This window comes from Actinomadura luteofluorescens (assembly GCF_013409365.1).
Classification (GTDB): Bacteria; Actinomycetota; Actinomycetes; order Streptosporangiales; family Streptosporangiaceae; genus Spirillospora; species Spirillospora luteofluorescens.
Map to the genome: position 1 here is coordinate 4026983 of NZ_JACCBA010000001.1, position 446975 is coordinate 4473957.

General features: G+C 71.4%; 442 protein-coding genes, 4 tRNA genes, 6 pseudogenes and 2 riboswitches (2 of these 454 running past the window's edge). Of the genes and pseudogenes, 230 read left to right on the plus strand and 222 right to left on the minus strand.

Going from position 1 to position 446975, the window contains the following annotated elements; all coding sequences use genetic code 11:
• Nucleotides 1–82 carry the beginning of a winged helix DNA-binding domain-containing protein gene (locus BJY14_RS18525; RefSeq protein WP_179849476.1) on the minus strand. It extends 1028 nt beyond the left edge of the window, so only the first 82 of its 1110 coding nucleotides appear in the window; it begins with the start codon at nt 80–82; its stop codon lies beyond the left edge, outside the window.
• A 557-nt stretch (nt 83–639) separates the two neighbouring features.
• Between BJY14_RS18525 and BJY14_RS18530 the strand changes: the two genes are divergently transcribed.
• The gene (locus tag BJY14_RS18530) at nt 640–1497 is read left to right on the plus strand and encodes a restriction system modified-DNA reader domain-containing protein (RefSeq protein ID WP_179844769.1); all 858 of its coding nucleotides are present in this window, start codon (nt 640–642) and stop codon (nt 1495–1497) included.
• Between the two features lie 400 nt (nt 1498–1897).
• Here BJY14_RS18530 and BJY14_RS47735 read toward each other — a convergent pair whose 3' ends face one another.
• Together BJY14_RS47735 and BJY14_RS45285 are read right to left on the minus strand one after the other, a co-directional pair.
• Nucleotides 1898–2929, minus strand: coding sequence for an HNH endonuclease signature motif containing protein (locus BJY14_RS47735; RefSeq protein ID WP_376770046.1), 1032 nt, complete (start codon nt 2927–2929; stop codon nt 1898–1900).
• Between the two features lie 10 nt (nt 2930–2939).
• A complete protein-coding gene (locus tag BJY14_RS45285) occupies nt 2940–3452 on the minus strand; it encodes a DUF222 domain-containing protein (RefSeq protein WP_312879302.1) in 513 nt (170 codons plus the stop codon).
• Nucleotides 3453–4184: 732 nt separating this feature from the next.
• On the opposite strand from BJY14_RS45285, the gene BJY14_RS18540 reads away from it, so the two are divergent.
• Nucleotides 4185–4910 (plus strand): PhzF family protein, encoded by a 726-nt coding sequence (locus tag BJY14_RS18540; protein ID WP_179844771.1) that lies wholly within the window; start codon nt 4185–4187, stop codon nt 4908–4910.
• Between the two features lie 315 nt (nt 4911–5225).
• Here BJY14_RS18540 and BJY14_RS18545 read toward each other — a convergent pair whose 3' ends face one another.
• Together BJY14_RS18545 and BJY14_RS18550 are read right to left on the minus strand one after the other, a co-directional pair.
• Nucleotides 5226–6281 (minus strand): acetamidase/formamidase family protein, encoded by a 1056-nt coding sequence (locus BJY14_RS18545; protein ID WP_179844772.1) that lies wholly within the window; start codon nt 6279–6281, stop codon nt 5226–5228.
• A 216-nt stretch (nt 6282–6497) separates the two neighbouring features.
• A complete protein-coding gene (locus tag BJY14_RS18550; protein WP_179844773.1) occupies nt 6498–6968 on the minus strand; it encodes a hypothetical protein in 471 nt (156 codons plus the stop codon).
• 156 nt (nt 6969–7124) lie between these two features.
• On the opposite strand from BJY14_RS18550, the gene BJY14_RS18555 reads away from it, so the two are divergent.
• The 5 genes from BJY14_RS18555 (at nt 7125) to BJY14_RS18575 (ending at nt 10603) form a co-directional block, all read left to right on the plus strand.
• Nucleotides 7125–7778: a DUF998 domain-containing protein gene (locus tag BJY14_RS18555; protein WP_179844774.1), complete on the plus strand. Its 654-nt coding sequence runs from the start codon at nt 7125–7127 to the stop codon at nt 7776–7778.
• A 57-nt stretch (nt 7779–7835) separates the two neighbouring features.
• Complete coding sequence (locus tag BJY14_RS18560) at nt 7836–8207, plus strand: YciI family protein (RefSeq protein WP_179844775.1); 372 nt, start codon at nt 7836–7838, stop codon at nt 8205–8207.
• Nucleotides 8204–9445 (plus strand): RNA polymerase sigma factor, encoded by a 1242-nt coding sequence (locus BJY14_RS18565; protein WP_179844776.1) that lies wholly within the window; start codon nt 8204–8206, stop codon nt 9443–9445. The genes BJY14_RS18560 and BJY14_RS18565 overlap by 4 nt, the downstream gene beginning before the upstream one ends.
• A gap of 104 nt (nt 9446–9549) precedes the next feature.
• Nucleotides 9550–9882, plus strand: a complete 333-nt coding sequence (locus BJY14_RS18570; RefSeq protein WP_179844777.1) for an ArsR/SmtB family transcription factor — start codon at nt 9550–9552, stop codon at nt 9880–9882.
• Nucleotides 9883–9916: 34 nt separating this feature from the next.
• Nucleotides 9917–10603, plus strand: a complete 687-nt coding sequence (locus BJY14_RS18575) for an NAD(P)H-dependent oxidoreductase (RefSeq protein WP_179844778.1) — start codon at nt 9917–9919, stop codon at nt 10601–10603.
• Here BJY14_RS18575 and BJY14_RS18580 read toward each other — a convergent pair.
• Nucleotides 10592–11482 carry an alpha/beta fold hydrolase gene (locus BJY14_RS18580; RefSeq protein WP_179844779.1) on the minus strand — a complete coding sequence of 297 codons (891 nt, stop codon included), beginning with the start codon at nt 11480–11482 and terminating at the stop codon, nt 10592–10594. The genes BJY14_RS18575 and BJY14_RS18580 overlap by 12 nt on opposite strands.
• A 49-nt stretch (nt 11483–11531) precedes the next feature.
• Between BJY14_RS18580 and BJY14_RS18585 the strand changes: the two genes are divergently transcribed.
• Nucleotides 11532–12125, plus strand: a complete 594-nt coding sequence (locus tag BJY14_RS18585) for a TetR/AcrR family transcriptional regulator (protein ID WP_179844780.1) — start codon at nt 11532–11534, stop codon at nt 12123–12125.
• Nucleotides 12126–12263: 138 nt separating this feature from the next.
• On the plus strand, nt 12264–13688 hold the full coding sequence (locus BJY14_RS18590; RefSeq protein WP_179844781.1) for a sigma-70 family RNA polymerase sigma factor: 1425 nt from the start codon (nt 12264–12266) through the stop codon (nt 13686–13688).
• A gap of 91 nt (nt 13689–13779) precedes the next feature.
• On the opposite strand, the gene BJY14_RS18595 is transcribed toward BJY14_RS18590, so the two are convergent.
• Nucleotides 13780–14187 (minus strand): CAP domain-containing protein, encoded by a 408-nt coding sequence (locus tag BJY14_RS18595; RefSeq protein ID WP_258944300.1) that lies wholly within the window; start codon nt 14185–14187, stop codon nt 13780–13782.
• Here BJY14_RS18595 and BJY14_RS47250 point away from each other — a divergent pair.
• Together BJY14_RS47250 and BJY14_RS18600 are read left to right on the plus strand one after the other, a co-directional pair.
• Complete coding sequence (locus tag BJY14_RS47250; protein ID WP_312879303.1) at nt 14174–14416, plus strand: hypothetical protein; 243 nt, start codon at nt 14174–14176, stop codon at nt 14414–14416. The two genes, BJY14_RS18595 and BJY14_RS47250, sit on opposite strands and share 14 nt — an antisense overlap.
• Nucleotides 14417–15597: 1181 nt before the next feature.
• Nucleotides 15598–16305, plus strand: coding sequence for a hypothetical protein (locus tag BJY14_RS18600; protein WP_179844782.1), 708 nt, complete (start codon nt 15598–15600; stop codon nt 16303–16305).
• A gap of 84 nt (nt 16306–16389) precedes the next feature.
• Here the strand turns inward: BJY14_RS18600 and BJY14_RS18605 are convergent, their stop codons facing one another.
• Nucleotides 16390–17538, minus strand: coding sequence for a S8 family peptidase (locus BJY14_RS18605; protein ID WP_179844783.1), 1149 nt, complete (start codon nt 17536–17538; stop codon nt 16390–16392).
• Nucleotides 17539–17606: 68 nt separating this feature from the next.
• Here BJY14_RS18605 and BJY14_RS18610 point away from each other — a divergent pair, with 68 nt between their 5' ends.
• From BJY14_RS18610 to BJY14_RS18620, 3 genes are all read left to right on the plus strand, one after another.
• Nucleotides 17607–17822, plus strand: coding sequence for a hypothetical protein (locus BJY14_RS18610; RefSeq protein WP_179844784.1), 216 nt, complete (start codon nt 17607–17609; stop codon nt 17820–17822).
• A gap of 198 nt (nt 17823–18020) precedes the next feature.
• Nucleotides 18021–18437: an SSI family serine proteinase inhibitor gene (locus tag BJY14_RS18615; protein ID WP_179844785.1), complete on the plus strand. Its 417-nt coding sequence runs from the start codon at nt 18021–18023 to the stop codon at nt 18435–18437.
• A 143-nt stretch (nt 18438–18580) separates the two neighbouring features.
• Entirely contained in the window at nt 18581–20341 is a 1761-nt protein-coding gene (locus BJY14_RS18620) for a hypothetical protein (protein ID WP_218905485.1), read from the plus strand.
• Nucleotides 20342–20362: 21 nt separating this feature from the next.
• Here BJY14_RS18620 and BJY14_RS18625 read toward each other — a convergent pair whose 3' ends face one another.
• Nucleotides 20363–21202, minus strand: a complete 840-nt coding sequence (locus BJY14_RS18625) for a metal-dependent hydrolase (protein WP_179844787.1) — start codon at nt 21200–21202, stop codon at nt 20363–20365.
• Complete coding sequence (locus BJY14_RS18630) at nt 21199–22734, minus strand: flavin-containing monooxygenase (RefSeq protein WP_179844788.1); 1536 nt, start codon at nt 22732–22734, stop codon at nt 21199–21201. The genes BJY14_RS18625 and BJY14_RS18630 overlap by 4 nt, the downstream gene beginning before the upstream one ends.
• 165 nt (nt 22735–22899) lie before the next feature.
• On the opposite strand from BJY14_RS18630, the gene BJY14_RS18635 reads away from it, so the two are divergent.
• From BJY14_RS18635 to BJY14_RS45290, 3 genes are all read left to right on the plus strand, one after another.
• Nucleotides 22900–24057, plus strand: coding sequence for a serine hydrolase domain-containing protein (locus tag BJY14_RS18635; protein WP_179844789.1), 1158 nt, complete (start codon nt 22900–22902; stop codon nt 24055–24057).
• A gap of 185 nt (nt 24058–24242) precedes the next feature.
• Nucleotides 24243–25529: a PucR family transcriptional regulator gene (locus tag BJY14_RS18640; RefSeq protein ID WP_179844790.1), complete on the plus strand. Its 1287-nt coding sequence runs from the start codon at nt 24243–24245 to the stop codon at nt 25527–25529.
• 7 nt (nt 25530–25536) lie between these two features.
• A complete protein-coding gene (locus BJY14_RS45290) occupies nt 25537–26175 on the plus strand; it encodes a DUF4232 domain-containing protein (protein ID WP_179844791.1) in 639 nt (212 codons plus the stop codon).
• A 1-nt stretch (nt 26176) separates the two neighbouring features.
• Here BJY14_RS45290 and BJY14_RS18650 read toward each other — a convergent pair whose 3' ends face one another.
• Both BJY14_RS18650 and BJY14_RS18655 read right to left on the minus strand, forming a co-directional pair.
• Nucleotides 26177–27058 carry an SCO6745 family protein gene (locus tag BJY14_RS18650; protein ID WP_179844792.1) on the minus strand — a complete coding sequence of 294 codons (882 nt, stop codon included), beginning with the start codon at nt 27056–27058 and terminating at the stop codon, nt 26177–26179.
• A gap of 22 nt (nt 27059–27080) precedes the next feature.
• Complete coding sequence (locus BJY14_RS18655) at nt 27081–28211, minus strand: hypothetical protein (RefSeq protein ID WP_179844793.1); 1131 nt, start codon at nt 28209–28211, stop codon at nt 27081–27083.
• Between the two features lie 289 nt (nt 28212–28500).
• On the opposite strand from BJY14_RS18655, the gene BJY14_RS18660 reads away from it, so the two are divergent.
• A complete protein-coding gene (locus BJY14_RS18660; RefSeq protein WP_312879304.1) occupies nt 28501–28908 on the plus strand; it encodes an ATP-binding protein in 408 nt (135 codons plus the stop codon).
• Nucleotides 28909–29002: 94 nt separating this feature from the next.
• On the opposite strand, the gene BJY14_RS18665 is transcribed toward BJY14_RS18660, so the two are convergent.
• Nucleotides 29003–30655: an AMP-binding protein gene (locus tag BJY14_RS18665; protein WP_179844794.1), complete on the minus strand. Its 1653-nt coding sequence runs from the start codon at nt 30653–30655 to the stop codon at nt 29003–29005.
• Between the two features lie 96 nt (nt 30656–30751).
• A complete protein-coding gene (locus tag BJY14_RS18670) occupies nt 30752–32350 on the minus strand; it encodes an MDR family MFS transporter (RefSeq protein ID WP_512770946.1) in 1599 nt (532 codons plus the stop codon).
• Nucleotides 32351–32532: 182 nt separating this feature from the next.
• Here BJY14_RS18670 and BJY14_RS18675 point away from each other — a divergent pair, with 182 nt between their 5' ends.
• Nucleotides 32533–33117 carry a TetR/AcrR family transcriptional regulator gene (locus tag BJY14_RS18675; RefSeq protein ID WP_179844795.1) on the plus strand — a complete coding sequence of 195 codons (585 nt, stop codon included), beginning with the start codon at nt 32533–32535 and terminating at the stop codon, nt 33115–33117.
• A gap of 130 nt (nt 33118–33247) precedes the next feature.
• Here BJY14_RS18675 and BJY14_RS18680 read toward each other — a convergent pair whose 3' ends face one another.
• Complete coding sequence (locus BJY14_RS18680; protein WP_179844796.1) at nt 33248–34981, minus strand: pyruvate dehydrogenase; 1734 nt, start codon at nt 34979–34981, stop codon at nt 33248–33250.
• A 302-nt stretch (nt 34982–35283) separates the two neighbouring features.
• Between BJY14_RS18680 and BJY14_RS18685 the strand changes: the two genes are divergently transcribed.
• The 5 genes from BJY14_RS18685 to BJY14_RS18705 all read left to right on the plus strand — a co-directional run bounded on the left by BJY14_RS18685 (nt 35284) and on the right by BJY14_RS18705 (nt 39854).
• Nucleotides 35284–35835 carry a MarR family winged helix-turn-helix transcriptional regulator gene (locus BJY14_RS18685; protein WP_179844797.1) on the plus strand — a complete coding sequence of 184 codons (552 nt, stop codon included), beginning with the start codon at nt 35284–35286 and terminating at the stop codon, nt 35833–35835.
• Nucleotides 35836–35990: 155 nt separating this feature from the next.
• Complete coding sequence (locus BJY14_RS18690; protein ID WP_179844798.1) at nt 35991–37196, plus strand: homogentisate 1,2-dioxygenase; 1206 nt, start codon at nt 35991–35993, stop codon at nt 37194–37196.
• Nucleotides 37193–38044: a hypothetical protein gene (locus BJY14_RS18695; RefSeq protein WP_179844799.1), complete on the plus strand. Its 852-nt coding sequence runs from the start codon at nt 37193–37195 to the stop codon at nt 38042–38044. Before BJY14_RS18690 ends, BJY14_RS18695 begins: the two co-directional genes overlap by 4 nt.
• Nucleotides 38041–39207, plus strand: a complete 1167-nt coding sequence (gene fahA, locus BJY14_RS18700) for a fumarylacetoacetase (protein ID WP_179844800.1) — start codon at nt 38041–38043, stop codon at nt 39205–39207. The genes BJY14_RS18695 and fahA overlap by 4 nt, the downstream gene beginning before the upstream one ends.
• Before the next feature lie 116 nt (nt 39208–39323).
• The gene (locus BJY14_RS18705) at nt 39324–39854 is read left to right on the plus strand and encodes a DUF6199 family natural product biosynthesis protein (protein WP_179844801.1); all 531 of its coding nucleotides are present in this window, start codon (nt 39324–39326) and stop codon (nt 39852–39854) included.
• A gap of 13 nt (nt 39855–39867) precedes the next feature.
• Here BJY14_RS18705 and BJY14_RS18710 read toward each other — a convergent pair whose 3' ends face one another.
• Nucleotides 39868–40833, minus strand: a complete 966-nt coding sequence (locus BJY14_RS18710) for an alpha/beta fold hydrolase (protein WP_179844802.1) — start codon at nt 40831–40833, stop codon at nt 39868–39870.
• Nucleotides 40834–40986: 153 nt separating this feature from the next.
• Here BJY14_RS18710 and BJY14_RS18715 point away from each other — a divergent pair, with 153 nt between their 5' ends.
• Both BJY14_RS18715 and BJY14_RS18720 read left to right on the plus strand, forming a co-directional pair.
• Nucleotides 40987–41490 (plus strand): nuclear transport factor 2 family protein, encoded by a 504-nt coding sequence (locus BJY14_RS18715; protein ID WP_179844803.1) that lies wholly within the window; start codon nt 40987–40989, stop codon nt 41488–41490.
• Between the two features lie 233 nt (nt 41491–41723).
• Nucleotides 41724–42248 carry a GNAT family N-acetyltransferase gene (locus BJY14_RS18720; RefSeq protein WP_179844804.1) on the plus strand — a complete coding sequence of 175 codons (525 nt, stop codon included), beginning with the start codon at nt 41724–41726 and terminating at the stop codon, nt 42246–42248.
• Nucleotides 42249–42251: 3 nt separating this feature from the next.
• On the opposite strand, the gene BJY14_RS18725 is transcribed toward BJY14_RS18720, so the two are convergent.
• Together BJY14_RS18725 and BJY14_RS18730 are read right to left on the minus strand one after the other, a co-directional pair.
• Complete coding sequence (locus BJY14_RS18725; RefSeq protein ID WP_179844805.1) at nt 42252–43427, minus strand: glycosyltransferase; 1176 nt, start codon at nt 43425–43427, stop codon at nt 42252–42254.
• Between the two features lie 2 nt (nt 43428–43429).
• Nucleotides 43430–44011: a TetR/AcrR family transcriptional regulator gene (locus BJY14_RS18730; RefSeq protein ID WP_179844806.1), complete on the minus strand. Its 582-nt coding sequence runs from the start codon at nt 44009–44011 to the stop codon at nt 43430–43432.
• A gap of 155 nt (nt 44012–44166) precedes the next feature.
• Here BJY14_RS18730 and BJY14_RS18735 point away from each other — a divergent pair, with 155 nt between their 5' ends.
• Nucleotides 44167–44361 (plus strand): hypothetical protein, encoded by a 195-nt coding sequence (locus BJY14_RS18735; RefSeq protein ID WP_179844807.1) that lies wholly within the window; start codon nt 44167–44169, stop codon nt 44359–44361.
• A 443-nt stretch (nt 44362–44804) separates the two neighbouring features.
• Here the strand turns inward: BJY14_RS18735 and BJY14_RS18740 are convergent, their stop codons facing one another.
• Nucleotides 44805–45386: a hypothetical protein gene (locus BJY14_RS18740; protein ID WP_179844808.1), complete on the minus strand. Its 582-nt coding sequence runs from the start codon at nt 45384–45386 to the stop codon at nt 44805–44807.
• A 328-nt stretch (nt 45387–45714) separates the two neighbouring features.
• On the opposite strand from BJY14_RS18740, the gene BJY14_RS48005 reads away from it, so the two are divergent.
• Nucleotides 45715–47001 carry a helix-turn-helix domain-containing protein gene (locus BJY14_RS48005; protein WP_179844809.1) on the plus strand — a complete coding sequence of 429 codons (1287 nt, stop codon included), beginning with the start codon at nt 45715–45717 and terminating at the stop codon, nt 46999–47001.
• A gap of 26 nt (nt 47002–47027) precedes the next feature.
• On the opposite strand, the gene BJY14_RS18750 is transcribed toward BJY14_RS48005, so the two are convergent.
• The 7 genes from BJY14_RS18750 to BJY14_RS18780 form a co-directional block, all read right to left on the minus strand.
• Complete coding sequence (locus BJY14_RS18750; protein ID WP_179844810.1) at nt 47028–47714, minus strand: class I SAM-dependent methyltransferase; 687 nt, start codon at nt 47712–47714, stop codon at nt 47028–47030.
• A gap of 22 nt (nt 47715–47736) precedes the next feature.
• Nucleotides 47737–47886 carry a DUF4032 domain-containing protein gene (locus BJY14_RS18755; RefSeq protein WP_179844811.1) on the minus strand — a complete coding sequence of 50 codons (150 nt, stop codon included), beginning with the start codon at nt 47884–47886 and terminating at the stop codon, nt 47737–47739.
• A gap of 118 nt (nt 47887–48004) precedes the next feature.
• A complete protein-coding gene (locus tag BJY14_RS18760) occupies nt 48005–49312 on the minus strand; it encodes an ABC transporter ATP-binding protein (protein WP_179844812.1) in 1308 nt (435 codons plus the stop codon).
• A 9-nt stretch (nt 49313–49321) separates the two neighbouring features.
• Nucleotides 49322–50152, minus strand: coding sequence for a carbohydrate ABC transporter permease (locus BJY14_RS18765; protein WP_179844813.1), 831 nt, complete (start codon nt 50150–50152; stop codon nt 49322–49324).
• Nucleotides 50152–51102 carry a carbohydrate ABC transporter permease gene (locus BJY14_RS18770; protein WP_179844814.1) on the minus strand — a complete coding sequence of 317 codons (951 nt, stop codon included), beginning with the start codon at nt 51100–51102 and terminating at the stop codon, nt 50152–50154. The genes BJY14_RS18765 and BJY14_RS18770 overlap by 1 nt, the downstream gene beginning before the upstream one ends.
• A gap of 28 nt (nt 51103–51130) precedes the next feature.
• A complete protein-coding gene (locus tag BJY14_RS18775; RefSeq protein WP_179844815.1) occupies nt 51131–52510 on the minus strand; it encodes an extracellular solute-binding protein in 1380 nt (459 codons plus the stop codon).
• A gap of 274 nt (nt 52511–52784) precedes the next feature.
• On the minus strand, nt 52785–53771 hold the full coding sequence (locus BJY14_RS18780; RefSeq protein WP_179844816.1) for a hypothetical protein: 987 nt from the start codon (nt 53769–53771) through the stop codon (nt 52785–52787).
• 336 nt (nt 53772–54107) lie between these two features.
• Here BJY14_RS18780 and BJY14_RS18785 point away from each other — a divergent pair, with 336 nt between their 5' ends.
• Complete coding sequence (locus BJY14_RS18785; protein WP_179844817.1) at nt 54108–55184, plus strand: hypothetical protein; 1077 nt, start codon at nt 54108–54110, stop codon at nt 55182–55184.
• A gap of 39 nt (nt 55185–55223) precedes the next feature.
• Here BJY14_RS18785 and BJY14_RS18790 read toward each other — a convergent pair whose 3' ends face one another.
• Complete coding sequence (locus BJY14_RS18790) at nt 55224–55418, minus strand: DUF6243 family protein (protein ID WP_179844818.1); 195 nt, start codon at nt 55416–55418, stop codon at nt 55224–55226.
• 245 nt (nt 55419–55663) lie between these two features.
• Here BJY14_RS18790 and BJY14_RS18795 point away from each other — a divergent pair, with 245 nt between their 5' ends.
• Nucleotides 55664–56734 (plus strand): quinone-dependent dihydroorotate dehydrogenase, encoded by a 1071-nt coding sequence (locus BJY14_RS18795; protein ID WP_179844819.1) that lies wholly within the window; start codon nt 55664–55666, stop codon nt 56732–56734.
• 19 nt (nt 56735–56753) lie between these two features.
• On the opposite strand, the gene BJY14_RS18800 is transcribed toward BJY14_RS18795, so the two are convergent.
• From BJY14_RS18800 to BJY14_RS18815, 4 genes are all read right to left on the minus strand, one after another.
• Nucleotides 56754–58193, minus strand: a complete 1440-nt coding sequence (locus BJY14_RS18800) for a DUF7059 domain-containing protein (protein WP_179844820.1) — start codon at nt 58191–58193, stop codon at nt 56754–56756.
• Nucleotides 58194–58248: 55 nt separating this feature from the next.
• Nucleotides 58249–59088 (minus strand): N-acetylmuramoyl-L-alanine amidase, encoded by an 840-nt coding sequence (locus BJY14_RS18805; RefSeq protein ID WP_312879305.1) that lies wholly within the window; start codon nt 59086–59088, stop codon nt 58249–58251.
• Between the two features lie 84 nt (nt 59089–59172).
• Nucleotides 59173–59412, minus strand: a complete 240-nt coding sequence (locus BJY14_RS18810; RefSeq protein ID WP_089315141.1) for a hypothetical protein — start codon at nt 59410–59412, stop codon at nt 59173–59175.
• A 476-nt stretch (nt 59413–59888) separates the two neighbouring features.
• Nucleotides 59889–60995 (minus strand): LacI family DNA-binding transcriptional regulator, encoded by a 1107-nt coding sequence (locus BJY14_RS18815; protein ID WP_281382104.1) that lies wholly within the window; start codon nt 60993–60995, stop codon nt 59889–59891.
• 281 nt (nt 60996–61276) lie between these two features.
• Between BJY14_RS18815 and BJY14_RS18820 the strand changes: the two genes are divergently transcribed.
• Nucleotides 61277–61951, plus strand: coding sequence for a TetR/AcrR family transcriptional regulator (locus tag BJY14_RS18820; RefSeq protein ID WP_179849482.1), 675 nt, complete (start codon nt 61277–61279; stop codon nt 61949–61951).
• 735 nt (nt 61952–62686) lie between these two features.
• On the opposite strand, the gene bldC is transcribed toward BJY14_RS18820, so the two are convergent.
• Nucleotides 62687–62890, minus strand: coding sequence for a developmental transcriptional regulator BldC (bldC, locus tag BJY14_RS18825; RefSeq protein ID WP_012850682.1), 204 nt, complete (start codon nt 62888–62890; stop codon nt 62687–62689).
• Between the two features lie 273 nt (nt 62891–63163).
• Nucleotides 63164–64141: a DUF8083 family protein gene (locus BJY14_RS18830; RefSeq protein ID WP_512770947.1), complete on the minus strand. Its 978-nt coding sequence runs from the start codon at nt 64139–64141 to the stop codon at nt 63164–63166.
• A 45-nt stretch (nt 64142–64186) separates the two neighbouring features.
• Between BJY14_RS18830 and BJY14_RS18835 the strand changes: the two genes are divergently transcribed.
• The gene (locus BJY14_RS18835) at nt 64187–65269 is read left to right on the plus strand and encodes a Leu/Phe/Val dehydrogenase (protein ID WP_179844821.1); all 1083 of its coding nucleotides are present in this window, start codon (nt 64187–64189) and stop codon (nt 65267–65269) included.
• 334 nt (nt 65270–65603) lie between these two features.
• Nucleotides 65604–65810, plus strand: a complete 207-nt coding sequence (locus BJY14_RS18840) for a DUF3073 domain-containing protein (protein WP_179849484.1) — start codon at nt 65604–65606, stop codon at nt 65808–65810.
• Between the two features lie 217 nt (nt 65811–66027).
• Here BJY14_RS18840 and purM read toward each other — a convergent pair whose 3' ends face one another.
• Both purM and purF read right to left on the minus strand, forming a co-directional pair.
• Nucleotides 66028–67068, minus strand: a complete 1041-nt coding sequence (gene purM / locus BJY14_RS18845) for a phosphoribosylformylglycinamidine cyclo-ligase (protein ID WP_179844822.1) — start codon at nt 67066–67068, stop codon at nt 66028–66030.
• Nucleotides 67065–68519: an amidophosphoribosyltransferase gene (gene purF / locus BJY14_RS18850; RefSeq protein ID WP_179844823.1), complete on the minus strand. Its 1455-nt coding sequence runs from the start codon at nt 68517–68519 to the stop codon at nt 67065–67067. Before purF ends, purM begins: the two co-directional genes overlap by 4 nt.
• Nucleotides 68520–68647: 128 nt before the next feature.
• On the opposite strand from purF, the gene BJY14_RS18855 reads away from it, so the two are divergent.
• The gene (locus tag BJY14_RS18855; protein WP_179844824.1) at nt 68648–69013 is read left to right on the plus strand and encodes a hypothetical protein; all 366 of its coding nucleotides are present in this window, start codon (nt 68648–68650) and stop codon (nt 69011–69013) included.
• A gap of 9 nt (nt 69014–69022) precedes the next feature.
• Here the strand turns inward: BJY14_RS18855 and BJY14_RS18860 are convergent, their stop codons facing one another.
• Both BJY14_RS18860 and BJY14_RS18865 read right to left on the minus strand, forming a co-directional pair.
• Nucleotides 69023–69694 (minus strand): LamG domain-containing protein, encoded by a 672-nt coding sequence (locus BJY14_RS18860; protein WP_179844825.1) that lies wholly within the window; start codon nt 69692–69694, stop codon nt 69023–69025.
• A 64-nt stretch (nt 69695–69758) separates the two neighbouring features.
• On the minus strand, nt 69759–70202 hold the full coding sequence (locus BJY14_RS18865; protein WP_179844826.1) for a sterol carrier family protein: 444 nt from the start codon (nt 70200–70202) through the stop codon (nt 69759–69761).
• A gap of 129 nt (nt 70203–70331) precedes the next feature.
• Between BJY14_RS18865 and BJY14_RS18870 the strand changes: the two genes are divergently transcribed.
• The 3 genes from BJY14_RS18870 to BJY14_RS45300 all read left to right on the plus strand — a co-directional run bounded on the left by BJY14_RS18870 (nt 70332) and on the right by BJY14_RS45300 (nt 74732).
• A complete protein-coding gene (locus BJY14_RS18870) occupies nt 70332–72314 on the plus strand; it encodes a serine/threonine protein kinase (RefSeq protein WP_179844827.1) in 1983 nt (660 codons plus the stop codon).
• Nucleotides 72315–72450: 136 nt separating this feature from the next.
• Nucleotides 72451–73614: a S8 family peptidase gene (locus tag BJY14_RS18875; RefSeq protein WP_179844828.1), complete on the plus strand. Its 1164-nt coding sequence runs from the start codon at nt 72451–72453 to the stop codon at nt 73612–73614.
• Nucleotides 73615–74279: 665 nt separating this feature from the next.
• On the plus strand, nt 74280–74732 hold the full coding sequence (locus BJY14_RS45300) for a VldE C-terminal domain-containing protein (RefSeq protein ID WP_246395981.1): 453 nt from the start codon (nt 74280–74282) through the stop codon (nt 74730–74732).
• 153 nt (nt 74733–74885) lie between these two features.
• Here BJY14_RS45300 and BJY14_RS18885 read toward each other — a convergent pair whose 3' ends face one another.
• Together BJY14_RS18885 and BJY14_RS45305 are read right to left on the minus strand one after the other, a co-directional pair.
• Nucleotides 74886–75296 carry an Imm10 family immunity protein gene (locus BJY14_RS18885; RefSeq protein ID WP_179844829.1) on the minus strand — a complete coding sequence of 137 codons (411 nt, stop codon included), beginning with the start codon at nt 75294–75296 and terminating at the stop codon, nt 74886–74888.
• A 360-nt stretch (nt 75297–75656) separates the two neighbouring features.
• On the minus strand, nt 75657–75914 hold the full coding sequence (locus BJY14_RS45305; protein ID WP_246395983.1) for a hypothetical protein: 258 nt from the start codon (nt 75912–75914) through the stop codon (nt 75657–75659).
• A 175-nt stretch (nt 75915–76089) separates the two neighbouring features.
• Between BJY14_RS45305 and BJY14_RS18895 the strand changes: the two genes are divergently transcribed.
• Nucleotides 76090–76269, plus strand: coding sequence for a DUF1737 domain-containing protein (locus BJY14_RS18895; protein WP_179844830.1), 180 nt, complete (start codon nt 76090–76092; stop codon nt 76267–76269).
• Between the two features lie 59 nt (nt 76270–76328).
• Here the strand turns inward: BJY14_RS18895 and purL are convergent, their stop codons facing one another.
• From purL to purS, 4 genes and pseudogenes are all read right to left on the minus strand, one after another.
• Entirely contained in the window at nt 76329–78623 is a 2295-nt protein-coding gene (gene purL / locus BJY14_RS45310; protein WP_312879792.1) for a phosphoribosylformylglycinamidine synthase subunit PurL, read from the minus strand.
• 1151 nt (nt 78624–79774) lie between these two features.
• Nucleotides 79775–80456, minus strand: a pseudogene (gene purQ, locus BJY14_RS18905) (phosphoribosylformylglycinamidine synthase subunit PurQ).
• A 101-nt stretch (nt 80457–80557) separates the two neighbouring features.
• Nucleotides 80558–80998, minus strand: coding sequence for an ATP-binding protein (locus tag BJY14_RS18910; protein ID WP_218905489.1), 441 nt, complete (start codon nt 80996–80998; stop codon nt 80558–80560).
• A 225-nt stretch (nt 80999–81223) separates the two neighbouring features.
• Entirely contained in the window at nt 81224–81466 is a 243-nt protein-coding gene (purS, locus tag BJY14_RS18915; RefSeq protein WP_089315160.1) for a phosphoribosylformylglycinamidine synthase subunit PurS, read from the minus strand.
• A 95-nt stretch (nt 81467–81561) separates the two neighbouring features.
• Between purS and BJY14_RS18920 the strand changes: the two genes are divergently transcribed.
• From BJY14_RS18920 to BJY14_RS18935, 4 genes are all read left to right on the plus strand, one after another.
• Nucleotides 81562–83181 carry a hypothetical protein gene (locus tag BJY14_RS18920; protein ID WP_179844833.1) on the plus strand — a complete coding sequence of 540 codons (1620 nt, stop codon included), beginning with the start codon at nt 81562–81564 and terminating at the stop codon, nt 83179–83181.
• A gap of 217 nt (nt 83182–83398) precedes the next feature.
• Entirely contained in the window at nt 83399–84532 is a 1134-nt protein-coding gene (pdhA, locus tag BJY14_RS18925; RefSeq protein WP_179844834.1) for a pyruvate dehydrogenase (acetyl-transferring) E1 component subunit alpha, read from the plus strand.
• On the plus strand, nt 84529–85512 hold the full coding sequence (locus BJY14_RS18930; RefSeq protein WP_179844835.1) for an alpha-ketoacid dehydrogenase subunit beta: 984 nt from the start codon (nt 84529–84531) through the stop codon (nt 85510–85512). The genes pdhA and BJY14_RS18930 overlap by 4 nt, the downstream gene beginning before the upstream one ends.
• Before the next feature lie 5 nt (nt 85513–85517).
• Nucleotides 85518–86936, plus strand: coding sequence for a dihydrolipoamide acetyltransferase family protein (locus BJY14_RS18935; RefSeq protein WP_179844836.1), 1419 nt, complete (start codon nt 85518–85520; stop codon nt 86934–86936).
• 37 nt (nt 86937–86973) lie between these two features.
• Here BJY14_RS18935 and BJY14_RS18940 read toward each other — a convergent pair whose 3' ends face one another.
• On the minus strand, nt 86974–88482 hold the full coding sequence (locus BJY14_RS18940; RefSeq protein WP_179844837.1) for an OmpA family protein: 1509 nt from the start codon (nt 88480–88482) through the stop codon (nt 86974–86976).
• Between the two features lie 393 nt (nt 88483–88875).
• Here BJY14_RS18940 and BJY14_RS18945 point away from each other — a divergent pair, with 393 nt between their 5' ends.
• Genes BJY14_RS18945 through BJY14_RS18955 form a run of 3 tightly spaced genes read left to right on the plus strand, consistent with a single transcriptional unit; the run spans nt 88876 to nt 91572 of the window.
• Nucleotides 88876–90633, plus strand: a complete 1758-nt coding sequence (locus tag BJY14_RS18945) for a hypothetical protein (protein ID WP_179844838.1) — start codon at nt 88876–88878, stop codon at nt 90631–90633.
• Complete coding sequence (locus BJY14_RS18950) at nt 90623–91075, plus strand: hypothetical protein (RefSeq protein WP_179844839.1); 453 nt, start codon at nt 90623–90625, stop codon at nt 91073–91075. Before BJY14_RS18945 ends, BJY14_RS18950 begins: the two co-directional genes overlap by 11 nt.
• The gene (locus BJY14_RS18955; RefSeq protein ID WP_179844840.1) at nt 91072–91572 is read left to right on the plus strand and encodes a hypothetical protein; all 501 of its coding nucleotides are present in this window, start codon (nt 91072–91074) and stop codon (nt 91570–91572) included. The genes BJY14_RS18950 and BJY14_RS18955 overlap by 4 nt, the downstream gene beginning before the upstream one ends.
• A gap of 546 nt (nt 91573–92118) precedes the next feature.
• Here BJY14_RS18955 and BJY14_RS18960 read toward each other — a convergent pair.
• Nucleotides 92119–92304, minus strand: a complete 186-nt coding sequence (locus tag BJY14_RS18960) for a DUF397 domain-containing protein (RefSeq protein ID WP_179844841.1) — start codon at nt 92302–92304, stop codon at nt 92119–92121.
• Nucleotides 92295–93101 (minus strand): helix-turn-helix domain-containing protein, encoded by an 807-nt coding sequence (locus BJY14_RS18965; RefSeq protein ID WP_179844842.1) that lies wholly within the window; start codon nt 93099–93101, stop codon nt 92295–92297. The genes BJY14_RS18960 and BJY14_RS18965 overlap by 10 nt, the downstream gene beginning before the upstream one ends.
• Before the next feature lie 196 nt (nt 93102–93297).
• Here BJY14_RS18965 and BJY14_RS18970 point away from each other — a divergent pair, with 196 nt between their 5' ends.
• Both BJY14_RS18970 and BJY14_RS18975 read left to right on the plus strand, forming a co-directional pair.
• A complete protein-coding gene (locus tag BJY14_RS18970; RefSeq protein WP_179844843.1) occupies nt 93298–93696 on the plus strand; it encodes an ATP-binding protein in 399 nt (132 codons plus the stop codon).
• Nucleotides 93693–94052, plus strand: coding sequence for a hypothetical protein (locus BJY14_RS18975; RefSeq protein WP_179844844.1), 360 nt, complete (start codon nt 93693–93695; stop codon nt 94050–94052). The genes BJY14_RS18970 and BJY14_RS18975 overlap by 4 nt, the downstream gene beginning before the upstream one ends.
• Before the next feature lie 15 nt (nt 94053–94067).
• On the opposite strand, the gene BJY14_RS18980 is transcribed toward BJY14_RS18975, so the two are convergent.
• Complete coding sequence (locus BJY14_RS18980) at nt 94068–94262, minus strand: hypothetical protein (RefSeq protein ID WP_179844845.1); 195 nt, start codon at nt 94260–94262, stop codon at nt 94068–94070.
• A 184-nt stretch (nt 94263–94446) separates the two neighbouring features.
• Between BJY14_RS18980 and BJY14_RS18985 the strand changes: the two genes are divergently transcribed.
• Nucleotides 94447–95625, plus strand: a complete 1179-nt coding sequence (locus BJY14_RS18985) for a DMT family transporter (protein ID WP_179844846.1) — start codon at nt 94447–94449, stop codon at nt 95623–95625.
• 226 nt (nt 95626–95851) lie between these two features.
• A complete protein-coding gene (locus BJY14_RS18990) occupies nt 95852–96364 on the plus strand; it encodes a hypothetical protein (protein ID WP_179844847.1) in 513 nt (170 codons plus the stop codon).
• A gap of 42 nt (nt 96365–96406) precedes the next feature.
• Here the strand turns inward: BJY14_RS18990 and vph are convergent, their stop codons facing one another.
• Nucleotides 96407–97270, minus strand: a complete 864-nt coding sequence (gene vph, locus BJY14_RS18995; protein ID WP_179844848.1) for a viomycin phosphotransferase — start codon at nt 97268–97270, stop codon at nt 96407–96409.
• Nucleotides 97271–97639: 369 nt separating this feature from the next.
• Here vph and BJY14_RS19000 point away from each other — a divergent pair, with 369 nt between their 5' ends.
• Complete coding sequence (locus tag BJY14_RS19000) at nt 97640–98371, plus strand: dienelactone hydrolase family protein (RefSeq protein ID WP_179844849.1); 732 nt, start codon at nt 97640–97642, stop codon at nt 98369–98371.
• A gap of 164 nt (nt 98372–98535) precedes the next feature.
• On the opposite strand, the gene BJY14_RS19005 is transcribed toward BJY14_RS19000, so the two are convergent.
• Both BJY14_RS19005 and BJY14_RS19010 read right to left on the minus strand, forming a co-directional pair.
• Nucleotides 98536–99102: a dihydrofolate reductase family protein gene (locus BJY14_RS19005; protein WP_179844850.1), complete on the minus strand. Its 567-nt coding sequence runs from the start codon at nt 99100–99102 to the stop codon at nt 98536–98538.
• A gap of 341 nt (nt 99103–99443) precedes the next feature.
• Complete coding sequence (locus BJY14_RS19010; RefSeq protein ID WP_179844851.1) at nt 99444–101279, minus strand: acyl-CoA dehydrogenase; 1836 nt, start codon at nt 101277–101279, stop codon at nt 99444–99446.
• A gap of 267 nt (nt 101280–101546) precedes the next feature.
• On the opposite strand from BJY14_RS19010, the gene BJY14_RS19015 reads away from it, so the two are divergent.
• The 5 genes from BJY14_RS19015 (at nt 101547) to BJY14_RS19035 (ending at nt 106678) form a co-directional block, all read left to right on the plus strand.
• Nucleotides 101547–102884, plus strand: coding sequence for a UDP-glucose dehydrogenase family protein (locus BJY14_RS19015; RefSeq protein WP_179844852.1), 1338 nt, complete (start codon nt 101547–101549; stop codon nt 102882–102884).
• 60 nt (nt 102885–102944) lie between these two features.
• Nucleotides 102945–103007: riboswitch (guanidine-III (ykkC-III) riboswitch) on the plus strand.
• A 33-nt stretch (nt 103008–103040) separates the two neighbouring features.
• Nucleotides 103041–103364, plus strand: coding sequence for a DMT family transporter (locus tag BJY14_RS19020; RefSeq protein ID WP_179844853.1), 324 nt, complete (start codon nt 103041–103043; stop codon nt 103362–103364).
• Between the two features lie 156 nt (nt 103365–103520).
• Nucleotides 103521–104306, plus strand: coding sequence for a sporulation protein (locus BJY14_RS19025; protein WP_179844854.1), 786 nt, complete (start codon nt 103521–103523; stop codon nt 104304–104306).
• Nucleotides 104307–104390: 84 nt separating this feature from the next.
• Nucleotides 104391–105848 carry a hypothetical protein gene (locus BJY14_RS19030; protein ID WP_179844855.1) on the plus strand — a complete coding sequence of 486 codons (1458 nt, stop codon included), beginning with the start codon at nt 104391–104393 and terminating at the stop codon, nt 105846–105848.
• A 74-nt stretch (nt 105849–105922) separates the two neighbouring features.
• Nucleotides 105923–106678: an SDR family oxidoreductase gene (locus BJY14_RS19035; protein WP_179844856.1), complete on the plus strand. Its 756-nt coding sequence runs from the start codon at nt 105923–105925 to the stop codon at nt 106676–106678.
• A gap of 84 nt (nt 106679–106762) precedes the next feature.
• Here BJY14_RS19035 and BJY14_RS19040 read toward each other — a convergent pair whose 3' ends face one another.
• The 3 genes from BJY14_RS19040 to BJY14_RS19050 all read right to left on the minus strand — a co-directional run bounded on the left by BJY14_RS19040 (nt 106763) and on the right by BJY14_RS19050 (nt 108443).
• Nucleotides 106763–107227 (minus strand): GVDTG sorting domain-containing protein, encoded by a 465-nt coding sequence (locus tag BJY14_RS19040; RefSeq protein WP_179844857.1) that lies wholly within the window; start codon nt 107225–107227, stop codon nt 106763–106765.
• 144 nt (nt 107228–107371) lie between these two features.
• Nucleotides 107372–107989 (minus strand): rhomboid family intramembrane serine protease, encoded by a 618-nt coding sequence (locus BJY14_RS19045; protein WP_179844858.1) that lies wholly within the window; start codon nt 107987–107989, stop codon nt 107372–107374.
• A gap of 106 nt (nt 107990–108095) precedes the next feature.
• Entirely contained in the window at nt 108096–108443 is a 348-nt protein-coding gene (locus tag BJY14_RS19050; protein ID WP_376770009.1) for a WhiB family transcriptional regulator, read from the minus strand.
• Nucleotides 108444–108589: 146 nt separating this feature from the next.
• On the opposite strand from BJY14_RS19050, the gene BJY14_RS19055 reads away from it, so the two are divergent.
• On the plus strand, nt 108590–109042 hold the full coding sequence (locus BJY14_RS19055) for a GNAT family N-acetyltransferase (protein WP_179849486.1): 453 nt from the start codon (nt 108590–108592) through the stop codon (nt 109040–109042).
• 16 nt (nt 109043–109058) lie between these two features.
• Here the strand turns inward: BJY14_RS19055 and BJY14_RS19060 are convergent, their stop codons facing one another.
• Nucleotides 109059–109454, minus strand: a complete 396-nt coding sequence (locus BJY14_RS19060) for a nuclear transport factor 2 family protein (protein WP_179844859.1) — start codon at nt 109452–109454, stop codon at nt 109059–109061.
• A gap of 62 nt (nt 109455–109516) precedes the next feature.
• Here BJY14_RS19060 and BJY14_RS19065 point away from each other — a divergent pair, with 62 nt between their 5' ends.
• Together BJY14_RS19065 and BJY14_RS19070 are read left to right on the plus strand one after the other, a co-directional pair.
• Complete coding sequence (locus BJY14_RS19065; RefSeq protein WP_179844860.1) at nt 109517–110074, plus strand: TetR/AcrR family transcriptional regulator; 558 nt, start codon at nt 109517–109519, stop codon at nt 110072–110074.
• Nucleotides 110075–110168: 94 nt separating this feature from the next.
• Nucleotides 110169–111659 carry a CYTH and CHAD domain-containing protein gene (locus BJY14_RS19070; RefSeq protein WP_312879308.1) on the plus strand — a complete coding sequence of 497 codons (1491 nt, stop codon included), beginning with the start codon at nt 110169–110171 and terminating at the stop codon, nt 111657–111659.
• Between the two features lie 13 nt (nt 111660–111672).
• Here BJY14_RS19070 and BJY14_RS19075 read toward each other — a convergent pair whose 3' ends face one another.
• Together BJY14_RS19075 and BJY14_RS19080 are read right to left on the minus strand one after the other, a co-directional pair.
• The gene (locus tag BJY14_RS19075) at nt 111673–112542 is read right to left on the minus strand and encodes an NUDIX hydrolase (RefSeq protein WP_179844861.1); all 870 of its coding nucleotides are present in this window, start codon (nt 112540–112542) and stop codon (nt 111673–111675) included.
• Entirely contained in the window at nt 112535–114619 is a 2085-nt protein-coding gene (locus BJY14_RS19080; protein ID WP_179844862.1) for an RNA degradosome polyphosphate kinase, read from the minus strand. The genes BJY14_RS19075 and BJY14_RS19080 overlap by 8 nt, the downstream gene beginning before the upstream one ends.
• A gap of 198 nt (nt 114620–114817) precedes the next feature.
• Between BJY14_RS19080 and BJY14_RS19085 the strand changes: the two genes are divergently transcribed.
• Nucleotides 114818–116317 (plus strand): pentapeptide repeat-containing protein, encoded by a 1500-nt coding sequence (locus tag BJY14_RS19085; RefSeq protein WP_179844863.1) that lies wholly within the window; start codon nt 114818–114820, stop codon nt 116315–116317.
• A 144-nt stretch (nt 116318–116461) separates the two neighbouring features.
• Nucleotides 116462–116698 (plus strand): hypothetical protein, encoded by a 237-nt coding sequence (locus BJY14_RS45315; RefSeq protein WP_312879309.1) that lies wholly within the window; start codon nt 116462–116464, stop codon nt 116696–116698.
• Nucleotides 116699–116765: 67 nt separating this feature from the next.
• Here the strand turns inward: BJY14_RS45315 and BJY14_RS19095 are convergent, their stop codons facing one another.
• Nucleotides 116766–117929 (minus strand): CU044_5270 family protein, encoded by a 1164-nt coding sequence (locus BJY14_RS19095; RefSeq protein WP_179844865.1) that lies wholly within the window; start codon nt 117927–117929, stop codon nt 116766–116768.
• Nucleotides 117930–118033: 104 nt separating this feature from the next.
• The gene (locus BJY14_RS19100; protein WP_179844866.1) at nt 118034–118666 is read right to left on the minus strand and encodes an RNA polymerase sigma factor; all 633 of its coding nucleotides are present in this window, start codon (nt 118664–118666) and stop codon (nt 118034–118036) included.
• A 214-nt stretch (nt 118667–118880) separates the two neighbouring features.
• Here BJY14_RS19100 and BJY14_RS19105 point away from each other — a divergent pair, with 214 nt between their 5' ends.
• A complete protein-coding gene (locus BJY14_RS19105) occupies nt 118881–120083 on the plus strand; it encodes a PP2C family protein-serine/threonine phosphatase (RefSeq protein WP_246395987.1) in 1203 nt (400 codons plus the stop codon).
• On the plus strand, nt 120080–121777 hold the full coding sequence (locus tag BJY14_RS19110; RefSeq protein ID WP_218905491.1) for a sensor histidine kinase: 1698 nt from the start codon (nt 120080–120082) through the stop codon (nt 121775–121777). The genes BJY14_RS19105 and BJY14_RS19110 overlap by 4 nt, the downstream gene beginning before the upstream one ends.
• Before the next feature lie 61 nt (nt 121778–121838).
• Here the strand turns inward: BJY14_RS19110 and BJY14_RS19115 are convergent, their stop codons facing one another.
• The gene (locus BJY14_RS19115) at nt 121839–123020 is read right to left on the minus strand and encodes a PP2C family protein-serine/threonine phosphatase (protein WP_179844867.1); all 1182 of its coding nucleotides are present in this window, start codon (nt 123018–123020) and stop codon (nt 121839–121841) included.
• A gap of 95 nt (nt 123021–123115) precedes the next feature.
• Between BJY14_RS19115 and BJY14_RS19120 the strand changes: the two genes are divergently transcribed.
• From BJY14_RS19120 to BJY14_RS19130, 3 genes are all read left to right on the plus strand, one after another.
• The gene (locus tag BJY14_RS19120) at nt 123116–123589 is read left to right on the plus strand and encodes a MarR family winged helix-turn-helix transcriptional regulator (protein WP_179844868.1); all 474 of its coding nucleotides are present in this window, start codon (nt 123116–123118) and stop codon (nt 123587–123589) included.
• Between the two features lie 151 nt (nt 123590–123740).
• Nucleotides 123741–124550 carry a protein-sorting L,D-transpeptidase LdtCP gene (gene ldtCP, locus BJY14_RS19125; protein ID WP_179844869.1) on the plus strand — a complete coding sequence of 270 codons (810 nt, stop codon included), beginning with the start codon at nt 123741–123743 and terminating at the stop codon, nt 124548–124550.
• 45 nt (nt 124551–124595) lie between these two features.
• The gene (locus BJY14_RS19130; RefSeq protein ID WP_179844870.1) at nt 124596–125252 is read left to right on the plus strand and encodes a choice-of-anchor P domain-containing protein; all 657 of its coding nucleotides are present in this window, start codon (nt 124596–124598) and stop codon (nt 125250–125252) included.
• A gap of 56 nt (nt 125253–125308) precedes the next feature.
• Here BJY14_RS19130 and BJY14_RS19135 read toward each other — a convergent pair whose 3' ends face one another.
• The 3 genes from BJY14_RS19135 to BJY14_RS19145 all read right to left on the minus strand — a co-directional run bounded on the left by BJY14_RS19135 (nt 125309) and on the right by BJY14_RS19145 (nt 126634).
• Nucleotides 125309–125749, minus strand: a complete 441-nt coding sequence (locus BJY14_RS19135; protein WP_312879310.1) for an ATP-binding protein — start codon at nt 125747–125749, stop codon at nt 125309–125311.
• Nucleotides 125750–125849: 100 nt separating this feature from the next.
• Nucleotides 125850–126227, minus strand: coding sequence for a hypothetical protein (locus tag BJY14_RS19140; RefSeq protein WP_179844871.1), 378 nt, complete (start codon nt 126225–126227; stop codon nt 125850–125852).
• Between the two features lie 47 nt (nt 126228–126274).
• Nucleotides 126275–126634, minus strand: coding sequence for a DUF1801 domain-containing protein (locus BJY14_RS19145; RefSeq protein WP_179844872.1), 360 nt, complete (start codon nt 126632–126634; stop codon nt 126275–126277).
• 121 nt (nt 126635–126755) lie between these two features.
• Here BJY14_RS19145 and sepF point away from each other — a divergent pair, with 121 nt between their 5' ends.
• Nucleotides 126756–126962 (plus strand): cell division protein SepF, encoded by a 207-nt coding sequence (sepF, locus tag BJY14_RS19150; RefSeq protein WP_179831795.1) that lies wholly within the window; start codon nt 126756–126758, stop codon nt 126960–126962.
• Nucleotides 126963–127026: 64 nt separating this feature from the next.
• Nucleotides 127027–130011: a DUF4132 domain-containing protein gene (locus BJY14_RS19155; protein WP_179844873.1), complete on the plus strand. Its 2985-nt coding sequence runs from the start codon at nt 127027–127029 to the stop codon at nt 130009–130011.
• A gap of 164 nt (nt 130012–130175) precedes the next feature.
• Here BJY14_RS19155 and BJY14_RS19160 read toward each other — a convergent pair whose 3' ends face one another.
• From BJY14_RS19160 to BJY14_RS19170, 3 genes are read right to left on the minus strand one after another with little or no spacing between them, the layout of a single operon-like run.
• Nucleotides 130176–131345, minus strand: a complete 1170-nt coding sequence (locus tag BJY14_RS19160; RefSeq protein ID WP_179844874.1) for an acyl-CoA dehydrogenase family protein — start codon at nt 131343–131345, stop codon at nt 130176–130178.
• Nucleotides 131345–131986, minus strand: coding sequence for a carboxymuconolactone decarboxylase family protein (locus BJY14_RS19165; RefSeq protein ID WP_179844875.1), 642 nt, complete (start codon nt 131984–131986; stop codon nt 131345–131347). The genes BJY14_RS19160 and BJY14_RS19165 overlap by 1 nt, the downstream gene beginning before the upstream one ends.
• Nucleotides 131970–132542 (minus strand): VOC family protein, encoded by a 573-nt coding sequence (locus BJY14_RS19170; RefSeq protein WP_179844876.1) that lies wholly within the window; start codon nt 132540–132542, stop codon nt 131970–131972. Before BJY14_RS19170 ends, BJY14_RS19165 begins: the two co-directional genes overlap by 17 nt.
• A 115-nt stretch (nt 132543–132657) precedes the next feature.
• Between BJY14_RS19170 and BJY14_RS19175 the strand changes: the two genes are divergently transcribed.
• Nucleotides 132658–133278, plus strand: coding sequence for a TetR/AcrR family transcriptional regulator (locus BJY14_RS19175; RefSeq protein ID WP_179844877.1), 621 nt, complete (start codon nt 132658–132660; stop codon nt 133276–133278).
• A 7-nt stretch (nt 133279–133285) separates the two neighbouring features.
• The gene (locus BJY14_RS19180) at nt 133286–134605 is read left to right on the plus strand and encodes a phosphotransferase family protein (protein ID WP_179844878.1); all 1320 of its coding nucleotides are present in this window, start codon (nt 133286–133288) and stop codon (nt 134603–134605) included.
• Between the two features lie 101 nt (nt 134606–134706).
• Here BJY14_RS19180 and BJY14_RS19185 read toward each other — a convergent pair whose 3' ends face one another.
• Nucleotides 134707–135150, minus strand: a complete 444-nt coding sequence (locus BJY14_RS19185) for a lamin tail domain-containing protein (protein ID WP_312879311.1) — start codon at nt 135148–135150, stop codon at nt 134707–134709.
• A gap of 160 nt (nt 135151–135310) precedes the next feature.
• Complete coding sequence (locus BJY14_RS19190) at nt 135311–136069, minus strand: SDR family NAD(P)-dependent oxidoreductase (protein WP_179844879.1); 759 nt, start codon at nt 136067–136069, stop codon at nt 135311–135313.
• A gap of 154 nt (nt 136070–136223) precedes the next feature.
• On the opposite strand from BJY14_RS19190, the gene BJY14_RS19195 reads away from it, so the two are divergent.
• From BJY14_RS19195 to BJY14_RS19215, 5 genes are all read left to right on the plus strand, one after another.
• A complete protein-coding gene (locus BJY14_RS19195) occupies nt 136224–136892 on the plus strand; it encodes a helix-turn-helix domain-containing protein (protein WP_179844880.1) in 669 nt (222 codons plus the stop codon).
• Nucleotides 136867–137037 carry a hypothetical protein gene (locus tag BJY14_RS19200; RefSeq protein ID WP_179844881.1) on the plus strand — a complete coding sequence of 57 codons (171 nt, stop codon included), beginning with the start codon at nt 136867–136869 and terminating at the stop codon, nt 137035–137037. Before BJY14_RS19195 ends, BJY14_RS19200 begins: the two co-directional genes overlap by 26 nt.
• On the plus strand, nt 137034–137225 hold the full coding sequence (locus tag BJY14_RS19205; RefSeq protein WP_179844882.1) for a DUF397 domain-containing protein: 192 nt from the start codon (nt 137034–137036) through the stop codon (nt 137223–137225). Before BJY14_RS19200 ends, BJY14_RS19205 begins: the two co-directional genes overlap by 4 nt.
• A 479-nt stretch (nt 137226–137704) precedes the next feature.
• Nucleotides 137705–138292: a hypothetical protein gene (locus BJY14_RS19210; RefSeq protein ID WP_179844883.1), complete on the plus strand. Its 588-nt coding sequence runs from the start codon at nt 137705–137707 to the stop codon at nt 138290–138292.
• 75 nt (nt 138293–138367) lie between these two features.
• Complete coding sequence (locus BJY14_RS19215) at nt 138368–138784, plus strand: hypothetical protein (RefSeq protein ID WP_179844884.1); 417 nt, start codon at nt 138368–138370, stop codon at nt 138782–138784.
• 49 nt (nt 138785–138833) lie between these two features.
• Here the strand turns inward: BJY14_RS19215 and BJY14_RS19220 are convergent, their stop codons facing one another.
• The 5 genes from BJY14_RS19220 to BJY14_RS19240 all read right to left on the minus strand — a co-directional run bounded on the left by BJY14_RS19220 (nt 138834) and on the right by BJY14_RS19240 (nt 142101).
• Complete coding sequence (locus tag BJY14_RS19220; RefSeq protein WP_179844885.1) at nt 138834–139022, minus strand: hypothetical protein; 189 nt, start codon at nt 139020–139022, stop codon at nt 138834–138836.
• A 916-nt stretch (nt 139023–139938) separates the two neighbouring features.
• Nucleotides 139939–140136: a DUF397 domain-containing protein gene (locus BJY14_RS19225; RefSeq protein ID WP_089315203.1), complete on the minus strand. Its 198-nt coding sequence runs from the start codon at nt 140134–140136 to the stop codon at nt 139939–139941.
• A gap of 7 nt (nt 140137–140143) precedes the next feature.
• Nucleotides 140144–140986 carry a helix-turn-helix domain-containing protein gene (locus tag BJY14_RS19230; RefSeq protein WP_179844886.1) on the minus strand — a complete coding sequence of 281 codons (843 nt, stop codon included), beginning with the start codon at nt 140984–140986 and terminating at the stop codon, nt 140144–140146.
• A 75-nt stretch (nt 140987–141061) separates the two neighbouring features.
• On the minus strand, nt 141062–141277 hold the full coding sequence (locus BJY14_RS19235) for a DUF397 domain-containing protein (RefSeq protein WP_179844887.1): 216 nt from the start codon (nt 141275–141277) through the stop codon (nt 141062–141064).
• Nucleotides 141274–142101, minus strand: a complete 828-nt coding sequence (locus tag BJY14_RS19240; protein ID WP_179844888.1) for an SAM-dependent methyltransferase — start codon at nt 142099–142101, stop codon at nt 141274–141276. The genes BJY14_RS19235 and BJY14_RS19240 overlap by 4 nt, the downstream gene beginning before the upstream one ends.
• Nucleotides 142102–142295: 194 nt before the next feature.
• Between BJY14_RS19240 and BJY14_RS47255 the strand changes: the two are divergent.
• From BJY14_RS47255 to BJY14_RS19250, 3 genes and pseudogenes are all read left to right on the plus strand, one after another.
• Nucleotides 142296–142643: pseudogene (locus tag BJY14_RS47255) on the plus strand (MBL fold metallo-hydrolase); the annotation flags it as partial.
• Nucleotides 142644–142743: 100 nt separating this feature from the next.
• Nucleotides 142744–143085: an MBL fold metallo-hydrolase gene (locus BJY14_RS47260; protein WP_312879823.1), complete on the plus strand. Its 342-nt coding sequence runs from the start codon at nt 142744–142746 to the stop codon at nt 143083–143085.
• 61 nt (nt 143086–143146) lie between these two features.
• On the plus strand, nt 143147–143500 hold the full coding sequence (locus tag BJY14_RS19250; RefSeq protein ID WP_179844889.1) for a PRC-barrel domain-containing protein: 354 nt from the start codon (nt 143147–143149) through the stop codon (nt 143498–143500).
• A gap of 3 nt (nt 143501–143503) precedes the next feature.
• On the opposite strand, the gene speB is transcribed toward BJY14_RS19250, so the two are convergent.
• From speB to BJY14_RS19270, 4 genes are all read right to left on the minus strand, one after another.
• A complete protein-coding gene (speB, locus tag BJY14_RS19255) occupies nt 143504–144523 on the minus strand; it encodes an agmatinase (RefSeq protein WP_179844890.1) in 1020 nt (339 codons plus the stop codon).
• Nucleotides 144524–144624: 101 nt separating this feature from the next.
• Nucleotides 144625–146142, minus strand: a complete 1518-nt coding sequence (locus BJY14_RS19260; RefSeq protein ID WP_179844891.1) for an alpha/beta hydrolase domain-containing protein — start codon at nt 146140–146142, stop codon at nt 144625–144627.
• 130 nt (nt 146143–146272) lie between these two features.
• Nucleotides 146273–146446 carry a hydrophobic protein gene (locus BJY14_RS19265; RefSeq protein WP_089315210.1) on the minus strand — a complete coding sequence of 58 codons (174 nt, stop codon included), beginning with the start codon at nt 146444–146446 and terminating at the stop codon, nt 146273–146275.
• Nucleotides 146447–146660: 214 nt separating this feature from the next.
• Nucleotides 146661–147464, minus strand: coding sequence for an aminotransferase class IV family protein (locus tag BJY14_RS19270; protein WP_179844892.1), 804 nt, complete (start codon nt 147462–147464; stop codon nt 146661–146663).
• A gap of 84 nt (nt 147465–147548) precedes the next feature.
• Here BJY14_RS19270 and BJY14_RS19275 point away from each other — a divergent pair, with 84 nt between their 5' ends.
• Nucleotides 147549–147905 (plus strand): MerR family transcriptional regulator, encoded by a 357-nt coding sequence (locus BJY14_RS19275; RefSeq protein ID WP_179844893.1) that lies wholly within the window; start codon nt 147549–147551, stop codon nt 147903–147905.
• 87 nt (nt 147906–147992) lie between these two features.
• Nucleotides 147993–148337, plus strand: coding sequence for a VOC family protein (locus BJY14_RS19280; protein WP_218905493.1), 345 nt, complete (start codon nt 147993–147995; stop codon nt 148335–148337).
• A 15-nt stretch (nt 148338–148352) separates the two neighbouring features.
• Here the strand turns inward: BJY14_RS19280 and BJY14_RS19285 are convergent, their stop codons facing one another.
• Entirely contained in the window at nt 148353–149267 is a 915-nt protein-coding gene (locus BJY14_RS19285; protein ID WP_179844894.1) for a Rieske (2Fe-2S) protein, read from the minus strand.
• Nucleotides 149268–149510: 243 nt separating this feature from the next.
• Between BJY14_RS19285 and BJY14_RS19290 the strand changes: the two genes are divergently transcribed.
• Nucleotides 149511–149936 (plus strand): NUDIX hydrolase, encoded by a 426-nt coding sequence (locus tag BJY14_RS19290; protein ID WP_312879793.1) that lies wholly within the window; start codon nt 149511–149513, stop codon nt 149934–149936.
• On the opposite strand, the gene BJY14_RS19295 is transcribed toward BJY14_RS19290, so the two are convergent.
• Complete coding sequence (locus tag BJY14_RS19295; RefSeq protein WP_179844896.1) at nt 149873–150370, minus strand: transcriptional regulator; 498 nt, start codon at nt 150368–150370, stop codon at nt 149873–149875. The genes BJY14_RS19290 and BJY14_RS19295 overlap by 64 nt on opposite strands.
• Before the next feature lie 474 nt (nt 150371–150844).
• Here BJY14_RS19295 and BJY14_RS19300 point away from each other — a divergent pair, with 474 nt between their 5' ends.
• Complete coding sequence (locus BJY14_RS19300; RefSeq protein ID WP_179844897.1) at nt 150845–151396, plus strand: hypothetical protein; 552 nt, start codon at nt 150845–150847, stop codon at nt 151394–151396.
• Between the two features lie 351 nt (nt 151397–151747).
• Here BJY14_RS19300 and BJY14_RS19305 read toward each other — a convergent pair whose 3' ends face one another.
• A complete protein-coding gene (locus BJY14_RS19305) occupies nt 151748–152137 on the minus strand; it encodes a MerR family transcriptional regulator (RefSeq protein ID WP_179844898.1) in 390 nt (129 codons plus the stop codon).
• Nucleotides 152138–152165: 28 nt separating this feature from the next.
• Here BJY14_RS19305 and BJY14_RS19310 point away from each other — a divergent pair, with 28 nt between their 5' ends.
• A complete protein-coding gene (locus BJY14_RS19310) occupies nt 152166–152855 on the plus strand; it encodes a methyltransferase domain-containing protein (RefSeq protein ID WP_179844899.1) in 690 nt (229 codons plus the stop codon).
• 211 nt (nt 152856–153066) lie between these two features.
• Nucleotides 153067–153393, plus strand: a complete 327-nt coding sequence (locus tag BJY14_RS19315; protein WP_179844900.1) for a hypothetical protein — start codon at nt 153067–153069, stop codon at nt 153391–153393.
• 88 nt (nt 153394–153481) lie between these two features.
• Here BJY14_RS19315 and BJY14_RS19320 read toward each other — a convergent pair whose 3' ends face one another.
• Both BJY14_RS19320 and BJY14_RS19325 read right to left on the minus strand, forming a co-directional pair.
• Nucleotides 153482–154054: a DUF3885 domain-containing protein gene (locus BJY14_RS19320; protein WP_218905497.1), complete on the minus strand. Its 573-nt coding sequence runs from the start codon at nt 154052–154054 to the stop codon at nt 153482–153484.
• A gap of 254 nt (nt 154055–154308) precedes the next feature.
• Nucleotides 154309–154902 (minus strand): pyridoxamine 5'-phosphate oxidase family protein, encoded by a 594-nt coding sequence (locus BJY14_RS19325; RefSeq protein WP_179844901.1) that lies wholly within the window; start codon nt 154900–154902, stop codon nt 154309–154311.
• A 414-nt stretch (nt 154903–155316) separates the two neighbouring features.
• On the opposite strand from BJY14_RS19325, the gene BJY14_RS19330 reads away from it, so the two are divergent.
• Both BJY14_RS19330 and BJY14_RS19335 read left to right on the plus strand, forming a co-directional pair.
• A complete protein-coding gene (locus BJY14_RS19330; RefSeq protein ID WP_179844902.1) occupies nt 155317–156633 on the plus strand; it encodes an aspartyl protease family protein in 1317 nt (438 codons plus the stop codon).
• Between the two features lie 368 nt (nt 156634–157001).
• On the plus strand, nt 157002–157325 hold the full coding sequence (locus tag BJY14_RS19335) for a hypothetical protein (RefSeq protein ID WP_179844903.1): 324 nt from the start codon (nt 157002–157004) through the stop codon (nt 157323–157325).
• A gap of 168 nt (nt 157326–157493) precedes the next feature.
• Here BJY14_RS19335 and BJY14_RS19340 read toward each other — a convergent pair whose 3' ends face one another.
• Entirely contained in the window at nt 157494–157634 is a 141-nt protein-coding gene (locus tag BJY14_RS19340) for a hypothetical protein (protein ID WP_179844904.1), read from the minus strand.
• A gap of 298 nt (nt 157635–157932) precedes the next feature.
• Between BJY14_RS19340 and BJY14_RS19345 the strand changes: the two genes are divergently transcribed.
• Entirely contained in the window at nt 157933–158643 is a 711-nt protein-coding gene (locus BJY14_RS19345) for a helix-turn-helix domain-containing protein (RefSeq protein ID WP_179844905.1), read from the plus strand.
• On the opposite strand, the gene BJY14_RS19350 is transcribed toward BJY14_RS19345, so the two are convergent.
• From BJY14_RS19350 to BJY14_RS19360, 3 genes are all read right to left on the minus strand, one after another.
• On the minus strand, nt 158625–159203 hold the full coding sequence (locus BJY14_RS19350; RefSeq protein ID WP_179844906.1) for a dihydrofolate reductase family protein: 579 nt from the start codon (nt 159201–159203) through the stop codon (nt 158625–158627). The genes BJY14_RS19345 and BJY14_RS19350 overlap by 19 nt on opposite strands.
• Before the next feature lie 155 nt (nt 159204–159358).
• A complete protein-coding gene (locus tag BJY14_RS19355) occupies nt 159359–159787 on the minus strand; it encodes a DUF4240 domain-containing protein (RefSeq protein ID WP_179844907.1) in 429 nt (142 codons plus the stop codon).
• A gap of 217 nt (nt 159788–160004) precedes the next feature.
• Entirely contained in the window at nt 160005–160469 is a 465-nt protein-coding gene (locus BJY14_RS19360; RefSeq protein WP_179844908.1) for a nuclear transport factor 2 family protein, read from the minus strand.
• A gap of 530 nt (nt 160470–160999) precedes the next feature.
• Between BJY14_RS19360 and BJY14_RS47745 the strand changes: the two genes are divergently transcribed.
• Both BJY14_RS47745 and BJY14_RS19370 read left to right on the plus strand, forming a co-directional pair.
• Nucleotides 161000–161446, plus strand: coding sequence for a GNAT family N-acetyltransferase (locus BJY14_RS47745; protein WP_376770047.1), 447 nt, complete (start codon nt 161000–161002; stop codon nt 161444–161446).
• Nucleotides 161447–161504: 58 nt separating this feature from the next.
• Nucleotides 161505–162062 carry a dihydrofolate reductase family protein gene (locus BJY14_RS19370; RefSeq protein WP_179844910.1) on the plus strand — a complete coding sequence of 186 codons (558 nt, stop codon included), beginning with the start codon at nt 161505–161507 and terminating at the stop codon, nt 162060–162062.
• Nucleotides 162063–162222: 160 nt separating this feature from the next.
• On the opposite strand, the gene BJY14_RS19375 is transcribed toward BJY14_RS19370, so the two are convergent.
• From BJY14_RS19375 to BJY14_RS19390, 4 genes are all read right to left on the minus strand, one after another.
• On the minus strand, nt 162223–162786 hold the full coding sequence (locus BJY14_RS19375) for a dihydrofolate reductase family protein (protein WP_179844911.1): 564 nt from the start codon (nt 162784–162786) through the stop codon (nt 162223–162225).
• 236 nt (nt 162787–163022) lie between these two features.
• Nucleotides 163023–163805 (minus strand): alpha/beta fold hydrolase, encoded by a 783-nt coding sequence (locus BJY14_RS19380; RefSeq protein ID WP_179844912.1) that lies wholly within the window; start codon nt 163803–163805, stop codon nt 163023–163025.
• A gap of 381 nt (nt 163806–164186) precedes the next feature.
• A complete protein-coding gene (locus tag BJY14_RS19385; protein ID WP_179844913.1) occupies nt 164187–165167 on the minus strand; it encodes a hypothetical protein in 981 nt (326 codons plus the stop codon).
• 418 nt (nt 165168–165585) lie between these two features.
• Nucleotides 165586–165945 (minus strand): nuclear transport factor 2 family protein, encoded by a 360-nt coding sequence (locus BJY14_RS19390; RefSeq protein ID WP_179844914.1) that lies wholly within the window; start codon nt 165943–165945, stop codon nt 165586–165588.
• Nucleotides 165946–166365: 420 nt separating this feature from the next.
• Between BJY14_RS19390 and BJY14_RS19395 the strand changes: the two genes are divergently transcribed.
• Entirely contained in the window at nt 166366–168156 is a 1791-nt protein-coding gene (locus BJY14_RS19395) for an alkyl/aryl-sulfatase (protein ID WP_179849494.1), read from the plus strand.
• 72 nt (nt 168157–168228) lie between these two features.
• Nucleotides 168229–169221, plus strand: coding sequence for a DUF389 domain-containing protein (locus tag BJY14_RS19400; RefSeq protein ID WP_179844915.1), 993 nt, complete (start codon nt 168229–168231; stop codon nt 169219–169221).
• A gap of 603 nt (nt 169222–169824) precedes the next feature.
• Here the strand turns inward: BJY14_RS19400 and BJY14_RS19405 are convergent.
• Together BJY14_RS19405 and BJY14_RS19410 are read right to left on the minus strand one after the other, a co-directional pair.
• Nucleotides 169825–170400 carry a Uma2 family endonuclease gene (locus tag BJY14_RS19405; RefSeq protein ID WP_179844916.1) on the minus strand — a complete coding sequence of 192 codons (576 nt, stop codon included), beginning with the start codon at nt 170398–170400 and terminating at the stop codon, nt 169825–169827.
• Nucleotides 170401–170692: 292 nt separating this feature from the next.
• Nucleotides 170693–170763: transfer RNA gene (locus BJY14_RS19410), tRNA-Gly, on the minus strand.
• 81 nt (nt 170764–170844) lie between these two features.
• Between BJY14_RS19410 and dcd the strand changes: the two genes are divergently transcribed.
• The 4 genes and pseudogenes from dcd (at nt 170845) to BJY14_RS19430 (ending at nt 174704) form a co-directional block, all read left to right on the plus strand.
• The gene (gene dcd, locus BJY14_RS19415; RefSeq protein ID WP_179844917.1) at nt 170845–171420 is read left to right on the plus strand and encodes a dCTP deaminase; all 576 of its coding nucleotides are present in this window, start codon (nt 170845–170847) and stop codon (nt 171418–171420) included.
• Nucleotides 171421–171602: 182 nt separating this feature from the next.
• Nucleotides 171603–172856, plus strand: coding sequence for a quaternary amine ABC transporter ATP-binding protein (locus BJY14_RS19420; protein ID WP_179844918.1), 1254 nt, complete (start codon nt 171603–171605; stop codon nt 172854–172856).
• A gap of 163 nt (nt 172857–173019) precedes the next feature.
• Nucleotides 173020–173769: pseudogene (locus BJY14_RS19425) on the plus strand (ABC transporter permease); the annotation flags it as partial.
• Nucleotides 173770–173816: 47 nt separating this feature from the next.
• Nucleotides 173817–174704 carry a glycine betaine ABC transporter substrate-binding protein gene (locus BJY14_RS19430; protein WP_179844919.1) on the plus strand — a complete coding sequence of 296 codons (888 nt, stop codon included), beginning with the start codon at nt 173817–173819 and terminating at the stop codon, nt 174702–174704.
• 52 nt (nt 174705–174756) lie between these two features.
• Here the strand turns inward: BJY14_RS19430 and BJY14_RS19435 are convergent, their stop codons facing one another.
• Complete coding sequence (locus BJY14_RS19435; protein WP_179844920.1) at nt 174757–175494, minus strand: ZIP family metal transporter; 738 nt, start codon at nt 175492–175494, stop codon at nt 174757–174759.
• Nucleotides 175495–175594: 100 nt separating this feature from the next.
• Nucleotides 175595–177742: a (Fe-S)-binding protein gene (locus BJY14_RS19440; protein ID WP_179844921.1), complete on the minus strand. Its 2148-nt coding sequence runs from the start codon at nt 177740–177742 to the stop codon at nt 175595–175597.
• A gap of 274 nt (nt 177743–178016) precedes the next feature.
• Here BJY14_RS19440 and BJY14_RS19445 point away from each other — a divergent pair, with 274 nt between their 5' ends.
• Nucleotides 178017–178616 carry a TIGR03086 family metal-binding protein gene (locus BJY14_RS19445; RefSeq protein ID WP_218905501.1) on the plus strand — a complete coding sequence of 200 codons (600 nt, stop codon included), beginning with the start codon at nt 178017–178019 and terminating at the stop codon, nt 178614–178616.
• On the opposite strand, the gene BJY14_RS19450 is transcribed toward BJY14_RS19445, so the two are convergent.
• The 3 genes from BJY14_RS19450 to BJY14_RS19460 all read right to left on the minus strand — a co-directional run bounded on the left by BJY14_RS19450 (nt 178613) and on the right by BJY14_RS19460 (nt 181182).
• Entirely contained in the window at nt 178613–179347 is a 735-nt protein-coding gene (locus tag BJY14_RS19450; RefSeq protein ID WP_179844922.1) for a hypothetical protein, read from the minus strand. The genes BJY14_RS19445 and BJY14_RS19450 overlap by 4 nt on opposite strands.
• 99 nt (nt 179348–179446) lie before the next feature.
• Nucleotides 179447–179881 carry a hypothetical protein gene (locus BJY14_RS19455; protein WP_179844923.1) on the minus strand — a complete coding sequence of 145 codons (435 nt, stop codon included), beginning with the start codon at nt 179879–179881 and terminating at the stop codon, nt 179447–179449.
• Between the two features lie 92 nt (nt 179882–179973).
• On the minus strand, nt 179974–181182 hold the full coding sequence (locus tag BJY14_RS19460; protein WP_179844924.1) for an acetyl-CoA C-acetyltransferase: 1209 nt from the start codon (nt 181180–181182) through the stop codon (nt 179974–179976).
• A 108-nt stretch (nt 181183–181290) separates the two neighbouring features.
• On the opposite strand from BJY14_RS19460, the gene BJY14_RS19465 reads away from it, so the two are divergent.
• The gene (locus BJY14_RS19465) at nt 181291–182883 is read left to right on the plus strand and encodes a 3-hydroxyacyl-CoA dehydrogenase (RefSeq protein ID WP_218905503.1); all 1593 of its coding nucleotides are present in this window, start codon (nt 181291–181293) and stop codon (nt 182881–182883) included.
• 45 nt (nt 182884–182928) lie between these two features.
• Here the strand turns inward: BJY14_RS19465 and BJY14_RS19470 are convergent, their stop codons facing one another.
• On the minus strand, nt 182929–184434 hold the full coding sequence (locus tag BJY14_RS19470; protein WP_179844925.1) for an MFS transporter: 1506 nt from the start codon (nt 184432–184434) through the stop codon (nt 182929–182931).
• A 101-nt stretch (nt 184435–184535) separates the two neighbouring features.
• Between BJY14_RS19470 and BJY14_RS19475 the strand changes: the two genes are divergently transcribed.
• Nucleotides 184536–185255 (plus strand): TetR/AcrR family transcriptional regulator, encoded by a 720-nt coding sequence (locus BJY14_RS19475; RefSeq protein WP_179844926.1) that lies wholly within the window; start codon nt 184536–184538, stop codon nt 185253–185255.
• 40 nt (nt 185256–185295) lie between these two features.
• On the opposite strand, the gene BJY14_RS19480 is transcribed toward BJY14_RS19475, so the two are convergent.
• The 5 genes from BJY14_RS19480 to BJY14_RS19500 all read right to left on the minus strand — a co-directional run bounded on the left by BJY14_RS19480 (nt 185296) and on the right by BJY14_RS19500 (nt 192462).
• The gene (locus tag BJY14_RS19480) at nt 185296–186522 is read right to left on the minus strand and encodes a CU044_5270 family protein (protein WP_179844927.1); all 1227 of its coding nucleotides are present in this window, start codon (nt 186520–186522) and stop codon (nt 185296–185298) included.
• A complete protein-coding gene (locus BJY14_RS19485; RefSeq protein ID WP_179844928.1) occupies nt 186519–187157 on the minus strand; it encodes an RNA polymerase sigma factor in 639 nt (212 codons plus the stop codon). Before BJY14_RS19485 ends, BJY14_RS19480 begins: the two co-directional genes overlap by 4 nt.
• A gap of 123 nt (nt 187158–187280) precedes the next feature.
• On the minus strand, nt 187281–188417 hold the full coding sequence (locus BJY14_RS19490; RefSeq protein WP_179844929.1) for a CU044_5270 family protein: 1137 nt from the start codon (nt 188415–188417) through the stop codon (nt 187281–187283).
• Nucleotides 188410–189021, minus strand: coding sequence for an RNA polymerase sigma factor (locus BJY14_RS19495; protein WP_179844930.1), 612 nt, complete (start codon nt 189019–189021; stop codon nt 188410–188412). The genes BJY14_RS19490 and BJY14_RS19495 overlap by 8 nt, the downstream gene beginning before the upstream one ends.
• Before the next feature lie 72 nt (nt 189022–189093).
• Nucleotides 189094–192462: a S8 family serine peptidase gene (locus tag BJY14_RS19500; protein WP_179844931.1), complete on the minus strand. Its 3369-nt coding sequence runs from the start codon at nt 192460–192462 to the stop codon at nt 189094–189096.
• A gap of 277 nt (nt 192463–192739) precedes the next feature.
• Here BJY14_RS19500 and dnaK point away from each other — a divergent pair, with 277 nt between their 5' ends.
• The 5 genes from dnaK (at nt 192740) to clpB (ending at nt 199855) form a co-directional block, all read left to right on the plus strand.
• Nucleotides 192740–194605 carry a molecular chaperone DnaK gene (dnaK, locus tag BJY14_RS19505; RefSeq protein WP_179844932.1) on the plus strand — a complete coding sequence of 622 codons (1866 nt, stop codon included), beginning with the start codon at nt 192740–192742 and terminating at the stop codon, nt 194603–194605.
• A 151-nt stretch (nt 194606–194756) separates the two neighbouring features.
• Nucleotides 194757–195410 (plus strand): nucleotide exchange factor GrpE, encoded by a 654-nt coding sequence (gene grpE / locus BJY14_RS19510; RefSeq protein ID WP_179844933.1) that lies wholly within the window; start codon nt 194757–194759, stop codon nt 195408–195410.
• An 85-nt stretch (nt 195411–195495) separates the two neighbouring features.
• A complete protein-coding gene (dnaJ, locus tag BJY14_RS19515; RefSeq protein ID WP_179844934.1) occupies nt 195496–196671 on the plus strand; it encodes a molecular chaperone DnaJ in 1176 nt (391 codons plus the stop codon).
• A gap of 5 nt (nt 196672–196676) precedes the next feature.
• Complete coding sequence (locus BJY14_RS19520) at nt 196677–197123, plus strand: heat shock protein transcriptional repressor HspR (protein WP_179844935.1); 447 nt, start codon at nt 196677–196679, stop codon at nt 197121–197123.
• Nucleotides 197124–197227: 104 nt separating this feature from the next.
• Nucleotides 197228–199855, plus strand: coding sequence for an ATP-dependent chaperone ClpB (gene clpB / locus BJY14_RS19525; protein WP_179844936.1), 2628 nt, complete (start codon nt 197228–197230; stop codon nt 199853–199855).
• 99 nt (nt 199856–199954) lie between these two features.
• Here clpB and BJY14_RS19530 read toward each other — a convergent pair whose 3' ends face one another.
• The 7 genes from BJY14_RS19530 to BJY14_RS19560 form a co-directional block, all read right to left on the minus strand.
• Nucleotides 199955–200326, minus strand: a complete 372-nt coding sequence (locus tag BJY14_RS19530; RefSeq protein ID WP_179844937.1) for a hypothetical protein — start codon at nt 200324–200326, stop codon at nt 199955–199957.
• 69 nt (nt 200327–200395) lie between these two features.
• The gene (locus BJY14_RS19535; protein WP_179844938.1) at nt 200396–200851 is read right to left on the minus strand and encodes a roadblock/LC7 domain-containing protein; all 456 of its coding nucleotides are present in this window, start codon (nt 200849–200851) and stop codon (nt 200396–200398) included.
• Nucleotides 200852–200897: 46 nt separating this feature from the next.
• Nucleotides 200898–201626 (minus strand): hypothetical protein, encoded by a 729-nt coding sequence (locus BJY14_RS19540; RefSeq protein ID WP_179844939.1) that lies wholly within the window; start codon nt 201624–201626, stop codon nt 200898–200900.
• Between the two features lies 1 nt (nt 201627).
• A complete protein-coding gene (locus tag BJY14_RS19545; RefSeq protein WP_246395989.1) occupies nt 201628–202101 on the minus strand; it encodes a hypothetical protein in 474 nt (157 codons plus the stop codon).
• A gap of 112 nt (nt 202102–202213) precedes the next feature.
• The gene (locus tag BJY14_RS19550; RefSeq protein WP_312879313.1) at nt 202214–203458 is read right to left on the minus strand and encodes an RNA polymerase sigma factor; all 1245 of its coding nucleotides are present in this window, start codon (nt 203456–203458) and stop codon (nt 202214–202216) included.
• Nucleotides 203437–203787 (minus strand): YciI family protein, encoded by a 351-nt coding sequence (locus BJY14_RS19555; protein ID WP_179844940.1) that lies wholly within the window; start codon nt 203785–203787, stop codon nt 203437–203439. Before BJY14_RS19555 ends, BJY14_RS19550 begins: the two co-directional genes overlap by 22 nt.
• A 10-nt stretch (nt 203788–203797) precedes the next feature.
• Complete coding sequence (locus BJY14_RS19560; RefSeq protein WP_179844941.1) at nt 203798–205198, minus strand: MFS transporter; 1401 nt, start codon at nt 205196–205198, stop codon at nt 203798–203800.
• A gap of 169 nt (nt 205199–205367) precedes the next feature.
• On the opposite strand from BJY14_RS19560, the gene BJY14_RS19565 reads away from it, so the two are divergent.
• The 6 genes from BJY14_RS19565 to BJY14_RS45325 all read left to right on the plus strand — a co-directional run bounded on the left by BJY14_RS19565 (nt 205368) and on the right by BJY14_RS45325 (nt 212072).
• The gene (locus BJY14_RS19565) at nt 205368–206354 is read left to right on the plus strand and encodes an NAD-dependent epimerase/dehydratase family protein (protein ID WP_179844942.1); all 987 of its coding nucleotides are present in this window, start codon (nt 205368–205370) and stop codon (nt 206352–206354) included.
• 230 nt (nt 206355–206584) lie between these two features.
• Entirely contained in the window at nt 206585–208210 is a 1626-nt protein-coding gene (locus tag BJY14_RS19570; protein WP_179844943.1) for a DUF7800 domain-containing protein, read from the plus strand.
• A 182-nt stretch (nt 208211–208392) separates the two neighbouring features.
• On the plus strand, nt 208393–209766 hold the full coding sequence (locus tag BJY14_RS19575; RefSeq protein ID WP_179844944.1) for a sigma-70 family RNA polymerase sigma factor: 1374 nt from the start codon (nt 208393–208395) through the stop codon (nt 209764–209766).
• Nucleotides 209767–210017: 251 nt separating this feature from the next.
• Nucleotides 210018–211337, plus strand: coding sequence for an NYN domain-containing protein (locus BJY14_RS19580; RefSeq protein ID WP_179844945.1), 1320 nt, complete (start codon nt 210018–210020; stop codon nt 211335–211337).
• An 86-nt stretch (nt 211338–211423) separates the two neighbouring features.
• Nucleotides 211424–211918, plus strand: a complete 495-nt coding sequence (locus BJY14_RS47265; RefSeq protein ID WP_312879314.1) for a tetratricopeptide repeat protein — start codon at nt 211424–211426, stop codon at nt 211916–211918.
• Nucleotides 211884–212072 carry a hypothetical protein gene (locus BJY14_RS45325; protein ID WP_246395991.1) on the plus strand — a complete coding sequence of 63 codons (189 nt, stop codon included), beginning with the start codon at nt 211884–211886 and terminating at the stop codon, nt 212070–212072. Before BJY14_RS47265 ends, BJY14_RS45325 begins: the two co-directional genes overlap by 35 nt.
• 611 nt (nt 212073–212683) lie before the next feature.
• Here BJY14_RS45325 and BJY14_RS19590 read toward each other — a convergent pair.
• Nucleotides 212684–213208: a lipase family protein gene (locus BJY14_RS19590; protein ID WP_179844946.1), complete on the minus strand. Its 525-nt coding sequence runs from the start codon at nt 213206–213208 to the stop codon at nt 212684–212686.
• Nucleotides 213209–213267: 59 nt separating this feature from the next.
• On the opposite strand from BJY14_RS19590, the gene pyrE reads away from it, so the two are divergent.
• Nucleotides 213268–213804 (plus strand): orotate phosphoribosyltransferase, encoded by a 537-nt coding sequence (gene pyrE, locus BJY14_RS19595; RefSeq protein ID WP_179844947.1) that lies wholly within the window; start codon nt 213268–213270, stop codon nt 213802–213804.
• On the opposite strand, the gene BJY14_RS19600 is transcribed toward pyrE, so the two are convergent.
• Nucleotides 213801–214199: a RodZ domain-containing protein gene (locus tag BJY14_RS19600; RefSeq protein ID WP_218905505.1), complete on the minus strand. Its 399-nt coding sequence runs from the start codon at nt 214197–214199 to the stop codon at nt 213801–213803. The genes pyrE and BJY14_RS19600 overlap by 4 nt on opposite strands.
• A 72-nt stretch (nt 214200–214271) precedes the next feature.
• A complete protein-coding gene (locus tag BJY14_RS19605; RefSeq protein WP_179844949.1) occupies nt 214272–214997 on the minus strand; it encodes a DedA family protein in 726 nt (241 codons plus the stop codon).
• Between the two features lie 169 nt (nt 214998–215166).
• Between BJY14_RS19605 and fbaA the strand changes: the two genes are divergently transcribed.
• From fbaA to BJY14_RS19640, 7 genes are all read left to right on the plus strand, one after another.
• Nucleotides 215167–216189, plus strand: a complete 1023-nt coding sequence (gene fbaA, locus BJY14_RS19610; RefSeq protein ID WP_179844950.1) for a class II fructose-bisphosphate aldolase — start codon at nt 215167–215169, stop codon at nt 216187–216189.
• A 71-nt stretch (nt 216190–216260) separates the two neighbouring features.
• Nucleotides 216261–216710 (plus strand): winged helix-turn-helix transcriptional regulator, encoded by a 450-nt coding sequence (locus tag BJY14_RS19615; protein WP_179844951.1) that lies wholly within the window; start codon nt 216261–216263, stop codon nt 216708–216710.
• A 188-nt stretch (nt 216711–216898) separates the two neighbouring features.
• Complete coding sequence (locus BJY14_RS19620; protein ID WP_179844952.1) at nt 216899–217933, plus strand: carboxymuconolactone decarboxylase family protein; 1035 nt, start codon at nt 216899–216901, stop codon at nt 217931–217933.
• 43 nt (nt 217934–217976) lie between these two features.
• Nucleotides 217977–218828: a maleylpyruvate isomerase N-terminal domain-containing protein gene (locus BJY14_RS19625; protein ID WP_179844953.1), complete on the plus strand. Its 852-nt coding sequence runs from the start codon at nt 217977–217979 to the stop codon at nt 218826–218828.
• Nucleotides 218829–218935: 107 nt separating this feature from the next.
• Entirely contained in the window at nt 218936–219541 is a 606-nt protein-coding gene (locus BJY14_RS19630; protein ID WP_179844954.1) for a TIGR03086 family metal-binding protein, read from the plus strand.
• A gap of 52 nt (nt 219542–219593) precedes the next feature.
• Nucleotides 219594–220118: a GNAT family N-acetyltransferase gene (locus tag BJY14_RS19635; protein WP_376770010.1), complete on the plus strand. Its 525-nt coding sequence runs from the start codon at nt 219594–219596 to the stop codon at nt 220116–220118.
• A gap of 39 nt (nt 220119–220157) precedes the next feature.
• Entirely contained in the window at nt 220158–220580 is a 423-nt protein-coding gene (locus tag BJY14_RS19640; RefSeq protein WP_179831713.1) for a DUF3151 domain-containing protein, read from the plus strand.
• On the opposite strand, the gene BJY14_RS19645 is transcribed toward BJY14_RS19640, so the two are convergent.
• On the minus strand, nt 220567–222003 hold the full coding sequence (locus BJY14_RS19645; protein WP_179844956.1) for an FAD/NAD(P)-binding protein: 1437 nt from the start codon (nt 222001–222003) through the stop codon (nt 220567–220569). The genes BJY14_RS19640 and BJY14_RS19645 overlap by 14 nt on opposite strands.
• A gap of 1330 nt (nt 222004–223333) precedes the next feature.
• On the opposite strand from BJY14_RS19645, the gene BJY14_RS19655 reads away from it, so the two are divergent.
• Nucleotides 223334–224617, plus strand: a complete 1284-nt coding sequence (locus tag BJY14_RS19655) for an adenylosuccinate synthase (protein ID WP_179844957.1) — start codon at nt 223334–223336, stop codon at nt 224615–224617.
• A 68-nt stretch (nt 224618–224685) separates the two neighbouring features.
• Nucleotides 224686–225528, plus strand: a complete 843-nt coding sequence (locus tag BJY14_RS19660) for a glycerophosphodiester phosphodiesterase family protein (RefSeq protein ID WP_312879315.1) — start codon at nt 224686–224688, stop codon at nt 225526–225528.
• A 349-nt stretch (nt 225529–225877) separates the two neighbouring features.
• On the opposite strand, the gene BJY14_RS19665 is transcribed toward BJY14_RS19660, so the two are convergent.
• Nucleotides 225878–226963 carry a magnesium and cobalt transport protein CorA gene (locus BJY14_RS19665; protein WP_179844958.1) on the minus strand — a complete coding sequence of 362 codons (1086 nt, stop codon included), beginning with the start codon at nt 226961–226963 and terminating at the stop codon, nt 225878–225880.
• A gap of 370 nt (nt 226964–227333) precedes the next feature.
• Here BJY14_RS19665 and purD point away from each other — a divergent pair, with 370 nt between their 5' ends.
• The 6 genes from purD (at nt 227334) to BJY14_RS19695 (ending at nt 235559) form a co-directional block, all read left to right on the plus strand.
• Nucleotides 227334–228584 (plus strand): phosphoribosylamine--glycine ligase, encoded by a 1251-nt coding sequence (purD, locus tag BJY14_RS19670; protein ID WP_179844959.1) that lies wholly within the window; start codon nt 227334–227336, stop codon nt 228582–228584.
• 34 nt (nt 228585–228618) lie between these two features.
• Nucleotides 228619–229764 carry a low temperature requirement protein A gene (locus BJY14_RS19675; protein WP_179844960.1) on the plus strand — a complete coding sequence of 382 codons (1146 nt, stop codon included), beginning with the start codon at nt 228619–228621 and terminating at the stop codon, nt 229762–229764.
• Nucleotides 229757–231067, plus strand: coding sequence for an adenylosuccinate lyase (gene purB, locus BJY14_RS19680; RefSeq protein ID WP_179844961.1), 1311 nt, complete (start codon nt 229757–229759; stop codon nt 231065–231067). The genes BJY14_RS19675 and purB overlap by 8 nt, the downstream gene beginning before the upstream one ends.
• Before the next feature lie 8 nt (nt 231068–231075).
• Nucleotides 231076–231864, plus strand: a complete 789-nt coding sequence (locus BJY14_RS19685; RefSeq protein WP_179844962.1) for an MOSC domain-containing protein — start codon at nt 231076–231078, stop codon at nt 231862–231864.
• 269 nt (nt 231865–232133) lie between these two features.
• On the plus strand, nt 232134–233420 hold the full coding sequence (gene murA / locus BJY14_RS19690) for a UDP-N-acetylglucosamine 1-carboxyvinyltransferase (RefSeq protein WP_179838279.1): 1287 nt from the start codon (nt 232134–232136) through the stop codon (nt 233418–233420).
• A gap of 807 nt (nt 233421–234227) precedes the next feature.
• Nucleotides 234228–235559, plus strand: coding sequence for a transcriptional regulator (locus tag BJY14_RS19695; protein ID WP_141579421.1), 1332 nt, complete (start codon nt 234228–234230; stop codon nt 235557–235559).
• Between the two features lie 195 nt (nt 235560–235754).
• Here the strand turns inward: BJY14_RS19695 and hisC are convergent, their stop codons facing one another.
• From hisC to BJY14_RS19730, 7 genes are all read right to left on the minus strand, one after another.
• On the minus strand, nt 235755–236828 hold the full coding sequence (gene hisC, locus BJY14_RS19700) for a histidinol-phosphate transaminase (RefSeq protein WP_179844963.1): 1074 nt from the start codon (nt 236826–236828) through the stop codon (nt 235755–235757).
• A gap of 39 nt (nt 236829–236867) precedes the next feature.
• Nucleotides 236868–237161, minus strand: a complete 294-nt coding sequence (locus tag BJY14_RS19705) for a DUF6401 family natural product biosynthesis protein (RefSeq protein WP_179844964.1) — start codon at nt 237159–237161, stop codon at nt 236868–236870.
• 57 nt (nt 237162–237218) lie between these two features.
• Complete coding sequence (locus BJY14_RS19710) at nt 237219–237893, minus strand: NUDIX hydrolase (RefSeq protein WP_179844965.1); 675 nt, start codon at nt 237891–237893, stop codon at nt 237219–237221.
• A 243-nt stretch (nt 237894–238136) separates the two neighbouring features.
• On the minus strand, nt 238137–239483 hold the full coding sequence (locus tag BJY14_RS19715; protein WP_179844966.1) for an SPFH domain-containing protein: 1347 nt from the start codon (nt 239481–239483) through the stop codon (nt 238137–238139).
• Between the two features lie 145 nt (nt 239484–239628).
• Nucleotides 239629–239832, minus strand: a complete 204-nt coding sequence (locus tag BJY14_RS19720; RefSeq protein ID WP_179844967.1) for an NfeD C-terminal domain-containing protein — start codon at nt 239830–239832, stop codon at nt 239629–239631.
• Nucleotides 239833–239926: 94 nt separating this feature from the next.
• Entirely contained in the window at nt 239927–240625 is a 699-nt protein-coding gene (locus BJY14_RS19725) for a hypothetical protein (RefSeq protein ID WP_179844968.1), read from the minus strand.
• 52 nt (nt 240626–240677) lie between these two features.
• Nucleotides 240678–241349 (minus strand): lysophospholipid acyltransferase family protein, encoded by a 672-nt coding sequence (locus BJY14_RS19730; RefSeq protein WP_179844969.1) that lies wholly within the window; start codon nt 241347–241349, stop codon nt 240678–240680.
• Between the two features lie 408 nt (nt 241350–241757).
• Between BJY14_RS19730 and BJY14_RS19735 the strand changes: the two genes are divergently transcribed.
• Nucleotides 241758–242108, plus strand: a complete 351-nt coding sequence (locus tag BJY14_RS19735) for an STAS domain-containing protein (protein ID WP_179844970.1) — start codon at nt 241758–241760, stop codon at nt 242106–242108.
• Nucleotides 242109–242131: 23 nt separating this feature from the next.
• On the opposite strand, the gene BJY14_RS19740 is transcribed toward BJY14_RS19735, so the two are convergent.
• The 6 genes from BJY14_RS19740 to BJY14_RS19765 are packed head-to-tail and all read right to left on the minus strand — an operon-like array spanning nt 242132 to nt 249770.
• Complete coding sequence (locus BJY14_RS19740) at nt 242132–242959, minus strand: glutamate ABC transporter substrate-binding protein (protein ID WP_179844971.1); 828 nt, start codon at nt 242957–242959, stop codon at nt 242132–242134.
• A gap of 29 nt (nt 242960–242988) precedes the next feature.
• Nucleotides 242989–244512: a GlnX family signal transduction membrane protein gene (locus BJY14_RS19745; RefSeq protein WP_246395992.1), complete on the minus strand. Its 1524-nt coding sequence runs from the start codon at nt 244510–244512 to the stop codon at nt 242989–242991.
• The gene (locus tag BJY14_RS19750) at nt 244509–245273 is read right to left on the minus strand and encodes an FHA domain-containing protein (protein ID WP_179844972.1); all 765 of its coding nucleotides are present in this window, start codon (nt 245271–245273) and stop codon (nt 244509–244511) included. Before BJY14_RS19750 ends, BJY14_RS19745 begins: the two co-directional genes overlap by 4 nt.
• A gap of 5 nt (nt 245274–245278) precedes the next feature.
• Nucleotides 245279–246598 (minus strand): vWA domain-containing protein, encoded by a 1320-nt coding sequence (locus tag BJY14_RS19755; RefSeq protein ID WP_179844973.1) that lies wholly within the window; start codon nt 246596–246598, stop codon nt 245279–245281.
• Entirely contained in the window at nt 246595–247719 is a 1125-nt protein-coding gene (locus tag BJY14_RS19760; protein WP_179844974.1) for a PP2C family protein-serine/threonine phosphatase, read from the minus strand. Before BJY14_RS19760 ends, BJY14_RS19755 begins: the two co-directional genes overlap by 4 nt.
• A gap of 2 nt (nt 247720–247721) precedes the next feature.
• Nucleotides 247722–249770: a serine/threonine-protein kinase gene (locus BJY14_RS19765; protein ID WP_246396891.1), complete on the minus strand. Its 2049-nt coding sequence runs from the start codon at nt 249768–249770 to the stop codon at nt 247722–247724.
• Here BJY14_RS19765 and BJY14_RS45330 point away from each other — a divergent pair.
• Nucleotides 249706–250026 carry a hypothetical protein gene (locus tag BJY14_RS45330; RefSeq protein ID WP_246397876.1) on the plus strand — a complete coding sequence of 107 codons (321 nt, stop codon included), beginning with the start codon at nt 249706–249708 and terminating at the stop codon, nt 250024–250026. The genes BJY14_RS19765 and BJY14_RS45330 overlap by 65 nt on opposite strands.
• A 301-nt stretch (nt 250027–250327) precedes the next feature.
• On the opposite strand, the gene BJY14_RS19770 is transcribed toward BJY14_RS45330, so the two are convergent.
• Entirely contained in the window at nt 250328–251542 is a 1215-nt protein-coding gene (locus BJY14_RS19770; RefSeq protein WP_179844976.1) for a hypothetical protein, read from the minus strand.
• 342 nt (nt 251543–251884) lie between these two features.
• Between BJY14_RS19770 and BJY14_RS19775 the strand changes: the two genes are divergently transcribed.
• The 4 genes from BJY14_RS19775 (at nt 251885) to BJY14_RS19790 (ending at nt 258996) form a co-directional block, all read left to right on the plus strand.
• Nucleotides 251885–253234, plus strand: coding sequence for a hemolysin family protein (locus tag BJY14_RS19775; RefSeq protein ID WP_179844977.1), 1350 nt, complete (start codon nt 251885–251887; stop codon nt 253232–253234).
• The gene (locus tag BJY14_RS19780; RefSeq protein WP_179844978.1) at nt 253222–254238 is read left to right on the plus strand and encodes a hemolysin family protein; all 1017 of its coding nucleotides are present in this window, start codon (nt 253222–253224) and stop codon (nt 254236–254238) included. Before BJY14_RS19775 ends, BJY14_RS19780 begins: the two co-directional genes overlap by 13 nt.
• 74 nt (nt 254239–254312) lie before the next feature.
• Entirely contained in the window at nt 254313–255329 is a 1017-nt protein-coding gene (locus BJY14_RS19785) for a cation diffusion facilitator family transporter (protein ID WP_179844979.1), read from the plus strand.
• 1348 nt (nt 255330–256677) lie between these two features.
• Nucleotides 256678–258996 (plus strand): hypothetical protein, encoded by a 2319-nt coding sequence (locus BJY14_RS19790; RefSeq protein WP_179844980.1) that lies wholly within the window; start codon nt 256678–256680, stop codon nt 258994–258996.
• 211 nt (nt 258997–259207) lie between these two features.
• Here BJY14_RS19790 and BJY14_RS19795 read toward each other — a convergent pair whose 3' ends face one another.
• Together BJY14_RS19795 and BJY14_RS19800 are read right to left on the minus strand one after the other, a co-directional pair.
• Nucleotides 259208–259597, minus strand: coding sequence for a phage holin family protein (locus tag BJY14_RS19795; RefSeq protein WP_179844981.1), 390 nt, complete (start codon nt 259595–259597; stop codon nt 259208–259210).
• Nucleotides 259598–259702: 105 nt separating this feature from the next.
• Nucleotides 259703–260149, minus strand: a complete 447-nt coding sequence (locus tag BJY14_RS19800) for a hypothetical protein (protein ID WP_179844982.1) — start codon at nt 260147–260149, stop codon at nt 259703–259705.
• Between the two features lie 192 nt (nt 260150–260341).
• Here BJY14_RS19800 and BJY14_RS19805 point away from each other — a divergent pair, with 192 nt between their 5' ends.
• The 9 genes from BJY14_RS19805 (at nt 260342) to BJY14_RS19845 (ending at nt 269649) form a co-directional block, all read left to right on the plus strand.
• Nucleotides 260342–261004 (plus strand): HAD family hydrolase, encoded by a 663-nt coding sequence (locus BJY14_RS19805; protein ID WP_179844983.1) that lies wholly within the window; start codon nt 260342–260344, stop codon nt 261002–261004.
• A gap of 44 nt (nt 261005–261048) precedes the next feature.
• Nucleotides 261049–262875 carry a DNA helicase RecQ gene (gene recQ / locus BJY14_RS19810; protein WP_179844984.1) on the plus strand — a complete coding sequence of 609 codons (1827 nt, stop codon included), beginning with the start codon at nt 261049–261051 and terminating at the stop codon, nt 262873–262875.
• A gap of 721 nt (nt 262876–263596) precedes the next feature.
• Entirely contained in the window at nt 263597–264058 is a 462-nt protein-coding gene (locus BJY14_RS19815; protein WP_179844985.1) for a DUF5666 domain-containing protein, read from the plus strand.
• A gap of 87 nt (nt 264059–264145) precedes the next feature.
• Nucleotides 264146–264829, plus strand: coding sequence for a response regulator transcription factor (locus BJY14_RS19820; protein WP_179844986.1), 684 nt, complete (start codon nt 264146–264148; stop codon nt 264827–264829).
• A complete protein-coding gene (locus BJY14_RS19825; RefSeq protein ID WP_179844987.1) occupies nt 264826–266154 on the plus strand; it encodes a sensor histidine kinase in 1329 nt (442 codons plus the stop codon). The genes BJY14_RS19820 and BJY14_RS19825 overlap by 4 nt, the downstream gene beginning before the upstream one ends.
• A 79-nt stretch (nt 266155–266233) precedes the next feature.
• Complete coding sequence (locus tag BJY14_RS19830) at nt 266234–267202, plus strand: alpha/beta hydrolase (protein ID WP_179844988.1); 969 nt, start codon at nt 266234–266236, stop codon at nt 267200–267202.
• On the plus strand, nt 267199–268062 hold the full coding sequence (locus BJY14_RS19835; protein WP_218905507.1) for an SDR family NAD(P)-dependent oxidoreductase: 864 nt from the start codon (nt 267199–267201) through the stop codon (nt 268060–268062). Before BJY14_RS19830 ends, BJY14_RS19835 begins: the two co-directional genes overlap by 4 nt.
• A gap of 347 nt (nt 268063–268409) precedes the next feature.
• Nucleotides 268410–269048: an acetate uptake transporter gene (locus BJY14_RS19840; RefSeq protein WP_179844989.1), complete on the plus strand. Its 639-nt coding sequence runs from the start codon at nt 268410–268412 to the stop codon at nt 269046–269048.
• A 58-nt stretch (nt 269049–269106) separates the two neighbouring features.
• A complete protein-coding gene (locus BJY14_RS19845) occupies nt 269107–269649 on the plus strand; it encodes a DUF1707 SHOCT-like domain-containing protein (RefSeq protein WP_179844990.1) in 543 nt (180 codons plus the stop codon).
• A 20-nt stretch (nt 269650–269669) separates the two neighbouring features.
• Here BJY14_RS19845 and BJY14_RS19850 read toward each other — a convergent pair whose 3' ends face one another.
• Nucleotides 269670–270863 (minus strand): MFS transporter, encoded by a 1194-nt coding sequence (locus BJY14_RS19850; RefSeq protein ID WP_312879316.1) that lies wholly within the window; start codon nt 270861–270863, stop codon nt 269670–269672.
• Nucleotides 270864–270947: 84 nt separating this feature from the next.
• Here BJY14_RS19850 and BJY14_RS19855 point away from each other — a divergent pair, with 84 nt between their 5' ends.
• On the plus strand, nt 270948–271406 hold the full coding sequence (locus BJY14_RS19855) for a winged helix-turn-helix transcriptional regulator (RefSeq protein WP_179844992.1): 459 nt from the start codon (nt 270948–270950) through the stop codon (nt 271404–271406).
• Between the two features lie 12 nt (nt 271407–271418).
• Here BJY14_RS19855 and BJY14_RS19860 read toward each other — a convergent pair whose 3' ends face one another.
• Complete coding sequence (locus tag BJY14_RS19860) at nt 271419–272306, minus strand: alpha/beta hydrolase family protein (RefSeq protein WP_218905509.1); 888 nt, start codon at nt 272304–272306, stop codon at nt 271419–271421.
• 2 nt (nt 272307–272308) lie between these two features.
• On the minus strand, nt 272309–273472 hold the full coding sequence (locus BJY14_RS19865) for a hypothetical protein (RefSeq protein ID WP_179844993.1): 1164 nt from the start codon (nt 273470–273472) through the stop codon (nt 272309–272311).
• Nucleotides 273473–273792: 320 nt separating this feature from the next.
• Between BJY14_RS19865 and BJY14_RS19870 the strand changes: the two genes are divergently transcribed.
• Nucleotides 273793–274668 (plus strand): hypothetical protein, encoded by an 876-nt coding sequence (locus BJY14_RS19870; protein WP_179844994.1) that lies wholly within the window; start codon nt 273793–273795, stop codon nt 274666–274668.
• A 25-nt stretch (nt 274669–274693) separates the two neighbouring features.
• On the opposite strand, the gene BJY14_RS47270 is transcribed toward BJY14_RS19870, so the two are convergent.
• A complete protein-coding gene (locus BJY14_RS47270; RefSeq protein ID WP_218905511.1) occupies nt 274694–275431 on the minus strand; it encodes a DUF6069 family protein in 738 nt (245 codons plus the stop codon).
• Nucleotides 275432–275436: 5 nt separating this feature from the next.
• The gene (locus tag BJY14_RS19880; protein WP_179844995.1) at nt 275437–276420 is read right to left on the minus strand and encodes an RNA polymerase subunit sigma-70; all 984 of its coding nucleotides are present in this window, start codon (nt 276418–276420) and stop codon (nt 275437–275439) included.
• Between the two features lie 1038 nt (nt 276421–277458).
• On the opposite strand from BJY14_RS19880, the gene BJY14_RS19885 reads away from it, so the two are divergent.
• The 3 genes from BJY14_RS19885 (at nt 277459) to BJY14_RS46560 (ending at nt 279128) form a co-directional block, all read left to right on the plus strand.
• On the plus strand, nt 277459–277857 hold the full coding sequence (locus tag BJY14_RS19885; protein WP_179844996.1) for a hypothetical protein: 399 nt from the start codon (nt 277459–277461) through the stop codon (nt 277855–277857).
• Between the two features lie 631 nt (nt 277858–278488).
• Nucleotides 278489–278854: a hypothetical protein gene (locus BJY14_RS19890; protein ID WP_179844997.1), complete on the plus strand. Its 366-nt coding sequence runs from the start codon at nt 278489–278491 to the stop codon at nt 278852–278854.
• 151 nt (nt 278855–279005) lie between these two features.
• Nucleotides 279006–279128, plus strand: a complete 123-nt coding sequence (locus tag BJY14_RS46560; protein WP_281382107.1) for a hypothetical protein — start codon at nt 279006–279008, stop codon at nt 279126–279128.
• Nucleotides 279129–279206: 78 nt separating this feature from the next.
• Here the strand turns inward: BJY14_RS46560 and BJY14_RS19895 are convergent.
• Nucleotides 279207–279282 (minus strand) — tRNA-Arg (locus BJY14_RS19895).
• A 188-nt stretch (nt 279283–279470) separates the two neighbouring features.
• On the opposite strand from BJY14_RS19895, the gene BJY14_RS19900 reads away from it, so the two are divergent.
• The gene (locus tag BJY14_RS19900) at nt 279471–279902 is read left to right on the plus strand and encodes a hypothetical protein (RefSeq protein ID WP_179844998.1); all 432 of its coding nucleotides are present in this window, start codon (nt 279471–279473) and stop codon (nt 279900–279902) included.
• 137 nt (nt 279903–280039) lie between these two features.
• Nucleotides 280040–280128: transfer RNA gene (locus BJY14_RS19905), tRNA-Ser, on the plus strand.
• A 163-nt stretch (nt 280129–280291) separates the two neighbouring features.
• On the opposite strand, the gene BJY14_RS19910 is transcribed toward BJY14_RS19905, so the two are convergent.
• Nucleotides 280292–281101 (minus strand): site-specific integrase, encoded by an 810-nt coding sequence (locus BJY14_RS19910; protein ID WP_179844999.1) that lies wholly within the window; start codon nt 281099–281101, stop codon nt 280292–280294.
• A 139-nt stretch (nt 281102–281240) separates the two neighbouring features.
• Between BJY14_RS19910 and BJY14_RS19915 the strand changes: the two genes are divergently transcribed.
• From BJY14_RS19915 to BJY14_RS47750, 6 genes are all read left to right on the plus strand, one after another.
• Nucleotides 281241–281531 carry a hypothetical protein gene (locus BJY14_RS19915; RefSeq protein WP_179845000.1) on the plus strand — a complete coding sequence of 97 codons (291 nt, stop codon included), beginning with the start codon at nt 281241–281243 and terminating at the stop codon, nt 281529–281531.
• A 190-nt stretch (nt 281532–281721) separates the two neighbouring features.
• Entirely contained in the window at nt 281722–281844 is a 123-nt protein-coding gene (locus BJY14_RS46565) for a hypothetical protein (protein WP_281382501.1), read from the plus strand.
• 9 nt (nt 281845–281853) lie between these two features.
• Nucleotides 281854–283041, plus strand: coding sequence for a JmjC domain-containing protein (locus BJY14_RS19920; protein ID WP_312879317.1), 1188 nt, complete (start codon nt 281854–281856; stop codon nt 283039–283041).
• Nucleotides 283038–283946: an aldo/keto reductase gene (locus BJY14_RS19925; protein ID WP_246395993.1), complete on the plus strand. Its 909-nt coding sequence runs from the start codon at nt 283038–283040 to the stop codon at nt 283944–283946. Before BJY14_RS19920 ends, BJY14_RS19925 begins: the two co-directional genes overlap by 4 nt.
• Nucleotides 283930–284796 (plus strand): hypothetical protein, encoded by an 867-nt coding sequence (locus tag BJY14_RS19930; RefSeq protein ID WP_179845001.1) that lies wholly within the window; start codon nt 283930–283932, stop codon nt 284794–284796. The genes BJY14_RS19925 and BJY14_RS19930 overlap by 17 nt, the downstream gene beginning before the upstream one ends.
• 115 nt (nt 284797–284911) lie before the next feature.
• Nucleotides 284912–285220 (plus strand): WD40 repeat domain-containing protein, encoded by a 309-nt coding sequence (locus BJY14_RS47750; RefSeq protein WP_179845002.1) that lies wholly within the window; start codon nt 284912–284914, stop codon nt 285218–285220.
• A 76-nt stretch (nt 285221–285296) separates the two neighbouring features.
• On the opposite strand, the gene BJY14_RS19940 is transcribed toward BJY14_RS47750, so the two are convergent.
• Nucleotides 285297–285596, minus strand: a complete 300-nt coding sequence (locus tag BJY14_RS19940; RefSeq protein WP_179845003.1) for an NIPSNAP family protein — start codon at nt 285594–285596, stop codon at nt 285297–285299.
• Between the two features lie 234 nt (nt 285597–285830).
• Between BJY14_RS19940 and BJY14_RS19945 the strand changes: the two genes are divergently transcribed.
• Genes BJY14_RS19945 through BJY14_RS46575 form a run of 4 tightly spaced genes read left to right on the plus strand, consistent with a single transcriptional unit; the run spans nt 285831 to nt 288883 of the window.
• A complete protein-coding gene (locus BJY14_RS19945) occupies nt 285831–287645 on the plus strand; it encodes a DUF4357 domain-containing protein (RefSeq protein ID WP_179845004.1) in 1815 nt (604 codons plus the stop codon).
• Nucleotides 287642–288229, plus strand: coding sequence for a 5-methylcytosine restriction system specificity protein McrC (locus tag BJY14_RS46570; RefSeq protein WP_218905513.1), 588 nt, complete (start codon nt 287642–287644; stop codon nt 288227–288229). Before BJY14_RS19945 ends, BJY14_RS46570 begins: the two co-directional genes overlap by 4 nt.
• The gene (locus BJY14_RS47755) at nt 288226–288561 is read left to right on the plus strand and encodes a 5-methylcytosine restriction system specificity protein McrC (protein WP_218905515.1); all 336 of its coding nucleotides are present in this window, start codon (nt 288226–288228) and stop codon (nt 288559–288561) included. Before BJY14_RS46570 ends, BJY14_RS47755 begins: the two co-directional genes overlap by 4 nt.
• Nucleotides 288506–288883, plus strand: a complete 378-nt coding sequence (locus tag BJY14_RS46575) for a 5-methylcytosine restriction system specificity protein McrC (RefSeq protein WP_281382318.1) — start codon at nt 288506–288508, stop codon at nt 288881–288883. The genes BJY14_RS47755 and BJY14_RS46575 overlap by 56 nt, the downstream gene beginning before the upstream one ends.
• Before the next feature lie 325 nt (nt 288884–289208).
• Here BJY14_RS46575 and BJY14_RS47275 read toward each other — a convergent pair whose 3' ends face one another.
• Complete coding sequence (locus BJY14_RS47275; protein WP_376770048.1) at nt 289209–290477, minus strand: caspase family protein; 1269 nt, start codon at nt 290475–290477, stop codon at nt 289209–289211.
• 138 nt (nt 290478–290615) lie between these two features.
• Nucleotides 290616–290771, minus strand: a pseudogene (locus tag BJY14_RS47760) (translation initiation factor IF-2 N-terminal domain-containing protein); the annotation flags it as partial.
• Between the two features lie 156 nt (nt 290772–290927).
• Between BJY14_RS47760 and BJY14_RS47765 the strand changes: the two are divergent.
• From BJY14_RS47765 to BJY14_RS19985, 6 genes are all read left to right on the plus strand, one after another.
• Nucleotides 290928–291266: an effector-associated constant component EACC1 gene (locus BJY14_RS47765; RefSeq protein ID WP_376770049.1), complete on the plus strand. Its 339-nt coding sequence runs from the start codon at nt 290928–290930 to the stop codon at nt 291264–291266.
• 418 nt (nt 291267–291684) lie between these two features.
• Nucleotides 291685–292452 carry an SMODS-associated NUDIX domain-containing protein gene (locus tag BJY14_RS19965; protein ID WP_218905517.1) on the plus strand — a complete coding sequence of 256 codons (768 nt, stop codon included), beginning with the start codon at nt 291685–291687 and terminating at the stop codon, nt 292450–292452.
• Nucleotides 292453–294047: 1595 nt separating this feature from the next.
• Nucleotides 294048–294617 (plus strand): hypothetical protein, encoded by a 570-nt coding sequence (locus BJY14_RS45345; protein WP_246395994.1) that lies wholly within the window; start codon nt 294048–294050, stop codon nt 294615–294617.
• Nucleotides 294618–294754: 137 nt separating this feature from the next.
• Nucleotides 294755–295495 carry a hypothetical protein gene (locus BJY14_RS19975; protein ID WP_179845008.1) on the plus strand — a complete coding sequence of 247 codons (741 nt, stop codon included), beginning with the start codon at nt 294755–294757 and terminating at the stop codon, nt 295493–295495.
• Between the two features lie 911 nt (nt 295496–296406).
• Nucleotides 296407–296850 (plus strand): VOC family protein, encoded by a 444-nt coding sequence (locus tag BJY14_RS19980; RefSeq protein WP_179845009.1) that lies wholly within the window; start codon nt 296407–296409, stop codon nt 296848–296850.
• Nucleotides 296851–296859: 9 nt separating this feature from the next.
• Nucleotides 296860–297198, plus strand: a complete 339-nt coding sequence (locus tag BJY14_RS19985) for a hypothetical protein (protein WP_179845010.1) — start codon at nt 296860–296862, stop codon at nt 297196–297198.
• 137 nt (nt 297199–297335) lie between these two features.
• Here the strand turns inward: BJY14_RS19985 and BJY14_RS19990 are convergent, their stop codons facing one another.
• Nucleotides 297336–297569 (minus strand): hypothetical protein, encoded by a 234-nt coding sequence (locus BJY14_RS19990; RefSeq protein WP_179845011.1) that lies wholly within the window; start codon nt 297567–297569, stop codon nt 297336–297338.
• 219 nt (nt 297570–297788) lie between these two features.
• Here BJY14_RS19990 and BJY14_RS19995 point away from each other — a divergent pair, with 219 nt between their 5' ends.
• The 4 genes from BJY14_RS19995 to BJY14_RS20010 all read left to right on the plus strand — a co-directional run bounded on the left by BJY14_RS19995 (nt 297789) and on the right by BJY14_RS20010 (nt 300839).
• Complete coding sequence (locus BJY14_RS19995; protein ID WP_179845012.1) at nt 297789–298808, plus strand: AF_0692 family protein; 1020 nt, start codon at nt 297789–297791, stop codon at nt 298806–298808.
• Nucleotides 298796–299494 (plus strand): YqeB family protein, encoded by a 699-nt coding sequence (locus BJY14_RS20000; RefSeq protein WP_179845013.1) that lies wholly within the window; start codon nt 298796–298798, stop codon nt 299492–299494. The genes BJY14_RS19995 and BJY14_RS20000 overlap by 13 nt, the downstream gene beginning before the upstream one ends.
• 251 nt (nt 299495–299745) lie before the next feature.
• The gene (locus tag BJY14_RS20005) at nt 299746–300336 is read left to right on the plus strand and encodes an ASCH domain-containing protein (RefSeq protein ID WP_179845014.1); all 591 of its coding nucleotides are present in this window, start codon (nt 299746–299748) and stop codon (nt 300334–300336) included.
• Nucleotides 300337–300425: 89 nt separating this feature from the next.
• Nucleotides 300426–300839, plus strand: a complete 414-nt coding sequence (locus tag BJY14_RS20010) for a hypothetical protein (RefSeq protein ID WP_179845015.1) — start codon at nt 300426–300428, stop codon at nt 300837–300839.
• 37 nt (nt 300840–300876) lie between these two features.
• Here BJY14_RS20010 and BJY14_RS20015 read toward each other — a convergent pair whose 3' ends face one another.
• The 3 genes from BJY14_RS20015 to BJY14_RS20025 all read right to left on the minus strand — a co-directional run bounded on the left by BJY14_RS20015 (nt 300877) and on the right by BJY14_RS20025 (nt 304105).
• Nucleotides 300877–301629 (minus strand): alpha/beta fold hydrolase, encoded by a 753-nt coding sequence (locus tag BJY14_RS20015; protein WP_179845016.1) that lies wholly within the window; start codon nt 301627–301629, stop codon nt 300877–300879.
• A 3-nt stretch (nt 301630–301632) separates the two neighbouring features.
• Nucleotides 301633–302565: a sigma-70 family RNA polymerase sigma factor gene (locus tag BJY14_RS20020; protein ID WP_179845017.1), complete on the minus strand. Its 933-nt coding sequence runs from the start codon at nt 302563–302565 to the stop codon at nt 301633–301635.
• Between the two features lie 97 nt (nt 302566–302662).
• A complete protein-coding gene (locus tag BJY14_RS20025) occupies nt 302663–304105 on the minus strand; it encodes a non-reducing end alpha-L-arabinofuranosidase family hydrolase (protein ID WP_179845018.1) in 1443 nt (480 codons plus the stop codon).
• A 357-nt stretch (nt 304106–304462) separates the two neighbouring features.
• On the opposite strand from BJY14_RS20025, the gene BJY14_RS20030 reads away from it, so the two are divergent.
• The 5 genes from BJY14_RS20030 to BJY14_RS20050 all read left to right on the plus strand — a co-directional run bounded on the left by BJY14_RS20030 (nt 304463) and on the right by BJY14_RS20050 (nt 309253).
• On the plus strand, nt 304463–305878 hold the full coding sequence (locus BJY14_RS20030) for an endo-1,4-beta-xylanase (RefSeq protein ID WP_179845019.1): 1416 nt from the start codon (nt 304463–304465) through the stop codon (nt 305876–305878).
• 280 nt (nt 305879–306158) lie between these two features.
• Nucleotides 306159–306641, plus strand: a complete 483-nt coding sequence (locus tag BJY14_RS20035) for a hypothetical protein (protein WP_179845020.1) — start codon at nt 306159–306161, stop codon at nt 306639–306641.
• Complete coding sequence (locus BJY14_RS20040; protein WP_179845021.1) at nt 306638–307918, plus strand: sensor histidine kinase; 1281 nt, start codon at nt 306638–306640, stop codon at nt 307916–307918. Before BJY14_RS20035 ends, BJY14_RS20040 begins: the two co-directional genes overlap by 4 nt.
• Before the next feature lie 5 nt (nt 307919–307923).
• Nucleotides 307924–308568, plus strand: coding sequence for a LuxR C-terminal-related transcriptional regulator (locus BJY14_RS20045; protein WP_218906660.1), 645 nt, complete (start codon nt 307924–307926; stop codon nt 308566–308568).
• 403 nt (nt 308569–308971) lie between these two features.
• A complete protein-coding gene (locus BJY14_RS20050; protein WP_179845023.1) occupies nt 308972–309253 on the plus strand; it encodes a hypothetical protein in 282 nt (93 codons plus the stop codon).
• Between the two features lie 259 nt (nt 309254–309512).
• Here BJY14_RS20050 and BJY14_RS20055 read toward each other — a convergent pair whose 3' ends face one another.
• Both BJY14_RS20055 and BJY14_RS20060 read right to left on the minus strand, forming a co-directional pair.
• The gene (locus BJY14_RS20055) at nt 309513–310097 is read right to left on the minus strand and encodes a hypothetical protein (RefSeq protein ID WP_179845024.1); all 585 of its coding nucleotides are present in this window, start codon (nt 310095–310097) and stop codon (nt 309513–309515) included.
• Nucleotides 310098–310318: 221 nt separating this feature from the next.
• On the minus strand, nt 310319–311356 hold the full coding sequence (locus BJY14_RS20060; protein ID WP_179845025.1) for an AraC family transcriptional regulator: 1038 nt from the start codon (nt 311354–311356) through the stop codon (nt 310319–310321).
• Between the two features lie 231 nt (nt 311357–311587).
• On the opposite strand from BJY14_RS20060, the gene BJY14_RS20065 reads away from it, so the two are divergent.
• Together BJY14_RS20065 and BJY14_RS20070 are read left to right on the plus strand one after the other, a co-directional pair.
• Entirely contained in the window at nt 311588–312802 is a 1215-nt protein-coding gene (locus tag BJY14_RS20065; protein WP_179845026.1) for a cytochrome P450 family protein, read from the plus strand.
• Between the two features lie 49 nt (nt 312803–312851).
• On the plus strand, nt 312852–313877 hold the full coding sequence (locus tag BJY14_RS20070; RefSeq protein WP_179845027.1) for a hypothetical protein: 1026 nt from the start codon (nt 312852–312854) through the stop codon (nt 313875–313877).
• Nucleotides 313878–313895: 18 nt separating this feature from the next.
• On the opposite strand, the gene BJY14_RS20075 is transcribed toward BJY14_RS20070, so the two are convergent.
• Nucleotides 313896–315635, minus strand: a complete 1740-nt coding sequence (locus BJY14_RS20075; RefSeq protein WP_246395996.1) for an ABC transporter ATP-binding protein — start codon at nt 315633–315635, stop codon at nt 313896–313898.
• A gap of 364 nt (nt 315636–315999) precedes the next feature.
• On the opposite strand from BJY14_RS20075, the gene BJY14_RS20080 reads away from it, so the two are divergent.
• Nucleotides 316000–316197 (plus strand): hypothetical protein, encoded by a 198-nt coding sequence (locus BJY14_RS20080; RefSeq protein WP_179845029.1) that lies wholly within the window; start codon nt 316000–316002, stop codon nt 316195–316197.
• A gap of 778 nt (nt 316198–316975) precedes the next feature.
• Here the strand turns inward: BJY14_RS20080 and BJY14_RS20085 are convergent.
• Complete coding sequence (locus tag BJY14_RS20085; protein WP_179845030.1) at nt 316976–317806, minus strand: maleylpyruvate isomerase family mycothiol-dependent enzyme; 831 nt, start codon at nt 317804–317806, stop codon at nt 316976–316978.
• 69 nt (nt 317807–317875) lie between these two features.
• Nucleotides 317876–318271: an ATP-binding protein gene (locus BJY14_RS20090; RefSeq protein WP_179845031.1), complete on the minus strand. Its 396-nt coding sequence runs from the start codon at nt 318269–318271 to the stop codon at nt 317876–317878.
• A gap of 137 nt (nt 318272–318408) precedes the next feature.
• Here BJY14_RS20090 and BJY14_RS20095 point away from each other — a divergent pair, with 137 nt between their 5' ends.
• The 8 genes from BJY14_RS20095 (at nt 318409) to BJY14_RS20130 (ending at nt 324859) form a co-directional block, all read left to right on the plus strand.
• Entirely contained in the window at nt 318409–319218 is an 810-nt protein-coding gene (locus BJY14_RS20095) for a helix-turn-helix domain-containing protein (RefSeq protein ID WP_179845032.1), read from the plus strand.
• Nucleotides 319209–319409, plus strand: coding sequence for a DUF397 domain-containing protein (locus tag BJY14_RS20100; RefSeq protein ID WP_179845033.1), 201 nt, complete (start codon nt 319209–319211; stop codon nt 319407–319409). The genes BJY14_RS20095 and BJY14_RS20100 overlap by 10 nt, the downstream gene beginning before the upstream one ends.
• Before the next feature lie 284 nt (nt 319410–319693).
• On the plus strand, nt 319694–320008 hold the full coding sequence (locus BJY14_RS45355; protein ID WP_179845034.1) for a DUF397 domain-containing protein: 315 nt from the start codon (nt 319694–319696) through the stop codon (nt 320006–320008).
• A 171-nt stretch (nt 320009–320179) separates the two neighbouring features.
• Complete coding sequence (locus tag BJY14_RS20110) at nt 320180–320830, plus strand: VanZ family protein (RefSeq protein WP_179845035.1); 651 nt, start codon at nt 320180–320182, stop codon at nt 320828–320830.
• A gap of 201 nt (nt 320831–321031) precedes the next feature.
• Nucleotides 321032–321718, plus strand: a complete 687-nt coding sequence (locus BJY14_RS20115) for a M15 family metallopeptidase (RefSeq protein WP_179845036.1) — start codon at nt 321032–321034, stop codon at nt 321716–321718.
• A 74-nt stretch (nt 321719–321792) separates the two neighbouring features.
• Nucleotides 321793–322326: a PadR family transcriptional regulator gene (locus tag BJY14_RS20120; protein WP_179845037.1), complete on the plus strand. Its 534-nt coding sequence runs from the start codon at nt 321793–321795 to the stop codon at nt 322324–322326.
• The gene (locus BJY14_RS20125) at nt 322323–323060 is read left to right on the plus strand and encodes an ABC transporter ATP-binding protein (RefSeq protein ID WP_179845038.1); all 738 of its coding nucleotides are present in this window, start codon (nt 322323–322325) and stop codon (nt 323058–323060) included. Before BJY14_RS20120 ends, BJY14_RS20125 begins: the two co-directional genes overlap by 4 nt.
• Before the next feature lie 38 nt (nt 323061–323098).
• Nucleotides 323099–324859, plus strand: coding sequence for an ABC transporter permease (locus tag BJY14_RS20130; protein ID WP_218905519.1), 1761 nt, complete (start codon nt 323099–323101; stop codon nt 324857–324859).
• 93 nt (nt 324860–324952) lie between these two features.
• Here BJY14_RS20130 and BJY14_RS20135 read toward each other — a convergent pair whose 3' ends face one another.
• Nucleotides 324953–325804, minus strand: coding sequence for an endonuclease/exonuclease/phosphatase family protein (locus BJY14_RS20135; RefSeq protein ID WP_179845040.1), 852 nt, complete (start codon nt 325802–325804; stop codon nt 324953–324955).
• Between the two features lie 69 nt (nt 325805–325873).
• Nucleotides 325874–326137, minus strand: coding sequence for a DUF429 domain-containing protein (locus tag BJY14_RS20140; protein WP_179845041.1), 264 nt, complete (start codon nt 326135–326137; stop codon nt 325874–325876).
• Nucleotides 326138–326214: 77 nt separating this feature from the next.
• Between BJY14_RS20140 and BJY14_RS20145 the strand changes: the two genes are divergently transcribed.
• From BJY14_RS20145 to BJY14_RS20175, 7 genes are all read left to right on the plus strand, one after another.
• Complete coding sequence (locus BJY14_RS20145) at nt 326215–326907, plus strand: methyltransferase domain-containing protein (protein WP_312879319.1); 693 nt, start codon at nt 326215–326217, stop codon at nt 326905–326907.
• 38 nt (nt 326908–326945) lie between these two features.
• The gene (locus BJY14_RS20150) at nt 326946–327281 is read left to right on the plus strand and encodes an MmcQ/YjbR family DNA-binding protein (RefSeq protein WP_179845043.1); all 336 of its coding nucleotides are present in this window, start codon (nt 326946–326948) and stop codon (nt 327279–327281) included.
• Between the two features lie 163 nt (nt 327282–327444).
• A complete protein-coding gene (locus BJY14_RS20155; protein WP_246395998.1) occupies nt 327445–328305 on the plus strand; it encodes an SGNH/GDSL hydrolase family protein in 861 nt (286 codons plus the stop codon).
• A gap of 79 nt (nt 328306–328384) precedes the next feature.
• Nucleotides 328385–329113 carry a TetR/AcrR family transcriptional regulator gene (locus tag BJY14_RS20160; RefSeq protein WP_179845044.1) on the plus strand — a complete coding sequence of 243 codons (729 nt, stop codon included), beginning with the start codon at nt 328385–328387 and terminating at the stop codon, nt 329111–329113.
• Nucleotides 329114–329194: 81 nt separating this feature from the next.
• The gene (locus tag BJY14_RS20165) at nt 329195–331162 is read left to right on the plus strand and encodes an AfsR/SARP family transcriptional regulator (protein ID WP_218905521.1); all 1968 of its coding nucleotides are present in this window, start codon (nt 329195–329197) and stop codon (nt 331160–331162) included.
• A 194-nt stretch (nt 331163–331356) separates the two neighbouring features.
• The gene (locus BJY14_RS20170) at nt 331357–332529 is read left to right on the plus strand and encodes a serine hydrolase domain-containing protein (protein WP_179845045.1); all 1173 of its coding nucleotides are present in this window, start codon (nt 331357–331359) and stop codon (nt 332527–332529) included.
• A complete protein-coding gene (locus tag BJY14_RS20175; protein WP_179845046.1) occupies nt 332529–334415 on the plus strand; it encodes a cutinase family protein in 1887 nt (628 codons plus the stop codon). The genes BJY14_RS20170 and BJY14_RS20175 overlap by 1 nt, the downstream gene beginning before the upstream one ends.
• 164 nt (nt 334416–334579) lie before the next feature.
• Here BJY14_RS20175 and BJY14_RS20180 read toward each other — a convergent pair whose 3' ends face one another.
• A complete protein-coding gene (locus BJY14_RS20180; protein WP_179845047.1) occupies nt 334580–335743 on the minus strand; it encodes a DUF4185 domain-containing protein in 1164 nt (387 codons plus the stop codon).
• 192 nt (nt 335744–335935) lie between these two features.
• Nucleotides 335936–336937 carry an ATP-dependent DNA ligase gene (locus tag BJY14_RS20185; protein ID WP_312879321.1) on the minus strand — a complete coding sequence of 334 codons (1002 nt, stop codon included), beginning with the start codon at nt 336935–336937 and terminating at the stop codon, nt 335936–335938.
• A gap of 198 nt (nt 336938–337135) precedes the next feature.
• Between BJY14_RS20185 and BJY14_RS20190 the strand changes: the two genes are divergently transcribed.
• The 6 genes and pseudogenes from BJY14_RS20190 to BJY14_RS20215 all read left to right on the plus strand — a co-directional run bounded on the left by BJY14_RS20190 (nt 337136) and on the right by BJY14_RS20215 (nt 343075).
• Nucleotides 337136–339232: a peptidoglycan recognition protein family protein gene (locus BJY14_RS20190; RefSeq protein WP_179845048.1), complete on the plus strand. Its 2097-nt coding sequence runs from the start codon at nt 337136–337138 to the stop codon at nt 339230–339232.
• Nucleotides 339233–339261: 29 nt separating this feature from the next.
• Nucleotides 339262–339621, plus strand: coding sequence for an MmcQ/YjbR family DNA-binding protein (locus tag BJY14_RS20195; protein WP_179845049.1), 360 nt, complete (start codon nt 339262–339264; stop codon nt 339619–339621).
• Between the two features lie 221 nt (nt 339622–339842).
• Nucleotides 339843–341084, plus strand: coding sequence for an amidohydrolase (locus BJY14_RS20200; protein ID WP_179845050.1), 1242 nt, complete (start codon nt 339843–339845; stop codon nt 341082–341084).
• A gap of 168 nt (nt 341085–341252) precedes the next feature.
• Nucleotides 341253–341636 carry an SgcJ/EcaC family oxidoreductase gene (locus BJY14_RS20205; protein WP_179845051.1) on the plus strand — a complete coding sequence of 128 codons (384 nt, stop codon included), beginning with the start codon at nt 341253–341255 and terminating at the stop codon, nt 341634–341636.
• A gap of 10 nt (nt 341637–341646) precedes the next feature.
• Nucleotides 341647–342585, plus strand: a pseudogene (locus tag BJY14_RS20210) (sigma-70 family RNA polymerase sigma factor); the annotation flags it as partial.
• A gap of 58 nt (nt 342586–342643) precedes the next feature.
• On the plus strand, nt 342644–343075 hold the full coding sequence (locus tag BJY14_RS20215) for a DUF6069 family protein (protein WP_179845053.1): 432 nt from the start codon (nt 342644–342646) through the stop codon (nt 343073–343075).
• A 1-nt stretch (nt 343076) separates the two neighbouring features.
• On the opposite strand, the gene BJY14_RS20220 is transcribed toward BJY14_RS20215, so the two are convergent.
• The 15 genes from BJY14_RS20220 to BJY14_RS20290 form a co-directional block, all read right to left on the minus strand.
• On the minus strand, nt 343077–343286 hold the full coding sequence (locus BJY14_RS20220) for a hypothetical protein (RefSeq protein ID WP_179845054.1): 210 nt from the start codon (nt 343284–343286) through the stop codon (nt 343077–343079).
• 109 nt (nt 343287–343395) lie between these two features.
• Nucleotides 343396–344547: a hypothetical protein gene (locus tag BJY14_RS20225; RefSeq protein WP_179845055.1), complete on the minus strand. Its 1152-nt coding sequence runs from the start codon at nt 344545–344547 to the stop codon at nt 343396–343398.
• Nucleotides 344547–344930, minus strand: a complete 384-nt coding sequence (locus tag BJY14_RS20230; protein ID WP_179845056.1) for a RidA family protein — start codon at nt 344928–344930, stop codon at nt 344547–344549. The genes BJY14_RS20225 and BJY14_RS20230 overlap by 1 nt, the downstream gene beginning before the upstream one ends.
• A 93-nt stretch (nt 344931–345023) precedes the next feature.
• Nucleotides 345024–345974 carry a sugar kinase gene (locus BJY14_RS20235; RefSeq protein ID WP_179845057.1) on the minus strand — a complete coding sequence of 317 codons (951 nt, stop codon included), beginning with the start codon at nt 345972–345974 and terminating at the stop codon, nt 345024–345026.
• Nucleotides 345971–346636: a bifunctional 4-hydroxy-2-oxoglutarate aldolase/2-dehydro-3-deoxy-phosphogluconate aldolase gene (locus tag BJY14_RS20240; RefSeq protein ID WP_179845058.1), complete on the minus strand. Its 666-nt coding sequence runs from the start codon at nt 346634–346636 to the stop codon at nt 345971–345973. Before BJY14_RS20240 ends, BJY14_RS20235 begins: the two co-directional genes overlap by 4 nt.
• Before the next feature lie 25 nt (nt 346637–346661).
• Complete coding sequence (locus tag BJY14_RS20245; RefSeq protein WP_179845059.1) at nt 346662–347876, minus strand: alanine racemase; 1215 nt, start codon at nt 347874–347876, stop codon at nt 346662–346664.
• Complete coding sequence (locus BJY14_RS20250) at nt 347873–348730, minus strand: IclR family transcriptional regulator (RefSeq protein ID WP_179845060.1); 858 nt, start codon at nt 348728–348730, stop codon at nt 347873–347875. The genes BJY14_RS20245 and BJY14_RS20250 overlap by 4 nt, the downstream gene beginning before the upstream one ends.
• A complete protein-coding gene (locus BJY14_RS20255) occupies nt 348727–349470 on the minus strand; it encodes an MBL fold metallo-hydrolase (RefSeq protein ID WP_179845061.1) in 744 nt (247 codons plus the stop codon). Before BJY14_RS20255 ends, BJY14_RS20250 begins: the two co-directional genes overlap by 4 nt.
• Entirely contained in the window at nt 349467–350471 is a 1005-nt protein-coding gene (locus BJY14_RS20260; RefSeq protein ID WP_179845062.1) for a M20/M25/M40 family metallo-hydrolase, read from the minus strand. Before BJY14_RS20260 ends, BJY14_RS20255 begins: the two co-directional genes overlap by 4 nt.
• A gap of 132 nt (nt 350472–350603) precedes the next feature.
• Nucleotides 350604–351572 carry an ABC transporter permease gene (locus tag BJY14_RS20265; protein ID WP_179845063.1) on the minus strand — a complete coding sequence of 323 codons (969 nt, stop codon included), beginning with the start codon at nt 351570–351572 and terminating at the stop codon, nt 350604–350606.
• Nucleotides 351569–352513 (minus strand): ABC transporter permease, encoded by a 945-nt coding sequence (locus BJY14_RS20270; RefSeq protein WP_179845064.1) that lies wholly within the window; start codon nt 352511–352513, stop codon nt 351569–351571. Before BJY14_RS20270 ends, BJY14_RS20265 begins: the two co-directional genes overlap by 4 nt.
• Nucleotides 352506–354128, minus strand: coding sequence for a sugar ABC transporter ATP-binding protein (locus BJY14_RS20275; RefSeq protein ID WP_179845065.1), 1623 nt, complete (start codon nt 354126–354128; stop codon nt 352506–352508). Before BJY14_RS20275 ends, BJY14_RS20270 begins: the two co-directional genes overlap by 8 nt.
• 2 nt (nt 354129–354130) lie before the next feature.
• Nucleotides 354131–355183, minus strand: coding sequence for an ABC transporter substrate-binding protein (locus BJY14_RS20280; protein ID WP_179845066.1), 1053 nt, complete (start codon nt 355181–355183; stop codon nt 354131–354133).
• Nucleotides 355184–355253: 70 nt separating this feature from the next.
• Nucleotides 355254–356816, minus strand: coding sequence for an N-acyl-D-amino-acid deacylase family protein (locus BJY14_RS20285; protein ID WP_179845067.1), 1563 nt, complete (start codon nt 356814–356816; stop codon nt 355254–355256).
• A gap of 177 nt (nt 356817–356993) precedes the next feature.
• Nucleotides 356994–357974 (minus strand): adenylate/guanylate cyclase domain-containing protein, encoded by a 981-nt coding sequence (locus tag BJY14_RS20290; RefSeq protein WP_179845068.1) that lies wholly within the window; start codon nt 357972–357974, stop codon nt 356994–356996.
• 89 nt (nt 357975–358063) lie between these two features.
• On the opposite strand from BJY14_RS20290, the gene BJY14_RS20295 reads away from it, so the two are divergent.
• Nucleotides 358064–358843 (plus strand): MerR family transcriptional regulator, encoded by a 780-nt coding sequence (locus BJY14_RS20295; protein WP_179845069.1) that lies wholly within the window; start codon nt 358064–358066, stop codon nt 358841–358843.
• A 4-nt stretch (nt 358844–358847) separates the two neighbouring features.
• On the opposite strand, the gene BJY14_RS20300 is transcribed toward BJY14_RS20295, so the two are convergent.
• The 4 genes from BJY14_RS20300 to BJY14_RS20315 all read right to left on the minus strand — a co-directional run bounded on the left by BJY14_RS20300 (nt 358848) and on the right by BJY14_RS20315 (nt 364552).
• Complete coding sequence (locus BJY14_RS20300) at nt 358848–360452, minus strand: RNA polymerase sigma factor (RefSeq protein ID WP_179845070.1); 1605 nt, start codon at nt 360450–360452, stop codon at nt 358848–358850.
• Nucleotides 360453–360805: 353 nt separating this feature from the next.
• Nucleotides 360806–361747 (minus strand): DUF418 domain-containing protein, encoded by a 942-nt coding sequence (locus BJY14_RS20305; RefSeq protein WP_179845071.1) that lies wholly within the window; start codon nt 361745–361747, stop codon nt 360806–360808.
• Between the two features lie 103 nt (nt 361748–361850).
• The gene (locus tag BJY14_RS20310) at nt 361851–363461 is read right to left on the minus strand and encodes a long-chain fatty acid--CoA ligase (RefSeq protein ID WP_218906671.1); all 1611 of its coding nucleotides are present in this window, start codon (nt 363459–363461) and stop codon (nt 361851–361853) included.
• A 602-nt stretch (nt 363462–364063) separates the two neighbouring features.
• The gene (locus tag BJY14_RS20315) at nt 364064–364552 is read right to left on the minus strand and encodes a SigE family RNA polymerase sigma factor (RefSeq protein ID WP_372505228.1); all 489 of its coding nucleotides are present in this window, start codon (nt 364550–364552) and stop codon (nt 364064–364066) included.
• Between the two features lie 251 nt (nt 364553–364803).
• On the opposite strand from BJY14_RS20315, the gene BJY14_RS20320 reads away from it, so the two are divergent.
• Nucleotides 364804–365760, plus strand: coding sequence for a hypothetical protein (locus tag BJY14_RS20320; RefSeq protein WP_246396002.1), 957 nt, complete (start codon nt 364804–364806; stop codon nt 365758–365760).
• Nucleotides 365754–366599, plus strand: a complete 846-nt coding sequence (locus BJY14_RS20325) for a MauE/DoxX family redox-associated membrane protein (protein WP_179845074.1) — start codon at nt 365754–365756, stop codon at nt 366597–366599. The genes BJY14_RS20320 and BJY14_RS20325 overlap by 7 nt, the downstream gene beginning before the upstream one ends.
• Before the next feature lie 9 nt (nt 366600–366608).
• On the opposite strand, the gene BJY14_RS20330 is transcribed toward BJY14_RS20325, so the two are convergent.
• The 4 genes from BJY14_RS20330 to BJY14_RS20345 form a co-directional block, all read right to left on the minus strand.
• A complete protein-coding gene (locus tag BJY14_RS20330) occupies nt 366609–366848 on the minus strand; it encodes a hypothetical protein (protein ID WP_179845075.1) in 240 nt (79 codons plus the stop codon).
• Nucleotides 366849–366959: 111 nt separating this feature from the next.
• Entirely contained in the window at nt 366960–367199 is a 240-nt protein-coding gene (locus tag BJY14_RS20335; protein ID WP_179845076.1) for a hypothetical protein, read from the minus strand.
• Between the two features lie 277 nt (nt 367200–367476).
• Entirely contained in the window at nt 367477–368661 is a 1185-nt protein-coding gene (locus BJY14_RS20340) for an ATP-binding protein (RefSeq protein WP_433314269.1), read from the minus strand.
• A 303-nt stretch (nt 368662–368964) separates the two neighbouring features.
• Nucleotides 368965–369975, minus strand: coding sequence for a pirin family protein (locus BJY14_RS20345; protein ID WP_179845078.1), 1011 nt, complete (start codon nt 369973–369975; stop codon nt 368965–368967).
• Between the two features lie 165 nt (nt 369976–370140).
• Here BJY14_RS20345 and BJY14_RS20350 point away from each other — a divergent pair, with 165 nt between their 5' ends.
• Nucleotides 370141–370602, plus strand: coding sequence for a MarR family winged helix-turn-helix transcriptional regulator (locus BJY14_RS20350; RefSeq protein ID WP_179845079.1), 462 nt, complete (start codon nt 370141–370143; stop codon nt 370600–370602).
• A 16-nt stretch (nt 370603–370618) separates the two neighbouring features.
• Here BJY14_RS20350 and BJY14_RS20355 read toward each other — a convergent pair whose 3' ends face one another.
• Nucleotides 370619–371041, minus strand: coding sequence for a hypothetical protein (locus BJY14_RS20355; RefSeq protein WP_179845080.1), 423 nt, complete (start codon nt 371039–371041; stop codon nt 370619–370621).
• A gap of 181 nt (nt 371042–371222) precedes the next feature.
• Between BJY14_RS20355 and BJY14_RS20360 the strand changes: the two genes are divergently transcribed.
• Nucleotides 371223–371945 carry a M15 family metallopeptidase gene (locus BJY14_RS20360; RefSeq protein ID WP_179845081.1) on the plus strand — a complete coding sequence of 241 codons (723 nt, stop codon included), beginning with the start codon at nt 371223–371225 and terminating at the stop codon, nt 371943–371945.
• Nucleotides 371946–371948: 3 nt separating this feature from the next.
• Here BJY14_RS20360 and BJY14_RS20365 read toward each other — a convergent pair whose 3' ends face one another.
• The 5 genes from BJY14_RS20365 to BJY14_RS45360 form a co-directional block, all read right to left on the minus strand.
• Entirely contained in the window at nt 371949–372113 is a 165-nt protein-coding gene (locus BJY14_RS20365; RefSeq protein WP_179845082.1) for a hypothetical protein, read from the minus strand.
• Nucleotides 372114–372223: 110 nt separating this feature from the next.
• Nucleotides 372224–374380, minus strand: coding sequence for a HEAT repeat domain-containing protein (locus BJY14_RS20370; protein ID WP_179845083.1), 2157 nt, complete (start codon nt 374378–374380; stop codon nt 372224–372226).
• Nucleotides 374381–374594: 214 nt separating this feature from the next.
• A tRNA-Ser gene (locus tag BJY14_RS20375) sits at nt 374595–374683 on the minus strand.
• A 76-nt stretch (nt 374684–374759) separates the two neighbouring features.
• Nucleotides 374760–375128 carry a cupin domain-containing protein gene (locus tag BJY14_RS20380; RefSeq protein ID WP_179845084.1) on the minus strand — a complete coding sequence of 123 codons (369 nt, stop codon included), beginning with the start codon at nt 375126–375128 and terminating at the stop codon, nt 374760–374762.
• Between the two features lie 21 nt (nt 375129–375149).
• On the minus strand, nt 375150–377564 hold the full coding sequence (locus tag BJY14_RS45360; protein WP_312879324.1) for a MinD/ParA family ATP-binding protein: 2415 nt from the start codon (nt 377562–377564) through the stop codon (nt 375150–375152).
• Nucleotides 377565–377736: 172 nt separating this feature from the next.
• Between BJY14_RS45360 and BJY14_RS20390 the strand changes: the two genes are divergently transcribed.
• Nucleotides 377737–378693, plus strand: coding sequence for an NAD(P)H-quinone oxidoreductase (locus BJY14_RS20390; RefSeq protein ID WP_179845085.1), 957 nt, complete (start codon nt 377737–377739; stop codon nt 378691–378693).
• 13 nt (nt 378694–378706) lie between these two features.
• The gene (locus tag BJY14_RS20395; RefSeq protein WP_179845086.1) at nt 378707–379246 is read left to right on the plus strand and encodes a bacterial proteasome activator family protein; all 540 of its coding nucleotides are present in this window, start codon (nt 378707–378709) and stop codon (nt 379244–379246) included.
• Between the two features lie 42 nt (nt 379247–379288).
• Here BJY14_RS20395 and BJY14_RS20400 read toward each other — a convergent pair whose 3' ends face one another.
• The 9 genes from BJY14_RS20400 to BJY14_RS20440 all read right to left on the minus strand — a co-directional run bounded on the left by BJY14_RS20400 (nt 379289) and on the right by BJY14_RS20440 (nt 388357).
• A complete protein-coding gene (locus BJY14_RS20400) occupies nt 379289–380092 on the minus strand; it encodes a Cof-type HAD-IIB family hydrolase (protein ID WP_179845087.1) in 804 nt (267 codons plus the stop codon).
• A 133-nt stretch (nt 380093–380225) separates the two neighbouring features.
• Nucleotides 380226–381485, minus strand: a complete 1260-nt coding sequence (gene serS / locus BJY14_RS20405) for a serine--tRNA ligase (protein ID WP_179845088.1) — start codon at nt 381483–381485, stop codon at nt 380226–380228.
• 100 nt (nt 381486–381585) lie between these two features.
• Nucleotides 381586–382392, minus strand: coding sequence for a class I SAM-dependent methyltransferase (locus BJY14_RS20410; RefSeq protein ID WP_179845089.1), 807 nt, complete (start codon nt 382390–382392; stop codon nt 381586–381588).
• Nucleotides 382393–382407: 15 nt separating this feature from the next.
• Complete coding sequence (locus BJY14_RS20415; protein WP_179845090.1) at nt 382408–383475, minus strand: hypothetical protein; 1068 nt, start codon at nt 383473–383475, stop codon at nt 382408–382410.
• 111 nt (nt 383476–383586) lie between these two features.
• Nucleotides 383587–384528 (minus strand): hypothetical protein, encoded by a 942-nt coding sequence (locus tag BJY14_RS20420; RefSeq protein WP_179845091.1) that lies wholly within the window; start codon nt 384526–384528, stop codon nt 383587–383589.
• A 268-nt stretch (nt 384529–384796) separates the two neighbouring features.
• Nucleotides 384797–385438, minus strand: coding sequence for a DsbA family oxidoreductase (locus BJY14_RS20425; protein ID WP_179845092.1), 642 nt, complete (start codon nt 385436–385438; stop codon nt 384797–384799).
• A 64-nt stretch (nt 385439–385502) separates the two neighbouring features.
• Nucleotides 385503–386441 carry a prephenate dehydratase gene (gene pheA, locus BJY14_RS20430; protein ID WP_179845093.1) on the minus strand — a complete coding sequence of 313 codons (939 nt, stop codon included), beginning with the start codon at nt 386439–386441 and terminating at the stop codon, nt 385503–385505.
• Between the two features lie 126 nt (nt 386442–386567).
• Nucleotides 386568–387026: a DUF4446 family protein gene (locus BJY14_RS20435; RefSeq protein ID WP_179849513.1), complete on the minus strand. Its 459-nt coding sequence runs from the start codon at nt 387024–387026 to the stop codon at nt 386568–386570.
• Nucleotides 387026–388357 (minus strand): glycosyltransferase 87 family protein, encoded by a 1332-nt coding sequence (locus tag BJY14_RS20440; protein ID WP_312879325.1) that lies wholly within the window; start codon nt 388355–388357, stop codon nt 387026–387028. The genes BJY14_RS20435 and BJY14_RS20440 overlap by 1 nt, the downstream gene beginning before the upstream one ends.
• Nucleotides 388358–388410: 53 nt before the next feature.
• Here BJY14_RS20440 and BJY14_RS20445 point away from each other — a divergent pair, with 53 nt between their 5' ends.
• Complete coding sequence (locus BJY14_RS20445) at nt 388411–390651, plus strand: hypothetical protein (RefSeq protein ID WP_246396004.1); 2241 nt, start codon at nt 388411–388413, stop codon at nt 390649–390651.
• A gap of 532 nt (nt 390652–391183) precedes the next feature.
• Here BJY14_RS20445 and mptB read toward each other — a convergent pair.
• The 3 genes and pseudogenes from mptB to BJY14_RS20455 form a co-directional block, all read right to left on the minus strand.
• Nucleotides 391184–392017: pseudogene (mptB, locus tag BJY14_RS48010) on the minus strand (polyprenol phosphomannose-dependent alpha 1,6 mannosyltransferase MptB); the annotation flags it as partial.
• The gene (locus BJY14_RS20450) at nt 392014–392745 is read right to left on the minus strand and encodes a glycosyltransferase family 2 protein (protein ID WP_179845094.1); all 732 of its coding nucleotides are present in this window, start codon (nt 392743–392745) and stop codon (nt 392014–392016) included. The pseudogene mptB and the gene BJY14_RS20450, both read right to left, overlap by 4 nt.
• A 138-nt stretch (nt 392746–392883) precedes the next feature.
• The gene (locus tag BJY14_RS20455) at nt 392884–393219 is read right to left on the minus strand and encodes an STAS domain-containing protein (protein ID WP_179845095.1); all 336 of its coding nucleotides are present in this window, start codon (nt 393217–393219) and stop codon (nt 392884–392886) included.
• A 220-nt stretch (nt 393220–393439) separates the two neighbouring features.
• Here BJY14_RS20455 and BJY14_RS20460 point away from each other — a divergent pair, with 220 nt between their 5' ends.
• The gene (locus tag BJY14_RS20460) at nt 393440–393793 is read left to right on the plus strand and encodes a hypothetical protein (protein WP_179845096.1); all 354 of its coding nucleotides are present in this window, start codon (nt 393440–393442) and stop codon (nt 393791–393793) included.
• A 610-nt stretch (nt 393794–394403) separates the two neighbouring features.
• On the opposite strand, the gene BJY14_RS20465 is transcribed toward BJY14_RS20460, so the two are convergent.
• Entirely contained in the window at nt 394404–395513 is a 1110-nt protein-coding gene (locus BJY14_RS20465; protein WP_179845097.1) for a sensor histidine kinase, read from the minus strand.
• Complete coding sequence (locus BJY14_RS20470; RefSeq protein WP_179845098.1) at nt 395510–396220, minus strand: response regulator; 711 nt, start codon at nt 396218–396220, stop codon at nt 395510–395512. The genes BJY14_RS20465 and BJY14_RS20470 overlap by 4 nt, the downstream gene beginning before the upstream one ends.
• 119 nt (nt 396221–396339) lie before the next feature.
• Here BJY14_RS20470 and BJY14_RS20475 point away from each other — a divergent pair, with 119 nt between their 5' ends.
• The 3 genes from BJY14_RS20475 to BJY14_RS20485 all read left to right on the plus strand — a co-directional run bounded on the left by BJY14_RS20475 (nt 396340) and on the right by BJY14_RS20485 (nt 398808).
• A complete protein-coding gene (locus tag BJY14_RS20475; RefSeq protein ID WP_179845099.1) occupies nt 396340–396942 on the plus strand; it encodes a hypothetical protein in 603 nt (200 codons plus the stop codon).
• A 51-nt stretch (nt 396943–396993) separates the two neighbouring features.
• Complete coding sequence (locus BJY14_RS20480; RefSeq protein WP_179845100.1) at nt 396994–397164, plus strand: hypothetical protein; 171 nt, start codon at nt 396994–396996, stop codon at nt 397162–397164.
• 87 nt (nt 397165–397251) lie between these two features.
• The gene (locus BJY14_RS20485) at nt 397252–398808 is read left to right on the plus strand and encodes a long-chain-fatty-acid--CoA ligase (protein ID WP_179845101.1); all 1557 of its coding nucleotides are present in this window, start codon (nt 397252–397254) and stop codon (nt 398806–398808) included.
• A 210-nt stretch (nt 398809–399018) separates the two neighbouring features.
• On the opposite strand, the gene BJY14_RS20490 is transcribed toward BJY14_RS20485, so the two are convergent.
• The 4 genes from BJY14_RS20490 to BJY14_RS47280 form a co-directional block, all read right to left on the minus strand.
• Complete coding sequence (locus BJY14_RS20490; RefSeq protein WP_179845102.1) at nt 399019–399894, minus strand: endonuclease/exonuclease/phosphatase family protein; 876 nt, start codon at nt 399892–399894, stop codon at nt 399019–399021.
• A 157-nt stretch (nt 399895–400051) separates the two neighbouring features.
• Entirely contained in the window at nt 400052–401233 is a 1182-nt protein-coding gene (tuf, locus tag BJY14_RS20495) for an elongation factor Tu (RefSeq protein WP_179845103.1), read from the minus strand.
• A gap of 323 nt (nt 401234–401556) precedes the next feature.
• The gene (locus tag BJY14_RS20500) at nt 401557–401925 is read right to left on the minus strand and encodes an RNA polymerase sigma factor (protein ID WP_179845104.1); all 369 of its coding nucleotides are present in this window, start codon (nt 401923–401925) and stop codon (nt 401557–401559) included.
• 69 nt (nt 401926–401994) lie between these two features.
• The gene (locus tag BJY14_RS47280) at nt 401995–403320 is read right to left on the minus strand and encodes an MFS transporter (protein WP_179845105.1); all 1326 of its coding nucleotides are present in this window, start codon (nt 403318–403320) and stop codon (nt 401995–401997) included.
• Nucleotides 403321–403362: 42 nt separating this feature from the next.
• Between BJY14_RS47280 and BJY14_RS20510 the strand changes: the two genes are divergently transcribed.
• Nucleotides 403363–404571, plus strand: a complete 1209-nt coding sequence (locus BJY14_RS20510; RefSeq protein WP_312879326.1) for an arginine deiminase — start codon at nt 403363–403365, stop codon at nt 404569–404571.
• Nucleotides 404572–404742: 171 nt separating this feature from the next.
• Here the strand turns inward: BJY14_RS20510 and BJY14_RS20515 are convergent, their stop codons facing one another.
• The 4 genes from BJY14_RS20515 to BJY14_RS20530 form a co-directional block, all read right to left on the minus strand.
• On the minus strand, nt 404743–405288 hold the full coding sequence (locus BJY14_RS20515; RefSeq protein WP_312879327.1) for an ATP-binding protein: 546 nt from the start codon (nt 405286–405288) through the stop codon (nt 404743–404745).
• Between the two features lie 371 nt (nt 405289–405659).
• Nucleotides 405660–407672, minus strand: coding sequence for a sensor histidine kinase (locus tag BJY14_RS20520; protein ID WP_246396006.1), 2013 nt, complete (start codon nt 407670–407672; stop codon nt 405660–405662).
• Nucleotides 407673–407736: 64 nt separating this feature from the next.
• Nucleotides 407737–409083: a purine-cytosine permease family protein gene (locus tag BJY14_RS20525; protein ID WP_179845107.1), complete on the minus strand. Its 1347-nt coding sequence runs from the start codon at nt 409081–409083 to the stop codon at nt 407737–407739.
• A riboswitch (TPP riboswitch) is annotated at nt 409078–409194 on the minus strand. It overlaps the preceding gene by 6 nt.
• Nucleotides 409195–409268: 74 nt before the next feature.
• Complete coding sequence (locus BJY14_RS20530; RefSeq protein WP_179845108.1) at nt 409269–409604, minus strand: rhodanese-like domain-containing protein; 336 nt, start codon at nt 409602–409604, stop codon at nt 409269–409271.
• 203 nt (nt 409605–409807) lie between these two features.
• Here BJY14_RS20530 and BJY14_RS20535 point away from each other — a divergent pair, with 203 nt between their 5' ends.
• A complete protein-coding gene (locus tag BJY14_RS20535) occupies nt 409808–410113 on the plus strand; it encodes an SSI family serine proteinase inhibitor (RefSeq protein ID WP_258940205.1) in 306 nt (101 codons plus the stop codon).
• Between the two features lie 112 nt (nt 410114–410225).
• Here BJY14_RS20535 and BJY14_RS20540 read toward each other — a convergent pair whose 3' ends face one another.
• Together BJY14_RS20540 and BJY14_RS20545 are read right to left on the minus strand one after the other, a co-directional pair.
• Nucleotides 410226–411062, minus strand: a complete 837-nt coding sequence (locus BJY14_RS20540; RefSeq protein ID WP_179845110.1) for an LURP-one-related/scramblase family protein — start codon at nt 411060–411062, stop codon at nt 410226–410228.
• A gap of 102 nt (nt 411063–411164) precedes the next feature.
• Nucleotides 411165–412028: an Fpg/Nei family DNA glycosylase gene (locus tag BJY14_RS20545; protein WP_179845111.1), complete on the minus strand. Its 864-nt coding sequence runs from the start codon at nt 412026–412028 to the stop codon at nt 411165–411167.
• Between the two features lie 198 nt (nt 412029–412226).
• Here BJY14_RS20545 and BJY14_RS20550 point away from each other — a divergent pair, with 198 nt between their 5' ends.
• From BJY14_RS20550 to BJY14_RS20560, 3 genes are all read left to right on the plus strand, one after another.
• Nucleotides 412227–412430, plus strand: a complete 204-nt coding sequence (locus BJY14_RS20550) for a heavy-metal-associated domain-containing protein (protein WP_179845112.1) — start codon at nt 412227–412229, stop codon at nt 412428–412430.
• A 63-nt stretch (nt 412431–412493) separates the two neighbouring features.
• Nucleotides 412494–413459 (plus strand): DUF8832 domain-containing protein, encoded by a 966-nt coding sequence (locus BJY14_RS20555; RefSeq protein ID WP_179845113.1) that lies wholly within the window; start codon nt 412494–412496, stop codon nt 413457–413459.
• 28 nt (nt 413460–413487) lie between these two features.
• Nucleotides 413488–415722: a heavy metal translocating P-type ATPase gene (locus BJY14_RS20560; protein WP_179845114.1), complete on the plus strand. Its 2235-nt coding sequence runs from the start codon at nt 413488–413490 to the stop codon at nt 415720–415722.
• Nucleotides 415723–415942: 220 nt separating this feature from the next.
• Here BJY14_RS20560 and BJY14_RS20565 read toward each other — a convergent pair whose 3' ends face one another.
• The gene (locus tag BJY14_RS20565) at nt 415943–416374 is read right to left on the minus strand and encodes a MarR family winged helix-turn-helix transcriptional regulator (RefSeq protein ID WP_179845115.1); all 432 of its coding nucleotides are present in this window, start codon (nt 416372–416374) and stop codon (nt 415943–415945) included.
• Nucleotides 416375–416485: 111 nt separating this feature from the next.
• Here BJY14_RS20565 and BJY14_RS20570 point away from each other — a divergent pair, with 111 nt between their 5' ends.
• On the plus strand, nt 416486–417565 hold the full coding sequence (locus tag BJY14_RS20570) for an alkene reductase (RefSeq protein WP_179845116.1): 1080 nt from the start codon (nt 416486–416488) through the stop codon (nt 417563–417565).
• A 4-nt stretch (nt 417566–417569) separates the two neighbouring features.
• Here the strand turns inward: BJY14_RS20570 and BJY14_RS20575 are convergent, their stop codons facing one another.
• The 3 genes from BJY14_RS20575 to BJY14_RS20585 all read right to left on the minus strand — a co-directional run bounded on the left by BJY14_RS20575 (nt 417570) and on the right by BJY14_RS20585 (nt 421076).
• Nucleotides 417570–418178 carry a TenA family protein gene (locus BJY14_RS20575; RefSeq protein ID WP_179845117.1) on the minus strand — a complete coding sequence of 203 codons (609 nt, stop codon included), beginning with the start codon at nt 418176–418178 and terminating at the stop codon, nt 417570–417572.
• A gap of 175 nt (nt 418179–418353) precedes the next feature.
• Nucleotides 418354–420531 carry a bifunctional polysaccharide deacetylase/glycosyltransferase family 2 protein gene (locus BJY14_RS20580; protein ID WP_179845118.1) on the minus strand — a complete coding sequence of 726 codons (2178 nt, stop codon included), beginning with the start codon at nt 420529–420531 and terminating at the stop codon, nt 418354–418356.
• A 2-nt stretch (nt 420532–420533) separates the two neighbouring features.
• Entirely contained in the window at nt 420534–421076 is a 543-nt protein-coding gene (locus tag BJY14_RS20585) for a hypothetical protein (RefSeq protein WP_179845119.1), read from the minus strand.
• A gap of 112 nt (nt 421077–421188) precedes the next feature.
• Between BJY14_RS20585 and BJY14_RS20590 the strand changes: the two genes are divergently transcribed.
• Together BJY14_RS20590 and BJY14_RS20595 are read left to right on the plus strand one after the other, a co-directional pair.
• The gene (locus BJY14_RS20590; RefSeq protein ID WP_312879328.1) at nt 421189–421818 is read left to right on the plus strand and encodes a sigma-70 family RNA polymerase sigma factor; all 630 of its coding nucleotides are present in this window, start codon (nt 421189–421191) and stop codon (nt 421816–421818) included.
• On the plus strand, nt 421815–422516 hold the full coding sequence (locus tag BJY14_RS20595; RefSeq protein WP_179845120.1) for a hypothetical protein: 702 nt from the start codon (nt 421815–421817) through the stop codon (nt 422514–422516). The genes BJY14_RS20590 and BJY14_RS20595 overlap by 4 nt, the downstream gene beginning before the upstream one ends.
• Nucleotides 422517–422523: 7 nt before the next feature.
• Here the strand turns inward: BJY14_RS20595 and BJY14_RS20600 are convergent, their stop codons facing one another.
• A complete protein-coding gene (locus BJY14_RS20600; RefSeq protein ID WP_179845121.1) occupies nt 422524–423327 on the minus strand; it encodes a transporter substrate-binding domain-containing protein in 804 nt (267 codons plus the stop codon).
• Nucleotides 423328–423550: 223 nt separating this feature from the next.
• Here BJY14_RS20600 and BJY14_RS20605 point away from each other — a divergent pair, with 223 nt between their 5' ends.
• Nucleotides 423551–424111, plus strand: a complete 561-nt coding sequence (locus BJY14_RS20605; protein WP_179845122.1) for a dihydrofolate reductase family protein — start codon at nt 423551–423553, stop codon at nt 424109–424111.
• Nucleotides 424112–424174: 63 nt separating this feature from the next.
• Here the strand turns inward: BJY14_RS20605 and BJY14_RS45375 are convergent, their stop codons facing one another.
• Entirely contained in the window at nt 424175–424585 is a 411-nt protein-coding gene (locus tag BJY14_RS45375; protein WP_179845123.1) for a phosphoribosyl-AMP cyclohydrolase, read from the minus strand.
• A gap of 46 nt (nt 424586–424631) precedes the next feature.
• Complete coding sequence (locus BJY14_RS20615) at nt 424632–425414, minus strand: helix-turn-helix domain-containing protein (protein WP_179845124.1); 783 nt, start codon at nt 425412–425414, stop codon at nt 424632–424634.
• A gap of 87 nt (nt 425415–425501) precedes the next feature.
• On the opposite strand from BJY14_RS20615, the gene BJY14_RS20620 reads away from it, so the two are divergent.
• Complete coding sequence (locus BJY14_RS20620; RefSeq protein ID WP_179845125.1) at nt 425502–425924, plus strand: hypothetical protein; 423 nt, start codon at nt 425502–425504, stop codon at nt 425922–425924.
• Between the two features lie 19 nt (nt 425925–425943).
• On the opposite strand, the gene BJY14_RS20625 is transcribed toward BJY14_RS20620, so the two are convergent.
• Together BJY14_RS20625 and BJY14_RS20630 are read right to left on the minus strand one after the other, a co-directional pair.
• Nucleotides 425944–426315: a hypothetical protein gene (locus tag BJY14_RS20625; protein ID WP_179845126.1), complete on the minus strand. Its 372-nt coding sequence runs from the start codon at nt 426313–426315 to the stop codon at nt 425944–425946.
• A gap of 99 nt (nt 426316–426414) precedes the next feature.
• A complete protein-coding gene (locus BJY14_RS20630; protein WP_179845127.1) occupies nt 426415–426993 on the minus strand; it encodes a TetR/AcrR family transcriptional regulator in 579 nt (192 codons plus the stop codon).
• Between the two features lie 79 nt (nt 426994–427072).
• On the opposite strand from BJY14_RS20630, the gene BJY14_RS20635 reads away from it, so the two are divergent.
• The 3 genes from BJY14_RS20635 to BJY14_RS46590 all read left to right on the plus strand — a co-directional run bounded on the left by BJY14_RS20635 (nt 427073) and on the right by BJY14_RS46590 (nt 430061).
• Entirely contained in the window at nt 427073–428482 is a 1410-nt protein-coding gene (locus BJY14_RS20635; protein WP_179845128.1) for an MFS transporter, read from the plus strand.
• Nucleotides 428483–428572: 90 nt separating this feature from the next.
• Nucleotides 428573–429586: an MDR family NADP-dependent oxidoreductase gene (locus BJY14_RS20640; RefSeq protein WP_218905523.1), complete on the plus strand. Its 1014-nt coding sequence runs from the start codon at nt 428573–428575 to the stop codon at nt 429584–429586.
• 19 nt (nt 429587–429605) lie between these two features.
• On the plus strand, nt 429606–430061 hold the full coding sequence (locus BJY14_RS46590; RefSeq protein WP_179845130.1) for a MerR family transcriptional regulator: 456 nt from the start codon (nt 429606–429608) through the stop codon (nt 430059–430061).
• Here the strand turns inward: BJY14_RS46590 and BJY14_RS20650 are convergent.
• Nucleotides 430032–431156, minus strand: a complete 1125-nt coding sequence (locus tag BJY14_RS20650) for a hypothetical protein (RefSeq protein ID WP_179845131.1) — start codon at nt 431154–431156, stop codon at nt 430032–430034. The two genes, BJY14_RS46590 and BJY14_RS20650, sit on opposite strands and share 30 nt — an antisense overlap.
• A 278-nt stretch (nt 431157–431434) precedes the next feature.
• On the opposite strand from BJY14_RS20650, the gene BJY14_RS20655 reads away from it, so the two are divergent.
• Together BJY14_RS20655 and BJY14_RS20660 are read left to right on the plus strand one after the other, a co-directional pair.
• The gene (locus BJY14_RS20655; protein ID WP_179845132.1) at nt 431435–432007 is read left to right on the plus strand and encodes an NADPH-dependent FMN reductase; all 573 of its coding nucleotides are present in this window, start codon (nt 431435–431437) and stop codon (nt 432005–432007) included.
• Nucleotide 432008: 1 nt separating this feature from the next.
• Complete coding sequence (locus BJY14_RS20660; protein ID WP_312879329.1) at nt 432009–433481, plus strand: DHA2 family efflux MFS transporter permease subunit; 1473 nt, start codon at nt 432009–432011, stop codon at nt 433479–433481.
• A gap of 39 nt (nt 433482–433520) precedes the next feature.
• Here BJY14_RS20660 and BJY14_RS20665 read toward each other — a convergent pair whose 3' ends face one another.
• Both BJY14_RS20665 and BJY14_RS20670 read right to left on the minus strand, forming a co-directional pair.
• The gene (locus tag BJY14_RS20665; protein ID WP_179845133.1) at nt 433521–434327 is read right to left on the minus strand and encodes an SDR family NAD(P)-dependent oxidoreductase; all 807 of its coding nucleotides are present in this window, start codon (nt 434325–434327) and stop codon (nt 433521–433523) included.
• A 103-nt stretch (nt 434328–434430) separates the two neighbouring features.
• Nucleotides 434431–435003 carry a CGNR zinc finger domain-containing protein gene (locus BJY14_RS20670; RefSeq protein WP_179845134.1) on the minus strand — a complete coding sequence of 191 codons (573 nt, stop codon included), beginning with the start codon at nt 435001–435003 and terminating at the stop codon, nt 434431–434433.
• A gap of 68 nt (nt 435004–435071) precedes the next feature.
• Between BJY14_RS20670 and BJY14_RS20675 the strand changes: the two genes are divergently transcribed.
• Together BJY14_RS20675 and BJY14_RS20680 are read left to right on the plus strand one after the other, a co-directional pair.
• On the plus strand, nt 435072–435461 hold the full coding sequence (locus tag BJY14_RS20675; protein ID WP_179845135.1) for a carboxymuconolactone decarboxylase family protein: 390 nt from the start codon (nt 435072–435074) through the stop codon (nt 435459–435461).
• Entirely contained in the window at nt 435458–436330 is an 873-nt protein-coding gene (locus BJY14_RS20680) for a phosphotriesterase family protein (protein ID WP_179845136.1), read from the plus strand. Before BJY14_RS20675 ends, BJY14_RS20680 begins: the two co-directional genes overlap by 4 nt.
• A gap of 203 nt (nt 436331–436533) precedes the next feature.
• Here the strand turns inward: BJY14_RS20680 and BJY14_RS20685 are convergent, their stop codons facing one another.
• On the minus strand, nt 436534–436983 hold the full coding sequence (locus BJY14_RS20685) for a hypothetical protein (protein WP_179845137.1): 450 nt from the start codon (nt 436981–436983) through the stop codon (nt 436534–436536).
• 47 nt (nt 436984–437030) lie between these two features.
• Nucleotides 437031–437681, minus strand: a complete 651-nt coding sequence (locus BJY14_RS20690) for a YoaK family protein (protein WP_179845138.1) — start codon at nt 437679–437681, stop codon at nt 437031–437033.
• 168 nt (nt 437682–437849) lie between these two features.
• On the opposite strand from BJY14_RS20690, the gene BJY14_RS20695 reads away from it, so the two are divergent.
• On the plus strand, nt 437850–439205 hold the full coding sequence (locus BJY14_RS20695; protein WP_179845139.1) for a serine/threonine-protein kinase: 1356 nt from the start codon (nt 437850–437852) through the stop codon (nt 439203–439205).
• A 9-nt stretch (nt 439206–439214) separates the two neighbouring features.
• Here the strand turns inward: BJY14_RS20695 and BJY14_RS20700 are convergent, their stop codons facing one another.
• Entirely contained in the window at nt 439215–441899 is a 2685-nt protein-coding gene (locus BJY14_RS20700) for an ATP-binding protein (protein ID WP_179845140.1), read from the minus strand.
• A gap of 142 nt (nt 441900–442041) precedes the next feature.
• On the opposite strand from BJY14_RS20700, the gene BJY14_RS20705 reads away from it, so the two are divergent.
• Complete coding sequence (locus BJY14_RS20705; RefSeq protein WP_179845141.1) at nt 442042–442599, plus strand: dihydrofolate reductase family protein; 558 nt, start codon at nt 442042–442044, stop codon at nt 442597–442599.
• A gap of 62 nt (nt 442600–442661) precedes the next feature.
• Here the strand turns inward: BJY14_RS20705 and BJY14_RS20710 are convergent, their stop codons facing one another.
• Nucleotides 442662–444455 carry an alpha/beta hydrolase gene (locus tag BJY14_RS20710; RefSeq protein WP_179845142.1) on the minus strand — a complete coding sequence of 598 codons (1794 nt, stop codon included), beginning with the start codon at nt 444453–444455 and terminating at the stop codon, nt 442662–442664.
• 332 nt (nt 444456–444787) lie between these two features.
• Between BJY14_RS20710 and BJY14_RS20715 the strand changes: the two genes are divergently transcribed.
• The 4 genes in view from BJY14_RS20715 to BJY14_RS20730 are tightly spaced (at most 56 nt apart) and all read left to right on the plus strand, a layout consistent with a single transcriptional unit that may run on beyond the window.
• On the plus strand, nt 444788–444952 hold the full coding sequence (locus BJY14_RS20715; protein ID WP_179845143.1) for a hypothetical protein: 165 nt from the start codon (nt 444788–444790) through the stop codon (nt 444950–444952).
• Between the two features lie 56 nt (nt 444953–445008).
• Complete coding sequence (locus tag BJY14_RS20720) at nt 445009–445515, plus strand: MauE/DoxX family redox-associated membrane protein (protein ID WP_179845144.1); 507 nt, start codon at nt 445009–445011, stop codon at nt 445513–445515.
• Entirely contained in the window at nt 445515–446018 is a 504-nt protein-coding gene (locus BJY14_RS20725; RefSeq protein ID WP_179845145.1) for a TlpA disulfide reductase family protein, read from the plus strand. Before BJY14_RS20720 ends, BJY14_RS20725 begins: the two co-directional genes overlap by 1 nt.
• Nucleotides 446019–446049: 31 nt before the next feature.
• Nucleotides 446050–446975: the 5' portion of an ABC transporter ATP-binding protein gene (locus BJY14_RS20730; protein ID WP_179845146.1), read on the plus strand. It continues 910 nt past the right edge of the window; only the first 926 of its 1836 coding nucleotides appear in the window; it begins with the start codon at nt 446050–446052; its stop codon lies beyond the right edge, outside the window.

Sequence of the window (446975 nt, forward strand, 5' to 3'; positions counted from 1 at the left end):
CCTCCACCACGGGCAGTGTCGAACGGGCCAGCAGCAGTTGCCGGTCGAGCGTGGCGCGGTTGAGCGCGCGGCGAGTGAGCATCGGTGTCACACGGGTCAGAGTAGGGGCGGAAGAACTCGTTGCTCCGCGACAAGCAACCCTACCGACCCTGACGCAGACCCCCTGCCCATCTCCGACGCCATCGCCGACACCCTTATGGGAGCAGAAGCATGAGCGTCCCGCCCGACGCGTGGCGAAGCCACGCACAAGCCTTGACCGTCCTACTCAGAGCGCCTTGCCCGTGGCCGCGTCGGGGTCGCTGTAGATATAGGTCTCGGCCGCCGCACCGTCCACCACCAGAAGCGGCTCATGGCGCAGCAGGAAATCGAAGTTCCGCGAACGCCGTGCCAGCTCCCCGAACGAGTGGGCCGTGTCTCATCATCCCGCACCCCGAGCATTGCGACGAACGTTGCGGGATATCTGCTTCGCCCCCATTCTTCCCGGCGGTGGGGTGACGCGCGCGTATGCCACTCGGCTAGACGACGGGACTCTTGGGCATACACCCATAGCTTCCGGGCTTCTTGGGCGTTCGGGAGTATTCAACTGCACTACACACGCGGCAGCCGGCCTTACGATGCCTGAGGAGTCGGGAGGGAATCTTGGAGATCGGCGCAGTCGACAGCCTGGCGACGAACGTGGTCATCCCCGGATCGGCCCAGGAGCCGATCGAGGTCTACATCGATCACGTCGCCCTGCGTATGGCCATCGTGGAACGCGCTGGGGCCAGAACCATCGGCTCCGACTGGGACGTGGCCGGCGTCTACGCACTCCTCGACCCCACCGCCTCCGACGGCACCTGGGGCGTCTACGTGGGCAAGGCCCCTGCGGGCATCAGATCTCGCCTGTCGACCCACCTCAGCCAAAAAGACCACTGGTCGCGCGCCGTCCTCGTCCGCAGGGACACCAGGTACGGCTTCCACTCGGCCCAAGTCGGATGGCTGGAAGGACGCCTGTACGACCTCCTCGACGCCGCCTCGAACGCCCGCCTCCACAACATTCGCCGTCCGGTAGACGAAACACTCCCGCCACACGATCGCCAGATGCTCGAATCCTGTGTCATGCCGTTCGTCCGCGTGCTGCGCCTCCTCGGTCATGACGCCTCGGTGGCCAGCGCGAAGCTCGAACCGACTCTCCCGCCGCCGCGCGTATCGAGCGGTAGCAATAAGAGACTCAGGCGAAAGATCCATGGCACAGTGCGAGACCTCCTTGCCGCCGGCCTGCTCGAAGCACAAGCGAAGATCGTCTCCACCAGCCCCGCTCGTCCAGCAGAGGCAACCGTCTTGCCTGACGGCCGCATCGAGTACGACGGGCGCCTCTTCGCCAGCCCCTCGGGCGCGGCGGACTACGTCACCAAGGGTTCCGAAAACGGATGGACTTTCTGGGCGGTGGATACCGACATCGGCAGAGTCACGCTCGACTCCCTCCGAAAGCGTCTCGTCCCGCCATCCCCAGGCTGATTCCCAGAGTGTGAAGCTCGGCAGGGTCGGAACGCGCGCAAGGTCGGGCGCTTCCTGGCCTTCGTCGGTCTCGCCGAAAAGTCCGGCATCTGAGGCAGAAAGGCACCCACGCCGGGAGCCCCCTCTCCCGCGAGCTTCGCGCCCAACTCTTCAGCCGCGTGAACGCGCAGGCTATGCCCGGTGGTGACGATCGGGGCTCGTGTGGACGACCGCAAGGACCCCTTTGCGCTGGCTCAGGTGAATCTGACTGCCAGCACAGCCCGGCCAAGCCGGTCAGCAGCACCGGGCGGACCTTGAACTCCAGCATGTGAGTGGGGCCACTGATCAACTGGCGTCAGTCTAGATCTCCGGCACCAGTCGATGCCTTGACGGCGCACCTTGCCAGATTTCCACGCAAGTTCTATGCGGCGCTTTTGAGGGTCGTGGACACGCCACCTCCTCCCGGCACAGCTGTTGGCGGGTCACCTGCTCGCGTTTCGACCACATGCGACTCGACTATCTGCGGGTCACCTGCAGGCGGGCCACCTGCAGGCGAGACGACCGTCCGCGGGTCACCTGCTCGCGGGACGACTGCTCGCCGGTCACCTGTTGGCGGGTCGGATGCGGGTGGGGCGGTCGTCGGTGGGGCGGTCGTCAAGGAGTCGACCATTGGTGAGTTGGCTGTTCCTGGGCCGGCCATCTCTGTGCCAGCGGTTCGTGGATCGACGGTTCGTGGATCGACTGTTTGCGGGCTGGCTGTTGGTGGGTCGGTAGTTCGTGTGTGGGGTGGTGGGAGGAGGCGGTAGGTGAAACGGCCGGTGGTGGGGTTGTGGGTGATGTGGATTTGGTGGGGGTTGGTGTGTTTGTAGCGGTTGTGCCATCCGCAGCACAGGGCGAGTTTGTCGATGTCGGTGGGGCTGTTGCCCAGGGCCCATCCGTTGATGTGGTCGACTTCGCAGAGCGTCCCGGGGACCTCGCAGCCCTGGACTGCGCAGGTCGGGTAGAGGGTTTCCAGGACCTGGCGTTGGGCGGTGGTGGCGAAGCGGACCTTGTGGCCCAGGTAGAGGGGGGTGTGGCCGCCTGCGAGCAGGAGGGGTGACACTCCGGCTGAGAGGGCGATGCGGCGGGCTTGTGGTGCGGGGATGGGGGTGCCGTCGGTGAGGCGGGCGGGGGTGTGGCTGCCGGTGAGGGTGTCCAGGTCGCAGATGAGGGTGACCTTGGTGGCCTTGTGCCCGCCCGACAGAACAGCGGTCAGTGCGGCGGCGGTCCGCTCTGGCAGGTCGCGAGGGTCGTCGAGCCCGGTCGGTCCAGCCGGTCCGGTCGGTCCGGTCGGTTTGGTCGGTTTGGTCGGTTTGGCGAGGGGGGCCAGGGTGCCGTCCCAGATGGCGGTGTCTTCGGGGTTGAGCCAGCCGTTGATGTAGCGGCCACCATCCAGGGAGCGGGTGGTGGTGATCCAGGACCGCTCATACCCGCGCTGCGCGTCCTGGGGGGGCCTGGTCGTGTCCGTCGCGTTCGGTGATGACCTCGCGGATGCGGCGACCGAACGCGGCGACCTTGCCGGGTGAGAAGCCCTGGCCGACCATGTCCAGCAGCAGGATCTCGGCCTTGGCGCAGTCGTCATCGTCGAGACGGGCGACAGCGTCGGCGACGGTCGTGGCATAGCCGTAGGACAACTCGCCTCTGGCCAGCAGCTCGGTGACCGCGGGCAGCCGGTGGAGGTGCCGGGCCAGGGTGATGCGTTCTTTGGCGCGCTGATCGCGCATACCCAGCCGTGACCTCAGCCACGCCTGGGCGGAAGGGAAGCCCCAGCGGCGCAGCTCACCGCTCTCGTCGACCCGGGCGATGAACCCGACCAGCGCACTCTCCTGGACGTCGGAGGCGGCCGCTAACGTCTCGGCCAACTCCATGCACTCCGCGGCAGACTCCGGAGCGGTGCGTGCGGCCAGTTCGGAGGCGATCGCGGCGAGGGCGTTCACCAGTTCCGTGGTGGACGCCTCACCTAGATCCATATCCGTGACCGAACACATACACAGAGTTTATCGAACTGGCGGTCGAGCACCCGCCGATACCAAGCCTGATTACTGTCACCACCGCGATAGTCGGAGTCCGATGGGACCGAAATCCGATTCGCGCCCTGGGCGCCTGCGTTTGCCTGCCGGCGGGCCGATCGTTGGTCGGCTCCCGCAGCCTCCTCCCAGCAGCCCCGGACGTAGCGACGTCTGACGACATGGATGTGATGTATGAACCTGTGTCCGAGGACGACTTCACCATCAGGCTCACGCGTGATCAGGCGTTGGTGCTCTCCGACCGGCTCGACCGGATGGAGGCCAATGAGCAGTTCGACAGGCTGGTGAACGAAGACCGAGCAGTGTGGTCGCCGATCCTTCAGATCTCCGGAACGTTGGATAGTCGCTGGCTGAGATCTTCATGCCTGACTGCACCGCTCGTCTTGAAGCGGCCCGAGAACGGCTCAAGGACTCTCTCGGCGACCTTGGGCGTCCACCGGCGGCCCTTTAGGCCTCGCGGGGCGGGATAGCCATGTCGCCCTGCCCCTGCCTCTCCCCTGCAACACGTGCGAACCAGAAGATAGGGAGATATTGCGCGATCAGGCCGGGGACGCACTGTGCCATCGGTTCTGCTGGGAGCTGCGACGCCCTGTGTCACCTGGCGCGTGGTAGTCGGTGGAGTGCCTGCTACGTTGCCGTTTCATGACAACGTGCATGCTGGCGCGGGCGTTCGTGAACTCTGAAGGGGCTCACGGAAATCCCGCGTTGGTCGTGGTCGAGCCGGAGGGCGCGACGGCGACGTCCCAGCAGCGTCAGGACCTCGCGGACGATCTCGCGGTTCCCGCCACCGTGTTCGTCCACGACGCCGCCGAGGGCCGGGTGAGCATCCACAGCAACTATGGGTCGCCCATTCGCTTCGGCGGTCATCCCTCGCTCGCCACGGTCGAGGTCCTGCACCACCTCGGCTTCCACGTCGCCGCCATCACCCCTGAAGCAGGCCGCGTCTCATGCCGCCGCGATTCCGATGGCACCGTCTGGCTGACCGCCCCGGCGTCGTGGTCCAAGCCCTGGCGGCACTACCAGATGGACGACGCCGAGGAGATCGACGCGCTGACCGGGCTGCCCGCCGGGGAGGACTTCACCCAGGTCTGGGCCTGGATGGACGAACCCGCGGGCCGGGTCCGCGCCCGGCTTTGGGCGCCGCGCATCGGCAAGGGCGAGGACGAGGCGTGCGGTAGCGCCTCCATGCTGCTGACCCTGAAGCTGGCTCGCCCGCTCGAAGTCCTGCACGGCCGCCACCACTCGCTCATCCTCACCCAGCCTGTGGACGAAGAACTCGTCGAGCTCGGAGGACGCTGCGTCCTCGACCCGCCGTCCGACGAGGTCCAGACCAAGGTCGACGCCTTCTATGGCCGGACACCACCCTGACCGCAAGGGGCAGGACACCACGCGGAGAATCAGTTGCGGTGGCTCCCGCCAAGGGCGGGGTTGAGGCAAGGCTTGGGCGCGCTGATAACTGGGAGCGGTCTTCACAGGTGCTCTTGGAAGGAGAAACGTCCCGGCGTTGGGCGGCTCGATGCCGCCTTTCCGCCGGGACGCGCTAAAGCAAAGGCCCACGGTGCTACAGCTCAGTGAACCTCAGGGTGACTCACCCTTGTTGTTGTGGTCGCCGCTGTCACACAGCGGCGCTCCCTGCCCCAGGACGGCACCTGCGGCTCCGTCCTGAACGGAAGGGCCGGCGGACTAGTGCAGTCCGCCGCCCACAACGGGAAGGTCGGCTCCGCCCAGTAGGGGGCGCAGCCGGTCCTTGTGGACCTCGGCGACGATGACCTTGTTGCCGTTCACCGCCTCGGCGACCTTGAAGTCCGCCAGGAGGCCCGAGAACCTGTAGGCCTCGTCGTCCCGCATCCCCATGACGGCGATGAGGTAGTCGACGACCTCCCGGTTGGCGATCCTCATGGCCTCGTCGAGGTCCTCGTGGATCCCCATGCACCAGACGTGATCGGCGTCCTCCGCGCGCGGAAACTTCAAGGCGCCGCCCTTGTGCACGAGGAACTGGACGGTCACCGCCATGGAGTGCTCGATGGCGGTCTGGCTGACTTCGCCGTGCCCCTGTGCGCCGTGGGTGTCGCCCGTGTAGAACATGCCGCCCGGCTGGAAGACCGGGAGGTAGAGGGTCGAACCCGCGACGAGGTCGCGAAAGTCCATGTTGCCGCCCCACCGGTCGGGCGGGTTGGCGGACACGGTGCCGGCCGAAGTCGGTGGCGCGACCGCCATGATCCCCGCGAACGGCCTGAAGGGGATCTCGATGCCGCCCCCGAAGGGGTAGAAGCGCTGTTCGGGGTCGAGCCGGAACAGGCGGGTGGACCGCCTCTCCAGCAGATCGCCGAGGACTCCGCAGTCCGGGCCGGTGATGTGCACGCCGTAGGGAACGCGCGGCGAGACGTCCAGGACGCGGACCTCCAGCACGTCGTCCGGTTCGGCGCCCTCGATGCTGATCGGCCCGGTGAGGATGTGGCAACTGGACCCTTCCGGGCGCGGAATCGTGGCCACTTCCAGCAGTTCGGGCAACACCTGGTCGGCAGGCACCCCCAGTGCCTCGAAGTAGGCGACCGGTCCCTCGGGAACGGTCGCTCCGACCCAGCTGACGGTCTTGATGGTGACGCACGCACCGGGCTGCACCGTCAGGACGGGTTCCGGGTGGGGTGTGAAGAGACCCCAGCCCGCGGTCTTTCGGCTGGTCTCCAGTACGACCGGCTTCGGCAAGCCGTCTCGGAGCCTGTCGGGCATCTCACTCATAGCGAGAAATCCCTTCTCTGGTTTTCAGGCGCTTGGCCTTGCCGCCTTGTGCGGCCTTGCAGCGGGGACCGTCCGTCTCCCACCGCAGCGGGCAAGTCCGGACAGGCTGCCGTGAAAGCAGTTCTCATCTAGGAGGTCGGCGATTCTTTATCCCGGTATGCGAAAAGCGCCGGCCCGTTGGACGGGCCGGCGCTCCACGGCGCTGGGTGGGGTGTGTCAGATGCGGGTCATGGTGGACTGGTATCCGCCGCCGCCCGGGTAGACCCACTCGCCGGCGAGGGAGTCGCCGTCGGCGCTGAAGGTGCCCTTGAAGTAGGCGGGGCTGCCCTTCGCGCCGCCCCAGATGGTCAGCTGGTCGCCGGTCAGCTCGTAGACGTAGTCGAAGGTGTTTCCGAACGAGTCGTAGTACCGCGACATCACGTCCTCCCCGGCGGGCTCACCGAACGGGCGGAGGTTGCCGATCACCTCGATGCCTGTGACGGGCTCGCCGAACTGGGTGAGATCGACGTGCTGGAGCAGGAAGTAGCGGCCGGGCATCCACTCGTAGCGCACGGTTCCTTCGGCTCCGCCGGTGACCTTCCAGGTGCCGACCAGGCGGTCGAGGGCCTTCACCTCGGTGCTCGGCGGCTCGGGCTCGTCCATGGGGGTTTCGTTCATGGGGGTTTCGTTCGGGGCGGTCTCGGACATCACGTCCTCCTCTGTAGTGGATGTTCGCCGGTACCTCGGAACGGCTTGACCCGTTCCGACATGACACCTGTGTGACGTAGGTCACTTGAGGGCGGTGTCGAGATTCCGGCGGTGGTCCCGAGGTAGCGGCGAGACCCATCGATGAGGAGGAATCCCATGGTCACCGCCACCGCCCCTTCGGCCCACGCCGACCGCCGCACGTCCCGCGCGCTGATGGCCGGCGCGCTCGCCGGGCCGCTGTTCTTCGGCTCGGCCGTCACCCAGATGGTCCTGCGGGACGGCTTCGACATCAGACGGCACCCGATCAGCCAGCTCGCCACCGGTGATCTCGGCTGGATCCAGATCGTCACGTTCGTGCTCGCGGGACTGGGCGGCGTCGCGCTGGCCGTCGGCCTCAAGCACACGATCACCGAGGGGATCGGCCGGCGGGCCGTGCCGGTCCTCGTCGCGATCTTCGGGGTCGGGCTGGTCGCCGCCGGGCTGCTGCCGATGGATCCGGAGAAGGGCTTCCCGGTCGGCACCCCGGAGGGGCCCGTCGACCAGATGTCCTGGCACGGCGTCGGGCATTCGGTCGCGGCCGCGGTCGCCTTCACCGCCCTGGCCATCGCCGCCGTCATGATGACCGTCCGGTGCGTGCGTCGGCGGGCCGTGTGGCCGGCCGTGCTGCACGGCGCCGTCGCGCTCGTGCTGCTGGTGCCCATGTCACCGGATCACATGAGCCTGCAGATCGCCCTGAACGGCCTGGTCGCCTTCACCTGGACGACCGTCGTCGCGCTGTTTCTGCGGCGCCGGGACATGCACCAGGGCTGACCTGGCTATACACCTGTCACCCGGCCCGCGCACTCTGGAACCAAGGGGAGAATCATCATGAAGTACCTGCTGCTCAGCTACACCCCGGCCGCCGCCTGGGACGCCGCGACGGCCGACACTCCGTCGGAGGAGGCGCTCGCGGCGTTCGCCGAGTACCAGAAGTTCGAGCAGGAGCTGACCGAGACCGGCGAGTTCGTCACCACCGAAGGACTCGGGCATCCGGTGGTCAGCGTCACGGTCCGCAGGGCGCCGGACGGCGTGGTCGCGACCGACGGGCCGTTCGCCGAGCTCAAGGAGGTTCTGGCCAGCTTCGCCGTGATCGACGTCGCCGGCCGGGAACGCGCCGTGGAGATCGCCTCGCGGATCGTCGAGGTGCTCGGGGAGCCGATCGAGATCCGGCCGATCATGGGGGAGGAGTTCACGGGGTGAACGGCGACGTCGAACGTCTGCTGCGCACGGAGGCGCCGCAGGTGCTCGGCGCCCTGGTGCGGCGCTTCGGCCGGTTCGACATCGCCGAGGACGCCGTCCAGGAGGCGCTGCTGGCCGCCAGTGGGGACTGGCCCGTCCACGGCGTGCCGAGCGACCCGCGCAGCTGGCTGATCAGGATCGGCTACCGGCGGATGGTCGATCTGCTCCGCTCCGACCAGGCCCGGCGACGGCGCGAGCACGAGGCCGGGATGTCCGAGTCGGCCCTGCGGGAACCGGCCCGCCAGGCCGGTCCCCCGCAGGAGGTCGACGACAGCCTCACCCTGCTGATGCTGTGCTGCCACCCCGCGCTGAGCACCACGTCCCAGGTCGCGCTCACGCTGCGCGCGGTCGGCGGCCTGACGACCGCGGAGATCGCGCACGCGCACGGCACGACCGAGGCCACCATGGGGACGCGGATCAGCCGCGCCAAGCAGCGGCTGGCCGGCGCCGGTGCCCGCTTCACTCCCCCGACCGACGCCGACCGGGACGCCCGGATGGCCGCCGTGATGCGGGTGCTCTACCTGATCTTCAACGAGGGCTACACGGCCACGGCGGGCCGGGAACTCGCCCGCGTCGATCTGACCAGCGAGGCGATCCGGCTGACCCGCATGCTCCACGCATCGCTCCCCGGCGACGCCGAGGCGGCGGGACTGCTGGCGCTGATGCTGCTCACCGACTCCCGCCGACATGCGCGCGCCGGCGCCGACCACGAACTGGTGCCGCTGGACGAGCAGGACCGCACGCGCTGGGACCCCGACCTGATCCGCGAGGGCACCGAGCTGATCGACAGCGTCTGGAATCGCGGCGCGGCGGGCCCCTACCGGCTCCAGGCCGCCATCGCCGCCGTGCACGCGGCGGCCGCGTCGCCGGAGGAGACCGACTGGCCGCAGATCGCGATGCTGTATCTCTGGCTCGAACGCCTCACCCCGACCGCGCCGATCATGCTCAGCCGCGTGGTGGCGGTCGCCCAAGCGTACGGACCGGTCCGGGGTCTGGCCCTCCTGGACGACCTCAACAGCCGGCACCACCTGGACCGGGACCCCCTCACCCGGCAGCGCGAACGCGCCGTCCGCGCCCATCTTCTGCAGATGACCGGCGAGCATGCGTCCGCCGCCGACCTGTACCGCCAGGCGGCCGCCCTGACCGACAACCAGGTCGAGCAGCGCTACCTCCTCACCAAGGCCGACCGCCTCGCCTGACCTCAGGCGACGGCGCGGCCGGCCTTCGGGAGCGACGGACTCGCATGGCTTGGATATCGAGATATCGTGGTCTGTCGGTTTGACCGGACGAAGGGGATCGGCTGATGGGCGCTGCGGCGGAGTTGGGGTCGGAGGAGCTGATCGAGGTGTTCAAGGCCCTCGGCAACCCCGCCCGTCTGCAGATCATGCAGTGGCTGAAGGACCCCGAGCGGCACTTCGGCGAGTGGGAGCCGATCGCGGACCGCCGGGAGGTCGGCGTGTGCGTCACGCACATCCAGGCCAAGGCGGGGCTCGCCCAGTCGACCGTCTCCAGCTACATGAGCACGCTCGAACGGGCCGGGCTCGTGCGTCCCACCCGGGTGGGCAAGTGGACCCACTACCGGCGGGACGAGGAGCGGCTGGCGCGACTGGCGGAGGCGGTCACCGTCACCATCTGATTGACGAATCGCGATATGTCGATATGATTTTCTCATGTCGACCTCGGACGCTGCTCCCGTCGCCCTGATCGTCCACGCTCACCCCGAGCCCCACTCGTTCAGCACCGCCCAGATGACCACCGCGGCCCAGGCCCTGCGCGACGCCGGTTACCGCGTCGACGTCCTCGATCTCTACTCCGACGCCTGGGCGCCGACCCTCGCCCGCGACGACTTCGCATCGGCGGAGGGCTACTTCAAGCCGCAGGCCGAGCAGATGCGCGCGGTCAAGGACGGGACGCTCGACGCGACCGTCCAGGCCCACCTTGACCGGCTGCTGGACGCCGACCTGCTGGTGCTGTCGTTTCCGCTCTGGTGGTTCTCGCTGCCCGCCATCCTCAAGGGGTGGGTGGACCGGGTCTTCGCCATGGGCGCGGTCTTCGGAGGGGACTACGGCCTCTTCGGCGACGCGGCGCTCGCAGGAAAACGAGCGATGCTGTTGTTCACGACCGGCGGGCCTAGCGAGATGTTCCAGCCTGGCATCTTCGGCTCCATGGACGACTTCCTCTTCCACATCCATCGCGGAATGCTGGAATTCGTCGGCTACCAGGTGCTCGACCCCGTCATCACGTATGGACCGGCCCACATGGTCGACCAGGAACGAGCAGCGGCGCTGGAGATGGTCCAAGAGTCCATCACGCGCATCGCAGCAGGTCCTAGGCCACGCGACGCCTCATTGGTGTGAGTCGGCCTCTTCGGTGAATTGCAGGACGCGCTCGTTCACGCGGTCGGCGCATTGGCCCGAGATGGCGTGCGTGGCGTCCGGCCACAGCTCTGCCCGGACGTGAGGAATCAGTCGCTGGGCTCGGTCGCGGGCGGTGGTGGGTTCATGGATGACGCTGCGGCCGGCGACGATGGCGAGAATCGGCATGCTCAGTGAGCGAAGTTGGGCGTCCTTGAACAGCGCCGGTTGCGGTGTCGCCTTGCGGTATCCGCGCATCGCGGCGTCGATGACGCGGCCGACCGGGTCCGCGAGCGGGTCCGCGCCCTGGCCGTCGATGTAGCGCAGGAAGCGGGGCGTCGCCCGCCGCGACAAGCCTGGGACCAGGGTGGGGATCGTGCGCAGGATCAGGCCGAGCGGCATGCGGGCAAGCGTGTTGATGGGGTCGAGCAGGGTCGCCGAGGCCACCCTCTCAGGACGGCGGACGGCCAGGTTGCAGGCCGTCCAACCACCCATCGAGACACCGGCCAGGTGAGCGCGGGCCAGGCCGAGGCCCTCCAGTGTCTGGTCCAGCCATGCGGCCTGGTCGTCTGCGCTGCGGATGGGGGCCGTCTGGGTGCTGGCGCCTGGTTCGCCCAGAAGGTCGATGGAGAGGACGGTGCGCCGCCGCGCGAGCGGCTCGATGTTGGGCTCCCAGGAAACCGTCGTCCCGTTGGCGCCGTGCAGGAGCACGAGCGGCAAGCCGGGGGCGGAACCGAACCGGTACGCGCGAACCTCACCGAACGCCGTGCGCACGTCGTGGGTCTCGACCGGGGACGGCAGGCGCCGCATGCCCTCCGCGTAGGTGGCCCGAAAGCGTCGCTCCGCGTCCGGAGACTTGAACCGGCCGATCCGGTCTGGCATGGCGCACCCCCTCGTTGGCAATATGATCGTATTGCAAAAGGAGGCGCGCATGCCAAGGCGGGTTGACCACGACCGGCGGCGGGCGGAGTTCGCCGAGGCCGTGTGGCGGATCGCGGCGGAAGCAGGGCCGGCGGCCGTGACGATGAGCGCGGTCGCCGCCGAGGCCGGGACGTCCGTCGGCCGGATCCAGCACTACTTCCCGGGCAAGGACGATCTCCTCGCCGCGGCCGCCGCAGCTCTTCGCGATCGGATCGACCGGCACGTCCGGGACGCGATCGGGCGCGTTCCCGATACCGCGAACGCGACGGCCACGCTCCACGCGCTGCTCATGGCCCTCCTTCCGGTGGACGAGGAGCGCCGCGCGACCGCCCTGGTCGGTGCCGCCTTCTTCCACCACACCCTGCGCCACCCGGAGTCGTCCGCCCGCCACCGCCAGGGGCACGAGCTGATCGTGTCCGCCGTGGCGGAGACGCTCCAGGGGGCGTCACCGTCCGGCGACGATGCCGAGCGCGAAGCCCTGCTCCTCGTCGCGCTCGTCCAGGGGCTCGCCACCCAACTCCTGCTGGGACAGATCACCGCCGAGGAGGCCGACGCGCTCGTCCGGCACCAACTCGGCCGTCTCCAGACGACCGGCGGGCCGTAGGCCCGGGGGTGACCACCCGCCCGCCTGAGCATGTCCTACTTTTTCCTGTAATCGCTTTTTCCTGTAATCGACGGGAGGGCGGCGGGGTCTCTTCTGACGTGGCCGAGCGGTTCGGTCCGGTGGGGCGAAGGGATGCGGATGGACGGCGGCGAGGAGCGGCTGGTCGCGGCGGCGCAGGCGGGGGACGCGGCGGCGAGGGAACGGCTGGTGTCGGGCTGCCTGCCCCTGGTGTACAACGTCGTCGGCCGGGCGCTGGACGGCCACGCGGACGTGGACGACGTCGTCCAGGACACCATGCTGCGGATGCTGAACGGCCTCGGCGGCCTGCGCGACCCGTCGCGGTTCCGGTCCTGGCTCGTGGCGATCGCGATGAACCAGGTGCGGCGGCGCTGGTCGGCGAACCGGAGACGTCCCGCCGTCGGCCTGGACGCGGCGCACGAGATCCCCGATCCGGACGGCGACTTCGTCGAGATCACCATCGTCCGGCTCGGGCTGTCCGGACAGCGCAAGGAGATCGCCGAGGCCACCCGGTGGCTGGACCCGGCCGACCGGGACCTGCTCTCGCTGTGGTGGTTAGAGGTTTCGGGCGAGCTGACCCGCGCCGAACTCGCCGCCGCCCTGGACGTGAAGCGGCGGCACGCGGCCGTGCGCGTGAACCGGATGAAGGAGCAACTGGAGACGGGGCGGCTGGTGGTCCGCGCGCTCGCGGCGACGCCGCCGTGCCCGGGACTCGCCGAGCTGACGTCCTCGTGGAATGGACGGCCCACGCCCGTGTGGCGCAAGCGGATCGCGCGGCACGCGCGCGGTTGCGACGCCTGCCGCGCGCACCGGCACAGGCTCGCCCCGGCCGAGGTGCTGCTCGCGGGCATGGTCCTCGTCCCGCCCCCGGCCCATCTTTCGGCGGCCGAACTGGCGGGGTTCAAGCTGTCGGGCGCGGACGTCGCCCTGCACGCGTCGCACGGCGCCCGCAATGCGGTGATCGCCGGGACGTCCGTGGTCGCGGCGGTCGCCGTGGCCGTCTGGTTCTTCGCCATGCCCGGCGACGAGCAGCGTCCGTCCGCCGCTCCCCCGAGCACGCCCGTCGCCACCCCGAGCGCGACGCCGGTCTCCCCCGACCCGTCGCCCACACCGTCCAGGACCCGCCGTTCGCCCAAGCCGCGCAAGACGTCCAAGCCGCCGCTCAGTCCGGGACGGCAGGTCATCCGGCTCGCCAACATCCAGCGAGCGCGGCACGGCTGCCGCCCCCTGCGCGAAAATCCGATGCTGACGAGGGCGGCCCAGAAGCACTCCGCCGACATGGCCGCCCGCCGCGTGCTCTCCCACGACGGCGCGAGCGGGCAGGACCCGGGCGCCCGCATCACCGCCGCCGGATACCGGTGGCGGGCCTGGGCGGAGAACATCCAGCAGGGCGCCGCCACGCCGTCCTCGGCGGTGTCGAGCTGGATGACGAGCACCTACCACCGCGCCAACATCCTGAACTGCGATTACACCGAGATCGGCGTGGGCTTCGTGTCCGGCGCCGGCGGCCCCTGGTGGACGCAGGACTTCGCCTCCCCGCAGTGAGGCGTGCCCGCCGCAGTGATTCGCCTCCCCGCAGTGAGGCGTGCGCGCCGGGGCCAGCCTGTGACGGCCCCGGCGCGCACGCCCGCGCACCTCAGCGGGTGCCGAAGTTCTGCGTCCAGTACGGCGTCCCGGACTTGAGCGTGACGCCCACGCCGATGTTCTTGAACCGGCAGTTCAGGATGTTGGCCCGGTGCCCGGAGCTGTTCATCCACGCGGACATGACGGCGGCGGGCGTCCGCTGCCCGTAGGCGATGTTCTCGCCGTAGGTGGACCAGCGGTAGCCGGCGGCGGTGATCCGGTCGCCGGGGTTCTTGCCGCTGGGGTTGGTGTGGTCGAAGAAGTTGCGGGCGACCATGTCGTCGGAGTGGCCCTGCGCGGCGGCCTGGAGTTGGGAGTCGACCGTCAGGGCCCCGCAGCCGTTCTTGGCGCGCTCGGCGTTCGTCAGGGAGACGACCTGCTGGGCGAGCGTGCCACCGCCGGGCGTCGTGGAACGTGGCACCGGTGTGGTCGTCCGCCTCTTCTTCGCCGGACGCTTCGTTGTACGCTTCGCGGGCTTCTTCGCGACGGTCGAGCGCTGGGCATTCTTGGACGCCTTGGGCTTGCCGTTCGGCACGTTCCTCCTGGTGGGGGACGCCAAGGCGGGGGACGACGGGGCGGGCGCGGGTGCCGCGCGGTCGGCGACCGGAGTGGAATCGGCCGGCGCGTCGGAAGAGCCCGAGACGCCGTAGGCGACCCCGGCCGTCAGGGCGAGCACGCTCGCACTCGCGCCGACGGCGGCCCACCAACGCCCGCTCGGACGCGGCGCCCGCCCGTAGCTCCCGCGACGCGTCCGGGGACTCCGCCTCGACCCCGCGTTGTTCCTCTCGCTCACGTCAGCCTGCCTTCCGAGTTTCCAGGGATTTGTCGGACACCTGGGAGACCCGACCGCCGCGTACGGATAACAGAAATCGCGCCTAAATCCGAAGATTGCGCCTTACCTGCGAAAACAGATCAGCAACCAGCAAGCCCCGGCAGCTGCGCCCGCCAACCTCGGTTCTCGCGCAAGGAAGGAACGACCGCGCCTACCACGCGCTCGACGCAACCGGGCGCGAGCGCGACGCGGTCGCGGCGTCGGCGTAGTTGCGGCCCAAGGGGCAGCGCAGTCGAAGCACGGCTCGCCGCGCGAGGTCGCAAGGGCGGCAGCCGTGGTACGGGCTCGGCGCGGGCTCGGCACGAAAGGGTGCAAGGGGGGCGGCCGTGACGCGCGCTCGGCACGGGCTCGGCACAACCGTGGCGCGAGCGCGACGCGATGGGACGCAACCGTGACGCGCGCGGTAGGAGCACGAACTCGGTGTGAGGTCGACCAAACCGTGGCGCGAGGTCGGTGCGGTCGGGGAGTGCGGGTGGCGGTGCGGGCTGGGCGCAAAGGCGTGCGGTCGGGCCGGGGGGCGGCGTGGTCGGAGCGGGGGGCGGCGTAGTCGGAGCGGGGGGCGGCGTGGTCGGGGCGGGGCGGCGTGGTGGGGGTGTGAGGGGCCGCAGGGGTCTGGATGGGAGGGCGGTGGGGGTGTGGGGTTGTGGTGTTTGGGTGGGGAGGTTGGCGCGGTGGGTGGTTGTGGGTGAAAAAAGCTGTTTCACTCGCTGAGATCTTGCGTATTCTCCTCGTGACCTCTGGGCTCGGCGACGGGAAGGACGCGGGGATGGGCGGAAGCGGAGGCGGGGCGCGGTGAATCCCTATGGAGGAGGACAGGCGCCGGGGCCGGGGTGGCAGCCCGGGCCGCCGCCGCAAGGCCCATGGCAGCAGGGGCCGCCGCCCCAAGGGCCCTGGCACCAGGGGCCGCCGCCCCAAGGGCCTTGGCAGCAACAGCAGGGGCCGTGGCAGCCGAGGCAGCGGCGGCGGATGACCTTTGGGCGTCTCTTCAATCCGATCGCCGTGGGGAACGCGGTTTTCACGCCGTCCCGGCAGGACCGTGTGCACGACCCGGTGGTGAAGAAGGCGCAGATCTGGCGGACGGTCGTCGGTCTGGTCGCCGTCACGTGGATGCTGTTCTCCTACGGGCTGGCCTCGGACGCCAATGCCGTGCTGGACGACCGATTCGCCCAGATCCGTACCACCCTCATCACGCTGGCGGTGACGTTCCCGATCGCGGTCGTCGTCTTCATCGCGGCGGCCCGTCCGCCCAACCGGCGCCTGTTCCTGCGCCGCGCGGTCAAGCCGGCCGTGGCGCTGATCACGCTGATCGTCACACTCGCAGCGCCGAGGCTGGCCACGGGGATGGGCTACGTGTCCGAGGACACGGACTGGACGGCATCGCCATGGCGGGTGGTGCTGCTGTTCGCGATCGGCGCCTTCTCGTTGTGGTACATCCCGTTCGGTCTCTACGGCATCGTGCAGTCACTCGTGCACGTCTTCCGGACCGCCGACCTGCATGACACGGTCCCGCCGCTCCTCGCGACGCTGCTCGTCTGGGAGGTCGCCATCTTCGACGTGTTCCAGGGCGCCTACGGCGGAGCCCCGCTCGGGGTACGGCTGGCGTTCATCCTGGGCGCCCCGCTGTCCGTCACCGCTGTGGCGATGTGGGAGCTGCGGCGGCTGCGCACACGGCACGGCATCACCGTGCGCGGAGCGCTGCACCGTTGAGCCGTCCCAACGCGGGCCGTCTCTGTTGCTGAGACGCCGCAGCGTCGATGGGCCGCCGTCCTGGCGGCCCATCGACGTGGGTTTTCAGAGGGAGCGCTTGCTCAGAAGGAGGTTGGGGGTTCCGGAGGGGTTTCCGGTGATCTTTCCGCTGACGGCGTTGTTGACGAGCCAGCTGCGGATCGTGCTGTAGGACGCGTCCCCGTTCGCGGACTTGTAGAGCGCGGCGACACCGGTGACGTGCGGGGTCGCCATCGACGTGCCGCTGATGGTGTTGGTCCCGCCGTTGAGCCAGGTGGAGGTGATGCCCGTCCCGGGCGCGTACAGCTCCACGCAGTTGCCGTAGTTGCTGTAGGACGCCTTGGCGTCGGTGCTGGTGCTCGCCGCGACGGTGGTGGCGTTGCTCGCGCTGGCCGGCGAGTAGTTGCAGGCGTTGCCGTTGTCGTTGCCCGCGGCGACGGCCAGGAAGACGCCAGAGCTCGCGAGGCTGTTCGCGGCCGAGTTCACCGAGGACGAGTAACCTCCGCCGAGCGACATGTTCGCCACGGACGGGCCACTGTGGTTCTGGGCGACCCAGTTCATGCCGGCGATGACGCCGGAGTTGGTACCGCTGCCCTGGCAGTTCAGGACGCGAACGCCGCGCAGGTTCACCTTCTTGGCGACGCCGTAGGTGGTGCCGCCGACCGTCCCCGCGACGTGCGTCCCGTGGCCGTTGCAGTCGACGCCGTTGCCGCCCGTGGCGTCGTAGACGTTGCTGGCCCTGCCCCCGAAGTCCGGGTGGGACGGGTAGATGCCGGTGTCGATGATGTAGGCGGTCACTCCGGACCCGGCCGCGTTGTAGGTGTAGCTCTTGGAGAGCGGGAGGCTGTCCTGGTCGATGCGGTCGATTCCCCAGGACGGCGGGTTCTGCTGCGTGGTGGCGAGGTGCACGACCGCGTCCTGTTCGACGGACGCGACACCGGGCGTCCGGCGAAGCTGGGCGAGCTGGTCGGAGCTGAGCTTCGCGGAGAAGCCGTTCAGCACCTTCCCGAACCGGTGGCCGGTGCGGATGCCGTGCTTGGAAGCGGTCTTGCCTACCGAGACGCCGGACTTCAGCGTCACGATGTACTGGCCGCTGACGCCCTGACCGGGTGCGGCGAGGGTGAGGGGAGCGTTGGGGGTCACCGCCTGCGCGGGTGTGGCCAGGACGGCCGCGAGAGGAGCCGCGGCCAGGACGGCGAGCAGGGGCTTTCTCATTCGGAACTCCGTTTCGTGCGGGGGCCCGGCCAGCGGAGAGGCCGGATTCACGAAGAGCGAATGAGAGGATGATCAAACAGAACGTGAACAATCGTCAATTATTCGACGGCGATGCGATTTCAATGTCAACGCCATTCACGTTCGATGCTCGTCTCGGCACGGACCACCGGCTCGACCGCGGCGAGCGACCCGAGGCCCCTGCGCCCGGCCAAGGCGTCCATGCGTTCGCCGGGGTGATCGTTCGGTCCGATCCCGGATCGTCTCCTCGGCCGGTTGCGGCGTAGCGTGCGGCCGAGTCGCCGTCCATCGGCGGCTGGAATGGGCCCTTTGCGGTTATACAAGATCATCATTTTGGGGCGGGAAGAGGGGAACCTCTTGTGGTCATGACCGGTTCAGGACGCGGGAACGTGCCAATCATCGTGCTCTAATCGCTGTGCGTTTGTCCGTCTCGAGGTGAGGAGATTCTCAAAGTGGAGTACAGAATGCGCGCCGCATTAGGCGGGGCCGTCCTGGCCCTCGGCGCGGTGGCGGCCTCGGCCCTGCCCGCGAACGCCCTGCCAGCGAACGCCGTGCCCGCGAACGCCGCTGCGGCCACCCGGCTCACCGTGAGCGTCGCACCCGAGATCAGCACGGGCCCGGCTCCCAAGTCCGTCACGCTGGAGTGCGAGCCGGCCGGCGGCACCCATCCCGACGCCGCGGCGGCCTGCGACGACCTGATCAAGGCCGGCGGTGACTTCCGGAAGATCCCGCCGCTGCCGGCGGGCTGCCCGACGTACTACAGCCCGGTCGTCGCCACCGTCCAGGGGCTGTGGCGGGGCACGCCCGTCTCGGCCAGCGCCCGCTACACCAACGCCGTCTGCGCCAACGTCCAGACCGGCGGCCACATCCTGCACTTCTGACCGGCGCCCGCTTCTGACCGCTCCCCTGCTCCCGTCATGAGCAAGCTCCCGGCCGGGGCGTGGTTCCTGCTCCCTGGGGACCGCGTCCCGGCCGCGCCCCGTGGTCGCCGCCCATGGCGCACAATGCAAAGAGAAGAGGGGCGGTGCCAAGGGTGGAACGCGAGCATTACGGCCGCCTTCTGCGGCTCGCTTACCTGACGCTGGACGATGGTGACCACCCGCTCTCGCGCGCTCGCCGGGCCGCCGCCGGGGCCATGCGGGCACGGCGCGGTGGATATCCGGCCAAGCGGGCGCGGCTCGTCACGATCCTGCTCACGGATCCGCCGACCGGGCGGCACCGGCTGCACGGTCTCCTCTTCGAGCCCGCGCGGATCGAGCCGGGCCCCGTCCGGGCGGCTCTGCCGGAGTTTCCGCCGGACGAGCGGCTCGCCTATCTGCTGTATCGGGACGGCCTCACCGCTCCCGAGGTCGTCGCGGAGTTAAGCGGACATCTCGCGATCCGCTTCGAAGACGTGGACCGCGTCGTCGACGCCGTGGACGCCCGGACGGGACTGGACGAGGCCGGGCAGCGGGCCGAGATCGAGGCGTTCGAGCCCGACCTCGTCCGGCTGCGCCCGCCGGTCACCGTCCCGCCAGCGAGACGTGCCTCCATGGTGGGCGTCACCGCGGCGGGCGTGGTCGCGGCGGTGGTGCTGGCGGTCTCCGCGACCGTCTTCTCCCGGACGGACGAGGGCCACGGCACGCCCACTTTGATCGGCGCGCGCGCGTGGCTGGCGTCCAGCGCGCCGACCGTCGAGGAGTGGCCGTCCCAGGGCGGGCTGCTCCATGACGCGGCGCTGCTGCGACGGGCCGCGGACGCGTGGCGGGGCGATCGCCGCGATCCGCCGGTCGGCCGCGTCGCCGTCATGTACGCCGGGACGGTGGACGGGGCGTCCCTCGTTGTCCTGCGCGACTCCCCCGGACCACGGGACATGCCCAGCGTGGCGCAGTACTTCGAGCGGCGGCGGTCGCGGGGCGTGGAGTCGGTCCGCAAGCTCGGGACGGACGCCGGGCAGCTCGTCATGGTGGGCATGACGTGGCGCTACCTCGTTCCGCCATGGCTGCTGGACGTGCGGGTGGCGGTGCCGTCGGGGCGGTCTCCGGAGTGGCAGCCGGTGGCCGTCCGGGACGGGCTGAGCGCGCCGCTGCCGTGGAACTGGTTCACGCCGCGCTGCCAGAACTACCTGGTGTTCCAGATGACGTCCGGGATGCAGACGATCACGCAGCTCGCCTCGAACGATCCGCGGTCGGCGGCGCCGCGCGTGTGGTTCCGGGACGCGCCGGACCAGGAGCCGCCGAAGCAGGAGCCGCAGAGGCGGGTGCCTCCGAAGCGGGGGACGCCGGAACAGAAGAGGCTGGAGCAGGAGGCGCGGTCCGCGTGGGCGGCGCTGAACGCGGTCGCCTGCGCGGGGGCGGCGACGCTGAGCGAGTCGGGCGACCTGCGGCTGGGCCGGCTCTGGAGCGGCGAGCTGCCCGACGGCGGCGGCCGGGCGACCCTGCTGACGGTGGACTCGGTCTCGTCGGGCGCGCCGGGCACGTCGATCCTGATCTCCGAGGACGGGCGGGCGCTGTCCGAGCGGGGCGGGACGAACAGCGACCGCGTCTCGTCCGGCGCGACGTCGGCCGCCGCCGTGTGGTGGCGGTCGCCTCGGCGCTGGCGGCTGGTGGCCGCGGCCGGGCCGGGCGTCGCGCGGCTGAGGTCGATCGGCGAGCTGGGCTCCCACGAGGACACGGCGGACGGGCGGGGCGAGGCTCCCCTGCTCGTGGTGCCGGGCCCGCGCGACGGCGACGCGGGCCGCCTGCCGGTCGTCCAGGTCGTGGCCTACGAGCCGGACGGGGACCGCACCGTCATCACCCCTCGGTGACCAGAACCGGACGGAAGGCGGTCATTTGAGGTTGGCGGTGAGGGTCCCCTCGGCGCCGAAGAGCTCCTCGCGCCAGCGTTCCAGCAGGTCGGTGCTGTCGAAGTCGTCCGGGTGGAAGCCGGGCTCGTTGTAGGCGCGCAGCCTCCGGATCACGTCGCGCTTGAGGAACGGCGAGTGGCGCAGCGCGACGAGGCTGCGGCGCAGCCGTCCGGGACGGTAGGTCGCGGGGTCGCCCAGCAGCGAGATGAACGTGCCGGTGACCATGAGGAACAGGAACCCGGCGCTGATGACCCGCATGGTCCGGACGCGGGTGCGCTCGGTGCCGCCGACATGCCGGAAGACGTCGAACGCGACGGCCTTGTGCTCGGACTCCTCCAGCGCGTGCCACAGCAGGATCGACCGGACGCTGGTGTCTCCGAGCAGTTTCTGCGCGCGCGGGTCGGTGAGCAGGCACTCGGCCGCGGTCGCGGTGTAGTGCTCCAGCCCGGCGGTGAAGCCGAGGCGGACGATCGGCGGCAGGAAGCGGTCGGCGAGGCGGAGGTCGCGCTTGACGACGGCGGAGATGCGGTGGGTCGGGTAGCCCATCGCGCGCAGGGTCGTGTTGAGGTGGTCGTGTTCGCGGCCGTGGACGACCTCCTGCCCGATGAAGCCGCGCACCTGGGCGGCGAGATCCGGGTCGGTGATGCGGTCGCGGTAGTGCCGCACCGACCGGACGAAGAAGTCCTCGCCCGGGGGGAACGTCGCCGACAGCAGGGCCACGAGGTGGCTCATGACCAGGTCGCCGTCCACGTAGTGGCGGCGCAGGGACCCTTTCGGGTGGTCGAAGGCGACCCGGCGGGTCTGGATGGGGTGCTGGGTCATGCGGACCTCTCCTCGGACGCGGGGGACGTGTCGGGGGCCGAGTAGGCGTAGTCGTCCAGCGGGAACGTGCGGGCGGCGTGCGCGGCCTGCGCCGCACTCGTCGGCCGCAGATAGGGGGTGTCGCCGTGGTGGTCGAAGTAGTAGCTGTTCGCGGTGGCGCAGCCGTTGGTCGCCCACAGCGAGCCGGCGAGGCGCTCGCGCATGCGGTGCGTCCAGCGCTCGGTCGGTTCGGGACGCACCTCCACCGAGGTCGCGCCCCGGCGGCGGGCCTCCTGGAGCACGCGGACGACATGGGCCGACGTCGTCTCGACGAGCTGGTGCCAGGTGCCGCCGACCCAGCCGTACGGCCCGAACATCATGAAGTGGTTGGGCAGCCCGGGGATGCTGATGCCCTCGTAGGACGCGAGCCGGTTCTCGGTGTAGAAGGTCGCGAGGTCGAAACCGTCGCGGCCGCGCACCGGGGTCCGGCGGTAGACCTCCGGATCGCTGGCGAGGCGGAACCCCGTCGCGAGGATGAAGGCGTCCACGTCGCGTTCGCGACCGTCCACGGTGAGGACGCCCGTGGAGGTGACCCGGTCGATGGCGTCGGTGACCAGGGCGACGTTCGGCCGGTTGAAGGTTCTGAGGTAGGTGTTGGAGACGGACGGGCGCTTGCAGCCGAGGCCGTAACCGGGGGTCAGCCTCCGGCGCGTGTCGGGATCCTTGACCTGCGTCCGGTACCAGAGGGACCGGGCCAGCCGCGCGCCGCCTTGCGCGACGTACGGCGCCTTGCCGTGCCCGACGACCAGGTCGACCAGGACCTTCTCGACGCCGCGCGTGGCCGCCCGGCGCACGGCGTCCTGGACGCGCGGGGCACGCCGGAACAGCCACCGCACCGGGGGCGGGACGGGCGCGTCGAGCTTCGGGCCCACCCAGATCGGGGTGCGCTGGTAGACGTCGAGGCGCGCGGTCCGGGGTGCGATCTCCGGGATGATCTGGACGGCGCTGGCGCCCGTCCCGATGACCGCGACCCGCCTGCCGGTCAGGTCGTAGCCGTGGTCCCAGCCTGACGAGCGCAGCACCGTCCCTTCGAAGTCGTCGAGGCCCGCGATGCCTGCCGGCTTGGGGTCGACGAACGCGCCGATCGCGCTGACCACGAAGCGGGCCGTCACCTCCCCGGCGGGCGTCCGCAGGCGCCAGAGCCCGGCGCCCTCGTCCCAGACCCGTTCGGTGACCTCGGTGCGCAGGCGGACGTGGCGGCGCATGCCGTACCGGTCGGCGAGCCGGTCGAGGTACTCCTTGACCTCGGAGCCGGGGGCGAACACCCTGCTCCAGCGCGGGTTGAGGGCGTAGCTGAACTGGTACGCCTGCGCGGGCACGTCCACGCCGATGCCGGGGTAGACGTTGTCGCGCCACGTCCCGCCGATGTCACCGGCGCGCTCCAGGATGACGAAGTCGTCGATGCCGGCGCGCTGGAGCGCGATCCCCATCCCGATCCCGCTCACCCCGGCCCCGATGATCGCGACCTCGGCGTCGGGCACGGCGACCGGCATGGCGCACCTCCTGCTATTGGAGTCGATGTCGAATATACAGCCGGAGGCCCACTCCGGCAGGTGTCGTCAGCTACACCCCCCGCTCGGGTTCTGGGCCCCGTGCCGCCGCGCGCGCCGCCCGGAAGGCTTGATCACGTTCAGCGGACGACCTTCCAGGAGGACCCCATGTCGCGCATCTCCGTCACCGCCTCGGCCACCGCCCTCATGGCCGGTACGGCCCTTCTCGCGGGGGCGGCCCTCGTCGCCGCCCCGGCGGCGAGCGCCACCCCGGCCGCGGGCGGCGGCCCGGCACGGGGCCCGCACGGGCTCGACCGGAAGGTGCGGGCCGCCGCCGACCGGCTCGTCGCCGACGGCGCGCCCGGCGTGATCGTGATGACCCGCCGCGGCGGGCGCGTCTCGCACGTGACCGCGGGCGTGTCCGACAAGGCCACCGGCGCCCCGATGGACCACCGGCTGCTGTTCCGGATCGCGAGCGTGACCAAGTCGTTCACCTCGACGGTCGTGCTGCAGCTCGCCGCCGAGCGCCGGCTGTCGCTGGACGACACCGTCGACAGATGGCTGCCGGGCGCCGTCGCCGGCCACGGCAACGACGGCTCGAAGATCACCATCCGGCAGTTGCTCGCGCAGACCAGCGGGCTGAACGACTACACGCCCGACCCGCGGGTGATGTCCGACCCCGCGCGGGCCTGGACGCCGGAGGAGCTCGTCGCGATCGCGATGGAGAAGCCGCCGCTGTACGCGCCCGGCACGGACTGGAACTACTCCAACACCAACTACATCCTGGCCGGGATGATCATCGAGAGGGCGACCGGGCGCTCGGTCGGCACCGAGTTCCAGCGGCGCATCTTCACGCCGCTCCGGCTGCGGCACACGTCCTACCCGACGGCCGACCCCTCGTTCCCCGGCCGGTACGTGCACGGGTACTACTACGACTACGGGGACGTGAGCACGCAGATCAGCCCGTCCAGCGCGCGGACGTCCGGCGGCATCGTCAGCACGGTCGACGACGTGGCCCGGTTCCACCGCGCCCTGTTCACCGGACGGCTGCTGCCGGCGAAACAGATGCGCGAGCTGCGGAACGTCCGGCCGGTCGACGACGACGGGATCGTGGAGGACTACGGCCTCGGCGTCGCCCGGATCAAGTTCTCCTGCGGATACGCGTGGGGCCACGACGGCGGCTTCCCCGGCTACCGCACATGGACCTACACCAGCGCCGACGGACGCAGCCAGGCCGTCATCACCTACAACGAGTCCAAGCTGGAGTACGACAAGACCTTCCGGACCGACCTCACTAAGGCGGCCGACACCGCCTTCTGCGCCTGACCCCCGGTTCCTCGCAACCACGCCAGGCATACAGCGTGTTCGGTTGTCAGCAGGTGAGCAGTGGTCGCGGGGTTTTGTTCCTTCGCCCTACAGAAGAAGGGTGCGTGCGGTGCGTACGGTCGGGGCGTCCCGCTGCACAGCTGGGCAGACGGAGGTGTGCCGATGGAAAGCACCGAGGTGTGCCGATGAACCGAGCCGTCGCGTCCGGCGTTCCCGACGCGCACCTACCGCCGCGGCTCGCCGAGCTGATCCGGCCGGAGCTGCCGAGTCTCGCCGAGGAGATCGTCGCCGAGATCCGGCGCGCCATCCCCGAGTACGCCCGGCCGCTCGACGGGCCCTACGGCCACGTGCTGCGGCTCGGCGTCGAGCGCAACCTGGCCGTGTTCGCCGAGAGGATCGCCGCGCCGGGCGGGCCGCCGTCCGGCGACGACTCCGCCGGGACGGCGCGGATGCTCGGCCAGTACGAGGCGCACGAGGGCCGCAGCATGGACAGCCTCCAGGCCGCGTACCGGATCGGCGGGCAGGTCGCGTGGCGCCGCGTCATGAAGGTCGCGCCGCGCCACGACATCTCCTCGGCCGTGCTGTCGCGGCTGGCCGACGCGCTGCTGACCTACATGGACGAGCTGGCCGCGCAGTCGCTCGACGGCTACCTGCACGCCAAGGCGCGTCCCATCCTCGCGTTGGACGAGCGGCGCCGGCGGCTGCTGCGCCTCCTCCTCGCGGCCGCCGACCCGGACGGCGCCGATCCCACTGCCGCCGTCGAACTGGAGTCGGCGGCGGACGGAGCCGGGTGGTCCCTGCCGGACAGGGTCACGCTGGTCGCCGTCGAGCCGGCCGCCCACTGCGTCTGGACGGCGCTGGACGAGGACGTCCTCGCCGAACTGGAGTGCCCGGAGCCGCACCTGCTCCTGCCCGGCCCGTTCACGCCCGAGCGCCGCGCGATGCTGGAGGAGGCGCTTCCGGGCCGCCGGATCGCGGTCGGTCTCGCGATGCCGGCCGGGCAGGCCACCGACTCGCTGCGCTGGGCGCGCCGGGCGCTCGGCCTCGCGCTGGACGGCGTCCTCGACGGGCCGGTGACGTTGTGCGAGGAGAACCTCGTGACGCTGTGGCTGCTGTCGGACCCCGCGCTGGTCGAGCAGCTGACCCGGCGGCGCCTCGGCGTCCTGGACGGCATGACCCCGGGCCAGCAGGACCGCCTGACCGAGACCCTGCGGACCTGGCTCGTCACCCGCGGCACGGCCGCCGAGATCGCCGAGCGGCTGCACATCCACCCGCAGACCGTCCGGTACCGGATGCGCAAGATCGAGCAGATCCTCGGGGACGCGCTGGCCGACCCGGAGGCCCGGTTCGGCATCGAGATCGCGCTCCGCGCCGCCCACCTCCGGTCGCGCCGTCCCGCTTCCGCCCCGCACCGCCCGGTGGTGCGGCCTCGCGGGCCCGCCCGCCCCCGCAGCCTCCGACATTTGCGATGATCTGCGAGTGAACGTCACGAAGCGGACCCGTATCCGCCTGATCGGCGCAGCGGGCACAGCCCTCGGCACGCTCGCCCTCGGCGCGTGCGGCACCGCCGCCGTGCCCGGCGCGGGACACGCCGGGGGGCGCGGCGCGGGATCCACCACGGGGCCCGCCGCCGCGACACCGCCGCCTCCCACCATGCCCGCGGTCCAGCGGCGGCCTTCGCCGCCGCCGCCGGCTCCCTGCACGCCGGAGGGCATCGCCGTCTCGATGAACGAGCCGGACGCCGCGATGGGCGTGCGCGCCGCTCGGATCGTCCTGCGCAACTGCGGGAGCCGCCCGTACCGGCTGAACGGCTACCCGGCGCTGCGCGTCCTCGACGAGAAGCAGCAGCCCTTCGACGTGACGACCGTGCCCGGCACCAGGCAGGTCGAGGACGCGGGGCCGAAGTCGCTGACGATCCGTCCGGGCCGCGAGGCCGAGTTCGTGATCGTCTGGCGCAACACGGTCACCGACGCGAACACGGTGGCGGTGGCCGGAAAGTACCTGGAGGTCCGTCCGGCGCCGGGACGGCCCGTCGTGGTCGTCCCGGCCAACGGGCCGATCGACCTCGGCAACACGGGCCGCCTGGAGGGGACCGCCTGGCGGCTCCCGTCCCGCTGACTCAGCGGGACGGCGCCTGGACCTTGCCGATGCCGAGCGTGTTCTGCGCGGGCATCAGGCCGGTCTCCAGCACCTTCACCAGGATCGGCATCGTGAGCTGCGCCAGCCGGTCGGCCTTGGCGGCGCCGAGCGTCCGCCACGGCTCGTAGGCGAGGTCGTCGGTCGTCCGCTCGATGTCGTCACGCAGCTCGCGTCCCCGCTCGGTCGCGGCGCCTTCGGCGTCGACCAGCCCGCGGGACGCGAGGCGGTCGCGGGCGGCGGCCCACTCCTCGCCCGTCCAGCCGCGGCTCGCGAACGTCTCCACCGAAGCGGCCCCGACGGAGGCGAACGACACCAGCGCCTCGACCGGGTCGAGCCCGCGGGCGAGGAGCGCGGCCACGTGCCCGTCCCCGCGCTGCTCGCGCAGGATGCCGATGGCGTGCCACAGGACGAGGTGCGGCTCGTCCGGCCAGGGCAGGTCGGCGTTGGCGGCGGCGAGGGGGCGTCCGGCGGTGCTCGCGGCCTCGACGGCGGCCCGGGCCAGCTCAGCGGCCTCGGCCAGGTCCGGCGCCCCGATCCCGTCGCCGAGAAGCGCGCGATACATGCTGTCGACTGCGCGCATGCGGGCCTCCAGGACGCGGTCGGGCGGCGCGACCGTCCAGGCGGCGGGGATGTGCTCGGCCACCATGCGCGGGCTGAAGCTGTAGAAGGCGGCCGACACGGCCCGGCTGCCCGCGGCGCCGAGCGGTGCGGCACGCCAGGCGAAGTAGCTCGGCCAGCGCGTCTCCACGTCATGGCCAAGCCCGCGCGCCTCCGCGAAGACCTCCGGGGAGTACCAGAACAGGGCGTGGAGGGGTTCGAGCTGGTGCCACATCTGCCGTGCGAAGCCGGGGTCCTCCGCCATCACGCGGTCCTTTCTCTCGGGATCACCTCCACTCTATCTTGACACTGCCTAGATTGGCGTTGCCCGGGTGGGTCTGCCGGTTCGCCACCGGCCATCCACCGGGAGGCGCGCTGATCTGGGACGGCGGCACGGGCGGCGCCCCGCCCGGACGGGACGGCGGCACCACGGGCAGCGTGTGCGACCGCAATGGCAGGACGGTGGGCAGCTCGCGCGGCTCGTCCGATCCCGGGGACGTCTGGCCGCGGGGAGCGAGCGGGGCCCGGCGCTCGTGACGGGGGAACGCCAGCAGCGCCAGTACGGCCAGCCCGACGCCCGCGGCCCGGAGCCAGAACGGCACGGGCTCGCGCGGCCACGGCTCCGCGTACAGCAGCGTGGCCGACAGCAGCAGATGCGTCTTCGCAGTGACCGTGACGACGGTGACGATGACGGTGAGGCGGCAGCGCTGGAGGCCGATCGACAGCAGCCCGACGCCGAGCACGCCCGCGAGCAGGAACAGGTAGGGGTGCGGCGAGGACGGCACGTCCGCCGCCCGGCCCGCCGCGAACATCATCGCCATGCCCTCCCCGAAGACCTCGGTCGCGCCGAGCAGGACGCCCGCGCCGATCCCGTAGGCGATGCCCGTCAGCGGGCGCGCGTGCCGGCCGCCGACCGCGCGGTCGCGCACGCAGAACATCCACAGCGGGACCGCCAGCGAGGGCACGCACACCAGCGCGGCCTTCCACAGCGGCAGCGCGGCCGCCGCGGCGCCGAGGCGGTCCGGCACGGCCCCGCCGTGACCTGGCGGCACCGGCAGCACCGACAGCGCCGCCGTGACCATCGCGGCGACCGTGATGAGGACGGCGAGCCACTCGCGCGACGTGGGCCGCTCGCCGAAGCCGCTCATGCCAACGACCAGCAGCAGGACGAGGCCGAGCCCGTAGGCGGGCAGCGTCGCCGCGACGGGCAGGGCGACCAGCGCGGTCGCGGAGAGCCCGAAGCCCGCCATCAGCACCGCGAGACCGGCGAGCCAGCGCGGGCTCCGCACGAGAAGCCCGGCGGCGTGCAGCGCGTGGCGACCCGAGAGCGGGTCCATCCGCCCCGCGGCCGTCTTGAACAGGACGTAAGCGACGATGTAGACGACCTGCGCAGCGCAGGCGAGGACGACCGCGTACATGGCGTTCCTCCCAGGGGTGGGGCCCCAGCGTGACATGAGGAAGGTGTGCGGTGATTCTCGCTGGAAGACGGAGATAATCCCGGTTTTGTGCGCCCGGGTGAGTAGTGCCCCACGCGACGGAGATGTTTTTCATGATGTGCGGTTGGAGCGGCGACTCCTGCCGTAAGCTCCGCCACCTAAGGCCGACCTGTCCCGGAAAGGCCAAGATCAAAGCGTACGTCGCGTTGCCCGGTCACTCAGCGCAGGTGAATGATTGCGGAACGCTACCTGAACCGAGTGTGGTGATGCAGTGACCGAGAGGATGGAACGGCTCGGCGAACCGATCGGCTTCACCGGGGAGGGCGACGGCGGCCGCCGCGCCCGCCGCGCCGTCCGCGAGCGCGCCGCGAAGGTCTTCGCCGACGAGACTCTCCTCGACGACGTCGAGCTGATGACCGCCGAGGGCGTCGCCAACGCCATCCTGCACGGCTCCGGACTCATCAGCGTCACGATCGCCACCGACGGCAGACGCCTCCACGTCGAGGTGTCCGACGACGGCCCAGCCCAGGCCGACCCCGACGGCCCGCCCCGCCTCGACCACGGCCGCGGCCTCACCGTCATCGACGCCCTCGCCGGCGAATGGGGCCTGGACCAGACCCCCCATCGCACCCGCCTCTGGTTCATCCTCGACGGCCACCGCCCACCCGCCGCAGTGTGACCCGCCAGCCGCACATCCCCGCCTGCCGCACGTCCCCACGGGCCTCGCCGGTGGGCGTTTGACTGGGTGTTGTCCGGGGTGGCTCGAGTGGGGTTCAGGTGGGGAGGGCTCGGCGCAGGACCTTGCCGGTGGGGTTGCGGGGGAGGGCGTCCAGGAAGTGGACGTCGCGTGGGACGGCGTAGCGGGCCAGGTGGTCGCGGACGTGGGCGCGGACGGCGTCCTCGTCGAGGGTCTCGCCCTCGCGCAGGACGACGAACGCGGCGGCGCGCCGGCCGAACTCCTCGTCCGGGACGCCGACCACCGCGACCTCCCGCACCTGCGGCAGCCTCTCCAGCACCTCCTCGATCGCGCTGGGGAAGACGTTCTCCCCGCCCGAGACGATCATGTCGTCGTCGCGGCCGTGCACGAACAGGCGGCCCTGCTCGTCGAGGTGCCCGACGTCGCCGAGGCTCATCAGGCCGTCGCGCATCTCCTTGGTGTCGCCGCTGGTGTAGCCGGCGAACAGCAGCTCGTTCGCGGCGAAGATCCGGCCCGTGGTGCCGGGCGGGACGGGGGCGCCCTCGTCGTCCAGGACCGCGACCCGCGTCCCCGGCGGCGGCGTGCCCGCGGTGTCGGGGCGGGCTCGCAGGTCGGCGGGCGTCGCGATGGTCACCCAGGACGCCTCCGTCGACCCGTACAGGTTGTAGAGGACGTCGCCGAACTCGTCCATGAAGGCGGTGGCGAGCGTCGCGGGCAGCGCCGAGCCGCTGACGGCCGCGATCCGAAGCGAGGACGTGTCGTGCTTGCGGCGCGCGGCCTCCGGCACGTCCAGGACGCGTTGCAGCATGACCGGGACGGCGACCAGCGCGGTCGCGCGGGTCTGGTCGATCGTGCGGAGCGTCTGCTCGGGGTCGAACCGGGCCCGCAGGACGATCGTGGCGCGGAGCGAGACCGCGATCTGGAGCATCGCGTAGCCCCAGGTGTGGAACAGCGGCGCCTCGATGAACATCCGCTCGTGCACCCGGTAGGGGAGGCGGGACAGGATCGACGTGAGCGGCGACAGCCCGGGGCGCGAGTGCCGGTCGGCGCCCTTGGGGCGGCCGGTCGTGCCGGAGCTGAGGACGATCGTCCGGCCCGCTCTGGCCGGGGGGCCGATCGGCGCGGCGGGCGCCGTGACGATGAGGTTCTCCAGCTCCGAGCCCCTCCCGCCGGCGGTGACCACCCGCACGGTCTTCGGCACGGCCGCGATGAAGCCGGCGAACTCCGCGTCGGCGATCACCACTTCGACCTCCTGCCGCCGCAGGACGGTCACGAGCTGCTCGGTGCTCATCCCGGTGTTCAGCAGGACGAGGTCCGAGCCGCGCTTGCTGCACGCGACGAGCGCCTCGACCATGCCGCGGTGGTTGCGGCACAGGACGGCTACGCGCGGCGCGGCCCCATGTTCGGGGGCGGAGCCGGGGGCGGTGAGGGCGGCGGCGAGCCGGTCGGTGCGGGCGTCGACCTCCGCGTACGTGAGTTCCCCGTCGTCGTCGACGATCGCGACGGCGCCGGGGTCGCGGGCGGCGGCGGAGGCGAGCGTCCCGCCGAGCAGGGTGCCCCAGCGGCGCAGGGCGCCGAGCTGGCGGGCGACCCGCAGCGGCGGGCCGGGACGCCACAGGCCGCTGCGGGCGAACATCCCGCCCGCCCGCGCGGCCGACACCACCCGACCGGCCGACACCGCGCGCCCGGCCGACACCGCGCGGCGCCCGAACTCCGATCGTCCGCTCATCTACCGCCTCCGGGGTACGGGGTTGGGGTTACCGACCGTACGGACGGAGGCTTTCGTCCTCTTCTGACTCGACCCAGCTCTTCGGCCGGGCTTTTGTCAGGAGCCTGACAACGCGCGGCCCTCCGCGGCGGGCGCGGGGACGTCCCGCTTCGCGGGCTCCGGCGCGTCCCCGAGGTCGAGGCTGTCGCGCAGGGTCACCGGCTTGAGGAAGGCCGCCGCGACGATGCCGACGATCGCGATCGCCGCGGAGATCAGGAAGATGTGGCCGGTCGCGTCGCCGTAGGCGGCCCGGACGACTTCCTGGACGGGCGCGGGGAACGCGCCGATGTCGAGGGTGCCCGCGTCGCCGCCCGCGCCCGGCTTCACGCCGAGCTTGCGCAGCCCGTCGGCGATCCGGTCCGCGACCTGGTTCGCCAGGACGGCGCCGAGCACGGAGACGCCGACCGTCCCGCCGAGGGAGCGGAAGAACGTGACCGTCCCGCTCGCGGCGCCGATCTCGTGCAGGCGCACCGAGTTCTGCACGACGAGGACGAGGTTCTGCATCGTCATGCCGACGCCGGCGCCGACCAGGAACATCGCGGCGCCGATGAAGACGAGCGAGGTCTGGTGGTCGATGGTGGCCAGCAGACCGAACCCGGCGGTCAGCACGACCGTCCCGGCGAGGATGTACGGCTTGACCTTGCCGGTCTTGCTGGCGAAGCGCCCGGCCACGGTGGACGCGCCGAACACGCCGAGCATCATCGGGAACGTGAGCAGGCCCGCCTTGGTCGGGCTGTAGCCGCGCCCGATCTGGAAGTACTGGCCGAGGAAGACGGCGCCGCCGAACATCGCCATGCCGACGGCGAGGCTGGCCGTGATCGCGAGCGCGGTGTTGCGGCGCGCCACGATGTCCAGCGGGACGATCGGCTCCGCCGCGCGGGACTCGACCCACACGGCCGCGGCGAGCAGCACCACGCCGGAGCCGGCCATCGCGGCGGTCTGCCACGAGAGCCAGGCGAAGTTCTCGCCGACGAAGGTGACCCAGATCAGCAGGACACTGACGCCGGCGGCGATGAGCGTCGCGCCCAGGTAGTCGATCTTCACGTTCGGCCGCCGGACGTGCGGGAGCCGCAGGGTCTTCTGCAGCAGCGCGAAGGCCACCACCGCGAACGGCACGCCGATGAAGAAGCACCAGCGCCAGCCGAGCGCGGAGTCCACGATGAGGCCGCCGAGCAGCGGCCCGCCGACCGTGGCGACGGCCATCACGCCGCCGAGGTAGCCGTAGTAGCGGCCGCGGTCCCGCGGGCTGATCATCGCGGCCATGATGATCTGGACGAGGATCTGCAGCGCGCCGACGCCGAGGCCCTGCACGGCCCGGAACGCGATGAGCTGCGCGGTGCTCTGCGCGAAGCCGGACGCCACCGACGCCAGGACGAAGATGCCGACGCCCGCCTGGAGCAGCATCTTCTTGTCGTAGAGGTCGGCCAGCTTGCCCCAGATCGGGGTGCTGGCGGTCGACACGAGCAGCGTCGCGGTGACGACCCAGGTGTACTGCGACTGGCTGCCCTTGAGCGCGCCGATGATCTGCGGCAGCGCGGTGGACACGACGGTGCTGCTCAGCATCGCCACGAACAGCACCAGCAGCAGGCCGCTGAGCGCTTCGAGGATCTGGCGGTGCGACATCGGGGCCGATCTCGCGGGGACCTGCTCGGTCAAGGAACGCCTCCGGGTGAAGTGGGCCGGGGTGGAGTGGGCCTCCGAGGGGATGAGCCCCTCCGGGTGGAGTGCGCCGCTCGGTGAGGTGGGAACGAGGGGATCAACCCCCGGCCCGGACACTTTATTCCCACTGCGCAAAATTTCGCGCTGGGCAGTTTTTTGCCCGCTAGGCTGGTGCGACCATGGAGAGCACCGGCGGGCTGCGCGAACGCAAGAAGGAGGCGACGCGCCGCGCCCTGCACGAGGCCGCGGTGCGCCTCGCCGTCGAGCACGGCCTGGACGAGGTCACCGTCGAGGCCATCGCCGACGCGGCGGGCGTGTCCCGCCGCACCTTCTCCAACTACTTCGCCGGCAAGGAGGACGCCCTCCTCTACGGCGACGAGCAGCGGATGAACGCCGTGCTGGAGACCTTCGCGTCCCGCCCGTCCGGCGAATCGTCCTGGAGTGCGCTGCGCGCCTCACTGGACGCCCTGCACGCGGAGGCCGGCGAGCTGGACCCCCAGTGGGCAGCGCAGACGCGCCTCGCCCGCAAGCACCCGTCCGTCCTCGGGCGGCAGCTCGCCACCTACGCCGAGTTCGAGCGCGCCCTGGCCGACCTGATCGCCTCCCGGGACGGCCTCCCCCGCCTGCGCGCCCGCGTCATGGCGGGCGCCTTCATGACCGCGCTGCGCATCGCGTCCCTGACCTGGATCGAGGAGCAGCCCGTCCGCCCCCTCGCCGAGGTCGCGGCCGAGACCCTCACCGAGATGGCCCGCGAGTTCCACTGAGCCCGGCCATGGCGGCCGGCCGCTCGAAGACCTCGAAGTCCCAGATGAGCGATACAAGCCCCGGACGCCGAGGGACGAACTCGTGTAGAGGCCACGGCCAGACCGCCGGGTTCCAGCGCTTCCCGGCCCGTCAGGGGCGGGGGATGTTGCGGAGGTTGCTGCGGGCCAGGTCGAGCATCTTGCCGACGCCGCCGGTGAGGACGGTCTTGCCCGCCGACAGCGCGAAGCCCTTCACCTGCTGCGGTGTGATGCGCGGCGGGATGGACAGGGCGTTCGGGTCGGTCACGACGTCCACCAGGTAGGGGCCGGGCGCGGCGAGCGCGCGCTCCATCACGGTGCGGACGTCGGACGGGCGCTCCACGCGCGCCGACTCGATGCCGGCCGCCTCGGCGATCGCGGCGTAGTCGACGGGCTCGTGGTCGGTCTCGTAGGACGGCAGGCCGTCCACCATCATCTCCAGCTTCACCATGCCGAGCGACGCGTTGTCGAACAGGATGATCTTCACGGGGACGCGGTGCAGCCGCACCGTGAGCAGCTCGCCGAGCAGCATGCCGAGACCGCCGTCGCCGGAGATCGACACGACCTGGCGTCCGGGCGCGCCGAACTGCGCGCCGATGGCGTGCGGGAGCGCGTTGGCCATCGAGCCGTGGACGAACGAGCCCATCACGCGGCGGCGCCCGTTGGGGGTGAGGTAGCGGGCCGCCCAGACGTTGCACATACCGGTGTCCACGGTGAAGATCGCGTCGTCGTCGGCGAGGTCGTCCAGGACGCCGGCGACGTATTCGGGGTGGATCGGGATGTGCCGGTCGATGTCGCGGGTGTAGGCGGAGACCACGTTCTCCAGCGCCCGCGCGTGGCGGTGCAGCATCTCGTCGAGGTAGGAGCGGTCGCGCTTCTGCTCGACCTTGTCCAGAACGAGCCGGATCGTCTCCCCGACGTCCCCGTGGACGGCGAGGTCGAGCGGGGTGCGGCGCCCCGGCTTCGACGGGTCGTCGTCCACCTGGATGGTGTTCTTTCCCGGCAGGAACGGGTCGTAGGGGAAGTCGGTGCCGAGCAGGAGGACGAGATCGGCGTCCTGCATCGCCTCGTAGCAGGCGCCGTAGCCGAGCAGGCCGCTCATGCCCACGTCGAACGGGTTCTCGTACTGGATCCACTCCTTGCCGCGCAGCGCATGGCCGACCGGGGAGAGTAGCCGGTGCGCCAGCTCGATCACCTCGGCGTGGGCGTCCCTGACGCCGTAGCCGCAGAACAGCATCACCTTCCGCGCCCGGTTGAGGGCCCCGGCGAGCTGCTCGACCTGGTCGGACGGCGGCCGGACGATCCCCTTCTGGACGAGGAAGTCGTGCTCGCCGGTGGGGCCGGCCGTTTCACGTCCCGCGACGTCGCCGGGCAGCGTCAGCACGGAGACGCCGCCGAGCCCGATCGCGTGCTGGATCGCGGTCCGCAGGATGCGCGGCATCTGCTCCGGAGTGACGATCGGCTCGCAGAAGTGGCTGCAGTCGACGAACAGCCGCTCAGGGTGCGTCTCCTGGAAGTAGCCGCTGCCGATCTGCACGCTCGGGATCTGCGACGCCAGCGCCAGCACCGGCGCACCCGACCTGTGCGCGTCGTAAAGGCCCTGGATGAGGTGCGTGTTTCCGGGGCCGCAACTGCCCGCGCACACGGCGAGCCGTCCCGTGGTCTGCGCCTCGGCCGCCGCCGCGAACGCGCCCGCCTCCTCGTTGCGGACGTGCACCCAGTCGATGCCCCGCGTCCGCCGCACGGCGTCCACGACCGGGTTGAGGCTGTCGCCCACCACCCCGTAGATCCGCCGGACGCCGGCCTGCCGCAGCACCTCGATGAACTGGTCGGCGACGGTCGCCATCGGCCTCTCCCCCGCTGAGTTCCCGGTACTTGCCTCCGCTCCGCCAATGCCCGATGCCTCACCCCTGACACCGACCCGCCCCACACCGACTGCGGCCGAGACCGGCTGCGGTGGAGACTCCGCGGTGGAGACTCCGCGGTGGAGACTCCGCGATGGAGACTCCGCGATGGAGACTCCGCGATGGAGACTCTGCGATGAAGGCTCTGCGGTTGAGACCGGCTGCGGGCTGGACTGGCTGACACTCGCGCCCCACGGGGGTTAAATAGTCAATCCATGAACTAGATCGGGCGGGCGGCGAGCGGATGAGCGCGGGCGCGGGCATGGGCACCGAGGGCGGGGAGGAGCTGGACTTCTGGTCGTTCGTCGATCTCGCGGGCCGGCGGCTCTCGGAGGAGTTCGGGTTCGGGCACCGGCTGGCGACGCGGCTGCTGCTGACCCTGAACCGGGCGTCGGCGATCGTGACCTACGACCTGGAGTCGACGGTGCACCGGCCGCGCGGCCACTCCTGGTCGGCGTTCCGGCTGCTGTTCGTGACCTGGCTGGCCGGGCCGCTGGAGCCCGGGCGGGCCGCCACGCTGGCCGGGATGAGCAGGGCCGCCGTGTCCAACCTGGTCAAGACGCTCGTCGCGGACGGCATGCTGGTGCGCAGCCCCGGCGAGCGGGACGGCCGGTCGGTGATCCTCGCGCTGACCGAGCGGGGGCAGGACGCCATGCTGGAGATCTTCGCCGGGCAGAACGAGCGCGAGCGGCAGTGGGCGGACGTGCTCACCGAGACCGAGCAGCGGATGCTCGTCATGCTGCTCGACAAGCTCATCGCGGGGCGCGGCTCGTTCGACGTCCGCGAACGCAGCTGATCAGAGCCCTGCCGATCGGGGCATGGTCGATCAGGGCCTTCTGATGGGGCCTTGCTGATCGGGGCCCCGCTGATTGGGGCCTTCCCTTCGGAGGGAGAACAGCCTTAGGGTCGGCAGAAAGTAGTTAATGCATTAATCATCGGAGGCGAGAGAGCATGGCCCACTACCGCCGGGTCGGCCACGTGCCGCCGAAACGCCACACCCAGCACCGTCACATCGGCCACGGGGACGGCGAGGAGCGGCTCCACTTCGAGGAACTGATGGGCGAGGAGGGCTTCTCCTCCGACTCGTCACTGCTGTACCACCGGGAGATCCCGTCCGCGATCGTCGACTCGCGGGTCTGGGACGTCCCCGACCAGGGCACGACGCCGAACCATCCGCTGCGGCCGCGCCACCTCAAGCTGCACGAGCTGTTCCCCAAGGAGACGTGGTCCGAGACCGACGTCGTCACCGGCCGCCGGGTCGTCCTCGGCAACGCCGACGTCCGGCTCTCCTACGTCGTGTCCGCCGCCGACTCGCCGCTGTACCGCAACGCGACCGGCGACGAGATCGTCTACATCGAGTCCGGCACCGCCACGGTCGAGACGATCTTCGGGACGGTGGAGGCGAAGCAGGGCGACTACGTCGTCATCCCGACCTCGACCACCCACCGGTGGCTCCCGACCGGCGACCAGCCGCTGCGCGCGTACGCGATCGAGGCCACCGGCCACGTCGCACCGCCGAAGCGCTACCTGTCGCGCTACGGCCAGTTCCTGGAGAACGCCCCGTACTGCGAGCGCGACCTGCACGGCCCCGGCGAGCCCCTCCTAGCCGACGGCACGGACGTCGAGGTCCTCGTCAAGCACCGGACGTCGCGCGGAATCACCGGCACCCGCCTGACCTACGCGCGCCACCCGTTCGACGTCGTCGGCTGGGACGGCTGCCTGTACCCGTTCACGTTCAGCGTCCACGACTTCGAGCCGATCACCGGACGCGTCCACCAGCCGCCGCCCGTCCACCAGGTGTTCGAGGGCCACAACTTCGTGGTGTGCAACTTCGTGCCGCGCAAGGTGGACTACCACCCGCTGTCGATCCCGGTGCCCTACTACCACTCGAACGTGGACTCCGACGAGATCATGTTCTACTGCGGCGGCGACTACGAGGCGCGCAAGGGCTCCGGCATCGGGCAGGGCTCGGTCTCGGTGCACCCGGGCGGCCTCGCGCACGGCCCGCAGCCCGGCGCCTACGAGCGCAGCATCGGCGTCGAGTTCTTCGACGAGCTGGCGGTCATGGTCGACACCTTCCGCCCGCTCGAACTGGGCGAGGGCGGCCTGGCCTGCGAGGACGAGGCGTACGCCTGGACGTGGGCGGGGCGGCGATGATCCCCCCGTTCGCGATCCCCCCGTTCGCGGTGGGCCTGTGCGACGACGCCGCCGTCTTCCCGCCGGGGCTCGCGCCGCTGGCCGACGCCGTCCCGGCGCACCGCGACCACCGCGCCGCCCCCTACGCCGCCCTCGTCGGCCCGCTCGTGCTGCCCGCCACCGCGCTCGACGCGCTGTACCCGCTGCTCGGCGGCGACCCGCTCGACCTGTCGATCACCGCGCCGAACGGCCCCTGCGAGGCCGCGAAGGCGGTGGGCGTGGCCGCCGACCTGCCCGTCGAGGTGCGCGGGCTGGAGGTCGCCGTCCCGCCGGGCATGGACCCGGAGGAGTTCTTCCGCGTGCTCGGCCGCCCCGGCGTGCCCGTGTACGTCGAGATCCCGCGCGACGAGCGGCGCCCCGCCTTCGTCGAGGCCGTCGCCGCGCGCGGCGACCGTGCGAAGTTCCGCACCGGCGGGGTGAAGGCCCACCTGTACCCGGGCCCGGACGAACTCGCCGCCGCCGTCACGTCGGTCGTGGAGGCGGGCGTGCCGTTCAAGGCGACGGCGGGGCTGCACCATCCCGTTCGGAACACCGACCCCGAGACCGGGTTCCACCAGCACGGCTTCCTGAACCTGCTGCTCGCGACCGACGCCGCCCTGCGCGGCCGCCCGGGCGCGGAGCTCGCCGCCGTCCTGGCCGACCGCGACGCGCCGTCGGTCGCCGCCCGCGTGGCGGGGCTCGGCGAGGCGCGCACGGCCGCGGCCCGTGCCCGCTTCCTGTCGTTCGGGACGTGCAGCATCACCGACCCCCTGACCGAACTCGCGGACCTCGGGCTGCTCGGGTCCGCACTTCTGGAGACCTCCCGATGACCCGCATCGCGATCCCCGAAGGCTCCCTCTTCGGGCTCGCCAACCTCCCCTACGGCGTGTTCTCGACACCGGGCACGGCGCCCCGCGTGGGCGTCCGCGTGGCCGACTCCGTCGTGGACCTCGCCGCCGGCCTCGGCGACGACGTCTTCGCCGCGCCGTCCCTCAACCCGTTCATGGCGCAGGGCCACGCGCGCTGGGTCGAGGTCCGCGAGCAGGTCCTCGACCTGGTCTCCGAGGACGTCCCGGACGAGGCCGTCCACCCCCTCGACGCGGTGACCCCGCACATGCCGTTCGAGGTCGCCGACTACGTGGACTTCTACGCCTCCGAGCACCACGCGTCCAACCTCGGCCGGCTGTTCCGCCCGGACTCCGAGCCGCTCATGCCGAACTGGAAGCACCTGCCGGTCGGGTACCACGGCCGCGCCGGGACGGTCGTTCCGTCCGGGACGCCGATCGTGCGCCCGAGCGGGCAGCGCAAGGGCGAGACCGCTCCGACCTTCGGGGAGAGCCGCCGCCTGGACATCGAGGCCGAGGTCGGCTTCGTCGTCGGTACCGGCTCGGCGCTGGGCGACCCGGTGAGCGCGGACGACTTCGACGAGCGCGTCTTCGGCGTCGTCCTGGTCAACGACTGGTCGGCCCGCGACATCCAGGCATGGGAGTACGTCCCCCTCGGCCCGTTCCTGGGGAAGAGCTTCGCGACGTCGGTTTCCCACTGGGTCGTCCCGCTCCTCGCCCTGGAGGCCGCCCGCGTCGCCACGCCGCCGCAGGACCCCGAGCCGCTGCCCTACCTGCGGGAGAAGAACCCGTGGGGCCTGGACCTCGACCTCGCCGTCTCCTGGAACGGGCAGGTCGTCTCCCGTCCGCCCTACCGGGAGATGTACTGGTCGCCCGCGCAGATGCTCGCGCACATGACGGTGAACGGCGCGTCGTCCCGCACCGGCGACCTGTTCGCCTCCGGGACGGTCTCGGGCCCGGCCAAGGACCAGCGCGGCGCCTTCATCGAGCTGACGTGGGGCGGCAAGGAGCCCGTGACGGTCGGCGGCGAGCCGCGCACCTTCCTGGAGGACGGCGACGAGGTCTCGATCACCGCCTCCGCCCCCGGCCCCTCCGGCACCCGCATCGGCTTCGGAGAAGTCACCGGCCGAATCCTCCCCGCCCCCTGAGTCCTCGGTCGGCTTGATCGCCGTTCGTCCCGTGCGGGCGGGCGGCGGGGGCGGACATGAACTGGGTCGTGTCCCCGTGCGTCCGATCAGCGGGTCCGCTTACGGGAAGGACGCGCATGACCGGTCTCATCGTCTTCGTCCTCCTCGTCGCGGTCGCGATGTTCGTCCTCGGATGCATGGACCAGCGGACCGTCTACTGGAAGACCCGCGCCTGGCAGTACCGGAACCCGGAGGCCAACGAGCCGTCCGACGCCGCGCTCGCGACGGGTCGCGCCGGAGCGTTCGCGGGCGCCGTCGCGCTGCTCGTCACCGCGGGCGTCCTGCTGGGCGTCGAGAACGCGCGGACCTACTCGACCGAGCAGGTCAGTTCCGTCGCCTACGCCGCGGCGTCACGGCTGGACGAGGGCCCGTCGTCGGGACTCGGGTCGTCCTTCGGCACCTTGTCCGACATCTACAAAGCCGTGAACGACGAGGGCGGGGGCAACGTGCACATCCGCTCGGCGGGCGGCGACAAGTACGAGCTGACGAACCGCAAGGGCAAGAACCCCGTGTGCCTCACGGTCACGGTCGACAACGAACTGGACCTCGGCGGCGGCGAGCCCTGGAGCCACTCGGTCACCACCTCCGTGGACGACGGTCCCTGCTGACAGGGCGTGCCGGTCACAGGTCGGCGAGGAAGGCGAGCATGGCGGCGTTGACCTGGTCGGCCGCTTCCATCTGGACGAAGTGCCCGGCACCCTCGATGACGTGGACATCGCGCAGGCCCGGCACCTGAGCCCCCATCTGCTTCAGCGCGCCGGACCCCATCATCTGGAGGACGGGGTCACGCTCCCCCACGAGGAACATCGTGGGGACCGTTACAGGCTCGTCCGGACGGTTCTGCTTCTCGTTCCAGACGTGGTCGTAGGCCCGGTACCAGTTGAGGCCACCGGTGAAGCCCGTCCGGCGGAACTCCTGGACGTAGTAGGCGAACTCGTCCTGCGACAACCACGGCCATGGCAGGGGCGGAGCTTCGGGGAGCACATCGAGGTATCCGTTGCCTTCACTCGGGTGCTGCCAAATGTCGAGGTACCGGTAGCCGCCGCTGAGCGCCCAGAAGACATTCGCCAGGAAGCGGTCCGGCGCGGCCCCCAACTCCTCGTCCGCAGGTCCCTCCTTCTGGAAGTAATGCACATGGACGAAGTGCTGCTCGGCCATCCGCGCATACACCTCGGTAGGCGGACGCTTCGAGACGGGCATGCGCGGCACGCTCAGCTGCATCAGTGCCTTGACCCGGCCCGGGGCCCATTGCGGCAGGTCCCAGACCAGCGCGGCGCCGAAGTCGTGGCCCGCGAAGACGGCCTCGTCGATTTCCAGGGCGTCCAGGACGCCGACGAGGTCGGCGACGGTGTGCCGCCGGTCGTAGGCCTGCGGTGAAGACGGGCGACTGCTACGCCCGTATCCCCGCATGTCGAGGGCGATGGCGCGGTAGCCCGCAGCGGCCAGCGCCGGAAGCTGCCACCGCCAGCTGAACCAGAGGCCCGGGAAGCCGTGACACATCACCACCGGGACGCCCTCGCCCTGTTCGACCACGTGAAGGGCGGCTTCGCCCGCGTCCAGCATGTGGTGGCGTTCGCGAAAGCTCATGCCGTTGGCCTCCCTCCGGCAGGACGATCCTGTACCGGACCTGGCCCCCGTAGGACGATCCTGAAGCCTCGCGCGCGGACGGTCCGCCGACCTCCCGTTCACCGGGACAGCGGTTGGACGAGCGGCCGTTCCGTCGGCGAAGGTCGGGCCACCATGTCGCAGCCCCCGAGTCCCGACCTCGCCGCGCGCGTCGCCCGGCTGGAGGCCATCGAGGAGATCAAGGCGCTCAAGCACCGCTACCTGCGGGCCTGCGACGCCAAGGACCCCGACGGGTTCCGCGCCTGCTTCATCGCCTCCGGCGCCTCGATCGACTACGGGCGGCTGGGCGCGTTCGACGACGGGGAGGGCATGGTCAAGGTCTTCGAGTCGATCGCGCTCCGGAAGGTCGACGGCAGGAACGTCATCCTCGACATGCACCACGCGACGCACCCCGACATCGTCGTGCACGACGGGACGCGCGCGTCGGGCCGCTGGACGCTCAAGTTCCGCCAGGTGAACCTGGAGGACGGCACCGAGTCGGTGAGCACCGGCGAGTACGAGGACGAATACGTGGTCGAGGACGGCCGCTGGAAGATGGCCAAATGCCACTTCCACCGGCATTGGACGATCACCCGCCCACTCGGCCCGGACTGCCGCGTCGACCAGGCAACCGACTGAAGACCACACGCCCGGCTGGGAGGTGCACGGCCCGGCTGGGAGGTGCACGGCCCGGCTGGGAGGTGCACGGCCCGGCCGACGGGTGCACGGCCCGGCTAGAGTCGCACCTGATAGGCAGCACGGGCAGGTGAGCGGTGTGCCGGTGGGCGCCCGCGGGTGACCACGGGCTGGTGGGTGACCACGGGCTGGCGGGTGACCACGGGCCGGTGGGTGGCACGGACTTGGTGGGGAGCATGGAACCGATCTTCCGGACGGCGACGGCGGACGACGTCCCGGCGCTCGTCGCGCTCGTGGAGAGCGCCTACCGCGGGGACTCCAGCCGCGCCGGATGGACGACCGAGGCCGACCTTCTCGACGGGCAGCGCACGGACCCGGACGCCGTCGCGGCCGTGGTGCACGACCCGCAGGCGGTGATGCTGGTGGCCGAGGTGGACGGCGCGCTCCTGGCCTGCTGCCAGTTGGAGGACCGTGGCGGGCACGCCTACTTCGGCATGTTCGCCGTCAGCCCGTCCGTGCAGGGCGGCGGGCTCGGCCGCCGGGTCCTCGCCGAGGCCGAGCTGAGGGCGCGCGAGCAGTGGGGCGCGGCCGAGATGCACATGACGGTGATCAGCCTGCGCGAGGACCTGATCGCCTGGTACGTCCGGCGCGGCTACGCCCGGACCGGCAAGACGAGCCCGTTCCCGTACGGCGACGAGCGCTTCGGCCTGCCCAAGCGCGGCGACCTGGAGTTCGAGCAGCTGGTGAAGAAGCTCCGCTGACGCCTACGCGCGCGACGCCGCGCCACCGCGACCCGAGGCCCGCGCGTGCCGTTCGAGCCGTTCCGCGGCGTACGCCGGGCCCGGTGCGGCGCGGAGGCGTCCGGCCAGTGCGGTCGCGGCCGCCCGGTACGACGGGTCCTCGATCACGGCGCGGACGGCCGCCGCGATCTCTTCCGGCCGGGCGCTCTCCCCGTCGAGCGCGATCCCGGCGCCCAGCTCGACCGTGCGCCGGGCCAGGGCGGGCTGGTCGGCCGCCGGATTCGGAAGTGCGATGATCGGCACGCCGTGGGCGAGCGCGGCGGTGACGGTCCCGTGGCCGGCGTGCGTCACGACCGCGGCAGCGTGCGGCAGCACCTCGGCATGCGGGACCCACGGCAGGACGACCGCGTCACCCGGCACCCGCAACCCGGCGACGTCCGTCATGGCGCTGGTGACGAGGACGCGATGGCGCCCGTCGGCGAGGGCGTCAAGGGTGCGCTGGATGCGCGAGGTCTGGTCCCATGCCGGGCCGGTCGAGAATCCGGCCACCACCAGCGGGCGGGCGTCGTCCGCGGGCCAGGGAAGGCGGAGGTCGGACGGCGGCTGCTCGTCAGGGACCGGACCGATGAAGTCGAACGACGGCGGCGCCTCGTCGGCGAAGGGGTCCAGGTCGCGGATGGTGGTGCACAGCGGGAGGAACGGCGCCCAGGCGTCCCACAGCCTGCCGATCGGCGGCTGCCCGGCTTGGCCGCGCACGGCGTTCACCACGGGCAGGAGCATCTGATCCATCGGGCCGCCCGGCGGGCAGAGCGCACCCGGCGCGCTGTGCACCAGGACCGCCGCCGGGGTCGGGGACGCCTCCAGCGCCGCCAGCGCACCGAACATCAGGCAGTCGGCGACCACGCCGTCGTAGGCGCCGTCCGCCAGCAGCCCGGAAACGTCCTCCACATGCGCGGAGCAGGCCCACACGGCGTCGACCAGCGCGGGCAGCCAGCCTTCCGGCGGGGGCGCGGCGGGATAGCCGGCGTCGGCGCGTGGAAGGGGCCGGAACCCGAACCCGGCTTCGGAGAACCGGTGCCGCTGCCAGCGATAGCCCGCGACCGTGACCTCGTGGCCCCGCGCCTTCAGGTGACGCGCGAGGCCGGTCATCGGCCCCTGGTTCCCGGCCCCGTCCCAGGTGAGCAGCAGCCAGCGCGCCATCGTCACACCCCTCCCAGCAGGGATTCGATCATCAAGGCCATCGTCGCCTCGGCCTCGGTCCGCGACCGCCCCATGTCCCGGCGGAGCAGCTTCCACGTGTAGACGTCGCAGGCGCAGACGAGCGCGTCGACGACCACCGCCCGCCGCGCCTCGGGCACCGCGTCCAGCCGTGGACCGAGCTGCCTCTCGACATGCCGCCGGTGCCGGGTCCTGCCGATCTGGACGATGGGCGCCACCGCCGGGTCGGCCTCGTCCGCCAGGTTCCGCACCACCGCGTCCCCGTACTTCTCGTAGTGGTCGAACCACGCCGAGACCGAGCCTGGAACGTCCCCCGGCTCGGGCTGCCGCAGCTCGGCGCCGATGCCTTCCAGGACCTTCTCCAGGGCCAGCTCGATGAGCCGCGCGCGGCTGCCGTACGCCCGCAGCACCGTCGGGACGCTCACGCCCGCCTCGGCGGCGACGTCCTCCAGCCGGATGTCGGAGCGCAACCGCGAGCCGAGCAGCCGCACCGCCGCGTCCAGCACCCGCCGCCGCGTCTCATCCGCCGACTGCGCGCGGGCCCGCATGGTGTAGGTCCTTTTCACGATAATCGAGACTAACACGAAAGTGGCGGAGGCTCCGGAGTGCATCCGCAGCCGAGTTGAGGGTTAACGGCTCTCAATCAGCGCTTTGGCTGCTGAACCTTCACTGGGAGTTTCAATGACACCCTTGAAGGTGTCGATCACAGGGAGGCACGCGCATGAAGTTCGTTCTCGAAGTGGACCTGAGTGAGGGCGCCGTCGCCGAAGACGCCATCGCCGAACTGGGACGGATCCTGCGCTACTGGGGCGGGAACGTCCGGCACTACGACTTGAAGCCCGGAGACGGATCCGCCATCTACGACTCGAAATACAGCGAGGTAGGACGCTGGAAGATCACCGAAACACCCGCCTAGTCCCCCGAGACGGTCGCGCCAACACCGCCGCGCAGCGAAGCAAGAGCGCAGCAAACCGAGCGCACAGCCAAGCAAACGCACAGCCAAGCAGACGCACAGCCAAGCAGACGCGCAGCGAAGCGGGCGTGCGACGAAGCGGGCGTGCGACGAAGCGGGGGCGTGGCGCTGGAACGTAGCGGAGCTGGAACGTAGCGAATCGAGCGCACGGCCAAGCAGGCGCGTGGCGAGGCTCAACGTGGCGAAGCTGGAACGCCGCGGACCGGGCGCGCAGCCAAGGGAACACGGTGAGACGCACGCATGGCCAAGCAGGCGCGCGGGCAGCAGGCGCGCGGGCAGGTAGGGGCGCGGGCGAGTAGGGGCGCGGTCCGTTTGTGCGTGGCGGAACGCCCGGCCGGGAGAGGGGGAGCCGGCCGGGCGTTTCGCGGGAGCTTTGCGGGGTCAGGTCAGGTGAGGTTCTTCGGGCGGTAGGCCTTGTACTGGCTGCCGCTGGACAGCCCGTAGGTGCGGGTGCGGTGGTCGGTGCCGTAGCCGCCGCGCTGCTCGTACGCCCAGTAGGCGGTGTGCTTGCTGCTGGTCCACTTCTCGAAGATGACGACGTGCCGGGTGGTGTTGCTCCCGATCGCGTCGATGATGAGGTCGCCCTTCTTCAGCTGCGACATCGAGATCCGCTTGCTGTAGGTGGACGAGGCCAGGCCGACGGTGTTGGGGCCTGGCTTGGGGAGCCGCAGCGTCATGGACGCGTAGCCGGAGCAGTCGGTGCGGTAGCCGCCGTGGGTCTTCGACTGGCTGTAGGGGACGCGGCTGCTGGTGTGCGGGTGCCAGGTCTTGGCCCGGGCGATCACCTGGTCCCGGGTGACCTTCGGGACGGCCGCCACCGCGACCCTGGCGTCCGCCGCCTGGAGCTGGACGCCCTGCGCCGGCGCCGAGTGCGCGGCAGGAGCGGACACGCCGTACAGGCCGAAGGCGGTTCCGCCGGCCAGCGCCAGCGAGCTGACGCCGAGGAGAACGGTCCGGGGGGAAGGCATTGACAATCCTCCGTGAATTGTGCGGGAATTGCGCCCCGTTGGGCGCCGAGTTCGGGGGTGTCGATCGACCCGGCACACGATAGGGATCACCTCGCGCCATTCGGCAAGGCCGCCGAAAAGGTTGGGACACCGGGACGCACGGGACGCTTCCGAACTGCGAGAACGCCGTCCCAGCAAGGGGTTGCGCGGGACAACGAGACAACACGGAATGCATGAGGCGGTCACAAAGGGTGTTTATTCACGAACCCTGGGTGATCAAGCTTTGGTCCTCTTACCGGCGCAGGGGGAACTGGGCATAATGGCCAGCCCTGCCCGAGGGAGACGAGCAATGAGCCGAAGACGACCGCCGACTCCGCTGCCCGACGGCCTGCCTGAGGCGGCACGCATCCTGCTCACCGAACTGCGCGCATTGAAAGAGGATTCCGGGCTCGATCTGCGCGCCCTGGAACGCAGGACGCATGCCAGCCGCTCGTCCTGGAGCCGCTGGCTCAGCGGCGAGACGTGGATCCCGGTCGACGCCGTCACCTCACTCGCGGACCTGTGCAGCGCGGACGCGCGCCGCCTCGCCGTGCTTTGGGAGCTTGCGGACGAGGCTCGGCGCTCGACCCCGTCCGCGACGGAGGCGGCGTCTGCAGCCGATCCCCTTGCCGCCGCGCCGCACCCAACCGGACCGAACAACCCAGCGCCCCCCGCAGGCGCGACGGCCGTCGCTGATGATGCGCCCGCAGGTGGTGCCGTGCCCACCGGTGGTGCGACGCCCGTCGCTGATGCGGCACCCGTCCCTGATGTGACGACCGTCCCTGATGTGACGACCGTCGCTGACGCTGCACCCTCCGGTGATGCGGCACCCCTCCCTGGTGCGGCGCCCGTCCCTGATACTGCGCCAGCCGGTGGTGCCGTGCCCGCCGGTGGTGCTGCGGCCGTCCCTGGTTCAGCGCTTGTCGGTGGGGCTGCGACTGTCGGTGGGGCTGCGGCCGTTGGTGGTTTGGGTGGTACTGAATCCGCGCGGCCGGGCGGGCTGGCGGGGCGGGTGCGGTCGCGGCGGTTGCTTTTTCTTGGGGCCGTTGCCGGGTGCACGCTCGTTGCCGGGAGCGCCGGGGTGGCCTTGGGGGCGGCGTTGAAGACGCCGCCGGTGGCCGGGGACGCGGGTGCGCGGCCGTCCGAGGCGGCACGGCGGCCTGTCAAGGTGATCAGCCGCCGTGAGGTCCTGGCCCGGACGAGGTCGTGGCATCCACACAGCGCCCGGCGGGTGCCGTACGACCAGAACGCCGGTTACCACGGCTACCGGACCGACGGATCCGGGTATGCGTCGATGGCGCTCGGGCTGCCGAAGCCCGGCCCCAACTCGGCGCTCCTCGAAGCGTCCTACTGCAGGCGGATCCCGATGGCGTCGCTGCTCCCCGGCGACCTCGTCATCAAGGCGAGCGGCGGCGCCGACGTGCGCGAGGTTCTGGTCTTCGACCGGTGGACGGGGCCCGCCCGCCGCGGCTACTGGGCCTACCAGCAGCGCCGCGGCTACGGCACCGACCACCTGGTCCGCAGCGACGGCCTCGCATCCGGCGCCGACCATCACGGCTGCCGCCCCTACAACGTGCAGGACGACCCGGTCGGCTGACCCTGACGAACGTCCGGGCGACGGGGTCAGGAGCGTGCCGGGACCAGGCGGAAGGCCACGAAGGCGGGGGACTGCTCCAGCTTGGCGTGGTCTTCGGGGTAGCGGTCGGCCATCTCGGGCGAGGGACGCGGCTCCAGGAGCTCTTCGATGAGGAATCCGGCCGCGCGGAACTCGGCGCAGATCGCAGTAAGGGGGCGCCGCCACGCCCGGATCGGCCAGTCCCGTTCGGGGCTCAGCGACTCCTCCACCGGCTCTTCGAGGAAGTAGGAGCCGCCCAGGCGCAGCCATCCCGCCATCGGATGCTCCGTCGACAGGACGACCGCTCCGCCCGGGGACAGGATGCGGCGGAATTCCTTCAGCAGCGCGACGCGGTCGTCGAAGTAGTGCAGGGCCAGCGCCAGCACCACCAGATCGACGGAGGCGTCCGGCATCCAGGCCACGGGCGTGGACAGGTCGTGGACGCGCAGGTCGGCGCGGCCCCTGGTGCGTTTCAAGGCCATGTCGACGAACGTGGGGCTCACGTCGCAGCCGACTACGCCCGCGCCGCGGTCCAGCAGTTCTCGCGCGTAGAGGCCTGGACCGCACGCGGCGTCGAAGACCGTGAGGCCGGCCACGTCCCCCGCGAGGCCGAGCACGGCGGGACGGTCGTAGAAGGCGTTGTAGGAGCTGTCCTCGGCATGGGAGGCGTACTCGTGGGCGAAGCGCTCGTACATGCCTCCGATCGTGCCAGAAAGATCAACCGGCCGTGTCAGGAGGACGGCCGGTCTCTGTCAGATCCTTGGGCCGGGCCGACGCGGGCGCGTTGAGGTGGCAGCGGTAGGCGGCGATGTCGTCGAGGAGGCGGCGGGCCTGGATCTCCTTGGCGTCCGGACCGGTGCGGGCCATGAGGATGGGCGATGTTGGCCGGGGCCGGCCACGCGGGTGCGGACGCGCGGGTGCAGCCACCGCGGGCGCTCGATTTTGCGGCGGTGCTTCTCCTGCCTCTTGGGACGAGTGCGCCGGCTCAGGTTTTCGTCACGGGCGTCTCGTCCGCGGCGTCGTCGGACGGCTCGTGCCGGGCCTCCCGCAGCGCCTCCCGGTGGGCGGCGCGCGACTCCTCGGCGAGCCTGTCGAGCTGCGCGACGTGCTCCTCGTCGCGGGTCAGGTTGTCGCCGGTGGACGGGTCGAACAGATGCACCCGCGTCGTGTCGATCCACAACTCCGCCTCGCGCCCCGGCGCGATCGTGCTGGAGGCGTCCAGCGCCACGACGGCCTGGGTCCGCAGCTGGTCGCTGTCGAGCTCCCGTGACAGATCACGCAGCCGGGCCGCGAGGTCCTCGGGCGCCTCGTACGGGACGTAGGCGTACAGCTCGTTGCCCAGCCATTCGGTCACGTCCACCCGTACCCGCACGAGGCTGCCGCGGGCCTGCTTGTCCTCGCCGACGAGCGAGGCGTCCTCGAAGTGGTCCGGGCGGATCCCGACGAGCACGACCGACCGGTCGCCGATCGCGGCGGCCTTGCGCGCGTCGCGCAGCTCGAACCGTCCGAGCGGCGTCTCCAGGAACACGCCGTCGCCGGAACGGTCCGTCGTGACGGAGGCGGGCAGGAAGTTCATCGACGGCGACCCGATGAACCCGGCGACGAACAGGTTGACCGGCTCCTCGTACAGCTCGCGCGGGCTCCCGACCTGCTGCAGGACGCCCTTGCGCAGCACCGCGACGCGGTCGCCGAGCGTCATCGCCTCCGTCTGGTCGTGCGTGACGTACACGGTGGTGACGCCGAGGCGCCGCTGGAGCCGGGAGATCTCGGTGCGCATCTGCCCGCGCAGCTTGGCGTCGAGGTTCGACAGCGGCTCGTCGAACAGGAACGCGTCGGCCTGGCGGACGATCGCGCGGCCCATCGCGACCCGCTGCCGCTGCCCGCCGGACAGGTTCGCGGGCTTGCGGTCCAGGTGCTCGGTCAGCTCCAGCAGCTCGGCGGTCTCGTTGACGCGCCGCCGCACCTCGTCGCCCTCGGTCTTCGCGAGGCGGAGCGGGAACGCGATGTTCTCGAACACGCTGAGGTGCGGGTAGAGCGCGTAGTTCTGGAACACCATCGACAGGTTCCGCTGCCGCGGCGCGACCTTGTTGACGACCCGGTCGCCGATGAGCATCTCGCCGGACGTGATGTCCTCCAGCCCGACGATCATCCGCAGCAGCGTGGACTTGCCGCAGCCGGACGGGCCGACCAGGATCATGAACTCGCCGTCCCGCACGTCCAGGGAGACGTCGTTCACGGCCGGGAAACCGTCGCCGTACCGCTTGACGATGTTCTTCATGGTGATGGCGGCCATGTCTCCCTCTCAGCCTTTGACGGCACCGGACGTCAGCCCGGCCACGATGCGGCGCTGGAACGCCAGGACGATGATCACGACGGGGACCGTGACGACGACGGCGGCGGCGCAGATGGCGGTGGTGGGCTGCTCGAAGTAGGACTCACCGGTGAAGAACGCCAGCGCCGCCGGGACGGGACGGGCCCGGTCGGTGGAGGTCAGCGAGATCCCGAAGACGAAGTCGTTCCAGCAGAAGAAGAAGGTCAGGATCGCGGCGGTGAACACGCCGGGCGCCGCCAGCGGGACGATCACCTTGCGGAACGCCTGCCAGGTGGTCGCCCCGTCCACCTGCGCGGCCTGCTCCATCTCCCACGGGATCTCGCGGAAGAACGCCGACAGCGTCCAGATCGCGAGCGGCAGCGCGAACGAGATGTAGGGGATGATCAGGCCCGGCCAGGTGTCGTACAGGCCGATGGTGCGCCACAGGTCGAACAGCGGCCCGACCAGCGACACCACCGGGAACATCGCGATGGCGAGCGCGAACGACAGGATCAGCCGCTTGCCGGGGAACTCCAGCCGCGCGATGGCGTACGCCACCAGCGTCGCGAACACCACCCCGACGAACGTGGCGATCAGCGAGATGCCGATCGAGTTGATCAGTGCCGAGGTGAACAGGTCGGTCCTGAAGACCGTCTCGTAGTTCTCCCACGTCCAGGTCTTCGGGAAGAAGCCCTGGACGTTGCCGATCTCGCTGGGCTGCTTGAACGACAGCATCACGATCCACACGACCGGGAACGCCGTCCACACCAGGATCAGCAGCGAGGCGGCGACCCACAGCCACTTCGAGCGCGCCGACTCCATCAGCGATCACCTCGCACCTGGGACAGGTCCACGCGGAACCCCTTGATGAACACGGCGGCGATCAGCACCACCGACAGGAACAGCAGCACCCCGACCGCGTTGCCGAGGCCGAGCTCGGTCCGCGTGATGATCTGCTGGTAGGTCAGGAACGACAACACCTGGGTCTTCTCCTGGCCGGACGTCATGATGAACACGTTGTCGAAGATCCGCCACGCGTCCAGCGTCCGGAACAGCACCGCGACGAGGATCGCGGCCTTCATGTTCGGGATCGTGACCCGTTTCAGGCGCTGCCACGCCGTCGCGCCGTCCACCGTCGCGGCCTCGCCGAGGTCGGCCGGCACCTGCGCCAGCCCGGCGAGCAGCAGCAGCGACACGAACGGCGTCGTCTTCCAGATCTCCGACAGGACGATCACGAAAAGCGCCGCCCAGCGGTCGGAGAACCAGGCGAAGTCGCCGAGCCCGAACCAGGAGTTGACGAACCCCGACTGGACGTCGAAGGCGTACTTCCAGGCGAACGCGGAGATGACCGTGACGATCCCGTAGGGCAGCAGGATCGCGGTCCGCACCGTCCGCCGCCCGAAGACGGCGCGGTGCATCACCATCGCGAGCGCGAATCCGATGACGAGCTCCACCCCCACCGTCGCCACGGTGATGATCAGGGTGGTGAGCACCGTCTGCCAGAACAGGGCGTCCGACAGCGCGGTCGCGTAGTTGCCGAGCCCGACGAAGTGCCGGTCCTCCGGCGCGGTGATCCGGTAGCTGAACAGGGACTGGTAGACGGCGTTGACCAGCGGGTACGCGGTGACCAGGAGCATCACCACCACGGCGGGCAGCGAGAGCAGCAGCCCGAGCCTGCGCTCGGCGCGGCCGCGGTCGGAGATCTCCGCGCGGGCGGGGGCGGGGGCGCTGCCGGACCGGCCGAGCTTCGGCGCCGTTTCTGCGGACGTCATCCGGACACCTTCCTTTCCGAGCCTTCCCTCAGAGCAGCGCCTGGTCGCTCAGGACCGCCCGGACGAACTCCGCGGACCGGCGCGGCGTCGTCGCGGGGTTCACCGACGCGGGCGGATGCCAGCGGTTCTGGACGGCGCCGGACAGGTCGGCGTAGTAGGGGGTGGCCGGGCGGGGCGCGGCCGCGGCGATGGAGTCCCGCATCAGCGGGGCCATCGGGAACTCCTTGAGGATGTCGGGATCATCGAAGATCGCCGGCCGGGCGGCGACGTTGCCCTCGTCGAGCATGTACCGCTTCATGTTGGCCGGTGAGGTGATGCACCGGGTCGCCTCGACGGCGAGGGTCTCGTGCTTGCTGTACGCGCCGATCCCGATCTCGATGCCCCCGAAGGGCGGCTTGCTCGGCTGCCGCGGGTCGACCCGCGGGTAGCGGGCCCAGCCGAGGTCGCCGACGACGTTCTTGCCGATGGCGCCCGCGTCGGCGTCGCCCTTCTCGGCCCGCCAGACGTAGCCCCAGTTGAGCAGGAAGCCGCCGCGCGCGCCGTTGATCGTCGCCCGGGACTGCTCCTCGATGTCGGTGGACAGCGTCGGGCTCGCGGCCGAGGACCGGGCGAGCCTCCGGATGATCGACGCGGCCTGCTTCGCGGCCGGCGAGTCGATGTCGATGCGCGCGTCGTCGCCCTTCTCGGCGTCGCTGATGATGCGGCCCCCGGCCGAGGCGATCAGCGCGTTGATCCACACCATGTAGCCCTCGTACCGGTTGCCCTGGACGCCGATCGTGGTGTTCGTCCGGACGGCCGCGTCGAGGAGCTTGTCCCAGGTGAAGTCGGCGGCGTTCGGGTCGATGCCCGCCTTCTTCGCCACCGACTTGCGGTACCACAGCAGCTGCGTGTTGGCCCAGAAGGGCGCCGCGTAGAGCCTGCCCTCCCACATCGAGCTCTGCACCGCGGGGGCGAAGACGCCGTCGGTCAGCGGTGCGGCCTCGCCCTTGGTGAACGGGCGCAGGAAACCGGCGTTGGCCGCCTCGGCGACGAACACCGGGTCCAGGCTCATGAGGTCGAGCCCGGAGTCCTTGGCGGCCAGCCGCCTGATCAGCTGCTCGCGCTGCTGCGTCGCGTCGCTCGGAAGCAGCGACGTCTCGATCCGGTACCGGCCGCCCGCGGCCTGCGTGCAGGACTTCGCGAGGGCCGCCTGACCGCCGTTGTCGGGGTTGACGTACCAGGTGAGCTTCGGCGTCCCGCCGTCGTCGCCGCAGGCCGTCAGCCCGCCGGCCAGCAGTGCCAGCGCCACCGCGCCCCTGAGCCAAGCCGATCGCGCCCGCTCCGCGGGACCGTGCCGCCCGGCCGCCCTCTCCCGGGGCCGGGCCCGTCCCGCCTGGTCGCTCTCCGTTCGATCGGCTCGCTCATCCATGAGGCCTCCCGAAGGTCCCACCGGACCGCGGGCACTTCGCCGGGCCGCACCCTCGGCGGGATTGGTCCCCCATTCGACCACCGGATCGGGTGAGTGTCGAGATCCGGAGAGTAATCGGAAGGCAAAGGATCTTGGTCTCCGCATGGGGTGACCCGGGCCTTCACGTGATCAGAATTCACGGCGCGAGAAGGCGCGGAGAGAGCGCGGGCCCCGACCGGCCCGCGCTTCCCTCCGCGCCTTCGCCTGATGGGCGGATGTGGCGTGGTGAACGGCTCTAGTAACCGCCGCCCGACCCGTAGCCGCCGCCTCCGCCGCCGCCCCCGTCACCGGTGCCGGATCCCGTGCCGACGGCCTTCTTGCCGGTCGGGGTGGTGGCCCACCAGACCCCGCCGACGCCCTGGCCCTTGGTGTCACCGGGCTGCTTGTCCTGCTCGTAGTAGTACATGGGCCAGCCGTCGATGGTGAGCTGGCACTTGCCGTCGTCCTTGCGCTCGATGAAGTTGACGACCTTCTTCGAGACGCCTTCCAGCTTGAGGTGCTTCCAGCCATTGAAGACGGCCGGCGGCCACGCCTTCTTGCACGAGCCAAAGCAGTTGGTCGTCGGCGGCTTGTTCTTGTCCTTGTCGTAGCGGTAGAGCGTCATGCCCTTGCCGTCGGTCAGGATGAGGCCGAGTTTCGGGTCCCGCTTGGCCTTGACGACCGTCCAGCCCTTCCAGCGGTTGCCGTTCGCCTGCTTGAGCGGGGCCGCCTTCTTGCCGGTCGGGGCCGCGGCGTACCAGGTGCCGCCCACGCCCTGGCCTCTCGTGTCGCCGGGGCTGCGGTCCTTGGCGAACCGGTAGAGCGGCCACCCGCCCAGCGTGACCTGCCACTTGCCGTCCGGCCGCTTCACCTTGCCGACCAGCGACTGCTGGACGCCCTTGACCTCGGTGTTCCCCTGGCCCGCCCACACCGGCGGCCACGCCTTGGCGCACGCGTCCGCGCAGGTCGACGCGGGCGGCCGGGCGGTGTCGTTGTCGAAGCGGTAGAGCGTCATGCCCGTGCCGTCGGTGACGACCCTGCCGAGCTTGGTGACGCTGGCCACCTCCAGGACGGTCGGTTCCGGGGCGGGCGACTCGGACGGCTCGGCCGACGGCTGCGCCTGCGCCTGGGTGCCCGCGGCGTTCTGCTTCCCGCCGGCCTTCTCCTGCCCGCACCCGCTCAGCACCAGTCCCGACGCCGTGAGGGCGGCCGCAGCGGGGATCGCCCAACGTGGGAATTTCATGTCGTGTCCTCCAGGTGGTCCTGGGCCCCGGCTCCGGTTCCAGGTCCCGCACGTCGATCGAGGTGGAGCCGCCGCTCTCCCGGATCGAGGAGGAATACGGTGAACCCCTCGGAGCGGGTTCAACCGCCTGGAACCGGCCACCCTCGCGCCGAGTCCCATGCTTGTGCCGCATGCCTGCGGCGGCGGACGAGGAAGGCTGCGGTGACCACGGGAAACGACTCAGCGGACGGCCCGGTCGACCTCACGAAGAAACGTCCCCCGGCGCCGGTACCGGAGCGGGGTTCGGTACAGGAGCGGAGTCCGGTACCGGCGCGTCCGGGGCCGGCGTGGATCGTCGTGCCGGCTCGCGTGGTGGCGCTGATCGTCGTGGTCCCGCTGCGGCTCGGATGGGACCTGGCCGTGCTGGCTGCCCGCGGTGTCCGCGCGGCGTGGAACGTTCTCATGCGGGTGCCGGGCCGGTTCGCCCGGCTCCTCGGCCGGATGCTCCGCGGCACCTGGAACGCCCTGTACCGATGGCTGCTCGCTCCGGCCGGACGGCTGCTGGCCGCCATCGGACGGGGCATCGCCGCGCTGCTCGACCTCCTGCTCGTCCGGCCGCTGCGCTGGCTCGCCGTCGTCGTGGTCCTCGGCTTCCTGCGGTGGGTCGGGCGCGGGACCGGACGGCTGGCCCGCTGGATCCACCGCGTCCTCATCGCGCCGATCGGCCGTTTCCTGGCCCTGATCGGACGCGGCCTCGGAGGACTGCTCGCGTTCCTCGTGCTCCGTCCGCTCCAGGTCCTCGGCCGCGGGCTCGCCTGGCTGTTCGGCGTCCTCGGGCGCGGTCTCGGGCTGCTTCTCAAGGGCATCGGCCTGCTGATCGGCGTGCTCGTCGTCCTGCCTGCCGTGCTGCTGTGGCGCTACGTCCTGCGCCCGCCGCTGCTCGGCCTCGCCTGGCTGGCCCGCGCCCTCTGGGCCGGCCTCGCCTGGCTCGGCCGCGGCACGCTCACCCTCCTGGTCGCGCTCGGCGGCGCGCTCGCCACCGGCTGGCGCGCCCTCGCGGCGGCGGTGGCGTGGTCATGGCGGCTGATCGGCCGCTTCCTGGCCTGGCTGGGACGCGTCCTGATCGTCGTGCCCGCACGGGCGATCTGGCGCTACCTCCTGGCCCCGATCGTCGCCGGGGCCATGGGAACCTGGCGCCTCGCCGCCCGGATCCTCCGCTGGCTCTGGCGAACGCTCGTCGTCGTCCCGCTGCGGGTACTGGTCGTCGCCCCGGCCCGCTGGGTACGGCAGAGCGTCCTACGCCCGATAGGACACGGCGTCCGCTCAACCTGGCGAGTCACCGTACGAGACCCCCTACGCGCGGCACGGCGCACGATGCGAGAAGCAGCCCACGACGTCCGCCTCACCCTCCGCCGGACCTTCCGCGGAAAGTAGAACGCGCTGACCCCCAAGGGGACCAGCGCGTTCCGTTCGCTACTCGTCGGTGTCGGTGGTGCGCTGCTCGGTGCGTTCGCGCATCTTGCGGAGCAGGTCCTTCTTCTTCTCGGCCGCCTTGGCGGCCTCGCCGTCGGCTGCCCGCGCCTTGCCGCCGCGCAGTTCTCCGCGCGACAGGTTCCTACGCTGGCCGCCCACGCCGAGCATGCCGTTGCGGCCTCGGCTCTTGGACATGGTGATCTCCCGTCCGGCTGGGTGTCGTGGTCGGTCGCACCCAGGTCCGGCCGTGCGGGAGCGCGCAGCTCAGACGCGAATCGCGTCCCGGCCGGACCCGGCGGCGGGACGGTCGCGGTAGACGCGCTGGGGAGTGGGCCACCAAGCGGTGGCCTCGGCATTGAGAAGCATGCGGTCAGGGTGGCAGCCGGTTCGGTGGGCCTCAAACGAATTTCTTGTAAGGGCTGCTGGGATACTGGTGAGTGATGTACAGACTCCTTTTCTCACTGGTCATCGCCCGCGTCTCGGCGGAGAGCGTCCACCATCTGACCCTGCGGGCTCTGCGTGCGATCCAGGCGGTGCCCGGTGCGGTGCCGCTGCTGCGGCGGCTGTTCGCACCGCGCGACCCGGCGCTGGCCGTCCGCGCGTTCGGGCTGGACTTCCCGAGCCCGCTCGGGCTCGCCGCCGGGTTCGACAAGGACGCCGTCGCCTACGCGGCGCTCGGTGCCTTCGGGTTCGGCCACGTCGAGATCGGGACGGTGACCGGGCGCCCGCAGCCCGGCAACCCGCGCCCGCGGCTGTTCCGGCTCGTCCCTGACCGGGCGGTCGTGAACCGGATGGGCTTCAACAACGAGGGCTCCGAGGCCGCCGCGCGGCGGCTCGCCGAGCGGGCTCCGGGAGTGGTCGTCGGCGCCAACATCGGCAAGACCAAGGTCGTCCCGGAGGCCTCGGCCGCCGCCGACTACGTGGCGAGCACCGAGCGGCTCGCCCCGCACGCCGACTACCTCGTCGTCAACGTCAGCTCCCCCAACACGCCGGGCCTGCGGAACCTCCAGGCCGTCGAGCACCTGCGCCCGCTGCTGACGGCCGTGCGCGAGGCCGCCGACCGCTCCTCCGCCCGCCGCGTCCCGCTGCTGGTGAAGATCGCACCCGACCTGGCGGACGACGACGTCGACGCCGTCGCCGACCTCGCCCTCGAACTCGGCCTCGACGGCATCATCGCGACCAACACCACCATCGGCCGCGACGCCCTGCTCAGCCCGCCCGCGCTGGTCAAGGAGACCGGCGGGCTGTCGGGCGCGCCGCTGCGCGAGCGGTCGGTCGAGGTGCTGCGCCGGCTGCGGTCCCGCACGGGCGGGCGGCTCGTGCTGATCTCCGTCGGCGGGGTCGAGACGGCCGACGACGTGTGGGAACGCGTCCGGGCGGGCGCGACCCTCGTCCAGGGGTACACCGGGATGATCTACGGCGGTCCGCTCTGGGCGCACCGCGTCAACCGCGACCTGTCGCGCCGCCTGCGCGGCAGCGCCTTCCGCACTCTGGACGAGGCCCGCGGCTGACCCGGGGCGTTCCCCCGGGCTAGGCGAAGAAGCCGTCGGCGATCAGCTCCGGCAGGACGGCGGCGGCGTGCGCGCGGACCTCGCCGGGGTCCATGCCCGTGAGTTGGGCGATGGCGTCCAGGAGCGGATCGAGGGGCAGGGTGCCGTCGCAGACCCCCGCGAGGGCCGCCTCGACCGTTCCGACGCCGGCGGCGCGGCGGAGCCGGCCGGCCTGCCGCAGGACGATCCGCTCCGGGTCCTCGGCACCGGGCGGGCCGATCTGTTCCTGGACGAGACCGGGCGCCGCCGCGAGCAGTCGTCCACAGGCTGTGGAAAACTCTTCCGCTCTCACGAGGCCGTCGAGAACCTCGTGCGCGTAGGCGCCGGCGGGCTGCTCGACGGCGTGCCGCAGCTCCTCGATCCGGACGGCCGGGCGCTCGCTGCGCCGCAACGTGATCCAGCCGAACCCGATCCCGGTGACGTTCCGCCGCTCGAACTCGTCGAGCCACGCCCCGTACCGGGCGCGGTATTCGGGCGTGCCCGCCTCGCAGGAATCCCGCAGCCACAACTCGGCGTACTCCGCCGGATCCTGGACGTCGCGCTGCACGATCCACGCGTCGCAGCCGTCCACCCACGCGCCGACGCGCTCCTCCCAGGGAGTCCCTCCGACATGCAGCCAGTTGGCCAGGAGCTGGCAATATCCGCCGTCGTTCAGGTAGCGGGAGGCGTTCTCGACGAGGCGGCGGCAGAAGTCGTCGCCCGCCATCCCGGACTCGCGGTAGGTGAACCGCCGGTCGCCGGGCGGCGCGACGACGAACGGCGGATTCGACACGATCAGGTCGAAGCGGCGGCCCTCGACCGGCTCCAGCAGCGACCCGCACAGCCGTTCGGCGCCCTCCACGCCGGACAGCGCGAAGCTCATCCCGGCCAGCTCCAGCGCCCGCGGATTCACGTCCGTCGCGGTGACGCGCGCACCCGGCGACCGTCCCGCCACATGCACGGCCTGGACGCCGCATCCCGTGCCCAGATCGAGCACGCTGTCCACAGGCCTGTGGATAACCAACCGGGCGAGATTGCCGGACGCGCCACCGGTTCCGACCACATGATCGTCCGCCGGGAGGCGCCCGTCCCCGGGCCGCACCTTCAGATCGGACACGGCATAACCGGCGTGCCCGTCGCCGTCCACCGCCTCCAGCGGCTCGACGCGCAGCAGCGCCCGCACCTGCCCGCCCGACACCTCGGCGAGCCCCGCCGCCACCAGATCGTCCGAGGCGACCGCGCCTTCGGGGACGGGCACCTGGAGCCAGAACAGCCGCGTCAGCGCCTCGACGGGCGATCCGCCGGCCGTCGCCCGCAGCGCGGGCACGATCTCGTCCCGCGCCAGCGCCCCACCCGCGACCGGGCCGAGCGACTCGCGCACCCCCGCGACGGTGTAACCGGCTCCGAGCAGCAGTTCGCGCACACGACGAAGATCAGGCATCCGCTCATCCTGCCCGCTGCGGGCCGGGCGCGCGTCCCGGATCGCCGTCCGGGGATCAGCCCAGGTAGGTCTGGAAGCCCTCGGCCAGGGACTCGGCGATGCGCTGCCGGAAGGACGCGCTGGACAGCTTGTCCGCGTCGCCCTTGTTCTGCATGTTGCCGCACTCGATGAAGACCTTCGGCACGGTCGACATGTTGAGCCCGCCGAGATCGTCGCGCCGGTCGATGGCCTTCTTGCCGAGGTAGTTGGAGTACGGGATGCCGGTGCCCTCGTGATAGGCGTTCCGCAGCGCCTCGCCCAGCTCGGCGGAGCCGGACACCATCTCGGAGTTCCGGCCGATGGACAGCGGCTCGATGATGTGGAAGCCGTGGCCGGACGCGGACGCCCCGTCGGCGTGGATGGACAGCGCGGCGTCCGCCTTGAGCCGGTTGCCGAGCGCGGCGCGCTCGGTGACGCAGGGGCCGACGCTCTTGTCGTCCTTGCGGGTCAGCGAGACCTTCGCCCCCCGGGACCTCAGGATGCCGGCGAGCCTCTTCGACACGTCCCAGGTGAAGGCGTGCTCGGTGTAGCCGGCCCTGGTCTCGGTGCCGGTCGTGTCGCACGCCTTGCTGCCGTTGCCGATCTTCACCTGCCGGTTGATCTCGGACGGGTGGTCGGCGTTGCCGCCGTTGTGCCCGGGGTCGATCACGATGACCTTGCCGTCCAGCGACCGCGCGTCACCCTGGGCGGACGCGGGCGACTTGCCGCCCCCGGCGCCCGGGGACGCCGCCCCGGCCGTCGGCGGCCCGGCCGCCTCGCCGCCGCCGGACGTCCCGGAGGAACCGTTGCACGCGACGAGCGCGCCCAGGCACAGCGCGATACCGGCGACCGCGGGGCCGCCCCGATGAATCCGCACAGGCCGTTTTCCTCCGTGATGACTTCGTTACCGACCCTGACAGTCTGCACACCGGTACGGGTTCGTCAAACGGAGTCGGGAAAATCAGCCTCGCAGCGGGTCCTCCTTGCCCAGCAGGGCGGCGAGGGCGCGCGCCTCGTCGGCGTCCAGGCCGAGGACCACGCGGGGACGCCCCCACGGGTGGTCGATCGAATGGGCAACGTAGCTGGCGACGGACTCCGACACCTGCTCGGCGAGGCCGCGGGCGTGCCGCCACTCCGACCACGCGCGTTCCAATTCGCTCGCCGCGCGCTGCGCGCACGACACCAGTTCCGGATCACGCACGACCTGTTCCCCTCTGGTGAACGGACCCTCTCCCGACCGCCGGCAGGACCGTCCCGGCGGCCTTCCGTGAGGCCGCCCGGGACCGCCCGCCGACGGTGAAGTCCCATTAACCACCTGGCCGCGTGCCCCGTCCCGGGGAATGCGGCAGGTTTGGCCAGCCCCTTACCCGGCGCGCGCCGGTTCGACGAACGATCGACCGTCCCCGTACCCCGGCCATAACCGGCCCCGGGCGACGGCGCCGGCACGATGCACGACGTCGAGGACCATGACGCCACGATCGTGGGACGCGTCAGCGGCGAGCCGACAGGACGACGGACCTCGGGAGCACGGCCGCGGCGGCACGGGGCGGAGCTGCGCGGGACGCGGCGTCACCGGCCAGGGCGGCGGGCGTCACGACGCGCGGATCACGGCACGGACCGGGCTTGGCGGGAGCGAGGAGAAGGCGGGGGGACGTCCTGCGGCGGCGCACAGGCGGGTCACGGGGCGGGCGCGGGCCCCGTCGTCGAGCGGACCACCAGGTGCGGGACGACCAGCTTCTGCCGCGCGGCGCGGGACGGGTCGCCGATGCGCGCGGTGAGCATCTCGGCGGCCACCCGGCCCATGTCGCGGCGCGGCTGGTCGACGCTGGTCAGCGAGATGTGCCGGATCGCCGCGAGGTGGGTGTTGTCGTAGCCGATGATCGAAAGGTCCGCCGGGACCCGCATGCCGAGCTCGTCGGCGGCCGACAGCGCCCCGGTGGCGACCAGGTCGTTGGGAGCGAAGATCGCGGTCGGCCGGGCGTCGCGGCGCAGCAGCGAGAGCGCGGCCCGGTAGCCGCCGTCCTCGGTGAAGTCGCCGGGCTCGACGACGATCTCGCCGGCCAGGTCGTGCCGCCGCATCGCCTTCTCGTAGCCGGCGCGGCGGTAGCGCGCGGTGGTGGAGCGCGCGCCCTCGATGTGCGCGATCCGGCGGTGGCCGTGCTGGACGAGATGGTCGACGGCGAGGTTCGCACCGAGCTCGTCGTCGTCCACCACGATGTCGACGCCCACCACGTCGCGCTCGCCGACGACCACCACGGGGACGCTGGCGGCCGCCTCCTTGAGCGACTCGGGGACGACGCTGAGCAGGACCAGCCCGTCCACCCGCATCTCCAGGAACGCCTCGACCGCCTCGGCCTCGAACATCGGGTCCCAGCGGCCGCTGCCGACCAGCATCCGCAGCCCCGCGCCGTGCAGGCTCTCCTGGAGCCCGTCCAGGAACTCGGCGAAGAACGGGTTGTGCAGGTCGGCGACGATGGCGCCGATCAGCCGGGTGCGTCCCTCGACCAGGCTGCGCGCCACCGCGTTCGGGCGGTAGCCGAGCTCCCGGGCGGCCTGCAGAACGGCCTGTCTCCGGCGTTCGCTCACATGCGGTGACCCTCGCATGACCAGCGAGACGAGCGATTTGGACACTCCCGCGCGTTCAGCGACATTGCGGATGGTCGGTTTCGGCGCGGGCACCGTCCTGCCCTCGTCGCGCGGTGCGGGAGAGGGCTCGCTGCGCGGCCGAGGCACCGCGCCCTCTCCCTGCAAGTCGTGCGGGGGATTTGCTTCATCTGCTGACATGGCACTCCGTCCAGGGGAACCTGCAGGACCTGCCGCGGCGGCGCCCCGGTGAGGGATTCGGCGCACCGCCCTCCGCTCAGGAGGAGATGCCATGATGCCGCGCCTTCCCCCCATACCGCCGCGACACTGAGTAACGGGCATCCGACAATGGTGGTTCGGGCCTGTGGTGTTCTGGATCACACTCGTGGCGGGGAACCGGCGGCGGGCCCGCCGGCGTCGCGCTCGGTGTGCGCCCCGACGGCGCCCGGCTCGGATACCCTGCCCAGGTGGGAGATCGTGCGATGGCCGGTGCGAAGGCGCGCGGCCGGCCGAGCGGCGGGCGCGGCCGGCGCCGGCTCAGCGTGGACGAACGGCGGGACGAGCTGATCGAGGCGGCGCTGCAGCTTTTCAGCACGCGCTCGCCCGAGGACGTCTCGATCGACGACGTCGCGGCGAAGGCGGGAGCCTCCCGGGCGCTGGTCTACCACTACTTCGGCGGCAAGAACGAGCTGTACATCGCGGCGCTCGGCAGTGCCGCGAAGCAGCTGTCGGTACTGCTGGAACCGCCCACGGAGGGCAGGCCGCTCGAACGGCTGCGGATCTCGCTGAAGCGCTACTTCGACTTCGTGGAGAGCCACGCGGCCGGGTACACGGCGCTGCTGCGCGGCGGGCCGGCCGACCGCTCGGGCGAGGCCGGCGAGATCGTGGACGGGATCCGCCGGCTGCTGCTGGACCGGATCCTGCACTCGCTGGACGTCGACGTGCCGCCGCCGATCCTGCGCATCACGCTGCGCTGCTGGATGGCGACCGTGGAGACCGCCGGCCTGGACTGGCTGGAGAACCGCGACGTGTCCCGCCCCGATCTGGAGCGGCTGCTGGTCGACCAGCTCGTGGTGATCATGCAGGTCTCCGGCAGGCACGACCCGGGCACGGGCGCCCTGTTCGACCGCCTGGCCCACGAAGAGATGAACCATTAGGCCGTGTTTCAACGTCCCGGCCCACTTCGCTCGCCTGGCGGCTGTGTTTCAACAGTCCCGGCCCACTTCGCTCGCCTGGCGGCTCGCTACGTGACCGGTACTGGGCGAACGCGGCATCGCTTCGCGATCTGCCCGGTTCCGCTCGCCTTCGGCTTCGCTCCACCGGCCAGGTCACGCGTTCGCGCGTGCGGCTGAGCCACTTCGAGACAGGCCCTAGCCGCCCGGAGACGAACCACTAACCGCTCGACCTGCGGTTATCGCGCTGACGTGCGCGGAGTTTCGGACACCCAACTCACCCGCGTCCACAACCGGACACACCCCCCGCAACCAAACCACGTCCCGCGACGGGCGCGTCCCTCGCACCGGCGCGGCATCCTCAACCGGCGCACCGCTCAGACCAGGTGCGTTCCGTGACAGACGCGTCGTCCGCAACCTGCGCGTCTCTCAGGAGAGACGCATTGTCCGAAACCTGTGCGATCGCCGGAACTGGGGCGTTGTTTTGGGAGTGTGCGCTCTGTCCCCGGGAGCGGGTTGGTGCCCGTCCCAGGGACAGCGCGACTTCGGCGTTCGGGACCGACGGTTCTCGGATGACCGTGGTCCCGTGTCGGCCAGGAGACCACTGAGCGGGTCCCCGCACGTATCTCGGGCGCGAGGTCCGATCAAGGGCCTCCTGGCCGCCCCCCTCTTGCGCTGTGCGTCCGGAGGGCTCCGCTGGAGCCCTGCCGGTCGGCGTGCCTACTCCGAACGCTGCTGCGGGATTCCCGCGAGCAGCGCCCGCACCTCCGCCTCGCGGTACCGGCGATGCCCGCCGAGCGTGCGGATCGACGTGAGCTTTCCCGCCTTCGCCCAGCGCGTGACGGTCTTGGGGTCGACGCGGAACATCGTCGCCACCTCCGCCGGCGTCAGCAGGGGCTCGGCCTCTGGCGTACGTGCTGACATGTTTGCGGCCTCTCCTCCGTGGACCGATGACAGCGATCCTGCGATTGATCCTCGCGTGGTCACTGATGTCCCCTATGGCCCGAAAGAGCCACTATGACATCACAACGTGTAACCTTGCCACCACTCAGCGCAACAAGCAAGTTCCTGGCGGTAGTTGCGTGCAAACATCCCCGCGAGAGCGGGGAAGTGTGCATGTCCGGCGACGGCTGGGTCACGCTGCGTGATTCTAGCGACACGTATAGTCGTATCGCGCGCGGATTCGGGAAATTTGTTTTAGTTCGCGGCCTCCAGCGCCCGCACGGGGCGCCAGCGGGCCAGGAGACGCTTGTACATCGCGACCGTCAGCTCGACCTCACCTCGCTCCATCCCGGTGAGGGCCACGGTCATCTCCGCGACCGACTCGTCCGTACGGAGCGTGGCGTCGTCCAGGAGATGGACGAGCCCGCCGTAGTCGAGTTCCACGAGCGCGCCGGGATGGAACTCGCCGAGCCACCGGCCGAGGGTGTCCAGCCGTCCCGCCGACAGGAGGTAGACGTCCTCCGTCCCCTCGCCGAGATTCTCGCGCACCACCGGGAGCGCGGCCGCCACCCGGCGGCGCGCCTCCCCCATCGAGGTGACGTAGATCAGGGTCCGCACGGGCGCCGCCGTCGCCGGGCCGTGGGCCGCGGGCTCCTCGGCCGTGTCGTCCGGCGGCCGGTAGCCGGTCCCCGGCGTGCCGAGCGTCAGGCACCGCTCGCCGCGCGCGAACGGCACGAACCAGTCCAGCGGGACGTGCCAGGTGCTCGTCAGGATGTGCGGGCGGAGGGAGCGGCCGGCGTTCTTCCACTGCTCGAAGTCGCTGCGCACCCGCTCGGACAGGGGCGGCGGGACGAAGGCCGCCGCGACGCCCGCCGCGTGCTCGTCCCTGAAGCGCTCGAAGGCCAGCCAGGAGCGCAGCCGCGTCCCCCACGGGCACACGTAGATCATGTCCTCCAGGCGCCGCACGTAGGCGTCCCTGCTCTCCCGCTCCGGGACGACCTCGGGCGGCGAGCCCGTCAGCCTGAGCACGGCCTCCCGGTTCTCCGCCCCGAGCGCGTGGATCCGCCTGGGACGGCGCCTGGAGTCGGCGTAGACCGTCCACAGGGTCCGCGCGGGCTCCGGGAAGGCGGTCACCGGTTCATAAACCCGTAGGTACGCCGCGTACGGAAGCACCATCGCATCGTGACATGAGAATCGCATCGTGACATGAGATTCGGTCGGGCGTGGCGCCATCGCGCGCCCTAGGCTGATCTTAGAGACAGAGAGGAGGGCACTACCGTGCCTAATGTCTTCGGGGCGCCCCACAAGGGCACCGAACCCCGACACGAGCAGGTCGTCTTCTGCCAGGACGAGGCCAGCGGCCTGCGCGCCATCATCGCCATCTACTCCACCGCGCTGGGCCCGTCCCTGGGAGGCACCCGCTTCTACCCGTACGGCTCCGAGGAAGAGGCCCTCGCCGACGTGCTGAACCTGTCCCGGGGCATGGCGTACAAGAACGCCCTGGCCGGGCTCGACCTCGGCGGCGGCAAGGCCGTCATCATCGGCGACCCCGCCACGGACAAGTCCGAGGCGATGCTGCGGGCCTACGGTCGGTTCGTCCAGTCGCTGAACGGCCGGTACTACACGGCGTGCGACGTGGGCACCTTCAGCGAGGACATGGACATCGTCGCGCGCGAGTGCCGCTTCGTCACCGGACGGACGGTCGCGCACGGCGGCGCCGGCGACTCGTCCATCCTCACGGCGTTCGGCGTGTTCCAGGGCATGCGGGCCGCGGCCGAGACGGTGTGGGGCCAGGCCACGCTGCGCGGCAGGCGGGTCGGGGTGGAGGGCGTCGGGAAGGTCGGCCACCGCCTGGTGGAGCACCTGCGCGAGGACGGCGCGGACGTCGTGATCTGCGACGTGGACGAGGCCGCCGTCGACCGCGTCCGGGCACTGCACCCCGAGGTGGAGGTGGTCGCCGACGCCGACGCCATGGTCCGCACGGAGCTCGATGTCTACGCGCCGTGCGCGCTGGGCGGCTCCCTCAACGACGACACCGTGCCCGTGCTGGGCGCCAAGGTCGTCTGCGGCGCCGCCAACAACCAGCTCGCCCACCCGGGCGTGGAGAAGCGCCTCGCCGACCGCGGCGTCCTGTACGCGCCCGACTACGTGGTGAACTCCGGCGGCGTGATCCAGGTCGCGGACGAGATCGAGGGCTTCAACTTCGACCGCGCCAAGGCCCGCGCCGCGGGCATCTACGACACCACCCGGAAGATCTTCGCGCTGGCCTCCGACGAGGGCGTCCCGCCGGCGGTGGCCGCCGACCGCCTCGCGGAGCGGCGGATGTCGGAGGTCGGCAGGCTGCGCGGCATCCTTCTCTGAGCTTCGCGGGGTACGGCCTCCGAGCTCGCGGAAGGCGCGGGCGGAGGGTGCACTCCCTAGACCTGTTTAGACCGTTGCAAAACCGTTGTGAGGGCCACCGTGGGGCGGCGTACGACCGTCCCACGGTGGCCTTCGCACGTTCACGTGACCACCGGATACACTGTTGTCATCAGCAACAGGGGCGCCGCCACGTACCGTCGATGTACCGAGCCAGGCGCAAAACGGGTACGGTTGTACCCGTGACTGACGCATGGCTCATCAGGCACCGGTTCGTGTGGTACACGCGCGCGTTGATGGGCCCACGAAAGCCCTGACCATCGAGGGGGTCGAGCCAATGGGTCGCGGCCGAGCCAAGGCCAAGCAGGTGAAGGTTGCCCGGCAGCTCAAATACAGCACCGGCAACACGGACCTCGACCGCCTGAAGGATGAACTAGGAGTCAGCGACTCCGGCGAAGACTCCTATGACGAGCTCGCCGAGAAGTACGCCGACTACGCCGATGACTACGGCACGGAGACCCGCAAGGACGACACCTCCGGTTGACCGGCAGACAGCACGCCACCGCCCGCACCGCCGGGCGGTGGCGTTTGTCATGGGCCGGACCAGGTCCGGGGGCCGCCGCTCACGCTGAGCGACCCCACGGGCCGCGTTCGGTGTCCGGCATGCCTCCGTTGCCCTGAGAGGTCCGGGAGGGGCTCAGCGTCCCGTTCAGCCCCGTCCGCGAGGTCGGGTGGGGCGGCGGGGTCCGCAGGCCGGCGGATCAGCGGAAGGTCGCTTCGCCGGTTCCCTCGGTGATCTCACCGAGGACCCAGGACGGGACGCCGCGGGAGGTCAGCAGGCGGAGCGCCTCGTCGGCGCGGTCCGGGGCGACGATCGCGGCCATGCCGACTCCGAGGTTGAACGTCTTGTCCATCTCGGCCTGCGGCACGTCGCCGTGCGCCTGGAGCAGGCGGAACACGGCCGGGACCTCCCAGGACGAGCGGTCCAGCACGGCGTCCGCCCCGGGCGGCAGCGACCGGGCCAGGTTCGCCGCCAGCCCGCCGCCCGTGATGTGCGCGAACGCCCGCGCCCCTCCGGTCTCGGCCAGGGCGAGGCAGTCCTTGGCGTAGATGCGCGTCGGGGTGAGGAGCTCCTCGCCCAGCGGACGGTCGAGATCGGCCGATCGTGACTCCAGCGTCAGATCCGTCGTCGCCAGGATGTGCCGGACGAGCGAGTACCCGTTCGAGTGGATCCCGGACGACGCCATGGCGATCACGACGTCGCCCGCCCGCACGCGTTCGGGCCCGAGGATCCGGTCGGCTTCGACGACACCCGTCCCGGCGCCCGCCACGTCGAACTCGTCGGCCTCCAGCAGGCCGGGGTGCTCGGCGGTCTCGCCGCCCACGAGGGCGGCGCCGGCGAGAGCGCACGCGTCGGCGATCCCGCCGACGATGTCGGCGATGCGCTCCGGGACGACCTTGCCGCAGGCGATGTAGTCGGTCATGAACAGCGGCTCGGCGCCGCACACCGCGAGGTCGTCGATGACCATGCCGACCAGGTCGTGCCCGATCGTGTCGTAGACGCCCAGGCGCCGCGCCAGGTCGACCTTGGTGCCGACGCCGTCCGTGGACGTCGCGAGCAGGGGCCTCTTGTAGCGCAGCAGTGCCGAGGCGTCGAAGAGCCCCGCGAACCCGCTGACGTCGTCGACGACCTCGGGCCGCCGCGAACGGGCCACCCGGGACTTCATCAGCTCGACGGCGCGCTCGCCCGCCGCGATGTCGACGCCTGCGGCCTCGTAGGAGGTCGTCGGGCGGTCCGTCATCGGGTGGCCTCCAGCAGGTGCTTGCCGCGGGCGTCCTGCTCCACCGGGATCGGGTACTGGCCGTCGAAGCACGCCCGGCACAGCTCGTCCTTCGCGATCTGCGAGGCGGAGATCAGCTCCTCCAGGGAGACGTAGCCGAGCGAGTCGGCGCCGATGGAGTCGCGGATCTCCTCCACCGACAGGTTCCCGGCGATCAGCTCGGCCCGGGTCGCGAAGTCGATGCCGTAGAAGCACGGCCAGGCGACGGGCGGGCTGGAGATCCGCACGTGCACCTCGGCGGCGCCCGCGTCCCGCAGCATCGACACGATGGCGCGCTGGGTGTTGCCGCGCACGATCGAGTCGTCCACCACGACCAGGCGCTTGCCCTCGATCGCCTCCCGCAGCGGGTTCAGCTTCAGGCGGATGCCGAGCTGGCGGATCGTCTGGGACGGCTGGATGAACGTCCGGCCGACGTAGGAGTTCTTGACCAGGCCCTGGCCGTAGGGGATGCCGGACGCCTCGGCGTAGCCGATCGCGGCCGGCGTGCCCGACTCGGGCGTCGGGATGACCATGTCGGCCTCGACGGGGTGCTCGCGGGCCAGCCGCCGCCCGACCTCGACGCGGGTGGCCTGGACGCTGCGCCCGGCGATCGTCGTGTCGGGCCGCGCCAGGTACACGTACTCGAACAGGCAGCCCTTCGGGCGCGCCTCGGCGAACCGCTCGGACCGCACGCCCTCGCCGTCGAGCGCGATCAGCTCGCCCGGCTCGATCTCCCGGACGAACCGGGCGCCGACGATGTCGAGCCCGGCCGTCTCCGAGGCGACCACCCAGCCGCGGTCCTCCAGGGAGCCGAGCACGAGCGGCCGGATGCCCTCGGGGTCGCGGGCCGCGTAGAGCGTCCCCTCGTCCATGAAGACCAGGGAGAACGCGCCGCGGGTCGCGGGGAGGATCTCCCGCGCCGCCTCCAGGGCGCCGCCCTGGCCGCGGGCGGCGAGCAGGGCGGTGAGGACCTCGGTGTCGGTCGTGGCGGTCAACTCGCCCGGGTCCAGCCGCGCGGCCAGTTCGGGCGTGTTGATGAGGTTGCCGTTGTGGACGAGCGCGAGCCCGCCGTCGTCGGTGGACCGGAACGTGGGCTGCGCGTTCTCCCACGTGGGCGAGCCGGTCGTGGAGTAGCGGCAGTGGCCGACGGCGATGTGGCCGCGCAGCGTGTTCAGCACCGACTCGTCGAAGACCTGGGCGACGAGGCCCATGTCCTTGAAGACGACGATGCGCGAGCCGTCGCTCACGGCGATGCCCGCCGACTCTTGCCCGCGGTGCTGGAGCGCGTACAGCCCGTAGTACGTGAGCTTGCTCACTTCGGCCCGGGCCGCCTGTTCGGCGGGGACCCAGACGCCGAAGACGCCGCAGGCGTCCTGCGGAGCACGGTCGGAGGGATCGATGTCGTGGCTCAGACGTCCGTCACGGAGAGGCACGTTCGCCAGTCTAGATGCCCGGTTCACCTGCTCCGATCGGTGGCATCTCCTTAACCGACCTTTACTCCCCGAAACCACGGGGATCACGTGGTGCGGGGGAATCTGGGGGACGACACGTGGAGGAACGCATGACCATGCCCGGGTACCGGACCTACTCGCCCCCCGCTCCGCCGAGGCGGAGCACCCTGGCGCGGTCCTCCCAGGTGCTCGGAATCGTCGGCCTGGCAGGGCTCGCGGTGTGCTTCGCGGGGATGATCCCGGCGCTCGTGGGCCTCGTCCTCGGGACGGTGGCGCTCGTGCGCCGCGCCCCCGACCGGCGCCCCGCCCTCGTGGGGGTGGTCTGCTCCGCGATCGCCCTGCTGATCGGTTCCGGGACGCTCTTCTGGCTGCTGAGCAAAGCGGCCCAGTGCGGGGACGCGGCCCGGTACCCGGACGACGTGTCGCGGCGGAACTGCGTCGAACGCGAATTCCCGTTCGCCCAGGCGACCCCCTGACGCCGGGGTTCAGGCGCCCGGCTGGTCGGCCAGGGAACGGACGGCCTCCTGCCCGAGCGCCGAGGCGTACACGCGCAGATCGTCGACGAGGCCGCCGAAACCGGGCTTGGCAGGCTCTTTGCCCAGGTAGAAGGGCCCGGCCGGGGTGACCACGGGATGTTCCAGCGAGACGGCGGAGTCCTTCTCGCCGTCGATGTAGAGGGCCATGCCCCGGGTGTCCACGACGAAGGCGATGTGCGCCCATTCGCCCACGGCCAGCCGGGCCTTGCTGTCGACGTACTCGGGGCCCTTCACCGTGAACAGCTGGACGCGGAGCCTCATCGCGTCCGGGTACAGCCAAAGGCCCAGACCGCGCGCGTCGTTCTCGGCGACGGGCCTGTAGAGGAGGCTGCGCCACTCGCCCGTGGGCCCCTCGTCGACTCGGACGAAGAAAGCCAGGCCGAACCCGAAGATCTGGCTGAGGACGAGCTGCGGCGCCGCGGGGATCACGGCGCGGTCATTCTCGCCGAGCGACAGCGCCTCCCCGTCCCGTCCGGGGACGATCCGGGCGTTCTCCGCAAGCTCGGCGGCGGGGGCGGCGGCTCCTGCGGTGTCGGCGGCCCGGCGGCCGTCCACGGTGCCGGCGTCGAACGTCCAGTGCGCGATCAGCACGGGGATCACCTCCGGTAAGGCCCGCGTCACCCGCGCACGCTATGCGCGCCTCCCCCACCGAGTCGCGAGGCCGCCGTCAGTCGCGGGGCCGCCTTCAGTCGAGGGGGAGGGGGAGGTGGGGTGTCAGGTCGGCGCGCGGGCCGCTCGCCCGGACGCGGCCGTTCGACGCCGCGTCTTCCCAGGTGAGGCGGCCGGTGGCGAGCGCGATCCACGTGGCGGCGTCCATCTCCACCACATTCGGTGGCGTACCCCGGGTATGGTGCGGGCCGTCGATGCACTGAACGGCGGCGTGCGGCGGTACCCGGACCTCCACCGAACGTCCCGGGGCCAGCTCGGCCAGCCGGTCGAGCAGGTACCGCACCGCTCCCCTGACCACCGGACGGCTCGGTTCGGCGGCTCCCGCCTCGACGCCGGCGAGGACCGTGTCCAGAGCCGCGCGGCGCAGCGCGGCGGGCTCGTCCGCGCCGGTGTAGGGCGCCAGCCCGAGCGCGGCGCGCTGCTCGTTCAGCACGGTGGAGGAAAGCGGTGTTCGCGGCATCGCGCAAAACGCTACCGGGTCATCCTCGGTGCCGCGCAGGCGGTAGAAAGGACCCCGGTGCCAGGCATGGGGGCGCAGGGAACGGGGAGGCCGGGGACGCCGTCCCCGGAGGAGACGGAGGTTCGTCAGATGCCCGAGGCGCTGCCCCTGCAGCCGGGTGACCCGAGACGGCTCGGATCGTTCGAGATCACGGGACGGCTCGGCGTGGGCGAGCAGGGCGCCGTCTTCCTCGGCAGCGACCCGTCCGGACGACCCGTCGCCGTGAAGGTCCTGCACGTGCGGTTGAGCGGCGAGCCGGTCGCGCGGTCGCGCTTCGCCGACGCGTTCGCCCCGGCCCGCAAGGTGACCGGCTTCTGCACGGCGGCGATCCTGCACGCCGACGTGGAGGGCGACCGCCCCTACGTGGTGAGCGAGTGGGTGGACGGGCCGTCCCTCCAGCAGCTCGTGGACGAGGAGGGCGTGCGCGGCGTCGTCGTCGTGGAACGCGTGGCGATCGGGATGGCGGTCGCCCTGGCCGCCGTCCACCGCGCGGGCGCCGTCCACCATGATCTGAAACCCGGGAACGTTCTTCTCGGCCGGCACGGCCCCCGGATGAGCGATTTCGCCATCGCCCACGCCATGGAGGCCGTGAACGTGGCGTTCCGCGGCCATATGACCGAGGACCCCGCCTACAAGTCCCCCGAGCAGCTGAGCGGCATGGGCATCGGCCCGGCCGCCGACGTGTTCGCGTGGGCGTCGACCGTCCTGTTCGCCGCCTCGGGCAGGCCGCCGTTCGGCGAGGGCTCGCCGTCCGAGGTGATGCAGCGGATCGTCTACGACGAGGCCGACCTGTCGGAAGTGCCCGACTCCCTGCGCGAGGTGGTGGAGGCCGCCCTGGCCAAGGACCCGGCCGAGCGTCCGATGGCCAGGACGATCCTCGAACGGCTGCTGGGCAAGGGCAGCGCGCTCGCTGAGCGCCTGCCGACCTCGATGGTCGAGGAAGGCCGCGCCCTCGCGACGGGCGTGATGGTCCGCCACAACCTGCCACGGGTCACGCCGCCGCCGCGTTCCCCCATGGGAGCGCCGGGGAACCCCATGGGAGCCGCTCCTCCGGCCGGATTCACGCCGAGCCCTGCCATGCCTCCAGGTCCGGTGCCCGGACCGCCCCCGGCTCCCGTGCTCGGACCGCCGCCGGCTCCCGTGCTCGGACCGCCGCCGGGTTCGCCGTCGGGGCCGGTCGCGGACTCCGCCTCGCCATCCGTGCCGCTGCTCGGGAAGCTCGCGCGCTCCCGCCGCGCGCGTCCGGAGCCTGAGCGGGAGCCCGAACCGCCCGCCGCCGACCTCGACCCCGCCGCGTTCGAGGCCACCACGACCTTCGACGCGGTCGGCACGAACCGGCCCGGGCAGCAGGCCCGGACGGGCGGTGGCGACCAGGCGGAGCAGACCACGCGGTTCGACGCCGTCGCTTCCGAGCGGACGGCGACGTTCGACGCGCCCGTCCCCGAGCGGACGGCCACGTTCGACGCCGTCGACATGCCCCCGGCCGACCCCACCGCCCCGAACCCCCTCATTCCGGGGCTGGGGCAGGGGCGCGAGGGCAGCGGCGGGCACCGCTCCCCCAACCGTTCCTCGCCGTTCGGGGCCCTCGCGAAGATGCGGCGCCCCGGCAACCACGTCCTCGGCCTGGCGCTGTCGCTGGTCATCGGCGTCAGCGTCGGCGTCGCCATCATCGCCCTGGTGCTGTGGCCGCAGTTGAAGGCGGACGACGACGGGTCGCCGTCCGACAGCACCAACACGTCCGACAACCGCCCGGTGACCACGATCCCGGCCTCGTTCGCCGGGACGTGGAAGGGGACGGTGGTCAACACGGGCCGCAACGCGTCCTTCCCCGTGGAGATCACGTTCCAGACCGGCGGGACGACCGGGCGCGCCCTGTACCCGCGGGAGAACTGCGACGGCACCCTGCGGCTCGCCCGGGGCACCGAGAGCGCGCTGAAGATGAACCTGGACATCGGCAAGCCGTGCACGTCCGGGATCGTCCAGGTCACCCGGCAGCCCGACGGGACGCTCCAGTACACCTGGACGAAGCCGGGGACGAGCCTCGGCTACGGGGGGCGGCTCAGCCGGGGCTGACCTGCTTCTGCCACCTCCGGCAATGCGTCCATTTTGTCGCCTCTTATCAGGACAGTTCCGCTAAGGTTTCCCCTCGATCGAAACCATCGATCATGGGCGGGACGCCTGCGCGCGCTCCCCTGCAGAAGGAGGCGCTTTGCGGGTTGTCCACCGTAGGCTGCTGCTCGTCGGCTCGGTCGCGGCGTGCCTCGGCGCCGCCGCCGCGCTCCCGGTGCTCGCCGACGACTCGTCGTCGCTGGTGAAGGTGACGGCGGCGGGGGGCACCCCGGTGCCCGGCCGCTACATCGTCACCCTGAAGACCGGAGCGTCCACCGACGCCGCCGCCAAGAAGGTCAGGGCGACCGGCGTCCGGCGCTTCGACGGCGTCCTGAACGGCTTCGCCGCGAAGCTCACCGACGACCAGGTGAACAAGTTGCGCCGCGACGACCGCGTCGCCGCGATCGAGCAGGACCAGATCGTCAAGGCCACCACGACCCAGCGCGCGCCGCTGCCCTGGGGCCTCGACCGCATCGACCAGCGGTCGGCGAAGCTGTCCAAGACCTACACCTACAAGTCGTCCGGCAAGGGCGTGAACGCCTACATCGTCGACACCGGACTGGACGTCGGGCACAAGGAGTTCGGCGGCCGCGCCTCCATCGCCTGGGCGGCGAGCAGGTTCAACGGCGACGGACGCGACTGCAACGGGCACGGCACCCACGTCGCGGGCATCATCGGCTCCAAGACCTACGGCGCCGCCAAGTCCGTGAAGCTGCGCGCCCTGCGCGTCCTCGACTGCAACGGCGAGGGCTCGATGTCGGACATCGTCGACGCCGCCAACTGGCTGCGCACCCACGCCGCCAAGCCGGCCGTGGCGAACATGTCCCTCGGCGGCCCCAAGTCCACCGCGGTGAACACCGCCGTGATGAACCTGTCCAAGTCCGGGGTGTTCACCTCCGTCGCCGCCGGCAACGAGAACGTCGACGCGTGCAAGGTCTCGCCGGCCGGCGCGGGCTGGGTCATGGCGGTCGGCGCGACCACCAAGAGCGACACGCGCGCCTCGTTCTCCAACTGGGGCAAGTGCGTCGACATCAACGCCCCCGGCTACGGCGTCTACTCCACCTGGCCCGGCAACCGCAGCAAGGCGCTCAGCGGGACGTCCATGGCCGCCCCCTACGTCAGCGGTGTCGCCGCCCTCTACCTGTCGACCCACCCGAAGGCCACCTTCCCGACGGTGCAGAAGGTGCTGAACGACAATTCCACCCACACCCTCAAGGGTCTGCGTTCGCAGCCCAACAGGCTCCTGTGGAAGGGCAAGCTGTGAGTCCCGTCACGTAAGATGGCCCGGCTCCCAGCAAGGGAGCCGGGCATCTCGCGCCTTCGCCACGTCCCATTACCGCAGGGTTTACCCTTGGCGAGGCAGACGGCTCTTTAACGTCCATTGACCTTTGGCCATGACGAGAGGAGAACACGTGGAGACCCCCGCCTCCACCCGTCGGCACGCTGACCGCCGCCGTGGCCGGCGCCACGCCGCCGCGGCTCTCGTGGCCCTCGCCGCCGCGGTGCCCCTGGTCGCCTCCGCGACGCCGTCCGCGGCCGCGCCGGCGTCCCTGCCCCTGGACCCGGGCGACAGCGGCAAGTTCGCGAAGCTGAACCGCCAGATCGAGCAGCTCGACAAGGAGTACGGCGGCGACCTCGCCAAGCTGAAGGACGCCGAGTACGCCGCGAAGAAGGCGCTGGACAAGTCCAACAACCTCCAGCGCGACCTCCAGGAGGCCCGCGGGGTCGTCGCCCAGCTGGCCGCGTCCCAGTACATGACGAACGGCGAGGACCCCACCGTCACGTTCCTGGCCGACGCGAACCCCTCCGACCTGCTCAGCAACGCCACCCTGGTCAGCCATCTCGCCCAGAACAAGGCGGGCAAGGTCGCCCAGATCCAGAAGCTCGTCAACGACCAGCTCGCGGCCCGCAAGGCGGCCCCAGCAGAAGATGACGGAGCTGAACAAGGAGATCAAGGACCTGAGGCGGCGCAAGTCGCAGATCCAGTCCCTGGTCAAGAAGTACAAGCCCGAGTCCCCGAGCGTCGGCATGGGCGGCGTCACCCCGCGCATGCTCAAGGTGAAGAACACCATCGACCTGGAGATGGGCCCGTTCCCCACGATCGGCTGCTTCCGCTCCACCGGCGACCCGCAGGACCACGGCAGCGGCCGCGCCTGCGACTTCATGGTCACCACGGGCGGCGTCATGGCCTCCGGCAGCGCCCAGTCCCTGGGCGACCGCACCGCCGCCTACGCCATCGCCCACGCCAGCGCCCTCGGCATCAAGTACATCATCTGGCGCCAACGCATCTACGACCTCCGCAGCCCGGGCTGGCGCTCGATGGAGAACCGAGGCGGCGTCACCGCCAACCACTACGACCACGTCCACATCTCGGTCTTCTAGGTCGTATCTGGCTCCAGCCAGAGCCGCAGCTCACGGGATCTCCCGAGAGTGCGCATCCAGGGCACTGGCCCTCGAATAGTCCACGCCGGTCTCCGAACCGGCCCGCCACCGCGTGCGAGAAGACCTGGTCTCGACGTCTTGCCACGACTGCTGTCAGAGGGCCAGGATGGCGGGTCGATCGCTGGGACGCCCGTAGGCCAGGATGCGCCGCAGCCCTTCCCGTAGTCGCTCGATGCGTTCGTCGTCGACGTCCAGCGTCACTTCTATCTCAGCGTCGTCCAGCCCCAGCGCCTCCAGATTGCTGGAATCCACGACGACACGGAGGACACGATCCTTCAGGCGCACCTCTTTGACTCCGCCGTAGACGGTGCCCTGGTCCGCCGTGACGAGGCAGTAGGAATCCATTCCAAGCGCGATGTCCTGCTCATCAGGCTCGTGCAGGCAGCACATAAAGGTCAGTTCGCGACCTCCGCCATTCTCCTGCTCAGCCACCCCGGCTACGAAAGTCTCATCGTCTTCGTAGGCTTCCGCTGCGGCGGCGCGAGCGGTGAAGGCGAACACCATGCGAGAAGCATAGAGACAGGCTTATGCCGTGCCACGAGCATTCGTGGCCTTCGCCCGCGGCCGAAGGACCCCGTACGCTCTGCCGCTGGAGACGATACGGCGGTTACCGGACCGCCTGGCTCGGACCGGCGCGGGGCGGGGCCTCTACTGGGCCGGCCAGCAGGACGACCCGATCGGCAGTGACGTCATAGCCGAGCACCGGATGGCCAGGGTCGCCCTCCGGCGCCATCGCCACCGGCTTGCCCAATCGTCGGCCGAGGACTCGGAAGAGGCCGCAGAGCAGGTCCAGCCGTTCTTGGCCCTGAAACTCCCTGAGATCGATGTCGAAGTCGACGCTGGTGCTTTCATGTGGCCAGAAGTTCAGCAGTACCCCGGTGAAGGCCGGACCTGCAACGCGGGACAGACCTCGCGGCCCTCTGCGAAGACCTCGCTCGCGGCGGGCAGGGAAAGCACCTGGCCATCTATGGAGTACTCATATGCCCAGTCTTCTGAGCGGAGTAGGTCAAAGACCGCCTGCCAGTCCTCAACACCGGTCCCCTCGATGACGACATCGGGCAGCGAGCCCATCAGTTCGGGATCGAAGAAGTCGCGTACGTCGTCCCACGAGAGATCGGGCACGTGTCAGATGGTGCCAGAGCACAAGAGCCGGTGGGAGATCAGGCAGGGCGGCTGCCGTGGGGTCGTCTTGCTCGGGCGGTGCTGGCTGTTGCGCCGGGCCTCAGTGGCGACCGATGGGGGCTGGCCGGGGGTGCGGTCGCAGGGCTTACAGGGCCCGGTCCTCTAGGGTCTCGGCATGGGTGAAAAGCGGGAGCTGCCGCGGTATCGGGTTTTGACTGGCCCGGATGATGAGACGTTCTGCTGGCGGGTCAGTGAGGCGCTCGACCTTGGCTATGAGCTGCACGGGTCTCCGTCGGTGACGTTCAACGGAGATCGGGTCGTCGTCGCTCAGGCGCTCACCCGTCGCCAGGACTAGAGGCCTGCGTTGACATGCGAAGGGCGCCCCCGGTTCGGGGGCGCCCTCCGGTGCTCGAATCAGTCGGCGTAGGAGGGGAGCATTCTTTCGTGGGCCTCGCGGAGTTCGGAGAGGCCGATGCTGAACAGCTCCTGCTGGTCGCCTTCGGGGCCGCGACCCGTCACCTGCAGGGAATCGCCGCCCGCCACGCCGATCTGGCTGACCGGGACGCCCGCCGACTCGCACAGGGCCGCGAGGCGTGACTCGGCGCCCGGACGGACGACGACCATGGCGCGGGCCACCGACTCGCTGAACAGCGAGACGAACGGGTCGCCGTGCAGGGTGATGCGGGCGCCGAGGCCGCCGCGCAGGCACGACTCCACCAGCGTCTGCGAGAGGCCGCCGTCGGAGAGGTCGTGCACGGCGTTGACCAGGCCGTCCCGGACGGCCGCGACCATCACCGACGCCAGCGCCGCCTCGGCCTTCAGGTCGACCAGCGGCGGCAGGCCGCCCAGGTGGCCGTAGACGACGTGCGCCCATTCCGAGCCGCCGAACTCCTCGCGGGTCTCGCCGAGGAGGGCGATCGTGGCGCCGTCGGTGGCCAGCGACATGTTCACCCGGCGGCGCACGTCGTCGTGGACGCCAAGGACGCCGATGACCGGGGTCGGGTTGATCGGCGTGTCGCCCGTCTGGTTGTAGAAGCTGACGTTGCCGCCCGTCACCGGGATGCCGAGGTACTGGCAGCCGTCCGCCAGACCCGTGACGGCCTGCGAGAACTGCCACATGACGCCCGGGTCCTCCGGGGAGCCGAAGTTCAGGCAGTTGGTCACGGCCAGGGGCCGCGCGCCGGTCGCGGCGACGTTGCGGAACGCCTCCGACAGGGCGAGCTGCGCGCCCGCGTACGGGTCGAGCCGGGTGTAGCGGCCGTTGCCGTCGAGGGACAGCGCGATGCCGAGGCCCGACTCGTCGTCGATGCGGACCACGCCGGCGTTCTCGGGCATCGCCATGACGGTGTTGCCCAGGACGTACCGGTCGTACTGGGACGTCACCCACGTCTTGCCGGCCAGGTTCGGGGACCCGGCCAGCCACAGGACGGTCCGGCGCAGCTCGTCGCCGTTGGACGGGCGGGTGAGCCGACCCGGGGTGTCGGACTGCATGGCGCCGAGGTCGTGCGGGGGCGCCAGCGGACGGTTGTAGACGGGGCCCTCGTCGGCGGCCGTGACCGGCGGGATGTCGACGATCGTCTCGCCGCGCCACGTCATGACCAGCCGGCGCGTGTCGGTGACCGTCCCGATCACCGTGGCCGGGATCTCCCAGCGCGCGCAGATCTCCATGAAGCGCTCGACCTTGGCGGGCTCCACCACCGCCATCATGCGCTCCTGCGACTCGCTCATGAGGATCTCCTCAGGGCGGAGCGTCTCGTCGCGGAGCGGGACGGTGTCGAGGTCGACGTGCATGCCGCCGGTGCCGGCCGCGGCCAGCTCCGTCGTCGCGCACGACACCCCGGCGGCGCCGAGGTCCTGGATGCCGACCACGAGGTCCTCGCGGAACAGCTCCAGGCAGCACTCGATGAGCAGCTTCTCCATGAACGGGTCGCCCACCTGGACCGACGGCCGCTTCTGGTGCGACTCCTCGTCGAAGGTGGCCGAGGCGAGCACGGACGCACCGCCGATGCCGTCCGGGCCGGTCAGGGCACCGAACAGGATCACCTGGTTGCCGGGGCCGGGGGCCACGGCGCGCTTGATGTCCTCGTGCTTCATCACGCCGACGCACAGCGCGTTCACGAGCGGGTTCTGCTCGTAGCAGGCGTCGAACACCGTCTCGCCGCCGATGTTGGGCAGGCCCAGGGAGTTGCCGTAACCGCCCACGCCGGCGACGACGCCCGGCAGGACGCGCTGGGTGTCGGCGGCGTCGGCCGGGCCGAAGCGCAGCGAGTCCATGACGGCGATGGGGCGCGCCCCCATCGACATGATGTCGCGGACGATCCCGCCGACACCGGTAGCAGCGCCCTGGTACGGCTCGACGTAGGACGGGTGGTTGTGCGACTCCACCTTGAAGGTGACCGCCCAGCCCTGGCCGATGTCCACGACACCGGCGTTCTCGCCCATGCCGACAAGGAGCTTGTCGGTCTTCGGTGCCTTGTCGCCGAACTGGCGCAGGTGCACCTTGGAGCTCTTGTAGGAGCAGTGCTCGCTCCACATGACGGAGTAGATCGCCAGCTCGGCCGAGGTGGGCCGGCGTCCCAGGATGTTGCGGACGCGCTGGTACTCCTCCTCGTTCATCCCCAGCTCGGCGTACGGCTGCGGACGCTCGGGAGACGCGGCGGCAACGGCGACCGTGTCGGTGCCCTGGTCGTAGTGCGCGGGCGCCTCGATGGCGGGCTGCGGGCCGGTGCCACGGCCGACGGCGGGCAGCGGACCCGTTCCCCGTCCTACGGCGGGCAGCGGACCGGTTCCCCGTCCGATGGCGGGCTGGGGGCCCGTTCCAGAGCCGATGGCGGGCTGCGGGCCCGTTCCGCGTCCAACGTCGGGCTGCGGGCCGGTACCGGAGCCGACGGCGGGCAGAGGACCCGTTCCTGGGCTGATCCTAGGCAGCGGGCCCGTTCCCGGGCGGACGGCGGGCAGCGGGCCCGTGCCACGGCCGACCGTTGGCTGGGGACCCGTTCCCCGTCCAACGGCGGGCAGCGGGCCGGTACCCGGGCGCACGGTGGGCTGGGGGCCCGTTCCGCGTCCAACGGCGGGCTGCGGGCCGGTACCGGTGCCCACGGCAGGCTGCGGGCCCGGCGCCGGGCCTACCGCGGGCTGAGGGCCCGTGCCGTGGCCCACGGCGGGCTGCGGGCCCGTACCGTGGCCTACCGGAGGCTGGGGGCCGGTGCTGGGGCCTTGGGACAGCGGGCCCGAGTTCAGGTCGATGAGAGGCTGCGGGCCGCTGCTCGAACGAACGGTCGGCTGCGGGCCCGTGTTCCGTCCCACGGCGGGCTGCGGGCCCGTGCCGGTGCCCACGGCGGGCTGCGGGCCCGTGCCGGGGCCTACCGCAGCCTGAGGGCCTGTGCCGTGGCCTACGGCGGGCTGCGGGCCCGTGCCGGGACCGGCTACGCGCTGCGGGCCGGATCCCGTGCCCCGGGGAGGCGGCGGTGCCGCGAAGGCGCTCAGGTCGGGCACGGTGAGCGTCGGGTCCGCGACGGTGGACGTAGGGTCGCCGCCAGAGCGCTCCTCTTCCAGGGCGCGCGTGAACTCCTCGGGCACCTGCTCGGAAGGCGCGGGGCCCTGGACGGGCTCTTCGTCGTTCAGCACCGGGATGGGGCCGGTGAAGGGCCCGGGGACCGGTTCGGCGGCCGGGTCCTGGGAGCCGGGCAGGGCGGGGGGCTGGTCCTCTTCGAGGATGGCCTTGAACCCCTGCGTCACAGCGGGGTTGATGGGCTGGAGCTCCGGGTCGTCCGCGTCGGACTTGAGCTCGCCGAGCCACTCCATCGAGGGCTCGTCTTCGTCTCGGGTAGCCCTTCCGGAAGCGTGGGGCCGTTGCTCACTCATGCGTTGACCAGTCTCTTGACGATCGAGGTGAAGAAGCCGAGCCCGTCGGTGGACGGCCCGGTCAGCGACTCGACGGCGTGCTCGGGATGGGGCATGAGCCCGACCACGTTGCCGGCCTCGTTGCAGATCCCGGCGATGTCGTCCAGGGAGCCGTTCGGGTTCAGGTCGAGGTAGCGGGCGACGATGCGGCCGGAGTCGGCCAGTTCGATCAGCGTCTCCCGGTCGGCGGTGTAGCGGCCGTCCCGGTTCTTCACCGGGATCACCAGTTCCTGGCCCTCGTTGTACTCGGAGGTCCAGGCGGTCTCGGCGTTCTCGACGCGCAGCCGCTGGTCGCGGCAGACGAAGTGCAGCCCCGCGTTCGGGAGCAGCGCGCCGGGCAGCAGGTGCGACTCGCACAGCACCTGGAACCCGTTGCAGATGCCGAGGACCGGCAGGGCCGTCGCCTGCGGCGGCCACGACCTCGGCCATCAGCGGCGCGAACCGGGCGATCGCCCCGGCCCTCAGGTAGTCCCCGTACGAGAACCCGCCTGGCAGGACGACGGCGTCGACCCCCCGCAGGTCATGGTCGCCGTGCCAGAGGGCGACCGGCTCAGCGCCGGCCAGCCGCACCGCGCGTGCGGCGTCCTTGTCGTCAAGGGAACCTGGGAAGGTGATGATCCCAACCCGGGCAGCGTCCATCTGTTCTGTTCCTCCGAAATGAGGTGCGGCCGAGACGATCGGGATCTCCTCCGCCGATCAACCCCGATGCGCGTCGCATTCCCCCGCGCGCAGGTCCCAATCTACCCGGCGTTGGGAATGAGGCTGCGGTCGAGGCGCCGTACCAGGGCCCCGTCCCTCCAGGTCAGCCGCTTTCGCAGGTGAACGACGGTGCCCCGGTCGGGTGCGGAGTCGATGTCCAGGTCGTCCACCAGGGCGCGCATCAGCTTGATCCCGCGTCCCGACTCGCTCAGGGCCTCCGGCTCCGGCGGGGCGGACCGCAGGCCGCGCCCCCAGTCCATGATCTTGAGCATGCAGGTGCCGTCGTCCACGTGCCCGGTCACCTCGTAGTCGCCGTTCGCGCGGGCGTGCTCGATGACGTTCGTGCACGCCTCGGAGATCGCGACCAGCAGGTCGTCGACGCAGTCCTCGGCGACGCCGAGCCCCCGCAGGGCCTCGCCGGTCACCCGCCGGACCACCGGGATGCTCAGCGCGTCGCGCGGCAGCGCGAGCGAGAACCTCATATCCACCCGGACACCTCGTGTCATGCTCCGGGCGTCCCGACCGTGCCCCCGGTCCCGGAGCGTGCTCGACGACTCAACGCAGCTAACAGTTCCCCGGAGGAATCTTCCGTAATCGCCACAGTCGCGGGTCCGCCATTTGGAACGGGCCATGTCACGACCGGGAACCGAGCGGCGTTCTGCCGCCGGCCCCGGCCGCGAGGCCGGTCCCGGCCACGTGCCGGACGGTTACAGAACGTGAACCTCGTAGTTCTCGATGACCGGATTCGCCAGCAGCGTCTCCGCGATCTTGCCGACCTTCTCCAGGGCCGCCTCGTCGGCGTCCCCCTCCAGCTCCACCTCGAACCGCTTGCCCTGCCGGACGGCCACGACCCCGTCGAACCCCATCTGCGGCAGCTTGCGGGCGATCGCCTGACCCTGCGGGTCGAGGATCTCCGGCTTGAGCATGACGTCCACGACGACACGCGCCACGGTCGCCCCCTCACTGATCTGCGCTTTTGCTTACGATCCTGAAGCGTACGGCACCATGGCCCATCACGAGCCATCAGCACCCCCGGAGCCTGCCGATGAACATCGAGGACCTCACGCCCGTGGAACGCCGCCTGTGGGAGGCGTTCCCCAAGGGCGAATCCGTCGACCTGTCGTCCGGCGACCAGGCGATGGACGACATCACGCGGTCGGACCGGTGGGGGCGGGACCGGATGGTCAGGGCGGAGGTCCTCGTCGCGCTGCTCGTCGGCGCGGTAGAGCCCGAGCCCGGCCAGGTCGCCGCCGTGCGGCTCGGCGGCGCCCGCATCACCGGCTCGCTGAACCTCGGGCACGCGGAGGTCCACGTCCCGCTGGCGCTCACCGGCTGCGACTTCGACGAGGCGCCGCACCTTTACTGGGCGAGCATGAACAGCGTCCACCTGATGCGCTGCCGGCTGCCGGGCCTGATCGCCTCCGGCACGCGGGTGGACGGCCACCTGTGGCTGGAGGGCAGCCGCATCAACGGCGGCCTGTGGCTGGACGGTGCGAACATCACCGGCATCCTCAACATGTCGGGCGTGCACCTGTCCAACCCGGGCGGGGACGCGATGCTCGCCGACCGCCTCTCGGTCGAGGCGAACGTCTACTGCGACCAGGGGTTCGCCGCCAACGGCGAGGTCCGGCTGCCGGGGGCCCGCGTCGGCGGCCAGCTGATCTTCCGGGGCGCGCGGCTGTACAACCCGTCCGGCGCCGCCCTGTACGCCAGCCGCCTGGACGTGGCCGCGAACGTGTTCTGCGACGGCGGGTTCAGCGCCGAGGGCGAGATCCGGCTCCGCGGCGCCCGCGTCGGCGGCTACCTGTCGTTCGTCGGCGCCCGCCTGTCCGCCCCCAAGCGGACCGCCCTGAACGCCGACGACTTGGCCGTCGAGACCGACATCTACTGCTCGGACGGGTTCACCGCCATCGGCGCCGTCAGCTTCTCCGGGGCCCGCGTCACCGGGCAGCTCAGCCTGCGCGACGCCCGCCTGCTCCACGACGAGGGGACGGCGCTCGGCCTGCAGCGCCTCCAGGCCGAGGAGCTCCTGCTGCGCACCGCCGAGCCGATCAAGGGGACGGCGGACCTGTCCTACGCGCGCATCAACCTGCTGCGCGATGACGCCGCGTCCTGGCCGGAGCACCTCCAGCTCGACGGGCTCCAGTACGAGACCCTCGAGCCGCCGCTCACCGCCCGGGAGCGGCTGGCGTGGCTGCGCCGCGACACCGACGGCTACGCCCCGCAGCCCTACGAGCGGCTCGCGCAGACCTACCGCTCCCTCGGCCTGGACGCCGACGGGCGCTCCGTCCTGCTCGCCAAGGCCCGGGACCGGCGCAGGACGCAGGGCGTCCCCCGCAAGATCGTCGGCTGGTTCCAGGACGGGCTGGTCGGCTACGGCTACCGCCCGTTCCGCGCCGCGAGCTGGCTGGTGGGGCTGCTCGCCTTCGGGACGATCGTCTTCTCGATCCACCGGCCCGACGTCCTGGACGACGGCCACAAGCCGCACTTCAACGCGTTCTTCTACACGCTCGACCTCCTCCTGCCGATCGGCAGCCTCGGCCAGGAGATGGAGTTCGCACCCAAGGGCGTCTACCAGTGGATCGCCAACTTCATCGTCGCCGGGGGGCTGCTCCTCGGCCTGACGGTCGCGGCCGGCGCGACGCGGGCGCTCTCCCGGGAATAGCGGACGTAACGTGCGTCACGTCCGGGTCGCGGGGTAGGGCCGGGGGTAGGACCTCCGGTGGAGGGACTCGCATCGCGGTGGCGGGGGCTTGCATCGCAGGGTGTGATGTCTGCCACGATGGCATTGCGGCTTTTGTCCCTTACCGGGGACGGGGCCGTCGACATCGGCCGGCCGCGCGGCGACCCCGCGTGACGGCCCCGAACGAGGAGTGTCATCGATGACGATCGACTCCGTGCGCGGCGCGCCCGACACCCCGAAGGTCGCCGAGCCCGAACTCGTCCAGCTGCTCACGCCCGAGGGCGAGCGCGTCGAGCACCCGGACTACCCCCTGGACCTCAGCGCCGAGGACGTGCGCGGCCTGTACCGCGACCTGGTGATCGTGCGGCGCATCGACCAGGAGGCGGTGGCGCTCACCCGGCAGGGCGAGCTCGGCCTCTGGGCGTCCCTGCTCGGGCAGGAGGCGGCGCAGATCGGCTCCGGGCGGGCGGCGTCCGCCAACGACATGGTCTTCCCCACGTACCGCGAGCACGGCGTCGCCTGGTGCCGGGACGTGGAACCGCTCAAGCTCCTCGGCATGTTCCGGGGCATCAACCACGGCGGTTGGGACCCGAAGGAGCACGGCTTCCACCTGTACACCGTCGTGATCGGCAGCCAGACGCTGCACGCCACCGGGTACGCGATGGGCGTCCAGAGGGACGGTGTGCTCGGCACCCCGTCCGCCGGCGCCACGATCGCCTACTTCGGGGACGGAGCGACCTCCCAAGGCGACGTGAACGAATCCTTCGTTTTCGCCTCGGTCTTTAACGCGCCGATCGTGTTCTTCTGCCAGAACAACCAGTGGGCAATCTCCGAGCCCCTCGAACGGCAGTCCAGGATCCCCCTCTACAAGCGCGCGCAGGGTTTCGGTTTCCCGGGCATCCGCGTGGACGGCAACGACGTGTTCGCCTGTTTGGCCGTCACCAGGAAGGCCCTGGAGAACGCCAGGACAGGGCAGGGCCCAACGCTCGTCGAGGCGTACACGTACCGGATGGGCGCCCACACCACGACCGACGACCCCACGCGCTACCGGCTGAAGGCCGAAGAGGAGGCGTGGAAGCTCAAGGACCCGATCGAGCGCGTCAAGGCGTATCTGGTGCGCGGCGACCTGGCGGACGCAGGCTTCTTCCAGAAGATCGAGGACGAGGCCAAGCAGATCACCAGGGAACTGCGTGAGGCGTGCCTGGCGCTCCCCGACCCGGAGCCGCTGTCGATGTTCGACCACGTGTACGGGGAAGAGCACCCCCTGATGACCGAGGAGCAGGAGCAGTTCGCCGCCTACCTGGCGTCGTTCGAGGAGGAGGCGGCCAAGTGAGCACCCTGACCCTCGGCAAGGCCCTCAACGCGGGCCTGCGCAAGGCCATGGAGAACGACCCGAAGGTCCTGGTCATGGGCGAGGACGTCGGCAAGCTCGGCGGCGTCTTCCGCATCACCGACGGCCTGCAGAAGGACTTCGGCGAGGAGCGGGTCATCGACACCCCGCTCGCCGAGTCCGGCATCGTCGGGACGGCGATAGGGCTGGCGCTGCGCGGCTACCGGCCCGTGGTGGAGATCCAGTTCGACGGGTTCGTGTTCCCCGCCGCCGACCAGATCATCACGCAGCTGGCGAAGATGCGGATGCGCTCGCTCGGCGCGCTGGAGCTGCCGGTCGTCGTCCGGATCCCGTGCGGCGGCGGCATCGGCGCGGTCGAGCACCACTCCGAGTCGCCCGAGGCGTACTTCACCCACACCGCCGGGCTGCGCGTGGTGGCGTGCTCGAACCCGCTGGACGCCTACTCGATGATCCAGCAGGCGGTCGCCTCCCCCGACCCGGTGATCTTCTTCGAGCCGAAGCGCCGGTACTGGGACAAGGCGGAGGTCGACACCGACGCGGGCGCGGCCGACTGGACGCCGCTGCACCGGGCCGCGGTCGTGCGGCCGGGCGAGCACGCGACGCTGCTGGCCTACGGGCCGGCCGTGAAGACGTGCCTGGAGGCCGCCGGGGCCGCCGCCGAGGAGGGGCGCGAGCTGGAGGTCATCGACCTGCGCTCGCTGAACCCCCTCGACATCGGCACGGCGACCGACTCGGTGAACCGGACGGGACGCTGCGTCGTCGTCCACGAGGCCCCGGTCTTCAACGGGTACGGCGCCGAGCTGGCCGCCCGGATCACCGAGAAGTGCTTCTACCGGCTGGAGTCGCCGGTGCTGCGCGTCGGCGGGTTCTCCACCCCGTACCCGCCGTCCCGCATCGAGGACCATTACCTGCCCGACCTCGACCGCATCCTGGACGCGGTCGACCGGACCTTCGCGTGGTGACGCCGGTGAGCCAGCCGAAACTGTTCAAACTGCCGGACGTGGGCGAGGGCCTGACCGAGGCCGAGATCGTCAAGTGGCACGTCCAGCCCGGCGACACCGTCGAGGTGAACCAGACCATCGTCGAGATCGAGACGGCGAAGGCGATCGTGGAGCTGCCCTGCCCGTTCGAGGGCGTGGTGACCGAGCTGCTGGTCACCGAGGGGCAGACCGTGGACGTCGGCGTCCCGATCATCGCGGTGGGCCCCGGCGGCGAGGGCGGCGTGGCGACGCCGGTGTCCGAGCCCCCGGCGCAGGCGGCCGCGCTCCGGGAGGAGGGCGTCCCGACCGTCAACGAGCCGGGCATGGTGTCGCCGCAGGAGCCGCCGAAACGCACGCCCGTCCTGGTCGGCTACGGCGTCAAGGAGGGGACGACCAAGCGCCGTCCTCGCAAGTCCGCCAACGGCGCGGGCCCAGCGGCGTCCACGGCGTCCGCGGCTCCGGCCGCGCCCGCCCCCGCGCCCGCGCCCGCCCCGCAGGTGCCGCCCGCGCCCCGTCCGAGCCCCTCCGGGAACGGGTTGCCGCTGGCCAAGCCGCCCGTCCGGAAGCTGGCCAAGGATCTCGGAGTGGACCTCGCGTCCATCACGGGGTCGGGCCCGCAGGGATCGATCACGCGGGAGGACGTCCTCACCGCGCAGGCCGGGGCCGAGGCTCCCGTCGCGCCCGTCCAGGCGGGCCCGCGCGAGGAGCGGATCCCCGTCAAGGGCGTCCGCAAGGCGACCGCCGCAGCGGTGTCCGGTTCGGCGTTCACCGCCCCGCACGTCACCGAGTTCCTCCAGGTGGACGTGACGCGGACGATGGAGACCGTGAAACGGCTCCGCGAGCTGCCCGAGTTCGCGGACGTGAAGGTGTCGCCGCTACTGCTCGTGGCGCGCGCGCTGCTCACCGCGGTGGCGCGCAACCCGATGGTGAACTCCACGTGGGCGGAAGGCCCCGACGGCGCGGAAATCGTCGTCAAGCGCTACGTGAACCTGGGGATCGCCGCGGCGACCGAGCGCGGCCTCATCGTCCCCAAGGTGAAGGACGCGCACGAGCTCGACCTGCCGGGCCTCGCTCACGCCCTGAACGAGCTGGCGGCGAAGGCCCGCGCGGGCAAGGCGTCCCCCGCCGACCTCTCCGGCGGAACGATCACGATCACGAACGTCGGCGTGTTCGGGGTGGACGCCGGGACTCCGATCCTCACCCCGGGCGAAGCCGCGATCCTGGCGTTCGGCCAGGTCCGGGACATGCCGTGGGTGCACGAGGGCGAACTCGCGATCCGCAAGGTGACCACGCTGGCGCTCTCGTTCGACCACCGCATGGTGGACGGCGAACTGGGCTCCCGCGTCCTGCGCGACGTCGGGGACATGCTCGAAGACCCGATCCGCATGCTCGCCTGGAGCCGCTGACAGTTTCTGTGGGGGTCGGCCCTGGGCCGACCCCCACTCAGGAGACGGGAACCTTCTCGACCTTGCCGAAAGGCCCGGCGTCAAAGGTCACGGACGTGACGTTGCCGGGCGGGGCGGGAAGGTAGACGAAGCCTCGGACGGGCTCGTTGACCGCGGTGCGGAAGACGGCCCGTCCGGCGTCGACGTAGTTGGTGGGACGGCCCGGCGTCGGAGGGCCGACACGCACGGCGCGATAGACGTCCTTCTTGCCCGGCACCTGGATCGAGAACGCTCCGAACACTCCGCCTGGATAACTCGGGTTCGGGTAGGAGGCGTCCGGCGGAGTGGTCCCAGGCCCCTCGTTCACGATGTCGAACACGGCGACGATGTAGGCGCCGTCCCGGTAGAAGGGTTTGACCTCAAGGCGCCTCTTTGCTGCGCCAAAGGGAGCCGTGCGGGATGCCACTTTCTGACCGTCCCGCACACGGAAAGAGGCCGGCTGGACGGAACCTGACGCGCTCGACTTGAGCTGGTAGGTGACGTCGACGCCGTCACCGTCCTGCTTGCCGTTGGCCGCATAGGTGAACCCGGCGCCGACCTTGCCCTTCACCTCGTCCAGTACGGCCTGGGCCCGCTCCCCGGACAGCTTCGCGTCACCGGCATGCCCGTCGAACGTCAGCGCACCCGCCGCCCTGGCCTTGATCTCCTGGGCGACGTCCCCCAGAACGGCCTTGCCTCGACTCGACAGTTTGCCCGAATTACTCTCGAACAGGGCATCGCTGCGCAAGCTGACCGTGACACTCGATCCGCCGGACGAGACGGTCCGGTTCTCCCCCTCGACGATGTCGTAAAGGTCGACAGGGTTCCCGCCAGGCGTGCTGCTGGGCGGGGAGGAGGTGGCCGACGGGGAGGGCGTGATCGGGGACGGCGCGCCTGCCATGAACGGCTCGGCTCCGACCTGCGGCTCAGCCCCGACCGAGGGAGTGGAGGACGCCGACGGAGAAGACGGCACCGACCCGCTCGGCGGCGCGGACGAGGAGGACGGCGTCCCGGGCGCGGACGGCGTCCCCGGTGCCGACGGCGTCGCCGACACGGAGTTCACCGGGATGCCGGTGAACTCGCCGGCCGTCCCGGGCGTGATCGCGGTGACCTTCTGGACGGTCGCCGGGATCGGCGGATAGTCGGCGGACATCTCGCGGGTCGTGCCGGGCGCGAAGCCGGAGCCGCTGGTGGTGCCGGTCGGCTTGTAGAGCCGGCGCCCGGCCGTGTCCAGGAGCGCGATCTCGAACGGAACGGACTTCACCGACGAGTCCAGCGACGTCACGCTGTAGCGCAGCACCGACTTGGCGGCCTGCCGCTCGACTCCTCGGATCGCCACGCGCGCGTGCAGGCCGTCCGCGCCGCCGAACCACCCCTCCTTGGCGTAGGCGCCCGGAGGTTGCACGGTGGGCAGAGCGGCGCCCGCGCGGACAGTGGGTGGGGCGACCTTCTCAGCGCGGTCGGCATCGGCGCATCCGGCCACGAGCAACAGGCCGATGCAAGAAACGGCGAGGGGCAGCGCACGCATCGTTCATCCGCTCGGAAGGGGGACGGGCGAGGGACGCGCGCAACAGTAGTCAACCGGGACACCCCCCGCCATAACCCCGGCGCTCCGCGGGGCCTTGCCGACCGCACTCCTGGAGCCGAAGCTGCGAGTCCGCAGAGTTACCGGCACGCGATGCCGTCGTTCGACGGCGGCCGAACGGCAGCGGCGTTCGAAGACGCGGACCGCCGACGAGTCCGCCGTGGTTTCGAAAGAGACATTCGCCTCTGTGATCAGCGAAGCGTGCCAATCTCCGACAATCACGCTTCAATGGGCAGTCGATGTGACCGGACGTCAGCCCCGCACGACTCGGAAACATCCGGCAGTACGAGAGACGCATTGACCGTGGTCGGATTTCATCTGCGGAAGGGCTGAAGCGTGGGCGTCGAGCATCCCACCAGGACCGACACCAAGGTGGAGACCGACCAGCCCGGCCCGCCCGGGCAGAAGTCCGGCCCGGAAGGCCGCGACGCCACGCAGCAACCAGGCGGGTCCGGGACGGACCAGAAGGGCGAGACGCCGACACCGGCTCGCAGCGCCCGGGCCGAGAACAGCAACGACCCCAACGACGACCCCAACAGAATCGGCACACCCCGCGCCGACTCCCTCGCCATCGCCCGAGGCGAAAAACCAGAACCCCCCGCCGACAAGGGCGAGACACCGACACCCGCCCGCAGCATCCGAGCCGAGAACAGCAACGACCCCAACGACGACCCCAACAGAATCGGCACACCCCGCGCCGACTCCCTCGCCATCGCCCGAGGCGAAAAACCCGAGACTCCGGCTGAGAAGCACGACACCGAGACCACGGCGGGCACACCCGAACCCCCCGCCGAGCGGCCTCCAGGCACGTCCGGCACACCCCGCGCGGATTCCATGGCGATCGCCCGAGGCGAGAAGCTCGAAACCGACGAGAACGAAGCGGACGCGGCAGACACCGACCCTCCGGACGCACCGATGAAGCGCCCCGGCGAGGCGGAACCTCCCGCTGACAACCGCGAACCGGACAGCGCAGCCCCGTCCGCCGCCGGTGAGCAGGGCGCAGAGACCACCGACACCACGGCTGACGCACCCGACCCCCACGCCGCCCCGATGACCCCCGGCGAACAGCCACTCGGCGAGCAAGGCACCGAGGCTTCGAAGCAAGACAATCCAAGCCATCCGAAGCCGCAGGAAGACCAGCCGCCGGTCCCGGAGGCGATCAAAACCGACGAGCCGGACGACGTCACGCCGGAGCCCGACGACGGCACCGGACAGACACCTCCGCAGGATGCTCAACCGCTCGACCACGGCATCCTCGACAACCGAGCGGAGGACGTCGAACGCCCGGCCGAAACGAATCCCGAGGTTGCGGACGGAAAGCCCCACGCCAAGACCGGCGAGCAGCTCGGAGATGCCCCGCCGCCCCCTGAACCGGAGCCGGACGCCGAAGCCCCGCCCGCACCCACCGACGGCGAACAGCCCCTCCAACCCGAGCCCGGCGCCATCGAAGAACCCGAACCGCCCGTCCCACCTGAACACGGCGCCATCGAGGAGCCGGAGCCGCCCGCAGAACTTGAGGACGACTCCGGATCCGAGCCGCAGGAGTCTAGAGACACCCGTGCTCAGGGAGCGGTAGGCGAAGGCATGGGCGAAACCGACGACGCTGGGCACGGCCGTGATAGGAAAGCCGAAGACCCGGCCGAGCCCTCGATTCCAGAGGAGGCAAATGACCCATTCGCCTCCCTACCGACCCGCGAAGACCTCGACCCCGCCGCCGCTGGCATGTGGGCCGCCCACAGAAGCGAACTCACCCCCGTCGACGAGAACCAGGACCTCACTGAATCTGATCCGGAGGACGAAGACTATTCAAAGCGCATTATGCGCGCCCTCCGGGACAACTCCGATGACATGCAGAAGAACGTGAACGATATCTCCTCGGACCTCGGCGAGGCGCTACCTAAGCCGCCCCCGCCGAAGGGGAAGACAGGTTCCAGCACCCAATACCATTCGTCCCCGGACGCTTCGAACCAAGGGGTGCACGGCGCGGACATCGCGATCGCGGCCGTAGCCGCGTTCATGGTAGTGGAGCGTACCTATCAGTTCGGCAAGAGCAAGGTAGACGAGTTTACAAGGAGACGGCGCGATGATAACTGACCAGCAGGTAGACGCATTGCGTGCCCAGCTCACAGGGCGCATGGACGACTTTCGACAACTGATCGGTCAGATGCACTCCCGAGCGGAGACCGATGGTTTTGACGCGCTTGTCACGGCGGCGTTCTTCGAGGCTGTTCACCGGCGTTTCCTCGGCAAGGGAGCGCCAGTCGATGATGGCGAAGTCATCGAGTTCGTCGTTGCAGCACGGGAACGATCGGAGAACGCTCCGGAGATCGTGCCGCCGGATGTCGGCGAGCTCCTCATCAATATCGCGCTCGGCAAAGCTTCGGTCGACGCCAAGAAGAGTGTGGACGACAACACCTCCTTCAAGGCCAAGGTGTTCCTCCTCCAAGTGCTCGTCGGCGACGAGGGCTTCACTGAAGCGGAACTGGAAGCCTTCTTGACCAAGGTCCGGCAGATGGCCCAGGAGACCTTCGAGTGATCGACTGGTCGGCCGTTGACATCGGGGCCGAACATGAAGCCGCGTTGCGCGCATACCTGCTGGACGGCCCGGCAGCATGGCTCACGATTCAGGACGACCTCGTGGTGCCGCAAACGGCGGCCGGCTACACACAAATGCTACAGGCCGCGTTCGGCGTCGCTGTGAGGCGCAGATTCTCCGCAGGTTATGAAATCAACCAGCTCATCCGGTACGTGGCGGACGTACGACTTCTTCTGCGGAAGTCCGGTAAGGACATCAATCCGCGCATTGGGGAGAGCCTGATTCGCAGACACCTCGGGGATCCCACTGTTTCCGAGGACGCGAAACCCGTTGAAGCAGCGGACGTCGAGCAGGAGACTGTCGCTCTGACCACCCTATTGCGCTTTCTCGTCAACGAGTCGGAACCGTCGAGCGAGTGGCTGGACGAGTTCGTGCGCGAGGTCGCCGATGCCGCACGACTATGGCTGGAAGCGCAGCGAACCGCCGCAGCGCGCTGACTCCGGATGGAGTGCAGAGCGTCTGGACGGTGTCCGCTTCAGAGGAAGACCCGCCCTGGCAGTCTGACATTTCGAAGCGAGGATGGGCGCGAGTGGCATTCAGAAGCGGCCGACCTATTCGCGGCGTTTCAAGATATGCACCGAAGCGCCGATGCAGAGGACGTCCAGTTGTGCGTAAGCGGCGCAAGGTGTGATGCGCATCCATCGAGGATGTCCAGGGACACGGGCGGCGGAAGCATGCTATACATTCTTCCGCCCAGGCGAGGGCTACAAATTCTGCTCAGTCCGTTTAAGCGGTCGAAACGCCGCAACATGGTCTACATCATCGACCCGGCCGATTGCCGAACCGTGGTCCCAGTCGACGAACAAATTCGTTTCTTCATTGCTTGGGTCGGTCCTTGACGACCGAGAGGCTGAAGCTTTGCGCCACATCTCATCGAGAGAGTCTTCTGAACAGCCACGGCAGGGGGCTTTCGGAACTCGACTCGATAACCTGGCGAAAGAGCTTGGACTCGTTAGTATCCGCCGAGTGCAGCGCATCGCACCCTAAGTGGCCTTAAGGACGCTCACGAAGTACCGAAAATCGCTTCTGCTGACAACCAATTTGGGGCCGTCGGGGTCTTTACTGTCCCGCAGAGACACTTCATCAGAGCCGGATGCTATCTCAACACACTGGTCTCCGTCTTCATGGCTCTTGGATGCCCTTCTCCAATCCAGCCGACTCAACTCCATCTCTCCTCTAACACCTTTCTGATAAAAGTTCTACTATCCTCTGTGTTGAGCGCTTTGGTGTTCAGCAGATGCATCACCACGCTCAATCTTGCAAGCTCCGACGGGTCGCGCGTTACTTCGCCTCCGGTTGCCTTGACCACGTAGGCGATCTCGCTTCGATCCGGCTGGGTCGCGATGGTGAACGACGCCCGGGTTCCTCGATAGTGAGCGGTCTTGGCCACCTGGAGAAACAATCCCTCGCGCCTGGAAAGCTCGATCAAGAAATCAAGCTGCTCGCGCATGACCTCCTTCGAGCCGACCTGCCGATAGAGGACGCTTTCCTCCATAACAACGCTGATCATGGGGCGAGGCTCCCTGGAGAGAAGCTCTTGACGCTTCATCCTGGTGGCTACCGCGTCATCATCGACCAGCAGGACACGAGCATACGCTTCTATCTGAAACAGGCCATAGACGAGATGAGTCTCGTACACCCGGAGCTGGTCGGCCGATGCCTCTGCCTTCGGGAAGGCGACGAAGTGGGTCGGGTACCTGACGTGCTTGATCTTCTCCAGGAGGTCGTCCCACGCCTCGACGATCTCACCGCCTGTGTTGAGGGTTCGGTCGAGGCGCTCGGCGAAGTCTCGGCGGCACTTTGTCCGGCCGCATTCCACGTGGCTGACGTAGGAACGCGCGACGTTGACGAGCTTCGCCAGCTCGCCTTGCTTTATGTCCGCTGCTTCGCGGCAACGCTTTACCACCGCTCCGAAACCAGCCAGCTCGGGATCGATCCTCGGCCTGGCGCTACCAGTTGAGGCCACCGCCGCTCTCCTTTTCGAGGCTAGTAGCCCAATAGTGGCGGCTACTGGAATGTGGCTACTTCAACGCTCTCCGGCCATTCTACGGCTCGATGTGACTTCATGGTGGTCGTTCGATGACACAGGGTGACTGGGTCGGGATCTTCATGTTCGAGGGTGCCGTTCGGGATCGCCCGCCATTCGGGCTGGAGGTACACCCATGTCAGGAGCGCTGCTGGCGCCCGAGGCGCCGGCCTTGGTGTTGGCGCCGTCCGATCGTGCGCCCTCGCTGGCGCGCCGCCATCTCGTGGATCGGTTCCAGGAGCTGGGGATCGCAGACGACTTCGTCGGACGGCTCGTGGTGACCGAGTTGGTGACCAACGCCTACATCCATGTCGGTGTCGGGCACATCGTTCTCCGGATCTTTCCCGACGTGCGTGACGACCTGGTCGTGATCGAGGTCTGGGACCAGGGACCGGACGAACCCGCCGTGCGGAGCGAGGACGACGACGCGGAGGGCGGCCGCGGGCTGCTGCTGATAGAGCAGCTCGTCCATGACTGGGGCGTTCGACCGCTCAACGAGGAGGGGAAGGTCGTGTGGGCACGATGCCTCCGTTGAGTGTCAGAGCGGAACGTCGTCTGCTGGGATGGCGGACGCGGTCGGGGCGCGCCACGGCGGCCCGGCATCTTGACCTGCTTGCGGTCGCCGTTGCTGCCAAGGGCTACCGGCACATCAAGCTCTACCAAGCCGAGGAGTTCCCTGTTCGGCCGCTGGTGCTGTGGATTTTCGCGCTCGGCCCCGACGAGCATGTCCGCGTCGCTGTGACCGTCCGTGCCATGCCCGGCCGAGGATGGGCCTACTACGAGGCTGGGCGCAGACGCCACGGCTTCCTGTCCCGGTGCGGCGACACCGGGCGTGCCGCTGCCCAGGTGGACGCCATGCTCAAGCACCGCATGTTCTCGGCCACCTGGTAGCGGTGCAAGCCGGGCTCAGCGGTAGACGGCCAGGCCGTCCGCGCCGCCGAACCACCCCTCCTTGGCGTACGCGCCCGGGGGCTGCACGGTGGGGAGAGCGGCGCCCGCGCGAACCGTCGGCGGAGCCACCTTCACGGCCCGGCCGGCATCGGCGCATCCGGCCACGAGCAACAGGCCGACAGAGGAAACGGCGAGGGGCGGCGCACGCATCGTTCATCCGCTCGAGAGGCTGGAACGCCACCATTCGCCGCAGGTCGAGCATATGATCACCTGAACTTCACAAACCAGAAGAATTTTCCGGTTCTGCGGAGTCTCGTCGCATCCATCGGCGCGATCTCCAGGGGACCGGCTCACGGCTGATCCTCTTGCGCGCCTGTCTGAGGGGATCAGAACAATGGAGAAGAAGCCGGCCGCGAGGCCGGAGAACATGGCCTTGGGCGCGGGTCTCACCCTCGTCGAAGGTTCCTCGAAGCTGTTCGGGCGATCGATCTTCAAGAACTACCTGCTCGAGAGCATCACGATGTCGGCCCTGGTCGTCGCGACGGCCGAGTACGGCATCGGCGCGGTGATCATGCTACTGGTGGCGTACAGGCTCCAGATCCTGGGGCTTTTCCGTCCCTTGAGGTCGCGGTCCCAGCGGTTCCGGTACACCCGGCGAGCCGTGAAGGCGACCATCGTGTTCACGACGGTCGTCCTCATCCTCACGATGGCCGAGTACGGCACCGTGCTGGCGGCTCTGCTGGTGGTGTTCAGCCTCCAGGTACCGGGTCCCTACCGCCGCGAGGAGCCGCGGCCCGTGCGGCTCCTGTTCACCTGGAAGACCGTGACGGCCGTCATCGCCTTCGCCGGCTGCAACATCGCGGGCCGGGGATTGATCGTGTTGGCGATGATGGCGCCGGGGACGGCCCTCGCCACCATCAACGCGATCACGTTCGCCGTCTCGACCATGACCTACTCGACGGGGGTCTGGAAGGCGGGGCAGCGGTTCGCGGCGACGCTGGTGCCGCTGCTCATCGTGCTGGGCCTCGCCGTTTCCATCGAGGCATGGCACATCACGGCGAGTCCGTGGGGAGTCATCTGGTCCATCGGATCGGCTCTCTCCGGCCTCGTCTACATGAAGCTGTCCCGGGGTTTCGTCGAGCGGGGCGGCGCGGAGACCGACCAGTTCCAGGCAGTGGGCACGAGCCTGGGCGTGGTAGGCCTCGCCGTGTGGGCGATGCTGGCGGGCGAGGATCCGTCTGCCGGCTGGTCCTGGGAGGTCCTCTTGCCGCTGCTCTGCACGGCGCTGATGACCGTCGTCATACCCAGGTACCTGCACACCCGGGCAAGGGGGGCTCTCGGAGACGCCGTCTACACGATCCTGTGGAGCGTCATTCCGCTGCTCGGCCTGCTGGTCGACCTGATCATGGAGCAGAAGATCCCGACGGCATGGCAGGTCATCGGGATGACCTGGATCAGCGTGATCGCAGCCATGGCGGCCCTTCTCGCGAAGAAGCCCAAGGCGGAGATCGTCACGTGGCGAACTCTACGCGGGACGATCGAGCGCCTGAGAAGGCCGGTCGGCTACGTGTGATCCAGGCCGGTCGGCAGAGTTCGTGCGGTTTCGCATGATCCGCACAAAATCTGCGCCGGGGAGAGGCTCAGTCTCCCCGCCGTTTGCGGTGTCCCGGTGGAAAGGCTCGAAGCCTCTCCACCGGGACACCGTTTTACCCCGTCCGTAATTCCCGGGAGGAGAGTTCACGCCGGGTCGTGGCCCTGGGCTGGGAGTGGACGAGAAATAGGATGAGGTGAAAGAAGACATGTCCCTGACGAATGCCGCTGGAGACCGCGATTCCTTCGCGGAGGCCCTCGAAGCCACCCATCGGCTGAACCACGCTCTGGGTCCGCTAAGGATCGACAGAGAAGGCACGAAGGATCGACTCCGGTCAGCACTGCGCCAACCTGAGCAGGAGGTACAAGCCTTACTCCTCCTAGAAATTCTGAGCACGGAAGCGACGAAAGCGCTGATCGATGACCTGCTCGGCCAGGCCCTGCGAGTCCGTTACACCCTTCTGATCCGCAACCTGCTGGGAAGGTTGGCCTGGTCAGAGGCGAAGGAGATCGTCCCGCCAGCCGTCTGGCGCCTGCTCGAGATTGAAGACGAAGCCGACGTCTACCGGCGCATGGCCGAACTGCTCGACCATCTGGGCCTGCACGAAGCACTCCAGGAGCTGTGCGCACGCGCTGGCGAAAGCCTCGACGAGGAGGTGCGCGAGGTCGCCGAGGACTTCGGCGAGGAGCGTCTGGAGGCGTACCGGAGCGGCTCCTGCTAGTGCCGTGACCGTGTGGGTTCGGCGGGGTGACGTTGGTGTGGCTCAGTGGTAGGTGGCCAGGCCGTCCGCTAGTTCTTCTTCGTCGCCGTCGCGGATTGCGTAGAGAGCTTGCTGCAGGGCGAACGTGTTGCGGATCGCGGTGATGCGGTCAAGGAGTCCGGGGTCCGACCAGTTGCCCAAGGCGAGTACCCGTTCCAGGAACTCACGGCCGTAGCTGGCACCGATGGCAGCGAAGTCCTCGGCCGGGTCGCTGAGGGCGACATCGTCCCAGTCGAGTACTCCGGCGAGGCGCGGCAGGCCGTGCGTCCACTCCCACAGGACGTTTTCGGCGCCGAGGTCGCCATGCACCACTGCTCGGGTGACGTGGGGGAGGCCGTCGAGTGCTGCGAGTTCCCGCTCGGCCCGTAGGCGTCCGCTGTCGGACATGAGCTGGAAAAGCTCAGCGCGCACGCTCTCCGCGAACTGCCGCCACCGGTCTCCCGTTGCGTGAGGGAGAAGTGCTCGTGCCCTTTCGCCGGCGCCGGCACGGGCCAGACCGGACAGCACCGTGGCGTACTGCTCCGCCACGGTGTCGGCCACTTGAGCGTCCTTGAGCGCCTCGGCGTCCAGCGGTTCCCCCGGAATGCGGCCGAGCACCAGGAACGGTGCCTCGCCGGTGCCGTGCGCACCGCCCTGGAGCAGCGGCTCAGGTGTGCGGAAGCCGAGGTCGAGCCCGGCGAGCGCGTGTAGTGCGGCCGCCCGCTCGGGCAGCCGGGCGGCCGCTGCCGGGGTGCGGGGCAGGCACACGACACGGTCCGAGCCGATGACCACCATGTGGAATTGCCCCTGACGCACCGCGAGATCGTCCACTTCGTCGGCGGGCAGCAGACGGCTGAGGAGAGCGCGATGCGTCGTGCGGATGTTCACGAGTGTGACCTCTGGGTCCTTCAGATAGGCATGCGGGGCCTGCGGGGGTGGCTGCGGCCCAGCGATCGGACAAGCGACCTCCGAGGAGGCCGGTGGGATTCCATATAGAACCTAGGCGAGCGAGCAGCAGCCGGGCGTCGATGTGGGGTCAGGAGGGGCTTGCGGCTCACTTGGGTCGGTGGGCGTTGGTCTCCGAAAAGCCGTTGGCGGGGTGCGGTGGCCGCTGCTACTTTTCTGGAGGCCGTGCCAGAGGGCGAGGAGGTGGTACCCGTGAACTCAGTATCGACATGGGTGCTCCCCTCTGGGGTCATGGTCGGGCGGTAGGTCGTCCGGGAGCGCCGTTCATGAGCACTCCCGAAAGGCACGACCATGCATTTCACCTCCGAGCAGCGCCTTGACGACGGCGTCCTCGAACGCGAATTCACCCTCGGCGACATCCCCGGGATCCTGTGGACGCCGGAGTCCGCGGCCGCGCCGGTCCCGCTGATCCTGATGGGCCACCCCGGCGGGATGCGCAGGATGTACCCCCGGCTGGTGGGCCGGGCACGGCACAGCGTGGCGGAGGGCTTCGCCGCGGCCACCATCGAGCTCCCGTGGAGCGGTGACCGGCCCGGTTCCGACGCCGTGGACCAGGCCCGCGCCGACGTGCGCCGGGCGCTGGAGGCCGGCGAGCCGGTCGGCGACGACATCGTGGACCGGCTCATCCTTCCGCTGGTCGACCAGGCGGTCCCCGAATGCCAGGCCACCCTGGACGCCCTCCTGTCGCTGCCCGAGATCAGCGGCCCGGTCGGGTACTCAGGGGGAGTGATCTCCATCGGAGTCCGGTTGGCGGTTGTCGAGCCGCGCATAGCGGCCGCCGGTCTGTTCGCCGGGAGTTTCGTGCCCCGCTCCATCATCGAGGAAGCCCGCCAGGTCACCATTCCGCTGCACGTCCTGCTGCAATGGGACGACGAAGGGAACGACCGGCAGGCGGCCCTGGACCTGTTCGACGCCTTCGGCTCCAAGGAGAAGATGCTGAACGCCAACATGGGCGGGCACACCGGCGTCCCGCACTACGCGGGGGACGCCGCGGCTCAGTTCTTCACCAGGCATCTGAAGTAGCCGCCGGCCCGCCCCGTCAGGCCTGGAGACGCACAGCCGCCCCGATCGCAGCGGTACCGGCCGTCGCCGGTATCGCCCGGTCGGGGCGGCGCTCGGCCGTCCACACCGTGAGGCACTCGGCGCGCACCTCGCGGGCCGACCCGGCCGCCCGCACCCGGGCCTGCCTAGTTCTTGATCTCGTAGCGCAGAAGCGCCACGCCGTCGTCGAACGCGGTGGCCTCGACCAGCTTCAGGTCCTGCCGATCCTCGAACAGGCGCGTCCCCTTGCCGCGTGACACCGGGGAGACCAGCATCCGGACCTCGTCGACGACGCCGGCGGCCATCAGGGAGCGCATGAGTTTCAGGCTCCCCCACAGCCAGAGGTCCTTGCCGCTCTGCTGCTTGAGCTCCCGGACGGTGGCGATCGGGTCGCTCGTCACGGTCGCGGCGGGGAAGTCGCCCCAGGGGGCGGCTTCCAGCTTCGACGAGGCGACGAACTTGGTGAGGTTGTTGAGCTTCTCGCCGTACTCGCCCTGCTCGTCGGCGTGCGGCCAGTAGTCCTTGGTCTGGTTGTAGGTGTTCGCGCCGAGGATCATCGTGTCGACCGAGTCGATGAACCCCATGATGCTCGCCTCGAAGGCCTTGTCGGAGGCCTCGGAGAAGGGCTTGGCCGACACGAAGCCGAGCCCGCCGTCCTCCTCCGCGACGATGTTGTCGACGGTCACCCACTGCTGGACTTTGAGCTTTCGCATGGCGCCGGTTCTCCTTCGTCACGCGGCCGCTTAGTGGCCGCTCGTGACCCTGGGACGGAGCCGGCACCGCGTTCTCGACACCCTCCACGGCACGTGCGCCATATTTTTCGGCGGCGGCTGCGCAGTGAGGCCCTGCCCGGGTGGGCAGGGCCTCAAAGGCGAGGGCTAGAGCCTGTCTCGAAGTCGCCTCTGCCACGCGCGCGAACGCGTGACCTGGCCGGTGGAGCGATGCCGGAGGCGAGCGGAACCGGGCAGATCGCGAAGCGATGCCGCGTTCGCCCAGGCCAGGTCACGTAGCGAGCCGCCAGGCGAGCGAAGTGGGCCGGGACTGTGAAACACAGCTAGAAAGAGTCTTCGGGGAGGTCCATCACGTCCAGGGTGGTGGACTCGGTGATGGCGCGGTCCGAGGCCAGGCGGGGCAGGACGGTCTGGCAGAAGAACTGCGCGGCCGCGACCTTGCCGGTGTAGAACGCCTGGTCAGAGTCGGAGACGTCGCCGCCGCCGAGCGCGTTCAGGGCGACCTCGGCCTGGCGGCACAGGAGCCAGCCGACGATCAGGTCGCCGAGGGCGAGCAGCAGGCGGGAGGAGTTGAGCCCGATCCGGTAGAGCTCCTTCGGGTTCTCCATCGAGCCGAGCGCCCAGCCGACCATCGGGTCGAGGATGCCCTGGACGTCGTCGAGGGCCCGGCCGAGCAGGGCGCGCTCGTTCTTGAGGCGGCCGTTGCCGGCCTCGGAGCCGGCGAACGCCCGGATCTCCCCGACGAGCACCTTCAGCGCCTCACCGTTGTCCCGCAGGATCTTGCGGAAGAACAGGTCCTGGCCCTGGATCGCGGTGGTGCCCTCGTACAGGGTGTCGATCTTGGAGTCGCGGATGTACTGCTCGATCGGGTACTCCTGCAGGAAGCCCGACCCGCCGAGCGTCTGCAGCGACTCCGCGCCGAGCAGCGCGTACGCCCGCTCGGAGCCGAAGCCCTTCACGATCGGCAGCAGCAGGTCGTTGACCTTCTCGGCGGCCTCGTCCCTGCGGCCCTCGAACTCGGCGAGCTGCACGGCGTCCTGGTAGGACGCGGTGAGCAGCACGAGGGCGCGCATGCCCTCGGCGTAGGCCTTCTGCGTCATGAGGCTGCGCCGGACGTCCGGGTGGTGGGTGATCGTCACCCGCGGAGCGGTCTTGTCGGTCATCTGCGTCATGTCCGCACCCTGGACGCGCTCCTTCGCGTACTCCAGCGCGTTGAGGTAGCCCGTCGACAGGGTGGCGATGGCCTTGGTGCCGACCATCATGCGGGCGTACTCGATGACGAGGAACATCTGCCGGATGCCCTGGTGGACGTCGCCGACCAGGTAGCCGATCGCCGGGTGCTTCTCGCCGAAGGTGAGCTCGCAGGTCGTGGAGACCTTGAGGCCCATCTTCTTCTCGACGTTGGTCACGTAGGCGCCGTTGCGCTCGCCGAGCTCACCGGTCTCCACGTCCACGAGGTACTTGGGGACGAGGAACATCGACAGGCCCTTGGTGCCGGGGCCGGCGCCCTCGGGGCGGGCCAGCACCAGGTGGAAGATGTTCTCGGACATGTCGTGCTCGGCCGAGGTGATGAAGCGCTTGACGCCCTCGATGTGCCAGGTGCCGTCCGGCTGCTGGACGGCCTTGGCGCGCCCGGCGCCGACGTCGGAGCCGGCGTCCGGCTCGGTCAGCACCATCGTGGCGCCCCACTGCCGCTCCAGGGCCAGCTCGGCGAACTTCTTCTGCTCGGGCGTGCCGATGTGCCACAGGATCTGCGCGAAACCGGGGCCGGAGGCGAACATGTAGACGGCCGGGTTGGCGCCCAGCACCTGCTCGGCCACGGCCCACGTGAGCGAGCGCGGGGCGCCGCTGCCGCCGAACTCGGGGGCGAGGTCGAGGCGGTACCACTCGGAGTCCATCCACGCCTTGAACGACTTCTTGAAGCCCTCCGGCATCGTGACGGTGCCCGCGGCGGGGTCGAACACCGGCGGGTTGCGGTCCGCGTCCTCGAAGGAGGCGGCGAGCGGGCCCTCGGCCAGCCGGTTCACCTCGTCGAGGATGCTGCGCACGGTGTCCTCGTCCAGTTCGGCGTACGGGCCGCTGCCGAGGAGGTCCTGGCGCCTGAACACCTCGAAGAGGTTGAACTCCAGGTCCCGGAGGTTGCTCTTGTAGTGCCCCATTCGAGACTCCGTCTGGTTCCGGCGGCGACCGGCGGCCCCGCTGCGTACTGGTCGGTAACTCGTCATCATGCTACCCGCTGGTAACCACTGACAACCACCCCGATCGGGCGGTTTCCGGGAGACAGGCCACATCGATACCACGCCCTCCCCCAGGGCGTGACCCGAGTCACGAAGGCCCCCCGAGTGGCACCCTCCTTCGCCCCGCACGGCGGGGGTGGCAAGATCAGGCGGGCGCGATTTCACCCGCGGTGCACGAGGAGGTGCGCAATGAGGCAGGAGGAGGAGGCCGCCCCGAGACTGACCGTCATCGGGACCGGCTACCTCGGCGCCACGCACGCTATCTGCATGGCCGTGCTGGGGTACGAGGTCCTCGGCGTGGACGTCGACCGCCACAAGATCGAACAGCTGGCGTCGGGCGAGGTCCCGATCTTCGAACCCGGGCTGCCGGAGCTGCTCACCAAGGCGCTCGACTCGGGCCGGCTCCGGTTCACCACCTCCTTCGCGGAGGCCGGGGAGTTCGGTGACGTCCACTTCGTGTGCGTGGGAACGCCCCAGCAGGCCGGTTCGGACGCCGCCGACCTGACCTACGTCGACGCCGCCGTCCGCTCCCTGGCGCCGCACCTGCGCCGCAGGGCCCTGGTCGTCGGCAAGTCCACCGTGCCGGTCGGGACGGCCGCGCGCCTCACCGGCCTCGTGCAGGAGCTGGCGCCCGCCGGGACGGACGTCGAGCTGGCCTGGAACCCGGAGTTCCTCCGCGAGGGCTTCGCCGTGGACGACACGCTGCGTCCCGACCGGCTGGTGTTCGGCGTCGCGTCCGACTGGGCGCACGAGCGGCTGCGGGCCGCGTTCAGGCTCGTCCTCGACCTCGGCACCCCGGTGATCCGCACGGACCTCGCGACCGCCGAGCTGGTCAAGGTCGCGGCGAACTCCTTCCTCGCCACGAAGATCTCCTACATCAACGCGATGGCCGAGGTCTGCGAGGCGGTCGGCGCCGACGTCAAGGACCTCGCCGACTCGCTGGCGCTGGACGACCGCATCGGCGGCAAGTTCCTGCGGCCGGGCCTCGGGTTCGGCGGGGGCTGCCTGCCCAAGGACATCCGGGCGTTCGCGCACCGCGCCGAGGAGATCGGCGTCGGCCAGGCCGTGTCGTTCCTGCGCGAGGTGGACGACATCAACCGGCGGCGCAGGGCCCGCACCGTCGACCTCGTCCGGGACCTGCTCGGCGGCGACCTCGCGGGGAAGCGCGTCGCCGCGTGGGGCGCCGCGTTCAAGCCCAACTCCGACGACATCCGGGACGCGCCCGCGCTGGACGTGGCGCGCACCATCCACGGACTCGGCGGGGACGTGCGCGTCTACGACCCCGTCGCCCTCGGCAACGCCCGCCGCGCCTTCCCCGAGCTGACCTACGGCGAGAGCGCGTTCGACGTGGCACGCGACGCGGACGTGGTCGTCCTGCTGACCGAGTGGTCGGACTTCCGGGAGGTCGAGCCGGAGGCGCTGGCCGGGGTCGTGCGGCACAAACGGGTCGTGGACGGGCGCCATGCCCTCGACGCCGCCCGCTGGCGCGCCGCGGGCTGGGAGTACCGCGCCCTGGGCCGGTCCTGAACGCGTGCATGGGGAACAACCCGCGTTTCGGGGCCGTTGGCGAAGATGAGGGCCGCGCCCAGCTCGGGCGATGGTCTCTCCCGGACGAGGTGCGCCGTACCCGGAACGCGAAGACGGCGCGTGACAGTAGTCGTCTCGTCATCCGGGAGTGCCGTCATGGCCTGGATCCTCGTCATCGTCGCCGGCCTCTTCGAGGTCGCCATGGCCCTGTGCCTGAAGGCCAGTAAGGGCTTCACCCAGCCGCTGGAGTCGGCGGGGTTCCTCGTGTTCGCCGTAGCGTCCTTCGGGCTGCTCACCGTCGCCCTCAAGCATCTGGAGGTCGGCACCGCCTACGCCGTGTGGGTCGGCATCGGAGCCGTCGGGACGGCGGTCCTCGGCATGCTCTTCATGGGCGACGAGGTCTCCGTGACCCGGGTCGTCGCGCTCGCGTTCATCGTCCTCGGGGTCGTGGGGCTGAACCTCGCCGGGGGCGGCCACTGACCGGCGACACTGACCCGCGGTGGCGGCGAGCAGCGCGAACGGCCAGGAGCGGCCACCGCCTCCGCAGGTCAGCCGAGTTCTCCGGAACGTAATCTCCCGTAACAGCGTCTATGGGACGAGAGCGCGGGGAGTCGCTCGAACACGGGAGGACGGACCTTGGTCTTCAAGAAGCTGCGTCAGGCGATGGGCATCGGCGGCCCCTCGATCGAGACGGTTCTGCACGACCCGAACACGACGCCCGGCGGCGTCGTCACCGGCGAGATCGCCATCATCGGAGGGCAGCACAACTCCGACATCAAGGCGGTGAACCTCGCCCTGCGCACCAAGGTCGAGGTCGAGTCGGGCGACAACGAGTACACCTCCAACCTGGAGTACGCCAAGATGCCGGTCGCGGGCGGGTTCAGCCTGCAGGAGGGCGCGCGGCACAGCATCCCCTTCCAGTTCCCGATCCCGTGGGAGGCGCCGCTCACCCACATGTACGGGCGACCGCTGCACGGCACGACGGTCGGGATCGCGACGGAGCTGGAGGTCGCGGGCGCGCTCGACCCGGGCGATCTCGACCCGATCGCCGTCCACCCGCTGCCCGCGCAGGAGCGCATCCTCGTGGCGTTCTCCAACCTCGGCTTCCAGTTCCGCAACGCCGACTGCGAGAAGGGCCGCATCTGGGGCGTCCACCAGGAGCTGCCCTTCTACCAGGAGATCGAGTTCTACCCGCCGGCGCAGTACGCGCGCGGCATCAAGCAGCTCGAAGTGACGTTCGTGTCCTACCCGCAGTCGATGGAGGTCGTGCTGGAGCTCGACAAGCGCGGCGGGGTGTTCACCGAGGGACATGACGCGTTCAGCCGGTTCACGGTCGACTACGCGTCGGTCGAGCACACCAACTGGGAGCAGCAGCTCGACGGCTTCATGCAGGAGGCCGGGCGCCGCCGGGGCTTCTTCTGACCGGGCGTCCAGCCGTCCATCCGCTCACGGGATCCCCTCCGCGATGTTGATCGCGGAGGGGATCTCCGCGTAGAAAGAGGTCCCGTGCCCCTGCCCCCCGGACTGAGCCACGCGGAACGGCGCCTGTGGACGGCGTTCCCCACCGGTTCGGCGGTCGTCCTCGGCGACGACCGCCCGGCCGGCCCCCTGCCCGACCGCATCGTCCGCGCCGAGATCATCACCAGGCTGCTGCTCGGCGAGTGCGCGCCGCGTCCCGGCGCGGTCGCGGCCGTCCGGCTCCGCGGCGCCTACGTCACCGGGCGGCTGGACGTCGCGGGCGGCCGCGTCGAGGCCGAGCTGCTGCTGGAGGACTGCCGGCTCGTCGAGGAGCCGGTGCTCGCCAACGCCGAGACGCGCCAGCTCCGGTTCTCCGGCTGCCGGATGCCCGGCTTCGACGGCGGCGGCCTGCGCGTGGACGGCTTCCTCAGCCTGTCCGGCTCCGAGATCGAGGGGGAGGTCCGGCTGCCGCGGGCGCAGATCCTCGGCGGCCTGCGGATGAACGGGACGCGGGTCACCGCGTCCGCGCCCGAGAAGTGGGCGGTCTCGGGCGGCGCCCTCATCGTGGACGCCGGTGCGTTCATCCGGGACGCCGAGATCACCGGCGGGGTGCGGTTCGTGGGCGCGCGGATGAACGGCGGGCTGTTCATGGAGCGCACCACGCTCAGCAACCCGGGCCGCATCGCCCTGGACGCGCAGAACATCGTCGTCGAGGACACCGCCGAGCTGAGCCACGGGTTCAGCACGTTCGGCACCATCCGCCTGCGCAGCGCCCGCGTCAACGGCATCCTGTCGTTCATCCGGAGCCGCCTCGACTCCTCCGACCCGGCCCGGATGGCCCTGCACGCCAGCCACATGCAGGTCGACGAGCTGCTGCTGTGGCCGGAGGAGCGGATAAAGGGCCGGGTGTCGCTGTCGTACTCCAGGATCGACCTGGTCATGGACCATCCGGACATCTGGCCGGACGAGCTGTACCTGAACGGCATGACGTACCAGACGCTGCGCGGCGCCGAGTTCAAGGACCGGCTCAGCTGGGTGTCGCGGGACCCGGAGTTCCACCTCCAGCCGTACGAGCAGCTCGCCGGCTGGTACCACAGCATCGGCCACGACGACCTGGCACGGAAGGTCCAGCTCGCCAAGCTGCGGGCGCGCCGCCGCGGGCTGCACCCGGTCCCCGGGGCGTGGAACCACGTGCTCGACTGGACGGTGGGGTTCGGCTACCGGCCCTGGCTGGCGTTCGCGTGGTTCGCCGCGCTGCTGGCCGTCGGGACGACGGTGTTCTCGATCGAGCATCCCCGCGCGGTCAAGCCGCCGGACGAGCTGCCCTCCTTCCACGCGCTGATCTACACGCTGGACCTGCTGATCCCGCTCGACACGTTCGGGCAGCAGCTGTCCTACGACGCGGTGAACTGGTCGCGCTGGGTGGCGTACGGGCTGGTCTCGACGGGGTGGGTGCTGGTGACGGCGCTGATCGCCGGCGCGACGCGGGTGCTGCGCCCGAACTGAGGCGCGGCCGGACCGAACCGGCGGGGCGCCCTGGGCGTCCATCCGGGGTAGGGGATCAACGAGAATGGGGCGCCATGGGCACGTATCTGATCACGGGCGCGACGGGCGGCATCGGCACGGCGGTGGCGGAGCTGCTGCGCGAGCGCGGGCACGACCTCCTTCTCACCGGCCGCTCCGCCGAGCGCCTGGACAAGCTCGCCGCGACGCTGCGCGGGGGCGCGCACGCGGCCACGCAGGTCATCAACCCGGGGGCGGTCGCCTCGCCGGCGCGCGCCGCGGCCATCGGCACGATCCAGCTCGACCTGACCGAGCCGCGCCGCATCGAGGCGCGGCTCGCGGCGGCGGGGATCCCCGCCCGGCTGGACGGCGTCGTCCACGCGGCGGGCATGGTGCATCTGGGGACGGTCGCCGACACCGAGGCCGACGAGTGGATGGAGCACCTGTCGGTCAACCTGGTGTCGGCGGCGGAGCTGACGCGGCTGCTGCTGCCCGCGCTGCGCGCCGCCCAGGGGCACGTGGTGTTCGTCAACTCCACCGCCGGGCTGCGCGCCAACCCCGAGTGGTCGGCGTACGCGGCGAGCAAGTTCGGCCTGCGCGCGCTGGCCGACTCGCTGCGCGCGGAGGAGCCGTCCCTGCGCGTCACGACCGTCTACCCAGGCCGGACGGCCACGGAGATGCAGCGCAGCGTGCGCGCCCAGGAGGGGCACGCCTACGCCGAGGACGACTTCGCCGCCCCCGCCACGGTCGCGCGCGTGCTGGTCGCCGCGCTGGAGACGCCGCGGGACGCGGTCGTCTCGGACGTCACCGTCCGGCCGAACCCGGGCCGCTGACGGCCGCGTCGCCGTGCCGCGGCGACGCGGCCGCCCTTCACCGCGACGGCGGGCCGTCGTCGTAACCCGCCGTCGCCCCGCCGGTCAGGCGGGGGCGGTCGCCCGTCGCCGTGCCGCGAGCGCGATCCCGCCGCCCGCGAGGACGGTGGCCAGACCCGCCGCGGCGAGCGCGGAGTCCGCGCCGGCGGAGATGCCGGCGGAGGTGCCGCCCCCACCCGTCTCCACGCCGCCGGTGGGAATCACACGGATCTTGTGCAGATATTTGACGTCGATGAACCCGTGACGGAGCTGGACCGGGACGTTGCCGCGGATCTCGGTGAACCCCGTCTTCTTGCAGTCGGCCCACGGTTTCTGGTGGTACTTCAGAACGCCCACGATCTTCGAGTGCACGTTCGGCATCTCGTGGACGTTGAGCCCGTGCGGCGCCGTGACCAGGTACTCGCAGAGCTGGGTGTCCGTCTGCGCCTCCGCGGTCCCTGCCCCGATCATGACGAACGCCCCCGCCGCCGCCCCCGCGGCGGCCACGGCCATCTTCCTTCGCACGCTCATCCCTTGTCTCCCCCGCTCGTTTCTCCTGGTGGGCGGGTCGCCCACCTCGGGGTGACCGATACCCGACGAAGATCAAGAAGAGCCTTGGAGACGACAAAACAATGGAGTCGCCAGAATGGCGCTCCATTCACAACAAAAGGGTATTTAACCGGACGTTCCCCGAGGCGCCTCGATCTTGCCGCGGCGCAGGAACCACGCGGCGAGGAGGCCGCCGAGCAGCCCGAACAGGTGGCCCTGCCAGGAGATCCTCGGGTCGCTCGGGAGGACGCCGAGCAGCATCGTCCCGTAGACCGCGACGACGGCGACCGCGATGGCGATGTCGGGCAGCCGCCGCTCGAAGATCCCGCGACCCACCAGGTAGCCGAAGAAACCGAAGATCAGGATGCTGGACCCGAGGGTGTTGGCGGAGCTGAGGAACCACACCCCGAGCCCGCCGACCACGATGATGATCAGGCTGGCGGCGAGGAACCTGGCGATGCCCCGCGCCGCCGCGACGAATCCGAGGACGAGGAACGGGACCGTGTTGGCCGTCAGGTGCCCGAAGCCGGCGTGCATGAACGGCGCGGTGAAGATGTCGGGCAGGTCGTCCACGTCGCGCGGCTGGATCCCGAACCGGTCGAGCCAGCCGTTCATCGTGTAGTCGACCGCTTCGAGCACCCACATCGCGGCGGTCACCGTGAGGATCAGCACCGCCGACGCAAGGGCGCGGACGCCGTGCTTCGCCAGGCCCTCGGAACGTTGCCGGTCGGGGGTAAAGCTCATGTCAGCCACCGTAAAGTCTCTGCGTCCCTGACTCCCCCAACGCACGGGACGGCCGGATGGTGCCGGTGGCCTTTTCGATGGGCCCCCAGAAGCCTCTATGCGGCCTCTAGGCGGCGGACGCGTGCTCCGACTCGGAGGCGTCGCCGCGCACCACGATCACCGGCAGCGGCCGCCGTGCCGGGGCGTCGGCCGTCCGGCGCAGGTAGCGCCGCTCCTCGGGGGTCGTCCCGCCCCAGATGCCATCGGGCTCCCCCACCCGCAGCGCCCACGCGAGGCAGTCGGCCCGCACGGGGCAGTTGGAACAGATCTCCTTGGCCGCGTCCTCCTGTGCCTGGAGCACGGGCGCGGCGTAGCCGATCGGGAAGAACAGGTCGGGATCCGCGCCACGGCAGATGGCGTGGTCGGTCCAGTGTTCCTCGTTCTCGGTGTTGTGCATGGAGCCGGTGTTGTGCATTGACTTCTCCCTGCGCGGTGAGACCACCGTCCGAGCCGGGGGGTCTCCACTCAGCGTAGTACTACACAACGTAGTACTACAAGACATGGGCGAACGCTGCAACTTAGCGCCCCGATAACCTGGGAGGTGTGCAGAGTGATCAAGAAGTGACCTTCCGCGAGGCGACGGTCGACGATCTCCCTGAGATCGTCCGGCTACTCGCCGACGATCCCCTGGGATCCACCCGCGAAACACCGGGTGAGGAGATACCGGAGGCCTACTTCCGAGCGTTCGCCGCGATCGAGAAGGACCCCAACAACAGCCTGGTCGTCGCCGAGGTCGCCGGCGCGGTCGCCGGCACGCTCCAGCTCACCTTCATCCCCGGCCTCACCTACACCGGCGGCGAGCGCGCCCAGATCGAGGGCGTCCGCGTCGCCGCCGAGCAGCGCGGCGCCGGGCTCGGCCAGCTCCTGATCACCTGGGCCATCGACCGGGCCCGCGCCCGCGGCTGCCGCGTCGTCCAGCTCACCACCGACCGCCAGCGCCCCGACGCGATCCGCTTCTACCAGAAGATCGGCTTCCGCCCGTCCCACATGGGGATGAAGTACCACCTCGCCTGAGCCCCGCCGCTCCGGTTCACGGGACGAGGGCGTCCCGCCACCGGGCCGTGTCGGTGTACTGGTGCAGCCAGGAGATCCGCCCCTCGGTGACACGCCAGAGATGCGCGAACTCCGCCTCGTACGAGCGGCCGGTGGCCCTGGCGGTCCCCCGGTAGCGTCCGGTCACCACCACAAGGCCGTCGGCGGTCTCATGCCAGGTCTCGGCGTAGGGAGCCGTGTCGAACTCGGCGAAGACCGCGCCCCACACCCGAGCGAGGGTCTCCTCGGGGCCGCGGAAGGCGCCGCCCGCGCCGCACGGCAGCCCGGGCGCCGTGTGCGCCTCGAACTCCGGGTGCAGGAGCGCGAGGATCGCCGCCGCGTCGGCCGCCTGGGCGGCGGTGTAGAAACCCCGGACGATCTCGGACGCCGTCATGGCCGCTCCTTTTTAGAGGATGTGTTCTAGAATCCTCTCACTACTATCATCGGAGGGCGCGCGTGGGTAGACCGGCCAAGTTCGGCGAGGACCGGATCCTCGACGCGGCGCTGGCGGTGACGGCCGAGGGCGGGCCCGCCGCCGCGACCATCGCCGCCATCGCCGAGCGCCTCGGCGCCCCGTCCGGCTCGCTGTACCACCGCTTCGGGTCGCGCGACCTGCTGCTCGCCACCCTGTGGACCCGCTGCGTCCGCCGCTTCCAGGACGGCTTCGTCGCGGCCCTGGACGCGGGCGACGCCGAGGCGGCCGCCCTGCACACGCCCCGCTGGTGCCGCGGGCACCCCGCCGAGGCCGCCGTGCTGCTCCTGCACCGCCGCCGCGACCTCGCCGCCGCCTGGCCCGCCGAACTCGCCGCCCCGCTCGAAGCCCTGAACGCACGGGCCGCGGACGCGCTGAGCGCGTTCGCGCGGGCCGGCGGCACCGACCGCGACCGCGTGGTCTTCGCCACGGTGGACGTCCCCTACGGCGCCGTCCGCCGCCACCTGCTCGACCGCCGGCCCCCGCCGCCGGAGGTGGACGAGCTGATCGTCACGGCCTGCCGCGCCGTCCTGGCCCCGTAGGGCCGGAAAGGCTTCTGTTGGTGTTCACCTTGGCGTGAAATGCTGGTCACCTGGGTGTGTATCCCAATTTGTCACCCGTCCGGAGGAGCAGCGCGTGGCCGAGCGGCATCTGGAGATCGAGCAGAAGTACGACGCCCCGGCCGGGTTCGTCCTGCCGGATCTGGACGGGCTCACGGGCGTGGCGTCGGTCGGGGAGCCCGAGGTCCGGGAGCTGCACGCCACCTACTTCGACACCGCGGACCTGCGCCTGGCGGCCAACAGGATCACGCTGCGCCGGCGGCGGGGCGGGCCGGACGCGGGCTGGCACCTGAAGATGCCGGCCGGGCAGGACGGCAGGCACGAGTTCCGGGCGCCGCTCGGGCGGCCCCTGCTCGTCCCGGCGCGCCTGGCCGGGCTGGTCGCGGCGCACACCCGCGGGGCGGAGCTGCGCCCCGTCGCGACCCTGGAGACCCGCCGGACGGTCGTGCGCCTGCTCGGCGCGGACGGCGAGGCCCTCGCGGAGGTCGCCGACGACCTGGTGACCGGGCGCGGGCGCGAGGCCGAGCCCGAGCGGTGGCGGGAGATCGAGGTCGAACTCGGCGCCGGGCCGCCGGAGCTGCTGAAGACGGTCGGCAAGCGCCTGCGCAAGGCCGGCGCGAAGAGGGCCAAGTCGGCGTCGAAGCTGGCGAGGCTGCTCGGGGACGGCGTCGCGCCCTCGGAGGCGGCGCGGCGGCGGGCCGAGGCCCGGTCGCGGATCACGGCGGCCACCAGCAACGGGAAGGCGCCCGCGATCACGACGGGCGAGGTCGTGATGGCCTACCTCGCCGAGCAGGTCGAGGCGATCCTGCGGTTCGACCCCGGGGCGCGGCTCGGCGAGGAGGACGCCGTCCACCGCATGCGGGTGGCCGTGCGCAGGACGCGCAGCGCCCTGCGCAGCTACCGGCCCGTCCTGGACGCGGAGCGGACCGCGCCGCTCGGGCCCGAGCTGCGGTGGGTGGCGCAGACCCTCGGCGAGGTCCGCGACCTCGAGGTGCTCCGGATGCGGTTCGCGCAGGCGCCGCCCTTCCTGCTGGACGACCTGGAGCGGCACGAGCGGGCCGCGTACCGGCATCTGAACTCGGCGCTGAGGGACGCGCGGTACTTCGCGCTGCTCGACGCCCTCGACCGGCTGGTCGCCGAACCGCCGCTGGCGGCCGTCGCCGGGAAGAAGGCCCGCAAGGAGCTCCCCGCGCTCGTCACGCGGGCCTGGGACCGGATGGCCGGGGACTACGCGTCGATCAAGACGTCCGCCGACCCCGACCTCGCGCGCCACGAGACGCGCAAGGCGGCCAAGCGCGCCCGGTACGCGGCCGAGCTGGCGGTCCCGGTGCTGGGCGCGGCGGCCAAGCGGGTGGTCAAGGACGCCAAGCGCATCCAGGAGGTCCTCGGCGCCCACCAGGACGCCATGATCGCGATGGAGCACCTCGAACGGGCCGCGGCCCGCGCCCGCACGACCGCGGACGCCTTCGCGATCGGCGTCCTCTACGGCGGGGAGCGGGCGGAGGCGGAGAAGGCCCGCGACCAGCTGGCGACCACCTGGTCACGCACCTTGGGCCCCTCGTTCTGAACGCGCACCCGTCCTAGGGGGCCGCCGAGGTGCCGTGGCGTTCCAGGGCGGCCAGGGTGCCGCCGGCCAGGTGGGCGGTCCAGAACTCGGCCTTGTCGAGGGACGTGTCGTCCGGGACCTTCTCGCCCAGCTTCCGGCACAGCCCGGCGATGAGCTCGGTGACGATCTCGCCGTGCGTGCTCACCACCGCCGGCGTGCCCGCCATGGACAGCAGCCGCTCCATGGCCTGGTCCGGGTTCGTCTCGCCCACCGTGAACGCCGCCTCCGTCTCGACGGGCACGCGCACGCGCCGCGCGTAGGGCAGGACGGTCTCCAGGCAGCGGGCCGTCGCCGAACTCACGGTCCGCATGGGCCCGTAGGAGTGCAGCAGCCCGGCGAGGCCGGACGCCTCGGCGCGGCCCGCCTCGTCCAGCGGGCGCAGCTCGTCGGCCTCCCGCCAGGCCCGCTTCTCCCCGGCCCGCGCGTGCCGCAGGATCACCAGCGGCGCGGTGTCGAGCGGGCCTTCGCGGAACCCGCGGAGCAGGTCGACGTCGTGCCGGTAGCTGAGGCGGGCCTCGGCCTCCTCCGCCGGAAGCCAGACCAGCTCGTCCACCTCCTCGTTGGGGGTGAACGCGCTCACGGCGACCGGGCGGGCCGCCCAGTACTCCACCCGCTTGGTCCGCTCGCCGAGCGGATAGGAGACGGTCGGGAGGCGCCGTCCGAGGCGGGGGACGACGCCGGTCTCCTCCTCGATCTCGCGGACGGCGGCGCGCAGCACGTGCTCGCCCGGGTCGACCTTGCCCTTGGGGAACGACCAGTCGTCGTGGCGGGGGCGGTGGATCAGCGCGAACTCGGGTCCGTCGCGCCACAGCAGCGCGCCGGCGGCCCTGATGACGTCAGACATCGATCGTCCTCCACCGGCGGCTCTTCACCAGGTGGGTCTGGATGTCCAGGAGGGTCTCGCCCGCACCGGCCCGGCTGCGCGTCCAGGTGCCCTCGGCGTCGAGCGCCCAGGCGTGGGTGCGCTCGTCCATGGCCCGGTCCATCAGGGCGAGCAGGTCGTCGCGCTGGGCCCGGTCGTTGACGGTGACGAGGGCCTCGACACGGCGGTCCAGGTTGCGGTGCATCAGGTCGGCGCTGCCGAGCCACACCTCGGGCTCGCCGCCGTTCTCGAACGCGAACACGCGGGAGTGCTCCAGGAACCGGCCGAGGACGCTGCGCACCTGGATCATGTCCGACAGGCCGGGCACGCCGGGACGCAGCGCGCAGATGCCGCGCACCCAGACGTCCACCGGCACCCCGGCCCGCGACGCCCGGTAGAGCGCGTCGATGACCACCTCGTCCACCAGGGCGTTGCACTTGATCCGGACGCGGGCGGGATGCCCGGCCCGCCGGTTGTCGATCTCGTGCTCGATCCGCTGGACGAGCCCGGAGCGCAGGCTGTTCGGCGCGACGAGCAGCCGGTGGTAGGAGCTCTGCCGCGAGTAGCCGGTGAGGTGGTTGAACAGGGCGCTGACGTCCTCGCCGACCTCGGGGTCGGCGGTGAGCAGCCCGAAGTCCTCGTACAGGCGCGCGGTCTTCGGGTGGTAGTTGCCGGTGCCGATGTGGCAGTAGCGGCGCAGGTGGCCCTCGGACTCCTGCCGGACGATCAGCGCGAGCTTGCAGTGCGTCTTCAGCCCGACGAACCCGTAGACGACGTGGCAGCCCGCGGTCTCCAGCTTGCGCGCCCAGGCGATGTTGGCGCGCTCGTCGAACCGGGCCTTGAGCTCGACGACGACCACGACCTGCTTGCCGGCCTCGGCGGCGCTCATCAGCGCGTCCACGATCGGGGAGTCGCCGCTCGTCCGGTACAGCGTCTGCTTGATCGCCAGGACGCGCGGGTCGGTCGCGGCGTCCTCGATGAGCCGCTGGACGGTCGTGGTGAACGAGTCGTAGGGGTGGTGGACGAGGACGTCGCGCTCACGGATGGCGCTGAAGATGCTGACGTCCTCGGGCAGCGCCTCCTTCGACGGGACGAAAGGGGGGTACTTCAGCTCCGGGCGGTCCAGGTCGGCGATGGCGGCGAGGCCGCCGAGGTCGAGCGGCCCGACGACGCGGTAGATCTGGCCCTCGTCCACCCCCAGCTCGGAGGTGAGCAGGTCCAGCACCCCCTCGGAGATCGACTCCTCGACCTCCAGCCGGACGACGGGGCCGAACCGGCGGCGCAGCAGCTCGCGTTCGAGCGCCTGCAGCAGGCCCTCGCTGATGTCGTCGTCGATCTCCAGGTCCTGGTTGCGGGTGACCCGGAACGCGTGGTGCTCGACGACCTCCATCCCGACGAACAGCTGCCCGAGGTGCGCCGCGATGACGTCCTCCAGCGGCGTGAACCGGTCGGGGGACGCCTCGATGAAGCGCGGCAGCAGCGGCGGCACCTTCACCCGGGCGAACATCGTGGCGTCGGTCTCCGGGTCGCGGACGATCACCGCGAGGTTCAGCGACAGGCCCGAGATGTAGGGGAACGGGTGCGCGGAGTCGACGACGAGCGGGGTGAGCACGGGGTAGATCCGGTCGCGGAAGAGCCGCCGCAGCCGCTCCTGCTCGGTCTCGGCGAGCTCGTCCCAGCGCAGGAGGTCGATGCCCTCGTCCTCCAGCGCGGGCAGGATCTCCTTGCGGAAGCACGACGCGTGCCGCTGCATCAGCTCGTGCGCGACCACGCCGGTGCGCGCCAGCACCTCGCGGGGCTGGCGGCCGCTGGCGGACTGGACGGCCAGCCCGGTCGCCATCCGGCGGGCGAGCCCGGCCACGCGGACCATGAAGAACTCGTCGAGGTTGCTGGAGAAGATCGACAGGAAGCGGACGCGTTCGAGCAGCGGCAGGCCCGGATCCTCGGCGAGTTCCAGGACGCGCTGGTTGAACCTCAGCCAGCTCTCCTCCCGGTCGAGGAAGCGGTCGTCGGGCAGCGCCTCGGATTGCGGGGGGACATGTCCTGGATTGACGGTCATGCCAGAATTTTCCCTGATCTAGGTTAACGAAAGTCGAACGTGCGGGTTCCGCCGAGGTATCTGATACGTCGATCATTCCCGTGGTTCCCCCAGATCACTCCGCTCCGGCCGCCGTCGCCGAACGTGGCCGGGGGGTTGCAACGACCTGGCCACCGGGAGACCTTCACTGCGCGCCTCCGCGTGGGTAGAACGAAGACCGTGACTCCTCACGAGGCTTCGCCGCCCACGGTGTTCTGGCCGCGCTGCACCGCCGTCGACGGCTGCACCGGCCGGGCCGCGGGCGGCCCGGGCGCCTGCCCCGCCCACCTGCGCCCCAGCGAGTTCGAGCGGTTCGTGGACTCGCTGCGCCCCGGCGCCGACCTCGACCTGCGCGGCGTCACCGTCCCGCCGTGGCTGCTGGACGGGGTGCTGGACGCCGTCACCGGCCCCGACGGGCGGCCCCACCTCGGCCGGACCCGGTTCGACGGGGCGGTGCTGCCGGCCGACGCGGGCCTGCGCGGCTTCTGCGTCGAGGGCGACAGCTCGTTCGACGGCGCCCGCTTCCTCGGCGGCGCGTCGTTCTACGACGCGCGGTTCTTCGGCAACGCCTCGTTCCGGGGGGCGCGCTTCGGGCGCAACGCGTCCTTCCACGAGGCCCGGTTCCACCGGCACGCCTCGTTCGAGGAGGCGGTTTTCACCGGCGACGCCCTCTTCGGCGAGACGCGGTGGCACGCCGACGCCGCCTTCCGCGGCGCCGTGTTCATGGGCGCGGCCTGCTTCGACCGCGCGCGGTTCGGGCGGGACGCGGCGATGCAGGGGGCCGGCTTCCGCGGCGACGTGTCGTTCCGGCGCGTGCAGGTGACGCGGCACGCCCGGTTCGAGCGGGCGCGGTTCCGGCACGGCGCCTGGCTCGGCCCGCTGGCGGCGGGCGGCCGGATCGCGCTGTCGGACGCGACCGTGCACGGCGGGCTGCGGGTGCACGCGGCGGCGCGGCAGGTCATCGCCCGCGGCGCGATCGTCCACGGGGAGGCCGACTTCCGGCTCCGGCACGCCGAACTCGACCTGGAGGACGCGGTGTTCGAGGGCCCGGCCGCCGTCCGGGCGCTGGCCCATCCGATCCAGGGCCTCGCCGAGCCCACCACCGGGAACGCCGCCGGGACCGGCACGTCCGGCGTCCGGCTCCTGTCGCTGCGCCGCGCGGACGCGACCCGGCTGCTGCTCGCCGACGTCGACCTCAGCGGCTGCGGCTTCCTCGGGCTGCGGCGGCCCGACGCGCTGCGGATCACGGGCGACTGCGCGTTCGCGACCGCGCCCGGCCGGCGCCGGCTGCGGCCGTGGCGCCGCCGCGACCGGGCCGTCCTCGCCGAGGACATCGCCGGCGGCGCCGGCCACGACGACGACCGGCTGCGCGCGCTGTACCAGGCGCTGGCACGTGCCACGGCCGACTCCGACCGCGACCGCCTCGCCCGCGACTTCCGCTACAGCGCGCTGGAGATGCGCCGCCACGGCGAGCGCGACCCGTGGCGCCGCGCCGGCCTGCACCTTCTGTGGATCACCTGCGGATACGGGCTGCGCGCGGGACGCGCCGTGGCCTGGCTCGCCGTCATCATCGCGCTGCTGTGCTGCGGCGCGTCCCTGGTCCGCCACGACGACCGGACCCGGCACGACAACCGCACGGGGAGCGTCCGCGGCGCGCACACGGGCACCCGCAACACATAAGCGCCGGACGGCCCGCTAAAGGCGGGGGTTGTTTTGTCAGACCCACGCGTAATGATTGTTGTTATGAGCAGAGACACCCATCCGGGGGTGCAGTGCCCGCACTGCCAATCCCATCTCGCGCTCGTCCCCGTGACTGGAAACCCCGTGTCCGGAAACTCCGCCGCCGCACCCGTCCCCGTCCTGCCGATCGTGGCGAAGGAGGAATGGCAGCCTCCCCCCGTCGCCGAGGTGCTCGCCGTTTACGCCGGGCGCGCCAAGGACACCGTGACGGCGGCGCGCGGCGCCGCCAAGGTCCGCGACAGCCTGAACCGCGCCAAGGCGGCCGCCGCGGGCCGCAAAGCCGCACAGAAAACCGCGCGCCGCACCCCCAGAAGCGCGTGATCACAACCCGGCCACTAACACCGGGAAGGGACGGCACCGCGCCGGCACCGTCCCTTCCGCAATGACGTCAGCGCGGCTTGGTATCGGTCCATTCCGCGCCGACCAGGGCGGTGGAGTTCATCGTCCGCCCCGCCGGGACGCTCGCCCCGGCCGCCGGCGCCACCATGACGTTCAGCCCGGCCAGCGCATTGCCCGACGCCAGATCAATGATCATTTCGTCCCTGATCACGCCCTGCGGCGTCTTGTCGTCCAGCGCGATGGCGTTCCCCGTCCGCCCCTGCGGATCCGTGACCTTCCCGAGTGACCGCACCGCCGGGAGCCCCGCCAGCATCCGGAACGCGGCCGCCCGCACCGCAGGCTTCACCGGCATGTCCATCACCAGGCCGCGCGCCACGGTGTAGAGCCACCGGTCCGACGCCATCGGCCGGTTCGACTCGGTGTCATGGCCCTTGTACCAGCGCAGCAGCTCCGCCTTGAGCCGCTTCGGGTCGGACGGCAGCGCCCGCAGGTCCTTCATGCTCACGTTGCGGCCGAGCCAGAACACCTTGTCGCCGTCGACCAGCGCGGCGCCGTTGAAGCTGCGCGGACCGGGCGCGGTCTTCGCCGTGAACCCCTTCAGGCGGCCCTTGCCCCCCGGCACGACCGGAATCTGGATCTTGAACGTCGCGGGCGACCCCGCGCGCCGCCACGCCTCCTCGTCCGCCTTCGTCGCGGGCTTGGCCCCCAGGTCCTGCCCCGCGGCGAACGCCTTGCCGCCGGGCCTGCTCGGCGTCCAGCTCTCCGCCTTGCTCCTGACCGTCACGGCGTAGGCGCCGCCGCCCTTGCCCACCGTGTACGTGGAGGACGAGACCGTCACCTGATGCCAGTACGCCCCCGTCGTCTCGGTCTGACCGTCCGCCTTCTCGGCCGCCGCGAGCAGGACGGTCCGCGCGTCGAGCACCCGCTCGCCGCCGCCTCCTCCGCCCGTCCCGCCCGGGTCCGTCCCGTCCCCGCCGGGGGCGACGAACACCGCCGCCGCGGCCACCGCCCCCGCGGCGACCGCCCCGGCGAGCCCCAGCCCCCAGACCGGCCGCACCCGCCGACGCGCGGGCGCGGTGCTCCCGGCCGCCTCCCCACGCGGCGCCGCCATGGCCCGCGCCAGCTCGTCCCGCCGCACGCCCTCGTCCACCGGCGCACCCGGGTCCATCTCCTCAGGCCTGGCATCCCGCAACACCCGCATCACATCCTTCATGCCGTTTCCTGGCGGGGGGACGACCCCCCGCACCCCCCGGTCCGCTCCGCTCATACCGTTTCCCTGCGGGGGGACGACCCCCCGCACCCCCCGGTTCGCTCCGCTCATACCGTTTCTCCCTTGACGACTCCGACCTGCGAACGTCCTGCTCGCGCCGCCGCACCCCCCGACCCCGGTCCGGGGTCGGTCCGGGCGGGCGGCCGGGGCGGGTCCGGGCGGGCGGACGCCGTTCGGGCGTCCGGCTGCTCGTCCTCGGCCGCGCGGAGCAGGCGGCGGCGCGCGCGGTGCAGGCGCACCCGCAGCGCCGCCGGCGTGCAGCCGACGACGCGGGCGGCCTCGCGGGGCGTCAGGCCCTGCCAGGCGATGAGGATCAGGATCTCCCGGTCCCCCTCGGGCAGCGCCGCCATCGCGCGCAGCACCGCCATCCGCTCCGCCACGTCCTCGGCGACGTCGCCCGTCTGGCGCGGCGCCCACCGCCCGAGCTCGGCCGCGAACGACTCGCGGCGCACCCGCGCCCGGTGCCCGTCGCGCAGCACGTTGCGCGCGACGCCGAGCAGCCACGGCAGCGCCGGGTCCGGGACGTCGGCGAGCCGCCGCCACGCCACGGCGAAGGTCTCGCTCACCACCTCGTCCGCGACCTGGCCGCCGGCGCGGGCGGCGGCGTAGGCCCACACGCGCTGGCGGCACTCGTCGTAGATCGCGGTGAAGCGCTGTTCATCGGGGGCCTCGTCTGCCACCGCGTGCTCCTCCGTCCGTCCGATCAGGTCATGTCACGGGGTAGTGGCGCGGGAGGCGGCATCGTTACCGGAAGGGCGGCGGGTTCCTCCGGACGAGCGCCGTTTCGCCGCTCCGCGTGCCCTCCGGGCGCCCGATGCCTCTAACATTTGCTCGATGGCAAGGGCCTCCCACCTGACATCGACCCGGCCCAGGCCGGACAGAAGGAGCTGAGACATGGCCGCGATGCCCAGTCGCGGTGCGGAGCGGCTCCTCGGTGTCGCCGGATCCCCGCACCTCCTTCTCGTCGAGGACGATCCCGGCGACGCCTTCCTGTTCGAGGAGCTCCTGACCGAGGCGCAGCCCGGTCTGCGGATCACCGTCGCGGCCACGCTCTCCGAGGCCCTCGCCGCGCTGCGGCCCGACATCCAGTGCGTCATCGTCGACCTGTCCCTCCCAGACGCGCAGGGGCTCGACGCCCTCCACCAGGTGCGCGAGCACTCGCCGACCACGGCCGTGCTGGTGCTGACCGGCCTCGCCGACGCGCACGTCGGCGTCGCCGCCGTCGCCGCAGGCGCCCAGGACTACCTCGTCAAGCAGGACGCGGACGGCGCGCTGCTCACCCGGGCGATCAGCTACGCGATCGAGCGCAAGCGCGCCGACGAGTCCGAGCGGCAGCTCGTCGAGGCGCGGGCCCTCAGCCGGGAGAACGCCAGGTTGGAGCGCGGCCTGCTGCCCGTGCCGATCCTGCACGACCGGACGCTGCGGCACCACACCCGCTACCGGCCCGGACGCGACCGGGCGCTGCTCGGCGGCGACTTCCACGACACCGTCGAGACCTCCGACGGCGCCGTGCACGCCGTCATCGGCGACGTGAGCGGGCACGGCGCGGACGAGGCGTCCCTCGGCGTCCGGCTCCGCATGGCGTGGCGCACGCTCGTCCTCGGCGGGCACACGGGCTCGCGCCTCCTCGACACCCTCGACACCGTCCTGCAGCACGAGCGGTGGAGCGACGAGATCTTCACGACCGCCTGCATGGTGACGATCGCGCCCGACCGGCGCACCGCCCGGGTGTACCGGGCCGGGCACCCGTGCCCCCTGTTCTTCTCGCCGGACGGCGTGGAGGCCCTCCCGGCCGAGCCCCGGGGCCCGGCGCTCGGGCTGCTCCCGGGCGCCCGGTGGCCCGCCGCCGACCTGGAGCTCGGCGACGAGTGGGGGCTGCTGCTCTACACCGACGGACTGATCGAGGGGGGCGCCGGCGAGGACGGCGGCCATCTCGACATGGCGGGCCTGCTGCGCCTCGCCAGGACCGCGCACGAGGAAGGGAGGCGCGGCGACGTGCTCGTCGACGGGCTCATCGCCGAGGCCGAGCGGCTGAACGGCGACGTCCTCTCCGACGACCTCGCCCTGCTGATGCTGAGCCGGGGGGACGACCGATGACCACCGCGAGATCCGCCGAGACCGGCCAGGAGCCGCGCGCCGCCGGGCCGGGCGCCGTGCTGCCCGGCGCGCAGATCCCCGAGGGGCAGGGGATGGGCCGGGTCCGGCTCGTCCAGATCTACCGGGTCGGCTCCGCCGTCCTCGGCGCCCTCCTCCTGGCCGCGTTCGTGCAGGCCGGGACGGCGCTGTACGGGAACGAGCAGGCCCGCGACGTCCTGATCGAGCGCGTCGACCCGGCGACGCTCGAGCAGTTCCGGCTCTCCACCGCCATCACCGGCCAGGACACGGCCATCCGCGCGTACGCCGAGGAGGGCGGGCGCGAGCACGTCGAGCAGTACCGGTCCGCCGTGCGCCAGGAGGCGGCGTCCGCCGCCCGCATGCGCCGCCTCCTCGCGGAGGTGCCCGGCCACGAGGAGGTCGACCGGCTCCTCGCCAAGGCGACCGCCGACTCGCGGGCCTGGCGGACCGGGTTCGCCGACCGGGTCGCCGCCGGACCCGGCGGTCAGGGCATCGACCGCGGCGAGAGCCGGCTGGCGGGCCACCTGCTCGTCCAGGCGCGCGGCGACATGACGCCGCTGCAGGCCGGCATCACCGAACTGCACGAGCGGTCCGCCGCGAAGCTGAACTCCCGCGCGAGGACCGCCCAGTGGTCCACGTTCGCCGCGCTCGCCATGGTCGTCGTCGCCGCGCTGCTGCTCGCCGTGCTGTTCCGCCGGACCGTGCTGACGCCGGTGTCGACCCTGACCGGACGCGTCCGCGCCGTCTCGGAGGGCGACTTCGGGCACCGCCTCGACGTCCCCGGCCCGGCGGAGATCAACGAGCTGGCGGCGATCATCGACGCGATGCGCGCCCGGATCATCGAGGAGTGGCGCACCAGCGAGGACAAGTCCCGCCGGCTCGACGAGCAGACCGAGGAACTGCGCCGCTCCAACGCCGAACTGGAGCAGTTCGCCTACGTCGCGAGCCACGACCTCCAGGAGCCGCTGCGCAAGGTCGCCAGTTTCTGCCAGATGCTCGAACGCCGGTACGGCGACAAGCTCGACGACCGCGGACGGCAGTACATCGCGTTCGCCGTGGACGGCGCCAAGCGCATGCAGGCCCTGATCAACGACCTGCTGAGCTTCTCCCGCGTGGGCCGGATGTCGCGCCCCGAGGACTCCGTCGACCTCGACGACGTCGTCCGGCAGGCGCTGGACAACCTCTCCACGCTCTGCGAGGAGACCGGCGCCGAGGTGGACGTGGCGGAGCTGCCCGACGTGGCCGGGGACCGCACCCAGCTGGTCCAGCTGTTCCAGAACCTCGTCGGAAACGCGATCAAGTTCCGCCGGGAGGGCGTGCCGCCGCGCGTCACCATCGACGTCCGCCGCACCGGGGACGAGTGGGAGTTCGGCTGCTCCGACAACGGGATCGGCATCGACCCCCGCTACGCCGACCGGATCTTCCTCATCTTCCAGCGGCTGCACTCGCGCGAGGAGTACACCGGCACGGGGATCGGCCTGGCCCTGTGCAAGAAGATCGTCGAGTACCACGGCGGACGCATCTGGCTCGCCGCCGGCGAGCACGCCGAGCCGGACGCGGAGGCCGCCACCGGGACCACCTTCCGGTGGACGCTGCCCGCCCAGCCGTCGGCCGGTACAGAAGAGGACGGCGAGGAAAGCACCGGAGACCAGGTCGACCGCCCCCAGGCGACCTGACCAGGGCCGTCGGGACGGTCGGCTTCGCGCTTCTGCCGGAGCGGCGGTTCGGTGGGGATCGTCAGGCTTCCGGGCCGGTCTTCCCGGCCTCCGCGTCCCGGCCCGTCCAGTCGACGCACACGATCACGGCGTCGTCGGACGGCTCGGTGCCCCCGTGGAAGCCGACGTAGTGCCGGATCATGGTGCGGACGGCCTCGGGCGGATCCTGCAACCGGGTGGCGCGCATCGCCTGGGGCAGTCCGGCGTCCCCGTAGAGGACTCCGGCGGGCGACCGGGCGCCGTGCACGCCGTCGCTGACGATGACCAGCCGGTCGCCCGGCTCGACGGCGAACTCCTGGGGCACGTAGCGGGTGTCGCCGAACATGCCGAGCGGCATCTGCGCCTCGAACGCGATCCGCTCCGTGGCGCCGTCCCGCATCCGGCTGATCACCGGTGAGCCCGCGTCGATGACCCGGACCCTCCCGTCGGTGAGCTCGAACTCCAGCAGCAGCGCGTCCACGAGCCGCTCGCCCCGGTGCCGTCCGAACACCGCCTCGTCGGCGAGCTCGGCCTGCTCGACGATGTCACCGCCGGACCGGCGGGCGTTGCGCAGCGCGCTGATCGCCAGATGGGTGAGCTCCGCCGACTCCGTGCCCGACCCCATCCCGTTGCTGACGGTCAGCGTGAACCGGTCGGCGGACGTGGCCCAGTCGAACGCGTCGCCCCACACGGCGTACGCGGGCTCCAGCTGGCCCGCGAACCAGAGCTCGGACGCCCGGTAGGCGGGCGCCGGCAGCAGGTCCCACTGCATCTCGGCGGCCAGGGTCAACCGCGTCCGCCGCCGCAGGCGCCGGTACCGGTCGGTGGCCTCGTCGGCGATCTTGAGGGCGCGGGCGAGCACGCCGGCGAAGTCGTCGAGCCAGGGCGGCCCGCCGTCCGGAAGCCGCACCGACAGGATCCCGATCCGCTCCCCCTTCACGGTCAGCGGCAGGTGGGCGAGCCCGCCCCCGTCCTCCTGGACGGGCCGCTGCGACGCGAACGCCCGGCCCGGCGCCGTGTTGTCCACGGGGACGTCGTCGCCGGTGGAGAGCGTCCGGACGAGGAACGTCTGCCGGTAGTCGATCATCAGGACCTCGGTGTCCGCGCCGCCGGCGTGCCGGTCGAGCAGGTCGGCCGCGACGGCGATGACATCGTTCGGCGGAGCCGCCCAGATCGCCTTCCTGACCGCCTCGAACGGCCCGTCATCCCCGCGTGCACCATGCATCTCGATCCTCGCCTCGTCGCCGCACGGCCCCGGCGGCCGGCGGACCCGCAGGTCCCGGGATGCCGTGGGCGACGTCGTGTGTAACAGTGGAGGGCATGGTGGCCACGTCGGGTGAGGACGCCGCGGAGTACGCGGCCGCGCTCGACGATGCGGCCTCCACCCTGTTGAACGTGTGGTCGCGCGCCCACAATGCCCCGGATGTCCCTATTCCGTCCACGCAACTGCGCGCGCTGTTCGTCCTGGAGCGGGGGCCCGTCAACATCAGCAGGCTCGCGGGCGAGCTCGGCGCGCTGGTGTCGTCGGCGAGCCGGCTGTGCGACCGGCTGGAGGCGGCCGGGCTGCTCACGCGCGACCCGGGACGCGACCGGCGCCAGGTCACCGTCCGGCTGAGCAGCGACGGGCAGGCGCTCCTCGACCGGCTCCGGCTGCGGCGGCGCGAGAACCTCACCCGCGTGCTGGCCGAGATGCCGGCGGCCGCGCAGGCCGCGCTGCTGTGGGGGCTCACCGAGTTCCACGAGGCGGCCACCCGCCCGGACGACGACGGCGGTTCCCTCTCGATGCTCGCGTGAACTGTCCATGAAATCCGTTTTCCCCGAAAAGTCGTGACCCTCCGCAAAGCGCCTTCCAAATGGAGCATTTTCAACATTTACAGCAGCCGACTCGGGAGCGTTTTCGCCATTCTCGATACGGCCGCCTTCACCACTACTAACATCCCCGCTCATGGCGACCATACGTGCCCCTCGGCATTCCCTGCGCGCCGTCACCGCGGGCGGGATCACCGCTGCCGTGCTCCTCTCCGCCGGCGGATGCGGCGGCTCCTCCTCCGGGCACGGCACGGCGTCGGCCGCCGGGACCAAGGGCGGGCAGGCCGCGCCCGCCAAGGTCCCTGAGGCCACGACCTACACGAACCTCAGCGGCGCCCCGGCCGACCCCACGCCCGACGGCGCCACCGACGGCCTCGTCGTGCACCCCACCAGCCCGGCGCCCGTGTTCGACCGCCCGGCCGGTCACCGCTTCGCCACCCTTCCCGTCGCCGAGCTCGGCGGCCCCACCTGGGTGCCCGTGGTGGAGACCTCGGGCGACTGGCGGAGGGTGCTCCTGCCGAGCCGTCCCAACGGGGCGACCGGCTGGGTTCCCGGCACCGCGCTGAAGACCGCGCACACCCCCTACACCGTCCGCGTCGACCTCACCCGCAGACGCCTCGTCCTGGAGAGGTCCGCGCGCCCGGTGGGCCACTGGCCCGTCGCGACCGGCGACGCCAAGACCCCGACGCCGACCGGCCGGACGTTCGTCATGGCGACGCTCGCCCCGGCCAAGAAGACGCCGAGTCCCATCGTCCTGCCACTCGGTACCCACTCGGCGACCCTCGACACCTTCGGCGGCGGTCCCGGCACCGTCGCACTCCACGGCTGGCCCGACACCTCGGTGTTCGGCAAGGCCGTCACGCACGGCTGCGTGCGCGTACCCGCGGACGCCTTGAAGGCGCTGTCCCGGGTGCCGCTCGGTTCCCTGGTGTTCATCACGGCCTGACCGGCCGGCACCACCTCAAGCCCTCACGAGAATCGGAGTACGTTCATGCGTCACAACCATGCCGCCAAACGGTTCGCCACGGCCGGGCTGCTCGCCGCCGGCCTCACCGCGGCCGCCGTCCCCGCCCCGGCGTTCGCCGCCGCCCCCGGCAGCGAAGGCTCGGCGTACGGGCTGACCGTGACCGGGCCGATCGCCGTCCCGCCGGTGCCCGCCGTCTCCTCCAGCACCGGCCGCGTCAGCAAGAGCCTCCTGCGCGAGGACCGCACCAAGCTGGTCAAGGCGTCCGCGCTGGACGTCGACGCCTCCGCCGCCCGCGCCCGCTCCGCGGTCGCGCACCTGTCCGTCCCGTCCGCGAAGCTGCTGGCCGACGCCGTCACCGCCAAGTGCACCGCCGGACAGGGCGGCGCCCACCTCGCCCGCGCCACGCTCGCCGGAAAGCACCTGGACTCCACCCCGCCGCCCAACACCACCGTCCCCGTCGACGTGGACGGCCTCGGCCGGACGGCCCTCGTCCTCAACAAGCAGCAGCGCATGGCCGACGGCCGCCTCGCCGTCACCGGCATGGAACTGGCCCTGCCCGGCAACAAGGGCGCCATCCGGGTCGCGTCCGCCACCTGCGGCAAGCCCGCCGGCCCGGCGCACGGCCCGTCCGAGGCCCCCGCGCCGAAGCCCGTCAAGCACGACCTCCCGGTCACCGGCTGACCGGCGTCCCGAGCCGCGGCCCGGCGGGCACCAGCCCGCCGGGCCGTTCCATGCCGTCAGCTCGCCAGCGACTTCTCGAAATGCACGATCGACCCGTTCCGGTGAGCGCGCCCGGCGATCTGAACCCCCTCCGTGAACGCCCGCATCAACCGAAGTCCCCGCCCGTGCTCGGCCAGCGGCGGCGCCTCCACGCGCTCCCACGCCGCGGCCCCGTCAGCCCCGTCCGCCGTGCCCCCGTCGATGACGTCCACGACGCATCTCGCGCCGTCCATCCGCGCCCGGACCTCGTACTCCATTCCGGCCGCGGCATGCTGAATGACGTTCGCGCACGCCTCGCCCAGCGCGAGCGCGATATCGGCACGGACCTCGGAACCCACTCCGAGCCCGCGGAGAGAGGCGTCGAGCGTGTGCCGCACCAGCGGTGCGCTCTCTGCGTTCCTCGGCAGGGTCATTTCAAGAACGACCTCCATGCCAATCGCCTCCGTTCCCTCTAGCACACAGATTTCCCACAGCTAACGGAGAGAAACTCTTTGGCGCATATTGCGATGCCCCCTCCTGCGGCCGACCAGCGTCGTGGAGGTGCGGCCCTTGTGCCCTTTACTCGTCCGCGTTACCCGCCAGGTGCCGAGCGGCGGCGACCTGGTCCTTGTCGAGGCCCTGGTAGTCGCTGCGGCGGTTCTGTTCGGCCTGGTCTTCGATCCACTTGCCGTGCGCCTCCCACGCGGCCTGCTTGCTGACGCCCATCGCGCCGCCGATCTGGGCCCACGACGCGCCCGCGCGGCGGGCCGAGCGGACGGCGAGCTGCCGGCCGTAGACCGCCTTACGCGCGATCACCTCGCCGAGCGCGAGGAGTTCGAGGACCTCCTCGCGCCGGAGCGGCGGTTCCCCCACGGCGTCCTGGACCCACAGCTCGTCGTACCGGGCCGCCGCGCTCGTCAGCGTGATGTCTCGTTCGATCCCATCTGGAGTGACCATGATGCGAGTGTGCGCGTCAAGTGATCCTGACGTCAAGGTCCCTTGACCTACTTCTCCAGGTCGCGTCCCTGCTTGAGCCAGCCGGCGAACAGGTCGGCGTCGACGTCGTCCGGACCGCGCAGCTTCACACCGGCCATCTGCCTGGACATGGCCTCCAGGCGGCCTGAGCCGTCCTCGATCAGCTGGCCCTTCCAGAAACCGAACGTCACATGCTTGGGATACGCCTTCAGGAAGCACACCGGCTTCTGCCCCGGCTTGTCCCCGAGGCTCCAGGTCGGCTGGCCGTGCCACAGCGCGGGCTCGACTCCCATCGCCTCGCCGACCACCGCGAGGGCCTTCTCCAAGACGTCCCGCAGTCCCTCCGGGACGTCCGCCACGTACTCCTGGACATTCGCGTGCTTACCCATCTCGATCCCCTCTCGTCACCAACGCGTCGCCCGGCGGACGAGCGGATCGACAATCGGGAGAGATTTCTTGCCTGTGGCGTGGGTCACTTGACCCCGGGGAGGCGCCGGGCAGACTGGGGCCGTGGTCAAGTCGCTGCGTCCCCAGAACTACAACGAGGTCCTGTACGTGGGGCACTTCTTCCGCAAGGGCGTCCCGGTGCTCATGGATCTGACCGACCTTCCGGACGGCGACGCCAAACGCCTCGTCGACTTCGCCACCGGCCTGGTCTTCGGCCGCGGCGGCGCCCTCGACCGCGTCGACCGGAAACTCTTCCTCCTCCAGCCCTGAGACACGCAGAGGGACGCGACTCGCCTCCCTGATTCTGTCGGGCGGCGAAACTAATCTGCTCCGCATGCCCCAGAACGAGAATCTTCTCGTCATTCCTGATGATTGGCGCGCCGCACTCCATCCGCGTCGCGGAGGGACGCACGGACCTTCGCTCGAACTCGACGCGGGCGCCGTCTCCACCGTTCGGCAGTGGGAGAAGGAGACGCGCGACGAGATCGAGCATCTGCTCGGCAGCCCGAGCAGTCGCGGAGACATGGTCGAGTCCGCCCGCGCGTACCTGAGGGGCGAGGCGAACCCTCAGGGTGCCGCCGTGATGGCGGCCGGCCTCGCCGCGGAGTGGCCTCTGCGGGACGACTACGACTACGACGACGAACCGTTCGCCACCTTCGCGGACGCGTGGATCGCCGAGCACGGTCCGGTGTTCGCCGCCGAGGCCACGGTCGAGCTGAGCGGCGTATTCGTCGACGGTTACGCCTGGCAGGAGCGAAAGGACCGGCGCCATTTCCGGCCCCGCCGTCTCGACAAGCAGGACCCCGGCTACAACCGGGGGCTGGACTGCCTCGAACTGGTCGCGGCTCGGGTTCGCGGCTTTCTCGCGGTCGCCGACGAGCCGGAGTACCGGCGGACCGTCGACGCGCTGGGCGAGCGCCGCCTCGACAGCATGCGGCGGCTGGCCGCCGCGTACCTGGTGCCGACGCAGACCGCATGGGTCGACGAGCTCTGCGCCGCCCTGCCCCGCTTGCAGCCGCACACCTGGATGATGGTTCTGTGCACGATGGGGACCGCCGACCAGCTCCCCCCGCTGCTCGCCGGGCAGAGCGGGTGGTACTGGCTCAACGGCAGACCGGGCGTGCTTCCCACGGCCGTGGAAGGCGTCGGTCCCGCGCTGGCCCCGACGCTCGCCACCGTCGCCGACGAAGAGACCGAGACCGGACGCGACCCCTACGAGTTGCTGCGGGCCCTCGGCCTGCTGGGCACGGACGAGGCGTTCCGGCTTCTCGTGGACCGCCTCGACCGACCGCACGCGCAGAAGGCCGTGATCGAGACGGCTCGCCACTTCCCCCGCCGGGCACTGCGGCTGCTCGGCGAGGCGGCCGCGTCGGGGCCCGCGCCGATCTCCTCCTACGCCGTCCGGCTGCTACGCGAGCACGTGGCGGTCTGGCCCGACCTCGCTACCGAGCTCCTGCCCCGGTTGTCCACGAAGGCCCGCGAGGTCGTCGGGTCCATCGGCGAGGCGGCCGCCCGCTGGGTGCCGGAGGCCCCGGCGGAGTCCCTGCCGAGGCTGCTGGTCGAGCCGCCGTGGACGCGCGATCGTCCCCTGTTCACGAGGGTGACCGTCAGGGGGCTCCAGCCGCTCACCGCCGGGCAGCCGAATGAGCCGGAGGAACGGGCGCAGATCCGTGCCCTCATTCCCGTCGCGTTGGGAAAGGTCGGCCCTCAGAGGTTCAGGGCGGAGACCGCACTTCGGCGCATCGCCGGATCCGGAGGCGACGGGGAAATCCTCGAAGTGGCCGGTGAGTACGGCACCAAGGCCGCGAAAGCCGCCAGGGCGCTGCTCGCCGCCGACCCCCTTGACGACCTTCCAGCGGAGATGCCCAGGCGTCCGGTCTGGCAGGACCCGTACATCCTTCCCCAGGTGCTCCTTCGGGAGGACGGCCGGGCGCTTCCCGCCGGCGCGGTCGACCGCATCGTCACCATGCTCTCCATTTCCAAGCCGGACAAGCCGTACGCGGGCCTCGACGTCGTCAGGAGGATCTGCACCCCCGCCTCGCTCGCCGCACTCGCCTGGCGGCTGTTCGAGCTGTCGGGCCTGCGCGAGCAGAGCTACGCCGTGGACGATGGCGACTGGGTTCTGACGGCCCTGGGGCTGTTCGGCGACGACGAGACGGTGCGCAGGTTCGCGCCGGTGATCCAGGCCTGGCCGGGCGACGGCGGGCACGCCAAGGCGGTCAGGGGCCTGGACGTCCTGATCGCGATCGGCGGCGACGTGGCGCTGATGCACCTCCACGACATCACCACCAAGGTCAGGTACCCGGGCCTCAGGAAGAAGGCGCAGGAGCGGGTCGGCGCCCTGGCCGAGGATCTCGGGCTGACCCCCGAGCAGCTGGGCGACCGGCTCGTTCCCGACTTCGGGCTGGACGAGAGGGGCGAGCTGTTCCTCGACTACGGCCCGCGCGGCTTCACCGCCGGTTTCGACGAGCGGCTCAGGCCGTACGTCGTCGACGGAGACGGCCGGCGGCGCGCCGGCCTCCCCAAGCCGGGCGTCCGCGACGACGGGGAGCTGGCCCCGGCCGCCCACCGGCGGTTCGCCGCCCTGAAGAAGGACGTCCGGACCGTGGCGGACGAGCGGCTCCGGCGCTTCGAACGCGCCATGACCGCGCAGCACCGGTGGAGCGTCCCGGACTTCCGCGCCCTCATCGTCGATCATCCGCTGGTGCGCCACATCGCCCGGCGGCTGGTGTGGATCACTGAGGAGGGCCGCGCGTTCCGCGTCGCCGAGGACGGGTCGCTCGCCGACCTCCAGGACGACGAGGCGACTCTGGCCGAGACGGCCAGGGTGGGGGTGGCCCACCCGCTGCACCTCTCCGGCGACCTGGAGGCGTGGGCCGAGCTGTTCGACGCCTACGAGATCAACCAGCCCTTCCCGCAGCTGGGCCGCCCCACGCACGCGCTGACCGGGGACGAGCGCGCGGGCACCGAGCTGGCGCGCTTCCACGGCGTCACGGTGCCGGTCGGCAGGCTGGTCGGCATGGTGCCGCGCGGATGGCAGCGGGGCAGCGCCGAGGACAACGGCATCCAGTTCAACGTCCTGCGGGAACTACCCGGCGGCCGGACCCTCGTCGTCGACGTCGATCCGGGCATCGTCGTGGGCGACATCGGCTACCGGCCCGAACAGCGGATCGAGCGCGTCCGGCTCTGCCGGGACGCCGGCCTCGGCAGGCGCGCCGAGGCCGGGCCACTCCGGTTCTCCGAACTGGACGCGATCACCGCCTCCGAGGTCCTCGCCGACCTCACCGAACTCACCACCGGTACGAACGAGCGGGGTTAGGCCGTGTTTCACAGTCCCGGCTCGCCTGGCGGCTCGCTACGTGACCGGGCCTGGGCGAACGCGGCATCGCTTCGCGATCTGGCCGGTTCCGCTCGCCTCCGGCCTCGCTCCACCGGCCAGCTCACGCGTTCGCGCGCGTGGCCGAGGCGACTTCGGGACAGGCCCTAGGCCGGTTCCTCTCGGCCGAGTTTTTTGAGGATGCGTTTGGCGGTGCTCTGGATGTGGACCTCGTCGGGGCCGTCGTAGATGCGGGCCTCGCGGGCGTGGCGGTACATGCGGGAGAGGGGGGTGTCGTCGGTGAGGCCCGCGGCGCCGTGCACCTGGATGGCGCGGTCGATGACGTTGTGGAGCATGCGGGCGCCGACGACCTTGATGGCTCCGATCTCGATGCGGGCCTGGTCGCCCGCGTCGATCTGCTCGGCGCCCTGGAGGGTGAGCATGCGGGCGGCCTGGATCTCGGTGTAGGAGTCGAAGACGTGCTGCTGCATCAGCTGCTTCGCCGAGAGGGGCTCGCCGAACGCGACGCGGGAGCCGAGGCGGGCGCACATCAGCTCGAAGGCGCGCTGGGCCTGGCCCAGCCAGCGCATGCAGTGGAAGATGCGGCCGGGGCCGAGGCGCTCCTGCGCGATGACGAAGCCGTGGCCGCGCGGGCCGAGGAGGTTGTCGGCCGGCACGCGGACGTCGTTGTAGGCGACCTCGTAGTGGCCGCCGTTCAGGCCGAGGACGGGCGTCTCCCGGACGATCTCGTAGCCGGGCGTGTCCGTCGGGACGACGATCATGCTGAACGAGCGGTGCGGGGGCGCGCCCTCGGGCTCGGTGCGGCACATGACCGTGGTGTAGGCGGCCTCGCCGGCGCCGGTCGTGAACCACTTGCGGCCGCTGATGACCCAGTGGTCGCCGTCCAGGACGGCTCTCGTCCGGAGCTGGGTGGGGTCGGAGCCCGCGTAGGCGGGTTCGGTCATCGCGAAGCTCGGGGATACCTCGCCCGCGACCATCGGGGCGAGGTAGCGCTCGCGCCAGCGGGGGCTCGCGTACCTGTGCAGCATCAGCGAGTCCTGGAGGGTGAACGTGCCGAGGGCGAGCTGCCCCCACTCGCTGCGTCCCTGCACCTCGTTGATGTAGACGTAGTCGAGGAACGGCATGCCGCCGCCGCCCAGCTCGGCGGGGTGGCCGAGTGCCCAGAGGCCCTCGTCCTTCGCCTCCTGGCGCAGTTTCAGGAGTTTCTCCCGGTCGCCCGCGTTGAGGGCGGGTTCGGCCGGTTCGACGCGTTCGGTCATGAAGGCGTGGACGGCGTCGCGGACGTCCCGGACGCGGTCCGGCACGGGGAACAGCATCAGCCCTCCCCGGTGAGGTCGGAGGAGATGTCGCGGTCGCCGTACCCCTCGGGCGCCGCGACCTCGACGACCGGTTCGGGACGGTCGTCGAACTCCAGCCGCAGGGCCCGGGACATCGTCGCGTGCATGTCGTACATGCAGGTGATGTAGGTGAGCTGGAGGATCTCCTTGTCGGGAAGGTGCTCGCGCAGCACGCCGAAGACGGCGTCGGGGACGCGGCCGCCGTCCAGGACGAGGCAGTCGGTGTAGGCGAGGACGGCGCGTTCGAGGGGCGAGTAGCACTCGGCCGTCTGCCAGTGCGGGATGGACTCGATCTTCTCCTCGGGCATGCCGAGGGCCCGCATCTGCTTGCAGTGCTGGGAGAAGACGAACTGGCTGCCGCGCGCCCACCCGGCCCGGCACTGGCCGAGCTCGCGCAGGACGGGGTCGAGGTCGGCGCCCCGGTACAGGGCGAAGCCGCGGACGGCGTGCCGGAACACGTCCGGGGACTGGGCGAACACCGTCCACCAGTCGCCGGGCGAGCCGGTCGCGGTGCCGTGGTCCACGGCCGGGTCGCGGTCGGGCGCGAAGAGCCGGTCGTAGAAGAAGAGGATCTGCGGGTCGGTGACCTCGGCGCGCGGGACCTCACGCAGTCGCGGCATGCTGGTCCTTCCCGGCGGTCCGGTCGGCGGCGGTCTTCGGTTCGTGGGAGACGTCGGACGCGTCGAACGTGCGCGTCCAGCAGGCGAATTCGAGAAGGATCCCGTCGGGGTCCTGGAAGTAGAACGACCGGACGAAGACGCCCTCGTGCACCTCGCCGGAGACGCCGAGCGGGCTGTCGTCGTGGTTGAGGACGGGGCTGACGGTGACGCCCTTGTCCCTGAGCCGCCGCCGGTACTCGTCGAACCTGTCTGTCGGGACGTGGAACGCGACGTGGTTCATCGAACCGACGGCGCTGAGGAGTTCGCCCTGCTCGGGCCGCCCCTTGGGGGCGGAGACGCCGGGGACGCCGTCCGGCGCGTCGGGGAACCAGAAGAACGCCACGCAGTCGCCGCCGCCGCAGTCGAAGAAGAAGTGCTGCCCCATGCCGCCCGGCAGGTCGATGGTCTTGATCAGGGGCATGCCGAGGACGCCGGAGTAGAAGTCGACCGTGCGTTTCATGTCCGACGACACCAGCGCCAGATGGTTGATGCCGCCGAGTTCGAATTCGGTGTTCATGGAACCTCCTTGCGGCGGGAGTGCGCCACGGAAGTTGACTTGACAGTCATATCAACTTGCCTGATGCTCGGTTACCGTTGCCGGGATTGTCAACCCCGGCGGGAGGAACCAGGCGATGCCCAGCGGCGACGATCCCGGCGGCCGGCCGCTCACCGAGCGCGGCGCCCGGACCAGGGAGCGCCTGCTCGCCGCCGCCCGCGAGGTGTTCGAGGAACGCGGCTTCCTGGAGACCCGGGTCGCGCACATCACCCGGCACGCGGGCGTCGCCTACGGCTCCTTCTACACCTACTTCCCCACCAAGGAAGCGGTGTTCCTGGAGGTCGCCGACCGGCTCTTCGAGGAGATGACCGACCACGCGCTGGTGCCGTCCCCGGGGCCGGGTCCCGCCGACCGCGTCCGCCGCGCCAACCGCGCCTACTACGAGGCCTACCTGCGCAACGCCCGGATGATGGCGATCATCGAGCAGGTCGCCACGTTCAACGAGGAGTTCCAGGAGCTGCGGCGCAAGCACCGGGCCTCCTCGGTGGGACGGTCCGCGCGGGTGATCGCGCGCTGGCAGCGGGAGGGGCTCGTCCCGCCCGACCTCGACGCGGAGACGGCGGCGGGCGCCCTCGCCACGATGGTCGACCACTCCCTGTACCTGTGGATCGTCCAGGGCAGCGATCCGCAGGGCGCCGAACGCCTCCTGGAGACCCTGGACACCCTCAGCGTCCGCGCCCTCGGCCTGCCCGACTAGGAGAGCCATGGAACCGACCCGCGATCTCGCCGCCGCGCTGGCGGACCGGCTCGGCGCAAAGGTCACGGGGCTGCGCCGGCTGTCCGGCGGCGCCAGCCGGGAGACCTGGTCGTTCGACGCGGACGGCCGCCCGCTCGTCCTGCGCCGCGACCGGCCCGGCTCCCCCGACCCGGCGGCGATGGGCCGCGAGGCGGGCCTGCTCGCCTCCGCCGCGCGGGCCGGCGTCCCGGTCCCGGGCCTGGCCGATCACGGGGACGACCTGGACGGCACCCCCTACATGATCATGGAGCGGCTGTCCGGGGAGACCATCCCGCGCCGGCTGCTGCGCGACGAGCGCTTCGCGGGCGTCCGTCCCGGTCTGGCGCGCGAGCTGGGCGGCATCCTGGCCCGGCTGCACACGATGTCGCCCGTCCCAGGGCTGCCCGACGACGACGCCCTCGCCGCCCTGACGGAGCATTATGCGGCGTTCGAGGCTCGTCCCGCCGTCGAGCTGGCGCTGCGCTGGCTGGACGAGCACCGCCCGGCGGCCGGCCGCCGGACGGTCGTCCACGGCGACTTCCGCAACGGGAACCTGATGATCTCCCCCGGCGGCGTGACCGGCGTCCTGGACTGGGAGCTCACCCATGCCGGCGACCCGGCCGAAGACCTCGGCTGGCTCTGCGTGAAGGCGTGGCGGTTCGGCTCCCCGCACCCCGTCGGGGGCTTCGGGACGCGTGACGACCTCCTCGCCGGCTACGCCGCCGCCGGGGGCGTGCCGCCCACGCTCGAAGAGCTCCACTGGTGGGAGGTCTACGGCACCGTCCGCTGGACGATCCTGTGCCGCCACCAGGCCGAGCGTTACCTCAGCGGTTCGGATCCTTCGATCGAGTACGCCGTCCTGGGCCGGAAGGTCTGCGAGCAGGAACACGACCTGCTTCTGGCCCTGGGATTGACGGAGCAGACGACCGTCCCGGATCCGTTGGAAAGTGCGGTCACGCCAGAAAACGCCCCGCACGACCGGCCTGACGCGCACGCTCTCATCGACGCCGTAGGGGCGTTCCTCGCGGAGGCCGAGCAGCCCGACGACCGCCTCCGCTTCCATGCCCGCGTCGCCGCGTCCGCCCTGCGCATGGCCCGCAGGGAATTCCTTCTCGGCGACGCCCACAGAATCGCTCATCAGAACCGTTTGAAGCCTCTGGGATGCGCCACCGACGCCGATCTGGCGGCAGCCATTCGGGCGGGCGACCTCGACGACCGGATGGACGAGGTCGTGGCCGCGGTAAGGGCTTCGGTGATTGACAAACTGACGGTCGCGAACCCTCGCCACCTCTCACTCCCCAGCGGCTGACGGTCCCCGGCGTCGCGTGAGCGTTCGACGTCCTCCCCGAACGTCGGCGAGCCACCGACCCCGGAGGGCCGGTGGCTCGCACTCAGGGCGACGCGGACCTTTCAGCAGTACTTCGAGGAACCCGTCCGACCCCACGAGCACTTGTCCGCCACCCGGCCATTGGGGTAGAGGAGGTACGCGGTGTCACCGGTGTTGTTCCACACGTACCTTTTCCGGCCCCAATAGCGGTGCGCCGCGCTGTTGGAGCCCCTGCCGGTGTGAAGGTAAACCGACTTGCGGCCCTTCAAGGTGAAGGAGCCGAAGGTGTACGTGTACCCGGTCTTGTCGCGGACCTTGACGCCCTTCATGTTCCTGGACGACTTCGACGTGTTGAACAGCTGCACCCATTCGCCGTTCAGCGACGCGTTCGACCCCTTGTCGCTCCCGGGCGAGTCGTAGTACACCCGGTAGATCTGCACGGCGCTCGCGGCCTCCGCCGGCGTCGCCACCAGCACCCCGCCCGCCACCGCGACGGCGGCGGCCCCCGCAACGAGAAGCTTCCTCACCCCTGGACGCCCCTTCCGATCGACGAATCCCTAGATGTACCGGTATTCACCGACTGGTGGGGGGTTCTGGCCATGTCCGGGCCGGACGCCAACCGCGGGTCCCGGCCGCGCGTCCCACTTACCGCGTTGTCCCAGGTGGTCCGGGGAAACACGGAGGTTCTCAGGCCTCCTCGGGATCGCGGCCGAGCACGTGCCGGCCGCCGTCCACGGGCACCACGGCGCCGTTGACGAAGCTCGCCTCGTCCGACAGCAGATAGGCGACGGCGGCCGCCACCTCGTCCGGCCGCCCCACCCGCCCGACCGGATGGAGCCGGCGCATCTCGTCCTCGATGCGCGCGGCCTCCCCGGGCTCCTGCCGCCGGAGCAACCCCTCGTACCGCTCGGTGGTGATCGACCCCAGCGCGACGACGTTCGTCCGGACGCCGCGGGGCCCGTAGTCGACGGCCAGCGCCCGGCTCAGCCCCTCCACCGCCGCCTTCGCCGTGGCGTAGGGCAGCGAGCCGCGCACCGGACGCCGCGCCTGGTGCGACGAGACGTTGACGATGGCGCCGCCCGTCCCCGCGTCCAGAAAGCGCCGGACGGCGGTCACGGACCCCACCACCGCCGGGTCGAAGTTCAGCGCCACGAGTCCGAGCAGCTCCTTCGGGGACGGATCGACGGCGTCCCGGAACACGGCCGCGTTGTTGACCCACCCGGCGAGCGTCCCCGCCTCCTGCGCCGCGTCGGCGGCCCGCTCCGCGACCTCGTCGTCCGCCGCGCTCCCGACGACCGCCGTCACGTCCGCCCGGTCCCGCGCCCAGCCGACCGCCGCCGCGTCCATCTCGATGACGACGACGTGGCCGCCGTCCGCCGCCAGCCGCTCCACGATCGCCCGTCCGACGCCGCGTCCGCCGCCGGTCACCACATAAGCCCGTCCCACACCGCGTCCTCTCCTCGACCCAGTCCATGATCACCCTGGTGGCGGCATCGGTGTGACCCCCTCCGGACGTTTGCGCTGATACGGCCCCGCGGCCAGCACTCTCCGCGATAGGTTCGCTACGTTCCGGAATGGATTGCGACAAACCGGAGGGGCCATGCACGCCCGGGACTCACTGGACCCGTCACGCTCGATGTGGCATTTCATCGCGGTTCAACTGCGCCGCCACCGCGAGACGAACGGCATGTCGGGGCAGGCCCTCGGCGACCTCCTCGACTGCGACCGCTCGACCGTCTCCAGGTACGAGTCCGCGACGCTTCGCCTCAAGCCGACCCACGCCGAGACCGTCGACCGCCTCTGGAACACCGGCGGGATGTTCACGAACCTGGTGGGCTTCGCCGGCCTGGCGGACGAGGGCGACTGGCTGGCGTCCCTCGCCGCGTTCGAGCGGCGCGCGTCCCGGATCCGCATGTGGGAGCCCACGGTGATCCCCGGCCTGCTCCAGACCCCGGACTACGCCAGGGCGGCGCTGACGGCCGGCCCGGCGAACGACCTGAGCGCCGACCTGGAACGGCGCATGGCACGCAGGTCCGCCGTCTTCGACAGGGAGACGCCGCCCCGCGTGACCGCGTTCCTGAACTGGGCCGCCCTGGCGCAACTGATCGGCTCGCGCGAGATCATGCGCGATCAGATCGCCCATCTGCTGACGCTCGGCGAACTGCCGCGGGTCAGCATCCGCGTGGTCGAGAACCAGGCCGGCGCCCACCCGGGCCCTCGACGGGCCGATCACCGTCCTCACGGTGGACGACCGCGATCTCGCCTATGACGAGGCGACGACGCGCGGACGGTTCCTGATGGACCCGATCGCCGTCCAGGACGTGGTCGTGAGGTACGACTCGATCAGCGACATCGCCACTCCGGTCGGCCCTTCCAAGCTCCTCCTGGAAGCCGAACTGGAGCGATGGGCATGACCCCCTGGCGCAAGGCGAGCCGCAGCGGCACCAGCGGGCAGTCCAACTGCGTCGAGGTCGCGCGGCTGTCGGGCATTATCGGAATCCGCGACAGCAAGAACCCTTCCGGCACTCGGTTCATGCTCTCGGCGGCCGGTTTTCGCCGGTTCACCGCCGAAGTCAGACGCGGGGCCCATGACGCGCGCTGATGCACCGTCCTCGATTCAAGCGGAAGACGGATCTGGTCCGGGCAACAAAGAGCCGCACCGTGAACCCACGCCGCAAGTCAAGCCGAGGCCGTAACGGGCAGCATTTCGGTTGTGCCGAGAATGCACATGTCCCGCGCTAATAGTTCTCGCGACAGCGAGGCCGCATTCGCTTCGCAGTTCGTACCACTGGTGACGGATCCTCGGAATCTGAACGCCGGGATCGAGCGCGGCACGCCCGACCTGCGCCGACTCGGCCTCCCGCCCGAAAAAGGTCCCGCCAGCGGGACCTTTTTCGGGCAACCCTTAAACCGCGCCGCGCGAGTATCCAGGATCGGACGGCATAAGTCGAGCCGCGGCGGGACCGGCGGGACCGGCCACGCCGTCCACCTGTGGCCGACCACGGGAGCATTTCGAAAGAGGCCCATCTGCGATACGTCTTGAGATGAAGGTCCCCGTCATCTCATGGAAGGTGATCGCCGGTGGCGAACGTACTGGAAGAACGCGGGACGCTGCGGTCAGTGGTGCATTTGCTCAACACGCGTCACCACCGCGCGGCCCTGAACGTCTACGCGTTCATCGTCATCGCCCACTGGGCCGAGCACGTCGTCCAGGCCATCCAGATCTGGGTGCTCGGCTGGCCGGTGCCCGAGGCGCGCGGAGTGCTGGGCGTGCCGTTCCCGTGGCTGGTCACCTCGGAATGGATGCACTACGGCTACGCCCTGATCATGCTGATCGGGCTCTTCCTGCTGCTGCCCGGGTTCACCGGACGGGCCCGCACGTGGTGGGCGGTCTCCCTCGGCATCCAGGTCTGGCACCACTTCGAGCACCTGCTGCTGCTGGTGCAGGCGATGTCCGACTCCTACATCGCCGGACGTCCCGCGCCCACGAGCATCATCCAGCTCCTGGTGCCGCGCGTGGAACTGCACCTGTTCTACAACACGCTCGTCACCATCCCCATGGTGGTGGCGATGTACCTGCACCGCAGGCCAAGCGAGTCCGAGCGCGAGGCCATGCGCTGCTCGTGCGCCGCGCCGCTCCAGCGCAGGCCCGTCCCCGAAGCAGCGTGACGGACGGTGACCCTCGAAAGGTCGCGGACCGCGCCGCCCCGGCGCCCTAGGGGCGTGACGCCGTTCGGAGTGCTCATGGCACTGTTCGGGCTGGTCCTGATGTTCCTGGTGGTACCCAACGCCGGGCCGGTGCTCCGCGCGTCGCAGACCGGGAAGGGGACCCCCGGCGTCTTCACCGCGCGCGAGCGGAGCTGCATCCGGCACCCAGGTCATGAGGCCTGCACACTGCGCGGGGCGTTCCGCTCCGACGACGGCTCGGTGGAACGTCCCACCGTGGCCCTGTACGGGAGCGGCAAGGGCCTGCGCGAGGGGGGCAGCGCCCGCGCCCGGGACGTCGGCCGCTCGGGGACCGTCTACCTGCGGGACGCGTCCCATGAATGGGTCATGAATGTGCTGCTGCTGGCGGCGGGCGGCCTGCTGATCTTCGTGGGGCTGCGCCGGATGCCGGCGCGCCGCGGGCGAGAGGCCGGATCGCCGCTGGCCGACGAGTGAGCGGAGGACGGTGCACCGCCGCCGGGCCGGCCGTGCCGGGTCAGGCGGGTCAGGCGGGTGAGGCGGGTGAGGCCTCGCAGAGTTCGACGATCCGCTCGCAGGCTTCGGTGATGTCGGTGAGCGGGAGTCCGCCGGTCTGCCCGGAGCCGGTGCGCCATCGGAACGCGGCCGCCTCGCACCAGACGCTCAGGCCGCGGCCGTCGGTGAGGGCGGTCTCGCCCGCGCCCTCCTCGGACACGAAGTGGCCGAGGCCCCCGCTGGACGAGCAGGGTCTGGAGGTCCTTGGTCGCGTAGTGCCCCTCGACCCTCCACACGCGGCGGCGGCGGACGGTGGGCGGGAGCGGCAGGGCGAACCAGGTCGCCTTGCCGCGGACCGCCGGCGTCCGCAGCCGCGACCGGGACGGGTGGTGGCCCCACCGGCCCTGCGTCAGAAGATCGACGATCTGCAGGCCGCGGCCGTGGTCGGACCGGCCGGGGGCGGTGCCGCGGGGCCGCCAGTCCCTGCGCGCGTCGAAGGCCTTGACGACCAGTTCGTCGTGTCCCTGGCCGTCGCCTCGCTGGTAAACCCAGAGTTCGGCGCCCGAGGGGCCGTCGTGGGGCATGGCGTGCTTCAGGACGTTCGTGGCGAGCTCGCTGACCATGAGCTTGATGTCGTGGACGTCCTGGACGGACAGGCCGAGCGCCGGGAGGAGGGCCGTGACGTGGGAGCGGGCGACGCGGGCGATGGAGTCGTCATCGGGCAGGGGAAGTGCCGCGCAGCCGCCGTCCTCCAGTCTCCAGGGGATCTCGCACATGGTCGCGGCCTTCGTCATGACGCCCACCCTCGGGGTTGCGGAGACATTCGCATTCAGACAATCGCGACATGAGTCTTTTGCTTCGCGAGTCGCTATGTGTGAATCACAGAAGTAGCCTCGCACATCTTCGGCCACCGGGCCCGCATCATGGCAAGAAAGTTGCATCTGCGAGTGAGACGTTCACTGATGCACCCAAATACCCACATAACACGCTTCGCCTCCGCGTCACCTGCGTGTACCGGCGGGTGCCGGGACGGGCCGCCCCCCACGCTGTAGCGTGGTCGGCGCCTGAGAGAGGGCCGCACACATGAGAGATCCCCCAGGGGTGCAGCCCTGGGGGATCTCGTGTGCGGCCCGGCCTCAGCGGTCGTAACGGCCCGCCCGCACGTCATCGAGGAACGCGGCGAGCACGGAACGGGAGACGACGTGCGCCCCGGCCTCCGGCGTCCTGCTGTCGCGCAGCGCCGCGGCCGTGTCGAGATCGGCGACCTCGACACAGCCCCCGTTGCTGCTGGCGCTGGCGGTCGCCTTGACCCATCGCGCCTGAGAGAGGTCCATGTCGGTGCTACTCCAGAGTTGAGATCACTTTCCTCAGATGCTCCGCGGTGTCGGCGGGGCTGAGCGCCGCCTGGCGGATCTGCTCGAAGATCTCGTCATGGGCCTCCACGTCGTCGGGGGTGCCGACCTCCTGGACGTCCGCGTCGTTCTCGAGGAAGACCATGGGCGGCTCGCCGCCGGGAAACCGGAAGATGTTGACCAGCGTGGACATGCCCGGGTGCATCCCGTCGGCGAGGCGCAGCAGCCGCAGTTCCACGTTCGGACGCTCGGACATGGCGAGCAGGTGGGCGAACTGGGCGCGCCGGTCGCCGGGCTCGCCCCACTCGTACAGCAGGGACGCCTCGGTGATGATCGCCGTCAGCTCGGGCGCCGTCCCGTCCCCGCGATCGAGGATCTGCTGCCGGCGCAGCCGCGCGCGCATCGCGCGCTCCCGCCACTCCGGCGTCCTGGTCCCGACCGACAGCAGCGCCTGCATGTACGGCACGGTCTGCAGAAGACCCGGCAGGACCAGTGGCATGACCACCCTGATGCTCGACGCGTCGCTCTCGAAGCCCGGGAACTCGTTGTCGAACACCTCGGGGTAGTCACGCCACCAGGCCCGCCGCCGCGCACGGCCCGCCAGTTCCTCCAACTCAGCGAGATCGCTGCCCTCGTAAATGCGCGCGAGATCGCGAATGTCGCTGAGTTCGGGCCGCACCCAGTTGTTGGCCTCGAACCGGCCGACCTTCCCCCGTCCCCAGTTCAGCCGGTCGCAGACCTGATTGGCCGTGTATTCGGCCTCGACGCGCAGCTCTTTCAAGCGGCGTGCCAGCCCCCGCTTGGCGATGGTGGCCCCGTAAGCATCGCTCATCGGCGCCACCTCCCTTGACCAACGGCCGGCATCAGCATACGCCTTCCGAATTTGTGAATCACAGATTTGGCCGGTTCAGGAAGCGGCGTGGTCGAACTCCCCCTTCCGTACCCCGTCGAGGAAGCAGGACCACTCCTTCTCGTCGAACACCGAGATCAGCTTCCCGGACGTGCGCAGCAGCGTCCACTCGCCGGCGAAGGCGACCTCGATGCCGCCCTCGTCGGTCTGCGAGCGCCGCCACTCCAGGACGCCGGGGTCGATGCCCAGGTCCTCGACGGACGGCTTCCTCACCCTTCCCTCCTCGCCACCGCGCAGTAAGCCCACCGCGAGCCGTCGCTGTCGGCCGCGTCGGGGTCCTCCGCGCCCCACTCACCGATGTAGCAGACCTTCGCCGCCGACCCCTCCCACGGCGGGACGATCTCCATTCCGGTGAAGAAGCGCTCGACCTCCGCACGCGACCGCAGCTGGACGCTCGCGGTGGACCTGGCGTAGACGTCCCTGATCGTGCCGACCGCCCGGTCGGCCTGCCGGTCGCCGGTGCCGGCGGACAGCACCAGGTAGCTGCCGGGCGCGAGCCGGTCCATGTACTCCCGGACGATGCCCCACGGGTCGTCGTCGTCCGGGATGAAGTGGACCAGCGCCACGACCAGCAGCGCGACGGGCTCGGTCAGGTCGATCATCCCGGCGGTGACCTCGTGCCCGAGCACCCCGCCGGGGTCGCGGAAGTCGGCCGTGATGAACGCCGTCCCGGTGGACCCCGCCAGCAGCTTCTCGGCGTGGGCCCGCACCATCGGGTCGTTGTCGGCGTACAGGACGCGCGCGTCGGGCGCGACCGCCTGCGCGGCGTCATGGGTGTTGTTCATCGTCGGCAGGCCCGCGCCCACGTCGATGAACTGCCGGACCCCGTGCTGGGCCAGCCATCGCACCGAGCGCTGCAGGAAGCCGCGGTTGGCCCAGGCCGCGTCCCCGGCCTCCGGCATGTTCGCCAGGACCTTCTCCGCCGCCGCACGATCGACCTCGAAGTTGTCGGTGCCCCCGAGGTAGTAGTCGTACATCCGGGCCGGGGTCGGGACCGTGGTGTCCACTCCGGGCGGAACCTGCTCGGTGTCGCTCACCCATCGCTCCCTTGCCAACTTGTGATGCACGAATTATGAAGCAAGGGTCGACCCTCCCGCGCCGCTTCCGCAAGGGTTCTCCGGCCCCCCTCCGCCGCGCTCGCGGGGTTCGCACTCCCTTTGGCGGGCATGACCGGCCCAAAGGGGGAAAAGGCATGAAAACCGAAGCGGATCTCGCGCTACGCCAGCTCTCGATGCGGTTCATCGGCAACGCGACGACACTGCTGCGCTGCGGGCCGTTCACCCTGCTGACCGATCCCAACTTCCTGCATCGCGGGCAGCGCGCCTATCTCGGGTTCGGGCTGTCCTCCCGGCGCCTCACCGAGCCCGCCCTCCAGGCCGGCGACCTGCCGCGGCTGGACGCCGTCGTCCTGTCCCACCTCCACGGCGACCACTGGGACCGGATCGCCCGCGCGAAACTCGACCGGGGCCTGCCCATCGTCACCACACCCCACGCGGCCCGGCGCCTCCAGGGCTTGCACCGCTTCCGCCACGCGGTCGGCCTGCGCACCTGGGAGTCGCACACCCTCGTCAAGGACGGCTCGCTGCTGCGCATCACGTCCATGCCGGGCCGGCACGCCCCCGGCCCCCGCCCGGTGGCTGCTGCCACCGGTCATGGGCAGCCTCCTGGAGTTCGGCCCCGTGAGCGGCGACGTGCGGTTCCGCCTCTACATCACCGGCGACACCCTGATGTTCGACGGCATCCAGCAGATCGCCCGCCGCACCTCCGACATCGATCTGGCCGTGCTCCACCTGGGCGGCACCACGCTGCCCGGCGGGCTCGTGGTCACCATGGACGGCGCCCAGGGCGCGGACGTCGTCGAGACGATCCGCCCGGCGGTCGCGGTGCCGGTCCACTACAACGACTACGCCGTCATGAAGTCGCCCCTGGACGACTTCCGTCGCGAGCTGGAGCGTCGTGGACTGACCGGCCGGGCCACGTACGTCGCCCCGGGGGAGACCCACGCCTTCCACCGCCCGTGAGACCCGGGATATCCGCTGTGAGCTGGGTAAATACACCAGAGAACCTACGGTTGGACATGACATGTTCGAGATCGAGGACATTCGTCAATGGCGCGGCCGGACCGTGATCGACCCGACCGGGAGCAAGATCGGGCCGCTGGAGGCCGTCTACGTCGACACGCTCACCGACCGGCCCTCGTTCGCCACGGTCAGGATCGGCCTGCCGACCCGGCAGCGCCTGGTCTTCGTGCCGCTGGCCGGATGCACGCTGGGCCCGGACCACCTCCGCGTCGCGCACGACAAGAAGCAGGTCAAGGGCGCTCCGGGGATCGACACCAACGGCGAGCTCTTCGCCGATGCCGAACCCGAGGTCTTCGCCTACTACAGCCTCCCCTACCGGGCGGCGCCGGACGAGCGTCTCCTCGCCCGCCGCTGACCTCTAGCGCCCGTCGAGCAGGGGGCGGCGTGGGTCCCACCGCGTCCCGTCACGCCCGTCGCGGCGGCGCCGAGCGATGCCCGACAGCGCCTCCAGGACGACGCGGTTGGCCAGAGCCGAGGTGATGTCGGCATTGTCGTAGGGCGGGGAGACCTCCACGACGTCGACCCCGACGACCGGCAGCTCGTAGGTGACGCGCCGGACCGCGTCCAGGAGCTCGCGCCCGGTCAGCCCGCCGGGCTCGGGTGTCCCGGTGCCCGGCGCGTGGCCCGGGTCGCACACATCGATGTCGACCGACAGGAACACCCCGTCGCACGCGTCGGTGGCGATCTCGAACGCCTCCGTCAGGCACTCGTCCAGGCCGCGAGCGACGATCTCGGACATCTCGTAGGAGCGCATGCCCTGCGCGGCCATCCACTCCAGCGTCTCGGGACCCGGCCAGTACCCGCGCAGGCCCAGCTGCAGGAACCGGTCGCCGCGCACCGCCCCGGACTCGATCAACCGCCGCATCGGCTGCCCGTGGCCGACCAGCGAACCGAGGTTCACGTCGCCCGTGTCGGCGTGCGCGTCGAAGTGGACCATCGAGACCCGCCCGGCGCCCAGGTGGTCGGCCACCCCGGCGGCGTCGGGCCACGCGATCGTGTGGTCGCCGCCGAGGATGAGCGGAATCGTTCCGGTACGGGCGACCGCGTACACCGCCTCCTGAAGTGTTCGGACGGAACGCTCGGCGTCCCCGGAGTACATCTCGACATCGCCGGCGTCGCGGACCGTGAGGTCGCCCCGGAGCCCGTCGACCCGCAGGGCAAGGGATGGACGCGAGCCGTCGTGGGGCATATAGCAGGACTGGCGGATGTACTGCGGTCCGAAGCGGGTTCCCGGCCGGTGGGACGTGCCGCCGTCGAACGGCGCCCCGATGATGACCACGTCGGCGTCCTCGTACGTCGACGGGTCGGACCAGGTGCAGCGCGGCACCCCGAGGAACGTGATGTCGGGGCCGAACTGCGAACCGTACCTTCCGGGCATTCGCCACCTCCACCATCTCTCTTCCCGCACCGGGCTCATCCGATGTGCGGACGGCCCCGTCCCGAATCGGTCTTGGGACGGAGCCGCCGTGCGGTGGGGAGTCAGCCGCCGGTGCCGGAGCGCTCCGCGGCCGCGATGATCGTCGTCGCGTCCTCGGGGAGCAGGTGGCCGGCGCTCACCGAGGCCTGCGCGGCCGCCCGGACCTTGCTCACGTAGCCGGCGTGCGTCGGGTACAGCACGCTGAGCACCGGCTCCGCCGTGAACGGAAGGGACGGATCGGACGGGTCGCCCGCGTCATGCCGGTCCCAGGGATCGGCGCCGCCGTTCCACGGGTCCCGGGCGCCGTAGAGGCCGCAGAAGACGCCGCTGCCCGCGGTGTCGCGCATCCCGGTGAGCGTCCGGGTCGGGACCGCGACGTCCGGCAGCCGCACGCCCCCGGTCGCGAGCCCGGTGCGCGGGTCGCGCAGGATCGTGTCGAGCGGCGCCCCGCTCGCCGGCCGCGCCCCTCCGCGCGCCCACGCGTCCAGCCGGCGCAGCGCCGCGTTCATCGCGTAGTGGCCGGGCCCGTCGTTGTACGGGGCCGAGCCGGCCGCGCAGTCGGGCGCCGGCGCGTCCGCCCCCGCCGACCTCTCCACCGTCGCCTGGCCGAGGTGGTAGGCCCACTGGTCGCCGTGCGAGGTGCCGGCGAGTTCCCAGTGCACGACCCGGTCGGTGTCCGGCTGGCGCGCGGCCGCCGCCAGGGGGACGTCGGTCTCGGTCAGCACCACGAAGGTGGGCACGGTCAGGTCCGTCCGGATCCGGGACGGGTTCGGCATCCACAGCGTGTCGGACAGTTCGCCGCTGATCGGGGCCCCGACCGCGCCGTTGCTGTGGATCATGAAGCCGTCGTAGACCCGCGAAACCGGCTGGACGGCGTTGGCGTAGGTGGTCATGAGCCCGGCGGACTGCGACTCCCCGTCCGCCAGCAGCGTCCGCACCGCGAGCCCGCCGAGCGGGTCGGGACCGTCCGGGCTGCGCAGCGCCTGCCCGGCCTGGGAGAAGATGTCGTAGGAGAAGGCGTCCCCGGGGTGGACGAGGCCGCCGTACCGGGCCGGGTCCCACCCCCTGAGCCCGCGGATCTTCCCGAGCCCGCCGTTGACGCCGACCGACTGCGCCGAGACGCCGACCCACGCGTAGCCCTCGCGCAGCAGCTCGTCCCGCTCGAACCAGTAGTCCGGGGACAGCTCCAGCTGGCCGCTGACGTTGAGCCACTCGACCACGACGGTCCCGTTGAACTTCGCCGGATCGGAGGGGCGCCGGACCAGGAGCCTGGTCTTGTAAGGGGCCTGCCCGGACGCCCGCACGTCCCACCGGCCGTCGGACGTCCACAGGCCGGACTTGGCGTACGAGGTGGCGGTGCCGGTGATGAAGTACTCGTTCTCGGTGTACCCGAACGACCCGAGATCCTCGGCCGCCGCCAGGAACGGGAAGCCGTGGGCGCCCGGGGGCGGGACGGTGACCACGGGCCCGGAGGCCGCGGCCAGGGCGGGGGGCGAGGCGCACAGCGGGGCGGCGAGCAGCCCCGCCCCCGCCGCCGCGGCGGCGAGCCGCCGCCAGGGAACCCGCAGGGAGAAACGCACGGTGACCTCCACGATGTCAGGGGGCCACAGTGTCCGCCGGGCGTCCCGCCCTCCACATCGCGCGAATCACCAGTCGCGCGAACGGCGCCGCCCCGTCCAGAACCTGGACGGGGCGGCGCCGTTCTCGGTGTTACCAGCGGTACCAGCGACCGCGCTTGCCGGACGGGCCCGCGCTGCGCAGCACGAAGCCCAGCAGCCACAGGATCAGGACGATCGCGGCCACGACCCAAAGGATCTTGAGAGTGAAGCCGACGCCGAACAGGATCAGCGCCAGCAGAAGCACCAGGATCATCAGCCAAGGCATTGGGGGTCCTCCTCGGGGGTCTGCCTTAGGTTCGTTCGGGCCGTTTTGTCCCCGGCAAATGAAGCTTGATGCACGACAAAGATCTCATTTCGGACACGCGGTGGGAGGGCCCGGGAGGCGGCCCCGCCTGGCCTCGGTCAGAGGCGGCCATCGCCCGCACGCATCTCCTAGGTGGTAGGCCGAAGGGAGTCGGGCCCGGCGAGAACCCCGGGGCCTAGAAATCGGTGAAGGGTTCGGCCTTGTAGGCCTGGTGCAGCAGGTCCAGGAAGTGTGGGGCTGCGGGGACGGGGGTCGCGCCGATCTGGTGGACCGCGACCCCCGGCGTCCAGGAGTTCATGACCACGGCGCCGGCAAGGCCCGGCACGTCGGCGGGGGTGACCTGCCGGACGCGTTGGGGGACGCCGAGGCGGTCCAGTTGCCGGCGAACGATGCCCATCGTGGTCCCGGGAAGCATCTCGGCCTCGGGCCACACCACGGCGTCGCCGCCCCAGAAGGCAAGGTTCCAGATCGTCGCCTCGCTGAGCCGCCCCCGGCGGTCGACGAAGGCGGCGTCGTCGAAGCCGTCCTGGACGGCCCGGCGCATGAGGTGGGTCTTGGCCACCTCCCCGACGTGCTTCAGGGCAGGCAGATACCGGTCGTACTGGACCGTCGCCAGCCTCAGCGGACCTTGCGGTCCGGACGCGGGCGTCCCCGTCCGGACCAGGACTTCGGGCTCACCCGGCTTCTCGCCCGCGGTGAACTCCCCCGGCGACGAGTACATGGTGGCCGTGAGCGAGACGTCCGCGGGCCCCTCCTCCAGCGCCGCCCGCAGGTAGGACCGCACCCGCTCGTCCGGCAGCGCCCTCCCGAACAGCTCCATCGAGGCGGACCGCAGCCGTCCCAGGTGAAGGTCGAGGCCCCGGACCTTGCCGCCACGCACCTGCATGGCGGTGAAGTGGGCGAAGCCGGCGAAGGCGAGCGGCGCGAGCTCGTCGGAGGTCGCCGCGCGGCCGTTGCGTTGGACGGCAAGAGTGGTCATGTGCTTCTCCAGCGTGCGGAATGATCGCCTGCAGGACGACGTTAGGCATTCACACTGGTGAGAAGGTCAATCCAGGACGGTGACATGCTGATCGGGGAGTTGTCCCGCCGTACGGGTGTCAGCCCGCGGCTGCTGCGGTACTACGAGGAGCAGGGCCTGCTCCAGGCCGAGCGCGGCTCGAACGGCTACCGCCGCTACGGCGACGATTCAGTGCTCACCGTACGGAAGATCCGCGTGCTGCTGGACGCGGGCCTGACGTCCGAGGTGATCCGGCAGGTGCTCCCCTGCACCCGCAGCGACCAGCCGGACTTCGACTGGTGCGCCGGCATCCGCGACCTCCTCGACCGGGAACTCACGGCGCTCAACGCACGCATCGAGGGCCTCCAGCGCAACCACGAGACCCTCACCGGATTCCTCGGCCGACGGTCGGCCCCCGAGTAGCCGCCCGTCCAAGATCTGAGCCATCTCCGATGACTCCCGACCACACGGGCGGTCCACCTTCTCGAGCGACCGAGTGGAGTGAGTTGCGTGGACCTGTACAGCATCATGCCGGTGAACGACCAGGCCAGGGCTCTGGCGTGGTTCGAGGTGTTCTTCGGGCGCCCGGCGGACGAGGTCATCGGCGGGGAGCATCTGTGGCAGGTCGGCGAGAACGCGTGGGTGGTCGTCGACCACCGGGACGTGCGCGCCGACCGCGTCGGCCAGGCCATGGTGACGCTCGGCGTGACCGACCTCGACGACATCCTGGCCCGCCTCGCCGCCCACGGCATCACGCACGAACCCGTGGAGACCTACAGCAACGGCGTCCGTCACGTCGTCGTCCTGGACCCCGACGGCAACAGCCTCTCCCTGGCCGAGGCCCCCACGGATTAGGCGGGCACGGCCGCCTTATTCGGCCGGAGTTCGAGTGAGGTGGCGTCCCATTCGGTGGGCGCCCTCATTGGCCATGTCGGACTGGGTGCCCGGTGGGGGGACTCGAACCTCGATGCGTCCGTTCTGGATCCGCGCCTCGTAGGACGGTTGCGGCGCGCTGGCCGGGCCGCGCTCGATGCCGCCGTCGTCGAGGCGGAACGTACTGCCATGCCATGGGCAGGTGACGCAACCGTCCTCGATCGTCCCCTCGCCCAGGGGGCCGCCCAGGTGGGTGCAGGTCGCGGCGATGGCGTGCAGTTTCGTGGACGTCCGGTAGAGCAGGACACGCACGCCGTCCGCGTCCGCTGTGCGGTGCTCGCCCTCGGCGAGTTCGGACGCCGCCAGTACCGGAGTCCACTCTTCCGGCCCCTGCTGCCACGCTGTGCGGTTGACGTTGACGCCCCTGGTGAAGGTCAGGTGACCGCCGAGGTAGGCGCTGACCCCCATCGCCGCGAAGCCGGCGAACCGGAGGGCCTTGGCCTTGCCGGAACGCGCGCCGAGGGACGCCGCGTAGAGCGCGAGTGCCGCCGTGTTGACGCCCGCGTGGACGAGCCCCACCCGGCGCTCGGCTCCCAGCGTGTCGGCCCAGTCGTTGAACCCGCTCAGGGCCGTCGGCACGGCGGCGGCCACTCCGGCCGCGGTCAGCAGGTCGGCGACCGGTTCCGCCTCGGGACCTCCGGCGACGTCCACCAGCCCGGCCATGCTCCACGCGCCGATCGCCACGTCGGTGAGCGCCGGATGCAGCGGGTGCCCCAGCTTGGTCCCGCTGAGCAGATCGCGGACGAGGCGCGGCCGGACCGCCCGTTGCACCACGGAACTGAGCGGTTCGGCGACCTTGTCCAGGGCCTCCGCGTTCTCCAGCCGATGGACCGCCCTGTGCGGCATGCTCATAACACCCTCCCCCAAGGCACGACTACACGTTCGCTCCCCTATCCCCCGAACACCCCCTGAAACCGCCCCCACTGCGACACGCCGCCACCAACCACCCTCCCGAGCCCGGCGAGGGCGGTGCCATCCCGGCCGTCCACCGCCGTCCGGCCAGATCCAGGCCGCTGTCAAAAATCGAGCAACACTCGCGGCTCACGAACGCACAATGCTCGGGTGACCCGACCCAGAATCCGTGTCGCCGCCTATGTGATCAGGCACCGTCCTGGCCCCGAGCTCCTTGTCTTCGACCACGTCGGCCTGCCTCAGGCCGGCACCCAGGTTCCGGCCGGCGGCGTCCAGCCTGGGGAGACGCCCGAACAGGCCGTCTTGCGGGAGGTCTTCGAAGAGACCGGCCTGCGCACCGCCTCGGTGGTCGGGCCACTCGGCGTGGAAGACAAGCCCCATCCCGACACCGGCCGGCCGCGCAGGACCACCTATCTCCATCTTCATGTGCCCGCCACCACCGCGGACGCGTGGAACCACGAGGTATGCGGCGATGGAGACGACGCCGGCCTGGCCTTCGCCTGTCGTTTCCTGCCGCTGCCGCTCACACGCCCCCTGGCAGATGATCAAGACGCCTGGCTGGGCCGCATCGACCCCCGATGGGCCACCACGACCCACGACCGGCGGTGACCACCGCCGCCCAGCGCGGGGTTGTCGTCCTTCCCGGCGCGCGGGGCGCCGAGCTGGTAGAAGGACCCGACGGCCTCATCCTTGAGCCCCTGCAACCTGTCGACGAATTCGGCCAGGCGTCGCAGGGTGGTCCGGCGGTCGGCCCAGAAGTGGGTGACCGCCGAGATCAGCTGTCCGAGGATGAAGCTGAACAGCGAGACCCGTAACTCGAAGAGCGCCCACATCACGGCGACGATCAGCGCCGTGCAGGCGGTGTACGACGCGACGTGCCGCAGACATGCCAGGCGCCCCTTCCACATGTGGACGCCGTGCAGTCCCTTGTCCCTGGACTGGGCCTGGGGCTGGACCCAGTGGTCGGCGACGTTGTGCGTGACGAGCATGGAAACCAGCACGACCACGAAGGTCAGGGCGGCAACTATGTAATCCGTAGACATGTCGACCTCACGGTGTTTCAGTTACTGGCCCAGGGGACCCGGGCGACCGGCACCGAGCGCCGGATAATCGTTACCGTTTCACAGGCGGCACCGGACAGGCAGCCGCTCGCCGCCACGCATGCGCTTCAGGGAGCCTCCATCACCGGAGCGGCACGCCCACGCCGCCTCGGACCCCGGGCGCCACCTGCCGGGACCGGTGAGCGCGGCGATTCAGAAAGTCGACATTTCGGACTCGGTCCGAGGGGCCCGTCAGCGGCCGCGCAGGGGTCTCTGGGACGGACGGCGACCCCGCGTCCCAACCCGGCCGCGGGCGTCACAGCGCCGGCGCCGAAACTGCCAGGATTGGTTGCGTTCGACGCGGAACCAATCCGGCGTCGCAAGCATCACATAAGGCGAGAAAGGTGCAACGGCCCCCGACAGTCTCTCACTGCGGTACCTTGCACGCTCCCCCCATTTCCAAGCATGGAGGAATACATGCGGCGTGTCGCCATCGTGACCGTCCTCTCCGGCGCCCTGGCCGCCGGTGTCCTCGCCGCGGGCCCGGCCGCGCAGGCGGAGACCAAGCCCGCCGACAAGCTCGGCAAGGAGGTGACCAGCACCAGCCAGCAGCCGATCTCCAAGAAGCAGCTCATCGCCGAGGCCCAGAGCATGGGCCAGCCGCTGACCGCCAAGGAGAAGGCCTCGGTCCAGGCGGCCACGTACTGCCGCACCATCCAGTACACCCGCGGCCGGAAGGCCTCCAACGGCAAGTGGATCATCGCGGTCACCAGCCGCCTCTACTGGTGCTACAACGGCTACTCCGTCCGCTCCTACCGGGCCAACCTGAAGGCCTACACCTACAACAAGTACAAGTGGGTGTGGAAGGGCTGGAAGGTGAAGAAGGCCACCCACCCCAGCAACTGGGCCTACGTGACGACCTACGCCCAGGGCGCGTTCTACTACACGGGGAACCGCTACACCTACAAGCCGTACGTCATCCTCCGCGGCTACAAGAACGGCGCCTACAAGTGGAAGGTCGGCGGCTGAGCCTGCCGGACCGAAGCGAGACCTCACCGTGAGCCGCCGCTCCATTCGCCGGCATCGGGAAGCCACCGCACCGGGGCCGACCCAGGCGGCGGAGCCGGCGCCATGGTGACGAACGCAGATCACGCGGGCTGATTCACAGGCCGAACACGGCCCGCACAGAGTGATCACCGGAAGCTCCTGGTCGGCCGGGGTGTGCGCACACCTCGGCCACCAGGAGCTTTCTGCTGTTCCGCCGCAGGCTCCGAGCCCTGCGGCGCGCGGCGCCAGGACGATGTGCTCGCGCGCCTCGGGTGGCCCAGACCCATCGCGCGAACGGCGTCACGGTTCATTCGCGCGGACGCTTGCGGTCGACTATGCCGGCGCGTCCGACGACCGCAGCCGATCGGCCAGAAGCCCCTGGAAACGCGGGCACGTCATGATGTCGTCGTGCGGGCATTCGCCCTCGATCATGTCCAGGGCGGCCTGCGCCCGGGCGATCCGCACCAGCAGCCTCTCGCGGTGCCGAACCGTCACCTCATGGCGCTCCGACGTGGACCGGGCGTCCAGCATCGTCCGGATGTCCGCGAGGCCGAAACCCGCCTCCTTGGAGATCAGGATCGCCGCGACCCGGTGCACGTCGGCGTCGCCGTAGCGGCGCCGGTCGCCGGCGCGGGCCGGTGCCAGCAGCCCCTCCGCCTCCCAGTACCGCAGCACGTGCGTCGGCAGCCCGAACTGCGCCGCCACTTCGCCGATTGACTTCATGTCGACATTAAGTCGCACAATGGCGGCCATGTCCAAGCTGCTCGCCGTCCTCGACGCCTTCGACGACCTGCCCCAAGCCCGCCACCTGCGAGAACGCACCTACGAAGGGCTGGGCGACACGGTGGTCGACGTCGGCTGCGGGAGCGGCCGCGCCGTCGGCGAGCTGGCCGCGCGCGGGGCGCGGTCCATCGGCGTCGACCTGGACCCCGCCATGATCGAGATCGCCGCCGGACGCCGGCCCGCGAGCGAGTTCCACGTCGCCGACGCCACCGCGCTGCCCCTCGCCGACGGCTCCGTCACCGGCTACCGCGCCGACAAGGTCCTGCACGCCCTCGCCGAACCCGGGCAGGCCGTCGCCGAGGCCCGGCGGGTCCTGGCCTCCCACGGCCGCGCGGTGCTCATCGGCCAGGACTGGGACACGCTCGTCATCGACTCCGACGACCCCGAACTCACGCGCTCCCTCGTCCACGCCCGCGCGGACGCCCTGCCGCACCCGCGCGTCGCCCGCCGCTACCGGAACCTCCTGCTGGACAACGGATTCACCGACGTCACCGTCGAGGTCCACACGATCGTGTGGACGGACGCCGCATGCCTGCCGGTCCTCGCCGGCATCGGAGGAGAGGGCGCCTGGTTCGACGACCAGGTCGCCAGGGCACGCGACGACCGCCTGTTCGTCGCCATCCCGTTCTTCGTCGCCTCAGGCCGCCGCACCACCTGAACCCCCGGCTCACCACCGGCCAGGGCAGTTCACGGCACGAACCTTCGAGCGGCGCGGGGGCGGCGCCGGCGTCCTGGTGCTCTCACGCGCGTGGACCACACCGTCGCTGACCTGCGGGATCACAACCGCCACTTGCCGTTCGCGGTGAAACCACGACGGTCTTCTTCGCAACACACCTTAGGGGTATTACGACAAACGAAAGGGGCCGACAATGGCCTTCCTACTTTTCGTGGCCTTCCTGCTGGGCCTCGCGGCAGCATGGCAGACGACGACGGCGGTCAAGTGGATCGTCGCCGTCGTGATCGCGATCTGTGCGTTGGCGGCAGGGGGCTTCCTGACGCTCATGGCGCCCGCCTGCGGCCTGGCGGGGTACGCGACGGTCCGGGCCGGGCAGAAGATCCACGCGTTTCTCACCGAGGACCGCGAGAACAAGAGCGTGACGGCCGCCATCAAGGCCTACGCGAAGAAGCACAAGTTCATCGCGTTCGTCGTGTGCGTCGCGGCGTTCGTACTCGTACGCAGGCTGCTGGGGCTCTGAGCCCCAGCGGACCTCCAGGTGTTCCGGCGGGTCCTCCCGCCGGAACACCCTTCCTCCGACCGAGTTCACACGGGAGATGGGCGCGTTCCTACAACCGTGACGGAGGTGTGGGCAGCCAGTCCGCATGGCGGCTCTTCAGGCCGTCACGCTCCCGAACGCTCGGAGCGATCACATCGGCTCCGCCGTCATAAGGGTGATAGAGCCACCGGAGATCCAGCGGACTGATGATCACATGGCCGAGCTCGTCGTCGGCCACGCACCGCAGGAGCGGATCCAGCGCCGTGCGACGAAGGGGAGCCGTACCGACCCGCAGCGTCAGCGGTATCTCGACGTACGGGTGTTCATCGGGATCGATCGTCAGCCATGGAACCGCACCGGCGTGAGTTCGCGGGCCGGCGGAAGCCTGGACGGGCGCGTCCGCGAAGTATCCGGCGATCACATAGACGCCCTCGTCCGCCCCGAGCTCGGCGAGGACGCGGTGATGGCGATCCAGGATCGTCTCGTACTCCTGCTCCGTCTCGGCATACCGCTTGGAGTCGGGCAGGCTGTGAAACCGCACCCAGCGATCGGGATGCCGTGCGCTCAGGGCGCACCCGATCGGCGCGCCGCCCCATCGCGTGCGCCACAAAGCGGTCAGCGACTTCACCTCGTCCTCGGTCACGATTCCCCACCTCCAGCAGCGATAGATCGTTTTTCGACAATTCAGTTATCTGCTCGCATGCCTTTGTGACTCCTGCGATGCGAAACGCGCCCTGCACGTCCGGATCGCTGGGTGAGCTCAGCGCGGGCACACGCTTAGGCCGCTAGATCGTCAGCCGTTCAAACCGCGTGATGGCCTGGCCCGCAGTCGATCGGCCGGCCGGTATCGAAGGGGCCGTCTCCTTGGCGCGGTCGCCCGCAATCACCGGCTGGGTCCTACACGGCCGGGGGAAGTGGCGGTAGCGGTAGCGGCAGCCCTGGTAGGCCGTCGATGCTGGCCGCGACGTGCTCCTTCTTTTGGAAGTACGCGTCGAGCGACTCGTCGGTCTCGCGCGCGAAGCGCGATGCGTGCAGCGGACGGTCCTCTTCGTAGGTCATGAACGGGACGGCGTACCCGCAGGTGTCGCGGATCTTCTCGGCGGTCACCACGATGATCGCTCGCAGGCCGTGCAGGGTCGGGTCGATGTCAGGGAAATGGCCCATCAGTTCGCTCCAGCGCACGTCGTCGCGGAAGACCGGCTCTCCGCGGCCGTGCACGCGCACGATGTTGGGCGGACCGTCGAAGGCGCACCACATCAGCGTGATGCGGCCATTCTCGCGCAGATGGGCGATGGTCTCGGCATTGCTGCCGGCGAAATCGAGGTAGGCGACGGTGAGCTCGTCGAGCACGGCGAACGAGCCGTTGAGCCCCTTGGGCGAAAGGTTGACGGTACCGTCGCCGTCCAGCGGCGCCGTCGCGGTGAAGAAGATGTGCTGCGCCTCGATGAAGGTGCGCAGCCTGCCGTCTATCCGCTCGTAGCTCTTTCCCATAGACCGAGTATGACGGCGAGGCGAAATCTCCTACCGAGCGGTCCGGCTTGCCTCTTGCTGTACGCCGAACGCAGGTGGGCCCGAACCACCAGCCGTCGCGATGCGGCGGGCCGTGCTCGACAAGCCGACCCAGTCGGACAGGCCTTGTCCAATGAAGTACGGCAACGGCTGACTTTCCGCTGCTCCTCAGCTGCGCTGTGGCGATCGTAGGTCTGGGACGCGGAACGCTCCGCTACGGGTCACACGAGCAAGATCCGCACCAGCCAGGATCCGTGTCCCGGTGTATCGCGGGCGTATCGGGAATCGCATACGCCCCCGCAACCCGCTTCGGTCTTCAGTGGCGGCACGGACCACAGCGGTCCGCGCCGCGGGCATGGTCCCCGGCAGAAGACGAACAGGGCAGGGGAGAAGGCTGTGGCCGATAACGGAGAACTGGACCGGCGCTCGCTGATCCGGGGCGCCGCCGTGGTGGCCGGTGCCGCCGCGGCCGCGCCGCTGCTGGGCGGGGCGGCCACGGCACGAGCCGACGGCGGTGACGCGGACGCGTTGTTCAAGGCCGGCAAGTTCGAGCAGGCCGGACGCGCGTATGAGGAGATCCTGAAGAAGGACCCCACGAACCTGCGCGCGGCCCGCCAGCGCGGCTACGTCGGGCTACTGGGCAACAAGTTCCCCGAGGCTGAGAAATACCTCAACATGGCCCTTGAGTTGGCGCCCGACGACAAGGAGACCAACCAGTTCTTGGGCGACTGCTACATCCGGCAGAACAAATTCGCTCTCGCCGCACCACGCTGGAAGGCGGCCGGCGAGGAAGGTTACGCCCGATGGTTCGCGGCAATCCGCGGCGAGGCGAACCAGATTCACGGCGACATCGGCCGTGTGCCATGGAAGCAGACGGATCCGTCACCGGTGGTGGAGGCCTCGGTCAACGGCGGACCGCCGAAGCGCTTCACGTTCTACACCGGAGCCCCGAACCTGAGCTTGACCGCGTCGGCGGCCAAGGAAGCCGGGCTGAGCCCCGTCTACAAGGAGAAGTCCGAATTCGAAGGCCTCACCATATGGGTGTACTACGGGGTGTTGGACTCCTTCAATCTGGGCGGCCTCGAACTCCGCAACGTCCCCGTGGGCTGGTCGGCGACGGAGACGGGCGAAGACGTCGACACCGAAAACGACGGCATGATCGGCACGTGGGTCTTCTACCACCTGCTGACCACCTTCGACTACGCGGGCCGGTCGCTGATCCTGCGCCGCCCGACCGCCCAAGCGGCCAGGAAGGTACGCGCCGACGCCGCACGGGCGGGCGCCAAACCACTGCCACTGTGGCTGTCCCGCGACCACGATCTCAGCAGCACGGGCAGCATCGCCGGCTCCGGCCTACGGGTGATGGGCGTGAACTTCGGCGGAATCAGCGGCGAGGCCACCGCGGGCATGCCCGGGGAGGTGGCCGAGCAGTTGGGCGTCCGCACCGACTACGACCGCCCCTTCGAGACTGCCGCCCACAGCCATCCCACCGTCACCTACCCCTGCTACCCCAAGGAGATCCGCCTCGGCGACGCCGTCGCCAACGACGTCTATTGCGAAATGGACCCGAACATGCCGGTCAACGTGCCCTGGCCCTACGGGCCGGGATTCGACGCGATCGGCCACTTCTCTCACTGTTTCTTCAAGCCCTACAACATCACCGTCGACTTCACCAACATGAACCTCTACATCGCCCGCGGCAAGGCCGCCTGATCACTGCCGGTGCGAGAGCCATGGGAACCGACGGACTGATGGGGGACCTTCCCGGCTTCATGGCGCTGCGCTGGCAAGGATCGGCGGGCCTCGCGTCCGACGTGGACGTCCCACTGCGCTGAACGTGTCATCGCGGACGGACTCGCCGTCCTCGTCCAGGCCGACCAGGAGGACGAGGGCGGCGCACGCGGGCCGGGGCTGACGGGCAGGAACAAGGAGGGCCCAGGCTCATGAACCCGAGCCGCGGCCAGGCGCCCGGCTGACGATGCCTCCTGAACTGGGCCTTCTGCGTGGAGTGGGTGACGGGAATCGAAACCGCGTTGCCGGCTTCGTCTGACGCTTCCTGCCCACCGCGTAGCGTCAGCCGAATGAACGAGGCAGTCCTTGACGAGGTCACTGCGCTGTGGGCCGAACACCTCAGCGCATCCTGGCCTGAAGAGCTGTACAAGGCCGATGACAGTGACGGCGATGTGGTCGAGATTGATGGCGCGATGGCTGGCTGCATCTCGTCCTATCTGCAGGGACGTGGGGTGCTCGATGTGAAGCGGGCCCGCATCATCCAGGCTTGCGCTTGCGACCTCCAAAAGGTCCTTCCCCGCTTGCGCGGCGACGGTGCACATTATGTTCGCCGTCTCATCCGCATGGCGGAGCTGATTGGTCGGTCGCAAGAAGCCGGCACCTCAAGCTCCTGACCCGCTGCCCATCAGAAGGTGCCATATGAACCGAGCTGAGCTGGGAGACCCGGCGAGGCCGACCCTGTCGGCTGGTTACTGAGGCGGGGCGGGCTTCCGGTCAGCATCGTCCAAGAGCGGCCCCCCGCGAGGAGGGCCGCCGGTGTTCACGGCCGCGAGGGCCGTGTCTCACTTCTCCGGGAGTACCGCCTCGGCCTCCTCAGCGGCCTCCTCGGGGGACTTGCCTGCGTCCAGAGCTGCCGTGTAGATCCGGTCGCTCTTGGCGAGGAGCTTCAGTCGCCTCTCGGACTCTGCTTGACTTTCGGACATCACGCCCTCCTGGTTTGCGGAAGAACCTGCGCGTTCATGCGACAGGTCGAAGGAGACCGTCCGCGCTCGCCCGCCTTCCGCACACACGCTCGTGGCGTGTCCCTCCCCTGAGATCGTGTTGCGCCACTTCGGCCCTGAGCTGGGACGTTGAAGCCCTCCGCGCTTCTGCCATCCGAGGTTGGACCGTGATCGGGGCGAGGCCGTCGTCGGCGCCGTGCCGCCGCCAGGCCGGCGTGGCCTTCCCAACGCGTCAGCGCCCTGCACCGTCACGGCTCTCCAACGCGGCTATCCTGCGCCCGTGGAACTGCGCTTCGAGACGCGCCGGTCCGACTCGCCGTGGGTCGACACCGTGTGGACCTGCACGAACGAGCAGGTCACGACGATGACGTCCGTCGCAGGGGTGCGCTGGGGCCTGGTGTTCTGGGAGCAGGACGGCCGGGCGTACGCGGGAATCACCGGTCCCGAAACCCGGACCGGCACAGTGCCCGTGCCAGAAGGTGCGACCTTCACCGGCATCGATTTCGCCGTGGGCACCTCGTTGCGGGCCGTGCCCACGGCGGCGCTGGTCGACGGCGGCATCGAGCTGCCCGACACCACGCACCGGACGTTCCGGCTGGACGGCGAGCGCTGGGAGAAGCCCGGCCCCGACGACGCCGAGGGCCTCGTCGAGCGTCTCGTCCGGACCGGCATCGTCGTCCGCGACCCGCTCGTCACCGACGTCCTGCGGGGTCACCGCCCGGCCGTCTCAGGGCGCACGATCGAACGCCGGTTCCGTGCCGTGACCGGGCTGACGCGCGGCGGCGTCCGGCAGATCGAGCGCGCCCGCAAGGCGGCGGAGCTGCTCGCGGTCGGCGAACCGGCCGCCGACGTCGTCACCAAGCTCGACTACTTCGACGAGTCGCACCTGGCCCGGGCGCTGCGCTCCTACGTCGGACGCACCGCCGGGCAGTTGCGCGAGGGCGCCGGCGGCGCGATCGCCCTCGACCTGGATCAGCGCTTGACGTCGTAGACGAGCTTCAGGATCCCGTTCGAGTAGCTCTCCGACTCCCGTAGCGTCAGCATCTGCTTGTCGCGGTCGGCCCGGTCGAACAGGCTCTTCCCGGCACCGAGCAGGACGGGGAAGACGAGCAGGTTGTACTGGTCGATCAGACCCGCCTCCGACAGCCGCCGTGCCAGCTCCGCGCTCCCGTGGATGAAGATCGCGCCGCCCTCGCCCTCCTTGAGCGCGGCGACGTCCTCGGTCGAGCGCAGGATCGTCGTCGGCCCCCACCCGTCGACGAGAGCGTCATCGGACAGCGTCGTCGACACCACGTACTTGGGCAGTTCCTTGTAGTCGGCGTGGTCCTCCGAACCGGGCCAGACCTTCGCGAACGCCTCGTAGCTGCGGCGGCCGAACATCAGCGCCGTCGTGTCGGCGAGCTCCTCACCCTTCAGCGACCAGGCTTCCGGGACGAACTCAAGGTCCTTGAACACCCAGCCGCCGCTGCGGTGCTCCTCCCCCGGCCCGCCGCCAGGCGAGTCCACGACACCGTCGAGCGACATGAAACCGGTGTAGACCAGGTCACGCATTGTTGTCTCCTCATGTTCGGGCGAACCGCTCGGTCCACGCTAGATCGCGACCGCGGCGGCCGTCTTGGACGGAAACGACAGCGGTTCATCAACATGCGCGACCGCTCCGACCGGACCGCCCGAGGGCATGTCCTCGGTGCCACGACCGCTGTCCGTCAACCGGCCCAACCGGCGGTATTCGAGTAGGACTCGTACGAGTAGCGGGTGCTGCGGTCCCACTCCTCGCCTGTGAGGTGCGCATAGGCGCGGTCAGGTACGTAGAGCAGGCTCTCCGCCCATACTAGGTCGGCGACATATGGGACGAACTCCGCCGGATCTTCGAGGACTCTTTCGTAGGCTTCGCGACCGGCGGCAACGACGGCAGCGCGCGTGTAAAGGAAGGCGTCGCCCGATAGGTCCTCGCCGTACTCTCTGCGATCCAGACGGTACAGCGCGCACGACAGGTTCTCGGCGAACCCGATGACGGCAGCCACGGGGCCGGCAGCGAGGCGTGTCGTCAGCGTGGCCGCAAGATGCTCGGCATCCGGGTCAGGCACTTCTGGTCTGCAAGCTTCGATGAGCTGCCAGAAGCTGTCCTCGTCCATGGGTCAGAGCATGCCGCATGCACCTGACAAACGTCCGCGAGCGCCCTGCCTCCTTGGGCTCCTACTGGTCGCGGCATGGCGTCACATCGTGTCTGCTTGGCGCTTCATGATGACCAGGCTTCGCTTGGTCTCAGCCGGGGGTCGCGCGCCGTGGGAGCCGGTGTCGTCGCCGAGCATCTCTGCTCTGGAAGACGAACATGCCGGGCCCCCTCGCTGATCAGGAGTCATGGTGCTGCCTGACGGCGGCGAGGACATCGTCCAGCTGACCACGCGCTTGGGCAGAGCGCAGGTGGTCCAGGTAATCACGGGATTCGACGATCTTTCCGTCGCGGACCCGCATGACGAAGACAGCCGGAACGGTGAACGGCTCACCGGTCTCCACCACGATCCCCTCGTACCGGAACTCACCCACGATGACCTCGGGATCCGCGGTCTCGTGAACAGTGATGCCGACCGGCCGGCGACGCAGGGTGTGCCCCGTGTAGGCGCCAGGCGGTGCGCCGATCCCGAAGTGCGCCCGCAACTCTTCGAGCGATCGCAGCGCGGGTGCCGCGAGTGGATGGAAAGGGTGCTCTACGTGGGTCTGCTCGGCGTAGAGCTCGATCACTTCTTCCCAGCGCTCCTCGCAGACACCGTGCACCAGCTCCAGAAAGACCTCGCGCGGAGTCAGGGATTCGGGCATGAGGCTTCTCCCATCAGAGTTCGCCATCGAGAACCGCACGCACGTCCGGCACGCGAGCGGATGCGGACGAGAGTCAAGGTAGTTCGTTAAAGAATTATTCGTCAAGGAACTACTCATCGGCCACCCGCCCTCGGCGAAGGTCCGTCCTCCCGCCGGGAGTTCCCAGGCTTCTTGACCGCGGCCCGCCCCACCCTCGCCGCGGCCCGCTGTGCTCGTTCACCCGAACGCCGAGAGGGTGCGACAGAGGCGGCAGCTCGCGGCTGCGGAGATGGTGGAGCGGTTCTTGCCTGACGAGTTGTGGGCGCTGTTCCTGCCGGTGGTGGTGCTCGATCCGACGCGCCGCAGGGCGGGGGTGGGCGCCGCCAAAGGGAGCGCGAGGTGCCGGCGGCGATGACACTGAGCGGTCAGAGGCTGCTGATGACACAGCAACGGGACGACGCCTTCTGCTTGGACGGCAGTAGGTTGTCGATCACGATTCCGTGTTCGAAGTAGTCGAAACGGGCGAGGGCTTCACGCTTCGCCAGACTCCCGTGACCCCTCCGATCCACAAGGTCTTCCCAGCTGATGAGGACACCCGGGCCGACCGCGATCCCGAGTCGAGCCAGACGGTGGTCGCCTACAGCGGAGACGACCTGTGCGGGTTCGTAGAGAGCTCCTTCGAACCATGGAACAGGCGCCTGACCATCTGCGACATCGAGGTCGCCCCAGGCTGGAGAGGCCGGGGACTGGGACGGACCTTGATGAGCCACGCCTTCGACTTCGCCGAAGAGCGGGGGGCCGGGCACGTATGGCTTGAGGTCAGCAACATCAACGCCCCGCGATCAGCGCCTACCTGCGGATGGGGCGCTCGGATGGTTGTACGGGGAGGTGGCGGCTCACAACTGCGCGCGCGAGGTACCGATGGCGCGGAGTGCGATGAGTTCTTGGGAACCGGGCGGTCTGAGTGTGTGAGTGATCAGCCACTGAGCACGAGTTGATCGAGCTGGTGACTGCTGGGACCGTCCCGGCGCGGATGAAAGCACGCGGAGGCATCGGATGCGGAAGTTGATCCTGGGTTACTACGTCTCGCTCGACGGTAAGAGCGCTGACGGGGACAACGGAATCAGGGACGTCATGATGAGCATCGACGACCCCGAGCAGGAGAAGTACTTCGTCAGCCGGCTGTGGGAGGCCGGGGCCTTCCTCATGGGCCGCAACACCTACGAGATCATGGCCGGGCACTGGCCCGACTCCGACCACCCGTCTGCCCGGCCAATGAACGAGATCCCCAAGGTCGTGTTCTCCCGCACCCTGAAATCGGCCACCGACTGGCCCGAGACCCGGATCGCCGGCGGTGACACGGCGGAGGAGATCGCCAAGCTCAAGGCCGAGCCGGGCAAGGACCTCGTCGCCGCCGGCGGCACCGCGTTCCTGCACTCCCTGATCAAACTCGGCGTGGTTGACGAGTACCGGCTGTGGGTGCTGCCCGCCGCCACCGGCAAGGGAGCGCCGCTGTTCCCCGAATTGGATCAGCCCGTGAACCTGCGCTTGGTAAAGAGCACAGGCTTCCCGTCCGGAATCCTCGAACTGGTGTACGCGCCAGCCGACAAGTAGGAGCTGGTAAGCGACCGCCAGTCACGGTGGCACCAGGGAGAGACCGAGCGACCGCAAGATCTACTGCCTGTGATCCGGGATGGGTATCAGGATCGCCCCGGAACACAGGGCCGCGAGATCCTTGGTGGCCCGACCCACGGGCCGCCCCGAGGTCGGGTACTCAGCGCCTGGTCTCGTATCTGGTCAGGAGTACGCCGTCGGGGAACGTCCGGGTCTCGACCAGGTTCAGGTTCACCCAGGTGTCCAGCGCGGTGAAGAACGGTTTGCCGCCGCCCACCAGGACCGGGTGGGTGACCAGCACGTACTCGTCGATCAGCCCGGCCCGCATCGCCGTCGCGGCGAGTGTGGCGCTGCTGATGTCCATCGGGCCGCCGTCCTCGTTCTTGAGCCGGGTGATCTCGGTGACCGCGTCGCCGGTGACCAGGCGGGCGTTCCAGTCGACCTTGTCGATCGTGGAGGAGAACACCACCTTCGGCATGTCCCGCCAGCGGCGCGCGAACTCGATCTGCGCCGGGGTGGCGCCGGGCTGCTGGTCGGCGGTCGGCCAGTGAGAGCTCATCGTCTCCCACAACCTGCGCCCGTACAGCGCCAGATCCGTCGCCCCCACCCGGTCGGACCACCACTGGAACAGCTCGTCACTCGGCACGCTCCAACCGAGATCGTCACCCGGCGCGGCGACGTAGCCGTCCAGGCTCAGGTTCATGGCGAAGGTCAGTTTCCGCATGGCGTCAGACTCCTGTAAGTCGGTTCTCGACGTACAGACGAGCACGACGCCGAAAGATAATCGGTCAGCACACACCGAGGACCGGGCTGCCTCGTCGCCGTCGTCCTGATGGAACTGACCGGATCATGCGGAGACCGGCTCACGCATGACTCTCCGCTGGACGTGCCCGGAGCCGACTCTTCTGCACGGCTCAGTTCGTCGAGAGATGATGCCGACGTCCCATGCCCACATGTGCATTACTCCGGCCCACACCGCCAGAGGTCGCGCAATGCGTCGTTGACGGTACTGGGCTGTTGTACCTGCGGGTAGTAGCCGGGCACCTTCAGGTAGCGTGCGCCGATCCGCTCGGCGATGAACTCCGCGGCGGCGATGAGCGGCTCGCCCGCATAACGGCGGTAGAGCTCGGGGGCGTCCTCCCAGGTGCCTGAGATCATCAGCTTGGGCCAGGGCGCGGCGGCGAGCTGGTCCAGGGGGATTTCGGCGTCCCAGCAGGGCCGCTCGCGCATCGCAGCGCGGACCGCCCGGAGGCGTTCCGGCGTGGCCTCCGGCACAGGCATCCCGATGCCTTCGGTGGACGCCCGCAGGTACTCCTCCGGAGTCATCTCCGGTGGCAGTCCCGCAGTGCCGGCGCGAGCGCGTTCCAGCGCTTCGTCCACCACCGGATGTCCTGCCGCGGGCCGCAGAGTGCCGGGCTGGATCAGGGTCAGTGACCGCACCAGGTCGGGTCGGCGCACGGCGGCCAGCATCGCGCCCGCACCGCCGTAGGAGTGCGCCACCAGATGGGCCCCGTCGCCGAGCAGAACAGTGATGTCGTCCGCGTCCGTCTCATAGTCACTGCCCTCGATGTCCGGGCTCGCCCCGTGACCGCGCCGGTCCATCATGACCAGCCGGAACTCGTCCTCCAGCGGCCGCTGATTGCCGAACCCGTACAACTCGTCGGCGCCCCAACTGAAGATCCCGTGAACGAAGACCGCTGATGCCGGGCCGTCTCCCCACACCGTCGCCTGGACGTCCGCCATGATCACCTCCACGCCGGACCATACTCCGCTGCTTTTCTGACCGTTCGGAGCGAACTCCTCGGCCGTGCGTCAGCCAGGCATCTGCTAGATCACCGGGAATTGACGCGAGCCCCCTCGGATCCGCCTCCTCTCAGCCGGGATGCTCGTTGAGGCGAATGACGATGTGACGGGCAGATGCGCGAACACGCGTTCCGGTACACCGGAGACTGGGGCTGCGAAGGCCTCGCTTCGCGCACGACCAAGCGGCTCTTTCGGCCTCGGCCGGTTGTGGTGAGCCGCAGAACGCTCAAGGCCCAGTTCCGGGGATCATGTCCCTGGCCCTGACCTGGCGTTTCGGCGATACAGCAAGTGGCCGCGATTACCCCCTGATCATCCGTTCCCCTAATGGCAGCCTGATGACGCGGTGCCCCTGCGCCTGACCTGGACGCTTGGTCTCCGTCCTAGCCTGATTCCGACAATCCTCCGGGGCGGAACGGGCGGGCTCAGGAAGGGGTCGAGGGGGGGTTCGGGCAGGTCATCGGACCATTCGAGTCCCAGTAGGTCCGCGGCCTGGGCCGACGCGGCGCGAGTACGGCCTGCTATCACCAGGGGGTGGTCCCCCGTGCCCTCCCGGTCGTGCAGGATGATCACGTCCGGCCCGCCGTAGGCGTGAGTGTCGGCGCCGAGTTCGCGCCAGGGCAGCAGTCCCATCTCGCGGTACGTCCTGTCGAGCCGCTCACCGATAGGTGTTCCGCCCTCAAGGTCGTCGTACCCGAATTCGAGGACCCAGCCAAGCGACGTAGGCAGCCGCTGGACCGCGAGCAGCAGGAAGAACTCCGAGATCGAGCGCGCCTGGAGCGCCCACCCGCCCTCGTCGTCCACGTCGACCAGGACCCGAGGGTCCTCCTGCCCGGCCTCAGCCGCGAGGTAGCCCCACTCGTTGCAGTACTGGTTCTCCGCCTTGAAGATGCAGACGCGCACGTCATCGCCCTGGATGAAGGGGCTGCCCTCGGGCAGTCCCTCCGAGATGCCGTAGCCCGACGGGTCGGGGCGGACGGTGGGCGGGTACACCGGGTTCGTCCAGTACAGGCGCGGCGTGTGGGTGAACGAGTTGAACGGCAGGTCCCACCATTCGTCCAGCGCCTTCGGGATGGGCAGTGCGAGGTCGACGTCCTTGAACGGGTCGTCCTCACCCGTGGCCGACTCCCCCTTGAGCCGCTGCACATACGCCTTGTGCTCGTCTTCGGACCAGCGCGGCCAGGACGGCTCTCCCTCAGGGACCTCATACCCCCACTCCTCGTGGAACTCGCGGTACAGGTCCCATCGAGGCCGGACGGCGAGCAGCCGATCCGCGAAACGGCCATAGTCGATCACGTCACTCACAACGGGCCAATGTAGTAGCCCGTCAAGGGGCGCATGGCCCCGACAACGAACAGACCGCGCCGCGCCACCAGCACCAGTCAGCCATGAGCGACCACGATCGCCGATGACCTCGAGGCGTTGCTTCAGGCTGGGCGGGACAAGGACGACGAAGAGCGACGACGGTGCGGCAGGCGCACCGGGCCTAACGGCACGCTAATACAGGGATTGTCACGTCTCGTGATCGAGAACGCACTGGCGTTGCCGCGCCAGATTCGCCCCTGGGAGGCATCGGCGTGCGACGAATCGGCCCTTGACCAGCAACCGAACGGCCACCGGTGATAGCGAGCCGGTTCGGGCGGAGTTACCGCCATCGACCGTTCGGATGCGGGTGCGTGTCAGCGACGGGCTAATTGGTAAGCCCTACAACATGTCGGCTACGTTAATCGGCCACGCTGGCGTGCACGGCGATGATTCGCCAGCCGTGCGTGTCGTCGTGTAGCCAAGTACGGGTGTAGCGCATCCTGGCCGCGAACGGCGCCCCGGAGACGGTCCCTTCGACGGTGCCGAGAAACCAGGTCACCCCGGTGCGCCCATCGGCGAGCACGGTCAGCTCCTCCTCAGCCACCTTCGTCAGCACCTGCGTCCGAGTGCGGTGCACCTCCAGGTCGTCCGCCTTGGTCTGAACGTTCCCACCGAAGGTGAAGATCAGCCGATCGTCCAGCAGCCGGTCCAGCGCCTCGACATCTCCAGCGAGCTGCGCGGCCTGGAGTCGGCGCTCGGCGTCTCTCAAGTCCTCCATGAGACCCACACTCCCAGCCGGAGCCGTATCCGCGCCAGGACGTTCACGCTCGGCTGATCTTCGCTGGAGCGCCCCGCGTTCACCAAAGTCGCTGCGGCCGCGCACCCCGGGGCCACCCGGGTGACGGGAATCGAACCCGCGCTGTCAGCTCGGGAATCATGGCGAACTCGGCCGTCACAGCGGCTGACCCGGCCACCGCTCAAACCGCAAGTGACCGTGACTGCCCCTTGATCACCGTGGCTGATCGCCCGTTAATCGCCCGCCGTCCGCCTGTGCGCGTCGGGGGCGCCGAGTCGTCACCAGGGGCGGCGATTGAAGGTCTCTTGGTGCGTCCGCGGTGCTGCCGTGGGCTACGCCAGGGAAGTGCTTGGTTGCTGAGGAAACGCGCGCCGAGGGGGAAACGTGGACGCTGTGCCGTCGATGGAGGATCGGACCGATTTCGCCAACGCTGACAAAGGGTTCGTCGGCACGGCCTCGCAGACGGAGATCAAGGACACCTCGGGGCGGGTCGTCTGGGATCTGAGCGCCTACGGCTTCCTCGACGCCGAATGCCCCGACACGGCGAACCCGAGTCTGTGGCGGCAGTCGCAGCTCACCGCCAAGCACGGCCTCTACCAGGTGGCCGACGGCATCTACCAGGTGCGCGGCTTCGACCTGTCCAACATCTCTTTCGTCGAGGGGGACACGGGTGTCATCGTCGTCGACCCCCTGCTGTCGGTGGAGTGCGCGGCGGCGGCCATGGCGCTCTACCGGGAGCACCGGGGGGATCGTCCGGTGAAGGGGGTCATCTACAGCCACTCGCACGCCGACCATTTCGGTGGTGTCCGCGGCGTGGTGCCGGACGGCGCCGACCTCCCGATCATCGCTCCGGCCGGCTTCCTGGAGCACGCCGTCTCCGAGAACGTCTACGCCGGCACCGCCATGAACCGGCGCGCGATCTTCATGTACGGAGCGGAGTTGCCCAGGGACGCCACCGGGCAGATCGGCGCCGGGCTCGGCCCGACGACGTCGACCGGCACGATCTCCTTGATCGAGCCGACGCTGTCGATCAACGAGACCGGACAGGACGAAGTGATCGACGGTGTCCGGATCGTCTTCCAGTTGACCCCCGGCACCGAGGCGCCCGCGGAGATGAACTTCCACTTCCCCGACCGGCGCGCCCTGTGCATGGCCGAGAACGCCACCCACAACCTCCACAACGTGCTGACGCTGCGCGGTGCGATCGTCCGCGATCCGCGCGTGTGGGCGCGTTACCTCACCGAGGCGATCGAGACGTTCGCCGCCGGGTCCGACGTGCTGTTCGCCTCGCACCACTGGCCGACCTGGGGCACCAGCGAGCTGACCGCCTTCCTGTCCCAGCAGCGGGACCTGTACGCCTACATCCACGACCAGACGCTCCGGATGCTCAATCAGGGCTACACCGGCACCGAGATCGCCGAGATGATCCAGATGCCGCCCGCGCTGGACCGGGCCTGGCACACCCACGGCTACTACGGCTCGGTCTCCCACAACGTCAAAGCCGTCTACCAGCGGTACATGGGCTGGTTCGACGGCAACCCGGCCCACCTCTGGGAGCTGCCGCCCGAGGAATCGGCGAAGAAGCACGTCGAGTTCATGGGCGGCGCCCAGAGCGTCCTTCCCAAGGCCGAGGCGGCTCTGGCGGCGGGCGAGACGCGCTGGGCCGCGCAGGTGCTCAACTACGTCGTCTTCGCGGATCCGGGCAACACCGAAGCACGGGAGCTTCTCGCTAGGGTCTACGACCAGTTGGGCCATGGCAGCGAGAACGGCACCTGGCGGAACTTCTACCTCCAGGGCGCGGCCGAACTGCGCGGTGACAAGCCCACCAACACCCTCGACTCCTCGTCCCCGGACGTCCTCATGGCGCTGAGCATCGAGCAGATCTTCGATTCCCTCGCCATCCGCGTCAACGGCCAGCGCGCCTGGGACACCCGCCTGACCATCGACTGCGTCTTCACCGACATCAAGGACGAGGTCCGGCTCAGCCTCGCCAACGGCGTCCTCACCCAGACCCGAACCCACGAGGGCACCCCGGCCGACCTCACCCTGACCCTGACCAAACCGCAACTGCTCCGCATGGTCGCCACCGGAGAACTCGGCGACGTCCACGTCGACGGCGACCGTCGGGTGGTGACCACGCTGATGGGGCTCCTCGACGACGTCGACCGCGACTTCGACATCGTCACACCCTGACCCGTCGATGAGGCAAGCCCTCACCCGGCCGACTCCTAGCGGCACGCCGTCTCATCCTGGCCCGGTGATGCGGTGCTGACCCGAATGCGGGAACTGCTGGTCCCCGCGGCGCAGCGGCGGACGCTGGAGGAACTCACCGCCGAACTGGACCTGCGCTCAGGCGACCGCCCGTCGAACTACTCGGCGTACTGGACGATGCTGGTGCTGTCCGCCGTCATCGCCGCCGCAGGAGTGATCTCCGACTCGACCGCAACCGTCATCGGAGCCATGATCATCGCCCCCCTGGCCACCCCGATCATGGGCATGGCGCTCGGCTTGGTGAAACGGCACAGGACCGGCGCAGGGTGGTTCGTCCTGGGCGGCGCGGCCGCGGTCGTCGCCGTCGGCCTGGTGGCTTCGCTCGCGGTGCCCCGCTCCTACGACCTGCTGTCCAACAGCCAAATCTCCGGCCGCACCTCCCCGGGCCTGGCCGACCTGATCGCCGCGATGGCGACCGGCCTCGCCGGAGCCGTCGCCCTCGCCCGCCGCAACGTCGCCGCCGTACTCCCCGGCGTCGCCATCGCGATCTCCCTCGAACCGCCGCTCGTCGTGGCCGGCGTCTGCCTCGGCGACGGCGCCCCCGGCCTCGCGCTGGGCGCGCTGGTGCTGTTCCTGTCCAACGTGCTGGCCCTCGTCCTCGCCGGCACCTTCATCTTCGCCGCCCTCGGCTACCTGGGCGCAAAGGCCGAGCCGACCCGCATCCGAACCGCCCTCGTTCTCAGCGCCGTCGCCCTGGTCGTCATCGTCCCCCTCGGCGTAAGCACAGCCGCGAACTACCTGTTCGCAGCCTGGCGAACCCAGGTCAAGCACGCCGCCACCGCATGGCTCGCGGCCACCCCCGGCGCCATCGTCACCAACGTCCAGACGCGGTCCAAGACCTTCCACATCTCCGTCCGCACCCCGAACGGCCTGCCCCCGGTTCCGGATCTGCTCAGCCGCCTGCACGGGATCATCCCGGACGGCTCGCCCGTCGTCGTCGACACCACCCAGGGCCGCACCATCAACGCCGGGACCGTGAAGCCTTGACACAATCGCCACCGCCCCCGCCGCCGCGCCCTCCACCCCCGGCAAGCGGCCCCGACCCCGCGTGTCGAACGCCACCAACAGCCGGGCGGACAACACCAACGTCCGGCTCTGGCGCCGCAGGACCACGCCAATCAGAAATGGTCATTCGCGACGGACAAATCATCGCCGCCGACACCCTCGCCTGATCCGCCGCGTGTGACGATGGCCCGTCCGGGATGACGACCAGGCAAAAGTAAGGCCCAGGATCGGGGATCATGTCCCTGACCTGGGCCTTCGTTGGGAGCGGGTGACGGGAATCGAACCCGCGCTGTCAGCTTGGGAATAGCCCCGAACCTGCCAGCTGGCACCCCTGACCTGGCGTCACGCCGTACCGCAAGTGACCGTGAGTACCCCTCGATCACCCTGGTTAATGGCCCGCTAATGGCCCGCCGCCGTAGCCCCTGACCTGCGCTCCCTCGTCCTGATCGGTACGGCGACAGCACCTGATCATCCGAGGGCGAGCGGACCCGGAGCGCAGGGCCGGCCACGGCCCGAGCACCGGAAGCCGCGGCAGCGCGTCTCCAGGCGGGTGAGACCTGGCGGGCTGCAACGCCCTACACGATGTCAGCGTTCGCGAACGGACTTGAGGTCGATGTCGAGGGCGAAGGGCTGGGTCGCAGTGACCCGGTCGTGGTGCACGCCGGTGGCGACATATGCGCCGCTGGAGTCGTCCAGCTCATAGGTGTAGACCGCGAACGCCGGTGCGGTCTGGTCGGTCTCCACGCGCCAGTAGTGCCTGATGCCGGCTCCCGCGTACAGGGCCGGTTGCATCCGCCGGTCCTTACGCTTGGTCGACGGTGACACGACCTCGGCGACGAGGGTGACCGACTCGGCATGGATAGGACGTTCATAGGGATCGTGCTCGGACGAGTACACGACGATGTCCGGGGCGATCTCGACCGGTTCCAACTCGTCGTCGTCCAGCAGCACGTCCACATCCGTGTCCACCTGCCAGGCGTTCGGGGCGGCGTCTTCGATGCGGGTCGCCAGGCGCCGCGCGATGCGCTGGTGGATCGGGCGGGGCCGTGGGCTCACGACAAGTTCTCCGTGGATGAGGCTCACGCGTACTGGAAGGTCTTCGGGCAGCGCCTCGTAGTCCGCCCGGGTCCAGGTGTCACCGGACGGCAGGGGGAGAGTCATCGCGGGCATGGCTCCTGATGCCTCCGGTCGGGTCGGTACGGATACTCGCCCAGAGTACCTTCGGCACGTCTCCCCAGGCCTTCGCCGTGGCAGTTGCCCCAGCCCGAGTCTCGGGCTTCGCCCTCGTCCAGGGTCGGGAAGGAGGCTGGATGGTGAAGGGTGAGACGGTGGTGCAGACAGCCTCTGGTGCCGGTGGCCTAATTGCACGCTAATGGCACGAGGGCCTGTGGGCGGCTCTAGAACGATCAAGGCCCAAGCGGGGAGCTGCTCCCTGACCTGGGCCTTCGTTGGGAGCGGGTGACGGGAATCGAACCCGCGCTGTCAGCTTGGGAAGCTGAAGTTCTACCATTGAACTACACCCGCGTGGGCGGCCTGAGGGGCGCCCGTGCTGTGGTTACTGTACCGGATCGCCGGTGGGGGCGTGGCGTGGGATAGCTTTCTGGGGTGCTGCTCTCCGATCGCGACATCAGGGCCGAGCTCGAGTCCGGGCGAGTGAAGATCGACCCGTTCGAGCCGGACATGGTTCAGCCGTCCAGTGTGGACGTGAGGCTGGACCGGTACTTCCGAGTGTTCGAGAACCACCGGTATCCGCACATCGATCCCGCTGTGGAGCAGCCGGACCTGACGCGGCTGGTGGAGGTGGGCGCCGAGGAGGCGTTCGTGCTGCATCCCGGGGAGTTCGTGCTGGCCTCGACGTACGAGGTGTTCGGGCTGCCGGAGGATCTCGCGGCGCGGCTGGAGGGGAAGAGCTCGCTGGGGCGGCTGGGGCTGCTCACGCACTCGACGGCGGGATGGATCGATCCAGGGTTCGGCGGGCACGTGACGCTGGAGCTGTCGAACGTGGCGACGCTGCCGATCAAGTTGTGGCCGGGCATGAAGATCGGGCAGATGTGCCTGTTCCGGACGAGCTCGCCGGCGGAGTACCCCTACGGGTCGGCGAAGTACGGGTCGCGGTACCAGGACCAGCGGGGCCCTACACCGTCGCGGTCGTACCTCAACTTTCACCGGACGAAAGTGTAGTCGGTTCGTAACCCGAACGTGACGGAAATCACCAAAAGATGAAACATGTTCTCTGGCCGGGTAGTTTCGGGCGACGCACAGGCATGGCGTCTGGTTGACAGCCTCTTTACGTGAGGCCCGGGCGCCTGGACGGACGAGGCGACCCGTTTCCGCGCATCGACGTGGGAACCCGGAAGGAGATCGTGTCAGTACTCCGCGCGGAAAGCGTTTCCAAGCTCTTCGGCCGTAGGACGGCGGAGGCGCAGCGAAAACTCAAGGCGGGCGCCGAGATGTCGGCGATCCGGGACCTCGGGGTCACTCCCGCTGTGGTGGACGCCACGTTCGAGGTCCGGCAGGGCGAGATCTTCGTGGTCATGGGCCTGTCGGGGTCGGGGAAGTCGACCCTCATCCGGATGCTGAACGGGTTGCTCGGCGTCACGTCCGGAAGTGTCGAGATCGACGGCCAGGACATCGCGAAGCTGCCGCCGAAGGCGCTGCGTGCGCTTCGGCAGAACAAGGTCAGCATGGTCTTCCAGCACTTCGCGCTGTTCCCCCATCGGACGGTTCTGGCCAATGCCGCTTACGGGCTCGAGGTCCGCGGCGTTCCCAAGGATGAACGAGAGAGGACCGCCCGGGAGTTCCTGGCTCTGGTGGGTCTCGAAGGCTGGGAGAACAAGGTTCCCGGTGAGTTGTCGGGCGGAATGAAGCAGCGGGTGGGGCTTGCCCGCGCGCTGGCTTCGGGCACTGACATCATCCTGATGGACGAGGCGTTCAGCGCGCTGGACCCGCTGATCCGCCGGGAGGTCCAGGACCTGCTTCTGGACCTGCAGAGCCGGTTCGGCAAGACGATCGTCTTCATCACCCACGATCTGAACGAGGCCATGCGCATCGGCGACCGCATCGCGGTGATGCGGGAGGGCCGGATCGTGCAGATCGGGACGGCCGAGGAGATCCTCACCGACCCCGCCAACGACTATGTCGCCCAGTTCGTCGCGGATGTGGACCGTACCAGGGTGCTGACGGCGGCCTCGGTGATGGAGAAGCCACTGGTCACGGTGCTGGCGTCGACCGGGCCGAGGACGGCTCTGCGGACGATGCGCGAGCACCAGACGTCGGCGGCGTTCGTGGTCGGACGGGATCGCAAACTCGTCGGACGGGTGCGGGCGACCGTGATCGCGGACGCGGTGCAGGAGAACGTCCAGACGCTCGACGGCCTGATCGACCCCGAGGACCCGGAGCCGGTGGCGCCGGACACCCCGGTCGCGGACCTGTTCGTGCGGGTCGCCGAGAGCGACCTGCCGGTGCCGGTGGCGGACGAGAAGGGGACGCTGCTCGGCGTGATCCCCCGGGTGACGCTGCTGGCGGCGCTCGGCGCGATCAACTCCCATGTGGAGGAGATGGTCGAGGAGGACGAGCCGGAGCTGGCGCTGACGAAGGAGGGTGGCGGCGATGAGTGACGCGGCGATGAAGCTGCCCCGGGTTCCGGTCGGCGAGTGGTTCGACGGCCTGGTGAGCTGGTGCACCGACAACCTGGCGTGGCTGTTCGACGGGATCGGCTCGGCGATCGAGGCGTCGGTGGACGGGCTGACGGACGTCCTGACGATCCTGCCGCCGCTGGGGCTGACGCTGGTGCTGGCCGTGATCGCGCTGGTGCTGAGCGGCTGGCGGCTGGCCCTGTTCACGGTCCTCGGGTTCGCGCTGGTCGACAGCATGGAGCTGTGGGAGCCGGCGATGGACTCGCTGGCCCTGGTGCTGGTGTCGGCGCTGGTGTCGACGGTGGTGGCGATCCCGATCGGGATCGCGGCGGCGCGCAGCGACATGGTGAGCCGCATCGTCCGGCCGGTCCTGGACTTCATGCAGACGATGCCGGCGTTCGTGTACCTGATTCCGGCGATCTTCTTCTTCAGCATCGGCTCGGTGCCCGGCGTGGTGGCGACGGTGATCTTCGCGATGCCGCCGGGGGTGCGGCTGACCGAGCTCGGCATCCGCGGCGTGGACCCGGAGATGGTGGAGGCGGGCGAGGCGTTCGGCACGCCGCCGGGCCGGATCCTGACCCGGATCCAGATCCCGCTCGCGATGCCGTCGATCATGGCCGGGGTCAACCAGCTGATCATGCTGTCGCTGTCCATGGTCGTCATCGCCGGCATGGTGGGGGCGGGCGGCCTCGGCGGCGAGGTGCTGGAGGGCATCAACCGGGTGGACGTCGCCAAGGGGTTCGAGGGCGGCATCGCCGTCGTGGTCCTCGCGATCTACCTGGACCGCCTGACCGGCGCCCTGGGCGACGGCCCGGGCATGCTGCGCGCGCTGTTCTCGCGGCGCCGCGCGGCCGAGCCCGTCCCGGTCGCGGTCGCCGCGGGCACGTCCAACTGACTTCCCGCTCCCCCCACTTCACCATGCAAGCCAACGAAAGGATGGGCATGCGCTCCAAGTTCAAGGGCCTGACGGTCGCCGCGCTGACGCTGACGCTCGGTCTGAGCGCCGCGGCGTGCGGCGATTCCGACTCCGGCGGGGGTGGGAACGACAAGGAGATCACCATCGGCATGGTCTCGGGCTGGGCCGAGGGTGAGGCCGCCACGGCCCTGTGGAAGCGGCTCCTGACCGACAAGGGCTACAAGGTGGAGGTCAAGACCCTCGACACGGGACCGCTCTACGCGGGCATGTCGAAGGGCGACGTCGACCTGTTCGTGGACTCCTGGCTCCCGGGCACGCACGAGGACTATTGGAAGCAGTACGGCGACAAGCTGGAGAAGGTCGGCGTCTGGTACGACTCGGCGCCGCTGACCATCGCCGTGCCGAACTACTCGCCGCTGAAGACGCTCGACGACCTGAAGGGCAAGGGCGGCCAGTACGGCGGCAAGATCGTCGGCATCGAGAAGAGCTCCGGCCTGTACCGGGTGTCGCAGGAGGAGATGCTCCCCGCGTACGGTCTGAAGGACGAGTACAAGGTGACGACGTCCTCGACGGCGGCGATGCTGACCGAGCTGAAGAAGTCCATCGACGCCAAGAAGGACATCGTCGTCACGCTGTGGCGCCCGCACTGGGCCTACACGAAGTACCCCATCCGTGACCTGCAGGACCCGAAGGGCGCGATGGGCAAGCCGGACGGCATCAACACGATCGCCCGCAAGGACTTCGGCAAGGACCAGCCCGAGGTCACCGGCTGGCTGAAGAAGTTCAGGATGGACGACAAGCAGCTCGGCTCCCTTGAGGACCTGATGGAGAACCAGTACAAGGGCAAGCCGGACCAGGCGGTCGACGCGTGGCTGAAGACGAACCAGAGCTTCGCCACGTCGCTGACGGGCTGACGCCGAGAACGTTCCCGAAGAAGGGCCGTCCGGGTTTCCGGGCGGCCCTTCTTCACCTCGCGAGCCCGACGCTGAGCAGCACGGCGAACAGCCCGAGCCCGGTGGCGGCCAGGGTCATGACCCGCGGGTGGACGCTGTGCGCCTCGGGCAGGATCTCGGCGGCGGCCAGGTACAGCAGGACGCCGGCGAAGACGCCGAGGTAGGGGCCGAGGACGGCCTCCGGGACGGTCGCCAGCGTGCCGATGGCGGCCCCGGCGACGGGGGCGGCGGCGTCGGCGAGCAGCAGCAGGACGGCGGGGCGCCGGTCGCGGCGGTACAGCGAGGCGGCGGTGAAGGTGTTGAACCCGTCCGCGAAGTCGTGGGTGACGACGGCGAGCGCCACGAACACGCCGGTCTCGGTGCCGGTCTGGAAGCCGAAGCCGATGCTGAGGCCGTCCACGAGGCTGTGCAGGACGAGGGCGAGCGCGGCGAGCAGCCCGCCGGAGCCCGAGCCGTGGACGTGCTCGTGCGGGGCGTACTCCTCCTCGTGGGCGCGGTGGATCGCCACCGCCTGCTCGACGACGTGCAGGAGCACGAACCCCGCCGCGAAGCCGATCATGGGGGCGGGGACGCCGAACGGGCGGTGCCGTGTCAGGTCCAGCGACTCGGGGAGCAGATCGAACGCGACGACGCCGAGCATCAGCCCGCCCGCGAGGCCGAGGACGAGGTGCCGGTGGTCGCGGACGCGCATCGCGGTGAGGCCGCCCGCGAGCGTCATCAGGAACGCGAGGACGGACACGAGCACGGCCATCCCCAGGTCTTACCAGCGAGCCCGCCCCCTCAACCGCCGCCGGAACGCGGAACGGCCCCGCCCCCGCGGGAGCGGGGACGGGGCCGTCGGGCAGGCGCCCCTATTCGGCGGCGACCGCCTCCTTCTCGGGGGTGGTGCCCTCGCCCTTGATGGAGCGGATCAGGAGCTGGGAGACGTCGACGACCTCCAGCGACTCCTTGGCGTCGCCCGCGTTCTTCTTCTCGTTGATGGCGTCGCCCAGCATGACCAGGCAGAACGGGCAGGCGGTGGAGACGGTGTCGGGGTTGGTCTCCAGCGCCTCGTCGACGCGCTCGGTGTTGATGCGCTTGCCGATGCGCTCCTCCATCCACATCCGGGCGCCGCCGGCGCCGCAGCAGAAGCCGCGGTCCTTGTGCCGGTGCATCTCCTGCGTCTTGACTCCGGGGACGGTCGCCATGATGTCGCGCGGCTGCTTGTAGACCTTGTTGTGGCGGCCGAGGAAGCAGGGGTCGTGGTAGGTGATGTTCTCCTCGATCGGCGTGACCGGGGTGAGCTTCCCTTCCTCGACCAGGTGCGCGAGCAGCTGGGTGTGGTGGACGACCTCGTAGTTCCCGCCGATCTGCGGGTACTCGTTGGCCAGGGTGTTGAAGCAGTGCGGGCAGGTCGCGACGATCTTCTTGACGCCCGCGTCGTTCAGCGTCTCGACGTTCTGCTGGCCGAGCATCTGGAAGACGAACTCCATGCCGAGGCGGCGGGCCGGGTCACCGGTGCACGCCTCCATGGGGCCGAGGACGGCGAACTTGACGCCCGCGATGTGCAGCAGCTCGGCGACGGCCTTGGTGGTCTTCTTGGCGCGGTCCTCCAGGGCGCCGGCACAGCCGACCCAGAACAGGTACTCGGTGTCTTCGGAGACCTTGTCGTCGACGACGTCGACCTCGAAGTCGAGCTCCTCGACCCATTCGAGGCGCTTCATCTCGGACATGCCCCACGGGTTGCCCTTGTTCTCCAGGTTCTTCAGCATGACGCCGGCCTCAGAGGGGAACGAGGACTCGATCATGACCTGGAAGCGGCGCATGTCCAGGATGTGGTCGATGTGCTCGATGTCGACCGGGCACTGCTCGACGCACGCGCCGCAGTTGGTGCAGGACCACAGGACGTCGGGGTGGATGACGCCGTCGTCGCCGACGAGGGCCTTGTCGACCTCCATGGCGAGCTTCTGCTCGTCGGTGAAGGCGTTGCGGGCCTCTTCCGACGCGGTGAAGTAGGGCGCCTTGGCCAGGGCGTGGTCGCGCAGCTCCAGGACGAGCATCTTCGGCGACAGCGGCTTGCCGGTGTTCCAGGCGGGGCACTGCGACTGGCAGCGACCGCACTCGGTGCAGGTCGCCATGTCGAGGAAGCCCTTCCAGGTGAAGTCCTCGATCTTGCCGCGGCCGAAGACGTCCTCGTCGGGGTCGGCCTCCTCGAAGTCGAGGGGCTTGCCGCCCGACATCATCGGCTGCGCGGCGCCGAGGCCGTCGGGGCGGCGCTTGAACATGACGTTCAGCGGGGCCAGGAAGATGTGCAGGTGCTTGGAGTGGACGACGAAGACCAGGAAGATCAGCGCGACGGCGATGTGCAGCAGCAGGCCGACGGACTCCAGGACCTCCAGCGTGTGGTCGCTCAGGCCGTCGAAGAGGTGGCCCACGGCGTAGGAGAAGTAGGCGCCCTTGCCGTAGGGGAGGTTGCCGCTGGCCCACTCCACGCCCCGGAAGAAGAACATCGTCCAGATCACGTTGAAGATCATGAACAGGGTCATCCAGGCGCCGGACAGGTGCGAGCCCTTGAACCGGGACTTGCGGTCCAGCCGCTTCGGCGAGTTCTTGATCCGGATCGCGGTGAAGACGAGCAGGCCGGCGGTGCAGGCGAGGGCGATCGTGTCCTGGACGAAGCCGATCGGCGGCCAGGTCTGCAGGCCGGGGATCTTGACGTCCAGCCCGAACAGCAGCGCGACGGCCGCCTCCAGGTAGACGGTGATCAGCAGGATGAACGCCCACATGACCGCGGCGTGCGAGACGCCGGCGAGGGTCCACTTCAGCAGCTTGCGCTGGCCGAGGACCTCGACGGCCTGGCCCTCGACGGCCTTGGCGGGCTCACGCCTGACCTGCAGCGTCCTCTCGGGATCGGGCTGCCCGCTCTTGGCGATCGCGTACAGGAACAGCACTCGCCTCCCGGCGAGCGCCAGCGCGACCGCCGTTCCGGCGAGCCCGATGACCAACGTGATCCAGAACACTGTTCCGTCCTCCTGGGGTACGGGCGATGGCAGCCAGCGTAGGGCTCGCGTCAGACTGCTCTCCATCCGGGGCCCGAATACTACTCGGCAGTAGCTTACGCGTCACATCCCCTGGTCAGAACCACCCGCGCCGACGTCCGGACCGCCCTGACCCTCGATCTTGAACTCTTACCCCCGCAGCGATGAGTATCCGGCGGTTCCCGAGTCCATATCACGGGAGGGGACGCGTCCACCCCCGTCCCGTCCACCGGTACGCGAACCGGAAGGAACCCAGATGACCTCGATGCCCGACCTCGGCCCCGCCGCCCGGCGGATGGCCGGGCTGCTGGCGGACGTGCGCGACTCCCAGCTCGCCGGGCCGACGCCCGCCGAGGGCATGCCGCTCGGCGCCCTCATCGACCACGTGGACGGCCTGACCCTGGCCTTCACCTGGGCGGCGGCGAAGGACTTCCCGGACGGCCCGTCGCAGCCGCCCTCCGCCGACGCCGCGCGGCTCGCCCCGGGCTGGCGGGCCCGCGTCCCCGAGCGGCTCGACGCGCTGGCGGCGGCGTGGCGCTCCCCGGACGCGTGGCAGGGCATGACCCAGGCCGGCGGCATCGACCTGCCCTCGGATCAGGCCGGCCATGTCGCGATGAACGAGCTGGTCGTGCACGGCTGGGACGTCTCCCGCGCCCTCGGCCGCCCCTACGACGCCGGCGCGGACGAGATCGAGGCGTGCCTCGCCTTCGTCGCCCCGTCCGTCGAGCAGAGCGGTGGCAAGGGCGTCCCGGGCCTGTTCGGCCCCGCCGTCGAGGTGGGCGCGGACGCGTCGGCGCTCGACCGCCTCATCGCCATGACCGGCCGTGACCCGTCCTGGACGGCGGACACGCTCTAGGCCTCCGAGGCCTCCGATACGTGGACGAGGAGGTCGTGGACGAAGCAGGCCTCCATCGGGCGGCCGTCGAGCTCGAACGGCACGATGTGGTAGTACGCGTTCGGAGTCCGCGTGGGCTCCCAGCCGAAGAAGGCCTCGGCCTCCGTCCGCAGGACCGACCAGGGGCGCATGTCGTCGGCCGACCGCATCGGCTCGCCCGACCTGCGGACGAACCGCTTGTCGACGACGTAGCCGCCGACAAGCATCTCCGTGCTCTCGGGCTCCACCCACAAGCCGGTGCCCATGCTCGTGTGCTCCAGCCAGAAGTCGGGCCAGAGCGGGAGGGCGAAGCGGTGCCGGGAGGGGCCGCCGTTGACCGGCTCGCCCAGGATCACCGCCATGTCCTTGATCTTCAGCAGGTCGGGGGTCTTCCACGCGGCGGCCTCCTCCGCCAGGGCCTCCGGCGGATCGTCGTAGGGCGCCGGGAGTTCCGGGAGGGACGGGCTGACACCGCGAATGTCGTTGAGGAGGGACAGCTGGTAGCCCTCCACGGTCATCGAGGGCGAGGGGCGCGGCTCGGGGTCGGCGAAGCGCTCGCACGACCAGCACCACCAGGGCGCGGGCGGGCCCATGCAGCCGCCGGTGTAGTAGATCTCGCGGCGTTCGTGCCGCCGGTACGGCGTGTCGTCGACGGGCATGCCGTACTCGACCGGGACCAGCGGGCCGTCACATCGTTCGCACTTCGGACTCATGACCCCTCAGACGTCACGGGCCGCCCTCGTGTTCGGGCGAGGGGCGCCGTCGCCTTCACGGTGCCCGCAGGGCGGGCACGGTGAAAGGCAGGGCGCGGATCAGATGATGCCGCTGGTGTAGATCTTCGTGTACGCCTGGCTGCCGACGAAGGGGTTGTTGACAGCCCACAGGTAGCCGTTCTGGTATTCCGGCACGTCGAAGTCGCACATCACCCAGCCGCCCGCCGCACCGCGGGTGTTGAAGCATTCCCGGTACCACGAAGCGGACGGTTCGTTGTCCTGGAGCGTGGCGGCGGCGGACGCTCCGTTCGCCTTGGTGTCCTTCACCCACACCTTGTCCCCGTACTCGGCGAAGCAGGCTTTCGCGCCGCTCGTCGACACGCACCAGACGCTGGAGCCGTCCTCGGCGGGCGGCGCGCCGCTCGGCTTGCCCGTCGCGGCCGATGCCGCGCCCGCCGTCACGGCCGCCGCCCCGGCGCTGATCAGCACCGCGGTCGCGGGAACCACCACCAGTGCGCGCACCAACCTGTTCATGCACTTCCCTTCCGCTGCCCGGCGGACTCATCGGTCCTGGTGACCCGCGACATACAACCAGGATGATCAGCGGGGGCGCCACCGGGGGCGGGTCAGACGCGTTCGAAGACGGCGGCGAGGCCCTGGCCTCCGCCGATGCACATGGTCTCCAGGCCGTAGCGGGCCCCGCGGCGGTCCATCTCGCGGGCGAGGGTGGCGAGGATGCGGGCGCCGGTCGCGCCGACGGGGTGGCCGAGGGAGATGCCGGAGCCGTGCACGTTGACGCGGTCCCAGTCGGCGTCCTTGAGGCCCCATTCGCGGGTGACGGCGAGGACCTGCGCGGCGAACGCCTCGTTGAGCTCGATGAGGTCCATGTCGGCGAGGGTGAGGCCCGCGGCGTCCAGGGCCTTGGCGGTGGCGGGGACGGGCCCGATGCCCATCGTCTCGGGCGGCACCCCGGCGCGGCCCCAGGACACGAGCCGGACGAGGGGGCGCAGGCCCAGTTCGGCGGCGCGTTCGGGCGTGGTGACCACGCAGGCGGCGGCCGCGTCGTTCTGGCCGCTGGCGTTGCCCGCCGTCACGGTGGCCTCGGGGTCCTTCTTGCCGAGGACGGGACGCAGTTCCGCGAGGCCCTCGACCGTGGTTCCGGGGCGCGGGTGCTCGTCGGTGTCCACGACCGTGTCGCCCTTCCGCGACCGGACGGTCACCGGGACGATCTCCTCGGCGAACACCCCCGACCGCTGGGCGGCGACGGCGCGCTCGTGGGACCGGACCGCCAGCTCGTCCTGCTCCCAGCGCCCGATGCCGTACTCCCGGCGCAGGTTCTCGGCGGTCTCCAGCATCCCGCCCGGAACGGGGTGGTTGACGCCGCCGGCGGTGACGCGGCCCTGCGCGAGCGCGTCGTGGAGTTCGAGGGACGGCCCGCGCACGCCCCAGCGCGCCGCCGTCGTGTAGAACGGCGCGCCGCTCATGCTCTCCGTCCCGCCCGCGACGATCACATCGCCGGCGCCGGTCTGGATCTGCATGGCGGCGTTCAGGACGGCCTGGAGCCCGGATCCGCACCGCCGGTCGAGCTGGGTGCCGCCGACGGTGACGGGGAGCCCGGCGTCCAGCGCGGCGACGCGACCGATGGCGGGGGCGTCGGAGGTGGGGTAGCAGTGCCCGAGGATCACCTCGTCGATCGCGTCGCCGGGCAGGCCGGTCCGCTCGACCAGGGCGCGGACGACGGCGGCGGCGAGCTCGGCGGCCGTGACGGTCTTGAGCGCCCCGCCGAACCGGCCGATGGGGGTACGCAGCGGCTCGCAGATCACCGCGTCGCGCATGGTGGGCTCCTCGGGATGGGGTCGCGGGCACTTCGCAGGGTACGGCCCCTCGCCCGGGTGGGCGGAGTGCGGGCTTCCGCCCAGTGGAGGGTTGAATGCTGGGTACCCATGGGCGAACCGGGACATGGGCCGGAGGGCTGGGCGAGCGCGGGAGGCGACGTGGAGCAGTGGGCGGGCCGGGCGACGACGATCCGGGTGATCGGAACGGGGGCGATGGGGCGCGGGATCGCGCAGCTCGCCGCGGCGGGCGGGCTGACGGTGGAGCTGGCCGACATCCGGACGCGGGCCGTGATGGAGGCGGCCGAGTACGTCGGGGCCATGTTCGACAGGCTCGCCGCGAAGGGGCGCATGACGGCGGCCGACGCGGAGGCGGCGAAGGGGCGGCTCCGGCCGGTCGGCGAACCGCTCACCCCGTTCCAGGACTGCGACCTCGTCGTGGAGGCCGTCCGGGAGGACATGGAGACCAAGCGGGAACTGTTCAGGTCGCTGGAGAAGGTCTGCCCGGAGCACACGGTCCTCGCGACGAACACCAGCTCGCTGCCGGTGACGGCGATCGCCGCCGCGCTGGAGGACCCGTCCAGGGTGGCGGGGCTGCACTTCTTCAACCCGGTGCCGCTGATGAAGCTCGTCGAGGTGATTCCGGGGGCGCGCACGGCCGAGTGGATCCCGGACGCGCTCGCCGACCTGGTGAGGCGCCTCGGTCACACTCCCGTGCTCGCGCCTGACGCGCCGGGCTTCCTCGTCAACCACGCTGGGCGCGGCCTGGTGACGGAGGCGTTGCAGATCCTCTCCGAGGGCGTCGCCGAGCCCGTGGACATCGACCGCATCGCGCGGGACGTCCTCGGCCTGAAGATGGGCCCGTGCGAACTGCTCGACCTGACCGGGATGGACGTGTCGCACCCGGTGATGGAGTCCATCTGGACGGGCTTCTACACCGAGCCGCGGTTCCGTCCGTCCAGGATCGGCAGGGCGCGGCTTGAGGCAGGGCTCCTCGGACGCAAGACCGGCGAGGGCTTCTACAAGTACGTGGACGGGGAGAAGCAGGAACCCGCCGAGCCCGGCGCTCCGGCCACCGACCTCCGGCCCGTCTGGTTCCAGGAGCCGCAGCACCGCGAGACGCTGGGAATGCTGCTGTCCGAGGCCGGGGTGGACGTCGAGGCGGGTGACGAACCGTCCGAGGAGGCCGTCCTGCTGGTCGACGCCGCGACGGACATGAGCGTCGCGAGCCAGGTCGGCAACGGTCTCCCCGGGGAGCGGACCCTGGGGATCGACGGGTTCTTCGGGTTCTTCGACCGGATCACCCTCACCGTGCAGCCCGCGCTCGCCCCGGAGGCGGGCCGCGCGGCGCTCGCCGCCCTCCTCGCCACGGGGCGGCCGGTGACCGTCGTGCGGGACGCGCCCGTCGCCGTCGCGCCACGGCTGCTGGCGTCGATCGTCAATGTGGGCTGCGGCATCGCCGAGCAGCGGCTGGCCAGCCCCGCCGACATCGACACCGCCGTCCGGCTCGGGCTCGGCTACCCGCGCGGGCCGCTGGAGTGGGGCGACCACGTGGGCGCCGAGCGGGTCCTCGAAGTCCTGGAGCAGATGCACGACGCGACCGGCGACCCGCGTTACCGTCCGAGCGGCTGGCTGACCGAGCGTGTCTCACTCGGCCTGCCGCTCACCGAGACGGGCACCGCCCCGTCCGACCTCCTCTCCTGACGGCCCGCTTCACCGAGTCGCGGACGCGGTGCCTCCGGATCGCTTTCACCCGGTTTCGGCGGCCTTCATTTCGGGGGCCGCTTCCGCGGGCGCGGGGCGGCGGGCGCGCACGACGAAGGCGGCGAACAGGGCGGCGGCCAGCATCGCGCCGCACGCGGCGAGCGAGGCGGCCGAGACCGCGTGGGCGAAGGCGTCGCGGGCGGCGCGGGCGAGGCCGGGGTCGCCGATCGCCAGGGCCTCGCCGAGCGAGTGGCGGGCGGCGGCGGGAGCGGAGCCCGGCAGGTCGCGGGCGTAGGCGGCGGAGACGAGGCTGCCGAGGACGGCGACGCCGAGCGCGCTGCCCAGCTCCTGACCTGCGTCGTTCACCGCCGAGCCGACCCCGGCCTCCTCGGGCGGGACGGCGGCCATGAGCGTGCTGTAGGCGGGCGGTGTGCCGAGCCCGGCGCCGAAGCCGAGGACGACGAGCCCGATCGCGAGCGCGGCGTAGCCGTCGTCCGGTCCGGTCAGCCCGAGGGCCAGGAAACCGGCCGCGGTGACCGAGAACCCGGCGACGAGGGCGGGACGGGCGCCGGAACGCGCCTCCAGCGACGCGCCGAGCCCGTTGCCGAGGGCGGCGGAGACGGCGACGGGCAGCAGCGCGAGCCCGGCCTTGAGCGGCCCGTAGCCGTGCACGAACTGGAGCAGCTGGGTGAGGGCGAACAGCATCCCGGCCAGCGCGAAACCGAACAGCGCGATCATGGCGGCGGCCCCGGAGAAGTCGCGGTCGCGCAGCAGCCGCAGGTCGAGCATCGGCTCGGGATTGCGGTGCTGCCACGCGGCGAACAGGCCGAGGGCGGCGGCACCGGCGGCCAGCCCGCCGAGCGTGCGGGCGCCGGTCCAGCCGTGCGCCGGGCCGCAGATGACCGCCCAGACCAGTGCCGACATCCCCGCCGTGGACAGCACGGCGCCGGGCACGTCCGGGCGGCGGCGCGGCCCGCGCGACTCGGGGACGAGGACGAGCAGCCCGGCGACGGCGGCCACGGCGACGGGGACGTTCACCAGGAAGACCGAGCCCCACCAGAAGTGCTCCAGCAGGAACCCGCCGAGCGTCGGCCCGGCGGCGAGCCCGACCATGGACGTCGCGCCCCAGATCGCGAACGCCTTGGCGCGCTCGTCCGGTCCGAACACCACCGCCATGATCGACAGCGTCCCCGGCATGAGGAACGCGCCTCCGGCGCCCATCAGCGCCCGCGTCGCGACGAGCTGGGCGGGGTTTCCCGCGAAGGCGGCCAGCAGGGACCCGGCCCCGAACAGCGCGAAGCCGATCAGCATCGCGCGGCGGCGCCCGTACCGGTCGCCCAGGCCGCCCGCGGTGATCAGCAGCCCGGCGAACACCAGCGAGTAGGCGTCGATCACCCACTGGACGTCGGACGTGGTGGCGTCGAGGTCCCGGAGCAGGGACGGGATCGCCACGTTGAGGATCGTGTTGTCGACCACGACGACGAACAGGCCGAGGCACAGCACGCCGAGGATCTGCCAGCGCCGGGGATGCGGGGACGGGGGCTCGTCCATTGATCACTCCTGTCGTACAGCGTTCGAGTTGGCTCGCACACTGTACGAGCGAACTCGTACAGTGTTCAAGTCCCGGTACCCTGTACGAGAGCGAGGGAGGCATGCCGGTGGGCGAGGAGAGCAGGGCGCCGTCCGTCTGGGTGCGGCCGGAGCGCGCGCGGCGGGGCCGGCCCGCCCTCGGCCGGACGCAGATCGTCGACGCCGCGCTCGACCTGCTGGACGCCGAGGGGCTGGACGGCCTCAGCATGCGCCGGCTCGGCACCCGCCTGAACGCGGGCGCGACCTCGGTGTACTGGCACGTCGCGAACAAGGACGAGCTGCTGGAGCTCGCCCTCGACCGCGTCATGGCCGAGGTGGAGGTCCCGTCCGGGGACGGCTGGCGGGCCGCCGCGACCGGCTACGCGCGCAGCCTCCGCGCGATGATCCACCGGCATCCGTGGACGGTGACGCTGTTCGGCGGCCGCCCGATGATCGGCCCGAACGCGACCCGCGTGCTGGACGAGGTCCTCGCCGCGTTCGGGTCCGCCGGGTTCACCGGTTTCGACCTGGAGTACGCGTGGTCGGCGGTGGTCGACTACGTCATCGGCGCGGCCGGGAGCGAGGCGAGCTGGCAGCGCGCCCAGCCCGGAACGTCCGCCGCCGAATGGGTCGAGAACCTCGCCCCGTACCTGGACCGGCTGGACGGGGAGCGCCCCGGTCTCGCGTCCCACATCCGCGAGATCTGGATGAAGGAGACCGGCGACGTCCTGGAGGGCCGCTTCGCGTTCGGGCTCGCCTGCGTCCTCGACGGACTGGAAGCGCGCAGGCCCCCCGCCCAGTAGCGGGCGGAGGGCCTGCGGCGGAAGCCGGCCGGGAGCCGGTTCAGAAGGGCAGCTCCGCGGGCGGCTTCGGCCTGGCGTCGCTCCACCCCGCCGAGCGGACAGCCTGGTACTCGATGACGAAGCCCGGCTTCATCTGCGCGTACGGGCCGCCCGGCCGGGTCAGCACGTACTGCCGGGACAGCAGCGCGCCGGTCCGCTCGTCGAAGACGATCGTCTGGCGGGCGCGGTAGGTCCCCTGCTCGTCCTTCGGCGTGCCGTACTCCCCGGTGATCGTGACGTCGCGTTCGCCGGCCGCGAGCGCGACGCCCCGGCGGCCCAGCGGGTCGGTGACGCGGCCGACCGCGTGGACGCCCGGCTGCGCGGCCAGCGCCTTCATCAAGCCCGACCGCACCTTCGGCGGGAGCGGGGTGCCGAGCAGCGCCGACACCCGCATGATCTTGAGGGTGGCGAGCTGCCCGGGTCCCATCCGCAGCTTCTCGGCCTTCGCCCGCTTCGGGGCGAGGCCCGCCGCCCGCCCCATCGCGTCGTCGTCCAGGAACATCGCGGCGAGCTTGGCCGGGTCGGTCGGCAGGTTCCGCAGCTCCTCGACCGACTTGTCGAGGAACGTCCCACCGCCCTGCGGGTCGAGGCCGACCTCGGGGCCTTCCGACCGCCATTTCGTCGCCCTGGTGCTGTAGGTGTAGTAGTGGTCGTTGGACCAGACGCGGATGGCCGACGGCGATCCGGCCTTGCGCCACAGCGCCTCGTCCTGCGGTGTCTGCGGACGCGCCGGCAGGTCACGGCTGTAGTACGCCTCCCCCATCCCCTTCTTCGCGCCGGCCCAGTTGAACGTCTCGTCGTGCGCACCGAAGATCGCGTACGTTCCGGTCTTCGCCCGCACCACGTACGCCTGGCCGCTGAGCCTCTCGGCGGACCAGTAGTTGCCCGTCGGCTGCTCGGCGGCCTTGTCCGCCGCCACCAGCACCGCCTGCCTGCCCAGGTCGACGGAGGCGGGCGGCGCGTCCGGCGGCGACCCCGGGGAGCCCTGGCCGGTGGCCACGATGGCGACGGCGGCCGCCGCTCCGGCCGCGACGAGCCCGGTGCCCAGCCGGGCCGGCCAACCGAAGCGCCGCGGGCGCGTCCGGGACGGCCGGGCGCGCCTCCCGCCCGGCGCCATCGCGTCCTCCAGCCTGGCCAGCGCCCGCGCCGACGCCTCCGCCGACGGGGGCGGCGGCTCGCCCAGCAGCCGCCGGACCCGGGCCGTCTCGTTCATGTCGATCTCGTTCACGCGGGCGTCTCCTCAACGATCAGCGCGGGATGGGTTCCGCCGAGCGACTCCCTCAGGCGGCGCCGGGCACGGTGCAGGCGGGACGCGACGGTGCCCGTCTTGAGGCCGAGCGCCTGCCCGACCTCCTCGTAGGTCAGGTCGGCCAAAGCCACCAGCAGCAGGACGTCCCGGTCCCCGCGCGGCAGCCCGGCCAGGGCGTCGGCGAGGTCCGCGCCCGCGCCGCCGGCGGTGACGCGCGCCGTGACCCGGTCCTCGTGGCCGTCCTGGAGGCGCTCGGCGGGGGTGCGCGCGAGCGCCCGGTAGCGGCGCCCCTCCGTGCGCCGGTGCAGCCCGATCAGCCGGGTCGCGATCCCGTACAGCCACGGGCGGACCGAGCCGCGGTCGGGGTCGAACCGGCCGCGCTTGTCGAACGCCGCGAGGAAGGTCTCGGCGGCGATGTCGTCGGCCGCGTCGACGCCGAGGCGCCGCGCCGCGTACCCGTGGATCGCGGCGAAGTGGCGGTGGAAGATCTCCGCGAACGCGGCGGGCTCGCGCCGCGACCGGACGATCGCCGCCGCGTCCGAGGCGTCGGAGCCGGACGCGTCCGGCTCCGCACCGGACCGGGACCCGGGATCCGGCGGGTGGTGGTGGGCCATGGGGGTGATCCTCGTCGTCGGGGGAGTGCTCGGTCACCCGGTTCTCAACCGATCCCCCGATCACCCTTCACGCGCGAACGCCCCCCGCCCGGGCGGAGGGCGGAGGGCGTTCACGGTCTCAGGTCAGGAGGGGAGCCCCGAGGGCGGCTTCGGCATGGTGTCCGTCCAGCCCGAGTCGCGCACGGCCCAGTAGCCGATCACGAAGCCGGGCTCGCGCGTCCGGTAGGCGCCGCCGGGCCGCGTCAGCACCCGCTGCTCGGCGAGCAGCATGCCGTCGCGCCGGTCGAACACCAGCTCGGAGCGGACGCGGTACTCGCCCTGCTCCTGCGGTGGCGCGCCAAGCCCGGCGTCCACGCGCACCGGTTCGTCGGCCGCGGCGAGCGCGACGCCGGTGCGGCCGAGCGGGTCGGTGGCCCGGCCGACCGCGCGGATGCCGGGCTGCGCGGCGAGGGCCCGCATCAGTCCCGCGCGCACCTTCGGGGGCAGCGGTGACAGCTCCAGCAGGTCCGAGGTGACCAGCATCTTGTCGGACGGGCTCATCGGGCGGCCCGCCGGGACGGGGACCCCGGCCTTCCCACCGGAGTCGAAGAACATCTTCGCGAGCGCGCCGGGGTCGGTGGGCAGCTCCTGGATCCGCGCCACCGTCATCGTCCTGCCGCCCACGAGGAACGTGCCGCCCCGGGACGCGCCCTCGCGGTTCGCCTTCCACTGCGTGGTGCCGCGCGTGTAGGTGGAGTAGTGGTCCTTCTCCCAGACCCGGAAGGTCCCCGGAGACCCGGCGCGCTTCCACGCGGCCGCGTCCTGCGGGGTGAGCGGACGGGCCGGCAGGTCCCGCCCGTAGAACGCCCCACCGTCACCGGTCCTGGCGCCCGCCCACTGGAACCCCTCGCTGTGCGCGCCGACGATCGCGTACTCGCCCGACTCCGGCCGCATGAGGAACGACCGGCCCTGGATCTGGTCGGAGAACCAGTACCGGCCGGTCGGCTGCGCGGCGGCCCTCTCCGCCGCCGCGAGCACGGCCCGCTTGCCGAGGTCGACCGCGGGCGGAGCGGGCGAGCCGGATCCCGTGACGGTCACGGCGATCGCCACGGCCGCGCCCGCGGCGACCAGGCCGAGCCCGGCCCTGAACCGCCATCCGACCCGGACGCGGCGGCGGGACGCCGGCTCCTCGAACACCCGGGCCCGGGCCTCGGTCATCTCCCGCAGCGCCGGCGGCGCGGGCTCCCCGTACGCCTCGCGGATCATGCTGAGCTCATCCATGGTCGTCCTCCTGAACCTGTGCGGGGTCGGTGCCGCCGAGCGCCGCGCGCACCTTCTTCCTGGCCCGGCTGAGCCGCGACCCGACCGTCCCGTACGGGATGCCGAGGGCGGCCGCGATCTCCTCGTGGGTGAGGTCGGCCAGCGCGACGAGCAGCAGCACGTCCCGCTCGCCCGCGGGGAGTGCGGCGAGCGCGCCGGCCAGCGGGCCGCGCAGGCCCTGCGCACTGACGCGGGCGTCCACCCGGTCCGCGTGCCCGCCCTCGTGCCGGCCGGGGCCGAGCCGCGCGCGGGCCCGCAGCCCGCGCACCTCGCCGCGCCGGTGCTTGCCGATGACGTTGGTCGCGATGCCGTAGAGCCAGGTCCGCACGTTCGCCCGCGCGGCGTCGTAGCGCTCCCGCCCGCGGAACGCCTCCAGGAAGGTCTGGGCGGCGGCGTCGGACGCGGCGTCCGGGCCGAGCCGCCTGGCGGCGTACCCGTGGATCTCGGCGAAGTAGGCGTCGAAGATCTCGCCGAACCGTTCGGGGTCGTTCAGGGACATCCGCAGGACGCCCGAGTGGTCGGCCCGCCCCCGGGGTGGGTCTGCGGTGAGGGGTTCCCCTGTCATGTGCTGCCTTTCCGTGGCGGATGGCGGTCACCTCGTATCACCCGGAACCCCTCACCGCTTTCGCGCCGCGGCCTACCGGACCCGGTAGGCGCGGATGATGCTCTGGTCGACGCCGCTGCCGCCCGCGTCGTTCGCGGTGACGCGCAGCGACACGGCCTGCCCCTTGACCGGCGCGGGGAGCGGCGCGCTGAACCGCCCGCCGCCGAGGGCCTTCACCTGGACGGCCCGCCAGGTCCCGCCGTCGTCCGCGGACGTCCAGAACCGCAGCCCGGTGACCTCGGCTCCGCCGGAGCCCGCCATCCGCGCGACGGTGAGCACGGCGGGCTCACCGGACGGCTGGTTGCGCAGGTCGAGGTTGAGGTCGTAGTCGACGAGGAGGAGCGGGAGGTTGGCGCTCTTGTGGCCGCGCGGCTCACCGGAGCGGAACGTCCACGACGTCGACGTGCGGGTCGACACCGGCAGGAAGGCCGACGCGTCGTTCTCGTACGTCAGCCGGTACGCCGCCTCCTTGGACGGGACGGTGAACTCGGCGAACGGGCCGTTCTTCTCACCCAGCTTCTCCTCCCCCGCGAACAGCGCCATGTGTCCCTTCACCTCGTGCATGGCGCAGTCGAAGCCGTCCGGACGGGTCTGGAGGTCGACGAGCGAGACGCGCATGCTCTGCCCGGTGCGGGCCGCGGGGTACCGGGCGCAGCCGCTGGGCGTGACCCCGGTACCCGAGTACGGGCCGGGACGCAGCGGCTGGCGGCCCCAGCGGTCGGAGACGCGCTCGCCCGGCTCCAGCGCGCCGAAGGGCCCTTGGTCCACCCAGAACTCCTCACCGAACTTGACGAACCCCTCGTCGCCCCACAGCAGGCCGGGGCCGGTCGAGACGTAGTCGGTCCGGGACGTTCCGGGCTTGACGTCACCGCTCCCCTCGAAGATCAGCAGACCCTCCGGGCTGATGCCGTAGCGCTTCTCGCTCATGGGGATGCCCGGGTCCCCGTCGAACGCGGCGAACTCCTGGTCGACCCGGGTCATCCGCTCCAGCTCGGCGCCGGTGACCACGTGCGTCAGGTCGGCGGGGATCCCGGCGCCCAGGGGGTGGAGGACGTCGTAGACCGTCCCGGGCGCGGTGAGCCGGTGGTTGGTGTAAGCGCGGAACGTCCCGGTCTCGACGCCGTCCATCGGCTGGGCGTACACGGGCGCCTTCGCGGGATCGAAGGAGTAGGCGCTGTACCACCACAGTCCCTGGCCGGCGTCGCGGACCATGTCCGCGGACAGCATCGCCTGCTCGGTCTCGACGCCCTCGACGCGCGCGCCGACCCGCACGGCGGCGGCGCCGTCGAGCGTGACGGACGTGGGCCCGTCGACGACCACCTCGGGGTCGCCGGCCAGGGCCGAGCGCCAGTCGCCGAAGTCGTCCACGTTGCCGAGGACCGCGTAGCGGCCGTCCGGGACGCGGACCTTCGCCGTCCCGGTGGCGTCGACCCCCTCGGCGAACAGCGCCATGTCGGCCAAGTCGACCACGGTGGCCGAGGCGGAGAAGTTCGCCGGGTCGGTGCCGGGCAGCGGCGTGGCCTTGATCGTGAGGTCGTGCGACGGGGGCTCGACGTAGAACGTCACGGGCGTTTCGAGCGTGGCGCCGCCGCCCGTGGCCGTCACCACGGCCGTGTACAGGCCGGGACGGCCGGCGAGCCTGGCCGCGTCGACGGTCAGCGCGGCCTCGCCGGTGCCGCCCGCCGGGACGTCCACGGCGGGCGGGACGCTCGCGGCGCCGTCCGCCTCGCGACCGCGGCGGTCGACGACCCGCACGCCCAGCCTCATGCGGACGGGCCTCGGGGCCTGGGACGTCCAGCCGAGCTTCGCGGACAGCGCACCGTGCTCGGGGAACCGCGACGTGCCGAGGTCGACGATGCTCTGCGTGGCGAGGACGGGGCTGGTCGCGGCCTCGCCCGCGTCGAGGCGTCCGGCGCCGCGCTCGTAGGCGTCGCCGCCGGTCGCGGGGTCGGCCGTCCCGACGAGGGCGGCCTTGAGCCGGGAGGGCCCCCAGTCCGAGTGCCGTGCGGCGAGCAGCGCGGCGGCGCCGGCGACGTGCGGCGCGGCCATGGAGGTGCCGGACGCCTTGGTGTAGTTCGCCCCGGTCGGGGTGCCCATGCCGGTGCCCTCGGCGCGGGCCGCGATGATGTCGACGCCCGGCGCGACGATCTCCGGTTTGGCGGTGTGCCCGCGCGGCCCCCGGCTGGAGAACTCCGCGAGGCGGTCGCGGGCGTCGACCGCGCCGACGGTCAGCGCGGCGCCGGCCGTGCCCGGCGAGCCGACCGACCCGACCAGGCCCTCGTTGCCCGCGGCGACGACGAACAACGTCCCGTGCCGCTTCGTCAGGTCGTTCAGGGCCAGCGAGAGGGGGTCGGTGCCGTCGGTGGGGGCGCCGCCGAGGCTCATGTTGACGACGTCGGCGCGCGGCGCGGCCCACTCCATCCCGGCGATCACGCTGGAGTCGGTGCCGGAGCCCTCGTCGTCGAGGACCTTGCCGATCAGCAGGTCCGCCCGCGGGGCGACGCCCCTGCGCTCGCCGCGGGAGGCGGCGCCCGTTCCGGCGACGGTCGAGGCGACGTGCGTGCCGTGCCCGACCCGGTCGGCGGCGTCGGCCGACTCGGAGAAGTTCCGCGTCTCGGCGATGCGCCCCTGGAGGTCGGGGTGCCCGGCGTCGACGCCGGTGTCGAGGACGGCGACCTTCGCGCCCTCGCCGGTGTATCCGGCGCTCCAGGCCTGAGGCGCGCCGACCTGCCGCAGGTTGCGGTCCAGCCGGCCCGCGCCGGGGGCGGCCGCGGGCGCCGCGGCGGCCGGGGCGGAGTTCGCCCTGACCTTGCCGTCGAGCCAGATGTGCCGGATCCCGCCCGTCGCCTTCAAGGAAGGGCCGCGCATCCCGGCCAGCGTCCTGCCGAGGACGCTCGCGCCGCCCTTGGGCTGCCGCACGGCGACGGCGCCGATGCTCGGCAGGTCCCGCGTCTTGTCGAGCGTTCCTCCGAGCGCCGGCAGGGGGCGGGCGTCCTTGCCGCCCTGGACGATCAGCGGCAGGTCCTTGCTGCGAGCGTCGTCATAGCCCTGATCGACCAGGGCGGTGACGTCGAAGAGCTCGGGGGCGATCACCCGCCCGACCAGGCCGGCGACGTCGATCGGCGTGACGACGACGTGCCCGTCCGGGCGGACCTCCTTGCGGAACGAGCGTTCCTCCCTCCCGGCGGCGGGGGTCACCGAGACCAGGGGCGGACGGCCCTTGACCGTCCGCACTTCGACCACGTCCCCCGTCAGGAGGGTCACCTTCCAGGAGTGGCCGGGGGCGAGCCCGCCCGGACCCCCGGGTCCGGGGGGTGATGCGTGCGCCGGGGGCGCCGCCGCGAGCGCCCCCGCCGTGAGGACCGCGCCGAGCAGCGCCCGGCTCCAGCGTCCCTGTGTCATCGAGACTCCTCTCGTCGCTACTGATCAGCCGGAGGAGCCGATCGCGTTCACGAGAGAAGTCCGGAGCATCCAGATATCACGGGCATCGCCGGGAACCGGAATAGGGCGCTCACTCGTCCTGTTGTAGAGGTCGTCAGCAAAGTTGAGTCCGGTCGACTCAAGTCATTTGACAAGGACGAGGTCGCCGGGCAACCTAGCGGGCAGAAGACTCAACCGGCCGCGCCTCGGGGGCGACCGGGGCTGCGATAACCACCGGATACGACGGAGGACGAGAAACATGGCACGTGCGGTCGGCATCGACCTCGGGACGACCAACTCGGTCGTCGCGATCCTGGAGGGCGGCGAGCCCACCGTCATCGCGAACGCGGAGGGGTCGCGGACCACGCCGTCCGTCGTCGCCTTCGCCAAGAACGGCGAGGTCCTGGTCGGCGAGGTCGCCAAGCGCCAGGCGGTGACCAACGTCGACCGGACGATCCGGTCGGTCAAGCGCGAGATGGGCACCGACTGGAAGACCAAGATCGACGACAAGGACTTCAACCCGCAGCAGATCAGCGCGTTCGTGCTGCAGAAGCTCAAGCGGGACGCCGAGTCCTACCTGGGCGAGACGGTCACCGACGCGGTCATCACCGTCCCCGCCTACTTCTCCGACCACCAGCGGCAGGCCACCAAGGAGGCCGGCCAGATCGCGGGCCTGAACGTCCTGCGCATCATCAACGAGCCGACCTCGGCGGCGCTGGCCTACCACCTGGAGAAGGAGAACGAGGCCACCATCCTGGTCTTCGACCTCGGCGGCGGCACGTTCGACGTGTCCCTGCTGGAGGTCGGCGACGGCGTGGTCGAGGTGAAGGCCACCAGCGGCGACAACCACCTCGGCGGCGACGACTGGGACAACAAGGTCGTCGACTGGCTCGTCGAGCGGTTCAAGAACGCCAACGGCGTCGACCTGTCCAAGGACAAGATGGCGCTGCAGCGGCTGCGCGAGGCCGCGGAGAAGGCCAAGATCGAGCTGTCCGGCTCGTCCGAGACGCAGATCAACCTGCCCTACATCACCGCGTCCGCCGAGGGCCCGCTGCACCTGGACGAGAAGCTCACCCGCGCCGAGTTCCAGCGGATGACCTCCGACCTCCTGGAGCGCACCAAGGCGCCGTTCCAGCAGGTGCTCAAGGACGCCGGCATCTCGGTGAACGAGATCGACCAGGTCGTCATGGTCGGCGGTTCCACCCGGATGCCCGCCGTCTCCGAGCTGGTCAAGGAGCTGACCGGCGGCAAGGAGCCGAACAAGGGCGTCAACCCCGACGAGGTCGTCGCGATCGGCGCCAGCCTCCAGGCCGGCGTGCTCAAGGGCGAGGTCAAGGACGTCCTGCTGCTGGACGTGACCCCGCTGAGCCTCGGCATCGAGACCAAGGGCGGCATCTTCACCAAGATCATCGAGCGGAACACCACGATCCCGACCAAGCGGTCGGAGACGTTCACCACCGCCGACGACAACCAGCCGTCCGTGGAGATCCAGGTCTACCAGGGCGAGCGCGAGATCGCCGCGTACAACAAGAAGCTCGGCACGTTCCAGCTCACCGGTCTGCCGCCGGCGCCGCGCGGCGTCCCGCAGATCGAGGTCACCTTCGACATCGACGCCAACGGCATCGTGAACGTCAGCGCGAAGGACCAGGGCACCGGTCGCGAGCAGTCGATGGTCATCACGGGCGGCAGCGCGCTGCCCAAGGACGACATCGAGAAGATGATGCGCGACGCCGAGCAGTTCGCCGAGGAGGACCGCCGGCGCAAGGAGGAGGCCGAGGTCCGCAACCAGGCCGACACCCTCGCGTACTCGACCGAGAAGTTCCTGCGGGAGAACGACGAGAAGGTCCCCGCGGAGCTCAAGACCGAGGTGAACGACGCGATCGCCGAGGTCAAGAAGGCCCTGGAGGGCACCGACGTCGACGCGATCAAGGGCAGCGCCGAGAAGCTCGCGCAGGTGAGCCAGAAGATGGGCGCCGCCATGTACGCGCAGAACCCCGAGGGCGCGCAGGCCGGCGGCGAGGACCACGGGCCGACGGCCGGCGCCCAGGGCGGCGAGCCGCAGGACGACGAGGTCGTCGACGCCGAGATCGTCGACGAGGACAAGCCGAAGGAGGAGGGCCGATGACCGCAGCGAAGCGAGGATCTTCGGCCCTCCACCCCGGGGGTCTGGGGGGCGTCCCCCAGAAGGGCGGTGAGCCGATGACCGCAGCGAAGCGAGGATCTTCGGCCCTCCACCCCGGGGGTCTGGGGGGCGTCCCCCAGAAGGGCGGTGCGTCGTGACGTCCTCTCCCAACGGGGGCGAGGAGAAGGAGGGCCCGGTGATCCGCGACAAGCGGCGCATCGATCCCGAGACGGGGGAGGTCCGGGCGCAGGCGGGGGAGACCCCGCAGGCCCAGGAGGCCCCGGTGGACGGGGGCGGCGCCAAGGCCACGGGTGAGGAGGACTCCGCGTTGAAGACCCAGCTGGCGGAGCGGCTCGCCGACCTCCAGCGCCTGAAGGCCGAGTACGACAACTACCGCAAGCGCGTCGAGCGCGACCGGGTCGCGGTCCGCGAGCAGGCCCTCGGGCAGGTGCTGACCGAGCTGCTCCCGGTGCTGGACGACATCGGCCGCGCCCGTGACCACGAGGAGCTCACCGGCGGGTTCAAGTCCGTCGCGGAGAGCCTCGAGGCGGTCACCGGCAAGCTCGGCCTGGAGCGGTACGGGGAGAAGGGCGAGCCCTTCGACCCGGTCGTGCACGAGGCGCTGATGCACTCGCATTCGGCGGACGTGACCGAGACGAGCGTCACCGACGTCCTGCAGCCCGGCTACCGGATCGGCGAGCGGGTCCTGCGGCCCGCCCGCGTGGCGGTGGCCGATCCCGCTCCGGACTCCGGAGCCGGCGAGTCCGGCGACGGGCCGGGCGAGGCGGACGGCGAAACGGACGAATGATCCCCAGGGGGGCCCGCCCGCGAGGGCGGGCCCCGCAGGGGCCTGAAGACATGTGGCAAGTGGCGATAGCAGAAGGCGGGGCGCCGTGAGCACCAAGGACTACCTGGAGAAGGACTACTACAAGGTCCTCGGTGTCGCGAAGACGGCCTCCCAGGAGGAGATCAAGAAGTCCTACCGGAAGCTGGCCCGCAAGTACCACCCGGACGCCAACAAGGGCGACTCCGACGCCGAGGACCGCTTCAAGGAGGTCTCGGAGGCCTACGACGTCCTGTCCGACGAGAAGCGCCGCAAGGAGTACGACGCGGTGCGCTCGATGCCGGGCGGCTTCCGCGGCCAGCAGGGCGGCGGCTTCGGGTTCGACCTCGGCGACCTGTTCGGCCAGACCGGCGGCGGGACGCAGCCGGGCGGCGCCGGGGAGCGGATCGGCGACCTGTTCGGCGGCCTGTTCGGCGGGCGCGGCGGCGGCGGGGCCACCCGCACGGCGGGGACGCGGCGCGCGCGGCGCGGCGCGGACGTCGAGACCGAGGTGACCCTGTCGTTCGGCCGCGCGATGAACGGCGTCACCGTACCGATCAAGCTGACCAGCGAGGCGGCCTGCAACGGCTGCCGCGGGACGGGCGCCAAGGCCGGCACCGTGCCGCGGGTGTGCCCGAGCTGCGAGGGCACCGGGCACGAGACCCGCAACCTCGGCAACTTCGGCTTCCAGGAGCCGTGCAAGGAGTGCCGCGGCCGGGGCCTGGTCGTGGACGACCCGTGCCCGATCTGCCACGGCAGCGGCCGCGCGACCGGCACCCGGACCATCCAGGCCCGCATCCCGGCGGGCGTCGCGGACGGGCAGAAGATCCGGTTGAAGGGCAAGGGCGCGCCCGGCGAGAACGGCGGCCCGGCCGGCGACCTGTACGTGAACATCAAGGTGCTGCCGCACCAGGTGTTCGGGCGCAGCGGCGACAACCTGACGCTGACCGTCCCGGTGACCTTCCCCGAGGCGGCGCTCGGCGGCGAGATCAGGGTGCCGACCTTCCAGGGGCAGCCCGTCACGCTGAAGCTGCCCGAGGGCACCCCGAACGGCCGGAAGTTCCGCGTGAAGGGCCGGGGCGCGCCGCGGCGCGACGGCACGAAGGGCGACCTGCTGGTCACCGTCGACGTGCACGTCCCGCAGAAGCTCGACGAGCAGACGCGCGAGGCGCTCGACCGGCTCCGGACGGCGGGCGCGGGCGAGGACCTGCGCGCCGACCTCCTCCAGCAGGCCAGACAGGAGTGATCTTCATGGATCCCTTCGGCGACGACACTCCGGTCTACGTGATCTCCGTGGCGGCGCAGCTGTCCGGGCTCCACCCGCAGACGCTGCGCACCTACGACCGGATGGGCCTGGTGTCCCCCGGCCGGACGGCGGGCCGGGGACGCCGCTACTCGATGCGGGACATCGTGATGCTCCGGGAGATCCAGCGGCTCTCCCAGGAGGAGGGCATCAACCTGTCCGGCATCAAGCACATCCTGGAGCTGCAGCGCGACAACGTGCGGCTCCGCGAGGAGCTCGCCAAGGCGCACGCGGCGCTGGAGGACCTCGCGAACGAACTCGAATCGACCCGTGCGGTCGCGGCGCGGCTGGCGCAGCAGCGGCGGCACGGCGAACCGGGCGGCACTCCCGGCGCCGACCTCGTACCCATCAGGCGCACGAGTGTCGTCGTGTGGCACGAGCGCAACTCGGACTGAACAGGGCGGTTGTCGGGGGTCTGGGGGTCGTCCCCCAGAAGGAACAGGCGGTTGTCGGGGGTCTGGGGGTCGTCCCCCAGAAGGAACAGAGCACGGGGTGGGGCATGGACTACAAGCTGACGCAGAAGAGCCAGGAGGCGCTGTCGGTCGCGGTCCGCAGGGCGGCGGCCGAGGGGCACCCCGAGGTGGAGCCGCAGCACCTGCTGGTGGCGCTGATCGGGCTGCCGGACGGGACGGCGGTGCCGCTGCTGGAGGCGGTCGGGGCCGACTGGCAGGTGATCCGCAGGCGGGCGGAGGAGCGGCTCGCGGGGATGCCGAAGGCGCAGGGGTCGACGGTGGCGACGCCGCGGCTGTCCGGCCAGCTCCAGCGGTCGATCAACACGGCCGCCAACCGCGCGCAGCAGCTGGAGGACGAATACGTCTCGACCGAGCACCTGCTGGTCGGGCTGGCGGCGGACGGTGGTCCGGCGGCGGGCCTGCTGAAGGAGTTCGGCGCGACGCCGGAGGCGCTGCTCGACGCGTTCGAGAAGGTGCGCGGCCACGCCCGCGTCACCAGCGAGAACCCCGAGGGCACCTACCAGTCGCTGGAGAAGTACGGCGTCGACCTGACGGCGGCCGCGCGTGACGGCCGGCTCGACCCGGTCATCGGCCGCGACTCGGAGATCCGCCGGGTGATCCAGGTGCTGTCGCGCCGGACGAAGAACAACCCGGTGCTGATCGGCGAGCCCGGCGTGGGCAAGACGGCCGTGGTGGAGGGCCTGGCGCAGCGGATCGTCGCGGGCGACGTCCCCGAGTCGCTGCGCGGCAAGCGGCTGGTCTCGCTGGACCTCGGCGCGATGGTCGCGGGCGCGAAGTACCGCGGCGAGTTCGAGGAGCGGCTGAAGGCCGTCCTGAACGAGATCAAGCAGAGCGAGGGGCAGGTCGTCACGTTCATCGACGAGCTGCACACCGTCGTCGGGGCGGGCGCGGCCGAGGGCGCGATGGACGCCGGCAACATGCTGAAGCCGATGCTGGCCCGCGGCGAGCTGCGGATGATCGGCGCGACGACGCTGGACGAGTACCGGGAGCGGATCGAGAAGGACGCCGCCCTGGAGCGCCGGTTCCAGCAGGTGTTCGTCGGGGAGCCGACCGTCGAGGACACGATCGCGATCCTGCGCGGGCTGAAGGGCCGGTACGAGGCGCACCACAAGGTGCAGATCAACGACTCGGCGATGGTGGCGGCGGCGACGCTGTCCGACCGCTACATCACGTCCCGGTTCCTGCCGGACAAGGCGATCGACCTGGTGGACGAGGCCGCGTCCCGGCTGCGCATGGAGATCGACTCCCGGCCGGTCGAGATCGACGAGCTGCAGCGCGCCGTCGACCGGCTGAAGATGGAGCAGATGAACCTGGAGAAGGAGACCGACGAGGCGTCCCGGCAGCGCCTCGAACGGCTCCGCGCCGACCTCGCCGACCGGCAGGAGCAGCTGAGCGGCCTGAACGCCCGCTGGCAGCGGGAGAAGTCGGAGCTGAACCGGGTCGGCGAGATCAAGGAGCGGATCGACCAGCTGCGCGGGGAGGCGGCGCGGGCCGAGCGCGACGGCGACCTGGAGACGTCCTCGCGGCTCGTCTACGGCGAGATCCCGGCGCTGGAGAAGCAGCTGGAGGAGGCGGCGGAGGCGACCGAGACCCGCGACACGATGGTCAAGGAGGAGGTCGGCCCGGACGACGTCGCCGACGTGGTCGCGTCCTGGACGGGCATCCCGGCGGGGCGGCTCCTCGAAGGCGAGACCGCGAAGCTGCTGCGCATGGAGGACGACCTCGGCCACCGGCTGATCGGGCAGGAGACCGCGGTCCGCACGGTGTCGGACGCGGTGCGCCGCGCCCGCGCGGGCATCTCCGACCCCGACCGCCCGACCGGCTCGTTCCTGTTCCTCGGTCCGACGGGCGTCGGCAAGACGGAGCTGGCGAAGGCGCTGGCGGAGTTCCTGTTCGACGACGAGCGGGCGATGACCCGCATCGACATGAGCGAGTACTCCGAGAAGCACAGCGTCGCCCGCCTGGTCGGCGCGCCGCCCGGATACATCGGCTACGAGGAGGGCGGCCAGCTCACCGAGGCCGTCCGGCGCCGCCCGTACTCGGCGGTCCTGCTGGACGAGGTGGAGAAGGCGCACCCGGAGGTCTTCGACATCCTGCTCCAGGTGCTGGACGACGGCCGCCTCACCGACGGCCAGGGCCGCACGGTCGACTTCCGCAACACGATCCTGATCCTCACCTCCAACATCGGGTCGCAGTTCCTGGTCGACCCGGCGCTGGAGAACGGGGCCAAGCGGGAGGCGGTGTGGAACGCCGTCCGGAACTCGTTCAAGCCGGAGTTCCTCAACCGCCTCGACGACGTGATCCTGTTCGACGCCCTGTCGACCGACGAGCTGACCCGCATCGTCGACCTCCAGGTGGACCGGCTGGCCGACCGCCTGGCCGACCGGCAGCTCACGCTGCGGGTCACGCCCGCGGCCCGCGAGTGGCTGGCGCTGACCGGCTACGACCCGCTGTACGGCGCGCGCCCGCTGCGCCGCCTCGTGCAGACGGCGATCGGCGACCAGCTCGCCCGCGAGCTGCTGTCCGGCGAGGTCCGCGACGGCGACGAGGTGGTCGTCGATCTGGACGAGGCCGCCGACCGCCTGACCGTCCAGCCGTCGAGCCGCCCGGCGCCGACGAGCCCGGCGTCGAACGGCCTGGACCTGACGAAGTGATCTGAACCTGACGAAGTGACCGTGAAGGCGGCCCCGGGCTCCCCGGGGCCGCCTTCACGGTTCTGCCGCTGTTCGCTGTGAGACGGACTCCGCGGCGGGTCAGACCTCGAGGCTTTCCTCGATCTCGCGGAGGCGGTGACGGGCCAGCGCCAGGTTGCCGCGGGCGCGGTCGAGGGCCATGTAGAGGAACAGGCCCTTGCCCTTGCGGCCCGTGACCGGCCGGATGACGTGGTACTGGCTGGAGATGCTGATGAGGATGTCCTCGATCTCCTCCTGGATGCCGAGCTGGTCCATCGTGCGGAGCTTGGCGCGCACCACCTCGGTGTTCCCGGCGGCCGCGACCTGGAGGTCGAGGGTCTTGGAGCTGCCGAGCTGGCCGAGGGCCATCCCGCTGTTGTAGTCGACGACGGCGACGCCGATGGCCCCGTCGATCGTCATCATGTCCTTGAGGGCGAGGTCGAGGTTGGACATCGTGCTCCCCTTTCCTGGTCGTGAATGTCGTGTTCTCGTGGGTGTGCGCTGTCGGGGGGCGGCGCGCCGTCAGGGGCGGCGCGCGCCCGTGAGGCAGGCGGCGATGGCGCGGGCGGCGGGCCGCGACTCCAGGTGGAGGCGGCCCACGTTGACGTCCGGGTCGGCGAGGACGGTGAGGGACGCGGTGGGGCCGGCCGCGTAGATGACCACGTAGCCGTCCACGCCGCGGATCACGACCTCGTGGAAGGCGCCGCCGTGCGCGGTCTGCGCGATCCGGTGCGCGAGCGACAGGCCCGTCGCCGTCACGGCCGCCATGCCGGCGGGTTCGACCGACCCGGGCAGGTCGTGCGCGATGAGCAGCCCGTCCACGGAGGCCACGAGGCTCCCGCCGAGCTGCGGGACGCGGGCCCGCAGCGACCTCAGCTCGCCCGCGACCGCCTGCTCCGTCGCCCGCGCCGCCGCCGCGCCCGCGGCCGGTGCGCCCGGCCCCGCGGCCGGCGTGCCCGCCCCCGCTCGTCTCGCCACCTTCGCCAGCCTTTCGATCAAGTGAGCCACCCGGTCCCCAGCACGGTCAGCGGAGCTCCACCAGCGCCGCGTGGAGCCGGACGAGCAGGTCGTGGTCCGTGGGCGCCCAGTCCGCCGGCGCCCAGCCGGCGGGGACGTCGTCGCGGACGGGCGCTGCGGGCGCTGCGGGCGCTGCGGGCGCCTCCCGGACGGGCGCGGCGCCGAACCCGTCGGGCGGGCCGATCCGGAGCAGCGACGCCGCGGCGAGCCCGCGCACGGCGAGCAGGCACGCGAACACCGTCCGCCCGAGCTCGCGGGCGAGCTGCGGAGGGGTGCGTCTGCCGTCTGCGTTGAGCAGGATCTCCGCCTGGAGGCCGGTCAGGATGACGCGCTGCCGCGTGACGCGCCGGACCGGCACCACCGGGGCGACGTCCACGCTCCCGTCGGGCCAGGCGGCGTCGAGGAGGGCGCGGCGGCGGCGCTGCTCGTGGACGAGCGTCGCCACCGTCACCCGCCGGGGGCCGCCGCCCGGCGGCCCCTCGGTGAACTCCGGCTCGGCCCGCGAGGCGAGCAGGAGGCAGGCGGCGTCGAACATCGCGAGCAGCGCCGCCAGTTCCGGGTCGGGCCCGTCCGGCAGGTCGCCGGGCCCCGGCGCGTGCCGGCTCTCGGCGAGGGTGACGGCCCCGCGGTCGACGTGGAACGCGCCGTCGGCGCCCACCCGCAGCAGGCCGGTGGCCTTTTCCCGTTCCAGGGACGCCAGGGCGCCGGCGACCCGTCCCGCGTTCGCGTCCGCCATGTCATCCGCCCGTGATCTCGCCGAGGAGATCGCGCATGCGGAGCCGGGCGAGCGCGATGTTCCCCGTTTCCCGATCGAGCAGTAAATGGACGAAGAGATGTCCGTCGAGATTCGCTTCCGTAAGGACCATCAAGTGATATCCGTCCGTGCCGCAAACAATGATCTCCTCGACGTCGTCCCCCGCCGCGGTGGCGCTGAGCGCCGGCGACGCCAGCACCGCCCGCACCACGTCGGTCGCGCCGGCCGCGTCCTCGTGCTGGTCGAGGACGTCCTCCCGGCCGGCGGCCGCCACGGCGAGCCCGCTGGCGCAGTCGACCAGCGTGACCCGCCGCGCCCCCGGAATGGTCATCATCGACGCGAGGCATCCGTCAATGCCCAAGCCCGTTTCCCCACCGAATGAGAGTTGCAAGAACTCGACCATAGCCAGAACATTGCCGCCCGCAACGCCAATCCGTAAATTTCCCGCGACAATCATCTATGGGGTATAAATACCAACCGGTATGACGGGCGGTCAGGGTCGGTGTGGAGCACCGCCCCCCGGAATCGGTTCCCTCCGCGCCGCCGGTTGGGGGTCGTCCGCAACCGCGTCAGCCGGCGCGCCGGACCTCGCCGAGGCGGCGCGCCAGGTACCGGCGGTCGGCGTCGGCGCGGGACAGCGCGAGCGCCTCCCGGTAGGCCGCGGCGGCCTCCTCCCGCCGGCCGAGGCGGCGCAGGAGGTCCGCGCGGGTGGCGTGGAGCAGGTGGTAACCCTCCAGGCCCTCGACGCGGTCGACCAGGGCCAGGCCCGCCAGGGCCCCGTCCGCCATCGCCACCGCGACGGCCCGGTTGAGCCGGACGACGGGCCCGGGGCTCATCGCTTCGAGCCGCCCGTACAGGGCGGCGATCTGCGGCCAGTCGGTCTCGCCCGCCGTGCGCGCGGTGCCGTGGCACGCGGCGATGGCCGCCTGCACCTGGTAGGGGCCGGGTTCGCCCCGGCGGAGGGCCTCGTCCACGAGCGCGGCGCCCTCGGCGATCGCCGCGCGGTCCCAGCGGCTCCGGTCCTGGTCCTCCAGGGCGACCAGGTCGCCGGCCCCGTCCGTCCTGGCGGCGTGCCGGGAGTGCTGGAGCAGCAGGAGCGCGAGGAGGCCGGTGACCTCCGGGTCGTCCGGGGCCAGGTCGTGCAGGAGGCGGGCGAGGCGGATCGCCTCCCCGCACAGGCCGGAGCGCACCGGGTCCGAGCCCTCGGTCGCCGCGTACCCCTCGTTGAACAGCAGGTACACGACGCCCAGCACGGACGCGGTGCGCTCGGCCAGCAGGTGGGCGGGCGGCACCCGGTACGGGACGCCCGCCTGGCGGATCTTGCGCTTGGCCCGGACGAGCCGCTGCGCCATCGCGGGCTCGGCGACCAGGAACGCCCGCGCGATCTCCCCGGTGGTCAGGCCGAGGACCGTGCGCAGCGTGAGCGCCACGCGGGCCTCGACCGGCAGCGCCGGATGGCAGCAGGTGTAGATCAGCCGGAGCCGGTCGTCGGGTAGACCGCCCTGGTCCGGCCGCGCCGACGTGTCCGCCATCGTCCCCAGCTCCCTGAGCTTCGCGGTCTCCGTCTTGCCGCGCCGGATCCGGTTCAGCGCGTGGTTGCGGGCCGTCGTCGTCAGCCAGGCGCCGGGCCGGCGCGGCACCCCGTCCCGCGGCCAGCGTTCGAGGGCGCGCGCGAACGCCTCCTGGGCGCACTCCTCGGCGAGGTCCCAGTCGCCCGTCATGCGGATGAGGGTCGCGACGACCCGGCCCCACTCCTCGCGGAAGGCCGCCGCGACCGCGCGTCCGGTCTCCGTCAGTCCTCCCCGAACGGCCACAGCGGCCGTACCTCGATCGACCCGAGCCGCGCCGACGGGTGCCGGGACGCGATGTCGAGCGCCTCCTCCAGGTCGGCGCAGTCGATCAGGTCGAAGCCGAGGATCTGCTCCTTGGTCTCGGCGAACGGCCCGTCCGACAGCAGCGTCTCGCCGTCCCGCACGCGGACGGTCGTCGCGGTGCCGGTGGGGCGCAGCCGGTCGCCGAACCTCCGGACGCCCCGGCCGTCCATCTCCTTCACCCACGCCTCGGTGTCGGCGATCACCGCGGCCAGCTCGGCGGGGGACGGCTCCCACTCCTCGTTCCCGCAGATCAGCATCAGGTAGTGCATCGTTCCTCCTCTATCGGGTTGTGACCTTCACCGGCTCGGAAACTCGTCGCCGGGCCGGCGTCCTGAGCAGGGCGGCCGCGACCGCGGCGCCCGCGAGGGCGATCCCGCCCGAGGCGGCGAACGCCGCGCGGAACCCGGCGTCGGGCCCGGTCCCGTCCGCCCAGGACAGGACGGCGGTGGACGCGACGGCCACGCCGAACGCGCCGCCGAACTGGAACGCGGCCGTGTTGATCCCAGACGCCAGGCCCGCGTCGCCCTCGGCGCCCCCGGCCAGCGCGGCGACCGACCCGGCCACCCCGGACGCCCCGAGCCCGAGTCCGAGCAGCGCCAGGCCGGGCAGCAGGACGCTCGCGTAGCCGCCCGCGGGCACGCGGGCCAGCACGAGGCAGCCCGCCGCCATGACCGCCAGCCCCGCCGGCGCGACCGCCCGCACGGTGGCCCGCCGGAGCGCCGCCTGCGCCGCGGCCGACCCGGCGACCGCCGCGAGCGGCAGCACCGCCGTGGCGAACCCGAACGCGAGCGGCGAGTAGCCGAGGACGTCCTGCGCGTACCGGGACAGCGCGAGCGACGTCCCGAACACCGCCATCGCCGCGGCCAGCGTGACCACGTTCCCGCCGGTGAGGCGGCGGGAACGGAACGTGCGCAGCGGGACGAGCGGCGCCCGCGAGCGCGACTCGGCGAGCACGAACGCCACCCCGGCGACGACCGCGACCGCGAGCGACCCGGCCGTCCAGGCGCTCGTCCAGCCCGTCTCGGGGATCCGGACGACCCCGTACACCGTCGCCGAGGCCGCGAGCGTCACGGTCAGCGCGCCCACCGGGTCGTAGCCGCGGCGCGCCCCGCCCCGGCTCTCGTCGAGCAGCGACGGCCCGAGGGCGAGCAGCAGCACCGCGGCCGGCACGTTCAGGAAGAAGATCGACCGCCAGCCGAGCCCGCCGGTGAGCGGGCCGCCGACCAGCAGCGCCGCGGTCGCGCCGAACCCGCCCACACTGGCCCACACGGCGATCGCCCGGTTCCGCGCCGGCCCCTCGGCGAAGGTCGCGGTCAGGATCGACAGCGCGCTCGGCGCCATCAGCGCCGCCGACACCCCCTGCGCGACCCGGGCGCCGATCAGCGCCCCGCCGTTCCAGGCCGACCCGCACAGCAGCGACGCCACGAGGAACAGCCCCGTCCCGGCGAGGAAGGTCCTGCGCCGCCCGGCCAGGTCCGCCGTCCTGCCGCCGAGCAGCAGCAGGCCGCCGAAGCCGAGCAGGTAGGCGCTCATCACCCACTGCGCCCCGCCGCCGGTGAACCCCAGGTCGCGCTCGACCGACGGCAGCGCCAGCAGCACGATCTGCGAGTCGAGCACCACCATGAAGTTCGCCGCGCAGAGCAGCCCGAGCGCCGCCCACCGGCGCGTGTCCGCGTCCATGTCTCCCCCTCCGCCTGCATCGCCTCTCTTCCTGTCGACACTTCGCACCCCCTGTTTTCGACACCCGGCGGGAGGAGATTTCGCGAGAAGGGGCTCGGCGGAGGCGCCTCTTTACGCTGTGAGCGTGCAGCCGTTCCGTACAGAACGTACAGAAGGCAGAGTTCACCCCATGAGGCTTCTGATGCTGGGCGGGACGGAGTTCGTCGGACGGGCCATCGCCGAAGAGGGCCTTGCCCGCGGCTGGGACGTCACGGTCTTCCACCGGGGTCGCCATGAGCCGCCCCAGGGCGCCGGATCGTTGCACGGCGACCGCACCGCGGAAGGTGGTCTCAAGGCACTCGAGGACGGGGAATGGGACGCCGTCGTCGACACCTGGTCCGGCGCACCGTCCGCTGTCCGCGACACCGCGCGCCTGCTCGAAGGACGTGTCGCACGGTACGTCTACATCTCCAGCCGTTCGGTGTACCGGTTTCCGGAACCGTCCGGGCTCGGCGAGGAAGCCGAGGTGGTGGACGGCTCCCCGGACGACGGCGAGGTCGACTACGCGGCGACCAAGCGCGGTGGGGAACTGGCGGCGCTCGACGTGTACGGGGCCGGCGCCCTCCTGGTGCGGGCGGGCCTCATCCTGGGCCCGTACGAGAACATCGGGCGGTTGCCCTGGTGGCTGACGCGCATGGCGCGAGGCGGCGACGTCCTCGCGCCCGGCCCGCGCGACGCCGGCCTCCAGTACATCGACGTGCGGGACCTCGCCATCTGGACCCTGGACGCCGTCGAGCGCGCGCTCGGCGGACCCTACGACCTGGTCAGCCCGCCCGGCCACACGACGATGCGCGAACTGCTCCAAACCTGCATCGACGTGACCGGGGCGAGCGCGAACCTCGTCTGGACGGCCCCGGAAAAGATCCTTGAAGCGGGCATCGAGCCGTGGACCGACCTTCCCGCCTGGCTCCCGCCTGGGGAGACCTACGACATGCTGCACCAGGGCAACGTCGGCAAGGCTCTGTCCGCAGGGCTGCGTTGCAGGCCCGTGCAGGAGACGGTCGCGGACACCTGGGCCTGGCTCCAGTCGATAGGCGGCACGGCACCGCAGCGCCCCGACCGTCCCGTCCTCGGCCTCGCCCCAGAGAAGGAGAACGAGGTCCTGGGCTCCCGCTGACCTGTGGTGTAGCGCGCCCGGGTCAGGCGAGCTGCGCGGACATCCGGGTCAGGCGAGCTGCGCGGACATCCGGGTCAGGCGAGCTGCGCGGACATCCGGGTCAGCAGGGCCCGCAGCAGGGCCAACTCCTCCCGGCAGCCCTCACCGCCCACGCGGCCCGGTCGCATGCACGGCATGCGACCGGGCCGCGTGTGGACACACAGGGCGCCCGTCCGCTAGAGAGGCGTTCTATGACCGCTTTGGTACTCGGCCCCCACCTCCGGCACGTGAGCCACCACACCGCGACGATCTGGGTGGAGACCGATCGTCCCTGCGAGGTCAGGGTCGTCAACCGGGAGCAGGGGGTGGACGCCGCCGCCCGCACCTTCACCGCGCACGGCCACCACTACGCCGTCGTCGAGATCGACGGGCTCGCAGCAGGGGCGCGGATCCCCTACGAGGTCCTGGCGGACGGCGAGACCGTCTGGCCCGAGGCCGGCGCAGGGTTCCCCCCGTCCCACATCAGGACGTTGCGCGAGCACGGTGAGCTGCGCATCTCCTTCGGCTCCTGCCGCCGCTCACCCGGCACCGTCGAGGAGTACGGGCACGACGCCCTCACCGCGTTCGCCGACCGGCTCCGGACCGGCGGGGAGGACACCGTCTGGCCGGACGTCCTGCTCATGGTCGGCGACCAGGTGTACGCCGACGAGCTGACCCCCCAGATGCGCGAGTTCATCAGCGGCCGCCGCGCGCCGGGCTCGCCGCCGGACGGCGAGGTCGCCGACTACGAGGACTACACCCAGCTCTACAAGCTCGCCTGGCACGACGACCCGGCCGTCCGGTGGCTGCTGTCCACCGTCCCCACCTTCACGATCTTCGACGACCACGACATCCGCGACGACTGGAACACCTCGTACACGTGGCGCCGGGAGATGTGGGCCCAGCCCTGGTGGAAGGCGCGCATCACAGGCGGCATCGGGTCGTACTGGATCTACCAGCACCTCGGGAACATGTCGCCACAGGACCGGGCGTCCGATCCCGTGTTCGAGGCCGTCCGGGCGGCCTCCGAGGAGACCGGCGACGCGGGCGCCGTCCTGGACGCGTTCGCCGAGAAGGCCGACAAGCAGCCCGAGACCATGCGCTGGAGCTACGCCCACGACTGGGCCGGCACGCGCCTGATCGTCGTCGACAGCCGGTGCTCGCGCCTGCTCACGGCCGACCGGCGCGGCATGCTCGACGACGAGGAGTTCGACTGGCTGGACGGCCGGTGCCAGGGCGGCATGGACCACCTGCTCATCGCCAGCTCGCTCCCCTACCTGCTGCCCATGGCGATCCACCACGCCGAGTCGTGGAACGAGGCCGTCGCCGAGGGCGCGTGGGGCAGGCGCGGCGCGGCGGTCGGCGAGAAGATCCGCCAGGCCGCCGACCTGGAGCACTGGGCCGCCTTCGAGCGGTCGTTCCGCGCCGTCGCCGCCGGCGTCGTCGCCGTCGGGCGCGGGGAGCGCGGCCCCGCGCCGGCGAGCATCTCGTTCCTGTCCGGCGACATCCACTACTCCTACCTGGCGAGGATCACCGAGCCCGCCACCCAGTCGAAGATCACCCAGATCGTCTGCTCGCCGCTGCGCAACCCGCTGGAGGGCAAGTTCCGGTGGGCGAACCGCATCGCCTACTCGCGGTCCGCCGGCCGGCCGTTCCGCCTCCTGGCGAAGCTGGCGAAGGTGCCCGCCCCGCCGATCCGGTGGCGGATGACGAACGGCCCCTGGTTCGACAACGCCATCGCCACCGTCGAACTGTCCGGACGCGAGTGCGGCGTGCGGTGGGAGACCCCGGGGACCGGCGGCACGATGTCCGAGATGGGACGCGCCGGCATCACCTGACGGCGGGTGCGTTCGTTCCACCCCCTCGATGAAACGAACGCACCCCCCGCGTGGACGACCCCGCCCAGACGCCGTCCACACCCCTCCAACGGCGCGGTGTCCCGGCTATGACGCGACTCGCGCAGAACATCTGTGACCAAAATGAGCGACAACAGGTGGTCAATCAGTCACAATGAGCAAGCATGGAGCCAGGGGACGATGTGACGGAGGCCGGCGACGCCGGGCCCAGCGACGCCGCGCTCATCTCCCGGATCCGCGAGGGCGACGACGCCGCCTACGGAACGCTCTACGAGCGGCACCTGCCCGCCGCGCGCGGGCTCGCGGGCCATCTGGCCGGCCGCGAGGCCGCCGAGGACGCCGTCCAGGACGCGTTCGCCAAGGTCCTCTCCGTGCTCAAGCGCGGCGGCGGGCCCGACACCGGGTTCCGGCCCTACCTGCTCACGGCCGTGCGGCGGACGGTCTACGACCGGCAGCGCGCGGACCGCCGCGTCCACCACACCGACGACATCGAGGCGTACGACGTCGAGGAGCCCTACGCCGACCCCGCGGTCGACGAGTTGGAACGTTCGATGGTCGCGCGGGCGTTCCGGTCGCTCCCCGAGCGGTGGCAGACCGTCCTCTGGCACACCGAGGTCGAGGACGCCAAGCCCGCCGACGTCGCCCCGATCCTCGGCCTGACCGCCAACGGCGCCGCCGCGCTCGCCTACCGGGCCCGCGAGGGGCTCCGGCTGGCCTACCTCCAGATGCACCTGAACGGCCTCGACTCCGGCGACGCGTGCCGTCCCGTCCTGGACAAGCTCGGCGCCTACGTCCGCGACGCGCTGCCGGGCCGCGACTCCCGCAGGGTCGAGCGCCATCTCGACGGCTGCAAGCGCTGCAAGGGCCTGCACGGGGAACTGGCGCAGGTGAACACGGCACTGCGCGACGTCCTCGGCCCGCTCGTCTTGGGCTCGGCGAGCACCGCCTACCTGGCGTCCAAGGGCGGCTTCTTCCTGTGGGTGCGATATCTGCCCAAGCGGCAGCAGCAGGTGCTCGCCGGGTCGGTGGCGGCCGCCGCCGCGGCGGCGGCACTCGGCCTGATGCTCGTGTCCGACGACCGGCCCGTGCCCGTACCCGCACCGCGCACCCCGCCGGCCGCCGCCGAGCCGGCCGCCCCGCCCGCCGCCCGTCCGCCCGCCGTGAAGCCACCCGCACCTGGGCCGCCCGCCGCGAAACCGCTCGTGAAGCGGCACGTCGCCGTCCGCCCGGTGGCGGCCGAACCCCGGGCCAGGCCGCCCCGCCCGGCGCCGAGGCCCCACGTGAGACCGCCGCGCGTGGAGAGGCCCTCCAAGCCCAGCCCGGCCCCGCCTCATCCGATCGACCGTCCTGGAGGACTGCTGGTCCACATCGAACTGCGGGTGCCGCTGCTGTCGGCCGAGGTGCGCGTCCGCCTCGGCACCGACACGCCGCGCGGCGAAATCCGCTCCATACGGCACCGCGCCGCCTCCTACGGCACTCCCCACGGTCACGCCCGTCTTCCGGGGTTGAAGCGAGGGTCGCGGGCACGCCTGGACTGAACCCTCCACCTGATTCTTCCCGTAAAGATCCTTCGGAAGGGCCGGACGGAGCCTAAAGGGCTGGTAGCGTCCGCCGCGGCTCCGAATCCTTGTTACCGAGGAGTCGCCAACCGGCGGCTTGCCATGAAAGAGTGGCGAATCGCCGTAACGGCCTACCGGGCAGACGGGCTTCACTACGCTATAAGCGCCCGGTGTCGCTACGCCGAAATGGGCACGCTGTGAGCTCCCGTGTTGAGGAAGGACGGTGCCGCATGGATCGCTGCGCGCTGTTCGTGGACGCCGGCTACCTGCTGGCCGACGGTGCCATGGCGGTACACGGCACGCGCCATCGCGAGACCGTCTCGTGGGACTTCGGCGGCCTCCTGCAACTCCTCGGCAACCTCGCCAGGGAACGCACCGGCATGCCGTTGCTGCGCTGCTACTGGTACGAGGCGACGGTCGAGGGGCGCCGCAACCCCGAGCACGACGCGCTGGCCGACCTGCCCGGCCTCAAGCTGCGGCTCGGCCGGATCCGGCCCGGCCGCCGCGAGGGCGTCGACACCGAGATCCACCGCGACCTGATGACGCTGGCCCGCAACGACGCGCTCGCCGACGCCGTCCTGGTCAGCGGCGACGAGGACCTCGCCCAGGTCGTCGCGGACGCCCAGGACCTCGGCGTCCGCGTCACGGTCGTGCACGTCGCCGTCGACGGCAACTGGACGATCTCCCGGGTGCTGCGCCAGGAGTGCGACGACCTCATCGAGATCGGCTCCGGCCACCTGCGCCCCTACGTCAACCTGCTCGCCGGCGTCGACGGCGGCTCCTCGCTCGGCACGAGCCCGCTGTCCAACGGGCACGGCGCCACGAACGGGCACGCCTCCTCCCTCGGCCCGCTCCAGAACACCTCGAACAACGGGCCCCCGCCGTCGTCGCCGCTGAGCATCCCGCCCGCGACGCCCGCCCCGTCCCCGGCCGTCCGCGACCTCGGCCCGGCCATGACCGGCGGGCTCGGCGGCGGGTCCTCGCCGACCGGCGGCACCGGCCTCGGCACCGGCCCCATGTCGCTGCCCGGAGGCACGGGCGGCGGGCTCGCCGGATCGTCCTACGGCAGCGGCGGGCTACCGCTCCCGCAGCACCCCGCCCCCGCGGCCGGGCCGTCCTCGACGCAGGCGCCGTCGATGCCCGCGCCGCCGCCGTCCCCCAGCCCGCAGTACACCTCCTCCCCGATCCCGGCGCCCTCCCCGCCGCCTCCCCCGCAGACCATCCAGTCGCAGGCGGCGCCGTCCGGCCAGCACGGCCCCTACACCGGCCCGCAGCAGATCTCCCCCCTCCCGGTGCAGCAGACGCCGACCCTCTCGGACGCCGTCAAGGCCGCCCATCAGGAAGGCCAGGACTTCGGCGAGTCCGTCGCCCGCGACGCCCCCGCGCTGTGGCTGGAGGCCGTCCTCGCCCGCAAGCCGCGCATGCCGTCCGACCTGGAGGCCCGGCTCCTGCAGGGCTCCTCGCTGCCCATCGACTTCCTCCTGCACGACGAGGTCCGCCACGCCCTGCGCCGCGGCTTCTGGGACGCGCTCGAACGTTCGCGCAGGTGACCTGACGTCCACTCATTAGCACCGGTATTCCACGATCATCATCGATTCGCCCGCTTCGGCCGGGCGGTGCCGGGTAGCGTTGAACCGTGACGCATGTGACGGAAGACGATCTCGACGACCTGGAGTTCGACACCCTGCGCACCGGCGATCACATCTCGGCGGCCCGCAGGCTGACCGAGCTGGCCGAGTCGGTGTCCGGTGGAGTGTCACGCGCGAACGTCCTGCTGCGCGCCGGCGAGCAGTGGCAGCACGCCGGCGACCACGCCAGGGCCGCCGAGCTGTACCGCAGGGCCATGGAGGACGGCGGCGAGACCTACGGCGACCCGCGCGCCTACCTCGCCGACGCGCTCTTCGAACTGGGCCGCGGCGACGAGGCCCGCGCCCTCGTCGACCAGATCCGCGCCGACAAGCCGCGCGACCCCGAGGTGTACCGCGCCGTGGCCGAGGTGCTCTACGCCCAGGGCGACGCGACCGGCGCCCACGAATGGGCCCACCAGCGGCGCCGACGTCGTCCTGGAACTCCGCGACCGCGCCGTGGGAACCGGCATGGGCGGCGGCCCCGACGAGGCCCCCGCTCCTGACGCCGACACCCTCACCCCGGGCCTGGACGACGTCGCCCTCGCCGAGGACAGCCTCGAAGCCCTCCTCCGCCTCCGCTACCGCGCCCGCATAGACCTGGGCCGAAGCGAAGACGACTACGACGCCCTCCTGGACGACCTCCTGAAGAACTCTTAATCCCCAGGGGGGCGACCCCCTGGAACCCCCGTCACGAGCCGGGCGATCCTCACGCCACGGCTGAGGCTTTTTGTGCCCGTGCCGGTTCGCGTCGTGTCGCTGCGGTCGCCCGGCTCGACGGGTCGAGCGACCTCCAGGCGCTTAGAGCGCCTTCCAGCCGCACGACCCGCGCCCCGGCTCAGGTTCCGTCTCCAAGAGCGTTCGGCGTGGCACATCCAAGAGCCTTTGAACGTGGACGGTTCAACCCTCTTGGGGCCGTAGCCCTAGCGGGGGCGCGGGCAGGCGCGTGGAGCGAGTGCAGCGAGCGCAACGCGCATGCCCGCCGACGCAGGCGACCGCAGCGACGCTACACAAGCCGTCACAGGCACAACCGACCGCAACGGCGGCGTGAGGATCGTCTGCGTCGCAACGGGGGTTCCAGGGGGTCGCCCCCCAGGAAAGACACAGCGCGTGGAGCGAGTGCAGCGAGCGCAACGCGCATGCCCGCCGACGCAGGCGACCGCAGCGACGCCACGCAAGCCGTCACAGGCACAACTAACCGCAACGGCGGCGTGAGGATCGCCTGCGTCGCAACGGGGGTTCCAGGGGGTCGCCCCCCTGGGTAGACACAATCACAACCGGGCTATTAGTTCGCTCAGGGATTGGGCGGCGGCGGTGGGGGGTTCGTGTTCCGTCGTGGGCCAGCCGCGTAGGCGGGCCTCTCTGATGGCCTGATCGTGCTTGGGGGAGGCGGAGCGGTCCGAATGGGTGCGGAGGTAGCCGCAGGGCGCCTCGGGCCAATCTGGGGCCGTGGGGAGGTCTTCCTGCGGGGCGTCGTGGTCGTGCCGGGCCGGGCGGGGGAGATCGGCGTCGACGAAGACGTAGCCGCCCACGGGGCGGTGGGCGGCGCGCTGGGCCAGGCCGACGCCGGGCAGCAGGGGGCCGGCGGCGCCGTGCGCCACGAGGACGAGCGGCGGGACCGGGTCGGTCGCGGTGATGGTGAGCGAGACGCGGGCGATGTAGCGGGGGCCCGCGTCGTCCGGGACGTCCGGTGCCACCACGTCCAGCCCGTACGAGCGGAGCATCTCGGGCAGGTCGCCCCAGGAGGCCGCGGTGGCGCCGGGGGCGTGCAGCAGGACGAGGGTTCCGGGTGTCACCCCGCGAACCGTACACGGCGGCGGCGGAGCGCGTACGCAGGGTGAATAGGGTTCTGCACGTGAGCGATCGTGATGAACTGCTGCAGAAGATCAAGGACAGGGCCGTGGTGCACGGCGACTTCGTGCTGTCGTCGGGCAAGCGGGCGTCCTGGTACGTGGACCTCCGCCGGGTGACGCTGGACGGGTCCGCGGCCCCGCTGGTGGGACGGGTCATGCTGGACGAGACCGCCGACCTCGACTACGAGGCCGTGGGCGGGCTGACGCTCGGGGCGGACCCGGTGGCCGCCGCGATGCTGCACGCGGCGGCGGCGCGGGGCCGGGCGCTGGACGCGTTCGTCGTCCGCAAGGCGGGCAAGGCCCACGGGCTGCAGCGCCGGATCGAGGGGCCGGACGTGGCGGGCCGCCGCGTCCTCGCGGTGGAGGACACCTCGACCACGGGCGGCTCCGTGCTCACGGCGGTGGAGGCGCTCCGCGAGGCGGGGGCGGAGGTGGTGGCGGTCGCGACGATCCTGGAGCGCGGCGCCGCCGGCCGGATCGCCGAGGAGGGCCTGGAGTACCGGCACCCCTACGAGGTCGCCGACCTCGGTCTCGGTTAGCGGGCCTTCACGAGCCACTGGGCGCGCTGGCCGTTCGGCTGGCGCGGCTGGAGCCTGCCGTAGATCGCGACCTGCAGGGAGCCGCCGTTCTGGGCGACGACCTGCAGGGGCGCCTCCTTGAACTGGAGGGTGTCGCCGGTGTTGAGCGTGCTGTTGGCGAGCACCTTGCCGCCGGCGTCGGCGACGCGGACCACCACCGTCGTGGGCTGGCCGGTCACGCGGATGACCAGGGGGAGCGGCGCCGTGGGCGACGTCGTGGTCTCGTTGCTGCTCGGCGTGGTGCGCCCGGCATCGCCCGACGGCGAGGCCCCCGCAGGGCCCTTCTTGTCGGGTTCGCTCATGATCGCGTTGACCAGGGCCATGCCCCCGACGATGAGCAGGGCCAAGGCGGCCATCACGGCCAAGGCCGCGATCAGTATGCGCGCGAGACCCCTAGGGTCCGACCGGTGACGTCCCACATGGGGAGGTTAGCGATAACTGTCACCGCTGAGCGACGGACGGGACTCTTCCGGACCATTCTTATTCGGACCGTGGTCCGCTTTGCGGCCCTTCAGGACCTCCCGAATGATCGGAATGACCGAAAGAATCAGGATGACCGCTACGCCCGGGAGGATGTATTTCTCAACGTCGGGCACTTCGGACCCGAGGAAGTGACCGAGGAGGAAGAGGGCGTCCGTCCAGACGATGCCGCCGATCGCGTTCCAGACGAAGAACTTCTTCGAATCCATGCCGAGCATCCCGGCGAGCGGGTTGAGGAACGTCCGGACAATCGGGATGAACCGGGCAAGCACCACCGCCTTCGCGGGGCCGAACCGGTTGAAGTAGTACTCGGCCTTCTCCACCCACTCCTGCTTGAAGATCCGCGAGTCGGGTCTGTCGAAGAGCTTGCGGCCGTAGCGGGCGCCGAGGAAGTGGCCGAGCTGGGCGCCGGCGATCGCCGCCACCGGGCCGCCGATCAGCAGCCAGGGCAGCGACAGCGGCTGGAAGTCCTGGCCGTTGACGGTCGAGACCGCCGTGAGGATCCCCGCCGTGAACAGCAGCGAGTCGCCCGGAAGGATGCAGCCGATCAGAAGACCGGTCTCCGCGAAGATGATGGCGAGCACGCCGATCGTCGCGAACGTGCCGAAAAGCTGCAGCCACGCGGTGGGGTGCAACCACTCGGTGATGTCAAGGGGAAGGGCAGTGAGATCCACACCGCGAGCGTACCTTTCCCCACGCTCCGATTAGGCGGGATACTGAGCGCGGACGGCATGCCCGACCCGGAAACCGCGTGACCTGGGCACTCCCTGGGTACGCGGACGTCCGGGAGCTACCGCCCGGCCGGATGCCCGGCGGCACCCTGCGTATGAAAGGACGCTGACAATGCCCATCGCAACGCCCGAGGTCTACGCGGAGATGCTCGACCGTGCGAAGCGCGACGGCTTCGCCTTCCCCGCGATCAACGTGACGTCCAGCCAGACGCTGAACGCCGCGCTGCGCGGGTTCGCGGAGGCGGAGAGCGACGGCATCGTGCAGGTGTCCACCGGCGGAGCCGACTACCTGTCCGGCTCCACGGTGAAGGACATGGTCACGGGCGCGACCGCGCTGGCCGAGTACGCCCGGGTCGTGGCGGCCAAGTACCCGGTGAACATCGCGCTGCACACCGACCACTGCCCGAAGGACAAGCTGGACGGCTTCATGCGGCCGCTGGTGAAGATCTCGCAGGAGCGGGTGGCGCGCGGCGAGGAGCCGCTGTTCCAGTCGCACATGTGGGACGGATCCGCCGTCGAGCTGCACGAGAACCTGCGGATCGCCGCCGAGCTGCTGGAGGAGTGCGCCAAGGCCCGGATCATCATGGAGATGGAGATCGGGGTCGTCGGCGGCGAGGAGGACGGCGTCGCCAACGAGATCAACGAGAAGCTGTACACCACGCCGGGCGACGCGCTCGCGACCGCCGAGGCCGTCGGCGTGGGCGAGAAGGGCCGCTACATCCTGGCGGCCACGTTCGGGAACGTGCACGGCGTCTACAAGCCGGGCTCGGTCAAGCTGCGTCCCGAGGTGCTCAAGGAGATCCAGGACGCGGTCGGCGCCAAGTACGGCAAGGACAAGCCGTTCGACCTGGTGTTCCACGGCGGCTCGGGCTCCACGCTGGAGGAGATCCGGGAGGCGGTGTCGTACGGCGTCGTCAAGATGAACATCGACACCGACACCCAGTACGCCTTCACCCGCCCGGTCGCCGAGCACATGTTCCGCAACTACGACGGCGTGCTGAAGGTCGACGGCGAGGTAGGCAACAAGAAGCAGTACGACCCGCGCTCGTGGGGCAAGGCGGCGGAGACCGCGATGGCCGCCCGCATCGTCGAGGCCGCCGAGAACCTGCAGTCCGCCGGCAAGAAGCTGAAGTAGCGGAGCGGGCCGGGGGCCGTGCGGCCCCCGGCCAGCCCGTTGCCTGACGAAACGCGGGTAGGCTCGCAGGCGTGGCACTGCCCCGCACCTACGACTCGCAGAACTGCTCGGTCGCCCGCTCGCTGGAGGTCGTGGGCGACCGCTGGACGATGCTGGTCATCCGCAGCGCGTTCCAGGGCGTGCGGCGCTTCGACGACTTCCAGGACGCCCTGGGCGTGGCCCGCAACGTCCTCACCGACCGGCTCAACCGGCTCTGCGACGAGGGCATCATGCGCCGCGTCCCGTACCAGCAGCGGCCGGAGCGCCACGAGTACCGGCTGACCCGCAAGGGCGTGGAGCTGTGGCCCGCGGTCATGACCCTGATGATGTGGGGCGACCGCCACTACGCGCCTGACGGCCCTCCCCTGGTCATCGGCCACCGGGGCTGCGACGGCACGCTGACCCCCTCGTTCACGTGCGGCTCCTGCGGCGCGCACCTCGGCCCCGCCGACGTCGACCCCCGTCCGGGTCCCAGTGCCTAGGGATCCTTCCTCGAAGTCGCCTCGGCAATGCCGCGCGAACGCGTGACCTGGCCGGTGGAGCGACGCCGGAGGCGAGCGGAACCGGGCGGATCGCGAAGCGATGCCGCGTTCGCCCAGGCCAGGTCACGTAGCGAGCCGCCAGGCGAGCGAAGTGGGCCGGGGCTGAATCAACACAGCGTGGTTCGGCGATGAACAGCCATCTGGTCCGGGCGGCGCGGCGCGGTGCGGAGGCGCAGATCGCGCACGTCTCGCTCGTCCGGCACGCGGCCGCCCAGGGGCTGGTCGCGCGGGTCTACGACCAGGTCGAACGGGACTTCGGCATCCTCGCACCGCCGGTGATCCTGCACTCCCCCGTCCCGGAGCTGCTCGCCGCCGTGTGGACGATGCTGCGCGAGACCCTGGTCGCGACGGGGAAGGCCGAGCGCGCGGTCAAGGAGGCCGCCGCCGCGGCGGTGTCGCTCGGCAACTCCTGCCCCTACTGCGTGGCGGCGCACAGCACCACGCTGCACGGCCTCGTGCGCGGGCGCGACGCCACCGCGATCGCCGCGGGCAGGCTCGACGAAGTTGGCGACCCGCGCATCCGTGCGATCGCCGAGTGGGGCGTACGGTTCGGCACGCCGGAGGTTCCCGAGCGCCCGTTCCCGCCCGAGCAGGCGCCCGAGCTCGTCGGCACCGCCTTCGCCTTCCACTACTACAACCGGATGGTCAACATCTTCCTGGGCGAGTCGCCGTTCCCCCCGAGCGCCCCGGCGAGGGCGCACGGCGCGATCAGCCGGGTGATGGGCCGCCTGATGGCCGCGGGCTCGCGCGCCCGGCACGCCCCTGGCGGCTCCCTCGACCTGCTGCCGCCCGCGCCGCCGTCCGGCGACCTGCCCTGGACGGAGGGCAACGAGGTGATCGCCGCCGCGTTCGCGCGCACGTCGGCGGTCATCGACCGGGCGGGCGAGCGGGCGGTGCCGGCGACGGTCCGGGAACTGCTGACCGCCGAGCTCGCCGCGTGGGACGGGCGCGCGGCCGAGCCTGCGCGGATCGACGAGGCCGTGGCCGGACTGCCCGCGCCGGACCGTCCCGCCGGGCGGCTCGTGCTGCTGACCGCGCTCGCCTCGCACCGGGTCGGCCCGGCGGTCATCGCGGAGTTCCGCCGCGACGACGGCGCGGACGCCCGCCTGCTGGAATGCCTCGCGTGGGCCGCGTTCACCACCGCACGGGCGGCGGCGGCCTGACCGGACGCTTGCCCGGCCTTTTGGAAATTGCGACGATCGGGCCATGGTGGTTCGGCTCACGGAAGAGAACTGGGCGGCGACCCGGAAGTATCTGCGCGGGACCGGTGACCGGTTCGCCGAGTTACTGACCTCGGCCGGATCCGGGACGAAGGCCACCGCGACCTGGACGGTGACCGATATGGCGGCGCATGTCGCCACCCTCGCGCGGATGTATCACCAGATGGTCGATCCCGCCGGTTGCGACGATCCGCTGGCCGTGACCGACGACCTCGTCCGGAGCACGATCGTCGATACGGTCGACACCGCGAACGAGGAATTGCTGCGCCTTTTCCCCGAGCGCGATCCAGGGGTCCTCGCGGACGTCCTGCTCCGCGATGTCGACCGCCTTCTGACGGCGACGCGGGACGCCGATCCCGCGATGGCGCTGCCCTGGCTGGGCGGCTCGCACGTCCCGCTCGGCGGGCTCCTGGCGCACCTGCTCAACGAGCTCCAGATCCACGGCCGCGACATCGCCCGGCCCCTGCGCAGGCGCTGGGACGTCCCGCCTCAGGAGGCGGCCCCGTTCTTCGAGATGTTCCTCGTCGGGGTGACCGAGTACGGGTACGGGCGGCTGCTGGAGGGCCACGGCCCCGCGCCGACCGGACGGATCACCGTCGAGTTCCGCTCCGATCACACCGCCCCAGTGGTGATGGCGATGACCGACGGGTTCGTCACCGTGGAAGAGCCCGGCGACCGTCCCGACGTGCGGCTGTTCTTCGACCCGACGGCGCTCAACCTGATGCTTTTCGGACGGATCGGCAGGGCGCGGACCGTGCTGAGCAGGAAGATTGTCATTCGGGGGCGGCGGCCCTGGGTGCTTCCCGCATTCCTCCGGATCGTGCGTCTTCCCTCGTGAACGGCGGCGCCTCCCTTTCACCGGCCCCTTCGAAGGGCGGCCACCGATGACTTCTCGCCGCGGCGAAGGTCTATACAGGTGATCATCCCAGCGAGGTGAGGAGCCGAATGCGTGAGGCGACCGGCGCATCGGCGCCCCTCCGATCGAACGCGCGCATCCTGGAGCGCTCGATCGGCTTTCTCCTGACCGCCGTCCAGCCCGTCACGCGGCCGATGCTCACCCGTCCGACACCCTGCGCGGCCTGGGATCTCACCATGCTGCTCCTGCACGTCGGCGACTCCCTCGCGGCGGTGCACGAGGGCCTGGCGGGAGGCCGGGTCGGCCTACGCCCGGTCGCGGTCGACCCGGCCGACGACCCGGTGTCGGCACTGCGCGTCCGCGCCGCCCGCGTGCTCCGCCACGCCATGGCCTTCCCCGGCTGCGCCGACCGCGACGCGGGGACGGCGGCGATCGGCGACCTGTGCCTGCCCGGCGAGCTGGTGGCCGGCGCGGGCGCCCTGGAAGCGGCCGTGCACGGCTGGGACGTCGCGCAGGCGACGGGCGCGGGGCAGCCCATTCCTCCGGACCTGGCCGCCGATCTCCTGGACGTGTCGAGGGCGCTGGCGCCGCCGTGCGGGCGCCTGCCGCTGTTCGGCGAGCCGCTGGATCCCGGCCCGCACGCGTCGCCCGGCGACCGTCTCGTCGCCTTCCTCGGCCGCCGTCCGGCGGGCTGAGGCGATCTCGCTCAGGTTGCTTCACACAACTTTGTGCGCTCCAATGAGTTGTGTGAAGCAACTCGATGTGCGCACCGTCGCCCGCATCCACGCCGTGCTCGACGACGTCCGGATCCGCCCGTACGGCGTCACCGACCGCGACCGCCTCCGCCGGATGTCGGACCGGCTGTCGGCCGCCAGCCTCTACACGCGCTTCTTCTCCGGCACGCCCCGCATCCCCGACCACTACGTCCGCCTTCTGGAGGGCCTCGACCACTGGCACCGCGAGGCCCTCGTCGCGCTCGACCGGGACGAGATCCTCGGCATCGCCGAGTACGCCCGCGACGCGGCACGACCCTGGCGGGCCGACCTCGCCGTCCTGGTCGCCGACCCCTGGCAGCGCCGGGGCCTCGGCAGCGCCCTCGTCGGCTGCCTGTCCGAACTCGCCGGGCGGCGCGGCATCACCGATTTCGACGCGGACGTCATCCTCACCAACCGGCAGGCGCTCCTGTTCGTCCGGAACGGCTGGCCGGCGGCCCGCTCCACGAGGGACGGCGGGTCCGCCCACTTCCGCCTGCCGCTCCCCGTGCCCGCCTGACCCCGGCCGGTTGAATCCGGACGGGGGCGCCCGCTTACCATGACCGGCATGACCCAGAACCTGCTCGGCGGCCCCGCTCCGACCGAACTTCCGGACAACGTCGAGGCCCGGACGGCCCTGGAGGAGGGCGTCGACCCGTTCGAGGTCGCCGCGCGCCACCCGGACCACCCGGGCGCGTGGGCCGAGCTGGCCGACCGCTCCTTCGCCAAGGGCAGCGTCATCGACTCCTACGCGTTCGCCCGCACCGGCTACCACCGCGGGCTGGACCAGCTGCGCCGGGCGGGCTGGAAGGGCCACGGCCCCATCCCCTGGGAGCACGAGCCGAACCGCGGCTTCCTGCGCGCCCTCCACGCCCTCGCCCGGGCCGCCGCCGCCATCGGCGAGGAGTCCGAGGCCGAGCGCTGCAAGACGTTCCTCCGCGACAGCAGCGCCGAGGCCGCCGACGCCCTCAACGGCTCCTGACGCCACCGATCGAGCGCGCCGCCCGGGACGCCTGGGCGGCGACGCCGGGGATGCCCGACACCAGGAACGGGCCTCCGCCGGCGAGGTCGCCGGCCACGTGCAGTCGACGATCGGGACGACCTCCGGCGAGGACCCGTCCCGTGCCGGGGTCGACGGCGAGGCCGCCGTCCGGGTCCAGCACCGCGCCCTCGGCCAGCAGGGACGAGACGAGCGGCTCGGCCGCCCGGGGGACCGCGTGCGGCGGCGGGTTGACCGCGTTGATCACGATGTCGGCGGCGCGGACGCCCGCCGCGTGCGTGATCTCGAATCCGGACCCCGCCTCGATCTTCTCGATCCCGGGCAGCACCTCCAGCGCCCCCGCCTCGAACAGCTCCAGCAGCAGCGCGGCGTTGCGGGGCACCATCGGCGAGGCCACGCTCGTGATCGTCCGGAAGTGGCGGCCGCGGAGCCGCTCCCGGTCACGTGCCCGCAGCAGCCGCCACGCGATCGGACCGGCGGTGTGCGCGGCCTCCTGAACGATCCGGCGGCCGAGCTGCGGCGCGTCCACCAGGGCGAGCTGCTCGCGCAGGCTCGCCTCAGGGCCCCGTTCCCATGCCGAAGCGATCCAGGCCGCGAGGGCGTCCCAGCTCTCGCCGTGATCTGCCAGCTCCCTGCGGATCAGGTCGGTGAACTCCGCCAGCCCGATCGGCCCCTCCAGGGACCGCAGGCGGTCGGGCGCCAGATACCGGAGGCCGGTCGGAACGGGACGCTGCCAGACGAACGGGAGCGTCCCGCTCCGCGACACCATGCTGATCCTGCCGGTGTGCCCGCGCGCGGCCAGTGACGCCACGATGTCGACCGCGGTCAGGCCCGTCCCGATGACCGCCACATCACTTCGGGGCGGGACGTCCGCGAGGGTCCGCCGCAGTGGATACGGGTCGGCGACGAAGCCGGGCGCGCCCGCCAGCCCGTAGCCGTCGCGGGGAGCGCCCCCGCCGACGCACAGGACGACGCGGTCGGCGGTGTACCGGCGTCCGTCCGCCGTTCGCACGGTTGGGCGGTCTGCGAGGGACACTCCTGTCACGGCCGCGTCGACGACCTCCGTCCGGGCGAACCGGGCGAGCGCGGCCTCCGCCGTGTCCACCAGGTACCGCCCGTACACGGCGCGCGGCGGGATCGGGCGGCCGAGCCGCTCGTCGAGGTGGGTCCCGGCGGGCGCGTCCCCGTCCAGCCAGCGCGCGTAATGCTCCCGGTCCCCCCACCGGATCGACATGATCTCCGGCGGGGCGTTGACGAGCACGGAGTCCAGGTCCGGCTGGTAGGGACGGCCGTGCCACGGCGGCGTCGCAGGGTCGAAGACGGTGACGGACCGGATGTCCGAGGGGTCGAGGGCGTCCAGCAGCGCGACGGCCGCCGCACCCGCCCCGATGATCGCGATGTCCATGCCGCCGAGCCTCGCCGCCCGGCCGCGCCCGCCCCATCCCCCGCGGGCGAGGGATCGTCCCCGGCCGCGATCCCCCATCTGAGGGGGTACGCCCGCCGCGCACGGCGGGCAGACTGGAACGGTGATCGACCAGCGGGAACGGCGGGCCCTCCTCGACGGGGCCGCACGCGCACCGGACGCGTCCGGCCTGTTCGCGGGCGCCTCGTCGCGGCTCGGACGGCTGCTCGGCTTCCAGGCCGCCGCGTGGTCGGCCACCGACCCGGAGACCGGATTGATCACCGCCCCGATGCTGGTCGAGAACCTCGGGCGCGGCGAGCAGTGCTTCGCCTACTGGGAGTGCGCGCTCCTGGAGGAGACCGTGCTGCCCTACCGCGACCTGGCCCGCGCCACCGTCCCGGCCGCCGGGCTCGTGGCGAGCACCGACGGACTGCCCGCCCGCAGCGCGCAGTACCGCAGGCTGCTCGGCCGCCAGGGGATCGGGGACGAGCTCCGCGCCGTCCTGCGGACCGGTGGCCGGCCCTGGGGCGTCGTCAGCCTGTTCCGCGAGAAGGACCGGGAGCCGTTCGGCCCCTCGGAGGTCGCCCTCGTCGCGGGCCTCTCCGCGCCCCTCGCCGACCGCCTCCGCGAACTGGCCCGGCCCGTCCGGCCGCCGGGCCCGGCCGCGGGCCAGGACCCGGGGCTCATCCTGTTCGACCCGGCCGGCACGCCCTTCTCGATCAACGACGAGGCGCGCCACCTCCTCTCCCGCCTCCCGGACGGCCCGTCCGTCCCGTCGCCGCTGGGCCCGCCCCTGCCGGTCTGGCTCGCCGGGACCGCCGCGCAGGCCCGCGCCGTCGCCGCCGGCCGCGACCGCGGAGCGGCCCGCATCCGGATCCGCACCCGCGACGGCCAGTGGCTCGTCGTCCACGCCTCCTGCATGGACGGGGTCCCCGGCGCGCCCGGCCCCACCGCCGTGGTCGTCCAGCCGGCCGCCGGCTCCGACATGGCGCCGGTCATCGCGCAGGCGTACGGCCTGTCCGCGCGCGAACTGGAGATCACCCAGCTGATCGCGCGCGGGCTGACCACCGGCGGCATCGCCGCCGAGCTGGTCATCTCCCCCCCACACCGTCCGCGACCACGTCAAGGCCGTGTTCGCCAAGACGCGCGTGTCGAGCCGCGGCGAGCTGGTCGCGAAGCTGTTCGCCGAGAACTACTGGCCGCGCCGGGGCAGGTGACGGCCGGGAAGCGGCCTCCGGTTTCTTTGTCGCCCGCCTGCGGGTACGCTTTGATCGCAAGAGGCCCCTTCGCGCTTGCGGCGACCGGGGCCTTCGTCGTGGGAAGGAAGAACGGCATGCCTGCCATCGTTCTTGTCGGTGCCCAGTGGGGAGATGAGGGCAAGGGCAAGGCGACAGACCTGCTCGGTGGGGACGTCGACTATGTCGTCCGATACCAGGGCGGCAACAACGCGGGCCACACGGTGGTCATCGGCGACAAGAGCTACGCGCTGCACCTGCTGCCGTCCGGAGTGCTGTCGCCCGACGTCGTCCCCGTCATCGGCAACGGCGTGGTGATCGACCCGGCCGTGCTGCTGCAGGAGATCGACGGCCTGCGGGACCGCGGCATCGGCTGCGAGCGGCTCCTGATCTCGGCGAACGCGCACCTGATCATGCCGCACCACCGCGCCCTCGACAAGGTCACCGAGCGCTACCTCGGCAAGGCCCGGATCGGCACCACCGGCCGCGGCATCGGCCCCACCTACGCCGACAAGATCAACCGGATGGGCATCCGCGTCCAGGACCTGTTCGACCCGAACATCCTCACGCAGAAGCTCGACCTGGCCCTGCGCGAGAAGAACCAGGTCCTGACGAAGGTCTACAACCGCCGCCGCATCGAGACCGGGCCGATCGTCCAGGAGTACCTGGCCTACGGCGAGCGCCTCAGGCCGTTCGTCGCCGACACCACGCTCGTCCTCAACAAGGCGCTGGACGACGGCAAGGTCGTCCTCCTGGAGGGCGCGCAGGGCACGCTGCTCGACATCGACCACGGCACGTACCCGTTCGTGACCTCGTCCAGCCCCACGGCCGGCGGTGCCTGCGCGGGCTCCGGCGTCGGCCCCACCAAGATCACCCGTGTGATCGGCATCCTCAAGGCCTACACGACCCGCGTCGGGTCCGGGCCGTTCCCCACCGAACTGCTGGACGAGCAGGGCGAGTACCTGCGCACCACCGGCGGCGAGTACGGCGTGACCACGGGCCGCGACCGCCGCTGCGGCTGGTTCGACGCCGTGATCGCCCGCTACGCCACCCGCGTCAACGGCATCACCGACTACTTCCTGACGAAGCTGGACGTCCTGTCCGGCCTGGAGCGGGTCCCGGTGTGCGTCGCCTACGAGGTCGACGGCGTCCGGGTGGACGAGCTGCCCACGACGCAGACCGAGTTCCACCACGCCAAGCCCGTCCTCGAATACCTGGACGGCTGGCAGGAGGACATCACCGCCGCCAAGAAGTTCGAGGACCTGCCCGCCAACGCGCAGGCCTACGTCCGGGCCCTGGAGAAGATGTCCGGCGCCCAGATCTCCGCGATCGGCGTAGGCCCCGGCCGCGACCAGACCCTTTCTCTGAGGCCCCTGGTCTGACCTGGCGTTTCCCTTGCGCTCACCCGTTCTCCACCGGGCGTTCGGTGACGGGCGGTAGCGTGCGGTCGGTGATCTCTTCCGTCGAGGTGCACGGGCATCGGGGGGCGCGCGGCCTCCGTCCGGAGAACACCCTGCCCGGCTTCACCCACGCACTCGACCTCGGCGTCGACGTGATCGAGCTGGACGTGGGCCTGTCCTCGGACGGCGTGGTCGTCCTCGGCCACGACCAGGTGCTCTCCCCGGCCGTCCTCGCCGACACGGGCCCCGCCTGGCCGGGCGACCCCGCCTACCCTTATCTCGGCAGGCCCGTCCGCGAACTGTCACTCGCCCAGTTGCGGACGCTCGACGCGGGCCTCAGCTGCGAGTCCGCCCCGATGCCCGGCACCCGCATCCCCACGCTCGCGGAGGCGTGCGCCCTACTGGCCCCCACCGGCGTCAGGCTCTCCGTCGAACTCAAGACGGACCCGTCCTGGACCGACGAAGAGGTGGAGCTCCTGACGGCTTCCGTGGCGGCCGTCATGAAGGCCTTCGGCTGCACCGAGCGCTCCCAGCTCCTGGCCTTCGACTGGCGCGTCCTGACCGAGGCCCGCCGCCACTACCCGGACCTGGGCCGCGTCGCCCTGATGGAACGCAAGACCCTGACCCCGGAGACCGCCTGGCTCGCAGGCCACTCCCCGACCGACCCGGTGGCCGCGGCCCTCGCCCTGGGCGCCACGGCCGTCTCCCCCGAACACGAGATCACCACCCAAGCCCTGATAGACCAGGCCCACTCAGCGGCCCTCCCGGTCATCGTCTGGACGGTCAACACCCCCGAGGACATGACCCGCTTCATGACCCAGGGCGTAGACGCGATAGTCACCGACTACCCGGATGTTCTCCAGACCCTCCAAGCACGAACCCCCGCCGTCTGACGCACGACGCCCAGCCACCGCCGCAACCCCGCAACAACCTCAAGGGCCGCGATCGCGTCCGAAGGCAGGTTCGAGCTTGCGAGAACCTGATCGCGCAGCGAGCCGCCAGGCGAGCCGGAGCGATGCCAGCGATCGCCCGCAGTACTCGACGATGGAGGGCCCCCAGGGCCCGAAGGAGGAGAGCACTGCAATAAACACGCCGCGATCGCGTCCGAAGGCAGGTTCAAGCGAAGCGAGAACCTGATCGCGCAGCGAGCCGCCAGGCGAGCCGGAGCGATGCCAGCGATCGCCCGCAGTACTCGACGATGGAGGGCCTTCAAGGCCCGAAGGAGGAGAGAAATGCAAAAAACTACAACCAGCCGTTGCGGCGGAAGCCTCTGTAGAGGGCGAAGCAGGCGAGGGAGATGACGCTGAGGATCATGGGGTAGCCGTACTGCCAGCGGGTTTCGGGCATGTGGTCGAAGTTCATGCCGTAGACGCCGGCGATGGCGGTGGGGACCATGAAGATGGCGCCCCAGGCGGAGATCTTGCGCATGTCCTTGTTGTCGGCGACGGTGACCTGGGTCATGTGCGCCTGGAGGATGGGGTTGAGGAGTTCGTCGTAGGACTCGACCTGCTCGCGGACGCGGGTGAGGTGGTCTTCGACGTCGCGGAGGTATTCCTTGATCTCGGCGGGGACGAAGCGGCGTCCGGTGAGGTTGCGCAGGGGGCCGGCGAGGGGGCCGACGGCGCGCTTGAGCTGGATGACTTCGCGCTTGAGACGGTAGATGCGGCGGGACTCGTCGGTGCGCTCGGGGGAGAAGACGGCCTCTTCGACCTCGTCGATGTCCTCCATGACGGCGTCGGCGACGCCGACGTAGCCGTCCACGACGCGGTCGGTGACGGCGTGCAGGACGGCGGCGGGGCCGTGGGCGAGGCGGGCGGGGTCCTTTTCGAGGTCGCGGCGGACGGGGCCGAGGGCGCCGTGGGCGCCGTGCCGGACGGTGACGACGAAGTCGGGGCCGCAGAACAGCATGATCTCGCCGGTTTCGACGACTTCGGCGCCGCCGGGGCCGCTGGAGACGTAGCCGACGGTCTTCATGACGACGAAGTGGACGTCGTCGTAGCGTTCGAGCTTGGGGCGCTGGTGGGCGTGGATGGCGTCCTCGACGGCGAGGGGGTGCAGGCCGAAGACCTCGGCGAGGTCGGAGAGTTCGCCGGCGGACGGCTCGTGGAGGCCGACCCAGACGAAGCCGGCGCTGTCGCCTTCGGGGACGAGCCGGCCGTCACGGACGAGGCGGACGGCGTCGGCGACCGTGGCGGTGCAGACGCGGTGGCCGTCGATGTAGGCGGCCCAGTCGATGACGGCGGAATCGCGGTTCGCAGCCTGCACGCCGCTGGGGCGGCCGCGCGTCTTGAACAGCGCGCGGCTGGGGCGGACTCGTGTCATGGCCATGGGAGGTGCTCCTAACCCGCCGGCCACGCACGCAGTGCGCGCTCAACCCAGGCTGGTCAGCGAAGGGAGCGCGCGAGGGCGTCGGCCGGGCGCCAGATGGAGGCGGACGGTGGAACAGTCCTGCTCGGACTGTGAGGGTTCTCCGGCGAACTGCAAGTATCACCAGGACTCATCCCGACCACCTCCTTTCGGGCACCTCGACGCCGGGCGGTCAAGCCCGTGGCAGCCTACCAGCCGATATGTAGGACGCCGCCCGTATCGGTGAGGTTCACACATCCCCGGTGTGATGGCGGCCTCACCCCGCTGCATGCCCCTTCGCGCAAGGGTTATGCGCGCCCTGCGGGCGGCGGGGGACCAGTAAGCTCGCGACGTGCGAGTACTCGTCCTTGGATCGGGTGGCCGCGAGCATGCGCTCGCCCGCGCCCTGCACCGTGACCCTGCCGTCACCGCCCTCCACTGCGCCCCGGGCAATCCGGGCACGGCAGAGATCGCGGACAACCACCAGCTCGATCCGACGAACCGCACGGCGGTGGTGGAACTGGCCGCGCGGCTCCGGGTGAGCCTGGTCGTCATCGGCCCGGAGGCCGTGCTCGTGGCCGGGGTCGGCGACGCCCTGCGCAAGGCCGGCATCCCCTGCTTCGGGCCTGACCGGGCCGCCGCGAAGATCGAGGCGTCCAAGGCGTTCGCCAAGGAGGTCATGGCCGCGGCGGGGGTGCCGACCGCCGACTCGCGGGTGTGCGAGTCGAGCGGGCAGGCCGAGGAGGCCCTCGACGCCTTCGGCCCGCCGTACGTGGTGAAGGACGACGGGCTCGCGGCCGGGAAGGGCGTGGTCGTCACCGAGAGCCGCGAGGAGGCGCTGCGGCACGCCGACGCGTGCGACCGCGTCGTGGTCGAGGAGTACCTGGACGGTCCCGAGGTCTCCCTGTTCGCGCTGTGCGACGGGCAGCACGCGGTCGCGCTGCTGCCGGCGCAGGACTTCAAGCGCGCCTACGACGGCGACGAGGGCCCGAACACCGGCGGAATGGGCGCCTACACGCCGCTGCCGTGGGCGCCGCCCGAACTGGTGGACGAGGTCATGGCCACGGTCGTCCAGCCCACCGTGGACGAGCTGCGCCGACGTGAGACCCCGTACGTCGGTGTCCTGTACGCCGGGCTCGCGCTGACGTCCAGGGGCGTGCGAGTGGTGGAGTTCAACGCGCGGTTCGGCGACCCCGAGACCCAGGTGGTGCTGGACCGCCTGGACACCCCGGTCGCCACGCTGCTCCAGGCCTGCGCGATCGGCGGGCTCGACCCGGACCTGCGCCTCGAATGGCGGCCGGGCGCGGCCGTCACGGTGGTCGTGGCCGCCGAGGGCTATCCGGCCGCCCCGGCGAAGGGCGACGAGATCACCGGCCTGGAGGAGGCCGGCGCGGTCGAGGGCGCCTACGTCCTGCACGCGGGGACCGCGCTCGGCGGCGAGGGGCAGCCCGTCGCGAGCGGCGGGCGGGTCCTCAACGTCGTCGGCACCGGGCCCGACCTCGCCGCGGCCCGCGCCGCCGCCTACGAGGCCGTGTCCAGGATCGGCCTGCGCGGCTCCCACCACCGGACCGACATCGCGCTGAAGGCGATCTCCGTGCCATGATTACCTGATTACATCGATACAAGGCGGGTCAGGCATGGCATCCCCTTCCGTGCCGGCGGGCGGAGAGGTCTACCGCGTCACGACGCTGGAGCTCTTCTTCGACCTGGTGTTCGTGTTCGCGGTGACCCAGCTCAGCCACGTGCTGGTCAAGGAACTGAACGCGCTGGGCCTGGTCCAGGTCGTGCTGATGTTCGGCGTCCTGTGGTGGATGTACGGCGGCTACGCCTGGCTGACCAACACCCTCACGCCCACGACGGCGGGGCGGCGCCTGATGCTCCTGGTCGGGATGGGCGGGTTCTTCATGGTGGCCCTGGCCACCCCGACGGCGTTCAAGGGCGGCGGCGTGCTCTGGGGCTTCGGGTACCTGGTGCTGGTGCTCGCCCATGTGACGCTGTACGCGCAGGGCAATCCGAACATCCTGCGCGTCCTGCCGGCCAACCTGCTCGCGGCCGTCCTGATCATCATCGCGGGGGTCCTCGACCACGGACCGGCCGTGTACGTGCTGTGGACGCTCGCGCTCGTCGTCCCGATCGTCCAGCCGTACATCGTCTCGCCGGGCGGGCTGTTCACCATCCAGCCCGCGCACATCGTCGAGCGGCACGGGCTGCTCGTCATGATCACGATCGGCGAGTCGGTGATCGCGGTCGGGGCGGGCGCCGAGCACGCGCACCTGGACCCGGGCCTCGTCGTCGCCGTGCTGCTCGGGCTGGCGCTCGCCGCCGCCGTCTGGTGGAGCTACTTCGCCAGGGACGACGAGCGCGCCGAGGAGTCGCTGACCGCCGCCGACGACGTGCGCCGCACGCAGATGACGATGTTCGGCTACTTCTACGCCCACATCCCGCTGGTCGTCGGGATCATCGTCGCGGCGGCCGGCATGGGGCAGGCCGTCGGGCACGCCTGGGACGGCCTGCACACCGGTCCCGCGCTCGCGCTGGCCGGCGGCGTCGCGCTCTACCTGGCGGGCGACGTGGCGTTCCGCCGGACCGTCCGCATCGGGCCGTCCCGCATCCGGCTCGGCGCCGCCGCCGCCGCACTCGCGGTCACCCCGCTCGGCCTCTGGGTGGCCGCCGCCGAGATCGCCGCGCTGGTCCTGGTGATCGCCGCCGCGCTGGCGCTCGAACACGCGGCGACCCGGCCGGACGCGCCGGTTCCCGGCCTGGGACAATCGTCGGGTGATTGAGCGCTACACCCTTCCGGAGATGGGCCGCGTCTGGAGCGACGCGCACAAGTACGAGCTGTGGTGCCAGGTGGAGGTCCTCGTCGTCGAGGCCCACGCCGAGGCCGGCACGATCCCGCCGGAGGTGGTGGAGCCGGTGCGCAAGGCGCCGCCGCCGACGCCGGACGCCGTGCACGCCATCGAGGCGGTGACGCAGCACGACGTGATCGCCTTCCTGTCGGCGTGGGCCGACAACACCGAGCCCCGGGAGGCCGCCCGGTACGTCCACTTCGGCATGACGTCGTCGGACCTGCTCGACACGGCGCTCGCGCTGCAGCTGGTCGAGGCCACCGACATCCTGCTGGAGAAGGCGGACGCGCTCGTGGCGACGCTGCGCGACCACGCGCTGGCGCACCAGGCGACGCTGCGGGTCGGGCGCACGCACGGCATCCACGGCGAGCCGGACGTGTGGGGCCACCGCGTCGCCGACTTCGCGTTCGCCATGGCCCGGTCCCGCGACCGGCTGCGGCGCGCCCGCGAGGCCGTGGGCGTGATGGCGATCTCGGGCGCGGTCGGGACGTACTCCAACATCGACCCGGCGATCGAACTGCACGTCGCGCGCAAGCTCGGTCTGAAGGCCGCGGACGTGTCGACGCAGGTCGTCCTGCGGGACGGGATCAGCGAGTGGACGTCGTCCCTGGCGATCATGGCGACGGTGTGCGAGGCGGTCGCGCTGGAGGTGCGGCACGGGCAGCGCACCGAGGTCCGGGAGCTGTGGGAGCCGTTCGGCAAGGGCCAGAAGGGCTCCTCGGCGATGCCGCACAAGAAGAACCCGATCATCTCCGAGCGGCTGGCGGGGATGGCGCGGATCGTGCGGGCCCAGGTCGTCCCGGTGCTGGAGGGCATCCCGCTGTGGCACGAGCGCGACATCTCGCACTCCTCCACAGAGCGGATCGCGCTGCCGGACGCCTCCATCGCCCTCGACTACATGCTGAACCTGACGAACCGCCTCATGTCCGGACTCGTCGTCGACGAGGCGCGGATGCGGGAGAACCTGGAGTCGACCGGCGGGCTCATCTACACCTCGACCGTCCTGCTGGAGCTGGTCGAGGCGGGCATGTCGCGCGACGACGAGGCGTACCCGCTCGTCCAGAAGGCCGCCATGCAGACCTGGGAGACCGGCACGCCGTTCCGCGAGACGCTGCGCGTGCACGCGGCGGAGGCGGGCCTCACGCTGGACGAGAAGCGCCTGGACGAGGTGTGCCGCCCCGAGCGCTTCGTGGAGCGCCTCGGCCCGATGTTCGACCGCCTGACCGCTCTCAGGTAGGAGGGGCCGTGCAGGGGACCCTGACCGAGCTGAACGCCTACCCGCTCAAGAGCGGCGGCGGGACCGCGCTGCGCGGCGCCGAGCTGACCGAGCGCGGCCTGCCGTTCGACCGCGAGTTCATGCTGGTCACCCCCGAAGGCCGCTTCCTGTCCCAGCGCGACCACGCCCGGATGGCGCTGATGCGCCCGTCCTACGACGGGACGGTCCTCACGGTGGACGCCCCCGGCGCCCCGCGGCTCGTCCACAAGGCCACGGACGAGGGCGAGGTGCGGGAGGTCTCGGTCCAGCGGTCGCAGTGCCGGGGCGTCGACCAGGGCGACGAGGCGGCGGCCTGGTTCGGCGACCTGCTCGGCGCCGGCTGCCGCCTCGTGCGCTTCACCGGCGCGCGCCCCACGGCCCGGGGCGGCGGCGAGGTCATGTTCGCCGACGGCTACCCGCTGCTGGTCATCTCCGCCGAGTCCCTCGCCGACCTCAACGCGCGGCTGGACGAGCCGCTCCCGATGAACCGGTTCCGCCCGTCCCTCGTCGTCGAGGGCCTCGGCCCCTACGGCGAGGACGAGGTGCGCCTGCTGCGCGTCGGCGAGGCCGTCATCGAGATGGTCAAGCCCTGCACCCGCTGCGTCATCACCACCACCGACCAGCGGACCGCCGAGCGCGGCCGCGAGCCGCTGCGGACGCTCGCCTCCTACCGCACCCGCGACCGCGGCATCCAGTTCGGCCAGAACTGCGTCCCGCGCGTCCTCGGCACGCTCAGGGTGGGGGATCCGGTGGAGGTCGTCGAGGCCCGCACCCCCTGATGATCTTCAAAACCCCGGCGGCGGGGGCCCGCCGCCCCTAGGCTCCCCCTGGGAATTTTCCCAGGGAACGCGAACCTTTGGCGTGTTCCGGAAGTCTCAACGAGCAGACTGACGCCCGCGGGGCCCGGGCCGGACGCCACACCTCCGGCCCGATGGTTTACTGGGGTCGCGTCGGCAGCGGGGGGACACCGTCAGGCACGCTCGGCCCTCGTGCTCCCAACTGGATCGCACACGCAACCGCACCCGAGAGGAAGTTAGGCGGCATGAGCATGGGCCACGAGGTTCGCTACCGCATGCGCGGCGGCCGGCAGCTGCACGGCACGGTCTTCATCCAGGGGGCGAAGAACGCCGTCCTGCCGATGATCGGCGCCTCGCTGATGGCCTCCCGGGGACGCACCGTGCTGCGCAACGTCCCGATCATCGAGGACGTGCGGCGGGCGGTGGAGCTGGCCCGGGCCATCGGCGCCAAGGCCGAGCTGCACGAGACCGAGCGCACGCTGGTGATCGACGCCTCGACGCTGAGCAGCCCCGTGCTGCCCGCCGAGATCGCGTCCCGGTTCCGCGGCTCGTTCCTGTTCGTCCCGGCGCTGCTGCACCGCCTCGGCGAGGCGGTCATCGAGGGCGTCGGCGGCTGCAACCTCGGCAGCCGCAACCTGGACTTCCACTACAACGGCTTCAAGCGGATGGGCGCCACGGTCACCGAGCACGTGGCCGACAACGGCGACGGCATCATCCACATCAAGGCCGGCGACCTGCGCGGCGGCACGCTCTACTGCGACACCCCCTCGCACACCGGCACCGAGAACCTGATCATGGCGGCGGCGCTGGCGCACGGCACCACGCTGATCAAGAACGCGGCGCTGGAGCCGGAGGTGCTGGACAACATCGCCATCCTCCAGGCGATGGGCGCCCGGATCAGCGGCGGCGGCACCGGGTTCATCACGGTCGAGGGCGTCGACGAGCTGACCGCCGTCGAGCACACTGTGATGCCCGACCGGATCGACGCCGGCGTGTTCGTGATGGCCGCCGCGATCACCGGCGGCGACCTCAGCCTCGTCGGCGCCTCGCTGGAGCACCTCGGCGTCGCGGCCGACAAGCTGGAGCAGATGGGCGTGGAGTTCCACCAGCAGGGCGCCGTCCTGCAGGTGCGCCGCGACCGCACGCTCCGCCCGATCAACGTCATCACCGACGAGTACCCGGGCTTCGCCACCGACCTGCAGTCGCCGATCATGGCGGTGTCCTGCCTGGCCGAGGGCCCGTCCTACATCTACGAGCGGATCTTCGACGGCCGGTTCAAGCTGGCCGGGGAGCTGGCGAAGATGGGCGCCGACATCGAGGTGGACGGCAACCGCGCGAAGGTCAACGGCCCGCGCGGCCTGCGCGGCGCCGAGGTCGAGGCGCACGACCTGCGCTGCGGCAGCGCGCTGGTGCTGGCCGGCCTCGCCGCCGAGGGCGAGACCACCATCACCTCCGCCTACTACCTCGACCGCGGGCACGCGCACACGGCCGAGCGCCTCTCCCAACTCGGCGCCGAGATCGTCCGGGAAGTCGGCTAGATCCCGCGGCGCCGCCCGTCCCGGGTCGCCGTGCGCCGATCGGCCGAATGTGGCCTTAGGCCTGACCAACTCCTGGTTGATCCCTGACGGACCGAGTAACGGCCGGCGGCAAATCCGTTGAGCCGTGCGTTACCGCCTGGTTACGCACGGCTCGGACGGACCTTCCTTACCACGCGAAGCTTGACTCTCTGACCTGCGAAGTCATGCGTGGAACGGTCCGAATCGACCGGACCGTAACGCGGTAAAAAATCACCGGCGACCCCCGGCCGCGCGGTCTGGACGGATCACTCGTCTTTCCGGAGCAGGTGAGATCGGGTCGCCGGATTTCGGCCCTCGCGTAAACCAAACGGACGCCGCAGGGGTCCCTCCAGTACGTAGGAGCGTCAGGAAGGGACCCCCGCCGTGATTTCGGGTCTTGTTTTTCAACTTCGGACATCCGAAGATGCAGGATCAAGGCTGGCCGATTGGTGACAAATTACTGACCAGGGGGTCGCGTAGGTTACTTTTTCGCCGCACTCTTGATTCGATTTCGCGTCTGGGTGTCACATCATGTAGCCCTGACCCGATCTGCCAGCTAGAAGGAGATCTCCTCCGCTTCGCCGAAGCGGATGGGAGCTCGGGCAAGAAGGCCCACCTCCGCTTTCCGGAGGCGGGTCGACCGGAAGTCGAATCGCACGGGAACTGCGGGTGCTGGGTCAGAAGGCAGGGGCGTCAAGCCATGAGTCAACCGTTGGGCGGAACGTGCGCGATCAGATGGCCGGGGCGGCGCCCCCGCCGAGAGGCCGGATGGGAAGCGAGCGATCACCGATGACGGCGGCGAGAACGGGGTCCGTCACCCCCGACCTCACGATCGGGGTCGTGGGCCCCCATGACCTCGTCGAACGGGTCATGCTCATGGGCCATGGCCCGACCCCCGTACCGAGCAGGCTGGTGGCCGCCGCGTACCGCGACGAGCAGGAGGCGGCCGACAAGGTCGTGCGCCTCGGCTCGGGCGTTGACGTGTGCCTGTTCGCCAGCCCGGTCCCCTACGACTTCGCGCGCAAGGCCGGCGTCCTGACGATGCCCGCCACGTACGTGCCGCTGAACGGCGCCGCCCTGCAGGGCGCGCTGCTGCGGGCGTCCCTCGACGAGCGCTTCGACCCGGCCAGGGTGAGCATCGACGTGCTCGGCCGCGCCGAGGTCGAGGAGGCCTACTCCGAGATCAGCCTCGGCACCGAGCAGGTGCACCTGCGCGAGGAGGCCGCGGGCCCCGGCACGCTCGCCGCGTTCCACGAGCGGCTCTGGCGACGCGGCGCCACCACCGTCGCGATGACCTGCGTGCACGCCACCGCCGAGCGCATGGAGATGGCGGGCGTCCCGACCATCCGCGTCCGGCCGACCGGCGCCGCGATCCGCAGCTCCCTGCAGACCGCCGCGCTCCTCGGCGCCCACCACCGCCTGGAGGAGTCGCAGCTCGTCGTCGTGCTGGTCGACGTCCCGACCCTCCGCGAGACCCCGCGCCGCGTCACCCCGCGCTACTGGCGCGACGAGCTGAAGCTGGCCCTGCACCGGGTGCTCCTCCAGGAGGCGCACCGGATGAACGCCTCGGTGTGGCCCGTCGACGACCACAGCTACCTCGTCATCGCCACGCGCGGCTCGGTCACCGCGTCCACCGAGGGCTTCCGGACGCCGCCGTTCGTCGAACGCGTCCGCGAGGAGCTCGGCCTGGCCATCGAGGTCGGCATCGGCATGGGCCGCACGGCCCACGAGGCGGAGAACCACGCCCGCGCCGCCCTGGCACGCTCCCAGAGCTCCCAGCGGGCGCAGGGCTTCGCGCTGGACCGCGACGGCCGCGCGCTCGTCCCCGCGCCGCGCACGCCGCCGCGCGCCCAGCCGCAGGCCAAACCGAAGGGCCTGGAGATCCTGGCCCGGCTCGCCGACAAGCTCGGCGACCAGGAGCAGCCCCTCATCGTGGACGCGGAGAACGCCGGCAAGATGCTCGGCGTCACGCCCCGCACGGCCCGCCGCCTCCTGCGCACGCTGGTCGAGGAGGGCCTCGCCTGGCCGCTCCCCCCGAACCGCACCCCCCAGCCGGGCCGCCCCCGCCAGCTCTACCGCCTGATCGTCGAGAAACTAGGGCCCGCGGCGAAGACGAGTTGATGGCAGTGCCCTCCTCCTTCGGGCCTTGGCGGCCCTCCATCGTCGGGCACCGCGGGCGATCGCTGGCATCGCTTCGACTCGCCTTGGCGGCTCGCTGCGCGATCAGATTCTTGCTTCGCTCGAATCTGCCTTCGGACGCGATCGCAACGTCGAGGACGGTCGCGGGACCGGGAGAGGGCTGGGGCGGGCGGGCGGCTACCGGTTGAAGGTCTTGGCGACGGTCAGGAAGGCGTCGTTCTCCTCGGGGGAGCCTATGGAGACGCGGGCGCCCTCGCCGTCGAAGGGGCGGACGCTCACGCCCTGGGCGTCGCAGGCGGCGGAGAACTCCATCGTGCGGTCGCCCAGGCGCAGCCACACGAAGTTGGCCTCGGTGGGCGGGACCGTCCAGCCGTCGGCGAGGAGGGCGGCGCGGACGCGGTCGCGCTCCTTCACCGTGCCCTCGACGCGCTCCATCAGCTCGTCGGTGGCGGCCAGGGACGCGACGCCGGCGGCCTGCGCAACGGAGTTCACGCTGAACGGCAGGAACGTCTTGCGGATCGAACCGGCGACGAGCGGGTGCGCGACGAGATAGCCGATGCGCAGGCCCGCGAGGCCGTAGGCCTTGGAGAACGTGCGCAGGATCGCCAGGTTCGGGCGGTCGCCGTAGAGGGTGAGGCCGTCGGGGACGTCGCCGTCGCGGACGTACTCGCGGTACGCCTCGTCCAGGACGACCAGGCAGTCCGCGGGGACGCGGTCCAGGAACGCCTCGATCTCCGCGCGGCCGACGGCGGTGCCGGTGGGGTTGTTCGGGTTGCAGACGAAGACCACCCGCGTGTTCTCGGTGATGGCGTCCGCCATCGCGCGCAGGTCGTGGGTCTCGTCCCGCAGCGGCACCTGGACGCTCGTCGCGCCCGACAGCGACACCAGCAGCGGGTACGCCTCGAACGACCGCCACGCGTAGACGACCTCGGCGCCCGGCTCGGCGACGGCCTCCAGCAGCATCTGGGTCATCCCGACGGAACCGCAGCCCACCGCGACGTGGTCGGCGGGGACGCCGCAGAACGACGCGATCGCCTCGGTCAGCGAGGTCGCGTTGTTGTCCGGGTAGCGGTTGATGTTGCGCGCCGCCTCACCGATCGCCTCCACGACCGAGGGCAGCGGCCCGTGCGGCGACTCGTTGGACGACAGCTTGAACGAGCGGCCCTCGGGCGACACCACGACCTTGCCGGGCCGGTAGGCCACGAAGCGGTCGAGGACGGAGCGGAAGCGGGGTGTGGTTGCCTCGGACACCGTTGTCCTCCAGATTGCACAGGGGTGATGGGCCCCAGCCTACGCAGCGTTCCTCATCATCCAGCAAACGGCCACGATCCGGACGAACTCCCAGTCCTGGGTGTCCCGCGGCCACCATCCCCGGTTGAACGCGTCCTCCGCGAACCCGTGCAGGTACCCCATCAGCTCGTCCGCGCCGGGCGGTTCGCCGGGCGCGCCGAGCTCGTCGCGGAGGCTGGCCACGTGCTGGTCGACGGCCGCCGCGAGGCCCGGGGAACCGGACATCTCCGCGACGCCCGCCTCTCCGATGTCCCGGACGAGCAGGCCGAGAACTTCGGGCGAGTCACCGTTCATAGGGGGTGAAACTAGCAACGGTCAGGCGCTGCTCGGAACATCGCCCCAGGTAAAAGCTCATCCGCGGGGCCGCAGCATGGGCGGCCTCAGCTGCTCGGCATCGCCCCGGCGGTAGAGGCGCGCGGGCCGTCCGCCGTCCCGGGTCGTCGTCCGGTCGGTCGGGATGAGGAACCGGTCGGCGCCGGTCACCTTCCGGTGGAAGTTCCGCGGGTCCAGGGTGGTGCCCCACACGATCTCGTAGACGCGCCGCAGCTCCGCGACCGTGAACTCGGGCGGGCAGAACGCCGCCGCCAGCGAGGTGTACTCCAGCTTCGCCCGCGCCCGCTCCATCCCGTCGCCCAGGATCCGCCGGTGGTCGAACGCGGCCCGGTCGTGGTGGAGGAGGTCGTCCACGGCCGTCCACAGCACCTGGGCGCGGCTGGAGGCGGGCAGGTCGGGCGCCAGCCCCAGGTACGCGACGCTCACCACCCGCTGCCGGGGGTCGCGGTCCGGGTACCCGTAGGTGGCGAGCTGCTCCAGGTGGATCCGCACGTCCGCGAGCCCCGCCCGCTCGGCCATCAGCCGGGCCGCGGCGACCGGCAGGTCCTCGTCGAGCTGGATGAAGCCGCCCGGCAGCGACCACGCCCCCTCGTACGGCGCCCGGTCGCGCCGCCACCGCAGGGCGCACAGGCGCTGCTCCCGGACGGTGAGCACGACGAGGTCGACGGAGACGGCGAGCCGGGGCACGGACATGCAACGAACTTAGCGGGGCCGGCCCCCCGCCGAGACCAGGAAGGCCCGGCGGGCCGGGCCTTCCTGGCCCTGTGTTTTCTCAGTCCCGGCCCACTTCGCTCGCCTGGCGGCTCGCTACGTGACCGGGCCTGGGCGAACGCGGCATCGCTTCGCGATCTGCCCGGTTCCGCTCGCCTCCGGCTTCGCTCCACCGGGCAGCTCACGCGTTCGCACGCGGGGCACGAGACCACTTCGAGCCAGGCCCTAGTCCTCCTTGGGGATCTCGACGGGGACGGTGGCGGCCGGGGCTCCGTTGTGGCCGTTGGCTCCTGCCGGGGCGCTCTGGGTGTTCATCCCGGCCAGGAGCTGGCGGGCGACGCCGAGGCCGGTGCCGCCGAGCGTGAGGGCCTTGGCGAGCATGTCCTCGACGCCCTGGGCGCCGTTCAGCACGACCATGTTGTCGACGTTGCCGAACACGCCCGCGCCGGCCTCGACGATCTGCGGCCACTGCTCGGCGAGCTGCTGGGCGATGACGGCGTCGGTGTTCTCCGCCAGCGCCTCCGCGCGGGCCTTGATCGCCTCGGCCTCGGCCAGGCCGCGGCGCCGGGTCGCGTCTGCCTCGGCCTCACCGATCAGCCGGATGGCCTCGGACTCGCGCTGCGCCTTCAGCTGGACCTCGGTCGCGGCGGCCTGGGCGTAGGAGATGCGCTCCTCGCGCTCGGCCTCGGCCAGCTTGACCTGCTCGTAGGCGCGGGCGTCGGCGGGCTTGCGGATCTCGCTCTCCAGCCGCTTCTCGGTGCGCTCGGCCTCCAGCTCGGCGTTGCGGGTCTCCTTGAGGATGACCTCCTGGCGGGCCTGCTGGGCGGCCTGCTGCACCTGGCCCTCGTACTCGGCCTTCTTCATCTCGGTGTCCCGGATGACCGCCGCGTTCTGCCGCTCGGTCTCCTGCTCGCGCTCGGTGGCCTCCTGGTTGCGCTCGGCCTCGGCGATGCGGGCGGCGGCGGCGACCCTGGCGGCGTGCGGGCGGCCGAGGTTGGTGATGTAGCCGGTCTCGTCGTCGATCTCCTGGATCTGCAGGGAGTCGACGACCAGGCCGAGCTTGCTCATCTCGTCGGCGGCCGAGCCGCGGGTCTCGGAGGTGAGCCGCTCGCGGTTGAGGATCAGGTCCTCGACGGTGAGGTTGCCGATGATCGAGCGCAGGTGGCCGGTGAACAGCTCGTGGATCGCGCCGTCCATCGAGTTCTGCTGCTCCAGGAAGCGGCGCGCGGCGTTGGCGATCGACACGAAGTCGTCGCCGACCTTGTAGATGACCACGCCGCGGACCTTGACCGGGATGCCCTGCTGCGTCACGCAGTTGACCTCCAGGTTCGCGGCGCGGCTGTCGAGCCGCAGCCGGCGCGCCGTCTGGAAGCCGGGCAGGACGGACGTCCCCTTACCGGTGATGATCTTGAATCCGAGGCTGTCCACCCCGTCGATCGGCTTGGACTTCGCGCCGAGCCCGGAGATGATCAGGGCCTCGTTCGGCTCGGCGACCCGCCACACCATCTTGAACAGAACGATCAGCACGATGATGGCGACGACGACGCCGATCGCCACGGCGATCACGGGCATACGGGCCTCCTCCTCCGGGGGTCGGGCGGCCGGCCCGAAGTGTCAGACCCGTCCGCGTTTCCCATCAGACGCTGCGGAGGCGGATTCGGTTCGGTCTCCGAACCGGATGTTCACGTCCGCATCAGGCCACGTCCGCGCGGGACGATCAGCGGGCCAGCGCGGGTGCCACGTACACCGTGCGGGGCGGGTGGTACTCGACCACGACGACGATCGAGCCGACGCCGATCTCGTCGCGCGGGTCGACGGGATGGGCGTAGAACGCCTCCGCCCCGCCGCGAACCGCGATCATGACCTCGCCGACCAGCCCGGGCCCGATCCGGCCGGTCACCCGGCCCTCTTTGCCGATCAAGGACACCCCCTGGCCCGGTCCGCCCGGAGCCGCTCTCCGCGCCGTGTACGGCGAACGCTATCCGCTGCGCCGCGGGGACGGCGAGCCGCGGGGCTCAGGACAGGACGCGGCCGGCCTGGGCCAGCGCCTCGCCGGCCAGGCGCTCGGCGTCGGCGCGGGTGGCGCCGGGCCCGTAGACCGTGATCGTGGCGAGGTAACGGCGGCCCCGGAACACGACGTACCAGGTCCGGGTGCGGGCGCCGCCGCCGGTGGTGGCGACCCCGACGGTGCGCGAGCCCTCGCCGATCTCGCCCTTGGGCGCCTCGGCCACCCGGTGCGCGGCCCAGGCGGTGCCGACCCGGGTGCGGAACCTCAGGCAGCCGGGAGGGACGCGGGCGTTGACCTGCTTCTCGGCGTCCGCGGCGGGCATGCTCATGAGGGTCTCGGTCGCGGTCAGGCCGCGCCCGCCGGTGAACGAGACGAGCGCGGCGGGGACGTCGCCGGCCACGTCGCCGCCCGGGCGGGACTTCCCGCAGCTGGGCTTGTCCAGGACGGCCTCGCGCTGGAGCCTGGAGGCGTTCTGGATGGCCTTCAGCGAGCCGTACTCGCCCCAGTCGGGTTCTCCCGCGCGCCGGTAGCCGGACGGCTGCTGGAGCAGCGCCTGCGCCAGCTGGGCGGAGGTGTAGCCGATGCCCGCCACCTCGGCGCGGGCGGTGCCGCGCACCTGGCGGGCGCGCTCGGCGTCGCCGCCGCACGCGGTGGCCGCGACGGCCGTCGACAGCAGGAGCGTGACCGGGAGGAGCCTGTGCGCCATGGCGGCGACACTACGGCGCGGAAGGGGCGCACCACCCCCGGCGACACGCGGGTCAGCCCGTTTCGGCCCGTTCGTTGTACTCCGCGGCGTACTCCTGGCCGGACATCTTCTGGATCGTCTCGACGATCTCGTCGGTGATGGCGCGGCGGGCCTTGGCGGGCGGCAGGTCCCGGTAGTGGGAGAAGTCCATCGGCGGGCCGATCCGCACGGTGGGGCGCGGGCCGAACACGCGCGGGAACGCCGCGCCGATCGGCTGGATCTTCTCGGTGCCCTCCAGCGCCACCGGCAGGACGCGGGCGCCGGACTCCAGCGCGAGCCAGCCGATGCCCGTCCGGCCGCGGTAGAGGCGGCCGTCAGGGGAGCGGGTGCCCTCGGGGTAGATCGCGAACGCGCCGGCGTTCTCGAGGACCTCGGCGGCCTGCTCCAGGGCGCCCATGGCGGCCCGCCGGGCGCCGCGCCGCACCGGGACGTGGCCGAGGTTGGTGAGGAACCAGCGGACGAAGCGGTTCTTCAGCCCGCCCCCCTCGAAGTAGGCCGCCTTGGCGATGTAGGTGACCGGGCGCGGGACCGCCAGGGGGATGATGAAGCTGTCGATGAACGACAGGTGGTTGCTCGCGACGATGAGCGGCCCGTAGCTCGGCACGTTCTCGCCGCCCACCACCCGCGGACGGAAAAGCAGCCAGAGGATCGGACGCACCACGCGCGTCATGAACGTGTAGAACACCCAGCCTCCCGAATTTCGCCACCGCCACTGTAACCTCTGCACCGATCCGGGCCCCGGTCAGCATCCTCCTTTGCCGCCCCAGAGAGGGCCATGAATGGTCCAAGACCTGGTCAAAGGCCGGGTGGACGGGATTCGCGGCCATTTCTTACCGCCAAGTAAGTTTCTGTTCGGTAAGTTATTGCCCCGTTTAACGGATCTCCCGGGAGGCACCCGGATGCCCCGGGCGCATCGTCAGGTACAGTCGGGACCGGGGATCAGACGGGCGTCCGGGCCCGCGTTACGGTCCGGGTCACGGGCGGGCGACCTGGTCCTTTTCCCGGGAACTGCTTGGAATGCGGGCACGGGTGCGCAATCCTGAGGAGTCACCTGAGATGGCCGGGTACCGCCGGAGTGGGGCGTGAGGTGACGATGGACTTCGACATCAGCCTGATGCGCGACGACCGCTGCACGCTCGTCCGCGTGAAGGGCGACATCGACGTGGTGTCCCGCGCGCGCTTCGAGGACGCGCTCTTCGAGGTCGTCGAGTCGGGCGAGCCGATGGTCGTCGACATGCGCGAGGTCACGTTCTGCGACTCCACCGGCCTGAACGCGATCGTCGCCGCCAACCGCCGCGCCGCCGAGCACGGCACGCACCTCGCGCTGGTGGCGCTGCCGCCGCGCGTCCAGCGGGTCTTCCGCATCACCGGGATCGACAAGTTCATCCCGATCCACGAGACGCTGCGGGAGGCCATCGTCGCCTTCCCCTCCACCACCCCGTAGGGCCCGGGGCCGGCCCCGGCGGGTCAGGTGCAGCCCTCGAACTGGGGCACGCTCGTCGTCAGCTTGAGCCCCGACTTGCCGAACCACGTGTTCAGCAGCCGCTGGGCGGTGCCGTCCTGGTACATGTCCGTGATCGCACGGTTGACCTCCTCGCAGCCCTTCAGGTCCCCCTTCTTCAGGCCGACGCCGTACTTCTCGTCGGTGAACGGCGCGTTGATCATCCGTCCGGGGCGGCCGGTGGCGAACCCGGCGAGGATCAGGTCGTCGGTCGACACCGCGTCGAGCCTCCCGCCGGCGAGCGCGTCCATGCAGGCGCCGTAGGTGTCCACCGTGACCGGCTTCGCGGCCACCTTGCGCTCCTCGATCACGCGGCGCCAGGAGTTGGAGCCCTTCACCTCGCAGATCCGCTTGCCCTTGAGGTCCCGCACGTCCCTGATCGCGGCGGCGTCGGCGCGGACGAAGGTGTCCTGGTGGGCGACGTAGTACGGGCCCGCGAAGGTGACCTTCGACTTGCGCTTCGCCGTGATCGAGTACGTCGCGACGATCATGTCGACGTCGCCCTTGGCGAGCGCGTCCTCGCGGACGGAGGAGTTCGTCGTCCTGAACGTCAGGCGGCTCTTCGGCACGCCCAGCCTGCCCGCGATGTAGGTCGCGACGTCGACGTCGAAGCCCTCGTAGGTCCCGTCCGGGCGCTTCACGCCGAGGGCCGGCTGGTCCTCCTTCACGCCGATGACGAGGGAGCCCCTGTCGGCGATGGACTGCTCCTCCTCGGCGCCGAGGCCGCAGGCCGACAGCAGCGCCGCCGCGGCGAGGACGGCCCCCGGGGCGGCGATGGCACGGGTCGCGCGCATGGCTTGATCTCCTCGTCAGCGGAACTCGGTCAGCGGAACTCGGCCAGCCGGGGACGGACCCCCGCGATGATCAGTGCGGCGATGACGACGGCGGCCACCGGCGGCACCGCGTTCCAGCCGCGCAGCCCGCCGTCGGCGTCCCTGATCGCCTTGTCGAAGGCGTCCTGGTGGACGGCGGTCAGCGAGCTCAGCGCCGCGTCGTAGGCGTCGAAGTCGCGGATCGCGTTGGACGTGCGGCCCATCCGCAGGTCGACCGCGCCCGCCCGGTTCCCCGCCGACGCCAGCTGCCGCATCCGCGCGTCGTTGCGCTGGACGGTCCGGTACGCCGCGAGCGTCCTGGCCAGCGCGTCGCCCTCCCGGCCCTTGTCCACCGTCCGCGCCTCGTCCCCGAAGAAGCCGAGGAACGGCGACGCCTGGCCGGGCCGGTACGCGCCGGCCTTCTCCTCCAGGCCCGCGTAGTAGTTCTCCAGGTTCACCGGCCGGTCGCCGAGGTCGGGGTAGATCACCGACAGCGACTTGTCGAGGTAGGTCTGCTCGTAGGTGTCGGCGCGGCCGGGGTCGAGGAGGTAGCGGCTCTCGTCCCCGAACGCGCTGTGGCTGATCGCGCGGGCCCGCGACAGCTGCAGGATCGAGTCGAAGCCGTCCTCCTTGGCGGTCCTGATGTGCCCCGCGTGGGCGGTGAGCAGGCCCGCCCCGACCGCGGTGAGGACGACCGTCCCGAGCGTCGCCAGCACCAGCGCCGGGTTCAGCACCCGCCGGAACGTCCGCACCAGGTACAACTGCGTCGCGACCAGGAGCAGCAGCGCGACCAGCCCGGTGAGGGCGACCCAGGTGCGCCCGGTCAGCACCGCGGACCGCTTCGTCTCGTACGACTGCCGGACGTTCGCGCCGGTGTCGAGCGTGATGTTGTACGCCTTCGGCAGCAGTTGCAGCTTCATCAGGTCGGTGGCCTGCCGGTAGGCGTCCAGGACCTGCGCCGGCGTCTCGCCGGGCGCGTGGTTCGACTGCGCGTCGAGCTGCATGGCCTGGCCGACGAGCCGCTCGTACTTGCCGAGGCCGTCCAGCACCTCCTGGACGGTCCGCCGCAGCGCCGGGTCGCGCCCGGCGAGCTGCGCGGCCTGCACCGCCGCCGCGTCGGCCTCCCCGCGGCGCTTCTCGTACACGCGCAGGGTCTCGTCGTAGCCGATGCCGAGGCCGTGCTCGCGGCCGATCAGCAGGATGCTGGAGACCTGCGCGTCCATGTCGCTGAGCGCGAAGTACAGCGTGCCGGTCGCGACGACCTGCGGACCGGCGTCGTGCCCGATCGTCTCGACGGAGTCGCGCGCGTTGCCGACGGCCACGGTGAGGACGGCCAGCAGCGCCACCAGCGCGGCCACGCAGAGCACGACATGCGCGCGGATGCGGCCCGGGATCGTCTTGAGCCATCTGCCGCGCACGAACGTCCTCAGCCGGCCGCCGCGCCCCGGGTCGGCGGGCGCCCTGTCCGGGGGCTGCGCGGGCGGCGCGGGCGGGCGCGGAGCGGGAGCCGCCGGCGGTGCGGGACTCATCGTCATGACGTGCCCTCCTGCAGGGACAGCGTGATGGTCGTCCAGGCGCCCACGTGGATGCGGTCGCCGTCACCGACCGGAACCGGCACGTTCACCGGGATCGGCTCCGTTCCGCCGTTCACCGTGGTGCCGTTGGTCGAACCGGGGTCGATCAGGTTCCAGGCGCCGTCCGGCCGCGCGAGCAGGACGGCGTGCAGATGCGAGACGCCCGGGTCCTCCGGCGGCGCGCCGAGGTCGATCTCGGGCAGCAGCGCGCGGGAGGCGCTGCGCCGCCCGATCCGGACCTGGCCGCCGAGCAGCGGGACGCGGCGCTCCGGGCAGTACGGCGGGAACGCGAGCCCGCCGCCGTCCGGTCCCATCTCCGCGACCACCGAGTCGAAGTAGGCGCGGTCGGCCATGACCAGCGCGTGCGGGCCGGGCGCCGGCACCGGCGCCGGGTGCGGGGCGACGGGCGCGCTGCCCTCCCGCTGCTGCGGCACCAGCGGCACCGCGTGCGCGGTGCCCGCCGGGGTGAACTCGACGGTGTAGACGGTGCCGGTCTCGAAGTCGTACCCGTCCTCCTCGCAGAAGCGGCCGGAGCGCGGCGTCCCGCAGTGCGGGCAGGCGGGCTCCTCCGCCGCCGCGGACTCGGCGGGCGGCGCGGGCACGGGCGGGGACGCGGGCGCGGGCTCGGCGAACTCGGCGCGCCGCGCGCCGTCCATGAGGTCGCCGCACACGTCGCAGTAGTCGGTGGACTGCGACGTGTGCCCGCTCGGGCAGACCGGCATGGGCCTCAGCCCCCTGCCGCGTCGCCGTGCCGGGTTCGCACGGTCCGGACGGAGCGGGTGTCGAGCGACATCTCGTCGGCCTTCGCCACGTCCCGTTTCAGCCGCACGGTGCCGCGCGCCGGGTCGACCACGTCCACGACCTTGTCGAGCAGACTGGAGATCTGCTCGTTGCCGACCTCCCGCGCCAGCACCACGGCGCGCCCGAGCCGGGCGGTCGCGGTGTCCTCGTCGCCCTCCCGCCGCGCCTCCAGGCCCTGCTGGATCGCCTCGGCGAGCTCGGACTGCCCGGTGTGGTGCGCGACGCGGCCGTTGATGCGCGTCGACCTGGCCTCGTCGTCGGTCCACTCGGCGATGACGTTGCCGGACGCGAGGACCTGGTCGCCCGCGACGAGCTTCACCCACGCGGCCCGCATCTGCCGGCCCACGTCGCCGGGCTGAACCTCCACGCACAGGTGGTACTCGCGGTTCTCGTCGCCCCACGCTCCGAGCGGGTAGTCGCCGGTCTGCGGGCCCGACTCGCCCCGGCGGGCGGTGAGGTCCTCCACGGCGGGGACCATCTGCTTGACGAACCGCAGCCGCGCCTGCTGCGGCGTCCACACGCGCAGCGTCACGTCCGCGACCTGCTTGCTCATCGCGGCCCGCGTCATCGCCAGGAAGTCGGCCTCCAGGTCGGCCGGGTCGGGGACGTCCAGGAACCCGCCCAGCAGCACCGAGGTGATCTTGCGGAGCTCGGCGACGTTCCAGTCGGTGCCGACGCCGCGCGCGTCGCACAGGAAGCGGCCGGTGCACTGGCGCAGCGCGGCGTCCAGCTCCTCGTCGGACTCGTGCTGGTTCTTGCCGTCGGTGAGCAGGATCGCGTGCTTGACGGCGCCCGCCGCGACGGCGTCGTGCCCGGTGAACAGCCGGTCGGCGAGCCGCAGCCACGACCCGATCGCCGTCCCGCCGGCCGCCTCCAGCCGCCCCACCGCGTCCACCGCGCCGCGCCGGGACGCCGCGTCGGCCCGGACGAGCCGCTCCCCCTGCGGGTAGACCATCCGCGGCCGGTTCGCGCCCGCGACCACCGCGAAGTGCACGCCGTCGCGCAGCACGTTCACCGCCGCCCGCGCCGCCCGCTTCGCCGCCGCCATCTTGCCCCGGTACGACATCGACCCGGAGGTGTCGATCATGATGATCTCCGCGGCGGGGGCGCGCCCGCCGTCCGCCGCCGGGCCCGGACCGCCGGACGCGCGCGCCTCCACCGAGACGATCGCGTGCATCTCCCGCCCGCCGGCCGGGAGGTAGGGGTTCTGGTCCACCCGTACGGCGAACTCCGGAAAATCGCTCATCTGCCCCGCTCCCTGCTCGGTCCTGGCGGCGGGTAGCGAAGGACCGCCACCGTCACGTTGTCGTGCCCTCCCGCGTCCAGCGCCGCCCGCACCAGCCGCCGCGCCGCGTCCAGCGGGCCGTCCCGGCCGGTGAGCGCCACGGCCGCGAGGTCGGACGGCTCCGGCAGGTCGTTCCACAGCCCGTCGCTGCACAGCACCACCAGCCCCGGGCCCGTCGGCCGGAACGCCGCCACGTGCGGGTCGAGCGGGCCCGCGTCGGCCCCCAGCCAGGCGGTCAGCACGTGCGCCCGCCGGTCGGCCCACGCCTCCTCGGCGCTCATCGCACCCTGCTCGATCATGGACGAGGCCCACGAGTCGTCCGTGGTGAGCCGGCACGAGCCCGCCGGCGAGAGCCAGTAGGCGCGGCTGTCGCCGACCCAGCCGACGGTGATGCCGCCCGCGTCCACGACGGCCGACACGAACGTGCACGCCGGCGAGGAGTCGGGATCGCCGGGCAGCCCCGCCACGACCTCGCCCGCCCGCGCCGCCGCGTCGCGCATCGCGCCCCGCGGGTCGGCGCCGGCCGGGACCCGGCCCGTCAGCACGGCCAGCGCCGCCTCTGCGGCCAGCCGCGACGCCTCCTCCGACCCGGGCGCCGTCGCGACCCCGTCGCACACGACCGCGCACACGCCCGCGGGCAGTTCCGCCAGCGCGAACGCGTCCTCGTTCCGGCTGCGCCGCAGCCCGAGGTCGCTCACCGCCGCCCCGGACCGCCCGGCCTCGGCCTCGACGTGCTCCCGCCCGCTCGGCTGCCGGAGCCCGCACTGCTCGCAGTACCCGTCCGCCCCGACGGCGCCGACGCCGCAGTCCACGCAGGCGCCCCCCGCCGCGGTGCCCTCGCCCGGGTCGGCCTGGGGTGCGCTGGGCGGCTGCTCACGCTGGCGGGGGACCGGGTTGGGCGCGAACGGGGCCGCGCGGGAGGCCGGGGTCGGCGAGGCGTGCGGAAGGGCCGTGCCGAGCGGCGGGGTCCTGGGCGTGGTGGGGTCGGGGCGCCCGCACTCCTCGCAGAAGCGGTCGCGTTCGTTGACGGGCTCGCCGCAGGTGCGGCAGAGCGCGACGGGGGTGTGCTGATCCGCGTTCATGTTCAGAAGAGCGTCCTCGGGCGGACGGCGTTGGCCCGTTTGACCATCGCGTGGCGGTGCTCGGCGCCGTCGGCGAGCTTGGCGAGCACGCGGTAGACGTCCTCCAGCTTCTTGCGGAGGGCCTGCTCGTCCAGGTCGGTGCCGAGGATCTGCTGCCGGACGCCGGGCGGGGTCGTCCCCCGGTCGGCGCGGACCCAGGTCAGCGCCGCCTCCAGCACCTCGGCGGCGAACGCGGCCGACCGCTCGGTGTCCAGGCGCAGGGACGACAGCCGCCGTCCCGCCTCGACGAGCGCGGGCGCGTTCAGCTCGGCGCCCCCGCGCCCCCGCACGGCCGTGGCGACGGCGGCGAGCTGCGCGGCGAGGTAGTGGCTGGAGATCCGCGGGACCGAGTCGAGGACGCGTTCGGCGGACGCCCGGTCGCCCGCCGCGAGCCGAGTTCGGGCCAGCCCGAACGCCGCGCTGACGTGGGTGGGATCGGTCCGCCAGACCGTCTCGTAGTAGTAGCCGGCGGCGGCCGTCTCGCCCAGGGTCTCGTGGCAGAACGCCAGCGCGAGCTTGGGCGCCTGCTCGCCGGGCGCGAGGTCGTACAGGTCGTTGAACACCGCGACGGCCTCGGTGCCGCGCCCGCCGGCGAGGGCCCGCGCGCCCCGGTACCAGTCGACGCGCCAGTCGTCCGGGGCCTCGGCGGCGATGTCCTCCAGGAGGTGCGCGGCGCCGTCGAGGTCGCCCAGCTCGATCCGGACGCGCACCAGCGCGAGCCGCACCTCGCGGGACGCGACCGGCGCGGACGCCAGCGCCGCGGCCAGGTCGGCGGGGTCGCGGGCGGTGAGCCCGGCGAGGAACGCGGCCGCCGGGTCGGAGGCGTACACCAGCGGGACGGGCAGCGCCGCCGCGGCGGCGGCCGGCTCCACCGGGGCCAGGATCGGCGCCGCCCCGCCGCTGCCCCGGGCGCCGTCCAGACCGCCGACGATCTCGGTTCCGGCCGTCTGCTGCTCCGGCCCGAACAGCGGGGACGGCGCGGGGCGCGGGCGCCCGTCCTCCGCCGACAGGACCTCCCGCAGCACGCCGGTGAGCTGCTCGGCCATCTCGGCGGCGCTCTGGAACCGGCGGGCCGGGTCGGGGTGCGTGGCCCGGCGCAGCAGCCGGTGGTAGGACTCGTGCCGCTGGAACAGCGGCACCTCCTCGCGCGGCGGCAGGCTGCGCAGGTGCCGCCCGGTGTAGCCGCGGAACGGGAAGCTCAGCACCGCCAGCGTGCGGCCGACGGTGTAGAGGTCGGAGCTGACCGAGGGGCCCTGCGAGCCGATCTCGGGGGCCTGGTAGCCGGGCGTGCCGAAGATCGGGCTGTCCGCGTCGAAGGCCCGCCGGACGCCGCCGAGGTCGATCAGCTTGAGCTGCTCCTCGGACTGGATCGCGTTGTCGGGCTTGAAGTCGCAGTACAGCAGCCCGACGCCGTGCAGGTAGCCGAGGGCGCTCAGCACCTCCAGGCCGTAGGCGATGACCTGGCCGAGCGGCAGCGACGCCTGGTCGCCCTGCGCCTGGCGGGCGCTGAGCAGGATGTCCTTCAGCGAGCGGCCGCCGACGTACTCCATGACGATGTAGCCGGACTCGCCGTGCCGCACGAAGTTGTAGATCTTGACGATGTTCGGGTGCTCGACCTCGGCGAGGAACGCGCGCTCGGCGGTCGCGGCGGCGAGCGAGTCGGCGTCGCCGGTGTCGAGCAGGCCCTTGAGGACGACCCACCGCTCGCTCACGTTGTGGTCGCGCGCCAGGTACACCCAGCCGAGCCCGCCGTGGGCGAGGCAGCCGAGCACCTCGTACTGGCCGCCGATCATCTCGCCCGGCTGGAGCTTCGGGGTGAAGGAGAACGGGTGGCCGCAGTTGCGGCAGAAGCCCTCGGTGCGTCCCGGGCGGCCGCCCCGGCTGCGCCCGACCTTCTCGTCGCACTTGCTGCAGAAGCGCCGGTTCTCCGGCACCTCCGGATTCTCCATGATCGCCGAGGCGGGGTCGCGGGCCGGCACCGGCGGCACCTCGACGAGCCCCGCGCCGAGCATCCCGCGCCTGGCCGAGCCGCTGGAGCCCGTCCCCCGGGTGCCGCCGCGCGAGGCCGTCCGCCCGGACCCGACGCTGCCCGACCCGCTCGTCGGCGCGCTGCCGTACGAGGACCCCTGCCCGCTGCGCCCGCTCTGGCCGGACGACCCCGGCGGCATGCCCGCGGGAGGCGCGGGAGCCGCCGGAGTGGTCACCGGCGCCTGCCCGGGGGCGGCGGCCGGGGCCGAGCCCGGAGGCCGCCCGTATGCGCCGGGGTAGCCGGGCATCGCGGGCGCGGCCGGACGCACGGGCGCCGCCGTCCGGGCGGGCTGCGCCGGACCGCCCGGCGACGGGCCGATGGGCGCCGGACCGGTGTGCGACGGATTGATCGGCACTGCGGGATGGGACGGCGCCGGCTGGGACGCGGGCTGAGGCGCCGGCCGAGCCGCGGGGGGCGCTTGCTGGGGCGCCCGCTGCGAAGACGAGTTCGGTGGCGGTGCCACTGCGGGAGCCATGCCGCAGACGTCGCAGAAGCCGTCCGCCTCCACCTCGCCTGTGCAGCCGGGCTGGGTGCATCGGTTCATCGCCGGGTCCCCGTCTCGCTCTCGCACGCCCTGATCGCTCGCTGGTACTCCGCCAGCACCGTGGTCGCCCTGCGCAGATCGCAGGGCGCCGTCCACAGCACCTCGCGCGCCTCCCCGTACAGCACGGTGAGCCGCTCGTCCTCGGCCAGGCCGAGCCGCGCGGCCTTCGCCCGGTACGCCTCCAGGCGCCCCCGCAGCTCACCCCGCCGGTCGAGCAGCCCGGCACTGAGACGCAGGTCACCGCGCGCCCGTTCCAGCGCCTCCTCGACGGCGTGCTCCAGCTCGGCGAAGCGTCCCGCCATCTCCACCCAGCGGCCGGCCTCGCGCAACCGTTCGAGGGCGGCGAGCCGGTCGCGCAGCGCTGCGCCGAGGCCCCGCGAGGGCTCCGGGAGGTTCGGGGAGTGGATCTTGTCGAGGGCCGTCGCGTGGGCGGCGTGGGCCCGCCGCTCCGTCTCCTCGACCTCCTCGACGGAGGCCGCGACCCGAGCCACGAGCTCCTCGTAGTCCTCGCGCATCCGGGCGACGCCGGCGAGTTCGTCGCCGAGCGAGGTCAGTATGGCGCAGACGCGGTCGAGGCGGGCGGTGTCGGCGTGGCCGTCCTTGACCAGCGACAGCGGGTCGGTGCGGACGAGCCGGCCGAGCGCGGTCAGCTCGCGGCCGACCCGGTCCAGCTCCGGATGCCGGGTGCCGTCGAGCGAGTGCGCCAGCCGCGCCGTCCGGCGCCAGCTCTCCTCGGCGTCCTCCAGCGGCTGGAGCAGCGCCGACCAGGCGGCGTCGGCGGCGGTGATCTCGCCCGCGACGAACTCGTAGGCGTCCGACATCATCGCGACGGCCTCGTCCAGCGTGATGCGGCGCTCCTGCGGGCCGAGCAGCGTCCGGTGCTCCAGCGGGATCTGCCCGTCGGGCAGCTCCACCGACTGGCCCGACAGCAGGCCCGACAGCTCCATCAGCGCGGCCGGGTCGAGCCGGGGCGACCGCTCGCGCAGCTCGCCCGCCGCGTCCAGGACCCGCTGGTAGGCGTCGAACAGCCGCCACAGCGTCGCCAGCCGGGCCTGCGCAACGTCCCAGCGCCGCCACGTCTCGCCGGTGAGCCGGGCGCCCTTGAGCAGGCGGCCGCCGTCGTGGCGTTCCAGTTCGAGGAGGTTCGCGGCGATGCGGTCGCGCTCGTCCCGCAGCGTGCGCAGGGCATGGTCGACGCCTTCACGGCTCATGGGCGCGGCGGCCCCTGCCCCGCTCTGGTCCAACGTCTGCCCCGCGATCGTCTTCTCGGTCCCCCCTGAGCATGCCCGCAGAGCCGGTCTGGGAGCACGGACCGGTCCAGTATCGGACGTACGCTCTCATACAAGTGTGATCCGTGACACTAACCGAGACAAGGTGCTTTCCGTCTCGACAGGTCCGCGTCGCGGGACCGCCGCTCTCCGCTGATCCTCACGTGCCCGTACCCTGTGCAGGGGGAACCTCGTTGTCCCTGGTGACGTTACGACAGATACGTCATTTAACGAGAGGAGTGGTGAGTCCGCGGTGTCGGACCCCAGTCATAGACCCGGTGCCCCATGCTGAGCGCGGCACTGGGAGTCCTCGCGGTGATCGTCCTCACCGCCGCCACCGGATACTTCGTCGCCCAGGAGTTCGCCTACGTCGCCGCCGACCGCGCGACCCTGGAACAGGCCGCCGAACGGGGCGACACCTCCGCCCGCAGAGCCCTCAAGGTCATCGGCAGGGTCTCCTTCATGCTGTCGGGCGCGCAGCTCGGCATCACGATGACGACCCTGGTCGTCGGCTTCATCGCCAAACCGGCCCTCGCCGAGCTGATCCAGCCGCTGCTGGGCCTGGTGGGCATCCCCGAAGGGGCGACAGGCGCGATCGCCCTCGCGACCGGCTTCGTCCTGGCGACGCTCATCCAGATGCTCCTCGGCGAGCTGTTCCCGAAGAACCTCGCCTTGGCCCGCGCCGAGCAACTGGCGCGCGTACTGGCCGCGTCCACGCTCGTCTACCTGACGGTCGCCGGGCCGCTGATCCGGCTGTTCGACCGCGCGGCGGAGCGGCTGCTGCGCGCCGTGGGCGTCGAGCCCGTCGAGGAGCTGCACAGCGGCGCCACGCTCGAGGAGCTCGGCGACATCATCGGCAAGTCGCACAGCGCCGGGCACCTGCCCGCCGACCTGTCCGGCCTGCTCGACCGCGCCCTGTCGTTCGGCGACCTCACGGCCGACGAGGTCATGGTGCCGCGCCCGCACGTCCGCGCGCTCCCGGCGACCGCGCCGCTCGCCGACCTGGTCGCGCTGATCCGCGAGACCGGGCACAGCGCGTACCCCGTCTACGGGACGGAGGTCGACGACGTCGTCGGCGTCGCGGGCGTCCGCGAGGTCGCCGACGACGCGCTCGACCCGTCCACCCCGGTCGGGTCCGTCGCCCGGCCCGCGCTGCTGGTGCCCGGCAGCCAGCCGCTGTACGGCGTCATCGAGCACATGCGCGACTCCGGCGAGGAGTTCGCCTGCGTCGTGGACGAGTACGGCGGGCTCGCCGGCATCCTCACCTTCGAGGACGTCGCCGAGGAGCTCGTCGGGGAGATCGCCGACGAGACCGACGGCCCCGAGGACGCCCCGAAGTCCGGGCCCGACGGGTCCTGGCTGGTCGACGCCGGCATGCGCATCGACGAGGTCGGCCGCCTCACCGGCCTCGACCTGCCCGAGGGCGACGCCTACGACACCCTGGGCGGCCTCGTCATGGCGGAGCTGCGGCGGCTGCCGAGCCCCGGCGACCGCCTCACCGTCGCACTGGACGGCGGCGCCGTCGAACTGGAGGTCGTGAGCGTGGCCCGCCGGGTCGCCGAGAAGATCCTGATCCGCGCGGCCGCGCCCGCGGACGTCCCGTCCGGCGAGGAGGAGGTCGCGTGGACCCGCTGACCTCGCTGCTGATCACCGCCGCGCTGCTGCTCGGCAACGGCTTCTTCGTCGCCGCCGAGTTCGCGCTGGTCGCGGCCAACCGCCCGCAGCTCGAACGCGCCGCGGCCAAGGGCAGCCGCCCCGCCGTGGCCGCCGTCGCGGGCGTCCGCGAGCTGTCACTCATGCTCGCCGGCGCGCAGTTCGGCATCACGATGTGCTCGCTCGGCCTCGCCATCGTCACCGAGCCCGCGTTCGAGCACTTCCTCGAACCGCCGCTGCACGCGCTCGGCGTCCCCGAGGCGGGCTCCAAGGCCATCGCGCTCGGCTGCGCGCTCGCCGTCGTGACGTTCCTGCACATGGTCATCGGCGAGATGGCCCCGAAGTCGTGGGCGATCGCGCACCCGGAGCGGTCGGCGATGATCCTCGCCCTGCCGTTCCGCGCGTTCGCGAAGGTGTCCCGCCCGATCCTGTCGGCGCTGAACGCCGTGACCAACGCCCTGCTGCGGCTCATCCGCGTCACGCCGAAGGACGAGCTGGACAGCCACACCGACCCGGCGCGGCTCAGCCACCTCGTCGGCGAGTCCCGCCGCCTCGGCCTCATCGGGCGCCGCGACCACGAGCTGCTGCACCGGGCGATCTCGGCGCGGGAGGCCACGGTCGGGCGCCTCGTCGTGCCCGCCACCTCCGTCACCACGATCGACGCGGACGCGACCGCCGCGCAGATCCGCCGCACCGCCACGGCCAGCGGCCACAGCCGCCTGCTGGTCCGCGACCTGGACGGCGCGATGACGGGGATCGTCCACGTCCGGGCCGCCATCATCGAGCCGGGCGACGAGCGCCGCGCGGGCGAGCTGGCGCACCCGGCCCCCGTCCTCACGGCGAAGACGACCGTGCTGGACGCGGTCAGCCGCATGCGCCGCGGCCGCGCCCAGCTCGCCGTGGTCAACGACGACCGCGACGAGTTCACCGGCATCGTCACCCTGGACGACCTCCTGGCGGAGCTTCTGGCCACCAACCCGCACTGACACAGCCCGCGTACCTGCGACAACACCGCAGGTGTCGAGGTGCTGCAACGGGTTTTCCGGTTCATCATCGGAGGATGAGCGGACACGGTCACGGCCACGGGCACGGCCACGGGCACTCGCACAAAGGGCGCCTCACCCACCTGATGCGCCCGCACTCGCACGAGGCGGCCGACAAGGTGGACTCGGCCATGGAGGCGAGCGCCCAGGGCATGCGCGCCCTGTGGATTTCGCTGTTGGCCCTGGGCGCGACCACGGCGCTGCAAGCCGCCGTGGTCGCGTTCACCGGTTCGGTCGCGCTGCTTGGCGACACGCTCCACAACGCCGCCGACGCGCTGACGGCCGTCCCGCTGGGCATCGCGTTCCTGCTCGGTCGCCGCCCGCCGTCCCGCCGGTACACCTACGGGTACGGCCGCGCCGAGGACCTGGCGGGCGTCGTCATCGTCCTGGCCATCGCCGCGTCCTGCGCCGTCGCCGGATACACCGCCGTCCAGCGCCTGGCCCATCCACAGCCTGTGGAACACGTGGCCGCCGTGGCGGGCGCCGCACTGGTCGGCTTCCTGGGCAACGAACTGGTGGCCCGCTACCGCATCCGCATAGGCCGCCGCATTGGCTCCGCCGCGCTGGTCGCCGACGGTCTCCACGCCCGCACGGACGGCTTCGCCTCACTGGCCGTCCTGTTGGGCGCCGCCGGTGTCGCCCTGGGCGCCCCCTGGGCCGACCCGGTCGTCGGCCTGCTCATCACGGTGGCGATCCTGACCGTCCTGTGGCAGACGGCCCGCGAGGTGTGGCGCCGCCTGATGGACGCCGTCGACCCCGCCCTGGTCGACCGGGCCGAAGCCGCCCTCTCCGCCACGCCCGGCGTCCGGGCCGTGGGCGACGTCCGACTCCGCTGGATCGGCCACAGTCTGCGCGCCGAATGCGACGTGATCGTCGACCCGGCCGCCACCGTCGTCCACGCCCACCGGATCGCCGTGGACGCCGAGCACAGCCTCCTGCACGCCCTCCCCCGCCTGGCCGGAGCCGTGGTCCACCCCGACCCCGAACCCCGCCCCGGTGAAGATCATCACGCCGCTCTGGCGGGACATCGCTGAGCCCGCGACCTGTGAGACGTTAGTCCGGAGCAGAAGGGGAACATACTGGCCCCGGACGATCGATCTGGGACGGGATGGCGTCGTGAACCAGCCTTCGGAAACCAACGGACCCGACGAGAACACCGGACCCCCCTACGTCCCGGACTCCGACCTCCCCACGGTCACCGTCCCCCTCCCCACCGTGGACGAACAGGAACCGCCCGCCGAGGCCACCCAGGCCCTCCCGGCCGTCACCCCGCCCGAAACCGGCGAGCCACCGTCCGACGCCACACCACCGGCCAACGACACCCCGGCCGCGCCAGCCGAGCTAACGAACACCCCACCCCCGGCTCCAGCACCCGCCGCAGACACAACGGCGATCGACCTACCAGACCTCACCGCAGTGGAAGCGCAGTCGAAGCAGGCCAGCCCCCTGGAGACCCCAGACTCGGCAGAGACCGCCGACACGACAGCGGCAGACGATGCAGACCCCCCGAAGCCACCCGCCAACCCGACCGCTGGCGACCCCGCCACCAGCGAAGCCACACACGCTCACGAGCCACCCCTGGCTGAACCGCCGATCGGCGACCAAGACGACGGCGCAGCCGATCAGGAACCGCCACCCGCGGACCTGGCCGTCGGGCACCCCGCCGCCAGCGAATCCACACGCGCTCACGAGTTGCCCGCGACCGCGCCACCTGCGGGCGGACAGCCCGAGGGCGTAGCCGCCGAGGAACCGGCGCCTGCCGACCCGGCCGCTGGGGACCTCGTCGGCAGCGAATCCACAAGCGCCCATGACCTGCCCGCGACTGCCCCACCTGTGGGCGGACAGGGCGACGCCGAGGCCGATCAGGAACCGGCACCCGCGGACCTGACCGCTGGAGACCCTGCCACCAGCGAATCCACACGCGCTCACGAACTGCCCGGGGCTACGCCACCTGCGGGCGGACAGGCCGAAGGCGTGGCCGATCAGGAACCGCCCGCCGACCTGGCCGCTGGGGACGCCGCCGCCAGCGAATCCACGCGCGTTCAGGAGCCACTCCTGGGTGAGCCGCCTGTCGGCGGGCAGGGCGACGGCATGGCCGATCAGGAATGGCCTGCCGACCTGGCCGCTGGAGACCCCGCCGCCAGCGAATCCACGCGCGTTCAGGAGCCACTCCTGGGTGAGCCGCCTGTCGGCGGGCAGGGCGACGGCATGGCCGATCAGGAATGGCCTGCCGACCTGGCCGCTGGAGACCCCGCCGGTAGCGAGTCCACACGCGTTCACGAGTTGCCCGTGGTTGAGCCGTCTGGTGACGGAGAGGGCGCGGTCGTCCCGGCACAGGGTGTCGAGGAGGAAGGGCTTGATCCTCGGGCGGCTCTCGGGACCGTGCCGATCGATGTCGCCGAGCCGACGCCTCCGTTGGGGACGGAGACGGGCGAGGAGGGCTGGCGTGAGCTGGTCGAGAGCGTCTACGGGCCGCTGACCGAGTTCTACGAGGGGCTCGACGCGCGGCTGCGGGAGGTGCCCGAGGACGTCCCGCCGGTGGGCTGGGCGCCGCACATCGGGGCGGTCCGGGCGCTGCGGGACGGTCAGGTCGCGGGGGACTGGGACGTGCTCGCCCGGTTCCTGGTGGCGCCCGGGACGCTGGAAGGCGCGGAGGCGCCGCGGCTCGTCCAGGTGGACGAGGGCGACGACGCGCGGGTCGTCCGGGACGCGGTCAGGGAGCTCACGGAGGCGGACGGGCGGGCCCTGCTGATCGCCCCCACCCCGGAGAGGGCCGCCGAGCTGCTGCGCGGCGTGGAGGGCGACCCCGACGTCTTCTCACTGCTGATCGAGACGCGGCCGGAGACGGCGGAGGCGCGGTCGGTGCGGACGCAGGCGCTGCCGCCCGTCGAGGAGCCGCCCGCCGAGCAGGAGCCGCTGCGGGATCCGGGGTCCAACGGGACGGTCGAGTTCAAGCCCCTGACCGGCGCGCTCCCGGAGGCGGAGGCCGCAGTGACCAGGGCCGAGCCGCTGCCCTCGCTGCCGTCCGTAAAGCCGGTGGAGCCCGAGGAGGGTCCGTCGGCGCCGGAGACGCGGGTGCGGTCGGCGGCGCTCCGTCCGGTCGGGGAGGCGTGGCGGCTGTCGTGGCAGACGGAGGCGCGGCTGCTGCAGCGCGGGCTGATGTCGCTGGAGCAGTGGCCGCGGGACGCGGCGGCGCTCCAGTCCGTCCGGGCGGAGAACCTGCGGCGGGCCGAGCAGCTCGAGGCGGAGAAGGCGGGCCTGGCCGACGCGATCGAGGAGGCGCGGGCCGCCGCGGCGGGCGCGCAGGAGGCGGCGGCCGACGCCGACGCCGAGGCGGAGCGGCTGTCCGGCGTCCAGGAGGAGGCCGAGGCGGAGCTGGAGGGGCCGCGGGCCGAGGCGGCGCGGCTGCAGAGGGCCGCGGACGAGGCGGGCGCCGAGGCGGCGGCGCAGACCCGGACCGCCGACGCGGCCTACGCGCGGTGCGTCCAGATCGATGAGCGGGCCAAGACGGCGCAGGCGGAGTTGCAGGGCGCGCGGCAGGCGGAGGCGTCCCTCACCGACGAGCTCGCGCGGGCGCGGGAGGCGCTGCCCGGCGCGGCCGAGGAGGCGCACCGGCTGACGGCGGCCGACGCCGACGCCGCGGCGGAGGGGCACGCCGCGTACTACCGGCTGGTGTCGGCGGAGTCTGCGCTGTCGGCGCTGCGCCGCAAGATGACGCTCGGGCAGCGGCTGCACGTGGCGTCGCCACCGTCGGAGCTGCGCGGCCTGCGCGAAGAGGTCAAGGCCCGGACGCGGGAGGCGGACGAGGCGGCGACGCGGGCGCGGGAGGCCAAGGAGGCGGCGGAGCACGCGGAGCGGGTGCGGCGCGGGCTGGCGTCGTTCGTGTCCGAGGGCGGGGCGCGGCTGAAGGCGGCGCAGGAGGCCCAGGAGCGGCTCGGAACGGAGCTGACCTGGCTCGCGGCGGAGCGGGAGAAGGTCGGCGCCGAGCACCAGGAGCAGGCGCGGCAGGCGTCGGAGGCGGTCGAGCGGGCCACCGAGGCGGGCCTGCGGGCCCGCGCGGCGCACCAGGTCGCGCAGGCGATCGAGGAGCGGGCGACCGCCGCGCGGACGTCCCGCGAGGCGGCGCTGGCGGCGGCGGCGCAGGCCCGGTCGGACGCGGAGGCCGCGGCGGCGCGCGCGGCGGAGACCGGGGCCGAGCTGGCACGCCGCACGGAGGAGGCCGCGGCGGAGATCGCCGAACTGGAGCCCGAGCTGGAGACGGTGGCGGCGGCCGAGGGGCGGTCGCGGGAGAACGTCCTGGAGATCTGCGGCGCCGACCCCGCCGACGACCCGGAGGCCGTCCCCGCGCACCAGCGCCGCGCGATGGCCCGGATCGAGGAGCTCACCGGCTACCTGGAGGGCGGCCGGGCGGCGGGCAGCGAGGTCCTGCTCCGCACCGCCGACCTCGTCGTCGGGACGCCGGCGGGCGCCGGGCTGACCGTCCGCGACGAGGAGTTCGACGCGCTGATCGTCGCGGACGCGGGGACGGTGACCGACGGCGAGTTCCTGATCGGGGCCGTCCGGGCGCGCCGCTGGATCCTCGTGGGGACGGCCGGGACGCGCCCGCCCGGCTACCGGGAGTACGAGGGCTCGCCGTCCGGGCGGCTGGAGCTGAGCCCGTTCGAGCGCGCCTCGACGGCCGCGCCCGGCCTGGTGGACTAGTCCGTGTTTCACAGTCCCGGCCCACGTAGCTCGCCTGGCGGCAGTGTTTGCACGTCCCGGCCCACTCCGCTCGCCTGGCGGCTCGCTACGTGACCGGTCCCGGGCGAACGCGGCATCGCTTCGCGATCTGCCCGGCTCCGCTCGCCTTCGGCTTCGCTCCACCGGGCAGGTCACGCGTTCGCGCGTGGCCGAGGCGCCTTCGAGACAGGCGCTAGTCCCGGTCCTTGTCGTCGTCGTCGGGGAGGAACAGGTGGAGGAGCCAGCCGACGACGCCGACGACGATCGCGCCCCAGAAGGCGGGCCAGAACCCGGTCACGTGGAACGGCAGCTCGAGCCCCTCCGCCAGCTCGCTCGTCAACCAGAGCAGCAGCGCGTTCACGACGAGCCCGATGAGGCCGAGCGTGATGACGTAGAAGGCGCAGCCGAGCGTCTTGATGATCGGCTTGAGGACGGCGTTGACCAGCCCGAAGATGACGGCGACCGCGACCAGCGTGAGGATCCGCCGACCGGTGGTCTGGTCGCCGAGCGTGATGCCGTCGATCAGGACCGTGGCGACCCACAGGGCGACCGCGGTGGCGACGACCTTGAGAAGAATTCGCACGCCATGCATCATGCTGGCCGGGAACCGGCCATGTCATCCCACTGAGAAACGATCCGGGCGGAGACTCCCGTCATCACCGCGAATGACCCGCCCGGCGCGGGCGTCCTACTCGGTGCGGTCGAAGAACGGGGAGGTGGCGGCGGGCTGCGAGCGGGCGCCGGACCCCCGGCCCGCCACGCGGGCACCCTGCACGGCGGGCTCGCGCGGCGCGGCGTTCCGAGGGGACGCGTTCTGCCGGACGCGGGCCAGTTCGCGCTCCAGGCGGCGCTTCTCCATCTCCAGCGTGGTCAGGGACTCCTCGTGCTCCTCGCGCAGGTCGCGCAGGTCGCGGCGGTTGCGGATGCGGCGGGCGGCGCCCGTGTAGGCGAGCGTCATGCCGACGAGGAAGACGAGGGACACGGCCGCGCCGGAGAGGAACACCTGCCATTCGCTCTCCAGGCCCGGGACGGCCTGGCCGAAGACGACGAGGTCCGCCGGGCCGGTGTTGTCCATGACGACGCCGGCGCCGACGGTGATGGCGGCCGCGACCAGGAGGAAACCGAGGAACACCATGGGCACATCTCCTTCGCGAGAGACTCCGGAGGGGGAACGGAGGGCCCCCACCATGCCAGACCGAAACTCGATCATGTCGCATTCGTCGGATAAATGCTGGTCAGATGACATTCGTCCGAAGTGACCGCACCGGGTTCCGATGTGATCGCGGCGGGTAGTGACGGGACGTCGCCCGAGACCCGTGGAGGCCCCATGTCCGTGCAGGCCATCGTGTTCGACCTGGACGGCGTCCTGATCGACTCCGAGCCGGTGTGGGAGGAGGTGCGGCGCGGCTACGTCGCCGAGCGCGGCGGGCGCTGGCTGCCCGACACCCAGGACCGGCTCATGGGCATGAGCACCGAGGAGTGGGCGGACTACATCGCCACCGACCTCGTCGACGGCGTCACGGCCGAGGAGGTCGCCTACGAGGTGGTCGACCGGATGTCGCAGCGGTACGTAGACGGGCCGCCCCTGCTGCCGGGCGCCGAGGACGCCGTCCGCCGGATGGCCGGGTACCGCCCGCTCGGGCTGGCCAGCTCGTCCCCCCGCGCCCTGATCGACCTCGTGCTCGGGCATCTCGGGGTGGACGGCCTGTTCCACGCGACCGTGTCGACCGAGGAGGTCGAGAACGGCAAGCCCGCCCCGGACGGCTACCTCACCGTCGCGGCGCGGCTGGAGGTGCCGGCGCGGGCCTGTGTCGCGATCGAGGACTCCAGCAACGGGCTGCGGTCGGCGCACGCGGCGGGGATGGCGGTGATCGCGATCCCGCGCCCGGCGCACCCGCCGGCGGCCGACGCGCTGGCGCTGGCCGCGCACGTCGCGAACGGTCTCGACGAGCTCACCCCCGAGCTCGCGGAGGCGGTCGTCCACAGGTGAAGGTTCCGGGGACGGGTGTCCGCGGCGGTTCGTAGTATGGCCCGGTGACTTCCCCTGAGACCCCGGAGACCCTCGACACCCTGCGGCGCGTGTTCGGCTACGACGCGTTCCGGGACGGCCAGCGGGAGATCATCGAGCATGTGGTCGCCGGCGGGGACGCCCTCGTCCTGATGCCGACCGGCGGCGGCAAGTCGCTGTGCTACCAGATCCCGGCACTCGTCCGGAAGGGCACCGGCGTCGTCGTCTCGCCCCTCATCGCCCTCATGCAGGACCAGGTGGACGCCCTGCGCGCCCTCGGCGTCCGCGCGGGCTTCCTCAACTCCACCCAGGACTTCGACGAGCGCCGCGTGGTCGAGGCCCAGTTCACGACGGGCGAGCTCGACCTGCTGTACCTGGCGCCGGAGCGGTTGAAGCTCGCCGCGACCGTCGACCTGCTCGACCGGGGCGACGTCTCCCTGTTCGCGATCGACGAGGCGCACTGCGTGTCGCAGTGGGGGCACGACTTCCGCCCCGACTACCTGACGCTGTCCGGCCTGCACGAACGCTGGCCCGACGTCCCCCGCATCGCGCTCACCGCGACCGCCACCGAGGCCACCCGCGGCGAGATCGCGTCCCGCCTCCAGCTGGAACAGGCCCGCCACTTCGTGGCGAGCTTCGACCGTCCCAACATCCAGTACCGGATCGAGCCGAAGACCGACGCCAAGCGCCAGCTTCTGCGCCTGCTCCAGAGCGAGCACAAGGGCGACGCGGGCATCGTCTACTGCCTGTCCCGCAACTCGGTGGAGAAGCACGCCGCGTTCCTGACCGAGAACGGCATCGAGGCCCTCCCCTACCACGCGGGCCTCGACGCCGGGATCCGCGCCGCGAACCAGGCGCGCTTCCTGCGCGAAGAGGGCCTCGTCATGGTCGCGACCATCGCGTTCGGCATGGGCATCGACAAGCCCGACGTCCGCTTCGTCGCCCATCTCGACCTGCCCAAGTCCGTCGAGGGCTACTACCAGGAGACGGGCCGCGCCGGACGCGACGGCCTCCCGTCCACCGCCTGGCTCGCCTACGGCCTGCAGGACGTCGTCAACCTGCGCAAGATGATCGACGGCGGCGAGGGCGACGCCGCGCACCGCCGCCGCCAGGGCATGCACCTCGACTCCATGCTCGCCCTCTGCGAGACGGTCGAGTGCCGCCGCGTCCAGCTGCTGAACTACTTCGGCCAGTCCGGCGAGCCCTGCGGCAACTGCGACACCTGCCTCACACCGCCCGAGACGTGGGACGCGACCGTCCCCGCCCAGAAGGTCCTGTCGACCGTGGTCCGCCTCGACCGCGAACGGCGCCAGAAGTTCGGCGCCGGCCACATCGTCGACATCCTCCTCGGCAAGAAGAACGCGAAGGTCATCCAGTTCGACCACGACTCGCTGAAGGTCTTCGGCATCGGCACCGAACTGCGCGACGTCGAGTGGCGCGGCGTCGTCCGCCAGCTCCTCGCGCAGGGCCTGATCGCGGTGGAGAGCAACCACGGGACGCTCGTCCTGACCGACGAGAGCGGCGGCGTGCTGCGCGGCGAGCGCAAGGTGATGATGCGCCGCGAGGCCGAACGCCCCGCCGCGAAGGCGGCGAAGACCGCCAAGGCGGCCAAGCCCCAGGTCGAGCTCCCCGCCGAGTCGATGCCGATCTTCGAGCGGCTCCGCGCCTGGCGTGCCGCGACGGCCAAGGAGCAGGGCGTCCCCGCCTACGTCATCTTCCACGACGCGACCCTGCGCGAGATCGCCACCGCCCTCCCCACCTCCCTGGCGGAACTGGGCCGCGTCAACGGCGTCGGCGAGAACAAACTCGCCAAGTACGGCGACCAGGTCCTGGAGACCCTGACCTCCGAGTAGAGGCCGTCCCCCGATTCGCCGGTCACCAGACGGCTCCCCTGGTCACACCGGTGTGTCGCCATCGGGCCCACCACCTGCTCTTTACTCTGTGTTTTAACTTGATTACCATCTGTATATGATACGGAAGAGCAAGATCGCCGCCAGCTCCAGCCCGAGTTGGACCGCTCCCGGCACGAGCTGGACCCGCGCCGCAACCAACCTGACCGCCCCGAACACCCACCGGACCCGGCCCGGGACGAGCTGGACCCGCGCCAGCACAAGTTGGACCGCTCCCGACACCATCTGAGCCCCCGGCGCCGCCTGGACGCACGGCATCCCGAGAGCGGCAAGACGCGCCCCTGATGGTGGCGGCTCGAAGCACCCGACGAAGGCCCAGAGCAAGACCACAAGGGGCCAGAAGACTCCTGCCCAGCCATATTCAGCCAGGCCGACTGACCACGGCTCCTATCTGCACATCTCGCGCTCAGGAGCTCCCGCCGATCAGGATTTCGTGCCGATCAGGCCGGGCCACGGAGCAGGCTCACGCCCCTCAGAGGACACGTGCGTGCCAGAGGCCCGTGCCCGTCGGAGGCCCGCGCCGGTCAGAGGCCCGTGCCCGCCAGGGGGTCTTGCGTGTTGGGAGGGCGTGCCGGTTGGGGGTGGGTGGGGTTCGGGGAACTCTCAGGGTTCTCCCAGGGTTCCGTGTGGGCTTCTGCCAGGCGCGGCCGCTTACATGTGCGGCATGCGAAACAACCGGAAGACGATCGCGGCCGGGGCCGGTGCCGCCGGGCTGCTCGGGCTCGGCCTCTACTTCTCCGTCCCCGCCTTCGCCGACGACCCCGCCCCCTCCCCCTCGCCCACGGCGCATGCGGGCCACGGCCAACCCGGCAAGGGGCACCCGTTCCGCCGGGCGCGCGCGCTGCGCGGCGTCCACGGTGAGGCCACCGTGAAGCGCAAGGACGGGTTCCACCTCGCCACCTGGCAGCGCGGCAAGATCACCGCTGTCTCGGCGACCGGGGTGACCGTTCGCAGCGACGACGGCGTCTCCTGGACGTGGACGTCCGACGGCAAGACCCGCGTCCGCAAGAACGGCGAGAAGTCGTCACTCAAGGGACTGGCCGGCGGCGACCAGGTGCTCGTCGCCGGGGAGCGCTCCGGCGGCACGCGGACCGCGCGCCTGATCCGCGTCCCCAAGCACCGCTAGTCCACCGGCGCCCCCACGCCGGGTAGTTTCGGGCGGTAGGCCTGATGTGCGGGCGCGGACCCTGCGAGGGAGCGAGTTGCGGAGCCGATGAGCGAGACCCGGCGGGTCCTCGTCGTGGACGACGAGGCCAACATCCGTGACCTCATCGAGGTCGCGCTGCGCTTCCACGGCTTCGCGACCGCCACCGCCGGCACGGGCGAGGAGGCGCTCGGGGCCGTCCGCGAGGCGCGGCCCGACCTCGTCCTGCTGGACGTCATGCTGCCCGACCTGGACGGATTCGAGGTGTGCCGGCGGCTGCGGGCGGACGGCGACCAGGTCCCGGTGATCTTCCTGACCGCGCGGGACACGCCGTCCGACACCGTCACGGGCCTCACGCTCGGCGGTGACGACTATGTCACCAAGCCGTTCTCGATCGAGGCGCTGATCGCCCGGGTGCGGGCCGTCCTGCGCCGGACGGCCCCGCCGGAGCCCTCCGCGGGGCCCGTGCTGCGCGTCGCCGACCTCGAACTCGACGAGGCGCACTGGACGGTGCGGCGCGGCGGCGTGCCCGTCGAACTGTCCCCGACCGAGTTCCGGCTGCTCGCCTACCTGATGCGCAACGCGGGCATGGTGCTCTCCCGCGCCCAGCTCCTCGACGGGGTGTGGGGCTGGGACCACGGCAACCCGCAGGTCGTGGAGACCTACATCAGCTACCTGCGCCGCAAGCTTGACCCGCTCGGCACCCCGCTCATCCACACCCAGCGCGGGGTGGGTTACGCGCTGCGGCCATGACGCTCAACGCCCGGCTGCTCACCGGCCTGCTCGCGATCACCACCGCCGGGCTGGCGATCATGGGCCTGGTCAGCGCGCTCGTCCTGAACGGGTACCTGATGCACCGCGTGGACGGCCAGCTCCAGGCCACCCGCGACCGCGCCGTGACGCGCCTGCTGCGTCCCGGCCTGCCCGAGCAGGGCGTCGCCCCCGCGCAGTTCGTGGTGCTGGCCGTCGGCCCGGCGGGGCGGGTCCGCGTCCTCAGCGGCGACGCGCCCGCGCCCGAGCGGGCCGTCCGCGAGGTGCAGCGGCTGGGCAGGGACGAGCTGGCCGCCCGCGCCCGCGGCCTCGAACCGTTCTCCCTCCCCGGACTGCGCGCGGTGGCGCGTCCCTGGCGGGGCGGCGTCGTCGTCGTGGCGTCTCCCCTCACCGAGATCCACGCGGCGGTGCGCAACCTCGTGCTGTCGGAGATCGCGACGGCCGCCCTGCTGCTCGCCGTCCTGCTCGTGCTCGGCCGGTGGCTCATCCGCCGCGGCCTGCTGCCGCTGAGCCGGATGGCCGCGACCGCGCACGCCATCACGGCGGGCGGCGACCTGCGCGCCCGCATGCCCGGCCCCGGGCAGCGCACCGAGGTGGCCCGTCTCGCGTCCGCCGTCAATGTGATGCTGGAGCGGATCGAGCAGGCGTTCTGGGCGCGCAGCCGCTCCGAGGCGCGCGTCCGCGAGTTCGCGGCGGACGCGTCCCACGAGCTGCGCACGCCGCTCACGGCCATCCAGGGCTACGCGGAGCTGTACCGGCACGGCGCGCTCGGCCCGGACGAGCTGCCCGACGCGATGCGCCGCATCGAAGAGGAGGCACGCCGGATGAACAGTCTCGTCACCGACCTCCTCGAACTCGCGCGTCTCGACCGTGAGGCGTCCCTGCACCCCGTCCGCACCGACCTCGTCGCCCTCGCTCGCGACGCCGTGGCCGACGCGACCGCGGCCGCCCCCGACCGTCCCATCGTGCTGGACGCCCCCGACACTTTGACGGCGACCGTCGACGAGGCCCGCGTCCGCCAGGTCTTCGCCAACCTCCTGGCCAACGTGCGGGCCCACACCCCGCCCGGAACGCCCGCGACCGTCCGCCTTGCGCCCGGCCTGATCGAGGTGGCGGACGAGGGGCCCGGCATGTCCCCGGAAGACGCCGCGCGCGCCTTCGAGCGCTTCCACAGGGGTACTCAGGGCGGCACCGGCCTGGGCCTTCCGATCGTCGCCGCCATCGCCGCCGCCCATGGCGGACGCGCCGAACTGCTCTCCGAACCCTCCAAGGGGACGATCGTCCGCATCACGCTGGGTTCCCACTGAGCGGGACATCCCGGTACCGCCCGGGGGCGCCGTCCTGCACAGTCCGAAGGTCGGCTTCCCGAACCGAAGGAACCCCGGTATGGCGGGCTGGAGTCATCGGTACGCGCGAATCAACGGCCTGGACGTCCACTACGTGGAGCAGGGCGAGGGGCCGCTCGTCGTCCTCCTGCACGGCTTCCCGCACATCTGGTTCAGCTGGCGCCACCAGATCGGGCCCATCGCCGACGCCGGTTTCCGTGTCGTCGCGCCCGACATGCGCGGTATGGGACACACCGGCGGCCCCCGGGACCACCGCGAGTACGACGTCGACCGGATCGTGGGCGATCTCACCGGCCTCCTCGACCACCTCGGCGAGGAGAAGGCCGTCTTCAGCGGCCTGGACTTCGGCCTGTTCGCCGCCTACGACCTCGCCTACCACCACCCGGACCGCGTCGCCGCGATCATCGGCCTGGAGAACCCGTTCTTCACGCCGAGCGACGAGTCGCCCCTGACGCTCGCCGCCCGCCAGGCCAGGCGCCACTTCAACCACATCCACTACTTCGCCGAGCCGGGCGTCGCCGACCGCGACCTCGCCGCCGCGCCCCGCGAGTTCCTGCGCAAGGTCTTCTACGCGCTGTCCAGCGACTACCACTACCTCGACGTCTGGCGGCAGCCTCCGGGAACGTCCTATCTCGACGCCCTCCCTGAGACGCCACCGCTCCCATGGACGTGGCTGACCGAACCGGAACTGGAGTTCTACGTCGACGCCTACAGCCGCAGCGGCTTCACCGGCGGGCTCAACTGGTACCGGGCGATGGACCTCTCCTGGGAGTACCGCAAGTCCTACGGCGACCGGAAGAACCCCGTCCCGTACTACTTCATCGGCAGCGAGCAGGACGCCGATCTCGAGGGCTGGCACGGCGACGACCCCCTGAACAAGCTCGGCGATCATCACGCCGATGTCCGCGGCGTCCGAATGATCAAGCAGGCCGGCCACATGACGCAGATGGAGAGGCCCGCCGAGACCACGGCGGCGATGCTCGGATTCCTCACGGGGAGCGACAGGTGAGCCTGACCGAAGACCGGATCGTCGTGGTCACCGGTGCCAGCCGCGGCGCCGGGAAGGGCATCGCGCTGGCCCTCGGCGCGACCGGCGCGACCGTGTACGTGACGGGCCGGACCCGCGCCGAGGGCGACGCCGGCCTCCCCGGCACGGTCTTCGCCACGGCCGAGGAGATCGGCGCCCGCGGCGGCACCGGCGTGCCCGTGATCTGCGACCACTCCGACGACGCGCAGGTCGCGGACCTGTTCTCGCGGGTGGAGCGCGAGCACGGCAGGCTGGACATTCTCGTCAACAACGCCTTCACGATCCCGGACGGCCTCACCCGCGAAGGGCCGTTCTGGGAGAAGCCGCTGGCGCTCCAGAGCATGTTCGACGTGGGGATGCGCTCCGCCTACGTCGCCAGTTACCACGCCGCTCCGCTGCTGGTCAGGAACAAGGCGGGCCTCGTCGTCAACACCTCGTCCTTCGGCGGGCGCTGCTACATGCACGGTCCCGCCTACGGCGCGGGAAAGGCCGCCGTCGACAAGATGGCGCACGACATGGCGGTCGATTTCGAGCCCTTCAACGTCGCCGTCATCTCGCTGTGGATGGGTCTGCTGAAGACCGAACGGAACAAGGCGCTTTTCGAGGGCGTCCCCGACCGGTACAGGTCGTTCGCCGCGGGGGCCGAGTCCGCCGAGTTCAGCGGACGGGTGATCGACGCGCTCGCCCGGCACCCGGAGTTCATGCGGTGGAGCGGGCAGGTCCACATCGGGGCCGAGCTCGGCGCCGAGCTGGGCGTGGTGGACGTCGACGGCAGCAGCCCCCGCTCGCACCGCGGGCACCTCGGCGACCCGCCCACCTTCAGCCCCGCCGTCGTCAAGTAGTCGGCAACGCCTTCCCCAAGGCTTTCCCGTTCAACCGATCCGCAATTCAGCAGGATCCTTTTATTCGCCCCGCATATCTCCTGCGCGATGCAAACGTCTCTCCATGTCGCGGGACTGCCTGACGCCCTGGTCATCGCGGTGGCTGCGATTACTGGAGATACGCCGGAAATGTCCCGCGAAAGGGCACCTGACCTGACGCGCACGCGGAGTTATGATCCACAACAGGGCCGAGGAGATAACGGTCCCATCCGGGACGTCCGGACGTCCGTTGTCCGCATTCCTTCGTCCATCCCTGTCCGGCCGAGACCGTGCGAGACAAGGCGATGGGACTCCAGCGAGGAGGCACCATGACCCACGTCGAGCAAGAGCCCGCCCCGCCCGCCCCGCACGCTCCGTCCGCGATCGCCGACCCGGCGCCCCTGGGCCTTGCGGCCTTCGCCCTGACCACGTTCCTGCTGTCCGTCAAGAACGCCGCGTGGACCGACGGCACCGACGCCTGGCTGGGCTACGCCCTCGCCTACGGCGGCATCGTCCAGATCCTGGCCGGCATGTGGGAGTTCCGCAATCGCAACGTGTTCGGCGCGACGGCCTTCTCGTCCTACGGCGGCTTCTGGCTCGGCCTCGGCCTGTACGTCGTCCTGATCGCCGGTGAGGCGACCCCCGCCCAGGAGGCCAACGACCTCGGCTGGATCCTCCTCGCCTTCGCGATCTTCAACACCTACATGATGCTCTGGGCGACCCAGGTCAACCAGGCCGTCCTGGCGGTGTTCGTCGCCCTGGAGGCCACGGAGATCATCCTTTTCATCGGGAACTTCGCCACCAGCGAGACCACGGTCAAGATCGGCGGCTATCTCGGCGTCCTCACCGCCGTATGCGCCTGGTACGCCTCCGCCGCCGGGATCATCAACGGCATGACGGGCCGCACCCTGCTCGGCGTCGGCAAGCCGCTCAGGCACCGCCTGGTCTCCGGAACCGAAACCCACTGACCCGGGCGGCGGGGTCCTCCTTCTCGGGCCGGACCGCGGACGGCGCTAGAGTGGCGTCGTGGCCCCCCGTTCGGAAGACCTGGCGCGCCTCGTCGGCGACGACGACCGTGACACCGCGGCGCAGCGCCTGCGGGACGCGTACGCGACCGGGCACCTCACGCATGAGGAGATGGAGGAGCGCCTCGACCAGGTGCTCACCGCCAGAACCCACGGCGACCTCGCGGCGCCCCTGGCCTCGCTCCCGGACGTGGACGCGGGCACCACGTCCACGATCGGCGCGGCCACCGGACGGATCAAGCGCCGCGGCGCCTGGCGCGTGCCGCGCTCCCTCAAGGTCGAGTCCGCCTTCGGCAAGGTGCGCCTGGACCTGTCCAAGGCGATCATCGAGCACCCCGTGGTCGACATCGAACTGCAGGTCGGCACCGGCCGGGCCAAGATCACCGTCCCGCGGGACGCGATCGTCGAGCTCGACGGCCTGCACACCGGGCTCAAGGACGCGCGCTACACCCCGCGCCGTCCCGCCCGTCCCGGCGGTCCCAAGATCCGCATCACCGGCACCATGGGCTTGGGCCGCCTGAAGATCAACCACGCCCGCCGCTGACACCGCCGCGCTGACGACCGTCACACCTTCTCCGCCCGTTGGAGCTGTGGACGAGTGACGTCCCGTCCCGTCGTGCGAGGGGTGACGGCCCAGGTGACGAGGGCGCAGAGCGTGAGCGTCGCACCGAGGACGGTGGGGCCCGTCCAGCCGACGGCGTCGTACAGGGCCGTGGTCGCGGCCGCTCCCAGGGCCGAACCGAGCGAGTAGAAGACCATGTAGGCGCCGATGACGGTGCTGGTGCGGTCGGGGTAGGCGGTCGTGAGCGTGTGCTGGTTGCTCACATGCACGGCCTGGACGGCGAAGTCGAGCAGGACCACGCCGAGGACCAACAGCGGCAGCGACCACGAGAGCTGCCCGATCGCGGCCCAGGAGGCGAGAAGGAGAGCGAGTGCGATGCCCGTGACCCGGCGCGCGTGCCCGGCATCGCCCCAGCGTCCGGACCGGGCGGCGCCCAGCGCTCCGGCAAGCCCGGCGACGCCGAAGAGCCCGATCTGCGCTTCGCTGAGGTGCCACGGCGCCCCCGCCAGCGGCAGGGCCATGCCGCTCCACAGGGTGCCGAACGACGCGAACAGGAAGAACGCGATCAGCCCGCGGCCGAGGAACACCGGCTGGACGAACAGCCCGCCGAGGGACCGAAGGACCTGCCCGTACCGGACCGTCCGCGGGCGGGCATCGGCGGGCAGCACGGTGAGGACGAGCAGCGCCAGCACTCCGGCGAGGGCCGTCAACGCGAGGTAGATGCTCCGCCATCCCCACAGGTCCGCGAGGATTCCCGCGGCGACCCGCGAGCCGAGGATGCCGATCACCACCCCCGAGGTCACGATGCCGAGGTTGCGCCCGCGCTCGGCGGGCGGGGAGGCCGACGCCGTGTACGCGACGGCCGTCTGCACCACCACCGCGAACAACCCCGCCACCGCCAGTCCCGCGAACGCCGCCCAGGCGGCCGGGGCGGCGGCGGTGATCAGTGCTCCGGCGGCCACGAGGCCGAGGTGCGCGGCGATCAGGCGTCCGCGGTCGAGCATGTCGCCCAGCGGCACCAGCAGTACCAGTCCCGCCAGATAGCCGAGCTGGCCGGCGGCCACGAACCAGCCGAGCGAGTCGACCGGTACGTCCAGGTCGCGTCCCATCGCGCCCAGCACCGGCTGCCCGGCGTAGACGCTCGCCACCGCGACCCCGCACACCGCCGCCAGCAGCAGCCTCGTCCTCCCGTGCACAGCTCCACCTCCGTTTGGTTTCATTTTGAAACTGAACGGAGCGTAGGTCAGAATGGTTTCAATACGCAACTCACTGGAGGGGTGATGGCAGGCGACGAGACCGACGGGCGGGGCCCCGGGTGGACGGACCCGGGCTGCCCGGTCGCCCGCACCGCCGACCTGGTCGGCGACCGATGGAGCCTGCTCATCATCCGCGACGCGATGGACGGCGCCCGCTCGTTCACCGACTTCCAGCAGCGCACCGGAATCGCCCGCAACATCCTCAGCGAACGGCTCCGCAAGCTCACCGCCCACGGCCTGCTCACCCAGGTCGACGCCCCTTCGGGCAGGCGCCGCCTCTACGCGCTCACCGAGGCGGGCAAGGACCTCTTCCCCGTGATCGTCACGCTGCGGCAGTGGGGGGAGCGCCACGCCTTCGAGGAGGGCGAGCCGCACTCCGTCCTGGTCGACGACGACGGCGCCCGCGTCCCCGTCCTCCTGCCCACGTCGGCGGACGGCTCGCCCCTGACGAGCGACACGACCTCAGTACGGCGCCCCACCTGACAGGGGACACCGCTAGCGCGCGGCGTGAATCCACTCCACGAGGGTTCGAAGGTAGCCAGGGGCGAGGGCACCCCCGCGTTGCACCCGGTGGTCGGCTCCGGGGAACACCTCCACGGTCAGCGTCGCCCGGTGGTCGCGGTCCCCGTCACAGGCGGCGGCGCTGAAAAGCCGGATGCTGTCGGCGACGGGAACGAGCGCGTCAGCACCGCCGAACACCGCCAGGTGCGGGCACGGCAACCGAAGCGCATCGGGCAGAGGATCGTGATCCTGCTTGCGCTTGAGGAACTCCCAACCGTCGGCGTCGACATCAGCCCAGAAGGCGGCCAGGCCTGGCGGGTACCCAGCACCGGCAACGAGCCGGTTCGCCTCGGCGAAGTCGGCATCACGCCGCCCCGCCTCCACCAGCCGGTCGTAAAGGGCCACGACGTCGTGAAGCGAGTCGGACGCTCTGACGGCGTTGGCCACCGCGTAGCGTTCCTGTTCTGCCGGAGTCACACCGGGACAACTGTTGGTGATGACCCAGGACGGCGTATCGCGGGCAGCCGCGCGCAGGGCCACCCAGCCGCCCTCGCTGTGCCCGAACAGGCCGACCTTTCCGTCCGGCACCGCAGGTTGCGCACGCAGGAAGGCCAGAGCGGCCAGCGCGTCGGACGCGAGATCGTCCATCGTCGCCGCGCGCCACTGGCCCGACGACCGCCCCACACCGCGCTTGTCGTAGCTGAGGACCGCGATCCCGGCCTCCAGCAGATATCGGCGGATCGAGCGGAAGTAGCCGTCGTTGTCCCGGTCCGACGGCCCCGAACCCCCGATCAGGACCGCGCCCGCCGCCGCGCCCCGGGCCGGAACCCCGAGCGAGCCGGCCAGTGTGACGTCCCCGGCGCCGAACCTGACCTCCCGCACGGTCAGGCGTCCTGGCCGCCTATAGCGGGACCCGCCGGCCAGAGCGCTGCCAAATCCGCGGGTGTCAGCGGGTCTCGGTAGGCGGCTTGTAGGACGGCCTTCCTGGGGGCCTTGTCTGCGTCGGCGAGATTGGCGAACCAGTCGATTCCGGCGGGGTAGGCCCACAGGTATGAGCGGAGTTGCGGATTGGCGCCCCTGTCGGTGAGGAGGTCGGCGATTGCGGCCTCCGTCGTCCAGGGCATGCGAGATCGGGCGTGCTCGGCCAGTTCGGTGATGCCAACCCCCTGGTTGAGGGCCAAGTGCAACTCGGCGCGCACGAGTTGGTTGTAGTGGTCGAACTTGGTGCGGGCGACCAGTAGTTCGTCATCAGAGGCCACGAACAGGGGGAGCGCTTGCGCGAGCCCTTCGAGCAGGACCTGTTGCGGCGCGTGCACCGACATCAGACGCACCCAAGGAACCTCCTGGGCGGCCGCTCGCGCCGTCCAACTCGCGCTCTGGAGGCCGTGGCCGAGGACCTCATGAAGGGCGAACTGGCGGGCGGCGACCTCGGTGAAGTTCGCGCGGCGAAGGTTGAGACGTAGCCGGACATCGTCCCCGGAACCGTCCAGCCAGTACGCCCAGTAGGCGTCCACCTCGGCGGTCTCGATGGTGAGGTTGAACGGCGCCCGGCTGCCGGTGGCCTGCCGGACGGCGGTCTCAAAGTCCGCGGCGGCCTGCCTGATCGCATCCGGTGCCTCGCCCGCCTCGATCGGCCCCTCGACCGCCCTCAACTCCCGCAGGGTTTCGGAACCCCACCCGACCCCGAGGGCGTCGAACGCCCGGCGGGCCTGGTCACCGCGGTGAGTGACGTAGTCGTCCCCCCAACCGGCCGCCGCGCATCCTTGAGTGGCCCGGACGTAGTCGTCCAGCGGCGCGTGCTCACCCATGAGGGCGCCGAGGTAGGCGAGATCGGCGGTCAGACGTGTGGTGAGACGGCCGGCACCGGCCTCGACGGCCCGAGCACGCAGATCGACAAGGCGTTCGTAGACCGCGAGACGGCTGGTCGCCGGCTCGATGGTCGCGCTGGTCGGCGCGCAATCGAAGTCGATGACGTCTCCCGACCCTCGGTCCGCCTCGTAGGCGTGCCACCCTCGCAGGATCGTCTCGATCTCGTCCCGCAGCTTCACGAATCGCTCCCTGCGCAGTGTCACGCCCGGCTCAGGCGCACTCGACCACAGCCTCCGACGGCGTCCCCCGCCGTCGAAACTCCAACGAAGCTGTCCGGGACCGAGTTCTCCGTCCCGAGCCCGGCCCGGCGCCGCCGGCCGTCACGGCACGCGGTGCCCCTCGGCGTGCCGGTAAGGCAAGTACCGCCAGACGTTATCTGGGACGTTCCCGCAGGTAGAGCGACAGAAGGGGGATCGCACCGAGAAGGTGGGGGCAGCGTGGTCGAGACCGTCCAGCAAGGCTGGCCCGGCCGGTCACCCTCAAGGGAGGTAGGTCGCTGATGCCGGCTCGCTATGCGTCTTCTCACCGGCTACTCCAGGCCGGTGCGGTCGGGGCACTGACCGTCGCGGCGGTCTCGCTGCTCCCCGCCGGCGGATCACCCGGCAACGCCGCTACCGCCACGCGGTTACGAACCCTCGCGACGTATCAGGTCGTCACCGGCGATCCGGTCACCGTGGGCCCGGGTAAAGGCCAGGGGGCGTTCGCGAAGTGCCCGGCGGGGACCGTGGTCCTCGGCGGCGGCGAGTCGAACACCGTGCTCCTGCCGACCGGCATCGAACTCGTCTCGTCCAATCCGGATATCTACGACAACGGGTGGAGGACCAGCTTCGTCAACACCTCGACGCTGCTCAACGCCACCGTCCGCACGCAAGCGATCTGCGCCGGCGGAATCCCCGGATACAGGTTCAGCTACCTGCAGGACCAGCTCATCCCGCGCGGCCGAGTCCGCAGGGAGTTCAACTACACCTGTCCCGCGGGAACGGTGACGCTGGCGGGCGGCAGCGACGGCACCCAGGGGCTGAGGCTGCTCGACTCCTACCCGGGCGCCAGCAACGACTGGGTGACCACGGTCTTCAACACCGCCCTCAACTCGGATCTCCACACCACGCTCTACAACGTCTGCGGAACCGGCATCACCAGGTCCCTCGAGGTGGGCGAGGGGGTCAGCCTCAGCAAGGGCGGCCGCGCGCACGCCTCCCTCACCTGCCCGGCGGGGACGAAGGTGCTGAGCGGCGGGGGCGAGAACACCCCGCGCGGCAGCAATATGATCACCGACACCTTTCCGAGCTCGGACGGCAGGACCTGGACCGTCTACGTCAAGAACGTCATCGACGACAACTCCTGGATGCGCGTCAGAGCGTTCTGCGCCACCTGATCCCGGCACCCCGTCCGACTCCCGGCTACCGGCCACGATCGGCCGGGGTGCGAAGGCTCCTCGCCAAGGTGGGGATCATCACCGCCGCCGGGACGAGGTGCAGCCCGAGGAGAGCGACGATGGTGGCGGCGTTCGCCCCGGAGAGGAACGGCGGGACCAACGAGATCGCGGTGAGCGACACCGCCGTCCACACGAACCGCTCGGCGGGGCGCGCGCTCCAACGAAGCAGAGCGACGGCGATGACGCAGCCCACGATCGAGAAGAACCCGGTCACCACGGCGAACCCGGGCAACGGGATCGACTCGCCACCGTCCGGGAGCTCGAAGTCGACCCCAACGGCCTGGGCGAGCGCGGCGGCGAGGGTGGTGGCCGCCATCGCCGCGAGCGTGGCGGCGAAGCCGGAGAGGGCGAGCCTGCCGGTGCGGCTGGTCCGGCCCGATGCCGGGCGTGTTACCGCCCCGGCGTTGTTCATGCTGTTCATGGCGTTCCTCCACAGGACGTTCGGGATGTGTTGACCGGCATGCGACGGCCCTGACCTCGGGGCGACGACGCGCACCCTCGCCGTGCGACGGCCTGGATTGCGCAGGGCGCGGACGCCTGTACCGCGGAGCCAGAACCCGGCGCCCCGTCCAAGGACCGGCCCAGGCTCGCCGTCACGCAGTTCCAGTTGCACCCGCCCGCGCGTGACGACGAGGAACACGTCGCGCCACTCCGCCGCGACCACCGCGACGCGCCCGCCGCCGCGCAGCGCGAGCGTCCGCACGGGGACTACTCCGTGCCGTCCGCGGGCAGGCGCTCCGGCAGCCCGAGCCGCGGGAACTGGTCGTCATGGAAGACGACGATCTCGGTGATCGCCCCACCGGTGACGCGCAGGACGTCGATCGTCAGCGGCAGGTACGCGCCCTCCTGCTCCCGCCAGAGATAGAACGCGACGGCGGGCTGCCGGTTCACCGAGGTCTGGACGGCGCGCAGCCCCTTCAGGCGCTCGAAGCCGTCCGAGACCCAGTCGTTCACCACCGCGTCGCGTCCGACTCGCAGGCCCGGCGTCGGCGGCATCGAGCATCGGACGTCGTCCCGCAGCAGCGCGGCGAGCCCGTCGATGTCCGTGGCCACGCTGGCGTCGGTGAAACGGCGCACCAGCTCGCGCGTCCCGGCGTCCTCCTCACCGCCGGTCCAGTCCTGCCGCTCGGCGGGCAGGTGCTCCCGCATGCCGGCCCGGGCCCGCTGCAGCGCGCTGTTCACGGAGTTCACGGAGTCCCCGAGGAGCTCCGCGACGTCCTTCGCCGGCCAGCCGAGCACGTCCCGCAGGATCAACACGGCCCGCGTCCGCGGCGCGAGATGCTGGACCGCGACCAGGTACGCCAGCTCGATCGTCTCCCGCGCGACGGCGACCGCCTCCGGCTCGTCCGCCTCGCCCGCGGGCAACTCGTCCAGCAGCCGGTCTGGGTAGGGCTGCAACCACCGCACCTCGCCACCGGTCGCGGGCTCCGGACGGCGCTTGGCGAGCAGGTCCAGGCAGGCGTTGGTGGCGATCCGGTACAGCCAGGCCCGGAACGTCGACCGCCCCTCGAAGGTCTCCCTCCGCCGCCAGGCCCGCAGGAACGTCTCCTGCACGGTGTCCTCGGCGTCCTCGAACGACCCGAGCATCCGGTAGCAGTGCACGTGCAGCTCCCGCCGATGCCGCTCCGCCATCCCCGAGAACACCGGCTCGTCGACCTCGCCCAGCCCTACCAGCCGCGCCTTGGCACTCATCACGTCATCCTTCCGTCGTGTCCCGTCGTAGTTATGACGGGTGCGGGCGCGAGGACTCATCACGGGGTCGTCAAGGCTGCTCGTTCCCATCCTCACCAGGAGGGGTTCCACGCAACGAGCACGAGGACGCCTGCGGCCGTCAGAAAAGGGGACCGCAGCCTTGGCCCGCAGTCACCGCAGAAGCGGATCGTCGATCGCAATCGGCCGACCGCCGGGGCCCGGGGCAACCGCGACCGGTGCCGCGGAAGCGGCCTCTTGATCCATCATGGGCGGATGTCCGTACCTCGCCTCCTCGTAGTCTTGGGATGCTGCTCGCTGCTCGCCGTGGCAGTCCTCGGCCTCTGGCCAACGCACATCTATGTGGGCACCGCCAAACAGAGCTGCGGGTCGGTGTGGTTCTCCCGCTCTCCGAGCCATGACCATCCGATAGGCAGCGATCCGACCGGCGAGTTCGACCTTCAGCGCGAGCTCCGATGCGGTGAAGCCCGAGACCAGGTGAAGCACCCAGGCCAAGCAGCCGCCGGACTCACCATGGCCCTCTTCCTGGCAGCCGCCATCACAGACCGAAAGCGCTCACAACGCACCGGACGCCAACCTCCCGCCCCTTGATGCCATCAACAGCGCTCTCTTCAGAACGTGGGCGCCCTGACGCACACCAAGAGGCTGTTCCAAGATCCGAAGGGGCCTCTGCGCCGCCTGTGCACCCGAAGGGATTCGAACCCCTATCCATCTGATCCGTAGGTCCCGAACGATCGCTGGACCGTCCGGAACAGTCCGCACGCTCGGCCACTGACCTCCGGGCTACCCAGAGTCGTCCACCACAATTCGAGATCATCCACCCGTGTGGCTCCCGGGAGCCGCCGCGATCACCGGCTTGTAAAGCCGATCGTGAACCCGCCGGCGAGAGCATTCCCCGCGACCTGCTGCCCGCCCGCGCGAACCCTGCACCTTCCGGGCCTAGATGGAACCGGGTCTTGCGGTCTTCGGGTCAGAAGGATCGACCTTTCGGGGAAGCCGCAGCCCGGCATGATCAGCGCCATGGAGACTCTCACGTTGCAGCGGCCGTTTCGTCTCTGGCGCTATGGAGTCAGCCACTCCGAACTGCTGATGCATGGCCATGCCGGCGCGGGCTGCGACGAACACGTCAACGTCCTGTTCGTAGACGTCCGAGCCGTCAAGCTCCGCACGCTCTACGACCCGCTGATCCTCCAGCCGGCAGACGAGCAGACACGACTCGGCCTGCTGGACTTCGCCCAGGTGCCGCAGCGATTCCATGCCCAGTTCCTGAGCCTGGCCCTGCCCGCACCGGACGCCGAGCCTGGCTTCATCGTCTGCGCCAGCGCGACCGTCCTGGCCACGGCCTCCACCGACCGCGCCGAGGTCTACGGCTGGAACCGCGACCGTTCGCGCGTGCTCCACCGGCTGAGTCCAAGCTGAGGCACTCCTGTCCAACCGAAGGTGCAAGGTGACTCCGAACGAGATCAGCGAAGGTTGTCCGAACTCACTTCTCAACGCGCACGTGCGACGTCGAGCCCTGCGAAGTTCCTCCGGACGGGGCACCTGCCACGACAGACGCGCAAACCTGTCCGGAGGGCGCTTCCTCGCGAGCGGCGCGTGCCCGGTGACAGACAGATTCGCGCGGGAGTGTCCTCCAGCCCAGGAGGGGACTTGGGAACCACGGAGTTCCCCCGTAGCGCACGCCCGACTGATCTTCCGGCGATCTCCAGCCCGCAACGAAGGCCGTGACAACCCCTGATGAGACGAGGATGACGACGATCTCGCTGACGCCGATCCCGGGCGTCGCCGCTCCTATGACGCGGGGCTGGTCGGACGACCATATTTACGGCGAGGTGGCGGCGCGTCCCTTGCGTCCGCCGACGACCTGCGGACCCGGGGGGACACGACGCGCGGTCCGGCGCGGCCGTCCGGTGACCTGCGCCCACACCGCACGCGCCAGGTGGCCTGGCGCGGGGCCGCGCAACGGCCTGAGCGCAGCCGTCCCTTGACGGATTCCGGCAAGGGCACTCGCGGAGGTCGTTGCCCAGCTCGAAGAGGAAGCGGACGCAGCATGAGCAAGCGACCGGGGCAGCGGCGAGGACTCGATCTACAGGGACGGCGACCGTTGGCGGGGGCAATCCATCTCGGCTATGCCGAGAGGAGCCGTCGCGTCCTTAAGAAGGTGTCGGGCCGGACGCGCAACGAGGTGGCGGGCAAGCTCCGGAACCTCCGCAAGCTGGTGGACGCCGGGACGGTTCACGATGACAGGTTCACGATTAATGCGTTCTTGGAGTGCTGGTCGGTTCGCATTCTGCCGGGCACCGTGGCCGAATCGGCGGAAGACGACTACCGCGACACGGTTAGCTTCGGCGACTCCGTGCACAGCAGGCCGAAACCAAGATCGCGACTGGTGAGCCGTGGAACGATCACGGGTTGATCTTCGCGAGCGAGGTCGGGACGGCGATGGATCTCAACAACTTCTCGCACACCTTCTCCAAGCTGGCCAAGCGCGCGGGACTCGGCCACTGGCACCCGCATGGGCGGCACTCGGGGGCCTCGTTGATGCCGTTCAAGGGACGCCGCTGCACATGGTCTCTGAGATCCTCGGGCACACGTCGATCGCGACCACCAAGCACGTCTGTGGGCGTCTGCTCGTCGCCGACAAGCGGGCGACGGCTGAGGCCATGAGCGGCGCCCTCTCCGGGGCCTGATCGAATCCCGTGGCTCCCAACATGGCTCCCATGGCGCACGCAAGAGGCCCCTTCCATGACTGGAAGGGGCCTCTGAGCTGGTGCACCCGAAGGGATTCGAACCCCTAACCTTCTGATCCGTAGTCAGATGCTCTATCCGTTGAGCTACGGGTGCCTGCCGGAAGTACTGTACCGGCTCCGGGGACCTGACCGCGAATCGGTTGACGGATGCGACTGGGCCGCAGTGTGACTTGAGTCACGGAACCCTTGGTGGGGTAGGTACGCCAAAGGGAGGATTAAGGCGGGTGTGACCTGGGAGGGTGTAGCCCGTCCGAAAGCCCGACCCCCTGAAGGAGAATCCCCATGCGCATGTCCGCCACCAAGCTGGTCGGCGTCCTCGCCGTCGGTGGACTGATGCTCGGTTCCACGGGCTGTGGCGCGGTCGACGCCATCGCCGGCGGGAAGAAGAAGACCGCCTGCAAGAACATCGAGACGGAGCTGCGGAGCTTCTCCACCAGCGGCATGTCGATGTCGTCGCCCAGCGGTGCCTCGGCCACCGCGCAGAAGTTCGCGGACACGGCCTCCAAGGTGCGGTCCGAGGGACAGAGCGCCGGCGGGGACGTCGAGACCGCCGCGACCGCGTTCGCGGGCGACCTCGACGAGACCGCGTCGATGCTGCGGCAGGTGCAGTCCGGCAGCACGACCCCGCGCCAGCCCGACCTCGCGGGCATGCGGCAGCACGGCAACGACCTCGCCGAGGCCTGCGGATTCACCGGGTTCCGGCTCGGCGGCTGACGACCGGCGCGATCCGCTCCCGCGGCCCCGGGAGCGCGGCGCTAGGACGTGTTTCCAACTATGCTGTCGGAGCCGCGGGTCAGACTTTGCCGGTTGGCTCGCCGAACCGGTAACCTGTCCTGGGCCTGACGGCTCCTGGAGGATTCGCCTAGTCCGGTCTATGGCGCCGCACTGCTAATGCGGTTTGGGTGCAAGCCCATCCGGGGTTCAAATCCCCGATCCTCCGCCCACTGACCAGGGACTTCGTCCAAGATTGCGATCTTGAGCGAAGTCCCTGTCGCGTTCCAGATGTCCGTTTCTCCTGGCCTGGTGTGCACATGGTGTGCACGGGAGGTCGGCGGAGTGCCTTCGTGGCCGGACGATGCGAGTGCTGACCGACTCGGCTTTGATTACCCTGCGTGTTGGCCGCGCCGGTTGCGTCGGTCCGCAAGCGAGATCACGTTGGCGGCGTCAGGTGTGCTTTGCCGCGTCCTACGAGGGACGACCGCAGCCACCGCCTCGGCGGCTGCCCGGGACACCTCGGGGAGCACCGACGTGTAGGTGTCGGCGGTGAAGGAGTGGCGGGCGTGGCCGAGAGTCTCGCTGATCACTTTCATGTTGACGTTGCCGAGCAGGGCGAGCGTCGCGGCTCCGTGCCGTAGGTCGTGGAAGCGGATCGGCGGCAGCGGCTCACCTCCCGTCGCCACCTGGACGGCGCGAACAGAGATCCGGTGGTGACGAGCGATCCTGTCGATGGCCCAGCCCTCCACGGAGTGCTTGGCCTGGACGAGGGCGTACTTCCTGATCAAGTCTTCGAACCGTGTGGAGATCCACTGGGGACGGAGCCGTGCCCCGTCCTCGCGAGTGAAGACCCGTCCGGAGTCCGCCCACACCTCGGGGCCAGCGGCGGATTTTTCTCGTTCCTGAACGGCCCGCCAGTCCAGCAGTACCGAGATGGTCGCCTCGTCCAGCGCCACGGTGCGCTCGCCGGCCTCGGACTTGGTGTCGTCGTACTCGTCGGCCTGGCTCTCGGAACCAGGACGCGTCTCACGGACTGTCAGCGTGCCCGCACCCTGGAGGTCGGTGTCCGCCCAGGCCAGTCCCGCGACCTCGGCACGACGCAGCCCACGGAAGGCGACCAGGTGGAAGAGGGCGTACAACCGCTCGTCCACGATGAAGTCGAGGAAAGCGCCCGTCTGGGCGGGCGTCCAGACCATCACCGGCCCAGGTACCTTGCCGGTCTCCTGCCACCGCTGGACGCGTTCGGTCGTCCAGACGAGCGGCTTCGCCCGCCTCCCCAGTTGGATTCGGGCTGAAGGCGAAGGAACCGGCTGGGGCGAGGCCGAGCAGGAGCCGGGCTTGATCGGGGAGTTGCAGGCCGTCTGCGATACGGGTGAGTACCTCGATGTCGGAGACGCGGCCCTGGCGAGTACCCCGCACCCAGTTGCAGATGTCAGAGCGATCATGCTGGGTGAGCAGGGCCAGTTGAGTCTGTGTGCACTCGGCGAACTGATCGAGGAAGAGCCGGAAAAGCCGACCGACATCACGGCGGGTGAGGGCGTGCGCGACGTCTTCTCGGCACCAGAAACCCACGGGGACCGATCCGGGGTCGAAGTACCTACGCCTGGTCACGTCGCTATTCATCCTTGACTCGCCGAAGACCCCCTGTCAGAGGGTAGCGGCGCGCAAGCCGCAAGCCATGGCGATCAGCGAGACGAGTCCGTGGGTCGGTCCCACGGGAGCAAACCACGGCTTCGTTCACTGTTCCGATCTCGCCGAGGGACACAAGGCGTAGCCCGACAGCTCCGCCGATCGGAGCGGAGCGGGAAGGGAGATTCCAGTGGACAACAGCAAGGCAGGCGGCCTGGTGGTGGCCGTGGAGAAGATTGTCGCGGCGCGTGGCCGCGCCACCCAGCCGTCCGACGGTGGGTCCACCGGCAAGTCCGACCTCAACGACGGCTGATCGACGATCGTGATCGACTTGATCGTCGAGGTTCTGGGCGGGGACCGGTTCCTCGCTCAGGACCTGGGCCGCGCCCACCGGGTCTATCCCGCATCGTCCGCCGACCGAGACCGGTTCGCCGGTCTGCTGGCTTGGGCGGCACTGAACCAACTCCTTGACACTCATCGGCTGGAGCCGCCGCGTCTTCGGCTGTCCGCCGACGGTGCCACCATCCCGGCGTCGGAGTACTGCCAGCGCCGGACGTACCGGCGTATGCCGCCGTGGGAAGCTCCGCAGCCGCATCTCGTCGCTGAGCAGCTCCGCAACGGCGCGACGCTGGTTCTGGATGCGATCGAGGAAATGCATCCGCCGATTGGTGCCATGGTGAGCACGCTCGAGCGCCATCTCCGGACGGGCGTGCAGGTCAACGCCTATGCTTCTTGGACGGCGCGAGAAGGCTTCGGCGTCCACTGGGACGACCACGACGTCATCGTCCTCCAGGTATCGGGAGCCAAAGGCTGGCGGATCTACGGCCCCACCCGTCCCGCTCCGCTGTATCGAGACGTCGAGTTCGACGACACACCACCCGAGCATCCGATCGATGAGTTCGTCCTCCAGGCCGGGGACGCCTTGCATGTCCCGCGCGGTTGGTGGCACGCCGCTGCCGTGTCCACCGGACAGCACTCGCTCCACCTGACCTGCGGGCTGGGCACGCACACCGGGGTCGACCTGCTGTCATGGGTGGTGGACGAGCTACGTGCGCAGCCATCCGTCCGCGCCGACCTCCCGCGCCGGGCCGGCCCGGACGCCCAGGCGGTCTGGTGCCATGAGATGAGCAAGCTGCTGGTCGAACGCCTCAACGACCCTTCGATGATCGATGCATATTTGGCCGCGCGTGATGCCGCCTCCGGGGCTCGCGGCGGCTTCTCGTTGCCACACGCGGTGCACGAGCGGCTCAAGGACGACCCCGATCTACTCGTCCGGCTCGTGACGTCCCGGGCCGTCCTGCACCGCACCGAGCAGACCCTGACCTTGGAGGCCGCCGGCCAACGCTGGACACTCGCATCTCAAGCGACCCCGCTCCTGGATGCGCTCATCTCCGGACGGCCGGCCACGCTCAGCACTCTGGCCCAGGCCGCGAACGTCACCACCGACCAAGCCGTCGACCTGCTCGACCAGTTGTTGCGCAGCGGGATCATCGCCGTGGGCGAAGCATGATGACGGTCCTCGGCCTGGGCACCTACCGATGCCGCGACGTGACCGCCGCCGCCCGCGCCGCCATCGCGGCGGGAGTCACCGTCATCGACACCGCGCCTGTCTACGCGCGAGGCAGCGCACATGCTCAATTGGCCGGTCTGCTACCCGACCGACCTGGGCTGCGCATCTCCACCAAGGCGGGCCACATGACCCGACACCAAGCCCAGGCCGCTCGACAGGCGGGCCTCATCACCTCCGAAGAGGCTGCCGCCTGCCACTCCATAGCGCCCGCCTACCTTCGACATCGCATCACCGCCAACATCACCGAGGTGGGCCGCGGCCGACTCGATCTGCTGTACCTGCACAACCCCGAACACGGCGCCCACGGAGACCGAAGCCGACTACTCAAGCGGATCACCCAAGCCTTCACGATCTTCGAGGAAGCCGCCCACCAAGGCGACATCGCCGGCTACGGCATCGCCACCTGGAGCGGCTTCACCAGCGGCGCCTTCACCGTTCAAGGCCTCGTCACCGCAGCGCGACGAGCGGCGGGTAGCACCCGAACCCATCTGCGGGCGATCCAACTACCCGTCAACCTCATCGAACTCACACCCGTTGCCCAAGCCCTCCACGGCGCCGGTCCCGTGGCGGAGGCCTCCGGGGCCGGTCTGGAGGTGTGGGCCTCTGCCCCACTGAACGGCGGCGAACTCATCGAGCTGGTCACTTCCGACCTGGCCGAGTTCATCAGGCCCGGGTCCTCCCGGGTCGTCGCGACGCTCGCGGTAGTGGCCTCCACGCCTGGACTCACCGGAGCCCTGCTTTCGGCGTCAACTGCGGCACACTGGCGAGAAGCACTCAACGCCTTCCAGCGTCCAGCCATTCAACTCCCGCATCTCCAGGACATCTGCCGTGTTCTTCGAGCCTGACGATCCCGACATCCGCGAACGGATGCACGCCGCCTTCGCCGGCGCGACGATCCGGCTCGACTGCGCACCCAGCCACGGCGCAACCGAAACCTGGGGCCATAGCGGAAGGACCATCGGCGCCCCCGTCACAACGTCCTCCGAAAACGCCTGGCTCCGAGTGCTCGAAGCACCAGTCGGTAAGGAGGGCGGAAAGTTGTGGACCGGCACTCAAGAAGCCGCTGCCACACTTCCGAGAGAGATCCCACGCCCCCGGCTGCTGGCTTCAGCCGACTGGGTCAACGAGGGGTATGCCTACCGAGCCGAGCTCAGCACCTACGTAACGGCGCCCGTCTGCTCCCCGACTCCGGACCTCACCCAGCACATCGCCCTGCCCGACGCATGGTGGTCCCGATTGCAGCGGGCTACGAGCACGGTCGCCGCCACACCGGTTCCGGACAACCGCCCACGCGTCATCAGCCAGGACTACGTACACCGCACCATCCCTCGCTATCTCGGCGAAGCAGGCGTCGACACCACCGTCCACCACTGGACCCTCGCCCACGGCGACCTCCACTGGGCCAACCTCACCAGTCCGGAACTGACCATCCTCGACTGGGAAGGCTTCGGCCCGGCCCCCCACGGATTCGACGCCGCCCACCTATACGCCTACACCCTTCCCGTCCCAGAACTGGCCGCCCGTATCCGCGACACCTTCGCCGACGTCCTGGCAACACGCGAGGGGCGGCTCGCCGAACTCACGGTCGCAGCCATCCTCCTTCAGGCCGCCGACCGCGACCCCATCCACGCCCGGCTCGCCCCTCAAGTCCGAGCACATGCACAGTGGCTGCTGAAGCACCATCGCGATTCCTGAGTTCCCTGAACGCTGCAGCGCGAGCGAGGACGAGCGACGCGTCCTCACTGCTTCGTGGAGGCCCGGCTGCGGGTCACCGACGTATGGGAGGGAACGCCCATCACGCAGGGCGCGCATGAGGCGCTGTTCCGCCAGTGGGCGGCGCTGCGTCTGGGACACCAGCACCGGCGATCAACTGGTCGTCCTCGACGCCCACGAGGCCCGCGTCGCCGGCGTGGCCTGGTCACCCGACGGCTTCATGATCGCCACTGCGTCCTACGACCGCACCGTCCGTCTGTGGGCGGGAAGGACCTACGCCGAGATCGGCGTCCATCGCGGCCCGGTCGTCTCCGTCACTGGACTCCGGACAGCCAGACCGTCATATCCGCCTCCTTCGACGGCACCGCCCGGCTCTGGCCCTTCGACGTCGACCTCGACGCCTTGAAATCCAAGGCCGGGACCCGCGTGTTCCGCCCCCTTGCGCGAGAAGAACGCCTCGCCCACCTGCTCCCCGAGCCCGATCAGTAGACCTGCTCGACCACCCGCACGTCCCGATCGACCAGGTACTCGGACGGGTCCAGCCCCATCGCCTCCCGCTCCGGCGACGCCCAGTACCGCTGGTTCGCCTCCTCGAACGTCTCCTCCCCCTCGTACCAGATCACCCACACGAACCGGCTGCGCTCATGATCAAGCCAGGCACCCCCGATCCCGAATCCCAGCTTCAACCGCAGCGGCATCACCGACTCCCGCCATCTGGCCGCCCACTCCTCAAGCAGGCCTTCCCTGATCGTGTACGTCCTCAACTGGACGGTCTTCGGCACGATGCCCCCTCTTCCACCTGGAATCCGCAGCGTCGGCTAACACCCGCCGCAAAACTCACACAACCATGACCCCGTCCCGTCAGGCATCTCGACCTGCAGCCCTGGCGGGCGCCTCGTGGGCGGTACCTCCATATCCAGTCCTCTCCCTTCCCAGTGAAGGGCTCATGACTGTCCGGGAGCGGTGTTAGGTTGGCCGCGCCTATCAGCAGCCAGTGCACAGGAGGAGGAAATCCGATGGCCGACAACAACCCTAAGTTCCATCTGCGCCTGCGGAACGGCGGCCCCCTAGCGCACGGGCGGCTGCTGAACGAGCGGGGGACGAAGAACAGCCGAAAGTTCAAAGTGCTCGCCGGGTCCCTCGCACGTCCCGACACCGCGCCGTTGTTCCATGAGACTAACGCGGCCTCAAACCGAACTCGCGAAGAGCTGATCAGCGAAGGTGCGCTGGTGACGTCCACGAAGTGGCCTGATTACCTCGAGGCGACCCGTGACATCACCTGCAACTCCGCATCGGCGGCCGCGGAGATCCTTCTCGGCCGCAACTCCAACGGACAGGTGGTCTGGAAAACCCCGGAAGGACATCCGCTCGGGGACTACATCGCCCGGGAGGGATGGGGGCGGAGGCGCACGTGGCTCGTCCGAGGGGCGCACGCGTCCGACACCGATATCGTCCAGCGACTGTGGCTGACGGAGGGATACGTGACTCTCGCCGCAACGCGGCTCCAGCGGGCGAACCTCAAGCAGGGAATGAGCAAGGATGCGCTGCGCCGTCTGGTGGAAGACGCCTACGAGTCCACATCGTCCTACAGCCGGCGTAGTCAGCTGGTCGAGGCGTTCCACATCTTTGTGTCCAGGATGAAGCCGGGCGATGCCGTGTGCACCCTCTCCGAAAATGGGTTGTACGTCGGCGAGATAACCGGCCCAGTTGGACATGTCGATCTCGGGCCTGGCCGGTTGAACTTGCAACGCCAGGTGGAATGGCGAAGCACCAAGCACCCTTACGAAGAGCTGCCCGAGGAAGTACAGCAAAAACTTTCAATCCAGCACAACGTCGCGGACATTACGTCAGTCCAGGCCATCATCGATGGGCTCGGCCGGAGCGATGAGGACCTCGCGGACGAGGCGCAGGAGACAGTAGATGGTGCGGTTCCCGCGCTCGCCGCGCGCCGGGAACTGGAACTCCCGGAGCCAAGCGGAAAACTCGCGATGGAGCTGCTCATCCACGACGCAGCCTGGCTGCGCGAAGTCCGCGACCTGCTGTGGGACGAACGGCAACTCATCTTCTACGGGCCGCCAGGCACCGGCAAGACCTACCTCGCACAGAAGCTGGCGGAGTTCCTCGGTGGCGGGCGGGAGCAGGTCAAGCTGGTGCAGTTCCACCCGTCCTACGCCTACGAGGACTTCTTCGAGGGATTCCGGCCGCAGGAGGACCCCGACACCCGGCAGGTCGCGTTCCGGCTGACGGCCGGCCCCCTGCGCGAACTCGCTGACCTCGCCTCCAGTGAGGGCAACCGGCACGTCCCGCACTTCCTCATCATCGACGAGATCAACCGGGCCAACCTGGCGAAGGTGTTCGGCGAGCTGTACTTCCTGCTGGAGTACCGCAACCGGTCGGTGCGGCTGACCTACTCCAACGACGACTTCGCCCTGCCCCCCAACCTGTTCGTCATCGGCACCATGAACACCGCTGACCGGTCCATCGCACTCGTGGACTCCGCGATGCGCCGCCGCTTCGCGTTCGTCGAACTGTCCCCCCGCACCGAACCGACCAAGGGGATGCTGCGTCGCTGGCTCGCCGCCAAGGAACGTGGCACCGAGCCCGCCGACCTGCTGGACGAACTGAACCGCCGGATCCCCGACCCGGACTTCCAGGTCGGTCCGTCCTACCTGATGAAGCCGGGCGTGTACCGCGACGGAGGGCTGGAGCGCACCTGGCGCACCAAGATCCTTCCGCTGTTGGAGGAGTACCACTACGGAGAGGACGTGAAGGTCGAGCACAGGTACGGCCTTGAGTCCCTGCGCGGCTCGATCACTCCGCCACAGGCATGACGGACATCGCTCTCACCGAGCACGGGGCGGCACTGTCGCTGCCCTTGTCCGAAGCACTCGGCCAGGCCGTGGCTGCCTCACGCGTGGTCGAGGCCGCGCCGGATCCGGACGCGTCCGGACGGTGGCGGGTGAGGGCCGCGGGCAAGGTCGGAGTCGCGACCGTGACTGCACACGGCGGCGAGACCCTCACCATCCGGATCACGCCGAAAGTACCGATCCGCCGCTTGCTCTTCTTGCTCGGGTACGCGCTCGACGCCAAGGGCTGGCGAGACGAGGACGTGGCCCTCGACGCGGAGCCCGAACTCCTGCCCGCACTCGCACGTCTCTTCGAGCAGCAAGCTGACCGGGCCCTCCGCCAGGGACTTCTTCAGGGGTATCGCACCACCGAGGAGACCTCCCTGGTCATGCGCGGGCGACTGCGAGAGGCCGACCAACTCCGGCGGCATCACGGTGAGTTCCCCGCCCTTGAGATCGTCCACGACGAGTACACAACCGACATCGCCGAGAATCGGCTCTTGCGAACCGCCACCGACCGCCTCCTCCGCTTGCGGTGTGTTTCGAGGAATCTGCGCGGCCGACTGTGAGGCTGCGTGTCCGGCTGGCCGACGTCAGCCCGATCGGACGGGGCCACGAACCACCGGTGTGGCGCCCCACGCGGTTGAACGTCCGGTACCAGCCTGCGGTGCGTCTCGCCGAACTCGTTCTGCAGGGCATCTCCGTGGAGCACCGGGCCGGAGACATCACCGTCAGCGGCTTCCTGCTCGACATGGCACGCGTCTTCGAGGATTTCGTCACGGTCGCCCTACGCGAGGTGCTCAAAGCGAGCGGCGGCTACTGCGCACTCCAGGGCCTCCCACTACCTGGACGAGGGTCAGGCGATCCGGATCGTGCCCGACTTCGTCCACTACACCGATGACGGCGCCCCGCAAGCCGTGGCCGACGCTAAGTACAAGGCCGAAAGACCCGATGGCTTCCCCGACGCGGACCTGTATCAGATGCTCGCCTACTGCACCGCCCTCCACCTCCCGGACGGGCACCTCATCTACGCGAAAGGCAACGCCCCGCACGCAGCCCACCGCGTCCGCCACACCGGCATCACCATCCACCAGCACACCCTCGACCTAGACCAGCCGCCAGCTAGCCTGCTCGACGACGTCCGGATCCTCGCCTGGCGCCTCCTGCCACGAACATCACGGACGGCGCAGAGCCTGCACCCTGTCGCCTTTGGGCACGGGTGAATCGATGCGTGCCCTCAAATGCTTGCCGCGATCGAGGACAAGTCCTGAAGGATCCGATTGATCAATTCCCCCAGTAGCCGGCTCTCTGCAAGGCCGGACTCAAGCGTGAAGGGGGTCAACCACTCGCTGGAACCGCCAGTGGACTTCGGGATCGGGCCAGGACGGTTCCAGTGCGAAAGGGCGTGCCAGCTGATCTCCCCGGCCCGCCACCCTTCCGCGATCTTGGGGGGTCCTCGCTTCGGGAACGAAGCTCGTGCAGCAGCCGCCAGCGGTCCATGGGGACGGGATACCGTACGCCATGCTTCGGCCGAGCGGGTTCCGGAGCCTAGTAACTTGCTCGGTTTTTCACCAAGGCCAAATCAGCGACGGTGTCGGTGCCTTGCTGATGCGGGAGAGGATAGTTTCTCATTCGCAATGAATGGGTCAACGGCGCATAAATATCGGCGATCCTAAGCAACGGCCCGGCATTAGCTACGCCACTGGAAAGGATACGGATAAGTTCCCCAGAAAAAGCAGTGTATCTATGATTCTTGGGTGCGCGAGCTGTGCGATTCGGCGCAGTGGCCGCCAGGGTATAAGCTCCTGCCACATCGAGTTGACCAACGAGTGCCGAGCTTTGGTCCGCCATAGCCTCCATTGCCCTTCCCGCGAAGCAGCAGTCGAGGATCACGATACGGCTCCTAGCCGGACTTTCGAGCATCATGCTTCTAATCCATTGGTAGGGGAATGCGCTGAATCTAGGCTTCATGGCGCGAGATTCACGCAATGCCAGAAAGAATTCCCCATCAGCCTCCAGAAGGCCGTGACCGGAGAAATAGAAGAGCAGAGCGTCTTGAGTCTGCTCAGCGATTTGCGATATGACGCCACCGTCGTTCAGTTCAGGATTCAAAATAGTGTGTACACGATCTCCGGCGAATCCCCCGAAGCGCGGATCACTCAGAGCGCTCGCCAGCTGCGTCAAGTTATTTCTCACCGCAGGCAATTCGTGCAGCGCCGGATCTTTGTATCTTGCTGCTCCCATGAGGATGACCGATGACTTCCCTCGGTCCGGGAGCCGTCCCCGCATGGTGTTTTCCTGACGCCCACTACGGGACTTGTCGAGCCCATTCTTCAAACGCCTACCTTCGCGCAGAGAAATGGCATATTGAATACTCTTGCGCAACAGGGCGCCATTTTCATCGAGTTCGTTTACCCCAACAACATCCTCAAACTTGCACGCCTCGGCGACTTGCCTAATAGCGATACTGTACGGGTCGCCGAGCAAGATCGCAGGCGGTCTGTTCTGGAGAGCGCTCACCTCATAAACATCCTGATGATCCATTTTGGAATCTAGTCGAAATAGAAGGATCATACAGGAGATTGAGTTCAGCCTTATGTTGCCCGAAGTGACTTCGTATAGATCTGCCGTAACCGTCTGGAACCCTAGTCCGTCAAGCAGTCGTTTAACGACCTTTAAGCAAGGATTTTCAGAGTTAACCAAGAGCACTTGCTGTTGATCGAGAACAGCATAGCTGACTGCAGGAATGGATCGATGGGGTGGAGGTTTGACGGTCAGGGATTTGTGACGATGAGCCGCACTCAGTTGATTCACCATTTGAGTGTCCAAAGTCGAGTGCTCCGAGTAAGCTCCTTGGCCCCATTCTGTCAACGTCGAAAGGATTGCTTCGGCACTCACGTTCAGTCGACCAGCTAGTTCGTATACAGTGGGCTCATTCTTGTACAACTCGGGGTTGTGCTCGAAATCTGCAGCAAGCCTCTTCGCAATCGGGGCATCAATCACACTGGACGCCGATCTGACGTGCTCCCCCATTTCCGCTAGGCGTCGCATAATGATCTTCGATTCGACGCGGAATTCCTTAGCTAGCTCGTACACCCGAACTTTGGCCACTTGTTCCCCAGAAAAGATCGCGTCGCTACGAGGCGGCTGGTCCCATGAGTCAGTTTAGCCGCGCGCGAGCCGCCACTCGACAGAACGCAACCGTGCCGGACTTTCGCACGTCTAACGTGCAGGACAGCCAAGGCGGGATCGCGGGGTGGCATGAACATGCAGGTAGCTGTGGTTACCGACGAAAATGATCTTCGATCGCTCTACCAGTGGTTGCGCAGAGACGACTCGTTGCGGGGTCTCGAGGTCCACCTCAGCCACGCACCACCGCGACCAGACGACATGGGACCGGTGCCCGCTCTTATCCAGGCCGTGCTAGAGCCGCAGGGTGTTGTCACGGCCTTCATCTCTGGTGTCGTGACCTGGGCGGCCGCCCGCCGGAAGGTCGTTCGAATCCGCGTGCGCGACGGTGAGAAGGAAGTCGAGATCAGCGGAACGGGCATCAAAGACCCGGAAGAGGTAGCAGCGCGGATCGTCCGTGATCTGCATGATTCCTGAGTAAGGAGCCAACATGGCGATCGCGCTGTCATGCCGCTGGTCGCCTGCTGATGTCGTTGAGTTGTACGGATCGGTGATGGGTACGGCCATGGTCCGGCTAGTGGTAGGTGGGCTCGGGCGGCCCGGCCAGTGACAGCGGACGCACCACGGCGAAAGGTCGCGGCGAGCGACTCGCCTGGCTGCGAACCGTAGCGGCCGAGCGACCCCAGATCACGTTCACCGACAGGCCAAGGGTGGCCAAACGGCTGTGATCACGCACTAAAACGGATAGTACTAACCTTGGAAGGCACTGAGCTGCTTGGCAAACTGCGGGCTACCTGGCCAGCGAGCCACAGGGGAAATATTCTAAATCGGACATAAATATCCTGACGCCCGTACTTTCCCGCCTTCCCTCACGCTGCCGGATTGCGAGGAAAAGGTGCTCACTGGTGTGGCGGCGGGGATCCTCGCAACGCTGATCACGGGGGTTTCCGCGGTGTTCTGGCGTAACCGCCGCGATCTCCGCCTACTGTGGGGAGCGGTGCCGTACCGCAGGACGACGCGAGTGTCGGTGTCTGCCCTGCTCCGGATTCGGGACGACGACTTCTGCGTTCTCTTCCACACCCCGTATACGTCAGGTTCCTACGGTCCTCCAGGGGGTGTCTGCAAGTACCGCTCCACGGCCGAGCCTGATTTGGAGAGGATCGGGTTCCGCCCCCAGCGGGTCGCAAGGGAAGGTGACCCTATGCGCGCGGACCTCCGCGGCTTCGTACCACGGCAGAAGTTGCCCGCGTTCGCCCGCTGGGTGCGTAAAGGCGCGGATCGAGAAAGCGGCCCGGAGTGCCTCCGCAGGGAACTAGTGGAGGAACTCGCTGAGATCGGTCATCCGGAACTGGTCTACGGGATCGAGAAGCTGGATTTCATGCTAATCCGCACCGTGGTGGACGGACCCCACCGGGTCCCCGGGCGCGACTACCGCCAGATACGCTTCCACCACGTTTACAACCTAGTGACGAATGACAGCCGCGCGGTCGAACTCCGCGAACGACTGCTCGAGCTCGGCCGTGATGGGAGCGAGGAATACGTCATCTGCGCGTCGGGTGATGACATCATCCAAGGCCGTCAAGGTGATCACCTGATCGGGTCGCACACGGCTTTCCTCATCGGGGCTCGCAAGGTTTGGGGGGAGCTGCCTTCCATACGCTGATCCGGTGACCGACTCGATCAATGGGGGGCCGTGCATACGAACGGCGTCAATGAAGGACCAGCAGAAAGGCGGGCTCACCCTCGTCCGGGCGACCACCGCGACCGGCCGAGTAGCGCGATCATGTGAAGGCGGTGTACGGAGACCTCGTCAAAAGTCAGCATCAAGCTCACAAAAGAGCTGCTCGACGGGCCCATCGACGACCTGCATGCGCCGAGCGCGGAGCGCGCGGGCAGACCAGGCGATGCAAGCCACGAACGTTCTGGCCGCTTCCTCCGCGAGATCAACACAACCGTGCGTATCTACCCACAATGGGACGAGAGTCTGCTCGCAGGCGAAGAGTCGCAGAGGTCGGCATCCACTCTTATCCGCCCAGGCCAACACTCTGCCGGGCCGCCCATCGGAGGCCGGATCTTGATTGGAGACAGAGCCGTACCGGTGAACACGGTGAGTGCTCGCACGACGGGCGGCTATCTTCTATGACCTTACCGGCTGGTGAGCACAGGGTGCGCACGAACTGTAATGGATCACAGGCGATGAGGCGGCATTACACAAGCCGCTGACCTGCGGAAGCGTGGACTTACGAGCACCGTGAATTACCCCAAAGCAAATCTTAAATGACACTGCTAATGCGGTTTGGGTGCAAGCCCATCCGGGGTTCAAATCCCCGATCCTCCGCCACTTTGACCAGGGACTTCGTCCAAGATTGCGATCTTGAGCGAAGTCCCTGTCGCGTTTCAGATGTCCGTTTTTCCTGGCCTGGTGTGCGCGGGATGTCGGCGGAGTGCTTTCGTCGTCGGCCGGTGCGGGTGCTGGCCGTCTCGGCTTTGATTGCCCTGCGTGTTGGCTGCGCCGGTTGCGGTGGTCCGCGAATGAGATCACGTTGGTGGCGTCGGACGGTCTCGGCCTCGACTGGGACGCCTCCGACCGGCGCGGGGACCGGTCCACAACCGACGTCGCCCCCGGACCATCGGCTACGCCCCGGTGGGCGCCGACCTTGCGAGGGGGCGCTACCGGGTGTGCGCGCCAGGGGGCGCGAACGACGGCGCCACCTACACGCTGCGCCTGTGGAGCGCGTGGGCCGCCCATCGCGGCCCCGGCCGGACCGCTTCGGCGTGACCGTGTCACCCGCCGGCGACCGCGTCTGGCTGGACCATCCTGGCGACACCGCCTGCCCCTGAACCCGTGAGCAGCTCTTTCACGGACGTGGGCGGCGCGGTGGTGGCGGTGGGGGACAGCAAGGACCCGGACGATCCGCCGCACCCCACCGACCTCACGGGGAAGACCCCACGCCCGTCCGCCTTCCCCTGTAGGAATTTCCGTCGGATACGCCCCGTTTCGTGGCGCTGGACGCGGCCTGGCAGCAGATGGCCGCCCGGCTGACCGAGGCTGGCGACGACGCCCGCGTCCGCGTGGCGCGGCGAGCTGGTCTTCTTGGCCACTTGTCGTCCCTGGTCGGGCGGGGCGTGCGGCTGTAGCTCTCACGGGGGAGACGAGACGGCACGACCCACCTGGCTGGGGGAGGGATCCGGCCCCCGATCCCGGCAAAGTCGTTCATGCCTGGATCGGGTGCGGAGCGCCACTCTCAAGGAGCCACGATGACGACGACTCTTATCGAAACGGCGTCCGCCGGCGTCCAAGTCCAGCGGGGCGGCTGGAAAGCGGGGTTCCACACCGTGCCGGGTGTGCCCAGGTGGGCGCGCTGGGCGGCGCACGCAGCGGCCCTGACGACGCTGCCGTCGGCGTTGTGGCGGCTGCCGATGGCGTGGGGGTTCGGGATGGGCTTCACCGACGAGGCGATGGTGGAACTGCACGTCCCCGGTTGGGGCTCGGCGTACGTGGTCGCCCTGATCCTGCTGAGTGAGGTCGCATCGTTCGCCACCCTCGGTCTGATCCAGCCGTGGGGGGAGCGGTTCCCCCGCTGGATGGCGTTCGTCGGCGGCAGGCGCGTGTCGGTGCGGTTCGCGGTCACCACCGCGACGTTGGGGGTGGTGGCGGTGCTGCTGTACGCCGCCGGCTACTTCTACACCTGGACGCATCGCAGCCCCGGATCCCCGACCGGCGCATGGGCGTGGCTGATGAACGCCTCGTTCGCACCGGTCGTGCTCTGGGGCCCGCTGCTGATCGCGGTCACCGTCCACTACTACCGGCGACGCCGCGCGGCCTGACCGGCTCTCAGCATGGACCGGGCCCACGCCCGGGAGCTTCGACGCCACCGCCCTGCTCTGGCCGTGTCCGCGGACTCGATCCCCTCCCCTGCGTCACCGCTCAGTGTCGAAACATCAGATAGAAGGAGAACCTCCAGATGATCGTGAAGCGCGCACGCAAGGCTGCTGTCCTTGTCCTCGGTGTGGGCGTAGCCGCTGCGGCCGTGGTCGCCACGACCACAGGGGCGGTCCAGGCCAAGACCAAGCCGAACAAGCCCAGGGTCGCCAGCGTCACCGGGTCCGGCGAGTTCCGGATGACGTTCCTGCCGAAGGACGACAAGGACCGCCGCTTCTTCACCTTCGACGTCCGTCAGGCTCCGTTCACTCACCACCGCGTTCTCCCCGGCGGGGCGACGATCACCGGGTCGCCGAACGATGCGACCGGCACGGTGAAGATCAAGCACTACTTCGCTCCGGGGAAGCGGACCTTCTACGCGATCGGCCGGGCCGACTCGCTGATCACGTCCCCGGGCTACGCCACGATCACCGCCGAGATCGTCAAGACGTGGTGCGTCGAGGACACCCCGACCCCCGAGGGCTGCGAGGGCCCGCCATGGGTCGGTATGACCAAGGGTTTCAGCGTCTACGACGCCGGCCGGGACCACGGTGGCAAGCCAGGCCGGTCCAAAGACAGGATCGGGATGTCCTGGGAGTACGCCAACATGCTCGTCAACCCTCAGGGTGAGACCTACGAACCCGACCAGGTCGGCACCGCGATGGCACCGGCCCCCGTTCTCCCCCGTCCTGTCCGGCGGGTTCACCGTCGTCCACAAAGACCTGGCGGTGCCGTCGAAAGCCGACATGCCGCAGCCACCCCAGCAGTGACGACGCAGGGCTGAAGCCACAGGATGACCGGAGCGCCCAAGCCTGGACTCTCCGGTCATCCTGCGGGGGTTGGCCCGTTGATGGGCCCGCCATGTCGATATGAATCAGCACTGGTCCCGCCCTTGGGGCTTCGTCAGGGACGCGACCACGGACTTCTCGACACCTGTATTCGTACGACTTCGGACCCCGCGTGGCTAGGCCGTGGAAGAAGCCAACGGCGACGAGAGGAGAGCCGCGAGCGCTCTCCCGCTCCATTGTGGTGACACAGGCCGGCATTGACCGCGCCGTGGTGTCCCCCGCGCTTCGCGGGTGGATGCGACGGGTGAAACCCTCAGAACGCTATGACACCTGGCATCCAGAGATGATGTCCTCTTCTGCCGATGAGTGGTCCTGGATGGTCGGTGGTAGGCTGCCAGGTGAATCGAGAGGTGCTCGCCGCGTGGTTTGCCGCACTCAACTCGGGCCGCACGGAAGTTCACCCATTCGCTGGCCTCAGTTGCCGGAGCCGCTGGTATTCCGGATACGGCTCAACCAGTCCTTCGACGGGCACGCCTCACAACTTGGCGAATTGAGGGCAGGGTTCCAGAGGAGAGCACCCCTCCTTGGCGCCTCGCACTTAACCGATGCTACGCGGCGAGGCGGCCACGTCCCCGAGCGGGCAAATGTCGCAGTGGTCGGCGAGACGAGCACTGCGACGGTTATCGAAGTCGCGTATTGCGAACGCTTTACCAATGACGATTTTCTGCTCTATCGGGCATGCAGGCTGGACAGGGGTGCGGGCGTCACCTCGGTGTTGAGAGGTCGAACCTCTCGACCGATGATGGTGGCGCGTGTCCTTTGAGCTCGGGGTCGTACGTGCAGCTGCTCTTAGGCGACCGGCTGACCGAATGCTTCAATTATCTTCAGGCTGCACAGAAAGGCATTCATGGGATTTTCACCGCGCTTCGACCACGTCGGTATCACCGTTGCCGACCTCGATACCGTGACGGCGTTCTTCGTCGGCCTCGGCATGGAGGCCGATCAGAAGATGGCCGTGGAAGGCGAGTTCCTGGACACGGTGATCGGCATGACCGGCGCTGCCACCGAAATCGTCATGCTTCGACCACCTGGCGGTGGAACGACGTTGGAGCTTTCGAGTTTCGTACGGCCTGATCACCTCCCGGGTTCACCAGCCGCACCGGCCAACGAACTGGGCCTGCGCAACGTCGCGTTCGAGGTCCAGGACCTGCGGGCCGCCGTCGACCAGGCCGCAGCCGACGGCTACGGGCTGGTAGGAGGCATCGGCGAATACGAGGGTTTGTGGCGGATGGCCTACGTCCGGGGACCTGAAGGAATTATCGTCTCACTGGCCGAGCGCATCCAGAATTAAGGAGACATCATGAGCACAACGGTGACCGACGAACAGATCCAAGCTCTGGCTTCGACCGCGAAACCCTACAGCCTGGCGCTCCTGCAGTGGACACCGGAGCGAACCATGAACGGCGCGGATGCGATAGAGCTCGAGCATCAGCGACGCATGGTCTCGCTTCGTGCCGACGGGGTGATCGCCATCCTCTGCCCAGTCGCCTCCGACACCGTGGCAGGCGTCGCGATCATGACCGTGGCGGCCGAGGAAGCCGCTGAGATCATGGCCGGAGACCCCTGCGTCCAAGCCGGGATGATGCGCTGCGATGTACATCCGTGCCACGGTTTCCCCGGAGACGCTCTCCCCGTGTGAACGATCCGGTCAGGTAGAAGTGCATTTCACCAGGGCGAGCTCGGCTCGCGTCACCCGCTCATGCCGCCGGCTGGACGTTCGATGGCGATGCTGAACTTGGACACGCGACCTGGGTGCCGGCCCCCGGCATCAGACGATCAGGACGCTGGGATCATGTCGTCGATCAGGGTGGATCGGTCCCCCGTCGCGAAGGCGACCTGGAAGTCGCGTCGGAGCCCGATGGCGCTCACGTAGAGGTACGGGGGCCGGTACCAGATCAGGTACTTGGCCTTGCGGAGCGCATCGTTGCCGCGGCCGGGCGCGTTCGCCTCAACGCTCTCGCGACCGTTGACGCCGATCCGGTCGACCTGGGGATGAGTCTGTGCCGGCATCGCTGGTTCGGTGCCGCGCCGGTTCCGTTGCGAGTCGGACGACGTTGTTGGTGCGCTGGATGACTGCGCTCGGTTGGGCTCGTTGCTTGCACTCGTGGCTGCCTGGTGGACGTGGGGGCGTTCGGGCTACCAAAGCCTGAACACGTATCGACCTTTGAGCGGTCGGCGATCGCCTTTGGGCGGCTGTCGGCGGGGAGGCGGGCTTCTAGGTTCGAGATCATGGATGTGGAAGTCCCCGGCCCGCCTTCGCTGCCGCGCCGGATGGCGCTGGTGGTGGCGCTGGTGCTGCTGTCCCCGATCTGCGCCGAGTACCTCATCGGCTACGACCAGATCATCGGGCGTCCGCTGGAACTGCTCGCCGGGCTGCTCATCCTCGCGCCGCTCTACGGAACCGTCGCGGTGCTCATTCGCGAGGCCGCCCGCCGCACCGGCCGGGGCTGGGCGACGATCGTGCTGCTGAGTGCGGCGTTCGGGCTCGTCCAGGCGGGGCTGATCGACCAGAGCCTGTTCAATCCCGACTTCGTGGACGAGCCGTCCTGGGACCGTGACCGGCTGCCGACTCACATCCCGGAACTAGGCCTCAGCGCAAAGTATCTGCTGGGCTTCGTCGCGGGCCACGTGATCTGGAGTTTCGGCGCCCCCATCGCGGTCGTCGAGGCGTGCGCGCCGCGCTACGCGGGACGTCCATGGCTCGGACGGACCGGTATCACGACGATGCTCGTGTTGTACGCGCTGGGTGCGGCGATCATTTTCAGGGAGCACACCAGGGACTTCATGGCGAGCCCGGCGCAACTGGGTGTCACCGCGGCGAGCGCCGTGCTGCTGGGCATCGCGGCGTTCGCTCTTCCCCGCCCGTCCGCGCCCGTGTCGGGCTGGGTTCCCCCGCCGTGGCTGGTGGGATGCGGCGCCGTGATGCTGTGGGGCACCGGACAGTTGGCGCCAGCGTCCTGGACGGGGGTGGCGCTGGCGGCGCTCGCCCTCGCTGTAGCGGCCGGATGCCTGATTCGGTACTCCGGTCGCCGCGGCTGGAGCCACCGGCATGTCCTGGCGGCTGGTGGAGCCGCGCTCGTGGTCAACGCGGCGCTGGCCTTCGTGGTCGAGCCGCTCGGTGAGACGTCGTATCCGGCCAAGTACGCCGTCAACAGCGTCCTCCTGCTGGGCGTGCTGCTCCTCCTGACCCGCATCGACCATCACCTGCGCCGGTCTGAGGGGATCGTCGCGCCGTCATGGAGGTCCTGACCATGCCTGCTTCCACCACGCTGGCCCGCTCGGTCTGGGCCCAGGGGGCGCTGTGCGCGGCGGCGGCGGTGCTGCTGGGCGGCGTCGCCTGGCTGCTCGATCCGCTGGCGAACTGGCTGGTGGGGCTTGATCGGGCGCCGATGCGGGTCCCTGCCGAGTTGCTGGTCTCCATCCCCGAGCCGTGGCTCGGCGTCGGCCTGGTCGCCCTGGGGGCGCTCGCAGGGGCGGCCTTGATCTTGTTCGATTCCCTGGAGCAGATCTCCGTCACCGTGTCCGGCGAGCGGGTGATCTTGAAGCGGACGGGCCACGTCCAGGAGATCGTCCGTGAACGGGTCGGCCACGTCTTCCGGGAGAAGGACCGGCTTGTGCTGCTCGGCCTCAAGGGCGAGGAGATCGCCCGGGAGAAGTGCGACTTCAGCGCCCGGCGCCTGGCCGCCGTCTTCACCGAACACGGTTACATGTGGGTTGCCGCTGATCCGTACGACGATGAGTTCCGGATCTGGGTCCCCAAGACTCCGGAACTGCCTGAACTGGCGAACGCACTGCTCGCGGCCCGCGCGGAGGCCCTGAAGTCCTCGCCTTCCGGCGACTCCGTCAAGGAACTGCGCCGCGAGCTGGCACGGAACGGCATCGTCGTACGGGACAAGGGCGAGCAACAGTACTGGCGCGGCCCCGGCCGGCGGTGACGGAGCGGCCGGCGCCCGCTCATTCGTTCCCGTGCCGCGTCCGGCGGGGCGGTCTCACGAGCCGGACGCCGATATCGCGCGGGTGGTGACAGTGCGTGGGCGCGGGCTGGTCGCGATCGTGGCGGGCCCGGAACGATCACTTGGGGCCGGACGCGTCGCGGTCCTGCGGAAGGGGAGCGGGGCGCCTTGTGGCCTTTCTTCGGTGTTTCCGAGGAAGATTGCAGGAGAGGCGTATCACCCGGGAGGGGACGATGCTGTTCAGGCGGGAGGTCCTTGAGGGGATCGCGGGTGGGCGGATCGACCGGGTCTTCCGGGTTTGGGGGAAGCCCCCGGTTCGCTCGGGGAGCACTCAGCGCACCTGGGCGGGGATCATCGTCATCGATTCGGTCACGGCCGTCTCCCCGGAGGAGATCACCGAGGAGGACGCCCTGCGTTCGGGCTTCGACGACCGCGCGGCGCTGCTCACCGCCCTGTCCAAGAGCACCAAGGAGGGCGGCTACCACCGCGTCATGCTCCATCTGGGCCCCGACCCCCGAGCGGAGCTGGCCGCGAACGCCGACCTGACCGACCAGGAACTGGCCGATCTCAAAACCTCCCTGGACGCCGTCGACACCCGCAGCCGCCGCGGCCCCTGGACCCGCGAAGTCCTCCGCCTCATCGAGGAACACCCCGGCCTCCGCGCTCTGGACCTGGCCGAACGTCTGGGCCGCGACAAGCTTCCCTTCAAGGCCGACGTCCGCCGGCTCAAGGCCCTCGGCCTCACCGAAAGCCTGGAGACCGGTTACCGGCTCTCCCCGCGCGGCGAGGCCCTCATGGCCTACCTGCGGTCTCTGACCGAATGATCTGCCTCGGAGGCAGGTCACAAGGTGTTGGGGGTATGGGTGCGTTCGGGGTGGTTCGGCGGTAGGGCGCCGTGGTAACCATGGCGAGCATGAGCGAGACGCCCATTCCATACGCCGGCGGTCGCAGCGGGCCCACACGGATCCTGCAGCTCCACACGCGCCGCGGGGTGATCGCCAAGGCCGGCGTCACCGTCGGTATCGACGGTGCCCACTACCACCAGCGCTGGGGAAGGGCGGCGTTCGAGATCCCGGCGGACAAACCGGTGCACGTTGCCGTGTCGCAGGGAGGCGGCCAGATCGGCGTCGCCGCCACGGTTCTCACCCCCGAGCAGCCGTCTGAGCTGGAGTACCGCGGGCCCGCCGCCCTGTATCTCTCGGGCGCCATCGGAGCTCCCGGCACGGTGAAGCAGCGGGGCTGCCTGCTCCAACTCGCGATCGTCGCTCTCGTTCCCCTCATGGCGCTGGCGCTCGTGATGGTGATCGGCGTTCTTCTGTCCCGGTGACCGCCGAACCTGGCTCTGATGCCGCACCCTTCTAGGGCTACTTCGCTTCGGGGGCGCGTGCGATGGGCATGTATGTCGGGGTTGCGTCGGTGGTCAGGAATGCCAGGACCATCGCGCGGACCGCTTCGGCGTGTTCCATCAGGAGTAGGTGGCTGGCGTTGGGGAGCACGGCCAGTTCGGCGGTGGGCAGCGCCCGGTAGAGGGCCACCGTGTGGTCGAGCGTGACCAGGTCGTCGTCGCCGGACAGGACGAGGGTCCGGGGCGTCACCGCGCGCAACTCGGCCGGGTCCGGGCTCGGCTCGGTCGCGGCCGCGTGCGCGATCTTGCCGATGACGACCGCGAAGTGGTCGCGGCCGTCGGGCGACACCTCGGCGTAGGCGTCGACGAGCTCCGCGGGCATCTCGCCGTCCGCCGACGGCTTGAAGATCAGTCCTTCCAGGTCGTAGGCCGTGCTGATCAGGACGAGGCGCTCGACCAGGTCAGGGCGGCGCGTCGCCACCCGCAGCGCCACCGTCCCGCCGGCGCTGTAGCCCACCAGCCGGGCCGGGCCGCCGACCACATGCTCCAGGAACGCGATCGTGTCCTGCGCCATGAGCTCCATGGTGATCGGGCCGGGGGCGTCGGGCGTGCGGCCGTGGCCGCGGCGGTCGGGCAGGTAGGTCGTGAACGTGCCGGCGAGCCCGTCGAGGTTGCCGGTGAAGCAGCGGCCGTCGGTCAGCCCGCCGTGCAGGAGCACCACCGGGTCGCCGCTGCCGCGCTCGTCATGCCACATGTGAACGATGTCGGTCATGCACTACATACGGGACAGCGGCCCCGGAGTCATCGGCAATCCGAACAACGGGAACAGGGAAGGTTCGAGGTAGGTCGTCGTGTTCGTGATCAGTCCGTCGCGGAGATCGATGACGACCAGGCCGAACGCCTTGCCGTCCCGGTACTGCGCGAACGCCGGCGATCCGTTGGCCGCTGTGCGGACCAGCCGGTCGTCGGCACAGGCACCCCCCGCACCCAGCAGGGCGGCGCGGATCGCCTCCCGGCCGCTGAGCCACCAGGCGAACGGCGGCATCGACATGGTGGCGTCCTCGTGGAGCAGCGCCACCAGACCGTCGACGTCGTAGGTGGTGAACGCCTTGACGTACCGCTCAAGCAGGTCTTCGTCGACCTCGCCGCTGCCGCGTGTGCGAGCGGACAGGGTGGCACGTGCTCGTTGCAAAGCGCTGTTGACCGCGGCCGGGGTGCTGTCGAGCAGCCCGGCGACCTCTTCCGTCGTCCAGCAGAGCACCTCACGCAGGATGAGGACGGCCCGCTGGCGCGGTGGGAGGACTTGCAGGGCGGCGACGAACGCCAACCGGATCGTTTCACGACCGGCGGCCAATTCAGCCGGATCACCGTCCACGGGCAGGACGAGCCGGTCGGGGATCGGCTGCACGAAGGCAGCGGCTCCCAACGGCGCGCCGAGGTACGCGCCGGCGGGTGAGGACGGGCCGAGATCCATCGCCAGCGCGCGCCGCTGGACGCTACGGGTCATGTCCAGGCAGACGTTGGTGGCGATCCTGTGCAGCCAGGTGCGCAGACCGGCTTTGCGCTCATCGAAACGATCGGCGTTCTTCCAGGCGCGGAACAGAGTCTCCTGGACGGCGTCCTCAGCCTCGGCGGCGCAGGCCAGCATGCGGTAGCAGTAGCCGGTCAGGTCGACCCGGTGCGCTTCCAACCGTTCCTCGAAGGCCACGGGTCCACAGTATTCAGGGTTCGCCCCCTGGCCAGCAGGCGGCGGTGGCTGGGCGGGCCCGGCCTGTGGCCGAGCCCGCCACGCCCGTGTCGTGCCGTCAGCGCTGCAGCGTCAGGAGGCCCGGACGGTAGGGAAAGAGGCCGTAGTCGCCGCCGGAGTTGGGGCTGCGGCCCTGGTAGAGCAGTTGCAGATTGCAGGGGTCGACGGTGAAGGTCTGGTCGGCGCTGGTGCGGATCAGTTCACCGTGGCTGATGTCGTTGGTCCAGGTGGCGCCGCTGTTGGCCTTGCCGGCGAAGGGGTTGCCCTCCGTCGCGGCCTGCGGGGTCCACGAACCGTTCAGGCTGGTGGCCGTGAACGAGCGGAAGTAGCGGCCCTGCGAGCCGATCGCCTCGACGATCATGAGGTAGCGGCTCTGGCCCTGGAGCCTGTAGACCTGGACGGCCTCGAACAGGTTGTTGGTCGAATCGCTCATGACCACTGTCGAGGTCGTGCCGAAGCTTCCCGGGAAGTTCCCGATCGGCATACCGGCCCGATAGATCTTGCCATTGTCACCGGCGAAGAAAAGGTACATGTTCGTGCCGTCGCCGATGAGCGTCTGGTCGATCGGTCCCGTTCCGGAGCCGGAGATGCTTCCGGAGAAGAGCACCTGTTGCGACGACCAGCCATTCGGGTTGGTGGGGTCACTGGACGTCCGGTAGGAGAAGGCCGTCCCACCCCACTGGTAGGCGAGCACCCAGATGTTCTTCGGCGCGAAGTAGAAGAGCGTGGGCGCGACGGTGGGATTCGACATCGTGTTCTGGCCGGCCGAAGCCATCTCCGACCAGTTGGTGAACAGGCCGAAGTTCATCGACCCCCATCTCGTCCCAGTGTCGTGCGTCGTCGCGTAGACGAGATTCCTGCCGTTGTAGGGGGCGACGGTGAAGTCCTTGAGCGACACCCATCCCGACTTGGGCTGCGCCAGCGGGCCCGTCGATGTCCAGCGGTAGCTCGACGGAAGATCACACGAAGGAGTGGTGCCGCCGCCGACCGGGACGAGTTGCCACTGCTGGTTGGCGCCGCCCCAGTCGTCGTACTGGACGATGTTCGCGTTGTCGGCGGTGGAGCCGCCCTGTACTTCGAGGGCCTTGTTGCTGTGGCGTGAGACCAGTCGCACGTGGCCGTCCGAGCTGTCGGCCAGCCGCCACTGCTGGTTGGCGCCGTTCAGGTCGGCCCACTGGACGATCGAGCCGCCGTTGGCGGTGGAGAAGTCGTAGACGTCCAGCACCTTGCCGGAGTGGCGGGACCTGATGCGGTAGTAACCGTCGCCGGAGTCGACGAACTGCCACTGCTGCTGGTTCTGATCGTTTCTCGTCCACTGGGTGATGCGGGCGCCGTCGCCGGTGGCGAGGTTGTAGACGTCGAGGGCCTTGCCGCTGTTGCGGTTGACCAGGACGTACCACTTGTTCACATCCACTGTCGCGGCTTGGGCGGGCTGCGGGTTCAGCACGGACATGAGCACCGAAAGCAGGAGCGATGCCAGCACCGCACCGGTCCTCAACATGACCTTCTTCCTTCCATTTGGAGCGGATGTTAGCGCTAACAATTTCTTCGAGCGGGACCTTCTCTCCATCGGCGGTCGAGGGGGTGGCGGTGGCCGGAGTAAATAACAGGCGGAAAGGCACCGTCAAGGGTCCCGGACCTTCGAAAACTTTCGAAGTCGAGGCGGCTGCCGGATCGCGAACCGATGATCGAGCATTGGCCGTGGAAAAATGTGAAAACTATTGACGAGTTCTGCGGGGGCTCGCACACTGAGCCCGCGACGCCCTGGTGGTGTGTGCGTTCCCGCGAGGGAGCGCGGCGTCCTTTTCACGGCTGTGTTCCGTGCTTCCACCCCTCGTTCATTCATGGAGGAACAGACGTGCGTACGAACGCCATGAACAGGTTCGGGGTCCGCAAGCGGGCCCTTCTCGCGGGCGCCCTCGGGGTGCTCACCGCGGCGGCCACCCTGGTGGCTCCGTCTCCGGCGACCGCCGCGGAGAACACGCTCGGCGCCGCCGCGGCGCAGAGCGGCCGCTACTTCGGCACCGCCATCGCCTCCGGCAGGCTCAACGACTCGGCCTACACCACGATCGCGAGCCGCGAGTTCAACATGGTGACCGCCGAGAACGAGATGAAGATCGACGCCACCGAACCCCAGCGGGGCCAGTTCAACTTCAGCTCCGGCGACCGCGTCTACAACTGGGCGGTCCAGAACGGCAAGCGGGTGCGCGGCCACACCCTGGCCTGGCACTCCCAGCAGCCCGGCTGGATGCAGAGCCTCAGTGGCGGCAGCCTGCGGCAGGCGATGATCGACCACATCAACGGCGTCATGGCCCACTACAAGGGCAAGATCGCCCAGTGGGACGTGGTGAACGAGGCCTTCGCCGACGGCAACTCGGGAGGCCGCCGCGACTCCAACCTGCAGCGCACCGGCAACGACTGGATCGAGGTCGCCTTCCGCACCGCGCGCGCCGCCGACCCGTCCGCCAAGCTCTGCTACAACGACTACAACATCGAGAACTGGAGCTGGGCCAAGACCCAGGGCGTGTACGCCATGGTCCGCGACTTCAAGCAGCGCGGTGTGCCCATCGACTGCGTCGGCTTCCAGTCCCACTTCAACAGCGGCAGCCCCTACAACAGCAACTTCCGCACCACCCTGCAGAGCTTCGCCGCCCTCGGCGTCGACGTGGCCATCACCGAACTGGACATCCAGGGCGCCACGGCCTCGACCTACGCCAGCGTCACCAACGACTGCCTGGCCGTCTCGCGCTGCCTCGGCATCACCGTCTGGGGCGTGCGCGACACCGACTCGTGGCGCTCGGAGCAGACGCCCCTGCTGTTCGACGGCAACGGCAGCAAGAAGGCCGCCTACACCTCGGTCCTCAACGCTCTGAACGGCACCTCGTCGCCCCCTACCGGGTCCGGGGAGACGATCAAGGGCGTCGGTTCGGGCCGCTGCCTGGACGTGCCCAACGCCGGCACCGCTGACGGCACCCAGATCCAGCTGTGGGACTGCCACGGCGGCACCAACCAGCAGTGGACCGCCACCTCCGCGGGCGAGCTCAGGGTCTACGGCGACAAGTGCCTGGACGCCGCAGGCACCGGCAACGGCGCCAGAGTCCAGATCTACAGCTGCTGGGGCGGCGACAATCAGAAATGGCGCCTCAACTCCGACGGGTCCATCGTCGGCGTCCAGTCCGGCCTCTGCCTGGACGCCGCCGGCACCGGCAACGGCGCCCAGATCCAGCTCTACTCGTGCTGGAACGGCAGCAACCAGCTCTGGAGCCGCGCCTGACGCGACAAGCGAAAGGTGAATCGATGAAGGCCTACGGTGCCTCTGCGGTTCCGCAGAGGCACCGTAGGCCGCACCTGTTCGACCGCTCGACCGCTTGACCGCGAGCAGATGCTGAACTCCCGCGAGACTCTGAGCCCCCGCGGATCTCGCTCCCCACGCCCTGCGTCCGCGGGGAGGGTGAGGTTAACCGAACCCCGATCCGCCTGCTTCCACGATCGACCCGAGGACGCCCCGGAGACGAGCCTGGAGACACCCGTTAACACAGCTCGGAAGGTGTCCCATGGCGATCCTCCTCTCCCGTGCCACGCACCGGTCCCGCTTCGGCTCACCGCTCTGGCGGCGCTCCGCCTACGCGTTCGCGGCCCTGCCCGCGGGACTGGCCTCGCTCACGGGGGCACGGGTGCAGCCGGCACTCGCGCACCGTCTGCTGAACATGCCGTCCGCGCGTTCCGGACGGGTCCGGACGATCCTGCACGCCCTCCTCTCGCTGCCGCTCGGCGTCCTGTCCCTCCTGGCGGCCGCGTACGGGTGGGCGATCGTCGTGCTCAACCTGCTCTACCCGGCCCGCTGGCTCATCGGGATGGGCGGTTCGCTGGAGGACTCCTGGGGCGGCCCGACGCTCGCCGGTGCCTGGGCCGTCCACGCGGCGGGCGGGCTGGTGATGTTGCTGCTGATGCCCGCCCTAATGCGGGGCATCACCACGTTCCAGGCCCGATTGATGCTCCGCGTCCTCGGCAGGGCGGACGGGACAATGGGACGGTGACAAAGGTACTGAGGGCCACGGCCGTCCGCCGGGCGTGGACGGAGGCGCTCTACCTGCTCGCCGGCACCCCCGTCGCCCTGGTCGGGCTGTACTACGCGGTGTTCTCGGGCGCGTTCGGGGTCGTCATGTCGGTCACCCGGCTGGGATCGGCCGCGACGGCGGCGGTGCTGCGGGGCGCCTGCCGGTTCGGGGAGCTGCACCGCCGGCTCGCGGCCGTCCTGCTGGACGAGCGGGTGCCGGCGCCCGGCAGGCCGCAGTCGCGGGCCGGGCTGCGGGCCTGGGTGCGGGACGCGCACGGCGCGGCCGGCTACCGCGCGTTCCTGCACCTGCTCGTCCGGTTCCCGCTCGCCGTTCTCGGCGTCGCCGTGGTGCTCGTGACCTGGGTGTACGGGTTCCTTCTGCTCACCTATCCGATCCAGCTCCCCCTGCACCTCAACGAGATCACCTCGCGCGACCCGGAAGGCAGGGTCCGGCACGGCCTGGTCGTCGGCGGGTTCTACTTCGACACGTGGCAGCGCAGCCTGCTGGTGGCGCTGGCCGGCGCCGTCCTGCTGGCGGTGGCGCCGCGGGCCGTGCGGCTGGCCGTCCGCCTCGACCTCGCGGTGCTGCGGTCGCTGCTCGGCCCGCGGCCGGACGACGCCCGCATCCGTGACCTGGAGCGGAGCCGGTCGTACGCGGTCGAGAACGCGGCGGCGACGCTCCGCCGGATCGAGCGGAACCTGCACGACGGTGCCCAGGTACGGCTCGTCTCGCTGACCATGACGCTGGCCGCGCTGCAGGAGACCCTTCCGGACGGCACCCCCGAGCCCACCCGTGAGCTGGTCGCCGCCGCGCGCACCGGCGCCCGGGAGGCGATCGCCGAGCTGCGCGAACTGGTCCGCGGCATCCATCCGCCCGTCCTGGACCAGGGGCTGGACGCGGCGCTGGCGTCGGTCGCCGCGCGCAGCCCCGTCCCGGCGGAGCTGGAGACGGATCTGCCGGTCCGGCCGTCCGCGGCGATCGAGTCGATCGCCTACTTCTGCACCGCGGAGCTGCTGGCCAACGCGGGACGGCATGCGGCGGCCCGCCGGGTGACCGTGTCCGCCGTCCAGCCGGGGGACGGCACGCTGCGGCTGACGGTCACCGACGACGGGAGGGGCGGCGCGCGGACCCGTCCCGGCGGCGGGCTCGCAGGGCTGGCCGAGCGGGTGCGTACGGTGGACGGCGAGCTGTCCGTGCTGAGCCCGCCGGGAGGACCGACCACCGTGACCGTCACGCTCCCCCTCACCACCTCATGACCGGTCTGCGCGTGGTGATCGCGGAGGACGCGGCGATCCTGCGGGACGGCCTCGCCCACCTGCTGGGGCTGCGCGGCCACTCGGTGGTCGCGGCGGTCGGCGACGCCCCCGCGCTGCACGCGGCCGTGGCCGAGCACGCGCCGGACGTCGCCGTGGTCGACATCCGGATGCCGCCGACGCACACCGACGAGGGGCTGCACGCCGCGATCGAGCTGCGCCGCGTCCGTCCCGGCCTGGGCATTCTGCTGTTCTCGCAGTACGTGGAGACGAGGTACGCGGCCGAGCTGCTGGCGGGCTCGCCCGCGGGCGTCGGCTACCTGCTGAAGGAGCGGGTGTCCGACCTCGACGACTTCGTGGACGCGCTGAACCGCGTCGCCGCCGGGGGCACCGCGCTCGACCCGGAGGTCGTGGCGCACCTGCTCGGCGCCGCCCGGCGCGACGACGGGCTCGCGTCCCTCACCCCGCGCGAGCGGGAGGTCCTCGGGCTGATGGCGGAGGGCCGGACGAACGCGGCGATCGCCGCGTCCCTCGTCGTCACCGAGCGGGCCGTGGAGAAGCACATCGCGAACATCTTCACCAAGCTCGGCCTCGCGCCCACGGGCACGGACCACCGCCGCGTCCTGGCCGTCTTGCGCCACCTGGGGGCGTAGTGATCCTCCGCCCGCCCGGGGAGACCGGGTTCGTTTCGGTGATGCGCGGGGCGTTACCGCAGCGTGCCGGCGATGGCGGTGCCCCGTGTCGGACTTGACCGAGCGAATCCACTGCGATCGGGGTTAGTGTTACCGATTGATGGGCGTACCTCATCCGGTTCATGGCGTACGACCGGCCGCCGATGCCGGGCCTGATGCGCTTTGCCGGAAACGGCCAACGGCGCACCTTGGGCCCGGAACACGCGAGAGAGGATCGGACAATGGCGCGACGGTGCCGGGACGGCGGCCGCGCGGCAAGGCTCCGGCGAGCCCTGACGGGCGGCGCGGACTCGGTTGCGCGGTGGGACCCCTGGCCGCGTGAGATGGTAGCGATCACAGGAGCCGGGCAGGGAGCAGAGACGACATGTTGCAGGGCTTGAAGGTGGCCATAGTGCTGGCCGAGCCGACGAAGGAAGACCCGAACACCCAGAATCTGGCCGACTGGCTGCGCAACATCTTCGGGCCGCTGTTCCTGGTGATCATCGGGATCGTGGCCCTGTTCTTCCTGTTCACCCGGGAGATCACGCGGTTCATTCAGTTCATCGTGCTCAGCATCGTGATCGCGATCGTCTTCTACTACCCCGGGATCATCACGTCGTTGGCAGGCGGAATCGTGCGGGCGCTAGGCATCAAGGAGCCCGGCTAGGCCCGCGCGTCCACCACGGTCGGCGCCGCCGAGGCGGCCAGGACGACCGCGCCCACGTCAGGCTTGGAGGCTCTGGGAGGCCCTTCATACGGCCGGTGCGGCGGTAGAGGCGGCCCACAGGAGGCGTTCGGTCGGGCCGGTGCGGCGGCCCGTTGACGGCTCCCTGACCGTCCCGAGGGCGGGCGCAAGGCTCCACAGCCGGAGTGTCGCAGGGATCGGCGGCCCCGGCGCTCGAAAGAACCGCCGGGGCTGCCGGTCGTCACTGTCCGGTCGCCGGCATGTCCCAGATCACCACGCGCGCCCTGACGATCGGTGACGTGGTGGTCGAGTGCGCGTCCACGATCGTCAGTCGCGCCACCCGGCCCGCGCCGGTCGATACGCAGACCACGTCATCCTCGTCCACCTTGACCTCGTCGGATCCCTCCGCCGCCGCGGCATCCCGGCACTGGATCGCCGACGGCTCGCTCCGTGGACGCATCAGGGCGACCTGCGCATCCGAATCGGCCTCCACCGCAGGTCTGAGCCAGGCGCCCCGGATGTCGGGCTCCCCGTCCCGCTCCGAGAGACGCGGCGGTTTGGCGTCCAGATCTCGCCGCGACCGCGGCCCGGCCAGCAGCACCATCCCCCGCCAGCGCACGACCGGCGCCGTGATGGTCGGGGACGGTTTCGGCGCGGCCGAGCCGGCGGGCGCGGAAGGCGCCGCCGTGGTCGACCTCGGTGGCGCGGCCGCCCCGCGCTTGTCCGGCCCGCCGCCGTCGTCATCCGGGGTGACGGCGATCGCCACCGCGACGAGCAGCCCGAGCAGCACGGCGCCGACCGCGACGGCGATCCCCACATGCTGCATCTGCAAGCCGGTGCCGGTGCTTCTGTCATGATCTGGCATTGACCCGTTCATCACCGCTCACCTTGATGCGCGTCAGGACCAAGGTCAACCGACAGGACGACCATTTATCCTAGATCGCCCAAATGTCGTGCGTAATGCCCGGAGAATCCCCGTCAGATCGGTGCCACACGCCGTCGGTGGAGCCGGGACCGATCGCGTCTGGTCGGCCTCCGTGACCGCCTTCAGGCGCGGCGATCCGGACCTATGAGACGGGGCTGCGGCGGGCGCGGCGCCTGCCGCGGCCGGCGGTCGTCGCACTCCACGTCCCGGATGCCACCGGGCTCGCTCTGAGCGGGGATTTCGGTGAGTCTGCGGCGGCGGAAGTCTCGTGGGGTCTCGCCGTAGCGGCTTTTGAAGGCCGAGGAGAACCAGGTGGGAGTGAGGCCGGCGCGGGAGGCGATGTCGCTGATGCTGAGGTCGCTGTGCGCCGGGTCCTGGAGGACGTCCCGGGCGTCTCGCAGCGTTTCCTCGATGCGCAGGTCGCGGTAGGTGGTGCCCGTCTGGTGGAGGGCGTTGCGCAGGTGGCGTGGCGACCAGCCGAGCGCGTGGGCCGCGGCGGCGAGCGGGAGCTTGCCGGTCCCGAGATGGTTCCGCACGTATTCGCGGACGAGTCGGGCGACGTCGGTGAGGTGGGCTTCCGGCGGCCGCGCGTCCTTGAGAACGATCATGCAGAACAGTTCGGTCATCCGATCGCACACCGCGTGGAACTCGTGGTCGGACAGGTTGTCCCGTTCGACGTGGGTGCTTTCGATCAGGGCGCTGAGGATGCGGCCGAGACCGGTGTTCAGGTCGAGGACGAGACGCAGTGGTGCGGGCGAGTCCACGTGGTTGTCGAGTTCGGAGCGCGGGACCTGGAACGCGTAGGCCTCCGACTCAGGGACGGAGAGCCAGCATGACTCGTCCATCCCCATCGCGGAGGCGTACCCTGGAGGGGTCCGTGTTTCGTCCTGGCCGTGCCTGACTGTGTAGACGCCTTGTCGCGGCATCACGATCCAGTAGTGCTCGTCGCCGGGGACCCTGCGGACGTGCGAGGGTGTCCGGGCGGCGATCCGGTCGCCGCGCTGATCCCAGCGCATCAGGCGGTAGCCGCCGCTTTCCTGGACGGTGAGTTCCGCGCGCCAGCGTCCCGGGTTCCGGAAGCGGTGGTCCATCGGCAGGATGCTGTTGCTGAGATCGCGCCAGGCGTCGGTGTGGTCGGTGGTCCAGGAGTGGTACTGCATGGGCTACCTCCGCTGTGAGCCCGCACTCGCCCGGTAACCCAACGTCCCCACGCGGTCGCTGTCAAGCCCTCCGGCGGGCCCGCCGGTCGTCTGTTTTCGTGCCGTCCGATTTCTGGTTCGGGGCAGGATCCGCCCGTGAGCATGGCCGGTCGGTCGGCGCGCGGCGATACTCGGGCCCGTCCGCCGCCAGAAGAGCCGCCCGGCGGGGTGCGACGAAGGGAATCCGTGACGATGAGCCTGCCCGCGTTTCCGGCCCTCGACGAGAGCCCGCTCGACACCTGCCTCCGGCTCCGGGAGATCGCGCCCGTGGTCGAGGTGGAGTTCCCCGGCGGCGTGCCGGCCTACCTGGCGCTGACCCACAGGGCCGCCCGCGAGATCCTCGCCGGGGACAACAGGACCTTCGCCCGCGACCCGGGGCACTGGCCGGCGCTGCACGACGGGTCGATCCCCGAGGACTGGCCGCTGCGCGCCATCGTCCAGGGCGACCACCTGTCCACCAAGGACGGGGACGATCACCGGCGGCTGCGGGGCCTGGTCGGCAGGGCGTTCACCCCGGGGCGGGTGCAGGCGATGGAGCCGCGGATCCAGGAGCTCATCGACGCTCTGCTGGACGACGTGGTGGCGGCCGGCGACGGCGTCGACCTGGTGCCCGCCTTCACCGAGGCGCTGCCGATGGCGGTGATCTGCGAACTGTTCGGCGTCCCGGAGCCGGAACGGGCCCGGCTGCGGAAGTGGACGGCCGCTCTGCTGGCGCACACCACCCCGCCGGACGAGGCGTTCGAGACCCAGCGGGCGCTCATGACGTATCTGTACCAGCTGGCGGAACGCAAAAGGGTGGACCCCGGCGACGACCTCACGTCCGGCTTGGTGCAGGCCCGCGACCGGGACGACCGGCTCACCACCGACGAACTGGTCGCGGTGCTGTGGCTGATGCTGGTCGCCGGGCACGAGACCACCGTCCACCTGCTGGGGCACGCCATCGCCGCGCTGTCGGCGCATCCCGGCCAGTTGGCGCTGGCGATGGACGAGGACCGCTGGGGCGACGTGGTCGAGGAGACCCTGCGGTACCGCCATTCGGTGATGATGACCAGTTTCCGCTTCACGCTCACGGACGTGACGATCGCGGGCGTGGCCATCCCCAAGGGCAACGCGGTCGGCGTGGTGTACCAGGCGAGCGGCCTCGACCCGGAACGGTACGGGGAGAGCGCGGACAAGTTCGACATCACCCGCGAGCAGAGCGACGGTATCGGCTTCGGCCATGGCCCCCGGTACTGCATCGGCGCCCCGCTGGCCCGGCTGGAGAGCAGGCTCGCGCTCGCCTCGCTGTACCGGCGGCTGCCGGACCTCACCCTCGCGATCGACCCGGACGACGTCCCCTACTCGCCGTCCTTCTTCACCAGAGGCCCGCTGTCGCTCCCCATCACCCTCGGCGCCGACCGCCGCTGACCCTTTCCGCCCCGTCCTCGCGGCGTCTCATAGAGCTGGAGTCACATCCGTGCAATCGACCGTTCACCTCTGCGGCAGCGTGCCGCTCGCCGATTCCGAGTCCGTCTTCCGCGCGGTCGCGACCGCGCTCAATGGCCGCGTGCGGCGGATCCCGGACGGCGAACCGGGCGAGCGGGACAACTGGGTCGTGTGGCAGTTGGCGAAACTCTCGGCGCATCCGGACCTGGAGACGGTGCCGCCGCCCGGCCCGGAGTACGGGCCCACGCTGCGGGTCCGGCCGAGGCCCGGCGTCGACCCGGCGTCGGTGGTCTTCGGGCCGCTGGGGTACTCGGCGGCCGCGCTCGACTCGTGGCAGGTGTTCAGCCGCCTGCGCGCGGACGGCGTCATCCCGCCTGACGTGCGGTTCCAGGTCAGCCTGCCGACACCGATCGCCGTGGTCGCCGCGTTCATCGGCGCGCACCAGGCGGAGCTGGAGGCCGCGTACGAGGCCCGGCTGCTGGCCGAGCTGGACGAGATCCTGGCCGTGATCCCTCCCGCGGACCTCGCCGTCCAGTGGGACACCGCGGTCGAGTTCGCCGTCTTCGAGGAGGTCTATCCGGCCTGGTTCGGCACCGACTATCCGTCCCGCCTGACCGAGACGGTGACGCGGCTGGTCCGGCTCGGAGCCGCGGTACCGGACGGGGCCGAACTCGGATACCACCTTTGCTACGGCGACTTCGAGCACCGGCATTTCGTTGAGCCGGCCGACACGTCCAAACTGGCGGACGTCACCGCGGGCCTCGTCGACGGCCTCGGGCGGCGCCTGGACTGGGTGCACATGCCCGTGCCGCGCGGCCGCGCCGACGAGGCGTACTTCGCGCCGCTGGCGAACCTGTCGCTACCGGCGGAGGCCACCCTGTTCCTTGGGCTCGTGCATGTCACGGACGGACTCGACGGCGCCCGCGCGAGGATCGCCGCGGCCCGCGGGGTCCTGAAGACGTTCGGCATCGCGACCGAATGCGGCATGGGCCGACGTCCGCCCCAGCAGATCCCCGCCCTACTCGACCTGCACGCGGCGGTGGCCGACCTGCTCTGAGCGGCGGCCTGGGAGGCGTCAGCCGGTCACCGTCTGGGAGTCCCGGTCATGCGGGGCGGCGTGCACGGCGTCCGGAGTGGCCTCCTCGGTGAGGAAGCCGCCGGACTGGTGGTGCCAGAGCCGGGCATACGGGCCCTGCGACTGGAGGAGTTCCGCGTGGGAGCCCTCTTCAAGGACGCGGCCGCGGTCGAGGACGACCAGGCGGTCCATGCGGACGACCGTGCTCAGACGGTGCGCGACGACCAGCGCGGTGCGGTCGCGCATCAGGTGCCACAGAGCCTCCTGGACGAGGAGTTCGCTTTCGGAGTCCAGCGCACTGGTCGCCTCGTCCAGGAGAAGGATCGGGGTGTCTCGCAGGATGGCGCGGGCGAGGGCGACACGCTGCCGCTGACCGCCGGAGAGCTTCACGCCCCGCTCGCCGACCAGCGTGTCGAACCCGTCCGGCAGGCTCTCGACGAACTCGGTGACGTGCGCCGCCTGCGCGGCTCGGAGGATCTCGGTCTCGGTGGCACCCGGCCGGGCGAAGGCGATGTTGTCGCGCACCGACCGGTGGAACATCGCGGGTTCCTGCGGGACGTACGCGATCAGGTTGCGCAGGTCGCTCTGCCGAAGCCGCGCGATGTCCTGGCCGCCGACGAGGATCCGGCCGCCGTCAACGTCCATGAGCCGCAGGAGCAGCCGGGACAGCGTGGTCTTGCCGCCGCCGGACCGGCCCACCAGGCCGATCTTGGCGCCGCCGGGGATCTCCAGGTCCAGCCCCTCGAACAGCGGCGGGCCGTCGCCGTGCGCGAAGAGCACGCGCTCGAAGCGGACCGAGGCGTCGACCGGACGCAGCGGCTCCGGGTCGGGCGGGTCCACGACGGTCGGCGGCGTCATGAGCAGCTCGGTGAACTGCGCGCTCTCGGTGAGCGTGCTCTCCATCCGCCGGTAGATCTGGTTGAACTCGAACATGATCCGGGTCGCGTTGGTGTAGTAGGAGAACGTCACCACGATCGCCTCCACGCCGAGCCCGCCGCGAAGCGCCACCGCGACCAGCAGCCCCAGGGCGCTGGTCAGGATGGACATCGGAGCGACGATCGTGTCGACCCGCAGGTTGGCGTAATCCCAGGAGCGCAGCGCCAGGCGGTGCTGCTCGGCGACCCGGCCGCGGAACTCGGCGGCCTCCCGCTCCTCTGCGGCGAACGCGCGGACCGTCTCCATGTTGGTCAGCACGTCGGCGACGTGGCCCGACACCCGCACCTTCGCCGCCTCGCGCTCGTCCACCAGCACCTGCCTGCGGCGGATGAACGGGATGACGAGGAAGCCGGTGACGACGATCAGCCCGACGAGGACGACGACCAGGAGCGGGTGGTACCGCCACAGGATCACCGAGGCGAAGGACAGCGGAATCACGTTCGCCACGACCGAGAAGGTCAGGGTGTCGGCGAAATTTTCGAAGCCGCCGCAGAAGCTCAGTATCCGTTTGGTCAGCGCACCGGCGAAGTTGTCGTGGAAAAAAGCGGTGTCCTTGGCGAGCAGCTCGTCCATGCCGGTGATCGCGAGCCATTCGATGCCTCGGCCGTTCGCCCGGTTGAGGAAGTGCATCCCCACTCGCCACAGCGCCTCGCCCGCCAGCATCAAACCGGCGAATCCGAGAACGTACGGCAGGAGGGCGGCAAGGTCGTTTTCTCCGCCCTCGGCCAGGTGCCCTACCAGGGCGGCCACCATCAGCGGGGTCAGGTAGAACAGGCAGATATTACCTACCGCGGGCAAAGTCATCGCCGGAAGCGAGATACGCCACTGACGGCGCAGCACACCGCAGTAATAGCGCAGAGCCAGCAGAACCGCCTGCTGGCGGACCGACTGGCCGCCCCCGGAGCCACCTCGCACCAATAGCACAGCCACCCGCCCTCCACGCCGCCGCGCTTCCATGCTGCCTCAGACCGTCCAGGCAAGGCGAATGCATTTCCCGAGCGCTCAGGGCGATCTCCGATCATCTCGGAAACAGCCGCTCCGGCGGGGGAACCGCCTCGCGAGCAGGGCTGCTTGCGCCCATCCGCCCGGCGCGGACGGTCGCCTCCGTAGCGCGCCCGACATATCGGAACGGGCGCCACGAAAAACCAGACGGAAGGATGGAAGACCCATGGCGAAACGAATCGACGTGCCGAATGACTCGCACGTGCACCTCGACGATGTCATGTACGACGCGCTCGAAGAGGCCAGGTCGTCCGGGGAACCGGTGACCGTGGCCTACGGAGGCGCAGAGATCGTCGTCAAGCGCGACACCGTGGACGGCCCGTCGGCGATCACTCGCCGTCTGCTCGACGCAGCCGGCCTCTGACACACCCGCACCAGCGATGGTCCAGCCTGCGGGCTGGACCATCGCCTTGCAGGGAACCGCACCCTGGCTCCGTCCAGGCCCGTCCCAAGACAGGCTCCGCCTCGCGGGTTCCGCGCTGGCGGTCACCTTCCCGTGCTGGACGACCGGCTCACCGGGGACGCCGTGAAGGAGATCACGACCTGCCGTCGCCGAGCAGTCTGTAGTCGCCGCCGTCGAACGGCCTGATCCAGGCTTCGACGTCCTCACCTGGCCCCAGGAACACCGGAGCCAAGGCCGCAAGCAAGCTTCGCAACAACGTCAGTGACAAACTTCACTTGATTTGGTCAATTGATCTTGGTGTCGTATGGTCGTGCGCAGACCCGGGCATTCAGGCCCGGGTTGCCTCACAGCGGGCTAAGACCAGAGACAGCAAAGGTTGTAGTCAGAAATGTTCGACTTCATCATCGCCTTCATCACGTCCTGGGAGCCGTGCCGGACCTGCACCGGCTCCGGCTGGACCAGCCAGGGCCAGTGCCCGACCTGCCGCGGACAGGGCCGCTCCTGATCGGCCGTCCCGCCCCCTCGGCGGGAAAGGCCGTCTCCCCCAACAGCAGCCCTTCTCAACGCGGACGGGCCGCCCTCAAATTCAGCAACGGGAACGCCCGTTGACACGAACAACGACGTCGACCTCAAGTTCTTCTGAGGTGGATTGCTGATATGTGCGCAACCCAGGGTCCGGCGTGCACCGCCGGGCCCTGTTCTGTCTTTCCGACGCCCGTGCCGGATGTCTTGGGCCGGGCTAGGCGATGACTGCGAGCAGGGCTGTGATGGCCGTCGTGAGGTCGGCGTCGCCGGTCATCGTCGATCGCTGACGGGCCTCGTCCTCGGTGATGCCTCTGGTCGCCAGCCGCCAGAAGGTGTCCTGGTCCATCGAGACGAGGGCAGTCGCCTCCCCCAGAGGTTCGGTCATCTGCCATCGTCCGTCCTGCCGGACCACTCCCCACCGCCCGCCGGCCGCGCCAAGTACCTCCAGGTGCGCCGTGGTGTTCTCGGGGCGGTCGTGCATCCGCAAGGCGTGCGGCAGGCCGCGCGCGAAGATGTCCAGCACCGGAGCCATGAGATCGGGTTCGGTGGCGCCCGGCATGGAGACGGCGTCGCGCACCTGCTGCTGATGGACCCAGAACTCGGTGTATTCGCGACCGATGTCCAGCCAGGCGGGGCTGTCGATGTCGGTCGCGGCCCAGAAGACGTTGAGGTCGGCGGCGGACTGGAGGTCTCGTGATGCCCACAAGGCGTCGAGCCGCGGGCCCAGGTGATCCAGCAGTTCGATCATCAGTTGCGGGCTGAGCTGGCGGGACGCCCGGACGAACTCCTCGTTGGTACGCGCCAGGTAGGCGGGGAGCGTCTCGTCATCGGCGAAGATCGCGCCGCCGTACCCGTCGCGGCTGCCCGACAGGCGCCGCATGTAGTCGTTGAGCACATGACCGACGACGTCGTGCACGTCCCAGCCCGGGCACACCGTGGGCATCGCCCACTCGGCGGGGCTCAGGGCGCTGATCAGGTCGATCATGGCCCGCCGTTCGCGCGGGAACAGCGGGCGAACGTCAACGGTGGGGCCGAAGATCATCATCACGTGACCTTACCGACCTGCCGTCCTACCGTCCGCCGGTTTTCCGGCCGGCTGGGGCGGTGGTCTTCATCACGCATCGAGGACCGCGAAGACGACCTTGCCGACGTCGCCGGCCAGGGCGCGGATACCCCAGCAGCGGGCGTACTGGTCGACGATGAACAGGCCGCGGCCCGTCTCGCTGCCTGCGTCCGTCTTCAGCATGTGCGGCAGGTCGTAGGTGGCGTCCTGGACCTCCATCCACAGCGCGCCGTCTTCGGTGCGATCCAGCCGCAAGGTCACGTCGCCGTCCTTCTCGGACGCGTAGCGGAGAGCATTGGTGACCAGCTCGCTCGCCACCAGGCACGGCACGAAGTCGTCCATGTCCCACTGACCGGTGACCAGCCGCACGAACCGTCGCACCTCCGCAACGACCTTGAGGTCCTGCTTCACCACCATCTCGCTCGCGCTGCACGCCGCCTCACCCATGATCCTTCTCCTCACTATGTGTGTTCCTATGCACACAGTGAGCTACTTTCAGGCTATGGTGTGCCTACCGCTGCAAAGCGGCAACCAGTGGTAGTCGAGATGCTCCACTCGACATATGCCTTCGAAAGGCAGGAGCCATGCCCCCACGCCGCCAGCGCCCCCGAGAAGCCCCCGCCCTCGTCGCCTTCGGCCGTCAAATGCGAAGGCTGCGGGAGGCCAAAGACGTCAAGCAGGAGACCATCGCTCATCTGACCAAAGTGAGCGGTCCCCAGGTCAGCCGCATCGAGAACGGCAAGAAGCGCGCCACACGGTCGTTCGTCGTGGCCGTGGACGAGCACCTAGATGCAGGCGGCTCTCTCATCAGCTTGTGGGAAGACCTGAACAAGGACGGACACCCAGTACCGATCTGGTTCGACTGGCCACAGGTCGAAGCCGACGCCGCCATGCTGATCTGCTGGCAGCACTCGGTGATTCCAGGCCTTGCCCAGACGCCGGCCTACGCCCTAGCGCTGCTTCGCGGCAATCAGGAAGCCGCAGACGCTCGTATCGGTCGCCAGGCCATCCTCACCGAGGGTAAGGACTCCTCTCCACCAACCGTTGTGCTTCTGCTCAACGAACACGTGCTTCACAACCCCGTGGGGACCCCAGAGACGATGCGGGAACAGCTCGAACACCTTCTGGAGATGAGCTTGTTGCCCAACGTCACGATTCAAGTAGTGTTGTCAAGTGGTGAGCATGAAGGCGTCCTCGGCGCCTTCGTGGTCGCGACAATGGAGGATCGAAGCGAGGTCGCGTACATCGAGACAGCGATTCGAGGCATCACCACGGACAACCCGTCAGATCTGTCCAGCTTGGCGCGAACCTTGGTCGAGCTCCGTTCCCAGGCGCTCACGCACGCGATGTCGCGTGAACTGATCCGAAAGGTCATCAAAGAGAGATGGACCTGACCTACACCAAGTGGCGCAAGAGCACACACAGCGGCCCCAACGGCGGCGAGTGCATCGAGCTGGCAGATGTGGCGGGAGCAACTGTCGGGGCGGTGGCGGTGCGGGACAGTAAGGACCCGGACGGGCCCGTCCTCCTGCTGACCCGCGCGGCTCTGCGCACCGCTGTTAACTCCGCCCTCACCACCCGCTGACAGCCCCCGCCCGCCCGCCCGTCCGGCAGGCAGGCAGGCAGGGGAAGTGCATTCGTCGTGGCTACCCCATGGGGACTGGAGCGACGTCGTCCATATGGAGACGACGGTTCGAGGCGCCCCATCCACCCCAGCAACCGGCCGCAACAGCCGGCAGACAGCATCCGCAACCCTCACGACCGACCACCCCTCCGACCTGGCCAAGCTCTCCGAATCACTCAGAGAGTTACGTGCAAGTGCCCTCCCGAAGACATGTCCCGGGACAAGCTGAAAGAGGCGCTGGAGAAATGGACCTGACGAACCTCACCTGGCGCAAGGCGAGCCGCAGCGGCGAGAACGGCGGCAACTGCATCGAACTGGCAGGACTTGTGTGGCGCAAAGGTGGCCGCAGCGGCGAGAACGGCGGGGACTGCGTCGAGCTCGCGGGGCTTACGTGGCGCAAGAGCGCACATAGCGGCTCTAACGGCGGCGATTGCGTCGAGTTGGCGGGTGCGGTCGGGGTGGTGGCGGTGCGGGACAGTAAGGATCCGGACGGGCCTGTTCTGCTGCTGACCCGCGCGGCTCTGCGTACTGCCGTCCAGTCCGTCGCCGAGGTGCGCTGACCGACCCACGACCGTCTACTCGACTCCCGCGGCGCGCTGAGGTCGCGGTACGCGCGATACCTGCGTTCAGGCGGGCGGGCGGGACGGTGGCCTCGTCCTGGAGGCGGTGTATCGCGGGCGTATGGAAAAACGCATACGTTGCCGCAACAGGCTTCCGGCTCCACTGGCCGCATGGAACCTGACGCCTCGATGTCGGTGGCGGCTCGCCGTACGGGCGGGATCGTGCTTGTCGTCCTGGCGACCCTCGGCATCGTGAGCGCCGTGTTCGTCGTGCGGAGGCCGCTCATGATGGCCGTGCCGTCGTGCACGGCCGGGCGGTGGCACGGATGCTTCGACACGTTCAACGGGACGGTGCTCGTCACGGTGGCCGCGCTGCCGTTGGCAGGGCTGGCGGCGTGGGCTCTGGCAAGCCTTCGGAGTGCCTCCGGTGTCACTCCGTCGTGGCGGATGTCGCTGGCCGAGGTCGGCATCGTCTATGGGACGGTGCCGTGGGTCTGGATGATCCTGCTGCCGGGTGACGAGTCCGGCGCGGTCCTGAGCCTCGTGCCTCTGCGGGACCTGCTCACGATGGACACGGTCCAGATCGTCGGCAACCTCCTGGTGTTCGCGGCGCTGGGGTTCCTCGTCCCGGTGCGGTTCGCGGCACTGGCGTCGGTACCGCGGATCCTGGCGGTCGCGGCGACCTGCTCGGTCGTGGTCGAGTCCGCGCAGTACGTCCTGCGGCTGGACCGCGTGTCCTCCGTGGACGACGTCCTGCTCAACACCGCCGGCGCCGGACTGGCCGCGCTGGCGTCGCGCCGCTGGTGGCGCACTGCGGCCTGAGCGTCTTCAGGACGTCATCGAATCGGCGCCGACCAGAACATCTACGCGCGGGCGCCGGCGGCCCTTATATTCAGGGGCTGAGGCGCGCTGTCGTCGATGCGCTCGGCACAGGCATACGTCAGTTCTACGAGTCGGCGCATATCGTCGACATATCGAAAATTCTATACGTCCCGGCAACGCCGCATTGCCTTGACTAGTGGCATGTCACCAATACTGCCATCGCCACGAAAAGCACACCGCAAGGTTTACTGGGTTATCGGTATCGGCCTGCTGGTCGCCATGGCGGCGATCGGCTCGGCCCTCGGCTACCGGTCGCAGGACTCTTCACCCCCCTTGTACCCGTCCTGGTCCTCCTCCGCCGCGTCACCTCCGGATGTTCCTGGCGGTGAGCAGCGCGCCGGGCCAGGTAAGAACGCTCCTCGGCGTGGTCCGGTCGGCAAGGGGGACGGTGTCGTCCCCGACGGTGTGACGGTCTTCAACAACGCGTTCCCGGCCGTGGCCCGCCTCGATCAGCGCCTCCTCGCGGCCCTCCGCCAAGCCGCGACGGACGCCGCGGGCGACGGAATCAAGTTCTACGTGAACAGCGGCTGGCGCTCCCCCGCCTACCAGAACCAGCTTCTTCGGGAAGCAGTCTCCAAGTACGGCTCCGAGGAGGAAGCCGCCCGCTGGGTGGCCACCGCGTCGACCTCACTTCACGTAAAAGGGAAGGCCGTCGACATTGGTCACCCGGATGCCGCGAAATGGCTCTCGGAACACGGGGCCAGGTACGGGCTGTGCCAGATTTACAGGAACGAGTCCTGGCACTACGAACTGCGCGCCAACGCGAGCGATCGTGGCTGCCCGCCGATGTACGCCGACCCCACCCAGGACCCCAGAACCCGGCGGTGACCGTCCCCGCGAGGTCCTGTTTGACGCTCGCCACAGCTAACCGCTATCTATTAGCTAGCCGTTAGGGGTGGTGCATGCAGGACGCGGTGTTGGCGATGCTCGCGAAGGAGCCCTCGCACGGGTACCGACTGCGCGAGCGGCTGCGGCGGGCGCTCGGGCCGCTCGGGGAGTCGATGAACGCGGGCCAGATCTACGTGACCCTGGCCCGGCTGGAGAAGGCGGGACTGGTCGCCTGCGAACGGGCGGACGGGCTGCCGGACCGGCCGGACCGCAAGGTGTACGCGCTGACGCCGGCCGGGCAGCAGCGGGTGGCCGCCTGGATGGGCGAGGTGGCCTGGCCCAAACCGAACCTCGCGGAGTTCCATCTCAAACTCGCCGCCGCGGCGGCGGCGCGGCTCGCCGACCCGGTGGAGCTGGTGGACGCCCAGCGCCGGGAGTTGCTGCGGCGCCTGGGGGACGTGCAGCGCGCGGCGCTGGCCGAGCCGGACGGGTCGACCGCCGGCCTGCTGCTGGAAGGCGTCGCGTTGCGGCTGCAGGCGGACCTGCGCTGGCTGGAGGCCTGCGAGCGCGTCTGGTCGAGGATCGAGAACGAAACCGAGGACGCATGAACGAGTGCGACGCTGTGCTGCAGGTCCGCGGCCTTTGCAAGGAGCACGGCGAAGGGCAGGGCCTTGTCCGGGCGGTCGATGAGGTCGACCTCGACGTCCCGGCGGGGCAGTCGCTGGCGGTGATGGGGCCCAGTGGCTGTGGAAAGTCCACACTCCTTCACCTGTTGGGCGGCCTGGAGCGGCCCACGCGCGGGGAGGCGTGGGTGGACGGGCAGAGGATCGACAGGTTGAGCGAGCGGGCGCTGGCCCGGCTGCGCCGCCGGTCGGTGGGGTTCGTCTTCCAGGCCTTCCACCTGGTGGAGGAGTTGTCCGCGGCGGAGAACGTGGAACTGCCCGCGCTCCTGGCCGGACGCTCACCGCGCGCGGCCAGGCGCCGCGCGTCCGCCCTGCTGGAGCAGATGGGGCTCGGCGGGCGCGCCCGGCATCTGCCCTGGCAGCTGTCGGGGGGACAGCGCCAGCGGGTGGCGATCGCCCGCGCGATGGCGAACGAGCCGCTGGTCGTGCTGGCGGACGAGCCGACCGGGAACCTGGACACCGCGGCGACACTCGATGTGCTGAGGCTCTTCGAGGACCTGCGGTCCGCGGGGCAGACCCTGGTGATCGTCACGCATGACGAGCGGGTCGCGGCCACCGCGGACCGGCTGGTCTCGATGCGGGACGGGACGTTCGTCGACGACACCCGGCTGGCGGGCGGCACCGGGCGGCTCGGCGACCTGATCGGGCTGGGGGACTGAACGCCGTGGGGCGCGTCCTTCTCGTCTTCCGCCTGGTCATGGCAGACATACGGCGGCATCCCGCCCAGGCCGCGATCCTCCTCGTCTCGATCGCCGCCGCCACCGCGATGCTGAGCCTGGGCGGATCGCTGCACCGCGCGACCGAAACGCTCTACGAGCGGACACGGGCCGCCACGGCCGGAGCGGACGTGGTCGCGTATTCACCGGGCACCGGCCGGAGCACCATCGGCGCCCTGCGGTCGTTGGAGAACACGCCCGGGGTGGTCGCGCACAGCGGGCCGTACCGCCAGTACTACACGAGCCTCACGGCGCACGGTGCCACGGGAGCCGCGGTGGTGCAGGTCGCCGACCTGACGCCGGGTCCGGTCGACCGGCCGCTGCTGACCTCGGGCAGCTGGGTCCGCCCCGGAGGAGCCGTGGTCGAGCGCGGCTTCGCCACCGCCCTGGGCGTCCGCGTCGGCGACGGCGTCACCGTCGCCGGCCGCCGGGTCCCCGTCGTCGGGATCGCCGTGACCGCGTCCCACTCGGTCTACCCGTGGGCGCCGGGGATCGGCCCGGGAGGGGGGCCGAGCGACGGCGGCGGCCTGGTCTGGATGGCCGAACGGGACACGCGGGCGCTGGCGTCGTCCGATGTGCCGGTGACGTCCCTCATCAACCTGAAGCTGCGAGACCCCGCGACGGCCCCGGCCCTGACCAGGCAGGCCCCCGCCGTGGGCCCGGCGTTCGCCGACACCTGGGTGAACATCAGGCCCTGGCAGCACATAGCGGAACAGGACTCGGTCATGCTCAAGGGCAGCCAGCCGATCCTGGTCGTCGGCAGCTGGCTGCTCGGCTTCCTGTCCATCGGCGGCGTGGCGACGCTGGCCGCGGGACGCGCCGCCAAGCAGACCCGCCGCGTGGGACTGCTCAAGGCCGCCGGCGCCACACCCGGCCTCATCGCCGCCGTCCTGTTCGCCGAGTACCTGATCCTGGCGCTCGTCGCCGACGCGCTGGGGCTCATCACCGCACGGCTGATCGAGCCCGCGATAGTCAACCCCAGTGCCAGCCTGCTGACCACCGCCGCCGGGCCGAGCGGCGACACCATCGCCCTCACGACCGTCATCGCCCTGGCCGTGGCGGGCCTCACCACCCTCGGCCCGACCGTCCGGGCGCTGCGCACCGAGACCGTCGCCGCACTCGCCGACACCGCGCGCCGGCCCCCGCACCGGGCCCTGACGACGAGAGTCTCCGCGCTGCTGCCGACCCCGCTCCTCCTCGGGCTGCGCCTGATCGCCCGCCGGCCCGGCCGCGCCTTCCTGCACGCCTGCAACACCGCGGTCACCCTGGCCACGGTCACGGGCCTGGTGGTGATCTACGCCCAGCCGGTGAAGGGCTATCCGGGGTCCGCCATGGCGAACCGCCTGCGGGACGCCCAGGAGCACCATGTGATCGTCGGCGTCACCGCCGCGCTGATCGTCCTCGCCGCGATCAACACCGTCACCATCACCTGGACCACGGCGCAGGAAGCCCGCCACACCATGGCCGTCGCACGTACCCTCGGCGCCACGCCCGGCCAGATCACCGCCGGACTGTCCACCGCCCAACTGCTGCCGACCCTGCCCGGCGCCCTCGCCGGCATCCCGATGGGCCTCGTCCTGTGCCTGCCGTTCAGCCAGGCGAACACGGTCTGGCCCCCCACGTGGTCGCTCCTCGCCGCCGCTCTCGCCGCCCTCCCCGTGACGGCCGTCCTCACCGCCGTCCCCGCCCGCCTAGCAGCCCACCACTCCGTAGCCCGAACCCTCACCATCGAAGCAACATGACCCCCAAAGGCGCCGATCTGGAGCGGTCACGATCACTTCGGCGGAACCAACTCACCGCCTCACGACCACGCCCGCTCATGGTCGCGGCACAGTTCAGGCCTGGGTCCCGTCGGGGACGAAGTCCAGATCAACGACCACCGGAGCGTGATCGCTGCCGGCCGCGAGTCCTTCGTCGTAGAGATGCCGGATCTCCCGCACCGTCCAGTGACGGCTGATCCAGACCGAGTCGAAACGCCTCGCCGTCCCCGGGGAGTTCTTCCTGCGCCCGGTGCGATGGGTGATGGCCAGCGGGCCGTGCGGGGTGGTCTGACGCAGTGCGGCGAGCGTCTCCGGCCTGTCGTCGAGCCAGCGGCGCAAGGCATCGTCAAGGGCGTGCACCTTGGCGGGCCCCCAAAGGAGATCATCTCCCGGCTCGCCCCGCAGGTGCCGATCTCCCGTATGCCAATGCGTTCGGGTATCAGCGAAGTCGATCGCGTCGAGCACTGGCGTGTTGGCATCCGCACCGAACAGCAGTGGCCCGGCTTGTGTCGCGAGCCAAGAGGCGCACCTTTCGGCCTGGCGCGGTTTCACCAGACCCCAGGTGACTCCAGGTGGGGCATGATAAGCCCCGGCCGTGAATGTCACGTTCCCGCTGGTCACCCTGGTGAACAAGGCACGTTCAGGCAACGGGCATTCCGTCAAGAGCCAGCTCGAACGCGGCTGCGGCCCTCGACCGGCGATCGCGACGCCACGGCGCCGCGCCGGCCGATCGTCGGGCATCGCGGTGCGCAGGTCGACTGCGCGAATGAGCCAGTCCAGGCCAGCGGCCTGCCGCAGCACCCCGGTCGAGTTCGGATTGGCTTCCTGCAACAGCACCACGTCCGCGGCCAACTCTCTTAACAGAGCACCTTGGTGTTCGGCCGCCGCGACACCGCGATACGCCAGGTTCCATGACACGACGCGCATTGCCGCATGTTCTCATCCACATGGCACAGTCGGCATTCATCTGCCGTTGTCTGGCGCACGGCTTTGGGGTCAGGTCCAGATGGCGGCGGGGAATTCGTTGGCGAAGACCTCGGGTGGGTCTGGGGTGCAGCGGGCTTCGCCGGTGGCGACGCATCGGGCCGTCCAGGCGGCTGCCGCCGCGTCCAGGATGTCGTCGGGCTTCGCCTTTGTTCCGGCTGTTCCGAGCTGGTCGGCGAGGGTGATCCCGGCAGCGGCGAGCAGGGCCCGGCGTTCCGCTACGCCGGCCCAGGTGGTCTTGGACGCGTCCACGCCCAGCACCCGTCCGCTTCCCATAGCTCATGATGACGTCTGTGAGGCCGGGCGGTCGGCGCGCCGCTCTGCCTGACCGGGGGTGGGCCATAATGCCGTGTGTGACGCGGTTGCTCGATAATGCCGCACTGGCGAGATCGTCGGTCGTGGCGAACTGCACGATGAATCGTGAGCGGAGGCTCAGCGGGTCCAACGGCTACGGCAGGGAGCTCGGCATCGACGTGATCGCCGAGATCTGCGTCCGCGCCGGGAGTTCGTCGCCCGTGCGGTGGCTGGACCTGTGCTGCGGGAGCGGGCGGGCCCCGGCCGAGGCGGCCGCGCTGCTGGCCGAGCGCGGCCTCGGTGGACGGGCTGAGATCATCGGGCTCGACCTCGTGGACCACTTCGCGCCGGGGCCCGTCCCCACCGTGGTGCGGCTGGTCAGCGGCTCTGTGGCCGAATGGGTCCCCGACGGCCGCTTCGACCTGATCACGTGCGTGCACGGGCTGCACTACCTGGGCGACAAGCTCGGCACCCTGAGCCGCATCGCGTCCTGGCTCACCGGCGACGGGCTGTTCGTCGCCAACTTCGACGCCCGCTCGGTCCGCCATGCGGACGGCTCTCCCAGCGGCCGTCGCCTCATCGCCCAGTTGCGCGCGCAAGGCTTCGACTACGACTCCGCCCGCCGCCGCATCTCCCGCCGCGGGCACGGGCAGGTGCGGTTCCCCTACCGCTATCTGGGGGCCGACGATCAGGCCGGACCGAACTACACCGGGCAGCCCGCCGTCGACTCGTTCTACGAGCCGATCCCGTGAGCCGAGGAACGTCCGACCTGGCTGGTAGGTCTTCGGGTATGCGTTCTGAGGAGTTCCTGCCCATGGTGCTCGGTTTGCCGGAGGTCACCGAGCGCGAGGCGTTCTCGAACCTGACCGGCTTCCGGGTTCGCGACAAGGGATTCTGCTACCTGAACGAGGACGAGGGCTTCGTCCTGCTCAAGGCCACGCGGGAGGAGCAGGCCGCCCTCGTCGCCGAGGACCCCGGCACCTTCGCCCCGTCGTGGGCCAGCGGACGTTTCGCGTGGGTACAGATCAAGCTGGCCGGCGTCGACCCCGAGGAACTGAACGAGCTGGTCACCGAAGCCTGGCGGCTCTCTGCCCCGAAACGCCTCGCGGCCTCGCTCCGCACCTGAGCGTGGCACCCGGCGAGGCCCGAAAACCACCGGGCCGCGCCGTCCGGGATCCGGTCGTGCCGGGCCGCCCGGGGTTCAAATAGACAGCGATGTTTGTTAGCGTGGCCCTCGTGACGTGCGCGCCGGGTGAGGCGCGCTTGTGCCAAGGGTCGCTGGAGCGGGGATGGGGCTGGTCAGATCGATCGCCGTCGTGGTCGCCGCCGTGGCGGGGATGAGCCTGGCGGGGCCGGTCGCCTCGGCCAGCGGTCCGGAGTACTACCTCGCGCTCGGCGACTCGCTGTCCGTGGGCGTCCAGGCCGGGGCGGGCAGGACCGATCAGGGCTACACCGACCGGCTCCACACCGCGCTGAAGGCACGCAGTCCCCGGCTCGAACTGGTGAAACTCGGGTGTCCCGGGGAGACCACCACGACGATGCTCAAGGGCGGCATCTGTCGTTATGCGGCCGGTTCCCAGATGGAGGCCGCCGAGGCCTTCCTCAGGGCGCACGCCGGCCGCGTCCGGTACGTCACCCTGGACATCGGGGCCAACGACACCAACGGCTGCCTGCCCGGCGGCGGCGTCGACGCGACCTGTGCGCTGCGGGGCGTCGGCTCTCTGGTCGCCAACCTGCCGCAGATCACCGCGCGGCTGCGCCTCGCGGGAGGCGGGGAACCCGTGTACGCCGCCATGAACTACTACAACCCCGGCCTGGCGTCCTGGGTGTCGGGCGGCAAGGCCGCCGCCCTCGCCTCGATACCGGTCGTCGACACCTTCAACGCCTACGAGCACGGCGTCTACCTCGCCGCCGGGTTCAGGGTCGCGGACGTCAACGGCGCCTTCGCCGGGCACGACCTCACCGAGGTGCAGGCCCCTCCGTACGGCGCCGTCCCCCGGGCCGTGGCCCGGATCTGCGCGTGGACGTACCAGTGCGGCGGCGACGATGGCCACGCGACCGCGGCGGGGTACGAGGAGATCGCCAATGCCTTCCTCAGGGTCGTCCCGACCATGTCCACCGAGCGGACCGGCGGTTCCGCCACCGCCTGACCCCGCGAGGAGCGCCGCGCCAGAAAGACATGGCTGTTCAGGTGCCGTTCGACCGTGCCGAACGCGCTATAACATTGTCATGTCCAAGGCGTCGGCGGGGTCCCGCGAGAAGCTGGTCGAGGCCGGGATGCGGCTGCTGGAGGAACGGGGGCCGGAGGCGCTCAACGCGCGGGCGCTCGCCGCCGAGATCGGGGCGTCCACCATGGCCGTCTACACGCACTTCGGCGGCATGACCGGGATGTACGAGGCGCTCGGACGGGAGGCGTTCGCGCGGTTCGAGCGGCACCTGCGGCAGGTGCCCGACACCGACGACCCGGTGGCCGACCTGCTGGTCCTGGGGCTGGCCTACCGGGAGTTCGCCATGGCCAGCCCGCAGCGCTACCGGCTGATGTTCGGCATCGCCTCGCCGGGGGCGCTGCCGTCGTTCGGGCACGACCTCACCGCCGAGGGCACGCCGGCGACCGCCGCCGAGATGAACGACGCCTTCGCGCTGCTGCCGCGGGTGGTGCGGCGCGCGATGAACGCCGGGCGGATCCGCCGGGACGACCCGGTCCTGGTCGCCGGGCAGATCTGGTGCATGATCCACGGCTACGTGCTGCTGGAGTCCGCGGGGGTGTTCGGGCAGGAGGGGCGCGGCGTGCCGCACATCCTCGGCCCGCATGTGATCAACCTGCTGGTCGGGCTCGGGGACGAGCGCGCGGCCGCCGAGCGCTCCGCCGGTCAGGCGCTGCTGAACGTCGAGGCGGCCGGCGCGCCCGCGAAGGAGCCGGCGCCCCGCCGGGGCCGCCGGCCACGCCCCGCGCGGTGACGTGACGATCGCCACGCGAAGGGTCTGAACCAATCGCCGCACCGCGCCATCACATAGTAATAATCTACCCATTACAAAGTTATGCCAAGGTCCGCACTGCTCCCCCTGCGCGCGCGGATCGTCCTTGATCAGCAGTTCGAAGAGATCGGTCTGATGATGGCGATGGCGATGACCTCGGCCACGATGCCGGACCCGGCCCCCCGCCTGCTCGACTTCACCGTGCTCGGCCCCCTGCGGGCCTGGCGCGACGGGACCCGGCTCGACCTCGGCCCCCTCCGGCAGCAGGCCCTCCTGGCCGCGCTGCTGCTGCGCCCGGACATGACCGTGAGCCAGCGGGAGCTGCTCGACGGCGTCTGGGGCGTCGAGCCGCCCGGCTCGGGAAGCAAGATCGTGCCGGTGTACGTCCATCGGCTGCGCCGCTGCCTGGGCACGCTCGGCGAGGGCGCGCAGGAGCCGGTGATCGCCCGGGAGCGGGGCGGCTACCGCTTCGTCAGCCGGGGGACGGCGGTCGACGTGATGCGGCTCGACGAGGCCGCGGACGAGGCGGCCGCCGCCAGGAGGTCCGGCGACCTGGAGGCCGCGGCGAGCGCCTGCCTCGACGCCCTCGGCCTGTTCCAGGGCGAACCGCTGGCCGGGCTTCCCGGACCGTTCGCGGAGGCGGAACGCCTGCGGCTGGAGGAGCGCAGGCTCACCCTTCTGCAGGAGAAGGTGGAATGCCAGTTCCAGCTCGGCAGGTTCGAGGACGCCGTCGGTGAGCTGCACGCTCTGATACCCAAGCATCCGCACAGCGAGTCCCTGACCTCGTTGCTGATGCGCGCGCTGTACGGGAGCGGCCGCCAGGCCGACGCGCTGGCCGCGTACTCGCATCTGCGCCGCCGGCTGGTGGAGGACCTCGGCGTGGAGCCGGGCGAGCGGCTGCGGCGCGTGCACCAGGCGGTGCTGCGCGGTGACGACGCGGCGCTGGACCTCGTTTCGCGGGACGAGACGGGACGCGGGGCGAGCGCGCGGGTTCCGTCCGCGCGGCGCGTCCCCGACGAACTTCCCGCGGAGGTCGGCGAACTGGTCGGGCGGGAGGACGAACTGGCACTGCTCACCGGCCCCAGGCCCGCGGTGGCGGCGGTGGACGGGGTGGCGGGCGCCGGCAAGACCGCGCTCGCGGTGCGCGCCGCGCGGGCGCTGCGCGGCGACCACCCGGACGGCTGCCTGTTCGTCGAGCTGCACGGGCACAGCGAACGGCGGGGCGCGGTGCCGCCGGAACGCGCGCTGCGCCGGCTGCTTCGGGCCGTCGGCGCCGGGGACGGTTCGGGCGACCTGGACGAGCTCGCGGCGTCCTGGCGGAGCGCGACCGCCGGGCTGCGCCTGCTGCTGGTCCTCGACGACGCGTCCGGCGCCGACCAGGTGCGCCCGCTGCTCCCCGCGGGGGCGGGCAGCCGGGTACTGATCACCAGCCGCAGGCGGCTGGTCGGCCTGGACGTGGACCGCCGGGTCTCGCTGGGGCCGCTCACCCGGCAGGCGTCGGAGGCGCTGCTGACCCGGATCGTGGGCGCCGAGCGCGCGGCGGCGGAGCCGGTCGCCGTGCGGGAGCTGGCGACCATGTGCGACCGGTTGCCCCTGGCGCTGTGCATCGCGGGCGCGCGCATCCAGAGCCGTCCGGCCTGGGCGATCGGGCATCTGGTGCGCCGGATGACCGACGCTCGGCGCCGCCTGGGCGAGCTCACGGCCGAGGACCGGAGCGTGGAAGGGGCGTTCCGGCTCTCCTACGACCGGCTTCCGTCCGCCGAGCGGCGAGCGTTCCGCGCGCTGGGGACGGCACCCGACGGGCGATCCGGTCATCGGGCGCTGGCGGCCGCCCTCGGCTGGGCCGCACAGGGGGCCGAGCGGGCGCTGGAGAACCTGGTGGACGCGAACCTCGTGCAGCAGCCGGCCGTCCACCAGTACCGGTTGAACGGACTGCTCGCGCTGTTCGCGCGAGAACTCGCCGCAGAGGAGGCGCAGGCCCCGGGCAGGGCGAATCTGGTCGCCGTCGCGAGCGCGCCCGCACGTTTTTAGCCGCCGTTCACTTTACATTTATCCGAGAGTGTGTGCCGAACGGCCTCCAGAGCCGTGCGGCGCGTTTTCGGCATGTCCATGAAGTGTCATGCGCCAGGCCGGGCGAACCGGCTCCCGATATTCGCGTGTCATCGTAATTTCAACGGGTCTCACTAGCGTCGCAGACAAGATCGTCGAATTGTCTGGGAGACCGAATGCGAAGTCGGAAGTTCCTCGTCCGCGCCGGCGCGACGGTGGTGGCGGCGGCCGCCACCGTGACGGCGGTGACGTTGGGTGTTCAGGACCAGAAGGCCACGGTCGCCTCGGCGGGCGCCGAGACCGAGGCGGACAACGGTGTGCGGGCGGGCGCCGTCCTCCAGGACCGGGTGGCCAAGCTCCGGGCGGAGCAGAAACTGCCCGGCGTGATCGGAATGGCCCGCAGCGGAAACAACACCCAGTACGCCGCCTCCGGTTACGGCGACATGTTCATGCGCGTGCCGGCCGACCCCAAGGCGAAGTTCCGCATCGCCAGCAACTCCAAGGCGTTCGTGGCCACGGTCCTGCTCCAGCTGGAGGCCGAGGGCAAGCTGTCCCTGAACGACACGGTGGACCGGTGGCTGCCCGGCCTGGTCGCGGCGAACGGCAACGACGGCCGCAAGATCACGATCCGGCAGCTGCTCAACCACACCAGCGGGCTCCCCGACTACATCAACGACCTGCGGATCTCGGGGTCCTACGTCGCCGACATCAACCCCTACAGGAAGTGGGACCCGCGCGACCTGGTGAAGACGGCCACGTCCAACAAGGCGCTGTCGGCGCCCGGCGCCGAGTACCACTACGCCAACACCAACTACATCCTCGGCGGGTTGATCATCCAGGCGGCGACCGGGCACCACCCGGCCGTCGAGGTGACCAACCGGATCATCAAGCCGCTCGGCCTCACCGACACCACCTACCCCGAGTCCGACCCCAAGCTGTACGGGAAGTGGCTGCACGGCTACTTCACCATCCGGGACATCTCGTTCTCCAACGTCCAGGTGCTGGGCGCGGCGGGCGCCATCGTGTCCACCCAGGGGAACCTCGCCGACTTCACCCGCGCGCTCGCGTCCGGCCGCCTGCTTCCCCCCGCGCAGCAGCGTGAGCTGGAGCAGGCCGCGTCCCCCGAGCGCCCCTACGGCCTCGGCGTGGTCATGGCGAAGACCCCGTGCGGCAACGCGTGGATGCACAACGGCGCCGTGCTCGGCTACTTCAGCCAGTGGTACACGAGCCCGGACGGCAAGGACCAGGTCGTCGTGGCCACCAACCGCTACAACATGATCCCCACCAAGGTCGACGCCGCGGTCATGACGGCGGCCCAGGACGCCTACTGCGCGCTGAAGGGGAAGTGATGAGCTCCGGACTGCACGCCAGAGAGCCGATGTGGCGGCGCTACCGCAAGCCGGCGATCGCGGTCGCCGTGGCCGGAGCGGTCGCGGCCGCCGCCGCGGTGCCGCTGCTGAACACCGGCGGGCCGGTCAACGCGGCACGGACGTCCGAGGCCATGTCCTGCACCCCGATCAAGCTGATCGTCGTGCCCGGGACCTGGGAGACCACGTCGGCCGCCGACCCCAACACGCCGGTCGGCATGCTCCGCGGGGTCACCGAACCGCTGGAACGGCGTTTCGGTGACCGGATCTCCTCGTACTGGGTCGGCTACAACGCGACCGCGTTCGACCAGGGCAAGACCTACAACGACTCCAAGCAGACCGGGATCGACGCCGCCCGCAAGGCGATGACGGAGATCTCCCGGGACTGCCCCGGCACCCGCTTCGTCGGGCTCGGCTACAGCCAGGGCGCGGACGTCGCCGGCGACGTCGCCGCCCAGATCGGGGCCGGGAAGGGACCGATCCCGGCGGCCTCCTACCTCGCGGGCGGAGCGGCGGCCGACCCCGGCCGGGGGACGAAGGGCGAGGTGAACCTCGGTGACCCGCTCCCCGGCACCCGGGGTCTCGCCGGGCCGCGGCCGGGGGGCTTCGGCGCCGTGTCCGGACGGGTCGCGAACGTGTGCCTCAAGGGCGACCTCTACTGCGCCCTGCCGGAGGAGAACGAGCTCACCGCCACCCTCGGCACCGTGCTGAGCCGGGTCGGCATCGCCAACATGCAGGGCTCGGCGGAGCGCGAACTGTCCACCGACCTCGGCACCGTCAACGGCAAGCCGGCCGACCTCACCGCCGTCCCGAACGGTGTGAAGACGCTGACCGGCCAGGCGCGCGGCAAGGACACCGCCGGGGCGGCCCGCACCGCGGGCGACCTGGCGAGGCTCGTCGGCCCGCTGCAGACGCTCACCCGGGCGGTCGCCAACCCCGTCCTGGTGAACACGCTGCTGAACTCCCCGCCCGGCTCGCAGAACCAGATCGCGGGCCAGGTGCTCCAGGCGCTGTCCAACACCGACCTGGTGGGGCTCGCCACCGACCTCGACGCGGTGCAGGCCGCCGCGAAGGCGGGGGACACCGCCGCGCTGGCGCGGGCGGCCCTCGCCGCCGCCGCCAAGGCCGCGCCGCTGACCGGGCTGCCCGCCGACCAGGTGGCCAAGGTCACCAAGGTCATCCAGGGGCTGCAGCCGGTCGCTTTGCTGGCCCAGGCGAGCAACGTCATCGGTGGGATCAGCCGGATCGACTACCGCGGCATCCAGCGCGCCGCGCGAGCCGTTCCCGTGTACGCCCAGCGGGGCGACACGCGGGGGCTCTACCGTTCCCTGGTCGCGATCGAGGACCGGCTGATGCCGCTGGCCGAGACGGCCAACCGGGTCGACCTCACCCCGCTCGCCGCGCTGCTGGCGATGTGGCCGCCCGGCTCCCCCGAGCGCGCCGTCGGCGAGGCCCTGGCGATCCTCGACCGCGTCGACTGGGTCCGGCTGACCCGCGACCTGCGCGCCATCCAGGGCAAGCTCGACGACTTCGACCCGAAGCATCCTCCGACCATCGACCCGGCCAATCCGGTCAAGTCGCTCAACGCCTTCTACGGCGTCGACCTGCTCTCCCTGATCCCCCAGATCACCGACCTGACCGAGCACGGTCTGGACGTCGCCGGCGTGCCGCTGCCCAAGGGCACGCTCAACCGGCTGCTGAAGACCCGGCTCAACCCGAGCAACCTGGTCAAGGAGGGCGTGGACGCGGCGGTGTTCTACGGCACGCAGCGGCACGTGATGTACGGCTCCGCCCCGGTGGACGGCAGCGGACGCCCCGCGCTGGAGGTCCTGGAGAACTGGCTCGCCCAGCGCATCGAGACCGCCTGATCCTCTTCGTTCACGCGGGAGAACCGTCCGCCGGCGGGCCGGGGAGCACCCGGCCCGCCGGCGACGGCACGTCAAGAAGAAACCGCCCACCGCCGGGTCGCTGCCTCGGCTGTGGGCGGTTCGGCGGATCCGGGCGCCGTCCGGGGACGGCGCCCGGTCCCGGTTCAGGAGAGCATGTTCACCTTGTACTGCATGATCCGGTAGTTCTTCGGGTCGTACCACTGGCTGACGATGATGTGGAAGTTGCCGAACGTCGAGCCGGGGACGACGAAGCCGCCGTAGGGGCTGCGGACGAAGTTGGCCGCCTCCGGGTCGGCGTGCACGATCATCGTCTGCTCCAGCGTCCTGGTGAGGTCCGCGGTCGGGAGCGGGAATACCATCGCCCGGATCGACACCGGGTTCATGTTCAGCCAGGTGAGGACGTACTTGCCGTCCATGGCGCGGAAGCAGATCTCGCCCCACTTGCGGACGCCGAAGACCGTCGTCGGAGGCGCCCCCCAGCGCCAGCCGCCGTCGGCGTAGCCCCAGGGCTCGTAGGCGTTCGGGTCGCCGAGCCGCTCCTTGCGCACCCGGTGGAGCAGCATCCCCGAGTCCCGCTCCCGGTTGAAGACCGTGGACAGGACGTAGCACCAGCCGTCGTCGGCCACCGCGTAGGTCTTCTGCTGGAACTGGCCGCCGTGCAGGTCACCCGGCCACTGGCACAGGTACTCCCAGGTCTCGCCGTTGTCGGTGGAGCGCCAGAAGTCGGTGTGGTGGGTGTCGTAGATGACGCCGCGCATGAGGTGCATGTACATGACGCCGTCCACGACGAACGCGTCGGACGGGATCGCCGTCGTGGCCCTGTTGGGGCCGGCCGGGTTGTGCGGCTCGTCGACCAGGGCCCTGGCGTGGCCTCCGCCGACACTTCCGTCGATGCGCAGGTTGTTCACGTCGCCGTTGCTGGAGCGCAGACCCACCGGGGCGCGCCAGTCGTCGGCGGGCTCGCCGGGGTTCGGCACGTGGTCGCCGTTGAAGGTGTCGCCGCAGACGAACAGCATGGTGCCGTCGGGGCACCGCACGGGGATGCCGAGGTCGGTCCACGGCGAGGCGAACGGGCCGGTCTCGACCGGGCCGCTCAGGTTCTTCACCTTGGTCGCGAGGGTCGGGCTGGACGGGTCGCCCGGCCCGCCGGCCGTCATCACCCTGGCCTGCCGCCCGTCCTGGCTGAACCCGACCCAGCCCGCGCCGACGGCCCCCGCGCCGAGGGCGACGCCGGCACCCACCCGGAGGAGCCTGCGGCGGGAGAGTCCGCTGGCGGCCGTGTCCTTGTCGTCCGATGGACGTGTCATCTGGCGATGCCTTTCAGGTCGACTCTCGTGCACTGGAGATGCCCTTGGCGCCGCAGCCCTTGGCGAGGATCGGTGGATCCCGGTCGTCCGGCGACAAGCTCAGAAGAACATCGATGTCTGTTTTACCGCAGATCGGTGCAGAGTCGCCAGGGGATCACGATCAGTGATCCGATTCCTCGCGGCGAACGAGCGTCACTCCAGGTTCAGGTTCCGGGGGACGTCGTCGGGGGTCAGATCGCGGCGGAGGCGGAGGAAGCGGGCGGAGTGCCGCCAGCGGCCGTGTTCCACCGCGGCGTCCACGCTGATCTCCGCGACGGTGTCCGGGGCCACGCGGGTGTAGTGGATCGGGTCCCTGGAGGCGGGGAGGCCGCCCGCCCAGCCCGCGGGGAGGGGTTCGGGCCAGGGATGGTCCGCGCCCGCCGGGGACAGGGCTCCGGTCAGGGCCGCGCGTGCCCGGGGATTCAGCAGCGCGGTCCGGGCGACGACCCGCAACGTCCCGTCCGCTGCGTATCTGCCCAGGAGCAGGCTCTGCGGCTGTTCGAGGGTGCCGGTCACCCCGCCGATGAGCGCCTCGGTCGTCGTGCGGTGCTTCACCTTCCACCAGCCGCGCCTCCCCTCCTTGTAGGGGTCGCCCGCGGCCTTCACGACCAGGCCCTCGATGCCCTGCGCGACGAGGATCTCGAACCACAGGCGGGCCTCGCCCACGTCGCGGAGCTGCGGGCAGAGGACGATGCGGGACGTGCCGGGCAGGGCGTGCAGGACGCGCTCCAGCTCGGCGCGGCGGGAGGAGAGGGGGGCGGAGCGGTGGTCCGTTCCGCCGGACTCCAGGACGTCGAAGACGACGTAGTGGCATGGCTCGGTGATCGGGGATCCGGTGCGGCGGGTGACGTGGCGGCGCTGCAGGGCGGAGAAGTCCAGGCGGCCGTCGCCTCCCCACCGGACGATCTCACCGTCGACGACCGTGCCGGGCGGGATGGTCGCGGAGACGGCCGAGACGATTTCGGGGAAGGCCGCATCCAGGCGCTTGAGGCGGCGTGACCAGAGTTGGACATCGCCCTCCTCGCTCACGCGGGCGACGCAGCGGAAGCCGTCGAACTTGGGTTCGTAGCGGCACCCGCCTGAACAGGCCTTCTCCCGGGGAATGTGGTCGATCGCGGTCGCGGCCATGGGGGCGACGGGTCCATTGATGCGCACCGCCTCCACCCCCGATCGGCTCATGGCCGGAGTACCCGCCGGTGGCGCGGCGAGTGCCCTCGGGGACGGGTTTGGGCAGTTCATTGCCTCGCGCGGGCCCTGCCGAGGGCGCGAGCCAGACAGATGCCGGCGAGCTGTAACGTTCTGCACGACCCTGACGCTGAATGATCACCTGGGTCGGAATCTGAACGGGGAAGAATGCTCAAGCGCACTGTGATCGGGACGTCCCTCGCCGCCGTGGCGGTGGCGGGAACCGTGGTCTGGACGGTCTCGTCGACCTCGACGGCGACGACGGCGTCCGCGACCCGGCCGGGGCCGGGACGGGTCCACGCACGCCCGCTGGCGGACCTCGCCACCACGGCCGCCGCGGGCCAGAAGGTCAAGGGGCTGCCCGCCGCGGAGACCGAGCCGTTCAGCCTCGTCGGCGTCACCTGGAACAAGCCGCGCGAGGAGCTCAAGGGGACCGTCCGGCTCCGCACGCGGGACGCGAGCACCGGCCGCTGGTCGGGGTGGCGCACCCTGGAGCCGGAACTGGCCGACGCCCCCGACCAGGGCGGCCGCGGCGGGACGAACGGGCTGTGGGTCGGTCCGTCCAACGGCGTCGACGTGCGCGTCACCGGGCAGAAGGGCCGCACGCTGCCGGACGGCCTGCGCGTCGACCTGATCGACCCGGGCGCCTCCGCCGCCACGGCGACGCCGCGGGCGGCGGGACCGGCCGGCGGCGGGACCGGGATGAAGCTGGTGGCGGCGACCACGCCCCTCGCCGGCCCCGTCACCGCTCCGAAGCCGGCCATCGTGGCGCGGGCCGGATGGGGCGCGGACGAGTCCCTCGTCAAGGAGGCGCCGGAGTACGACGCCTCGGTCAAGGCCGCGTTCGTCCATCACACCGACACGGGCAACGGCTACTCCTGCACCGAGTCGCCGTCGGTGATCCGGTCGGTGTTCCTATACCACGTGCAGAGCCAGGGCTGGAACGACATCGGCTACAACTTCCTCGTCGACAAGTGCGGCACGATCTTCGAGGGACGGGCCGGGGGCGCCGACCGTCCCGTCCACGGCGCCCACACCTACGGCTTCAACACCGACACCACCGGGATCGCCGTCCTCGGCACCTACACCGCCGCGAACGACCCGACCACCCCTGGCGTCGCGCCCACCAAGGCCGCCCTGGACGGCACCGCGAAGATCGCCGCGTGGAAGCTCGGGCTGACCGGGGTCGACCCCACGGCGAAGACGACGCTGACGTCGGCCGCCCCCGACGGGACGGGCGGGAAGTACCCCTACGGCCAGAAGGTCGAGTTCAACACGATCTCCGGGCACCGCGACGGGTTCGCGACCGCGTGCCCCGGCGCGCAGCTCTACTCCGCGCTGCCCGCCGTCCGGACGGCCGCCAAGCAGATCACCGTCCCGGCCCTGAGCGCCACCGTGACCGGCGCCACCGCCGCGGGGGGCCGCTACTACACCAAGAGCACGGCCACACTGAACTGGACGCCGGCCGACGGCGCGACCTACACCGTCAGCGTGGACGGCGCGACGGCCGCGACACCGGCAGCCGGGGCCGCCTCCGCCACGGTGACGCTCGCGCCCGGGACGCACTCGGTCCAGCTGAACGCCGCCTTCTCCGACGGGACGACCTCGGCGTCCCCCGTCTTCACGATCGTCGCGGACACGACGCGCCCCGTCATCTCGTCCCAGGCGCTGTCGCTGCGCAAGGGGACGGTCAACAGCGGCGCGTGGCCCGTCTCGCTCACCTGGAAGGCCAGTGACAACGGCGTTCTCAGCTCGCTGAAGGCCACGTCGCCCGCAGCCAAGGCGTTCTCCACCACCACGACGCAGTGGTCCGCGGTGTCCAAGCCGGGCACGACCCAGACCTGGACGCTGGCCGCCACCGACGCCGCGGGCAACGCCGGCACCTCCAGCCTGAGCCGCTACACCGGCGGCCAGACCGAGGGCGCCGCGCGCCGCACCGGCACCTGGGGCGTCAGCACGACCAGCTCCTACCTGGGCGGGCGCGGCATGTACAGCAAGTACCGGGGCGCGAGCGCGAGCTGGACGTTCACCGGCCGCACCGCGGGCCTGATCTTCAAGCGCGCCTCCTACCTCGGCGCCGTGTACGTCTACGTGGACGGCGTCAAGATCGGCACGCTGGACACCCGGGCGTCGAGCACGGCGTACCGCCAGCTGCTGTGGACGCGCACCTGGAGCGGCAGCGGCACGCACACCATCAAGATCGTCGTGGCGGGCACCTCGGGCCGTCCCATGGTCGGCATCGACGGCCTCGTCTACCTCCGCTGACCCCGGGGGCGCCGACCTAGAGTGTGAGGGTGACAGACGGGTCGTGGCGTGATCGGGTGATCGCGGAGTGCCTGGCGAAGCCGGGCGCGGTGGAGGACTATCCGTTCGGCGACGAGGTGGCCGTGTTCAAGGTCGCCGGACGGATGTTCTCGCTGGTGCCGCTGGGCGCGTCGCCGCCCAGCGTCAGCCTCAAGTGCGATCCGGAGCTGGCCGAGGAGCTACGCGCCCGGCACGCCGCGATCACGCCCGGGTACCACCTCAACAAGCGGCACTGGAACACCGTCGTCCTCGACGGCTCCGTGCCCGACGAGGAGGTGTGGGAGCTGGTCGACCACTCCTACGACCTCGTGGTCGCGAAGCTCACCCGCGCCCAGCGGTCGCGTCTCTGAGCCGCCTCTCGGTCGCGATATGCCTAGATTTTTCCCTATCTAAGGCCTTTGCTCAAGCAAGTCTGATTTCAACTGATTTTCCCTTTTACTTTGTTCGATCACCCCGGATGCGTCCCGCATAACGAACACCGGCACGTGTTGCGAGATCGCATTTTCTGTGTACGGTATCCCCCGTGACGATCTAGAGACGTCACGTGGCGAACAAACAAGGGAAGAACACCATGTCCGAATTCTGGACTCCGGGCGCGAATGCGTCCGGCATTGACCCCGGCAGCCTCAGGCTCCGGTTCGACGAGTACCTCTCCCGGTGCGAGCGGGAACTGATCGGCATCCGCCGTGACCTGCACGCGCACCCGGAGGTGGCCTTCGAGGAGTACCGCACGACCGGGACCATCGTCGCGTTCCTGACCGCGATCGGTCTCCGGCCTCGGGTCCTGCCCAGCGGTACCGGCGTCATCTGCGACATCCGCGGGGGCGACGGTCCGATGGTCGCGCTGCGCGCGGACATCGACGCGCTGTCCCAGCACGACACCAAGGACGTCTTCTACCGCTCGACGGTGGAGGGCGCGGCGCACAACTGCGGCCACGACGTCCACACCACCATGCTGCTGGGCGCGGCGCGCTTCCTCGCGATGCTGGCCGAGGCGGGCCTGCTCCACGGCACGGTGCGGCTGATCTTCCAGCCCGCCGAGGAGCTCCCCGGCGGCGCGCGGAACGTGATCGCCGACGGCGGCCTGGACGGGGTGGAGCGCATCTTCGCGCTGCACTGCGACCCGGCACAGGAGGTCGGATTCCTCGGTCTGCGGACCGGGGCGATCACGGCGTCCTACGACAAGATCCGGGTGGAGGTCACCGGGCCCGGCGGGCACACCGCCCGGCCGCACCTGACCGCCGACCTGATCACGGCGATGGGAGCCATCCAGACCGGCCTGCCGGCGGTGCTGTCGCGCGGGATCGACTCGCGTTCCGCCCACGTGCTGGCCTGGGGCCGCGTCGAGGCGGGCTCGGCGGCGAACGCGATCCCCACCGAGGGACTCCTCGAGGGGACGCTCCGCTGCCTGGACCCGCAGGACCGGCGGTTCGCCCTGGCCGAGCTGCGGAGGCTGCTCGGCCACCTGGCGGGGCTCTACAAGGTCGAGGCGGAGATGACCACCTCGATCGACCTGCCGCCCACGATCAACGAGGCGACGAGCGTGGAGATCCTCCGGTACGCCGGAGGTCTGGCGCTCGGCGAGGACAAGCTCAACCCCACCGGTCAGAGCATCGGCGGGGAGGACTTCTCCCTCTACCTCGAACTGGTCAAGGGCGCCCTCGGGCGCTTCGGCGTGCGCAAGCCCGGCACCCCGAAGTACGACCTGCACCAGGGCGGTTTCGACGTCGACGAGAGCTGCATCGCGCTCGGCGTCCGACTGCTGGTGCACACGGCGCTGACGGCTCTGGCCCGCTCGCGGTCCGAGGCCTGACGCACCGGCGGCCGTGATCGACCACGTGTCGGTCACGGCCAGGGGGCCCGGCTCATGCCGGGCCCCCTCTCGCTTTCGCCGAAAAGTTTCCTGCGACGGAGCGATGAATCGGCGGGGCCCCCGCGGTACACCCTCTCGACCGATCCGGTTCGAGAAGGGACGCATGCGATGAACAGCGACGAGACGGCCGTCCGCGAGGTGTTCGATCGGCTCTACAAGGCGTGGGGCGACGGCGACGCCGACGCATTCGCGGACCTCTACGCCGAGGACGCGACCGTGGTGATGCCCGGCGTGTTCAACCGCGGCCGAGAGGCGGTGCGCGACTTCATGGCGGCCGGGTTCGCCGGCCCGCTCAAGGGCTCCCGGGGCGTGGACGAGCCGGAGGACGTCCGCGTGCACGGTGACACCGCCATAGTCGTCAGCAAGGCGGGCATCATCATGGCCGGGGAGCAGGAGGTCCCGCCGGAGCGGGAGCGGGTCGCCACCTGGGTCCTGTCGCGGCGGGACGGGCGGTGGCTCGTCGCCGCCTACGCCAACGCGCCCGCTCGCTGACCGGAGGACCACCGTGGACGAGGAACTCGACTCCTACCGGCGCGAGCTGCTGGTGCACTGCTACCGGATGGTCGGCTCGGTGCACGAGGCGGAGGACCTCGTCCAGGAGACGATGCTGCGCGCGTGGCGGGCCCGGGACCGCTACGAGCCGCGGCTGGCGTCGGTCCGCACCTGGCTCTACAAGATCGCGACGAACGTGTGCCTGACGGCGCTGCGGGGGCGGGCCCGGCGCCCGCTCCCGTCCGGGCTCGGCGGGCCGAGCGACGACCCGGACGCGCCGCTGACCCCGGCGTTCGAGGTGCCGTGGTTGCAGCCGTTCCCGGACGCGCTGCTGGACGACCCGGCGACGCGGGTCGTGCGTCGCGGCAGCCTGCGGCTGGCGCTGGTGGCGGCGATGCAGGCGTTGCCGCCGAAGCAGCGGGCCGTGCTCATCCTGCGGGACGTCCTGGAGTTCGGCGCGGCCGAGGCGGCGGAGCTGCTGGAGACGACTCCGGCCGCGGTGAACAGCGCCCTGCAGCGCGCACGGGCGGGGCTGGCCGGCGTCGCGCCGGAGGAGGAGATCGCCGAGCCGGACGACGCGGAGGTCGGCGCCGTCCTCGACCGGTACGTGCGGTCGTTCGAGGCGGCCGACGTCGACGGCCTGGTGGCGCTGCTCACCGACGACGCCGTCATGGAGATGCCGCCCGTGCCGCTCTGGTACCGCGGGCGGCGCGACTACGGGCGGTTCATGGCGCGGGTGTTCGCGACGGCGGGCTCCGGCTGGCGGATGGCGCGGACGTCCGCCAACGGGCAGCCGGCCCTTGTCGCGTACCACCTGTCCGAGGGCGCGTACCGGCTGCACACCCTCCAGGTCTTCACCGTGACTCCGCGGGGTGTGGCGCGCAACGTCGTCTTCCAGGACGCCCGGGTGTTCGCCGCGTTCGAACTGCCGGAGATTTTCGGCGGATGATGTCGATTCCGGGCCCGCGGGTTCGACCTCCTTTCAGAAGCCCTGAGAGGAGCACATCATGGACATCGCCCAGACGCTCACCGGCAGCGCCCGCCCGATCTGGCTGACCGGGGCCGCCGCGGCGCTCGCGGGATCCGTCGCCACCGAGCTGTTCGGCCTGGCCGCCCGCGCCGCCGGGGTCCCGATGGAGGCCGGCGGCGTCGGCGCCGGTACCACGGACCCGATCACGGTCGGCATGTTCGCGATGGGGACGGTGATCTGCACCTTCTGGGGGACGATCCTCGCGATGCTCCTCGCGCGGTTCGCCAGGAAGCCGGCACGGACGTTCGTGTGGGCGGCGGTGGCGCTGACGGTCCTGTCGTTCACGACGCCCGTCGCCGCCGGGGCCACGGCGACCTCGACGAAGGTGATGCTGTGCGCCGCCCACGTCCTGGCCGCGGCGATCATCATCCCGATGCTCGCCCGCCGGCTCTCGGCCGCGGACGACTGAGTCACCGCCGGTGCGCCGCGCGCTCCGCGGCGGCGTGCCACCAGGCCGGAGGGGAGGGATCGGCGACCCGGGACGTGGGCTGGTCGGGATGCAGACCGAGACGCCTGAGAGCCCCGGCCCGCACCTGGACGCTGTACCAGCCGCGCGCCCGGCCGTCGGAGTCCCGCCCGCAGGCGAGCCCTATCGTGACGTCGTCGAGCTCGAACGGCATCCAGTCGATGCCGCGGTCACGCAGTCAAGCCAGCAGCGCGGCGACCGGCCGCGGGCAGCCCCGGACGTTCTCGTACGTGACGACGGTGACCCACTCGCTCATGCGCCCATCATGCACCGGCGGACCGGATGCGGTCGAGGGCCGGGAGCGGGAACAGGTCGTAGGCGTAGTAGTCGACCGCGTCGGCGCCGGAGGCGCGGGCGGCGGCGGCCTTGGCGGACAGGTGGCCGGCCGAGGTCGTGTCGGGGTGACCGGGTCGCAGGACGGCGCGGAGCGCGGTGTCCGGCCCCAGGGCGGCGCGGTATGCGGCCACGTCCTCGCCCACGCGGACGGTGTCGTGGGCGTAGCAGAGGATCGCGTAGGACGGGACCGCCGAGCCGAGCGCCGCGGGATCCACGCCGATCCGCCAGGCGGAGTCTGCGGCCGGGGCACCGGTGGGACGTCCGTCCGCGTAGCCCAGGACGGCGCCCGTGAGGTCGAGGAACGTCAGCTGCGAGCCCTCGGCGGCGACGGCCGCGGCGACCTCCGCGGCCAGCGAGGTGACGATCGGCGCGCGGGCGCGGGCGTACTCGGTGAGGACGCCGGGCAGGTCGGAGGCGGGTGGGCCGCCGTCCAGGACGTCCCCGGCCAAGCGGGCGGCGACGTCGCGGGCCTTCTCGGCGTCAGGGAGACGGGGCAGGCAGTGCGCGCAGAAGCACAGGCCCAGTGCGAACTCGGCGGCGGGGCCGAGGTCCACGAAAGAGCGTTCGTGATGGTAGCCGTGGCCGAACGTCCCGAAGTGCAGGGATTCCGCGACGACGGAGTCCACGCCTTGGCGGGCGATGGCGCGGCCCAGTGCGACGGCATAGGCGCGGACGTCCGGGTGGGACGGGCACAGGTCGGCGGGCGCCGCACGGTCGCCGAAGCAGTTCTCTTGCGTGACGTCCGGAAAGGCCAGGCCGAGCGTGGTGTTGTGCAGGAAAACGCCCCAACCATGCAGCGCGACACCAAGCTCGCGGGTCTCGTCCCTGAGCGCGCGTATGGGCTCGCGGTCGGCGCCCTTCTGCACCGGCGGCACCAGCCGGAGGCCGTCGAAGTGGTCGCCCAAGGGGAAGTGGACGCCGTCATGCCGGAACGTCACGCGCGTTGTGCCGTGCGGTGTCACGTCGCGGGCGCGGTGGTAGGCGGCGCCGATCGTGATGGACGAGACGCCGTGGGAGAGGATCCGCGCGGCGTCGGCACCGCGCGGACCCTCCACCATGGCGAAGAGGGACGAGTCCATCAGCTCTTCTTGTAGGCGACGAAATCGATCTCGACGAGGATGTTCATCAGCTGCGAGCCCACGGTGGTGCGCACCGGGTAGGGCTTGGTGAAATGCTCCCGGTAGACCTCGTCGTAGGCGGCGAAGTCGCGGTGGAGGTCCTGGAGGTGGACGGTCGACTTCACCACGTCGTCGAAGCCGAGCCCGTGCTCGGCCAGGATCGCGGCCAGGTTGGCGAGGGTCTGCCGGGTCTGCGTGGCGACGTCCGTGCCGACGATCTCGCCCGTCTTCGGGTCGAGCGGCCCCATCCCGGACGTGTACACGAAGTCGCCGACCACGAGCCCCTGCGAGTAGGTGCCGACGGGCGGGGCGGAGTCCGCGCTGCGAATCTCGCGCTTGCTCATATCTGTCTCCTCATCTGTGACCCTGCTTCTCGGGTGACCCTGCTTCTCAGCTGACACTGCTTTCAGCTGACACTGCTTCCCGGGTGACACCGCTTATCGGGTGACGTCGTTCCCCGCGGTTCTCAACAGTTCCAGATCGGCGCGGCTGGGCAGGCCCTCCCAGTCGCCGCGGACGGTGACGGCGTAGGCCCCCGCGGCCGTCGCGGTGGCCAGGCGGGTGGCGACGGGCAGGCCGCGGACGAACTCGGCGAGGTAGCCGGCGGCGAACGCGTCCCCGGCGCCGACCGGGTCCACGACGGGGACCCGGTGGGCGGGCTGGACGTGCAGCCGCCCCTCGCAGAACGCGACCGCCCCGTCGGCGCCCCGCTTGACCAGGACGTCGCCGGGGCCGAGCGCGGACAGGCCGGTGGCGAGCGCGGCCGGGTCGTCGCCGGGCACGACGAGGCGCGCCTCCTGCTCGGTCGCGAACACCAGGTCGGCGCGCTTGACCAGGGTGTGGAGGCATTCCCCGGCCTCGGCGGGCGTCCACAGCGCCGACCGGTAGTTGAGGTCGAGGGAGACGGGGACGCCCGCGTCCCGCGCGGTCTCGACGGCGTCGTCCAGGGCCTGGCGGGCGGTGTCGCTGATGGCGGCGGTGATGCCGGTGACGTGCAGGACGCGCGCGGTCCTGATCAGGTCGTGCGGGACGTCGGACGGGCGCAGCCGCGAGCCCGCGCTGCCCGTCCGGTAGTACTGGACGCGGGTGAGCGTGCCCGAGCGGCGCTCCTTGAACAGCAGCGCGGTGGGCGCGGTCCCGTCCACCACCGTGTGGCCGAGCCGGACGCCTTCCCCGGCGAGGGACGTGGTGATCAGCCGGCCGAACTCGTCGTCGCCGACGCGGCCGAACCAGGCCGCGCTGCCGCCGAGCCGCGCCAGCCCGATCGCCGTGTTCGACTCGGCGCCGCCGATGCCGAGGTCGAGCGAGCGGGCGTGGCGCATCGGCCCGACGGCGGGGTTCTCCAGCCGCGCCATGGTCTCGCCGAACGTGACGAGGTCGGGGCTCATCGGGCGTTCTCCTCCGGGGCGCGCTCCCGCGGGGCCGCCGCGGCGAGCAGCGCCCGCGCGCGGTCGGCCAGCGCGGTGAGGGAGCCGCCGTCGAGGGCGTCGCCGATGAGGGAGCCCCCGGCGCCGACCGCGATCGCCCCGGCCGCGAGGTACTCGGCGGCGGTGTCCGGGCCGACGCCGCCCGTCGGCAGCAGCCGGACGTCCCGGAACGGCTCGGCGAGGTCGCGCAGGTAGCGCGGCCCGAACGCGTTCGCCGGGAAGATCTTCACGGCGGTGGCGCCGAGGTCCCAGGCGCGGGCGACCTCGTTCGGGGTGAGGGCGCCCGGGTAGTAGCGCAGGCCCCGGTCGCGGGCCGCCTCGGCGACCTCCGCGCGGGTGTCGGGGGCGACGAGGAAGGACGCGCCGGCGTCCGCCGCGGCCTCCGCCTCCGCGCGGGTCCGGACCGTTCCGGCGCCGACCTCGACGCCGGCGGGCAGCCGGTCGCGGGCCGCGCGCAGGGCGTCCAGGGCACCCGGGGTGTTCAGGGTGACCTCCAGGCAGCGGACGCCGGCGGCGACCAGCGCGTCCAGGACGTCGGCGACGCGGTCGGCGCGGCGGCCGCGCACGACCGCGACCACGCCGGTCGCGGTCAGCGCGGGTCCCGGCGACAGGCGGGGGATCATGGGGTTCCCTTCTCGGAGGTACCGGTCAGAAGTAGGTGCGGATCAGGTCGACCACCGTGTGGTCGTCGTCCACGACGGGGATGACCTGCCACTTGTCGAAGGCCGTGCAGGGGTGGGAGATCCCGAAGCAGATCAGGTCTCCCGGACGCACGGAGGCGTCCCCCGTCGCGACGTAGGCGTGGTGGTCGTTGGTGTCGGTGACGCGCATGCCGTCCGCGGAGGCGGTCGTTCCGTCCGCCCTGCGGATCCGCAGCGGGACGGGCAGGCCGGCGTCGTAGGGGGCCTCCCGCTTGCCCATCCCGGCGATCGCGAGGCCGGGCTCCGGGACGGACGTGACCTGCGCCCAGATCTCCAGCGCGGCGTCCAGCGAGCCGGGGACGCGGTTGAACGGCGTCCGCTCGGTGTAGATGCCGTCGTCGTGGGAGACGTAGGCGCCGCTGCGCAGGACCACGGTGAGGTCGTGGCCGGGCAGCCAGTCGCCCGCGAGCTTCTCGGCGACCTGGTCGAAGTAGGCGCTGCCGCCCGCGGTGACGACGACGTCGCGGGGGAGCAGCGGGGACAGCCGGGCGGTCGCGTCGCGCAGCGCGCCGAGGTAGGCGCGGGCCGCGGCGACGTCCGGCAGCCCGCCCTCGTACCCGGCGACGCCGACGAGTTCCGTGCCGGGCGCGTCGGCGACGGCGCGGGCGACGGCGGCCAGCTCTTCGACGGTGCGGCAGCCGGTGCGGCCGCTCGCGTGCCCGAGTTCGACGAGCACCCGGAACGGGCGCTCACCGGCCGCCGCGGAGATCGCCGCGACGCCCTCGGCGGAGTCGGCGTACAGCAGGAACTCCATGCCGCGGTCGATCTCGCCGCCGAGCCAGCGCAGCGCGGTCGGGTCGAGCAGCTCGTTGGCCAGCAGGACGCGGGGGACGCCGAACGTCCGGTAGGCGAGCACCTGGTTGGCCGTCGCGGCGGTGATGCCCCAGGCGCCCGCGTCCAGCTGGGCCTGGAACAGCGTCGGGGCCATGGACGTCTTGCCGTGCGGCGCGAACGCGAGCCCGTGCTCCCGGCAGAACGCGGCGAGCGCCGCGATGTTGCGGTCCAGCGCCGTCCGCCGCGCCACCATGACCGGCCAGGTGAACGGGCCGCCGAACAGCGGGTGCCGGGCGGCGGCGAACTCCTCCAGGGGGACGGGCGGCCCGGGCAGCCAGAGGCCCTTGGTCCGCCAGTCGACGTGCTCGCCGGGAATGGTGAGGCTCACGGCTGGTTCCCTTCGTGCGGGTCGTGACGCGACGTGTCGTCGCGGGGCCGGTCGGGGCGGCGGCGGGACGGACGGGACGAGCCGAGCACGCGGGAGATCTCCAGGCCCGCCCGCTCGACCATCGGCCCGACCTCCCGGACCCGCGCCGGCGTCATCCGGGACGTCAGCCCGGACACGCTGAGCGCGCCCACCGCCCGGTCGGTGTGGTCGAAGATCGGCGCGGCGACGCAGCGGACCTCGGGCTCGTTCTCCCGGTCGTCCACGGCGTACCCGGACAGGCGCACCCGCTCCAGCTCGGCGGCCAGCCGCGCCGGGTCGGTGATCGTCCGTTCGGTGCGCGCGGGCATGCCGGCCGCGACGACCGTCTGGAAGTCGTCCTCGCCGAGCCAGGCGAGGACGGCCTTGCCGACGGCCGTCCGGTAGGCGGGCATCCGCAGCCCGACGCGGGACGCCATCCGGACGTTGTGCTCGTTCTCCACCTTGTCGATGTAGACGACGTCGGGGGCCTCGTAGACGACGAGGTGGCACGTCTCGCCCACGAGGTGCTGGAGGCGGCGCAGCGGGTCGGCGGCGACCGACCGCATGTCGAGCGTCGACAGGTACGCCTGGCCGAGCCGCAGCGCGCCGTGCCCGAGCCGGAACCAGCCGGTCTCGCGGTCGCGGGTGAGCAGGTCGCCGTCGATGAGCGGCTGCGCGAGCCGCAGCACGGTGCTCTTGCTGATGCCGAGGTCGTCGGCGATGCGGGTCAGCGACACCCCGCGCGCGTCGGCGTGGTCGCGGACGTGGTCGAGGACGGCGAGCGCGCGGCGCAGCGACGACGACTGGTTCCTCGGTTTCGCCTGGTCGGTCGTCATGTGGTGCTCCCCGGAAGGAGCCCGCGGCGCAGGACGTCCCGCGCGGCGCGCAGGTGCCGCCCGGCGCGGGCGAGCGAGATCTCGTGGTGGCCAGGCAGCAGCATGTCGACCTCCAGCCCGGCGAGCCGCTCCAGGCTCGCGGCGTAGTCGGGGACGCGCGAGTCGTGCAGGTTCTGCAGCGAGATCCGCCCGCCGGTGAAGACGCAGTCCCCCGAGAACAGCGCGCGGCCCTCGGGCGCGTCAAGCAGATAGCAGGTGTGGCCGTCGGCGTGCCCGGGGGTGGCGACGGCCTGGAGGGCGACGCCTCCGCCGAGGTCGACGCGCTCCCCGTCCGCGATGGGACGGACCGCCGGGCACGCCGGGAACGTGTAGCCCTCCGGGTAGACCCCGGCGGCCTTGCCGCGGTCGACGCTGAGCTTCTCCTCCTCGCCCGAGGCGATCCAGTCGCTCGCCGGTGCCCCCGCGCGAACGTCGAGCCCCTGGACGCCCCGGGCGAGGCCGGCGGCGCCGCCCGCGTGGTCGGCGTGCCCGTGGGTGAGCAGCAGGTGCCGCTCCCCCGCCGGCCCGGCCGCCGCGAGCATCCGCCGGGCGAGCAGCCCGGCGGACACCCCGGCGCCCGCGTCGACCAGTGCCGAGCCCCGCGACCCCCGCACGAGGTAGACGTGGCAGTCGAGCGGGTCGGTGAGGTCGAACCCGGCGGCCCCGCTGCCGACGAGTTCGACGTGCTGCGTCAGCCTCATGCCCGGCTCCCCAGGGAGCGGACGGTGTCGGCGACGATGCGCGCGGCGAGGTCCACGTCCGCCAGCGCGACGGACTCGTCGGCGGAGTGGGCGTCGGCGATGGAGCCGGGGCCGAAGACGACCGAGGGGATGCCGGCGCGGGCGAGCTTGCTGGCGTCGGTCCCGAACGGCATGCCCTGGACGGTCGCGGGACGTCCCGCCGCTTCCAGGGCGCGGCGGAGAGCGGCGGGGACCGGGCTGCCGGCGGGCGTGTCGAGGGCGTAGTCGACGGTGAACGGCTCGTCCACCTCGATGCGGCCCGGGATGAGCGCGGCCAGCTCGGCGCGGTCGCGGCGCCACACCTCGACGGGGTCCTCGCCGGGGAGGGTGCGGCGGTCGACGTCGATCTCGCAGCGGCCCGGCACCGTGTTCGGGCCCTCGCCGCCCCGGATCCGGGTGACGCAGCGGGTCGCCGTCCCGAGCAGCGGGTGCGGCGGGACGTCCGGCGCCGCCGCGCCGATGTGGTCGATCACGCGCGTCATGAGCGCGACCGCGTTGACGGCCTCGTCCGGCCGGGAGCTGTGCCCGGCCGTCCCGAGCGCGCGGACGGTGTAGCGGACGCAGCCCTTGTGCGCGGTGGCGGGGACGAGCCCGGTCGGCTCCCCGACGACGGCCCCGGCGAGCGGCGCGTCCCCGAGGTCGGAGATCAGGCCGAGGACGCCCTGGTAGGCGTGCTCCTCGTCCACGACCCCGGCGAGGACGACACCGACCGGCGGCGGGTCCCCGGCCGCCAGCTCCTCCGCCGCCAGCATGAACGCCGCGAGCGGCCCCTTGGCGTCGCAGGCGCCGCGCCCGTACAGGCGGCCGTCCCGGATCGTCCCGGCGAACGGGTCGACGGTCATGCCGGTGGTCTCGACCGTGTCGAGGTGCGACTCCAGCAGCACCATGCGGGGATCGCGTCCCGGCACGGTCGCGACGACGTTGGGACGTCCCGGCAGCACCTCCCGCAGCTCCGCCTTCACGCCGCGGGCGGTGAGCCAGGGCCCGCACGTACTCGGCGACCGCGGCCTCCCCGAACCCGGGGCCGGACCCGGCGCGCGGGTTGACGCTGGCGATGCCGACCATCGCCTTGAGCAGTTCCCCCGATCGCGTCATCAGGACCGCCGTTCCCGCGCGTAGGCGAGCAGCAGCGCGATGATGAGCAGGCCGAGGACGATCTGCCGGACGCCCTCCGAGACGTTCCACGCGGCCAGCAGGGCGGTCAGCAGCGTCAGCAGCAGCGCGCCCGCGACGGTGCCGAGCACGTGCCCGCGCCCGCCGAGGATGGACGTCCCGCCGAGCACGACCGACGCGATCGACAGCAGCTGGTACGGGTTGCCCATGGTGAGCGAGCTGGTGGAGGTGAACCCGAGCAGCACCAGCCCCGACACCCCGGCGAGCAGCGCGCACGCCCCGTAGGCGATGAACGCGGTGCGGGCGAGCGGGACGCCGGACGCGCGCGACGCCCGCTCCCCGTTGCCGAGCGCGAACACCCACCGTCCGGCACGGGAGGCGTGCAGCAGCCACGCGGCGACGGCGGTGATGCCGAGCCACAGGACGAACGCGAGCGGGACGCCCGCGACGCGGTCGTTGGCCAGGGACGCCAGCATCGGCACCTTCGCCGACTTCGGCGACCCGTTGGTGTAGACGAGCAGCGCGCCGGCGACGATCGTGCCGGTGGCCAGCGTCATCACCATCGGAGGCACCCGGAGCCACGTCACCCCGGCGGCGTTGGCGAGCCCGACCAGCAGGCTCGCGACGAGCGCGACGGCGACGCCCGCGGGCCCGCCCGAGCCGGCGGCGACCTGCGCGCACACCACCGCCGACAGCGCGACCACCCCGGACACCGACAGGTCGATGCCGCTCATCATGATCACGAGGGTCTGGCCGACGGCGACGATCCCGAGGAACGCGGCGGTCTGCGTCAGGTAGCGGACGCTGGAGACGCTGTCGAACCCCTTGGCGAACGCGATCGCGGCGATCCAGGTCACGATCAGCACGCCGAACGCCCAGGCGGCGCGGTTGTCCCGCAGCGCCGCCACCGGCCCGCGGGCGCCCGCGGTACGCGATAGCGCGGTCATCATTGCGTCCTCTCCCTGGTCGCCAACGTCTTGACGGCGATCGCCACGATCAGCACCGCGCCCTGCATGATCAGTTGGTAGAACGGCGAGAGCCCGGTGAACAGCAGCAGGTTGGTGAGCAGGCCGATGAGCAGCGCGGCCAGCACGGTCGCGCGCATCTGGCCGACGCCGCCGAAGAAGCTGACCCCGGCGAGCACCGACGCGGCGATCGAGTTGAGCGTGTACGGGGTGCCGATCGTGGCGTCCCCGGAGCCGGTCTGGATCGCGAGGCCGATGCCCGCGAGGCCGATGAAGACGCCCGCGAGCGCGTAGGCGGAGATCTTCACCTTGCGGGTGCCGATGCCGCTGGCGTAGGCGCCGTGCTCGTTGCCGCCGACCGCGTACAGCGACAGCCCGAAACGGGTCGTCCGGACGAGCTTCCAGAGCAGCAGCACCAGGGCGATCGCCACGAACGGCAGCGCGAGGCCGTTCCAGCCGTTGTTGTACGCCTTGACCAGGCCGGACGGGACGCTCCCGCCGGGCTGGGGGAGGACCACGAGCGTGACGCCGCCCCACAGGAACGACGCCGCCAGCGTCACGATGATCGGCGGCAGCCCGGCGTAGGCGACGAGCACGCCGTTCGCGGCGCCGGTCGCGGCGGCGGCGGCCAGGGCCAGGCCGGCGGCGACGAGCACGCCGTCCTCGGCGCGCACGGCGAACACCGCCATCGCCAGAGACAGCACCGCGCCGAGCGAAAGGTCGATGCCGCCGGCCAGCATGACGGTGCTCTGCCCCATCGCCGCCAGGATCAGCGGCAGGAACTGCGCCGACAGGATCGTGATCGACGCGGGGGTGAACACCTGCGAGTCGTAGTGGCTGTAGACGGCCAGCAGGACGACCAGCAGCGCGCCGAGGCCCGCCATGTCGAGGTTGCCGCGCAGCGCGGCGGTGAGGCGGTCAGGCATGCGCCACCGCCCCGGTGACGGAGGCGCGGACGAGCCGCTCCTCGGTGAGGTCGCCGCCGGAGAGCCGGTCCACGACCGCGCCCTCGTACATGACGGCGACCTCGTCGCACAGGCCGACGAGTTCCATGGTGTCTCCCGAGGTGACGAGGACCGCCACGCCGCTGTCGGCCAGCCGGCGGAGCAGGTGGTAGATCTCGCGCTTGGTGCCGACGTCGATGCCGCGGGTCGGCTCGGCGAGCAGCAGGACCCGCGGCTCCGAGGGCAGCCAGCGGGCCAGCGCGACCTTCTGCTGGTTGCCGCCCGACAGCCGGCGCGCCTCCTGCTCCGGGCCGGTCACCTTGATCCGCATGCGTTCGACGAGGTCGGCGACGAGCCGGGCCTCGGCGCCGCGGTCGACGGTGCCGAGCCGGCGGCCGGGCGTCACGACGCCGAGGTTGGTGAGCGACAGATTGGCCCGGACGGTCTGCGCCACGTGCAGGCCCTCGACCTTGCGGTCCTCCGGGACGTAGGCCACGCGGCGGCGGATCGCCTCGCGCGGGGACGCCAGGCGCGCGGGACGTCCGTCCACCTCGACCCGGCCGGTGTGCCGGACGAGCCCGAACAGGGCGCGCAGCACCGCCCGCTGCCCCTGCCCCTGGAGGCCGCCGAGGCCGATGATCCGGCCGGGTTCGAGGTCGAGGTCGACGCCGGCGCAGGCGCCGGGGACGGTCAGCCCCCGCGCGCGAAGCACCGGCGCGCCCGCGGGGACCGGGGTGGCGCCCCCCGCGGAGTCCTCGGCCGCCTCCTTCTCGGCGGCGATCTCCCGCTCGGAGGGGATGGCCGCGGCGTCGCCGCCCGCCGGGGCGGCGCCCGCCGGTGTGCCCGCCTCCCCGGCCTTCGGCGGGAACAGGTCGGACAGCTCCCGGCCGATCATCAGGTGCACGATGTCGTCGTGGCCCGTCTCCGCGCGCTCGCGGGTGGCCATGACCTCGCCGTCCTTGAGCACGGTCAGCCGGTCGGCGACGGCGAACAGCTCGCCCATCCGGTGGCTGACCATGATCACCGACGAGCCGGCCGCGCGCAGCTCGTCGACGACCTTGAACACGCAGGCCACCTGGTCGTCGTCCAGGGCGGACGTCGCCTCGTCCAGGATCAGCAGGCGCGGGGACGAGGCGAGCGCCTTGGCCAGCTCGACGAGCTGCTGCTGGCCGAGGGGGAGGCGTCCCGCCCGGGCCAGCGGGTCGGCGTCCAGGCCGACCCGCGCCAGCAGCGGCCGGGCGCGCCGGACCAGGTCGCGGCGCAGGACGAGCCCGCGCCGCGCCGGCCACTGGCCGAGGAACACGTTCTCCGCGACGGTCTGGTGCGGGTTGAGGCTGAGCTCCTGGTGCACCGAGCCGATCCCGAGGGCCCGAGCACGGTGCGGGGACCAGGCGCTGACCGGCGCGCCGTCGTAGACCACGCGTCCGGAGTCGGGCGGCAGGAGCCCCGTGATGAGCGAGAGGACGGTGCTCTTGCCCGCGCCGTTCTCCCCCACCAGGGCGAGGACCTCACCGGCGCGGACGTCGAAGCTCACCTCGTTCAGCACGCGGTTGCCCGCGAAGGACTTGGAGACCCGCTCGACGGCCAGGAGTGTCATCGCTACTTGCCGATCAGCTTGTCGATCTCGGACTGCGGCAGCGCCTGGATCGGGTAGGAGTCGTCCGGCTGGTCGGCCTGGACGTACTGGTCCAGGTTCTCGTTCGTGATCTTGGGCAGCGGCACCATGATCTGGTTCGGCACCGTCGCGCCGCCGGCCTTGGCGACCGCCGCGCGCAGCGCGATCACGCCGAGGTAGTTCGGCTGGGCGGTGGACAGCGAGGAGAACCCCGCGGCCTGGTTGTCCTTCCAGAGCTTGAGGAACCCGTTGTAGTTCTCGCCGGTGATCGGGACGAGCTTCTTCTTCTGCTTGACAAGGGTCTGGAGCGCGGCGGCCGAGAGCGCGCCGCCCTGCGAGAACACGCCGTCGATGTCGGGGTTGGCGGAGTAGGCGGAGGCGAACGCCTGCGCGGCGGGGGCGAGGTTGTACTCGCTGTGCACGTTGGAGACGACCTTGACGCCCGGGTACTGCTTGAGGCCCTCCTGGGCGCCCTGCCAGCGCTCCTCGCTGACCGCGACCCCGGCCGGGCCGTTGAACGCGATGATCTTGCCCTTGCCGCCCAGCTTCTCGCCGAGCCACCGGCCCATCATCCGGCCCCACTCCTTCTGGTCCGTGCCGACGCGCACGACCTTGTCGGAGGTGACCAGGCTGTCGAAGTTGGCGACCGTGATGCCGGCGTTGGCCGCCTGCTCCAGCGCCGGGTTCAGCGCGGTGGACGACCCGGCGTCCACGAGGATCACGTCGTACTTCTGCTGGATCATCGCCCGGATCTGGGCGATCTGCTGGGAGGTGTCGCCGTTGGCGTTGAACACCTGGTAGTCGGCGACCTTGCCGTCCTTCTTCAGCTGGGCGACGTCGTCCTTCAGCATCTTGTCGGTCTGCTGCATCCACGACGGGGTCAGGTAGATCGTGGACCAGCCCACCTTGAGGGCCTTGGACTTTCCGGCGGAGGCGGACGAACCGCCGTCGCCGGAATCGACGCCGCACGCGGCGGTGGCGGCCAGCGTGCCCAGCGCCGTGACGGCCACGGCGGCGCGCGTGAACCTACCGATCATGAGGGACTCCTTGTGCTGGTCCGGGCCCGGACGGGCCTCGGCGAACTGGGCGGGGGGTGGCTTGGGGGGGTCAGGCGGGCGTGAGGGCCCGTCCCGGCGGTGTCGCGTTCTCGGCGAGAACTCCGCCGGACAGGACGGGGACGCCGTTGACCACGACGTGCTCCACGCCGTCGGCGGGCACCCTGGGTCTTTCGTAGGTGGCGCGGTCGGTGACGGCGGCCGGATCGACGACGGCGAGGTCGGCGGCGCGGCCGGTCTCGACGCGGCCCCGGTCGGCGAGCCGGAACCGGTCGGCGGCGCGCCCGGCCAGGTGCACGGCGGCCTGCTCCCACGTCCAGTCGCCGAGTTCCCGGACGTGCCGCCCGAGCAGCCGGGCGAACGCCCCCCACCCGCGCGGATGCGGATGCCCGCCCTGGTAGATGGCGTCCGATCCGGTCGTCTGGGCGGGGTGCCGCAGCAGCGCCCGCACCGACTCCTCGCTGTTGGTCGGGGGCTGCCCGAACACGCACCCGGCCTCCAGCCGGGTCGCGACGAGCAGATCGCAGCAGAACGCGCCGGGGCCCGAACCGGCCCGCTCGGCCGCGTCCGGCAGGCTCATGCCCTCGGCCCACCGGAACTCGTCGGCGGGGACGTGCGAGAGCGTGATCCGGGGCCACACCTCGGGGCGGTGCGCGAACCAGTCGCGCTCCAGCCTCTCCCGGACGGACGGTTCGGCGAGCGCGTCCAGCGTGGCGTCCAGGTCGGCGATGGGAAGCCAGTCCGGCAGCGTGACGAGCGTCAGCGTGCTGGACCCCCGCAGGTAGGGGTAGTTGTCGAAGGTCAGGTCGATGCCCTCGGCGCGCGCTCCGTCCACGAGCGCGACCAGCTCGTCGCCGGGGCCGTGGTAGTGCGAGACGTGCGGGGCGACCCGTCCGGCCCGCGCGATCTCCAGCACCTCCGCCATCGCCGCGCCGGCGGCGGACTCGTATCCGCGCATGTGCGTGACGTAGGGCAGCCCGGCCGCGCCGACCGGCGCGCACAGCGCCGCGATCTCGGCGGCGCCGGCGTAGGCGCCGGGCACGTACTCCAGCCCGGTGGACAGCCCGGCCGCCCCTTCGGACAGGCCGCGCTCGACGTGCGCCCGCATGGCCGCCAGCTCGCCGGGCTCCGGGGCGCGCCGCGCGGTCCCCATGACGCCGTGCCGGATCGTCCCGTGCGGCAGGAGGTAGACGGTGTTGAGCGGGGTGCGCCGGTCGTACCCGGCGAGCAGTTCCGCGACGGTCACCGGCCCGCCGTCCAGCCCGGGGTGCGGACCGTTGACCGGCGCGAAGTACCGGCTCACGTAGCGGAGCGTCTCGGCGCCGGCGGGGGCGTAGGAGACCCCGTCCTGGCCGAGGACGAACGTGGTGACGCCCTGCCGCAGCGCGGCGAGCTGCACGTCGGGGTCGAACACGGCCGCGTCGCCGTGGACGTGGGTGTCGATGAAGCCCGGCATGACGTACCGGCCGGTCGCGTCGATCACGGAGGACGCCCGCGCGCCGTCCAGGGCGCCGACCGCGGCGATCCGTCCGGCGGTGACGGCCACGTCCGCGCGGCGCCCGGGAGCCCCGGTGCCGTCCAGCACCGTCCCCCCGCGAACCAGCAGATCGTACATTGGACCTCATTCACCCCAACGAGCACGTAACCGGACTTCAGTGCCGGTAGTCGTGGAGGTTATGGGGCGCGCCAAGCGCGGCACCAGATTTGCAACACATGATTTTGCACTGCACAACCACCACTTGACCTGCGACGTTACCCGAAGCCAGCGGTGAGGAGCGCAGACGCGCGACGCCTACGCCTTGGGACGGCGCAGCAGGAAGGGCCGCACGCGCCCCAGCCCCTGCAGCGGGCGGGGACGCAGACCGGAGGCGTCGTAGGGCCCGGACGGCAGCGCCGAGACCAGGCCGGCGTCGGCCAGAACCGTCCCCGGATAGGCGGTGGACGTCAGGCGCGCGGCCATGTTGACGGGCGTACCGAACACGTCGCCCAGCCGCTGGATGACCTCGCCGTAGGCGAGGCCGACGCGGACCTTGGGGAAGTCGGGGTCCTCGTTGAACCGCTCCGCGACGCGCAGCCCGATCTCCGCGGCGGCGCCGGCGGCGGGCGCGACGAACAGGACCTCGTCGCCGAGCGTCTTGACGACGCGGCCCCCGCACTCGGCGACGATGTGCGTGACGGCCCACTCGAAGCGCTCGACGAAACCGGCGAGGGCGTCGCCGTCGAGGCTGCGGCTCAGCCGGGTGAACGACACGACGTCGGCGAACCCGACCGCGAGGAGCGCGACGCCCGCCGCGGGGTCGGCCCGCGCGGTGGCGGTGGACGCGGCGGCGCGCATCCCGGCGGCGGTGAGCTGGCGGCGCCAGCCGTGCAGCAGCAGCCGTTCGAACGAGGGCCGCAGCTCCTCGGTGGCGACCAGAGCCGCGGTGACCAGGTCGGACGTCACCGGCTCCTCGGACGGCAGGGCGCCCAGCCGCTGGAGCCACACGTCGCCGAGCCAGCTGGCGAGCCGCCCCATGGTCTGGCCGACGGCGCGGACCAGCTGGAGCACCGTCTCCTCGTCCACCAGGTCGTGGGACAGCACCCCGCGGATCTCGACGAGCGCGGCCACGTCGCCGTCGGTGAAGGCGACCTCGTCGTCCGGCGGGACGGGGAAGCCGAGCGCCTGCCAGATGCGCCGCGCGAAGTCGTCCGAGACCCCCGCCCGGGCCTCGACCTCCCGGCGCGTGTAGCGCAGGGGGCCGCCGAGGAGGGTCTCCTCGATGTCGTCCGCCATGCGGGCAACCCTATGTGCCATCGATCGATGTAACAATGAGGTGGGGGTAAGATCACGGCGGTCACGACGACACGAGCCGGCGGACGGGGATGGCCGAGTACCGAATCGACGAGCTGGCGCGGCTGGCGGGCAGCACGGTGCGCAACATCCGCGCCTACCAGGACCGCGGCCTGCTGCCGCCGCCCCGCCTCGAAGGCCGGGTCGGCATGTACGACGACACGCACCTGGCGCGGCTCCGGCTGATCGGCAAGCTGCTCGCCCGCGGCTACACCTTCGCGATCATCAAGGACCTGCTGGGCGCCTGGGAGACCGGCAAGGACGTCGCCGAGGTGCTCGGCCTGGAGAAGGTCCTCACCGACCCGTGGTCGGACGAGATCCCCGGCACCGTCGCCTACGAGGACCTGGTCGCGAAGTTCGGCTCCGGCCTGGACGAGGACCAGGTCGCCCGCACCCTGGAGCGGACGGTCGAGCTCGGCCTGATCGAGCCGGACGGGGACAAGTACCGCGTCCCGAGCCCGCGGCTGCTGCACGTCGGCGCCGAACTCGTCGCCGCCGGAATCCCGCTGGACTCCGTCCTCGACATCGCCGGGCAGATCCGCGCCGACTGCGACGTGATCGCCGGGCGGTTCGTGAGCCTCGTCCAGGAGCACGTGTTCACGCGGCTTGAGGGGCCCGTCCCGGACGGCGAGGAAGTGGGCGAGGAGGTGGGCGAGGTCGCGGAGGTGGTCCGCCGGATGCGTCCGCTGGTGAAGATGGTCGTCGACCCGTTCATCGCGCGGGCCATGGAGGCCCGCGTCCAGGCGGCCCTCGGCGACCACCTCGAAATGATCAGGGACGCCCTCGGGCGGCGGCCCGCCGGCGACGACTGAGCCGCTACAGCAGCGTCGCGCCCCAGACCACCTTCACCTCGTGCGGCGAGCCCTCGGAGTCGGTGAAGGTCAGCGTGCCCTGCCCCGGCAGGCCGATGAGCGCCGTGCGCAGCGTCAGCGTCAGGCTCGTCGTGCCGTCCTCGGGCATGCCGCCCTGCATCTGCGACAGGATCAGCTGGTTCGACGACGTCATCGCCGTCCACGACACCGGGCCGCTCTTCGCCTCGAGGTCGACCCGGGCGGTCTTCGTCCCGTACATCTCGACCTTCGCGGGATTGACGACCAGGACGCCGGGCGGCTTGGGCGAACTGGACGGCGGCACCGGTTGCTGCGGCGTCGGCGACGGGCCCTCCGGGCTCTCCTGGTTCTTCTCGTGGGTCTGCGGGTCGGGCGGCGGCTGGCCGGGACGGGCCTGCGCGCCCCCGCCGGGCCCCTGCGGCGCCTGCCTGCCGTGCCCCTGGCCCTCCGGCCTCTCCTGCGTGATCGAGGGCGCCGGATGCGTGCGGAACGGCGGCCACGACAGCGTCCCCCCGCCGATCCCGGGCCCCATCACGACCGCGATGGCGAGGGCCGCGGCCAGCGCGCCCACCATGCCGCCGCCGGTGAACAGCCACCGGCGCGTGAACGGCGACGGCACGTCCGGCTGGCTCGGCAGGCCGGACGGGGTCAGCGTCCCGCCGCGCGCCGCGATGTCGGCGCGGTAGCCCGCCAGCTCGGGATCCGTCGCGGTGTGCATGACGCGGTGCCGCAGCGCCGCGGGCAGCACCGGCGCGGGCGCCCGGCGCAGCAGCGCGGCCGCGGTCACCCCCGCCCGCGCACGGCAGTCGTCGCAGCCGGCGGCGTGCAGCTCGGTTTCGGGATCGACCGGGGAGACCTCGCCGCGGCGGCGCGCACGCCACCACGGACCCTTGACCGGCTCCGCCGGAGGGGGCTCCTCCGGGCGGTCCGGAGCCCGTGCCGCCAGGACGGGGATCGCCGCGGACCGGGACTCCCCGGCCGTCCGCGCGGCGGCGGCGCACTCGCGTCGCGCGCGGCCGATCTCCCGCTGCAGGGCGGCGTCGAGCTGGGCCCGCGCCCTGCGCACCCGCGCGGCGGCCCGCCGCGCGGACAGGCCGAGCGTCGCCCCGAGGCGTGCCGGACGCAGGCCGTGCCGGTGCGTCAGGAGCATCACCTCCTGGTCGACGGGCTCCAGCCGGGACAGGCTCGCGCGCAGAAGGTCGTGGAGTTCGTCCGACCGCGGCCGGTCCGGCGCCGGGTCGCCGTCCTCGGCACGGTCCAGGAACGGCGTGTCGGAGAACTCGCCGTCCCGGTCCCAGAACAGCACCTTCGGGCGGCCGCGGCGGATGCAGCGGCGCCGCGCCGCGCCGTACAACCAGGAACTCAGATACAGGTGGTCGCGCATTCGGGGAGCGCGGCGGCAGGCGTCGATGAACGCGTCATGAACGATGTCGGCGGATGCTTTCCCGTCTCCCGACATCGACAGCGCGTAATCGTAAAGGCGCTCGCCGTATTCGTCGTAGAGCGCGGCCAGTGCCGCCTCGTCACCCTCGTTCAAACCCTTGACGAGCTTGCGGTCGGCTGTGGGGGCGGAGGTGGACAACCTGGGCATTCACGCTCCCGGCAGCGGAGTGTGGAAGTTGCCCCCATAGGGGCCATCCGGACAATCGGCCCACCTTGCATACACCCCCGAACCCCGCCCGCACCACTTGATCGACTGAAATCGCCACGAAAGTAACAGGCAGTGAGTTATCACGCCTCTGCGTGACCACCCGATCAATGACTCGGCGTCAGAATCCCCTAACCGAAGCGGTGTCAATCGGCACCCCGCACCTCCAGATCACCACCTGCGCACGGCCACCGAAGCACCTTTTTGTCGAATCCGGCTCCCGCAGCTCGAACCGCCCACTCTGGACGGCGGCGCCGAGTCCCGGGCCGTTCCCGGACGCACGCGGTGCGGGCGCGCTAGCCCCGGCCGTTCGGGACGATCCGCCACCACGTCAGGCAACGCCATGCCCATTCGAAGGGGCCGTAGCGGGCACGGCGCAGCCATAGCCAGCTGAAAGCCAGCTCGACCAGGAACACTCCCGCGCCGGTGGAGAACGCCATTCCGTAATCGGGCTCGTCGCCGATCCGAAGCAGGCGATCGGCTGCCAGGATCAGCAGCGTGGCGGCGAGGTAACCCGTCAGGGCGGTTCTGCCGAGGGGCGCCAGCGCGCCCAGTGCCCGCCGGATCCGTGTTCGCATCAGCAGCACGACCGCCGCGACGTAGGCGGCGGCCGTGGCCAGCCCCGCCACCGTCGCCGGTACGGAGCCGGAATCGACTCCCTTGCCGATCTGCAGGGAATTCAGCGCGACGGCGAGCACGCCGGTCACACCCAGGACGTTGCGGATCCGGCCCGTCGACAACCCGAGCAGCTTTTCCACGCCATATCTCGCCGCTCCGAAGCCGACCAGAAAGAGCCCCGGAATGAGGGTGATACCGCCGACAGCGGCGGCGGCCGCGGTGGCGACACCACCCAAGGTCAGGATGAGGCGCCAGCCGGGGATCAGCGACGCGGGCAGCAGGACGACGAGGCCGACGACGGCGTACGTCAGCAGCACCTCGCGAGGCTGGAACAGCCGGTGCAACGCACCGAGGGGAATCAGGAACCCCAGCCTGGCCAGCATGACCAGCCTCGGGCTGTGCGTCTGGCTCTGAACCCCGTCCAGGAACAGGCCGAAACTCAGCCCGAACAGGAACGAGAAGATCGGGAAGAACCTCTGGTGCAGCAGAGTCTCGTACGCCCAGTGCCCGAGACCATCGTCCGGGCCCGAAGTCGGCATCCCCGTGATGCCCACAGTGTTCACCAAGGTGATGCCGAAGAGCGCGAATCCGCGCAGCACGTCGACCTCGGTGAGGCGCACGGGCTTTCCCGATCGGTCCGCGAGTTCCGCCGTGACCGCCGTCGACGAAGTCGGCACCGCCCAACCACATCACATCCGGCCGCGCTCCGGCGTCGCCGCCGGATCAGGTGATCGTGTGCACCGTGAGGTCGCCGTCCCGGTACATCTGCCGGAGGGTCTTCTTGGAGAACTTGCCGACGCTGGTCTTCGGGACCTCGGCGACGAAGGCCCAGCGCTCCGGAAGCTGCCACCTGGCGACCCGGCCGGCGAGGAACTCCCGCAGTTCCGCCGCCGTGACCTCCGCCCCGTCCCGCACGACGACGGACGCGAGCGGGCGCTCCTGCCAGCGGTCGTCGGGCACGCCCACCACCGCCGCCTCCACGACGTCCGGATGGGCCATCAGCTGGTTCTCCAGCTCCACCGACGAGATCCACTCCCCGCCCGACTTGATGACGTCCTTCGCCCGGTCGGTGAGGACGAGGTACCCGTCCGGGGACAGCGTCCCGACGTCCCCGGTGCGCAGCCAGCCGTCGTGGAACCTTTCGGGGTCCTCGTCCAGGTGGTAGGCGCCGGTGATCCACGGCCCGCGGATCTCGACCTCCCCGACGGCCTCCCCGTCGCTCGGCAGCACCACGTCGCCGTCCCCCACGATCCGCATCTCCAGCCCGGAGAGGACGCGGCCCTGGCTCACCCGCGCCCGCCACGCGTCCACGCCCTCCGCCCCGGGCGGCGGGTGCGCGACCGACGCGACCGGCGAGGTCTCCGTCATCCCCCACGCCTGCACGATCCGGACGCCGATCTCCTCGAACCCGCGCATCAGCGACTCCGGCACCGCCGACCCGCCGCACGGGACGAGCCGCAGCGAGGTCAGGTCCGACCCGTGCTCCTTCGCGTACCGCAGGACGTCCGACCAGATCGTCGGCACCGCTCCCGCGACCGTCGGACGCTCGGCCTCGATGAGCCGGACGAGCGGCTCGGCCTGAAGGAACCGGTCCGGCATCACCAGCGACGCGCCCGCCATCACCGCCGCGTAGGGCAGCCCCCAGGCGTTCGCGTGGAACATCGGCACCACCGGCAGGACCACGTCGGACGCGCTCAGCCCCATCGCGTTCCCCGTGCACGTCGACATCGAGTGCAGGTACGCCGACCGGTGCGAGTAGACGACGCCCTTCGGGTTGCCCGTCGTCCCGCTCGTGTAGCACATCGCCGCGGCCGACCGCTCGTCGATCTCCGGCCACGCGAACGTCGCCGGCGCCGCCGCGAGCAGCTCCTCGTAGCCGTGCACCTCCTTGCCGGCGCCCTCCAGCGGCGCGGTGTCGCCCTCCCCGACGACCACCACGTGCCGGACGGTCTCGAACCGCGCCAGCACCGGCGCCAGCAGCGGGATCAGCGACGCGTCCGCGATGACGACCCGGTCCTCGGCGTGGTTCGCGATGTAGACGAGCTGGTCGGGGAACAGCCGCAGGTTCAGCGTGTGCAGCACGGCCCCCATCGACGGGACCGCCAGGTAGGCCTCCAGGTGCTCGGTGTTGTTCCACATGAACGTGGCGACCCGCTGGTCCCCGTCCACCCCGAGCCCCCGCAGCGCTCCCGCCAGCCGCGCGGCGCGCTCGCCCACCTCCGCGTTCGTGCGGCGCCGCGTCCCCTCCCCCGTCCACGTGGAGACCGCGGCCTCCCCGAAGACCCCGGCCCCGCAGCGCATGATCGTCGTAATGGTCAACGGAAAGTCCTGCATCGTGCTCAACACGGGGCGCTCTCTTTCTCCCAGGGGGCGACCCCCTGGAACCCCGTCACGAGCCGGGCGATCCTCACGCCACGGTGCCGGTTTCCGTGCCCGTGCGGGTTCTCGTCGTGTCGCTGCGGTCGCCCGGCTCGACGGGCCGCGCGACCTCCAGGCGCCCAGAGCGCCTTCCGGCCACCCGACCCGCACCGGGTGCTGGGCCCCCCTCCACGAGTGGATTCAGGTGTCCTCATCCAAGAGCGCCGGATAGGACAAATCAACCCTCCCAACCCCAAAACCAGGCGAGAACCCGCAGGCGATGTGCGCGAAGAGCACGCACGCGCGTGGCCTCTGAACGGGCGACGGCGCCCTCCGCGCAGGGCGCAGAATGCGTGACCCGCGCTTTTGGACGTGCCACGCCCGGACGCTCTTGGAGTCGACCTGTACCGGGGCCGCGGGCAGGCGCGTGGAGCGAGTGCAGCGAGCGCAACGCGCATGCCCGCCGAGCCGGGCGACCGCAGCGACACGACCTCAACCCGCACGGGCACAACACACCCGCACCGTGGCGTGAGGATCGCCCGGCTCGTGACGGGGGTTCCAGGGGGTCGCCCCCTGGGCTAGTACAGCTCTCGGAGGCGGGTCATGGCTCTTGAGACGGTGGATTTGACCGTGCCCACGCTGACGCCGAGGACTTCGGCGATCTCGCGTTCGGACATGTCCTCGTAGTAGCGGAGCATGACGGCCAGGCGCTGGCGTTCGGGGAGGCGCCTGAGGGCGCGGCCCAGGGCGTCGCGCATCTCGCTGCGGTCGGTGTGGTCCTCGACGGGGCGGTCGGGGAGCTGGTCGGTGGGGTAGATCTCCAGCTTGCGGCGGCGCCACCAGGAGATCTGGGTGTTGACCATGGCGCGGCGCACGTAGCCGTCCAGGGCGGAGCGGTCCTCGATGCGGTCCCAGGCGAGGTAGGTCTTGGCCAGGGCGGCCTGGAGGAGGTCCTCGGCCTCGGCGCGGTCGCTGGTGAGCTGGGTGGCGGCCCTGAGCAGGACGGGGCCGCGTTCCACCACGTATGCGCGGAACTCGTCGTGCCGCGTCGCGTTCACACCCACCACCGGACCAGGGGTTGGGGAGCCGAGCCGACTCCCGGTATGACGACGATCGCATGCCCGGCGTAATTACGGGCCTACTAGAACAACATATCCGGGTCAACCAGTTTATATTCTTCTACCGAGGTAGATCAAACTTCCTCCACCCATTGACTTATCGCGACAAATCCGTCGACAGCCGGGTCACGGCGCGTGACTCTTGACTCACTGTCCTAACAGCAGTTGCCGAACGTCACGATCAATGCCGGAGTGCCGCGATGCCGACGACCCACCTCCGCCGGGCGGCGCACCGCCGGGCACTGTTCGCGGCCCCCGAAGGCCGGGAGGCCGCTCGCTCCGCGCCCGGGGTGAGCGGCATGGTGCTGGACGCGAGCCCGCATCTGCTGGTGGTGGCCGAAGCGGGGGCCCGGGGGGCCGAGACCCGCATCGCGATGAGCGAGGACACGGCGATCTGGCACGGCGGGCGCGGGGGCCCCGCCGCGCTGCGGCCGGGCCGGTCCGTGGTGGTCCGGCGGACCGGCGGCGGCCGCGCCGACCGGATCTGGGTGGGCATCGGCCGGGTCAGCGGGACGATCCTCGCGTGCGGGCGCGGCACCGTGGAGGTGGACATGGGGCCGCACCGCGGGCGCGCCCACGTGGTGATCCCGCCGTCCGTCCTCGGTCCGGTGCTGGTCCGGCATCCGCGCCTGGAGCCCGGCTACCTGATCGACGTGATCTGTGTGGGGACCCCAGGGGGGCCGCAGGCGGTGCGGCCGGGCACGTCGCAGCCCGGTTACCGGGCGGCCGACCTCGCCGCGCCGGAGGCGGCCGCGCCGGTGCCGCGGGAACTGCGCGGGACGGCGACCTGGTTCGGCGGCGTGGAGGGGGAGTGGCGGGACGGGGCGTCCTACCCGGCGGTCGACCCCGAGGGGGACGCCGGGGGCTGCGCGGACGCCCCGACCGGATGCGCGCCGATGCCGTACCTGTCGATCGGCAGCCAGATCACCGTCCGCAACGACTGCGCGGGGCTGTCGGCGCCGGTGCCGGTGATCGAGTGCGGCTGCACGGCGGCGCGGTTCTGCGACCGGTGCGTGGAGTGCGACGCGTCGCCGCGGGGGCGGATCGTCGAACTGACCCCGGCCGCCTTCGCCGGGCTCGGCGGCGACCTGGCGGCCGGCTGCTTCAACGCGACCGTGCGGCCGGGCGGGCCGCGGGGGATGGAGGGGCCATGGTGACGGCGATCCAGAACACGCAGGTCCTCCTGCTGGCGGCGGTGCTGCTGGTGGCGTGCCTGGCGAAGCTGACGGTGCGGGAGCGGGCGGCGGACGCGCCGGACCACGTGCACGGCGTCCCGGTGCCGGCCAGGCTCGCGCGGCTGTCGGCGCTGCGCCGCAACCGGGGCATGACGGTCGGGCTCGGCATCGGCGAGGGCATGCTCGGCCTCGCGCTGCTGGTGACCTCGCACCTGTCGGTGCGGCTGGCGACGACGGTGGCGTTCGCCGCCGCGACCTGGGTCGTCGGCGAGCTCCGGGTGCACAGGCCGGACGCGGGCTGCGGCTGTTTCGGCGCGCTGAGCGCCAAGAAGGTGGACCGGCGCAGCGTGCTGCGGGCGATGCTGTTCACCTGCGCGGCGATCGTCTCTCTCGGCGCGCCGCACGCGGGCGTGGACGTGCTGCGCGACGTCCCCGCGCAGGTGGGGCTGATGTTCGCGGTCGAGGTCGCGCTGTTCGTGGCGCTGTCCCCCGAGCTGGCGGAGCTGGCCGGCCGGCACCGGCGCCCGCGCGCCGCCGTCCCGTGCGAGCGGCGGCAGAGCCCGATGCCGGAGACCTACGCGAGGCTGTACGACAGCTCGGCGTGGGCCGAGCACGAGAACACGATCAAGACCGCGGTGCCGCTGGACGTGTGGCGGGAGGGCTGCTGGCGGTTCGTGGCCTTCCCCGGACGGGTGAGCGAGCGGGACGTGGAGATCGTGTTCGCGGTGCCGACCTCCGAGCGGGACGGGAACGTCCGGTCGGCGGTGGTGGCGTCCGAGACCTCCGCGCCCGTCCGGCCGAGTCTTGGACGCGTCCAGTAACCGGTCGCGTCAGAACTGCCTGGTGGCGCCCCCGCGCGAGTGGCGGAACAGGAGGCGCCGGGTGCGGGCGTGCAGCACGTCGCGCAGCCGCGTCATGTACTGGTTCTCCGACCCGGTCTCGGTTGGGCGGCCGCCCTGGTCCTGCCGCATCGCGGACTCGTCGTAGCCGAGGATCGAGGCGGATATCTCCTCCTCGCCCGCGAACTCGTCGTCGGTCTCCCGGCCGCCGGGCCGGCGTCGCACCATCATGTCTTCCCCTGGCATCGCCCAGATGCCCGCCGCGGGTCGCCACCGGTCTCCTACCCCACTGACCTGGGAAGACAACACGCGCGACGCCGCCGGTAGATCGGCTGCGCCGGTTCACCAACTGCCCTCCGGCTCCTCCTCGTCCGTGTCGAAGGAGGAGACGTCGACCGTGGCCTGGTCGTCCGCACGCGGGGGCAGGCCGCCCTGCTCCTGCTGCATCGCCTCCTCGTCGTGCAGGGAGATCTCGTCCTGGTCGCCGTACTCCTCCTCGGCTGCGAACTCGTCATCGACGGCGAACTCGTCCAGGCCGCCGTGCTGGTGGTCCGGGTCCTGTCCTCGGAATCGGTCTGCCATGTCTCCCCCGCCGTCGGCGTCCGCGCCCGTCCATGGGCGCGCGACGGGGCTCCTACCCACCTCGCCCGGACGACACCTGATCGCCTCTCTGCAACTCTCTAGCGCTCTCTAAGAAAAGATTTAGAGAGGCCTAGAGAAAGGCAGAGGAGGGACGAGCGAAATCTACGGCTCTCTATCCCTGTCGCTAGAGAGTCGGATATTCGCCCGACGAGGCGTCTCGATGCGGCCTTCTACCGCTCTCTAGCTTTGCCGCTAGAGAGCCCGATGGACGGATAGGTCAGGCGGGCTGGGAGCGGAGGAACTTGCCGAAGTGCGGGACGGTGAACGCGACCATGCCGCGTTCGGCGCTGTAGATGAGGCCCTTCTTGATGAGCCCGTCGCGGGCGGGCGACAGGCTGGACGGCTTGCGGCCCAGCTCGTCGGCGACGGACGCGGTGGGCACCGGGTCGTCGCCGAGCATGGCCATGGCGCGCATGTAGTCGCGCTCGGCCGGGGTGGCGCGCTCGTAGCGGCTGCCGAAGAAGCCGACGGCGAGCTCGCTCTCCGCCTCCGGCGCGGCGACCTTGATGTCGTCGACGGTGATGGGGCTGTCGGGCGCGACGTCCCAGACGACCTTGGCGTACGCCTGGACGAAGTAGGGGTAGCCGTCGGCCGCGCCGTACAGCGCGTCGAGGGCGTCCTGGGTGAAGGTGACGTCCTCGCGCTCGGCGGGGGCCAGCAGCGCGACGTCGGCCGACTCGCGGTCGAGCCGGTCGATGCGGGCGTACCGGAAGAGCCGCTCGGAGTAGGACTTGCTCGCCGACAGGACGGCCGGCAGGTGCGGCAGGCCCGCGCCCACCACGATCAGCGGGCCGCCGACCTGCGACAGCTCGTGGCACGCGGCGCACAGCGCGGACACGTCGTCGGCGGGGATGTCCTGCATCTCGTCGACGAACAGGGCGATGCCGACGCCGACGTCGGTCGCGACGGAGGCGGCGTCCACGAACAGCTCGGTGAGGTCGATCTCCAGGTCGCCGGAGTCGGCGCGGCCGCGCGCGGCGGGCACGTCGATGCCGGGCTGCCAGCGGTGCGCCCGCGCGCTGGCCTTGCCGGACGGCTCGGGGCCGGCCTGGGCGAACGCCTTGAGCACGCCGAGGAACTCCTCGATGCGGTCGGGCGCGCGGTGCCGGGGCGCCAGCTCCCGGACCGCCCGGTGCAGCGCGGACGCCACCGGGCGGCGGATCGACTGGTCGGGACGGGCCTCGATCTTCCCCGTCCCCCACAGCCGCTGGATCGCCTGCGACCGGAAGGCGTTGAGCAGCACGGTCTTGCCCACCCCGCGCAGCCCGGTGACGATCATGCTGCGCTCGGGGCGGCCCCGGGCCACGCGTTCGAGCACCACCTCGAACTGCCGCAGCTCGCGGTCGCGGCCGGCCAGCTCGGGCGGGCGCTGCCCGGCGCCCGGGGCATAGGGGTTGCGCACGGGGTCCACGCTCTCGGACTCTATGAGGCGATATAGCTGCGGACGTAGATTTGCGTAGAGAACGCCGCGGCGTGTCGCGTGGTCACGCCGTCGCCCGCGGTGCGCGGAGCCTTCGGGCCCCCGTGTGGCCATGGTCGCCACCATGTCGCCTCCCGGGCGAGCGCGTTCGAACAAGGTGGTCGAACTTCTGTTCGACTATTCGAACACAGTAGCGCATGGCCTCTCCCCCGTCACGCGAACGCGGAAGACGACCCCGGCCGCGGGCACCACCCCCGCGACCGGGGAGTTCGACGTCCGGACGGGTCAGGCCAGGGGCTCGTCCGCCGCGGACCGGTGGGGGACCTTCTCGGCGGGGACGGTGCCCATGCGCCCGGCCTGGAAGTCCTCGAACGCCTGGATGATCTCGTCACGGGTGTTCATCACGAAGGGCCCGTACCGGGCGATCGGCTCCCGGATCGGCAGGCCGCCGAGGATCAGGATCTCCCAGCCCGCGGCGCTCGCGGCCGGCTGGCCGTCGGCGGCGCGGACGACGAGGCCGTCCGTCTCGCCCTTGTGGTGCGAGCCGGCGAACACCGCGAGCTGCCCCTCGTCCAGCGCGACCTCCTCGACGCCGGCCGTCCCGCGGCCCGACAGGACGTACACCATCGCGTTGAAGTCGCGGGGCCAGGGCAGCGCCAGGCGCGCCCCGGGCGCGACGGTCGCGTGCAGGTAGTTGATCGGCGTGTAGGTGACGCCCGGACCGTCGTGTCCGGCGAGCGACCCCGCGATGACGCGCACGAGGGACGAGCCGTCGTCGGCGGCGAGCAGCCTGACGTCGCGGGCCTCGATGTCCTGGTAGCGCGGCGGGACCCACTTCTGGGCGCGCGGCAGGTTGACCCAGAGCTGGACGCCGTGGAACAGGCCGCCCTTGGCGACCAGCTCGGGCGGCGGCTGCTCGATGTGCTGGATGCCGGACGCGGCCGTCATCCACTGCGTGCCGCCGTCGGCGATGAGGCCGCCGCCACCGGTGGTGTCCTGGTGCTGGAACGCTCCGTCGATGATGTAGGTGACGGTCTCGAACCCCCGGTGCGGATGCCAGGGCGTGCCCTTGGCCTCGCCGGGCGCGTACTCGACGGCGCCCATGTGGTCCAGGAGCAGGAACGGGTCGGCCAGGGACAGGTCGATGCCCGGGAACGGGCGCCTGACCTGGAATCCCTCGCCTTCGAGGTGGCGCTGGGCGGTCACGACCTTGGCGACGCGGCGCCAGTCGGTGCCCTCCTGCGGCAGCAGCGGCAGGCGGGGCAGGGTCAGCGGGTCGGCCATCACGGCAGGCATCGGGTTCTCCCTCGTCCGGGGTGCCCCGTCCGCGATCGGGCGGTGCATGGTCCCTGCAACTTAGTTGATGATTCAACTATTCCCTCGGACGGAGACATCCGTCCTGCTAGGCTGAAGATAGCGAAAGTTAGTTGAATCTTCAATATATGGTCTATACTCGGTCCCATGACCGAACCTCGCTGGCTCGATGCCGCCCAGCAGCGCGATTGGCGGGCATACGTGGACGGCAGCGTCCGGCTCACCGAGGTCATGGACCGCGATCTCAAGACCAAGCACGGGCTGTCGAACTCCGAGTACGAGATCCTCGTCCGGCTGTCGGAGGCGCCCGACCGGCGGCTGCGGATGGCGGAGCTGGCCGACAACGCCAGCCAGTCGCGCAGCCGGCTCTCCCACACCTGCTCCCGCCTGGAGTCCAAGGGCCTGGTCAAGCGGGACAGCTGCCCGAACGACAAGCGCGGCGTCTACGCGCACCTGACCGACGAGGGCTTCGCCGCGCTCGACCGCGCCGCCCGCGACCACGTCGAGGTCGTCCGGACGTTCTTCATCGACGTGGTCGAACCCCAGGACCTGGAGGCCATCGGGCGCGCGTTCGGCCTCGTCCTCAAGCGCCTCGGCGGCCCGTCCTAGAGCCCGGCGGCCCGTCCTAGAGCGGGGCGGTCACGCCGGTCAGGAACCCGACCGACAGCAGGGTCAGCAAGCCCCAGGCGAGCATCATCCCGATGCCGAACGTCCGCCACCGCCCGCCGACCTTCCAGGCGAGCAGGCCCCCGAGCCCGAACGCCAGCACGAGCAGCGTCACGAACTGCGGCAGCAGGCTGGGCCGGCGGCTCATCATCAGCGGCGGGTACATCATCACGGCGTCGACGAAGACGAACGCCGCCATGCCGGCCGCCAGCGCCTTGATGTCCCGGCCGAGGAACGCACGCGCGCGCTCCGCGGCGACCTGCGCCCTCTCCGTCTGCAGCAGGGGCTGCGCATGCGCCCCCTGCTCGACCTCCACGCTGTGCGCGACCGCGAAGATCTCGTCTTCGAGGCTTGGAAGGTCCCTCTCCTGAGGTTCCGCCATCCCGGCTCCCTGGGGCCGGACGCCCGCCGGGCGGCATGCCCGGCGGATGGTTGAGGATCACGGCCCGTCCGTTCCGGCCCTATCCGTCGGGCGCGCCTTCAAACGCACCGTAGCGAATACCCGGCCCGGCGCGCTCACCCCCTGACCTGCGTATGCTGCAAAGATGCCAGGTAGAGGGGCCATGGGAACCGCGACTTTCCTCGCCACGCTGCTGGCCGTGCCGCTCGCCGCGGCCGGATGTGGCCGCGGCGGCGACGACACGGGCGAGTCGGCGCCTCCGGCGACCCCGCCGGCCGCGTCCGCTCCGAGCAGCCCGTCGCCGTCCCCGAGCAGGCAGGGCTTCCAGTCCACGATCAAGAAGGTGACGGCCGGGGACCTCGAGCACTCGTGGCGCCGCGGCTGCCCCGTGTCGCCGTCCGGGCTCCGGATGATCGAGATGACCTACTGGGGGATGGACGACAAGCCGCACACCGGCGGGCGGCTCGTCGTCAACGCCAAGGCGGCCGGCGACCTGGTCAAGGTGTTCCGGAAGCTGTACGCCATGCGCTACCCCATCGAGCGCATGGAGCCGGTCGACAAGTACAAGGGCAGCGACTTCGACTCGATCGAGGCGAACAACACCTCGGCGTTCAACTGCCGCCAGGCGACCGGGTCGAGCTCGTTCTCCAACCACGCCTACGGCCTCGCGGTCGACATCAACCCGTGCCAGAACCCGTACGTCTACGCGGACGGGCGCGTCGCGCACAAGGACTGCGTCAAGTACAAGAACCGCAAGAACGACGACCCGGGCGTCATCCACGCCGGCGACAAGGTCGTCAAGGCGTTCGCCTCGATCGGCTGGAGCTGGGGCGGCACCTGGAGCGGCGCCCGCGACTACCAGCACTTCTCCAGTTCGGGCCGCTGAGCGTCACATCATCATCAGCGCGATCACGAGGATCGCGACGACGGCCACCACGGCGACGATGCCGACGATCAGGCCGATGTTCGGGCCGGTCTTCTCCGGCTGCGACTGGCTGGCGAAGTTCTGGAACTGGTGCGTCGTGCCTGCAGGATCCTGCGGTGTCTGCGACATGCCGAAGAGGGTAACGAACCCATCCGCCCGAGTCGGGCGATTTCACCACGAGAGCAACCCGAGCCGGCCGCGACGACCATCAGGTGGTGGGGGGCCGAGGAGCCCGAGCCCTACTCTTCGTCCGAGTCTTCGAGAAGCTCGCGCACTTCGATGACTTCGGTCGGGACGTCCTCCTCGGGCCAGCTCACGGCAAGGGCCTGGATCATCGGACGGTGCTCCGCGAACGTCTCGTCCCGTGCGAGGACCAGGGCCGCGGCCGCCTGGATCTCCAGCTCGGGGCGGCGGGCCGCACTCAGGAGCACATCGACGGAGTTGTCGCTCCGAAACTCCCCCAGCAGATACACGGCCTGACCGCGCTCGCTCATCGGGACGGCTTCGTCGCACACGACGTCCCCAAGGGCTTGGACGAGCCGGGGGTGGGAGCGGCCGACGGACCGGAGCACGTCGCTCACGGTGCCGAGGACCTGGCCGCGGAGCGAGTCGGCGCACCTGAGCGAGTCGGCGAGCACGGACAGGTCGTCCTTCGCGGCCACCCCCAGCGCGGACAGGGCGGTGAGGTGGGCCGCGAGGGGACCGTACTCGCGACTGAGTTCGGGCGGGGACGGCGGCTGCCGCAAGATCTCCTGGATCAACGTGAGGACGAGCGCCCTCGCCGGTTGCCGTGCCCCTTCACCACCTCGCGCGAGGGCGCCTTCCGGGTCCCACCAATGGTCCAGGGCGATGCCGACGGCGGCCACGTCACCGCTTTCGAGCATCGTGCGCATAGCGTCGTGGTACGACTCGTCCGCCGTGGGGAGGCGCAGCCTTCTGTGCGCACGACGCAGGTCCGGGTCCCGCAGCCGGTGCCCCTCCCAGTGAACGCTGTGCGGCTTCCCGAAGACCAGGTCGACGGGGTTCTGACCCCAGAAGTGCGCCGGAGGACGCTCCTCCCAGCTTTCCGCCAGGTCTTCCATGACCGCACGGTGGCGGTCCAGGCCGCCCGTCTTCACCAGGTGGGAGACCGCGTGCACCTGCACGTCCGGCTCCCCCTCGCGGATCGCACGCAGAAGGACGTCGTCGGCGCCCGCACCGAGCCGGTCGGCAAGGATCCGGATCGCCGTCTCCCTGGTCCCCTGGGAGGACGGGTCGAAGATCACGCCGCTCACGGCCTCGACGAGCCGGGCGTCAGCGGACTCGGCCCCGTCGAGGAGCCCGGACGCCGCCCAGACGGCCCTGTACCGAACGGTGTCGGAATCCGTCCGGCCGAGGATGTCCACCAGCAGGTCGGTGTCGCCCGGTTCCGCGTGCTCCGTTCCGATCATGTTCAGCGCGCTCACCTCGGCGGGCGAGATCGGGCGACGGAGCACCTCGCGGGCGCGCTCCAGCACCTCGGGCAGGTAGGCGTCCGCCAGGTCGGAGTCGTCCAGGACGTGCCGCAGCCCCTCCCAGTGCTCGTAGTGGTCGAGCGCGATGCCCACGGCGACCGGGTCGTCGCTGCGCAGCAGCGTGGTGAACGCCTCCAGGCACGTCTTGTCGGTCAGCGGGAACCGCAACTCGCCGTGAGCGTTCCGAAGGGCCGGATCGTCCAGGTGGGCGTCCTGCCAGTACGTGCTGTGAAAGCCCACGAGCGCATCGCGCACGTCCCTGGAAAAGGGGCCGGCGTCCTCCGGCCAGGAGTCGACGAGTCGCTGGAGCACCTCGCGGTGCGCACGGACCTTCTTGGTCGATGTCAGCTGCCCCGCCGCGCTGACCTGGACCTTGAGGTCACCGGATTCGGTAAGGCGGAGGAAGAGGGCGTCCACCTCGGGCATGTCGAGTTCGCCCAGGGCATGGATCGCGGAGCCGCGATCCCGGGCGTCCAGGCTCTCGTCGAGGGCGATCGCGCGGACGGCCGCCAGGAGGCGAGGGTTCGGCTCCTCCGCGTCCCCGAGAGCAGTGGACGCGGCCATCAGCCCCTCCTCCCGCAGCCCAGGGTCAGAGGTGGTTTCCAGAATCTCGGAGATCCGGTCGGCGTCCTCGTCTTCACCGAGGTGCCACACCGCGGTGAGCGACCAGGAGAGCGCCCGATGCCGGTTCTCGTCGTCGAGCGTGGACGACCGGTCCAGGAGGTCGCGGGCGACGAAGAGCACCTCGTTGTTCAGTGGCCAGTACGGGTTGTCCACTCCCCACCTGGTGTCCGCCTGCGCCTGCTGGTAGTCGCTCAACGCATCGCACACGACACCGAGGTCGCCACTGCGCAGCCGTTGACTGAACTCCCCGAGAAACGACGCCTCATCGCCATCCGGCACAGGGTCTCCTCCATGATCGGCTCATCAGGCTGGCAGACCGATCTGCCCCATGTCCTCCAGTTTCAAGGCTCTCTTCGCCCAGCCGACCAGGCCCGTCGTGCCCCGGAGTGAGCTTCGTCCCGCCGAACCCGGTGCCGCCGAGGGCTCTCGGCGGGCGGGAGCGAGCCGTCAACCCGGCTCAACCATGCGGCCGCTGACACCGCCGCTGCCTGGGCGGAGAGTGTGGGATTCGAACCCACGAGGACTGTCCCCAGCCCTGGGCGCTTTCAAGGCGCCTGCACTAGTCCACTATGCGAACTCTCCAGGTGACCGCCTCGCGGTGGTCATCGCCCACGATAGCGGGCCGGGGCCGCTGCGTTCGACCGCATAACGCGACCCCCTAGGGGACGCGGTAGCCGGGGATGGACGGCCAGCGGACCGTGAGCACCACCGACTCCTCCTCGGCCTCCCACGAGTGGTCGACGCCGCGGCCCCACACCACGTAGTCGCCCTGCTCGGCGAGGACGACGACGCGGCCGGGGAACTCCAGCCGGAAACGGCCGCTGATCAGCACGAGCAGGGCGGTGCGCTTCTCGCCGTCCGTCCACGCGGCGCGCCGCTCGCCCTTCGGGTGCACGCCCCACTTGATCTCGACCTCGGCGCTGTGCCGCAGGTCGCCGGGCGTCTTGAAGTGCCCGAGCAGCCAGCCGCGGTCGGCGGCCGCGTCCGGCGCCGCCCTCCCCACGTACACACCGTCGTCGTCCGTCACAGATGGCAACGGTAGCCCAGCTCAGGACTGCGGGCGCTGGAAGGCGAAACCGTCTCCCACCACGGCGGCGAGCGTCAGGTACGCCTCGCGGGTCGCGGGGGCGAGCTGCTCCAGCTCGACCTCGGCGCCCTCCTCCAGGTGGTCGTCGTAGGGGATGCGGACGACGGCGCGGCAGCGGCTCTCGAAGTGGGCCTGGAGCTTGTCCAGGTCGACCTGGCTTCGGGTGCGGTTGCGGACCATCGACAGGACGACGACGCCGTTGCGGACCAGGTGGCCGTGGTCGTGCGCCTCCAGCCAGTCGAGGGTCGCGCTCGCGGACCGGGCGCCGTCCACCGACGGGGAGCTGACCAGGACGAGCTGGTCGGCCAGGCTCAGCACGCCCGCCATCGCCGAGTGCAGCAGCCCGGTGCCGCAGTCGGTGATGCAGACCGAGTAGTACTGCTCCAGGACGACGGCGACGGCCGCGTAGTCCTCGGCGCTGAACGCCTCGCTGACCGCAGGGTCGCGGTCGGACGCGAGGATCTCCAGGCGCGCCTCGTTCTGCGAGGTGAACGCGCGGACGTCGGCGTACCGGTGGATCTGGTCGCGGTTGTTGAGCAGGTCGCGGACGGTCGCGGCGGTCTCCAGCCTGACCTTGTCCGACAGCGTCCCGCGGTCGGGGTTCGCGTCCACCGCGATGACGCGGTCGCCGCGCAGCGACCCCAGCATCGAGCCGAGCCCGGTGGTCGTGGTCGTCTTGCCGACGCCGCCCTTCAGCGACATGACGGCGACCCGGTGGTGCCCGCCCGCGACGGCGGTGCGCGCCCGCGCGATCAGATCCTTGCGGCGCAGGTCGGTCTGCGACTCGCCCGGGTGGATGCCGCCCGCGGTGGCCTTGTAGACGGCGCGCCGCCAGCCGGACGAGGGCGCGATGCGACGCTCGCCGAGCAGGTTCTCGGAGCTGAGGCTGTCGGCGCTCTGCTGCCCCTGCTGCTGGGGCGGAGCGGGGTGGCCCGGCTGCATCATCTGGCCGGGCGCCTGCGGGTACTGCCCCTCCCCCTGCGGCGGCCCGGCCGGGTACCCGTAGCCCTGCGGCTGGTAGGGCTGCCCGGTGTTGGGGTCGACGGGGGGAGCGTAAGGCTGGCCGGTGTTCGGGTCGACCGGCGGGTACGGCTGGGCGCCCGCGTTCGGGTCCGGCGCGTAGGGCTGCCCCATGCCAGGGGCGATCGGGGGGTACGGCTGGCCGGGCGCGGGCGGGCCCGGCTGGAACGGCAGACCGGCGTTCGGGTCGGGCGCGTAGGGCTGACCGGTGTTCGGGTCCATCGGCGGGAACTGCTGCCCCTCGGGGGCCGGGCCGAAGGAGACGGGCTGACCCGCGGCGTTGGGGTCGGGCGCGTAGGGCTGACCGGTGTTCGGGTCGACCTGCGGGAAGAGCGGGCCGCCCGCGTTCGGGTCATGCGCATACGGCTGACCGGCGTTCGGGTCCGCCTGCGGGAAGAGCGGGCCGCCCATGTTGGGGTCAGTCGCGTAAGGCTGACCGGTGTTCGGGTCTGCCTGCGGGAAGAGCGGACCGCCCGCGTTCGGGTCGGGCGCGTAAGGCTGACCGGTGTTCGGGTCGTTCGGCGGGAGCTGCTGGCCCTCGGGGGCCGGGCCGAACGGGACGGGCTGGCCCATGTTCGGGTCCGGCGCGTAGGGCTGGCCCATGCCGGGGTCCATCGGGGGGTACGGCTGGCCGGGCGCGGGCGGGCCCGGCTGGAAGGGCTGACCGGTGCTCGGGTCGACGGGCGGGAACTGCTGACCCGCGGCGTTCGGGTCCGGGGCGAACGGCTGGCCGATGCCGGGGTCGGCCGGCGGGTACGGCTGGCCGGTGGTCGGGTCCACGGGCGGGAACTGCTGACCGGGCGCGTTCGGGTCGGAGGCGAGAGGGCGGCCCGTGGCCGGGTCGACGGGGACGTACGGGCGGCCCGAATCGTCGGTGTCCTGCGGGTAGGGCTGGCCCGTCGCGGGGTCGACGGGCTGGTAGGCCTGGCCCGGCTGGTCCTGAGGGCCGAACGGGTCGGCCGGGTAGGGCGGCAGCTGGTCGAGGGGCGGGGCCGCGCTGCCGTTGGCGTCGTACGGGGACGGCTGCGGCTGGTAGCCGCCCGCGGCGTACGGGGGCGGGAGCATTCCGCCGTCGAACGGCTGCGGCATGGGGCCGCCCTCGTAGGGCGGCGGGCCGAAGTCGTCCTGGGAGCCCTGGTAGGCGGGGGGCGCGGCGAGCCAGGGTTCGGCGTCCTGGCCGGGCTGCTCGGCCTTCGGTTCGGCGGGGGCGGGCGGCGCGTTCTCCTGCTCCTCGGGCCCCTGCGGCGGCTGCGCGCCCTCGGGGGCGGGGGGCGGTCCCTTCGCGTCGTCGCTCATCGCGTCCAGAGAGGCCAGCCGCTCCTCCAGTGAGCGCCCGTCGTGCTCGTTCCTCGCCACCGTTTTCCCCCTCGGGCACGCCTCTGATGATCCACACGGTGCAGGCGGGCAAAAAGACCCCCACGCAGGATACCGGTGCGTCAATACCGGGCATCCCGCGCGTAGATCGGCCTTGCGGGACGGCGCGGCGGGGGCCGGGGACGGCTTGGAGGCGCCCGGTAGCGTGACCGGTATGCATGCGATCGTGATCCGCGAGCCGGGCGACGCCGGCGTCCTGGACTGGAGGCCGGTGCCGGATCCGGCGCCGAAGCCGGGCGAGGTGCTGATCGACGTGGCGGCGAGCGCCGTCAACCGCGCCGACGTCATGCAGCGCATGGGCTTCTATCCCCCGCCGCAGGACGCTCCCCCATACCCGGGCCTTGAGGTGTCCGGCCGGATCGCCGAGCTGGGCGAGGGCGTGACCGGGCCGAACGTCGGCGACGAGGTGTGCGCGCTGCTCAGCGGCGGAGGCTATGCCGAACGGGTCGCGGTCCCCGCCTCGCAGGTGCTGCCGGTGCCGCGCGGCGTGGACCTCGTGGAGGCCGCCGGGCTCCCGGAGGTCGCCTGCACCGTGTGGTCGAACGTGGTCATGCTGGCCGGCCTGAGCGAGGGCGAGACGCTGCTCGTCCACGGCGGCGGCAGCGGCATCGGGACGTTCGCCATCCAGCTCGCCAAGGCGCGCGGGGCGCGCGTGGTGACGACGGTGGGCAGCCCGGAGAAGGCCGCACGGTGCCGGGAGCTGGGCGCGGACGTCGCGGTGAACTACCGCGAGGACGACTTCGTCGAGAGCGGCCCCTACGACGTGATCCTCGACCTCATCGGCGCCAAGTACCTGGCGCGCAACGTGGACGCCCTCGCCACCGGCGGGCGGCTGATGGTGATCGGGCTCCAGGGCGGCGCGAAGGCGGAGCTCGACATCGGCATGCTGCTGCGCAAGCGGGCGCTGGTGCACGCCACGACTTTGCGGGCCCGTCCGTTGGAGGAGAAGGCGCGGATCGTGGCCGGCGTCCGGGAGCATGTGTGGCCGCTCCTGGAGTCGGGACGGATCCGGACGGTCGTCGACCGCCGGATCCCGATGGCGGAGGCGTCGCGCGCGCACGAGTTGATGGAAGAAAGCGGTCACGTCGGCAAGATCCTGCTGACCGTGTGAGGATGTGGAGTTTATGAGCGAGGCTTCGAAGAAGCAGTCGGAAGAGCCCCAGGTGCTCGTCCTCGGCCCGAATGGCATCACCATGGAGGGCGGCGGCGACGGCGAGTCCGAGGGCAAGTCGGTGACCGAGATGGTCGAGCAGCCGGCGAAGGTCATGCGGATCGGCGGGATGATCCGGCAGCTGCTGGAGGAGGTCAAGGCCGCGCCGCTGGACGAGGCGAGCCGGGCCCGGCTGCGGGAGATCCACCAGTCGTCCATCAAGGAGCTGGAGGACGGCCTCGCGCCCGAGCTGGTCGCGGAGCTGGAGCGGCTGTCGCTGCCGTTCACCGAGGGCACGGTGCCGAGCGAGTCGGAGCTGCGGATCGCGCAGGCGCAGCTCGTCGGCTGGCTGGAGGGCCTGTTCCACGGCATCCAGACGACCCTGTTCGCCCAGCAGATGGCGGCGCGGGCGCAGCTGGAGCAGATGCGGCGCGCCCTGCCCGCGGGAATGATGCCCCCCGGCGTCGAGGACGACCCGAAGCCCGGGCCGCGCTCGTCCGGCCCCTACCTGTAGGACGCGCGACTCCGGCCGCACCCCGCAGCGGGTGCGGCCGCGCTATGGGAAGAGGCGTTCCAGGACCTCGGCCACGCCGTCGTCGTCGTTGCGGGACGTCTTGTGCGACACGGCGGCCAGCACGAGCGGGTGCGCGTTCGCGACCCCGTAGGACGTGCCCGCCCAGGCCAGCATCGGCAGGTCGTTGGGCATGTCGCCGAACGCGGTGACGTCCCGCGCCGTGATGCCCTGCTCGGCGCACAGGGCCGCCAGGGCGCTGGCCTTGGTGACGCCGAGCGCGCTCATCTCCAGCAGCCCGCGCCCGGAGGAGTGCGTCACGGTCACGAGGTCGCCGACGGCCTGGACCGCCTTCGCCGACAGGGCGTCGGGGTCGGCGGCCGGATGGAACGCGAGCAGCTTGGTTCCGCCCCGGCTGACCAGTTCGGCGTCGTCGACGGGGCGGCCGCCGAGCGCCGCCGCGTCCCACCGGCCGAGGTCGTAGCTGGCCTCGAACACGAACCCGGTCGGGTACTCCACCGCGAAGCGCAGCTCGGGCACGGTGCCGCGCAGCCGCCCGATCACCTCGGCGAGCACGTCCGGCGCGATCTCGTTGGCCCGCAGGACGGTCTCGGTGTGCAGGTCGTAGAGGACGGCGCCGTTGGCGCAGATCGCGACGCCGCGGTGCTCGACGGCCGCGGCGATCTCCGTCATCCAGCGCGGCGGCCGCCCGGTGACCATGACGAGCATCGCCCCGGACCGCTCGACCCGGGCGAGGGCGGCGACGGTCCGGGCGGAGATCGTGCCGTCGGAGCGCACGATCGTGCCGTCGAGGTCGGTGGCGATCACACGCGGCGAGGACTCAGACATGTCACCTTCCTGGGCAGATGGGACACACCCTAGGCCAGGGGCATGACACGCCCGACTCCCGGCATCACCCCAGGGCCCGGGAGACGCGGGCGGGGCCCGTCCCAGGCCGGGACGGGCCCCGCTCCACGCACGTTCAGCGCTTGACCGGCTCCAGGACCTCCAGGCCGAGGAACTTCTGCAGCGCCTTCGGGACGCGCACCGAACCGTCGGCCTGCTGGTGGTTCTCCAGGATCGCGACCATCCAGCGCGTCGTCGCCAGCGTCCCGTTCAGCGTCGCCACCGGCTGGTTCCTGCCGTCGGCGTCGCGGTGCCGCACCGCCAGGCGCCGCGCCTGGAACTCGGTGCAGTTCGACGTCGAGGTGACCTCGCGGTAGGTGTTCTGCGTCGGCACCCACGCCTCGCAGTCGTACTTGCGGGCCGCGCTGGCGCCCAGGTCGCCCGCCGCCACGTCGATCACCCGGTACGGGATCTCGACCTTGGCGAGCATCTCCTTCTCCCATTCCAGCAGCCGCAGGTGCTCGGCGTGGGAGTCGGCCGGGTCGCAGTAGGAGAACATCTCCACCTTGTCGAACTGGTGGACGCGGATGATGCCGCGCGTGTCCTTGCCGTAGGAGCCGGCCTCGCGGCGGAAGCAGGACGACCACGCCACGTACCGCCGCGGCAGCTCGTCGACGATCTCGTTCATGTGGAACGCGGCGAGCGGCACCTCCGACGTCCCGACCAGGTACAGCTCCTCCTGGGAGAGCTGGTACACCTCGGCGGCGTGGGCGCCGAGGAACCCGGTGCCCTCCATCGCCTCCGGCTTCACCAGGACCGGCGGGTACATCGGCACGAACCCGCTCGCGACGGCCTGCTCCATGGCGAGGTTCAGCAGCGCGTACTGGAGCCGCGCGCCCACGCCCGTCAGGTAGTAGAACCGCGCGCCCGACACCTTCGCGCCGCGCTCCATGTCGATGGCGCCGAGGCTCTCGCCGAGCTCCAGGTGGTCCTTCGGCTCGAAGTCGAACGCGGTGGGCTCGCCGACGTGCTCCAGGACGACGAAGTCCTGCTCGCCGCCGGGCGGGGCGCCCTCCTCGATGATGTTCGGGACGCCCTTGAGCAGCGCGTCGAGCTCGCCGCCGAGGCGGTCGGCCTCCGCCTCGCGCTCCTTCACCTGCTGCGCCAGCTCCTTGGCGCGGGCCAGCAGCGCCTGCCGCTCGTCGCCCTGCGCCTTGGACACCGACTTGCCGAAACTCTTCTGCTCCGCCCTGAGCTGCTCGAACGAGGTCAGCGCGGAGCGGCGCCTCCCGTCCAGGTCGAGCAGCCGGTCGACGACGCCGTCATCCTCACCGCGGGCGCGCTGCGAGGCGCGCAGCCGCTCGGGATCCTCTCGAAGAGCTCGCAGGTCAATCACAGACCCGAGGCTACCGGCCCGGCGCCCCCGTCCGCGCGCGAGTATCGGCGGTTCGCGTCCGCCGATGGACGCGGTTCGCGGACGCCGTCCGCGGCCGTCGCTAGCGGACGCCGCTCGCCAGCAGCGCGTGCGCCGGCAGCGCCACCTTCCCGTCGCCGGCCGCGTAGTCCGCGACGATCTCGTCGTAGGCGGCCTTGACGCGGGCGACGGTCGGCGCGTCCTGGCGTCCGACGATCACGCCGTTCGTGCCGACCCGGGACAGCGCGCCCGTCTCCCACCACTCCTCGGGGTCGACGACGTGCTCCCAGGTCACCTCCTCGACCGCGACCTCGGTGAACCCGGCCTCGACGACCAGCCGCCGGAACGCCGCCGGCTCCCCGTACTCCAGGAACGGCGGCTCGGGGATGTCGTCCGGCCACGGCACGCCCGCCGCCACGATCGCCTCCCGGACGATCGCGAGGGCCCCGCTGCCCGGCATCACCCAGCAGGTCACCGCCAGCCGCCCGCCCTCGCGCAGCACGCCCCGCAGCCGGGCAAGCGCCACGTCGGGGGAGCCCACGTGGTTGATGACGAAGTTGCCGGCGACCGCGTCGAACGTCCCGTCCTCGAACGGGACGTCCGGCAGGACGGCGACCTTCACGTCCAGCCCGGGGACGTTCCGGAGCGCCGTCTCCGCCATGCCCGGCTCGGCGTCCATGGCCGACACGAGCGCGCCGCGCCGCGCCGCCTCCCGCGAGACGAACCCGGGCCCGGTGCCGACGTCGAGCAGCCGCGTCCCGTCCGCCACCCCGGCCGCGTCCAGCAGCGGCTCGATCATGTACCGCGTGACGTGGGCGAACCCCCGCTCGTACGCGGGGGCCCGCCCGGCCCACAGCTCCCGCTCGTAAAGATCGAAGTCCTTCGCCACGCCCCGCAGCCTACGTCAGCGCACGTCCACGGTGTCGGCCGGCGAGGTCGAGCCGATGTATCCGGAGGACTCCTTGTAGACCGCCTTCCAGGTGCCGTCCGCGGACGCCCTGAACTTCTTGGAGAACCAGCCGTAGACGTTGGTCTTCGTCGCCGCCATCTGGACCCACTTCGAGGTGCCGGCACGCCGGAAGTAGACGTAAACGGGTGCGTTCGGGGCCGGGCTCGCCAAATCCCGGAACCGGAAGAGCTGCCCCTTGACCGTGATGGTCCCGCCCTTCTTCACGGGCTCGGGCGAGGCGTTGAAGACGTACCACTCCGTCCGGTACTTGACGTCGACGAAGTCGACGGTGCTCACGGACGGCATGGTCAGGAGGCTGCCCGGGTAGCGGACGCGCCAGTACGCGTCCTTCGTCACCAGCTTGGCGTCGTTGAACGTGAAGTACATGGGCCGCGCCAGGGTCTGGGCGGCCCAGACCCTCCACGTCTTGCCGTCCAGGGAGTACTCCAGGTACAGCGGCAGCTCCGTGGCGCCGGTGTCGCCGGGCCGGACGTACAGTCGCCCGTCCGCGACGATCGGGTCGCGGTAGGCGTGCGGCTCGGGGATGGCGTTGAAGTCGGTGATCTCGGAGTAGTTCCGGACGTTCAGCGTCCCCAGGCCGGCCTGGCTGCCGGTGAGCACCTCGTTTCCCTCGAAGCGCACCGTCACCGCGCCCGACTTCCCGACCTGCCGCCCAACGGTGAAGGCGGCACGGAAGCTGCCGTCCGCGAAGGTCCGGGTCGTCTTGATGCTTCCGGCCTCAAGGAGGTCGGGCGGCACATCGAGCTGGATCTCCAGCCCCTCCACGGGCTCGGGACCCGTGGAGGCCTGCCGGAGGACGCTGCCGTACACGGTCATCACCGTGCCCGGAGAGACGGTCGAATTCGGCCCCATCCGGGCGGTGATGACCGTGGCCTGCTTGTCGGCGGTGACGGAAGCGGCCCGGGTCGTGCCATCGGTCGCGTCGGCGCGGGCGGCGCTCGGAGCGAGGAAGGCGGACGAGGTGAGGGCGGCGGTGGCGAGCAGAGCGGATGAGCGGCGCAAGGCAGGACCTCTCCACTGAATACTGGTATGGAGTTGACGCCCGGCACTGACCGGCGGTTGACCGCCGGTGATCACGCTTGGATCACGACGCCGGCCGCACCGCCGTTCGCGTCAGCGCACGTCCACGTAGTCGGCGGGCTGGTTGGAGCGCAGGTAGCCGGAGCCGCCCTTGTAGACCGCGGTCCAGTAGCCGTCCTTGGACGCCTTGAACTTCTTGCTGAACCAGCCGTTGCTCGCCGTCCTCACCACCGCGACGCCGGTCCAGGTCGAGGAGCCCTTGGCCTTGAAGTAGAGGGAGACCGGCGCTCCCGGACCCGGCCGCCCAGCAGGCATGTAGCGGTAGAGCAGGCCCTTGACGGTGATCGCCGCGCCCTTCCGCACCGGCTCCGGGGAGGCGTTGAACTGGTGGATGTAGGTCCGGTACCTCACGTCGACGTGGTCGGCGTTGCTGACGGAGGGCACCACGAGGTAGCCGTCGTCGTCAGGGACCCTCGCCCGCCAGTAGCCGTCGCGCTCGGCCTTCACGTCGATGGCGAACTTGCCGTTCATGGGCGACTGCGCGGCCTTGTCCTTCCAGCTCTTCCCGTCGGTCGAGAACTGGAGCCGCACGGTGGTGCCGCCCGCGGGCACCTTCGTCCCGTCGGCCCTCGTGAACATCACGGTGCCGGACGCCCGCAGGGTGCCGCCCAGGCCGACCGGCTCGGGGGCCGCGTTGAAACCGCTGACGGAGGTCCGGTGCATGACCTGGCGGACGTTGGTGTTGGCGTAGGACATCTCGTAGGTGCGGTAGTCATCCGGGAAGTTGACCGGATCGTCCGCGAAATCGATCGTCCAGGCGCCGTTCTCGACCACCAGGACCTGGACGCTGTAGTAACCGTTGGCGTCGGTGACCGGAGCGGCGATCGTGTTCCAGTCTGGGCTCGACGGCCGGTTGAACTGGAGATCGAGATGCTTGCCCGCGAGCGGGCCCCAGGTGCCGTCGAGGTCCTGGCGTTCGAGCCGGCCCGTCACAGGGACCCGCTCGCCGACGAGCAGCCGGTCCGGGACGTTCATCGTCAGCCGGGTCTTGAGCCGCGGCTCGGCGAAGTCCAGAGGCGAACCCGCCGGCGACAGGACGCGGGCACTCGGCCCCCGCAGGCGTGCGCGGGGGCTGCGGTGAGGGGGAAGCCACGGCTAGTGCCGCGGCGACGGCGAGCAATCGGCGCACGGGACGACCTCTCCACTGTTCACTGGTGTGAAGGGGACGTCCAAGATCCACAACCGGTTGTCGCCGGGGCGCGCCCCGACGGTCTCGGTTGCGTCACGGCGGGGAGGCGGCTCTCTACTGCTGAGCGTCCGCCCAGGCCTGGTCCAGGACCTGCGCGAACGTCTCGGTGGGCTGGGCGCCCGAGACGCCGTAGCGGCGGTCGATGACGAAGAAGGGAACGCCGGTGGCGCCGATGTCGCGCGCGGCGCTCTGCTCGGTCTCCACCTCCGAGGCGAACTTCCCGGACGCGAGCACGTCGCGTGCCTCCACGGCGTCCAGGCCCGCCTCGGCGACGACGTCCACGAGGGTATCCCGGTCGAACACCGGGCGCTCGTCGGTGAAGTAGGCCTTGAACAGGGCTTCGACGACCGCGCCCTGCACGCCGCGCTGGCCCGCGAGGTAGACGAGCCGGTGCGCGTCGGCGGTGTTGCCCGCCTGGCGGCCTTCGAGGTGGTACTCCAGGCCGGCCGCGGCGGCGCGCTCCTCCATCTCCCGGTTCTTCTCGACGGCCTCCTCGCGCGTCAGGCCGTACTTCTCGGCCAGCATCTCGGCGACGTCGATCGTCACGCCCTGCGGGAACGAGGGGTCGAGCTGGAACGCGCGGTAGACCACCTCGACCTGGTCCCGGTGGGCGAACCCTTCGAGAGCGCGCTCGAAATGCCGCTTGCCCAGGTAGCACCAGGGGCACACGACGTCGGCCCAGATCTCAACACGCACGGGAATACCCCTCTCAGGACGGTCTACCGTGCCAACACGCCCCCGGCCGTTTTGATTTCCGGGCTCAGGCGTACCCGGTGCGGATGCCGCTGATCCAGGCGGCGGCCTCGGTGAAGTCGGCGTCGTGGGTGCCGCGCCGGATCTCTGGGCGGACCTGGTCGGCACGGGGGTATGACCCGACGAAGCGGACGTCGGCGCAGACGCGGCGCAGCCCCATCATGGCCTCGCCGACGCGGGCGTCGATGACGTGGCCCTCGAAGTCCATCCAGAACAGGTAGGAGCCGAGGCCGGCGCCGGTCGGGCGCGACTGGATCAGCGTGAGGTTGATGCCGCGGACCGAGAACTCGGTGAGGATCTCCAGCAGGGCGCCCGGGTGGTCCTCGCCGATGAACGCGACGACGGTCGTCTTGTCCATGCCGGTGGGCGGCGGCGGGGGGCAGGGGCGGCTCAGGACGACGAAGCGGGTGACGGCGTCGGCGACGTCGTGGATGTCCTCCGCGAGGACCGACAGGCCGTAGCGGGCGGCCGCGAACGAGCCGGCGAGGGCGGCGTCGTAGTGGCCGTCGGCGACGTGCTGGGCGGCCTCGGCGTTGGACGTCGCGGCGCGCCACTCGGCGTCCGGGACGTTCTCCATGAGCCAGCGGCGGCACTGCGGCTGCGCGATCGGGTGGGACGCGACGGTCTTGATGTCGTCCAGCGCCGTGCCGGGACGGACGAGGAGGGCGAACGAGACCGGCAGGTGGATCTCGCCGACGATCTGGAGGGGCTCGCCGGTCGCCAGCTCGTCCAGCGTCGTGGGAACCGAGCCCTCGACGGAGTTCTCCAGGGCGACGACGGCGGTGTCGGCCTCTCCGCGGCGCAGGGCTTCGAGGACGGCCGGGACGGTCGCGTACGGGACGTGCTCGGCCCCGGCGGCGCCCGGGAGGGTGAGCAGCGCGGCCTCGGTGAACGTCCCCTGCGGACCCAGGTAGGCGTAGCGCGCTGGCCTGTCGTCTGCGGTCACTTGGGGTCCCCCGGGTGCGTGTTTCGGCTGTGCGGAAGCCGTCTTGCGGCAAGGCGAGAAAGCCGAGTCTACCGTCCGGCCCGCCGCTTCCTCAGGCGCCGGCCGGGCGCCCGTTCGGGCATCGCCTCAGGCGCGGGCCGTGGGGGTGCGGGCGCCGTTGCCGAAGTCGGGCAGCGGGTCGTCCATCGAGACGACGGGGCCCTTGCCGAGCCGGGCGGCCCGCAGGACCTGGTTCTCCTCCGGGGAGAGCGTCTCGACGGCGTGCCCGCTCTGGACGGCCTTGGCGTAGGTCCGCGTCTCGGTCCGCCCGTTGATGGAGCTGACCACCACCCCGTCCCCGACCGCGTTGATCAACGCGAGGGAGAAGGACCGGTGCCCGGACATCTCCTTGAGCGCGTCATAGTGCACGATGGCGAGGTCGCGCAGGGCGCGCTCGTCGACCTCTCCGCTGGCGACCTGGAGCTGGCGCCTCAGCATTTCCCCGCACTCGTCGACGACCTGGTTGACCCGGTTGTGCGCGACCACCGCGATGGAGAGCCCCGCAACCCCGGCGACCAGGCCTGCGACGGCCACTGCGACGAGCATCACGCGCCGAGCGTACCCATGCCGACCTGCCGTTGCGAAGGATCTCGGGGGTGGTTGTCCGGATCGAGCCGTTTCACCAACCATGTTCCGAGGACCACGATCGATGCCAGCGCGGCGATGCCGAACGAATCGCGCAGGACCTGCCCCGCGAAAACCGTTACGGGGGAATGATCCGGGCCGATCAGACCGCGCGCCCACCACGGGACCGGGAACAGGAAGAGCAGCCACAGGCCCAGCGCGACAAGACATCTTCGCGTGTCTCGCCCATCACCCACCAAAGCCCCTATTACCGCGATCATCCACACAAGGTGATGGATCCATCCCACAGGGGACAGGACGACGGACAGCAGCCCGACGATCGCGACCCCGGCGAGCAGGAGGCTGGAGGCGTCGGCGCCGGACGCCGCGCCGGCGGCGAGCGTCGCCCGGCGCGCCCACCCGAAGCCGAACCAGGCGACGACCAGCGCCAGTGCCAGCCACACCAGCGTCCGGGCCGGTCCCTCGTCCAGGACGCGGGCCACGATCCCCTGGATCGCCTGGTTGGTGGTGCCGTCGACCGCGCCCGTCCGGTCGCCGCCCTCCAGCAGCGCGCCGAACCAGTACGCGGACGAGTCGGACGGCAGCAGCACGAACCCGCCGAGCGTGGCGACGACGGCGGTCAGCACGGCGTTGCCCAGCGCGTCCCGCCGCCCGGTGACCAGGAAGTAGATCAGGAAGACGCCCGGCACCAGCTTGATCGCCAGGGCGAGGCCGACGAGCATGCCGCGCGGCCAGCGGGCGGTGCGGGCGCAGCAGTCGGCCAGGCAAATGGCCAGCAGGAACAGCCCGACCTGCCCGAACCTGACCTGGTCGCGGACCGGGTCGAGCCACGCCGTCGCCGCGACCAGGACGCCCACGGTGAGCGGGGCCCAGCGTCCCGTCCGGCGGATGAGGTCGCGGAAGGCGTAGCAGACGACGACCACGAGCGACACGTAGATCAGCCCCGTCCAGGCCCACTGGGCAGCGCGCCAGGGCAGGAGGGTGAACGGGACGGCCAGGGCGGCGGCGATCGGCGGGTAGGTGAAGGGGAGCAGCTGCGGCGGCTGCGTGAGGAAGTCGTAGAGGGGCGCGCCGCGCAGGACCGCCAGCCCGCCCTCCCGGTAGACCTCCAGGTCGACGAGCCGCTGGTCGGGCTGGTTGCCGAGCCACTTATGGACGACCGGCGCGGCGGCGGCCACGGCGACGGCGATCCCGGCGAGCAGGATCAGCAGGTCGCGGGCGCCGCGCCGGGCGGGGGCACCGGCCGACCCGCCGGGGGAGTCGCGGGCATCCCGCGCCATCAGACCGTCCACAGCCGCAGGATATGGCCCCTGCCCATCGGTAGGGCTCTTGTAACCTGAACGCCATGACGTCCCGGGGAACGAAGATCGCCATGTTCCTCGCGACCCTCGTAGCGGCGCTCGCGGCCGTGCTCGGGCCGGCGGCGGCGCACGCCTCCCCCGCGGCACCCGCCGAGCGGGCCGTCACCGGCCGCGTGGTGGTCATCGGCGTGCCGGCGCTGATGTGGAGCGACGTCACCCGCGAGAACACGCCGGCGCTGTGGGGGCTGACCTCGCAGGGCTCCACCGCGGGCCTCAGCGTCCGCACCACCCGCGTCATCACCTGCCCGACCGACGGCTGGCTGACGCTGTCGGCGGGCCAGCGGTCGCGGCTGGCGCACGGCGACTGCGCGCTGCCGTCCACACCGGTCCTGCCCGGCCAGACCTCCCCCACCGGCCCGCCGCCCGAGGGGGGCGCCGTCGCCGCCGGCTGGCCCGCGATCAAGAGCGACAACGCGGGCACCAACTACCACGCGCGGATCGGGCTGCTCGGCGACGAGGTCCGCCGGGCGGGCGGCTGCACGACGGCCGTCGGGCCCGGCGCGGTGTTCGGCGTCGCCGACGGCGCCGGCCGGGTCGACCGGTACGTCGAGTCGCCCGACAAGGCCACCGCCGCCGACTGGGCGCGCTGCCCCCTCGCCGCCGTCGACGTCGACGACCTCTTCCGCGCCTACATCAACGCGGGCGTCGACCCGCACGGCGACCAGGTCCCGCTGTCGGACGAGGGCCGCGCCGCCGCCGCGAAGGCCGCCGACCGCCGGGTCGCCCAGGTCGTGGCCGGGCTCCCCGAGGGGACGACCGTGCTGGTCGCGGGTCTGTCCGACACCGGTGTCAACCCGCACCTGCGCGTGGCCATCGCCAAGGGCGCCGCCTACGGGCCCGGCTACATGACCTCCAGCGCCACCCGCCAGAATGGGCTGGTCACGCTGACCGACCTCACCGCGACGACGCTGAAGCTGCTCGGGGTGAAGCAGCCCAAGCAGGCCGTCGGGTCGGCGTGGCGGTCGCAGCCGTCCACGTCGTCCGCGCACGACCGGGTCGACGCGCTCATGGACGAGGACGTCGCGGCGCAGGCGATCCGGGCCGTCCAGACGTCGTTCTACTGGGTGCTGTTCGCGGTGCAGCTCGTCCTTTACGGGATCGCCGTGGTCGCGCTGCGGCGCCTCGGCGGCGACCGGCGCTCGCGGGCGCGGATCCTCGGCGGAACCCGGGTGACAGCGCTGCTCGGCGGCGCGGCGCCCGGCGCGTCCTTCCTCGCCGGGCTGCTGCCATGGTGGCGGGCCGAGCACCCGACGCCCGTCCTGATCTGCACCGTGCTGGGCTTCGCCGGGCTGCTGACGGGCGTGGCGCTCGCCGGGCCGTGGCGCCGCTCCACCGTCGTCCCCGGCCTGGTGATCACCGGGGTGACGGCGCTCGTCCTCGCGCTGGACGTGATGACGGGCTCCTCCCTCCAGCTCAACACGCTGATGGGCTACACCGCCCTCGTCGCCGGACGGTTCTACGGCTTCGGCAACCAGGCGTTCTCGCTGTTCGCCGTGGCCGCGATCCTGACGGCGGCGTGGCTGACGGAGTACCCGCTGCGCCGGGGCAACAAGGCCCTCGCCGTCGCGATCGTGGTGGTGATCGGCGCGTTCACGGTCGCGGTGGACGGCCTGCCCGCGTTCGGCAGCGACTTCGGCGGCGTGCTGGCGATCGTCCCGGCGTTCGCGATGCTCGGCCTGATGGTCGCGGGCAAGCGCATGTCGCCGCTCAAGCTCGGCCTGTTCTTCCTGGCCGGCCTGGTGCTCGTGCTGTTCATCTCGTACCTGAACGCCCAGTCGGCCAACCCCACGCACCTCGGCCGCTTCTGGCAGGACCTCGTGGCCGGGGACGCGTGGGACGTCGTCACCCGCAAGTTCAACGCGATGCTGAACAGCCTCGGCTACTGGCCCTACACGCTCGCGCTCGCCGCCGCCGTCGTGTTCCTGTTCTTCGTCCTGGCGCGGCCCACGCGGTGGCGGGTGTCGCTGCTGCAGGGCGCCTACGAGAAGAGCCTGACGATGCGCCCGGCGGTGATCTGCGCGCTGGCGGTCGGCGTCATCGGCACGCTGGTGAACGACTCGGGCGTGGTGATCCTGTCGGTGGCGTTCAGCCTGGCGACCCCGCTGATGCTCGCCGCGGGGCTCCGGTCGCTGGAGCTCGACCTGAGGAACGCAGACACGCCGCCACCAGAGCCGTCAGGATCGCCAGAAGCGTCCACGGGACCACGGTCGGCCGAACGACGGTGAACAGCCACTCCAGGTCGTCGGGCAGCCGGATCCGGGCGGGCGCGCGGGCCGGCAGGTAGGCGAGGCTGAGCGCGGTGGTGTGGGCGAGCAGGATCCAGTCGATCCGCGTCCAGGGCAGCAGCGCCAGCAGCGCCCACCCGAACCCGTCGTACCAGGGCAGCGCGTAGGGCGCGGCGAGGAGCCACGCGAGGGCGATCGCGGCGGCGACGCGGCGCTCCTCCGCGCCGGGCACGAGGTCGTCCTCCTTCGGCAGGGCCCGGACGAGCAGCAGGAGCAGCACCAGGCCGAGCAGCATCGCCCCCAGCTTGATGACGTCGCGCTGGGAGCCGCGGCCGAGCGACTCGTCCAGCAGGTGCCAGGGGGTGGCGAAGGAGACCATGCTGCTGGCCTCGCGGACCTGGTCGAGCGCGTGCGGCCCGGCGAGCACGTAGGACAGCGCCGTCACGGCGGCGCCCCCGGCGACCAGGGCGGCCAGCTGGCCGATCGGCCGGATCCGGCGTTCCGTCCAGGTCCGGCGCGCCAGCCCCCAGGCGGGGCCCCCGGCGACGAGGGCGGCGGGCAGCTTGATCGCCGTCCCGAGCCCGGCCAGCGCGCCGGCCGCGAGGGAGCGCGCCCAGCCCGCCCGGCCCGCGGCCCCGCCGCCGAAGACGGCGAGCGCGGCCACCATCGGCGCGATCGCGAGGACGTCGTTGTGCGCCCCCGCCACCAGGTGGAACAGCACGAGCGGGTTGCACGTCCACAGCAGCGCCGTGCGGAGCCGCCGCTCCTCCGTGGCGGACATCCGGTAGAGAATCAGGGCCGTCACCGCGAACGCCAGCACGTTCAGCACCGACAGGACGAAGACGGTCAGCCGCACCGAGCCGCTGCCGACCCACGCGGCGAACGCCTGCCCGCCCGTGGCGACGGGCCCGTACACCGACGGTGTCGTCCGCCACTCCTCGGGCGCCCCGGCCACCGGGTCCTTCGGCAGGTCGACGGCGCGCGTGCGGTAGGGGTCGTGGCCGGTCGCCGCCATCCGCCCGTAGGAGGCGTAGTTCAGGTGGTCGGTGGACCCGACCGGCGGCATGAACATGAACGCGGCCGCCGCCAGCAGGCCCGCGGCCACCAGCGGCAGGGCCCGCACGCGCCAGCCCCTGCGGACGGCGGCGAAGCACAGGCCGAGCCCCAGCGCGCTCGCGGCGATCCCCGCGACGACGAGGCCGATCACCAGGTACGGCGACGGGTGGACGTCCAGCGCGTACGGCGGCTCGGCGCGCGGGCCCTCCAGTTCCGGCTCGAACACCGACGGCCCGAGGAGCGCGGTGGCGACGAAGCAGGCGACGCCGGCCCCGATCCCCCACAGCCCGCCCGTGCCGAGACGGGTCACTGGCGGCTGCCGCGCAGGCGGTCCAGCCCTCTGGCCACCGCCGGTTCGCGCACGGCGAGCGCTCTGGCCACGTCCCGGAACTGCCGGGCGCGGTGCAGCTGGGAGCGCCAGTCCGTGCCGGTGGCGCGGTGCGCGAGGGGCACCTCCACCTCCGTCACCCGGAATCCGGCGCGCAGCAGGTCGATGGTGAGCGCCGTCTCCACCCCGAACCCGGCGGCGAGCGGCAGCGCGGCGTCGAACGCCGCCCGGGTGAGGCAGCGCTGCCCGTTCAGCGGGGCGGTGGCCTCCCAGCCGGTGGCGCGGCGGATCCCGTCGCGCGACAGCCCGACGACGAACCCGTGCCCGCCGAGCTTCACGGTCGTGCTGAACACCGCGATCGTCATGTCGGCCTCACCGGCCCTGACCGGCTCGACCAGCGGCGCGGCGTCGCGGGCGGTCTCGGCGAGGTCGGCGTCCAGGAACAGCAGGTGGCGGGGCCGGTCGCGGCCCTCGTCCAGCAGCCGGACCGCCTCGGCGCCGCTCTCCATCGCGGCGCCCTTGCCCCGGTTGCGGCTGTGCCGCACGACCCGCGCCCCGGCCTCGCGGGCCACCCGCGCGGTGCCGTCGGACGAGCCGTCGTCGATGACCACGACCAGGTCGGCGCCGGGAAGCTCCTGTGCGGCCTTGACCGTGGCCGCGATGCGGTCGGCTTCGTCTTTGGCCGGGATGCACACCGCTACGTCCTGCATATTTGCGATCGTAGTCGGGGACGGGCGCGCGATGCCGCAGGGCACGAGGGAACGGGCCAAGCCGTTACCCGCGAGACGAGATGACGACCCGCGGGGTTCACCCGCGGGTCCGACGATCAGGACGAGTAGTCGGTAGGGTCAGCCGGCGTCCAGGACCGGCGCCGCCTCCGTCACGGTGAAGACGGTGTCGAGCCCGGTCACCTGCAGGATCCGCTTCACCGCCGGGCGCGGCGCGGCCAGTTCCAGCGCGCCGCCCTGCTCCTTCAGCCGCTTCATGGCCGAGAGCAGCACGTTCATGCCCGTCGAGTCGCAGAAATCGATGCCGCTCATGTCGACCACGATGTGGTCGGCCCGGTCGCGCAGCAGGCCCGCGAGGGCCGCCTGCAACCTGGGCGCGGTGTACAGGTCGAGCTCACCGGTCGCCGTGACAACGGCGTGACCTCCCTGAGACGCGGTCGAGACGTTTAGCTCCACGTCCGGCACACTATCTCGCGAACGGCCCGGGAGCCAGGCGGTTCGCCAAGTCCCCTGCGCCGTGGGCGTTTCCGGGGCGTGTCGCCGCCTTGCCAGTCCCGCACGCTTTGAGAACTACACACCGTAATGTACTGATTTCATCGATCAGAGGGGCCGATCCGGTCCGCCGATATCGCGGGTTCGCCCCGCACGGGCGCCGGGATTAGGGGAACCTGAACGGGTGCAACAGCGGCATGGTCGACTGCGCGAGCGCCTGGAGACGATCCGGGCGCGGGCGGCGAAGTCCAGCACGTGGCGGGCGTCCACCCAGGTCCTGTTCCGCCTGGTGAACAAGGACGGATTCGTCCCCGTACGTACGCGCCTGTCCCGCGAGGACCTCGCCTTCCTCGCCGGCGCCCGCGAAGAGGTCATCGCCTTCGCCGACCTCACCCTGCGCCTGGTCGACCTGCACCGCCCGCAGGAGTCCGGCGGCATCACCAGCGACCCCGACCGCCCCATCCGCCGCTGCCGCGCCTGCATGTCCCGCTGGCCCTGTCCCACCTACCGCACCATCACCGAGGCCCTGGACCCCTAACCCGCCCAGACGCGCCTACCCGAACCACCCCGCACCCAAGCAACGCCCCCACCCCTCGCGCTGGCGCTGGACCCCTGACTCATCCCGCGCCCGAAAACGCAGACCCCAGCCCCACAGCAACCACACAACGCCCCCAAAAGTTGCTGCGACGCCCCGCTGGCCTGCCCCGCCCCCCCCGGAGACGCAGCCCCCGCCCCCCAGCAACCACCCCAACAGTTGCCGCGATGCCCCGCTGACGCTGCCCCGTCCCACCCGGAGACGCAGCCCCCGCCCCCAGCAACCCAACAGTTGCGATGCCCGCTACTCCTGCCCCGTCCCACGCCCTAACGCGCAGACCCCGACCCACAGCAACCAGCCAAAACCGCAACGGTTGCGATGTCCCGCTGGCGCTAGCCCCCTGACTCATCCCGCGCCCGTAGACGCAGACCCCAGCCCCACAACAACCAACCAACAACCTCCACGGTGGCGATCGCGTCCGAAGGCAGATTCGAGCGAAGCAAGAATCTGATCGCGCAGCGAGCCGCCAGGCGAGTCGGAGCGATGCCAGCGATCGCCCGCTTTTATCGACGATGGAGGGCCGCCAAGGCCCGAAGGAGGAGATAAAAGCAATTCAACACGGAAGCCTGACTTCGAAGCGGCAGCCGGGGCCGGTGTTGGCGACGCCGATCTTGCCGGCGTGGGCTTCGACGATGCCGCGGGCGATGGCGAGGCCGAGGCCGGCGCCCCCGCCGGGGGTGCGGGCTGCCTCGCCGCGGAACGCGACGTCGAACACGCGTGGCAGGTCTCCTTCGGGGATGCCGCCGCAGGCGTCGGCCACGGTCACCCGGGCCTCGCCTTCGCGGACCTCGCCGGTGATCTCGACCGCGCCGTCGCTGGGCGTGTGCCGGATGGCATTCACGACGAGGTTGCGGAGCGCGCGGCCCAGCTCGCCGGCGTCCACCTGGACGGGCAGGCCCTCTCGGACGTCTCCGCGGAGCCGGACGCCCTTGGCGCGGGCGAGGGCTTCGGCGCCGGCGACCGCCTCGGCGACCAGGTCCGCGAGCCCGACGCGTTCGCGGGACAGGCGGAGGGCGCCCGCGTGGATGCGGGACAGCTCGAACAGGTCGTCCACCATCTCGGTCAGCCGTTCCACCTCGACGCGGATGCGGCCGTGGTAGCGGCGGGTCGTCTCCTCGTCGGCGACGACCTCGTCTTCCAGGGCCTCGGCCATCGCGCGGAGCCCGGCCAGGGGGGTGCGCAGGTCGTGGCTCACCCAGGCGACCAGTTCGCGGCGGCTCGCTTCCAGGGCCTGTTCGCGCTCGTGCGCGGCGGCCAGCCGGTCGTAGGCGGCTTCCAGCTCGCGTGACAGCTCCGCCAGTTCGGCGGGCAGGTGCGCCGCGGGGGGACGGAACCGGTCGGCGCGGACGGCCTCGACCAGGGTCCGGTTCGCGGCCACGAGGCGGCGGCCGAGCAGGACCGACACCGCCATCGCGACCAGCCCGGCCGAGGTCACGACGGCGAGCACCACGGAGCGGTCGTGGTCGTTCAGCAGCATCATGAACGAGATCACGAGGATGCCGGAGATGGTCGCCAGGACCGTGGCGGCGCCGACGACGACCAGCTGCGTGGCGACCGAGCGGCCGCGCAGCGCGTGCAGGGCCGCGAGGGCGACGGCCGCGACGGCGAACGCGGCCAGCGCCGCGTAGAAGACCACCCAGAGCAGATCCTCGAACGGGATCATGAGCCGGCGCTCTCGTAGCGGTAGCCGACGCCCCACACGGTGACGATGCGGCGCGGGGCGGTCGGATCGTCCTCGATCTTCTCGCGCAGCCGCCGGACGTGGACGGTCACCGTGGAGGAGTCGCCGAACGTCCAGTCCCACACGCGTTCGAGCAGCTCGTCGCGGGTGAAGGCCTGCCGCGGGTGGCGCAGCAGGAACGCCAGGAGGTCGAACTCGCGGGAGGTGAGGGCGAGCCGCTCGCCGCGCAGTTCCGCCTCGTGCGCGCTGACGTCCACGACGAGGTCGCCGTCGCGCAGGGGGCCGGACGGGCCGGTCGGGACGAGCGCGCCCCGCGCCCGCCGCAGCACCGACCGGACGCGCAGCGCCAGCTCGCGCGGGCTGAACGGCTTCGTCACGTAGTCGTCGGCGCCGGTCTCCAGCCCGACGAGCCGGTCGGTCTCCGCGCCGAGCGCCGTCAGCATCACGATCGGGACGGTCGAGGTCTCGCGGAGCCGCCGGCACACCTCGAGCCCGTCCATCCCGGGCAGCATGAGGTCGAGGACGACGAGGTCGGGCGGCTGGTCGAGCGCGCTGCGCAGGGCGCTGCGCCCGTCGGCGACGCACACGACCTCGTGTCCGTCGCGGGCCAGGTAGCGGGTGACGACCTCGGCCACCGTCGGGTCGTCGTCGACCACCAGGACGCGGCCGGCGTGGGGGACGGTGTTCACCCCTCAAAGCTAGGCCCCGGCCGCCGGGTCCCGCCCGGACGTCACCACCCCGTAAGGAGTTGATCATGCTTTCGGCTGGGCGACCTGCGGGACGGGACGAACGCCGCTTTAATGGCGCGATGCCGCAGAATCGCCCTGCGACCTCCAACGGCGGGGTCATCGCCCTGATCCTGGTCGGCGGCGCGTTCGCCACGGGGGTCGCCGCCCTGTTCATGACCGTGCGGTCGTACGCGACCCCGGCGATGCTGGGCTTCCGCACGTCCCCGGCCTACTTCCTGATCGCCTGCCTGTTCGCCGGGCTCGTCGTCGGCACGGCCGTCCTGCCGACCCGGCCCCGCGGGCCGCTGGCGCCGATCCTGGCGGGGCTGTCGGCGTACGTGGCGATGGAGGTCGGCGGGCGGATCGGCATGATCCTCGGCCTCACGCTGTCCGCGCAGGGGATGCCGAGCGGCGAGTTCCTCACGGCGGTCCTGAAGCCCGTTTTCGGGCGCTACCAGGCGTTCGAGCTCCTTGCGCTGGTGGCCGCGGCGGGGCTCGCGGGGCTGCGGGTCCTGACGGCCAAGACCGGCGGCGCCTCCCAGCCGTGGAACGCGGGCGCCCCTGGCGGGCCGTTCGGCGCCCCCGGACGGCCGCCGTCCTACCAGCAGCCCTTCCCTGGTGGGGGTCAGGGTCCCGTCCCTGGGGGTCCTCAGGGTGCGCCTCCGCCGCACGGCGGTGCCTAGGTCGTTCCCCAGGCTGATGAACCCTGTGGGACGAGCGCATACGGTGGAGTCATGGGTAAGACGATCCTGACCGTCCTCGGTGTGGTCCTCGCGGTGTGGCTGGTGATCACCGTCATCGGCGCGATCTTCTCGATGCTGAAGTTCTTCTTCTTCATCGGACTCGTCGCCGTCGTGGTGGTACTCGCCGTGACCGCGGTCTCAAAGATGTCGAAAAGCCGCTAGGCGAGCGGCCCGATCCCCTTGCCGCGATGTCGCCGGTGACCGCATGATGCCGGAACAACCAGGCGGTCATCGGCGAAGGGGCCCATCGTGCCAGGTCTTGACGGAGTGCTGCGCGAACGAGCGCTCGCCTATCCCGATCGTGTCGCGTACATCGCTGGCGACACCGAGATCTCCTACCGCGACTTCGACCGGCGCGTGGACCGGGTGGCCGCGGCCCTCGCCGCGGCCGGGCTAGGTCCCGGCGACCGCGTCGCGGTCCTCGACAAGAACTCCCTCGAATACGCCGAACTGCTCTTCGGCGCGGCCCGGATCGGCGCCGCGCAGGTCCCGGTGAACTACCGGCTGGCGCCCGACGAGGTCGCCTACATCGTCAACAACGCGCAGGCGAAGGTCTTCGTCGTCGGCCCCGAGTTCCTCCCCGTCCTCGACGCGATCGCCGGCAAGCTCGAACACACCGAGCTGACGGTCGTCGTCTCCGGCGCCGGCCACGCCCACCAGGACTACGCCGCCTGGATCGACGCCGCCCCCGCCGAGCCCCCGGCGTACGAGCCCGACAACGGGGACGTGTTCGTCCAGTTGTACTCGTCCGGCACGACGGGCCTGCCCAAGGGCGTCATGCTGACGCACGACAACTTCCTCGCGGCGCTCGCGGTGACCAACGACGTGTGGAACATCGACGAGACGTCCGTCCTGATGATCGCGATGCCGATGTACCACGTGGCGGGCAACGTGCTCACCGTCTCCGCCGTCTACAACGGCCTCACCGGGGTCGTCACCCGCGAACCCGACCCGACCGCGATCGCGCGGGGGATCGAGCGGCACCGCGTCACCCACATCTTCCTCGTCCCGGTGCTGCTGCAGTTCATGCCGCTGATCCCCGAGGTCACCGCCGCCGACATGTCCAGCCTGCGGCTCATGCTGTACGGCGCGTCCCCGATCAGCGAGGACGTCCTGCGCACCGCCATGGCGATGCTGCCGACGACCGAGTTCCGGCAGGTGTACGGCCTCACGGAGGTCACCGGCGCGATCACCTCGCTGCCCCCCGAGGACCACGACCCGGACGGCCCGAACGCCCACCGGCTGCGCAGCGCCGGCCTGCCGAACGACACCACCGAGCTCAGGATCGTGGACCCGGCCACCGGGGAGGAGCTGCCGACCGGCCGGGTGGGCGAGATCATCTGCCGGACGCCGCAGAACATGAAGGGCTACTGGGGCATGCCGGACGCGACCGCGAGCGCGCTGTCCGAGGACAACTGGTTCCGGACCGGCGACGCCGGCTACCTCGACGAGGACGGCTACCTCTACATCCACGACCGCGTCAAAGACATGATCATCTCCGGTGGGGAGAACATCTACCCCGCCGAGGTGGAGAACGTCCTCATGGGCCACCCGGCCGTCAGCGACTGCGCGGTCATCGGCGTCCCCGACGAGCGCTGGGGCGAGACCCCGAAGGCCATCGTCGTGGCGTCCGAGGACGCCTCCGACCAGGACATCATCGACTACTGCCGCGAGCGGCTCGCCCACTTCAAGTGCCCCACCTCGGTCGAGCGCCGCGACGCCATCCCCCGCAACCCCACCGGCAAGATCCTCAAACGCGACCTCCGCGCCCCCTACTGGCAGGACACAGACCGCGGAGTGCACTGAACTTATTGCTTTTATCTCCTCCTTCGGGCCTTGCGGCCCTCCATCGTCGATAAAAGCGGGCGATCGCTGGCATCGCTTCGACTCGCCTAGCGGCTCGCTGCGCGATCAGGTTCTCGCTTCGCTCGAACCTGCCTTCGGACGCGATCGCGGCTCCTCAGCTTGTGGCGTGGTTGCTGCGCAAGCTGAGGTTGTCGCTGTGTTCGTGCGGGACTACTGGTATCGGACTACTGCGGATAGGGGGCGGTGGTCGGAGGTCTTGGCCGGGGTCGCGGGGACGCTGCAGGAGACGGCGGCGGCCGACTTGCCGATGAACAGGTAGTCGGTCTTGTCGAGGGCGGTGCCCTGCCAGCTCTGCCGGGTGTTCGCGCCGGTCCGGGACGAGCCGGACTGGTCGCACTCGTCGTAGGCGGTGTAGAGGGGGTCGAGGGCCGGGCTCTCCGGGGCGTCGGCGAGGTCGCCGCCGACGAGGACGCGGTCCGTGCCCGCGAGGGTGGTGAGGGCCCCGGCCTCCTTGCGGCGCCACTGGGTGCTCTCGTTCTCGCTGAGCTGGGTGACGCAGACGCGGGTCGCCCAGGACGGGACCTCGCCGCACAGGGCGATCCGGGTGACGCCGGAGGGGGCGGGCAGCCTGGCCTGCCGGTGCGCGGTGAGCGGGGCGTCGGTGCCGATGGCGACGCCCGCGCGGCCCTGCCCGGCCGCGCAGGCCCCGTCGCCGGGCGCGAACGCCCAGCTCCACTTGGGCAGGGACGTCTTGAAGGAGCGGATCTGGCCCTCGCAGACCTCCTGGAGGAGGGCGGCGTTCGGGCGCACCGTGCGGCCGCCGACCTCGGTCGCGCGCATCCGCTGGACGATCTCCTTGGTGGTCTTGGCGGGCGCGGTGCCGGTGGGGCAGCCGGTGTCCCCGCAGACGTTCCAGCTCACCGCGTTGATCGTCACCGCGGCGGGGCGTGGCGCGGCCCCGTCGGCGTGGGCGGGGCCTCCGCCGCCCGGCAGGCCCTCGATGCTGGCACCGGTGGCGGCCGCGGTCACGACCGCGGCGGCCGCACAGACCGAGAGCAGGGGAATCAGGGCGCGGGGGGATCGCACACGTGCTCCAGACGGGGGAATATGCGGGGGTGATGTCGGAATCTCACCACATCAAGATCGCATCCGCCAGCCGTTCGCGACCTCTCGGTCACCGGAGGCCGGGGGATCCACCTGATCAAGGTTAGGGGCCCCGGCGAGTGCCGGGGCCCCTGTCCCGCTAGTCGAGCAGCGCGGTGACGGTGCCCGCGCCGACCGTCCGGCCGCCCTCGCGGACGGCGAAGCCGAGCCCCTCGGTCATCGCGACCGGCTTGCCCAGCTCGACGGCCATGTCGACCGAGTCGCCGGGCAGCGCCATGCCGCCCTCGCCGAGGTCGACGCCGCCGACCACGTCCGTGGTGCGGAAGTGGAACTGCGGCCGGTAGCCGTGGAGGAACGGCCTGCTCCGCCCGCCCTCGTCGGCGGTCAGCACCCGGACCCGGGCCCGGAACCGCAGGTGCGGCCGGATCGCGCCCGGCGCGCTGACCACCTGGCCGCGCCGCACCTGGTCCCGCTTGACGCCGCGCAGCAGCATGGCGGTGTTGTCGCCCGCCTCGGCGTGGTCCATCGTCTGCCCGAACGTCTCCAGCCCCGTCGCGACGGAGCCGAAAGTCTCGCCGAGCCCGACGACCTCGACGGCGTCCCCGAGCCGTATCGCGCCCTGGGCCACGACCCCGGTCACGACGGTGCCGCGCCCGGTGATCGTGAGGACGCTCTCGACCGGCATCAGGAACGGGCTGTCGAGCACCCTGCGCGGCACGGGGACGTAGGCGTCGATCGCGTCGAGCAGGTCGACGATCCGGGCCGTCCAGTACGGGTCGCCCTCCAGCGCCCGCAGGCCGGACACGCGCACGATCGGGACCTCCTCGCCGGGGAACCCGTACTCGGTGAGCAGGTCCCTGACCTCCAGCTCGACGAGGTCGAGGAGCTCGGTGTCCTCGACCATGTCGGCCTTGTTCAGCGCCACCACGATGTGCCCGACGCCGACCTGCCGCGCCAGCACGACGTGCTCGCGCGTCTGCGGCATGGCGCCGTCCTGGGCGGACACGACCAGCACGGCCCCGTCCACCTGGGCGGCACCGGAGATCATGTTCTTCACGTAGTCGGCGTGGCCCGGCATGTCGACGTGGGCGTAGTGCCGTGTCGTGGTCGCGTACTCGACGTGCGCGACGTTGATCGTGATGCCTCGGTCGCGCTCCTCGGGCGCGCGGTCGATGCGCTCGAACGGCACCGGGGACGCCAGCCCGCGGTCGGCGAGCACCTTGGTGATCGCCGCGGTCAGCGTCGTCTTGCCGTGGTCGACGTGCCCCATCGTGCCGATGTTCAGATGCGGCTTGTCGCGCTCGTACAGCTGCTTGGCCATTGGTCCTCGTCCTCACTGGTGGATCCGGTGAGAACCGACTGCGCGCACGCAGGCGCCAGTCTTGTGACAACCCCCCTCCGCTGGTTCTCCGGAGGGGACGGAGAGGGGTCAGCTTCGCAGGCCGTCGAAGGCGTCTGCGGCTGCCGCCGAGAAGGCAGCCGGCACCGCGCTCAGCAGGGCGATGCCTGCGAGCGTCCGGGTGCCGGCTGCGAGGAACATGCCCCGGACATTACGTCCGCCCCCGGCGAAAGTCGACAGGTTTTCCGCCGCTCGCGGTGACCGGCCCCGCCCTCGGGGCCAGGCCGGTCACCGTCCTTCCGGGATCAGCAGCTGGACGGGGTCGCGTCAGGGCCGTGGAGCGGGGCCCGGTCGGCCCGCACCTCGGCACGGCGGTGGCGGCGGATCAGGTTGGTCGCGATTCCGTAGAGCCAGGGGCGGGCGTCGGGGCGCGCCGGGTCGTAGCGGTGACGGCGGTCGAAGGCGACGAGGAAGGTCTCTGCCACGACGTCCTCGGCCGCGTCCCGGCCCAGGCGCCGCGTCACGTACCGCATGATCTCCGTGGCGTGCCGGTGGAACAGGCCCGCGAACCTCTCGGGCTCGGTCCGGGAAGCGGCGATCAGGGACGCGTCGGTGGGCTCGTCGTCGGCGGGCTCGGGCCGCCGGGACGGCGAGGAACGGCTCGTTGTCGGCATGCGCGGACCTCTCGGTCGTGGACGTTTCACCTCCTCTTGCCCGGACGGCCGTGCGCGGGTCCCTCCGGTTCAGGAACCGTCCTCGACGACGCCGGCGCGGCCCTCACGTGCCGGTGCGCGCAGGAGGAGGTAGCCGAACAGGGCGCCCGCGAACTGGAATCCGGCGATCGCGAGGACCAGGCCGACCGGGCCGATCGCGTCGGCGGACGCGGCGGTCAGCGCGGCGCCGACCGCGGACGCTCCGATCTTGAGGCTGCCGCCCGTGGTGTTGACCTGCCCGAGCCGGTCAGGGGGCGACTCGCGCTGGCGCAGCATGAGCGTGGCCGCGAAGACGGGTCCCTCCGCGATTCCCGCGGCGACGAACGCCGCCGTCGCCCACGGCATGGACGGCGCGGCGGCGAGGGCGGCGAGCGAGGCCCCGAACGCGACGAGTCCGGCGATCATGACGGGTTCGGCGTGCCTGGGCGTCAGCCACCGGCTGGACGCCAGGGAGCCGATCAGCGAGCCGACGGCCATGGCCACGAGCAGCCGTCCGCCCGCGCTGGGCGACGCGCCGATGTGCCCGGCGAGCAGCACCGCCGTGACGGCGACGCCGCCGAAGCCCATCCACGCGAGCGTCGTCGCGACGGTCAGGGCCCGCAGCACCCGGCCCTGGGCCAGCACGACCAGCCCGCCCGTGATCACCGAGAGCGCCCCCGCCATGGGCGGGCGCGCCTCGGGGCCCGTCTCGGTCTCGATGGCCGCCGCCCGACCGCCGACCGCGCCCGTGTCGGCCGCGGCCTCCACCGCCGCCGCCGCCGCACCCGGCGCGGCGGCGTCCGCGCTCGCGGACGGGCCGGGGAAGGGCAGGAACGGAAGGGTCAGGAGGCCGAGGACGCCGACCGCGACCACGGCGGTCCCGGCGTACTGGCCGCCGGCCACGGCGGCGAGGCCGGCGGCGAGGCCGGGGCCGGCGATCCCGGCGAGGTTGTAGCTGGAGGCCTCCAGGCCGTAGGCGCGCGAGAGCCGGCCGGCCGGGACGAACCGGGGCAGCAGGCTGGTCAGCGCGACGACGATGGGCTCGGTGCAGCCGATCACGGCGGCGACGACCAGCGCCAGGGCGAGCGGCGAGCGTCCCGCGAGGACCAGCAGCAGCCCGGTCGAGGCGGCGTAGCAGGCGGCGAGGGCGACGGCGCCGCGGCGGGGGCGCGCCACCCGGTCCAGCGCGTTGCCGATCACGGGCCCGCTCAGCACGTACGGCAGCGTCATCGCGGTCTGCAGGTACCCGGCGGTGGCGGCGTGGCCCGTCCGCGCCTGGACGGTCAGGACCAGCGCGGTCGCGACGCCCTCGGCCGAAACGCGCAGCATCGTCGCCGACGTGAGATGGAGGGGCAGCCCCGCGTTCCTGCCGATCACCCTCGAATGGTGGCATATCGTCCGCCGCCTAGACTGCGGAGGGTGACGGCAGCGAAGACAGCGCACGAGCACCGGGTCACCAGCGAGGTCGGGCGGCTGCGGACGGTGCTGCTGCACCGTCCCGGCGCGGAGCTCAAGCGGCTGACCCCGCGCAACAGCGACAAGCTCCTGTTCGACGCGATCCCGTGGGCGGGCCGGGCCCAGGAGGAGCACGACGCGTTCGCCGAGGCGCTGCGGTCGCGCGGCGTCGAGGTCCTGTACGTGACCGAGCTGCTGCAGGACGCCCTGGAGTACGAGGCCGCGCGCGAGCAGGCGATCGCCGGCGCCATCGTCGATCTGCGCCTCGGGGACCAGCTCCGCCGCGTGGTCGAGGACCACCTGCGCGGGCTCGACCCGGAGAACCTCGCGCACACGCTGATCGCGGGGCTCGCGCACGAGGAGCTGAAGGCCGGGCACGGCCTCGTCTACCGGCTGATGGACGAGCAGGACTTCATCGTCGATCCGCTGCCGGGCCTGCTGTTCACCCGCGACAACAGCACCTGGATCGGCGACCGCGTGGCGGTGACGAGCCTCGCGATGGAGGCGCGGCGGCGCGAGTCGGCCCTCACGGGGCTGGTCTACGCGCACCATCCGCGGTTCGCCGGGGTGGAGCCGGTCTACACCCCGTCCCTGGAGCATCTGGAGGGCGGCGACGTCCTGCTGCTGCGCCCGGGCGTGATCGCCGTGGGCACCGGCGAGCGGACGACGCCGGCGGGTGTCGAGCGCCTGGCACGCCAGGTGATCGGGGCCGGGCTGGCGCACACGGTGCTGGCCGTGCCGATCGCGCAGGAGCGCGCCACCATGCACCTCGACACCGTCTGCACGATGGTCGACGTCGACACCGTCGTGATGTACCCGCCGGTGGCGCACTCGCTGACCGCCTACACGGTGACGCTGGACGAGGGCCACCTGCGCGTCGCCGAACCGCGCCCGTTCCTCCAGGCCGCCGCCGACGCGATGGGCCTGGACCGCCTCAAGGTGATCGACACCGGGCTCGACCCGGTCACCGCCGAGCGCGAGCAGTGGGACGACGGGAACAACACCCTCGCCGTGGCCCCGCGCCTGTGCGTCGCCTACGAGCGCAACATCGAGACCAACGCGCAGCTGGAGGCGTCCGGGATCGAGGTCATCCGGATCAGCGGGAGCGAGCTCGGGACGGGGCGCGGCGGTCCGCGCTGCATGTCGTGCCCGATCCTCCGCGAGGAGATCTGAGCCCTCACCGGCGGAGTGCGATTCTGCGTTCTTCCCGGCGCCGGGGGCTCAGAGGCGCGCGGCGCCGGGAAGAACAATCAACGCTCGCGATGTCGACGGGGGCACGACATCGCCCGAGCGTTGGAGAGGACCATACAAGGTCGGGCGGGGTTCCTTCCAGGCAGGGTCGCTCTATGCCGGATATGCCCGGCTTGGAGCCACTTCACTCCTGGTTCCGTTGCAGAGGTCTTCGCCCGGCTCGTCCAGCAGGTCGGGAAAGGCGGACAGATCCGGGACGACGGCGTGCGCACCGGCAGGGGCGGCCATCCGGTCGTCGCCGGACGACCTGGGCGTCCGCAGGATGGCCCAGACCGTCGTGGTGCCGTCCTCGTGGCGCACGCCCCAGCCCTCGGACAGGGCCTCGACGATGCCGAGCCCGCGCCCGCCGAGCGAGGACAGAGTGCCCGGGCCGCGGCGCGGCTCGGTCATGGCGCCGCCGTCGCTGACCTCCAGTTCGAGGAGGTCACCGCGGCACAGCCAGCAGACCTTCACCTGGCCGGACGGCAGTGGCCGCGCGTGCCGCAGGGCGTTGCTGAGCAGCTCGCTCACGATGACGCTGGCGTCGTCGACGACCGAGTCGTAGACGCCCGAGTCGGCCAGCTCCGAACTGAGGCGCCTGCGGGCGACCGCGACGCTGGACGGTGCGTGTGGCAGCAGTACGACGCTCGACGCCCTCACCTCCCCGATGCTCCGCTCACTCGGACGTGTTCCGTCATCACCCTTCCGGTACGTCCGAAATGCCCTGATGGCCATGACGGGAAACCCGAACGGATCAGTTCACCACCTGCACAACGAGTCATCAGCCGTCCGGTCACGGTGATCACCCCCGGGATCGGAATCTCGTCACCAACGGCGACCAACCAAGGATCTATCCAGCCAACGGCGGATTTACTCCTCACGCACGCGTTTCGTCCGTCACACGCCGCCGCTACCGCACTTCTCCGCACCGTTCCCAGCCTGCCACCCCGCGAGACCACCGAAAGCGCTGGTCACGCCCGTCTCACCGGACCGCCCGGGGCGGACTGTCCGCACGGTAAGTAACCGTCCGCTCATCCCGCGGAACGCAACACCAGGCGCATGCACGTCCCCTCGCCCGCCCGGGCGCCACCTGCGGGACCGCGCCTCTCGGTGACGGAGAGTAGCCGAGCGGTCCGTTCCTCTTCGGGGTTTTCGGGGTCTATAGACCCACTGTTGGCTGTTTGGGGGGTTTCGATGTGAGATGTCTCACGCCGTGCCGGGTGCGCGGAGATCGTGCCGCCCTGCGCCTCCGTCAGCCGTTTGACGATGTAGAGGCCGAGCCCGATGCCGCCGAACCTGCGGCGGTCCCCCGCGTCCCCCTGGACGAACCGCTCGAAGATGCGCTCGTGGTCGCCGATCGGGATGCCGATGCCCTCGTCGGAGACCGTGACGACGATGCCCGCGCCCTCGCGGCGGGCCCGCACCCGCACGGTCCCGCCGTCCGGGGAGTACTTGAACGCGTTCTCCAGCAGCTGCCCGAGGACGATGTCGGTGGCCATCGCGTCCCCGTCGCACGGCGGCAGGTCCGGATCGATCTCCAGCTCCACCCGGTGCAGCGGCGACAGCGAGCGGAACCCGCCGACCACGCCCTCCAGGACGCGGACGAGGTCGAACGGCTCGATCGTCACCGCCAGCTCGTCGGCCCCGGCGCGGGAACCGAGCAACAGGTGCTCGACGAGCCGCGCGAGCGACTGGGCGCGCTCGGCGATGGTCGCGACGGCGGCGCGGCGGTCGGCGTCGGGCAGCTCGTCCCACCGGTTGACCAGCGTGGACGCGAACCCCTGCACGACCGTGATCGGCGTCCGCAGCTCATGGCTGGTCGTGGCGAGGAACAGGTCCTTGGCCTCCTCCAGCGCCTTGGCCTCCGAGACGTCGCGGAAGTCGACGACCAGCTCGCCGGTCTCCTCGATCTCGGCGGCCAGCACGTTCAGCCAGGTCCCCGACTCCAGGCGGAAGGTGAGCATCTCGCCGAGCGCGGGCATGTCGAACGGCAGCGGGCGCCCGATCGCGTCCTGCGGCGGGATGCCGGTGAGGGTCTGCGCGGCGTTGTTCCAGTGCCGGACGACCAGGTCGTGGTCCAGCACCGCGATGCCGTCGGCGCTGGAGTCGATGACGGCGCGCTCGTGCGCCCGCTGCCGGACGACCTCCGCGTAGGCGACGGCGTTGCCGACCGCGACCCCGGCGTGCCCGGCGAGCAGCTCCAGCAGTTCGAGCTCGGTGTGCCCGACCTTGCGTCCGGAGAACAGCGCGTACAGCGCGCCGTACGGCCGGTTCTGCAGGTACGACAGGCCGAGGGCGATCGTGTGCAGGCCGGGCAGCTCCGACCAGATCAGGTCGCCGAGGCGCCGCTCGCCCGTCGCGAGCTTCACGGTCTTGCCCGACCGCAGCAGCTCCCCGACCAGGCTCGGCCGCAGCTCGGCGCACCGGCCGCGCATCCGCTCCGGCAGCCCCGACATGCTGACCAGCCGCAGCCGCTCGCCCTCGATCTTGACGAAGCCGCCGGCGTCGGCGCCGGTCAGCTCGATGAGCGCGGCGGTGATCCGGTCGAGCACGACGGCGAGGTCGAGCTCGGCGCCGAGGTCGGCGACGATGTCGTTCAGCCGCCGGACCAGCCGCGCCCGCTCGGTCATCCGGTTCTGGACGATCTCGTCGTCCTCGACCGGGTGGTACACCCCGACCCAGCCGAGCAGCGTGCCGTTCGGGTCCTTCAGCAGGCTGGTGTCGATGCGCACGTCGATGAGCCGGCCGCCGCGGTGGAAGCGGCGGGTGGCGATCGAGATCTGCCCGCCGTCGCTCTCGCCCTCGCCGCCCCGCCGGGTGAGCAGCCGCTCCTGGACGGCGTTGTGCTCGGCCTTCAGCTCGTCGGGGACGATCGGCGGGACCCGGCCGAGCATCTCCCCGGCGCTCCAGCCGAACATGCGCTCGGCCGCCGGATTCCAGACGGTGACCCGGTGCCGCTGGTCCACGGCTACGATCGCGTCCGCGGCGCTCTCGATGACGGCCCGCGCGATCGGATCGTGCACGTGCTGATACACGTCTGTCATCGTGCCACCGGACTCCGGCATGCCGCCGGGCAACTTGCGCCGAAACTTGCCTTCGACCCAAACCTTACCGTCTGGTAAGCCTCCCGATGAGCAGGGCCGCGACCCCTGCGACCAGGAACGACAGCAGCGAGGCGCTCATCCACGTCTGCGGCGTGAAGTGCAGCGCGTCCCGGACGTCCGACCAGAACCCGGCCCAGCGGGCGACCGTTCCCGGGTTGACGAGCTGGTAGACGACGAACCCCGCCGCCCATGCCGCGATCATGCCCCAGCGGGACGGCGCGGTCCGCGAGACGTCCCATCCGCCCGCCCGGCGGCGGCCGAGGAAGAAGTCGGCGGCGAGCACGCCGAGCATCGGCACGAACACCGACCCGATCAGCGACAGGAAGCCCGCGTAGTCACCGATGTCCAGGACCAGCGCGAGCACGGTGATGCCGATGCCGAGCGCCACGCTCAGCACCCGGCGGTCGGCCCGGGGGAACAGGTTCTGGATCGACACCGCCGTGGAGTAGGTGTCGGCGAACGACTGGTCGGCCTCCCGCAGCACGAACACCGCGAAGAACACCACGCCCAGCGAGGCGCCGAGGAACGGGTCGAAGATCCTTTCCGAATCGCCCGCGACCAGCGCCAGCGCGAGCAGCCCGAGGACGTAGGCGACGATCTGCGTGACGGAGTAGCCGACGGCCGCGGCTCCGAACGCCCCGCGCTCGGTGCGCGCGTGCCGGGTGTAGTCGGCGGCGACCGGGACCCAGGAGATCGACACGGCCAGCGCGGCGTCGGCGCCGAGCCAGAACCCGCCCCACGAGCCCTGCGTCAGGTCGGGCAGCGGCTCCTGGACGAGCCGGACGTAGAAGTACACGAGCGCGATCGCCACCGCGACGGTCACGTAGCGGCGCAGCAGCCGCACCGAGCCGAGCGGCCAGACCGTCAGCACGGTCGTGATCGCGCCGGCGGCGACCACGTAGCCCCAGCGCGGGACGCCGTCCCACAGCTCGCGGGCGGCGTCGGCGATGACGATCAGCTCGAACGTCCCCCACCCGATCAGCTGGGCGATGTTGAGGACGGTCGGCGCGTACGACAGCCGCGCCCCGAACAGGCCGCGCAGCAGCACCATCGCGGGCTGCCCGGTGCGCGCCCCGGGCACGGCGGCGAGCCCGAGCATCAGCCCGCCGAGGGCCGTCCCGACGGCCATCGCGACGATGCCCGCCATGATCGAGATCGTCGGCCGGCCGTCGGCGTCCGGCGCGAGGACGGTGTAGGCGCCGGAGAAGGCCAGGAGGCTGACGCCGAGGTTCCCCCAGAAGGCGCTCTGGTCCCAGAATCCGAGGACCTTGGGGGCGGGCTCGTCGAGGGTGAAGGGGACCTCGTCGCGGGCGCGCTCGCCCTCAGGGCGCTTTTCGACATCGGACGTCACGGGACGCACACTCCCTACGCCGGCATTACCCGGACAGGTTCATGCGGTCGGCGACGCCTCGGAGGCCGCCCTCTCAGCCCGGCTCTGGCCCGAGCTCCCGCGGTTATCGGTCAGGCCCGATCGTACAACCGCCCGTCATCCCCCAAAAGAGGGCATCCGGGTCAGATCACTCGGCGTCCGCCCGATCAGGCGACATAGGGCGGGCCGTCCCCCGCGCCCTCCATCGGGCGCCCGGCGCCGGCCCACCCGTGCATGCCGTCGTCGACGTTCCTCGCCAGCCACCCCGCCTGGTTCAGCGCGGACGTGACCTGCGCGGACCGCGCCCCGGAACGGCAGATCACGTAGACCTCCCGGTCGCGCGGGACCTCCCCGGCGCGGTCGCCGAGCTGGCGCATGGGGATGTGGACCGCCGCGGGCGCGTGGCCCGCGTCCCACTCGTCCTGTTCCCGGACGTCCAGCAGGTAGCCGTCCTGCGGAACGTCCGCGGCGACAACGGCCGGTACGTCTTCCCCGAAATTCATCACACCCCCCATGGAACCGCGCGAAGCCCCCCTGCGTCGAATCACGCATGCGGTATCGGACGCTCCTTTTCGCAGCGCCCGGGCTGGCCATGCTCCTGTCCACGGCCGCCTGCGGCGACGAACAGGCAAACGGAAACTCCGCCGGAGGGCCTTCGGGCACGACGTCCCTGCAGCCGTCCGGCTCACCGGCGGACACACTCACCGTGCAGGTCAAGGCCTCCAAGGAGGCGCCCGCCAAGACCTGGCGGCTGACCTGCGAACCGCCCGGCGGCGACCATCCCGAGGCGGCCGGCGCCTGCGCGGCGCTCACCAAGGTGAAGGAACCCTTCGCACCCGTCCCCAAGGACCAGATGTGCACCAAGATCTACGGCGGTCCGGAGATCGCCACGGTCAAGGGCACCTGGCGGGGCAAGCAGATCGACACCACGTTCACCCGCGACGACGGCTGCCAGCTGCACCGCTGGAGCCAGATCGGCCCGGTCTTCGGGAACGTCCCGAAGGTCCGCTGAACCCTTCCGCCCGTCCGGACGAGCCATCCCCGTTCCGGCTCCGTCCACCGACCCGAGTGTCAGGCCCCGGCGCCCGCCGGGGCCTGACGCCTCTCGCGGCGCGGAACGCGGGTCAGAACAGGCCGCCGAGGCTGCGGTTCTGGGAGACAGCGGTGTCGAACGCCAGCGGGCAGGCCAGCACGAGCGTGCGCATCGGCTCCTGCAACTGGACGCGCATCCGCAGGACGTAGCGGTCGGCCCCGGTGAACACCTGGGAGAAGAGATCGCCCATCCCGGCGAACCCGCGCTGCATCCGGGCCAGCTCCTGCTGCTGCCAGTCGGTGATCCGGCCGCTCAGCAGCTCGTAGTAGCCGATCTGCCGCTCGTGCGGGTCGAGGATCTCCCAGCCGCGCATCGCGCGCTTGCGCAGGTGCCCGATCAGCCCGCCGTGCGGGGTCAGGACCTGCATCACGGGCGTGCCCATGAACCCGTAGGGCTTGTAGAACAGGAAGTACGGCATGCCGTCCGGGCGGAGGATCGACAGCTTGCGCTCGGCCTTGGTCTGGCTGTTCTGGTTCATGACGCGCAGGGCCTTCTTCGCGCCGCTCACGCCTTGTTCTCTGACGTACGCCGCGGGCTGCCCCTGCGGGCTCCAGATCGTGTAATTGGCCTCTGTCGAGAAGAACTGCGCCGGCTGGTCGTAGACGAGGATCGGCGATCCGTACAGGTCAGCGGGCTGCTGCGGCGGCGGCTGCTGCTGGGGGTGGGGGTACTGCGGCGCGGGGTGGCCGCCTTGCTGAGGCGCTGGATAGCCGCCCTGCATCGGCGGCGGGTAACCGGGCGCCTGCGGCTGATGGCCGTAGCCCGGGGGCGCGTACCGCGGGGCGGGAGGCGGCGTGCCGTAGGGCGGCGGCGGAGCGCCGTAGCCGGGGCCGCCGGGCGGGGCGGGTGGGGGCGGGGGGTATCCCATGGCGGCTCCTGACGCGATCACCGCGGACGCGATCACCGCGGACGCGCGCCACGATACGCCCGGGCCGCCCCGTCCACAGCCGGATCCGCCCGCCTTGCCGCGCTACTTGAGGAGGCGGGACATGCGGCGGTCGGCGAGCGGTTTGCCGCCCGTCTGGCAGGTGGGGCAGTACTGGAGCGCCGAGTCGGCGAACGACACCTCGCGGACCGTATCGCCGCACACCGGGCACTTCTGGCCGGCGCGGCCGTGCACCCGCAGGCCGGTCTTCTTCTCGCCCTTGAGGTCCTGCGCCTCCAGACCGCGCGAGCGCTCCACCGCGTCCCGCAGCGTGGCGACGATCGCCTCGTGCAGGACGGCGACGTCCTCCTCGGTCAGCGAGGAAGCGATCTTGAACGGGGACATCCTGGCGACGTGCAGCACCTCGTCGGAGTAGGCGTTGCCGATGCCGGCGATCACCTTCTGGTCGCGCAGCAGGCCCTTGATCTGGCTGCGCTTGCCGTTGACGATCGCGGCCAGGGCCCCGGTGGTGAACGACTCGTCCAGCGGGTCGGGGCCGAGGGACGCCACGCCCGGCACGTCGTCCGGGTCGCGGACGACGTAGACGGCGAGCCCCTTCTTCGTGCCGGCCTCGGTGAGGTCGAAGCCCGACCCGTCGTCCAGGTGCACCCGCAGGGCCAGCGGGTTCTTCCCGCCGGGACGGACCGGCCTGGCCGGGATCTCGTCGCGCCAGCGCAGCCAGCCGGCGCGGGCGAGATGGATGACGAGGTGCAGCCCGTCGACGTCCAGGTCGAGGAACTTGCCGTGCCGGGCCGCGCCGGTGACGGTCAGCCCGCCGAGCGCGGTCACCGGCGGGTCGTAGGTCTTCAGCGCGGAGATGGCGAGAACATCGACGCGGGCGACGACATGGCCGACCACGCGCTCCCGCAGGAACCCCGCCAGCGCCTCCACCTCAGGTAGCTCAGGCATGGCTTCAGTATCCGCGACGAGCCGAGCTGCCGGAACGTTCGTCCACAGCCCTGTGGACGCCTGTGGAAAACCCTGGGGGCCGGTGTGACCCGGATCTCGGAATCAGACATACCCCCTAGGGGTTGTCACGGGTGTCCGGTTATGGCAGCATGAGGCGCACGAGATACCCCCCAGGGGTAAGAGACCGAAGGAGACGCGATGAGCACCGCCACCTACACCGTCAGCGGGATGACCTGCGGCCACTGCGTGAGCTCGGTGACCGAGGAGGTCGAGCAGATCGCCGGTGTGACCGGCGTGGACGTCGACCTCCAGACCGGCCAGGTCACCGTCACCAGCGAGACCCCCCTCGACGACGCCCGGATCAAGGACGCCGTCGAGGAGGCCGGATACCAGCTGACCTGAGCGGACCGCGCCTCGCCCCCGGGCGGGGTGCGTCCCTCGGAACATCGAGCGGAGTGAAACGGCATGAACAGCGCGACCAGGCTGGGGGCCTACGCCGTGGGTCTGGCGGTCGTCTTCGGCGGCGCCGCGGGCGTCGGCAAGATCGTCGGTCCCGTCGGAGGAACGGCGACGATGGCGTCCCATGAGAACGGCGGAGGCGGGCACGGCGGCGGCCACGGGGGCGGAGGCCACGAGACCGCGGCGTCCCACGCCCCGGGCGGCCTCCAGGTGTCGGAGGACGGCTTCACGCTGGCCCCGCAGAAGACCGTCCTCACCGCCGGCGAGAAGACGGACTTCCGGTTCACGATCAACGGACCGGACGGCAGGCCCGTCACCGGGTTCAAGCCGCTGCACGGCAAGCGCCTGCACCTGATCGTGGCGCGGCGCGACCTGTCCGGCTTCCAGCACCTGCACCCGACCGAGACCGGGGGCGGCGTCTGGACCGTCCCGATCACGCTGGCCAAGCCCGGCGTGTACCGGTTCTTCACCGACATCCAGCCGGACGGCGCGAAGCGGCAGCTCACGCTCGGCACGGACGTGTTCGTCCCCGGCGACCTGAAGCACGCGCCCCTGCCCGAGCCCGAGCAGGTCGCGAAGGTGGACGGCTACGAGGTGCGCCTCACCGGGGGCCTCACCCCCGGCAAGTCCGCCGAACTGACCCTCACCGTGAGCAAGGACGGCAGGCCGGTCACCGACCTGGAGCCGTACCTGGAGGCCTACGGGCACCTCGTCGCGCTGAGGCAGGGCGACCTGGCCTACCTCCACGTCCACCCGGACGGGGAGCCCGGCGACGGCGAGACCGAGCCCGGACCCGGCATCACGTTCTTCGCCGAGGCGCCCAGCTCCGGCGCGTACCGCCTGTACCTGGACTTCAAGCACGACGGCAAGGTCCGCACCGCCGAGTTCACGGTGCACGCCGGGCAGGTCCCCGTCCGGGAGAAGGGCGAGGAGCCCGAGCCCGGGCACGACGACCGGCCCCACACCCACTGACGTTCCGATCGAAGCAGAGGAGGACGCGATGAGCACGGACGCTGTGTCCGGGCGTATCGAGCTGGCGATCGGCGGTATGACGTGCGCGTCGTGCGCCAACCGCATCGAGCGGAAGCTCAACAAGATGGACGGCGTGACCGCCACGGTCAACTACGCCACCGAGAAGGCCCGGGTCGAGTTCGCGGCGGACGTGTCGGCCGACGAGCTGATCGCCACGGTCGAGAAGGCGGGCTACTCCGCCGCCCTGCCCGCCCCGCCGCGGGCCGCCGAGGAGGCGGCCCCGGAGCCGGCCGACGAGCTGCGCCCGCTGCGGCAGCGGCTGGTCACCGCGGTGGTGCTGTCCATCCCGGTGATCGCGATGGCGATGGTCCCGGCGCTCCAGTTCGAGGGCTGGCAGTGGCTGTCGCTGACGCTCGCCGCACCCGTCGTCGTGTACGCGGGCTGGCCGTTCCACCGGGCCGCGGCGGTCAACCTGCGGCACGGCACGGCCACCATGGACACGCTGATCTCGCTCGGCACGCTGGCCGCCTTCGCGTGGTCGCTGTGGGCGCTGTTCTTCGGCACCGCGGGCGAGCTGGGGATCAAGCACGGGTTCGAGTTCTCCATGACCCGCTCGGACGGGTCGATGAACATCTACCTGGAGGCCGCCTCCGGTGTGATCATGTTCATCCTCGCCGGGCGGTACTTCGAGACGCGGTCCAAGCGCCGCGCCGGCGCCGCGCTGCGGGCCCTGCTGGAGCTCGGCGCCAAGGAGGTCTCGGTCGTCCGGGACGGGCGCGAGGAGCGCATCCCCGTCGACCGGCTCGCCGCGGGGGACCTGTTCGTCGTCCGCCCCGGCGAGAAGATCGCCACCGACGGGACGGTCGAGGAGGGCTCGTCCGCCGTGGACGCGTCCATGCTGACCGGCGAGTCGGTCCCGGTCGAGGTCGGGCCCGGCGACACCGTGACCGGCGCGACCGTGAACGCGGGCGGGCGGCTGCTGGTGCGCGCCACCCGGGTCGGCTCCGACACCCAGCTCGCGCAGATGGCGCGGCTGGTGGAGGACGCGCAGACCGGCAAGGCGCAGGTGCAGCGGCTCGCCGACCGGATCTCGGGCGTCTTCGTCCCGGTCGTGATCGCGCTGGCGCTCGGCACGCTCGGCTTCTGGATCGGCACCGGCGAGCCGCTCGCCGGCGCCTTCACCGCCGCGGTCGCCGTGCTGATCATCGCCTGCCCGTGCGCCCTCGGCCTCGCCACCCCGACCGCGCTGATGGTCGGGACGGGGCGCGGCGCGCAGCTCGGCATCCTGATCAAGGGCCCGGAGGTGCTGGAGTCCACCCGCGCGATCGACACCGTCGTGCTCGACAAGACCGGCACCGTCACCACCGGCAGGATGGCCCTGGTCGACGTCGTCACCGCCGAAGGCGTCGCCGAGGAGGACGTGCTGCGGCTGGCGGGCGCGCTGGAGAACGCGTCCGAGCACCCCATCGCCCAGGCCATCGCCAAGGGCGCCGTCGAGCGGGTCGGCGACCTCGGCACGGTCGAGGACTTCGCCAACGTCGAGGGCCTCGGCGTCCAGGGGATGGTGGACGGTCACGGCGTCCTCGCGGGCCGTCCGCGGCTGCTCGCCGAGTGGTCGCAGCACCTCACGCCCGAGCTCGAACGCGCCATGGAGAAGGCGCAGGCGCTCGGCCACACCGCCGTCGCGGTCGGCTGGGACGGCGAGGCCCGCGCGGTGATCACCGTCGCGGACCAGGTCAAGCCCACCTCGCGGGAGGCGATCGAACGGCTGCGCGCGCTCGGCCTGCGCCCGGTCCTGCTGACCGGCGACAACGAGACGGTGGCCCGCACGGTCGCCGACGAGGTGGGGATCGAGGAGGTCATCGCCGACGTCCTGCCGCAGGACAAGGTGGACGTCGTCAAGCGCCTCCAGTCGGAGGGGCGGACGGTCGCCATGGTCGGCGACGGCGTCAACGACGCCGCCGCACTGGCCCAGGCCGACCTCGGCCTGGCGATGGGCACCGGCACGGACGTCGCGATCGAGGCGTCCGACCTGACCCTGGTGCGCGGTGACCTGCGCGCCGCGGCCGACGCCATCCGGCTGTCGCGCCGCACGCTCCGCACGATCAAGGGCAACCTGTTCTGGGCCTTCGCCTACAACGTGGCCGCCCTGCCGCTCGCGGCGTCGGGCCTGCTCACCCCGATGATCGCCGGAGGCGCCATGGCGTTCTCCTCGGTCTTCGTCGTAACGAACAGCCTGCGGCTGAAGCGGTTTAGCGCCTGATCGCGGTTCTTGGGGTGCCGGGCCTGGGGGCCCGGCACCCCAAGAACCGCGTGCGATTGCTGCATCGCTCCGACTCGCCCTGGGGGCTCGCTGCGCGATCGGTTTCTCGCAAGCTCGAAACCGGCTTCGCACGCAATCGCGACACCTGAGGTCGCTGCGTGGCTGGTGTGAGTGCCCCGGCGCCGGGCCTTCGGGCCTGGCTCCGGGGCATCGCGCTTTGTCAGGGGCGGAGCGACGTGAGAACCGTGGCCAGGGCCGGGTCGGTGGCGGCCTCGTCCAAGGCCTGGGTGAGGGTCTCGGTGTAGGTGGGGGCGGCCTTTTCCTGGACGGCGCGGCCCTCGTCGGTGATGACGGTGTAGACGCCGCGGCGGTCCTTGGGGCACATGGCGCGGCGGGTGAGGCCGGCGGACTCCAGGCGGGCGACCAGGCGGCTGACCGAGCTCTGGTTCAGGCCGATCAGGTCGGCGAGTTCCTGCATGCGCAGTTCCCCGTCGCCGGCACGGGCGAGGTGGCACAGCGCACGGTACTCCGACAGGCCGATCCCGTGGCGGCGCTGCAGGGCCTTGGCGAGCCGGTGCTCGACCCGCCCGTGCAGCACGACGATGCCGTCCCAGAGCGTCCCGTCCGCCGCGGCCTTGGTGTCCACGCCCATCGCGCACCCCGTTTCCTCTTGACGCCAGTTTACATGCGATGCCAATATCTGCATGTACATACAACACATGTAGATGCATGCAAATGCCCGCGCCGACCGGAGGACAGGACGATGACCAGCCCCCTGCTCGCCCCGTACGAAGGCCCGCACCTCAGGCTGCGCAACCGGATCGCGATGGCCCCGATGACGCGGGGCCGGGCCGACGACGTGACCGGCGTCCCCCACCCGCTGACCGGGGAGTACTACGCGCAGCGCGCCGCGGCGGGCCTCATCGTCACCGAGGGGATCTGGCCGCACCCCCTCGGCAAGGGCGGTCCCGGCATCCCCGGCCTGGTGACGCGGGAGCAGGTCGCCGGGTGGCGCGCGGTGACGGACGCCGTGCACGAGGCGGGCGGGACGATCTTCGCCCAGCTCTGGCACGTGGGCCGGATGTCGCACCCGCTCACCCTGCCGGGCGGCGCCGCGCCCGTCGCCCCGTCGGCGGTGCGCATCCGGTCGGAGGGCATCCACACCCGCGCGGGGAACGTCCCCCACGTCACGCCGCGCGCCATGACGACCGCCGAGGTCGAGGAGACGGTCGCCGCGTTCGCGGCCGAAGCCCGCAACGCCGTCCGGGCCGGGTTCGACGGCGTGGAGGTGCACGGCGCGAACGGCTACCTCGTCCAGCAGTTCCTGGCCGAGAACACCAACCGGCGCACCGACCGGTTCGGCGGCTCCCGGGAGGGCCGGCTGCGCTTCGCCCTCGACGTCGTGCGGGCCGTGGCGGACGCGGTCGGGCCGGAGCGCGTCGGGCTGCGCGTCTCCCCCGACAATCCGGAGAACGAGATCGCCGAGGAGGACCCTCGGGGCACCTACCGGGCCCTCGTGGACGCCCTCGACCCGCTGGGCCTGGCCTACCTGCACGTCATCGAGCGCGGCGCGTACGGGGCGCTGGCCGACCTGCGCCCCCGCTGGTCGGGCACGCTGATCGGGAACTTCAACGGCCCCGAGCCGACGTCGCAGCGGGCCGGTGAGCAGGTCGTCGCGGCGGGCCTGGCCGACGTCTTCTCCTTCGGCCGCCTCTTCATCTCCAACCCCGACCTTCCCGCGCGGTTCGCCGCGTCGGCGCCGCTGGCCAGGCCTGTGGAGGAGCTCGTCTACGGCGGCCACGCCGAGGGCTACGTGGACTATCCCCCGCTCGCCCGCGTGTGACCGCTCAGGACTCCACGGACCAGAAGGCCACCTCGTGCCGCATGCCCTCCATGAAGAGGCGCTCCGCGGTGGCGGGGTCGGGGTCCGCCTCATCGATCATCTGGGCGATGCGGGCGGCGAGGTCCGCGAAGCCGGGGTCGGCGTAGGTGTCGACCCAGCGGCGGTAGCGGGGCTCGGACGGCGGGTTCTCGGCGAGGATCCGCCCGAGCGTCGAGTAGCCCCACATGCAGGGGTACAGGGCCGCGAGGCCGTCGCCGTAGCTGGCGGCGCTGTCCAGCAGGAAGGACGTGTAGGCCGCGCACGCGGGCCCCTTACGGGCGCCGTCGAGGTCGGCGGAGAAGCTCGCGGAGAGGGAGCGGTGCAGGTCGAGCTCGTCGTGGAAGGTGGCGTGGGCCAGATCCACCAGGTCGCCCAGGTGAGCGTCGGGAGCCTGCCATGCGAGGCGGGAGAAGACCCGCACGTAGTCGTGCAGGAAGAGGTAGTCCTGCTCCAGCCAAGAGCGGAACACGGCCTCGTCGAGGTTGCCCTGGGCGATGCCCTTGACGGTGGGGTGCTGGAGCTGTTCGTCCACCAGCGGGCGGCCGAGTTCCTCCAGGTGCGCGGCGAGACTCATGGAGCCAGTCTGCCGTAGAGACGACGAGGACCCCGCCGAGTCGTCGACCCGGCGGGGCCCTCGTCCAGCACCGGTGTGTGGGTCGCCTCTCGGCGAAAGGCACAACACGGCTCCAGCCGAACGGTATTCCGTGAAGGCGAAAGGTGAGGCCCGGGGACACCAGGCACACCGGCTGTCATTTGTAACCGACGGGCCCCGGTGATTGTTCCCGGGTCCCGAAATCCGCGAAGGTCCCCGTCCGCCGGATGGTGTGCCAGCCCAGGCGGGCCCCCAGCAGCGCGGTCACCACGGACTGCACGACGACCAGGTACATGAGCTGCCGGTAGACGAACTGCTGGAGCGGCAGGGCCCACAGCGGGCGGACGGACTCGCCGTCCAGCCACAGGGCGTAGGCGCCGGCGGCGGCCTGGGCGGCGACGAAGAGCGTCCAGGAGACGACGGGCACCAGCGGGTCCAGGAAGATCAGCCCGAACACCGCGAACAGGTCGATGGCCGGGGCGAACAGGGGGAGCAGCACCTGGAACACCGTCAGGTAGGGCAGGCAGCGGCGGCCGAACCGCCCCGACCCGCCGCGCTCCACGACGGACCTCCGGTGCTTCCACATCGCCTGCATCGTCCCGTAGCACCAGCGGTACCGCTGCCGCCACAGCTGCCGCAGCGACGCCGGCGCCTCCGTCCAGGCCAGGGCCTTCTCCTCGTAGACGACGCGCCGCCCCGTGCGGCAGATCGCCATGGTGAGGTCGGTGTCCTCGGCGAGGGTGTCGCCCGGGACGCCGCCCACCTCGGCGAGGACGGACCGCCGGAACGCCCCGATCGCGCCCGGCACGGTCGGCATGCACCGCAGGAGGTCGAACATCCGCCGGTCGAGGTTGAAGCCGATGACGTACTCGATGTGCTGCCAGCGGCCGAGGAGGCCGCCCCGGTTGGCGACCTTGGTGTTGCCGCTGACCGCGCCCACCTCAGGGTCGGCGAAGGGGGCGACCAGGTGCCTGAGGGTGTCGCGCTGGAAGACGGTGTCGCCGTCCACGAGCACGAGGATCTCCGACCGCGCCACGGCGATGCCCGCGTTGAGCGCGCTCGGCTTCCCGCCGTTCGGCTTGCGGAGGAGCTGGAGCCCGGGCAGGGCCATGGACTCGACGATCGCGGCCGTGCCGTCGCCGGACCCGTCGTCCACCACGATCACCTCGACGGTGCCCGGGTAGTCGGTGTCCAGCAGCGTGGTGACCGTCGCCGCGATCCCGGCCTCCTCGTTGTAGGCGGGGACGATCACGGAGACGGGCGGGAACGGGTCCGGCGGCAGCCCGCCGGGGGGCGGCGGGGGGCCGCCCGTGCGGTGCCCGCGGCCCGCGGGCCTTCGCACCCGGCGCACGTGGACGTGCGCGAACGCCAGCAGCGCCACGAGGCGGAGCACGCAGAGCAGGCCCGCCACCCCGAACACCGCGCTCATGGTGCCGGTGAGCCCGGACGCGGCGCGCTGGGCGGTCACCAGCGTCCAGCCGACGGCCCGCTCGCGGGCGGGCACCGCGACCTCGGCGCGCGGCATGCCCAGGGCCTGCGCGAGCGTGGTGAAGCGGTAGCCCTGCGGCTGGAGCCGGTCGAGGATCCGCCCGACCGCCGCGACCGTCTCGGACCGGTCGCCGCCCGAGTCGTGCAGCATCACGACGGCGCCCTCGCCCCGCCTTCCCGCCTCCAGCGCCCGCCGGACGATCGTCTCCGTGCCGGGACGCGTCCAGTCCTCGGTGTCGCGGTCGGTGAGGACGACGATGTAGCCGTCCCCTCCCGCCCTTTCGGCCGCGCGCCACTCCGGCGCGGTCAGGCCGTCCGGGCGGGAGGAGTACGGCATCCGCATCAGCCTGGTGTGGACGCCCGCCGCGCCCGCCAGCGCGCGTTGGGTGAGGTCCATCTCCAGGCGCGCCCGCCAGCGCGGCGCCGCGGCGAGGTCGGCGTGCGTGTAGGTGTGCGAGCCGATCTCGTGGCCCTCGCGGAGGATGCGGCGGGTCAGCGCCGGCTCGCGGGCCACGTGCGAGCCGACGGTGAAGAACGTGGCGCGCGCGTCGTGGCGGCGCAGGACGTCCAGGATCCGCGGCGTCCACTCGGGGTCGGGCCCGTCGTCGAACGTCAGCGCGATCGTCTTCGCGGGCATGCGGCGGCTCTCCGGGGCGCCGCCCGAGAGGTTGAGGACGGGACCGCCCGCGGTCACCCGGGACGGCGCCGGCCCGGAATGCCCCGGATCGGCCCGCGGGGCCTCGCCGAGGCTGCCGCCCGCGAAGCCGTCCATGAGCAGGAGCACGGCCACCACGAGGCCGCCGAGCGACAGCAGGATCCAGTGGCCCCGCGGCTCACCTCGCCGCATGCTCAGCCGCTCTTCTTCTTGCGTCCCCACGCGGGGGGTGTCGCCTGCGACCTGCCCGGGGCGCTCGTGGCGGTGTTCGTCGCCGCAGGGGCCGCCGACACGGCGGGCGCCGCCGGCGCGGGCGCGGCGGATGCGGCCGGCGCCCCGGGGGCCGCCGGCCCGCGCGATGACCGGGCACCCGGCCCGGCCGGCTGGGGACGCGCGGACGGGGCCCGCTCACCCGCCTTCTCCGCCGGGACGCTCGGACGGCTCACCTTCGCGCGCGGCCGCACGGACGGCTCGCTCCACGGTGTCAGCGGGACGTCGGCGCCCGTGGTGACGCCGAGGCCGAGCGCGCCGAGGAACACCAGGAGCACCGAGCCCACGAGCAGGCCCAGCCGCCGTCCGATCCGGGCGCGCCACCCGGTCGCGTCGACGAAGACGGGCGCCGCCTCCGTCTCCTCCTGCGGAACGGGGCGCGCGGAAGGCCGGGTCAGGGGAGGGGCGACCGGCGCGATGCCGGTGACAAGGAGCTTGTCCCGGTCGTGCGAGGTGTTGCCGATCATCTAGGTCCGTCATCTCGTGCGAGGCGGCCGGGCGGCCGGGGGGATTCACTCCGTCAGCGCGAACCCGCGCGTACGTGTCACACCACAACGGGAATGCCTGCACAATGGCGCGGTGGACGAGGACGAGCTCGGCCGGGCGCTGCGGGCGGCGCAGGACGGCGACGAGGAGTCCTTCCGCATGCTCTACCGCGACGTGCAGCCCCGCCTGATCCGTTTCGCCGGGGCCATCGTCGGCGCGGACGCGGAGGACGTGACGTCGGAGGCCTGGCTGCAGATCGCCCGGGACCTTCCGACGTTCCGCGGCGACCTGGACGGCTTCCGCGGCTGGACCGCGACGATCACCCGGCACCGGGCGCTGGACCACCTGCGCCGCAAGTCCCGCCGCCCCGGCTCCGACCTGCCGGTCGAGGAGCTGGTCGCGATGGCCGCCGACGCCGACACCGAGCTGGACGCCATCGACGGCATCGCCACCGAGCGGGCGCTCCGGCTGATCGCCGACCTGCCCCGGGACCAGGCCGAGGCGGTGCTGCTGCGCGTCGTCGTGGGCCTGGACGCCAAGACGGCGGGCACGGTGCTCGGCAAGCGCGCGGGCGCCGTAAGGACCGCGGCCTACCGGGGCCTGCGGCGGCTCTCCGAGCGGCTTGCGGCGTCCCGCGCGGACGCCGCCGACGGCGCGGCGGAGACCCGGCCCCTCGTGCAGGGTGACAGAAGCGGCGGCAGCGGCGCTGAAGGGGTGATATGAGCGACGACACCGAGCCCGGACGGCTGGACCCGCGTGCCGCCGAGCGGCTGCTCGACGGCGGCGGCGACGACGCCGAGCTGCGCGCGCTGCTCGCCGCGGCCTCCGCGCCGGGCCGCCCCCGCGAGCTCGCGGGAGAGGACGCCGCCGTCGCCGCCTTCCTGGCCGCGCCCCGGCCGGCCCGCACCTCCCGGGCCGCGGTCCTGCGCCGGTTCCTGACCGCCAAGGTCATCGCGGTGGTGGGCGGCTCGATCCTGCTGTCCGGCGGCGTGGCCTTCGCGACCGGGAACTTCCCCGGCCAGGACCCGGCGCCCGCTCCCTCGTCGACGCCCCACGACCGCAAGACCCCCAAGCGGGGCGGCGGCTCCGGGTCCCACCCCTTGCACGGGCCCAGCACCGGGCCCTCGCCCGAGCCGTCGTCCTCCGAGCGGGGCAAGTCCGCCGGCGAGCACGGAAAGACGTCCACGCCGGGCCGGCAGAAGAAGACCGCGACTCCGAAGGCGAAGACGACGCCGCCGCGCGGCCCCGGGAACAACAACGGCACGACCCGGCCGACCACGCCGAGCAACTCGGGCAACCCGAACAAGAAGAACGGCTCCCAGGGCAACGGGACCACCGGCGGCACCCCGCAGAGCGGGACCGGGAGCGGCGGCTCCCGGGCCGGCGTCCCCCTCCCGAGCGGCGCCAAGAGCGGACGCTGACCGGCGGTCAGAGGCAGCCCTCGAACTGCGGCACCTCCACGTCCGACAGGTCCAGGCCGGACGAGCCGAACCACTTCCTCATGAACGCCGCCATCGTCCCGTCCTGGTACATCTGGGTGATCGCCGTGTTGAGCGCCTCGCAGCCGTCCGGATCGCCCGGGCGGATCGCGATCGCCGTCCGCCGCTCGCCGAACCGGGCGTTCAGGAGCCGGAAGCCGGCGCCCCGCCGCGTCTTCAGCCCGGCCAGGATGGTGTCGTTCGTGGTGATCGCGTCTATCCGGCCGTCCGCCAGCATGTCCATGCACTCGTCGTAGGACCGCGCCGTCACCGGAACCGCCGGCACCTGCCGCTCGACCGTCACCGCCTCGGCCGCGCCCGCCCCCGTGACGGCGCAGATCCTGCGCCCCTTCAGGTCGCGGACACCGCGCACGCCGCGCTCGTCGTCCCGGACGAGGATGTCCTGGTACGACGTGAGGTACGGGCCCGCGAAGGCGAACCGCTCCTTCCACTTGGGTTCCAGCCAGAACGTCAGGACCATGTCGACGTCCCCGTCGATGAGCAGGCGTTCCCGGTCGCGCGCGAGCGCCGGGACGAAGCGGATCTTCTTTCCCATCCGCCCGGCGAGATAGCGGGACACGTCCGCGTCCAGGCCCTCGAAGGTGCCGTCCGCGCGCCGGAACCCGATGCCCGGAAGGTCCGGCCGCACGCCCGCCGTCAGCGTCTCCTCTCGGAGGATGGACGCCGCGTCGCGGCCGGTGCAGCCGCCGAGCAGGAGGGAACCCGCCAGTGCCGCCGCGATCGGTCGCCGCATCCTTCGCCCCCCGCCCGCGGCCCGGGTCCGTCGTTCAGGGCGCGCTCAAGATCAAGGTGGCAGGCGGCCGGGACGTCCCTCCACCCGCTGACCGCATCCGGCCCTCCGGCCTTCGCCCGCGGCCGCGGGACCTTCCGAACCACCGTAAACATTCCGTAAACGGTGTCCGCGAAGCTCTGAGGACAGGAAACGACCTGGGAACCGTGGGCCCGAGGGGGAGATCATGCGGAAGTTCAAGCTTCAGGTGCAGGTCAGCGCGGACGGCTTCATGGCCGGCCCGAACGGCGAGATGGACTGGATGACGTTCCCGTGGACCGACGACATCGGCCACTACATCGACGCGCTGACGCGGCCGGTCGACTGCATCGTGCTGGGCCGCAAGCTCGCCGAGGGGTTCATCCCGGCCTGGGAGTCGGGGCCGGAGGGTGAGACGCAGCAGGCCATCGACCAGATGAACGACACGCCCAAGGTCGTCGTCTCGAACGGCCTCACCGAGTCGCCCTGGAAGAACGCCGAGGTCGCGGGCGGCGACCTCACCGAGATCGTGAACGGGCTCAAGGCCCGCCCCGGCGGCGACCTGATCGCCTACGGGGGCGGCACGCTCGTCCGGGACCTGATCGCCCGGGGCCTGCTCGACGACCTCTACCTGTTCGTCAACCCGACCGCGATCGGCACGGGCATGCCGGTGTTCCCTGAGGGCGAATACCAGCGGCTCGATCTCGTGGAGACGCGCCTGTTCGACTGCGGCATCGCCGTCATGCACTACACGCCGAAGCGCGCCTGAGCGGCGGCGCGGGCCGTCCGGCCCCCGGCGGGCACGCCCGGGGCCGGTCGCCTCGCCGCCCGGTCACTGCAGGAGGTGGCGCAACGCCCCGCCGTCGGTGACGGAACGGTAGTAGCAGGTGGGACGGGGCTCCCCGGACGGGAGGTTCGTGTGGCAGGCGCCGCCCGTGGTGCGGTTGACGAGGTAGAGCAGGGAGTTCTGCTCGCAGTTGACGCGGACGTCGACCAGTTCGAGGACGTCCCCCGAGGTCGCGCCCTTGCGCCACAGCTCGTTGCGGGACGTCGACCACAGGACGGCGATCCGCTCTTCCAGCGTGGCCTTGAGGGCCAGGTCGTTCGCGTATCCGATGAACAGGACCTCCCCGCTGCCCGCATCCTGCAGGACCACCGGGACGACCCGCGCCCCGGTCGCCGCGACGCCCGCCAGCTTGTCGAAGTCCAGGGTGAGCCGGGTGCCTTCTTCGAGTTCGTTCACCCCGCCATCCTGCCCGCCCGCGGCACCGGCCGTCCCCCCTGACACGTCACCCCCGCCGCCGCAGGAGGGCCGCCGTGGTCGCGTCGGCCGGCAGGAACGCTTCGAGGCGCAGCTCGGAGAGCGTGACGTCCACCGCGGTCGCGAACGAGGTCAGCGTGGTGATCAGGCGCAGCTCGCCCTCCGGGACCCGCAGCCGGAGCGGGACGGCGAAGCCGAGGTGCTCGCCGGGCGACTCCACCGGGGGCAGGTAGCCGTCCAGCTCCTCGACGAACTCCGTCAGGGCCGGGTCGGGGACCCTTCGCGCCTCGTCGCGGAGGCTGCCGGTGATGTGCCGCCCCCACTCGGCGAGGTTCTCGACGCGGCGGGCCATCCCGTCCGGGTGCAGGGCGAGGCGGAGCACGTTGACCGGCGGTTCCAGCAGGGCGGGCGCGGCGCCCTCGGTGAGGACGCCGAGCGCCGGGTTGGCGGCGACGAGTTCGCCGTACGGCCGGACGACGACCGCCGGGTACGGCATGTGCCCGTCGAGGATGCGGTCGAGGGCCTCGCGCACCGGGCCGAGTTCGGGTGCGTCCAGCCCCGACTCGGCGTAGACCGGCGCGTACCCGGCGGCGAGCAGGAGCCCGTTGCGCTCCCGCAGCGGCAGCTCCAGGGACTCGGCGAGCCGCACCACCATGGCGCGGCCCGGCCGGGAGCGTCCCTGTTCGAGAAAGCTCAGATGGCGCTGGGTCGTGTCGGCCCTGATGGCCAGTTCGAGCTGGCTGACGCGGCGGCGCGTCCGCCAGTCCCGCAGGTCGCGGGCGAACTGCCCGGGTTCCGCCACCAATGCCATGCCCCCATTCCACACCGGACGCCCGCACCGTCTCCATTCCCTGGAGGGAATCGCGGAAGGACCCTCGCCGCTCCCAGACTGCCGAGCATGAGCATCGATGTGAAGCAGTTGGCCGACCGTTACCTCGCCCAGTGGAACGAGCCCGACCCCGCGGCGCGGAGCGCTCTGATCCGCGAAGTGTGGGCGCCCGACGCGGTCCACGTGCTGGTGGACCCGCCGCAGGAGATCAGGGACGCCGCCGCGGCGCTCGCCGTCCCCGCGCCGCCGCTGGAGGTCCACGGCCACGCCGCGCTGGAAGCCCGGGTGGGCCGCGCCTACGAGATGTTCGTCGCGTCCGGCGAGCACGTCTTCACGGCCGGGGAGCCGACCGTGCTGCTCCCCAACGTGATCGCCATCCGCTGGTCGATGGTGACGACCGGCGGCGGCGAGGCCGTCGGCGGCGGCGTGGACGTCCTCTCCCTGGACCCGTCGGGCCGCATCCTGACCGACCGCCAGTTCATCGCCCCATGACGCTTCACGAGGGCGGCCGTCAGGACGGCCGCCCTTCCGCGCGCAGGGCGAGGACGCCGACGGCCGCGTAGCCGCCGGTGATCGCCGTCAGGGCGGCCGCCGAGCGGCGCGGCACGTCGCCGCGGACCACGTGGGCGATCCCGGCCGCGGTGTCGCAGGCGTCCACCATCAGGCAGAGCCTGCGCCAGCGCCGCCGCGCCCGCGGATCGCTCAGCAGGTAGCCGAGGCCGAGGGCGACCGCCCTGCTGCCGAAGATCCGGACCATGTACCGGAGCTCGGGGCCGTCGCGGTCGCCGATGCCCGCCAGCCTCACGTTGAGGCCGGGCGCGGCCAGCGCCAGCGCGCCCCACGCCACGCGGCCGCCCGCCAGCATCTCCAGTGCTCGTTCCATGACGCGACCCTCCCATCACGCCTCGCCACGGACCGATTACCCCGGAGGTAAAGCCGCGATCGGCTATCCGGCCGTGCTCGGCTATCCGGTCGCGATCGGCTATCCGGCCAGGATCGAGCGCACCGTCGCGCTCACGACGCGGCCGGTCTCCTCCGGGTCCAGGCGCCCGGCCCGGGTCTCCTCGGCGGCGCCGTGCAGGACGTACTGCACGACGTTGACCAGCCAGGCGATCGGCAGGTCGGTGCGGAACGCGCCCTCCTCCTGGCCCCGGCGGATGATCGCCTTGACACGGTCGGCCGGATCGGCGTGCAGCTCCAGGACGCGTCCCGCCGGAAGGGCCTCCTGCGCCGCCGCCAGCAGCGCCCGCGACTCGGCCACGAGGGACCAGCTGGACTCCACCAGCCTCGCGAGCGCCTCCCGGGGGTCCCCGGACAGGTCGACGCCCGACAGCACCGCGTCCCCGGCGCGCAGCGCCTCGGCCATCGCGGCCTCGACCAGTTCGGCCCGGTTGCGGAAGTGGCCGTAGACCGTCATCCGCCCAACGCCGGCCGCCTTGGCGATGTCGTCGGTGCTCGCGCTCGGGTCCCGGCCCAGGCACTCGCGTGCCGCGGACACGATGCGGGCGATGTTGCGCTCGGCGTCGGCGCGCCGGCGCCGCCCGGTGCTGGCGGAGGGCATGCCGCATCTTAACTCGTATGTCGCTGTACGGGTTAATCTGCTATATCTCGTATGTCGCTGTACGAGTTAAGGAGTGGTCATGGCAGAAGACGTGCACCCCCCGTCCGCGCGGGCCCACCCGCTGCGCTGGCGCATCCTGGGGTTCCTCGGCGTGGCCCAGCTGATGCTGATCCTCGACGTCACCGTCGTCGCGATCGCGCTGCCGCACATGGAGGCCGACCTGGAGCTGAGCCGCCAGGCCGTGACCTGGACGGTCAGCGCCTACACCCTCACGTTCGGCGGGCTCATGCTGCTCGGCGGGCGGATCGCCGACCTCGTCGGGGCCAGGCGCGTCGTCCTGGCCGGCCTGCTGGTCTTCACCGTCGCGTCGCTGGTGACCGGCCTGGCCGGGTCGGCCGCCCTGCTGCTCGCCGGGCGCGTCGCCCAGGGGGCCGGAGCGGCGATGCTGTCCCCGTCGGCGCTGTCCCTCGTCGTCACCCTGTTCCAGGACGACGAGCGCAACAAGGCGCTCGGCGTCTGGTCCGCGCTGGGCGGGGGCGGCGCCGCCCTCGGCGTCCTGCTCGGAGGAGCGCTGACCGCCGGGCCCGGCTGGCCGTGGGTGTTCTTCGTCAACGTCCCCATCGGACTGGTGATCTTCGCCGCGCTCGCCCGGATGCTGCCGCGCCACCGGCCGGCCGCGCCCCGCCCCCGGCTCGACGTCCCCGGCGCGCTGCTGGTCACCGCCTCGTCCGGCGCCCTGATCTACGCGTTCATCCGCGCCGGGGACGACGGCTGGATCAGCCTGCGCACCGCCGTGCCGGTGCTGCTCGCCGTGCTCGGCTACCTGGCGTTCACCGCCCGGCAGAAGACCGCCGCCTCGCCCCTGATGGACGTCTCGCTGCTGGTCCGCCGCCCGGTCGCCACCGGCACGTTCCTGATCGTGATCGCGACGGCCCTGATGATCGCGATGTTCTTCCTCGGCACGTTCTACTTCCAGCACGCCCGCGGCTACGGCGCGCTGCGCACCGGCCTGCTGTTCCTCCCCATCGCGGTCGCGACGATGGCCGGCGCCAACCTCACCGGCCGGATGATCGCCGCGATGGGACCGCGCAGGCTCGCCGTGGCCGGGCTCGTCACCACCGCGGCCGGCCTGGCCCTGCCCGCCGCCTCCCTCGGCCCCGTGACCGTCGTGATCGGCGCGGCCGTCGCGGGCGCCGGGACCGGCGCGATGTTCGTCGTCGCCTCCGCGACTGCCCTCGGCCAGGTGGCGCCGCACGAATCCGGCATCGCGTCCGGCATCGTCAGCACCTTCCACGAGTTCGGCGCCTCGATCGGCGCCGCCGTCATCTCCAGCGTCGCGGCCGCCAGCCTCACCGGCGGCACGCTCGACGGCTTCACGCACGGCTTCGTCCTCGCCGCCGTCACCGCCGCCGTCGCGACGCTCGCCGCCGCCGTCCTGACGCCGCCCCGCCCGCGCGCCGTCACCGAGCCGGGGCCGGTGGACGCTTGACCCTGACGCGCGGGTCAGCGGTTAGCTTCGTGGCCCGCGTCCGGGCCCCGCGCCCGGAGTCCCTGCCCTGAGGAGCGTCCGATGCCGTCAATGCCCCGAACCTCGCGCGCGGTCAAGCTCGCCGCCCTCCCCGACGGGCTGCCCGGGCCGGAGCATTTCAGCGTCGTGGACGTGCCGGTACCGGTGCCGGCGGACGGGGAGGTGCTGGTCCGCAACCGCTACTTCCAGGTCTTCCCCTCGCTGCGCACCCTGATCGGCGGTGGCGTGAAGGGCACTCCCTTCCCGCCGCTGCGTCCGGGCGACACCCTGTTCGGAGCGGCGGTCGGCGAGGTCGTCGCGGCGCCCGGGGTCGCCGGGCTCCGTCCCGGCGACCTCGTCCGGCACTGGCTGGGGTGGCGCGAGCACGCCGTCATGCCCGCCGGCCAGTGCGCGCCGCTGGACGGCACGCTGCCCGATCCGGCCGCGCACCTCGGCCAGGCGGGCGTCGCGTACACGGCGCTGGCCCGGGACGCGCGGGTCCGCCCCGGCGACACCGTGTTCGTCTCCGGCGGCGGGGGCGGGGTCGGCTCGCTGGCCGGTCAGATCGCCCGCCTGCTCGGCGCGGACCGCGTGGTCGGCAGCACCGGCTCGCCGGACAAGGCCGCCCGCCTGGTGTCCGAACTGGGATACGACGCGGCGGTGGTCCGGGGCGGGCGGCCCATCGCCGAGCAGCTGGCGGAGGCCGCGCCCGGCGGGATCGACGTCCTCGTGGACAACGTCGGCGGCGAGCAGCTCCAGGCCGCGATCACCGCTGCCAGGCCCGGCGCGCGGTTCGTCCTCGTCGGGACGCTGGCCGGGCAGCTCGCACCGGACCGCTCCGGCACCACCGCCCCGGTCGAGATCGACACGTTCCAGCTCATCGCCAAGCGCATCGAGATGCGCGGTTTCGGCGGGCTGGACGACGCCGGTCCTCGCCCCGAATGGACCGAGCGCGTCGGGGCCTGGCTGCGCTCGGGCGACCTCACCTTCCCGCACGTGCGCGTCGCGGGCATCGAGCACGCCCCGCGGGCGTTGCAGGAACTGATCGGCGGACGGCACCTGGGAGCCGTCATCGTCGAGCTGTGACGTCCCGAGAGGAGCCCCCATGCGGATCGGCGACGCCGCCGCGGCGGCGGGGACCACCCCGCGAGCACTGCGGTTCTACGAGCAGCGCGGCCTCCTGCCCCCGCCGTCCCGCACCGCCAGTGGGCAGCGCCGGTACGGCCCCCGCGAGGTGGCCCGCGTGCTGACCATCCGCCGGCTGCTGTCGCTGGGCCTGACCATCGAGGACGTCCGCGGCTGCGCGGACCGGCTCGACCTGCTGGACGGCGACGCGCTCCCGCCCTACGGCGGCCCCGGCTGCACGCGGAGCACCGGGGTCGCCCGGCGCCGCCTCGCCGTCCTCGACGCCGAGATCGCCCGCCTGACGGAACTGCGCGACGCGCTCGCCGCCCGGATCGGCGACGCGGCGGACGAGCCGCCGCCCGCCGCGCCGGGGGCACCGCCGCCGCGACGGACACCGCCGCGTGCCTCAGATCTCGAACAGCCGACGAATCCCTGACAGCGGACCGGAAGGGGGCGCAGGCCGCGGCGGCGCGACGGACAACGACCACCGGGCCGACTCCGCCGCGTGGACGACGATCAACCCGGGCCCACAGATCCGGGCACTCTTGCGGTCTTCGTCCAGAAAGTCGTACATCAAGGTCTCAAGCCTGCCGAACCGGCACCGCTCCCAGCGACCGTGCTTCTTCAGACAGCGGTACTCGACCTCCCATCCGGACGGGCCGGAGACGTGGATGCCGAGGACGGCCGGTGCCCGTGCATGGTGGACGAGTACCTCGGCACCGCTCCCCTGGTGTTCGCGGACCAGTTCCACGGCCTCGCTGAGCGGATGCAGCCGGACCGTCCATGTCCCGGTGCCCCGGTGCACTTCAGAGGGAGCGATCCGCAGGTGCGTGGGGGCCTCGAAGCTGTCCGGGGTCGTGGCGAGGTAGAAGCGAGCCCGCGCGCTGCCCCCGAGGATGCGAACCCTGAGGGTCTTCGGCCTGTTCTGCTCGGCCATGACAAGCACGGAGTTGAACTCGGTGGATCCCGTACCGTTCCTGGTCACCTCCATGATGGCCGACCGGCCGGGCTCGGGCCAGTCGATCGGGATCGTGTACTCCCGCTCGTTGCTCCCCGAGTAGGAGAACCGCCGGTCCTGCAACGGCTGCGGGCTTGGCGGCCCTCCGCGTTCGCGTGCGGCGCGGGAGACGTCTACGGGCACCGGCAGCCTGTGGGCGCGGGCATCCATACGGACCAGGGCGTTCCTGGCATGGGCGAGTTCCTGGCGGACCTGCTCGAAGTCACCGGAGTCGAGGGCGTCCGTGGCGCCGCTGTAGCCGTCGAGCACACGCCGGTAGTCCGCCAGGGACTCCGGCGGCACGTCCGGCGCGGCCGGGTCGAAGGTGAGCCGACCGATCTCCTCGCCCAGCCCGATGACCGTTTCGGCGAGTTCGGCGAGCCGCCGGTCCGGTGTCGGTCCACCCCCGTCCCGGACGGCGTCGGCCGCGACGGCGGTGGGTTTCGCCGGCGCCTCCGAACGCCGCGTCCGGAAGACGTAGAGGAAGGGCAGGGCACTGGCGAGCCCCAGTACATAGCTGAGTAGGAGATCCACGGCGGCCCCTCCCGACATCCCTGGCGCTCCGGTGCGGAGGACTGGATCCCCCGATCGTAAGGCGCCCCGGAACACCGCGGTGACCAGCCGGGTCTCCGCCGGCAGGAGCACCCGCCCGCCTCGTCCCGGGCCGGTGCGGCTCCGGAGGCGGAGGCGGCCGGCGAGAGCCCCCGGCCGTGAACAGGTAGGGCGCCCAGTCATCTGACAGATGAGCCGCCGGCGGTGGTCTCCGTAGCTTCGGACGCGTCACCATGCCGCGCCTTCGAGGGAGAGACCATATGACCAAGGCACCGCTGCGCGTCGCGATCATCATCGGGAGCACGCGGGAGGGACGGTTCGGGCCGACCGTGGGGACCTGGTTCGCCGAGCAGGCCCGGCAGCGCGACGACCTGGCCGTCGACGTGGTCGACGTGGCGGACGAGCCGCCGCCCGCCGCGCTGGGGGCGCCGCCGTCCGAGGGGTTCGCGAGCGTGACCCGGACGCTGCACGAGGCCGACGCCTACGTCGTGGTGACTTGCGAGTACAACCACAGCTTCCCCGGCACGCTGAAGAACCTGATCGACACCCACTTCCACGAGTGGCGGGCCAAGCCCGTCTCGTTCGTGTCGTACGGCGGGCTGGCGGGCGGGCTGCGGTCCGTCGAGCACCTGCGGGGCGTCTTCGCCGAACTGCACGCCGTGACCGTCCGCGACACCGTCAGCTTCCACCACCCGTGGAACTGGTTCGGGGACGACGGCCGGCCGAACGACCCCGAGGGGGCGTCGGGGGCGGCCAAGGGGATGCTCGACCAGCTCGCCTGGTGGGGGAACGCGCTGCGCGACGCCCGGGCCGTCCGCCCGTACGGGGGCTGAGGTGACCGCGACGGCCGAGGCCCCGCCGCGGGACCGGACGGCGCCGGACCCGATGGCGGTCGTGCTCGTGCTCGTCCTCGGCTCCATCATGATCACGCTGGACACCACGGTCGTGAACGTCGCGATCGACCGGCTGTCGCAGGAGTTCCGCGCCCCGCTCGGCACGATCCAGTGGGTGGCGACCGGGTACTCGCTGGCGCTCGGCGCGGTGATCCCGTCCAGCGCGTGGGCGGTCGGCCGGTTCGGCGCCCGCCGGCTGTACCTGGGCGCGATCGCGACGTTCGGGGCCGGGTCGCTGCTCGCCGGGCTGGCGTGGAACATCGAGTCGCTGATCGCGTTCCGGATCGTGCAGGGGTTCAGCGGCGGGCTGGTGATGCCGGTCGGCATGACGATCCTGCTGCGCTCCGCCGGGCCCGAGCGGCTCGGCCGGCTGATGAGCACCCTCGGGCTGGCGATCCTCGTCGGGCCGCTCGCCGGGCCCGTCCTCGGCGGCTGGCTGATCGACGAGGTGTCGTGGCGGTGGATGTTCTTCGTGAACCTGCCCGTCGCGGCGGCCGTGGTGGCGCTGGCCTCGCGGCTGTTCCCGCGCGACGTCCCGGCGGAGGCGAAGCCGCTGGACGTCCCCGGCCTGCTGATGCTCTCACCCGGCATCGCCGCCGTGCTGTACGGCGTGACGACGGGCGGCGACCGCGGCGCGTTCGGCTCGCCGGGCGTCGTGGTGCCGATGGCCGCGGGCGCGGTGCTGATCGCCGCGTTCGCCGTCCGGGCCCTGACGGCCCGGCATCCGCTGATCGACCTGCGCGGCTTCCGGGACCGGACGTTCGCCGCGGCGACCGGCACGCTGGCCCTGTTCTCGTTCGGCTACTTCGGCTCGATGCTGCTGCTCCCGCTGTACCTGCAGGTCGTGCGCGGCGAGAGCGCGACGATGGCGGGCGTGCTCGGCATCCCGTTCGCGCTCGGCTCCGGGACGGTGATGCAGGTCGCGGGCCGGATCGCCGACCGGGTGCCGCCCGGGCGGCTCGTCCCGGTGTCGGTCGCGACGGCCTTCGCCGGGTTCGCGCTGTTCACCGTCCAGCTCGACGCGGACGCGCCCTACTGGGGGCTGTGCGCGACGATGCTGCTGATGGGGGCGGGCGGCGGCGCGACGATGATGCCCGCGATGACGGCGGCGACCCGCGGCCTGCCGCACGACCGGGCCCCGGCGGCGAGCGCGACGGTCAACCTGGTCAACACCATGTCGGGCGCGATCGGGATGGCGACGGCGTCGGTCGTGCTGTCGTCGCTGATGAGCGGCCTGGCGCCGGACGGGCGGGGCGGCGCGCTCCAGGCCGTCCACGGGCTGGACCCGGACGCGCGCCGGGCCGTCGCGGGACCGCTCGCGGAGGCGTTCCAGCACACCTACCTGTTCGCGGTCGGCATGATCGCCCTGGCGCTGGTTCCGGCACTGCTGCTGCCGCGCCGCCCCGTCCGCTGACACCTCGGTCCCCGGCCGGCGGCCGGGGACCGGGGGCGCTCAGACCTCCTTGAGGAAGCCGGAGTCGACGGCGAAGTCGGCCCCGGTCGTGCTCGCCGACCGCGGCGAGGCCAGCAGCACGACCACGTCCGCGACCTCCTGCGGCGTCGCGAGACGGCCCGTCGTGAGGCTCATCATCTCGGCCGCGCCGCCGTCCAGCACCGCGTCGCGGTCGGAGCCGGTGGCCCCGGCGATGATGTCGGCGGCGCCGCCCTCGTCCGTCCACCACGGCGTCCGGACCGGGCCCGGCGACACCGAGTTGACGCGGACGCCCTGCGGCGCGAACTCCTCCGACAGCCCCTTCGTCAGGTTGTTCAGCGCCGCCTTGGCCGCGTTGTAGTCGAAGTTCATCGGCCCGGGGCGCCGTCCGTTGCCCGACGAGACGTTCACGATCGACGCCGCGTCGCTCTCCAGCAGGTGCGGCATCGCCGCACGCACCGCGCGGACCACGGCGAACAGGTTGAACTCGAACATCTCGCGCCAGTCGTCGTCCGACGGGGTCAGGAACCCGAACCGGGGCAGCGTCGCGCCGGGCGGCGGCCCGCCCGCGTTGTTGACCAGGACGTCGAGCCGGCCGAACTCCTCCACGGCCCGCGCGACGACCTGCGCCGGGGCATCGGCGTCCATCAGGTCGGCGGGCACGTGCAGCAGGTTCGGCCCGGCGAGCGCGTCCAGCTCCCCGCCTGGCTTGCGGGACACGGCGACGACGCGGGCGCCCTCGTCCAGCAGCGTCCGCGTGACGGCCGCCCCGATCCCCTTCGACGCCCCGGTGACGATCGCGACGCGTCCGGCAAGCCGCAGGTCCATGGATCTCCCTCTCATCAGGCGGGCGCGCCCACCCCGGACGCGCCTCGCCCTCTGAACCCCGCCCCCCTCCCACCGGTTGCACCGGCGAGCGCCCCGTCGGGAGCTAGGCGTTCCGGGATTTCGCCTCGGCCGCGCGGCGCGCACGCAGGGCGCGCACCCGGCCGCGGCTGGCGCAGGCGGGGGACGGGCACCAGCGGCGGCGACCGGCCGTGTCGACGAAGACGCCGCGGCAGTCGTCCTCGGGGCAGACCTTGAGGTCGCTCCGCGCGGGTCCGGTCAGGTGGTCGACGGCCTGCCGCGCGACGCGCCCCAGCGCCGCCGCGGCGGTCGGGGGCGCGGACCTGGTGATCCGCACTCCGGCCGAGAGGTCGACCGGGTCCTCCTCGGCGAGGTAGCCGGCGAGGCCACGCACGTCGTCCTCGTCCGGCGGGCGTCCGTCCACGGTCGCGAGGGCGATCGGACGCAGCAGCTCGCGCAGGAGAAGGGCCCGGTCAAGGTCGTGCCGGTCGGGCGGCCGGACGGGGGCGAGCTCGCAGAGGTCCAGCCACTCGGCGAACCGGCCGGGATCGGGAAGGCGCTCGACCGACCGCGCGCCGAAGGCCTGGCCGCGCGTAGCGAGCAGGTTCAGCCAGGTCGCGCCGCAGTCGAGCCGGAACGCCGACGGATCAACCTTCATGCGACCAGAGTAACGCTCGACCCGTTACGGTGCTACGGTAACGATTCAAGCGTTACAGAGGAGATCCCATGCCGCTCGACGAGCACCTCACCCGCACCCGCCTCGACCGGGACGCGGCCTACCGGCTGCTGGACGTCCTCCAGGACGAGGCCGCCCAGAACGCCGCCCTCCCCGGCCTCGACGACCTCGCGCCGGGCTTCCCCGACTGGATCGTCACGAGCCTGTTCGGCGGCACCTACCAGCGCGACGGCCTGTCCCTGCGCGACCGGCAGCTGCTCAACCTCGCCGCCCTCACCGCGATGGGCGGCGTGGACCCGCAGCTCACCGGGCACGTGCGGACCTGCCTGCGGCTGGGCATGGCCCGCGAGGAGATCGTGGAGGCGCTCGTCCACCTCGCGCCGTACGTCGGCGTCCCGAAGGCCCTCGCCGGCCTGCGCGTGGCGGCGGCGGCGCTGTGAGGATCAGGACGGTCCTCGGCGACATCGCCCCCGGCGACCTCGGCGTCTGCGACGCCCACGACCACCTCTTCATCCGCTCGCCCCGGCTGCCGGGCGAGGAGCTCGACGACCCCGCCGCGGCCGCCGCCCAGCTGCGCGCCTTCGCCCGGCTCGGCGGCGGCGCGGTCGCCCAGTGGACCCCCCACGGGATGGGGCGCCGCATCGACGACCTCGCGGACGTCTCGCGCGCCACCGGCGTCCACGTCATCGCCGCCACCGGCCTGCACCATGCCGCCCACTACGACGCCGACCTGCTGGAACGCCTCCAACCGGACACCCTCTTCGCCGACGAGCTGACCCGCGGCCGGGCGGGCATGATCAAGGTCGCCACGGCCTTCCACGGCCTGGACGCCCACGCCCGGCGCGTCATGACCGCGGCGGCCGCTGCGTCGAACGCGACCGGCGCCCCCATCGGGGTCCACCTGGAGCAGGGGACGTCCGCCCTCGACGTCCTCGACCTGCTCTGCGGGGCCCTCGGCGTCCCGCCGGACCGGGTGATCCTCGGTCACCTCAACCGCTCTCCCGATTCGTGGGTCCACCGCCGCGCCGCGGAATCGGGCGCCTACCTGGCGTTCGACGGCCCGTCCCGCACCCATCACGCCACCGACTGGCACCTGTTCGCCTCCCTCGCCGCGCTCGCGGAAGCCGGCCACACCGACCGGCTCCTGCTCGGAGGCGACACGACGACGGCGAGCGCACGCGCGGAACTGGGCATCCCCCACGTACTGCGCGCCCTGCGCCCGCGCGTCGAACGGCAACTGGGCCGCGAGGCGGCGACGGCCATCTTCACCACGAACCCGGCCAGAGCGTTCGCCGCCCCCTGGCCCTAAAGCCTGTTTCGAAGGCGCCTCAGCCACGCGCACGAACGCGTGACCTGCCCGGTGAAGCGAAGCCGAAGGCGAGCGAAACCGGGCAGATCGCGAAGCGATGCCGCGTTCGCCCAGGCCAGGTCACGTAGCGAGCCGCCAGGCGAGCGAAGTGGGCCGGGACTGAGAAAACACAGCCGCCAGGCGAGCAAAGTGGGCCGGGCCTGCTAGCCCAGAGCCTCGTAGACGAGGGCGGCCACCGCCCCGTACGCCAGGTGGGGGACGACGTCCGACGCCCAGTCGGACGCCGACCACTCCCTGGGGTCGGTCAGGCCGAGAACGGTCATCGGGGCGGTCGACCCGGCCATCGCCAGCCCCGTCAGGACGGCGGTCCCGGCCAGCCGGGGGAAGCGCCTGCGTCCGGCGAGCAGGCCGTAGAGCAGCCCCGCGCCGAGGCCGGTGCCGAAGCCGAGCATCGGCCCGAGCCCGGCCTTGCGGTTCTCGGCCTCCTCGCCCTCGCCCAGAGCGAACCCGACGACGTCGGCCAGCTTCTCCACGCTCTTCTCCGGCGTGCTGCTGGCGGGCCGTCCCCGGACCGCCATGTCGAGATAGGTCACCATGTTCAGAGCGGTGGTCCCGGCCGCCCCGGCGGTCAGCCCGCGCGTGATTCTGTCCATGCGGTCGCGCTACCCAGCATCCACGTCCTCCCACCTGCCCCGCCCGGTCAGGCCCAGTTCCGGGCGTCCGGCCGCCGCGCGGCGAGGAAGGACGCGACGGCGACGACCGCCAGCAGGACGGCCGCGCACCACAGGGGAGCCGACACCGAGACGTGCCGGATGAGCAGGGCGCCGATGGCCGCGCCCAGCAGCAGAGCGGCGATCGAGAGGCCCCTGCGCGCGAGGGCCGCACGGTGCTGCCCGCGCTCGCCGACCAGCGCGGTGAGGGTCGTGGTGACCACGACCGTCCTGAGGTCGGGCACCTCCAGCCGCCGGACGATCGCGTACTGCCAGCCCATCGAGACGGCGAGGACGGCGATCGTCGCGAGGCGGCCGGAGTCGGGGCGGTGACCGAGGGTCGCCACGATCACGGCGGCGGCGGCGAGCGCGACCGCCTGCGCCGCGGTGGCCGCGCCCAGCAGCCGGCCCCGGTGCGCCGGCCGGGTGAAGGTGACGCGACCGCCCACGACCGCGCCGACGCAGAAGAAGCCGGTCGACACCGCGGTCAGCATGATCTCCGTCCCGCTGCCGCCCAGCCCCAGCCCGAGAAAGATGATGTTCCCGGTCATGTTCGCGACGAAGACGTTGCCGAGCTCCAGGAAACTGACCGAGTCCACCAGCCCGGTCATGATCGTGAGCAGCACGAGCAAGGACGGCAAGGGCCCTTGACCTCGAGTTTCAGGCACGCACGCATTCTCGCAACCCTCGAACCGGCACCCCGCGAGCCACCCGGGGCGTGTCACGGAAAGGAGCGAGGCGTGGCGCCCTCTCATGCCGGTCGATAGCGGGCGTGGAGAGGACGCCGCCGTCCGGGTTACCGTCCTACGGTGGCTGATGATCTCGGGCAGGTGTTGCTGGACCGGTACCGGCTGACCGAACCGCTGGGACAGGGCGGCATGGGCACGGTCTGGCGCGCCCATGACACGCGGCTCGGCCGGGAGGTGGCCGTCAAGCAGCTGCGGCTGCCCCCCGATCTCGACGCCGAGCAGCGGGCGTCCTGGACGGCGCGGCTGGACCGCGAGGCGCGCGCCGCCGCCCGGCTGCGCCACCCCGGCATCGTCACGGTCCACGACCTGGTCGTCTCCGAGGACGGCCAGCCGTGGATCGTCATGGAGCTCGTGCCGGGGCTCTCCCTGGCCGACCTCCTCGCGCGCGAGGGCACGCTGGCACCGGATCGCGCGGCGGCGCTCGGCCTCCAGATCCTCGACGCTCTGGTGGCGGCGCACCAGGCCGGGATCGTCCACCGCGACCTCAAGCCCGCCAACGTGCTGCTGGAGGGCGAACGGGCCCTGCTGACCGACTTCGGGATCGCCGCGGTGGAGGGCGAGACCGCGCTCACCCGCTCGGGCGCGCTGCTGGGCACACCGGCGTTCATGGCGCCCGAGCAGGTGCGCGGGCAGCCCGCCACCGCCGCCACGGACCTGTGGGCGCTCGGTGCGACGCTGTACAGCGCGGTCGAGGGCCGTCCGCCCTTCGCCGGCGCCGCCACCGGCGCCGTCCTGGTGGCCATCGCCACGGAGGCCCCCTCCCCGATGAGGAACGCGGGCCCGCTCCAGCCCGTGGTGGAGGGGCTGCTCCACAAGGACCCGGCCGGACGTCCGGACGCCGCCGCTCTCCGGGCCGCGCTGAGCCGCGTCGCCTCCACCCGGCCGGGACCGGCCGCGGAGGCGCCGCCGACTCGTCCGCTTCCACCGCACGGACCCGCCGCGTCCCCTCCCGCGCCGCCGTCACCGGCGCCCGGCCGTCCCAAACGCGCGGTCCTGATCGCTGTGGCACTGCTCGCGGTGCTCGTCGTCGCGGGCACCGGCCTCGCCTTCGCCATGCGACGCGACTCCGCCTACGAGGCGAACAGGAAGGACGCGGCGGCCATCGGAGCGCCCACCGGGTTCACCCTGAAGAAGGAGCAGAAGGTCGACGCGGGCCGGGTCCGCCGCACCTATTCGGGCTGCCCGCGGTTCTGCGGCGGTTCCGCATCGGACCTCGGGCCGACCGTCCAGGTGGTCGCCCGCTGGCTGACCAGGGTCCGCTCCGTCTCCAGCGTCGGCCAGCCGGTCGCGCAGGCGAACGGGTCGGTCTGGACGATGGCCGTCGCGACCGACACCGCTCCCAAGATCTCCAACGTGCGGGTCCTCGCGGTCGGGGATCCGCGGCGGGACGTCCTCCTGCAGCTCGAGGTCGGGTGACACGGCGGCTCAGCGGCGGGGGCGCAGCTCTTCGATCAGGTCGAGAGTGAAGGCGTGCTCGTGGCGGGCACCGATGTGCTCCCACGACCGGGCCGAGCCGGTGAGCTCATCGACGTCGCGGTGGAGGAGCCCGGAGGCACGGGCCAGGCAGGCGGCGGCCCACGCGTTCTCCGGGGCGGCGTCCGACGCGGCGGCCAAGCGCTTCGGGGCGTCGGGCAGGCCGGCGGCGACGGCGAGTTCGGCCCCGGCCGCACGGGCGTACCCCCGGTACCAGTCCTGGGGCGGGAACGGTGCGAACGCCCGCTCCACCAGCACCGGAGCTTCCCCGGCCCGCACGGCCCGCAGGGCGGTCCGGGCATCGACGAACGCCGCGTAGGACGCCAGATAGCGGGACCGGGCGTCCCCGGCGATCCGCTCCGCGCGGTCGCGCCACAGCCGGAGGCCGTCCTCGTCGCCGAGAAGTCCGTGGGCCAGGGCGACGGCGGCGACCGACGGCGCCGTCCACGCGAGCGGGCTTCCGGCGTCCTCGCAGGCCTCCCACAGCGTGTCCGCGTGGGACAGCGCCTCGTCGAGGTCGCCCATGAGGACCAGCGCCTGGACGAGGGTGGCCATCGCGACCGGTGACCGGTCGCCGATGAGGTCGTCGGACGCGGCGAGCCGGGCCGCCGACAGCGCCGCGCGCAGGTCGCCGGCCGCGACGGCGCAGGCCGTGGCCATGTGGTAGGTGTCCGTGATCTCCGGGGCGGGGTAGGGGACGTCGCGCGGCATCGCCGGGAGCAGGCCGACGCGTTCGGTGGCGATCCGGTGCGCCTCCCGGAACCTGCCCGCGGTCAGGGCGGCGATGCCGGACGCGTCCAGCGCGGCCGACAGCAGCACCGGATCGCCGGTGGCCCGGGCGGCGGAACGCGCGGCCGCGGCGAGGAACGGGTCCGGGGTGACCTTCTCGGTGCCGTGGCTCCACGCCCTCGCGGCGGCGAGATGCGCGGCCACGACCCGGTCGCGGAGGTCCCCGGCCGCGCGGGCCCGGGCCAGCAGGGCCCGCAGGCGCTCGTGGGGGATCTCGGCGTCGAACCCGGAAGGGTGCCGCTCGGCGGTCACCACGGCGAACGCGAGGGTGGCGGCCTCCCCGTCGCCGTCGCCCGCCCTGCGGGACTGCTCCGCCGACTCCAGCAGGAGGTCGAAGGCCCGGCCGGTCTCGATCAGGGCGTGTGCGGCGTCCGCGGCGTCCCGCAGGTCGAGCGCCGCCTCGTCCGGCGTCGGCGCCCGCCGGGCCGCCTCCCGGTAGTGGCCGGGGGCCTCGCGGAGGAACCGGCGGGCAAAGGTCAGGTGCCCCAGGGACCGGGCGAGGCGGTGCGGCACGTCCGCCCGGCCCGGCGGCGCGCCCGCGAGGGCCGCGCGCAGGTCGTCGGCGACGGCGTCGAAGCGGACGCGCCAGTCGCCGTCCAGCCGATCCTCCAGCTCGGCGGCGGTGCCCGCGGCCCACCGCAGGTACCGCTCGCGGACGGCCCCCTGCGCGGCACCGGCGGCCAGCCGCTCCGCGGCGAACGCGCGGACCGTCTCCAGCATGCGCCAGCGGCCCTCCGCCGCCCGGACGACGAGGCTCTTGTCGACCAGCCGCCCGAGCAGGTCGGCGGCCGCGCCCGCGCCGAGGCCGGGGACGACGGCGCCCACGGCCGCGAGGTCGAACCCGCCGACGAACACCGACAGGCACTCGAACAGCTCCCGCTCGTCCTCGGTCAGCAGGTCGTGACTCCAGCGGATGACCGCGCGCAGGGACCGGTGCCGCTCGACCGCCCCGCGGCCTCCGCTCAGCAGCCGCAGCACGTCCTCCAGCGCCGTCAGCAGCCCCGCCGCCCCGAGGGACGCGCCGCGCGCCGCCGCGAGCTCGATCGCCAGCGGCATCCCGTCCAGCCGGCGGCAGATCTCGGCGACGTCCGCGCGCGCGGCGGTGAACCCCGGGCCGGCCGCCTCGGCGCGGTCCAGGAACAGCCGTCCGGCATCGGTGTCCGCCGGAAGCGGCGGGACGAGAACGGTGCGCTCGCCCTGCACGCCGATGCGCTCGCGCCCGGTGGCAAGGACGGTCACGGTGGGGCACGCCGACAGCAGCCGCTCGACGAAGCCGGCGGCGGCGTCGAGGAGATGCTCGCAGTTGTCCAGGACGAGCAGCGTCCGGCCCCTCGCGAGGCGGCGGGCGATGACGTCCTCCAGTGCCTGCCCGGGGCGCTCGGTCACGCCGAGCGCGGACGCCACCGCCTGCGCGACGAACGCGTCGGCGACCGGCACGAGGTCGACGAACGCACCGCCGAGCGGGAACGCGGGCGCCGCCGCCTTGGCGGCCACCGCCGCGAGCCGCGTCTTGCCGATCCCGCCGGGGCCGAGGAGGGTCACCAGCCGCTCCCTCTCCAGGAGGGCGAGCACCGTCGCGATCTCCTCGCCTCGCCCGAGGAACGTGGTCCGCGCGGCCGGCAGGCCGGCGACGTGCCCCGGCTGGGGCGTGCGGCGCCGCGCCTCCTCCGCCAGCTCCCAGCGGTCGGTCACGCCGTACTTGCGCAGCAGCGAGGAGATGTGGCTCTCGACGGTCCGCACCGAGATGTGGAGCCTGCCCGCGATCTGGACGTTCGACAGCCGCTCGGCGAGCGCCGCGAGGACCTCCGCCTCACGCTTGGACGCCTGGACCGGACGCTGGGGGGTCATCACGCCAGTCTCACGGATCCGGAGAACTCCGGTGGCGGCTTCCGTGCCGTCTCCGTGGCGGCACGGATGTCCTGGCAGGGCGCTGCCCGGAGACTTGCGGGCATACGGCGATCAACCACACACGTCCGGATCGGAGAATCCCGTGCGACGCATCATCAACTCCATGTTCGTCTCGATCGACGGTGTCATCCAGGACCCGCAGGACTGGCCGTCCCTCGGGGGCGGCGACTCCGGCGCGCAGACCGAGCTGCTGCTCGGTTGCGACGGCGTCCTGCTGGGCCGGCACACCTACGACAGTTTCGCCTCGGTATGGAAGGGGCGCTCCGGCGACCCCTACACCGACAAGATGAACGCGGTGACGAAGTACGTCGTCTCGACCACGCTCGAAAAGGCCGACTGGGACAACTCCGTCATCATCGGCGGCGACGTGGTCGAGGAGATCTCCCGCCTGAAGGAGCAGCCCGGCGGGGACATCCTCCTGTACGGGTTCGGGCGTCTCTCCCACACCCTGATGCGGCACGGACTGCTCGACGAACTCCGGTTCTGGGTCCACCCCTTCTTCCTCGGGAAGGCCGACGAGGAAGGCCTGCTCTTCCGGCAGGACACCCGCGCCATGCTCGACGTCATCGAGACACGGACGTTCGACTCCGGCATCGTGTTGCTGTCGTACCGGGTGAAGCCGTCCGCCGGCCAGGCCTGACAAGGCCCCCGGCACCGCTGGCGCCGGGGGCCTGCCGCTCCCCTGGGCGGGGAAGACCTCGCTTACCGCGTTCCGAGCAGGATGGACGAGGGGACCCGTGCGGCCACCGGCGGCAGCTTCGTGCCGTTGCCGGTGGCGGCCGCCTGCGGCGCCATCGCGCTCGCGTCCGCCGGGCCCCTGGATTCGAGTGCCGGTTCAGGGTTGCCGGCGAACGGCTGGACGTCGCCGACGCACACCTTGCCCGCGGGCGGCAGCTTCCCGCCGACGAGGTAGCCGTCGACCGCCTTCGTCACGCACGCCGAGGTGCCGTAGGCGGTGTGCCCCCAGCTGTTGCTGGACAGCAGCCGGCTGTTGGGCAGCAGCTTGCTGGACGAGACCGCGTCGTTGTAGTTCGTCGCCGGGTCGTAGTAGTCGCCCACGAACAGGACGGGCGCGTTCGTGCGCCGGTTGAAGGGACCCGTGTAGGCGTCCTCGTCGCGGACCTTCCAGGCGTCGCGGGCGCACTGCACGCTGCCCCAGCCCCACGCGCGCCCGAAGTAGGGCGCCCGCCTGTCGGACGCCGCGGTCAGCGCGGGCCAGCTCCCCGCCTTCTTCGGGTGCAGGCCGTCGGTGCAGGTGACGCCGCTGAACGCCTCAAGGCTGTTGTCGTAGGGGAAGTCCTTGGCCGTGACCTTCTCCGCCGCCTCCTTCTGCCGCCTGACCTCGGCCCGGCGCTCCGCGATGCGGGCGGCGAGGGCCTTGCGCGCCTTCGCGGCCTGCGCCGACGACGAGGCGGGCGAGGTCGCCTGCCACAGGTCGGTGGCCATGGCGTCGACGACCTCATAGCCGCTCGGGTCGTACAGCGCGCCGAGGACACCGCCGACAAGGTCGGCGTAGGTGACCATCTCGCCTTCGATGTCGGCGGGCTTCGCCTTCAACCGCTTGGCGAGGACGTCGAAGTTCTTGACGGGATCCCCGTAGGCCGCGAACTGGCACTTCTTCCTGCCCGCCTTGCCGCAGCGGACGAGGATCTCCCGCAGCGCCTTGTAGGCGCCGTCGGCGGACCGCAGCCGGTCGTCCAGGATCTGGTTCTCGGTCTTGCGGGTGCCGGCCCAGGAGACGGGGTTGATGACACCGTCCACGACCACGGCGCGCAGCCGGTCGGGGAACATGTTCGCGTAGTACTGGCCGATCGCCGTGCCGTAGCTGAAGCCCAGGTAGGACAGCTTCTTGTCGCCGACCGCACGGCGCAGGACGTCCATGTCGCGGGCCGCCTCGGCGGTGGACATCGCGCCCGCCAGCTTCTTCCCGGTCGTCGAGCAGCCCTTGCCGACCGCCTTCGCCGACTTGACGTAGGCCGCCTCCTGCTTCGCGCCGACCGGGAACGCCACGTTCATCCCCGCCAGCGCGAGCGTCTGGTCCTTGGTGGACTTGAAGCAGGCGACGTTGGAGCTGAAGCCGATGCCGCGCGGGTCGAAGCCGACGATGTCGAAGCGGTCGAGGACGTCCTTGCCGAGGAAGTAGGGCGCCTGGTAGGCGATGGCGGTGCCCTGGCCGCCGGGCCCGCCCGGATTGACGAACAGGCTGCCGATCCGCTTCTTGGCGTTGCGCGCCCTGACCCTCAGGACCGCGATCTCGGTCGTCGCGCCTTTCGGATCGTCGTAGTCCAAGGGCAGCCGGACGGTCGCGCATTCCGCGGTGTCGTAGCACTTGTACCAGTCGAGCTTCGGAGTGGGCACACGGTCGGCGCGAGCCTTCTCGACCGGGCTCGTCGTGTCGCCCGGGCCTGCCAGAGCGGTGACCGTTAAGGCGGGCACGAGGGCCGCACCGGCCACGCCCGCCACGCCGGCCGCGAGAATCCTGTGTCCGAGACGCATGAGGTTCCCTTCGGGGGGATCGATGCCTCTCCCGCGCGGTTGCACGGATTGGTCCGCTGATTCTCGAATGCTCGACTTGTCCCCGTGATCCACCGCCGGGCCCGACCTCCCGCCCGGAAGATCACCCCGAGGACCGATTGACGTTCATCCCCCGGGGCGCACCTCAAGGCAGGGCGGGCCGCCCTTCGAAGACGCCACCTGCCCTGCCGGAACACGCCCGCAGGCGAAATGATCTTTTTGACGGGATCGCGGCCCCCGGTGTGCTGTAATCCGATTGGTCCGAATAATGATCACCGTCCACGGCCGCCGACGGCCGGGGAGAGGAGACACGCATGAGCCGTCTCGTCGACCGCCTCCTGGCGCGCGTGGCCCCCAAGGCCACCGCGTCCGCCGGCTGCAAGACCTACTACTACTGCTCGCAGTCCATCTACTACAAGAAGGTCTGCTGCGACGGCCAGTGCCGCCACTACGTGATCGGCGCCTGCGGCTCGCCGTGAGGCTCCCCCGCGGGCGGCGGCGCGACGCCGCCCGCGGGACCCCCTGAGGAGTGCGCATGGAACTCGTGCGGATCGGATGCGCCTGCCTGGTCGGGCTCGTCTTCGCCGTGTCGGCCGTTTCCAAGCTCCGCGACTTCGACGGCTTCGCCAGGTCCGTCCCCGCGCTGGTGCCCGTCCCGCCCGGCCGCGCCCGGCTCCTGGCGATCGCCACGACCACGCTTGAGGCGCTGGTGCCGCCGCTGCTGGTCGCGCCGGTCACCGCCCCCTTCGGCTTCGGTCTCGCCGCCGTGCTGCTGGCCGCCTTCACCGCGGCCGTCGCGACCTCGGTCCGGCGCGGGCGCCGCACCGCCTGCCGCTGCTTCGGCCCGTCCAGCGCTCCGCTCGGTCCGCGCCACCTCGTCCGCAACGGAGTGCTGCTCGCCTGCGCCGTGCTCGGCGCCCTGGCCCCCGGCGGCCTGCCCCCCGCGGGCGGCATCGCGGTGGCCGCCGCGGCCGGGCTGGCCGGGGCGGTGCTGATCGTCTCCCTCGACGACATCGTCGAGCTGTTCGCGAGGAACCCCTGATGCCCTATCTCATCGCCGCCGTCGTCCTCATCGGGCTGCTGTCCGCGCTGAACCTCGTCCTCACGCTCGCCCTCGTCCGCAGGCTGCGGGAGCAGGGCGCCGCGCACCCGGGGCACGCGGGCCCGCCGATGGCGCTCGGACCCGGCTCGCAGATCGGCGACTTCACCGCGACGACCACCGAGGGCGAGCCGGTCTCCCCGGCGGACCTCCCCGCTCTCGTCGCCTTCTTCTCCGCGAACTGCGCGCCCTGCCACGAGCTGGCCCCGCGCTTCGCGGAGCTCACGACCGGGCTGCCCCGGCTCGCGGTCGTGACCGGCGACGACCCCGAACTGGTCGCGGTCCTGTCCCCGGCGGTCCGCGTCGTCGTCGAGGACCACGACGGCGCCGTGAGCAGCGCCTTCCAGAACACGTGGACGCCGGCGCTCTACATCGTCGACGGCGGGCACCGGGTCGTGGCCGCGGGCGGGCGCCTGGAGGACCTGCCCATCGAATCCCCGGCGTGAGGACGCCCGGGGCGGGACGGGGCCCGGCCGCATGAGAGGGCGCGCCCACGTCCGCGGGCTCGCCGCCGCGGGTGCGGAGGCGAGCGCGCTCATCTGGCGGTCGGCGCCCGGCGGCGTGTCCGGCTACCTGCTGATCACCCTGGCCGAGGCCGCCGCGCCGATCGCGACCGCCTGGCTGATGAAGACGGTGGTCGACCGGCTGACGACGTCGCACGCCCCGGTCGCGGGCCCGGCCGCCGCGCTGGTCGCGGCCGGGCTGGCCGCCGCCGCCCTGCCCGGGATCGGCACCTACCTGCGCGACCAGGCCGGGCGGGCCGCCGGAGTCCGGGCGACCGACCGGCTGTTCGCCGCGACCGAACGCCAGGTCGGGCTGCGGCGCTTCGAGGACCCGGTCTTCCTGGACCGGCTGCGCCTGGCGCAGGAGGCGACCGCCAGCACCGGGTTCCTGGTCGACGCCGTCTGCGGCACCGCGCGCGGCTCGCTGTCCCTCCTCGGCTTCCTCGTCTCGCTGCTGGTGATCAGCCCGGCGATGACGGGGCTGGTGCTCCTGGCGGCCGTGCCGGCGCTGATCGCCGAGCTGCTGCTGTCGCGGAGCCGCGCGGCCATGCAGTGGGCGACCGAGCGGACCCACCGCCGCGAGTACTTCTACAGCGGCCTGCTGACGGACGTGGAGGCGGCCACCGAGATCCGCCTGTTCGGCATCGGCGCCTTCCTGCGCGCCCGGATGATGGCCGAACGCGAACGCGGCAACCGGGCCGAACAGCGGATGAGCCGGCGCGAACTGGCCGTCCAGGGCGGCCTCACCGCGCTGAGCGCCACGGTGGCGGGCGGCGGCCTGTGGTGGGCGATCACGGCGGCGCGGCACGGCTCGCTCGGCGTCGGGGACGTCACCATGTTCGTCGCCGCGGTCGCCGGAGTGCAGACCGCCCTGAACCTGCTGACGTCCTCCATCGCCAC

Excerpts from the sequence above, each read along its gene's own strand:
- BJY14_RS19160 (WP_179844874.1), bottom strand. The coding sequence starts at position 131,345 with ATGCTGTTCCCCGTGCCGGACCGCGTCCGGGACGTCCGCGACGCCGTC.
- BJY14_RS47275 (WP_376770048.1), bottom strand. The coding sequence starts at position 290,477 with ATGGTGAATCAACTGAGTGCGGCTCATCGTCACAAATCCCTGACCGTC.
- BJY14_RS18560 (WP_179844775.1), top strand. The coding sequence starts at position 7,836 with ATGAAGTACCTGCTGCTCAGCTACACCCCGGCCGCCGCCTGGGACGCC.
- BJY14_RS19555 (WP_179844940.1), bottom strand. The coding sequence starts at position 203,787 with ATGCACTACCTGATGCTGATCTGCGGGAACGAGGAGTGGGAGCCGTCC.
- BJY14_RS20530 (WP_179845108.1), bottom strand. The coding sequence starts at position 409,604 with ATGAATTTCGGGGAAGACGTACCGGCCGTTGTCGCCGCGGACGTTCCG.
- BJY14_RS18985 (WP_179844846.1), top strand. The coding sequence starts at position 94,447 with ATGGAGAAGAAGCCGGCCGCGAGGCCGGAGAACATGGCCTTGGGCGCG.
- BJY14_RS20570 (WP_179845116.1), top strand. The coding sequence starts at position 416,486 with ATGACCAGCCCCCTGCTCGCCCCGTACGAAGGCCCGCACCTCAGGCTG.
- BJY14_RS20400 (WP_179845087.1), bottom strand. The coding sequence starts at position 380,092 with ATGTCTGAGTCCTCGCCGCGTGTGATCGCCACCGACCTCGACGGCACG.
- BJY14_RS18605 (WP_179844783.1), bottom strand. The coding sequence starts at position 17,538 with ATGAGAAAGCCCCTGCTCGCCGTCCTGGCCGCGGCTCCTCTCGCGGCC.
- BJY14_RS18545 (WP_179844772.1), bottom strand. The coding sequence starts at position 6,281 with ATGAGTGAGATGCCCGACAGGCTCCGAGACGGCTTGCCGAAGCCGGTC.
- BJY14_RS19405 (WP_179844916.1), bottom strand. The coding sequence starts at position 170,400 with ATGACTCTCCCCCTGCCGTCCGGTGACACCTGGACCCGGGCGGACTAC.
- BJY14_RS19765 (WP_246396891.1), bottom strand. The coding sequence starts at position 249,770 with ATGCTCGGCGCGGGGCTCGTCGAGGTGCCGCCGGTGCCGGCCCGCGAC.
- BJY14_RS19295 (WP_179844896.1), bottom strand. The coding sequence starts at position 150,370 with ATGTCTACGGATTACATAGTTGCCGCCCTGACCTTCGTGGTCGTGCTG.
- BJY14_RS20310 (WP_218906671.1), bottom strand. The coding sequence starts at position 363,461 with ATGCAGGACTTTCCGTTGACCATTACGACGATCATGCGCTGCGGGGCC.
- BJY14_RS20675 (WP_179845135.1), top strand. The coding sequence starts at position 435,072 with ATGCCGCTCGACGAGCACCTCACCCGCACCCGCCTCGACCGGGACGCG.
- BJY14_RS19625 (WP_179844953.1), top strand. The coding sequence starts at position 217,977 with ATGGTGGTTCGGCTCACGGAAGAGAACTGGGCGGCGACCCGGAAGTAT.
- BJY14_RS18585 (WP_179844780.1), top strand. The coding sequence starts at position 11,532 with ATGCCAAGGCGGGTTGACCACGACCGGCGGCGGGCGGAGTTCGCCGAG.
- BJY14_RS18830 (WP_512770947.1), bottom strand. The coding sequence starts at position 64,141 with ATGGCGCCACGCCCGACCGAATCTCATGTCACGATGCGATTCTCATGT.
- BJY14_RS19870 (WP_179844994.1), top strand. The coding sequence starts at position 273,793 with ATGCCGGCTCGCTATGCGTCTTCTCACCGGCTACTCCAGGCCGGTGCG.
- BJY14_RS20640 (WP_218905523.1), top strand. The coding sequence starts at position 428,573 with ATGCCCCGAACCTCGCGCGCGGTCAAGCTCGCCGCCCTCCCCGACGGG.
- murA (WP_179838279.1), top strand. The coding sequence starts at position 232,134 with ATGGGCCACGAGGTTCGCTACCGCATGCGCGGCGGCCGGCAGCTGCAC.
- BJY14_RS18800 (WP_179844820.1), bottom strand. The coding sequence starts at position 58,193 with ATGCCTGATCTTCGTCGTGTGCGCGAACTGCTGCTCGGAGCCGGTTAC.
- BJY14_RS19040 (WP_179844857.1), bottom strand. The coding sequence starts at position 107,227 with ATGAGCGTGCGAAGGAAGATGGCCGTGGCCGCCGCGGGGGCGGCGGCG.
- BJY14_RS20335 (WP_179845076.1), bottom strand. The coding sequence starts at position 367,199 with ATGGCAGACCGATTCCGAGGACAGGACCCGGACCACCAGCACGGCGGC.
- BJY14_RS19705 (WP_179844964.1), bottom strand. The coding sequence starts at position 237,161 with ATGAACGGTGACTCGCCCGAAGTTCTCGGCCTGCTCGTCCGGGACATC.
- BJY14_RS20050 (WP_179845023.1), top strand. The coding sequence starts at position 308,972 with ATGTTGCAGGGCTTGAAGGTGGCCATAGTGCTGGCCGAGCCGACGAAG.
- BJY14_RS18615 (WP_179844785.1), top strand. The coding sequence starts at position 18,021 with ATGCGCGCCGCATTAGGCGGGGCCGTCCTGGCCCTCGGCGCGGTGGCG.
- BJY14_RS19130 (WP_179844870.1), top strand. The coding sequence starts at position 124,596 with ATGCGTCACAACCATGCCGCCAAACGGTTCGCCACGGCCGGGCTGCTC.
- BJY14_RS19335 (WP_179844903.1), top strand. The coding sequence starts at position 157,002 with ATGAACGAGGCAGTCCTTGACGAGGTCACTGCGCTGTGGGCCGAACAC.
- BJY14_RS19575 (WP_179844944.1), top strand. The coding sequence starts at position 208,393 with ATGGAGCCAGGGGACGATGTGACGGAGGCCGGCGACGCCGGGCCCAGC.
- BJY14_RS20435 (WP_179849513.1), bottom strand. The coding sequence starts at position 387,026 with ATGCTCGTCGCAGTGGCCGTCGCAGGCCTGGTCGCCGGGGTTGCGGGG.
- BJY14_RS20605 (WP_179845122.1), top strand. The coding sequence starts at position 423,551 with ATGCGGAAGTTCAAGCTTCAGGTGCAGGTCAGCGCGGACGGCTTCATG.
- BJY14_RS19205 (WP_179844882.1), top strand. The coding sequence starts at position 137,034 with ATGACCCCCTGGCGCAAGGCGAGCCGCAGCGGCACCAGCGGGCAGTCC.
- BJY14_RS19350 (WP_179844906.1), bottom strand. The coding sequence starts at position 159,203 with ATGCGTGACCTGGTCTACACCGGTTTCATGTCGCTCGACGGTGTCGTG.
- BJY14_RS19900 (WP_179844998.1), top strand. The coding sequence starts at position 279,471 with ATGCGCATGTCCGCCACCAAGCTGGTCGGCGTCCTCGCCGTCGGTGGA.
- BJY14_RS20725 (WP_179845145.1), top strand. The coding sequence starts at position 445,515 with ATGCCCTATCTCATCGCCGCCGTCGTCCTCATCGGGCTGCTGTCCGCG.
- BJY14_RS19370 (WP_179844910.1), top strand. The coding sequence starts at position 161,505 with ATGCGGAAGTTGATCCTGGGTTACTACGTCTCGCTCGACGGTAAGAGC.
- BJY14_RS20060 (WP_179845025.1), bottom strand. The coding sequence starts at position 311,356 with ATGCAGTACCACTCCTGGACCACCGACCACACCGACGCCTGGCGCGAT.
- BJY14_RS19475 (WP_179844926.1), top strand. The coding sequence starts at position 184,536 with ATGCCGGTGGGCGAGGAGAGCAGGGCGCCGTCCGTCTGGGTGCGGCCG.
- BJY14_RS18775 (WP_179844815.1), bottom strand. The coding sequence starts at position 52,510 with ATGGATGAGCGAGCCGATCGAACGGAGAGCGACCAGGCGGGACGGGCC.
- dnaK (WP_179844932.1), top strand. The coding sequence starts at position 192,740 with ATGGCACGTGCGGTCGGCATCGACCTCGGGACGACCAACTCGGTCGTC.
- BJY14_RS19740 (WP_179844971.1), bottom strand. The coding sequence starts at position 242,959 with ATGCGCGCGACCCGTGCCATCGCCGCCCCGGGGGCCGTCCTCGCCGCG.
- BJY14_RS19945 (WP_179845004.1), top strand. The coding sequence starts at position 285,831 with ATGGCCGACAACAACCCTAAGTTCCATCTGCGCCTGCGGAACGGCGGC.
- BJY14_RS19455 (WP_179844923.1), bottom strand. The coding sequence starts at position 179,881 with ATGAACAGGTTGGTGCGCGCACTGGTGGTGGTTCCCGCGACCGCGGTG.
- BJY14_RS20450 (WP_179845094.1), bottom strand. The coding sequence starts at position 392,745 with ATGCAGGACGTAGCGGTGTGCATCCCGGCCAAAGACGAAGCCGACCGC.
- fbaA (WP_179844950.1), top strand. The coding sequence starts at position 215,167 with ATGCCCATCGCAACGCCCGAGGTCTACGCGGAGATGCTCGACCGTGCG.
- BJY14_RS20585 (WP_179845119.1), bottom strand. The coding sequence starts at position 421,076 with ATGATCGGCAACACCTCGCACGACCGGGACAAGCTCCTTGTCACCGGC.
- BJY14_RS19050 (WP_376770009.1), bottom strand. The coding sequence starts at position 108,443 with ATGCACAACACCGGCTCCATGCACAACACCGAGAACGAGGAACACTGG.
- BJY14_RS18990 (WP_179844847.1), top strand. The coding sequence starts at position 95,852 with ATGTCCCTGACGAATGCCGCTGGAGACCGCGATTCCTTCGCGGAGGCC.
- BJY14_RS20475 (WP_179845099.1), top strand. The coding sequence starts at position 396,340 with ATGCCGCAGAATCGCCCTGCGACCTCCAACGGCGGGGTCATCGCCCTG.
- BJY14_RS19775 (WP_179844977.1), top strand. The coding sequence starts at position 251,885 with ATGCTGAGCGCGGCACTGGGAGTCCTCGCGGTGATCGTCCTCACCGCC.
- BJY14_RS20330 (WP_179845075.1), bottom strand. The coding sequence starts at position 366,848 with ATGATGGTGCGACGCCGGCCCGGCGGCCGGGAGACCGACGACGAGTTC.
- BJY14_RS20420 (WP_179845091.1), bottom strand. The coding sequence starts at position 384,528 with ATGAACGTCCCGGACCGGCTGCTCGTCGGCGAGCGGGTCCCTGTGACG.
- BJY14_RS19620 (WP_179844952.1), top strand. The coding sequence starts at position 216,899 with ATGAACAGCCATCTGGTCCGGGCGGCGCGGCGCGGTGCGGAGGCGCAG.
- BJY14_RS20480 (WP_179845100.1), top strand. The coding sequence starts at position 396,994 with ATGGGTAAGACGATCCTGACCGTCCTCGGTGTGGTCCTCGCGGTGTGG.
- BJY14_RS20095 (WP_179845032.1), top strand. The coding sequence starts at position 318,409 with ATGCCCCCACGCCGCCAGCGCCCCCGAGAAGCCCCCGCCCTCGTCGCC.
- BJY14_RS20120 (WP_179845037.1), top strand. The coding sequence starts at position 321,793 with ATGCAGGACGCGGTGTTGGCGATGCTCGCGAAGGAGCCCTCGCACGGG.
- BJY14_RS20240 (WP_179845058.1), bottom strand. The coding sequence starts at position 346,636 with ATGATCCCCCGCCTGTCGCCGGGACCCGCGCTGACCGCGACCGGCGTG.
- BJY14_RS18740 (WP_179844808.1), bottom strand. The coding sequence starts at position 45,386 with ATGCCTTCCCCCCGGACCGTTCTCCTCGGCGTCAGCTCGCTGGCGCTG.
- BJY14_RS45355 (WP_179845034.1), top strand. The coding sequence starts at position 319,694 with ATGGACCTGACGAACCTCACCTGGCGCAAGGCGAGCCGCAGCGGCGAG.
- BJY14_RS20235 (WP_179845057.1), bottom strand. The coding sequence starts at position 345,974 with ATGAGCCCCGACCTCGTCACGTTCGGCGAGACCATGGCGCGGCTGGAG.
- BJY14_RS18680 (WP_179844796.1), bottom strand. The coding sequence starts at position 34,981 with ATGGCGACCGTCGCCGACCAGTTCATCGAGGTGCTGCGGCAGGCCGGC.
- BJY14_RS48005 (WP_179844809.1), top strand. The coding sequence starts at position 45,715 with ATGAGCCGAAGACGACCGCCGACTCCGCTGCCCGACGGCCTGCCTGAG.
- BJY14_RS20320 (WP_246396002.1), top strand. The coding sequence starts at position 364,804 with ATGCCGACGACCCACCTCCGCCGGGCGGCGCACCGCCGGGCACTGTTC.
- BJY14_RS18695 (WP_179844799.1), top strand. The coding sequence starts at position 37,193 with ATGATCCCCCCGTTCGCGATCCCCCCGTTCGCGGTGGGCCTGTGCGAC.
- BJY14_RS18910 (WP_218905489.1), bottom strand. The coding sequence starts at position 80,998 with ATGAGGTTCTCGCTCGCGCTGCCGCGCGACGCGCTGAGCATCCCGGTG.
- BJY14_RS20065 (WP_179845026.1), top strand. The coding sequence starts at position 311,588 with ATGAGCCTGCCCGCGTTTCCGGCCCTCGACGAGAGCCCGCTCGACACC.
- BJY14_RS19760 (WP_179844974.1), bottom strand. The coding sequence starts at position 247,719 with ATGAACGCGGATCAGCACACCCCCGTCGCGCTCTGCCGCACCTGCGGC.
- BJY14_RS20580 (WP_179845118.1), bottom strand. The coding sequence starts at position 420,531 with ATGCGGCGAGGTGAGCCGCGGGGCCACTGGATCCTGCTGTCGCTCGGC.
- BJY14_RS18795 (WP_179844819.1), top strand. The coding sequence starts at position 55,664 with ATGTACAGACTCCTTTTCTCACTGGTCATCGCCCGCGTCTCGGCGGAG.
- BJY14_RS19745 (WP_246395992.1), bottom strand. The coding sequence starts at position 244,512 with ATGACGATGAGTCCCGCACCGCCGGCGGCTCCCGCTCCGCGCCCGCCC.
- BJY14_RS19735 (WP_179844970.1), top strand. The coding sequence starts at position 241,758 with ATGGACTTCGACATCAGCCTGATGCGCGACGACCGCTGCACGCTCGTC.
- BJY14_RS45325 (WP_246395991.1), top strand. The coding sequence starts at position 211,884 with ATGGGCGGCGGCCCCGACGAGGCCCCCGCTCCTGACGCCGACACCCTC.
- BJY14_RS19725 (WP_179844968.1), bottom strand. The coding sequence starts at position 240,625 with ATGGCGCACAGGCTCCTCCCGGTCACGCTCCTGCTGTCGACGGCCGTC.
- BJY14_RS19885 (WP_179844996.1), top strand. The coding sequence starts at position 277,459 with ATGGAGACTCTCACGTTGCAGCGGCCGTTTCGTCTCTGGCGCTATGGA.
- BJY14_RS19305 (WP_179844898.1), bottom strand. The coding sequence starts at position 152,137 with ATGAAGTCAATCGGCGAAGTGGCGGCGCAGTTCGGGCTGCCGACGCAC.
- BJY14_RS19140 (WP_179844871.1), bottom strand. The coding sequence starts at position 126,227 with ATGGTCACTCCAGATGGGATCGAACGAGACATCACGCTGACGAGCGCG.
- BJY14_RS18630 (WP_179844788.1), bottom strand. The coding sequence starts at position 22,734 with ATGCCGGTCGCCGTGCCCGACGCCGAGGTCGCGATCATCGGGGCCGGG.
- BJY14_RS18920 (WP_179844833.1), top strand. The coding sequence starts at position 81,562 with ATGAACATCGAGGACCTCACGCCCGTGGAACGCCGCCTGTGGGAGGCG.
- BJY14_RS20325 (WP_179845074.1), top strand. The coding sequence starts at position 365,754 with ATGGTGACGGCGATCCAGAACACGCAGGTCCTCCTGCTGGCGGCGGTG.
- BJY14_RS18675 (WP_179844795.1), top strand. The coding sequence starts at position 32,533 with ATGGAGAGCACCGGCGGGCTGCGCGAACGCAAGAAGGAGGCGACGCGC.
- BJY14_RS18980 (WP_179844845.1), bottom strand. The coding sequence starts at position 94,262 with ATGCGTGCGCCGCCCCTCGCCGTTTCCTCTGTCGGCCTGTTGCTCGTG.
- BJY14_RS18865 (WP_179844826.1), bottom strand. The coding sequence starts at position 70,202 with ATGCCGCGAACACCGCTTTCCTCCACCGTGCTGAACGAGCAGCGCGCC.
- BJY14_RS19380 (WP_179844912.1), bottom strand. The coding sequence starts at position 163,805 with ATGGCGGACGTCCAGGCGACGGTGTGGGGAGACGGCCCGGCATCAGCG.
- BJY14_RS20225 (WP_179845055.1), bottom strand. The coding sequence starts at position 344,547 with ATGGACTCGTCCCTCTTCGCCATGGTGGAGGGTCCGCGCGGTGCCGAC.
- BJY14_RS19800 (WP_179844982.1), bottom strand. The coding sequence starts at position 260,149 with ATGGTGTTCCTCGGTTTCCTCCTGGTCGCGGCCGCCATCACCGTCGGC.
- BJY14_RS19785 (WP_179844979.1), top strand. The coding sequence starts at position 254,313 with ATGAGCGGACACGGTCACGGCCACGGGCACGGCCACGGGCACTCGCAC.
- BJY14_RS19225 (WP_089315203.1), bottom strand. The coding sequence starts at position 140,136 with ATGGACCTCTCTCAGGCGCGATGGGTCAAGGCGACCGCCAGCGCCAGC.
- BJY14_RS19115 (WP_179844867.1), bottom strand. The coding sequence starts at position 123,020 with ATGCATGGTGCACGCGGGGATGACGGGCCGTTCGAGGCGGTCAGGAAG.
- BJY14_RS18725 (WP_179844805.1), bottom strand. The coding sequence starts at position 43,427 with ATGGCGCGCTGGCTGCTGCTCACCTGGGACGGGGCCGGGAACCAGGGG.
- BJY14_RS19980 (WP_179845009.1), top strand. The coding sequence starts at position 296,407 with ATGGGATTTTCACCGCGCTTCGACCACGTCGGTATCACCGTTGCCGAC.
- BJY14_RS19165 (WP_179844875.1), bottom strand. The coding sequence starts at position 131,986 with ATGCCGCGACTGCGTGAGGTCCCGCGCGCCGAGGTCACCGACCCGCAG.
- BJY14_RS19230 (WP_179844886.1), bottom strand. The coding sequence starts at position 140,986 with ATGAGCGATGCTTACGGGGCCACCATCGCCAAGCGGGGGCTGGCACGC.
- BJY14_RS19195 (WP_179844880.1), top strand. The coding sequence starts at position 136,224 with ATGCACGCCCGGGACTCACTGGACCCGTCACGCTCGATGTGGCATTTC.
- BJY14_RS20075 (WP_246395996.1), bottom strand. The coding sequence starts at position 315,635 with ATGACTTTGCCCGCGGTAGGTAATATCTGCCTGTTCTACCTGACCCCG.
- BJY14_RS20390 (WP_179845085.1), top strand. The coding sequence starts at position 377,737 with ATGCATGCGATCGTGATCCGCGAGCCGGGCGACGCCGGCGTCCTGGAC.
- BJY14_RS18550 (WP_179844773.1), bottom strand. The coding sequence starts at position 6,968 with ATGTCCGAGACCGCCCCGAACGAAACCCCCATGAACGAAACCCCCATG.
- BJY14_RS19060 (WP_179844859.1), bottom strand. The coding sequence starts at position 109,454 with ATGACGGCGTCCGAGATCGTCCGGGGTTTCTACACCGCCGCCCAGGCG.
- BJY14_RS18870 (WP_179844827.1), top strand. The coding sequence starts at position 70,332 with ATGCCCGAGGCGCTGCCCCTGCAGCCGGGTGACCCGAGACGGCTCGGA.
- BJY14_RS19355 (WP_179844907.1), bottom strand. The coding sequence starts at position 159,787 with ATGGACGAGGACAGCTTCTGGCAGCTCATCGAAGCTTGCAGACCAGAA.
- BJY14_RS47765 (WP_376770049.1), top strand. The coding sequence starts at position 290,928 with ATGCAGGTAGCTGTGGTTACCGACGAAAATGATCTTCGATCGCTCTAC.
- BJY14_RS18685 (WP_179844797.1), top strand. The coding sequence starts at position 35,284 with ATGAGCGCGGGCGCGGGCATGGGCACCGAGGGCGGGGAGGAGCTGGAC.
- BJY14_RS20395 (WP_179845086.1), top strand. The coding sequence starts at position 378,707 with ATGAGCGAGGCTTCGAAGAAGCAGTCGGAAGAGCCCCAGGTGCTCGTC.
- BJY14_RS20090 (WP_179845031.1), bottom strand. The coding sequence starts at position 318,271 with ATGGGTGAGGCGGCGTGCAGCGCGAGCGAGATGGTGGTGAAGCAGGAC.
- BJY14_RS19005 (WP_179844850.1), bottom strand. The coding sequence starts at position 99,102 with ATGCGAAAGCTCAAAGTCCAGCAGTGGGTGACCGTCGACAACATCGTC.
- BJY14_RS20170 (WP_179845045.1), top strand. The coding sequence starts at position 331,357 with ATGCGAAGTCGGAAGTTCCTCGTCCGCGCCGGCGCGACGGTGGTGGCG.
- BJY14_RS20575 (WP_179845117.1), bottom strand. The coding sequence starts at position 418,178 with ATGAGTCTCGCCGCGCACCTGGAGGAACTCGGCCGCCCGCTGGTGGAC.
- BJY14_RS19985 (WP_179845010.1), top strand. The coding sequence starts at position 296,860 with ATGAGCACAACGGTGACCGACGAACAGATCCAAGCTCTGGCTTCGACC.
- BJY14_RS19015 (WP_179844852.1), top strand. The coding sequence starts at position 101,547 with ATGAGGCAGGAGGAGGAGGCCGCCCCGAGACTGACCGTCATCGGGACC.
- BJY14_RS20115 (WP_179845036.1), top strand. The coding sequence starts at position 321,032 with ATGTCACCAATACTGCCATCGCCACGAAAAGCACACCGCAAGGTTTAC.
- BJY14_RS19565 (WP_179844942.1), top strand. The coding sequence starts at position 205,368 with ATGAGGCTTCTGATGCTGGGCGGGACGGAGTTCGTCGGACGGGCCATC.
- BJY14_RS20715 (WP_179845143.1), top strand. The coding sequence starts at position 444,788 with ATGAGCCGTCTCGTCGACCGCCTCCTGGCGCGCGTGGCCCCCAAGGCC.
- BJY14_RS19560 (WP_179844941.1), bottom strand. The coding sequence starts at position 205,198 with ATGGACGCGGACACGCGCCGGTGGGCGGCGCTCGGGCTGCTCTGCGCG.
- BJY14_RS18655 (WP_179844793.1), bottom strand. The coding sequence starts at position 28,211 with ATGTACGCGGTCGTCCTCGCCTGCGCTGCGCAGGTCGTCTACATCGTC.
- BJY14_RS18895 (WP_179844830.1), top strand. The coding sequence starts at position 76,090 with ATGGGTGAAAAGCGGGAGCTGCCGCGGTATCGGGTTTTGACTGGCCCG.
- BJY14_RS20265 (WP_179845063.1), bottom strand. The coding sequence starts at position 351,572 with ATGATGACCGCGCTATCGCGTACCGCGGGCGCCCGCGGGCCGGTGGCG.
- BJY14_RS18940 (WP_179844837.1), bottom strand. The coding sequence starts at position 88,482 with ATGCGTGCGCTGCCCCTCGCCGTTTCTTGCATCGGCCTGTTGCTCGTG.
- BJY14_RS20365 (WP_179845082.1), bottom strand. The coding sequence starts at position 372,113 with ATGTCGCAGACACCGCAGGATCCTGCAGGCACGACGCACCAGTTCCAG.
- BJY14_RS19460 (WP_179844924.1), bottom strand. The coding sequence starts at position 181,182 with ATGCGCGACGCGGTGATCTGCGAGCCGCTGCGTACCCCCATCGGCCGG.
- BJY14_RS20010 (WP_179845015.1), top strand. The coding sequence starts at position 300,426 with ATGAGCGAGACGCCCATTCCATACGCCGGCGGTCGCAGCGGGCCCACA.
- BJY14_RS19830 (WP_179844988.1), top strand. The coding sequence starts at position 266,234 with ATGGCGGGCTGGAGTCATCGGTACGCGCGAATCAACGGCCTGGACGTC.
- BJY14_RS19495 (WP_179844930.1), bottom strand. The coding sequence starts at position 189,021 with ATGACAGGGGAACCCCTCACCGCAGACCCACCCCGGGGGCGGGCCGAC.
- BJY14_RS20540 (WP_179845110.1), bottom strand. The coding sequence starts at position 411,062 with ATGGGATACCCCCCGCCCCCACCCGCCCCGCCCGGCGGCCCCGGCTAC.
- BJY14_RS19530 (WP_179844937.1), bottom strand. The coding sequence starts at position 200,326 with ATGTCCAACCTCGACCTCGCCCTCAAGGACATGATGACGATCGACGGG.
- BJY14_RS20625 (WP_179845126.1), bottom strand. The coding sequence starts at position 426,315 with ATGGAACGAGCACTGGAGATGCTGGCGGGCGGCCGCGTGGCGTGGGGC.
- BJY14_RS20700 (WP_179845140.1), bottom strand. The coding sequence starts at position 441,899 with ATGACCCCCCAGCGTCCGGTCCAGGCGTCCAAGCGTGAGGCGGAGGTC.
- BJY14_RS19540 (WP_179844939.1), bottom strand. The coding sequence starts at position 201,626 with ATGGCGGACGCGAACGCGGGACGGGTCGCCGGCGCCCTGGCGTCCCTG.
- BJY14_RS20125 (WP_179845038.1), top strand. The coding sequence starts at position 322,323 with ATGAACGAGTGCGACGCTGTGCTGCAGGTCCGCGGCCTTTGCAAGGAG.
- BJY14_RS18765 (WP_179844813.1), bottom strand. The coding sequence starts at position 50,152 with ATGGAGTCGGCGCGCTCGAAGTGGCTGTGGGTCGCCGCCTCGCTGCTG.
- BJY14_RS19325 (WP_179844901.1), bottom strand. The coding sequence starts at position 154,902 with ATGGGAAAGAGCTACGAGCGGATAGACGGCAGGCTGCGCACCTTCATC.
- BJY14_RS19770 (WP_179844976.1), bottom strand. The coding sequence starts at position 251,542 with ATGAGCCGTGAAGGCGTCGACCATGCCCTGCGCACGCTGCGGGACGAG.
- BJY14_RS18790 (WP_179844818.1), bottom strand. The coding sequence starts at position 55,418 with ATGTCCAAGAGCCGAGGCCGCAACGGCATGCTCGGCGTGGGCGGCCAG.
- BJY14_RS19120 (WP_179844868.1), top strand. The coding sequence starts at position 123,116 with ATGGTGGCCACGTCGGGTGAGGACGCCGCGGAGTACGCGGCCGCGCTC.
- BJY14_RS18635 (WP_179844789.1), top strand. The coding sequence starts at position 22,900 with ATGTCGCGCATCTCCGTCACCGCCTCGGCCACCGCCCTCATGGCCGGT.
- BJY14_RS20285 (WP_179845067.1), bottom strand. The coding sequence starts at position 356,816 with ATGTACGATCTGCTGGTTCGCGGGGGGACGGTGCTGGACGGCACCGGG.
- BJY14_RS19490 (WP_179844929.1), bottom strand. The coding sequence starts at position 188,417 with ATGGATGAGCTCAGCATGATCCGCGAGGCGTACGGGGAGCCCGCGCCG.
- BJY14_RS20220 (WP_179845054.1), bottom strand. The coding sequence starts at position 343,286 with ATGCCGTTCGAGCTCGACGACGTCACGATAGGGCTCGCCTGCGGGCGG.
- BJY14_RS19675 (WP_179844960.1), top strand. The coding sequence starts at position 228,619 with ATGGCATCCCCTTCCGTGCCGGCGGGCGGAGAGGTCTACCGCGTCACG.
- BJY14_RS19715 (WP_179844966.1), bottom strand. The coding sequence starts at position 239,483 with ATGCCCGTGATCGCCGTGGCGATCGGCGTCGTCGTCGCCATCATCGTG.
- BJY14_RS19995 (WP_179845012.1), top strand. The coding sequence starts at position 297,789 with ATGGATGTGGAAGTCCCCGGCCCGCCTTCGCTGCCGCGCCGGATGGCG.
- BJY14_RS19645 (WP_179844956.1), bottom strand. The coding sequence starts at position 222,003 with ATGGACATCGCGATCATCGGGGCGGGTGCGGCGGCCGTCGCGCTGCTG.
- BJY14_RS19170 (WP_179844876.1), bottom strand. The coding sequence starts at position 132,542 with ATGAACACCGAATTCGAACTCGGCGGCATCAACCATCTGGCGCTGGTG.
- BJY14_RS20720 (WP_179845144.1), top strand. The coding sequence starts at position 445,009 with ATGGAACTCGTGCGGATCGGATGCGCCTGCCTGGTCGGGCTCGTCTTC.
- BJY14_RS19035 (WP_179844856.1), top strand. The coding sequence starts at position 105,923 with ATGGGCACGTATCTGATCACGGGCGCGACGGGCGGCATCGGCACGGCG.
- BJY14_RS20350 (WP_179845079.1), top strand. The coding sequence starts at position 370,141 with ATGACCGAACCTCGCTGGCTCGATGCCGCCCAGCAGCGCGATTGGCGG.
- BJY14_RS18650 (WP_179844792.1), bottom strand. The coding sequence starts at position 27,058 with ATGGCGGAGGACCCCGGCTTCGCACGGCAGATGTGGCACCAGCTCGAA.
- BJY14_RS19815 (WP_179844985.1), top strand. The coding sequence starts at position 263,597 with ATGCGAAACAACCGGAAGACGATCGCGGCCGGGGCCGGTGCCGCCGGG.
- BJY14_RS20465 (WP_179845097.1), bottom strand. The coding sequence starts at position 395,513 with ATGATCCCGTTCGAGGATCTGCTCTGGGTGGTCTTCTACGCGGCGCTG.
- BJY14_RS18950 (WP_179844839.1), top strand. The coding sequence starts at position 90,623 with ATGATAACTGACCAGCAGGTAGACGCATTGCGTGCCCAGCTCACAGGG.
- BJY14_RS20175 (WP_179845046.1), top strand. The coding sequence starts at position 332,529 with ATGAGCTCCGGACTGCACGCCAGAGAGCCGATGTGGCGGCGCTACCGC.
- BJY14_RS19545 (WP_246395989.1), bottom strand. The coding sequence starts at position 202,101 with ATGATTGTCGCGGGAAATTTACGGATTGGCGTTGCGGGCGGCAATGTT.
- BJY14_RS20295 (WP_179845069.1), top strand. The coding sequence starts at position 358,064 with ATGGCCGAGTACCGAATCGACGAGCTGGCGCGGCTGGCGGGCAGCACG.
- BJY14_RS19925 (WP_246395993.1), top strand. The coding sequence starts at position 283,038 with ATGATGACGGTCCTCGGCCTGGGCACCTACCGATGCCGCGACGTGACC.
- BJY14_RS20655 (WP_179845132.1), top strand. The coding sequence starts at position 431,435 with ATGACCAAGGCACCGCTGCGCGTCGCGATCATCATCGGGAGCACGCGG.
- BJY14_RS19520 (WP_179844935.1), top strand. The coding sequence starts at position 196,677 with ATGGATCCCTTCGGCGACGACACTCCGGTCTACGTGATCTCCGTGGCG.
- BJY14_RS20015 (WP_179845016.1), bottom strand. The coding sequence starts at position 301,629 with ATGACCGACATCGTTCACATGTGGCATGACGAGCGCGGCAGCGGCGAC.
- BJY14_RS18690 (WP_179844798.1), top strand. The coding sequence starts at position 35,991 with ATGGCCCACTACCGCCGGGTCGGCCACGTGCCGCCGAAACGCCACACC.
- clpB (WP_179844936.1), top strand. The coding sequence starts at position 197,228 with ATGGACTACAAGCTGACGCAGAAGAGCCAGGAGGCGCTGTCGGTCGCG.
- BJY14_RS18770 (WP_179844814.1), bottom strand. The coding sequence starts at position 51,102 with ATGACGTCCGCAGAAACGGCGCCGAAGCTCGGCCGGTCCGGCAGCGCC.
- BJY14_RS18705 (WP_179844801.1), top strand. The coding sequence starts at position 39,324 with ATGACCGGTCTCATCGTCTTCGTCCTCCTCGTCGCGGTCGCGATGTTC.
- speB (WP_179844890.1), bottom strand. The coding sequence starts at position 144,523 with ATGCCCGGAAGGTACGGTTCGCAGTTCGGCCCCGACATCACGTTCCTC.
- BJY14_RS19655 (WP_179844957.1), top strand. The coding sequence starts at position 223,334 with ATGCCTGCCATCGTTCTTGTCGGTGCCCAGTGGGGAGATGAGGGCAAG.
- BJY14_RS20500 (WP_179845104.1), bottom strand. The coding sequence starts at position 401,925 with ATGCCGACAACGAGCCGTTCCTCGCCGTCCCGGCGGCCCGAGCCCGCC.
- BJY14_RS19485 (WP_179844928.1), bottom strand. The coding sequence starts at position 187,157 with ATGGCCCACCACCACCCGCCGGATCCCGGGTCCCGGTCCGGTGCGGAG.
- BJY14_RS19340 (WP_179844904.1), bottom strand. The coding sequence starts at position 157,634 with ATGTCCGAAAGTCAAGCAGAGTCCGAGAGGCGACTGAAGCTCCTCGCC.
- BJY14_RS20555 (WP_179845113.1), top strand. The coding sequence starts at position 412,494 with ATGAACAGCGCGACCAGGCTGGGGGCCTACGCCGTGGGTCTGGCGGTC.
- BJY14_RS19020 (WP_179844853.1), top strand. The coding sequence starts at position 103,041 with ATGGCCTGGATCCTCGTCATCGTCGCCGGCCTCTTCGAGGTCGCCATG.
- BJY14_RS18760 (WP_179844812.1), bottom strand. The coding sequence starts at position 49,312 with ATGGCCGCCATCACCATGAAGAACATCGTCAAGCGGTACGGCGACGGT.
- BJY14_RS19665 (WP_179844958.1), bottom strand. The coding sequence starts at position 226,963 with ATGGCCATGACACGAGTCCGCCCCAGCCGCGCGCTGTTCAAGACGCGC.
- BJY14_RS20190 (WP_179845048.1), top strand. The coding sequence starts at position 337,136 with ATGCTCAAGCGCACTGTGATCGGGACGTCCCTCGCCGCCGTGGCGGTG.
- BJY14_RS20275 (WP_179845065.1), bottom strand. The coding sequence starts at position 354,128 with ATGACACTCCTGGCCGTCGAGCGGGTCTCCAAGTCCTTCGCGGGCAAC.
- BJY14_RS18715 (WP_179844803.1), top strand. The coding sequence starts at position 40,987 with ATGTCGCAGCCCCCGAGTCCCGACCTCGCCGCGCGCGTCGCCCGGCTG.
- BJY14_RS20205 (WP_179845051.1), top strand. The coding sequence starts at position 341,253 with ATGAACAGCGACGAGACGGCCGTCCGCGAGGTGTTCGATCGGCTCTAC.
- BJY14_RS20000 (WP_179845013.1), top strand. The coding sequence starts at position 298,796 with ATGGAGGTCCTGACCATGCCTGCTTCCACCACGCTGGCCCGCTCGGTC.
- BJY14_RS19975 (WP_179845008.1), top strand. The coding sequence starts at position 294,755 with ATGATCGTGAAGCGCGCACGCAAGGCTGCTGTCCTTGTCCTCGGTGTG.
- BJY14_RS20080 (WP_179845029.1), top strand. The coding sequence starts at position 316,000 with ATGGCGAAACGAATCGACGTGCCGAATGACTCGCACGTGCACCTCGAC.
- BJY14_RS45330 (WP_246397876.1), top strand. The coding sequence starts at position 249,706 with ATGATCGCCGAGGCGGGGTCGCGGGCCGGCACCGGCGGCACCTCGACG.
- BJY14_RS18780 (WP_179844816.1), bottom strand. The coding sequence starts at position 53,771 with ATGAAATTCCCACGTTGGGCGATCCCCGCTGCGGCCGCCCTCACGGCG.
- BJY14_RS18750 (WP_179844810.1), bottom strand. The coding sequence starts at position 47,714 with ATGTACGAGCGCTTCGCCCACGAGTACGCCTCCCATGCCGAGGACAGC.
- BJY14_RS19630 (WP_179844954.1), top strand. The coding sequence starts at position 218,936 with ATGCGTGAGGCGACCGGCGCATCGGCGCCCCTCCGATCGAACGCGCGC.
- BJY14_RS18840 (WP_179849484.1), top strand. The coding sequence starts at position 65,604 with ATGGGTCGCGGCCGAGCCAAGGCCAAGCAGGTGAAGGTTGCCCGGCAG.
- BJY14_RS20600 (WP_179845121.1), bottom strand. The coding sequence starts at position 423,327 with ATGCGGCGACCGATCGCGGCGGCACTGGCGGGTTCCCTCCTGCTCGGC.
- BJY14_RS19840 (WP_179844989.1), top strand. The coding sequence starts at position 268,410 with ATGACCCACGTCGAGCAAGAGCCCGCCCCGCCCGCCCCGCACGCTCCG.
- BJY14_RS20685 (WP_179845137.1), bottom strand. The coding sequence starts at position 436,983 with ATGGACAGAATCACGCGCGGGCTGACCGCCGGGGCGGCCGGGACCACC.
- BJY14_RS19285 (WP_179844894.1), bottom strand. The coding sequence starts at position 149,267 with ATGAGCATGCCGCACAGGGCGGTCCATCGGCTGGAGAACGCGGAGGCC.
- BJY14_RS19315 (WP_179844900.1), top strand. The coding sequence starts at position 153,067 with ATGGCCTTCCTACTTTTCGTGGCCTTCCTGCTGGGCCTCGCGGCAGCA.
- BJY14_RS19215 (WP_179844884.1), top strand. The coding sequence starts at position 138,368 with ATGGCACTGTTCGGGCTGGTCCTGATGTTCCTGGTGGTACCCAACGCC.
- BJY14_RS19450 (WP_179844922.1), bottom strand. The coding sequence starts at position 179,347 with ATGAGTCCGAAGTGCGAACGATGTGACGGCCCGCTGGTCCCGGTCGAG.
- BJY14_RS19145 (WP_179844872.1), bottom strand. The coding sequence starts at position 126,634 with ATGGGTAAGCACGCGAATGTCCAGGAGTACGTGGCGGACGTCCCGGAG.
- bldC (WP_012850682.1), bottom strand. The coding sequence starts at position 62,890 with ATGTCAGCACGTACGCCAGAGGCCGAGCCCCTGCTGACGCCGGCGGAG.
- BJY14_RS19855 (WP_179844992.1), top strand. The coding sequence starts at position 270,948 with ATGGCAGGCGACGAGACCGACGGGCGGGGCCCCGGGTGGACGGACCCG.
- BJY14_RS18960 (WP_179844841.1), bottom strand. The coding sequence starts at position 92,304 with ATGGAGTTGAGTCGGCTGGATTGGAGAAGGGCATCCAAGAGCCATGAA.
- BJY14_RS19890 (WP_179844997.1), top strand. The coding sequence starts at position 278,489 with ATGAGCAAGCGACCGGGGCAGCGGCGAGGACTCGATCTACAGGGACGG.
- BJY14_RS19880 (WP_179844995.1), bottom strand. The coding sequence starts at position 276,420 with ATGAGTGCCAAGGCGCGGCTGGTAGGGCTGGGCGAGGTCGACGAGCCG.
- BJY14_RS20140 (WP_179845041.1), bottom strand. The coding sequence starts at position 326,137 with ATGGGAAGCGGACGGGTGCTGGGCGTGGACGCGTCCAAGACCACCTGG.
- BJY14_RS18610 (WP_179844784.1), top strand. The coding sequence starts at position 17,607 with ATGATCAAACAGAACGTGAACAATCGTCAATTATTCGACGGCGATGCG.
- BJY14_RS20550 (WP_179845112.1), top strand. The coding sequence starts at position 412,227 with ATGAGCACCGCCACCTACACCGTCAGCGGGATGACCTGCGGCCACTGC.
- tuf (WP_179845103.1), bottom strand. The coding sequence starts at position 401,233 with ATGGCCAAGCAGCTGTACGAGCGCGACAAGCCGCATCTGAACATCGGC.
- BJY14_RS18575 (WP_179844778.1), top strand. The coding sequence starts at position 9,917 with ATGTCGACCTCGGACGCTGCTCCCGTCGCCCTGATCGTCCACGCTCAC.
- BJY14_RS19500 (WP_179844931.1), bottom strand. The coding sequence starts at position 192,462 with ATGACACAGGGACGCTGGAGCCGGGCGCTGCTCGGCGCGGTCCTCACG.
- BJY14_RS18540 (WP_179844771.1), top strand. The coding sequence starts at position 4,185 with ATGACAACGTGCATGCTGGCGCGGGCGTTCGTGAACTCTGAAGGGGCT.
- BJY14_RS20155 (WP_246395998.1), top strand. The coding sequence starts at position 327,445 with ATGGGGCTGGTCAGATCGATCGCCGTCGTGGTCGCCGCCGTGGCGGGG.
- BJY14_RS20200 (WP_179845050.1), top strand. The coding sequence starts at position 339,843 with ATGTCCGAATTCTGGACTCCGGGCGCGAATGCGTCCGGCATTGACCCC.
- BJY14_RS20160 (WP_179845044.1), top strand. The coding sequence starts at position 328,385 with ATGTCCAAGGCGTCGGCGGGGTCCCGCGAGAAGCTGGTCGAGGCCGGG.
- BJY14_RS19075 (WP_179844861.1), bottom strand. The coding sequence starts at position 112,542 with ATGTCTGACGTCATCAGGGCCGCCGGCGCGCTGCTGTGGCGCGACGGA.
- BJY14_RS19395 (WP_179849494.1), top strand. The coding sequence starts at position 166,366 with ATGGAGGATCGGACCGATTTCGCCAACGCTGACAAAGGGTTCGTCGGC.
- BJY14_RS20110 (WP_179845035.1), top strand. The coding sequence starts at position 320,180 with ATGGAACCTGACGCCTCGATGTCGGTGGCGGCTCGCCGTACGGGCGGG.
- BJY14_RS20270 (WP_179845064.1), bottom strand. The coding sequence starts at position 352,513 with ATGCCTGACCGCCTCACCGCCGCGCTGCGCGGCAACCTCGACATGGCG.
- BJY14_RS19580 (WP_179844945.1), top strand. The coding sequence starts at position 210,018 with ATGGATCGCTGCGCGCTGTTCGTGGACGCCGGCTACCTGCTGGCCGAC.
- BJY14_RS18710 (WP_179844802.1), bottom strand. The coding sequence starts at position 40,833 with ATGAGCTTTCGCGAACGCCACCACATGCTGGACGCGGGCGAAGCCGCC.
- BJY14_RS18590 (WP_179844781.1), top strand. The coding sequence starts at position 12,264 with ATGGACGGCGGCGAGGAGCGGCTGGTCGCGGCGGCGCAGGCGGGGGAC.
- BJY14_RS20290 (WP_179845068.1), bottom strand. The coding sequence starts at position 357,974 with ATGGCGGACGACATCGAGGAGACCCTCCTCGGCGGCCCCCTGCGCTAC.
- BJY14_RS20355 (WP_179845080.1), bottom strand. The coding sequence starts at position 371,041 with ATGGCGGAACCTCAGGAGAGGGACCTTCCAAGCCTCGAAGACGAGATC.
- pdhA (WP_179844834.1), top strand. The coding sequence starts at position 83,399 with ATGACGATCGACTCCGTGCGCGGCGCGCCCGACACCCCGAAGGTCGCC.
- BJY14_RS20615 (WP_179845124.1), bottom strand. The coding sequence starts at position 425,414 with ATGGCATTGGTGGCGGAACCCGGGCAGTTCGCCCGCGACCTGCGGGAC.
- BJY14_RS20445 (WP_246396004.1), top strand. The coding sequence starts at position 388,411 with ATGACGTCCCGGGGAACGAAGATCGCCATGTTCCTCGCGACCCTCGTA.
- BJY14_RS20665 (WP_179845133.1), bottom strand. The coding sequence starts at position 434,327 with ATGGACCTGCGGCTTGCCGGACGCGTCGCGATCGTCACCGGGGCGTCG.
- BJY14_RS18885 (WP_179844829.1), bottom strand. The coding sequence starts at position 75,296 with ATGGTGTTCGCCTTCACCGCTCGCGCCGCCGCAGCGGAAGCCTACGAA.
- BJY14_RS20300 (WP_179845070.1), bottom strand. The coding sequence starts at position 360,452 with ATGCCCAGGTTGTCCACCTCCGCCCCCACAGCCGACCGCAAGCTCGTC.
- BJY14_RS20230 (WP_179845056.1), bottom strand. The coding sequence starts at position 344,930 with ATGAGCAAGCGCGAGATTCGCAGCGCGGACTCCGCCCCGCCCGTCGGC.
- ldtCP (WP_179844869.1), top strand. The coding sequence starts at position 123,741 with ATGGCGACCATACGTGCCCCTCGGCATTCCCTGCGCGCCGTCACCGCG.
- BJY14_RS18625 (WP_179844787.1), bottom strand. The coding sequence starts at position 21,202 with ATGACCCAGCACCCCATCCAGACCCGCCGGGTCGCCTTCGACCACCCG.
- BJY14_RS18970 (WP_179844843.1), top strand. The coding sequence starts at position 93,298 with ATGTCAGGAGCGCTGCTGGCGCCCGAGGCGCCGGCCTTGGTGTTGGCG.
- BJY14_RS46570 (WP_218905513.1), top strand. The coding sequence starts at position 287,642 with ATGACGGACATCGCTCTCACCGAGCACGGGGCGGCACTGTCGCTGCCC.
- BJY14_RS19045 (WP_179844858.1), bottom strand. The coding sequence starts at position 107,989 with ATGAGCTTTACCCCCGACCGGCAACGTTCCGAGGGCCTGGCGAAGCAC.
- BJY14_RS19600 (WP_218905505.1), bottom strand. The coding sequence starts at position 214,199 with ATGGCCGCCTTGGCCCTGCTCATCGTCGGGGGCATGGCCCTGGTCAAC.
- BJY14_RS20215 (WP_179845053.1), top strand. The coding sequence starts at position 342,644 with ATGGACATCGCCCAGACGCTCACCGGCAGCGCCCGCCCGATCTGGCTG.
- BJY14_RS19695 (WP_141579421.1), top strand. The coding sequence starts at position 234,228 with ATGACGGCGGCGAGAACGGGGTCCGTCACCCCCGACCTCACGATCGGG.
- BJY14_RS20635 (WP_179845128.1), top strand. The coding sequence starts at position 427,073 with ATGGCAGAAGACGTGCACCCCCCGTCCGCGCGGGCCCACCCGCTGCGC.
- BJY14_RS19310 (WP_179844899.1), top strand. The coding sequence starts at position 152,166 with ATGTCCAAGCTGCTCGCCGTCCTCGACGCCTTCGACGACCTGCCCCAA.
- BJY14_RS19430 (WP_179844919.1), top strand. The coding sequence starts at position 173,817 with ATGCGCTCCAAGTTCAAGGGCCTGACGGTCGCCGCGCTGACGCTGACG.
- BJY14_RS19435 (WP_179844920.1), bottom strand. The coding sequence starts at position 175,494 with ATGGCCGTGCTCGTGTCCGTCCTCGCGTTCCTGATGACGCTCGCGGGC.
- BJY14_RS19275 (WP_179844893.1), top strand. The coding sequence starts at position 147,549 with ATGCTGATCGGGGAGTTGTCCCGCCGTACGGGTGTCAGCCCGCGGCTG.
- BJY14_RS20620 (WP_179845125.1), top strand. The coding sequence starts at position 425,502 with ATGAGCATCGATGTGAAGCAGTTGGCCGACCGTTACCTCGCCCAGTGG.
- BJY14_RS20035 (WP_179845020.1), top strand. The coding sequence starts at position 306,159 with ATGGCGATCCTCCTCTCCCGTGCCACGCACCGGTCCCGCTTCGGCTCA.
- BJY14_RS18815 (WP_281382104.1), bottom strand. The coding sequence starts at position 60,995 with ATGTCAGCAGATGAAGCAAATCCCCCGCACGACTTGCAGGGAGAGGGC.
- BJY14_RS46560 (WP_281382107.1), top strand. The coding sequence starts at position 279,006 with ATGGTCTCTGAGATCCTCGGGCACACGTCGATCGCGACCACCAAGCAC.
- BJY14_RS18570 (WP_179844777.1), top strand. The coding sequence starts at position 9,550 with ATGGGCGCTGCGGCGGAGTTGGGGTCGGAGGAGCTGATCGAGGTGTTC.
- BJY14_RS20560 (WP_179845114.1), top strand. The coding sequence starts at position 413,488 with ATGAGCACGGACGCTGTGTCCGGGCGTATCGAGCTGGCGATCGGCGGT.
- BJY14_RS20100 (WP_179845033.1), top strand. The coding sequence starts at position 319,209 with ATGGACCTGACCTACACCAAGTGGCGCAAGAGCACACACAGCGGCCCC.
- BJY14_RS20150 (WP_179845043.1), top strand. The coding sequence starts at position 326,946 with ATGCGTTCTGAGGAGTTCCTGCCCATGGTGCTCGGTTTGCCGGAGGTC.
- BJY14_RS19010 (WP_179844851.1), bottom strand. The coding sequence starts at position 101,279 with ATGGGGCACTACAAGAGCAACCTCCGGGACCTGGAGTTCAACCTCTTC.
- BJY14_RS19640 (WP_179831713.1), top strand. The coding sequence starts at position 220,158 with ATGACCGGCATGACCCAGAACCTGCTCGGCGGCCCCGCTCCGACCGAA.
- BJY14_RS18555 (WP_179844774.1), top strand. The coding sequence starts at position 7,125 with ATGGTCACCGCCACCGCCCCTTCGGCCCACGCCGACCGCCGCACGTCC.
- BJY14_RS19375 (WP_179844911.1), bottom strand. The coding sequence starts at position 162,786 with ATGCGGAAACTGACCTTCGCCATGAACCTGAGCCTGGACGGCTACGTC.
- BJY14_RS19570 (WP_179844943.1), top strand. The coding sequence starts at position 206,585 with ATGACCGCTTTGGTACTCGGCCCCCACCTCCGGCACGTGAGCCACCAC.
- BJY14_RS46590 (WP_179845130.1), top strand. The coding sequence starts at position 429,606 with ATGCGGATCGGCGACGCCGCCGCGGCGGCGGGGACCACCCCGCGAGCA.
- BJY14_RS18735 (WP_179844807.1), top strand. The coding sequence starts at position 44,167 with ATGAAGTTCGTTCTCGAAGTGGACCTGAGTGAGGGCGCCGTCGCCGAA.
- BJY14_RS19445 (WP_218905501.1), top strand. The coding sequence starts at position 178,017 with ATGACCTCGATGCCCGACCTCGGCCCCGCCGCCCGGCGGATGGCCGGG.
- BJY14_RS20520 (WP_246396006.1), bottom strand. The coding sequence starts at position 407,672 with ATGACAGACGTGTATCAGCACGTGCACGATCCGATCGCGCGGGCCGTC.
- BJY14_RS20545 (WP_179845111.1), bottom strand. The coding sequence starts at position 412,028 with ATGCCTGAGCTACCTGAGGTGGAGGCGCTGGCGGGGTTCCTGCGGGAG.
- BJY14_RS18580 (WP_179844779.1), bottom strand. The coding sequence starts at position 11,482 with ATGCCAGACCGGATCGGCCGGTTCAAGTCTCCGGACGCGGAGCGACGC.
- BJY14_RS20670 (WP_179845134.1), bottom strand. The coding sequence starts at position 435,003 with ATGAAGGTTGATCCGTCGGCGTTCCGGCTCGACTGCGGCGCGACCTGG.
- BJY14_RS45300 (WP_246395981.1), top strand. The coding sequence starts at position 74,280 with ATGACGGAGCTGAACAAGGAGATCAAGGACCTGAGGCGGCGCAAGTCG.
- BJY14_RS19470 (WP_179844925.1), bottom strand. The coding sequence starts at position 184,434 with ATGGACGAGCCCCCGTCCCCGCATCCCCGGCGCTGGCAGATCCTCGGC.
- BJY14_RS18720 (WP_179844804.1), top strand. The coding sequence starts at position 41,724 with ATGGAACCGATCTTCCGGACGGCGACGGCGGACGACGTCCCGGCGCTC.
- BJY14_RS20630 (WP_179845127.1), bottom strand. The coding sequence starts at position 426,993 with ATGCCCTCCGCCAGCACCGGGCGGCGCCGGCGCGCCGACGCCGAGCGC.
- BJY14_RS19805 (WP_179844983.1), top strand. The coding sequence starts at position 260,342 with ATGTCCGTGCAGGCCATCGTGTTCGACCTGGACGGCGTCCTGATCGAC.
- BJY14_RS47750 (WP_179845002.1), top strand. The coding sequence starts at position 284,912 with ATGAGGCGCTGTTCCGCCAGTGGGCGGCGCTGCGTCTGGGACACCAGC.
- BJY14_RS20025 (WP_179845018.1), bottom strand. The coding sequence starts at position 304,105 with ATGTTGAGGACCGGTGCGGTGCTGGCATCGCTCCTGCTTTCGGTGCTC.
- BJY14_RS19180 (WP_179844878.1), top strand. The coding sequence starts at position 133,286 with ATGGAACCGACCCGCGATCTCGCCGCCGCGCTGGCGGACCGGCTCGGC.
- BJY14_RS18855 (WP_179844824.1), top strand. The coding sequence starts at position 68,648 with ATGACCATGCCCGGGTACCGGACCTACTCGCCCCCCGCTCCGCCGAGG.
- BJY14_RS20165 (WP_218905521.1), top strand. The coding sequence starts at position 329,195 with ATGCCAAGGTCCGCACTGCTCCCCCTGCGCGCGCGGATCGTCCTTGAT.
- BJY14_RS18820 (WP_179849482.1), top strand. The coding sequence starts at position 61,277 with ATGGCCGGTGCGAAGGCGCGCGGCCGGCCGAGCGGCGGGCGCGGCCGG.
- BJY14_RS19095 (WP_179844865.1), bottom strand. The coding sequence starts at position 117,929 with ATGAAGGATGTGATGCGGGTGTTGCGGGATGCCAGGCCTGAGGAGATG.
- BJY14_RS19000 (WP_179844849.1), top strand. The coding sequence starts at position 97,640 with ATGCATTTCACCTCCGAGCAGCGCCTTGACGACGGCGTCCTCGAACGC.
- BJY14_RS19270 (WP_179844892.1), bottom strand. The coding sequence starts at position 147,464 with ATGACCACTCTTGCCGTCCAACGCAACGGCCGCGCGGCGACCTCCGAC.
- BJY14_RS19465 (WP_218905503.1), top strand. The coding sequence starts at position 181,291 with ATGGGCGAACCGGGACATGGGCCGGAGGGCTGGGCGAGCGCGGGAGGC.
- BJY14_RS19820 (WP_179844986.1), top strand. The coding sequence starts at position 264,146 with ATGAGCGAGACCCGGCGGGTCCTCGTCGTGGACGACGAGGCCAACATC.
- BJY14_RS20055 (WP_179845024.1), bottom strand. The coding sequence starts at position 310,097 with ATGCAGCATGTGGGGATCGCCGTCGCGGTCGGCGCCGTGCTGCTCGGG.
- BJY14_RS19110 (WP_218905491.1), top strand. The coding sequence starts at position 120,080 with ATGACCACCGCGAGATCCGCCGAGACCGGCCAGGAGCCGCGCGCCGCC.
- BJY14_RS19390 (WP_179844914.1), bottom strand. The coding sequence starts at position 165,945 with ATGGAGGACTTGAGAGACGCCGAGCGCCGACTCCAGGCCGCGCAGCTC.
- BJY14_RS19080 (WP_179844862.1), bottom strand. The coding sequence starts at position 114,619 with ATGACCGTCAATCCAGGACATGTCCCCCCGCAATCCGAGGCGCTGCCC.
- fahA (WP_179844800.1), top strand. The coding sequence starts at position 38,041 with ATGACCCGCATCGCGATCCCCGAAGGCTCCCTCTTCGGGCTCGCCAAC.
- BJY14_RS20565 (WP_179845115.1), bottom strand. The coding sequence starts at position 416,374 with ATGGGCGTGGACACCAAGGCCGCGGCGGACGGGACGCTCTGGGACGGC.
- BJY14_RS20130 (WP_218905519.1), top strand. The coding sequence starts at position 323,099 with ATGGCAGACATACGGCGGCATCCCGCCCAGGCCGCGATCCTCCTCGTC.
- BJY14_RS19175 (WP_179844877.1), top strand. The coding sequence starts at position 132,658 with ATGCCCAGCGGCGACGATCCCGGCGGCCGGCCGCTCACCGAGCGCGGC.
- BJY14_RS20345 (WP_179845078.1), bottom strand. The coding sequence starts at position 369,975 with ATGCCTGCCGTGATGGCCGACCCGCTGACCCTGCCCCGCCTGCCGCTG.
- BJY14_RS20360 (WP_179845081.1), top strand. The coding sequence starts at position 371,223 with ATGGGAACCGCGACTTTCCTCGCCACGCTGCTGGCCGTGCCGCTCGCC.
- BJY14_RS19710 (WP_179844965.1), bottom strand. The coding sequence starts at position 237,893 with ATGTCCGTGCCCCGGCTCGCCGTCTCCGTCGACCTCGTCGTGCTCACC.
- purM (WP_179844822.1), bottom strand. The coding sequence starts at position 67,068 with ATGACGGACCGCCCGACGACCTCCTACGAGGCCGCAGGCGTCGACATC.
- BJY14_RS19265 (WP_089315210.1), bottom strand. The coding sequence starts at position 146,446 with ATGCCTTGGCTGATGATCCTGGTGCTTCTGCTGGCGCTGATCCTGTTC.
- BJY14_RS19825 (WP_179844987.1), top strand. The coding sequence starts at position 264,826 with ATGACGCTCAACGCCCGGCTGCTCACCGGCCTGCTCGCGATCACCACC.
- BJY14_RS18665 (WP_179844794.1), bottom strand. The coding sequence starts at position 30,655 with ATGAGCGGACGATCGGAGTTCGGGCGCCGCGCGGTGTCGGCCGGGCGC.
- BJY14_RS19105 (WP_246395987.1), top strand. The coding sequence starts at position 118,881 with ATGGCCGCGATGCCCAGTCGCGGTGCGGAGCGGCTCCTCGGTGTCGCC.
- BJY14_RS19155 (WP_179844873.1), top strand. The coding sequence starts at position 127,027 with ATGCCCCAGAACGAGAATCTTCTCGTCATTCCTGATGATTGGCGCGCC.
- BJY14_RS19300 (WP_179844897.1), top strand. The coding sequence starts at position 150,845 with ATGCGGCGTGTCGCCATCGTGACCGTCCTCTCCGGCGCCCTGGCCGCC.
- BJY14_RS20280 (WP_179845066.1), bottom strand. The coding sequence starts at position 355,183 with ATGATCGGTAGGTTCACGCGCGCCGCCGTGGCCGTCACGGCGCTGGGC.
- BJY14_RS20250 (WP_179845060.1), bottom strand. The coding sequence starts at position 348,730 with ATGACGACCGACCAGGCGAAACCGAGGAACCAGTCGTCGTCGCTGCGC.
- BJY14_RS20255 (WP_179845061.1), bottom strand. The coding sequence starts at position 349,470 with ATGAGGCTGACGCAGCACGTCGAACTCGTCGGCAGCGGGGCCGCCGGG.
- BJY14_RS18755 (WP_179844811.1), bottom strand. The coding sequence starts at position 47,886 with ATGGCCCGCACCGGTCCGGACGCCAAGGAGATCCAGGCCCGCCGCCTC.
- BJY14_RS19360 (WP_179844908.1), bottom strand. The coding sequence starts at position 160,469 with ATGCCCGAATCCCTGACTCCGCGCGAGGTCTTTCTGGAGCTGGTGCAC.
- BJY14_RS19750 (WP_179844972.1), bottom strand. The coding sequence starts at position 245,273 with ATGCCGGTCTGCCCGAGCGGGCACACGTCGCAGTCCACCGACTACTGC.
- BJY14_RS45345 (WP_246395994.1), top strand. The coding sequence starts at position 294,048 with ATGACGACGACTCTTATCGAAACGGCGTCCGCCGGCGTCCAAGTCCAG.
- BJY14_RS19250 (WP_179844889.1), top strand. The coding sequence starts at position 143,147 with ATGTTCGAGATCGAGGACATTCGTCAATGGCGCGGCCGGACCGTGATC.
- BJY14_RS19755 (WP_179844973.1), bottom strand. The coding sequence starts at position 246,598 with ATGAGCGATTTTCCGGAGTTCGCCGTACGGGTGGACCAGAACCCCTAC.
- BJY14_RS20085 (WP_179845030.1), bottom strand. The coding sequence starts at position 317,806 with ATGATGATCTTCGGCCCCACCGTTGACGTTCGCCCGCTGTTCCCGCGC.
- BJY14_RS20005 (WP_179845014.1), top strand. The coding sequence starts at position 299,746 with ATGCTGTTCAGGCGGGAGGTCCTTGAGGGGATCGCGGGTGGGCGGATC.
- BJY14_RS18640 (WP_179844790.1), top strand. The coding sequence starts at position 24,243 with ATGAACCGAGCCGTCGCGTCCGGCGTTCCCGACGCGCACCTACCGCCG.
- BJY14_RS20710 (WP_179845142.1), bottom strand. The coding sequence starts at position 444,455 with ATGCGTCTCGGACACAGGATTCTCGCGGCCGGCGTGGCGGGCGTGGCC.
- BJY14_RS20180 (WP_179845047.1), bottom strand. The coding sequence starts at position 335,743 with ATGACACGTCCATCGGACGACAAGGACACGGCCGCCAGCGGACTCTCC.
- BJY14_RS20595 (WP_179845120.1), top strand. The coding sequence starts at position 421,815 with ATGAGCGACGACACCGAGCCCGGACGGCTGGACCCGCGTGCCGCCGAG.
- BJY14_RS19990 (WP_179845011.1), bottom strand. The coding sequence starts at position 297,569 with ATGCCGGCACAGACTCATCCCCAGGTCGACCGGATCGGCGTCAACGGT.
- BJY14_RS20135 (WP_179845040.1), bottom strand. The coding sequence starts at position 325,804 with ATGCGCGTCGTGTCATGGAACCTGGCGTATCGCGGTGTCGCGGCGGCC.